The organism is Aquisalimonas sp. APHAB1-3 (assembly GCF_048323695.1).
Classification (GTDB): domain Bacteria; phylum Pseudomonadota; class Gammaproteobacteria; order Nitrococcales; family Aquisalimonadaceae; genus Aquisalimonas.
In genome coordinates, this window is the sequence record NZ_JBLWFT010000001.1 from 514,442 (window position 1) to 965,091 (window position 450,650).

At 65.3% G+C, this 450,650-nt stretch carries 428 protein-coding genes, 5 tRNA genes, 2 pseudogenes and 2 riboswitches (2 of these 437 running past the window's edge); of the genes and pseudogenes, 198 read left to right on the forward strand and 237 right to left on the reverse strand.

The genetic code is table 11. The annotated features are described in order from the left end of the window. On the reverse strand, positions 1-118 hold the 5' end (the start) of the coding sequence (locus ACNSTU_RS02345; protein WP_290635882.1) for a TatD family hydrolase. It extends 668 nt beyond the left edge of the window; only the first 118 of its 786 coding nucleotides appear in the window; its start codon is at positions 116-118; the stop codon falls past the left edge of the window. A 155-nt stretch (positions 119-273) separates the two neighbouring features. On the opposite strand from ACNSTU_RS02345, the gene ACNSTU_RS02350 reads away from it, so the two are divergent. Beyond that, positions 274-1,842 carry a class I adenylate-forming enzyme family protein gene (locus tag ACNSTU_RS02350; protein ID WP_290636823.1) on the forward strand — a complete coding sequence of 523 codons (1,569 nt, stop codon included), beginning with the start codon at positions 274-276 and terminating at the stop codon, positions 1,840-1,842. 1 nt (position 1,843) lies between these two features. Then, on the forward strand, positions 1,844-2,656 hold the full coding sequence (gene thiD / locus ACNSTU_RS02355; protein WP_290635878.1) for a bifunctional hydroxymethylpyrimidine kinase/phosphomethylpyrimidine kinase: 813 nt from the start codon (positions 1,844-1,846) through the stop codon (positions 2,654-2,656). A 24-nt stretch (positions 2,657-2,680) separates the two neighbouring features. On the opposite strand, the gene ispG is transcribed toward thiD, so the two are convergent. Next, positions 2,681-3,943 (reverse strand): flavodoxin-dependent (E)-4-hydroxy-3-methylbut-2-enyl-diphosphate synthase, encoded by a 1,263-nt coding sequence (ispG, locus tag ACNSTU_RS02360; RefSeq protein WP_290635876.1) that lies wholly within the window; start codon positions 3,941-3,943, stop codon positions 2,681-2,683. A gap of 181 nt (positions 3,944-4,124) precedes the next feature. On the opposite strand from ispG, the gene ACNSTU_RS02365 reads away from it, so the two are divergent. Continuing rightward, positions 4,125-4,616, forward strand: coding sequence for a tetratricopeptide repeat protein (locus ACNSTU_RS02365; protein WP_290635874.1), 492 nt, complete (start codon positions 4,125-4,127; stop codon positions 4,614-4,616). Positions 4,617-4,664: 48 nt separating this feature from the next. Here ACNSTU_RS02365 and ACNSTU_RS02370 read toward each other — a convergent pair whose 3' ends face one another. Then, on the reverse strand, positions 4,665-5,297 hold the full coding sequence (locus tag ACNSTU_RS02370; RefSeq protein ID WP_290636824.1) for a TetR/AcrR family transcriptional regulator: 633 nt from the start codon (positions 5,295-5,297) through the stop codon (positions 4,665-4,667). A gap of 220 nt (positions 5,298-5,517) precedes the next feature. Between ACNSTU_RS02370 and mazG the strand changes: the two genes are divergently transcribed. Continuing rightward, positions 5,518-6,318: a nucleoside triphosphate pyrophosphohydrolase gene (gene mazG / locus ACNSTU_RS02375; RefSeq protein ID WP_290632540.1), complete on the forward strand. Its 801-nt coding sequence runs from the start codon at positions 5,518-5,520 to the stop codon at positions 6,316-6,318. Then, entirely contained in the window at positions 6,311-6,862 is a 552-nt protein-coding gene (locus ACNSTU_RS02380; protein ID WP_290632542.1) for a hypothetical protein, read from the forward strand. The genes mazG and ACNSTU_RS02380 overlap by 8 nt, the downstream gene beginning before the upstream one ends. Before the next feature lie 19 nt (positions 6,863-6,881). Here ACNSTU_RS02380 and ACNSTU_RS02385 read toward each other — a convergent pair whose 3' ends face one another. From ACNSTU_RS02385 to ACNSTU_RS02410, 6 genes are all read right to left on the reverse strand, one after another. Continuing rightward, complete coding sequence (locus ACNSTU_RS02385; protein ID WP_290632544.1) at positions 6,882-7,634, reverse strand: CsiV family protein; 753 nt, start codon at positions 7,632-7,634, stop codon at positions 6,882-6,884. 88 nt (positions 7,635-7,722) lie between these two features. Then, a complete protein-coding gene (gene mfd, locus ACNSTU_RS02390; protein WP_290636825.1) occupies positions 7,723-11,205 on the reverse strand; it encodes a transcription-repair coupling factor in 3,483 nt (1,160 codons plus the stop codon). Positions 11,206-11,216: 11 nt separating this feature from the next. Beyond that, positions 11,217-12,338, reverse strand: coding sequence for a 3-deoxy-7-phosphoheptulonate synthase (locus ACNSTU_RS02395; protein WP_290636826.1), 1,122 nt, complete (start codon positions 12,336-12,338; stop codon positions 11,217-11,219). Positions 12,339-12,381: 43 nt separating this feature from the next. Continuing rightward, positions 12,382-13,275: a carbon-nitrogen hydrolase gene (locus tag ACNSTU_RS02400; protein WP_290632550.1), complete on the reverse strand. Its 894-nt coding sequence runs from the start codon at positions 13,273-13,275 to the stop codon at positions 12,382-12,384. A 38-nt stretch (positions 13,276-13,313) separates the two neighbouring features. Next, complete coding sequence (locus tag ACNSTU_RS02405) at positions 13,314-14,372, reverse strand: agmatine deiminase family protein (protein WP_290632552.1); 1,059 nt, start codon at positions 14,370-14,372, stop codon at positions 13,314-13,316. Between the two features lie 4 nt (positions 14,373-14,376). Next, positions 14,377-14,664 (reverse strand): hypothetical protein, encoded by a 288-nt coding sequence (locus ACNSTU_RS02410; protein WP_290632554.1) that lies wholly within the window; start codon positions 14,662-14,664, stop codon positions 14,377-14,379. Between the two features lie 152 nt (positions 14,665-14,816). Here ACNSTU_RS02410 and sfsA point away from each other — a divergent pair, with 152 nt between their 5' ends. The 3 genes from sfsA to lolD are packed head-to-tail and all read left to right on the forward strand — an operon-like array spanning position 14,817 to position 17,522. After that, a complete protein-coding gene (gene sfsA, locus ACNSTU_RS02415) occupies positions 14,817-15,551 on the forward strand; it encodes a DNA/RNA nuclease SfsA (RefSeq protein ID WP_290632556.1) in 735 nt (244 codons plus the stop codon). Between the two features lie 11 nt (positions 15,552-15,562). Further along, positions 15,563-16,813, forward strand: coding sequence for a lipoprotein-releasing ABC transporter permease subunit (locus tag ACNSTU_RS02420; RefSeq protein ID WP_290632558.1), 1,251 nt, complete (start codon positions 15,563-15,565; stop codon positions 16,811-16,813). Beyond that, positions 16,806-17,522 carry a lipoprotein-releasing ABC transporter ATP-binding protein LolD gene (lolD, locus tag ACNSTU_RS02425; RefSeq protein WP_290632560.1) on the forward strand — a complete coding sequence of 239 codons (717 nt, stop codon included), beginning with the start codon at positions 16,806-16,808 and terminating at the stop codon, positions 17,520-17,522. Before ACNSTU_RS02420 ends, lolD begins: the two co-directional genes overlap by 8 nt. On the opposite strand, the gene ACNSTU_RS02430 is transcribed toward lolD, so the two are convergent. After that, positions 17,514-18,056, reverse strand: coding sequence for a DUF2062 domain-containing protein (locus ACNSTU_RS02430; RefSeq protein ID WP_290632562.1), 543 nt, complete (start codon positions 18,054-18,056; stop codon positions 17,514-17,516). The genes lolD and ACNSTU_RS02430 overlap by 9 nt on opposite strands. Positions 18,057-18,158: 102 nt before the next feature. Here ACNSTU_RS02430 and ACNSTU_RS02435 point away from each other — a divergent pair, with 102 nt between their 5' ends. From ACNSTU_RS02435 to ACNSTU_RS02465, 7 genes are all read left to right on the forward strand, one after another. Continuing rightward, positions 18,159-20,357, forward strand: coding sequence for a DNA internalization-related competence protein ComEC/Rec2 (locus ACNSTU_RS02435; RefSeq protein ID WP_290632564.1), 2,199 nt, complete (start codon positions 18,159-18,161; stop codon positions 20,355-20,357). Positions 20,358-20,421: 64 nt separating this feature from the next. After that, positions 20,422-21,057, forward strand: coding sequence for a MotA/TolQ/ExbB proton channel family protein (locus tag ACNSTU_RS02440; protein ID WP_290632566.1), 636 nt, complete (start codon positions 20,422-20,424; stop codon positions 21,055-21,057). Beyond that, positions 21,054-21,470: an ExbD/TolR family protein gene (locus tag ACNSTU_RS02445; protein WP_290632568.1), complete on the forward strand. Its 417-nt coding sequence runs from the start codon at positions 21,054-21,056 to the stop codon at positions 21,468-21,470. The genes ACNSTU_RS02440 and ACNSTU_RS02445 overlap by 4 nt, the downstream gene beginning before the upstream one ends. Before the next feature lie 5 nt (positions 21,471-21,475). Next, positions 21,476-23,236 carry a lipid A export permease/ATP-binding protein MsbA gene (gene msbA, locus ACNSTU_RS02450; RefSeq protein WP_290632570.1) on the forward strand — a complete coding sequence of 587 codons (1,761 nt, stop codon included), beginning with the start codon at positions 21,476-21,478 and terminating at the stop codon, positions 23,234-23,236. A gap of 59 nt (positions 23,237-23,295) precedes the next feature. Further along, positions 23,296-24,315 carry a tetraacyldisaccharide 4'-kinase gene (gene lpxK / locus ACNSTU_RS02455; protein WP_290632572.1) on the forward strand — a complete coding sequence of 340 codons (1,020 nt, stop codon included), beginning with the start codon at positions 23,296-23,298 and terminating at the stop codon, positions 24,313-24,315. Next, positions 24,312-25,085, forward strand: coding sequence for a 3-deoxy-manno-octulosonate cytidylyltransferase (gene kdsB, locus ACNSTU_RS02460; RefSeq protein ID WP_290632574.1), 774 nt, complete (start codon positions 24,312-24,314; stop codon positions 25,083-25,085). Before lpxK ends, kdsB begins: the two co-directional genes overlap by 4 nt. 4 nt (positions 25,086-25,089) lie before the next feature. Further along, positions 25,090-25,581, forward strand: coding sequence for a low molecular weight protein-tyrosine-phosphatase (locus tag ACNSTU_RS02465; RefSeq protein ID WP_290632576.1), 492 nt, complete (start codon positions 25,090-25,092; stop codon positions 25,579-25,581). 41 nt (positions 25,582-25,622) lie between these two features. Here the strand turns inward: ACNSTU_RS02465 and rne are convergent, their stop codons facing one another. Continuing rightward, positions 25,623-28,766, reverse strand: a complete 3,144-nt coding sequence (gene rne, locus ACNSTU_RS02470) for a ribonuclease E (RefSeq protein ID WP_290632578.1) — start codon at positions 28,764-28,766, stop codon at positions 25,623-25,625. Between the two features lie 380 nt (positions 28,767-29,146). Between rne and ACNSTU_RS02475 the strand changes: the two genes are divergently transcribed. Further along, entirely contained in the window at positions 29,147-30,121 is a 975-nt protein-coding gene (locus ACNSTU_RS02475) for an RluA family pseudouridine synthase (RefSeq protein ID WP_418212048.1), read from the forward strand. A gap of 58 nt (positions 30,122-30,179) precedes the next feature. Beyond that, a complete protein-coding gene (locus tag ACNSTU_RS02480) occupies positions 30,180-31,118 on the forward strand; it encodes a S49 family peptidase (RefSeq protein ID WP_290636827.1) in 939 nt (312 codons plus the stop codon). Between the two features lie 19 nt (positions 31,119-31,137). On the opposite strand, the gene ACNSTU_RS02485 is transcribed toward ACNSTU_RS02480, so the two are convergent. After that, positions 31,138-31,722 (reverse strand): Maf family protein, encoded by a 585-nt coding sequence (locus tag ACNSTU_RS02485; protein ID WP_418212049.1) that lies wholly within the window; start codon positions 31,720-31,722, stop codon positions 31,138-31,140. A gap of 174 nt (positions 31,723-31,896) precedes the next feature. Between ACNSTU_RS02485 and ACNSTU_RS02490 the strand changes: the two genes are divergently transcribed. From ACNSTU_RS02490 to ACNSTU_RS02555, 14 genes are all read left to right on the forward strand, one after another. After that, positions 31,897-32,451 carry a YceD family protein gene (locus ACNSTU_RS02490; protein ID WP_290632586.1) on the forward strand — a complete coding sequence of 185 codons (555 nt, stop codon included), beginning with the start codon at positions 31,897-31,899 and terminating at the stop codon, positions 32,449-32,451. 2 nt (positions 32,452-32,453) lie between these two features. Beyond that, positions 32,454-32,633, forward strand: a complete 180-nt coding sequence (gene rpmF, locus ACNSTU_RS02495; RefSeq protein WP_290632588.1) for a 50S ribosomal protein L32 — start codon at positions 32,454-32,456, stop codon at positions 32,631-32,633. A gap of 96 nt (positions 32,634-32,729) precedes the next feature. After that, on the forward strand, positions 32,730-33,758 hold the full coding sequence (gene plsX, locus ACNSTU_RS02500; protein ID WP_290632590.1) for a phosphate acyltransferase PlsX: 1,029 nt from the start codon (positions 32,730-32,732) through the stop codon (positions 33,756-33,758). After that, positions 33,755-34,726, forward strand: coding sequence for a beta-ketoacyl-ACP synthase III (locus ACNSTU_RS02505; RefSeq protein WP_290632592.1), 972 nt, complete (start codon positions 33,755-33,757; stop codon positions 34,724-34,726). Before plsX ends, ACNSTU_RS02505 begins: the two co-directional genes overlap by 4 nt. 49 nt (positions 34,727-34,775) lie before the next feature. Then, positions 34,776-35,711 carry an ACP S-malonyltransferase gene (gene fabD / locus ACNSTU_RS02510; RefSeq protein WP_418212050.1) on the forward strand — a complete coding sequence of 312 codons (936 nt, stop codon included), beginning with the start codon at positions 34,776-34,778 and terminating at the stop codon, positions 35,709-35,711. A gap of 5 nt (positions 35,712-35,716) precedes the next feature. Then, positions 35,717-36,460 (forward strand): 3-oxoacyl-ACP reductase FabG, encoded by a 744-nt coding sequence (gene fabG / locus ACNSTU_RS02515; protein WP_290635960.1) that lies wholly within the window; start codon positions 35,717-35,719, stop codon positions 36,458-36,460. 133 nt (positions 36,461-36,593) lie between these two features. Beyond that, entirely contained in the window at positions 36,594-36,833 is a 240-nt protein-coding gene (gene acpP, locus ACNSTU_RS02520; protein WP_091639675.1) for an acyl carrier protein, read from the forward strand. 93 nt (positions 36,834-36,926) lie between these two features. Next, positions 36,927-38,168, forward strand: a complete 1,242-nt coding sequence (fabF, locus tag ACNSTU_RS02525) for a beta-ketoacyl-ACP synthase II (RefSeq protein ID WP_290635964.1) — start codon at positions 36,927-36,929, stop codon at positions 38,166-38,168. A 9-nt stretch (positions 38,169-38,177) separates the two neighbouring features. Beyond that, positions 38,178-39,032, forward strand: coding sequence for an aminodeoxychorismate lyase (gene pabC / locus ACNSTU_RS02530; RefSeq protein ID WP_290635956.1), 855 nt, complete (start codon positions 38,178-38,180; stop codon positions 39,030-39,032). A 5-nt stretch (positions 39,033-39,037) separates the two neighbouring features. Continuing rightward, positions 39,038-40,060 (forward strand): endolytic transglycosylase MltG, encoded by a 1,023-nt coding sequence (gene mltG, locus ACNSTU_RS02535; protein WP_290635954.1) that lies wholly within the window; start codon positions 39,038-39,040, stop codon positions 40,058-40,060. Then, on the forward strand, positions 40,060-40,698 hold the full coding sequence (gene tmk, locus ACNSTU_RS02540; protein WP_290635952.1) for a dTMP kinase: 639 nt from the start codon (positions 40,060-40,062) through the stop codon (positions 40,696-40,698). The genes mltG and tmk overlap by 1 nt, the downstream gene beginning before the upstream one ends. 3 nt (positions 40,699-40,701) lie before the next feature. Next, on the forward strand, positions 40,702-41,691 hold the full coding sequence (locus ACNSTU_RS02545; protein ID WP_290635950.1) for a DNA polymerase III subunit delta': 990 nt from the start codon (positions 40,702-40,704) through the stop codon (positions 41,689-41,691). Further along, positions 41,684-42,046: a PilZ domain-containing protein gene (locus tag ACNSTU_RS02550; protein WP_290635948.1), complete on the forward strand. Its 363-nt coding sequence runs from the start codon at positions 41,684-41,686 to the stop codon at positions 42,044-42,046. Before ACNSTU_RS02545 ends, ACNSTU_RS02550 begins: the two co-directional genes overlap by 8 nt. Positions 42,047-42,091: 45 nt before the next feature. After that, entirely contained in the window at positions 42,092-42,901 is an 810-nt protein-coding gene (locus ACNSTU_RS02555; protein WP_290636830.1) for a TatD family hydrolase, read from the forward strand. 34 nt (positions 42,902-42,935) lie between these two features. On the opposite strand, the gene ACNSTU_RS02560 is transcribed toward ACNSTU_RS02555, so the two are convergent. The 6 genes from ACNSTU_RS02560 to ACNSTU_RS02585 form a co-directional block, all read right to left on the reverse strand. Next, positions 42,936-44,078, reverse strand: coding sequence for an aminotransferase class V-fold PLP-dependent enzyme (locus ACNSTU_RS02560; RefSeq protein WP_290635240.1), 1,143 nt, complete (start codon positions 44,076-44,078; stop codon positions 42,936-42,938). Between the two features lie 229 nt (positions 44,079-44,307). After that, positions 44,308-44,679 carry an EAL domain-containing protein gene (locus tag ACNSTU_RS02565; protein WP_290635238.1) on the reverse strand — a complete coding sequence of 124 codons (372 nt, stop codon included), beginning with the start codon at positions 44,677-44,679 and terminating at the stop codon, positions 44,308-44,310. Then, positions 44,571-45,653, reverse strand: coding sequence for a diguanylate cyclase domain-containing protein (locus tag ACNSTU_RS02570; protein WP_290635236.1), 1,083 nt, complete (start codon positions 45,651-45,653; stop codon positions 44,571-44,573). The genes ACNSTU_RS02565 and ACNSTU_RS02570 overlap by 109 nt, the downstream gene beginning before the upstream one ends. Before the next feature lie 100 nt (positions 45,654-45,753). Next, positions 45,754-46,800, reverse strand: coding sequence for a sensor histidine kinase (locus ACNSTU_RS02575; protein WP_418212051.1), 1,047 nt, complete (start codon positions 46,798-46,800; stop codon positions 45,754-45,756). Positions 46,801-47,061: 261 nt separating this feature from the next. Continuing rightward, positions 47,062-47,730, reverse strand: a complete 669-nt coding sequence (locus ACNSTU_RS02580) for a response regulator transcription factor (protein WP_290635232.1) — start codon at positions 47,728-47,730, stop codon at positions 47,062-47,064. 174 nt (positions 47,731-47,904) lie between these two features. Continuing rightward, positions 47,905-48,609: a response regulator transcription factor gene (locus ACNSTU_RS02585; RefSeq protein ID WP_290635230.1), complete on the reverse strand. Its 705-nt coding sequence runs from the start codon at positions 48,607-48,609 to the stop codon at positions 47,905-47,907. A 210-nt stretch (positions 48,610-48,819) separates the two neighbouring features. Here ACNSTU_RS02585 and ACNSTU_RS02590 point away from each other — a divergent pair, with 210 nt between their 5' ends. Continuing rightward, positions 48,820-49,380 carry a hypothetical protein gene (locus ACNSTU_RS02590; protein ID WP_290636831.1) on the forward strand — a complete coding sequence of 187 codons (561 nt, stop codon included), beginning with the start codon at positions 48,820-48,822 and terminating at the stop codon, positions 49,378-49,380. Here ACNSTU_RS02590 and ACNSTU_RS02595 read toward each other — a convergent pair whose 3' ends face one another. From ACNSTU_RS02595 to uvrY, 9 genes are all read right to left on the reverse strand, one after another. Continuing rightward, entirely contained in the window at positions 49,381-49,887 is a 507-nt protein-coding gene (locus tag ACNSTU_RS02595; protein ID WP_290635226.1) for a DUF192 domain-containing protein, read from the reverse strand. Between the two features lie 14 nt (positions 49,888-49,901). Then, positions 49,902-51,287 (reverse strand): sodium-dependent transporter, encoded by a 1,386-nt coding sequence (locus tag ACNSTU_RS02600; RefSeq protein WP_290635224.1) that lies wholly within the window; start codon positions 51,285-51,287, stop codon positions 49,902-49,904. Positions 51,288-51,416: 129 nt separating this feature from the next. Beyond that, entirely contained in the window at positions 51,417-52,001 is a 585-nt protein-coding gene (locus ACNSTU_RS02605; protein ID WP_290635222.1) for a class I SAM-dependent methyltransferase, read from the reverse strand. A gap of 30 nt (positions 52,002-52,031) precedes the next feature. Further along, positions 52,032-52,116: transfer RNA gene (locus tag ACNSTU_RS02610), tRNA-Leu, on the reverse strand. Positions 52,117-52,204: 88 nt separating this feature from the next. After that, a tRNA-Cys gene (locus ACNSTU_RS02615) sits at positions 52,205-52,278 on the reverse strand. Between the two features lie 119 nt (positions 52,279-52,397). Further along, positions 52,398-52,472: transfer RNA gene (locus tag ACNSTU_RS02620), tRNA-Gly, on the reverse strand. Between the two features lie 36 nt (positions 52,473-52,508). Next, positions 52,509-53,090 (reverse strand): CDP-diacylglycerol--glycerol-3-phosphate 3-phosphatidyltransferase, encoded by a 582-nt coding sequence (pgsA, locus tag ACNSTU_RS02625; protein ID WP_290635220.1) that lies wholly within the window; start codon positions 53,088-53,090, stop codon positions 52,509-52,511. Positions 53,091-53,097: 7 nt separating this feature from the next. Then, positions 53,098-54,927 carry an excinuclease ABC subunit UvrC gene (gene uvrC / locus ACNSTU_RS02630; protein WP_290636832.1) on the reverse strand — a complete coding sequence of 610 codons (1,830 nt, stop codon included), beginning with the start codon at positions 54,925-54,927 and terminating at the stop codon, positions 53,098-53,100. Between the two features lie 12 nt (positions 54,928-54,939). After that, positions 54,940-55,578: a UvrY/SirA/GacA family response regulator transcription factor gene (gene uvrY, locus ACNSTU_RS02635; protein WP_290635216.1), complete on the reverse strand. Its 639-nt coding sequence runs from the start codon at positions 55,576-55,578 to the stop codon at positions 54,940-54,942. Between the two features lie 158 nt (positions 55,579-55,736). Here uvrY and ACNSTU_RS02640 point away from each other — a divergent pair, with 158 nt between their 5' ends. Then, positions 55,737-56,609: a RibD family protein gene (locus ACNSTU_RS02640; protein WP_290635214.1), complete on the forward strand. Its 873-nt coding sequence runs from the start codon at positions 55,737-55,739 to the stop codon at positions 56,607-56,609. Here ACNSTU_RS02640 and ACNSTU_RS02645 read toward each other — a convergent pair. Continuing rightward, positions 56,566-57,948, reverse strand: coding sequence for a class II fumarate hydratase (locus ACNSTU_RS02645; protein ID WP_290636833.1), 1,383 nt, complete (start codon positions 57,946-57,948; stop codon positions 56,566-56,568). The two genes, ACNSTU_RS02640 and ACNSTU_RS02645, sit on opposite strands and share 44 nt — an antisense overlap. A gap of 242 nt (positions 57,949-58,190) precedes the next feature. Between ACNSTU_RS02645 and purB the strand changes: the two genes are divergently transcribed. Genes purB through ACNSTU_RS02660 form a run of 3 tightly spaced genes read left to right on the forward strand, consistent with a single transcriptional unit; the run spans position 58,191 to position 60,899 of the window. Then, a complete protein-coding gene (gene purB, locus ACNSTU_RS02650) occupies positions 58,191-59,558 on the forward strand; it encodes an adenylosuccinate lyase (protein WP_290635210.1) in 1,368 nt (455 codons plus the stop codon). A gap of 20 nt (positions 59,559-59,578) precedes the next feature. Continuing rightward, positions 59,579-60,052: a hypothetical protein gene (locus ACNSTU_RS02655; RefSeq protein ID WP_418212052.1), complete on the forward strand. Its 474-nt coding sequence runs from the start codon at positions 59,579-59,581 to the stop codon at positions 60,050-60,052. 31 nt (positions 60,053-60,083) lie between these two features. Further along, entirely contained in the window at positions 60,084-60,899 is an 816-nt protein-coding gene (locus ACNSTU_RS02660; protein ID WP_290635206.1) for a secretin N-terminal domain-containing protein, read from the forward strand. Between the two features lie 18 nt (positions 60,900-60,917). Here the strand turns inward: ACNSTU_RS02660 and ACNSTU_RS02665 are convergent, their stop codons facing one another. Genes ACNSTU_RS02665 through cysM form a run of 4 tightly spaced genes read right to left on the reverse strand, consistent with a single transcriptional unit; the run spans position 60,918 to position 64,552 of the window. Continuing rightward, positions 60,918-61,517, reverse strand: coding sequence for an NUDIX domain-containing protein (locus ACNSTU_RS02665; protein ID WP_290635204.1), 600 nt, complete (start codon positions 61,515-61,517; stop codon positions 60,918-60,920). A gap of 12 nt (positions 61,518-61,529) precedes the next feature. Beyond that, complete coding sequence (rlmD, locus tag ACNSTU_RS02670; RefSeq protein ID WP_418212053.1) at positions 61,530-62,864, reverse strand: 23S rRNA (uracil(1939)-C(5))-methyltransferase RlmD; 1,335 nt, start codon at positions 62,862-62,864, stop codon at positions 61,530-61,532. After that, the gene (locus ACNSTU_RS02675; protein WP_290635200.1) at positions 62,857-63,657 is read right to left on the reverse strand and encodes a 3'-5' exonuclease; all 801 of its coding nucleotides are present in this window, start codon (positions 63,655-63,657) and stop codon (positions 62,857-62,859) included. Before ACNSTU_RS02675 ends, rlmD begins: the two co-directional genes overlap by 8 nt. Before the next feature lie 4 nt (positions 63,658-63,661). Continuing rightward, entirely contained in the window at positions 63,662-64,552 is an 891-nt protein-coding gene (gene cysM / locus ACNSTU_RS02680; protein ID WP_418212054.1) for a cysteine synthase CysM, read from the reverse strand. A 222-nt stretch (positions 64,553-64,774) separates the two neighbouring features. On the opposite strand from cysM, the gene ACNSTU_RS02685 reads away from it, so the two are divergent. After that, on the forward strand, positions 64,775-67,537 hold the full coding sequence (locus tag ACNSTU_RS02685) for an ATP-binding protein (RefSeq protein WP_290635196.1): 2,763 nt from the start codon (positions 64,775-64,777) through the stop codon (positions 67,535-67,537). On the opposite strand, the gene acpS is transcribed toward ACNSTU_RS02685, so the two are convergent. From acpS to rpoE, 12 genes are all read right to left on the reverse strand, one after another. Next, a complete protein-coding gene (gene acpS, locus ACNSTU_RS02690) occupies positions 67,534-67,917 on the reverse strand; it encodes a holo-ACP synthase (RefSeq protein WP_290635194.1) in 384 nt (127 codons plus the stop codon). The two genes, ACNSTU_RS02685 and acpS, sit on opposite strands and share 4 nt — an antisense overlap. Then, on the reverse strand, positions 67,914-68,660 hold the full coding sequence (pdxJ, locus tag ACNSTU_RS02695) for a pyridoxine 5'-phosphate synthase (RefSeq protein WP_290635192.1): 747 nt from the start codon (positions 68,658-68,660) through the stop codon (positions 67,914-67,916). Before pdxJ ends, acpS begins: the two co-directional genes overlap by 4 nt. Continuing rightward, the gene (gene recO / locus ACNSTU_RS02700; protein WP_418212055.1) at positions 68,657-69,409 is read right to left on the reverse strand and encodes a DNA repair protein RecO; all 753 of its coding nucleotides are present in this window, start codon (positions 69,407-69,409) and stop codon (positions 68,657-68,659) included. The genes pdxJ and recO overlap by 4 nt, the downstream gene beginning before the upstream one ends. 43 nt (positions 69,410-69,452) lie before the next feature. Continuing rightward, a complete protein-coding gene (gene era, locus ACNSTU_RS02705; protein ID WP_290635188.1) occupies positions 69,453-70,376 on the reverse strand; it encodes a GTPase Era in 924 nt (307 codons plus the stop codon). Further along, positions 70,369-71,067: a ribonuclease III gene (gene rnc / locus ACNSTU_RS02710; RefSeq protein WP_290635186.1), complete on the reverse strand. Its 699-nt coding sequence runs from the start codon at positions 71,065-71,067 to the stop codon at positions 70,369-70,371. The genes era and rnc overlap by 8 nt, the downstream gene beginning before the upstream one ends. Beyond that, positions 71,064-71,459 (reverse strand): DUF4845 domain-containing protein, encoded by a 396-nt coding sequence (locus ACNSTU_RS02715; RefSeq protein WP_418212056.1) that lies wholly within the window; start codon positions 71,457-71,459, stop codon positions 71,064-71,066. The genes rnc and ACNSTU_RS02715 overlap by 4 nt, the downstream gene beginning before the upstream one ends. Then, positions 71,440-72,228 carry a signal peptidase I gene (gene lepB, locus ACNSTU_RS02720; RefSeq protein WP_290635182.1) on the reverse strand — a complete coding sequence of 263 codons (789 nt, stop codon included), beginning with the start codon at positions 72,226-72,228 and terminating at the stop codon, positions 71,440-71,442. Before lepB ends, ACNSTU_RS02715 begins: the two co-directional genes overlap by 20 nt. 38 nt (positions 72,229-72,266) lie before the next feature. After that, positions 72,267-74,063, reverse strand: coding sequence for a translation elongation factor 4 (gene lepA, locus ACNSTU_RS02725; RefSeq protein ID WP_290635180.1), 1,797 nt, complete (start codon positions 74,061-74,063; stop codon positions 72,267-72,269). A 154-nt stretch (positions 74,064-74,217) separates the two neighbouring features. Further along, on the reverse strand, positions 74,218-75,603 hold the full coding sequence (locus ACNSTU_RS02730; protein WP_290635178.1) for a DegQ family serine endoprotease: 1,386 nt from the start codon (positions 75,601-75,603) through the stop codon (positions 74,218-74,220). 160 nt (positions 75,604-75,763) lie between these two features. Beyond that, entirely contained in the window at positions 75,764-76,213 is a 450-nt protein-coding gene (locus tag ACNSTU_RS02735) for a SoxR reducing system RseC family protein (RefSeq protein ID WP_290635176.1), read from the reverse strand. A gap of 12 nt (positions 76,214-76,225) precedes the next feature. Next, entirely contained in the window at positions 76,226-76,789 is a 564-nt protein-coding gene (locus ACNSTU_RS02740; RefSeq protein ID WP_290635174.1) for a sigma-E factor negative regulatory protein, read from the reverse strand. Positions 76,790-76,806: 17 nt separating this feature from the next. After that, entirely contained in the window at positions 76,807-77,388 is a 582-nt protein-coding gene (gene rpoE / locus ACNSTU_RS02745) for an RNA polymerase sigma factor RpoE (RefSeq protein WP_091639611.1), read from the reverse strand. Positions 77,389-77,664: 276 nt separating this feature from the next. Here rpoE and nadB point away from each other — a divergent pair, with 276 nt between their 5' ends. Then, positions 77,665-79,257: an L-aspartate oxidase gene (nadB, locus tag ACNSTU_RS02750; RefSeq protein WP_290635171.1), complete on the forward strand. Its 1,593-nt coding sequence runs from the start codon at positions 77,665-77,667 to the stop codon at positions 79,255-79,257. Here the strand turns inward: nadB and ACNSTU_RS02755 are convergent. From ACNSTU_RS02755 to ACNSTU_RS02785, 7 genes are all read right to left on the reverse strand, one after another. Next, positions 79,203-79,538, reverse strand: coding sequence for a hypothetical protein (locus ACNSTU_RS02755; protein ID WP_290635169.1), 336 nt, complete (start codon positions 79,536-79,538; stop codon positions 79,203-79,205). The genes nadB and ACNSTU_RS02755 overlap by 55 nt on opposite strands. A gap of 73 nt (positions 79,539-79,611) precedes the next feature. After that, complete coding sequence (locus ACNSTU_RS02760) at positions 79,612-79,860, reverse strand: succinate dehydrogenase assembly factor 2 (RefSeq protein WP_290635167.1); 249 nt, start codon at positions 79,858-79,860, stop codon at positions 79,612-79,614. 27 nt (positions 79,861-79,887) lie between these two features. After that, positions 79,888-80,667 (reverse strand): succinate dehydrogenase iron-sulfur subunit, encoded by a 780-nt coding sequence (locus ACNSTU_RS02765; RefSeq protein ID WP_290635166.1) that lies wholly within the window; start codon positions 80,665-80,667, stop codon positions 79,888-79,890. A 47-nt stretch (positions 80,668-80,714) separates the two neighbouring features. Continuing rightward, positions 80,715-82,505, reverse strand: a complete 1,791-nt coding sequence (gene sdhA / locus ACNSTU_RS02770) for a succinate dehydrogenase flavoprotein subunit (protein WP_290635164.1) — start codon at positions 82,503-82,505, stop codon at positions 80,715-80,717. Between the two features lie 5 nt (positions 82,506-82,510). Continuing rightward, the gene (gene sdhD / locus ACNSTU_RS02775; RefSeq protein WP_290635162.1) at positions 82,511-82,891 is read right to left on the reverse strand and encodes a succinate dehydrogenase, hydrophobic membrane anchor protein; all 381 of its coding nucleotides are present in this window, start codon (positions 82,889-82,891) and stop codon (positions 82,511-82,513) included. Continuing rightward, positions 82,888-83,283: a succinate dehydrogenase, cytochrome b556 subunit gene (gene sdhC, locus ACNSTU_RS02780; protein ID WP_290635160.1), complete on the reverse strand. Its 396-nt coding sequence runs from the start codon at positions 83,281-83,283 to the stop codon at positions 82,888-82,890. The genes sdhD and sdhC overlap by 4 nt, the downstream gene beginning before the upstream one ends. A 199-nt stretch (positions 83,284-83,482) precedes the next feature. Further along, positions 83,483-83,665, reverse strand: a complete 183-nt coding sequence (locus tag ACNSTU_RS02785) for a DUF1674 domain-containing protein (protein WP_290635158.1) — start codon at positions 83,663-83,665, stop codon at positions 83,483-83,485. Positions 83,666-83,734: 69 nt separating this feature from the next. Here ACNSTU_RS02785 and ACNSTU_RS02790 point away from each other — a divergent pair, with 69 nt between their 5' ends. Further along, positions 83,735-84,817 carry a YgfZ/GcvT domain-containing protein gene (locus ACNSTU_RS02790; RefSeq protein WP_290635156.1) on the forward strand — a complete coding sequence of 361 codons (1,083 nt, stop codon included), beginning with the start codon at positions 83,735-83,737 and terminating at the stop codon, positions 84,815-84,817. Between the two features lie 7 nt (positions 84,818-84,824). Here the strand turns inward: ACNSTU_RS02790 and lysS are convergent, their stop codons facing one another. The 6 genes from lysS to ACNSTU_RS02820 form a co-directional block, all read right to left on the reverse strand. Then, positions 84,825-86,324 carry a lysine--tRNA ligase gene (gene lysS, locus ACNSTU_RS02795; RefSeq protein ID WP_418212057.1) on the reverse strand — a complete coding sequence of 500 codons (1,500 nt, stop codon included), beginning with the start codon at positions 86,322-86,324 and terminating at the stop codon, positions 84,825-84,827. A 14-nt stretch (positions 86,325-86,338) separates the two neighbouring features. Next, positions 86,339-87,434, reverse strand: a protein-coding gene (gene prfB, locus ACNSTU_RS02800) for a peptide chain release factor 2 (protein WP_290635152.1) whose coding sequence is annotated in 2 segments (ribosomal slippage) — positions 86,339-87,361 and positions 87,363-87,434 — 1,095 coding nt in all. Because the reading frame shifts where the segments join, the coding sequence is not laid out codon by codon here. Positions 87,435-87,493: 59 nt separating this feature from the next. Next, positions 87,494-91,396 carry an ATP-dependent RNA helicase HrpA gene (gene hrpA, locus ACNSTU_RS02805; protein ID WP_290636840.1) on the reverse strand — a complete coding sequence of 1,301 codons (3,903 nt, stop codon included), beginning with the start codon at positions 91,394-91,396 and terminating at the stop codon, positions 87,494-87,496. Positions 91,397-91,406: 10 nt separating this feature from the next. Continuing rightward, positions 91,407-91,979 (reverse strand): metallophosphoesterase family protein, encoded by a 573-nt coding sequence (locus ACNSTU_RS02810; RefSeq protein ID WP_290636841.1) that lies wholly within the window; start codon positions 91,977-91,979, stop codon positions 91,407-91,409. A 10-nt stretch (positions 91,980-91,989) separates the two neighbouring features. Continuing rightward, positions 91,990-92,595: a bifunctional phosphoserine phosphatase/homoserine phosphotransferase ThrH gene (thrH, locus tag ACNSTU_RS02815; protein WP_290636842.1), complete on the reverse strand. Its 606-nt coding sequence runs from the start codon at positions 92,593-92,595 to the stop codon at positions 91,990-91,992. Positions 92,596-92,739: 144 nt separating this feature from the next. Continuing rightward, entirely contained in the window at positions 92,740-93,684 is a 945-nt protein-coding gene (locus ACNSTU_RS02820) for a 5'-nucleotidase (protein ID WP_290632488.1), read from the reverse strand. A gap of 134 nt (positions 93,685-93,818) precedes the next feature. Here ACNSTU_RS02820 and ACNSTU_RS02825 point away from each other — a divergent pair, with 134 nt between their 5' ends. Continuing rightward, entirely contained in the window at positions 93,819-95,501 is a 1,683-nt protein-coding gene (locus ACNSTU_RS02825) for an isovaleryl-CoA dehydrogenase (RefSeq protein ID WP_418212058.1), read from the forward strand. 120 nt (positions 95,502-95,621) lie between these two features. Then, entirely contained in the window at positions 95,622-96,293 is a 672-nt protein-coding gene (locus tag ACNSTU_RS02830; protein WP_290632492.1) for a Bax inhibitor-1/YccA family protein, read from the forward strand. A gap of 214 nt (positions 96,294-96,507) precedes the next feature. On the opposite strand, the pseudogene cobA reads toward ACNSTU_RS02830, so the two are convergent. Then, positions 96,508-97,338 (reverse strand): annotated as a pseudogene (gene cobA, locus ACNSTU_RS02835) (uroporphyrinogen-III C-methyltransferase); the annotation flags it as partial. Positions 97,339-97,844: 506 nt separating this feature from the next. On the opposite strand from cobA, the gene cysB reads away from it, so the two are divergent. Further along, positions 97,845-98,825: an HTH-type transcriptional regulator CysB gene (cysB, locus tag ACNSTU_RS02840; RefSeq protein ID WP_290632494.1), complete on the forward strand. Its 981-nt coding sequence runs from the start codon at positions 97,845-97,847 to the stop codon at positions 98,823-98,825. A 24-nt stretch (positions 98,826-98,849) separates the two neighbouring features. Here the strand turns inward: cysB and serS are convergent, their stop codons facing one another. The 4 genes from serS to ACNSTU_RS02860 form a co-directional block, all read right to left on the reverse strand. Further along, the gene (gene serS, locus ACNSTU_RS02845; RefSeq protein ID WP_290636843.1) at positions 98,850-100,124 is read right to left on the reverse strand and encodes a serine--tRNA ligase; all 1,275 of its coding nucleotides are present in this window, start codon (positions 100,122-100,124) and stop codon (positions 98,850-98,852) included. A gap of 98 nt (positions 100,125-100,222) precedes the next feature. Beyond that, the gene (locus ACNSTU_RS02850; RefSeq protein WP_290632512.1) at positions 100,223-101,527 is read right to left on the reverse strand and encodes a replication-associated recombination protein A; all 1,305 of its coding nucleotides are present in this window, start codon (positions 101,525-101,527) and stop codon (positions 100,223-100,225) included. 2 nt (positions 101,528-101,529) lie between these two features. Further along, the gene (gene lolA / locus ACNSTU_RS02855) at positions 101,530-102,162 is read right to left on the reverse strand and encodes an outer membrane lipoprotein chaperone LolA (protein WP_290632498.1); all 633 of its coding nucleotides are present in this window, start codon (positions 102,160-102,162) and stop codon (positions 101,530-101,532) included. A 78-nt stretch (positions 102,163-102,240) separates the two neighbouring features. Further along, on the reverse strand, positions 102,241-104,562 hold the full coding sequence (locus ACNSTU_RS02860) for a DNA translocase FtsK (protein ID WP_418212059.1): 2,322 nt from the start codon (positions 104,560-104,562) through the stop codon (positions 102,241-102,243). 348 nt (positions 104,563-104,910) lie between these two features. On the opposite strand from ACNSTU_RS02860, the gene ACNSTU_RS02865 reads away from it, so the two are divergent. The 4 genes from ACNSTU_RS02865 (at position 104,911) to infA (ending at position 107,886) form a co-directional block, all read left to right on the forward strand. Further along, on the forward strand, positions 104,911-106,059 hold the full coding sequence (locus ACNSTU_RS02865) for a GNAT family N-acetyltransferase (protein WP_290636844.1): 1,149 nt from the start codon (positions 104,911-104,913) through the stop codon (positions 106,057-106,059). Between the two features lie 9 nt (positions 106,060-106,068). Continuing rightward, the gene (gene aat, locus ACNSTU_RS02870) at positions 106,069-106,803 is read left to right on the forward strand and encodes a leucyl/phenylalanyl-tRNA--protein transferase (RefSeq protein ID WP_290632502.1); all 735 of its coding nucleotides are present in this window, start codon (positions 106,069-106,071) and stop codon (positions 106,801-106,803) included. Beyond that, complete coding sequence (locus ACNSTU_RS02875; protein ID WP_290632504.1) at positions 106,800-107,564, forward strand: arginyltransferase; 765 nt, start codon at positions 106,800-106,802, stop codon at positions 107,562-107,564. Before aat ends, ACNSTU_RS02875 begins: the two co-directional genes overlap by 4 nt. Before the next feature lie 103 nt (positions 107,565-107,667). Continuing rightward, positions 107,668-107,886: a translation initiation factor IF-1 gene (infA, locus tag ACNSTU_RS02880; protein ID WP_290632506.1), complete on the forward strand. Its 219-nt coding sequence runs from the start codon at positions 107,668-107,670 to the stop codon at positions 107,884-107,886. A gap of 84 nt (positions 107,887-107,970) precedes the next feature. Here the strand turns inward: infA and clpA are convergent, their stop codons facing one another. The 3 genes from clpA to aceA form a co-directional block, all read right to left on the reverse strand. Continuing rightward, positions 107,971-110,250, reverse strand: coding sequence for an ATP-dependent Clp protease ATP-binding subunit ClpA (clpA, locus tag ACNSTU_RS02885; RefSeq protein WP_290632508.1), 2,280 nt, complete (start codon positions 110,248-110,250; stop codon positions 107,971-107,973). An 84-nt stretch (positions 110,251-110,334) separates the two neighbouring features. Further along, a complete protein-coding gene (gene clpS, locus ACNSTU_RS02890; RefSeq protein WP_290632510.1) occupies positions 110,335-110,658 on the reverse strand; it encodes an ATP-dependent Clp protease adapter ClpS in 324 nt (107 codons plus the stop codon). Between the two features lie 317 nt (positions 110,659-110,975). Then, positions 110,976-112,253, reverse strand: coding sequence for an isocitrate lyase (gene aceA / locus ACNSTU_RS02895; RefSeq protein WP_418212060.1), 1,278 nt, complete (start codon positions 112,251-112,253; stop codon positions 110,976-110,978). A 501-nt stretch (positions 112,254-112,754) separates the two neighbouring features. On the opposite strand from aceA, the gene ACNSTU_RS02900 reads away from it, so the two are divergent. The 7 genes from ACNSTU_RS02900 to ACNSTU_RS02930 all read left to right on the forward strand — a co-directional run bounded on the left by ACNSTU_RS02900 (position 112,755) and on the right by ACNSTU_RS02930 (position 121,379). Then, the gene (locus tag ACNSTU_RS02900) at positions 112,755-113,765 is read left to right on the forward strand and encodes a LysR family transcriptional regulator (RefSeq protein ID WP_290634878.1); all 1,011 of its coding nucleotides are present in this window, start codon (positions 112,755-112,757) and stop codon (positions 113,763-113,765) included. Positions 113,766-113,818: 53 nt separating this feature from the next. Next, positions 113,819-114,271 (forward strand): NUDIX hydrolase, encoded by a 453-nt coding sequence (locus ACNSTU_RS02905; protein WP_290634880.1) that lies wholly within the window; start codon positions 113,819-113,821, stop codon positions 114,269-114,271. 90 nt (positions 114,272-114,361) lie between these two features. Further along, positions 114,362-115,495 carry a tRNA 2-thiouridine(34) synthase MnmA gene (gene mnmA, locus ACNSTU_RS02910; protein WP_290636847.1) on the forward strand — a complete coding sequence of 378 codons (1,134 nt, stop codon included), beginning with the start codon at positions 114,362-114,364 and terminating at the stop codon, positions 115,493-115,495. Beyond that, a complete protein-coding gene (gene hflD / locus ACNSTU_RS02915; RefSeq protein WP_418212061.1) occupies positions 115,476-116,105 on the forward strand; it encodes a high frequency lysogenization protein HflD in 630 nt (209 codons plus the stop codon). Before mnmA ends, hflD begins: the two co-directional genes overlap by 20 nt. A 190-nt stretch (positions 116,106-116,295) precedes the next feature. After that, on the forward strand, positions 116,296-119,028 hold the full coding sequence (gene acnA, locus ACNSTU_RS02920; RefSeq protein WP_290634886.1) for an aconitate hydratase AcnA: 2,733 nt from the start codon (positions 116,296-116,298) through the stop codon (positions 119,026-119,028). 300 nt (positions 119,029-119,328) lie between these two features. Continuing rightward, on the forward strand, positions 119,329-120,693 hold the full coding sequence (locus ACNSTU_RS02925; protein ID WP_418212062.1) for an OmpA family protein: 1,365 nt from the start codon (positions 119,329-119,331) through the stop codon (positions 120,691-120,693). Between the two features lie 47 nt (positions 120,694-120,740). Beyond that, a complete protein-coding gene (locus tag ACNSTU_RS02930) occupies positions 120,741-121,379 on the forward strand; it encodes a DsbA family oxidoreductase (RefSeq protein ID WP_418212063.1) in 639 nt (212 codons plus the stop codon). Positions 121,380-121,384: 5 nt separating this feature from the next. Here the strand turns inward: ACNSTU_RS02930 and ACNSTU_RS02935 are convergent, their stop codons facing one another. Both ACNSTU_RS02935 and ACNSTU_RS02940 read right to left on the reverse strand, forming a co-directional pair. Continuing rightward, the gene (locus ACNSTU_RS02935; RefSeq protein ID WP_418212064.1) at positions 121,385-121,999 is read right to left on the reverse strand and encodes a TetR/AcrR family transcriptional regulator; all 615 of its coding nucleotides are present in this window, start codon (positions 121,997-121,999) and stop codon (positions 121,385-121,387) included. A 50-nt stretch (positions 122,000-122,049) separates the two neighbouring features. Next, the gene (locus tag ACNSTU_RS02940) at positions 122,050-123,483 is read right to left on the reverse strand and encodes a hypothetical protein (protein WP_290637593.1); all 1,434 of its coding nucleotides are present in this window, start codon (positions 123,481-123,483) and stop codon (positions 122,050-122,052) included. A 218-nt stretch (positions 123,484-123,701) separates the two neighbouring features. On the opposite strand from ACNSTU_RS02940, the gene ppk1 reads away from it, so the two are divergent. Beyond that, positions 123,702-125,795 carry a polyphosphate kinase 1 gene (gene ppk1, locus ACNSTU_RS02945; RefSeq protein ID WP_290637591.1) on the forward strand — a complete coding sequence of 698 codons (2,094 nt, stop codon included), beginning with the start codon at positions 123,702-123,704 and terminating at the stop codon, positions 125,793-125,795. On the opposite strand, the gene ACNSTU_RS02950 is transcribed toward ppk1, so the two are convergent. Together ACNSTU_RS02950 and ACNSTU_RS02955 are read right to left on the reverse strand one after the other, a co-directional pair. Then, positions 125,761-127,257, reverse strand: a complete 1,497-nt coding sequence (locus ACNSTU_RS02950) for an exopolyphosphatase (protein ID WP_418212065.1) — start codon at positions 127,255-127,257, stop codon at positions 125,761-125,763. The genes ppk1 and ACNSTU_RS02950 overlap by 35 nt on opposite strands. Further along, positions 127,254-127,751, reverse strand: a complete 498-nt coding sequence (locus ACNSTU_RS02955; protein ID WP_418212066.1) for a SixA phosphatase family protein — start codon at positions 127,749-127,751, stop codon at positions 127,254-127,256. The genes ACNSTU_RS02950 and ACNSTU_RS02955 overlap by 4 nt, the downstream gene beginning before the upstream one ends. A gap of 244 nt (positions 127,752-127,995) precedes the next feature. Between ACNSTU_RS02955 and typA the strand changes: the two genes are divergently transcribed. Continuing rightward, the gene (gene typA, locus ACNSTU_RS02960) at positions 127,996-129,819 is read left to right on the forward strand and encodes a translational GTPase TypA (protein ID WP_418212067.1); all 1,824 of its coding nucleotides are present in this window, start codon (positions 127,996-127,998) and stop codon (positions 129,817-129,819) included. A 277-nt stretch (positions 129,820-130,096) separates the two neighbouring features. Here typA and ACNSTU_RS02965 read toward each other — a convergent pair whose 3' ends face one another. The 7 genes from ACNSTU_RS02965 to ACNSTU_RS02995 all read right to left on the reverse strand — a co-directional run bounded on the left by ACNSTU_RS02965 (position 130,097) and on the right by ACNSTU_RS02995 (position 139,581). Continuing rightward, complete coding sequence (locus ACNSTU_RS02965) at positions 130,097-130,810, reverse strand: M48 family metallopeptidase (protein ID WP_418212068.1); 714 nt, start codon at positions 130,808-130,810, stop codon at positions 130,097-130,099. A gap of 4 nt (positions 130,811-130,814) precedes the next feature. Then, positions 130,815-134,666, reverse strand: a complete 3,852-nt coding sequence (locus ACNSTU_RS02970) for a translocation/assembly module TamB domain-containing protein (protein WP_418212069.1) — start codon at positions 134,664-134,666, stop codon at positions 130,815-130,817. A 5-nt stretch (positions 134,667-134,671) separates the two neighbouring features. Then, entirely contained in the window at positions 134,672-136,387 is a 1,716-nt protein-coding gene (locus ACNSTU_RS02975; RefSeq protein WP_290635940.1) for an autotransporter assembly complex protein TamA, read from the reverse strand. A gap of 46 nt (positions 136,388-136,433) precedes the next feature. Further along, positions 136,434-137,423, reverse strand: a complete 990-nt coding sequence (locus ACNSTU_RS02980; RefSeq protein WP_290635942.1) for a serine/threonine protein kinase — start codon at positions 137,421-137,423, stop codon at positions 136,434-136,436. An 85-nt stretch (positions 137,424-137,508) separates the two neighbouring features. Then, a complete protein-coding gene (gene nagZ / locus ACNSTU_RS02985; RefSeq protein ID WP_418212070.1) occupies positions 137,509-138,558 on the reverse strand; it encodes a beta-N-acetylhexosaminidase in 1,050 nt (349 codons plus the stop codon). A gap of 1 nt (position 138,559) precedes the next feature. Next, positions 138,560-139,114 (reverse strand): L,D-transpeptidase, encoded by a 555-nt coding sequence (locus ACNSTU_RS02990; RefSeq protein WP_290631870.1) that lies wholly within the window; start codon positions 139,112-139,114, stop codon positions 138,560-138,562. Next, a complete protein-coding gene (locus tag ACNSTU_RS02995; RefSeq protein ID WP_290631868.1) occupies positions 139,111-139,581 on the reverse strand; it encodes a CYTH domain-containing protein in 471 nt (156 codons plus the stop codon). The genes ACNSTU_RS02990 and ACNSTU_RS02995 overlap by 4 nt, the downstream gene beginning before the upstream one ends. A 120-nt stretch (positions 139,582-139,701) precedes the next feature. Between ACNSTU_RS02995 and ACNSTU_RS03000 the strand changes: the two genes are divergently transcribed. The 4 genes from ACNSTU_RS03000 (at position 139,702) to ACNSTU_RS03015 (ending at position 142,232) form a co-directional block, all read left to right on the forward strand. Next, on the forward strand, positions 139,702-140,148 hold the full coding sequence (locus ACNSTU_RS03000) for a YiiD C-terminal domain-containing protein (protein WP_290637664.1): 447 nt from the start codon (positions 139,702-139,704) through the stop codon (positions 140,146-140,148). A gap of 87 nt (positions 140,149-140,235) precedes the next feature. After that, positions 140,236-140,946 (forward strand): 2,3-diphosphoglycerate-dependent phosphoglycerate mutase, encoded by a 711-nt coding sequence (gene gpmA / locus ACNSTU_RS03005; RefSeq protein ID WP_290631864.1) that lies wholly within the window; start codon positions 140,236-140,238, stop codon positions 140,944-140,946. A gap of 26 nt (positions 140,947-140,972) precedes the next feature. After that, positions 140,973-141,698, forward strand: coding sequence for an SDR family oxidoreductase (locus ACNSTU_RS03010; RefSeq protein ID WP_290637665.1), 726 nt, complete (start codon positions 140,973-140,975; stop codon positions 141,696-141,698). Positions 141,699-141,725: 27 nt separating this feature from the next. After that, positions 141,726-142,232, forward strand: coding sequence for a DUF1499 domain-containing protein (locus ACNSTU_RS03015; protein WP_290635837.1), 507 nt, complete (start codon positions 141,726-141,728; stop codon positions 142,230-142,232). Here ACNSTU_RS03015 and ACNSTU_RS03020 read toward each other — a convergent pair. The 5 genes from ACNSTU_RS03020 to proV all read right to left on the reverse strand — a co-directional run bounded on the left by ACNSTU_RS03020 (position 142,219) and on the right by proV (position 147,607). After that, positions 142,219-143,478 (reverse strand): hypothetical protein, encoded by a 1,260-nt coding sequence (locus ACNSTU_RS03020; RefSeq protein WP_418212071.1) that lies wholly within the window; start codon positions 143,476-143,478, stop codon positions 142,219-142,221. The two genes, ACNSTU_RS03015 and ACNSTU_RS03020, sit on opposite strands and share 14 nt — an antisense overlap. 13 nt (positions 143,479-143,491) lie before the next feature. After that, positions 143,492-144,097 carry a penicillin-binding protein activator LpoB gene (locus ACNSTU_RS03025; protein WP_290635841.1) on the reverse strand — a complete coding sequence of 202 codons (606 nt, stop codon included), beginning with the start codon at positions 144,095-144,097 and terminating at the stop codon, positions 143,492-143,494. Between the two features lie 326 nt (positions 144,098-144,423). Then, positions 144,424-145,290, reverse strand: coding sequence for a glycine betaine ABC transporter substrate-binding protein (locus tag ACNSTU_RS03030; RefSeq protein ID WP_290635843.1), 867 nt, complete (start codon positions 145,288-145,290; stop codon positions 144,424-144,426). Between the two features lie 196 nt (positions 145,291-145,486). After that, the gene (locus ACNSTU_RS03035) at positions 145,487-146,392 is read right to left on the reverse strand and encodes an ABC transporter permease (protein WP_290637667.1); all 906 of its coding nucleotides are present in this window, start codon (positions 146,390-146,392) and stop codon (positions 145,487-145,489) included. A gap of 3 nt (positions 146,393-146,395) precedes the next feature. Further along, a complete protein-coding gene (gene proV / locus ACNSTU_RS03040; RefSeq protein ID WP_418212072.1) occupies positions 146,396-147,607 on the reverse strand; it encodes a glycine betaine/L-proline ABC transporter ATP-binding protein ProV in 1,212 nt (403 codons plus the stop codon). 408 nt (positions 147,608-148,015) lie between these two features. On the opposite strand from proV, the gene ACNSTU_RS03045 reads away from it, so the two are divergent. Continuing rightward, positions 148,016-150,295, forward strand: a complete 2,280-nt coding sequence (locus ACNSTU_RS03045; RefSeq protein ID WP_418212073.1) for a TonB-dependent receptor family protein — start codon at positions 148,016-148,018, stop codon at positions 150,293-150,295. Positions 150,296-150,469: 174 nt separating this feature from the next. On the opposite strand, the gene ACNSTU_RS03050 is transcribed toward ACNSTU_RS03045, so the two are convergent. Then, positions 150,470-151,096 (reverse strand): YhcB family protein, encoded by a 627-nt coding sequence (locus ACNSTU_RS03050; protein WP_418212074.1) that lies wholly within the window; start codon positions 151,094-151,096, stop codon positions 150,470-150,472. Positions 151,097-151,299: 203 nt separating this feature from the next. Here ACNSTU_RS03050 and ACNSTU_RS03055 point away from each other — a divergent pair, with 203 nt between their 5' ends. From ACNSTU_RS03055 to arfB, 5 genes are all read left to right on the forward strand, one after another. Beyond that, positions 151,300-151,923, forward strand: coding sequence for a DUF2946 family protein (locus ACNSTU_RS03055; RefSeq protein ID WP_418212075.1), 624 nt, complete (start codon positions 151,300-151,302; stop codon positions 151,921-151,923). A 256-nt stretch (positions 151,924-152,179) separates the two neighbouring features. Then, positions 152,180-153,370, forward strand: coding sequence for a porin (locus ACNSTU_RS03060; RefSeq protein ID WP_418212076.1), 1,191 nt, complete (start codon positions 152,180-152,182; stop codon positions 153,368-153,370). A 245-nt stretch (positions 153,371-153,615) separates the two neighbouring features. Continuing rightward, positions 153,616-153,993: an MAPEG family protein gene (locus ACNSTU_RS03065; RefSeq protein ID WP_418212077.1), complete on the forward strand. Its 378-nt coding sequence runs from the start codon at positions 153,616-153,618 to the stop codon at positions 153,991-153,993. Between the two features lie 69 nt (positions 153,994-154,062). Next, positions 154,063-154,443, forward strand: coding sequence for a hypothetical protein (locus ACNSTU_RS03070; RefSeq protein WP_418212078.1), 381 nt, complete (start codon positions 154,063-154,065; stop codon positions 154,441-154,443). Further along, a complete protein-coding gene (gene arfB, locus ACNSTU_RS03075; RefSeq protein ID WP_418212079.1) occupies positions 154,443-154,862 on the forward strand; it encodes an alternative ribosome rescue aminoacyl-tRNA hydrolase ArfB in 420 nt (139 codons plus the stop codon). The genes ACNSTU_RS03070 and arfB overlap by 1 nt, the downstream gene beginning before the upstream one ends. Before the next feature lie 2 nt (positions 154,863-154,864). On the opposite strand, the gene ACNSTU_RS03080 is transcribed toward arfB, so the two are convergent. Beyond that, positions 154,865-156,418 carry a hypothetical protein gene (locus tag ACNSTU_RS03080; RefSeq protein WP_418212080.1) on the reverse strand — a complete coding sequence of 518 codons (1,554 nt, stop codon included), beginning with the start codon at positions 156,416-156,418 and terminating at the stop codon, positions 154,865-154,867. Here ACNSTU_RS03080 and moaC point away from each other — a divergent pair. After that, complete coding sequence (gene moaC, locus ACNSTU_RS03085) at positions 156,417-156,911, forward strand: cyclic pyranopterin monophosphate synthase MoaC (RefSeq protein WP_418212081.1); 495 nt, start codon at positions 156,417-156,419, stop codon at positions 156,909-156,911. The two genes, ACNSTU_RS03080 and moaC, sit on opposite strands and share 2 nt — an antisense overlap. Before the next feature lie 142 nt (positions 156,912-157,053). Here moaC and ACNSTU_RS03090 read toward each other — a convergent pair whose 3' ends face one another. Beyond that, positions 157,054-157,386 (reverse strand): 4a-hydroxytetrahydrobiopterin dehydratase, encoded by a 333-nt coding sequence (locus ACNSTU_RS03090; RefSeq protein WP_290637052.1) that lies wholly within the window; start codon positions 157,384-157,386, stop codon positions 157,054-157,056. A 187-nt stretch (positions 157,387-157,573) separates the two neighbouring features. On the opposite strand from ACNSTU_RS03090, the gene ACNSTU_RS03095 reads away from it, so the two are divergent. Genes ACNSTU_RS03095 through ACNSTU_RS03105 form a run of 3 tightly spaced genes read left to right on the forward strand, consistent with a single transcriptional unit; the run spans position 157,574 to position 160,439 of the window. Beyond that, entirely contained in the window at positions 157,574-158,353 is a 780-nt protein-coding gene (locus tag ACNSTU_RS03095) for a (Fe-S)-binding protein (protein WP_290637053.1), read from the forward strand. Beyond that, positions 158,353-159,780, forward strand: coding sequence for a LutB/LldF family L-lactate oxidation iron-sulfur protein (locus ACNSTU_RS03100; protein WP_290633595.1), 1,428 nt, complete (start codon positions 158,353-158,355; stop codon positions 159,778-159,780). The genes ACNSTU_RS03095 and ACNSTU_RS03100 overlap by 1 nt, the downstream gene beginning before the upstream one ends. After that, positions 159,777-160,439: a LutC/YkgG family protein gene (locus ACNSTU_RS03105; protein WP_418212082.1), complete on the forward strand. Its 663-nt coding sequence runs from the start codon at positions 159,777-159,779 to the stop codon at positions 160,437-160,439. Before ACNSTU_RS03100 ends, ACNSTU_RS03105 begins: the two co-directional genes overlap by 4 nt. 217 nt (positions 160,440-160,656) lie before the next feature. Here the strand turns inward: ACNSTU_RS03105 and ACNSTU_RS03110 are convergent, their stop codons facing one another. Beyond that, the gene (locus ACNSTU_RS03110) at positions 160,657-162,501 is read right to left on the reverse strand and encodes an L-lactate permease (RefSeq protein ID WP_290633599.1); all 1,845 of its coding nucleotides are present in this window, start codon (positions 162,499-162,501) and stop codon (positions 160,657-160,659) included. Positions 162,502-162,813: 312 nt separating this feature from the next. Beyond that, a riboswitch (TPP riboswitch) is annotated at positions 162,814-162,915 on the forward strand. 74 nt (positions 162,916-162,989) lie between these two features. Between ACNSTU_RS03110 and thiC the strand changes: the two genes are divergently transcribed. The 5 genes from thiC (at position 162,990) to ACNSTU_RS03135 (ending at position 166,843) form a co-directional block, all read left to right on the forward strand. Continuing rightward, the gene (gene thiC, locus ACNSTU_RS03115; RefSeq protein ID WP_418212083.1) at positions 162,990-164,867 is read left to right on the forward strand and encodes a phosphomethylpyrimidine synthase ThiC; all 1,878 of its coding nucleotides are present in this window, start codon (positions 162,990-162,992) and stop codon (positions 164,865-164,867) included. A 109-nt stretch (positions 164,868-164,976) separates the two neighbouring features. Then, positions 164,977-165,231 (forward strand): hypothetical protein, encoded by a 255-nt coding sequence (locus tag ACNSTU_RS03120; protein ID WP_290633603.1) that lies wholly within the window; start codon positions 164,977-164,979, stop codon positions 165,229-165,231. Positions 165,232-165,365: 134 nt separating this feature from the next. Next, a complete protein-coding gene (locus ACNSTU_RS03125) occupies positions 165,366-166,379 on the forward strand; it encodes a hypothetical protein (protein ID WP_290633605.1) in 1,014 nt (337 codons plus the stop codon). Positions 166,380-166,390: 11 nt separating this feature from the next. Then, on the forward strand, positions 166,391-166,552 hold the full coding sequence (locus tag ACNSTU_RS03130) for a hypothetical protein (RefSeq protein ID WP_290637055.1): 162 nt from the start codon (positions 166,391-166,393) through the stop codon (positions 166,550-166,552). A 12-nt stretch (positions 166,553-166,564) separates the two neighbouring features. Then, positions 166,565-166,843 (forward strand): hypothetical protein, encoded by a 279-nt coding sequence (locus ACNSTU_RS03135; RefSeq protein ID WP_290633609.1) that lies wholly within the window; start codon positions 166,565-166,567, stop codon positions 166,841-166,843. Between the two features lie 10 nt (positions 166,844-166,853). On the opposite strand, the gene ACNSTU_RS03140 is transcribed toward ACNSTU_RS03135, so the two are convergent. The 5 genes from ACNSTU_RS03140 to ACNSTU_RS03160 all read right to left on the reverse strand — a co-directional run bounded on the left by ACNSTU_RS03140 (position 166,854) and on the right by ACNSTU_RS03160 (position 170,771). Next, entirely contained in the window at positions 166,854-167,309 is a 456-nt protein-coding gene (locus tag ACNSTU_RS03140; protein WP_290633611.1) for a PaaI family thioesterase, read from the reverse strand. Then, positions 167,306-167,734 carry a PaaI family thioesterase gene (locus tag ACNSTU_RS03145; protein WP_290633613.1) on the reverse strand — a complete coding sequence of 143 codons (429 nt, stop codon included), beginning with the start codon at positions 167,732-167,734 and terminating at the stop codon, positions 167,306-167,308. The genes ACNSTU_RS03140 and ACNSTU_RS03145 overlap by 4 nt, the downstream gene beginning before the upstream one ends. A gap of 12 nt (positions 167,735-167,746) precedes the next feature. Continuing rightward, positions 167,747-168,133 carry a DUF2750 domain-containing protein gene (locus ACNSTU_RS03150; RefSeq protein WP_290633615.1) on the reverse strand — a complete coding sequence of 129 codons (387 nt, stop codon included), beginning with the start codon at positions 168,131-168,133 and terminating at the stop codon, positions 167,747-167,749. A gap of 7 nt (positions 168,134-168,140) precedes the next feature. Further along, entirely contained in the window at positions 168,141-169,775 is a 1,635-nt protein-coding gene (locus ACNSTU_RS03155) for a methyl-accepting chemotaxis protein (RefSeq protein WP_290633617.1), read from the reverse strand. Between the two features lie 108 nt (positions 169,776-169,883). Next, positions 169,884-170,771, reverse strand: a complete 888-nt coding sequence (locus tag ACNSTU_RS03160; RefSeq protein ID WP_290633619.1) for a PHP domain-containing protein — start codon at positions 170,769-170,771, stop codon at positions 169,884-169,886. A 76-nt stretch (positions 170,772-170,847) separates the two neighbouring features. On the opposite strand from ACNSTU_RS03160, the gene ACNSTU_RS03165 reads away from it, so the two are divergent. From ACNSTU_RS03165 to ACNSTU_RS03180, 4 genes are read left to right on the forward strand one after another with little or no spacing between them, the layout of a single operon-like run. Then, entirely contained in the window at positions 170,848-171,969 is a 1,122-nt protein-coding gene (locus ACNSTU_RS03165) for an MlaE family ABC transporter permease (RefSeq protein WP_290637056.1), read from the forward strand. Next, a complete protein-coding gene (locus ACNSTU_RS03170; RefSeq protein WP_290637057.1) occupies positions 171,966-172,754 on the forward strand; it encodes an ABC transporter ATP-binding protein in 789 nt (262 codons plus the stop codon). Before ACNSTU_RS03165 ends, ACNSTU_RS03170 begins: the two co-directional genes overlap by 4 nt. A 16-nt stretch (positions 172,755-172,770) precedes the next feature. Beyond that, complete coding sequence (locus tag ACNSTU_RS03175) at positions 172,771-173,691, forward strand: MlaD family protein (protein ID WP_418212084.1); 921 nt, start codon at positions 172,771-172,773, stop codon at positions 173,689-173,691. 14 nt (positions 173,692-173,705) lie between these two features. Next, complete coding sequence (locus ACNSTU_RS03180) at positions 173,706-174,308, forward strand: ABC-type transport auxiliary lipoprotein family protein (protein WP_290637059.1); 603 nt, start codon at positions 173,706-173,708, stop codon at positions 174,306-174,308. Between the two features lie 18 nt (positions 174,309-174,326). Here ACNSTU_RS03180 and recQ read toward each other — a convergent pair whose 3' ends face one another. After that, on the reverse strand, positions 174,327-176,177 hold the full coding sequence (gene recQ / locus ACNSTU_RS03185) for a DNA helicase RecQ (protein WP_418212157.1): 1,851 nt from the start codon (positions 176,175-176,177) through the stop codon (positions 174,327-174,329). Positions 176,178-176,282: 105 nt separating this feature from the next. On the opposite strand from recQ, the gene ACNSTU_RS03190 reads away from it, so the two are divergent. Together ACNSTU_RS03190 and ACNSTU_RS03195 are read left to right on the forward strand one after the other, a co-directional pair. Beyond that, complete coding sequence (locus tag ACNSTU_RS03190) at positions 176,283-176,939, forward strand: hypothetical protein (RefSeq protein WP_290633050.1); 657 nt, start codon at positions 176,283-176,285, stop codon at positions 176,937-176,939. 96 nt (positions 176,940-177,035) lie between these two features. Further along, positions 177,036-179,024 (forward strand): methyl-accepting chemotaxis protein, encoded by a 1,989-nt coding sequence (locus ACNSTU_RS03195; protein WP_290633052.1) that lies wholly within the window; start codon positions 177,036-177,038, stop codon positions 179,022-179,024. 20 nt (positions 179,025-179,044) lie between these two features. Here the strand turns inward: ACNSTU_RS03195 and ACNSTU_RS03200 are convergent, their stop codons facing one another. Next, positions 179,045-181,075 carry an FAD-dependent oxidoreductase gene (locus ACNSTU_RS03200; RefSeq protein WP_418212085.1) on the reverse strand — a complete coding sequence of 677 codons (2,031 nt, stop codon included), beginning with the start codon at positions 181,073-181,075 and terminating at the stop codon, positions 179,045-179,047. Positions 181,076-181,216: 141 nt separating this feature from the next. Here ACNSTU_RS03200 and ACNSTU_RS03205 point away from each other — a divergent pair, with 141 nt between their 5' ends. The 3 genes from ACNSTU_RS03205 to ACNSTU_RS03215 are packed head-to-tail and all read left to right on the forward strand — an operon-like array spanning position 181,217 to position 185,289. Beyond that, entirely contained in the window at positions 181,217-183,124 is a 1,908-nt protein-coding gene (locus tag ACNSTU_RS03205) for an ATP-binding cassette domain-containing protein (protein ID WP_418212086.1), read from the forward strand. Continuing rightward, on the forward strand, positions 183,121-183,348 hold the full coding sequence (locus ACNSTU_RS03210) for a SlyX family protein (protein WP_290633058.1): 228 nt from the start codon (positions 183,121-183,123) through the stop codon (positions 183,346-183,348). The genes ACNSTU_RS03205 and ACNSTU_RS03210 overlap by 4 nt, the downstream gene beginning before the upstream one ends. 45 nt (positions 183,349-183,393) lie before the next feature. Continuing rightward, entirely contained in the window at positions 183,394-185,289 is a 1,896-nt protein-coding gene (locus ACNSTU_RS03215) for an ATP-binding cassette domain-containing protein (protein ID WP_290633060.1), read from the forward strand. Positions 185,290-185,300: 11 nt separating this feature from the next. Here the strand turns inward: ACNSTU_RS03215 and ACNSTU_RS03220 are convergent, their stop codons facing one another. Genes ACNSTU_RS03220 through ACNSTU_RS03230 form a run of 3 tightly spaced genes read right to left on the reverse strand, consistent with a single transcriptional unit; the run spans position 185,301 to position 186,979 of the window. Then, complete coding sequence (locus ACNSTU_RS03220; RefSeq protein WP_290633062.1) at positions 185,301-186,038, reverse strand: S-methyl-5'-thioinosine phosphorylase; 738 nt, start codon at positions 186,036-186,038, stop codon at positions 185,301-185,303. Then, complete coding sequence (locus ACNSTU_RS03225) at positions 186,038-186,589, reverse strand: hypoxanthine-guanine phosphoribosyltransferase (RefSeq protein ID WP_290633064.1); 552 nt, start codon at positions 186,587-186,589, stop codon at positions 186,038-186,040. Before ACNSTU_RS03225 ends, ACNSTU_RS03220 begins: the two co-directional genes overlap by 1 nt. Before the next feature lie 30 nt (positions 186,590-186,619). After that, complete coding sequence (locus ACNSTU_RS03230; RefSeq protein WP_290633067.1) at positions 186,620-186,979, reverse strand: DsrE family protein; 360 nt, start codon at positions 186,977-186,979, stop codon at positions 186,620-186,622. 129 nt (positions 186,980-187,108) lie between these two features. On the opposite strand from ACNSTU_RS03230, the gene ACNSTU_RS03235 reads away from it, so the two are divergent. The 3 genes from ACNSTU_RS03235 to ACNSTU_RS03245 all read left to right on the forward strand — a co-directional run bounded on the left by ACNSTU_RS03235 (position 187,109) and on the right by ACNSTU_RS03245 (position 189,517). Continuing rightward, a complete protein-coding gene (locus tag ACNSTU_RS03235) occupies positions 187,109-188,392 on the forward strand; it encodes a DEAD/DEAH box helicase (RefSeq protein WP_418212087.1) in 1,284 nt (427 codons plus the stop codon). 51 nt (positions 188,393-188,443) lie between these two features. After that, complete coding sequence (locus tag ACNSTU_RS03240; RefSeq protein ID WP_290637938.1) at positions 188,444-189,019, forward strand: ACP phosphodiesterase; 576 nt, start codon at positions 188,444-188,446, stop codon at positions 189,017-189,019. Positions 189,020-189,118: 99 nt separating this feature from the next. Further along, the gene (locus tag ACNSTU_RS03245; RefSeq protein WP_290633073.1) at positions 189,119-189,517 is read left to right on the forward strand and encodes a hypothetical protein; all 399 of its coding nucleotides are present in this window, start codon (positions 189,119-189,121) and stop codon (positions 189,515-189,517) included. A gap of 13 nt (positions 189,518-189,530) precedes the next feature. On the opposite strand, the gene ACNSTU_RS03250 is transcribed toward ACNSTU_RS03245, so the two are convergent. Together ACNSTU_RS03250 and ACNSTU_RS03255 are read right to left on the reverse strand one after the other, a co-directional pair. Beyond that, the gene (locus ACNSTU_RS03250) at positions 189,531-189,986 is read right to left on the reverse strand and encodes a MaoC/PaaZ C-terminal domain-containing protein (protein WP_290633075.1); all 456 of its coding nucleotides are present in this window, start codon (positions 189,984-189,986) and stop codon (positions 189,531-189,533) included. Beyond that, positions 189,983-190,459 (reverse strand): FAS1-like dehydratase domain-containing protein, encoded by a 477-nt coding sequence (locus ACNSTU_RS03255; RefSeq protein ID WP_290633077.1) that lies wholly within the window; start codon positions 190,457-190,459, stop codon positions 189,983-189,985. Before ACNSTU_RS03255 ends, ACNSTU_RS03250 begins: the two co-directional genes overlap by 4 nt. Positions 190,460-190,532: 73 nt before the next feature. Here ACNSTU_RS03255 and ACNSTU_RS03260 point away from each other — a divergent pair, with 73 nt between their 5' ends. Continuing rightward, complete coding sequence (locus ACNSTU_RS03260; protein WP_418212088.1) at positions 190,533-191,627, forward strand: patatin-like phospholipase family protein; 1,095 nt, start codon at positions 190,533-190,535, stop codon at positions 191,625-191,627. A 9-nt stretch (positions 191,628-191,636) separates the two neighbouring features. On the opposite strand, the gene ACNSTU_RS03265 is transcribed toward ACNSTU_RS03260, so the two are convergent. The 3 genes from ACNSTU_RS03265 to ACNSTU_RS03275 all read right to left on the reverse strand — a co-directional run bounded on the left by ACNSTU_RS03265 (position 191,637) and on the right by ACNSTU_RS03275 (position 194,417). Next, positions 191,637-192,818, reverse strand: coding sequence for a vWA domain-containing protein (locus ACNSTU_RS03265; RefSeq protein WP_290633083.1), 1,182 nt, complete (start codon positions 192,816-192,818; stop codon positions 191,637-191,639). A 31-nt stretch (positions 192,819-192,849) separates the two neighbouring features. Then, a complete protein-coding gene (locus ACNSTU_RS03270) occupies positions 192,850-193,698 on the reverse strand; it encodes an AAA family ATPase (RefSeq protein WP_290634086.1) in 849 nt (282 codons plus the stop codon). Between the two features lie 122 nt (positions 193,699-193,820). Continuing rightward, positions 193,821-194,417: a QsdR family transcriptional regulator gene (locus ACNSTU_RS03275; protein ID WP_418212089.1), complete on the reverse strand. Its 597-nt coding sequence runs from the start codon at positions 194,415-194,417 to the stop codon at positions 193,821-193,823. Positions 194,418-194,654: 237 nt separating this feature from the next. On the opposite strand from ACNSTU_RS03275, the gene ACNSTU_RS03280 reads away from it, so the two are divergent. From ACNSTU_RS03280 to ACNSTU_RS03325, 10 genes are all read left to right on the forward strand, one after another. Continuing rightward, positions 194,655-196,061 carry a cytochrome ubiquinol oxidase subunit I gene (locus tag ACNSTU_RS03280; RefSeq protein WP_290634082.1) on the forward strand — a complete coding sequence of 469 codons (1,407 nt, stop codon included), beginning with the start codon at positions 194,655-194,657 and terminating at the stop codon, positions 196,059-196,061. Between the two features lie 5 nt (positions 196,062-196,066). Then, the gene (gene cydB / locus ACNSTU_RS03285) at positions 196,067-197,077 is read left to right on the forward strand and encodes a cytochrome d ubiquinol oxidase subunit II (RefSeq protein ID WP_290634080.1); all 1,011 of its coding nucleotides are present in this window, start codon (positions 196,067-196,069) and stop codon (positions 197,075-197,077) included. 15 nt (positions 197,078-197,092) lie between these two features. Next, on the forward strand, positions 197,093-198,811 hold the full coding sequence (cydD, locus tag ACNSTU_RS03290; RefSeq protein WP_290637699.1) for a thiol reductant ABC exporter subunit CydD: 1,719 nt from the start codon (positions 197,093-197,095) through the stop codon (positions 198,809-198,811). Continuing rightward, a complete protein-coding gene (cydC, locus tag ACNSTU_RS03295) occupies positions 198,804-200,480 on the forward strand; it encodes a thiol reductant ABC exporter subunit CydC (protein WP_290637697.1) in 1,677 nt (558 codons plus the stop codon). Before cydD ends, cydC begins: the two co-directional genes overlap by 8 nt. A gap of 70 nt (positions 200,481-200,550) precedes the next feature. Next, complete coding sequence (locus tag ACNSTU_RS03300; protein WP_418212090.1) at positions 200,551-201,252, forward strand: spermine synthase; 702 nt, start codon at positions 200,551-200,553, stop codon at positions 201,250-201,252. Between the two features lie 121 nt (positions 201,253-201,373). Then, the gene (locus tag ACNSTU_RS03305) at positions 201,374-202,783 is read left to right on the forward strand and encodes a M20 family metallopeptidase (protein WP_290637693.1); all 1,410 of its coding nucleotides are present in this window, start codon (positions 201,374-201,376) and stop codon (positions 202,781-202,783) included. 73 nt (positions 202,784-202,856) lie between these two features. Next, the gene (locus tag ACNSTU_RS03310; protein ID WP_290637691.1) at positions 202,857-203,924 is read left to right on the forward strand and encodes a PA0069 family radical SAM protein; all 1,068 of its coding nucleotides are present in this window, start codon (positions 202,857-202,859) and stop codon (positions 203,922-203,924) included. Positions 203,925-204,001: 77 nt separating this feature from the next. Then, positions 204,002-204,799 (forward strand): SIR2 family NAD-dependent protein deacylase, encoded by a 798-nt coding sequence (locus tag ACNSTU_RS03315; protein ID WP_290637689.1) that lies wholly within the window; start codon positions 204,002-204,004, stop codon positions 204,797-204,799. Between the two features lie 70 nt (positions 204,800-204,869). Continuing rightward, the gene (locus ACNSTU_RS03320) at positions 204,870-205,637 is read left to right on the forward strand and encodes an alpha/beta fold hydrolase (protein ID WP_290633288.1); all 768 of its coding nucleotides are present in this window, start codon (positions 204,870-204,872) and stop codon (positions 205,635-205,637) included. A 51-nt stretch (positions 205,638-205,688) separates the two neighbouring features. Then, the gene (locus tag ACNSTU_RS03325; protein WP_418212091.1) at positions 205,689-208,487 is read left to right on the forward strand and encodes a hypothetical protein; all 2,799 of its coding nucleotides are present in this window, start codon (positions 205,689-205,691) and stop codon (positions 208,485-208,487) included. Positions 208,488-208,520: 33 nt separating this feature from the next. Here ACNSTU_RS03325 and ACNSTU_RS03330 read toward each other — a convergent pair whose 3' ends face one another. After that, a complete protein-coding gene (locus ACNSTU_RS03330) occupies positions 208,521-208,904 on the reverse strand; it encodes a DnaJ family domain-containing protein (RefSeq protein ID WP_290637683.1) in 384 nt (127 codons plus the stop codon). Between the two features lie 103 nt (positions 208,905-209,007). On the opposite strand from ACNSTU_RS03330, the gene ACNSTU_RS03335 reads away from it, so the two are divergent. The 4 genes from ACNSTU_RS03335 to ACNSTU_RS03350 all read left to right on the forward strand — a co-directional run bounded on the left by ACNSTU_RS03335 (position 209,008) and on the right by ACNSTU_RS03350 (position 211,908). Then, positions 209,008-209,451: a MarR family winged helix-turn-helix transcriptional regulator gene (locus tag ACNSTU_RS03335; RefSeq protein ID WP_290635871.1), complete on the forward strand. Its 444-nt coding sequence runs from the start codon at positions 209,008-209,010 to the stop codon at positions 209,449-209,451. 73 nt (positions 209,452-209,524) lie between these two features. After that, entirely contained in the window at positions 209,525-210,133 is a 609-nt protein-coding gene (gene wrbA / locus ACNSTU_RS03340) for an NAD(P)H:quinone oxidoreductase (RefSeq protein ID WP_418212092.1), read from the forward strand. Between the two features lie 126 nt (positions 210,134-210,259). Next, positions 210,260-211,342: an NAD(P)/FAD-dependent oxidoreductase gene (locus ACNSTU_RS03345; protein WP_290632423.1), complete on the forward strand. Its 1,083-nt coding sequence runs from the start codon at positions 210,260-210,262 to the stop codon at positions 211,340-211,342. Continuing rightward, on the forward strand, positions 211,339-211,908 hold the full coding sequence (locus ACNSTU_RS03350) for a class I SAM-dependent methyltransferase (protein WP_290632425.1): 570 nt from the start codon (positions 211,339-211,341) through the stop codon (positions 211,906-211,908). Before ACNSTU_RS03345 ends, ACNSTU_RS03350 begins: the two co-directional genes overlap by 4 nt. 46 nt (positions 211,909-211,954) lie before the next feature. Here the strand turns inward: ACNSTU_RS03350 and ACNSTU_RS03355 are convergent, their stop codons facing one another. Further along, positions 211,955-212,095: a 30S ribosomal protein THX gene (locus tag ACNSTU_RS03355; RefSeq protein ID WP_290632427.1), complete on the reverse strand. Its 141-nt coding sequence runs from the start codon at positions 212,093-212,095 to the stop codon at positions 211,955-211,957. A 51-nt stretch (positions 212,096-212,146) separates the two neighbouring features. Here ACNSTU_RS03355 and ACNSTU_RS03360 point away from each other — a divergent pair, with 51 nt between their 5' ends. Beyond that, positions 212,147-212,566, forward strand: coding sequence for a secondary thiamine-phosphate synthase enzyme YjbQ (locus ACNSTU_RS03360; RefSeq protein WP_418212093.1), 420 nt, complete (start codon positions 212,147-212,149; stop codon positions 212,564-212,566). Positions 212,567-212,584: 18 nt separating this feature from the next. Here the strand turns inward: ACNSTU_RS03360 and ACNSTU_RS03365 are convergent, their stop codons facing one another. Both ACNSTU_RS03365 and trhA read right to left on the reverse strand, forming a co-directional pair. Next, a complete protein-coding gene (locus ACNSTU_RS03365) occupies positions 212,585-213,355 on the reverse strand; it encodes an SDR family oxidoreductase (protein WP_290632431.1) in 771 nt (256 codons plus the stop codon). 12 nt (positions 213,356-213,367) lie between these two features. Beyond that, entirely contained in the window at positions 213,368-214,051 is a 684-nt protein-coding gene (trhA, locus tag ACNSTU_RS03370) for a PAQR family membrane homeostasis protein TrhA (protein WP_290632433.1), read from the reverse strand. A 166-nt stretch (positions 214,052-214,217) separates the two neighbouring features. On the opposite strand from trhA, the gene ACNSTU_RS03375 reads away from it, so the two are divergent. The 4 genes from ACNSTU_RS03375 to ACNSTU_RS03390 all read left to right on the forward strand — a co-directional run bounded on the left by ACNSTU_RS03375 (position 214,218) and on the right by ACNSTU_RS03390 (position 216,262). Then, positions 214,218-214,874 carry a hypothetical protein gene (locus ACNSTU_RS03375; protein WP_290637438.1) on the forward strand — a complete coding sequence of 219 codons (657 nt, stop codon included), beginning with the start codon at positions 214,218-214,220 and terminating at the stop codon, positions 214,872-214,874. Between the two features lie 97 nt (positions 214,875-214,971). Continuing rightward, positions 214,972-215,793 (forward strand): hypothetical protein, encoded by an 822-nt coding sequence (locus tag ACNSTU_RS03380; RefSeq protein WP_290635037.1) that lies wholly within the window; start codon positions 214,972-214,974, stop codon positions 215,791-215,793. A gap of 45 nt (positions 215,794-215,838) precedes the next feature. Further along, positions 215,839-215,997, forward strand: a complete 159-nt coding sequence (locus ACNSTU_RS03385; RefSeq protein ID WP_290635039.1) for a hypothetical protein — start codon at positions 215,839-215,841, stop codon at positions 215,995-215,997. A gap of 67 nt (positions 215,998-216,064) precedes the next feature. Further along, positions 216,065-216,262 carry a hypothetical protein gene (locus tag ACNSTU_RS03390; RefSeq protein ID WP_290635041.1) on the forward strand — a complete coding sequence of 66 codons (198 nt, stop codon included), beginning with the start codon at positions 216,065-216,067 and terminating at the stop codon, positions 216,260-216,262. 39 nt (positions 216,263-216,301) lie between these two features. Here the strand turns inward: ACNSTU_RS03390 and ACNSTU_RS03395 are convergent, their stop codons facing one another. The 15 genes from ACNSTU_RS03395 to paaG form a co-directional block, all read right to left on the reverse strand. Then, positions 216,302-216,571 carry a DUF6455 family protein gene (locus ACNSTU_RS03395; protein WP_290635043.1) on the reverse strand — a complete coding sequence of 90 codons (270 nt, stop codon included), beginning with the start codon at positions 216,569-216,571 and terminating at the stop codon, positions 216,302-216,304. A gap of 45 nt (positions 216,572-216,616) precedes the next feature. Further along, complete coding sequence (locus ACNSTU_RS03400) at positions 216,617-217,354, reverse strand: ABC transporter ATP-binding protein (protein ID WP_366213992.1); 738 nt, start codon at positions 217,352-217,354, stop codon at positions 216,617-216,619. An 80-nt stretch (positions 217,355-217,434) separates the two neighbouring features. Continuing rightward, the gene (locus ACNSTU_RS03405) at positions 217,435-218,196 is read right to left on the reverse strand and encodes an ABC transporter ATP-binding protein (protein WP_290637436.1); all 762 of its coding nucleotides are present in this window, start codon (positions 218,194-218,196) and stop codon (positions 217,435-217,437) included. Beyond that, on the reverse strand, positions 218,193-219,209 hold the full coding sequence (locus ACNSTU_RS03410; protein WP_290635049.1) for a branched-chain amino acid ABC transporter permease: 1,017 nt from the start codon (positions 219,207-219,209) through the stop codon (positions 218,193-218,195). Before ACNSTU_RS03410 ends, ACNSTU_RS03405 begins: the two co-directional genes overlap by 4 nt. A gap of 22 nt (positions 219,210-219,231) precedes the next feature. Then, on the reverse strand, positions 219,232-220,104 hold the full coding sequence (locus tag ACNSTU_RS03415; protein WP_290635051.1) for a branched-chain amino acid ABC transporter permease: 873 nt from the start codon (positions 220,102-220,104) through the stop codon (positions 219,232-219,234). A gap of 66 nt (positions 220,105-220,170) precedes the next feature. After that, positions 220,171-221,325 carry an ABC transporter substrate-binding protein gene (locus ACNSTU_RS03420; protein ID WP_290635053.1) on the reverse strand — a complete coding sequence of 385 codons (1,155 nt, stop codon included), beginning with the start codon at positions 221,323-221,325 and terminating at the stop codon, positions 220,171-220,173. A 99-nt stretch (positions 221,326-221,424) separates the two neighbouring features. Further along, a complete protein-coding gene (gene paaE / locus ACNSTU_RS03425) occupies positions 221,425-222,498 on the reverse strand; it encodes a 1,2-phenylacetyl-CoA epoxidase subunit PaaE (protein WP_290635055.1) in 1,074 nt (357 codons plus the stop codon). Between the two features lie 41 nt (positions 222,499-222,539). Then, positions 222,540-223,028, reverse strand: a complete 489-nt coding sequence (gene paaD, locus ACNSTU_RS03430) for a 1,2-phenylacetyl-CoA epoxidase subunit PaaD (protein WP_290635057.1) — start codon at positions 223,026-223,028, stop codon at positions 222,540-222,542. A gap of 10 nt (positions 223,029-223,038) precedes the next feature. Next, a complete protein-coding gene (gene paaC, locus ACNSTU_RS03435; RefSeq protein ID WP_290635059.1) occupies positions 223,039-223,800 on the reverse strand; it encodes a 1,2-phenylacetyl-CoA epoxidase subunit PaaC in 762 nt (253 codons plus the stop codon). A 28-nt stretch (positions 223,801-223,828) separates the two neighbouring features. Next, on the reverse strand, positions 223,829-224,113 hold the full coding sequence (paaB, locus tag ACNSTU_RS03440; RefSeq protein WP_366213987.1) for a 1,2-phenylacetyl-CoA epoxidase subunit PaaB: 285 nt from the start codon (positions 224,111-224,113) through the stop codon (positions 223,829-223,831). A 23-nt stretch (positions 224,114-224,136) separates the two neighbouring features. Further along, positions 224,137-225,126, reverse strand: a complete 990-nt coding sequence (gene paaA / locus ACNSTU_RS03445) for a 1,2-phenylacetyl-CoA epoxidase subunit PaaA (protein WP_290635063.1) — start codon at positions 225,124-225,126, stop codon at positions 224,137-224,139. A gap of 348 nt (positions 225,127-225,474) precedes the next feature. Beyond that, on the reverse strand, positions 225,475-226,446 hold the full coding sequence (gene paaX / locus ACNSTU_RS03450) for a phenylacetic acid degradation operon negative regulatory protein PaaX (RefSeq protein WP_290635065.1): 972 nt from the start codon (positions 226,444-226,446) through the stop codon (positions 225,475-225,477). A 130-nt stretch (positions 226,447-226,576) separates the two neighbouring features. After that, a complete protein-coding gene (gene paaK / locus ACNSTU_RS03455; RefSeq protein ID WP_290635067.1) occupies positions 226,577-227,893 on the reverse strand; it encodes a phenylacetate--CoA ligase PaaK in 1,317 nt (438 codons plus the stop codon). Between the two features lie 77 nt (positions 227,894-227,970). After that, the gene (paaI, locus tag ACNSTU_RS03460; protein ID WP_290635069.1) at positions 227,971-228,450 is read right to left on the reverse strand and encodes a hydroxyphenylacetyl-CoA thioesterase PaaI; all 480 of its coding nucleotides are present in this window, start codon (positions 228,448-228,450) and stop codon (positions 227,971-227,973) included. An 11-nt stretch (positions 228,451-228,461) separates the two neighbouring features. Beyond that, a complete protein-coding gene (gene paaG / locus ACNSTU_RS03465) occupies positions 228,462-229,253 on the reverse strand; it encodes a 2-(1,2-epoxy-1,2-dihydrophenyl)acetyl-CoA isomerase PaaG (protein WP_290635071.1) in 792 nt (263 codons plus the stop codon). Between the two features lie 339 nt (positions 229,254-229,592). Here paaG and paaN point away from each other — a divergent pair, with 339 nt between their 5' ends. The 4 genes from paaN to ACNSTU_RS03485 are packed head-to-tail and all read left to right on the forward strand — an operon-like array spanning position 229,593 to position 235,455. Beyond that, positions 229,593-231,260, forward strand: coding sequence for a phenylacetic acid degradation protein PaaN (gene paaN / locus ACNSTU_RS03470; protein WP_290635073.1), 1,668 nt, complete (start codon positions 229,593-229,595; stop codon positions 231,258-231,260). Positions 231,261-231,281: 21 nt separating this feature from the next. Further along, complete coding sequence (locus ACNSTU_RS03475; protein ID WP_290635075.1) at positions 231,282-231,893, forward strand: phenylacetic acid degradation protein PaaY; 612 nt, start codon at positions 231,282-231,284, stop codon at positions 231,891-231,893. Between the two features lie 18 nt (positions 231,894-231,911). Continuing rightward, a complete protein-coding gene (locus tag ACNSTU_RS03480) occupies positions 231,912-232,694 on the forward strand; it encodes an enoyl-CoA hydratase-related protein (RefSeq protein WP_290635077.1) in 783 nt (260 codons plus the stop codon). A gap of 58 nt (positions 232,695-232,752) precedes the next feature. Beyond that, positions 232,753-235,455 carry a bifunctional acetate--CoA ligase family protein/GNAT family N-acetyltransferase gene (locus ACNSTU_RS03485; protein WP_290635079.1) on the forward strand — a complete coding sequence of 901 codons (2,703 nt, stop codon included), beginning with the start codon at positions 232,753-232,755 and terminating at the stop codon, positions 235,453-235,455. Here the strand turns inward: ACNSTU_RS03485 and ACNSTU_RS03490 are convergent. The 4 genes from ACNSTU_RS03490 to ACNSTU_RS03505 all read right to left on the reverse strand — a co-directional run bounded on the left by ACNSTU_RS03490 (position 235,443) and on the right by ACNSTU_RS03505 (position 241,024). After that, entirely contained in the window at positions 235,443-236,618 is a 1,176-nt protein-coding gene (locus ACNSTU_RS03490; protein WP_418212094.1) for an NAD(P)/FAD-dependent oxidoreductase, read from the reverse strand. The genes ACNSTU_RS03485 and ACNSTU_RS03490 overlap by 13 nt on opposite strands. Continuing rightward, positions 236,615-238,423, reverse strand: coding sequence for an ABCB family ABC transporter ATP-binding protein/permease (locus ACNSTU_RS03495; protein ID WP_290637430.1), 1,809 nt, complete (start codon positions 238,421-238,423; stop codon positions 236,615-236,617). The genes ACNSTU_RS03490 and ACNSTU_RS03495 overlap by 4 nt, the downstream gene beginning before the upstream one ends. Before the next feature lie 23 nt (positions 238,424-238,446). Then, a complete protein-coding gene (locus tag ACNSTU_RS03500; RefSeq protein WP_290637428.1) occupies positions 238,447-239,103 on the reverse strand; it encodes a hypothetical protein in 657 nt (218 codons plus the stop codon). A gap of 94 nt (positions 239,104-239,197) precedes the next feature. Then, complete coding sequence (locus ACNSTU_RS03505) at positions 239,198-241,024, reverse strand: putative bifunctional diguanylate cyclase/phosphodiesterase (RefSeq protein WP_418212095.1); 1,827 nt, start codon at positions 241,022-241,024, stop codon at positions 239,198-239,200. 213 nt (positions 241,025-241,237) lie between these two features. Here ACNSTU_RS03505 and ACNSTU_RS03510 point away from each other — a divergent pair, with 213 nt between their 5' ends. Continuing rightward, positions 241,238-241,966: a pseudouridine synthase gene (locus ACNSTU_RS03510; RefSeq protein ID WP_290637425.1), complete on the forward strand. Its 729-nt coding sequence runs from the start codon at positions 241,238-241,240 to the stop codon at positions 241,964-241,966. An 11-nt stretch (positions 241,967-241,977) separates the two neighbouring features. Here the strand turns inward: ACNSTU_RS03510 and ACNSTU_RS03515 are convergent, their stop codons facing one another. From ACNSTU_RS03515 to ACNSTU_RS03545, 7 genes are all read right to left on the reverse strand, one after another. After that, on the reverse strand, positions 241,978-242,631 hold the full coding sequence (locus tag ACNSTU_RS03515; RefSeq protein ID WP_290637423.1) for a glutathione S-transferase family protein: 654 nt from the start codon (positions 242,629-242,631) through the stop codon (positions 241,978-241,980). Positions 242,632-242,690: 59 nt separating this feature from the next. Then, complete coding sequence (locus tag ACNSTU_RS03520) at positions 242,691-243,773, reverse strand: AI-2E family transporter (protein WP_290630866.1); 1,083 nt, start codon at positions 243,771-243,773, stop codon at positions 242,691-242,693. A 16-nt stretch (positions 243,774-243,789) separates the two neighbouring features. Beyond that, a complete protein-coding gene (locus ACNSTU_RS03525; RefSeq protein ID WP_290630864.1) occupies positions 243,790-244,536 on the reverse strand; it encodes an SDR family oxidoreductase in 747 nt (248 codons plus the stop codon). 57 nt (positions 244,537-244,593) lie between these two features. Beyond that, a complete protein-coding gene (locus tag ACNSTU_RS03530; protein ID WP_290630863.1) occupies positions 244,594-245,613 on the reverse strand; it encodes an ArsA family ATPase in 1,020 nt (339 codons plus the stop codon). After that, positions 245,613-245,936: a cory-CC-star protein gene (locus ACNSTU_RS03535; protein WP_290630861.1), complete on the reverse strand. Its 324-nt coding sequence runs from the start codon at positions 245,934-245,936 to the stop codon at positions 245,613-245,615. Before ACNSTU_RS03535 ends, ACNSTU_RS03530 begins: the two co-directional genes overlap by 1 nt. An 18-nt stretch (positions 245,937-245,954) precedes the next feature. Then, a complete protein-coding gene (locus tag ACNSTU_RS03540; protein ID WP_418212096.1) occupies positions 245,955-247,625 on the reverse strand; it encodes a carbon starvation protein A in 1,671 nt (556 codons plus the stop codon). Positions 247,626-247,784: 159 nt separating this feature from the next. Further along, positions 247,785-248,930 (reverse strand): PQQ-dependent sugar dehydrogenase, encoded by a 1,146-nt coding sequence (locus tag ACNSTU_RS03545; RefSeq protein WP_418212097.1) that lies wholly within the window; start codon positions 248,928-248,930, stop codon positions 247,785-247,787. 92 nt (positions 248,931-249,022) lie between these two features. On the opposite strand from ACNSTU_RS03545, the gene ACNSTU_RS03550 reads away from it, so the two are divergent. Next, positions 249,023-249,895: an alpha/beta fold hydrolase gene (locus tag ACNSTU_RS03550; protein ID WP_290637752.1), complete on the forward strand. Its 873-nt coding sequence runs from the start codon at positions 249,023-249,025 to the stop codon at positions 249,893-249,895. 2 nt (positions 249,896-249,897) lie between these two features. Here ACNSTU_RS03550 and ACNSTU_RS03555 read toward each other — a convergent pair whose 3' ends face one another. Next, the gene (locus ACNSTU_RS03555) at positions 249,898-250,389 is read right to left on the reverse strand and encodes a hypothetical protein (protein ID WP_290637750.1); all 492 of its coding nucleotides are present in this window, start codon (positions 250,387-250,389) and stop codon (positions 249,898-249,900) included. A 49-nt stretch (positions 250,390-250,438) separates the two neighbouring features. Further along, positions 250,439-251,671 (reverse strand): MFS transporter, encoded by a 1,233-nt coding sequence (locus ACNSTU_RS03560; RefSeq protein WP_418212098.1) that lies wholly within the window; start codon positions 251,669-251,671, stop codon positions 250,439-250,441. Between the two features lie 185 nt (positions 251,672-251,856). Here ACNSTU_RS03560 and ACNSTU_RS03565 point away from each other — a divergent pair, with 185 nt between their 5' ends. Next, on the forward strand, positions 251,857-252,954 hold the full coding sequence (locus tag ACNSTU_RS03565) for a GGDEF domain-containing protein (RefSeq protein ID WP_290637746.1): 1,098 nt from the start codon (positions 251,857-251,859) through the stop codon (positions 252,952-252,954). A 6-nt stretch (positions 252,955-252,960) separates the two neighbouring features. Here ACNSTU_RS03565 and ACNSTU_RS03570 read toward each other — a convergent pair whose 3' ends face one another. Continuing rightward, on the reverse strand, positions 252,961-253,812 hold the full coding sequence (locus ACNSTU_RS03570; protein WP_290631185.1) for an SDR family NAD(P)-dependent oxidoreductase: 852 nt from the start codon (positions 253,810-253,812) through the stop codon (positions 252,961-252,963). Between the two features lie 118 nt (positions 253,813-253,930). On the opposite strand from ACNSTU_RS03570, the gene ACNSTU_RS03575 reads away from it, so the two are divergent. Beyond that, complete coding sequence (locus ACNSTU_RS03575; RefSeq protein ID WP_290631183.1) at positions 253,931-256,321, forward strand: EAL domain-containing protein; 2,391 nt, start codon at positions 253,931-253,933, stop codon at positions 256,319-256,321. Beyond that, entirely contained in the window at positions 256,308-257,252 is a 945-nt protein-coding gene (locus ACNSTU_RS03580; RefSeq protein WP_290637742.1) for a hypothetical protein, read from the forward strand. Before ACNSTU_RS03575 ends, ACNSTU_RS03580 begins: the two co-directional genes overlap by 14 nt. Positions 257,253-257,257: 5 nt before the next feature. On the opposite strand, the gene modA is transcribed toward ACNSTU_RS03580, so the two are convergent. After that, positions 257,258-258,049 (reverse strand): molybdate ABC transporter substrate-binding protein, encoded by a 792-nt coding sequence (gene modA / locus ACNSTU_RS03585; protein ID WP_290631179.1) that lies wholly within the window; start codon positions 258,047-258,049, stop codon positions 257,258-257,260. Between the two features lie 259 nt (positions 258,050-258,308). On the opposite strand from modA, the gene ACNSTU_RS03590 reads away from it, so the two are divergent. The 5 genes from ACNSTU_RS03590 to ACNSTU_RS03610 all read left to right on the forward strand — a co-directional run bounded on the left by ACNSTU_RS03590 (position 258,309) and on the right by ACNSTU_RS03610 (position 265,141). After that, a complete protein-coding gene (locus ACNSTU_RS03590) occupies positions 258,309-260,243 on the forward strand; it encodes a DUF294 nucleotidyltransferase-like domain-containing protein (protein WP_290631177.1) in 1,935 nt (644 codons plus the stop codon). 30 nt (positions 260,244-260,273) lie between these two features. Next, positions 260,274-260,546, forward strand: a complete 273-nt coding sequence (locus tag ACNSTU_RS03595; RefSeq protein WP_091639375.1) for a DUF4212 domain-containing protein — start codon at positions 260,274-260,276, stop codon at positions 260,544-260,546. Positions 260,547-260,558: 12 nt separating this feature from the next. Continuing rightward, positions 260,559-262,325, forward strand: a complete 1,767-nt coding sequence (locus tag ACNSTU_RS03600; RefSeq protein ID WP_290631172.1) for a sodium:solute symporter family protein — start codon at positions 260,559-260,561, stop codon at positions 262,323-262,325. Between the two features lie 311 nt (positions 262,326-262,636). Further along, the gene (locus tag ACNSTU_RS03605; protein ID WP_290631170.1) at positions 262,637-263,656 is read left to right on the forward strand and encodes a DUF294 nucleotidyltransferase-like domain-containing protein; all 1,020 of its coding nucleotides are present in this window, start codon (positions 262,637-262,639) and stop codon (positions 263,654-263,656) included. A gap of 3 nt (positions 263,657-263,659) precedes the next feature. Next, the gene (locus ACNSTU_RS03610; protein ID WP_290631168.1) at positions 263,660-265,141 is read left to right on the forward strand and encodes a DUF294 nucleotidyltransferase-like domain-containing protein; all 1,482 of its coding nucleotides are present in this window, start codon (positions 263,660-263,662) and stop codon (positions 265,139-265,141) included. On the opposite strand, the gene ACNSTU_RS03615 is transcribed toward ACNSTU_RS03610, so the two are convergent. Further along, the gene (locus ACNSTU_RS03615; protein WP_290631166.1) at positions 265,142-265,375 is read right to left on the reverse strand and encodes a hypothetical protein; all 234 of its coding nucleotides are present in this window, start codon (positions 265,373-265,375) and stop codon (positions 265,142-265,144) included. It abuts the gene before it with no gap. 246 nt (positions 265,376-265,621) lie between these two features. Here ACNSTU_RS03615 and ACNSTU_RS03620 point away from each other — a divergent pair, with 246 nt between their 5' ends. Both ACNSTU_RS03620 and ACNSTU_RS03625 read left to right on the forward strand, forming a co-directional pair. Further along, positions 265,622-265,999, forward strand: coding sequence for a response regulator transcription factor (locus tag ACNSTU_RS03620; protein WP_290631164.1), 378 nt, complete (start codon positions 265,622-265,624; stop codon positions 265,997-265,999). A 10-nt stretch (positions 266,000-266,009) separates the two neighbouring features. Continuing rightward, a complete protein-coding gene (locus ACNSTU_RS03625; protein WP_290631162.1) occupies positions 266,010-268,124 on the forward strand; it encodes a 3'-5' exonuclease in 2,115 nt (704 codons plus the stop codon). On the opposite strand, the gene ACNSTU_RS03630 is transcribed toward ACNSTU_RS03625, so the two are convergent. Continuing rightward, positions 268,125-268,559: an RrF2 family transcriptional regulator gene (locus tag ACNSTU_RS03630; RefSeq protein ID WP_290631160.1), complete on the reverse strand. Its 435-nt coding sequence runs from the start codon at positions 268,557-268,559 to the stop codon at positions 268,125-268,127. It abuts the gene before it with no gap. A gap of 38 nt (positions 268,560-268,597) precedes the next feature. Next, the gene (locus tag ACNSTU_RS03635; RefSeq protein ID WP_290631158.1) at positions 268,598-268,891 is read right to left on the reverse strand and encodes a DUF2249 domain-containing protein; all 294 of its coding nucleotides are present in this window, start codon (positions 268,889-268,891) and stop codon (positions 268,598-268,600) included. 161 nt (positions 268,892-269,052) lie between these two features. On the opposite strand from ACNSTU_RS03635, the gene fdxA reads away from it, so the two are divergent. The 3 genes from fdxA to ACNSTU_RS03650 all read left to right on the forward strand — a co-directional run bounded on the left by fdxA (position 269,053) and on the right by ACNSTU_RS03650 (position 271,494). After that, the gene (gene fdxA, locus ACNSTU_RS03640; RefSeq protein ID WP_290631189.1) at positions 269,053-269,376 is read left to right on the forward strand and encodes a ferredoxin FdxA; all 324 of its coding nucleotides are present in this window, start codon (positions 269,053-269,055) and stop codon (positions 269,374-269,376) included. Between the two features lie 47 nt (positions 269,377-269,423). Continuing rightward, positions 269,424-270,017, forward strand: coding sequence for a 5-formyltetrahydrofolate cyclo-ligase (locus ACNSTU_RS03645; protein ID WP_290631156.1), 594 nt, complete (start codon positions 269,424-269,426; stop codon positions 270,015-270,017). A 229-nt stretch (positions 270,018-270,246) separates the two neighbouring features. Then, positions 270,247-271,494 (forward strand): DEAD/DEAH box helicase, encoded by a 1,248-nt coding sequence (locus tag ACNSTU_RS03650; protein ID WP_290631153.1) that lies wholly within the window; start codon positions 270,247-270,249, stop codon positions 271,492-271,494. 46 nt (positions 271,495-271,540) lie between these two features. On the opposite strand, the gene ACNSTU_RS03655 is transcribed toward ACNSTU_RS03650, so the two are convergent. Continuing rightward, positions 271,541-271,681: a hypothetical protein gene (locus tag ACNSTU_RS03655; RefSeq protein WP_290631151.1), complete on the reverse strand. Its 141-nt coding sequence runs from the start codon at positions 271,679-271,681 to the stop codon at positions 271,541-271,543. A gap of 143 nt (positions 271,682-271,824) precedes the next feature. Next, the gene (locus ACNSTU_RS03660; protein WP_290631149.1) at positions 271,825-272,277 is read right to left on the reverse strand and encodes a YaiI/YqxD family protein; all 453 of its coding nucleotides are present in this window, start codon (positions 272,275-272,277) and stop codon (positions 271,825-271,827) included. A 110-nt stretch (positions 272,278-272,387) separates the two neighbouring features. Here ACNSTU_RS03660 and ACNSTU_RS03665 point away from each other — a divergent pair, with 110 nt between their 5' ends. Continuing rightward, a complete protein-coding gene (locus tag ACNSTU_RS03665) occupies positions 272,388-273,851 on the forward strand; it encodes a ferric reductase-like transmembrane domain-containing protein (protein ID WP_290631147.1) in 1,464 nt (487 codons plus the stop codon). An 8-nt stretch (positions 273,852-273,859) separates the two neighbouring features. Here the strand turns inward: ACNSTU_RS03665 and ACNSTU_RS03670 are convergent, their stop codons facing one another. Beyond that, a complete protein-coding gene (locus ACNSTU_RS03670) occupies positions 273,860-275,089 on the reverse strand; it encodes a sensor domain-containing diguanylate cyclase (RefSeq protein ID WP_290631145.1) in 1,230 nt (409 codons plus the stop codon). Between the two features lie 179 nt (positions 275,090-275,268). Here ACNSTU_RS03670 and ACNSTU_RS03675 point away from each other — a divergent pair, with 179 nt between their 5' ends. The 5 genes from ACNSTU_RS03675 to ACNSTU_RS03695 all read left to right on the forward strand — a co-directional run bounded on the left by ACNSTU_RS03675 (position 275,269) and on the right by ACNSTU_RS03695 (position 278,459). Then, positions 275,269-275,982 carry an AzlC family ABC transporter permease gene (locus ACNSTU_RS03675; RefSeq protein WP_290637125.1) on the forward strand — a complete coding sequence of 238 codons (714 nt, stop codon included), beginning with the start codon at positions 275,269-275,271 and terminating at the stop codon, positions 275,980-275,982. Further along, positions 275,979-276,314 (forward strand): AzlD domain-containing protein, encoded by a 336-nt coding sequence (locus tag ACNSTU_RS03680; RefSeq protein ID WP_290631141.1) that lies wholly within the window; start codon positions 275,979-275,981, stop codon positions 276,312-276,314. The genes ACNSTU_RS03675 and ACNSTU_RS03680 overlap by 4 nt, the downstream gene beginning before the upstream one ends. Positions 276,315-276,490: 176 nt before the next feature. Beyond that, positions 276,491-277,654 (forward strand): AI-2E family transporter, encoded by a 1,164-nt coding sequence (locus ACNSTU_RS03685; RefSeq protein ID WP_290631139.1) that lies wholly within the window; start codon positions 276,491-276,493, stop codon positions 277,652-277,654. A gap of 44 nt (positions 277,655-277,698) precedes the next feature. Further along, on the forward strand, positions 277,699-277,983 hold the full coding sequence (locus ACNSTU_RS03690) for a DUF883 family protein (RefSeq protein ID WP_290631137.1): 285 nt from the start codon (positions 277,699-277,701) through the stop codon (positions 277,981-277,983). An 8-nt stretch (positions 277,984-277,991) separates the two neighbouring features. Further along, entirely contained in the window at positions 277,992-278,459 is a 468-nt protein-coding gene (locus ACNSTU_RS03695) for a hypothetical protein (protein ID WP_418212099.1), read from the forward strand. Positions 278,460-278,725: 266 nt separating this feature from the next. Here ACNSTU_RS03695 and ACNSTU_RS03700 read toward each other — a convergent pair whose 3' ends face one another. Genes ACNSTU_RS03700 through coxB form a run of 4 tightly spaced genes read right to left on the reverse strand, consistent with a single transcriptional unit; the run spans position 278,726 to position 283,038 of the window. Next, positions 278,726-279,484 carry a cytochrome c oxidase assembly protein gene (locus tag ACNSTU_RS03700; RefSeq protein ID WP_290631133.1) on the reverse strand — a complete coding sequence of 253 codons (759 nt, stop codon included), beginning with the start codon at positions 279,482-279,484 and terminating at the stop codon, positions 278,726-278,728. Between the two features lie 44 nt (positions 279,485-279,528). Continuing rightward, a complete protein-coding gene (locus tag ACNSTU_RS03705; protein WP_290631131.1) occupies positions 279,529-279,843 on the reverse strand; it encodes a hypothetical protein in 315 nt (104 codons plus the stop codon). Between the two features lie 20 nt (positions 279,844-279,863). Then, on the reverse strand, positions 279,864-282,383 hold the full coding sequence (gene ctaD / locus ACNSTU_RS03710) for a cytochrome c oxidase subunit I (RefSeq protein ID WP_290631129.1): 2,520 nt from the start codon (positions 282,381-282,383) through the stop codon (positions 279,864-279,866). Beyond that, on the reverse strand, positions 282,376-283,038 hold the full coding sequence (gene coxB / locus ACNSTU_RS03715) for a cytochrome c oxidase subunit II (RefSeq protein WP_290631127.1): 663 nt from the start codon (positions 283,036-283,038) through the stop codon (positions 282,376-282,378). The genes ctaD and coxB overlap by 8 nt, the downstream gene beginning before the upstream one ends. A gap of 87 nt (positions 283,039-283,125) precedes the next feature. On the opposite strand from coxB, the gene ACNSTU_RS03720 reads away from it, so the two are divergent. Beyond that, positions 283,126-283,611: a DUF2231 domain-containing protein gene (locus tag ACNSTU_RS03720; protein ID WP_290631125.1), complete on the forward strand. Its 486-nt coding sequence runs from the start codon at positions 283,126-283,128 to the stop codon at positions 283,609-283,611. A 23-nt stretch (positions 283,612-283,634) separates the two neighbouring features. Here ACNSTU_RS03720 and ACNSTU_RS03725 read toward each other — a convergent pair whose 3' ends face one another. Both ACNSTU_RS03725 and ACNSTU_RS03730 read right to left on the reverse strand, forming a co-directional pair. Then, on the reverse strand, positions 283,635-284,078 hold the full coding sequence (locus tag ACNSTU_RS03725; RefSeq protein ID WP_290631123.1) for a CopD family protein: 444 nt from the start codon (positions 284,076-284,078) through the stop codon (positions 283,635-283,637). A gap of 84 nt (positions 284,079-284,162) precedes the next feature. After that, positions 284,163-284,309 carry a hypothetical protein gene (locus ACNSTU_RS03730; RefSeq protein ID WP_418212100.1) on the reverse strand — a complete coding sequence of 49 codons (147 nt, stop codon included), beginning with the start codon at positions 284,307-284,309 and terminating at the stop codon, positions 284,163-284,165. A 177-nt stretch (positions 284,310-284,486) separates the two neighbouring features. Between ACNSTU_RS03730 and ACNSTU_RS03735 the strand changes: the two genes are divergently transcribed. After that, positions 284,487-284,687, forward strand: coding sequence for a DUF3185 family protein (locus ACNSTU_RS03735; RefSeq protein WP_290631119.1), 201 nt, complete (start codon positions 284,487-284,489; stop codon positions 284,685-284,687). A gap of 92 nt (positions 284,688-284,779) precedes the next feature. On the opposite strand, the gene ACNSTU_RS03740 is transcribed toward ACNSTU_RS03735, so the two are convergent. Further along, positions 284,780-285,199: a PRC-barrel domain-containing protein gene (locus tag ACNSTU_RS03740; protein WP_290631117.1), complete on the reverse strand. Its 420-nt coding sequence runs from the start codon at positions 285,197-285,199 to the stop codon at positions 284,780-284,782. Positions 285,200-285,565: 366 nt separating this feature from the next. Between ACNSTU_RS03740 and ACNSTU_RS03745 the strand changes: the two genes are divergently transcribed. Together ACNSTU_RS03745 and ACNSTU_RS03750 are read left to right on the forward strand one after the other, a co-directional pair. Then, positions 285,566-286,777, forward strand: a complete 1,212-nt coding sequence (locus ACNSTU_RS03745) for a sensor domain-containing diguanylate cyclase (protein WP_290631115.1) — start codon at positions 285,566-285,568, stop codon at positions 286,775-286,777. A 74-nt stretch (positions 286,778-286,851) separates the two neighbouring features. Then, positions 286,852-288,822 (forward strand): AsmA family protein, encoded by a 1,971-nt coding sequence (locus tag ACNSTU_RS03750; RefSeq protein ID WP_290637121.1) that lies wholly within the window; start codon positions 286,852-286,854, stop codon positions 288,820-288,822. Positions 288,823-288,832: 10 nt separating this feature from the next. Here the strand turns inward: ACNSTU_RS03750 and ACNSTU_RS03755 are convergent, their stop codons facing one another. After that, on the reverse strand, positions 288,833-289,099 hold the full coding sequence (locus ACNSTU_RS03755; RefSeq protein ID WP_418212101.1) for a DksA/TraR family C4-type zinc finger protein: 267 nt from the start codon (positions 289,097-289,099) through the stop codon (positions 288,833-288,835). 61 nt (positions 289,100-289,160) lie between these two features. Then, complete coding sequence (locus ACNSTU_RS03760; RefSeq protein WP_290631109.1) at positions 289,161-289,703, reverse strand: lipocalin family protein; 543 nt, start codon at positions 289,701-289,703, stop codon at positions 289,161-289,163. A gap of 193 nt (positions 289,704-289,896) precedes the next feature. Between ACNSTU_RS03760 and ACNSTU_RS03765 the strand changes: the two genes are divergently transcribed. Beyond that, entirely contained in the window at positions 289,897-293,466 is a 3,570-nt protein-coding gene (locus tag ACNSTU_RS03765) for a S41 family peptidase (RefSeq protein WP_290637119.1), read from the forward strand. Positions 293,467-293,468: 2 nt separating this feature from the next. Here ACNSTU_RS03765 and ACNSTU_RS03770 read toward each other — a convergent pair whose 3' ends face one another. Both ACNSTU_RS03770 and ACNSTU_RS03775 read right to left on the reverse strand, forming a co-directional pair. Next, a complete protein-coding gene (locus ACNSTU_RS03770; protein WP_290631105.1) occupies positions 293,469-294,365 on the reverse strand; it encodes a cation diffusion facilitator family transporter in 897 nt (298 codons plus the stop codon). 248 nt (positions 294,366-294,613) lie between these two features. Beyond that, positions 294,614-295,099, reverse strand: coding sequence for a nucleoside deaminase (locus ACNSTU_RS03775; protein WP_290631103.1), 486 nt, complete (start codon positions 295,097-295,099; stop codon positions 294,614-294,616). Positions 295,100-295,264: 165 nt separating this feature from the next. On the opposite strand from ACNSTU_RS03775, the gene ACNSTU_RS03780 reads away from it, so the two are divergent. After that, positions 295,265-295,516 carry a hypothetical protein gene (locus tag ACNSTU_RS03780; RefSeq protein ID WP_290631101.1) on the forward strand — a complete coding sequence of 84 codons (252 nt, stop codon included), beginning with the start codon at positions 295,265-295,267 and terminating at the stop codon, positions 295,514-295,516. Between the two features lie 16 nt (positions 295,517-295,532). On the opposite strand, the gene ACNSTU_RS03785 is transcribed toward ACNSTU_RS03780, so the two are convergent. Then, the gene (locus tag ACNSTU_RS03785) at positions 295,533-295,904 is read right to left on the reverse strand and encodes a hypothetical protein (RefSeq protein WP_290631099.1); all 372 of its coding nucleotides are present in this window, start codon (positions 295,902-295,904) and stop codon (positions 295,533-295,535) included. Between the two features lie 238 nt (positions 295,905-296,142). Further along, on the reverse strand, positions 296,143-296,742 hold the full coding sequence (locus ACNSTU_RS03790; RefSeq protein ID WP_290631097.1) for a DUF924 family protein: 600 nt from the start codon (positions 296,740-296,742) through the stop codon (positions 296,143-296,145). A 100-nt stretch (positions 296,743-296,842) separates the two neighbouring features. On the opposite strand from ACNSTU_RS03790, the gene ACNSTU_RS03795 reads away from it, so the two are divergent. Beyond that, positions 296,843-297,421 (forward strand): peroxidase-related enzyme, encoded by a 579-nt coding sequence (locus ACNSTU_RS03795; RefSeq protein ID WP_290631095.1) that lies wholly within the window; start codon positions 296,843-296,845, stop codon positions 297,419-297,421. 15 nt (positions 297,422-297,436) lie between these two features. Here the strand turns inward: ACNSTU_RS03795 and ACNSTU_RS03800 are convergent, their stop codons facing one another. The 4 genes from ACNSTU_RS03800 to ACNSTU_RS03815 all read right to left on the reverse strand — a co-directional run bounded on the left by ACNSTU_RS03800 (position 297,437) and on the right by ACNSTU_RS03815 (position 301,780). Beyond that, complete coding sequence (locus tag ACNSTU_RS03800) at positions 297,437-298,504, reverse strand: esterase/lipase family protein (RefSeq protein ID WP_290631093.1); 1,068 nt, start codon at positions 298,502-298,504, stop codon at positions 297,437-297,439. Positions 298,505-298,597: 93 nt separating this feature from the next. Beyond that, entirely contained in the window at positions 298,598-299,635 is a 1,038-nt protein-coding gene (locus ACNSTU_RS03805; protein WP_290637116.1) for a proline racemase family protein, read from the reverse strand. Next, a complete protein-coding gene (locus ACNSTU_RS03810; protein ID WP_290631089.1) occupies positions 299,632-300,795 on the reverse strand; it encodes a zinc-binding dehydrogenase in 1,164 nt (387 codons plus the stop codon). The genes ACNSTU_RS03805 and ACNSTU_RS03810 overlap by 4 nt, the downstream gene beginning before the upstream one ends. A 94-nt stretch (positions 300,796-300,889) precedes the next feature. Then, positions 300,890-301,780: a deoxyribonuclease IV gene (locus ACNSTU_RS03815; protein WP_290631087.1), complete on the reverse strand. Its 891-nt coding sequence runs from the start codon at positions 301,778-301,780 to the stop codon at positions 300,890-300,892. A 139-nt stretch (positions 301,781-301,919) separates the two neighbouring features. Between ACNSTU_RS03815 and ACNSTU_RS03820 the strand changes: the two genes are divergently transcribed. Further along, positions 301,920-304,484, forward strand: coding sequence for a GcvT family protein (locus ACNSTU_RS03820; protein ID WP_290631085.1), 2,565 nt, complete (start codon positions 301,920-301,922; stop codon positions 304,482-304,484). A 23-nt stretch (positions 304,485-304,507) separates the two neighbouring features. On the opposite strand, the gene ACNSTU_RS03825 is transcribed toward ACNSTU_RS03820, so the two are convergent. Next, positions 304,508-306,982, reverse strand: coding sequence for an EAL domain-containing protein (locus ACNSTU_RS03825; protein ID WP_290631083.1), 2,475 nt, complete (start codon positions 306,980-306,982; stop codon positions 304,508-304,510). Between the two features lie 266 nt (positions 306,983-307,248). On the opposite strand from ACNSTU_RS03825, the gene ACNSTU_RS03830 reads away from it, so the two are divergent. The 4 genes from ACNSTU_RS03830 (at position 307,249) to ACNSTU_RS03845 (ending at position 311,565) form a co-directional block, all read left to right on the forward strand. Next, positions 307,249-308,454: an ABC transporter substrate-binding protein gene (locus ACNSTU_RS03830; RefSeq protein WP_290631081.1), complete on the forward strand. Its 1,206-nt coding sequence runs from the start codon at positions 307,249-307,251 to the stop codon at positions 308,452-308,454. A gap of 139 nt (positions 308,455-308,593) precedes the next feature. Then, the gene (locus ACNSTU_RS03835; RefSeq protein WP_290637114.1) at positions 308,594-309,169 is read left to right on the forward strand and encodes a hypothetical protein; all 576 of its coding nucleotides are present in this window, start codon (positions 308,594-308,596) and stop codon (positions 309,167-309,169) included. Positions 309,170-309,237: 68 nt separating this feature from the next. Further along, entirely contained in the window at positions 309,238-310,863 is a 1,626-nt protein-coding gene (locus ACNSTU_RS03840; RefSeq protein WP_290637113.1) for a methyl-accepting chemotaxis protein, read from the forward strand. 201 nt (positions 310,864-311,064) lie between these two features. Beyond that, a complete protein-coding gene (locus ACNSTU_RS03845) occupies positions 311,065-311,565 on the forward strand; it encodes a C40 family peptidase (RefSeq protein WP_290631075.1) in 501 nt (166 codons plus the stop codon). A 21-nt stretch (positions 311,566-311,586) separates the two neighbouring features. Here the strand turns inward: ACNSTU_RS03845 and ACNSTU_RS03850 are convergent, their stop codons facing one another. Further along, entirely contained in the window at positions 311,587-312,150 is a 564-nt protein-coding gene (locus ACNSTU_RS03850; protein ID WP_290631073.1) for a phosphoribosyltransferase, read from the reverse strand. Positions 312,151-312,213: 63 nt separating this feature from the next. Between ACNSTU_RS03850 and ACNSTU_RS03855 the strand changes: the two genes are divergently transcribed. Beyond that, the gene (locus ACNSTU_RS03855; RefSeq protein WP_290631071.1) at positions 312,214-312,825 is read left to right on the forward strand and encodes a phosphoribosyltransferase; all 612 of its coding nucleotides are present in this window, start codon (positions 312,214-312,216) and stop codon (positions 312,823-312,825) included. Positions 312,826-312,943: 118 nt separating this feature from the next. Here the strand turns inward: ACNSTU_RS03855 and ACNSTU_RS03860 are convergent, their stop codons facing one another. The 3 genes and pseudogenes from ACNSTU_RS03860 to ACNSTU_RS03870 all read right to left on the reverse strand — a co-directional run bounded on the left by ACNSTU_RS03860 (position 312,944) and on the right by ACNSTU_RS03870 (position 314,344). Beyond that, on the reverse strand, positions 312,944-313,144 hold the full coding sequence (locus tag ACNSTU_RS03860; RefSeq protein ID WP_418212159.1) for a hypothetical protein: 201 nt from the start codon (positions 313,142-313,144) through the stop codon (positions 312,944-312,946). Positions 313,145-313,190: 46 nt separating this feature from the next. Then, positions 313,191-313,454, reverse strand: a pseudogene (locus ACNSTU_RS03865) (hypothetical protein); the annotation flags it as partial. Positions 313,455-313,540: 86 nt separating this feature from the next. After that, positions 313,541-314,344 carry a class I SAM-dependent methyltransferase gene (locus tag ACNSTU_RS03870; RefSeq protein ID WP_290631067.1) on the reverse strand — a complete coding sequence of 268 codons (804 nt, stop codon included), beginning with the start codon at positions 314,342-314,344 and terminating at the stop codon, positions 313,541-313,543. A 137-nt stretch (positions 314,345-314,481) separates the two neighbouring features. Between ACNSTU_RS03870 and ACNSTU_RS03875 the strand changes: the two genes are divergently transcribed. Both ACNSTU_RS03875 and ACNSTU_RS03880 read left to right on the forward strand, forming a co-directional pair. Further along, a complete protein-coding gene (locus ACNSTU_RS03875; RefSeq protein WP_290637112.1) occupies positions 314,482-315,066 on the forward strand; it encodes a TetR/AcrR family transcriptional regulator in 585 nt (194 codons plus the stop codon). Positions 315,067-315,128: 62 nt separating this feature from the next. After that, a complete protein-coding gene (locus ACNSTU_RS03880; RefSeq protein WP_290631063.1) occupies positions 315,129-315,773 on the forward strand; it encodes a hypothetical protein in 645 nt (214 codons plus the stop codon). Between the two features lie 9 nt (positions 315,774-315,782). Here ACNSTU_RS03880 and ACNSTU_RS03885 read toward each other — a convergent pair whose 3' ends face one another. The 3 genes from ACNSTU_RS03885 to ACNSTU_RS03895 form a co-directional block, all read right to left on the reverse strand. Further along, positions 315,783-316,223 carry a VOC family protein gene (locus ACNSTU_RS03885; RefSeq protein ID WP_290631061.1) on the reverse strand — a complete coding sequence of 147 codons (441 nt, stop codon included), beginning with the start codon at positions 316,221-316,223 and terminating at the stop codon, positions 315,783-315,785. Positions 316,224-316,375: 152 nt separating this feature from the next. Further along, positions 316,376-317,971 (reverse strand): sigma-54-dependent Fis family transcriptional regulator, encoded by a 1,596-nt coding sequence (locus ACNSTU_RS03890; protein ID WP_290631059.1) that lies wholly within the window; start codon positions 317,969-317,971, stop codon positions 316,376-316,378. 16 nt (positions 317,972-317,987) lie between these two features. Next, the gene (locus ACNSTU_RS03895; protein WP_290631057.1) at positions 317,988-319,361 is read right to left on the reverse strand and encodes a CmpA/NrtA family ABC transporter substrate-binding protein; all 1,374 of its coding nucleotides are present in this window, start codon (positions 319,359-319,361) and stop codon (positions 317,988-317,990) included. 346 nt (positions 319,362-319,707) lie between these two features. Between ACNSTU_RS03895 and ACNSTU_RS03900 the strand changes: the two genes are divergently transcribed. The 3 genes from ACNSTU_RS03900 to ACNSTU_RS03910 all read left to right on the forward strand — a co-directional run bounded on the left by ACNSTU_RS03900 (position 319,708) and on the right by ACNSTU_RS03910 (position 322,879). Then, positions 319,708-320,244 (forward strand): OsmC family protein, encoded by a 537-nt coding sequence (locus ACNSTU_RS03900; RefSeq protein WP_290631055.1) that lies wholly within the window; start codon positions 319,708-319,710, stop codon positions 320,242-320,244. A 76-nt stretch (positions 320,245-320,320) separates the two neighbouring features. Beyond that, a complete protein-coding gene (locus ACNSTU_RS03905) occupies positions 320,321-321,466 on the forward strand; it encodes an acyl-CoA dehydrogenase family protein (RefSeq protein ID WP_290637111.1) in 1,146 nt (381 codons plus the stop codon). A 27-nt stretch (positions 321,467-321,493) separates the two neighbouring features. Next, positions 321,494-322,879, forward strand: coding sequence for an FAD-dependent oxidoreductase (locus tag ACNSTU_RS03910; RefSeq protein ID WP_290634660.1), 1,386 nt, complete (start codon positions 321,494-321,496; stop codon positions 322,877-322,879). Here the strand turns inward: ACNSTU_RS03910 and ACNSTU_RS03915 are convergent, their stop codons facing one another. Next, positions 322,880-323,515: a class I SAM-dependent methyltransferase gene (locus ACNSTU_RS03915; RefSeq protein ID WP_290637110.1), complete on the reverse strand. Its 636-nt coding sequence runs from the start codon at positions 323,513-323,515 to the stop codon at positions 322,880-322,882. Positions 323,516-323,535: 20 nt separating this feature from the next. Next, positions 323,536-324,429 carry a dihydrodipicolinate synthase family protein gene (locus tag ACNSTU_RS03920; protein WP_290637109.1) on the reverse strand — a complete coding sequence of 298 codons (894 nt, stop codon included), beginning with the start codon at positions 324,427-324,429 and terminating at the stop codon, positions 323,536-323,538. Positions 324,430-324,536: 107 nt separating this feature from the next. Here ACNSTU_RS03920 and ACNSTU_RS03925 point away from each other — a divergent pair, with 107 nt between their 5' ends. After that, complete coding sequence (locus ACNSTU_RS03925) at positions 324,537-324,785, forward strand: DUF418 domain-containing protein (protein ID WP_290637108.1); 249 nt, start codon at positions 324,537-324,539, stop codon at positions 324,783-324,785. A gap of 31 nt (positions 324,786-324,816) precedes the next feature. On the opposite strand, the gene ACNSTU_RS03930 is transcribed toward ACNSTU_RS03925, so the two are convergent. The 4 genes from ACNSTU_RS03930 to ACNSTU_RS03945 form a co-directional block, all read right to left on the reverse strand. Beyond that, the gene (locus tag ACNSTU_RS03930; protein ID WP_290637107.1) at positions 324,817-325,080 is read right to left on the reverse strand and encodes a Txe/YoeB family addiction module toxin; all 264 of its coding nucleotides are present in this window, start codon (positions 325,078-325,080) and stop codon (positions 324,817-324,819) included. After that, positions 325,077-325,319, reverse strand: a complete 243-nt coding sequence (locus ACNSTU_RS03935) for a type II toxin-antitoxin system Phd/YefM family antitoxin (RefSeq protein ID WP_290637106.1) — start codon at positions 325,317-325,319, stop codon at positions 325,077-325,079. The genes ACNSTU_RS03930 and ACNSTU_RS03935 overlap by 4 nt, the downstream gene beginning before the upstream one ends. A gap of 319 nt (positions 325,320-325,638) precedes the next feature. Then, positions 325,639-325,953, reverse strand: a complete 315-nt coding sequence (locus ACNSTU_RS03940; RefSeq protein WP_290637105.1) for a HigA family addiction module antitoxin — start codon at positions 325,951-325,953, stop codon at positions 325,639-325,641. Between the two features lie 14 nt (positions 325,954-325,967). Then, a complete protein-coding gene (locus ACNSTU_RS03945) occupies positions 325,968-326,249 on the reverse strand; it encodes a type II toxin-antitoxin system RelE/ParE family toxin (protein ID WP_290637127.1) in 282 nt (93 codons plus the stop codon). A gap of 176 nt (positions 326,250-326,425) precedes the next feature. On the opposite strand from ACNSTU_RS03945, the gene ACNSTU_RS03950 reads away from it, so the two are divergent. Continuing rightward, positions 326,426-327,421: an RNA-guided endonuclease InsQ/TnpB family protein gene (locus tag ACNSTU_RS03950; RefSeq protein WP_418212102.1), complete on the forward strand. Its 996-nt coding sequence runs from the start codon at positions 326,426-326,428 to the stop codon at positions 327,419-327,421. Between the two features lie 141 nt (positions 327,422-327,562). On the opposite strand, the gene ACNSTU_RS03955 is transcribed toward ACNSTU_RS03950, so the two are convergent. Genes ACNSTU_RS03955 through ACNSTU_RS03965 form a run of 3 tightly spaced genes read right to left on the reverse strand, consistent with a single transcriptional unit; the run spans position 327,563 to position 330,531 of the window. Further along, on the reverse strand, positions 327,563-328,276 hold the full coding sequence (locus tag ACNSTU_RS03955) for an alpha/beta fold hydrolase (RefSeq protein WP_290631858.1): 714 nt from the start codon (positions 328,274-328,276) through the stop codon (positions 327,563-327,565). Positions 328,277-328,293: 17 nt separating this feature from the next. Then, complete coding sequence (locus ACNSTU_RS03960) at positions 328,294-329,013, reverse strand: VWA domain-containing protein (protein WP_290631856.1); 720 nt, start codon at positions 329,011-329,013, stop codon at positions 328,294-328,296. 3 nt (positions 329,014-329,016) lie between these two features. Next, on the reverse strand, positions 329,017-330,531 hold the full coding sequence (locus tag ACNSTU_RS03965) for a hypothetical protein (protein WP_290631854.1): 1,515 nt from the start codon (positions 330,529-330,531) through the stop codon (positions 329,017-329,019). 213 nt (positions 330,532-330,744) lie between these two features. Here ACNSTU_RS03965 and ACNSTU_RS03970 point away from each other — a divergent pair, with 213 nt between their 5' ends. Both ACNSTU_RS03970 and ACNSTU_RS03975 read left to right on the forward strand, forming a co-directional pair. Beyond that, positions 330,745-331,554, forward strand: coding sequence for a response regulator transcription factor (locus ACNSTU_RS03970; RefSeq protein WP_290631852.1), 810 nt, complete (start codon positions 330,745-330,747; stop codon positions 331,552-331,554). After that, positions 331,551-333,173 (forward strand): ATP-binding protein, encoded by a 1,623-nt coding sequence (locus tag ACNSTU_RS03975; RefSeq protein WP_290637103.1) that lies wholly within the window; start codon positions 331,551-331,553, stop codon positions 333,171-333,173. The genes ACNSTU_RS03970 and ACNSTU_RS03975 overlap by 4 nt, the downstream gene beginning before the upstream one ends. A 26-nt stretch (positions 333,174-333,199) precedes the next feature. Here ACNSTU_RS03975 and ACNSTU_RS03980 read toward each other — a convergent pair whose 3' ends face one another. From ACNSTU_RS03980 to ACNSTU_RS04020, 9 genes are all read right to left on the reverse strand, one after another. Further along, positions 333,200-333,847, reverse strand: a complete 648-nt coding sequence (locus ACNSTU_RS03980; RefSeq protein WP_290637102.1) for an ANTAR domain-containing response regulator — start codon at positions 333,845-333,847, stop codon at positions 333,200-333,202. Continuing rightward, positions 333,847-335,001 (reverse strand): transporter substrate-binding domain-containing protein, encoded by a 1,155-nt coding sequence (locus ACNSTU_RS03985; RefSeq protein WP_418212103.1) that lies wholly within the window; start codon positions 334,999-335,001, stop codon positions 333,847-333,849. The genes ACNSTU_RS03980 and ACNSTU_RS03985 overlap by 1 nt, the downstream gene beginning before the upstream one ends. Before the next feature lie 111 nt (positions 335,002-335,112). Then, on the reverse strand, positions 335,113-336,219 hold the full coding sequence (locus ACNSTU_RS03990) for an AAA family ATPase (RefSeq protein WP_290632529.1): 1,107 nt from the start codon (positions 336,217-336,219) through the stop codon (positions 335,113-335,115). Positions 336,220-336,310: 91 nt separating this feature from the next. Next, positions 336,311-337,357 carry an aliphatic amidase gene (locus ACNSTU_RS03995; RefSeq protein WP_290632527.1) on the reverse strand — a complete coding sequence of 349 codons (1,047 nt, stop codon included), beginning with the start codon at positions 337,355-337,357 and terminating at the stop codon, positions 336,311-336,313. A 41-nt stretch (positions 337,358-337,398) separates the two neighbouring features. After that, the gene (gene urtE, locus ACNSTU_RS04000) at positions 337,399-338,094 is read right to left on the reverse strand and encodes an urea ABC transporter ATP-binding subunit UrtE (RefSeq protein ID WP_290632525.1); all 696 of its coding nucleotides are present in this window, start codon (positions 338,092-338,094) and stop codon (positions 337,399-337,401) included. Next, positions 338,087-338,836: an urea ABC transporter ATP-binding protein UrtD gene (urtD, locus tag ACNSTU_RS04005; RefSeq protein WP_290632523.1), complete on the reverse strand. Its 750-nt coding sequence runs from the start codon at positions 338,834-338,836 to the stop codon at positions 338,087-338,089. Before urtD ends, urtE begins: the two co-directional genes overlap by 8 nt. Further along, entirely contained in the window at positions 338,836-339,966 is a 1,131-nt protein-coding gene (urtC, locus tag ACNSTU_RS04010; RefSeq protein WP_290632521.1) for an urea ABC transporter permease subunit UrtC, read from the reverse strand. Before urtC ends, urtD begins: the two co-directional genes overlap by 1 nt. Before the next feature lie 12 nt (positions 339,967-339,978). Further along, a complete protein-coding gene (gene urtB / locus ACNSTU_RS04015) occupies positions 339,979-340,848 on the reverse strand; it encodes an urea ABC transporter permease subunit UrtB (RefSeq protein WP_290632519.1) in 870 nt (289 codons plus the stop codon). Between the two features lie 91 nt (positions 340,849-340,939). Further along, positions 340,940-342,184 carry a transporter substrate-binding domain-containing protein gene (locus ACNSTU_RS04020; RefSeq protein ID WP_290632517.1) on the reverse strand — a complete coding sequence of 415 codons (1,245 nt, stop codon included), beginning with the start codon at positions 342,182-342,184 and terminating at the stop codon, positions 340,940-340,942. A gap of 604 nt (positions 342,185-342,788) precedes the next feature. On the opposite strand from ACNSTU_RS04020, the gene ACNSTU_RS04025 reads away from it, so the two are divergent. From ACNSTU_RS04025 to ACNSTU_RS04060, 8 genes are all read left to right on the forward strand, one after another. Continuing rightward, on the forward strand, positions 342,789-343,877 hold the full coding sequence (locus tag ACNSTU_RS04025; RefSeq protein WP_290637101.1) for an alpha/beta fold hydrolase: 1,089 nt from the start codon (positions 342,789-342,791) through the stop codon (positions 343,875-343,877). Position 343,878: 1 nt separating this feature from the next. After that, positions 343,879-345,252, forward strand: coding sequence for an MBL fold metallo-hydrolase RNA specificity domain-containing protein (locus ACNSTU_RS04030; RefSeq protein ID WP_418212104.1), 1,374 nt, complete (start codon positions 343,879-343,881; stop codon positions 345,250-345,252). Between the two features lie 150 nt (positions 345,253-345,402). Then, on the forward strand, positions 345,403-345,864 hold the full coding sequence (locus ACNSTU_RS04035; protein WP_290637099.1) for a Na+/H+ antiporter subunit E: 462 nt from the start codon (positions 345,403-345,405) through the stop codon (positions 345,862-345,864). Further along, positions 345,857-346,156, forward strand: coding sequence for a monovalent cation/H+ antiporter complex subunit F (locus ACNSTU_RS04040; RefSeq protein WP_290637098.1), 300 nt, complete (start codon positions 345,857-345,859; stop codon positions 346,154-346,156). Before ACNSTU_RS04035 ends, ACNSTU_RS04040 begins: the two co-directional genes overlap by 8 nt. Further along, positions 346,153-346,452: a monovalent cation/H(+) antiporter subunit G gene (mnhG, locus tag ACNSTU_RS04045; protein ID WP_290637097.1), complete on the forward strand. Its 300-nt coding sequence runs from the start codon at positions 346,153-346,155 to the stop codon at positions 346,450-346,452. Before ACNSTU_RS04040 ends, mnhG begins: the two co-directional genes overlap by 4 nt. Beyond that, entirely contained in the window at positions 346,452-347,390 is a 939-nt protein-coding gene (locus ACNSTU_RS04050) for a Na(+)/H(+) antiporter subunit B (protein ID WP_290637096.1), read from the forward strand. The genes mnhG and ACNSTU_RS04050 overlap by 1 nt, the downstream gene beginning before the upstream one ends. Before the next feature lie 2 nt (positions 347,391-347,392). Then, on the forward strand, positions 347,393-347,686 hold the full coding sequence (locus tag ACNSTU_RS04055; RefSeq protein WP_290634926.1) for a cation:proton antiporter subunit C: 294 nt from the start codon (positions 347,393-347,395) through the stop codon (positions 347,684-347,686). Continuing rightward, positions 347,683-350,721 carry a proton-conducting transporter membrane subunit gene (locus ACNSTU_RS04060; protein ID WP_418212105.1) on the forward strand — a complete coding sequence of 1,013 codons (3,039 nt, stop codon included), beginning with the start codon at positions 347,683-347,685 and terminating at the stop codon, positions 350,719-350,721. Before ACNSTU_RS04055 ends, ACNSTU_RS04060 begins: the two co-directional genes overlap by 4 nt. Positions 350,722-350,768: 47 nt before the next feature. Here ACNSTU_RS04060 and ACNSTU_RS04065 read toward each other — a convergent pair whose 3' ends face one another. Beyond that, positions 350,769-351,323: a cupin domain-containing protein gene (locus tag ACNSTU_RS04065; protein ID WP_290635389.1), complete on the reverse strand. Its 555-nt coding sequence runs from the start codon at positions 351,321-351,323 to the stop codon at positions 350,769-350,771. 26 nt (positions 351,324-351,349) lie between these two features. Further along, positions 351,350-351,697: a hypothetical protein gene (locus ACNSTU_RS04070; protein ID WP_290635387.1), complete on the reverse strand. Its 348-nt coding sequence runs from the start codon at positions 351,695-351,697 to the stop codon at positions 351,350-351,352. A 155-nt stretch (positions 351,698-351,852) separates the two neighbouring features. Here ACNSTU_RS04070 and ACNSTU_RS04075 point away from each other — a divergent pair, with 155 nt between their 5' ends. After that, a complete protein-coding gene (locus tag ACNSTU_RS04075; protein ID WP_290635385.1) occupies positions 351,853-352,548 on the forward strand; it encodes a winged helix-turn-helix transcriptional regulator in 696 nt (231 codons plus the stop codon). Between the two features lie 14 nt (positions 352,549-352,562). Here ACNSTU_RS04075 and ACNSTU_RS04080 read toward each other — a convergent pair whose 3' ends face one another. The 3 genes from ACNSTU_RS04080 to ACNSTU_RS04090 all read right to left on the reverse strand — a co-directional run bounded on the left by ACNSTU_RS04080 (position 352,563) and on the right by ACNSTU_RS04090 (position 355,468). Beyond that, on the reverse strand, positions 352,563-353,540 hold the full coding sequence (locus ACNSTU_RS04080) for an NAD(P)H-dependent flavin oxidoreductase (protein ID WP_290635383.1): 978 nt from the start codon (positions 353,538-353,540) through the stop codon (positions 352,563-352,565). Between the two features lie 174 nt (positions 353,541-353,714). Then, positions 353,715-354,299, reverse strand: a complete 585-nt coding sequence (locus ACNSTU_RS04085; protein WP_290635381.1) for a cytochrome c — start codon at positions 354,297-354,299, stop codon at positions 353,715-353,717. Between the two features lie 14 nt (positions 354,300-354,313). Next, positions 354,314-355,468, reverse strand: a complete 1,155-nt coding sequence (locus tag ACNSTU_RS04090) for a porin (protein WP_290635379.1) — start codon at positions 355,466-355,468, stop codon at positions 354,314-354,316. A 212-nt stretch (positions 355,469-355,680) separates the two neighbouring features. After that, positions 355,681-355,934: riboswitch (cobalamin riboswitch) on the reverse strand. Positions 355,935-356,054: 120 nt separating this feature from the next. On the opposite strand from ACNSTU_RS04090, the gene ACNSTU_RS04095 reads away from it, so the two are divergent. Then, entirely contained in the window at positions 356,055-356,987 is a 933-nt protein-coding gene (locus tag ACNSTU_RS04095) for an alpha/beta fold hydrolase (RefSeq protein ID WP_290635377.1), read from the forward strand. 46 nt (positions 356,988-357,033) lie between these two features. Next, a complete protein-coding gene (locus ACNSTU_RS04100; RefSeq protein WP_290635375.1) occupies positions 357,034-358,047 on the forward strand; it encodes a zinc-dependent alcohol dehydrogenase family protein in 1,014 nt (337 codons plus the stop codon). Between the two features lie 19 nt (positions 358,048-358,066). Here ACNSTU_RS04100 and ACNSTU_RS04105 read toward each other — a convergent pair whose 3' ends face one another. After that, positions 358,067-359,098 carry a GlxA family transcriptional regulator gene (locus ACNSTU_RS04105; RefSeq protein ID WP_418212106.1) on the reverse strand — a complete coding sequence of 344 codons (1,032 nt, stop codon included), beginning with the start codon at positions 359,096-359,098 and terminating at the stop codon, positions 358,067-358,069. Between the two features lie 136 nt (positions 359,099-359,234). On the opposite strand from ACNSTU_RS04105, the gene ACNSTU_RS04110 reads away from it, so the two are divergent. Together ACNSTU_RS04110 and ftsH are read left to right on the forward strand one after the other, a co-directional pair. Then, a complete protein-coding gene (locus tag ACNSTU_RS04110; protein ID WP_418212107.1) occupies positions 359,235-360,674 on the forward strand; it encodes an FAD-binding oxidoreductase in 1,440 nt (479 codons plus the stop codon). 69 nt (positions 360,675-360,743) lie between these two features. Continuing rightward, the gene (ftsH, locus tag ACNSTU_RS04115; protein WP_418212108.1) at positions 360,744-362,627 is read left to right on the forward strand and encodes an ATP-dependent zinc metalloprotease FtsH; all 1,884 of its coding nucleotides are present in this window, start codon (positions 360,744-360,746) and stop codon (positions 362,625-362,627) included. On the opposite strand, the gene ACNSTU_RS04120 is transcribed toward ftsH, so the two are convergent. The 3 genes from ACNSTU_RS04120 to ACNSTU_RS04130 form a co-directional block, all read right to left on the reverse strand. Next, the gene (locus ACNSTU_RS04120; RefSeq protein WP_290631230.1) at positions 362,610-363,554 is read right to left on the reverse strand and encodes a diacylglycerol/lipid kinase family protein; all 945 of its coding nucleotides are present in this window, start codon (positions 363,552-363,554) and stop codon (positions 362,610-362,612) included. The two genes, ftsH and ACNSTU_RS04120, sit on opposite strands and share 18 nt — an antisense overlap. 112 nt (positions 363,555-363,666) lie before the next feature. Beyond that, positions 363,667-364,236, reverse strand: a complete 570-nt coding sequence (locus ACNSTU_RS04125; RefSeq protein ID WP_290631232.1) for a GNAT family N-acetyltransferase — start codon at positions 364,234-364,236, stop codon at positions 363,667-363,669. Positions 364,237-364,267: 31 nt separating this feature from the next. Further along, the gene (locus ACNSTU_RS04130; RefSeq protein WP_418212109.1) at positions 364,268-365,188 is read right to left on the reverse strand and encodes a LysR family transcriptional regulator; all 921 of its coding nucleotides are present in this window, start codon (positions 365,186-365,188) and stop codon (positions 364,268-364,270) included. Between the two features lie 105 nt (positions 365,189-365,293). Here ACNSTU_RS04130 and ACNSTU_RS04135 point away from each other — a divergent pair, with 105 nt between their 5' ends. Next, complete coding sequence (locus tag ACNSTU_RS04135; RefSeq protein WP_418212110.1) at positions 365,294-366,169, forward strand: NmrA family NAD(P)-binding protein; 876 nt, start codon at positions 365,294-365,296, stop codon at positions 366,167-366,169. A gap of 112 nt (positions 366,170-366,281) precedes the next feature. Here the strand turns inward: ACNSTU_RS04135 and ACNSTU_RS04140 are convergent, their stop codons facing one another. From ACNSTU_RS04140 to ACNSTU_RS04205, 14 genes are all read right to left on the reverse strand, one after another. Further along, entirely contained in the window at positions 366,282-366,503 is a 222-nt protein-coding gene (locus tag ACNSTU_RS04140) for a hypothetical protein (protein WP_290631238.1), read from the reverse strand. Between the two features lie 20 nt (positions 366,504-366,523). Then, complete coding sequence (locus tag ACNSTU_RS04145) at positions 366,524-367,330, reverse strand: DUF2189 domain-containing protein (RefSeq protein ID WP_290637087.1); 807 nt, start codon at positions 367,328-367,330, stop codon at positions 366,524-366,526. Between the two features lie 42 nt (positions 367,331-367,372). Next, entirely contained in the window at positions 367,373-369,397 is a 2,025-nt protein-coding gene (locus tag ACNSTU_RS04150) for a cytochrome c biogenesis protein ResB (protein ID WP_290631242.1), read from the reverse strand. Positions 369,398-369,401: 4 nt separating this feature from the next. Continuing rightward, entirely contained in the window at positions 369,402-370,166 is a 765-nt protein-coding gene (locus ACNSTU_RS04155) for a sulfite exporter TauE/SafE family protein (RefSeq protein ID WP_290631244.1), read from the reverse strand. After that, the gene (gene ccoS, locus ACNSTU_RS04160; protein WP_290631246.1) at positions 370,156-370,407 is read right to left on the reverse strand and encodes a cbb3-type cytochrome oxidase assembly protein CcoS; all 252 of its coding nucleotides are present in this window, start codon (positions 370,405-370,407) and stop codon (positions 370,156-370,158) included. Before ccoS ends, ACNSTU_RS04155 begins: the two co-directional genes overlap by 11 nt. Further along, positions 370,404-372,863: a heavy metal translocating P-type ATPase gene (locus tag ACNSTU_RS04165; protein ID WP_418212111.1), complete on the reverse strand. Its 2,460-nt coding sequence runs from the start codon at positions 372,861-372,863 to the stop codon at positions 370,404-370,406. Before ACNSTU_RS04165 ends, ccoS begins: the two co-directional genes overlap by 4 nt. 4 nt (positions 372,864-372,867) lie before the next feature. Beyond that, positions 372,868-373,374, reverse strand: coding sequence for a FixH family protein (locus tag ACNSTU_RS04170; protein WP_290632751.1), 507 nt, complete (start codon positions 373,372-373,374; stop codon positions 372,868-372,870). 2 nt (positions 373,375-373,376) lie between these two features. After that, positions 373,377-374,771: a cytochrome c oxidase accessory protein CcoG gene (ccoG, locus tag ACNSTU_RS04175; protein WP_290632749.1), complete on the reverse strand. Its 1,395-nt coding sequence runs from the start codon at positions 374,769-374,771 to the stop codon at positions 373,377-373,379. Then, entirely contained in the window at positions 374,764-375,015 is a 252-nt protein-coding gene (locus ACNSTU_RS04180) for a hypothetical protein (RefSeq protein WP_418212112.1), read from the reverse strand. Before ACNSTU_RS04180 ends, ccoG begins: the two co-directional genes overlap by 8 nt. Continuing rightward, entirely contained in the window at positions 375,008-375,946 is a 939-nt protein-coding gene (gene ccoP, locus ACNSTU_RS04185; RefSeq protein WP_290637222.1) for a cytochrome-c oxidase, cbb3-type subunit III, read from the reverse strand. Before ccoP ends, ACNSTU_RS04180 begins: the two co-directional genes overlap by 8 nt. Continuing rightward, positions 375,939-376,142 carry a cbb3-type cytochrome oxidase subunit 3 gene (locus ACNSTU_RS04190; RefSeq protein ID WP_290632743.1) on the reverse strand — a complete coding sequence of 68 codons (204 nt, stop codon included), beginning with the start codon at positions 376,140-376,142 and terminating at the stop codon, positions 375,939-375,941. The genes ccoP and ACNSTU_RS04190 overlap by 8 nt, the downstream gene beginning before the upstream one ends. Positions 376,143-376,153: 11 nt before the next feature. Beyond that, positions 376,154-376,771: a cytochrome-c oxidase, cbb3-type subunit II gene (gene ccoO / locus ACNSTU_RS04195; protein ID WP_290632741.1), complete on the reverse strand. Its 618-nt coding sequence runs from the start codon at positions 376,769-376,771 to the stop codon at positions 376,154-376,156. Between the two features lie 3 nt (positions 376,772-376,774). Then, on the reverse strand, positions 376,775-378,196 hold the full coding sequence (gene ccoN / locus ACNSTU_RS04200) for a cytochrome-c oxidase, cbb3-type subunit I (protein ID WP_290632739.1): 1,422 nt from the start codon (positions 378,194-378,196) through the stop codon (positions 376,775-376,777). A gap of 465 nt (positions 378,197-378,661) precedes the next feature. Continuing rightward, positions 378,662-380,479, reverse strand: coding sequence for a DEAD/DEAH box helicase (locus tag ACNSTU_RS04205; protein ID WP_290632755.1), 1,818 nt, complete (start codon positions 380,477-380,479; stop codon positions 378,662-378,664). A gap of 293 nt (positions 380,480-380,772) precedes the next feature. Between ACNSTU_RS04205 and ACNSTU_RS04210 the strand changes: the two genes are divergently transcribed. Together ACNSTU_RS04210 and ACNSTU_RS04215 are read left to right on the forward strand one after the other, a co-directional pair. Then, complete coding sequence (locus tag ACNSTU_RS04210; RefSeq protein ID WP_290632736.1) at positions 380,773-381,006, forward strand: hypothetical protein; 234 nt, start codon at positions 380,773-380,775, stop codon at positions 381,004-381,006. 216 nt (positions 381,007-381,222) lie between these two features. Then, the gene (locus ACNSTU_RS04215; RefSeq protein ID WP_290637220.1) at positions 381,223-382,377 is read left to right on the forward strand and encodes an LBF_2804 family protein; all 1,155 of its coding nucleotides are present in this window, start codon (positions 381,223-381,225) and stop codon (positions 382,375-382,377) included. A 287-nt stretch (positions 382,378-382,664) separates the two neighbouring features. Here ACNSTU_RS04215 and ACNSTU_RS04220 read toward each other — a convergent pair whose 3' ends face one another. Then, on the reverse strand, positions 382,665-387,326 hold the full coding sequence (locus ACNSTU_RS04220; RefSeq protein ID WP_418212113.1) for an FAD-binding protein: 4,662 nt from the start codon (positions 387,324-387,326) through the stop codon (positions 382,665-382,667). 254 nt (positions 387,327-387,580) lie between these two features. Here ACNSTU_RS04220 and ACNSTU_RS04225 point away from each other — a divergent pair, with 254 nt between their 5' ends. Continuing rightward, the gene (locus tag ACNSTU_RS04225) at positions 387,581-387,967 is read left to right on the forward strand and encodes a hypothetical protein (RefSeq protein WP_290631309.1); all 387 of its coding nucleotides are present in this window, start codon (positions 387,581-387,583) and stop codon (positions 387,965-387,967) included. 123 nt (positions 387,968-388,090) lie between these two features. Here the strand turns inward: ACNSTU_RS04225 and glp are convergent, their stop codons facing one another. The 9 genes from glp to ACNSTU_RS04270 form a co-directional block, all read right to left on the reverse strand. Then, complete coding sequence (glp, locus tag ACNSTU_RS04230; protein ID WP_290631311.1) at positions 388,091-389,320, reverse strand: gephyrin-like molybdotransferase Glp; 1,230 nt, start codon at positions 389,318-389,320, stop codon at positions 388,091-388,093. Between the two features lie 2 nt (positions 389,321-389,322). After that, positions 389,323-389,742, reverse strand: coding sequence for a hypothetical protein (locus tag ACNSTU_RS04235; RefSeq protein ID WP_290631313.1), 420 nt, complete (start codon positions 389,740-389,742; stop codon positions 389,323-389,325). A gap of 15 nt (positions 389,743-389,757) precedes the next feature. Then, positions 389,758-390,531, reverse strand: coding sequence for a peptidylprolyl isomerase (locus ACNSTU_RS04240; RefSeq protein ID WP_290631315.1), 774 nt, complete (start codon positions 390,529-390,531; stop codon positions 389,758-389,760). 179 nt (positions 390,532-390,710) lie between these two features. Further along, positions 390,711-391,400: a respiratory nitrate reductase subunit gamma gene (gene narI / locus ACNSTU_RS04245; protein ID WP_418212114.1), complete on the reverse strand. Its 690-nt coding sequence runs from the start codon at positions 391,398-391,400 to the stop codon at positions 390,711-390,713. Positions 391,401-391,426: 26 nt separating this feature from the next. Continuing rightward, positions 391,427-392,122 (reverse strand): nitrate reductase molybdenum cofactor assembly chaperone, encoded by a 696-nt coding sequence (narJ, locus tag ACNSTU_RS04250; RefSeq protein ID WP_290631319.1) that lies wholly within the window; start codon positions 392,120-392,122, stop codon positions 391,427-391,429. After that, a complete protein-coding gene (gene narH, locus ACNSTU_RS04255) occupies positions 392,119-393,690 on the reverse strand; it encodes a nitrate reductase subunit beta (RefSeq protein WP_290637216.1) in 1,572 nt (523 codons plus the stop codon). Before narH ends, narJ begins: the two co-directional genes overlap by 4 nt. Further along, positions 393,687-397,445: a nitrate reductase subunit alpha gene (locus ACNSTU_RS04260; RefSeq protein WP_290637214.1), complete on the reverse strand. Its 3,759-nt coding sequence runs from the start codon at positions 397,443-397,445 to the stop codon at positions 393,687-393,689. The genes narH and ACNSTU_RS04260 overlap by 4 nt, the downstream gene beginning before the upstream one ends. Positions 397,446-397,462: 17 nt before the next feature. Next, positions 397,463-398,869: a NarK family nitrate/nitrite MFS transporter gene (locus ACNSTU_RS04265; RefSeq protein ID WP_290631325.1), complete on the reverse strand. Its 1,407-nt coding sequence runs from the start codon at positions 398,867-398,869 to the stop codon at positions 397,463-397,465. A 34-nt stretch (positions 398,870-398,903) separates the two neighbouring features. Beyond that, the gene (locus ACNSTU_RS04270; protein WP_290631328.1) at positions 398,904-400,190 is read right to left on the reverse strand and encodes an MFS transporter; all 1,287 of its coding nucleotides are present in this window, start codon (positions 400,188-400,190) and stop codon (positions 398,904-398,906) included. A 344-nt stretch (positions 400,191-400,534) separates the two neighbouring features. Between ACNSTU_RS04270 and ACNSTU_RS04275 the strand changes: the two genes are divergently transcribed. Genes ACNSTU_RS04275 through ACNSTU_RS04285 form a run of 3 tightly spaced genes read left to right on the forward strand, consistent with a single transcriptional unit; the run spans position 400,535 to position 403,253 of the window. After that, positions 400,535-402,202 (forward strand): type IV pili methyl-accepting chemotaxis transducer N-terminal domain-containing protein, encoded by a 1,668-nt coding sequence (locus ACNSTU_RS04275; RefSeq protein WP_418212115.1) that lies wholly within the window; start codon positions 400,535-400,537, stop codon positions 402,200-402,202. Between the two features lie 2 nt (positions 402,203-402,204). After that, the gene (narL, locus tag ACNSTU_RS04280) at positions 402,205-402,843 is read left to right on the forward strand and encodes a two-component system response regulator NarL (protein WP_290631332.1); all 639 of its coding nucleotides are present in this window, start codon (positions 402,205-402,207) and stop codon (positions 402,841-402,843) included. 20 nt (positions 402,844-402,863) lie between these two features. Continuing rightward, positions 402,864-403,253, forward strand: coding sequence for a SirB2 family protein (locus ACNSTU_RS04285; RefSeq protein ID WP_290631334.1), 390 nt, complete (start codon positions 402,864-402,866; stop codon positions 403,251-403,253). A gap of 8 nt (positions 403,254-403,261) precedes the next feature. On the opposite strand, the gene ACNSTU_RS04290 is transcribed toward ACNSTU_RS04285, so the two are convergent. After that, positions 403,262-403,615 carry a carboxymuconolactone decarboxylase family protein gene (locus tag ACNSTU_RS04290; protein ID WP_290631336.1) on the reverse strand — a complete coding sequence of 118 codons (354 nt, stop codon included), beginning with the start codon at positions 403,613-403,615 and terminating at the stop codon, positions 403,262-403,264. Between the two features lie 118 nt (positions 403,616-403,733). On the opposite strand from ACNSTU_RS04290, the gene mobB reads away from it, so the two are divergent. The 5 genes from mobB to ACNSTU_RS04315 all read left to right on the forward strand — a co-directional run bounded on the left by mobB (position 403,734) and on the right by ACNSTU_RS04315 (position 407,882). Continuing rightward, a complete protein-coding gene (gene mobB, locus ACNSTU_RS04295) occupies positions 403,734-404,291 on the forward strand; it encodes a molybdopterin-guanine dinucleotide biosynthesis protein B (protein WP_290631377.1) in 558 nt (185 codons plus the stop codon). After that, positions 404,288-404,968, forward strand: coding sequence for a Crp/Fnr family transcriptional regulator (locus ACNSTU_RS04300; RefSeq protein WP_290631338.1), 681 nt, complete (start codon positions 404,288-404,290; stop codon positions 404,966-404,968). Before mobB ends, ACNSTU_RS04300 begins: the two co-directional genes overlap by 4 nt. Before the next feature lie 161 nt (positions 404,969-405,129). Continuing rightward, positions 405,130-405,906 (forward strand): fumarate/nitrate reduction transcriptional regulator Fnr, encoded by a 777-nt coding sequence (gene fnr / locus ACNSTU_RS04305; protein ID WP_290631341.1) that lies wholly within the window; start codon positions 405,130-405,132, stop codon positions 405,904-405,906. 69 nt (positions 405,907-405,975) lie between these two features. Next, positions 405,976-406,974, forward strand: coding sequence for a ubiquinone anaerobic biosynthesis protein UbiU (gene ubiU, locus ACNSTU_RS04310; RefSeq protein WP_290631343.1), 999 nt, complete (start codon positions 405,976-405,978; stop codon positions 406,972-406,974). 11 nt (positions 406,975-406,985) lie between these two features. Continuing rightward, on the forward strand, positions 406,986-407,882 hold the full coding sequence (locus ACNSTU_RS04315; protein ID WP_290631345.1) for a U32 family peptidase: 897 nt from the start codon (positions 406,986-406,988) through the stop codon (positions 407,880-407,882). On the opposite strand, the gene ubiT is transcribed toward ACNSTU_RS04315, so the two are convergent. Then, positions 407,874-408,353 (reverse strand): ubiquinone anaerobic biosynthesis accessory factor UbiT, encoded by a 480-nt coding sequence (gene ubiT / locus ACNSTU_RS04320; protein WP_290631347.1) that lies wholly within the window; start codon positions 408,351-408,353, stop codon positions 407,874-407,876. The genes ACNSTU_RS04315 and ubiT overlap by 9 nt on opposite strands. Positions 408,354-408,512: 159 nt before the next feature. Here ubiT and ACNSTU_RS04325 point away from each other — a divergent pair, with 159 nt between their 5' ends. After that, positions 408,513-408,944: a hypothetical protein gene (locus tag ACNSTU_RS04325; protein WP_290631349.1), complete on the forward strand. Its 432-nt coding sequence runs from the start codon at positions 408,513-408,515 to the stop codon at positions 408,942-408,944. Beyond that, the gene (locus ACNSTU_RS04330) at positions 408,941-410,308 is read left to right on the forward strand and encodes a serine hydrolase domain-containing protein (RefSeq protein ID WP_290631351.1); all 1,368 of its coding nucleotides are present in this window, start codon (positions 408,941-408,943) and stop codon (positions 410,306-410,308) included. Before ACNSTU_RS04325 ends, ACNSTU_RS04330 begins: the two co-directional genes overlap by 4 nt. A 5-nt stretch (positions 410,309-410,313) precedes the next feature. On the opposite strand, the gene ACNSTU_RS04335 is transcribed toward ACNSTU_RS04330, so the two are convergent. The 7 genes from ACNSTU_RS04335 to ACNSTU_RS04365 are packed head-to-tail and all read right to left on the reverse strand — an operon-like array spanning position 410,314 to position 419,467. Next, on the reverse strand, positions 410,314-411,117 hold the full coding sequence (locus ACNSTU_RS04335; protein ID WP_290631353.1) for an alpha/beta fold hydrolase: 804 nt from the start codon (positions 411,115-411,117) through the stop codon (positions 410,314-410,316). Beyond that, entirely contained in the window at positions 411,117-412,421 is a 1,305-nt protein-coding gene (locus ACNSTU_RS04340; protein WP_290631355.1) for an O-acetylhomoserine aminocarboxypropyltransferase, read from the reverse strand. Before ACNSTU_RS04340 ends, ACNSTU_RS04335 begins: the two co-directional genes overlap by 1 nt. A gap of 39 nt (positions 412,422-412,460) precedes the next feature. Next, positions 412,461-414,167, reverse strand: a complete 1,707-nt coding sequence (locus ACNSTU_RS04345; RefSeq protein WP_290631357.1) for a SulP family inorganic anion transporter — start codon at positions 414,165-414,167, stop codon at positions 412,461-412,463. Beyond that, positions 414,164-414,586 (reverse strand): DUF6691 family protein, encoded by a 423-nt coding sequence (locus tag ACNSTU_RS04350; protein ID WP_290631359.1) that lies wholly within the window; start codon positions 414,584-414,586, stop codon positions 414,164-414,166. Before ACNSTU_RS04350 ends, ACNSTU_RS04345 begins: the two co-directional genes overlap by 4 nt. Before the next feature lie 5 nt (positions 414,587-414,591). Then, positions 414,592-415,026, reverse strand: a complete 435-nt coding sequence (locus ACNSTU_RS04355) for a YeeE/YedE family protein (RefSeq protein ID WP_290631361.1) — start codon at positions 415,024-415,026, stop codon at positions 414,592-414,594. Between the two features lie 54 nt (positions 415,027-415,080). Then, positions 415,081-418,221 (reverse strand): efflux RND transporter permease subunit, encoded by a 3,141-nt coding sequence (locus tag ACNSTU_RS04360; RefSeq protein WP_290631363.1) that lies wholly within the window; start codon positions 418,219-418,221, stop codon positions 415,081-415,083. Between the two features lie 7 nt (positions 418,222-418,228). After that, positions 418,229-419,467 (reverse strand): efflux RND transporter periplasmic adaptor subunit, encoded by a 1,239-nt coding sequence (locus ACNSTU_RS04365; RefSeq protein WP_290631365.1) that lies wholly within the window; start codon positions 419,465-419,467, stop codon positions 418,229-418,231. Positions 419,468-419,939: 472 nt separating this feature from the next. Here ACNSTU_RS04365 and ACNSTU_RS04370 point away from each other — a divergent pair, with 472 nt between their 5' ends. From ACNSTU_RS04370 to ACNSTU_RS04400, 7 genes are all read left to right on the forward strand, one after another. After that, positions 419,940-421,853 carry a methyl-accepting chemotaxis protein gene (locus ACNSTU_RS04370; protein WP_290631367.1) on the forward strand — a complete coding sequence of 638 codons (1,914 nt, stop codon included), beginning with the start codon at positions 419,940-419,942 and terminating at the stop codon, positions 421,851-421,853. Positions 421,854-422,227: 374 nt separating this feature from the next. Continuing rightward, complete coding sequence (locus ACNSTU_RS04375) at positions 422,228-423,823, forward strand: BCCT family transporter (RefSeq protein WP_418212116.1); 1,596 nt, start codon at positions 422,228-422,230, stop codon at positions 423,821-423,823. A 96-nt stretch (positions 423,824-423,919) separates the two neighbouring features. Further along, the gene (locus tag ACNSTU_RS04380) at positions 423,920-425,800 is read left to right on the forward strand and encodes a DUF294 nucleotidyltransferase-like domain-containing protein (protein ID WP_290631371.1); all 1,881 of its coding nucleotides are present in this window, start codon (positions 423,920-423,922) and stop codon (positions 425,798-425,800) included. Further along, positions 425,800-426,585 carry a PolC-type DNA polymerase III gene (locus tag ACNSTU_RS04385; protein ID WP_290631373.1) on the forward strand — a complete coding sequence of 262 codons (786 nt, stop codon included), beginning with the start codon at positions 425,800-425,802 and terminating at the stop codon, positions 426,583-426,585. The genes ACNSTU_RS04380 and ACNSTU_RS04385 overlap by 1 nt, the downstream gene beginning before the upstream one ends. A gap of 29 nt (positions 426,586-426,614) precedes the next feature. After that, complete coding sequence (locus ACNSTU_RS04390) at positions 426,615-427,241, forward strand: hypothetical protein (RefSeq protein WP_290637209.1); 627 nt, start codon at positions 426,615-426,617, stop codon at positions 427,239-427,241. A gap of 77 nt (positions 427,242-427,318) precedes the next feature. Next, on the forward strand, positions 427,319-427,801 hold the full coding sequence (locus tag ACNSTU_RS04395; RefSeq protein ID WP_290637207.1) for a universal stress protein: 483 nt from the start codon (positions 427,319-427,321) through the stop codon (positions 427,799-427,801). 184 nt (positions 427,802-427,985) lie between these two features. Next, entirely contained in the window at positions 427,986-429,929 is a 1,944-nt protein-coding gene (locus ACNSTU_RS04400; protein ID WP_418212117.1) for a methyl-accepting chemotaxis protein, read from the forward strand. 10 nt (positions 429,930-429,939) lie between these two features. Here the strand turns inward: ACNSTU_RS04400 and ACNSTU_RS04405 are convergent, their stop codons facing one another. From ACNSTU_RS04405 to ACNSTU_RS04415, 3 genes are all read right to left on the reverse strand, one after another. Then, on the reverse strand, positions 429,940-431,916 hold the full coding sequence (locus ACNSTU_RS04405) for a 3-hydroxyacyl-CoA dehydrogenase NAD-binding domain-containing protein (protein ID WP_418212118.1): 1,977 nt from the start codon (positions 431,914-431,916) through the stop codon (positions 429,940-429,942). An 83-nt stretch (positions 431,917-431,999) separates the two neighbouring features. Continuing rightward, entirely contained in the window at positions 432,000-432,443 is a 444-nt protein-coding gene (locus tag ACNSTU_RS04410; protein ID WP_290634043.1) for a YtoQ family protein, read from the reverse strand. 147 nt (positions 432,444-432,590) lie between these two features. Continuing rightward, a complete protein-coding gene (locus tag ACNSTU_RS04415; RefSeq protein ID WP_290634045.1) occupies positions 432,591-434,000 on the reverse strand; it encodes a hypothetical protein in 1,410 nt (469 codons plus the stop codon). A gap of 169 nt (positions 434,001-434,169) precedes the next feature. Between ACNSTU_RS04415 and ACNSTU_RS04420 the strand changes: the two genes are divergently transcribed. From ACNSTU_RS04420 to ACNSTU_RS04455, 8 genes are read left to right on the forward strand one after another with little or no spacing between them, the layout of a single operon-like run. Next, complete coding sequence (locus ACNSTU_RS04420) at positions 434,170-434,661, forward strand: Na+/H+ antiporter subunit E (RefSeq protein ID WP_290634047.1); 492 nt, start codon at positions 434,170-434,172, stop codon at positions 434,659-434,661. Continuing rightward, a complete protein-coding gene (locus ACNSTU_RS04425; protein WP_290634049.1) occupies positions 434,658-434,915 on the forward strand; it encodes a monovalent cation/H+ antiporter complex subunit F in 258 nt (85 codons plus the stop codon). The genes ACNSTU_RS04420 and ACNSTU_RS04425 overlap by 4 nt, the downstream gene beginning before the upstream one ends. 3 nt (positions 434,916-434,918) lie before the next feature. Then, positions 434,919-435,212, forward strand: coding sequence for a cation:proton antiporter (locus ACNSTU_RS04430; protein WP_290634051.1), 294 nt, complete (start codon positions 434,919-434,921; stop codon positions 435,210-435,212). Beyond that, positions 435,209-436,153 carry a hydrogenase subunit MbhD domain-containing protein gene (locus ACNSTU_RS04435; protein ID WP_290637203.1) on the forward strand — a complete coding sequence of 315 codons (945 nt, stop codon included), beginning with the start codon at positions 435,209-435,211 and terminating at the stop codon, positions 436,151-436,153. Before ACNSTU_RS04430 ends, ACNSTU_RS04435 begins: the two co-directional genes overlap by 4 nt. Further along, entirely contained in the window at positions 436,153-436,449 is a 297-nt protein-coding gene (locus ACNSTU_RS04440) for an NADH-quinone oxidoreductase subunit K (protein ID WP_290634069.1), read from the forward strand. The genes ACNSTU_RS04435 and ACNSTU_RS04440 overlap by 1 nt, the downstream gene beginning before the upstream one ends. Further along, a complete protein-coding gene (locus ACNSTU_RS04445) occupies positions 436,442-437,887 on the forward strand; it encodes a complex I subunit 5 family protein (RefSeq protein WP_290636951.1) in 1,446 nt (481 codons plus the stop codon). Before ACNSTU_RS04440 ends, ACNSTU_RS04445 begins: the two co-directional genes overlap by 8 nt. After that, a complete protein-coding gene (locus tag ACNSTU_RS04450) occupies positions 437,884-439,368 on the forward strand; it encodes a complex I subunit 5 family protein (protein ID WP_290634057.1) in 1,485 nt (494 codons plus the stop codon). The genes ACNSTU_RS04445 and ACNSTU_RS04450 overlap by 4 nt, the downstream gene beginning before the upstream one ends. Next, positions 439,365-441,026, forward strand: coding sequence for a complex I subunit 5 family protein (locus ACNSTU_RS04455; protein WP_290636952.1), 1,662 nt, complete (start codon positions 439,365-439,367; stop codon positions 441,024-441,026). The genes ACNSTU_RS04450 and ACNSTU_RS04455 overlap by 4 nt, the downstream gene beginning before the upstream one ends. Here the strand turns inward: ACNSTU_RS04455 and ACNSTU_RS04460 are convergent. From ACNSTU_RS04460 to ACNSTU_RS04470, 3 genes are read right to left on the reverse strand one after another with little or no spacing between them, the layout of a single operon-like run. Continuing rightward, positions 441,021-441,425: an HIT family protein gene (locus ACNSTU_RS04460; RefSeq protein WP_290634061.1), complete on the reverse strand. Its 405-nt coding sequence runs from the start codon at positions 441,423-441,425 to the stop codon at positions 441,021-441,023. The two genes, ACNSTU_RS04455 and ACNSTU_RS04460, sit on opposite strands and share 6 nt — an antisense overlap. 10 nt (positions 441,426-441,435) lie before the next feature. Further along, entirely contained in the window at positions 441,436-442,284 is an 849-nt protein-coding gene (fghA, locus tag ACNSTU_RS04465; RefSeq protein WP_366213842.1) for an S-formylglutathione hydrolase, read from the reverse strand. 10 nt (positions 442,285-442,294) lie between these two features. Then, positions 442,295-443,404: an S-(hydroxymethyl)glutathione dehydrogenase/class III alcohol dehydrogenase gene (locus ACNSTU_RS04470; protein WP_290634063.1), complete on the reverse strand. Its 1,110-nt coding sequence runs from the start codon at positions 443,402-443,404 to the stop codon at positions 442,295-442,297. Between the two features lie 125 nt (positions 443,405-443,529). Between ACNSTU_RS04470 and ACNSTU_RS04475 the strand changes: the two genes are divergently transcribed. Beyond that, on the forward strand, positions 443,530-444,414 hold the full coding sequence (locus ACNSTU_RS04475; RefSeq protein WP_290634065.1) for a LysR family transcriptional regulator: 885 nt from the start codon (positions 443,530-443,532) through the stop codon (positions 444,412-444,414). 48 nt (positions 444,415-444,462) lie between these two features. Here ACNSTU_RS04475 and ACNSTU_RS04480 read toward each other — a convergent pair whose 3' ends face one another. After that, positions 444,463-445,299 carry a bifunctional allantoicase/(S)-ureidoglycine aminohydrolase gene (locus ACNSTU_RS04480; protein ID WP_418212119.1) on the reverse strand — a complete coding sequence of 279 codons (837 nt, stop codon included), beginning with the start codon at positions 445,297-445,299 and terminating at the stop codon, positions 444,463-444,465. Positions 445,300-445,395: 96 nt separating this feature from the next. Further along, positions 445,396-446,892, reverse strand: coding sequence for a SulP family inorganic anion transporter (locus ACNSTU_RS04485; RefSeq protein ID WP_418212120.1), 1,497 nt, complete (start codon positions 446,890-446,892; stop codon positions 445,396-445,398). A gap of 357 nt (positions 446,893-447,249) precedes the next feature. On the opposite strand from ACNSTU_RS04485, the gene ACNSTU_RS04490 reads away from it, so the two are divergent. Then, positions 447,250-447,717, forward strand: coding sequence for a universal stress protein (locus ACNSTU_RS04490; RefSeq protein ID WP_290634137.1), 468 nt, complete (start codon positions 447,250-447,252; stop codon positions 447,715-447,717). 147 nt (positions 447,718-447,864) lie between these two features. After that, entirely contained in the window at positions 447,865-448,338 is a 474-nt protein-coding gene (locus ACNSTU_RS04495) for a Crp/Fnr family transcriptional regulator (RefSeq protein ID WP_290634139.1), read from the forward strand. A 158-nt stretch (positions 448,339-448,496) separates the two neighbouring features. On the opposite strand, the gene ACNSTU_RS04500 is transcribed toward ACNSTU_RS04495, so the two are convergent. From ACNSTU_RS04500 to ACNSTU_RS04515, 4 genes are all read right to left on the reverse strand, one after another. Further along, a tRNA-Arg gene (locus tag ACNSTU_RS04500) sits at positions 448,497-448,573 on the reverse strand. 145 nt (positions 448,574-448,718) lie between these two features. Beyond that, positions 448,719-448,807: transfer RNA gene (locus ACNSTU_RS04505), tRNA-Ser, on the reverse strand. Positions 448,808-448,916: 109 nt separating this feature from the next. After that, entirely contained in the window at positions 448,917-449,114 is a 198-nt protein-coding gene (gene csrA / locus ACNSTU_RS04510) for a carbon storage regulator CsrA (protein WP_290634141.1), read from the reverse strand. Positions 449,115-449,426: 312 nt separating this feature from the next. Beyond that, positions 449,427-450,650: the 3' portion of an aspartate kinase gene (locus ACNSTU_RS04515; RefSeq protein ID WP_290634143.1), read on the reverse strand. It continues 30 nt past the right edge of the window; only the last 1,224 of its 1,254 coding nucleotides appear in the window; its start codon lies off the right edge, out of view — the gene reads right to left on this strand; it ends in the stop codon at positions 449,427-449,429.

The following is a 450,650-nucleotide window of genomic DNA, read 5'->3' on the forward strand; positions in this document are numbered from 1 at the left end:
TCGTGCCGGTGACGATGAGGGTCTCCACGCCCGCCTCACGGGCGCGGGCGATGACGTCGTCCCGATCGGCCTTGAAGGCGTCGCTGGTGAGGTTGACGCCGATGTCGATGAGGCTCATGAAACAGTCCCTGCGGTGAATTGCGGGCCGCGTATTATGGCGTGGAACGGCCGCACTGTCAGGCCGTGACCGTTTGGCTCCAACGCAAGACCTGTACAATGGGGTGACGCGCGGTTCACCAGGCGTGATGTTTCGACAACAACCGAGGAGATGGCATGTCGCAGCAGCCCGATTACGACACCATGGCGATGAACTGGATCGGCGACTGGGCCGGCCGCAGGGCCGCTCTGACGCCGCACCGGACGGCCATTCTGGATGCCGACAGCAACACCCGGCTGAGCTACGCGGACGTGAACGCCCGTGCCAACCGTGTCGGCGCCTGGCTGCTGGACGAGGGCGGCCTGAAGCAGGGTGACCCGATCTGCATCGTGACCCGCAACCGCGTCGAGGCACTGGATCTCTACATGGCCTGCGGCAAGATTGGCACCATTCTCGCGCCGCTCAGCTACCGGCTCCGGCCCCGTGAGCTGAATGAATTGCTGGAGCGCATCCAGCCGCGGGCACTGGTCTACGAGGACGTGTTCGACTCTCTGGTGGACGGACTCCAGTTACCTGACTCCGTCGCGACGCAGGTGCGGATCACCGACGGCGACGACAGCGGATTCCTGCCGCTGCTGGCGCACGCGGAACGGGACATGAACAGACCGCTGGCTCAGGCCGATCCGTTTCTGTATATCCATACCGGTGGCACCACGGCGACCCCCAAGGTCTGCATCGTGCCGCACCGGCAGATGCTGTGGAACGCCCTCGACATGATCGTCACCGGCGGCACGCTCATGGAGCAGCGCCAGCTGATCACGTTCCCGCTGTTCCACGTGGGCGGTTGGAACTCGTTGACGCCGGTCTTCCACGCCGGCGGTTATTCCGTACTGACACGGCAGTTCGACCCGGGGCAGGTGCTGGACGTGATCGAGGGCGAGCGGATCACCAACTTCGGCGGTGTCGAGGCGATGCTGCGCTTTATTGCCGAGCACCCGCGTTTCCCGGAGGCCGACCTGTCATCGGTCACCGGCATTACCAGTGCCGGCGCGCCCTGTTCTTCTGAGGTGATGGACCCGTTCTATGCACGCGGCATCCCGGTGGTTCAGGCCTACGGGCTGACCGAGGCCGGTCCGTCCAACTTCATGTATGGCGGCATTGACCAGGAGCTGGAGACCATCCGTGCGCACAATCGCAGCATCGGCACCAGCATGATCCACTGCGACTTCCGTATCGTCGATCAGGAGTCCGGTGTGCCGGTCCCGACCGGTGAGGTCGGGGTGCTGCACATGCGCAGCCTGCACAACTTCGGCGGCTACCTGGGTCAGCCGGACCGCACCCGCAAGGCCCTGCTCGACGACGGCTGGGTGGACAGCGGCGATCTGGCCGTTCAGGACGAAGAGGGCAACGTGCGCATCATGGGCCGGGCCGACAACATGTTCATCAGCGGCGGCGAGAACGTCTCACCGGAGGAGATCGAGACCGTCCTCCAGGAGCATCCGGCCGTCGCCCAGGTGTGCGTGGTGGCCATGCCGGATCAGCGCTGGGGCCAGGTTCCGGTGGCCGCCGTCGTCCCTGCCGATGATGCGCCGGACGGGGATCTCGAGCCGGACCTGCGGGCGCATTGCCGCGAGCATCTGGCGGCGTTCAAGGTGCCGTCCCGTTTCGCGGTGGTGGAGAGTATCCCGGTCACCGGGGCGGGCAAGATCGATCGTAACTCCTTGGGCAGACAACTGGAATCCTGACATGGCAACGCAGGCGCACGGGCGCGTTCTCATTATCGCGGGCTCGGACTCCGGCGGAGGTGCGGGTATACAGGCCGACATCAAGGCGGTGACTGCACTTGGTGGCTACGCCATGACGGCGATTACCGCCCTGACGGCCCAAAACACCGAGGGCGTGCACGACGTCCTCCCGGTTCCGGCCGCATTCCTGCGGCGACAGATCGGTGTGGTGGTGGATGATATCGGTGTGGATGCCATCAAGACCGGCATGCTGCACGACGCAGATACCATCGACTGTGTAGTCCGGTTGATGCAGGAGGCGGGCGCCGGTGTGCCGCTCGTGGTGGATCCGGTCATGGTCGCCCAGAGTGGCGCCAGCCTGCTCGACCCCGGCGCGGTGGGTGCCATGGTGGAGCGGCTGCTGCCCCATGCCACGCTCCTCACCCCCAATCTCCCGGAAGCGGAGGCGTTGCTCGGCAGGGCGGTCCCCGGGGAAGCCGGGATGGAGGCGGCCGCCCGTGAGTTACAGGCCATGACCGGCGGCGCGGTGCTCCTCAAGGGAGGGCACCTGCAGGGAGACGCCTTGCTGGACGTGCTCGTCGGGCCCGATGGGCGCACGCGACGGTTTCACCACGCCCGTATTCACACCCGGCACACACACGGCACGGGATGCACGCTTGCATCTGCCATTGCCACCGGCATCGCGCAGGGATTCCCGCTCGACCATGCGGTCGCCAGGGCCCGCGACTATCTGCTCGAGGCCATCCGCACGGCGCCCGGACTCGGAGCCGGCGACGGCCCGGTGAATCACTGCCACACCGTCCGCAGCAGCTGAGACCTGACAAGATTTCCGAGCAGATTAGTAGCCGCCGGATGCGTCTCCGGACGAGTCGTTGGGCTGACCGTATCGGCGCTCCACGTAGCGTTCGATGACCGCCTTGAAGTCATCCGCCACATGGTCGCCTTTGAGGGTCACCGTTTTCTCGCCGTCTTCGTAGACCGGCGCGACCGGCCGCTCACCGGTGCCCGGCAGGCTGATCCCGATATTGGCGTGCTTGCTCTCGCCGGGGCCATTCACCACACAACCCATGACCGCCAGGCTCATTTCCTCCACGCCGGGATAGTGACGTCGCCACTCCGGCATGCGTTCACGGACATACGTCTGTATCTCGCCCGCCAGCTCCTGGAAAACGGTGCTGGTGGTGCGGCCACAGCCCGGGCAGGCGGCCACCAAGGGCGTGAACGCGCGCAGCCCCATGGTCTGCAACAGCTCCTGGGCGACCTGTACCTCCGTCGTACGCGCCTCTCCGGGCTCCGGCGTCAGTGACATGCGAATGGTGTCGCCAATGCCCTGTTGAAGGAGCACGGCCAGAGCTGCCGAGGAGGCGACGATGCCCTTCGAGCCCATTCCCGCCTCGGTCAGCCCCAGGTGCAGCGGGTATTCGCATCGCCGGGAAAGGTCCTGGTACACCCCGATCAGGTCCTGTACGCCGCTGAGCTTGCACGAGATGATGATCCGGTCGTGGCCGAGCCCAATTTCCTCCGCACGTTCCGCACTTTCCAGGGCGGAGACGATCAGCGCCTCCTTCATGACATCGCGGCTGTCCAGGGGGCGGGGCGCTGCGGCATTCTCGTCCATCATGCGCGCCAGCAGGTCCTGGTCGAGACTGCCCCAGTTGACGCCGATGCGAACCGGCTTGTCGAACCGGCAGGCGGTCTCGATCATCTGCGCGTACTGGGTGTCACGGCGGGCGCCCCGGCCGACGTTGCCCGGGTTGATGCGGTACTTGGCCAGAGCCTCGGCACAGGCGGGGTGTCGCTCCAGGAGCTTGTGTCCGTTGAAGTGGAAGTCCCCCACCAGCGGGACCTCCAGCCCCATTGCCTCGAGCCGGTCGCGGATATGGGGGACGGCGGCCGCGGCTTCCTCGGTATTCACGGTGATACGGACCAGCTCGGACCCGGCGCGCGCGAGATCCGCCACCTGAATGGCCGTGCCGACCTCGTCGGCGGTATCGGTATTGGTCATCGACTGGATGACCACCGGGGCTTGACCGCCCACCACGACGTTGCCGATGGACACTGGAACCGTTGTGCGCCGCTTGGGCTGCTGATCTTCAACCATGGACTGCCGACATCAGTTGCTTGGGGAGGGACGGATTCCGGCGGACAGCCGGGGCCCTGACTGTGGTACCGTGCCCGCGGTGCGGGAGCCGGTGCGCAATTCCGTGACGCGCTCCGTATCCGGCCCTTCCGGGCCGCGTTAATCTCAGTTCGCAATGATACAGAAGATGCAGGGGTTTGCCATGGACACGACAGTGACACAGCGATGCTGTGCAGGTGTCGCTGCCATTGTGCTCGGGCTCGTGGCAACGGGTTGTACTATGGTCGGTGACGATCAACGCAGCGAGATCCTGCGCCTGAACCATGAGGCACTCGAGGCGGAGATGGAAGGTGATGATGCCGCCGCCCGCAATGCCTATCGTGCGTTGCTGGAGTTGGACCCGGAGCGCCCCCGGGCGTGGTTTCAGCTTGGCAACATTGAGGCCGGCAAGGGGGAGCTGGATCAGGCTAGTGCGGCGTATCTGGAGGCGCTGGGCCTTGACCCGGATTACCAGGAGGCGCGCTACAACCTTGGTCTGGTGTATTTTCGCAAGGGTGCGGAGACTCTGGAAGAAGCCAGGGATGCTATGCCCGAAGACAGCCACAGCCACGCGACGGATATCTATCTGAGCTGTCTGCTGGCGCGCGTGGTGCGCAACCCCGACATCGAAGTGCCGTGCCCTGATCTGCCCTGATCCGATCCGTACGTCGGCCGCACGCGCAGAGCCGCCGGACTCGGCACGTCACGGCGTGCTGAGGGCCGCCGCGCCGCAGAGCTGGTCATCGGGCATGAGGCCGCCCCGGATGAAGGCGACAGCCGCTTCCATGACGTCGTCGGGCGGCATGGTTCCTTCCCACACCGCGTAGCGCAGGCCGAGAAACGATCCCATCCCCATAAGCGCCCAGGCCTGACCGTAGGCGGAGCCGGAGCGAACCTGCCCTTCGTCCTGTGCGCGCTCCAGGCGCGCCGTGTAGACACGCGCCATCTGCTCGTAGTATTCGCGGTAGATAGACTCGTCGATGAACTGTGACTCCAGCACCACCCGGTAGAGGTTCTTCTCTTCCATGGCGAAGCGCAGGAACGCTTCCAGGCCAACCCGTTCGATTTCGACCCGGTCAGTAATGCCGTGAGTCGCCCGAGTGAGAGTATGGCGGAGCTTGCGGTTCATGAACCGCACCAGTTCGCGAAGAATCTCTTCCTTGGAATCGTAGTAGATGTAGAACGTCCCTTGGGCAACACCGGCCCGGCGCGTGATGCTGCTCACGGACGCTGAATGAAAGCCCTTCTCGCCGAACTCCGATTCCGCGGCGGAGAGGAGTTTCTGGCGTGTCTGCTCGCCTCTGGCGGTTACGGGCTTTCGGGTTGCTTTGGCCAATGCGCTGCATCCTCTGAACAGGGATCGTTCCGTCGACGACCGTCACGTGAACCAGCAGAACCGTATGGAAGCGCGATCGCGCTGTCAAACCGCTGCTGTCGGTATCGATGATACATGACTCAATCGTCAACTGGCAGGGGCTGCCGTGTAGCCCCGGCCGGACCCCGTCCGGTGGTGTGATACCTTGTAGCGCGTTGACCACGGCACGCGGGGCGACTACGTGAAAGCACTTCAGGATCTGCTGGCATTGATGGCAACGTTGCGGGACCCGGAGCGTGGCTGCCCGTGGGATCTGCAGCAGGATTTCCATTCCATCGCGCCTTACACGCTCGAGGAGGCGTACGAGGTGGCGGATGCCATCCACCGGCAGGCGCCAGACGACCTCCGCGACGAACTTGGCGACCTGCTGTTTCAGGTGGTATTTCACGCCCAGATGGCACGCGAGCAGGGCCTGTTTGATTTCGAGGCTGTGACCCGCGGTATCCACGACAAGATGGTCCGCCGGCATCCACACGTCTTCGGGGATGCTGTCAGCCGCGGCGGCAGGCCGCCTTCCTGGGAGGCCATGAAGGAGGCCGAGCGGCGTGAGCGGGGTGACGGTGCCCGGCAGTCGGCCCTGGACGGAGTTCCCGTCACGCTGCCGGGACTGACCCGCGCAGGCAAGATCACCCGGCGTGCGGCACGGGTCCATTTCGACTGGCCATCGGCAGACGGGGTGATCGCAAAGGTCCGCGAGGAGCTGGAAGAACTCGAGGAGGCCCGGGCATCCGGTTCCCGGGAGGCGGTGGAGGACGAGTTCGGTGATCTGCTGTTCGCCTGTGCGAATCTCGGTCGACACCTCGGGGTGGACCCGGAACGGGCGCTCCGCGGAGCCAATGCGAAGTTCGAGCGCCGGTTCCGGCGCATGGAGCAGCAGCTCGCGGACGAACAGGTGGATCTTGCGGGCAGCGACATGGCCACCAAGGAGGCGGCCTGGACGCGGGCGAAACAGGCGGAGAAAGGAGAGACGAACAATGGGTAACGCGCTGCGAGCGGCGGTGGGGGGAGCACTCATGCTGAGTGCGGCGACGCTGTTCGCCTTCGACGAACCTCGCGGGGAGTCCGGCTGGTATGCCGGTGCCGGCGCGCGCGTTCTAAAGCTCGACGGCTGGCAGGAAGGGTACGGTCCGTCGGTGCTGTTCGGCTGGAAACTCCCCTACCAGCATGCGGACACGCCGCGCTCGACCATCGCCCTGGAGGGCGAGTTCGCCGGGACCACCGAGAGCCTGTCACGGCGCAGCGGGGACGGGCGTGAGGAGGCTGACGTGGTGCAGGCGGGTGCCTATCTCGCGCTCAATACGTTCTTGGGCGAACGGTTCTTTCACCGTGTACGTCTGGGCGTGGTCGCCCGGGAGCTCGATCGACCCGACAGCACGCGGCTGCAGGGACGGCTTGCGTTCGGTCTCGGTGCGGGCGTTCGCCTGGGGGACAGTCTGGACCTGCTCGTGGACGCCCAGACGCAGTACTGGAGCTGGCCCGACAATCTCCTGCACGAAGCAGGCGTCACGGCCCGCTGGCACTTCTGACTGCGGAAGGCCCTGAGGCTCAGTTATCGACCCGGTCCACCCGCACGATCACGCCGAGCACCGGATGGTCAATGTAGTGCAGCTCCCCGCTGCGCATCCGGCGACCGTCCTGCAGCGTCACCACCGGCTCCATGTCCTCGATGAACACGCCGTGGAGGCGGTCCAGTGGCCCGGCCTCGCTGCGCTCCGGGTCGACCCAGCGCAGGTCAAGGTGGACGTGAAGGTAGCGCTCCCGCGCCACACGCACCCATCCGGACAGCCCTTCGGGTGGACGGGCGGGCAGGGCGGCGCGCTCGGGTTGCTCGCCGTTGTCGCCGTCGGCGTTCTCTTTCTCGTCATCTTTGCCGTTGGCGCCCGCGGGCAGTTCGTCATCACCCATGCCGGGCATTTCCGTGCCCAGGGGGAGCGCGATGGCGGCGGCCTCCTGGCGGTCCAGGCCGGGCTGGATCCAGGCGGTATGGACGAGAACGTCGTAATGACCGGACTCCCCGAGCCGCCGGGCAACGGCGGATAGCTGCCTGTCGTCGTCGGCCCGGCGGTAGACGTCTGCGCCGGGCGTGTCCACGTCGTTGCGCAGTTCCGCATACCGCTCGTGCACGGCAGGTGCAGGGCGGGTGGGCCAGCGTTCTTCGTCACCGCCCGACTGCTTGAAAATGATCATTTCCACCCGGTACTGCTCTTCGTCTTCGTCTTCATCCGCAATGGCGGGAGCGGCGAGCAGCGACCCGAGGAGGGCGAGCAGTAGCACGCGAAACAGCGGCTGGCGCGTCATGCGATGGTCTCCAGATGCAGTGATTCCCTGTCAGGGGCCAGTGTGCCCGTTGCCGCGTCTCGCGGCCAGTGACGGCAGAGGGCGACGCTCATGCCGCCTCCCGGATTCTGAGCCGGCCAAGCAGGTCCTCCATGACGGAGAACCGGTCCGCGTGCTCGGGCATCTCGGTGAGGACGCGGAGGCGGTGCTGACTTTCGAGCTTGTAGCGGTCCGGCTGGCCCTGGATGAGTTCCACCAGCGTTGCCGGGTCCACCAGCGCTTCGTCGCCGAAAACAAGCGTCCCGCCTCCGGGGCCGGCCTCGACCCGGACGATGCCGAAGGTCTCGGCGCGCAGTTTCAGCGCCGTTACCCGGAACAGGTTCTTGACGGGATCCGGCAGCAGACCGAAGCGGTCGATCATCTCCACCTGCAGGTCCTTCAGCGCCGTCTCATTGCGGGCGCTGGCGATGCGCTTGTACAGCACCAGACGGGCATGGACGTCCGGTAGGTAGTCGTCGGGGATGAGCGCCGGCAGCCGCAGGTCCACTTCGGCCCCGTGGTGCGCCGTGTGCTCCAGCGCCGGTTCCTTGCCACTCTTCAGCGCTGTCACCGCCCGTTCCAGCAGGTCGTTGTACATGCTGAAGCCGACCTCCGCCATCTGCCCGCTCTGTTCGCCGCCGAGCAGCTCGCCCGCGCCGCGGATCTCCAGGTCGTGGCTGGCCAGCGTAAAGCCGACACCCAGGTCCTCGTGGGCGGAGATGGCGTCGAGCCGTTTCACGGCGTCGGCGGTCATGGCGCGCCGGTGTGGCGCGATCAGGTAGGCGTAGGCGCGGTGATGGGAGCGCCCGACGCGTCCGCGCAGCTGATGGAGCTGGGCGAGCCCGAAGCGATCGGCGCGGTTGATCACGATGGTGTTGGCGTTGGGAATGTCGATCCCCGACTCGATGATCGTGGTGCATACCAACACGTTGTAGCGCTGGTGGTAAAAATCGAGCATCACGCGCTCGAGATCCCGCTCCGCCATCTGCCCGTGGGCAATGCCGACCCGCGCCTGGGGCACGAGATCCTCCAGCTGCTCGGCCGTCCGCGCAATGGTGTCCACGTCGTTGTGCAGAAAGTAGACCTGTCCACCACGTTTGATTTCGCGCAGGCAGGCCTCCTGGATGAGCGTGTCGTTCCATTCGTTGACGAAGGTCTTTACGGCAAGCCGGCGTGCCGGCGGCGTGGCGATGATCGACAGATCGCGCAGCCCGGCCAGGGACATGTTCAGGGTGCGCGGAATCGGCGTGGCCGTCAGCGTCAGGATATCCACCTCGGCCCGCAGCTGCTTGAGCTTCTCCTTCTGTCGCACGCCGAATCGGTGCTCCTCGTCCACGATCACCAGCCCGAGCTGCTTGGCGTCGATGCCGCCCTGCAGCAGCCTGTGCGTGCCGATGACGATGTCCAGCGTACCGTCGGACAACGCCGCCTGGGTCTCCCGGGTCTCCCTGGCGCTATTGAACCGTGACAGGGAGCCGATGCGGATGGGCCAGTCCGCAAACCGGTCGCGGAAGTTCTGGTAGTGCTGCTGCGCCAGCAGGGTGGTGGGCACCAGCACCGCCACCTGCTGACCACTCTGCACCGCAACAAAGGCGGCGCGCATGGCGACTTCCGTCTTGCCGAAGCCCACATCGCCGCACACGACACGGTCCATGGGCTGGTCCGAGCCAAGGTCCGCAACCACGGCGTCGATGGCGTCCTGCTGGTCCGGCGTTTCCTCGAACGGAAAGGCTTCGGCGAAGGTGGCGTAGTCCTCGGCGGCGCTATGCAGGGACTGCCCCTTGCGCGCGGCCCGCTGTGCGTAGACCTCGAGCAGCTCCGCGGCGACGTCCCGGGCCTTCTCGGCGGCCTTGCGCCGCGCCTTCTCCCACTGCTCTCCGCCGAGCTTGTGCAGGGGCGCCTGGGTCTCCTCGGCCCCGGTGTATCGGCTGATCAGGTGCAGTGATGACACGGGCACGTAGAGCTTGTCGCCGCCGGCGTACTCCAGGGTCAGGAATTCCGTGGGGAAGTCGCCCACGTCCAGCCGCTGCAGGCCCTGGTAACGGCCGACACCGTGGTCCTCGTGGACCACGGGCGCCCCGATGTTCAAGTCGTTGAGATCCTTGATGATCAGCGACGGATCGCGCTCCTGCTGGCGGCGCCGGCGACGCTGCTGGGCGCGGTTACCGAACAGCACGGCCTCGGGAATGACAGCGATGCCAGCCTGCTCGATCAGGGCGCCATCCTCCACCGGCGCGATGGTCATGGCGGTCTTGTAATCGCCGGCGGCGAAGGCGTCCCACGAGGGCACCGGCTCGGGCTGGATGCCGTGTCGCGCAAGGGCTTCCATCAGCGCTTCCCGGTGCCCGGGCGTCTCGGCGATGAACAGGCTGCGGCCGTTGAACGCCGTCAGGAAATCATCGACCAACCGGCGGTCGGGCTCGTCCTTGCGTGCGTGCAGGGTCAGGCCGGGGAGGGGGGCGGCGTCGAAGCGGACGCGCCCCGGTTTCGGCCCCTGAGCCAGTTCCTCGTCGGTTTCCTGGTAGCGCCGGATGCCGGTCATGCGGTCGAGCTGCTCGCCCACGTGGTCAGGGGCGAGGAAGAGCTGATCCGGCGGCAGCAGGGGCCGGTCCTGATCGTGGCCGCGCTGCTCGTAACGGCCGAGGATCTCCTGCCAGTAGCCGTCCACCGCCTCGGCGACCCCCGCCTCGGTGTACAGAATGGCGTCGTCCGGGAGGTAGTCGAACAGGGTGGCCGTGTCCTCGAAGAACAGCGGCAGGTAGTACTCCACGCCGTTCGGCATGACGCCGTCGCTGACGTCGCAGTAGACGCGGCTGCGCGTTGGATCGCCTTCGAAGAACGCGCGGAACCCCTTGCGGAAGCGGGTAATGGCGTCGTCGTCCACCGGGAATTCGCGACCCGGGAGCAGCCGGATCTGATCCACCCGCTCCACCGTCAGCTGGGTTTCCGGGTCGAACGTGCGAATGGTGTCCACCTCGTCGTCGAACAGATCGATCCGGTAGGGCTGCGTGCTGCCCATGGGGAAGAGGTCCAGCAGCGCGCCGCGCACCGCGAACTCGCCGTGCTCCATGACTTCCGGCACGTTGCGGTAGCCGGCCTGCTCTAGCCGCCGGCGCATGTCGTCCCGGTCCAGGCGCTCGCCGGCGCGCAGCATCAGCCCGGTGGCGTCCAGGTAACTGCGCGGCGCCAGCCGCTGCATGAGCGTTGGCACCGGGACAATCAGCACGCCCTGGTGCGTCTCGGGCAGGCTGTAGAGCGTCGCCAGTCGTTGCGAGACGATGTCCTGGTGCGGAGAGAACACGTCGTAGGGCAGCGTCTCCCAGTCGGGGAAGGGCAGGATGGTGGTTTCGCCGCTGGTGTAGAAGCGTAGCTCCGTCTCCAGGCGCTGTGCGTCCTGGGATGTTGCCGTGATTGCCAGGATCAGGCGTTCGCGGCGCTGGAGCAGGCGGCTCAGCGCCAGGGCGCCGGCGCTGCCGGGCAGCCCTGTCCAGGTGACCTGCCTGCCGTCACGGGGAGGAGCGGGGGAAAGGGGATTCTGCAACGTGTCACTCATGCGCTGTCGTATCAGTCCGCGGTCAGGTGTCGGGCCGCCAGTTCGCGACGCCGTTCGTAGGCGTCGCGGGCGATGGCGACGTCTTCCAGAAACAGGTGCATCTCGTCAGGGGTGAGCGCCTGCGGCCCGTCCACCAGGGCGCGTTTCGGGTCCGGATGGAAGTCCACCAGGATCATGTTGGCGCCAGAGATCACGCCCTGGGCGGTGGCGTGCATCATGTCCATGATCCGGTCCGGACTCGCCGCCCGCGACCCCACCGAATGCGACGGGTCGATGCACACCGGCATGCGGGTCAGGCGCTTCACAACGGGGACATGGGCGAAGTCCACAAAGTTCCGGTGCGGGTCGCCCATGTTGGTCTTCATGCCTCGCAGGCAGAAGATCACCTGGCTGTTGCCCTCGGTCGCCAGGTACTCGGCCGCGTTGAGGGACTCCTCCAGGGTGATGCCGAAGCCTCGCTTGAGCAGAACCGGGAAGCGCGTCTGCCGGCCCGCGAACTTCAGCAGCTCGAAATTCTGCGTGTTGCGCGTGCCGATCTGCAGCATGACGCCGGTGGGGTTGCCAACAGACTCCAGCGCCCGCTCGATCTCCTCGATATGCCGGTCGTGGGTAATCTCCATGGCGATGACGCGGATGCCGTACTTGCCGGCGAGTTCGAACACGTAGGGCAGGCATCCGGCCCCGTGCCCCTGGAACGAATAGGGGTTGGTGCGCGGCTTGTACGCGCCCATGCGTGCGCAGGTCTGGCCGTGCTGCTGCAGCACCTGGAACATCCGCTCCACGTTCTGTGGGTTGTCCACGGCGCACAGCCCCGCGAACACGTGCAGGTTGTCCTGGCTGAACTCCACCCCGTTGTAGGTAAAGGCGGCTTCGCGTTCGTCGTCCCGATGGCGTCCGAGGATGCGGTAGGCGTCCGAAATGCGGATGACCCGCTCAACGGCCGGCAGGCAGCCCATTTCGTCTTCCTGGAGAGCGGCAGTGTTGCCGATCAGGTAGACCTCGGACAGCACCTGTTCGGCGCCATGAACCCGATGCACGCGGTGCTCGATACCCTCCAGTTCATCCAGGTAGGTCATCAGCCGCTGGTAATCGGGGTGGTCGGTGGCGATGTTCGGTTCCAGGATCAGAATCATGGGTGGTGTCCTCAGTCGTTCGCGTCCGGGGGCGCGTCGAGACTCAGCGCCGGTACAACCGGACGAGGTCGTGATAGTGATCCACGCGGCGGTCGCGCAGGAACGGCCACATCCGCCGGACGGTCTCGCTGCGCTGCATGTCGAGCGTTGCAAGCAGGACCTGGTCACCGTCCTCGTCGGCCCTCGCGAGCAGCTCCCCCTGCGGCCCGGCGACAAAGCTCGTGCCCCAGAACGTGGCGCCAGCCGCAGGGTCGGCCGGATCCGGTTCCCGCCCGTGCCGGTTGCAGACCAGCACCGGCAGGCCATTGGCAACCGCATGCCCCCGCTGAACCAGCATCCAGGCATCGCGCTGGCGCTTTCGTTCGTCCCGGTCATCCTCGTCAGCCCAGCCGATGGCCGTGGGGTAGAGAAGGATCTCTGCGCCCGCCAGCGCCATGAGCCGGGCGGCTTCAGGGAACCACTGGTCCCAGCACACGAGTACGCCGAGGCGGCCAACGCTGGTGTCGACCGGCTCGAATCCGGTATCGCCAGGCGTGAAGTAGAATTTCTCGTAGTACCCAGGGTCATCCGGGATATGCATCTTGCGATAGTGGCCTGCCAGTCGGCCGTCACTGTCCAGCACCACTGCGGTGTTGTGGTACAGCCCCGCCGCTCTCCGCTCGAACAGCGAGCCGACAATAACCACTTCAAGTTCCTTTGCCAGGTTACTGAGAAAACTGGTGGTCGGCCCTGGGATCGGCTCGGCCATGTCGAACACGGCCGGGTCTTCCTGTTTGCAGAAATAGGGGGTGCGGTGGAGCTCCTGCAGCAGCACCAGCCGGGCGCCACGGCCGGCCGCGTCGCGGATGCCGCGCTCGGTGCGTGTCAGATTGGAGTCCGGGTCGTCGGTGCAGGCGTGCTGCACGAGACCTGCGGTCAGATGAGCGGCGGACGCCATGCCGTCTCCGGAGGCGGTGAATGGGCCAAGCATTGTACTCAAATTGCGGATTCGGTGGCAGTCCCCGGCGCAGCGGGGAGCTGCATGGTGGCGCAATGCAGGGCGCCGCCCTGGGTGATCAGGGTGCGTGCATCGAGGCCGATGATTGCACGCTCCGGGAATAGCCCGGCCAGCGTATTCAGGGCTGCGGCGTCCTGCGGAACGCCGTAGGTGGGCACGAGCACCGCGCCGTTGATGATGAGGAAGTTGGCGTAACTCGCTGGCAAACGGCTGCCTTCGGTGTCGTGCACCGGTTCGGGCCAGGGAAGCGGCACCAGGTCGTACGGCTTGCCATCGGGCGTGCGGAATGAGGCGAGTTCAGCGGCCATTGCCTGAAGAGGCTGGAAATGCGGATCGTCGGGGCGGTCACAAGAGGTGTAGGTGATCGTCCCGGTATCCGTGAAACGCGCGAGCATGTCCACGTGACCGTCGGTATCGTCGCCCTCCAGCCAGCCATCGTTCAGCCAAAGCGTGCGTGACGCACCGAAATGCGCCCGGAAGAGCTGTTCGTAGTCGCTGACGCCCAGTTCGGGATTGCGCCCGGGGTGAAGCAAGCAGCGACGCGTGGTGAGAATGGTGCCGGCCCCGTCACAGTCGATGGCGCCGCCTTCCAGCACGCGATCCACGGCCTGATACGCGGCGCCGGGAAACGCGCCCGCGGCATGCAGCCGTGCGGTGAGGCGGTCGTCCTCGGTGGCCGGGTACTTGCCGCCCCAGCCGTTGAACCGGAAATCGAGGCAACGGAGGGCATCGCCAGCGAGCACGGTAATGGGTCCGTGATCCCGGGCCCAAATGTCATCGGCAGGCGCGGTGTGCAGATGGAGGTGATCGTCCGGAACCCCGCGGCTCCGGAGCTGCTGCCGGACGTGCGATGCCTTCGCCGCATCGGGGACGGCGATACAGAGCGGCTGAAACCGGCCAATGGCCGCGGCCAGCTCCTCGACCGAGGACTCCGCGGCAGCCAGGCGTGCGCCCCAATCGCCGCCTGCGCGGGGCCAGGTGAGCATAATGGCTGTCTGGAGTTCCCACTCGGCGGGAAGACGGGGCGGTGTGGTCACGGGTTCAACGCTGCCGTACGGCTCTGAGGACGCGGTCGTATTCGAAGTAGACGCTGAAACCGTCGTAATCCCAGCGCGTAATGGGCGGATCACCCACGGAGTCCCTGCGGGTCTGCGGCTCACCGAGTCGGTGCTCCACCTGGTCTTTTGTCAGCCCCCGTTGCAACTGCTCGTCGAGTTCGCTGTCGCCGTCACGCAGAGCGTCCAGCAGCAGCGTGTCCGCGGCTACAGACTGCACGAGGCCAAGCGACAGAATCAGAGCCACTCCCAGGGTGCGCACGATTGCGGGCATCCGTCCTCTCCATGCTGGACGCGATCAGGAAAATGTCCGGAAGACTATAGCACCGGGGCCTGAATGGACCAACGCCGGCCGACCCAGCGGGTATCGCCGCAACGGGATGCTGCTAGAATGCGCGCTTTCCGCAATGGTCCAAGGTCTGTTTGATGCGATTCGCGCAGCCCCTGACACCCGGTGTTCTCGAGCGGCGGTACAAGCGGTTTCTTGCCGATGTGCGCCTGGAAGACGGGTCGCTGATCACGTGCCACTGCCCGAACACTGGATCGATGCTCGGCTGCAAGGAGCCGGGTTCGCGGGTCTGGCTCAGCCGCTCCGACAACCCGAAGCGCAAGTACGCGTTCACGTGGGAACTCGTCGAACTCCCCGGGCGTGCACTGGTCGGTATTCACACGGGGCGCGCCAATGGCATGGTGCGCGAAGCCTTGGAGCAGGGGCGTATCCCGGCGCTGGCCGATTACCCGGTCATCAGGCCGGAGGTGCGGATCCCGGAGTGGCGTACGCGCATTGATTTTCTGCTGAGTGGGCATGCTTCCACGGCCGACGCGTACGTTGAGGTCAAGAACGTAACCGCTGCCGTGGAAGAGGGCGTGGCGCTTTTCCCCGATGCAGTGAGCGACCGCGGGACACGGCATCTGCAGCACCTGCAGAAGCTGGTGGCGGAAGGGTGCCGTGCCGCGCTGATATTCTGTGTGCAACGGGATGACGTGACCGAGGTGCGCCCCGCCGATCGCATTGACCCGGCCTACGGACGGGCGCTGCGGGAAGCCATCGCCAATGGGGTCGAGGTTCATGCCCTCGGCGCTGATGTGAATGAACAAACGATCGAACTGCGCCGCCGGTTGCCGGTGGTGTGTCCGACATCCGAGCTGTCGCCAACGTAAGGAAACTGCGCATGTTCCGTCCGCTGGAACTGTTTATCGGCCTGCGCTACACGCGAGCGAAACGCCGTAATCAGTTCGTGTCCTTCATATCGCTGAGTTCCATTCTGGGAATCGCCCTGGGGGTCACTGCGCTCATCACCGTCATGTCGGTGATGAACGGGTTCGAGCGCGAACTCCGGGACAAGATTCTCGGCATGATCGCCCATGCCACCATCGAGTCGCGCGATGGCGGCATGGAGGAGTGGGAAACAGTCGTCGAGCGCGCCGAAAGGCATCCGGAAGTGGTCGGTGCCGCGCCCTATGTCACCGGCGAGGTCATGATGACCCGCGGCGGGCAGGTCAGCGGCGCGCAGCTCCGCGGTGTGCTCCCCGAGATGGAGGGCAATGTCTCCCGGGTGATCGAGAATATCGACGGCGATGCCGCGCGGCACCTGGAGCCGGGGGAGTACAACATCATTCTTGGCTGGGCGCTTGCGCGCGAGCTGGGCGTGCGTGCGGGTGACCGGGTGACCGTGGTGACGCCGGAGGCGCGTGCGACGGTCGCCGGCATAGTGCCACGGCTCAAGCGCTTCCATGTTGCCGGCACCTTCGACGTGGGCATGTACGAGTACGATCGCGGCGTGGCGCTGGTGCATATCGGTGACGCAGCGACAATCATGCGGCTGGGCGAGGGCGTGTCGGGCGTGCGCCTGCAGTTCCGGGACCTCATGGATGCGCCCTGGCTGGCATCGGAAGTCGGCCAGGAGCTCGGCGGTGGCAGTTACCGGGTCCGTGACTGGACCCGGGAGCACGCCAGCTTCTTCCATGCGGTGCAGACCGAGAAGACGGTGATGTTTGTCATTCTGACACTGATCATCGCCGTGGCGGCGTTCAATATCGTCTCCACCCTGGTCATGGTCGTGAACGACAAGCGCAGTGATATCGCCATTCTGCGCACACTCGGCGCGAGTCCCGGGAGTGTCATGGGGATATTCATGGTGCAGGGGGCCATCATCGGTGTCTTCGGCACCATTCTGGGCGTCGCCGGGGGCGTGGCACTGGCACTGAACGTGGAGACCATCGTTCCGGCAATCGAACAGCTTCTCGGTGTTGCGTTCCTGGCACCGGACATCTACTGGTTGAGCGATCTGCCATCGGATCTGCAGACCACCGATGTGGTCCGCATTGCCGGTGTTGCCCTGGTGCTGTCGCTGTTGGCGACCATCTACCCCGCATGGCGGGGAGCACGAACCGAGCCAGCGGAGGCGTTGCGGTATGAATGAACAGCAGTCAGGGGAAGCCGTTGTTCGCTGCAACGGCGTCAGCAAGGTGTTTCACGAGGGGCCGCGTGACGTGCGTGTGCTCGACCGCGTCAGCCTGAGTATCGCGCGGGGTGAGCAGCTGGCTATTGTCGGCCGTTCGGGCTCCGGGAAGAGCACCCTGCTGCAGATTCTCGGCGGGCTGGACAAGCCGACGGAAGGAGACGTGCACGTGTGCGGACAGTCCGTGTATGCGCTGGGAGCGGGCGAGCGTGGACGGCTTCGCAATGAAGCGATCGGTTTCATCTACCAGTTCCACCATCTGCTGCCGGAGTTCACGGCGCTGGAAAACGTGGCGATGCCCCTGTTGATCCGCAAGGCGGGGCGGGCTGAAGCCAGCGCTGCGGCGGCAAAGGTGCTGGAACGCGTCGGTCTCGGGCACCGTCTTGAACACAAGCCCGGGGAACTCTCGGGTGGGGAGCGGCAGCGCACGGCCATCGCCCGCGCCATGGTGACTGAGCCGGCCTGCGTGCTGGCGGATGAACCAACGGGCAATCTGGACCGCCATACGGCGGAAGACGTCTTCACGCTGTTGCGGGAGCTCAACCGGGATTTCGGGACCAGCCTGGTGGTGGTGACCCACGACATGGAACTGGCCGGACGGATGGATCAGACCGTGACCATCGATGATGGGCGGCTCGTTCCGCCAGAGGCGGCGTCTGCGTCAGCGTGATTCGCGCGCGGCGAGGCGGGCGGCGCGTTTTTCCTTTCTGCGCCGGAGGTGACGGCGGATGTTCAGGCGCCAGAGCAGGTGGATCAGGCCGTAGCCCGCGAGAGACGCGCAGAGGCCGCACAGCACACTGCCAAGCAGCAACGGCTGCCAGATGTTGACCAGCTCCGTCCAGTACCACTCAAGGGTGGGCTCGAACGTGCCGTCGCGTGTCCCCTCGCCCATGACCAGCAACCCGATCCGGTACTGGAAGTACAGCATCGGCGCCATGGTCAGTGGGTTCGAGACCCAGACACCGGCCAGTGCGATCGGCATGTTGACGCGGAACAGGATCGCCAGCGCCGCGGAGGGAATCATCTGGAACGGCATGGGCATGAATGCCATGAACAGGCCCACGCCCAGACCGCCCGCCAGCGAGTGGCGGTTCAGGTGCCACAGGTTCGGATCATGAAGCAGACGCCCGAACACGCGGAGCCGCTGATGGCCGCGTACGACTCTGGAGTCCGGCAGATACCGTCGAAAGAACTTTCTCGCCACGCGTGATACTTTGAGTCGTCGCCTGTTCGGGGCGATGATAACGTGATTACGGCCCGTATGTCCGGGCTGCAGCCAGGAACGGCAACGGGGGCAAACTCACGGATGAGTCCTGCCACGGCCGCCTGCGGCGCATTCGTCGCCGGGGCGATCCTCTTTCATGTCAGCACGGGGCTTCCCGACAGCGCCGGGTGGCTGTCGTTGCTCGCCGGAGTGATGCTGCTGCTTCGCGGCCGTCGCTGGCTGGTGCCCGGGCTGTTCTGCGCAGGGGCGCTCTGGTCGGCTTGGTCGGCTGCCGCCGCGCTGGATTATCGGCTCGACACGCCCGGGAACGTTGTCCTGGAGGGCGAGGTAGCCGGGCTGCCGGCCTCCGGTGACGCGCGGCGTCAGTCATTCCTGGTGCGGGTGGACCGATCCGCTGACGGCCCGGAGGTGCGGCGGGTGCGGCTGCATTGGTACGGCGCCGGTCAATCGGTGCGCACCGGTGAGCGCTGGCGGTTCGAGGCCGACCTCCGCGCCCCCGCCGGCGCGCTGAACCCGGGCGCATTCGACGGTGAGCGCTGGCAGATCCAGAAGGGCATCGATGCGTCGGGAACCGTGACTCGCGGGGAACGAATCGAGGTCCATTCAGGCGCAAGCCTGGATGGGGTGCGCGGTTTCCTGTCAGCGCGTCTGCGCGCCGTGGTCAACCATGACGCGGCCGGTGCCATGCTGGTTGCTCTGGCCGTTGGTGATCGCCGCTTTCTGGATGACCAGGTCTGGGCGACGCTTCTGGCGACGGGCACCAATCACCTGGTGGCGATTTCGGGGTTGCATGTCGGGCTGGCCGCAGGGCTGGGGCTTGTGCTCGGCATGACCCTCTGGCGGTGCGGCGGCCGAACGGCCGGGCGTATCCCGGCGCGTGTCGCCGGCGCAGTGCTGGGGCTTGTGACCGCTGCGGTCTATGCCGCTCTTGCCGGGTTCACCATTCCGACGCAGCGCGCCCTGATCATGCTGGCGGTGACACTGTTTGCGGTGTTCGTGCGGCGGCCGGTGCGGCCAACGCAGGTGCTCTGCATTGCGGCGGTTGCCGTCCTGCTGGTGGATCCGCTGGCGCCTCTCGATCCGGGGTTCTGGTTGTCGTTCGCGGCCGTGGCGACGCTGGGCCTGCTGCTCTGGGGGCGATCGCCCTCCGGCGGGGCCTGGGTATGGCTGACCATCCAGTTCCGTCTTGCACTGGTGCTCGCACCCATGACGCTACTCCTGTTCAGTCATGTCGCGCTTGCGGCACCCGTCGCCAACCTGGTGGCGATTCCTCTGGTCGGCATGTTCACGGTGCCGCTCGTGCTAGTTGCAGCCATGACCATCGTGCCGTTTCCTGCCATTGGCGCGTTCCTGGCGGACTGGAGTGGCTGGCTGCTGATCCTGTTCCTGGGGTTTGCCGAACGCGTGGCCAGGGTCGCCGACCTTGTCCCCGTCCCGACGGTGGGTGAGGGGGGTGTTGCCTGGGTGCTGCTGTTGATGGCCGTGGTGCTGGCGATGATGCCGGCCGGGATCCCCGGGCGGATTCTGGCCATGCCAATGCTGGCCGCCGCTTTGTGGCCCGGGAGTATGGGCGGTGATGCGCGCGTACAGGTCACGACGCTGGACGTGGGACACGGACACGCAAGCGTCATCCAGAGCGGAGGCGAAGTGGTGGTCGTTGATTCCGGTCGCACCGGACGTGAAGTGGCCGCCTTGCTCACACGAACGGGGCGGGCCGACCGGCTGGTTCTCACCAGGGATCGCACGGGTTACAGGGGTGGCGCGGAGGAGCTGCGCATGCCCCCGGGGGCGACGGTTCACGACGCCCTGGAAGCCCCCGGAGCGTGTTCCGGCGGCGCGCGGTGGGGGGCGGGCAGCGGCGAGTTCCACTTCCTTGATCCGCAGCTTGATGTGACGGCCTGCGTCCTGCTGGTGGAGTCGGACGGTCGCCGTATCCTGATCGCCGCCGGTATCCCGCCGGGGGCGCCCGTCCGGTGGGAAGCCGCGGGCAGGGTGGATGCCGTCGTGCTGCCGGCCGGCGGGCATGCCGACGCCGTGACAGAGGCGATGCTCGAGGCACTGCAACCGGAACTCGCCGTGGTGTCGGTCGATGCCGGCAATCGTTATGGCCTGCCGCATCCGCAAGCGCTGGAGCGCCTGCGGGATCATGGTGTCCGGTTGCTGCACACCGGCCACCACGGGGCGGTCACCATCACGCTGCAGGCCGGTTTGCCCGCGGAGACCGCGAGGGATCGCGCCGGCTGGTGGAATCGGCGCCGGCCCTTCGGTCAGGGGAGGTAATCGTTTATCATGCGGCCTTCGCGCGGGGATGCCCCTGGCCCATGGAAAAGGAGAACAACTCGGCGTGCTGGAAATGATTGCGGCTGGCGGATGGGTGATGGTGCCGATCATCCTCTGCTCTATTCTCGCGTTGGCCATTATCGGCGAGCGAATCTGGGCCTTGCAGAAGCGGCGGGTCCTGCCCCCGCACCTTGTGGCGCACGTCTGGAATCAGGTGCGCAGCGGAACGCTGGACAGCCAGCAGCTGCGGCAGTTGCGTGAGCAATCCGCCCTGGGCCGGGTGCTGGCGGCAGGGCTGAGCAACATGCGCAGCAGCCGCGAAGTGATGATGGAGTCCATCGAGGATGCCGGCCGCCACGAGGCCCATCGCATGGAGCGCTTTCTGAACACGCTCGGCACCATCGCCTCGATTACACCGCTGCTGGGCCTGCTTGGAACCGTGATCGGCATGATCCGGGTTTTCAGTGCCATTACCGCCCATGGTGTCGGTGATGCCGCCAACCTGGCGGGCGGTATCTCCGAGGCGCTCCTGACAACCGCAGCCGGCTTGATCGTGGCCATTCCGTCACTCATGGCCTACCGCTATTTCCGCGGTCTTGTCGATGAGCACATGGTGGAGATGGAGCAGGAGGCCATGAAGCTGGTCGAGGTCATCCAGGGTCAGCGCGACCGCAGCAGTATTGAAGGTGGTACGCGGTGAATCTCCGCCCCCGACGCCGCGAAGAGCCGGAGATCACGCTGACCCCGCTGATCGACGTGGTGTTTCTAATGCTGATCTTTTTCATGGTCAGCGCCACGTTTCTCAATGAGGCCGACATGGAACTGAGCCTGCCCGAGGCGTCGCTGGATCCCGGGGAGCGGGCCTATTCCCCCATCGAGCTGGCCATCAGCGCCAGTGGCGATTACTACGTCGACGGCGAGGCGCTAGTGAATCAGCAGACCGACACGGTACAGCGTGCGCTGGAACAGGCCCTGGACGGCCGGCCCGACGCCCCCGTCATTATCCGTGCTGACGGACGGACTCCGCACCAGTCCCTGGTGACCGCGCTGGACGCTGCCGGGCGTGCCAGTATCGAGAACATTTCCATTGCCACCGTGCCCGAGGACGACTGATTACCATGCTGTCGATGACCAACCCGTTCACGACGCAGGCCTGGGGCATCTACGGACGACTGCTCGGTTACGTGGGACCGTACTGGAAGCTCGGCTCGCTGGCCGTGGTCGCCATGGTGATCGGGGCAGCCTCCCAGGCGGCGTTCGCCGGGATCATCCAGTACATGGTCGACGAGAGCTTCATCGAGCAGGATGATCTGGCCCGGCAGCTTGTGCCGCTGGCGTTGATCGTGCTGTTTCTGATCCACGGTACCGCCCATTTCGTGTCCGACTACGGTATCGCGTGGGTCGGCCGCTATGTGGTCAAGGACATGCGCCAGAATGTGTTCGACCACTACCTCTGCCTGCCGGCGCGCTTCTTCGATCACAGCTCGCCCGGCATGCTTCTGGCCAAGCTGACCTACGACATCGAGCAGGTGGCGCGGGCGGCGTCCCACGCCGTGGTTGTCTTCATCCGGGACTTCTTCACCGTCATCTTCCTGGTCGGCTACATGGTCTACATCAGCGGCTGGCTGGCTCTGATCTTCTTCGGCCTGGGGCCGGTGCTCTACGGCATCATCAACTACGCCAACAAGCGCTTCCGCAAGACCAGCCGCCGTATCCAGGGCTCCATCGGCAACGTGGCCCAGATCGCCGAGGACGGCATTCGTGGGCAGACGGAAGTGAAGGTCTTCGGGGGCCACGGCTACGAGTCCGAGCGCTTCGAGAAGATCAACGAGCGCAACCGCAGTCAGCAGATGCGCTACATCGCCGTGAAGGCGGTCAGCCAGCCGCTGGTCCAGTTTGTGGCGGTGGTGGCGCTGTCGATCATCCTCTACCTGGCCACCATGGACGTGGTCATGGAGGAGATCACGCCGGGGGCGCTGATCTCCTTCGTCGCCGCCATGATGCTGCTGATGCCACCGGTCAAGCGGATCGTGGGCGTCAACGCCGAGATCCAGCGCGGCATCGCGGCAGGCGAGAGCGTATTCGGAATCCTCGATGAACCGCCCGAGGACGATCACGGCACTGTGCCCCTGGAGCGCGCCGAAGGGCGGATCCGGTACGACCACGTGTCGTTTGCCTACAATCCGGAAGACGGTGACGTCCTCAGTGACGTCACGCTCGACATCGAACCCGGTCAGACGGTCGCCCTGGTGGGGCGCTCGGGCAGTGGGAAGACCACACTGGCGAGCCTTCTGCCGCGCTTCTATGAGCCGACGGCGGGCCGGATTCTTCTGGATGGCCGGCCGATCAGGGATTATCCGCTGCGCGACCTCCGTCAGCAGATGGCGCTGGTGGGGCAGCAGGTGGTGCTGTTCAACGACACGCTTGCCAACAACATCAGCTACGGCATGCCGACGCCTCCAGGCGACGAGGAGATCCGCGCCGCTGCCCGCGCGGCCAACGCGGAGGAGTTCATCGACAAGCTTCCGAATGGCTTCGAGACACTGGTCGGAGAGAACGGCGTGCTGCTCTCCGGCGGGCAGCGGCAGCGTGTGGCGATTGCCAGGGCGCTTCTGAAGAATGCGCCGATCCTGATACTGGACGAGGCCACATCGGCTCTCGACTCCGAGTCGGAGCAGCAGATTCAGTCCGCCTTGGATGAACTGATGACCGGCCGCACGACCCTGGTCATCGCACACAGGCTCTCGACCATCGAGGATGCTGACCGCATCGTGGTGCTGGATCAGGGGCGAATCGTCGAGTCCGGCACGCACCGGGAGCTGATCCAGCATGAAGGCCACTACGCCGCCCTGCACCGGATCCAGTTCAGTGAGGAGTAACGTGTGATGCCGATTCGCCACACCGGGCGTGTCCGTCATTGCTACCAACGGGGGAACGCATGACGGGGTTTCCGCAGTTCTGGCTCCGCAATACGCCCAAGTCGCTGGTACTGCTGCCCGCATCCTGGCTTTACCGGATCGTGGCGTTCGCTCGACGCAGCGCTTATCGCTGGGGGGTTCTTGGCCGGGAGCGTGTGGGTGTACCGGTACTGGTCATCGGCAACATCTTCGTCGGTGGCACCGGCAAGACGCCACTGGTGTTGTGGATGGTCCGCTATCTGCGGTCCATGGGGAAGCGCCCCGGCATCATCACCCGCGGTTACGGCGGGCAAGCGAAAGAGTGGCCGCAGGTCGTCCACGAAGACAGCGACCCTCTGGACGTGGGCGATGAACCGGTGCTGCTTGCCCAGCGTGGTAGCTGTCCGGTGGTGGCAAGCCCCGACCGCGTGGATGCGGCCCGGACCCTGGTGGAAGAGTTCGGCTGTGACGTGGTGGTGTCGGACGACGGGCTTCAGCACTACCGCCTCATGCGGGATATGGAGGTGGTCGTCATCGACGCGGCCCGTGGGCTGGGCAACGGCCACTGTCTGCCGGCGGGCCCCCTGCGGGAGCCACGCAGCCGGCTGCGGACCGTAGACTTGCTGGTGGCCAACGGCGGCCCGTCGTGGCTGACCCCTTATTACTTCACCCTGCGCCTGAACCAGGCGGTCGGGGTCACCGATGGCGAGCGTTCCCGCAGCCTGACGGAGTTTGCAGGCGAGCAGGCGCACGCCATTGCGGGTATCGGCAACCCCGATCGCTTCTTTGCGGCGCTTGGCCGTTACGGCATCGAGGTGATCCAGCATCCGTTCGCCGATCACTACCCGTTTGCGGAGAAGGACATTACCTTCGATGACGACCTGCCGGTTCTCATGACCGAGAAGGATGCGGTGAAGTGTCGTCCCCATGCGGGTGAGCGGCATTGGGCCGTGCCGGCGGAGACGGTTCTCACGGCGGAGACCGAGCGTGCCATGAAGGCGCGCGTGCGTGCTGCGCTGGAGCGGTTTCAGTCGGGCAGGAAGAGGCGGTTCGGGGCATGAGTTTCGTCGTGGTCATCCCGGCGCGTTACGCGTCCACCCGGTTCCCGGGCAAGCCGCTGGCGGATCTCGCCGGTTGGCCGATGGTCAGGCACGTGGTGGAGCGTGGCAGGGAGAGCGGGGCAGAGCGGGTCATTGTCGCCACGGACGATGCGCGGATCGAATCGACCTGTCGCGACCTCGGCGTGGAGGTCGTGCGCACGCGTGCGGATCATCCGTCCGGCACCGACCGGCTTGCCGAGGTGGCCGAGCAGCTTGGGCTCGATGACCAGGATGTGGTCGTGAACGTGCAGGGCGATGAGCCCCTGATGCCGCCAGCATTCATCCGGCAGGTTGCCGAGGCTCTGACGCAGAACCCCGAGACACCGGTGGCGACGCTGGTGACGCCCTTGCAGTCCCTCGATGAGTTGCGCAACCCGAACGTGGTCAAGGCGGTGCGTGATCGCAGTGGACACGCACTCTACTTCAGTCGCGCGCCGATCCCGTGGGACCGCGATCACGGCGGCACGCCGGCTGACCTTGCCGGCTGGTGGCGCCACCTCGGCATCTACGCGTACCGCGCGGCATTCCTGCGCCGTTACCCGGCGCTGGAACCCGCTCCCATTGAAGCGACCGAGTCCTTGGAACAGCTCAGGGTCCTCTGGCACGGTCTGCGGATCCACGCCGGAGCGGTCAGTGGAGACGCCGGGCCGGGTGTTGATCGCCCGGAGGATCTCGAGCGCGTCAGGCAGCACCTGCTTGATGGCACCGCAAAGCGCAGCAACGAAGGTTGAGGCAATGAGTGAAGCCAGGCATCTGAAGGTCCTGTTCGTCTGTCTCGGAAACATCTGCCGTTCGCCCTCGGCCGAGGGTGTCTTCCGGCGTATGCTGGCGGACCAGGGGCTCGATCACGTGGTCGAGACGGATTCGGCGGGAACGCACGCCTACCACGTGGGTAACCCTCCGGATCAGCGCTCGCAGATTGCGGCCAGAAAACGCGGCGTTGATATTGGCGATCTGCGGGGCCGGCAGGTGAACCGCAGTGACTTCGAGTACTTCGACTATGTACTCGCCATGGACCGGAGCAATCTGGAGATTCTGCTCGCGGAGGCCCCTGACCGCTACCGTGGAAAGGTGCAACTGTTTCTGGAGTACGCCAACAGCGCCGACGAGGATGAAGTCCCGGATCCTTACTACGGCGGGGACCGCGGGTTCGAGCACGTCCTGGATCTGATCGACGAGGCGTCCTCAGGTCTGCTGACTGAGATCAGGCGGGCCCACCAGCTGTAGGCCACGGCCACCCTCGGTGGCCGTGGCCCGTGGGTCTCGGACTAATCGCTTCGACGGGTGGTGTCGGAGTCTTCGGGCCGGGGCGCCTGCGTGTCCTGCGACGCATCTTCCTCGACCGTGGCCGGCGCTTCTTCCTTCGCCTTGGCAGCCGACGTCTCCCGTTCCTGCTTCTTCTCTTCGACCTTGGGCGCCTCAGCGGCGTCATCGTCCGCCACATCGTCCCGAGATGCCGCGGTTACGTCCTGAACGGTGTCGTCCGCGGCGGCAGGCTCCGTCACGACGGCCTCGTCCTGGTCGCCGTCGTCAATCGGGGCGGGTACCGATGTCGGCTCCAACGTCGTGTCGGTGTCTGCAGTCGCGCCATCGCCTACCGTCTCCGCGGCCCCGTCGGAGGCCGCCGCCGTATCGGGCTGCTCGGCTACAGGGGCTTTGTTCTCGGACTCAGGCGCTTCAACGGCCTCGCTGGAACCCGCGTTGTCGGTATCAGGGGCGGGCGCCTCAACCGTGGCCGCCGTTGCCGGTGCGGCTTCAGCGGCCTGTGTCGCAGCCGGGATGCGCGGTCGTCCGTCCCGTTGGCGCGGATCACGCTTGGTCTGTTTCTCACGCCGTTGCTGCGGTTTCGACTCAGCTTCCGCCTTCGGTTCGTCTGAGCCGGTCTCAGGCGTCGTATCAGCCGTGCCGCTGTCTTCAGGCGTGGTGCCGGACGCATCATCGGTCTGGTTCTCGCCAGTGCGGCCGCGGCGCCGACCGCGTCCGCCGCGACGACGATTGCCACGGGGTTTGTCCCCGTCGCCCTCGTCCGGCGTGGCCTGTGCGTTGTCATCGGCGGCAGCAGCGGTGGTCCGGGCTTCATCGTCGTCGGCTGCAGTGGCGACACTCGGCTTGTCATGCTCGGCCGAGGCACTGATCGCCTTGCCGCTGGACTCCGCTTCGGTCTTCGGGGCATCGCCAGAGGCGTTCCCGACTTCGGTGTCATCGGACTGCTGCACGTTGCCTTCGCCGTCCTGCGGCGTACCTCCGCCGCGACGCCGGCGCCGGCCACCGCGGCGACCACGACGGCTGCGCCCAGAGCGCTGCTGCTCGTCACCGCTCTGCTCGGTTTGCGGGGCCGGCTGCTGGTCCTTCTTCTGTTCCTGATCGGTAGTGGCGGCAGCGTCCTTGGCCGTGCCCGCATCGCCCGGTTTGGCGGCGCTTTCGGTCTTGGCGGTACTGCCCTTACCGGCGGAGGGCTTCGTCGTGCCCCGCTCGCCGTCACCGGACTGCTGCTGGGACGAACGACCACGGCGGTTGCGATTCCCGCCACGGCCCCCACCGGCCTGACTCTTCTGTTCGCCCGACTTGCGCTGTTGTCCGCCGCCACCGGTCTTGGCCGCTTTGCCCCGTGTGCTCTCAGCTTCATCGGCCTGTTGCGCCTGCTGCCCATCGGTGGACGACGGCTGCGGTTCGCCGCCAAAGACGGAGCCAAGCCAGCGGAAGAAGCCGGACAGGCCGGAGCCGCTCGCCGGGCCGGTGGGCTGGGAAGGTGCCGTCGGTGTCTTCGGGGCCGTGGGCGTAGACTCCGGTTCCGGGGCGACCGGGGCGGGCGGCGCCGCGGGCGCGATGGCCCGAACCGCCGGTTCTTCGGCGCGGCGCTTCTCGGCAGTGGAGACCTGATACCCGGTGTCTTTGGTCTCGGAGGCGAGGCGGTAGCTGATGTCATCGGCGGACCGATCATCGCCACGGATGCGCTCAACGGAGTAGTGCGGGGTTTCCAGGCTGCGGTTGGGAACCAGGATGACCTGCACGCCGTGGCGCGACTCGATCATGCCAAGCGTGTCCCGCTTCTCGTTGAGCAGGTAGGTGGCCACGTCCACCGGCAACTGCGCCAGAACCTTTGCGGTCTTCTCCTTCATCGCCTCTTCTTCCACCAACCGCAGCACCGACAGGGACAGCGACTCGACGCCGCGGACCGTGCCCTGGCCGTTGCAGCGCTGGCAGACTTCCTGACTGGTCTCGCCCAGGGAGGTGCGCAACCGCTGACGCGACATCTCCAGCAGGCCGAAGCGGGAGATCCGCCCCACCTGCACCCGCGCACGGTCCATCTTCACGGCCTCGCGAAGCCGCTGCTCTACGTCGCGCTGGTTGCGGTTGGGGCCCATGTCGATGAAGTCGATGACGATCAGGCCGCCCAGGTCGCGGATACGCAACTGCCGGGCGATTTCGTCCGCCGCTTCCAGATTGGTGTTCAGCGCCGTTTCCTCGATGTCGCTGCCCTTGGTAGCGCGCGCCGAGTTGATGTCGATGGAGATGAGCGCTTCGGTGTGGTCGATGACGATGGCCCCGCCGGACGGCAACTGGACCTGGCGGTCGAACGCCGACTCGATCTGGCTCTCGATCTGATAGCGCGTAAACAGCGGAACGCTGTCGTCGTAATGCTTCAGCCGGGAGCTGAACTGTGGCATCACCTGCTTCACGAAATCCTGCGCCGTGGCATACACGTCGGCGTCATCAATGAGAATTTCGCCGGTGTCCGCGCGCAGGTAATCCCGCAGCGCCCGGATGATGACGTTACTTTCCTGATAGATCAGGAACGGGGAAGGGCGCTCGTCGGCGGCCCCCTTGATCATCTCCCAGAGCTGCAGCAGGTAGTTGAGGTCCCACTGCAGTTCCTCGATGTTCCGGCCAACGCCGGCCGTGCGCACGATGAGACCCATGCCTTCGGGAGTTTCAAGCTGCCGCAGAGCGTCCCGGATCTCGTCGCGGTCATCACCCTCGATGCGGCGGGAGACGCCGCCGGCCCGCGGGTTGTTGGGCATGAGGACGAGATAACGTCCGGCGAGGCTGACATAGGTCGTCAGCGCGGCCCCCTTGGTGCCACGCTCTTCTTTATCTACCTGGACAACGACTTCCTGGCCTTCCTTGATGACATCCTTGATGCTGGTGCGGCCATTACCGTTGCCACCGTCTCCCTGGTAGTAGCTGCGCGCGATCTCCTTGAAGGGGAGAAACCCGTGCCGCTCCGACCCGTACTGGACAAAAGCTGCCTCAAGACTGGGTTCAACCCGAGTGATTTTACCCTTGTAGATATTGGACTTCTTCTGCTCCCTTGCCGGGGTCTCAATATCCAGATCGTAGAGCTTCTGTCCATCGACCATTGCCACCCGCAACTCTTCGGGCTGGGTGGCATTGATGAGCATTCTTTTCATACGTTGCGAATCTCCGGCGCTCAACCATGACTTCCGCCTGGTGCACGCGTCCGGTCACGATGCGACGGTGCGGCGCACCACGAGGGTGCGCGCACGAACGAGTCGGCTCGGAAAAGAGCAGCGCGGCAAGGCGCAAGACGACCAGGTTCTGCGTCAACAGTCGGAGCGAAGCCATGGGAGCGGTTCTCTGTGGGTCGCCCCGACCAGCGGGACCACCATGAAACCAGCGATAAAATACATCCGACATGCGGATGATGCGTTGTTTCCAGTTACTTCCACCTTGCAGGGCCGATGATTCTTCTCCCGCAAGGAGTCGCAAATATAGCAGTGTCAACCAGCTGCATCAAACGGGGGGTTGAGCTGGTAAACTACCGCACACCATGACTTCCTCATCCAGTGCACAAGGGCGTAACGGCGTCCGCCACGTCGACGTCGACAGCGGGTCCGCCGGGCAGCGGATCGATAACTTCCTCGCGCGTGAGCTGAAAGGTGTTCCCCGTTCGCGGGTGCACCGCCTGCTGCGCAAGGGCGAGGTGCGTGTAAACGGGGGGCGTGTGCGTTCCGGTGCCCGCCTGGAGGCCGGAGACCGGGTACGCATCCCGCCGGTATCGGTGGATGCAGGCAGACGCGCCGAAGGCGACCAGCCGCCGAAAGGCATGCAGGAGCGCATCGGCGCGGCAGTGCTGCATGAGGACGATCGCCTGCTGGTGCTGAACAAGCCCTCGGGCATCGCCGTCCACGGCGGCAGTGGAGTGCCGTGGGGCGTCATCGAGACCCTGCGGGCGATGCGACCCGGCACGGCCTTCCTGGAGCTGGTGCATCGGCTCGATCGCGAGACCAGCGGATGCCTGCTGGTGGCGAAACGACGCAGCACCCTGCGCACGCTCCATGAGGTGATCCGGGATGGCGCACTGGAGAAGCGCTATCTTGCGCTGGTCAAAGGACGTCTGCCCAAGCACCCGCTGCCGGTCGAGGCGCGTCTGGATCGCAACGCCAGGCGCGATGGTGAGCGCACCGTGCAGGTCAGTTCGGCGGGGCAGGCTGCCCGTAGCGTCTTTCGGCGCTCGGAAGTCTTTCACGAGGCGACGTTGGCCGAGGTGTCCATCGCTACCGGCCGGACGCACCAGATCCGCGTCCACGGCACATACGCCGGGCATCCGGTGGCAGGTGACGGGCGCTACGGCGATCAGGAGTGGAACAAGACCCTGCGCAAGTACGGGTTGAAGCGGCTTTTCCTGCACGCCAGCGGCCTTCGGTGGAAAGACCCCGACAGCGGCGCCGAGCACGTTTATCATGCCGAGCTACCCGACGAGCTGCGCGGGATTCTGGTGCGGCTGGAGGAGTCGCGGCCATGATGGCGCCGCTCGGGCGTCCACGGGACATACGGTAAACAACTGACGGGAGTAGGCACTGATGCAGGATGATCGTTGGGAGCGGGAGGCATTGCGAGAGGTCGCCCTGGAGGGAATCCGCGAGCGGCGCCGATCCCGGCGCTGGGGCATCCTTTTCAAGGCCTTGTTTCTGGGCTACCTGTTCGTGGTTCTCGCGCTTGTGATGGGGTGGTTCCCCGGTACGTCCGATGCGCCGCCCGGGCCGCATGCGGCACTGGTGGAGGTGGACGGAGCGATCATGCCCGGAGGGGAGAACGATGCGGAGACCATCGGCGCTGCGCTGCGGCGTGCGTTCTCGGACGAGGACTCGAGAGGCGTGATCCTCAAGGTCAACAGCCCGGGCGGCAGTCCGGTGCAGGCCAACCGGATCAACCAGGAGATTCGTCGGCTCAAGGAGGAACACCCCGAGACGCCCTTTTACGTGGTGGCCGGCGACATGTTCACCTCCGGTGCGTACTACCTTGCCGTGTCTGCGGACGAAATCTACGTGGACCAGGCTTCCCTGGTTGGCTCCATCGGCGTGCTGATGAACGGCTTTGGTTTCCACGAGGCCATGGAGCGCCTGGGGATCGAACGGCGACTGCACACGGCGGGCGACAACAAGGCCTTCATGGATCCGTTCTCCGAGGAGGATCCGGACGATGTGGAACGCCTCCAGCGCCTGCTGGATGACATTCACGGTCAGTTCATTGCTGCCGTGCAGGAAGGGAGAGGCGACCGGCTGGCCGACGATGACCGGATTTTCTCCGGTGATGTGTGGACCGGTACGGAGAGTATCGAGCTGGGACTGGCAGACGAGATCGGCAGCGTTCAGTACGTAGTCCGTGACGTCATCGGTGTCGAGCGTACCCGGGACTATACGATCCGTCCCAACATCCTGGAGCGGTTCGGCCGGGGTGTGGGTGTGGCAATCGGCGACACGGTCGCGGAGAAGCTGATCGGGCCTGCACCCTTCGAGTGAAAGGCATGATCGATGCTGCTCAGGGGAGAGCAACCCCCTCCTCGTGCAGCATGGTTACAAGCCGGATCAGGGGCAACCCGACCAGCGCGGTCGGGTCTGCCCCTTCCAGGCGCTCGAACAGCGCAATGCCCAGCCCCTCGGAATGGAAGCTGCCGGCGGCATCGTACGCCGGTTCGCGCGCCAGGTAGCGTTCCACGGAGTCGCGTGTAAGACGCCGGAAACGAACCCGGAACGGCACGACATCGACCTGGCTGGAGCCGGTCGCCGTATTCAGTACGCAAACACCGGTCAGGAACGTGACGATGCGCCCCGAGGAATCCAGCAACTGCTGAACTGCCGCTTCGTGATCGGCCGGTTTTCCGAGGATCCGATCACGCAGAACACAGGCCTGGTCGGAGCCGATGATGAGGCTGTCAGGGTGGCGTTCAGCCACCGCAAGGGCCTTCTCCTCGGCGAGACGGGTGACGTAACGGTCCGCCGTCTCATTCTCGCCCACGCGCTCATCAATATCCGGTGTGTCGGTGGTGAATTCGGGCAGCAGCCGCTTCAACAGATCCACGCGATGGCGGGAGCCCGAGGCGAGAACAACCCGTGAGTGCACCATGACATCTCCAGAACAGAATCGAGGGACGGACCGCTATCACGGGCGCTCCGCGGCGACGAACGACCGGACTGACCGTGTACGAATTGGACCGTCGGTGGCGAACGGCGTCAAGTCGTGGCATACCGTGTCGGCTGCTTTGACAGGCCCCGGGCTCGGGGATACCATGCGCGCCTTATGACCGGCAATTCGGTGCCCTCCAAGGTGGATCTGGTCCTGTTCTCGAAACAGGGCAGACAGATCCGTGCGTCCATGCCGGTGGCGGACATGCCGAGGTTGACCGGGTTGCTGGCAGACGCGTCCGGGACTGCGGAACTCGATCTGCAATTCGGGCTGGACAGTGGTCGGCGCGCCGTCGTCCACGGGAGCATCAGAGCGACGGTGATGGTCACGTGCCAGCGTTGCCTGGAGCCAATGGCTCTGGCGCTTGAGCCACAGATCAACGTGGCGATGGTTGGGCGTGAAGATGAAGCGGATTCGCTCCCGGAGGAGCTGGATCCGCTGCTGTGCCCGAGTGGCGAGGTGGTGGTGGGTGAGTTCGTGCAGGATGAGCTGATCCTCGCGCTCCCCGTTATACCGCGTCACGAGAACGACGTCTCCTGTGTGCCGTTGACGGGAGATTCGCCTGGCGGCGACGGTGTCGCGCCGGAAGAAGTGAAAGACAATCCGTTCGCTGTGCTGAGTACGCTCAGGGAACGTGGCGGTGATCAAGGTTCAAATCAGGAGTCATAGAGATGGCAGTGCAACAGAATCGTAAGTCCCGTTCGAAGCGGGGCATGCGTCGCTCCCACGACGCGCTGAGCGAGCCGACGCTGTCGGTGGAGCCGACCACGGGCGAGACCCATCGCCGGCATCACATCAGCCCCGAAGGTTATTATCGCGGTCGTAAGGTGCTGGATACCGATAACGACTAGGTTGACGAGCCCACCGCCGACGTCGTCCGTCACGCTTTTGGCTCGCGCCAGTGGCCGGCTGGTGGTTGACTCACGGCAACAGGATCTTTCGAGTCGATGGCCAAAGCCGTAACGATCGCACTGGATGCCATGGGCGGCGACCACGGACCCGGAGTCGTGGTGCCGGCCGCTCTGCAGGCGCTCGAACGCCACGACCGGTTGCGCGTTGCCCTGGTAGGTGATGCCGACACCCTGCGCGGCGAAATGAGCCGTGCGGGGCATGCCGAGCATCCCCGGGTGTTCGTTGTGCCCGCGAGCCAGACCGTCGGCATGGATGAATCACCGTCTCAGGCGCTGCGTCTGAAGAAGGACTCATCCATGCGGGTCGCCGTGAACATGGTGAAGGACGGCGATGCCGATGCTGCCGTATCGGCCGGCAATACCGGCGCCCTCATGGCCACCGCGCGCTACGTCCTCAAGACCCTCCCCGGAATTGATCGCCCCGCAATCTGCACAACCATGCCGAGCATTGGCGGTTTCTCCCGCATGCTCGACCTGGGCGCCAATGTCGACTCCAGTGCCGAGCACCTGTTTCAGTTCGGGGTCATGGGAGCCGTTCTCGCGGAAGCTCTGGATGGTGTGGAGCGGCCGCGCGTCGGTCTCCTGAATATCGGCGAGGAAGAGATCAAGGGTAACGATCAGGTCAAGCAGGCGGCGCAGATCCTCAACGAGAGCGGGCTCAACTACATCGGTTACGTCGAGGGCGACGACATATTCAAGGGGACGGCGGACATCATTGTCTGCGACGGGTTTGTCGGCAATGTCGCCCTCAAGACCAGCGAGGGCGTGGCGCATATCATTGCGCACTACATGAGCGAGGAATTCCGCAGGAACCCTCTCACCAAGCTGGCCGGGCTCGTGGCGCTGCCAGTGCTGCGGCGTTTCCGTCAGCGTATCGACCCACGCCAGTTCAATGGTGCAAGCTTGCTGGGTCTGCGTGGTATCGTGCTGAAAAGCCACGGTGGCGCAGACACGACGGCGTTTGCTCACGCAGTGGAGACTGCGATGCTTGAAGTCGACGCGGCAGTGCCTACGTTGATCGACGAGCGCCTGGACCAGCTGCTTTCAGAAAGGCAGGAATCGTGACGTACGCGAGGATAAAGGGGACGGGGAGTTATCTCCCGGAGAAGATCCTGACGAATGCGGAGCTGGAGAAGCTGGTGGACACCAGCGATTCCTGGATTCGCGAACGCACCGGTATACGCGAACGTCGCATCGTCGGTGACGACCAGACCTGTCGCGATCTTGCAGTGATCGCGGCGAGCCGCGCCCTGGATGCGGCAGGCCTGCAGGCTTCCGATATCGACCTGGTGGTGCTGGGCACCTGCACGCCGGACCGCATCTTCCCGAGCACCGCCTGCCTGATCCAGACCGAGATGGGCATCCGTCCGGGGGCTGTGGCATTCGACGTGTCTGCCGCCTGTTCCGGGTTCGTGTACGCGCTTGACGTGGCGAATCGATTCATCGCGACGGGGGGCGCCAAACGGGCACTGGTGATTGGCTCGGAGACCATGAGCCGCATCATCGACTGGACGGATCGAGGCACGTGCGTACTCTTTGGCGACGGTGCCGGCGCGGTGGTGCTGGAGGCGGATGAAACCCCGGGTATCCTGTCCACCCACCTGCACGCCGACGGCGGTTTCGAAGACCTGCTCAACGTGCCCTGGGGCGTCTCGCAGGGGTATGACGAGCTCGAGGGCAGTGCCGGCAAGCTCCACATGCGCGGCAACGAAGTCTTCAAGGTTGCAGTGCGAACCCTGGGCCGGATCGTCGACGAGACGCTGGAGGCCAACGGCCTTCAGAAGCAGGACGTGGACTGGCTCATCCCGCACCAGGCGAATATTCGCATCATCCAGGCCACCGCCAAGAAGCTCGGACTGCCCATGGACCAGGTGGTGCAGACCGTCGGTGAACACGGGAATACCTCCGCGGCATCGATCCCGCTGGCGCTGGATACAGCCGTGCGCGATGGGCGGATCCAGCGTGGTGAGCTATTACTACTCGAAGCGTTTGGGGGCGGTTTCACCTGGGGCTCGGCACTGATCCGGTACTGAGCCCGTGGCCTCCCGGCACACCATAGCCCGATAAAGGACAAGAACCGGCATGACCAGCACAACCGCTTTTGTCTTTCCCGGCCAGGGGTCGCAATCCGTCGGCATGCTCGGCGAGCTGGCCGAGCATACCAGCGTTGTCGCCGACACCTTTGCTGAAGCATCCGACGCCCTGGGCCGCGACTTGTGGGATCTCGTACGCAACGGCCCTGAAGATCAACTCAACAGTACCGACATTACGCAGCCCGCCATGCTTGCCGCAGGCGTAGCAGTCTGGCGCGCCCTGCAGGAAAAGGGGGCGCCCGCGCCCGCCTATCTGGCCGGCCACAGTCTCGGTGAGTACAGCGCACTGGTCTGCGGCGGCGCACTGGCGTTCCCGGAAGCGGTGGCCCTGGTGGCCGAGCGCGGGCGCCTGATGCAGGAGGCCGTACCGCAGGGGCAGGGCGCTATGGCGGCGATTCTGGGGCTGGATGACGAGCAGGTTCGCCAGGTCTGTGCCGATGCCGCCCAGGGCGACGTGGTGGAAGCCGTGAACTTCAATGCGCCCGGCCAGGTGGTGATCGCCGGTGGCGCCAGCGCGGTTGAGCGTGCCGTCACCGCCGCCAAGGCGGCCGGCGCGAAGCGCGCAATGCCGTTGCCCGTGAGCGTGCCGTCGCACTGCGCCTTGATGGAGCCCGCAGCGGAGAAGCTCGCACAGCGCCTGCGGGATGTTGCAGTGCAGGCGCCGACTATCCCGGTGGTGCACAACGTCGACGTCGCGCCCTGCGACGATCCGGACGGCATCCGTGACCGTCTGGTGCGGCAGCTCCACCGGCCGGTACGGTGGGTGGAGACGGTGGAGTTTCTCGCCGGGCACGGTGTGGGCACGCTCGTGGAGTGCGGACCCGGAAAGGTGCTCGCTGGCCTGACCCGGCGCATCGACAAGTCGCTGGACGCGGTTGCAGTATTCGATCCGGACAGCCTGAACAAAGCACTCGATCAGGGATAACAATCATGACCAATGAAGCACGTACCGCTCTCGTGACGGGCGCAAGCCGCGGCATTGGCCGGGCCATTGCCGAGAGCCTCGCCGAGGCGGGGCACACCGTGATTGGTACCGCGACCTCCGACAAGGGTGCGGACGCAATCAGCGCCTACCTCAAGGAGGTGGGCGCCAATGGCCGGGGCATGGTGCTCAACGTCACCAGCCCCGACAGCGTCAATGACGTGCTCGCCGCGATCACGAAAGAACACGGCACCCCCACCATCGTCGTCAACAATGCCGGCATCACCCGGGATAACCTGATGATGCGGATGAAGGATGACGAATGGGATGACATCATCGACACGAACCTGACGTCCGTCTACCGCGTGTCCAAGGCGTGTCTGCGTGGCATGATGAAGGCGCGCTGGGGGCGCATCATCAATGTTTCGTCCGTGGTTGGATCCATGGGCAACGCCGGCCAGGCGAACTACGCCGCGGCCAAGGCGGGGATTCAAGGGTTCACGCGCTCGCTGGCGCGTGAAGTCGGTGCGCGCGGAATCACGGTGAATGCCGTGGCTCCGGGTTTCATCGACACGGATATGACCCGGGCACTGGGTGACGAGCAGCGGGAGGATTTGACGAAGCAAATCCCGTTGGGCACATTAGGCCGCCCGGATCATATCGCCTCAAGTGTTGCTTTTCTGGCCTCGGATGCCGCCGAGTACATCACCGGGCAGACGCTGCACGTGAACGGCGGCATGTACATGGGCTGATAGGCAAAGGCTGGTCTTTTCGGCGGGCCCAATGGTCTGACGAAAGGCCATACGCTGTGGTAACAATAGGCCGCATTGCATAGAATACGCCGGCAGATATAACTGGACCGGCCATAATCGGGAGTAAGGGTTTATGAGCAGTATCGAAGAGCGCGTCAAGAAGATCGTTGTCGAGCAGCTCGGGGTAAAAGAAGAGGAAGTCACCTCGGAAGCGTCTTTCGTTGACGATCTTGGTGCCGATTCCCTCGACACCGTCGAGCTCGTGATGGCCCTGGAAGAGGAATTCGAATGCGAGATTCCCGATGAAGAGGCCGAGAAGATCACGACCGTCCAGCAGGCGATCGACTACGTCCAGAACCATCTGGGTAGCTAACGCTCTCCGGCAACATGCATGTCGGCAGGCTCGTGAAGGGTGTCGGGTAACCGTCACCCTTCACGCGTTTCTAAAGGAAGCGAGGATATGGCCTTGAATAAACGGCGGGTGGTTGTGACCGGCCTCGGCATCGTCTCTCCGGTCGGGAACAACATCAGTGAAGCCTGGGGTAACATCTGCGCCGGTCGCAGCGGGATTCGCCCCATTGACCGGTTCGACACCGAACACTTCGCGACCCGGTTCGGGGGCACCATTCAGGGGTTTGATGCCAAGGAACACATCAACCCGAAAGATGCCCGCAAGATGGATCCATTCATCCATTACGGTATTGCGGCCGCGAACCAGGCGCTCAGTGATGCCGAGCTGGATGTCACCGAGAGCAATGCGGAACGGATCGGGGTGGCCATCGGCTCGGGTATCGGCGGGATCAACTGGATCGAGAACGGCCACAAAGCCTATCTCGATGGCGGTCCCAGAAAGCTGTCTCCGTTCTTCATCCCGGGCGCCATCATCAACATGATCGCCGGACACCTGTCGATCATCCACGGCATGAAGGGCCCGAACATTTCCATCGTCACCGCGTGCACCACGGGGACACACAACATCGGCGAAGCGGGCCGGATGATCGCCTACGGTGACGCGGACGTCATGGTAGCGGGTGGTGCCGAGTTCTCGACGACCCCCACCGGCCTCGGTGGTTTCTCGGCCGCCAAAGCGCTCTCCAGTCGCAACGACGACCCGGAAGGGGCCAGCCGTCCCTGGGATACCGACCGTGACGGCTTCGTCCTCAGTGACGGAGCCGGCGTGGTGGTACTGGAAGAGTATGAGCACGCGCGCAAGCGTGGCGCCCCTATCTACGCGGAGCTCGCGGGTTACGGCATGAGTGGCGACGCCTACCACATGACGCAGCCTTCCGAAGGTGGCGAAGGAGCCGCCCGTTGCATGAATGCGGCGCTCCGCGATGCGGGTGTCAACGCCGACGAGGTGGGTTACGTCAACGCCCACGGAACCTCCACCATGGTGGGTGACGTCGCCGAGACCAAGGCGATCAAGCGTACGTTCGGTGATCACGCCTACAAACTGGCGGTGAGCTCCACCAAGTCGATGACAGGCCATCTGCTCGGTGCCGCGGGTGGGGTCGAGGCCGTGTTTACCCTGTTGGCCATGCGCGACGGGATTCTGCCTCCGACCATCAATCTGGATAACCCGGCAGAAGGGTGCGATCTGGATTACGTGCCGCATTCGGCACGGGAGCAGGCCATCGATGTGGCCATCTCCAATTCGTTCGGTTTCGGCGGCACGAACGGCACGGTGCTGTTCCGCAAACCTGAGTGAGCGAGAGCCATGTACCTGGTGGATGGCGCGCCCTGTGAGCATCTGCCGGTCGATGATCGTGGGCTTCAGTTTGGCGATGGTCTCTTTGAGACCATCGCCATCGTGGCCGGCGAGCCCCGCCTGCTGGATCAACACCTGAGCCGCCTCGCCCGCGGAGCATCCGCACTTTCCCTCCCGACTCCTGACCATGAACGTATCCGTGCCGAGGTCACCCGCCTGTCCGCAGCCGAGCCGGGATGCGGCGTGGTGAAAGTGGTCTGGACCGCGGGTTCGGGTGGTCGCGGCTATGCGCGCCCGGATTCGGTGCTGCCGCGCCGTATCATCAGCCGCCATCCTGCTCCGCAGCACCCCGCGTCTCACTGGTCCGATGGGATCAGCGCATGTGTGGTGACCATGGCGCTCGGCGATCAGCCGCGCCTGGCCGGTATCAAGCACCTGAACCGTCTGGAGCAGACACTGGCACGCATGGAGTGGCACGGGACCGGCGTGGCCGAAGGCCTGATGTGTGACCGGGACGGTAGATTCATCGAAGGCACGATGAGCAATCTGTTCCTGGTCGTCGGTGAGCACGTCGTGACACCCCGGCTCGACAGAAACGGGATAGCGGGCGTCATGCGCGAGGCGATCATGGCCAGGCTTGCGGCCGACGGCATGCCGGTCGCCGAGCGTGAAGTGTGGCCGACGTCCCTGCTGGCGGCGTCGGAAGTTTTTGTGTGCAACAGCGTCAACGGCGTCTGGCCCGTGCAGGCGATCGACGGGATCGGTCACTGGCAGGCGGGGCCTATATCGCACCGGCTGCAGGAGTGGCTGGACAGGGAAAAGCTGGCTTGCACACCTGCCAGCCGGCATGAGCAGAGGACGTGAAGAGCATGATTCGACGGATTGCCAGAATCGCTGGCGTGGCCCTGGTATGCGTTGCGGTGGTCGTGGCGGGGATTGCCATCGATTACCGCAACTGGCACCAGACTCAGCTTCATCAGGACGAGTCACCGAAAACGGTGGAAATCGACTCAGGGAGCAGTGTGCGCAGTCTGCAGCGGCAGCTGGAGAACGACGTTGGCATGGAGCGCCCGCTCTATTTCCGCCTTTACTCCCGGCTGTCGGGCAAGGCCCAACGGCTGCAGAGCGGAGAGTACGGCTTACCCGCCGGCATGACGGCCCCACAGCTATTGCACCGGATTGCCAGCGGTGACGTCATTCAGTATCGCTTCACCGTCGTCGAAGGCTGGACGTTCCGGCAGCTTCTGGCGGCCATGCAGGCTGACCCGCGAATTCTCGACACCTTGGATGCCCCGGACGACACTGAAGTCATGGCGGCTGTCGGCAGCCCCGACAAGGAGCATCCGGAAGGGTGGTTTCTACCGGAGACCTACAACTACACCCGTGGCACAACGGACCTGGATCTGCTTCGCCGTGCCCACCGCGCCATGCAGCGGGAGCTTTCATCGGTGTGGGATAACCGCGTCGACGGGCTGCCACTCGACTCCGCTTACGAGGCGCTGATTCTCGCGTCGATCATCGAGCGGGAAACCGGTGCACCGGAAGAGCGGGGAGAAATCGCTGGCGTGTTCGTACGCCGCCTGGAGGACGGTATGCGTCTGCAGACCGACCCGACCGTGATCTACGGCATGGGGGATGCCTACGATGGGCGGATTCGCACCCGTGATCTGCGCACTGACACCCCGTACAACACCTACACGCGCCATGGGCTGCCGCCTACGCCCATCGCAATGCCCGGCCGCGCCTCACTGCAGGCATCGGTGAATCCGGAGCCGGGAACATCCATGTACTTTGTGTCTCGCGGCGATGGGACACACGTATTCTCCGAAACGCTGGAGGAACACAATAGCGCCGTGCGGCGTTACATTCTCGGTCAGGGGGGTGATGACTGATGGGCTCAGCCGGAGGGCTTTTCATTACCCTGGAAGGTGTCGAGGGTGCAGGCAAAACCACGGCGCTGGAGGCGATTTCACGTCATATCAGCAATCTGGGGATGACACCTTTAGTGACGCGTGAGCCCGGTGGAACCGGCATCGGCGAATCGATCCGTGGCATGCTTCTGGAACATGCCGATGATTCCATGTGCGCGGATGCCGAGGCGCTGTTGATGTTCGCCGCCCGGGCCGAACACGTTCACAAGGTGATTCGCCCGGCGCTCGCACGTGGCGAATGCGTGCTTTGCGACCGCTTTACCGATGCCACCTATGCGTACCAGGGAGCGGCGCGAGGACTTGGATACGACCGCATTGCCGCACTGGAGCAGTGGGTTCAGGGCGATCTGCGCCCGGACCTGACGCTGGTACTCGATCTGCCTGTCAGCGTCGGTCGCTGGCGGGCAGGCGAGCGCGGTGACCCGGATCGATTCGAGCAGGAGCAGGACACGTTCTTCGAGCGGGTCCGTCAGAGCTACCTGGAACGCGCCGCAGTGGATCCGGAGCGGATGAAGATCGTGGATGCGTCGGCAGATCCCGACACGGTCGCCCGCGAGTTGAGCAGCATTCTTGATCACTGGCTTGTGGCAGGCAACTGATCCATGACTGAGAACGGCGGCGACGTACTCTATCCCTGGCAGGACGCGGCCTGGGCATCCGTGCGTCAGCGAATGCACGGTGGTCGTCTGCCTCACGCATTGCTGTTGATCGGCCCGGAAGGACTGGGGAAGCGGGCCCTCGCCCAGCGGCTCAGCAGGATACTGCTGTGTACCAGCCCGGGGAGTGACGGCGCGCCGTGCGGATCCTGTCAGGGATGCCAGCTGATGGCGGCAGGCAGCCACCCGGATCATCACCTGCTGGAGCCGGAGGAGGGCAGCCGCGTCATCAAGGTGGATGCGGTACGCGAATTGAGTCGTGTGCTCGGCATGAAGAGCCAGCTTGGCGGTGAGCGGATCGGGATCATTACACCTGCTGAGAGCATGAATACCAACGCCGCCAACAGTCTGCTGAAGACACTTGAGGAGCCGCCTGAGCGGACCACGCTGATCCTTGTCGCGCACCGGCCCGCCCAGCTGCCCGCAACCATTCGCAGCCGCTGCCAGACGGTAACCATCCCTGCGCCCTCGCACGCGGTCGCCGCAAGCTGGCTTGAGGCCCGAGGGCAGGGTGAAGCGGTCAAACTGCTGGGCGTGGTCGGCAATGCGCCACTTGCGGCGCAGGCGCTGCATGAAAAGGGTGGTACGGAGTCGCTGCAGACCCTTCTGGAGCAGATGCGCGGGATTGCGGAAGGGCGGCTCAGCCCGGTGGATGTGGCGTCCCGCTGGGGAAAGGACGACGTTGACAGGGTGACGCGGCTGCTGCTGGCGGTCATCATGGATCTGATCCGGGTGCAGGCGACGCAAGCCGAAGCGCGAATCAGTCGACTGAATCAGCTGCCTGCCGCGCTAGACTCGGATGCAGTCCATGATTTTCTGGACGAGATCATGGAGCAACGGCGCCTCGCGGATCATCCGCTCAACCACCAGTTGGTGCTTGAGCGCCTGTTCATCCGCTGGAGTCAGGTCTGCGCAAAGGAGGGAGCACATGGCTGACGGAACGCAGTCCAAGGGAGGGCGGCAAGGCATCCTGTCGCTCACAATCAAGGACAAGCACGCCCTGTATGCCGCCTACATGCCGCACGTTCGCAACGGCGGGTTGTTTGTTCCGACTTCGAACACCTACCGCCTTGGTGACGAGGTCTTCATGCTCCTCACGTTGATGGAGGAGTCGGAAAAACTCCCCGTGGTCGGCAAGGTCATCTGGATTACCCCCCAGGGTGCCCAGGGAAATCGTACGGCCGGCGTCGGGCTGCAGTTCAGTGACAAGGACGGCGGGCCCGCCCGCACCAAGATCGAAACCTACCTGGCCGGCGCCCTGGAGTCGGAGCGCCCGACTCACACGATCTGATCGTTGAAAGAGCAACCGTAACCCGTCTCGACCAAAGGAGTTTTCATGGCGTCGATGCCGCTCGTTGATTCCCATTGTCACCTGCACATGCTCGACGCCGACGCGGACCACCCAAGGCCTTACCTGGACGAGGCCCACCGCCAGGGCATCGGTCATTTCCTGACCGTCAGCGTCGACCTGGACAGTGCCCCCGAACTGCTGGCGCTAGCCGAACGTTATCCGCAGGTGTCCGCATCCGTGGGCGTACACCCCTGCGGCAAGGAGCTGCGTGAGGTCGATCCCGAGGCGCTGGCTGCCATGGCCGATCATCCCCAGGTGCTGGCGATCGGTGAAACGGGTCTCGACTATCTCTGCACCGGGGAAGCGGATAGGGACTGGCATCATGAGCGTTTCCGTCGCCAGGTTCGCGCTGCACGCATCGCCGGCAAACCGGTGATCATCCATTCCCGTGGCGCGCCGGAGGACACGGCCCGCATTCTGAAGGAAGAGGGTGCCGACGAGGTCGGGGGCATCATTCACTGCTTTACGGATGACAAGGCGGCGGCCCATCGGTACCTGGATCTCGGCTTTCACCTGTCGCTGTCCGGGATCCTGACATTCCACCAGGCTGACGCCCTCCGCCAGGTCGCGCGGCGGCTGCCGGCCGACGCGCTGCTGGTGGAAACCGATTGCCCATACCTGGCGCCGGTCCCGCATCGCGGGAAACAAAATCAGCCGGCCTGGGTCCGGGGGGTGGCCGAGTGCCTGGCCGAGATTCGTGGCGAAAGCCTCCATCAAGTGGCGGAGTACACCACCACCAACTTCTATACGCTGTTCCCGTCGGCGGAGCCGCCGCTCCAGGATGCGGTGCTGTGATTCTCCCGGGAATGCAGCGACTTATGACGTCTTTCTACAACGACGACGCAAGCGCCTCGGCCCGGTTCACTGCGTGATCCAGCTGGCTCGCGGACAGGTAGAAATGAGGGGAGAACCGTACACCGCCACCGCGGGCGGCACAGAGGATGCCGTCGGCCATCAGCGCACGGTATAGCGCTTTGCTGTCCGCCTGCGGTGCCCGGAACACAATGATTCCGGAGCGCCGTGCCGGCGTCCGGTCACTGACGATCTCCAGGCGCCCGCTGTCGCGAATGCGTTCGGCAAGGTGCTCCGCATTGGCCAGCACCGCGGATTCCACTGCATCCATGCCGATTTCGTCCTGAAGAACCGCGAGACTGGCCTCAAGCCCATGAACCGCCATCAGATTCGGACTGCCGCACTCGAAACGCCTGGCGGATCGGGCCGGCTCCCATTCGTGGGTGTCATAGTTGCCGGCATCTTCAACCATGTGCCAACCATACTGGGTCAGTTGCAGGGAGTCGCGCAGCGACGGGCGACAATAGAACAGGCCGAGCCCCTCGGGGCCGAGCAGCCACTTGTGGCCATCGGCGACTACGAAATCCGCATCAACGCTGTTCAGATCGAACCGCAGCGCGCCGAGCTGCTGGATTGCATCCAGGCAGAACAACACACCACGTTCCCGGCACGCCGACGATAACCGCTCCAGATCCATGCGCAGCCCGGTGCCGTACTGGACGGCGCTGACCGACAGCAGCCGTGTGCGCGCATTCAATACAGACAGGAGTGCGTCTTCCGGTGACGGGTGTTCGGCGTCGTACAGATCCACATCCCTTATGACCACGCCCTGATCCGTCAGTGACTCCCAGACGATCCGGTTCGACGGAAACTCCGAGCTGTTGATGACGATCTCGTCGCCGGGTTCCCAGGCAATGCCGTAGGCGATGAACGAGAGCGCCTCGGAGGTGTTCTTGACCAGCGCCACGTCGCTGGAGGCAGGCGCCCCGATGAGGTTGGCCAGCCGCTCGCGCAGCCGCTGTTCCGTCTCCAGCCAGCGCGGGTAGTTGGCAGAGCCATGCCGGAGGTTCTCCTGCGCAAACGCAGACACGGCATCGGCCGTGCGCTGCGGCCAGCCACCGACACCGGCGTGATTGAGGTGGACGATGGCATCGTCCTGCGGGAACTGGGGATGAGGCATGCTGCATCTCCGGACATATTGTCTGCAATGGTCGAGTATGGTGATGGTACCGAAGAAGCTGGCCGTCAGCACCGATCATGGCTGAAAACCATGCATGGCAACGTCTGCAGCGGTGTCGCTGTACGGCTTTAAGGACTTCTCGCGTGCCCGGATTGGCGCACAGGACTGCGTATAAGATAGATTATGTTAAATCGCATGGGCGCCTAGCTACAGACTTCAGGCTTCACCTTTACACGCGTCTCTCCCCCAGCCACTCAACCAGCTCCTCCAGTGGCATGGGCACTGCGATGCCGAATCCCTGAGCCATATCGCAGCCCATTTGTCGAAGGATCTCCTGCGTCTCCTTGTTCTCGACACCCTCGGCAACCGTTGTCAGTCCGAAACTCTTCGCCAGCAACAGAGTCGCTCTTGTCACTTCCGCTCCGGCTTCATCCTGATTCAGGCGGCGCACGAACATTTTGTCGACCTTCAGTGTCGAGACTGGGAGCTGTTTCAGGTAGGCCAGTGAGGAATGCCCTGTCCCGAAGTCATCAACCAGCAAGGCGATGCCCTCTTCTGCGAATTCACGCAGGCGCGGAATAACCTCATCAGGGTTGAGCATGATCGAGTTCTCCGTGATTTCCATCTGCAGCGTACAAGCGCTTCAACGCCGGTGACCGCGCCACTCCCCAAGTCAATCTTCGGCTGATAGTTGAGAGAGAGCTGTTGCCGTTCCAGGGCCTGCTGGACCTGTCCGAGCAGGATGACTGATCGGCGTTCCTCCGCATCAAGGCGATCGCTGCTGCGTGCAAGATCAAGCGATCGGTGCTGTGCACGTGCAACAGCCACCCATGCTTTGGCGATAAGGTGATGGGAGCCCCTGTCCTCGATGTCATCATGACCAAACGACACCATCCCTGCACACGCGTCCAGGTAAATGGGTGTGGCGTTCAGGACGAATGGCTGACGGATGGCCGTTACCGCATCCCGAGCGGTCGCTTCCGCCTGGTTTTCAGAGCATTGCAAAAGCATTGCGAAGTGCTCGTCACCGATATGGAAAACCTTGTGAAACTGGTTCTCCGGGGCCAGTTCAAGGCGGTCACAGATGCTGCCAAGCAGCGCGTCATCTGCGAGCACTCCGAACGTAGTTACACTGTCGTGCAGGGTGTCCAGACGAATGAGAATGAGATGCGTTTCAGTCTGCCGCTCTACCGCATCGGCGATTTCACGCTCGAGCGCTTGCCGGTTCGGCCGGTTTGTTGGCGCGCTTATCAGGGCCCGCTGGTTTGCGCGGTGGGCTTGAGCACGAACACGATCAAACAGACCGCCAAGCAATGCTCCCAGGGCTGCGTAGGCAGCCATGCGCATTGCAGGCTCAAGCATGGCGTCCACGCCTGTGGGGGGGTGCTGGACGGATGGTAACAGGCCAACGATCAGGGCCGCGGCGAGCCCTGTGGCGAGCCCTCCTCGCAGTCCGAAATAGGCAGCACTGAGCAGCACCGGGATCAACATCAGGTAGATGAACTGGCCTCCCGAGAGGTCGATCAGCGTGCCGCTGACCACCATCAGAAGAAGGATCGCCGCAGACTGCCGCAATCGCCACCGCGGAGAGAGCGCGGCGCCGCCTGCCGGGCGATCTGCTTGCCGATGTGCCGGTTCGGGCGGATGCAGTTGGGTCTGTTGTTGAAAGATTGCGTCAATCTCCGTTGGGATCCGGGCGAATCGTGCGCCCCTCCTGGGAGCCGGCGGTCGGCAACAGAACAGTGAAGATGCTGCCCTCGCCGGGGGCGCTCTCTACCGTTATCGCGCCACCCATTTGTTCGACCAGTCCTTTCGTGACGGCAAGACCAACCCCGTACCCCCTCTGGCCAGAGGCACGACCATTGTCGGCGCGCACGAACATGTCGAAGATCTCGGATTGTTTCCCGGAGGCGATGCCGATACCGGTGTCGGATACGCGAATCTCGATGCGGTCCTGTCCACAGCCAACGGCGGACAATTCGACTCTGCCCTCAGGCCGGGTGTACTTGATTGCATTGCTGAGCAGGTTGTTCAGAACCTGGAGAAGCCGTGTGGGGTCGCCGGACACTGGCCCGATTGCGGGATCGCACTGCACGGTGAGCTCCACATTGGACCGTGCTGCGGTCGGCTGCAGGAAGGTGACGGCCTCCTGCAGCAGTCGCGCCAGATTGATCGGGACGTCCTGCAGCGCCAGTTGCCCGTTATCGGATCTCGCGAACTCGAGGACATCGTTGACCAGTCTGAGTAGCCGGGCACCGCCTTCCCGGACCTGCTGAACGTGTTCACGCTGCCTCATGGTCAGCGTCTCTTCCGGGTCGGATTCCAGGAGTTCTGCGAAGCCGATGATCCCGTTAAGTGGAGTTCGTACCTCGTGACTGAGGCGGGCCAGGAAGAGCATTCGCGTCGCGTTCTTGCTCTCGGCGTCCTCAAGCGCCTGGCGCAGTTGCTCGTTGGTGCTCGCCTCCGCGGGCTCGCTCGCGTCGTGGCGCAGGGTGTCCGGGATGACGAATGTGGTCTCGCTTTCTCTGGCGATCCGCTCCTGACGGGATATGTCGGCTTCTACTTCGAGCAGTGTTCCATGCCTGCAGATATGAGTGATCCGCAGCCTGCAGTGTTTAACCGTCTCATCTTCAAGACGCCGCAGGGTGGCAGCGATTGCATCGTGGCAGTTCTGATGCGTAAGTGACCAGACATCCAGGGCGTCGAACTCCTGCTGCCCCAAGCCCAGCAGTTCCCTGTACGCCGGGTTCATGCCGCTGATTGCCCCGTCCCGTGTCAGCGTGGCAACACCCGTTGCAGGAGCTCCGGACGATTCTCTCCAGTCGTGCATGCACCACCACTTATCCGCCTTTTTGGGTAGATTGCCTACGTCTTGGACGTAGGGGTTTACCCTGGGTTTGTGCTCGGCTGGCACGAAACCTGCCAGTTATCACAGGCTATTTCAAGGCGAACTGGGTGTTTCTGCCTATGCGTTCACAGGCTATCAGGGGGGCGCCGAGACCATCCCCAGGCGGATGGCTTCATGGACCAGTCCGACCATATTGCTGACGCCTAGGCGTCGCATGATCTCGGCCCGATGTGTTTCCACCGTCTTGACGCTGACGCCAAGCCGCTCTGCTATGCCCTTGGTTCGATAGCCGCTGGCGACCAAACGGAGGACTTCCCGCTGTCTTTGCGTCAGTGATGGCTCTGGGGATGGAAGCACGGAGTCCTCCACTGGGCGCCGTGCTTTCAGTGAAGGCCCATCGTCCAGCGGAGGATAAGTGAACAGTCTGCCCTCTGCAGCGTGGTGGATCGCCTGTTTCAGTTCTGCGATGCCGGCGTCTTTGTAGAGGAAACAACAGGCCCCGGACTGGAGCGTCCTGCGGATAAACGCATTGCTGACATAATTCGACAGTACGACGGTCGCGACATCGGAAGACGTCCGTTGGAGCATGGCTGATTGCGAGGAATCACCGTGTGCGTAGATCGCTGCGTCCACCAGGGCAACATCCGGGTGCTCAGTGATCGCAGCTTGTACCAGTTCATGACCTGACCCCGCCTCTGCGACCACTACCAGCCCTTGTAACGATTCGATTAGCTGTGTCAGTGCGTGACGGACTAGACGGTGATCGTCGGCAACCAGCACACGAATGGATTGAGTGCCGTTCATGGCTTATCAACACACTCCTCAACGCCGGGCGAAACGCCTGCGGCATGTAATGACGGCCCTCCCAACATGAGCCGCGCCTGATAGACATCCTGGGACGATACGGATACATCGCTAGCGCGAAGGTACAAGGGTTACTCGAAGTCAGGCATCAGTGTTAACCAGCAAGGGAAACCCCTAGTTACCCCATCGCTTCGATGGTTCGCCAGTGGCCAGCAAACCGATCCTTCGAGCCTCTCGAAGCAAAGAGGCACTGTCTCCTACATTGAGGTGAGCCATGATGCTGCGGCGGTACTCCATCACGACCTGATCATGAACGCCCAGTGATCGCGCAATGGCAAGCGTTGTGTCGCCCTGTTCAAGGCGATCGAGAATACTGCGATCCAGGTTTCCCAGGCCTTCGAGCGCGGGATCGCCCTTCTCCAGGTCCAGATGCTGGAGAAACTCGGCGAGAATCGCTCTGAAGATGGTTGGGCACATGAACGTTTCTCCGGCAGCCGCACTATGGACGCCGTCTTCCAGCTCCTTGTGCCCGGCGTCTTTGAGGAGAAACCCGGTGGCGCCGCTTTCCAGCGTCCGGGCAACAGCTTCGGCTGTCGGGGGCACTGACAGGACAACATATGCGGGCCCGTACTGCTGCCCGAGGCAGAAGGATGTTGGCAATCTCGCCCGATTCCAACCAGGGAGTTCCCTGTCCAGTACAACGACATCAAGTGCAGTTGTCACAACCAGTTCCTCCACCGTCCGGTAGCGTGAGGCTTCCGCGATGACGTCGACACAGTCCTGTGCTTCAAGAATCCGGCAGATACCTTCCCGTAGCAGCTCACGCCCGTCTGCCACAAGAACACGGATGCGGCCGGACTGCTGTCGCTGTTGCTGCATGGACGTGCTTCTCCGCTCTTACGGAAGATAAGACCACGGGGCATGCGGTAGGTTACTTCTGGCATTCAATGCTATTACCAGGCGTCTTTCAAGGCTGCCTGTCTGCGGACGAGGGTCCAGCCTGCCACGCCATGGCGACGCCTGGGAAACCGTCACCGAACGCCGCCCGGCGTATACTGGCCAATGGGCCTCTTGCGGGAGTGAACGACCTTGCGTTTCCCGAGTGGCATTCGACGGAGTGGGTTGTGGTCGCTGGCACTGCTGGTCGGCTGTCTCGGTACCGTCGAGGCGGATCCGGAGTTCCGGGCGACACGGGCTGCCGTCGAGATGCCAAGGGAAGCCAGCAGTATCCTGACCGATCTCATGACCGATGAAGCGCGGGCCAACGAGGTTCTTGATCATGTTGCCAGTGTGTTTGACATCCCACGCGCTCACATCGGGATCGGCTCCCTGGTGGTGGATGGCTACCAGGAATCGGAAGGCGAATACATGCTCCAGGTCGATCTTGAGCCTGGATACCGCTATTGCCGCAGTCGTGTTTATGAATATTATTATGCGGGCTTTGGTGCCGCAGCCATGGATGCAGCACCTGAGGGTATCGATGTGCTGGCCTATCTCGCCGAGGGCCGCCTCGGGCAACCAAGCTTCTTCAAGGTGGAGCTGGAAGTTCTTGTTATCAGGGAGGATCTGTTGAGCACGCCAACGGCGGAAGCGGTGTGCTCCGAGCCCAGGCAGCCTTTCTATCAACGGCACTGGGGCGGCTGCTGCTGACTACCACTCGACCTGTACGCCGGGCGCAATGCCGTGCGACGCCGCAGCCCCCTCCTTCATCTCCAGTGCAGCAATCACCGGTCCGGGCGGCCGCGTGAGACCGCGTTGACCCGGCTCCATGCGTGAGACGCCGATGACGCGGTGGTCCGCATCGATGAACACGATATCGAGCGCCACGTGGACGTTGTTCATGTGAAACGCCGGGGTGACCGGCTCCTCGAACAGAAACAGGATCGGGTTCCGTTCTACCGCGTCCGCGCACAGGTGCTGCATCCCGGCGGCTCTGTGCCGCTCTGTCGCTGCTACTTTCACGTCGATGGGATGATCAGGGCGCGTACTGACCAGCAGCTCCCCGGGAGGCATGGCGTCCACGGCGTCCGTGGATGACTGGCACTCGGGCACCTGGGCAGTCAGCGCGAGGCATCCGGCCAACGCGATCACCCCCGCGACGATCGCCCACAAAAAGAGGGCGCCGAAGCGCCCTCTTCCGGTTCGGTCAATGACCATTCACCGTTGGCCCTCTAGCCGAAGATGCCGAACAGCCCGGTGGCATTCGCGAACACGAGAATCACCGCAGCCGGGGCAACAAAGCGGGTGGTAATCAACCACACTTTGAACAGTGGGCTGTTCTCGTTGACGCCAAGCTCCCCGATGACGCTGGACAGTCGCATGCGCCAGCCGACGAAGATGGCGATGAGGAGGCCACCCAGCGGCAGCATGATGTCGTTGGAGACATACTCGAGCGAGTCGAAAATGCCCATGCCCGGCAGGATGGTGACGCCACTCCAGGCATTGAGGGAAAGGCCACAGGCAATACCGAGAACCCAGATCAGCCCGGTGATGATTGCCGCGGCCTTGACGCGGCTGCCGTCCTTCCGGCGCTCGGTCAGATAAGCTGTTGCCGGTTCAAGAAGTGACATCCCGGACGTGATTGCGGCTACCGACAGAAGAACGAAGAACAGCAGCCCGAGCATGTACCCGAACGGAATCTCGCCGAACACGATCGGCAGAGTGATGAAGACCAAGCCTGGCCCTTCACCGGGCTCAAGGCCGGCGGCAAAGACGATCGGGAAGATGGCAAGGCCCGCGAGGATGGCGGTGATCGTATCCATGCCCACGATCCAGCCGGCACTCTTCGGGATGGACTCGCGCTTGGGCAGATACGCGCCGTAGACCATGATTGCGCCCATGCCGAGGCTGAGCGTGAAAAACGCCTGGCCCATGGCCGTCAGGATGGTGCCACCTTCCACGACCGAGAAATCGGGCTGGAACATGAACGCCATGGCTTCCTGAAATGCCCCCGAAGCTGCCATGCCATACCCCACCAGGAGGATGAGCAGCACGAAGAGCAGTGGCATCAGAATCGTCACAGCCCGTTGCAGGCCCTTGCGCACCCCCATGGCGACGATGCCAAACAGGATGAGCATGAACAGCGTATGCCACCCCAGTACGGACCAAGGGCTCGCCAGCAGGGTTTCGAACAGGTGGGCCGAGGAATCGCTGGTGATTCCCTGGAAGCTCCCCAGCAGGGATTGCAGCACGTAGAACAGCGCCCAGCCACCGACCACGCTGTAGAACGACAGGATCAGGAAACCGGCGGCGACACCCAGCCAGCCAAGCAAGGCCCACTGCGTGGACCGTCCCTCTTCCAGAGAAACGGAGCGCAGGCTGTTGATCGGGCTGCGTTTCCCGCGGCGGCCGATGGTGATCTCCGCGATCATGATGGGAAGACCCACCAGAAGAATGCAGAGGAGGTAAATGATCACGAATGCGGCACCGCCATTCTCTCCCACGAGATACGGGAACCGCCACAGGTTACCGAGGCCCACCGCCGATCCGGTCGCCGCGAGAATGAAGATCAAGCCGCTCGACCATTCACCGTGAATGGAGCTACGTGTTTCCGACATGATTTGTTATTCCTTGTGTTGCCACCAGAGCACTGCGGTGTTCAGTCTGCCACCGGAATCGCTGCCGAAAAACCGGGAACGCGTTGTCAGTGGGATTTCCGCCTGAGTCGGTCTCGCCGCCGAGTCGCATCAGCCCGACCGGCGCTCCGCGACGAGCATGGCCCGGTCGCGGAAGCCGACAAAGGGGTCTCCCAATGTCCCCTCCTCCCGATACACGATTGGCTTCAGGCCCGGAAACAGCTGCAGCAACTCACCATCCGCGAGCAGGAAGTCGGGGTTGGAGGGCCCGCCCGTAGATACCCGCGTCTGGCAATAGGTCTGGTAGAAAAGCAGCCCCCCGGGGCGCAGGGCGGATGCGATGGCATCGCATAAGGGGCGGTGCAGGAACGCGGAGACCACGATCACGTCAAAGGTGTCCGTTTCCGGGGGCTGCGCAATCACGTCGCGAACGCGTGCGATTACCGGCAGGCCTGTAGTGTGAGCGTAGCTTTCAATCAGCCGGCTGCCCACTGGAGACAGGTCCCACGCCTCGGTCGTGATTCCGTGTCGGCCCAGTACGTAAGCATTGCCGCCAAGCCCGGCTGCAAGATCCAGCCCTCGGCCCTTGGTGGGCAGCAGGTGAAGGTTGTCCGTGAGTACCTGGGCCGCACGGGCGTCGGTGGGGCTGGCCGTCCGGTAGCGTGCGTCCCACTTGTCACGAAGGTTGGCTGTCATGGCTGCAGCAGTCAGGCCGGGGATAGAAAATGGTGCGGGAGGCGGGACTCGAACCCGCACGGCTTGCGCCTCAGCATTTTAAGTGCTGTATGTCTACCAGTTCCATCACTCCCGCCAGGTGCCGGGCAGCCAGCCCGGTCGAACTCACCGTGCGGTTCGGCCGGGTTTCCCGGTACCACGCGCGCCGGCGCTGGATATAAGGATGGAGGCTCGGGCCGGAATCGAACCGACGTACGCGGATTTGCAGTCCGCTGCATCACCACTCTGCCACCGAGCCTTGACGGGGCGTATTCTAACACGGTGTCCGACCTTCGCCACGAGCTCGTAAGGCTGGCAACGGGCCGGTGGTCACCGCTTAAACAACAAACCCCGGCACGGGGCCGGGGTTGCGGAATCTGGAGCGGGAAACGAGATTCGAACTCGCGACCCCAACCTTGGCAAGGTTGTGCTCTACCACTGAGCTATTCCCGCTGAGGCCGATGTATTCTAGCCACCACGCGTCGGGTGTCAAGCCTTGTCGCTGCCCTCCCGGGGCTCGCCTTCCAGAACCAGCCAGGCGGCTCGCAGGTAGACGATCATCGACCAGAGGGTGAGAACCGCCGCCGCGTAGAGCAGAAGCAGACCGGTCATCGTTGTGGGCACGCCTGCCACCGGCGCGCTGTAAATCAACAACAGGATGGCGATCATCTGCGCGGCGGTCTTGAACTTGCCAATGACGTTGACGGCGACATTGGCGCGTTTGCCAAGCTCGGCCATCCACTCCCGCAATGCGGACACGGCGATCTCGCGACCGATGATGACGGCTGCCGGCAGCGCGAAGAATGCCGACGGGTTCTCTGCTGTCAGCGCCACCAGGGCCACGGCGACCATGAGCTTGTCCGCCACGGGGTCGAGGAATGCACCGAACGCCGATGTCTGACCCAGCCGCCGGGCCAGCCAACCGTCCAGCCAGTCGGTGAAAGCGGCCAGCGCGAAGATGATAGCCGCAACGAAGTTTGACCATTCGACGGGGAGAAAGAAGATGATCCCGAAAATCGGGATCATGACGATGCGCGCCAGGGTCAGGCTGTTGGGTAGGTTCATCTCCATGACGGGCTCAGTCCTTCCGGTCACCGTGGAACGTGTCATAGATGCGTTGAGCCAGTTCCCGACTGATCCCCGGCACGCGCGCCAGGTCATCAATACCGGCTCGGGAAACGGCCTTCAACCCACCGAATTGCTTGAGAATCGTCTGGCGCCGCTTGGGCCCCAGGCCCGGGATGTCTTCCAGGCTAGAGCTGCGCCTGCTCTTGCTGCGCCGGTTGCGATGCCCGGTGATGGCAAACCGGTGGGCCTCGTCCCGGATCTGCTGCAACAGGTGCAGTGCCGCGGAATCCGCGGGCAGTATAACCGTTTCGCCCGTCTCTGCGACAAACAGCTTTTCCTCGCCGGGGCGCCGGTCCGGCCCCTTGGAAATGCCGATGATGGGCACCCCGTCCACCTGCAGTTCTTCCAGGACCTCCATGGCCTGTTTGACCTGTCCGGGGCCGCCATCAATGACGAGCAGATCGGGCAGTACACCTTCGCCCCGCTTGAGGCGCGTGTAACGCCGCTCCAGCGCCTGGCGCATGGCTGCGTAGTCATCCCCGGGTTCAATGTCGGAGATGTTGAACCGGCGGTAGTCGGACTTGACCGCCCCCTCGCGGTCAAAAACGACACAGGAGGCCACCGTCGCCTCGCCCCGCGTGTGGCTGATGTCGAAACACTCCAGACGCTCGGGCAGCGCCTCGAGATCCAGAGCCTGTTGCAGCGCTTCCATGCGCCGGCCCTGCCCAGCCTGGCGTGCAGCGCGCGTGCGCAGGGCGGTGCGCGCGTTGGTGACGGCCATCTCCAACCACCGGCGGCGCTCAGAGCGGACATTGTGCCGGATGTCCACGGCGTGCCCCGCGTCCTGCGAGAGCGCCTCTTCCAGAAGTGTCTCTTCGGCCACGGCCGTGTTCACCAGGATCTCGCGCGGTGTGTCGCGCCCGAGGTAATACCGCGCAATGAAAGCGGAAAGGACCTCTCCGGGCTCCGTTTCGTCCGGCGTTTTCGGGTAGAACGTCTTGTTGCCCAGGTTCTGGCCATGGCGGATGACAAACACCTGCACGCACGCAGTGCCCTCTTCCTGGATACAGGCCACCACGTCCAGGTCGCCTTTCTCGCCGGTAATGGCCTGCTTCTCCTGAATGCGGCGAAGGGTGGCGATGCGATCGCGGAGCCGGGCGGCCTGTTCGAAATCCAGTGCCTCGGACGCGGTTTCCATCTGTGCGACCAGCCGGTCGATGACCTCGCCGCTCTTCCCTTCCAGGAACATCACCGCGTGTTCCACATCCCGCGCATACTCTTCGGGAGAAATGTAACCGACACAGGGTGCCGTGCAGCGCTTGATCTGGTATTGCAGGCAGGGGCGCGAACGGTTGGCAAAGAACGTATCCTCACACTGCCGGACCGGGAACACCTTCTGGAGGTGGCTGAGAGTCTCGCGCACGGCGCCGGCGCTGGGAAACGGACCGAAGTACCGGCCGGCCTGCCGCCTTGCACCGCGGTGAAACCCGAGACGGGGGAACGTCTGGGTTGCCGACAGGAAGATGAACGGGTAGCTCTTGTCGTCGCGCAGGAGCACGTTGTAACGGGGGTTGTGCTCCTTGATGAGGTTGTTCTCGAGGATCAGGGCTTCGGCTTCGGTATGGGTCACCGTAAAGCTGATGTCCGCCACCTGCGCCACCATGGAACGGGTGCGCGGATTCTTGACGGATTTCGTGAAGTAGCTGGCGACCCGGCGGCGCAGCTTGCGCGCTTTGCCCACGTAGATGACCGTGCCGTCCTTGTCGAGCATGCGGTACACGCCCGGCTGTTCGGGCAGCGAGCGCACCAGCGGTTGCGGGTCGAACGGCGTATCACTCATGAACGAAGGCGATCAGGACATCTGGTCGATCATGCCGTGGCGGATGGCCAGATGGGTCAATTCCACGTCCGTGTCCACGCCGAGCTTCTCATAGAGGCGGTACCGGTACGTGCTGACGGTTTTCGGGCTGAGGCACAGAGTGTCGGAGATCTCCTGCATTTTGTAGCCTTGGGTGACCATCATCATCACCTGAATTTCGCGCTGGGACAGTTTGTCCAGACCCTTCCCTCGGCTGCCGTCGAAGCCGGCCAGCGCCATCTGCCGGGCGATTTCGGCGCCGATGTACCGCTCGCCCCGTCCAACCGAGCGAATGGCCCCGACAATTTCCTTTTCATCACAGTCCTTGGTGATGTACCCCATGGCCCCGGCTTCCATCAGCCTGCTCGGGTACGGCTCTTCAACGTGAATAGTCAGCGCTATGATCTTGAGGCCCGGAGAGATTCTGAGAAGCTTGCGGGTGGCTTCCAGACCACCGATACCGGGCATGCTGACATCCATCAGCACCACGTCGGGCTGGCGTTCACGCACGAGCTGAAGGGCGTCCTCACCGCTCGCGGCCTCGCCGACAACATCGATATCCTCCGCATCATCAAGCAGCCGGCGGATGCCGCTGCGAACCAGCTGATGATCGTCGACAAGAATGACCTTCATTCCAATCCAAACCTCGTCTGCCGAAGCAGGTCAACACCGAACACGTTCCCTGTTCAGGGGGGCAATACTGACGCTCCATCATACGCCATACTCTCGATTTCGTCTCACTGTGGGCTGATAACGACATTGGCCTGCGCCACCACACGGGATGCCCGAAGATGACTGATTCCAGTAACAATGTGCCCGTTCAGCCGCTTTACCCCGATGCCGGCACGCCGGTCCCGCTGCCGCGGCTTTACCTGGATGCGCCGCTGCCTGATCGCGGACGCTTCGGGCCCTGGATCTACGGCAACTTCGTGGCAACGCTGGATGGACGCATCGCGCTGGCGCATCCGGAGACCGGTCGCCTTGGCGTGACGGCGAGCATCGGAGACGCCCGGGACTGGCGGCTGTTCCAGGAACTGGCGGCACGTGCGGATGTGCTGATCACCAGTGGCCGTTACTTGCGCGATCTTCGGCTTGGTGCGGCGCAGGACGTTCTGCCCCTCAGCTCGAAACCGCCCTTCGTCGATCTCGCAGAGTGGCGAGTGGAGCATGGTTATCCACGTCAGCCGGACGTCGCCGTGATGTCCGGCAGCCTCGACTTCCAGATCCCCGAGGCGTTGTTCCGGCAGGGGCGACGCGTCACCGTACTGACCGGAACGGCGGCGGGCGATGAGGCCGTGCACCGCCACGAACGCTCCGGCGCCCGGGTCATGCGCATATCGGCTGGAGGCGCGGTCAAGGGAGACGATGTGGCACGGACGCTTGGTGACATGGGGTATCGGCGGGCGTATTCGGTGACCGGGCCGTACGTGCTCCACGCTCTGATGCAGGCCGGCGCGCTGGATGCCCTCTTTCTTACCCAGCGACACCGGATCGTTGGCGGCGAAGACTACAGCACGATCACTGCGGGCCCGGTGCTGACGCCCCCGGCGGATCTGCAGTTGCAGTGGCTCTACCTCGATGCCGCAACCGAGACCGCGCCGGGGCAGCAGTTCGCGCGCTTCAGCCTGGAATACCCCCCTTCGTCAGCGCACGCGGATCCATGATGCGCTCCAGCTCAGCACGGTCCAGGTCGGTCATCTCCTCGGCCACGTCCAGCACCGAGCGCCCTTCGGCGTAGGCGGTCTTGGCCACCTTGGCGCCGAGCTCGTAACCGATGACGCTGTTCAGGGCCGTAACGAGAATCGGGTTGCGCGCCAGCGCGTCGTTCAGGCGTTCCTCGTTGACGGTGAAGCCGTCGATGGCGCTGTCTGCCAGAAGCATGGCTGCGTTGGACAGCAGATCAATGCTTTGCAGCACATTGTGGGCAACCAGCGGCAACATGACGTTGAGCTGGAAGTTGCCCGACTGGCCGGCCATGGCGACGGCGCCGTCGTTGCCCATGACTTGGGCGGCGACCATGGCGACCGACTCGGGGGCCACCGGGTTGACCTTGCCGGGCATGATGCTGGAGCCGGGCTGCAGGGCCGGCAGTGCGATCTCGCCCAGCCCCGCCAGCGGGCCGCTGTTCATCCAGCGCAGGTCGTTGGCGATCTTCATGTAGGCAACGGCCAGGGCGCGCAGCTGGCCGGACAGCTCCACGGCGGTGTCCTGGCTGCTCAGGCCCAGGAAGGTGTTGTCCATGGGGCGGAACGCCAGCCCGGTCCGGTCGGCCAGGCGATTGGCGAAACGGCCCGCGAACTCCGGGTGTGCGTTGATGCCCGTGCCCACGGCCGTACCGCCCTGTGCCAGCGCCCGCACGCGGGGCAGCGTGTCGCTGATCCGCTCCCGCCCCTGGCGGATCTGGGCGCTCCAGCCGGAGAGCTCCTGGCCGAGCGTGACCGGCATGGCGTCCATGAGGTGGGTGCGGCCGGTCTTGGTGACTTCCGAGAGTTCCGAAACGCGCTTCTCGATGGTCTGTTCCAGGTGCTCCAATGCGGGCAGCAACCGCTCCTGGGTTTCCAGCGCGGCGCTCACGTGAATCGCGGTCGGGATCACGTCGTTGCTGCTCTGCCCCATGTTCACGTGGTCGTTGGCGTGCACCGTCTGGCCCGAATCGCGGGTGGCCAGATGGGCGATCACCTCGTTGGCGTTCATGTTGCTGCTGGTCCCGGAGCCGGTCTGGAAGACATCCACCGGGAAATGCTCGTCGTGGGCGCCTTCGGCCACGGCCAGGGCTGCCGCGACGATGGCGTCGGCGGTCGCGGCGTCCATGAGACCAAGATCGCGATTCACCTCCGCGGCGGTCGCCTTGATCAGACCCAGCGCGCGAATGAACGGCCGCCCCATGGGGATGCCGCTCACGGGGAAGTTGTCCACTGCGCGCTGGGTCTGAGCGCCGTAGAGCGCGCCAGCCGGGACGTGCAGTTCGCCCATGCTGTCTTTTTCAGTGCGGTACTCGGCCATCTCTCGATCCTCCGTGGGCATGCCGGCGTCAAACGCCAGGGGCCTGGGTGAAGGGCGCCAGGGTGATCATTCCGTCACCGCGCCCGGGGGCGTAAATCGTGCCCGAAGCAGCGACATGATCCAAGGCTCACGGTGATCTTTTTGGTCAGGCTGGTAGAATACGGCGCCATCGAGGGACTGCCTGCGTCCGTTCAGCGGGCGCCCAGGCCCGAAGCACGACCGACACACCCAGCGGAGCCAGCATGGAACTCACCCGACTCACGGCCCTCTCCCCCGTGGATGGGCGCTATGGAACCAAGGCACAAGCCCTCCAGCCCATCTTCAGTGAATACGGACTCATCCGCCACCGCCTCATCGTCGAGGTCCGCTGGCTCCAGGCGCTGGCGGCGGAGCCGGCAATTGCCGAAGTGCCGGCGCTGTCAGGCGCGGCGTCGGCGCGACTCGATGCGCTGGTGGATGGTTTCGACCCGGAGCAGGCGGCGCGGGTGAAGGCGCTGGAGGCCACCACCAATCACGATGTGAAGGCGGTGGAGTACTACATCAAGGACACCATCGCCGATGACGCGGAACTGGCGGCCATCAGCGAGTTCGTGCATTTCGCCTGCACCTCGGAAGACATCAACAACCTCGCCTACGCGCTCATGCTGGAATCGGCGCGCACCCGGGTGTTGCTGCCGGCGCTGGACCGCGTCGAGGCGGCGGTCTCGGAACTGGCGCACGTCAATGCGGACGTGGCCATGCTGGCGCGCACCCACGGCCAGCCCGCCTCCCCCACCACGCTCGGCAAAGAAATGGCGAACGTGGCCTACCGACTGCAGCGTCAGCGCGCCCAGATCGCCGGCGTGCCGGTGCTGGGCAAGATCAATGGCGCCGTGGGCAATTACAACGCGCACCTGGTGACCTACCCGGAAGTGGACTGGGAAGGCTTCGCACGGCGTTACGTCGAGAATCTGGGGCTGAGCTGGAACCCCTATACCACGCAGATCGAACCCCACGACTATATCGCGGAGCTGTTCGATGCCTGCGCGCGGCTCAACACCGTGCTCATCGACTTCAGCCGCGACATCTGGGGCTACATCGCCTGGGGCTACTTCAAGCAGAACCTGGTGGCCGGCGAGGTGGGATCATCCACCATGCCCCACAAGGTGAATCCCATTGATTTCGAGAACGCCGAGGGCAACCTCGGGATGGCCAATGCCGTGTTCAACCACCTCGGTGCCAAACTACCCGTCTCCCGCTGGCAGCGCGATCTCACCGACTCCACCGTGCTCCGCAACCTCGGTACCGGCATCGCCTACTCCCTCATCGCCTACGAGGCGCTGCTCAAGGGCACGGGCAAGCTGGCGGTGAACCATGACCGGATCGCCGAAGATCTGGAAGCGAACTGGGAAGTGCTGGCCGAAGCCATACAGACTGTCATGCGCCGTTACGGCATCGAACAGCCCTACGAGAAACTCAAAGCGCTGACCCGCGGGCATCGTGTGGATGCGGCAGGCATGCAGGCCTTCGTTGACGGGCTGGACCTGCCGGAGGACGCCAAGGAGACGCTGAAAGCCCTGACTCCCGCCCGGTACGTCGGTAATGCCGCCGAACAGGCGCGCCGCGTCTGAGCGCAGGCGGGATCGATACCATGACACGGCGTATCACCTCTGCCCGGGAATCGATCGACGCTGTCGCGGAGCTGCTGGCCTCGGCGTGTGGCACCGTCGATATCCTGAGCCCCGGGCTTGATCCGGTTCTTTTCGACCGCGATGAGGTGGTGGCCGCCGTTCGGGCGCTCGCGGTGCATGTGGGGCGTCGAGCGCGCGTGCGCCTGCTGCTTCGTGACAGCACCACCGCCGTTCGCAGCGGCCACCGCCTGGTCGGCCTGGCACGGCAGCTGACCACCGCCGTGGAGACCCGCCGACTGGCCGAGGAAGACGCCAGGGACGAAGCCACTTGGGTGATCGTCGACGCACGCGCCATTGCACAATGGCCCGCGCCGGGGTATGACGGAACCGTGGCTTCGGACTCCCGTGCTGCGGCGGCACGGGCTGGTCGACTGTTCACGGAACGCTGGGAGCGGGCGGAACCGGATCCTGAAACACGGCGCCTAACTCTCTGAACAAGCGATAATCACCAATGGAGATGAGCCTATGGATGCGCGGGCGTCGTGGTGGTACCTGCTGGCTGATCACGGCATTCTCCGGGCCGCGCGAGGAGCAGGCGCCGCGCTTCTGATCCTGATGATGACGGCAGTGGCCGTCCGGGCAGACGGTATCGAATCCGTTGAACTGCAGCACCGATCGGCGAGCGCCGTCATTGATCAGGTTCGTGCCCTGGTGGGGGATGACGCGACCCTGATTGCCGATGGTCACTCCATTCTCGTACGTGGTGACGCAGACGCCGTGTCAGCGGTACGCAGTGCGGTGGAACAACTGGATCGGCCGGCGGTGCCCGTTCGGGTGACGCTGCGCGCCGGAACGCCCACTGACATGGCAAGAGCGGGCGTGGCGCCGCAGCGGGATGGCGTTCGCACCTACGGCACCCGGACACGGAGCCAGGACGATTCCGAGCAGGTGATCACGGGGCATTCCGGTGAGCCGATGCAGATCCGTGCCAGTGAAGAGCAGGGCCGGACCCGGCGGCAGCTGCTTCTCGGCGGTGACCGTCCCGGCTACGCGGAAGAGCGGGAGTACGTCACCGCAGAACGCGGCTTCTTCGTGCGCCCGGACGTGCAGGGAGAGCGCGTCACCCTGACCCTGGCTGCGACACGGCAGGCATTCGAGCGTGACGGCGAACGCCGGGGCCAGGACGTGACCACCTCTGTGAGCGGCGGTACGGGCGAGTGGCTGCTAGTGGGGTCATCCGGGCAGGCGGAGCAGACCGAGGAGCGAGGTCGTCGGTACACGACCCGGCGCTCGGAAGAAGGGATTCAGTGGTGGATACGGGTCGACCGGCTGGACCAGTGACCTGCTCTCGCGGGCCCTTCATTTATCCCACAGATCCAGCAACCTCTCCCGGTTCAGGGCCAGCCACTGCAGCGCGATAATGGGCATTGCGTTGTTGATGATGCCGTTGTCGAGCATGTCCATTGCTTCATCAAATGGAAGCACGTGGGCGCGGATATCCTCGTTCTCCTCGTCCAGACCGTGTAGCCCGCCGGCATCCGAGGCGTCCACGCGCGCGCAGTACAGGCTGACCAGCTCCGACGACATGCCCGGGCTCGGGTAGTAGTCACAGATACGCATCAGCTCCTGCAACTGAAGCCCCGCCTCTTCCCGCGCCTCCCGGTGTGCCACGTCGGCCACCGCCTCCTGCGGTTCCGCAACGCCGGCGACCACTTCCATCAGCCAGGCGCCGTTCGGGGCGTCAATGGCCCCGATGCGGAACTGCTCCACCAGCACCACAGCATCCAGTGCGGGATCGTACGGCAGCACGGCGGCCACCCGCCCGCGGCGCAACAACTCCCGGGTCATCTCCGGTGTCATGCCGCCGGCAAACAGGCCGTGCTTCAGCCGGTAGCGTTCCAGCTTGAAGAAGCCGTTGTAAACAACCGTGCTGTCGATGATTTCGAAGTGCTGGCTCATGGTCGCGTCTCGTCAGTTCGGGCGTCGGAACAGGGCCAGGCTCTCTACGTGAGCGGTGTGCGGGAACATGTCCATCACGCCTGCACATCCCAGCCGGTATCCGTGGTCGTGGACCAGTGTCCCCGCGTCCCGCGCCAGAGTCGCCGGGTTGCAGGAAATATACAGAATGGTGTCCGCACCCAGGTTGCCCACTCTGGCGATGACCTCGGCGGCACCGGAGCGCGGCGGATCCAGCAGGATTTTGTTGAAAGGCCGATCCAGCCACTCCGGGGTTTCGTTGTCCGCGGCAAGGTCTGCCACATGGAACCGCACGTTGTCGACGCCGTTGCGGGCTGCGTTCTCCTGGGCGCGCTCCACCAGTTGCCGGTCACCCTCGACGCCCACCACCTCGCCGGCGCGCGCCGCCAGAGGTAGGGAGAAGTTCCCCAACCCGCAGAAGAGATCGAGAATCCGGTCCTGCGACTGCGGCTGCAGGTAGTCCAGCGCCCGCTGCACCATGCTGGTGTTGATCTCGTGATTGACCTGGGTGAAGTCCGTGGGCTGAAAGACGATCTCCGCCTCATCGGGCGCCGGGTGGTATGCCAGCCGCGGCGATGCGGGCCAGATGGGCGCAACAGTGGTCTCGTTGCCCGGCTGTTCGTACACAGCGAAGTCGTGCGCCTGGCCGAAAGCGGTCAGCTCCGCGTAATCTGCCTCCGTAAACGCGCGCAGGTTCCTGAAAACCAGCGCAATGGTCGTCTCGCCAATGGCCACTTCAATCTGTGGCAAACGATCACGGCATGACAGGCGTGCAATGAGGTCGCTGAGGTCGGTGAGCCGTGCCGCCACCCGTGGATCGAGGACATGGCACTCCGTCATGTCAGCAACATAGGGGCTGTGCTTCTCGCGGAACCCGACCAGCACCCGCCCCTTCGCCGGTACGTCCTTCACGGCCAGCCGCGCCTTGCGGCGGTACCCCCAGATGGGCCCGGTCAGGGGCGGCAGGATCTGGTCAGGCTCCACTCCACCGATGTGGCGGAACTGCTCCAACAGCACGTCCTGCTTGAAGCGAATCTGCTGTTCCGGGGGCATGTGCTGAAGACTGCAGCCGCCGCAGACCCCGAAGTGTGGGCAGCGCGGCTCGATGCGCTCCGGCGACGCCTCCAGGACGGCTTCCACGCGCCCCTCGTCGAAGCGGCGGTGGCTCCTGGTGTAGCGCATGCGTACGGTCTCGCCCGGCAGCGCGCCATGGACGAATACTGTCTTGCCTTCCACGTGGGCAATCCCCCGGCCCTCGTGGCTGAGCGATTCCACGGTCACGTCCACCGGCTCCATCGGAACCCGGGAACGGCGGCGGCGTTTACCCATTGCCCGTCTCCTCCAGCGCCTGCCTGGGCCACGCCTCGAGGAAGGCCTGGAAATGGGGGCGTTGCTCGGCTTGCAGCGTCTCCCGCACCAGTGCGCACTCCCGCGCGTAGGCGGCGCGGTCGAGATGGCCGCGCAGGAGTTGGAAACGCAGCCAGACCAGGTAGGTGTTCAGCACGTCGGTCTCACAGTAGTCGCGGACGGAGTCGAAGGCGCCGTCCTGGATGGCCTGATGGACCTTGCCGCCGTCCATGCCCATCTTGCCGGGAAAACCACAGAGCGTGGCGATTTCGTCCAGTGGCGCATTGGCACGCGGCTGGTAGCCGGCGATCATGTCCATGAGGTCGGTGTGGCGCTCGTGGAACCGGTTGAGGTAGTTGTTCCAGCGAAACCCCTGCTCCGTCGCCCCGGTCTCCCAGTAACGGGGTGCACTGAGTCCGTGCTTGAGGGCGCGGTAGTGCAGCACCGGCAGATCGAAGCCGCTGCCGTTCCAGGACACCAGCGTCGGGGTGAAACGGTCGATGCCGTCGTAGAAGCGCTGGATCAGGTCGGCCTCGTCGTCACCACCCTCGCCCAGGGACCACACCTTGAAGCGGTCGCCACTGCGCATGGCGATGGAGATCACCACCACGCGGTGGAGGTGCAGGCGCAGAAAGTCCGAGCCGCCGGTTTCCTGTCGTCGCAGCGCGAAGCCGGCCTCGGCAACGGCATCGTCGTCAAGCCCGTCCAGCCCGTGTAGACGCCGCAGCCCTTCCAGGTCCGGCACGGTTTCGATATCGAAAACGAATACGGTCATGGGGTCAGTCCGGGAAGACGCCGGACGAGAGATACCGGTCGCCGCGGTCGCAGACAATGGTGACGATGGTGGCATTCTCCACCTCGGCGGAGAGTTGCAGCGCCGCGAACAGCGTGCCGCCCGACGACACGCCGGCCATGATGCCTTCCTCGGCGGCCAGCCGCCGGGTCATTTCTTCCGCCTGCGCCTGGCTCACGTCGATGATGCGATCGACCCGCTCCGGCTCGTAGATTTTCGGCAAATAGGCCTCCGGCCACCGGCGGATGCCCGGAATCTGGGAGCCGTCGTCCGGTTGCACACCCACGATCTGTACGTCCGGCACCGTTTCCTTGAAATAGCGTGACGTGCCCATGATGGTGCCGGTGGTGCCCATGGACGAGACGAAATGCGTTACCGCGCCCCGGGTGTCGCGCCAGATCTCGGGGCCCGTGCCCTCGTAATGGGCGCGCCAGTTGTCGGGGTTGGCGAACTGATCCAGAACCCGCCCCCGTCCCTCGCTCTGCATGCGTTGGGCGAGGTCACGGGCCTCTTCCATGCCCCCTTCCTGGGAGACCAGTACAAGCTCTGCTCCGTAGGCGCGCATGGAGGCGCGGCGCTCCGCGGTCATGTGCTCGGGCATGATCAGCACCATCCGGTATCCGCGGATGGCTGCTGCCATGGCCAGCGCGATGCCGGTGTTCCCGCTGGTCGCTTCGATCAGGGTGTCACCGGGCCTGATTTCACCCCGTTCCTCTGCGCGCCGGATCATGCTCATGGCGGGCCGGTCCTTCACCGAGCCCGCGGGGTTGTTGCCCTCGAGCTTCAGGAGGATGGTATTGGTGGTGTCACCGGCAAGTCGCTGCAATCGAACAAGCGGGGTGTTGCCGACGAAGTCTTCTACGGTTGGGTATGTCATGGCGTCTTCGCATTCAAACCTGTTTGCGACTCCGTGAGCCTGATTGCCGGCGGCAGTGAGGCTGCCGCCGGGGCCTTATTCTCGCCTAGAACGGCCTGCCGGTGGAAGGCTCACCGTGCCGCCACCCTGCGAGAGCGTTCCGCGACGCGATGGAACAAGAACCTGTACTATGCGGGTTCTCCATGGAATGACGGGACGCCGCTCGATAAGGACTGACCACCCATGCGCTGGGGACTGGGAACTCGAATTTTTCTGCTCGCCGTTCTGGCGCCAATGGTGGCCGCAACGGTTCTCGTGGGATACCTGCTGGTGAGCCGTGCGCATGATATCCACGAGCAACTCGCGGACCGCGGCGAAACCGTGGCCCGGCAACTGGCCCCCGCACTCCGCGATCCTCTATCCCAGGGCCAGGATGCCGCGCTCCACCAGATCGCGACGGCGGCGAGGCTCGACCCGGCCATCTCGACGGTGACCATTCAGCGCGCCGATGGTCGCGTCGTGGTGCGCCAGACGAACGAAAACGGTCAGTTGCGCGCGGAAGGCTGGATGGTCGATTTGGGCAGCATGCTGCTTGGTCTGCAGCAGACACCGAGCTTCCGCGTGCCGGTGGTCGAGTCGCCGGCGCCCCTGCTCGATCGGCTGCCCCTGGATAGCGGCATGCAGCCGATTGGCTGGGTGGTTGTCGATGTGGACGCCACGCCCTACCTCCACCGGGAAGCGGTCATGGCCGCGAGGGCTGCGGCCGTGCTCGGCGTGGTTCTGCTGGTGAGCCTGATGCTTGCCTACCTGGCCAGGCGCAGCGTAACCCGTCCGGTTACCCGTCTCACGGAGACGATCCGTCGCCTGGGCGCCGGCGATCTAAGGGCCCGTGTCCACTTGCTCGCAGGTGGCGAGATCGGTCTGCTGGCCCGGACTGTCAACCGCATGGCCATCCGGCTGGAACGCACCGAACGGGATCTGAACGAGCAGATCGAACAGGCAACCAGGGAGCTTCGTGAAACACTGGAAGCCGTAGAGATCCAGAATGTCGAACTGGACATTGCGCGCAAACGCGCACTGGAAGGCAGCAAGGTCAAATCCGAGTTTCTGGCCAACATGAGCCACGAGATTCGCACGCCGATCAACGGCATTCTCGGCTTCACCGATCTGCTATCCCACTCCCAGCTTGATGACGAACAGCGCGATTACGTGGCCACGATCCGGGAGTCGAGCACCAACCTGCTCTCCCTGGTGAATGACATCCTGGATTTCTCCAAGATCGAAGCCGGAAAGCTGGTGATCGACAATGTCGCCTTCGATATGCGGGACTGCATCGAAGAGGTGATGTCGCTGATGGCGCCGGCGGCCTACGGCAAGAGTCTGGAATTGGTACATCTTATCTATGAGGACGTCCCGTGCCGGTTGTTCGGTGACCCCATCCGCGTACGCCAGATCCTCACCAATCTGGTTCACAACGCCATCAAGTTCACGCCCCAGGGGCGCGTCGTGGTACGCGTCATGCTGGACGAGGACGGCGACGACCGCGTGCGCATCCGCATCTCGGTTACTGATACTGGCATCGGGCTCAAGCAGGACGAGCAGGACAAGCTGTTCCAGGCATTCAGCCAGGCGGATACATCCATCACACGTCGGTTCGGCGGTGCCGGGCTTGGCCTGATTATCTGCAAGAAGCTGGTGGAGCAGATGGGTGGCGCCATCGGGCTCGACAGCAGACCGGGGACGGGGTCGACGTTCTGGTTCACGCTCGAGTGCGTGAAGCAGCGCAGCTCGGAGCGGGACGACCGTCCTCTGGTTCGTCGCAACCCCCTGGAGAGCAAACGTGTTCTCCTGCATGACACGTCCACTCTCAGTCGGCTTGCGGTTCGGCATCTCCTGGAATCCTGGGAGATGGAGATTCGTGACGAGGAGAATGGCGATATCTTTCTTTCGGCGACCCGTAATGATCCGGCATGGGATTGTGTGATCCTCGGGCTGTCCCGCGAGGAGCTGAACCGGCGTTACTTCCGGGATCTCATGGCTCAGGCGCGGACACTGGAGGTGCCTGTCGTGGTTCTCGCCAGCTCGGTGGACCGCAACGAACTGCGAAGCCTGTATCAGCAGGGTGCCCAGACTTGCCTGCCCAAGGCGGTTCGACGGCAGACGCTCTACCGTGAACTGTGCCGTGTGCTTGCGTCTGCCGCCAATCCGCTGGATGCCGACACGCAGCAGCTTCTGCCCGCGGCATTCCAGCCACGGTCGGCGGAACCGCCCGTGGAGGCGCAGAGCCGGTTTCACGGCACGCAGGTACTGGTAGTCGACGACAACGCCATCAACCGTAAACTGGTGTCCACCATTCTGCGCCGCCAGGGGGCGGAGGTGGACGAGGCTGCCGATGGGCGGCGCGCGGTGGAGCGCTGCGCGGCGATGGATTACCCGTTGGTGTTCATGGACATCCACATGCCGTCACTCAGTGGTGAAGCCGCCTACCAGCAGATATGCGCCAACGCCCGCCATCGCGGCGCGCCGGCCCCCCGGGTGGTCGCGTTGACGGCCAACGCCATGCCCGGCGAGCGGGACCGGCTGACCCGCCTCGGTATGGACGAATGCCTCATCAAGCCGGTGACGGAAGCCCAGGTGATTCACCAGCTGCGCCTGGTGGGCGATCGCCCGGTGGCCGATGACGCTCCGGATCCGACGGAGTCAGTCTCTGTGTACGCGGAGCTGGGCACCGAGATGCGCGACATGCTGATTGCAGAGTTGCCTGAACACCGGCGTGCCATCCGCAGCGCCTACCGGCGGGGCGAGCTGGATGCGCTGCGGGATTACGTCCATCGCCTCAATGGCGCGGCCAGCGTCTGTCGTGCGGAGACCCTTCAGCGCGCCTGTGATGCGCTTGAACGTTCCGTGGTGGATAACCATCGCGTGGATATTCCGGCGGGAGTTGAACGGGTGGTCCGAGCCATCAACGACCTGCTGGATGACGAGCTGCGTCGGCAACAGGACTAGGTCGCTTCAGCAACCACGAAGGCCAGTGCGTAGGCGCCTTCGTCTGTAATGCTGACGTGCCAGGAACCGATACCCAGAGTCTGTGCCGTCGTCGCGCCCTGCCCGGTCAGGTGCAATGCGGGCGCTCCCGCCGTGGTGGCGCTGACGTGCAGATCATGGAACCCGAGCGCGCCGCCGATTCCAGTACCCATGGCTTTGGCGGCCGCTTCCTTTACCGCCCAGCGGCGGGCGAGAAAGCCACCCGGATCCCCGTGGTGCCGCCAGCGCTCCAGTTCCGCGCCAACCAGTACCCGGCCGGCAAAGCGTTCGCCATGGCGAGCGAGCACACGGCGCACCCGTGCGATCTCCACCAGGTCGGTGCCGATACCAACGATGCTCACCGCGCCACGCCCCGAATCAGCGCCTTCATGTCCCTGACCGCCTGCTCCATGCCGGCGAAGATGGCACGCGCCACGATGCCATGACCGATGTTGAGTTCGTTCATGCCAGAGATGGCCGCGATCGCTTCCGTATTGTGGTAGTGCAGGCCGTGTCCGGCGTTGACGATCAGTCCCTGTTCGAGGCCCAACTCCGTACCCCGGCGGATGCGGTCGAGTTCGTCTTGCATGGCGGCCTCGTCGCCGGCGTCGGCATAGCGCCCCGTGTGCAACTCGATCACCGGCGCGCCGACCTCCCTGGCCGCCATGATCTGTCGGGCCTCCGCGTCAATGAACAGCGATACCTGAACTCCGGCGGCCTCCAGTCGCGAGCAGGCCTCGCGCACCCGGTCGGGTTGCCCCGCCACGTCGAGCCCCCCTTCCGTGGTGAGTTCTTCCCGGCGCTCCGGCACCAGACAGCAGTGGGAGGGTTTGAGCTGTTCTGCGATGCCGAGCATCTCGTCCGTGACCGCCATCTCCAGGTTCATGGGGGTCTGCATCACCGTCGCAAGACGCCAGAGGTCGGCGTCCTGGATGTGCCGGCGATCTTCGCGTAGGTGCAGCGTGATACCGTCGGCACCGCCCTGCTCCGCCAGCAGCGCCGCCTGCACGGGGTCGGGGTATCGTGTCCCGCGCGCCTGCCGGAGGGTGGCCACGTGGTCGATGTTGACACCCAGGAGCACCCCTGCCTGGTGATGTGCGCTCATGTTGCTGACTCCTCTCCGCCGGGGCCGGTCCGCCGTCGCAGGCTCTGGTAGAGGGCACGACTCTGCAACGGCCGGTCGCCAATATACAGCCGCAGTGCGGCGCTTGTCAGACGCTGCATCTCGGCGCGCAGGGCGGGGTCGTCGAGCCGCGCCTGGTCCAGCGCCAGCAATGCGTCACCGGAGATGAGCAAACCGCTTCCACCCGGCGCCGCCGGGACCGGCCCGTATTCAAGCTCGTAGCGGTAGGTCACCCCGGGTTCGACTCGGGACTGACCGTCGGCCGTTGTGTCCAGTAGCAGGCCGTAACCCAGCGCACCCAGAAGCCGTTTCTCAAAATGCCGCAGCGGCGCGTCTTCGGCCGCATCGGCGGCTGCGAGCGAGATGAGCGCATCCCCGTAGGCCGCGAACACGTCCGGTTCCGGGTTTTCGCGCCGCAGCAGCCGCAGTACCAGTTCGCTCAGATAGAATGCGGCTGCGAGCCGCGTTCCTTGAAAACGCAGCGGTCGGCCGCCCGATTCCGCACCCGTGAGGGTGGCAAGCTCGCCGCGGCCACGCCAGGTCACGAGCACCGGCTGGAACGGTTCCAGCACCCCGCGCCAGCGCGATTTCTGGCCTCGGGCTCCCCGCGCCACTGCGCCGACGCGGCCATGTTCTTCCGTCAGGAGCTCCAGCAACAGGCTGGTATCCCGATAGGGCCGACGGTGCACCACCCAGGCCGGAATCCATTGATCCCCTTGGCTTGTCGGCATCCTGGTTCCCGTTCTACCTCATGCCAGAGGAGGACTGGCCCGCTCAGTTCTCATCGTAACCCAGGCTCTTCATGGCGCGCTCGTCATCCGCCCACCCTTCGCGGATCTTCACCCAGAGCTCCAGGTGGACCTTTTTCTCTACCAGGTGCTCGATCTGACGGCGCGCCTGCTGCCCGATGCGCTTGAGCTGCTGCCCGCCGTTGCCGATCACGATCGCCTTCTGTCCGTCCCGCTCGACCCATATCACTGCGGAGATCCGGATGAGCCTGTCACTCTCCTCGAAGGCTTCCAACGCGACGGATGTCGAGTACGGAACCTCCTGGCCGAGGGTACGCATCAGCTGCTCCCGGATCAGTTCGGCGACAAGGAAGCGCTGGCTGCGGTCCGTGACCTGATCTTCGGGGAAATAGAACACCGACTCGGGCAGATACCCCCGGATAATCTCTTCCAGCGGCTCCACGTTCTGCCCCTTCTCCGCGGACAGCGGAACAATCTCGGCGAACGGGTGACGCCCGGCGAGCTCTTCCAGAAACGGCAACAGCTCTTCCTTCTGTGGGATGAGGTCGACCTTGTTCACCACGGCGATCACGGGGCGATTGATCTGCCGCAGGTGCTCCAGCACGAGCTCGTCGTCGTCGGTCCAGCGATGGGGCTCCACCAGCATCACCACCACATCCACATCGCGCAGTGCCGTGACCGCAGAGCGGTTCAGGTACCGGTTCAGGGCCTTCTTCTGTCGGCCGTGCAGGCCCGGCGTGTCCACGTAGATGAACTGGGTATCATCCCGTGTCTGCACGCCGAGGATACTGTTGCGGGTGGTCTGTGGGCGGCGCGAGACGATGCTCAGTTTCATCCCGAGCAGACGGTTCAGCAGCGTGGACTTGCCCACGTTGGGGCGCCCGACAAGGCCGATATAGCCGCAGCGCTGCGTACGATCGCCGCTGGCGGCGGAGTCCGAGTCAGTCATGATGATGATCCGCTTTGTTCGGGTTCAGTGCCTTCAGCATGGCCTCGGCGCCCCGCTGCTCTGCGCGGCGCCGGCTGCCTGCCTCTCCGACGGTGACCTGCTCGATGCCCGGCACCCGGCACTCGACCCGGAAGGTCTGATCGTGCGACTTGCCGGCAATGTCCAGTACTTCGTAGGACGGCAGCGAGAGCTTCGCGGACTGCAGGTATTCCTGCAGCCGCGTCTTGGGATCCTTGAGTTCCGCGGCGCTGGGCAGGTTCTCCAGGCGCTCCGCGTAAAGGCGCACGATGAGGTCCCGGCACGCAATGAAACCGCCGTCGATGTAGACCGCGCCAAACACCCCTTCCAGAGCGTCCGAGAGGATGGAATCCCGCCGGCGGCCGCCGCTCTTGCGCTCACCGCTACCGAGTCGCAGGTGCGTACCGAGATCAAGCTGTCTGGCGATGGATGCCAGCGTCTCACGGTTGACGAGGCTCGCCCGCAGACGGCTGAGCCCACCCTCCGAGTCGTTGGGCTGGCGCTGGAACAGCTGATCGGCGATGACGAAATTGAGAATGCTGTCGCCCAGGAACTCCAGGCGTTCGTTGTTGCGCTCGCTGACGCTGCGGTGTGTCACCGCTTCCTCGAGCAGTTCCGGCTCCCGGAACTGGTAGCGCAAGCGTGCCGACAGTTGCTCGAGGGGGTCGCTCACGGCCGCACCAGCGCTTCTTCCCGGAAGCTGGCGATCCCGTCGAGGTTCGCAATCAACGGGAAACGCCGCTCGTAGGCAACGACGATGGTCACGCCCTCGCCGGATCGTTCCACCGAGATGTCGTTGCGGCCGAGTTTGTCGACACTGTTGACCTGCAGCCGGCGCATCAGGGCGCTGCGCACCTCGCCCGGGCGTGCGCCCCTGAGTTCCGGGGTTCCGGCTACATCGTCGACCACCGACGCCACAGTCATCGATTCCAGATAGATCGGAATGATGCGCAGCACCAGCATGGCCGCGAAGGCCCCGAGGACGAGCACCAGCATCAGACCGATCAGGCTGAAACCTCGCTGACCGGGTCTGGCGCGATAGATATTACTGGATGCGGTTGCCAATACGACTCCAGTTGATCCGGTTCTCATAGCCGTTCCAGCTCATCCAGATGAGAAAAGCCCGCCCCACTAGGAGATCCTCGCTGACAGGCCCCCAGCAGCGGCTGTCGCTACTGCGGTCACGGTTGTCGCCGATAGTGAAATAGTGGCCGTCCGGTACGGTATAACCATCCGGCGAGGCAGCGTAATCCGTGCACCACGTGCCCCGGGGATGCTGGAGCACTCCGTATTCCCGGTCGCCGAGTGTTTCCGTCATCAACCGTGCCCGCGGTGCCTGGGGCTCATCATAATCGCCAACGTCGGTCTGTTCGACAAGTTCGCCATTGATGTAGAGCAGGCCATCGTCGTACCGCACGTGATCCCCCGGAAGTGCGACCACCCGCTTGATGAAGTCCTGGCGCGGGTTGACCGGGTACTTGAAGACAGCCAGATCCCCGCGCTGCGGCTCGCCGGTGGGGATCAGCGATTGGTTGGTCACCGGCAGGCGGACGTCATAGGAGAATTTGTTGACCAGGATGAAATCGCCCGCGAGCAGGGTGGGAATCATGGACCCGGAGGGAATGCGGAACGGCTCGACCACGAAGGAGCGGATGACAAGCACCACGAGGATCACCGGAAACAGAGACCGGCAGAGGTCCACCCACCAGTTGTCCTTCTCCAGCGCCGGCCGCCCTGCCTTGTGACGTGCACGTCGGTGCATCCAGGCATACAACACGGTCAGACCGGTGATCAGTGTCACCGCGACCAGCAGCAATTCGAAATCGAGAAGCATGGCTCTATCCTTTCCTGACCGGCACGCGACGCCGGGGCTCAGTCGTCACCGTCAACCTGCAGGACCGACAGGAAGGCCTCCTGCGGAATCTCGACCTTGCCGACCTGTTTCATCCGTTTCTTTCCGGCTTTCTGCTTCTCGAGCAGCTTGCGCTTGCGGGTGATATCACCGCCGTAGCACTTTGCCGTCACGTTCTTGCGCATCGCCTTGACCGTGGAGCGTGCCACGATATGGCTTCCCACCGCCGCCTGAATGGCAACTTCGAACATCTGCCGCGGGATCAGCTTCTTCAGGCGGTCAGTGAGTTCCCGCCCGCGTCGCTGCGCGTGATCACGGTGCACGATCAGAGCCAGCGCGTCCACGCGGTCGCCGTTGATGAGAACATCCAGGCGAACCAGATTCTCGGCCTGAAAACGGTTCAGCTCGTAGTCAAACGAGGCAAACCCGCGACTTGCCGATTTCATGCGGTCAAAGAAGTCCAGCACCACCTCGCTCAGTGGCAGCTCGTAGGTGAGCGAGATCTGGTTGCCGACGAACTGCATGTCCTTCTGCGACCCGCGTTTCTCCTCGCACAGGGCGATCACGTTGCCGACGTAGGCCTGGGGGACCAGAATGCTGGCGTTTATGATCGGCTCCCGAATCTCCTCGATCTCGTGATTCGCCGGCAACTGCGCCGGGTTGCTCACTTCGAGCACCTCGCCCGAGGTGGTCTCCACCTCGTAGATGACCGTGGGTGCCGTGGTGATGAGGTCCAGGTTGTATTCCCGCTCCAGCCGCTCCTGCACGATCTCCATGTGCAGCATTCCGAGGAACCCGCAGCGGAAGCCGAAACCGAGCGCCGCCGACGTTTCGGGCTCGTACTGCAGCGACGCGTCATTCAGCCGCAGCTTCGACAACGCGTCGCGGAACGCCTCGTAGTCTTCCGAGCTGATGGTGAACATGCCGGCGAACACGCGCGGCTGAACCACCTTGAAACCGGGCACGCGCTCGGCGCAGGGGGCGTGCTTGTGGGTGAGTGTGTCGCCCACTGGCGCGCCGTCGATATCCTTGATGCCGGCGACCACGAAACCGACTTCGCCGGTCTCCAGCACTTTCATTGGAGTCTTCTTGGGCGTGAACATGCCCAGCTGGTCCACCTGGAACTCGCGGCCGGTGGACATGACCTGGATCTTCTCGCCGACCTTCATGCGACCGTTGATCACGCGCACCAGACACACCACGCCCAGGTAGTTGTCGAACCAGGAGTCCATGATCAGCGTCTTGAGCGGTTCATCAGGCTTGCCCGTGGGCGCCGGGATGTGCTCGACAATCGCCTCGAGCAGTTCATCGATGCCCTGGCCGGTCTTGGCGCTGACCATCATGGCGTTGTCGGTCTCGAGGCCGATGATCTCCTCGATTTCCTGCAACACCTGCTCCGGTTCCGCCGAAGGTAGATCGATCTTGTTGAGAACGGGCAGGATCTCCAGGCCTTCGCCGACCGCTGTGTAGCAGTTGGCCACACTCTGCGCCTCCACACCCTGGGAGGCGTCGACCACCAGCAGCGCGCCATCACACGCCGCGAGCGAACGAGATACCTCGTAGGAGAAGTCCACGTGGCCGGGTGTATCGATGATGTTGAGCTGGTAGGTGTTGCCGTCTTTCGCGGTGTACTCCAGGGCAACGCTCTGGGCCTTGATGGTAATGCCGCGCTCGCGCTCCAGGTCCATGGAATCGAGCACCTGTTCGGACATCTCTCGGCCGGTCAGCGCCCCGCACCGTTCAATGAGGCGGTCCGCCAGGGTCGACTTGCCGTGGTCGATGTGCGCGATGATCGAGAAGTTGCGTATATGTTTCATAGTCGCATCGGTTGTGAGTGCCGCGGCGTTCGCGCTGCGTCACGCCGGGGCGGCCCGTTGACCGCCTCCCGACGCAAACGTGCCCCGCAGGCGGGGCACGTTCCGAAAGCTGCCGACACTTGAAGTGTGCCGGTATTGTACCGATTCAGCGCGCTTACGGGAGCCTGAGCGGCAAAAACCGCGGACTTCCGTTACGCATCAGCAACACCGGTACCACTCGACCGTCCTCAAGGCCCTGGGCAATGGATTCGAAAGTTTCCACCGAATCAACCCGCTGCTGGTCGAGCATGGTGATGACGTCGCCCTGACGGATTCCGGATTGCCGTGCCGGGCCTTCCGCAAGCCGCTCCACGAGTACGCCGGCCTGATCGATGCCACGCTCCTCCCGGTCCTGATCGGACAGGTCACGCAGTTCCATGCCGAAGTACTCAGCTGCCGGTTCCGGCTCTTCGGGCACCTCCTGTTCCTGCTGCTGTTGCTGTGCCATCTCGTCCGGCAGTTCGCCAAGGGTGACGGTCACTTCGCGGTGCTCGCCGTCACGGATGATCTCGAGGATGACTTCGGCGTCCGCCCGCATGCGTCCGACCATCGGCGGCAGCTCGGAGGACGTTCCTATCTCCTGGCCTTCGAACCGGACGATCACGTCTCCCGCTTCCAGATCGGCGTCCGCAGCCGGGCTGTCGGACGTCACCTGGGCGACCAGCGCACCATGCGGACGGTCCATGCCGAAAGACTCTGCCAGGTCCCGGTCAACATCCTGGATCAGAACACCAAGCCAGCCGCGGGCAACGCGACCATCCGTGCGGAGCTGGTCAACCACGTCCATGGCCAGCTCCACCGGGATGGCGAAGGATAGCCCCATGAAACCGCCGCTGCGGCTGTAGATATGGGAGTTGATTCCGACCACTTCACCGTCCAGGTTGAACAGCGGCCCTCCGGAGTTGCCGGGGTTGATCGCCACATCGGTCTGGATGAACGGCACGTAGTTATCCTGGGGCAGGCTGCGCCGTTTGGCGCTGACAATGCCCGCCGTCACCGAGTGCTCGAACCCGAACGGCGAGCCGATGGCCAGAACCCACTCGCCGACGGACAGGTCGGCGGATGAGCCGATCGACACTGTTGGTAGGTCTTCGGCATCAATGTTCAGCAGTGCCAGATCGCTGCGCTCATCATAGCCAACCACTTCCGCGGTGTACTGGCGGCGGTCGCTCAGTTTCACGACCACCTCGTCTGCGTTCTGGACCACGTGATAGTTGGTGACGATGTCGCCGTCCGACGAAATGATGAACCCGGAGCCGAGGGATTCGGAATCGAACGGCTGCGGGGGCTGCTGGCCTTCGCCCCGCTCCCCGCCGAAGCGCTCGAAGAACTCCCGGAATGGGTGATCTTCGGGGAGATCGCCCATCCCTCCCCGCTCGCCGCTCTCGCGGGACTGAGTTGAGCTGATGTTCACCACTGCCGGACTGTTCTGATCCACCAGCCCGGCGAAGTCAGGCAGCCCGTCGCGGGCATGCGCCTGCGACGCTGCCAGTGCAGCCATCAGAGTGAGGCTACAGAGGCTAACCAGGAACTTTCGAGTCATAACCTGTCGCATGTGCTGCTTCCCCGTGCTCTCCATCGTGCGTCGACTCCGGTCGGGCCCGAGGCCACCGAACGTCCCGTCCGGACAACCGGGAGACTATGCTTCCCGGTTGTCCCAATCATTCGTTCCGGCTGTCACCCTGCGCCGGCCAGTTGCCGAGGACCGTCGGGCGATAGGCACCGCGATCCGACATTCTCCGCGCCAGCGCGCGGGCCGCAACCAATCCGATCACAAATCCTGTCCCCGCAGCGGGAACAGCAATGGCGTCACCCCAGGGCGAGCCCAGCAGGGCCGCTACCAGCAGCGCGAGGACAGGCAAGAGGTAGACCACCGCCGCACCGGAAACAAGGCCCTGCTCCGGTATTCCGACTTCCACGCGCTGCCCCGGCCGCAGCGCCAGGCCGGTCTGGCACGTGATCTCTGCTGTACGCCCGGGCACGGCGCTGGCAAGAAGGCCGATGCCGCAGCCCCGACGGATATCACAACCGGAGCAGGCGCCATGCCGCTGGATGCGGACGCGGCAGCGATCGCTCCCGGTTGCGACGACCTGCCCCTGTTCACGAATCATGCCGGGGCAGCGTCAGTTCTCGCCCCGTCGGCTGCTGACGCCGACAGGCCGTGAGAGAAAGTCGAGCTGCGGCTCCGAGCGCTCCCTGATGACGGCGTATTCATCCAGTCGCGTCTGGATATCCGAGTCGAGGCGATCCCACTGGATGTTCTCCGCAGCAACCGGCTGTCCCGACGATGTCTGCTGCACGGACGACGGCGCACTTGCTGTCTCGATCATGTCCCCATCTGGTGATGAGGACTGCTGAGGCCAGATGGCAATTGCAACGAGAGCAACGGAAGCGGCGATTGCCGCGCCACCGACCGGACGGAGCCACCAGCGTTGACCGCCGTCGTGTCGTGGGGGTATAGAGTGCGCGGGCTCATGATCCAGCGCGGCCGAGACCCGCGCTGCCAGGGACGTGTCCACGTGATCCGGCAGATTCCGGTGGAGCGCTTCGCGAATCACCGCATAGCGGCCCATCTGGCCAGCAATGTCCTCACTTCGCTCTGCAAGGCGAAGCAGAAACTGCGTCTCGGAGTCAGGCAGTTCATCGTCGCTCAGCGCCGAAATCTGCTCCTGGTAGGGTTTCGTCATGGCACCACCACTGTCTGCTATTTGTTATCAAGCAACGGCTTCAACCGGTTGTCGATCGCTTCCCGCGCCCGGAAAATCCTTGACCGCACGGTCCCCACCGGGCAATCCATTGCCTGCGCAATCTCTTCGTAACTCAGACCGTCCAGCTCGCGAAGGGTGATCGCCGTTCGCAGATCGTCGGGTAAGGCTTCGATGGCATCGAAGACGGTCCGTTCAATCTCCTCACGCTGGGCGAGCCCTTCGGGCGTATCCGTTTCCCGCAACAGTGAATCACCGGCGTACTGCTCGGCGTCCTGAGCGTCCACGTCACTGCCGGGAGGCCGGCGCCCCTGGGCGACGAGATAGTTCTTCGCCGTGTTGGCGCCAATGCGGTAGATCCATGTATAGAAGCTACTTTCGCCGCGAAAGTTCGGCAATGCCCGATAGGCCTTGATAAACGTTTCCTGCGCGACATCCTGAGCCTCGCTGGGATCGGTTACATACCGCGATATCATCTTGACGAGCTTGAACTGATATTTCTGAACAAGCAGGTCAAAGGCCTTCTTATCACCGGCCTGCACACGCTCGACGAGCTGTTGGTCGACCTTTGCATTGGTCATTCAGCCCGTCCTTTCACGGTCATTCCACTGACCGCGTCACTGCGGTAGACATTGATGGGCATGGATAGTTCGCGCACTTCAGCGGATTGTGTTTAGATAAGTGCCGGTCGCGCCGCCCTGCTCCGCGATACTGACCGCGAATCGGCTCCGGCCCCTCGATCTGGCCGGATTCAGGCAGGCCTTAACGGCCACTGAGGGTAGCCGATCGTCCAAGTACGCTGCAAGCAGCCTCGGCGGCAGAACGGCCTCACAGTCACAACGGCAAGGGCGGAATCCGTGCCAGAGCCTGATCAGTTTGATGTTGTCATTGTCGGCAGCGGCGCAGCGGGGCTGACGCTGGCCCTGCGCCTCCCCGAGCATGTCCGCATCGCCGTCCTCTCGAAGGGGCCGCTCACCGAAGGCTCCAGTCTCTATGCCCAGGGCGGGATTTCCGCCGTGTTCGACGAAGCCGACTCCGTCGAGTCCCATGTGGCCGACACCCTGGATGCGGGGGGCGGCCTGACCGACAGCGATACGGCCCGCTTCGTCGCCGAGAACGCGCCCAGGTGCATCCACTGGCTCATTGGCAACGAGGTGCCGTTCTCCCGCGAGGAAGGCCCGGACGGTGGCCTGCACCTGCACCGCGAAGGGGGGCATTCGTACCGCCGCATCGTGCATGCGGCCGATGCCACGGGCCGTGCGGTGGAAACCACGCTGGAGGGCCTTGTACGTCGTCGCGCCAACGTCACGGTGCTGGAGCATCATCTGGCGGTGGATCTCATTACCGCCAGTCGCCTCGGGCATGCCCCCCAGCGCTGCGTCGGAGTCTATGGCCTGGATGTTGCCAGTGGCCGTGTGCGTCCGATTGCGGCACGGACCGTGGTACTGGCCACCGGCGGCGCCAGCAAGGTCTATCTCTATACCAGTAACCCGGACGGCGCGACGGGCGACGGCATCGCCATGGCGTGGCGTGCGGGTTGTCGCGTCGCGAACATGGAGTTCAACCAGTTCCATCCCACGTGCCTCTTTCACCCCAAGGCGAAGTCGTTTCTGCTCAGTGAGGCGCTGCGGGGCGAAGGGGCCCACCTCCTGCTGCCGGATGGGAGCCGGTTCATGCACCGGTTCGACGACCGGGGGGAGCTGGCTCCCCGGGACATTGTCGCCCGGGCCATCGACCACGAAATGAAACGGTTGGGCGCGGACTGCGTCTATCTGGACATCTCCCACCGCGAAGCGGACTTCATCAGGGAGCACTTCCCAACCATTCACGAACAGTGCCTCCAGTTCGGTTTCGACCTCACCCGGGAGCCGGTGCCCGTGGTTCCGGCGGCCCACTACACCTGCGGCGGCGTCGTCGTCGATCAGCGCGGGCAGACCGATCTCCCCGGCCTTTACGCCATCGGCGAGGTGTCCTGTACCGGGCTGCACGGCGCCAACCGACTGGCAAGCAACTCGCTGCTTGAGTGTCTTGTCTACGGTACGGCCGCGGCGGATCACATCGCGGCGGCACTCCCCGGGGTTGCGTCGCCACCCGCCCTGCCCCCATGGGACGAGAGCCGGGTCAGTGACTCCGACGAACAGGTGGTGGTCAGCCACAACTGGGATGAGTTGCGCCGCTTCATGTGGGACTACGTGGGCATCGTGCGTACCAGCAAGCGTCTTGAGCGGGCGCGCCGTCGCGTGGACCTGCTGCAGGGTGAGATCAGGGAGTATTACGGCAATTTCCGCGTCAATGCGGACTTGCTGGAGTTGCGCAACCTGGCGATGGTGGCGGAGCTGATCATCCGCTGCGCCCAGGAGCGGCGCGAGAGCCGCGGACTGCACTACACGCTGGATTACCCGGACAGATTGCCGGACGCACTGCCGACCGTGCTGACGCCGAGCAGATAGCACAGCCGGCGCCGGCATCGACCGCTCATGGCATCACGAGGCAGCACCAGCGCGGCCCATGCCCTGTCGTCGCCGCGCAGGTAGAGCACGCACAGCCAAGGATGACGAAACCACCCGGCCAGCTCCCATTCCCGGATGCCGTCGGCAGTGTCCGTGCAGACCGATCCCGAGGCTACGTCCAGGCTGAACCAGTCGCACTCCAGTGGCCGGGCCAGAAGGGAAAGGCGCGTGGCGAAGACCGTGAGCGGGATCAGGATCAGTAGTGCGGTCAATACCGTCACGGACGCGCTCAGCGCAGCCACAGCCCCGATCAAGACCAGGGCGTGTTGCCAGTGGTGGGCAGCACGCGACGGGTTAACGTAAAAGCCCGAAGTCGCTGCGGATTCGCTCCACGAGTGCCGCGAGTTCGGCATCGTCCGGCACCTCTCCCTGGTAGAACCAGCCGAACAGGGTGTCGTCCTGACACCCCAATAACGTCTCGAATGCCTCACGCCCGGAGGCATCCAGTGTGGCGTAGCCGTTAGCGAGAAAATGCTCCAGGAGCAGGTCCAGCTCCCGCATCCCCCGTCGACACCGCCAGCGCAGTCTGGAGCGTTCACTCACAACTCTTGCCCCCAGTCGCGACGCGGTTCAGCGCCGCTCGATCATGAGTTTCTTGATCTCCGCGATGGCCTTGGCCGGGTTCAGACCCTTCGGACACGTCTGCGCGCAGTTCATGATCGTATGGCAGCGGTAGAGCTTGAACGGATCCTCGAGATCGTCCAGCCGCTCACCGGTGGTCTCGTCCCGGCTGTCGACAATCCAGCGATAGGCTTGAAGCAGCACGGCGGGGCCGAGATAGCGGTCCCCATTCCACCAGTAGCTCGGGCACGACGTGGTGCAACAGGCGCACAGGATGCACTCGTACAGCCCGTCGAGCTTGGCCCGGTCTTCCTTGCTCTGCAGGCGCTCCCGGTCCGGCGGCGTTGCCGTCTCGGTGCGAATCCAGGGGCGGATGGAGGCATACTGGGCGTAAAAGTGGGTGAGATCCGGCACAAGATCCTTGACCACCGGCATGTGCGGCAGTGGGTAGACGCGGACGGCACCGTCCACTTCGTCACACGCCTTGGTGCACGCCAGGGTGTTCTGGCCGTCGATGTTCATGGCGCAGGAGCCGCAGATCCCCTCGCGGCAGGAACGGCGGAACGTCAGCGACGGATCAACCTCGTTCTTGATCTTGATCAGCGCGTCGAGAACCATCGGACCGCAATCGTCCATGTCCAGCTCGAAGGTGTCGATCCGCGGGTTCTGCCCTTCGTCCGGGTGCCAGCGATAGACCTTGAACTCGCGAACGTTGCTCGCACCGTCCGGGGCAGACCACGTCTTGCCCTGACCGACCCGGGAATTCTTTGGAAGCTTGAACTCTGCCATTGGCTGTCAACCTCGTTACTTGCTGGCCTGCAACGCCTGTCGGTGGATCAGTACACCCGCGCCTTGGGCGGGAATACCTCCACCTCGTCGGTCAGCGTGGTCATGTGGACAGGCCGGTAGTCGATCTCGGTCTTGCCCTGGGGATCCATCCAGGAAAGCGTGTGCTTCATCCACTGATCGTCATCGCGCTCGGTGAAGTCTTCCCGGGCGTGCGCACCGCGGCTCTCGGTACGGTTGCGCGCCGACTGGATGGTGGTGACCGAGCAACCGAGCAGGTTGTCCAGCTCCAGCGTCTCGATCAGGTCGGAGTTCCAGATCAGCGAGCGATCGGACACGGCAACGTCCTCGAACGAAGCGAACACCTCGTCCATCTTCTGACACCCCTGCTCCAGGGTGTCGCCAGTCCGGAAGACGGCTGCAAAGTTCTGCATGACGCTCTGCATGTTGTCCCGGATATGGGCCGTGGGCTGGCTGCCGTTGGCATTGCGCAGGCGGTCGAGACGATTGAGCGCGAAGTCGGCCGAATCCTTGGGCAGCGGCCGGTGATTGGCGCCCTGCTCGTCCACCAGCTCCTTGGCGCGCAGGCCGGCAGCGCGACCGAACACCACCAGGTCCAGCAGCGAGTTGGAACCAAGGCGGTTGGCACCGTGAACGGAGACGCACGCCGCCTCGCCGATGGCCATGAGGCCCGGCACCACGGCGTCCGGGTTGCCGTCCCGCAGGGTGACCACCTCGCCTTTGTAGTTGGTGGGCACCCCACCCATGTTGTAGTGCACCGTGGGCAGCACCGGGATCGGCGCCTTGGTGACGTCGACGCCGGCGAAAATCCGAGCGGTCTCGGCAATCCCGGGCAAGCGTTCGTTGATGACGTCCGCGCCGAGATGCTCCAGATGCAGGTTGATATGGTCGTGATTCGGGCCGACACCACGGCCCTCCTGGATCTCGATGGTCATGGAGCGGCTGACTACGTCGCGGGAGGCGAGGTCCTTGGCGTTGGGCGCGTAGCGCTCCATGAAACGCTCGCCCTCGGAATTGGTCAGGTAGCCGCCTTCACCGCGCACACCCTCGGTGATCAGGCAGCCGGCGCCGTAGACACCCGTGGGGTGGAACTGCACGAACTCCATGTCCTGCAGCGGCAGGCCGGCGCGCAGCACCATGCCCATGCCGTCGCCGGTGCAGGTGTGCGCCGAGGTGCAGGAGAAATAGGAACGGCCGTAGCCACCGGTGGCCAGCACCGTCTCGTGGGCGCGGAAGCGGTGAATGGTGCCGTCATGCATGTTCAGGGCGATCACGCCCCGGCATGCGCCCTCTTCGTCCATGATCAGGTCCAGGGCGAAGTACTCGATGTAGAACTCGGCTTCGTACTTCAGCGCCTGCTGATAGAGCGTGTGGAGAATGGCGTGGCCGGTGCGGTCGGCCGCAGCACAGGTGCGCTGCGCGCGACCCTCGCCGTAATGCGTGGTCATGCCGCCGAAGGGGCGCTGATAGATCTTGCCCTCGTCCGTGCGCGAGAAGGGAACGCCGTAGTGTTCCAGCTCGATGATGGACGGGATCGCCTCGCGGCACATGTACTCGATGGCGTCCTGGTCGCCGAGCCAGTCCGAGCCCTTGACCGTGTCGTACATGTGCCAACGCCAGTCGTCCTCGCCCATGTTGCCGAGCGCCGCGGATACGCCACCCTGGGCGGCGACGGTGTGACTGCGCGTGGGGAACACCTTGGTGATGCAGGCCGTCTTCAGGCCCTGGTTCGCCATGCCGAAGGTGGCGCGCAGGCCGGCACCGCCGGCGCCGACAACAACGACATCGTACGTGTGATCAATGATTTCGTAGCTGGACATTGCGTTCAGCCTCCAAAGGCAATGCTGAGCACGGCAAGGATGCCGGTAAGTGCCAGCACCGCAGCCAGGAATTTCACGACAACGAGGCTGACGATCTCCAGCGCCTTGTTGTCCACGTAATCTTCCAGAACCACCTGCAGCCCGAGCTGTGCGTGGTAGAAAGCGGCGGCTATCAGGAGTATCGCGGCGCCAGCGGTGAACGGTGAGCCGATCCACGCCCGGGCTGCTTCGTAGTCACCACCCGCGTTGATCGCCAGGGAAAAGGCAAACCACAGCACCAGCGGAACTAGCGCGACGGCCGACAGCCGCTGCACCCACCAGTGGTGCACGCCGTCCTTCGCGGAGCCGAGTCCGCGCGCATCCTTGACCGGAGTTCTCAGATTCATCCCGCACCCCCAGTGGCGAAGGCCACGATCCAGACCAGCGCGGTCAGGCCCACGGCACAGGCGATCACCGCCTGTCCCGAGCGCTTTGCCGCATCCAGCTCAAATCCCTTGCCGACATCCCAGAACAGGTGCCGAATTCCGTTACACAGGTGGTAGAACAGGCCGAGACTGAACAGGAACAGAATGATCAGGCCGAGCCAGGATCCCAGTACCGCCTGTGCGCGCTCGAAGGCGTCAGGTCCGCTCGCCAGGGACACCAGCCAGTAGATCACCAGCAGCGCGCCGATTGTGTTCGCGACACCCGCCATCCGGTGAGTGATGGACAGCACGACAATGAAGGGCAGCCGGTAGATCTGCAGGTGGGGGGACAGCGGTCGATTATCGCTTGGCATTGTGACTCGCTCCGCGTGGGCCAAAAGCGGCAGTTAAACTAAACTGTCCTCTCGGGTGATGCAAGGCAGCATTACCCGGGAGAACGCTGGATGGGCCCTTCAATGGACCGTAGCCTGATGGCACCGCAGCAGTTTACTCAACAGCGGGCCGCGGTTCTTTGATCGGCTTCCCGTTGTTCGGGAAGTCGGCTGGCGGACGTCAGAAATCGGTACAGCGACCCCCTTTCTCCCAGTCCCCGTACCGTGTGGGCTCCGGACCGGCCTGACCACCAAACTCCTCCGGCCACGTACTCGGGTCGGCCGGATCAGGCGTGTTATCCTGTTTCACTGTATCCCCGGCGGGGCCGGGCCTTGGCTCGGGCGTTTCCTCTGGTGTTTTCATCGCACTTGCCTCCTCGGTCACGCGTCCCCGCGATTATGCCACATCAACAGGTGATTACGGCACTGCACAATGAGCGAACAAGCACCCAACGCGACACAAATAGACTGGCCTGCACTGCTCCAGGTCCACGGGGCGCGGTACGGCGAAAACGGCAGTCTGCTCGACTTTGGTGATACCACCGCCGAACTGCACGCGACGCTCGGCGATGGCGGGGCCATGCCATTGCCGCACCAGGGCGTGATCCGCGTGGTTGGCGACGATGCCGCCGTGTTTCTGCACGGTCAGCTGAGCCAGGGCATAGAGGATCAGCCGGTGACGGAAGCCCGCATGGCCGGTTACTGCAACCCGAAGGGCCGGCTGCTGGCCGTGTTCCGCGTCATTCGACTGGACGAGGACGATTTCCTGCTGCTGGCCGACCGCAGCCTGATGGACGGGCTGGTGAAACGGCTGAGGATGTTCATTCTGCGGTCCAGGGTGGCGCTGCAGGATTTCACGCCCCATGCGGCCGTGTTCGGGGCCACGGGGTCCGGCGCAGCGGCCATCAGTGAAGTGGCCGGCACCCTGCCGCAAGGCACCGGCACCGTCGTGCATGCGGGGGACACCTCGGTGGTGAACCTGGGCGGAGAAAAAGAGCGCTTTCTGATGGTGACCCACGCCCGTGATGCCATCGGCGTGTGGGAAACCCTGGTGGCGGCGTCACGCCCGGTCACGCCTCAGGCGTGGACCCTGTTGCAGGTCCGCGCCGGTGAGCCGGCCGTGGTCGCCGGCACGTCGGAGCATTTCGTGCCGCAGCAGCTGAACCTGGATCTGGTGGACGGCGTCAGCTTCAGCAAGGGCTGCTACCCGGGGCAGGAGGTGGTGGCGCGCATGCACTACCGCGGCAAGCCCAGCCGGCGCATGTTCGGGCTCACGGCGCCGGGCGAGACCGTCCCGCACCCGGGCGACAGCGTCCTCACGGCCGACGGCGCATCGGCGGGTGAAATCGTTCAGGCGGTCGCCGGTCCTGCCGGCATCGAGGCCCTGGCAGTGCTGCGCCTGCAGTACCGTGACCGGCAGGACCTCCGCGTCGCTGATCAGCCCGCCGGCTTTGCCCAACTCCCCTACCATGTGCCGGTCACACCGGAATCCGACGAGGCCGAGGCGGGGGGCTGATCCCCCCTCAGACCTCCGGTCGCATGGCCGGAAACAGCAGCACGTCGCGGATGGAGGCCTGATCGGCGAAGGCCATGACAAGACGATCGATGCCGATTCCCTCCCCCGCTGTCGGGGGCAAGCCGTACTCCAAAGCGCGGATGAAATCGGCGTCGTAGTGCATGGCCTCTTCATCCCCGGCTTCCTTTTCCGCTGCCTGGGCCAGGAACCGCTCGGCCTGATCCTCGGCATCATTGAGCTCAGAGAAACCGTTGGCTACCTCACGACCGCAGATGAATAGTTCGAAGCGCTCGGTGACGAACGGGTCGCTGTCCTTGGGGCGTGCCAGGGGCGAGACCTCTTTCGGGTAATCGACAATGAAGGTGGGCTCGCGCAACTCGTGCTCCACCGTCTCTTCGAAGATCAGCGTCTGCAGCTTGCCGAGCCCGGTACTGCCGTCCACCTGTAGCCCCAGGCGTTCAGTGATGGCGCGCGCGGTTTCCTTGTCGTCCAGGTGCTCCGGGCTGATGTCCTGGTTGTAGCGCAAAATTGCGTCGCGCATGGCCAGGCGCTGGAACGGTTTGCCCAGATCCAGAGTTTCGCCCTGCCAGGTAAGCTCTGGCGTGCCCTTCAGGTCCATCGCGAGGCCACGCAGGAGTTCTTCGGTGAGGTCCATGAGATCGTTGTGATCCGCGTAGGCCTGATAGAACTCCAGCATAGTGAACTCGGGGTTGTGTCGCGTGGACACGCCCTCGTTACGGAAACTGCGGTTGATCTCGTAGACCTGCTCGAATCCGCCCACCACCAGCCGTTTGAGGTACAGCTCCGGTGCAATGCGCAGGTAAAGCGACATGTCCAGTGCGTTGTGGTGGGTGATGAACGGCCGCGCCGCGGCGCCACCGGGGATCTGCTGCATCATTGGCGTTTCCACTTCCAGGAAGCGCCGTGTGTTGAGGAAGTCGCGGATGTACTGGATGATCCGGCTGCGCACGTGAAAGACGTCGCGCACCTCCGGATTCATGATCAGGTCCACGTAGCGCTGGCGGTAGCGCGCCTCCTGGTCCTGAAGGCCGTGGTACTTCTCCGGCAGCGGGCGCAGTGACTTGGTCAGCAGCTGGATGCGGTCGACACTGACGCTGAGCTCTCCGGCGCGAGTGCGGAACAGCGTGCCCTCGGCGCCGACGATGTCGCCCACGTCCCACTTCTTGAACGCCTGGTAGACGCCCTCGGGCAGATCATCCCGGCGCACGTAGAGCTGAATGCGGCCGGTCATGTCCTGCAGCTGCGCAAAACTGGCCTTGCCCATGACGCGCTTGGCCATCATGCGGCCAGCCACACGAACCCGCACCCCCTCCGCTTCCAGGGTGTCGTTATCGCGCTCGCCGTGGGCGGCGTGCAGATCCGCGGCAAGCGCATCGCGGCGGAATCCGTTGGGAAACGCTTCGCCGGATTCACGCCACGTCTGGAGTTTCTCGCGACGCTGGGCAATCAGTTTGTTCTCGTCGATGTCCGGGTTGTCGTTGCTCATGCTCGCTCGCTTGGTCAGGCGTCCGCCTTGAGGCTGGCTTCGATGAAACGGTCCAGATCGCCGTCCAGAACCGCCTGGGTATTGCCGATCTCAACGTTGGTGCGCAGGTCCTTGATCCGCGACTGATCCAGCACGTAGGAGCGGATCTGGCTGCCCCAGCCGATGTCGGACTTGTCTTCCTCGGCGGCATCCTGCGCCTGGCGCCGTTTCTGCATCTCGAACTCGTACAGCTTGGCGCGCAGCTGGTTCATGGCCGTGTCACGGTTACGGTGCTGGGAGCGGTCGTTCTGGCACTGCACCACGATGCCCGTGGGCTCGTGGGTAATCCGCACCGCGGATTCCGTGGTGTTGACATGCTGGCCGCCGGCGCCGCTGGCACGGTAGACATCAATGCGCAGGTCCGACGGGTCGATCTCGATATCCACGTTGTCGTCGATCTCGGGGGACACGAAGACCGCGGCGAACGAGGTATGCCGGCGATTACCGGAGTCGAACGGGGATTTGCGCACCAGCCGGTGCACTCCCGTTTCGGTGCGCAGCCAGCCGAAGGCATAGTCACCTTCGAAGCGGACCGTGGCGCTCTTGATGCCGGCGACATCGCCCTCGGAGAGTTCGATGATGTCGGTCTTGAAGCCCTTGCGCTCGCCCCAGCGGAGGTACATGCGCAGCAGCATGTTGGCCCAGTCCTGGGCCTCGGTGCCGCCGGAGCCGGCCTGGATGTCCAGAAACGCGTTGCTCTCGTCCATCTCCCCGGAGAACATGCGCTGGAACTCGAGCGCCTGCACCGTCTGCTCGAACGCCTTCAGGTCCTTCTCGACGGACGTAATGGTGTCTTCGTCGCCCTCTTCCTGGGCCATGTCCAGCAGCTCGTCCACGTCGGCAAGACCGGAGTCGAGCTCCTCGAGGCGGTTGACCACGTCCTGCAGGCGCGAGCGCTCGCGGTTGAGGTTCTGGGCTTCCTCGGGGTTGTTCCAGATGGTCGGGTCTTCCAGCAGCCTCAGGACTTCTTCCAGGCGCTCCTTCTTGCCCGGGTAGTCAAAGATACCCCCTCAGCGCATCGACGCGCTCGCGCAGATCGGCTGCCTGAGTGTACAAGGGGTTGATTTCCATAGTGCGTATACCGTCAGTGTTCGGAAAGGAGCGCATGGTACTACAGGGGGCGGGACGTGTCAGCGTACCGCCTGCCACTGCTGGCGCAGCCGCTTTTCCGATGCCGGTGTTGCCGTGCCAAGGTGCTGGGCGAACAGGGAAATGCGGAACTCCTCCAGCAGGTGGCGGAACCGGTGCAGTTCCGGATCCACGATGCCGTCCCGTTCGTGGCGCGCGGCTCGCTCGGTCCAGGCCTCCCACCACGGCCTCACCTGATGGGTGCGCTGAGCGTCGCGGCGCGGGTCCTCCGCCTGCTTCTCCACCCGGTGCTGCAGACCGTCCAGGTAGCGCGGCAGATGGGACAGCAGCTCACTGCGGTGCGCCAGCAGAAAGCCGGGGAATACCAGGTGGTTCAGGTGCTCGTTCATGTCCCGGAAGCTGTCCATGCCCTCCAGCCCCCGTGGCTCCTTGAGCGCCTTCTTCAGCCCGTGGTAGCGCTCCAGCATGCGCGCGACCCGGCGGGCAAAGCGCTCCCCCTCCTCCACCAGCCGTCCCCGCCCGGCCTCCAGCATGGTCTGGAACGCCTGTGGATCCGCGGGCAGCGGCTGGTCACCGATGAACACGGCATCCACAACGGCGTCGATGATCTCGTCGCGCAGGGCGTCGCTGCCACCGAGCCCACGGTACTGGAGTGCCATCTGCTGGAAACCGGGAAGGTTGTCGCGCAGGTAGCGGACCTGCTCACGGAGCTGTGCCTGGATCAGCCGGCGCACGCCGCGCCGCGTGCTGTCGTCGGCCGCCTCGGGTGAATCAAGGATACGCAGAGCGACGGTATTGCCTTCGTCCACCAATGCGGGATAGCCGCGCACGGTGACGCCGTGCTGATCGAACTCGACGGTCCGCGGCAGCACGTCGAAATCCCAACGGGTGAGGCCTTCACGCTCCCACTGTGGATCGGGGGTTGCCACCTGGAAGCCCTCACTGGCCCGGTCGCCCAGCTCCCGCTGCAATGCGGCCAGGTTCCGCCCCCGGGCGACGATTCCGCCCTCGGCGTCGAACACCTGGATGTTCATGGTCAGGTGATCCGGCAGCTCCACCGCGTCCCAGGTCTCGGGCGGCACATCGACGCCGGTCATGCGGTGGAGCTGACGGCGCAGGGCATCGGTGAGCGAGCCGTCCGCCGGGCTGATGGCGTCCAGTGCCGCCCGGGCGAAATCCGGGGCCGGCACGAAATTGCGACGCAGGGCCTTGGGCAGGCCACGGATCAGGGCCGTGACCTTCTCCTCCACCAGCCCGGGGACCAGCCACTCCAGCGGGTCGGGCCGCAGCTGGTTGAGCGCGGCCAGCGGGACCTGCAGGGAAACGCCATCGTCCGGGTGTCCGGGCTCGAAGTGGTACTGCAGCGGCAGTCGCAGATCGCCCACCGCAAGTTGTTCCGGATACCGCTCTGCAGTCACCGTGGCCGCGTCATGCTGCATCAGCGCCTCGCGGGTGAGATACAGGCGGCGCGGATGGGTGCGCTCCTCCTGTTTGCGCCAGTGCTCGAAACTGCGCAGGTCGCTGATGCTCTCGGGGACACGCTCGGCATAGAAGGCGTAGAGACGGTCGACGTCCACAAGGACGTCGCGCCGCCGTGATTTGTCTTCCAGCGCCTCCACGTCCGCGATCAGCGCACGGTTGTGCTCCAGGAATCCGCCCTTGCTGTCCACGCGGTCTTCGGCGAGCCCCTGGCGCAGGAAGACCTCGCGGGCGTCCGCACTGTCGACCCGGCCGTAGTCCAACTTGCGCCCGGTCACCAGGGGAAGGCCGTAGAGGGTCACCGTCTCGTAGGCGGTGACCCGGCCGCGGCGCCGGTCCCAGTGCGGCTCGTTGTAGGTGCGTTGCACCAGGTGACCGGCCAGCTGTTCCACTTCACGCGGATCGATGCTCGCCACGGTGCGCGCGAAGACCCGTGAGGTCTCCACGATCTCGGCTGCGGCAATCCACTTGGGGCGCTTCCTCGCCAGCGCCGAGCCCGGGAAGATCGTGAGCCTGAGGTTGCGCGGCCCGATGTAGCCCTGCTCGTCGCTGCGCATGGCCACGTTGCCGAGCAGGCCGGTGAGCAGCGCCCGGTGGATGGGCGCGTAATCGGCCGGCTCCGCGTTCGGGCGCAGGCCCATACCGCTGACCAGTTCCTTGAGTTGCCGATGGACGTCGCTCCATTCCCGCATCCGCAGCGGGCTCAGGAAGTGATCCCGGCACCAGCGATCGAGTTTGTTGCGCGACAACGCCTTCTTCGATGCCTGGTAGGCGGTCCACAGGTGCACGTAGGCGAGAAAATCGGAGCGCTCGTCGCGCCACTGGGCGTGGGCCTGATCCGCAGCCTGCTGCGCTTCAATGGGGCGCTCGCGGGGATCCTGAATGCTGAGCGCCGACGCGATCACCAGAATCTCCGCCAGCGCCTGCTCCTCGTTTCCGGCCATCAGCATGCGCGCTATGGTCGGGTCCACCGGCAGGCGTGCCAGCTGCCGCCCCAGCTCGGTCAACCGCCACTGCCCGTCCACGGCTCTCAGCTCGTGGAGCAGGCGGTAGCCGTCCTTGACGTAGCGCGAGTCCGGCGGCTGGATGAAGGGGAACTCCTCCACGGCCCCGAGCCCGAGGTAGCGCATCTGCAGAATGACGGAGGCGAGGTTCGTGCGCACGATCTCGGGATCCGTGAACGCGGGACGTCCCAGGAAATCGTCTTCGCTGTACAGGCGGATGCACACGCCCGGCGCCTCGCGACCACACCGGCCGGCGCGCTGGTTGGCGGAGGCCTGGGAGATCGGCTCGATGGGCAGCCGCTGCACCTTGGTGCGGAAGCTGTACCGGCTCAGGCGCACGACGCCGGTGTCCACCACGTAGCGGATGCCCGGCACGGTCACCGAGGTTTCCGCCACGTTGGTGGCGAGCACGATGCGCCGCCCGGCGTGTGTCTGGAACGCACGCTGCTGCTCCGCCGCGCTCAGACGGGCGAACAGCGGCAGCACCTCGGTGCCGGGCGGATGGTGTTTGCGCAGGGCCTCGGCCGTCTCGCGGATCTCCCGCTCGCTGGCGAGAAAGACCAGGATGTCGCCGGGCCCGAGCCGAGCCAGTTCGTCCACGGCATCGACGATGGCGGTCTGCTGATCCCGGTCGCGGTCGTCCCCGGATTCGCCGGCGAGCGCTTGGTAGCGGACCTCCACTGGGTAGGTCCGGCCCGAGACGTGCACGATGGGGGCATCATCGAAATGCCGGGAGAAGCGCTCCGGATCAATGGTCGCCGAAGTGATTATGACCTTGAGGTCGGGGCGCTTCGGCAGAAGCTGCTTGAGGTAGCCCAGCAGGAAATCAATGTTGAGGCTGCGTTCATGGGCCTCGTCGATGATGATGGTGTCGTAGGCATCCAGGGTGCGGTCGCCCTGCACCTCGGCCAGCAGCATACCGTCGGTGACGAGTTTCACGTGGGTCCGTTCGCTGACCCGGTCGGTGAACCGGATTCTGTAGCCCACGGCCTCACCGACCTCGCTGTGCAGCTCCTCGGCAATACGGGAGGCCAGAGTCCGGGCAGCAAGCCGGCGAGGCTGGGTGTGGGCGATCATGCCGTCCACGCCGCGGCCCAGCTCCAGACAGATCTTGGGCAGCTGGGTGCTCTTCCCGGATCCGGTTTCACCGCAGACCACCACCACCTGATGCTTGCGGATCGCCTCGGCGAGCGCCTCCCGGTGGTCATTGACCGGGAGATCCTGAGAGAAGTCCGGTACAGGAAGGCTGGCGATGCGCCGCTCGCGACGTGCCACGGATGCATCAATGGCACTGCTCAGTTGCTGCAGCCCGTGGTCGTAGGGTTTGCCGCTCGAAGCGCGCCGGCGCAGCCCCTGCAGGCGTTTTCGGAACCCGCGGCGATCGGCCGCCAGCGTCTGGCCGATACGCTCGGCGAGCGTGTCCAGGCTGTTGGTATCGCCGTTGGCGCCGCCGCCGGTCATGGACTCCGGACTAGTCCGCGACCTGCGCGCGCTTGCGCTGACTGTCGCGGTTCGGGTACTTCCGCGCCGGCAGCTGAACCGCTTCGATGCCCCACTCCCCTTCGCTACAGGTCAGCAGCAGGCAGGATGGGCCGCCGTTGGTGCGCGTACGTCCGGCCGCACCCGGGTTGAGAATCCACGGCGTATCGTCGCAGTCCATGGTGAGTTTGTGGCTGTGCCCGTAGATCACCGCGCGCGCCTCCGGGTACTGCTTGCGAAGGTGGCGATGGCGCTCACTAAGGGAGCGGCCATCATCGCCGTGGGTTACCACCAGTAGCCCACCCGGCAGCTGCAGCTGGGCGCTGGTCGGCAGGTTCTCAAGGAAATGCATCTCTGATTCGGCCCACTTGTCCGGCGTGTCGTTGTTGCCACGGATGGCGAGCACGGAGGTGGTTGGATTGAGGGAACACAGGACGTCAGCGCCGCCAACATCGCCTGCATGAACCGCGTGATCGCATGCGGCTACGCGTTCCGCAATGCGGGGATCCAGAAACCCGTGCGTGTCGGCGAGAATGGCGACGCGGGTGGCCTGTACTTCAGTCATGGCTCGGTAATCAATCCTGGAACGCGCGTTCGATGGCGTTCTTGAGCGCGGAATAATCCCGGGCGACCGGGAACTGTGGGAAATCGTCCATCACGTTCTGCGGCGGCGCGAACAGCACGCCGGTGTCCGCCTGTCCGAGCATGCCCGTGTCGTTGTAGGAGTCGCCGGACGCCACAACCCGGAAGTTGAGATCCTGAAATGCCGCCACGGCTGCGCGCTTGTGGTCGCGCATACGCAGACGGTAATTCATGATCCGCCCTTCCGGACTGGTTTCAAGTTGATGGCAGAACAGCGTCGGCCAGCCGAGCTGGCGCATGAGAGGGCGCGCGAACTCGTAGAACGTGTCTGAGAGGATCACCAGCTGGTAACGCTCACGGATCCAGTCGAGGAACTTCACCGCTCCCGGGAACGGCCGGACATCATTGATGACCGCCTCCAGCGCGACCATGCCCAGATCGTGCTCATCCAGGATGCGAAGCCGCTGCTGCATCAGCTCGTCGTAATCGGGGATGTCCCGCGTGGTTGCCCGCAGCGCGTCAATACCAGTGCGTTCAGCAAGATCGATCCAGATTTCCGGAACGAGAACCCCTTCCAGATCGAGGCAGACAATCTTCAATGTGCCAACGCTCCCTGCAATGGATCGGTCGTGGGGACAGCCCCCGGAGAAAATCCGCGCACACCCTATTCGTTTTTTCGTCGCCCTGCAAGGCGGCGTGGAACGGCGCCATGCCGCGCTCTTCCGTACGGAAGAGCATCACTCTCACCCATTCTGGACGGATTCCGGATCCGTTGTCTCCGGCGGCTGGTTGACGACACCGTGCGGGACGTGCCCCGTCGCCACCTGCTGGCTGGCGATCTCGCAGTGCCCCTGCTGATCGTCGAAGAAGATGTCGGCGCCGAACGCAGCGAGAAAATCCGCTTTCGCCAGTCCGCCCAGGAACAGCGCTTCGTCGATGCGAATATCCCAGTGCCGCAGCGTGCGGATGACGCGCTCGTGCGCGGGCGCGCTGCGCGCGGTGACAAGAGCCGTGCGGATGGGATTGGTATCCCCGGTCGCGGTCTCGCGGCGCTGGAGCTGATGCAGGGCGGCGAGAAAAGACTTGAACGGCCCGCCCGGCAGGGGCGAACGGGCCTGAGCGCGCTCGCTGGCGGAGAAGGCTTCAAGCCCCGACTCCTGGAAGATGCGCTCGGCGCTGTCGCCGAACAGCACGGCATCACCGTCGAAGGCGATACGCACTTCGCGCTCTTCATCGGTGCCGGTATCGCGCTCGGCCGAGGGCAGGATGGTGGCGGCGGCATAGCCGAGCTCCAGCGCCTGGGCGACGTCGTTCGGATCGGCCGAGAGAAACAGATGGGCACCGAAGGCCGGGATGTAACGCCATGGGCGCTCCCCGTTGGTGAACGCGGCCCGGGTGATGCCCAGCCCGTAGTGCTCGATGGAGTTGAACACGCGCAGCCCCGTGTCCGCGCTGTTGCGGGAGAGCAGAATGACCTCCACGCCCCCGTCTGTTCCCTCCAGACGCAGCAGCTTGCGGACGAGGCTGAACGCCACGCCCGGTGCCAGGATTTCGTCCTCGTACTCGCGCTGGAACCGGCAGTACGCATCCACGCCCTCCTCCATGAACACCCTGTGGCTGTCCGCCATGTCGAACAGGGCACGGGACGAGATTGCCACCACCAGCTTGCCGTCAAATGACACCGGCATTGCGGTTGCCTCCGGTTGCGGGTTCCGTTATTGCCTCGCCGTCTGCGCAGTTGCATCATCGCATATCAGAACAGGATCGCGCGCCCGGCGGCATGCCGATGCGCGGAGCGTGCGCCGCTTGCAAGGAGGAGATCATGGCCGCGAACAACGCGCAGGACCTGCCCCCGGCCGCCGGCTGGCAGACCCATGAAGTGGACAATCAGCCGCCCCCGTTCGAGGGTCGCAACCTCTACACCACCGACACGGCGCTCCGCGACGCCGTCCACCGCGAAGGCGGCGGCTGGGGCGAGGACCAGCTGCGACATTACGGGGAGCGCGTCGGCAATGAGCTGTGGGAGGCCGGGTTCGACGCCAACCGCAATCCTCCCGAACTGCAAACCCACGACCGGTACGGCCACCGTGTTGATCAGGTAAAGTTCCATCCCGCCTACCACCAGCTCATGGATGCGGCCATTGGCAACGGCCTGCACGCCCTCTCCTGGGATCAGACCGGGGCCGGTGCCCAGGTGGTGCGTTCGGCACTGATGTATCTCCACAATCAGGCCGAGTCCGGCACCATGTGCCCCGTCACCATGACCCATGCGGCGGTGCCCACCCTGCGTCATCAGCCGGATGTGGCGCGACTCTGGGAGCCGCGCATTCTCTCCCGCCAGTACGACGCCCGCTTTCTGCCACCGGAACAGAAAGCCGGCGTGACGCTCGGCATGGGCATGACCGAGAAACAGGGCGGTTCGGACGTGCGCGCGAACACCACCCGGGCGGTTCCCGTTGGTGCCGAGGGCCCGGGGCGTGACTACGAGCTGATCGGTCACAAGTGGTTCTTCTCGGCGCCCATGTCGGACGCCTTCCTGGTGCTGGCGCAGTCCCGCGGCGGCCTGAGCTGTTTCCTGCTGCCGCGCTGGCGCCCTGACGGCAGCGTGAACGCCCTCCGCATCCAGCGCCTCAAGGACAAGCTCGGCAACCTCTCCAACGCCTCCAGCGAAGTGGAGTTCCAGAACGCCCATGCGGTCATGGTCGGCGAAGAAGGCCGCGGCGTGGCCACCATCATCGACATGGTCGCGCAGACCCGTCTGGACTGCATGATCGGCTCCGGCAGCCTCATGCGCCACGGCCTTGCCCACGCCATGCATCACTGCGCACACCGCAAGGCGTTCGGCAGCACACTGCTGCAACAGCCGCTGATGCGCAACGTGCTGGCGGACCTCGCTCTGGAGGTCGAGGGCACCACGGCGCTGACATTCCGCGTGGCGGCCGCCCTGGACCGCCAGCAACACGACCCCGCCGAGGCGGCGTTCGCGCGTATCGCCACGGCACTGGGCAAGTACTGGATCTGCAAACGCGCGGCAGGTCACATAACCGAGGCGCAGGAGTGCCTGGGCGGTGCCGGTTACGTGGAAGAACACGTCCTTCCCCGGCTCTACCGCGAGGCGCCGGTGAACGCCATCTGGGAGGGGCCCGGCAACATCCAGTGCCTGGACGTGCTGCGCGCCATGCAGAAGAGCCCGGAGACCGTCCAGGCCGTCATGGATGAACTTCGTCGGGCCCAGGGCGAGAACCGGCATCTGGACGCCGCCACCCAGCGGATCGAGAACCGCCTGGGCGGCCACGCGGAGCTGCCCATGGAAGCCCGCTCCCTGGTGGAAGACCTGGTCCTTGCCCTGCAGGCCGGGCTGCTGGTTCGCGCAGGACACCATGCCATCGCCGATGCGTTCTGTGCCGCGCGGCTCGGACCCGATCGCACTCTGCTCTACGGGGGGTTGCCTGGTGGACTGGATGCGGACATCATCCTCAGTCGAGCCTCGCCGCAGGAGGAGTGATCTTCAGCGGCCCTTCGGCTGTCGTCGGCCGCGACGGATCGCGGTAAACTGGGAACGTCGGCCGGGCGTACATTGCAACGACGTCCGGCCAATCGGTCACATCAAGGAGGCACTAGTCCAATGACAAGCCACGAGCGTGTCGTCAGCACGTCCGGTGCACGGGCGATCGAGACCAACAAGGTCATCCGCAACACGTACGTCCTGCTGTCCATGACGCTGGCGTTCAGCGCCGTCATGGCCGGGGTGGCGATGGTGAGCAACGCGCCGCCCATGCCCTGGTTCATCGTTCTCGCGGGGTACTTCGGTCTGCTTTTCCTGACCAACGCGCTGCGAAACAGCGCCTGGGGGCTGGCGTCGGTCTTCGCCCTCACCGGGTTCATGGGGTATACCCTCGGGCCGATCCTGAGTTTCTATCTGACCGCGGTCTCCAACGGCAGCGAAATCATCCTCACCGCCTTCGGCGGTACGGCGGCGATCTTCATCGGCCTCTCGGTCTATGCGCTGAGCACCCGCAAGGATTTCTCCTTCATGGGTGGGTTCCTGTTTGCCGGGATCCTGGTGGCGTTTCTCGCCGGGCTGGGCGCCATGGTGTTTCAGATGCCGGGCATGATGCTCGGGGTGAGCGCCATGTTTATCCTGCTCATGTCGGCACTGATCCTCTACCAGACCAGCGCCATGATCCACGGCGGTGAGACCAACTACATCATGGCGACGGTGGGGCTCTACATCGCCATCTACAACCTGTTCACCAGCCTGCTCCATCTGTTGATGGCGTTCGGCGGCGACGACTGACCGCACGCCATTGGCACGCAGTCAAAAAAAGCCCCGGTTCTTCCGGGGCTTTTTTGTTTCTTGCACGATGTCGGGAGTTCGGGAGTTGCAGCGCCATGGTGGATGTAAACATCCACCCTACGGCGTGACCGTGACTCCCGGCACACCCGGCATGCCCCGCGCGATCGGTACGGTCGTAGGGTGGACCTTCAGGTCCACCATGGCGCTGTTACCGTCACCGGTCGGGGTTCTCCGCCCAGGCCATGGGTTCACGCGTGCCTTCGAACCAGCCCAGCCGGTCCCGCAGCCCCACGACTTCACCGATGATCAGCAGCGTCGGCGCACGGATCCCCGACTGGGCCACGGTTTCGGGCAGCGCACTCAGGGGCGCGGTGACCACCCGCTGCGCCACGGTCGTGCCCTGCTGCACCAGAGCCGCGGGCATGTCGGCGCGCATGCCGTGCTTGATCAGCCCGTGGCAGAGATCCTGGAGGCTATGCAGCCCCATGTAGAACACCAGTGTGCGACCGTCCCGGACCAGCCCATCGAAATCCAGATCCAGTTCACCCTCCCGCCGATGCCCGGTGGCGAACACGCAGGACTGGGCGTGATCCCGGTGCGTGAGCGGAATGCCGGCATAGGCCGCGCAGCCGCTGGCGGCGGTCACACCCGGGACCACCTGGAACGGCACGCCCGCCTCCATGAGGTGCTCGATCTCCTCGCCACCGCGACCGAAGATGAACGGATCGCCCCCTTTGAGTCGGACCACATGTTTTCCTTCCCGCGCACGGTCCAGTAGCAGCTGGTTGATCTGCTCCTGCGGAACAGCGTGGTTGCTGCGGCGTTTACCCACGAATATGCGCTCGGCATCGGGCGGCACGTGCGCCAGGAGGCTGGCGGCGACCAGACGGTCGTGAATGACCACATCGGCCCGCTGCAGCGTCCGCAGCCCGCGGAGCGTCAACAGATCCGGCGCGCCGGGACCGGCACCGACCAGGCTGACGAAGCCGGTCGCTGTTCCGCCAGCTGCGCGCGTCGCACTTACAGTCTGCTCGGGATGATCGGCCGTCTGCCGAGCGGGCCTGCGCTTCTCCGGCAGGACCGGCTCGGCCGTGCCCGCCTCCGGACGGCCGGGAACCCAGATCGGTACGTTCGCCGCCCGGGCGGCGCGGATCACCGACGCCAACTCCGGTGCCTGCTCGTCGAGGATGATCACCAGTACGCTGCCGGCGACCGCTTCGTCCAGTGACGAGGCGTCCCGGGGACGTTCCATGGGGGCGACGCCCGGCACGGTTGCCGCGGCATCCCACCCCCTGAACAGGGTTGTGCGCAGCGTCAGGGCGTCCAGCCAGTATTCCGCGTCCGGTACGGCGCCCATGACCAACACCGGACGTCCGCCCGTGCTACACCGCAGAATCAGGGTGTCTGTCATCGTCGCTGGATCTCCATGATTGCTCACCTCCATGCCTGTCGTGTTCGCAACAGGCTAACCGCCTCTCTTTATTTACAAAAGCTCGTTTTTCGTTTACTCATATATGAATTCGTTATAAATATTCGGCGCTCGGAGTGACCATGAAACTGAACCAGCTCCGCTACATATGCGAGGTTGCACGTCGCGACCTCAACGTCTCGGCCGCGGCCGAAGCGCTCTACACGTCACAACCCGGGGTCAGCAAACAGATCCGCATGCTGGAGTCAGAGCTCGGCGTCCAGATCTTCGAGCGTAGCGGCAAGCACCTCACGCAAGTCACGCCGGCGGGTCAGGATATTCTTCAGGCGGCTCACCGCATCCTCGGGGATGTGGAGAACATCCGCTCCATCGCCGAGGAGCACCTGGACGACGCCCGCGGCAGCCTCTCCATCGCCACGACCCATACCCAGGCGCGCCACGCCCTGCCCGGCGTCGTGAGTACGTTCAGGGAGCACTACCCGCGCGTCAGTCTGCACATGCACCAGGGAACGCCCATGCAGATCGCGGAGCTCGCCGCCCACGGCGGTGTGGACTTCGCCATCGCCACCGAGGCCATCGACCTGTTCGAGGATCTGGTGATGATGCCGTGCTACCGCTGGAACCGCAGTGTGATTGTCCCCGACGGCCACCCCCTGCTGAACGAGGATCCGCTGACCCTGGAGTCATTGGCGGAATACCCACTGGTGACCTACGTCTTCGGGTTTACCGGACGCTCCAAACTGGACAAGGCCTACCGTCAGCGAGGGCTGGAACCGGAAGTGGTGTTCACGGCAACGGACTCCGAGGTGATCAAGACCTACGTGCGCCTGGGGCTCGGTGTCGGTATTGTCGCCTCCATGGCCTACGAGCCGGAGCGGGACGACGGCTTGAAAGCCATTCCGGCCGGGCACCTGTTCGAATCCAGTGTGACCAATATCGGCTTCCGGCGCGGCACCTACCTGCGCGGGTACATGTACGAGTTCATCCGCCTGTTCGCCCCGCACCTGACGCGGGAGGTTGTCGATCGGGCCATGGCCACGCGGGCCCAGGAAGACCGGGACGCGCTGTTCCGCGAACTGGAGCCGGAGCTGGCCGAGCACTGACGCCGGCCCGCCCCGTCGCGCCGGTTACTCAGCCAGCCACTCCCTGCCACCGAAATAGGGACGAAGGGCCTCCGGTATGCGAATGCGGCCGTCGGCTTCCTGGTAATTTTCCAGCAATGCCACCAGGCATCGCCCCACGGCCAGGCCGGAGCCGTTCAACGTGTGCAGCGGTTCTGGCTTGCCGGTATCCGGGTTGCGCCAGCGCGCCTGCATGCGGCGGGCCTGGAATGCCTCGAAGTTGCTGCAGGACGAGATCTCGCGGTAGCGCTCCTGCCCCGGCAGCCAGACCTCCAGATCGTAGGTTCGGGCGGCGGAAAAGCCCATGTCGCCGCCACACAGCAGTACGACCCGATAGGGCAGCTCCAGGGCCTGCAGAATCGCCTCGGCGTCCGCGGTGAGCGCTTCCAGCGCCGCATCGGAGTCCTGCGGGCGCACCAGCTGCACCAGCTCCACCTTCTCGAACTGATGCTGGCGGATCATCCCACGGGTGTCCTTGCCATGGGCGCCGGCTTCCGCCCGGAAACAGGGCGTGTGGCAGACGAACCGTAACGGGAGCTCATCCGCTTCGAGGATGCTGTCCCGGCTCAGGTTGGTGACGGGCACCTCGGCGGTGGGGATCAGGTAGTACTCCTGGTCGCCCGACAGCGCAAACAGGTCTTCGCCGAACTTGGGCAACTGACCGGTCCCGCGCAAGGAGTCGGCGTTGACGATATACGGGACGTTGACCTCCTCGTAGCCACGCCCCCCCTGCCGGTCCAGCATGAACTGGATCAGCGCCCGGTGCAGCCGCGCCATGGGGCCACGCAGGACCACGAAACGCGAACCGGTAAGCTTGGCCGCGGTTTCGAAGTCCATGAGACCACCGCGCTCGCCCAGGTCCACGTGATCCAGCGGCTGAAAGTCGAACGCACGGGGCTCGCCCCAGCGGCGGATCTCGACGTTGTCATCCTCGTCATCGCCCACCGGCACGTCAGCCTGCGGCACGTTGGGAATGTCCAGATAGAGCGCGTCGAGTTCTGTCTGCACGTCGCGCAGGGCCTCTTTGGCCGCGTCCAGCTGTTCGCCCAGGCTGGAGACCTCGTCGAGCAGCGGCTGAATGTCCTCGCCCTGCTGCTTGGCCTTGCCAATGGCCTTCGAGCGCCGGTTGCGCTCGTTCTGAAGCTCTTCAGCGCGGGTCTGGAGTTCACGACGGCGGGAGTCCAGCTGCCGGTACGCCGTCACATCCAGGGTGTATCCCCGCCGGGCTAGCGCCGCGGCGATCCCTTCCGGGTCGTTGCGCAGTTCTCGAGGGTCGAGCATATCCGGTTGATCCTTCTGGCTCAGACTGACAGAGCGCGCATTGTACCGGCTCGCGGACGGGAAAATAAGCGCGGCCCGGGGCGGCCACGACGGTCGCCCTACTTCCGGCGACGCCAGCGCGCGTCCGCGTCCTGCTGGCGCAGCCGCTGGAAGCGGTCACGAATCTTGGCTTCCAGCCCCCTGGGAAGCGGCTCGTAGAAGCGCTGCGGCGGGAGGTCGTCCGGGAAGTAGTCCTCGCCGGCGGCATAGCCGTCGGGCTCGTCATGGGCGTAGCGGTACTCCTCGCCATAGCCGAGTTCCTTCATGAGCCGGCTCGCAGCGTTGCGCAGGTGCAGCGGGACTTCGAGTGAGCCGCTCTCCCGTGCGGCCTTCATCGCTGCGTTGTAAGCCGCGTAGACAGCATTGCTCTTGGGAACGCTGGCGAGATAGGTGATGGCATGGGCGATGGCCAGTTCGCCCTCGGGGCTGCCCAGGCGCTCCTGGGCCTCCCACGCGTTGAGAGCGACCTGCAGCCCGCGGGGGTCGGCATTGCCGATATCCTCCGACGCCATCCGCACTACACGGCGGGCGATGTACAGCGGATCACAGCCACCGTCCAGCATGCGGCAGTACCAGTACAGCGCCGCGTTGGGATCCGAGCCCCGCACCGCCTTGTGGAGTGCGGAGATCTGGTCGTAGAACGCATCGCCCCCCTTGTCGAAACGGCGCAGGCCGGACGCGGCCGCCTCCTCCAGGGCCGACTCATCGATGGTGCCCGAGTCCGCCAGGTCGGCCGCCACTTCCAGCAGGGTGAGTCCGCGGCGGGCGTCGCCATCGGCCAGCTCCACCAGCTGGTCCAGGGCCTGGCTCGATACCGCAAGGCCGCGCTCGCCAAGGCCCCGCTCCGGGTCGGCAACCGCCTGCTCCAGCAACCCGCGCAGGGCCTCCCTGGAGAGAGCGCGCAGGACATAGGTGCGCACGCGGGAGAGCAGCGCGTTGTTGAGTTCGAACGACGGATTCTCGGTGGTGGCGCCGATGAAGATCAGGGTGCCGTCCTCCACGTAGGGGAGAAAGGCATCCTGCTGGCTCTTGTTGAAGCGGTGGGCCTCGTCGACGAACAGGACGGTGGCCTGCCCCTTCTCGCGCAACATGCGCGCTTCGTCCACCGCCGCGCGGATGTCCTTGACGCCGCTCATGACCGCGGAAATGGTGATGAATCGCGCGCCGCTGGCCTCTGCCACGAGCCGGGCCAGTGTGGTCTTGCCGGTTCCCGGCGGCCCCCACAGCACCATGGAGTGCGGATGGCCGGCCTCGATGCTCCGGCGCAGCGCCTTGCCCTCGCCCAGCAGGTGCTCCTGGCCGAGGAACTCGTGAATGGCGCGCGGTCGCATCCGATCAGCCAGCGGCCGAACGGGTGCATCCATGGTCACGGCCGGGACTCGCCCTGCTCGATCACGTCCATGTCATCGTCGGGTTCGAACCGGAAGCGGTTTTCGTCCAGAGACGCGTTGGTGCGAACATTGTGGAGCAACAGCTGGTTTTTCTGTCCAAGACCGTCCTCCACCACCACTTCGGCGGGCGCGCCGTCGCCCATGCGCAAACGGACGACATCCACTTCCCACTCGTCATCCCGGGGATTGAGGATGACCCAGCCGTCATCGGCCACCTCGATGCTGAACTGCTCCTCCAGCCCCGCGAGGTCGCCACTGAGAAGCAGCGCCGGCCCGGTGCCGAGGGTCTCCTGCAGCGGCCGGACGGTGACCTGCTGGAGGTCCTGGTCGTGGATCCACAGACGCTCGCCGTCGGCGACGATCCGCTGCGCATACGGCGCCTCGTAGACCCAGTCGAAGCGGTTGGGTCGCTGGATCGCCATGGTGCCCTGGCTTTCCTCGATGACCTGCCCGTCTTCGTCGCGCACGATCTGTTCGAAATCGCCCTCCAGGCTCTCCACGTCACTGAAATAGGATTCCAGGGCCGCCCGCGCATCCGCGGCAACCGTGCTGGAGACCCCTAGCATCAGGAGGGCCATGGCCTTGATCATCAGCGCCTTGCGCAGCATCGTGCATCCTCCGGTTCCGGTATCATTGTGCCGACTCCCGCCGCAGGGTGGACCGTCAGGTCCACCAACGGGACAGGCTCAGTCTTTCGGCGGCGGTGGCGCAATCACTTCGCGGCCGCCGTTGGATTGCAGTGGCCCCACCACACCGCTGTTCTCCATCTCTTCGACCAGACGTGCGGCGCGGTTGTAGCCGATCTTCAGGCGACGCTGGACACCGGAGATGGAGGCCCGTCGAGTCTCCGTAACGATCTGGACAGCCTGATCGTACAAGGGATCCTGTTCGCCGTCGCCGCCGCTTTCGCCGGGGATGCCCGGGATGGGCGCGCTACCGGACGACTCCTCCAGGACGCCGTCCACGTACTCGGGCTCACCCAGCTCCTTGAGATGGTTGACCACGCGATGGACGTCGTTATCCGAAACGAAGGCGCCATGGACGCGCGTCGGCATGTTGCTGCCGGTGGGCTGATAGAGCATGTCGCCGTGACCCAGCAACGCTTCCGCCCCCTGCTGGTCGAGGATGGTGCGTGAGTCCACCCGCGAAGAGACCTGGAACGCCATGCGCGTCGGGATGTTGGCCTTGATCAGCCCGGTGATCACGTCCACGGACGGGCGCTGGGTCGCAAGCACCAGGTGCAGACCGGCCGCCCGCGCCTTCTGGGCCAGCCGTGCGATCAGTTCCTCCACCTTCTTGCCGACCATCATCATCATGTCGGCGAACTCGTCCACCACCACCACGATGAACGGCAGCGTTTCCAGCTCCGGCGCAGCAGCCTGGGGATCATCCTCGGGCGCCTTCCAGAGCGGATCCGTCAGCGGTTCGCCCCGCTCCATGGCTTCGCGCACCTTGCGGTTGTATCCCGAGATATTGCGAACGCCCAGAGCGGCCATCAACCGGTAGCGCCGCTCCATCTCGCCCACACACCAGCGCAACGCGTTGGCCGCTTCCTTCATGTCGGTGACCACGGGCGCAAGCAGATGCGGAATGCCGTCGTAAATGGACAGCTCCAGCATCTTCGGGTCGACCATGATCAGCCGCACGTCTTCCGGGCGGTTCTTGTACAGCAGGCTGAGTATCATGGCGTTGACGCCCACGGACTTGCCCGAGCCGGTGGTCCCGGCAACCAGCAGGTGCGGCATCTTGGCGAGATCCACGACCACCGGTTCACCACCGATATCCTTGCCGAGCGCCATGGAGAGCGGCGATTGCGCCTTCTCCCACACACGCGCCCTGACGATCTCGCTGAAGGCGATCACCTGGCGCTGCTCGTTCGGGATCTCCAGACCGATCACCGATTTGCCCGGGATGACTTCCACCACACGAACGCTGACCACTGACAGGGCGCGCGCAAGATCCTTGGCCAGGTTGCTGATCTGGCTCACCTTCACCCCGGCCGCCGGCTGCGCTTCGAAGCGGGTGATGACCGGGCCGGGCTGGACCGCCACCACCTCGATCTGCACTCCGAAATCCGCCAGCTTCATCTCCAGTTGCCGCGACATGGCCTCCAGGGCGTCGTTCGAGTACCCGGCCTTCTGCTCCGGCGGCGGGTCCAGCAGTGAAACCGGCGGCAGGCCATCGGCCGTGGGGCTCGCGTTGAACAGCGGGATCTGCTGCTCCTTGCTGACCTTCTTGCCCGGCTTCGGTGCCGGTTTAATCGGCTCGATCTGCGGTGCCTTGCGCGTCTTACGTTTTTCCTTGTCCTGAACCAGGACATCCTTGCGCGCCCGCCGCGCCTTGCGCCCGGCCCAGGTGTCCCGCAGAACCGTGACGCCATGCCCCAGGGCGGCGGCACCGTCCATACACAGGCGTCCCACCAGGTCCATGAGGCTCAGCCAGGACAGGCCCGTGAACAGCGTGATGCTGGCCAGGAAGATGGCAAGCAGGAGCAGTGTCGCACCGAGGAAGCTGAACACGGCCTCGAGCGAGCCACCGATCACGTCGCCCAGGATACCGCCGGCATGCAGCGGCACGGTGCCCGGAAATGCCTCGATATGCAGCGCAGCCAGCCCGGCACCGGAGGCCAGGGTCAGCACGAACCCGAGCGCGCGAAGACCGAAGACGCCCCAGTGGAACTCGCCGTCCCGGCGCTGCCAGCACCAGGCCAGCCAGCCGGAGAAAGCGATCATGACCGGGAACAGGAATGCAAGGTAACCAAACAGGTACAGAAACAGATCGGCGAACCACGCGCCGGCGACGCCGCCCGCGTTCTCCACCGCCCCGCCGAAGCCACTGAAACTCCAGCCCGGGTCATTGGGGCTGTAGGTGGCCAGCGCCACCAGCAGATAGATGGCGATCGCCAGCAGCAGAAACAGCAGCGCTTCCCTCAGGCCGCGACTGACATGATGTCCGAGCGGTGAAGGCAGCTTGCGGTCTGAACGGGAGTCGGAGTCGGAGCTAGCCACGGCTGATCGGCCTATCCACGGAACGAGGAGCCACCGTCGAGAGCCCCGCCTGACGGCTGATTCGCCGCGGCACGGTCGCGATGGGCGCGAAGTCGAGAAATAATGTCATAGATGAATAATTGGCTGCAACTTACTATGTTTTCGGGTTTTTGCAAGATGGGCGGACCTCCGCACTCCGGCAAGAGACCGCTTGATGCCATTGCCAAGCATTGTACCGGATCCTGTCATCACACGCTGGTTGTCCCCGGATCCCGACACCGGCATGAGCGGCGCGGGTGACAGCATGCCGCAGCGCCGGCGCATCTCCCAGCCTGGCCTTATGGGGTGCAAGGTGAGTAACATCGCGTCATGGACGCAGCTGTCGTCACCGACCTCACCACCATCTCCAGCGACGAATGGAATGCACTCCGGGGCACCGAGGTGCCGTTTCTCCGGCACGAGTTTCTCGCGGGCCTCGAGACCACCGGGTGCATCACCGCGGACATCGGCTGGTTGCCGCACCACCTGCTGCTTCGCGACGCAAAAGGCCTGGCCGCGGCTGTCCCCGGCTACCTCAAGGGCCACTCCTGGGGCGAATTCGTATTCGACTGGGCCTGGGCTGACGCCTACGAGCGTCACGGCCTGCGGTACTATCCCAAATTGATACACGCCGTCCCCTTCACTCCGGCCACGGGGCCTCGGATACTGTGGAGGCTTGGCCTTGATGCCACGGAAGCCACGATGCTTGCAGTGGAGGCCTCGAAAGCGGTCGTGGCGGAGTGCGACCTGTCATCGGCCCACTGGCTGTTTCCCTCGCCGGCACAGTCCGAGGCACTGGAGGCCACCGGGTTACTGCGTCGGACGGGGTGCCAGTTCCACTGGCACAACGACCCCGGTTATCGCGATTTCCAGGATTTCCTCGACACGCTCACCTCCCGGAGGCGCAAGAGCATACGCCGGGAGCGCCGCCAGGCGAGAGAGTCCGGTGTGGAGGTGGTGCTAAAGACGGGAGACACCATTACGGAACAGGAGTGGCACACGTTTCATGCCCTCTACGCCCGCACCTTCCATGAGCACGGTAACGTGCCTCTGCTCACGACAGAGTTCTTTGTCCACTGCGGGCAGACTCTGGGCGAGTCGGTGCTCATGGTCCAGGGGTGGCGCGACGGCCGCATGCTCGCAGCCGCGCTGCTTTTCCGGGATGACGAGACACTCTACGGACGGTACTGGGGATGCTTTGAAGACGTCCCGGGCCTGCACTTCGAGGCCTGTTATTATCAAGGCATCGAGTACTGCATCACCAACGGAATCCAGCGCTTCGAACCGGGTGCGCAGGGCGAACACAAGATCAGTCGGGGCTTTCTGCCGACGGCAACCCGATCGTGTCACTGGATTCCCGATCCGCGATTCCGTGAAGCGATCGCCGATTTTCTGCATCGTGAGACGCCGATGGTTGAGCGGTATATTGAGGAGATGCACGCACATACCCCCTACCGTATCGGGCGCGGGAACGAGTGAGGTTCAGGCATGCAGCGGCGGATCCATTGGCTTGATGATGCGGAGGAGACCGAATTCCCCTCCCCGCATCTCGCTCTGACGCGCCCGAACGGGCTCGTAGCCATCGGCGGCAGCCTGTCCGAGCGGCGGCTGCTGGCAGCTTACCAGCGCGGGATCTTCCCGTGGTTCGAAGAGGATCAACCGGTTCTTTGGTGGTCACCGGACCCGCGTGGCGTGCTCTACCCCGACGCCCTGCATGTGGGTCGGAGCCTGCGCAAACGGCTGCGCAACAGTGACTTCGAGCTGAGCCTCGACACGGCCTTCGAGGCTGTCATCACGGCCTGTGCCGCCCCTCGGGGGCAGGAGACGGGCACGTGGATCACGAAAGACATGCACGATGCATACTGCCACCTCCACGAGCGTGGCATCGCGCACTCGGTGGAGGTGTGGCACCGAATGCGGCTTGTGGGTGGACTCTACGGCGTCTCCCTTGGGCGCGCCTTCTTCGGTGAATCCATGTTCAGCCGTGCGACCGACGCCTCCAAATTCGCCTTGGTCACGCTGACCCGGCAACTGCAGCACTGGGGCTTCCATTTCGTTGATTGTCAGATCATATCGCCGCACCTGGCCAGATTGGGCGCGGTGGAGAGGCCGCGCGCCCTCTTTCTGGACGACCTGGAGCGCGCACTGGACTACCCGGACCACCCCGGGACCTGGCGCTTCGATGAGGCGCTGGACGCAGCGCGGGAGCCGGGGCGGCCATGACTTCCGACCAGGGTTCCCGACGCCTCTCCCTTTACGTGACCGGCGATCACGAATGCGCCTATCTGCCGGACCGCACCGCCCGGACCGTGTTCGTGGACCCGAACTTCCCCTTGAAGAATGGTCACTACAGCGCGCTGATCCGCCAGGGAATGCGTCGCAGCGGGCGGTACATCTATCACCCCGGCTGCCCCTCCTGTAATGCCTGCCAGTCGCTGCGCGTTCCCGCCAGGGAGTTTCAGCCACGACGGCGGCAGCGCCGGTGCTGGCGCCTTAACGGCGACCTTCGGTCGACCGTGCGGAGCGCGGGGTTTCATCGGGAGCACTTCGATCTCTACCGCCACTACCTGAGCACACGGCACCCCGGCGGCGGCATGGATGCGCACGACGAGGCGGGTTACACGGATTTCCTGATCTGCCCCTGGGCCGAAACCCGGTTCGTGGAGTTCCGCCTGGATGGCCGCTTGCTAGCCGTGACTGTGATCGATCTCGTTGCCGACGGGTTTTCGGCGGTCTATACATTCTTCGATCCGGTCGAGACCCGTCGCGGCCTTGGTAGTTATGCGATTTTGTGGCAAATTGACGCGGCTCGTCGGTACGGCCTTGATTACGTGTATCTCGGATACTGGATCGCCGAGTGCGACAAGATGCGCTACAAGGCAGATTATCGGCACTGCGAGGTCTATCGGAGCGGCGCTTGGGAGCGCCTTGCCCCTCCCGGGACCCCGTCCGCGCACGGCGAACCATCCGACTCACACACGTAACGGCCGATCCGGGCCGTATGGCCTACCGGCTGCCAGGCGGCTCGATCCGCCGCAGCCGGAGAACCGACGCACGATTAACGTTGATCACGAGGTGCAGAACTGCATGGCGAAAGACGACCATATCAAGATGCAGGGGAAAGTCGTTGAGACCCTGCCGAACACGATGTTCCGCGTGGAGCTGGAGAACGGCCACGTGGTGACTGCCCATATATCGGGCAAGATGCGCAAGCACTACATCCGCATTCTCACGGGCGATACCGTGACGGTGGAGCTGACGCCCTACGACCTGAACAAGGGGCGCATCACCTACCGCGCACGCTGATTGCGCGATCCGCGTCGCCCCTGGCAGAGCGACGAAGGTGAGAAAGACCGACGGGACGAGGCTTCGTCCCGTCGTGCCGCGTGGTTACTCCGTGACCGCTTCCTCTCCTCCGGCGAACTCGAAGCCGAGTTCATCATCATCCCTGGCCCGGATGATGATCTCTCCACCGTTGGAAAGCCGCCCGAACAGCAGCTCTTCCGCAAGCTGCTTGCGGATTTTCTCCTGGATGAGGCGGCCCATGGGGCGTGCGCCCATCTGCGGATCGTAACCACGCTCCGCAAGCCAGTCCCTGGCCGTCTCGTCGACCCGGAGAATGACGTTCTTCTCCGCAAGCTGCGCCGCAAGCTCGTCCACGAACTTGTCGACCACCCGGCGGATGGTGACGCCATCCAGAGGCGCAAACTGGATGATGCCGTCCAGGCGGTTCCGGAACTCGGGCGTGAACGCCTTGCGCACCTTTTCCAGACCATCCGAGGAGTGATCCTGCGGTGTGAAGCCGATGGACCGGCGACTCATCTCTTCGGCCCCGGCGTTGGTGGTCATCACCAGGATTACGTTACGGAAGTCCGCATGACGGCCGTTGTTGTCCGTCAGCGTCCCGTGATCCATTACCTGCAGCAGCAGGTTGAAGACATCCGGGTGGGCCTTCTCGATCTCGTCGAGCAGAAGCACCGAGTACGGATGCTTGATGACCTCCTCGGTGAGCAGGCCGCCCTGGTCATACCCCACGTAGCCCGGAGGTGCACCGATCAGGCGCGAGACCGTATGCCGCTCCATGTACTCGGACATGTCGAACCGGATCAGCTCCACCCCCATCAGCTTCGCCAGCTGTCGGGTCACCTCGGTCTTGCCGACGCCGGTTGGCCCGGCGAACAGGAACGACCCGGTGGGCTTCTCGGGCGCAGCCAGCCCGGCGCGGGACATCTTGATGGTCGATGCCAGCGTCGTGATTGCCTCGTCCTGGCCGTAGATCAGCTCCTTGAGGTCTGACTCGAGCGTCTCCAGCACCTTCATGTCGGAGTTGGAGACCCGCTTTGGCGGAATGCGCGCCATGCTGGAGACTACCTGCTCGATGTCCAGAACACCGATGCTCTTCTTCTGCTTGGACGGCGGCATCAGCCGCAGCCGCGCCCCGGCCTCGTCGATCACGTCGATGGCCTTGTCCGGCAGGCGGCGATCGGTGATGTGCTTGCTGGACAGCTCCGCGGCGGAGCGCAGGGCCTTGTCAGTGTACTTGACGCCGTGGTGCTCTTCGAACCGGGTCTTGAGTCCGCGGAGAATCCGGAAGGTGTCCTCCACGGTCGGCTCGGGCACGTCGATCTTCTGGAAACGCCGTGCCAGTGCGCGGTCCTTCTCGAAGATGCCACGGTACTCCTGGTACGTGGTGGACCCGATGCATTTCAACTCGCCGCTCGCCAGCATGGGCTTGAGCAGGTTGCTGGCGTCCATGACACCACCCGACGCCGAACCGGCGCCGATAATGGTGTGGATTTCGTCGATGAACAGCACCGCACCGTCGGTCTTCTCGAGTTGCTTGAGCAGCCCCTTCAGGCGCTTCTCGAAGTCACCGCGGTACTTGGTGCCCGCCACCAGTGCGCCCATGTCCAGGGAGTAGATCGTGCTCTTCTTGAGCACGTCCGGCACCTGGCCGTCGACAATGAGCTTCGCCAGCCCCTCGGCGATGGCGGTCTTGCCGACCCCTGCCTCCCCGACGAACAGCGGGTTGTTCTTGCGCCGGCGGCACAGCACCTGGACGGTGCGCTCGATTTCCTGACGACGCCCGATCAGCGGATCGATCCGCCCACGGCGCGCCTTCTCGTTCAGGTTGGTTGCGAAACTCTCCAGCGGCGACTTGCTGCCGGAGTCCACTGCGGCGTCTTCTTCCACTTCGGCGCTCGATGCATCGTTGCTGCTGGATTCCTGATCGCCCGAAACCTTCGAGATCCCGTGCGAGACGTAGTTCACGACGTCGAGTCGCGTGATGCTCTGCTTGTGCAGGAAGTACACCGATTGCGATTCCTGCTCGCTGAAGATGGCCACCAGCACGTTCGCACCGGTCACCTCCTTGATCCCGGCGGACTGGACGTGAAGAATCGCGCGCTGGAGCACTCGCTGGAATCCCAGCGTGGGCTGCGTTTCGCGGGAATCGTTCGGCGGCAGCAGCGGCGTGGTCTCATCCAGGAACGCCTCGAGATCCTTCTTCAGATCGTCGAGATTGGCGCCGCAGGCCCGCAACACGTTGACCGCCGTCGGGTTGTCGGTCAGCGCCAGCAGCAGGTGCTCGACGGTGAGAAACTCATGCCGTTTTTCCCGCGCTTCCTTGAACGCGAGATTCAACGTGAACTCAAGTTCTTTGCTCAGCATGCGTGCTCACCTCTCAATAACGTCACTCAGGATAGCGCCCTATCCGGTGGACTGGCGCCAGGTGCGGGGAGTTCCCCGCCAGGGTCACGCTTCCTCCATAGTACACATCAACGGATGATTGTGTTCACGGGCGTAATCGTTGACCTGCTCCACTTTCGTCTCGGCCACATCGCGACTGTACACCCCGCAGATCCCGCTGCCCTTGGTGTGGACCTGCAGCATCACCTGGGTGGCCTGCGACCGGTCCATGCTGAAGAACGTTTCCAGCACATCCACGACGAACTCCATCGGCGTGTAGTCGTCGTTGAGCAGCAGTACCCGGAACAGCGGCGGCCGTTTCAGACTCGGCTTGGCCTCCTGGACGGAGACCCCGTCATCACCCTGTTGGTCACGACGCTCGTCACTCATGGCGTATCCATCTCACAGATCGTTGCGAAGGGTTGGTTGATACCACCCATTTTAAGAGAGGCCGACGCCGCTTCCAATCCGGGACAATCGGTCGGACCACCGCGATGCGGAGGAGAATCCGTTCGAGCGCGGAAGCGCGGAGGTCAGCTCGACCGCTACGATCCGATTACGGAGGAACCTGCCCTGCATGTCCTGAATGTGCGGCCGCAGCCCGCCGAAATCAAGCGAAGCCGCGCACAAAAAAGCCCGGCCATCGCAATGACCGGGCTTCGACGGCTACTCCGCCCGTGGCAGAGCAGCACCTCAGCGGGCAGTCTTCAGAACTGCTCCTCCTCGGTGGACCCCTTCATGGCGGTCACGGAGGATTCGCCACCCTGGATGGTGTTGGTGACGTTGTCGAAGTAGCCGGCACCCACTTCGCGCTGGTGGCGCGTCGCGGTGTAGCCGTCCTTCTCGCTGGCGAACTCGGCCTGCTGCAGCTCCGAGTAGGCGCTCATCTGCCGCTCCTTGTAGCCCTTCGCCAGGGTGAACATGGAGTAGTTCAGGGCGTGGAAGCCAGCCAGAGTGATGAACTGGAACTTGTAGCCCATGGCGCCCAGCTCGCGCTGGTACTTGGCGATGGTGGCATCGTCCAGGTTCTTCGCCCAGTTGAAGGACGGCGAGCAGTTGTAGGCCAGCATCTGGTCCGGGAACTCGCTGCGGATGGCTTCGGCGTACCGCTTGGCGAAGTCCAGGTCCGGCGTACCGGTCTCACACCAGATGAGATCGGCGTAAGGCGCATAAGCCAGACCGCGGGCGATGGCCTGCTCTTCACCGGCCTTGACGCGGTAGAAGCCTTCGGAGGTGCGCTCACCGGTGATGAACGGCATATCCCGCTCGTCGGCATCGTTGGTCAGCAGATCAGCCGCCAGGGAGTCGGTGCGGGCAACCAGGATGGTCGGCACATCCATGGTGTCCGCCGCCAGGCGGGCGGCGATCAGCTTCTGCACCGCTTCCTGCGTCGGCACCAGCACCTTGCCACCCATGTGGCCGCACTTCTTCACCGCCGCGAGCTGGTCCTCGAAGTGCACGCCGGCGGCACCCGCCTTGATCATGCCCTTCATCAGCTCGAACGCGTTCAGCACGCCACCGAAACCGGCCTCTGCGTCGGCCACGATCGGAGCCATCCAGTCGACGCTGTCATCGCCTTCCGCGTGGTTGATCTCATCGGCACGGAGCAGCGCGTTGTTGATGCGCTCGACCACATTCGGCACGGAGTCCACCGGGTACAGGGACTGGTCCGGGTACATGGTGTTGCCCTGGTTGGCATCCGCGGCAACCTGCCAGCCGGAGAGGTAGATCGCCTTGAGGCCGGCCTTGACCTGCTGCATTGCCTGGTTGCCGCTCATGGCGCCCAGTGCATTGACATACGGCATCTCGTGCATGCGCTGCCAGAGCGTTTCAGCGCCACGACGGGCCAGGCTGTACTCCACCTTAACGGTGCCGCTGAGGCGGACCACTTCCTCGGCCGAATAACCGCGCTCAACGCCCTTCCAGCGCGGGTTTTCCGCCCATTCCTTCTTGAGTTCCGCGATCTTTGCCTGATCGTTGCTCATCGAACTGCCTCCCGAATCCGGGCGATTATCGCCCCTGATATTGAAATCGGTGAACCTGTCTCGCGCCGGAGCGAGGGTGCTCGGCGCGAGACGCTACGGCCCACTGGTGAATCACTTTGCGTGCCGCCTTACCTAAGGGCCCTCTTGAGGCCGGCGATCAGGATCAACTGACAAGGCTCACGACGCGGACGGGATGCATGCTGCCCCCGCCGCTCGCGGAGTGTTCCGGGTGCATTACACTCCCGGGAACGACCCCGCTGCAGTCTGCGAAGCGGCGTCCTCCGGGTTCAAAGCCCGCCGCTCACGCAAATTCGTTCCGAGTGCTCCGCTTCCTGCGGGACCCAAAGCCATCGACAGCGCCAATGACGCGGGCCGAAATTGTGAATTTCACGCCTAGGTCTCTTTCCTGAGTGCGCGCATTGTATTGCGGCGGCGCATCATTTGACAACGCCTACCGGTCAATCTTGAATATTGGCTAACCCAATACTTCCGGGAATTCCCATGAGCGACCCGTCCGGACGTCTCTATTACAAGAACAATCGCGTGAAACAGCTCCGCGCGTTCTGTTACACGGCGCAGACGGGCAGCATCTCGCGGGCGGCGGAGCGGCTGTTCCTCAGCCAGCCGTCCGTTTCGCTCCAGATCCAGGCGCTGGAACGGGAGCTTGAAATCACCCTCTTCGAGCGCCGGGGCCCGAAGATCACGCTAACCCCGGACGGCAAGGCCCTCTATGAGCTGGCCTTGCCCCTGGTCGATGGCATCGATGCGCTACCCGCCCGCTTCGCCGAGCGCTACCAGACGCTCCAGAGCGGGCGCCTGGACATCGCCGCCGGCGAATCCAGCACGCTGTATCTCATTCCGGACCTGCTGAAGAACTACATGGACCGTTACCCGGACAGCCCGGTCAAGCTGCACAACCTGGTCAGCGCCGACATGCTCTCCGCCCTGCGCAACGACGAGGTCGATTTCGCCATCGGTTCGATGCTGGACCTTCCCGACGACGTCGCCTATCGGGCCGTCTACTCCTTCGACACCTCCCTGATCCTGCCCTTCGGCCATCACCTGGCTGGCAAGGAGCGCATCGAGCTGGACGATCTCGCCAGCGAGGAGCTGATCCTGCCGCCGAAGCACCTCACGACCTGGCGACTGGTGAACCTGGTACTCCAGCAGCACAACATTCCCTACGAGGTGCGGCTGGAGGTGGGCGGCTGGGAGATCATGAAGGCCTACGTGGAGCGGGGTTTTGGAATCGGCATTGCGAGCAACATCTGCATCACCGGTCGCGAAGATCTCGTGGTCAAGCCTCTGCCCAGCGTGTTTCCCCGCCGCACGTACGGCGTCATGTGGCGGCGTGGCAGATTTCTCTCGCCCCAGGCCAAGCGCTTCATTGAACTGATGCAGCCCGGTTTCTTTGATGATCCGGGCGCGAGCCCGCAGGCGGAGCCGCGGGGCGACAACCGGGTGTTCGTCCCCTCCGGCAGCTCGTCGGCCAAACCCCGGTCAAGCACCTGACGCCAGGCGACCACGCTTGCCGGGCACGCGCCGCACCGCTAGGCTCTGCTCCCATGGTCTGGAAGCCTCATGTCACCGTCGCCGCGATCGCCCACCACGAGGGCGCGTTTCTGCTCGTGGAGGAGTACGCCGGCGGCCAGCTCGTGCTCAATCAACCCGCGGGCCACCTGGAACCCGGCGAAAGCCTCGCCGAGGCCGTCGTACGCGAGACCCGCGAGGAATCGGCCTGGGATTTCCAGCCGGAAGCCATTGTCGGGGTGTATCGCTGGTTCAGTGCCCGGCGCAACGAGACGTTCCTGCGCGTATGCTTCTGCGGGGCAGTGCGGGATCACCGCCCCGACCAACCGCTGGATGACGGTATCCAGCGTGCCCTCTGGGTCACCCCGGACACGCTTCGGGACACGCCCGAGCGGCTGCGCAGCCCGCTGGTGATGCGCGGTATCGAAGATTACCAGGCGGGCTGCCGCTACCCTCTGGATCTCTTCCGGGACGTCATCGCCGACTGACCCGCATCGGTCGCCGTTTGGGAACCGCGCTCCCGGCGGTGTATGCTTCGCCGCAACACGGTTCAGGCCCCCGGGAAGTCGCGCGTCATCATGTCCACCGCACGTACTCCAAGCGTTATAGTCGGCCTCTCCGGCGGTGTCGATTCGTCGGTCGCCGCCCTGCGCCTGGTGGAACAGGGGTACCGGGTCCAGGGGCTGTTCATGCGCAACTGGGAAGACGACGACACCGACACGGTGTGCACCGCCGAGGCGGATCTGGAGGACGTGCGGCAGGTTTGCCGGGAGCTGGATATCCCGCTTCACCAGGTGAATTTCGCCGACCGGTATCGCCAGCAGGTCTTCGATGACTGCCTGCGCGAGTTCGAGGCCGGCCGGACGCCCAACCCGGACGTACTCTGCAACCGGGAAATCAAGTTCCGCGCCTTCCTCGACCACGCCATGCGCCTAGGCGCCGATTACGTCGCCACCGGGCATTACACCCGTATCGGCCGCGACCCGGACACCGGTCGCGCAACCCTGCTGCGCGGCCTCGACCACGGCAAGGACCAGAGCTATTTCCTGTACATGGTCGGCCATGAGGCGCTGGAGCGCACACTGTTCCCGGTGGGCGAACTGGAGAAGCCCGAGGTGCGCCGCATCGCCGAGGACGCCGGTTTCGACAACTTCGAGAAGAAGGACAGCACCGGCATCTGTTTCATCGGCGAGCGAGATTTCCGCGGCTTCCTGTCGCGCTACATCGCCAGCACGCCCGGCCCCATCGTGGATACAGCCGGCAACCGGATCGGCGAGCACCAGGGGCTGAGCTTCTACACGATGGGCCAGCGCCAGGGGCTGGGAATCGGTGGCCGTGCAGGCGCTGGCGGCCAGCCCTGGTACGTGGTGGGCAAGGATATCCCCGCCAACACACTGGTGGTCGCCCAGGGCGGCAACCATCCGGCGCTGTTCTCCGCGGGACTGATGGCGACCGATCTCCACTGGGTCGCCGGTGCGCCCCCCTCGGATGATGTCATGCGCTGTACTGCCAAAATCCGCTATCGCCAGCCGGATCAGGGTTGTACCGTCGGCGTGCAGGGCGATCGCGCCCGCGTGGTCTTCGATGAACCCCAGCGCGCCGTCACACCGGGCCAGTCCATCGTCTTCTACCACGGTGACCGGTGCCTCGGAGGCGGCATCATCGATCAACGCTTGAGCACGGGAGAACTTGATGCTGCAGTCCATGCGTAACCAGACCCTGGCGCTGGCCGCCCTGTTCCAGGCGCTCAGCGAAGTCCGCCGGATCGCACGCACCGGTCAGGCGAACATGGATGAGGTCGGGACGTGCATGAATGGGCTGCTCAACCGGTTCGACGGCGACATCGGCGCTGCCTACGGTGGAGAAGTACGGCTGCTCCCCGGGCTGCACCGGCTGCGCGACCAGCTCTCCGACCCGCAGGACCAGGAGCTCACCCGCTACGCCATCGTCCTCATGCACCTGGAGCGCAAGCTGATGCGTCAGCGCACCATGCTTGCCCAGCTCGCGGACGGGATCGAGCAGGCGAGCCGACAGGCAGAGCACTTCCACCCCGCCCACGAGAACGTGATCGGGCGCCTGGCCGACCTCTACGGCAACACCATCAGCACGCTGAAACCCAAGGTCATGGTCCAGGGCGAACGGCAGTGGCTCGAGGACCCGCGCAACACCAACCAGGTGCGCGCCCTGCTGCTGGCCGGTATTCGCGCAACCACTTTCTGGCGTACGGCCGGCGGTAGCCGGATGCGCCTGGTTTTCCGACGCAACCAGCTGCTCCAGGCGAGCGATCAGCTGGCGCGGGAACTCGCGGCTGGAACCGCGTGACGAGCACGTCCCGGACGGTCCGTCCGGGACCGCAAACTGCGCCGCATTCGTGTATGATAACGGCGCCACAATGAAAGCCGAAAAACCAGGGCGGTCCCAGCGCCCGTGTCCCGCCGCGCGCTCACGGACATGCGGGGCGAGCAAGGCCGGACCGGACGAGAGCACCAACTGGTAAAGACTGGGAGGCACAATGAAAGACAGTTTCAAAGCACGTTCGACGCTGAACGTCGATGGGCAGTCCTACGAGATGTTCAGCCTGAAGGCCCTTGAGGACCGCTTCGACCTGGGTCGACTCCCCTTCGCGCAGAAAGTCCTGCTGGAGAATCTCCTGCGCAAGGAAGACGGCGTCAACGTCACCAAGGAAAACATAGAGGCGCTGGCCCAGTGGGATCCCAACGCCAAGCCCAGCACCGAGATCGCGTTCACCCCCGCGCGCGTCCTCATGCAGGACTTCACCGGCGTCCCCGCGGTGGTCGACCTGGCCGCCATGCGCGACGCCATGCAGCGGCTCGGCGGTGACCCGAAGCGCATCAACCCCCTGGAGCCCGCCGATCTGGTCATCGACCACTCCGTCATGGTCGACCACTTCGGTACCAAGGACGCGCTGAGCCTGAACACCAAGCTGGAATACCACCGCAACCACGAGCGCTACAAGTTCCTGCGCTGGGGTCAGAGCGCCTTCTCGAACTTCCGCGTCGTGCCCCCGGGCACCGGCATCGTGCACCAGGTCAACATCGAATACCTCGCGGAAGTGGCCTTCACCAAGGAAGCGGACGGCGGCAAGCGCGTCTACCCCGACACCCTGGTCGGCACCGACTCCCACACCACCATGGTCAACGGCCTCGGCGTGCTGGGCTGGGGCGTGGGCGGCATCGAGGCCGAAGCCGCCATGCTCGGCCAGCCCATCAGCATGCTGATCCCGCAAGTGGTCGGCTTCAAGATGCGCGGCAAGCTGCCGGAAGGCGCCACCGCCACTGACCTGGTACTCACGGTCACGCAGATGCTGCGCCAGAAGGGCGTGGTCGGCAAGTTCGTGGAATTCTTCGGCGACGGCCTGTCCAACATGCCGCTGGCCGACCGGGCCACCATCGCCAACATGGCTCCTGAATACGGCGCCACCTGCGGCATTTTCCCGGTGGACAACGAAACCCTGCGCTACCTGGAGCTCACCGGCCGCAGCGAGCACCAGATCAAACTGGTGGAGGCCTACTACCGTGAACAGGGCATGTGGCGCGAAGACGGTGAGCGCGAGGCCGAGTACACCGATGTGCTCGAGCTGGACCTCTCCACCGTTGTCCCCAGCCTGGCCGGCCCCAAGCGCCCCCAGGACCGGGTCGCCCTGACCGACGCCAAAGAAACCTTCGACGCCAACCTCTCCAAATTCCTGGAGGACCATCACGGCGCCGAAGAAGACCGCTTCCTGAACGAGGGTGGCGACACCGCCGTGGGCGGCCAGGTGGACTACGACAAGGGCGCGGTCCAGGTCGAGATCAACGGCCAGAAGACCCTGATCAAGCACGGCGCCGTGGTCATCGCCGCGATTACCAGCTGCACCAACACCTCCAACCCGGACGTGCTGGTCGCCGCTGCGCTGGTGGCCAAGAAGGCGCGTGAGCGTGGCCTTGGCACCCAGCCGTGGGTGAAGACCTCCTTTGCCCCCGGGTCCCAGGTCGTGCCGGCCTACCTGCAGCGCGCAGGCCTGCAGCACTACCTCGACGAGCTGGGCTTCCAGGTCGCCGGTTTCGGCTGCACCACCTGCATCGGCAACTCCGGCCCGCTGCCGGACGAAGTCACCCAGGCGATCCGCGAAGGCAACCTGATGGTCGCCTCCGTGCTCTCCGGCAACCGCAACTTCGAAGGCCGCGTGCACCCCGAAGTGCAGACCAACTGGCTGGCCTCTCCGCCCCTGGTGGTGGCCTACGCCCTCGCCGGCAGCATGACGGTGGACATCACCCGCGAGCCCATCGGCAAGGACACCAAGGGCGAGCCGGTCTACCTGAAGGACATCTGGCCGTCGCAGCAGGAAGTGGCGGACGTGGTCAGCGGCAGCCTCGACCGCGAGATGTTCCAGGAGCGCTACGCCGACGTCTTCGCCGGTGACAGCAACTGGCGCAACATCGAAGTCTCGGATGCCGAGAACTACGACTGGGCGCCGTCCACCTACATCGCCAACCCGCCCTACTTCGAGGGCATGACCATGGACGAGCCGGGCATCTCCGAAATCAAGGATGCCCGTTGCCTGGTGTACGTCGGCGACTCCATCACCACCGACCACATCTCCCCCGCCGGTGCCATCAAGCCGGACAGCCCGGCCGGCGAGTACCTGCAGCAGCAGGGCGTGGAACCCAAGGAGTTCAACTCCTATGGCTCCCGTCGTGGCAACCACGAGGTGATGATGCGTGGCACCTTCGCCAACGTGCGCCTGCGCAACAAGATGGCGCCGGGCACCGAGGGCGGCTGGACCACCCATGTCCCCTCCGGCAAGGTGACGAGCATCTTCGATGCGGCCATGCAGTACAAGCAGGACAACACCCCGCTGGTGGTGCTGGCCGGCAAGGAGTACGGCACCGGCTCCAGCCGTGACTGGGCGGCCAAGGGCACCAACCTGCTGGGCGTGCGCGCCGTAATCGCCGAGAGCTACGAGCGCATCCACCGTTCCAACCTCGTCGGCTTCGGCGTGGTGCCGCTGCAGTTCAAGGATGGCGACAGCGCCGAAGGCCTCGGCCTCACCGGCAGTGAATCGTTCTCCTTCTCCTCCCTGGAGGGTGAGCCGGAGGCGGTGACCGTCACTGCCACGGCGCCGGACGGCAGCTCCAAGACGTTCGACGCCCAGGTGCGCATCGATACGCCGAAGGAATGGGAGTACTTCCGTAACGGTGGCATCCTGCACTACGTGCTGCGCAACCTCGCCAAGGAGTCCTGAAACCCGGGATCCCTGACGGGTTGAAACAAGAGGCCGGCCGGTTCCCCAACCGCGCCGGCCTTTTTTCGCCCAGGGTGCCTGGAGGAGGATGCCCTCGGAGCTCCAGCCATGGTGGACCTGAAGGTCCACCCTACGAATGTCGCCATGCCAGGAGCTGGGACACTGACCATGAATGTAGTCCGCGTAGGGTGGACCTTCAGGTCCACCAAATGAAACGACCGGAAAGTACTCACGCCCTCAAGAAATCACCCCGGTTGCCGATACCCGTGTCAGCACAGGCAGCCCTGACTGACACGAACCATGATTTCGACAACCGCGTGCCAACGTCCGATCTCCACGCCCTCCGGCCTGAACCGGATATGCAGCAAGGCTGGCGCCGCAGTCCTGTGGGCTGCCTTGCTTCTGCTGCCGGCAGCGGCCCAGAGCAACGAGGCCCTGCCGACAACCGGGCAGCATTACATGGCCAGCCTGAGCGAGAGCAGCTGGTACTGGGAGCGCCATGCCAACGCCTGTCACCTCATGCACGCCATTCCCGGCTTCGGGCTGGCCGTGTTCACACGGGCCGCCGACGGGGCCGTTGCGCTACGCGTCTACACCGGCAATCCGCCCGCCGAGGCGCACACCGTTGATCTGTGGTCGGCGCCCCGGGACTGGGACGCATCCGCGGTGCGGCGGATCGGGTCCGTCGAGGGAACCCCTGGGCCCGAAACCTTCCGGTTCGGCCCGGACATGGCGGTGCAGGTGCTGCGCGAACTGGAGCGCGGTGCCTACCCCACTCTCTCCTTCGACGACTGGCACGCGCCAGGCAACACGCTCGCGGTGAGTCTCTCCAACGCCGGATTCCGACCGAAGTACCGGGCCTTCATGCGCTGTCAGCCCAGCGAGGATGCGCAGCCGGTCACGTCCCGGCGCGACGAACGGCAGTCCCACGACGCGTCAAACGCCCTGACGGTACTCGACGGCAACGCGCCGGACGAGATTCCCGAGGCGACGGACGGTGTGGTCTCCGTCACGACGCGGCAGATCCCGCCGGACGCAACGACCATCACCCTGGAGTCGGACAACGGTCTACCGCCATCACCGCCCTCCCGCCTCCTGGCCCGTCATGGCCAGGCCGTGATCCCGGCCGATCTTCTGGAGGCGGAACGGGAAGCGGAACAGCAGCGGCAACAGGAGCGCGAAGGGGCCCGGCGCGCCGCCGAGGCCGAGGCGCGCCGCGCGCAGGCGGAAGAAGAGGCGCGCGCCGCAGGCAGCAACGACGAGGGCAGTGGCACTGACGAGAACGGCGGCAACGGTGACCAGGACGGTGTCTACGAGCCCGCTGCCGATGTACCGGACGTTGTTTACTTCGTCTCGGGCGACACCGGGTTGACCCGCACCGAACAGGACCGCATCAATGCGTTCGTTGACGCGCTGGGTGAAGACAGCCAGGCGACCATCACCGTTACGGGGCATACGGGCAGTTCCGCGCCGGAAGCCTACAACGAGGGACTGGGCCGCGAGCGGGCCAATGCCGTTCGGGAGTACCTCGTGGACCGCGGCATCGCCGAGAACCGTATCGTCGTGGCCACCGCCGGCTCCAGCAACCCGGCGGCGGAGGACGACTCTCCCTTCGAGCAGGCAGCAAATCGGCGCGCCCGACTACACGCCGGTGAACGGGACTGACTCTGTCTGACGGTACCGGTGCCATGGACGGCGCCGGTGCCTGCCGCATGTGGCGAACCTCGTGGGGCCACCTGTACACTGCGACCATGCGTTGCGAACCGGCTGTCCCCGTCACCCTCTTCTTAGACTACAACTGCCCCTTTTGCTACGTCGCCAGCCACCGCCTCGAGCGGCTGAACGCGCGCTACAGGCTGGATGTGCTCTGGCGCTTCCTGGAAATACGGCCGAATGCGCCGAGCCCGGAGGCCGACGGTGCAGATCAGCTGAACCAACCGGCCCTGCACGCACTACTACGGGAGGATGACCTGCCCTGGCATCCGCCGGCGGTTCTGCCGAACACGCGGCGCGTGCTACTTCTCGCCCAGACGGTACTCCTGTACCGACGACCATGTTTTCCGGCGTTCCACCGCGCCGTGTTCCATGCCGTTTTCGGAGAAGGCCGGGATATTGGCGATACGTCAGTACTCAACGCGCTGGCGCGGGAGTCCGGGGTGGATGACCTGATGACGACTGCATGGGAGTCGGCTGAGCCCGTGGAGGCGTTCCTGTCCCACGTTCAGGCTGCGCAGGAGCTGGATCTCGCGAGCGTACCTGCGCTTGTGGTCGCCGAGCGGCCTTTTCAGGGGGCGGTCTCCACGGATCTGCTGGAGCAGGCGCTCGAGCAGGCGGCCCGAGGCGGAGCCTGAGCGGCTCAGCCGGTTTTCTGATCGTTTTCGCGGCGGCGTTCGGTGACGAAGCCGGGAATCAGCGTCATGCTGATGTAGTCCATGTAGTCCTCGAACTCGGGGCCGGCCGGGATGGTCTCGGGGGCGTCGCGCCGCATCTGCAGGGTCCCGAGGTAGACCGAATAGGCGAGCACCGCACGCTGCCGCGCCTCCACCGGCCCGAGCCCCATCGCCGAGTAACAGTCCATCATGAAGCCGATGCGTCGATTATTGACCCGCTTGATCACCGGACCCACCAGGGGATCATTGGCGCCGGCGGCAAAAGCCAGGTAAAGCTGACCGGCCCGTTTGCTGCCATCGGCGTTGCGGAAGAGTCGGTGAATCCGGTTGCGCGGGTCCTGCTCCCGCTCCGCGCGGGCGATCACATCTTCCGTCTGCTGGCGCTCCCAGCGCTTGAGAGCGGCATCAAGCAACGCGCCACGGTTGGCGAAGTGCCAGTAGAAACTCCCCTTCGTCACGCCGAGCGCGCGTGCGATCCGCTCCACGGCAACGGCTTCAACGCCATTTTCGGCAACAGCGTCCAACGCCGCGTCGGCCCAGTCGTCGGCGGTCAGCGATCGGCGGTGATTCGATTTGCTCATGGCTGCTTTCTACACCATACGTTTGCGTATGGCAACTGCCGTCAGGGCGGTCAGCGCACAACGCCGCCCTCCCGGCCGGAGGGAGATGGCAGCCGCCCTCGCGAAACCAGCGCATCAGGCTTCACCCGCCAGTCGCGCTGACGGATCGTCTCTTCGACCCACAGCGGCAGGAAGATCACGAGATCGTACAACTGGATCAGCAACGAACTCACGAATGCCGCCAGGCTGGCAAGCAGTCTGCAAAGCAGCATCGCAACCTGCAATGCGAGGGCGACCGAATACCCTCCAGTAATCCGGCCATGCCGCACTAGCCCTCTGACCGGTAACACTGAGAACACCAGCGCACAAGGCAACAGGATGACCAGCGCCGCCTGAACGCCGGGCGCCATCACCGGCCCGAGCGGGGTGTCCATGGGGGCTGGCGGGATGCCTCCGTGATAGAGCGTGAGTAACGCGAACGCCGTAGTCAGGGCGACCAGACCCGCGAAACCCGACCAGAACAGCCACCGCCGTGTGTCCGTATCCTGACCGGAGAGTCCGGGCAGCAAGCGCGTGACCCGAGAACTCTCCAGCAAGAGCATCCCGAGCAGGCCGACGGCCCCGAGCAGCAAAATCGCGGTCGAGACGCCAAGCCCGGGCAGGCCCGCAGCAGGAGCGGTGGTGCCAAGTAGACTGTTCAGGGGCTCGGCAAGGAGTTGGCCAAGCACCAGGAACCCGAGCCCTGCCAACGCGAGCCACGCGACAGAGAGGGTGAACCGCCAGAGCGACTGGCCCGCCAGCACGTCGATCCGGACCTGATGCTCATCCCGGAGCGCCTCGTAAGCATTGACGCGCTGGAGAGCGTCTTCTGCCCTCTGGCGCAGACGCTCCACCCTGGCCGTCAGCTCTTCGACCGCACCGCGAACCCGGCGCCAGTACGGCATGGTCCGGTGCAGGACAAGATAGCGACGCCGCGTCGCGCGGCGATAAGCATCGAGCAGATCGGCGCGCTGGGTTTCGAGGCCGTCACGCAGATCTTCCAGAGTCTTCTTGACGGTTGGATCCACGGCGCCGAAGTCCGGCCCCAGGTGTTCCACGAGTCTGGGCCAGCCCGGAAGATCCGGCGGTGGGGCCCCGCTGGTCCGGTAGTCCTGCTCCAGCCGGCCCAGGTGCGCCCGGAGCTGCTGTTCCAGCTCCGGAATTCCCTTGAGCTCCCGTTCCAGGTCTTCGCCTAAGCGCTCCAGGTTCCAGTCGGCCGCATTCCGGGCCTGCTCCTGCGCCTGGGCCAGCAGAACGGAGCGCGTCCACGCGCGCACATGGTGTTCCGCGTGCACGCAGTACCGCGCAAGCAGACGAAGCAGTCTGCGGGCGCCGGTGAACACCAGCCGGATCAGCCGATGCACCGGCGTGCGCGCCAGGTAGCCCGCCACCAGGACCACCAGCGCCCAGATCAGCGCGTTCAGCGCCGGAACGGGCGTCAGGGAGAGAACTTCCGGCTCAAGCATCCTGCCTCCTGTGCATGTCTGTTTCGCGGTCGCCGGCAGAGTCCCTGGCGTATTCTTCCCGAGAATGCACGAAGCACTCCCCTGCCGACCGCGTTTGCCGTCACAATTATGCGGGGGGACGCGTGTAAATCGCAAAACAGCGAGTCACGCCCCTGTCACACGATGACGCTACGGTGACGCCGGTAAACGGCAAGCCCATTTCACGACACGGGATCTCCATGGACTCCATCGACCTGAAGCATCCGGATCTCTACATCAACCGGCAGATGAGTATGCTGGAGTTCAACGCGCGGGTCCTGGCGCAGGCGCGGGCGACGGACGTACCCCTGCTGGAGCGCCTGCGCTTCCTGTGCATCGTCAGCACCAACCTGGACGAGTTCTTCGAGATCCGCGTGGCCGGCCTCAAACAGGCCGAGGAACTGGGGTCTACCCAGGCCGGTGCCGACAATCGCATGCCCCAGGAGGTCCTGCGCGACATCAGTGCGCGCGCCCACGAGCTTGTCGACGAGCAGTACGAAATCCTCAACCATGAGCTGATCCCCTCCCTGGCTCGGGAAGGGATCCGCTTCATCCGGCGCGACGATTGGAGCCCTGGGCAGCGCGCCTGGGTGCAGCAGTATTTCGAGCAGTCGCTGTTGCCGGTGCTCAGCCCCCTGGGGCTCGACCCGGCGCACCCGTTTCCGCGCATTCTCAACAAGAGCCTGAACTTCATCGTGGAACTGGAGGGCAAGGACGCATTCGGCCGCAACAGCGGCATGGCCGTTGTCCAGGCGCCGCGCTCCCTGCCCCGGCTGATTCCCGTGCCGGCTGAAGCGGCGGGCGGCCCCAATGAGTGGGTGTTTCTGTCATCGATGATTCACGCCCACGTACACCAGCTTTTCCCCGGCATGACCGTCCGCGGCTGTTTCCAGTTCCGGGTTACCCGCAACAGCGATCTCTACGTGGATGAAGAGGAAGTGGATGACCTTCTTGTCGCCATGGAAGGCGAGCTGCAGTCGCGCCGTTACGGTGATGCGGTGCGCCTGGAGGTGGCTGCAAACTGCCCCGACCACATGCGCCGTTTCCTGCTCGAGGAGTTCGAGCTGACCGCCGATGACCTCTACCCCGTTGACGGCCCCGTGAACCTGAACCGGCTCATGGCCATCTGTGACGGGGTTGATCGCCCGGATCTGACGTTCCCGGCCTTCACTCCGGCGGTGCCGCCGGAAGTGACCCACAGCACGAGCCTGTTCAAACTGCTGCGCAAGCAGGATCTCCTGCTCCACCACCCCTTCCAGTCGTTCGCCCCGGTGGTGGATTTCGTGCGGCAGGCTTCCCGGGATCCCGCCGTGCTCGCGATCAAGCAGACCCTCTACCGGACGGGCCCGGATTCTGCCATTGTCGACGCCCTGGTCGCCGCCGCCCGTGCCGGCAAGGAGGTCACGGTCATCATCGAGCTGCGGGCGCGGTTCGACGAGGAAGCGAACATCCGTCTCGCCAACATGCTCCAGGACGCCGGCGCGCACGTGGTCTACGGGGTGGTCGGCCACAAGACCCATGCCAAGATGGTGCTCGTGGTGCGACGCGAGAACGGCAAGTTGCGCAATTACGTCCACCTGGGCACGGGCAACTACCACTCACGGACCGCCCGTCTCTACACCGATTACGGGCTGCTCACATCCGACCCGGTCATCGGGGAGGATGTCCACCGCATCTTTCTGCAACTCACCAGCCTCGGCAAGGTCGCCCGGCTGGAGAAGCTGCTGGAGTCACCATTCACCCTGTTCGACACACTGCTGCAAGCCATCGAGCGGGAGGCGGACCACGCGCGCGCCGAGCGCGGCGGGCGCATCATCTTCAAGGCCAACTCGCTGGTGGAGCCGCGGACCGTGCAGGCGCTCTATTCGGCCTCCATGGCCGGCGTGGAGATCGACCTGATCATCCGTGGGATGTGCGCACTGCGACCGGGCGTAGCCGGCGTCTCGGAGACCATTCGCGTGCGCTCGATCGTCGGCCGCTTCCTGGAGCACACGCGGGTGTTCTACTTCGCCAACGGCGGTGAGCCCATTCTGTACGCCTCCAGCGCCGACTGCATGGAGCGCAACTTCTTCCGCCGCGTGGAAACGGCGTTTCCCATCGAACCCCCGACTCTGCAGCAACAGGTGCTCAGCGATCTGGAAGACTACCTGCGGGACAACACCCAGGCGTGGCTATTGCAGCCAGACGGCACGTACCGCCGGGCCCGTCCCGCCGATGGCGAGGAACCGTTCAGTTCCCAGCAGGCGCTGCTTGTGCGCCTCAGCGGACACGGAGCACCAATCCAAGACGTTTGAGCGCGGCGGACTCTTCGGCAAGGTCTGCCCGGGTAAGCGGATGCGCATCCAGCCACCCGGCAGGAAACTGCAGATCCAGCCGGTTATCGCGGACCCGCAGCGTTGCGGACGGAATCGGTTCGTCAAGACGGCTGCGGTGGAGCACGGCCGCCAGCCGCAGCAGAGGGGTCAGCCGCTCGACGCGCAGCCGGCGGTTGTCCGGCACGGCGTCCAGCGCCTTGCGCGAGATCTTGCGGCGGTGGCAGCGGATGAGCGCCGCGAGCACGGTTTGATCCTGGCTGGAGAAGCCACTCAGATCGCTGTGGCGCGCCAGGTACTCCCCGTGCCGGTGGTAGCTTCCGTGGGCAATGTCGAGGCCGATTTCATGCGTCTCTGCGGCCCACCTCAACCAGAGCGCCGCCTCGTCATCGAGGCTCCAGGAGCGCCGCACCTGCTGGAACAGGTGATGGGCGGTTTCGGCAACGCGGCGGGCCTGGTCGGTATCCACGTGATAGCGGGCCATCATGGCGGCGACGGCCTGGTCACGGACGTCGCGGGACGCCATGCGTCCCAGCAGGTCGTGCAGTACGCCCTCGCGCATGGCTCCGTCGGACGCCACCATGCGCTGGATGCCCAGCCCCTGGAACACGCCAAGCAGCACCATGACCCCACCCGCGAAGACCGGGCGGCGGTCGGCGTCGAGTCCCGGGAGCTGCAGGTTTGATACCCGCCCCGCCCGGATCAGACATTCCCGCAACCGTAACAGACCGTTCAGTGTGATTACGTCCGGGGACAGATCGAGCCCTTTGAGCACCGTCTGCACCGCGCGGACCGAACCGGACGCGCCCACCGCCTGCTCCCAATGAGCAGTGTGGTATCGACGTGCCACCGGCTCCAGTTCCTGCGCCACCCGCAGGGCGGCCCGATCCAGTGTCCGCTGTGTGTACCGCCCCTTAGGGAAACTCTGGCGTTCGAGCCGCACACAGCCCATTTCCAGACTGTCCATGTACAGGGGGGTCATTCCCTCGCCGACGATGAGTTCAGTGCTGCCGCCGCCGATATCCACCACCAGCCGTCGCTGGCCGTCAGCGCCGAGGCTGTGGGCAACGCCCAGGTAGATCAGTCGCGCCTCCTCGACGCCCGAGACCACCTCCACCGCATGGCCCAGCGCGGCCTCCGCAGCCCCCTGAAATCCCTGGGCGTCGCGCATGATCCGCAGCGTGTTGGTACCGACCACGCGCACGCAGCCCCGGGGCAGCCCACGCAGGCGCTGACCGAAACGGTCCAGTGCCTCCAGTGCCCGTTCGCGTACGGCCGGATCGAGGCGCCCCCGGGCGTCGACGCCTTCGCCGAGCCGCACCATGGTCTTGATGCGATCGACAACCCGTAGCTCGCCGTGCTGGAGCCGGGCCACCACCATGTGGAAGCTGTTGGAGCCGAGATCCACCGCGGCAACGGTGCGGCCGTTGTCCGGCGCCGTCATTCCCGCGGCCGCATGCTGACACCCGCGCGCAGGAACAACTCCAGCTGTCCACGCCCGGCGTGGATTCCGCCCTGGAACGCCAGCATGGCCACGGATGCCTTGCCGAAACGGGCCGGCCCCCACGCGGTCCCGGTGAGTCCGATGCCAAGAAGAAGGTTCATTTGCGGTTCATGCCCGACCAGGGCCGTCAGCGGTGCGTCCCGGAGCCCCGCAAGCCAGTCGTAAACGGATGACGGATCACCGTGAGGCACGAGCCCGGTTGCGACCTCCCGATGCCCGGGCTGCAGATGCCTTGCGAGGATGTCGGCGGTCTGGATCGCGCGCAGGTAGTCACTGCTGAACATGCGATCCACCTCTCCAACCACGGCGGCCAGGTCGGTCCCAACGGCCTCCACGCGGCGCCGCCCCCGGTCTGTCAGTGCCCGCTCGGAGTCCCGTTGCCCCGGGCCCGCATCCTCGGCAATGCCGTGCCGCATCAGTAACACGCGCTGCATGGAGAACCGCCTCCCGACCGGCGAAAACCGCAGTTTGACATAGCTGAAACGTTGGCAGAACCGTAACTCCGCGCCATTTCGAGAGTTTAAACTTGAGACGAAGCGCCCGGACGCGGATAATGCGCGCACCGTCGACCCATGCAACCGGGTCGGCCCGTCAGTTGTTCACCCTCTGACCAACATGCGCAGCGCCGTCGGAGCCGATGGCGCTCTACTCTGTTAGCGACCCACGGACGTACCCGACGTGATCGAAAATCTTCGCAACATCGCCATTATTGCCCACGTTGACCACGGCAAGACCACTCTGGTGGATCGCCTGCTGCAACAGTCGGGCACTCTGGATGCCCGCGCCCCTCAGACGGAGCGCGTGATGGACTCCAACGATCTGGAGCGCGAGCGCGGCATCACCATTCTCTCCAAGAACACCGCAATTCTCTGGAACGGCTACCGCATCAACATCGTGGATACCCCCGGCCACGCCGATTTCGGCGGCGAGGTGGAGCGGGTGCTGTCCATGGTCGATTCGGTCCTGCTGCTGGTGGACGCCGTGGACGGCCCCATGCCGCAAACGCGTTTCGTGTTACAGAAGGCGTTGGAGCAGGGCCTGAACCCGATCGTGGTGATCAACAAGATCGACCGCCCCGGCGCCCGCCCGGACTGGGTACTGGACCAAACCTTCGATCTCTTCGACCGCCTCGGCGCCACCGACGAGCAGCTCGACTTCCAGGTGGTTTACGCATCGGCGCTGAACGGCTTCGCCAGTGACGATTCCGAAGTGCGCGAAGGGGACATGACGCCGCTGTTCCAGATGATCGTCGATGCGGTGAACCCGCCGAAGGTCGACCCGGAAGGCCCGCTGCAGCTGCAGGTCACGTCGCTGGACTACAGCTCCTACGTCGGCGTCATCGGTGTGGGCCGGATCACCCGCGGGCGCGTACGCACCAACACCCAGGTGCAGGTCATCGACCGTCACGGCAAGACCCGCTCGGCACGGGTGCTGCAGGTGCTGAACTACCTCGGACTGGAACGCACCGAGGTGGAAGAAGCCAGCGCCGGCGACATCATCGCCTTCACGGGCGTGGACAACCTGCACATCTCGGACACCATCTGCGATCCGAACAACGTCGAGGCGCTGCCCGCACTCACGGTGGACGAACCCACCGTGAGCATGACCTTCGTGGTCAATAACTCGCCCTTTGCCGGGCGTGAGGGCAAGTACGTGACCTCACGCCAGATCCGCGAACGGCTGGAGCGGGAGCTGCTCCATAACGTGGCCCTGCGCGTCGACGAGACCGACGACCCGGAGAAGTTCCGCGTCTCCGGCCGCGGCGAGCTGCACCTGGGCGTGCTGATCGAGAACATGCGCCGGGAAGGCTACGAGCTTGGCGTCTCCCGCCCCGAGGTCATCGTTCGCGAAGTGGACGGTGTCAAGCAGGAGCCCTATGAGCAACTGACCGTGGACGTTCCCGATGACTGCCAGGGTGCGGTCATGGAGAAGCTCGGTGAGCGCGGCGGCGAGATGCACAACATGGCACCGGACGGCAAGGGTCGGGTGCGCATGGACTACATCATCCCGGCGCGCGGCCTGATCGGTTTCCGCACCGAGTTCCTGACGGCCACGTCCGGGGATGGCCTCATGTACCACGTGTTCGACCAGTACGGCACGTACCGCGGTGGCGATCTCGGCCAGCGCATGAACGGCGTGCTGATCTCCAATGGTGCCGGCAAGGCCCTTGCTTTCGCGCTGTTCACGCTGCAGAACCGCGGCAAACTGTTCATCGGTCACGGTGACGACGTTTACGAAGGCATGGTCATCGGCATTCACGCGCGTGATAACGATCTGGTGGTCAATCCGCTGAAGGCGAAGCAGCTCACCAACGTGCGGGCCGCCGGCACCGACGAGAACCTGGTGCTGACGCCGCCGATCCGGATGACCCTGGAACAGGCGCTGGAGTTCATCGACGACGATGAGCTTGTAGAGGTCACTCCGCAGGCCATCCGCGTGCGCAAGAAGCTGCTGCTGGAGAACGACCGCAAACGGGCGAGCCGGGCAGCGGCGAACGCCTGACAACCCCTCCGCCGACCCTGGTGAGCGTTGCACGTGGGCGGAACCGGAGCCGGGGTGGCCGGCATGGGCGACTCACGGAGCTCCGGTCCGGAGGCCGCCCGGCCCGAAGGGTGGCGGCAGGGACGCCGCCATCGGTTTACAGCACAGGGATGTGCTGTAAACCGACCAGGCCGGAGGAACGGAAACTTCGCCTCCCGGAGGGAGGTGAAGTTAGGCGGAGTGCCGGAGCCCATGCCGGCTACCCTGGCTTCGCCCCCACCTCTGACTCACTGGGTCACTACCCCCACTCCCGCTGGTGCTCCCTCAGCGACCGCCGATGAATGCGCCAGTCGGGCATCATCCGGTCCATCTGCGCGTAGAAACGCGGGCCATGGTTGAATTCGAGCAGGTGCGCCAGCTCGTGCACCAGCACGTAGTCGATGCACGCCAGTGGTGCGCGGATCAGCCACAGGTTGAGATTGATACCGCCTCGGCTGGAACAGCTCCCCCAGCGACTGCGCATGGCGCGGATCCGCAGCCCCGGCATACGGGACGGGGGCAGCCCTACCGCGGGAAACCACTCCGCGAGGCGCTCGGCGAACACCGTCCGGGCCCGGGCGCGATACCATTCCCTGAGCGCATGCTCCACGCGCGCCGGATCGTGCGGGTCACCGACCCGCAGCCACAACAGGTCGCCCTGACGAACAGCGCGGCGCGATTTGCCGTGACGGACCCGCAGTGTCAGCGCGTCGCCCAGATAGGGGTGACGTGCGCCATCATCGTAGCGCGGTGCGGGAGGTGCCTCTGGTAGACCGTTGAGAGTGTCACGCAGCCACGCTTCCCGGCCGCGGGCGAAGTCCAGGGCCTGGCGCCGAGGGGTGCCCTTCGGCACCCGAATCTCGACTCGACCGTCCGGGAAGACATAGAGACCCAGGGTACGCCGGCGGGTCTCCCGCACCTGCACCGGGTGTTCCCGGCCGTCCAGCAGCAGGTGCTCCGTCTGGTCCGTCATCCGCTTACTCCCTGCTGCCGAACTCGAAGCGGTAGATCAAGTCGATGGCGTTCTCCAGGCTGCTCACGGCCTCGAGAAACAGATTGGTGGCAAGCTGATAACGCAGGGTCAGGGTGTTCACCGGCGTAAACACGCCGACACCATAGCCCAAGTACAGGTTCGGGTTGATGTAGCCGCCCATTACCACCTGTGTGTCCTCCCCCTCGCCTTCAGTATCAATGGCGAAATCCTCGATGCCCAGTCCTTCCGCCACTGCCGTGGCATAGCCGCCGCCTCCGGCTACCCCGAGGGCAATGGCAGCCCGCGCCATCATGTCCTCGCCGCCCGGCCCGCTCTCTCCTGCCGGGCGGCCGAGAATGATGTAGGAGAGCACATCCTCCTCCGCCATAGCGGGTTCGGAGAACAGGCTCACCCTGGGCTCCTCGGGATTACCTTCGAGCCGTAAACCGGCGGTGACGTCGTCACGCTCGATCCGGCGCACGGCTTCCACGTAGATCTGCGGGCGGTCCAGCGGGCCCGCGAACAGCAACTGCCCCTCACGGATCTGCAGGCGCTGCCCGTACGCCCGGTAACGGCCATCCACGATACGGATTTCGCCGTTGCCCTGGGGCACACTGCCGCCGCTCTGCTGCAACCGCAGGTCGCCGACCAGGCGTCCGGTAATGCCGTACCCGGAGAGTTCCACGCGGTTGCCGAGGGTAAGCTGGATATCGGTCTGCAGATCGAGTCCGCCGGGCGCTTCCAGCGCCTCCTCATCATCGTCCGGCAGTTCGCCGTCCTCGGGCATGTCGTCGATGATGACCACATCCCCGCTCAGCCGTACGGCGGATTCCGGAAGCTCCGCCAGAGTGATGTCACCCCTGGGCACGTCCAGGCTACCCGACAGGCGCAGCACACCCTCGCCGAACTGCACCTGCAGGTCGGGGTCGACGCGCAGGTCGGCCACGGGTTCGTAGACGACCTGCAGACCAGCGCCTTCAAGGTTGACGGTGGCAACCGGTTCCCCGGACCAGTCCGCTTCCCCCGAGACCGTCGCCGAGCCGCCGCCGCTGCGGAACCCGCCGTCGAGCGTGGCGTTGTGGCCGTCCACGTCGAGGCGCAGGCCGATATCGGTGAGCGAAACCCCAACCGCCAGGGGTTCCAGACGCCCGTCCTCGAGCTCGATGGTGCCGTGGTAGCGCGGATCCATCACCTCCCCAGCCAGCTCACCGGACGCGCTCAGGGTACCGCGCAGGGTCCGCATTTCCGGGAAAAACGGCTCCAGCACATCGAGCCGCACCGAGGCGACTTCCACGTTGCCCTCCAGCGGACCAAACGGGGTATCACCATCCAATACGGTGGTGTGCGCATCCATGCGCAGGCTGCCCAGCGCCTCGGAGAGCAGTTCCAGTTCAACACCGAGGGACTCGCGATCCAGGTCCACGTTCAGGGCGAGCCGCTCGTAATCCAGGGTCAGTTCCACCTCGTCGGCGTCGGCGTCTTCGTCGGTCAACCGTACGGCACCGCCGTCGACCCCCGACACCAGACGCACCTGCGGCAGCGGACCATCACCCCAGCTGGCCTCGACATCGGCGGACAGCGCGCCGGCCAGCTCCACCTGGGGCGGCAGCCAGGGTTGCAGCCAGTTCAGTTCGAAGCCCGAGAGCACGACGCGGGCGTCGCCGGTAGCGCCCGCCTCGATGGTCTCGGGCGCGCACAGGCTCGCCTGGTCGTGACGCCAGCAGTGCGCGCCAATGCCGGCACGTCCGGCCACCGGGTCGATCTCAAGCGGTGTAGCGCGGTCAAGACGCCAGCCCTGCCCGGCGAGATGGATGTCGCCGCTGGCCAGCAGACCATCCCAGTGGAAGGCGTCATTGAGACCGCCCTCGACCCGCAGCGCCGTGGCGACCCGCTCGGCATCCACGTCGAACTCCAGCACATGGTCGGCCCGATCACCGGCCAGGTTCAGGTCAAGTCTGTCGACGGTTTCGTACTCGGAGCTCACGTCGGTGAGCACCAGGCTGAGTTCACTGTTACGCTCCCCCAGAGCATCGATTCTGGCCCGCAGGGCCAACGCACCGACACGGCCCAGGTCGCCGTAAGCCAGCCCGGCGCCATCGAGGTCCGCGCGGATATCCGGCGCATCAAGGGTGCCGCGGGCGGCAAAAGTGCCGTGCAGCTCGCCGGCCAGGTCGGGCATGAACGCACCCAGTTCGCCGACATCCACCCGCCCTTCCACATCCAGCGACTCGTCACCGACTGTACCGGCGACGGCCAGACGGCTCTCGCCGCTGCGCAGCAGCACATCATCGAGGGTCCAGTCACCGGCCATCGGGCGATGCACCCGTCCGTCAAGACGCACGTCATGGCCTTCCACCCGGCCGCGCAGGGCATCAACGGTGGCATCCAGCTCCAGATCACCATCCACGAATCGGCCATGGGTGGCGACAAGGCCCGTCAGGTCCGCGGGGGCCTGGGCCACGAGGGTGTCGGCGTCGATGCCGTCCAGTGTCGCGGTCACATCCCAGACGATCTCCGGGTGCCAGGAGACCCGTCCGGTGACATCCAGCGAGCCGCCGAGCAGATCCCCCTGCAGGCGCTCCAGCTCCAGGTGCTGCAGATCCCCTCGCCCGGCGAGCTGCCACTCGCCTTCCGGAATATCGGCGCCATCGATGCCGCTACCGAGCTCGATGAGGTAGTCGGTGAGGTCGCCAACGATGCGCAGGCGGCCGTCGCGCGCCGCCACCAGCTCCCCTGTCTCCAGGGGCCACTGGAGCTGGTCCCAGCTGCCCTCGATACGCAGCGGCAGGTCGTCCTGTCCGGCAGCCACCGTGCCCTCCAGGTGGATCGCCGCCCGACCGCGCGTGTCTACGCTGAAATCCAGGTCGCTGACGCTGTTCCACAACTGCGCCCGCAGCTCCAGGTCCCCGATCTCCGGCAGATCCTGTGCCTGGAGCCGGATGTCCAGGTCCACCGGCCAGTCATCCATGAACGAGAGACTGCCGTTGACGGCCAGTCGGCCCTGCTCGTGGCGTGCCTCCAGGTGAGTCAGGACCAGGTCGGCACCCCGCAATCCGCCGGCAAGACTGAGACGATCCAGCAGGACGGTTTCCTCCCCCTGGACCACGCGCAGCTCATGTACGCGGAAGTCATCCACGACCACATCCAGCGGCAGCCGAACGTCCGGCAGCTCCAGCGCCTCCCAGCCCGTCTCGAAAATGCTGCCGGGATCGTCCCCTTCATCCGGCGCGGCCGCCGCCGGCTCGTCGGCGCCCTGTTCGATCTCCGCGAGTATCGTCTCCCAGTTGAACTGTTTGAGATGGAGGATCGAGCCCGACAGCGCGCCGCCAAGGCGCAGGTCGTTCCAGCGCACCCGGTGTCCATCCACTCGGGCGTCCACACGCTGGACACGCACGTCGGGAAACGCGATGGTGACGGGAACGGAAAAGGTCTGGCCCTGCGCTTCATCGTCCGCTGGCCCGGGCTCCGCATCCTCGGCGGCGGCCGCAAGGGCGTCAGTGTCCACGCTGACGTCAATGCCGCGCGCCAGGGCAAAATCCACACAGACGCGAGCCTGGAGCAGACAGAGGTGGTCCCAACGCAGCTCCACCTCGGCCACTGAGACGTCCACCCCTTCGTCCTGCCAGCGCAGTGAGCGCACTTCCAGCCCGTTCCAGAGATTGCCTCCGGTAATCTCCAGCTGCAGGCGCTCCTCCTCGGCCATGGCCCGTTCCGCCAGCCACTGCGCACCACTGGTGGTTGTGATCAGCCACAGCAGGATTACGGCCAGCGTGATCAGGATGATGTAGATGACCCTTGACACGCTGCCGAGTGCGAGCGCCAGCCAGCGCAACACCTGTTTCAGCCTCTCCAGCACGGCGTTCATATCTCCGGCCCCATGGAGAAGTGCAGGCGGAACGGGGTGCCCGGCTCGCTGATGCCCCAGGCCAGATCGAGCCGGATCTGGCCGACCGGCGATGCCCAGCGAACGCCGAACCCGGCGCCTTCCCGGAAGTCCTCGTCGAAATCACTGAAGGCATTACCAACATCGTAGAACGTGGCGAGGGTCCAGCGATCGTAGAAGCGGTACCCGTACTCCACGCTGCCCACGAGCAGGTAGCGGCCGCCAATGAGTTCGCCGTCCTCGTTCCTTGGGGCCAGGGACTGATACCGGTAACCGCGCACGGTCTGGTCGCCACCGGTGAAGAATCGCAGCGACGGGGGCGTCCGGCTGAAGCTCTCGGAAACGACGGCACCGGCATCGCCACGGGCGATCAGCCGGTGGCGTCCGTAGGTACGCAGCCATTTGCTCCCGAGCCTGACCCGGGACAGATGGATGTCGGAGCCCAGCTCCGGATGCGTGGCCTCCACGGACGCAAACTGGCGATCACCCCAGGTGGGGTCCATTCCGCCGCGGCTGCGAGTGCGCGTCAGACTCATACCGGGCAGGGTAAGCGTGGTCTCGCCGCGCTCGCTGGCCTGCACGAATTTCTCCCGTTCCCAGCGCAGGAACAGTGTCTGTGTCCAGCCCCGGGTGAGTGTGCGCTGCCGCTGGATGGCCGCAGTCAGCTTCTCCGTTTCCGTATCCTCGATCTCTTCGCGCTGCCAGCCGCCCTGGAACTGGAGCCGATGATCGAGCGGCGGCGTCAGCGGGATGCTGTAGGTGCTGCTGATGGACTGCCGCACCTCCGATACCTCCGCTTCCGAGGACAGGCTGTGCCCATCCGCATTCACCCACGGCTTTCGCCAATTGAGCCTGATTCGCGGCCCGACGTCGGTGGCATAGCCCACACCAACGCCCACACGATTCGGCCGGTTCATACGCACGTCGGCACGCACGGGCACCCGCCGGTCTTCGCCGCGGTCCTGATTGGTGCGCACGCGCACGTCACGGAAATAGTCGCTATTCAGCAGATTGCGGTTGAATGCCGCGATGCCGTCCGAGTGGTAGTAGTCGTCCCGGTCGAACGGCACCAGACGCTCCAACAGGTCATCCGAGAGCGCATTGTCGGAATATTCCACGTCGCCGAACCGGTACCTCTCGCCGGAGTGGTAGTGAATGATGATCTCGGCACGTTGATCGCGGATGCTTACGTTGATGCGTGACTGGAGAAACCGGCCGTCGAAGTACCCCCGGCTGAGCGACAGGTTTTCGATGCCCCGCTTGGTGGATTCGTACCGGCCATGGTGGAGCGTGTCGCCCTCGCGCACCGGCATGCGCTCCAGCAGACGCTGGAAGGCGTCATCCGACTCCGCATCGCCTTCGATGCGGACGTCTACCGAATCGATGATGATGGCCGGGCCCGGGTCCACATGCACCACGATCTTGCGGCCACCGTTGTCCCGCGGCGTCTCGACGCGCACGTCGCCTTCATAGTGTCCGAGCGCCTGCAGCGCCTCCGTGGCGCGCTGGTTTACCCGGCCGGCAAAGCGGCGCACCACCAGTGGATCGTTACTCGCCGGCTGCCCCACGTGGTTGCGGACGTTGTCCCGCAGATCACCCTCTACCCCGTGAATCTCGACCGTTACTTCCGCCCAGGCAGGGAGGGCTAGGACACACAACAGCACCGCGATCAAGCATGCGCTGACGCGCGTCATGCTTACCGACAGTCTCGTGGGTGGACTCTCCGCCATCCTGGGGTGCTCACAACTGCAGAGGTGGCTCATCGAGCAGTGCGGCCTGCTCACGCAGCGTCAGGATCTGCTCCTCCCAGTAACGCTCGCTGGCGAACCACGGAAACGCCGGAGGGAACGCAGGGTCATTCCAGCGCTTTGCCAGCCAGAACGAGAAATGGACCATGCGCAGCGTACGCAGCGCCTCCACGAGGTGGAGTTCGCGCGGGTCCAGGGTTGCGAAATCCTCGTAGCCCTCCAGAATCTCGTCCAGCTGACGGGTCATTTCGGCGCGATCCCCGGACAGGAGCATCCAGAGATCCTGAATGGCCGGCCCGTTCATGGCATCGTCGAGATCGACGAAGTGGGGCCCGTCATCCGTCCACAGGATGTTCCCGGGGTGGCAGTCGCCGTGCAGCCGGATCCGGGCGTAGTCACCCGCCCGTTCGAACGCGGCATCGACCCGCTCCAGCACGTCCGCCGCAAGGCTGGTATACGCAGACTCAAGACTAGGGGGCAACAGACCATGCCCGGTGATGTAGGCCACCGGGTCATGACCCATGCGGGTGGTTGTCAGCGTCGGCCGCGCCTGGAAGGCATGCATGCCGCCGACCATGTGCAACCGCCCCATGAAGCGACCGATCCACCGCCGGGCCTCGAGGTTGTCGAGGTCCGGCAACCGGCCACCCTGCCTGGGAAACAGGGCAAACCGGAACCCCTGGTAGTAGTGCAGCGTCGTGCCGTTGAATGTCAGTGGTGCCACTACGGGAATCTCGCGTTCGTTCAGTTCGATGGTGAACGCATGCTCCTCGAGAATGGCGGCGTCGCTCCAGCGGCCCTCGCGGTAGAACTTCCCGACCACGGGCTGCCCGTTCTCCAGACCGATCTGATAAACCCGGTTCTCGTAGCTGTTCAACGCCAGGAGGCGTCCGTCCGTTTCCAGACCAAGACTGTCCACGGCATCGAGCACGACCTCCGGGCCCAGGTTCGCGTAGGGCGTTTCACTGGCGACTTGCTGCATCCGATCCTTCCGACGTCAGGGTGGCAATGGACGTTATGGCACTTTCCAGAGTTGAGACAGGCTTTGCGGCTGGGAGTGCCGTGTCCTATGCGCTGTCAGTGGCGCTGGCCGCGATGGCATCCACGACCCGCCGTGCCGCCCCCCATCGATCGGTGGCGTGCAGAGCTTCCAGGCTTTTGGCCGGAGTCGCGCCGGGCTGCAATGTCGACAGGCGTGCGAGCGTCTGGGGATCCACCTCCGCCCCGAGGCCGTCCAGCACCCCGGGGATGGCATCCAGCTCATTGCACAGCATGATCAGATCGCAGCCGGCATCCACGGCCGACTCCGCCCGCTCGGGATAGTCCCCGACGCTGGCAGCCCCCTCCATGCCGAGGTCATCGCCAACCACGACACCCTCGAACCCCAATTCCTGCCGCAAGATGTTCTGGATCCACTGACGCGAGAAGCTCGCCGGCTGATTGTCCATGTCACTGTAGACCACGTGCGCCGTCATGATCGCATCCAGCCCGCGCCCGTCGACGAGGCGCTCGAACGGCACCAGGTCTTCGCCGCGCAGGGCGAGCACCGGGCGATCGTCCACCGGCAGGTCCAGGTGGGAGTCCGCACTCACCCCGCCATGCCCCGGGAAATGCTTGCCGGTGGCCGCCATGCCGGCAGCACGCATGCCCGCGGTCCAGTTGAGGGCGAGCTCGGCCACAACATCCGGGTCGGAGTGCAGGGCACGATCACCGATGACCGTGCTGAACTCCCGGTCGAGATCGAGTACCGGAGCGAAACTGAGATCAACCCCGGCAGTGCGCAGCTCGGCGGCCATGAGCCAGGCCATCTCCCGTGCCCACTCCAGCGCCGTCCCGGGATTCTGGTCGTAACGGGCCCCGATCAGTCGTGCTGGTGGTAGCACGGTGCAGGGCTCACGGAAGCGCTGTACCCTGCCACCCTCCTGATCCACGGCAACAATCGGAGTGAATTGGCCCTGGCGATGAATATCGGCCGTCAAGGCGCAGAGTTGCTCCCAACTCTCGAAGTTGCGCGTAAACAGGATCACCCCGACCACCCTTGGGTGCGCCAGCAGCTCACGCTCCGCGGCGGTCAGCTCAACACCGTGGACGCCGATCATCAAACCGCCCGGTGTCATGTCACCTCCCGGATGCCGTAGTGGGAAAAAGGCCGGGGTCCGGCGCGTCAGGCACATCCTCTGCCGTACCGAGCCACACCGGGGCGCCGGCAGGAACAGCATCAAAAAGATCAAGCATGTCACTGTTTTTCATGCGAATACACCCCCTGGAGCCCGGCGCCCCCAGGGTGACTGCATCCGGCGTGCCGTGGAAGTAGATATAACGGCGCATGGTGTCCACGCGGCCGAACCGGTTACGACCCGGCTCCCGCCCGCAAAGCCAGAGGATCCGCGTCAGAATCCAGTCCCGGCCGGGTTGGGACGCATACAGGGATGGGGTGCAGACCTCTCCCGTCCAGCGGCGCCCGCGGAACACGCCACCCTCGGGCACGCCGTCGCCGATCCGTGCCCGTATCACGTGCCAGCCCCGTGGCGTACGGAAAGAGCCGTCCTCCTCTCCTGCGCCGTTCAGGGCGGTGGAGACCGGGTAACGTCTCTGGATCTCCTCTCCCTCCAGCAGTTCGGCCTCCTGCCGGTCCAGATGGACACGCATCCAGCGCCGCGCCGGTGCCGTCATGACCACTCCCGGTAAGGGTGGCGGACGAGACTCACATTGTAGTATCGAGGATCGTCGGACACTTCGTCTCCAAGCCAGGCGGGGCGTTCGAACGGTTCATCCTCGTGGCCGAGCTCGATTTCCGCAACAACGAGCCCGGCATTATCACCGAAGAACTCGTCGATTTCCCAGAGATGGCTGCCGTGGTGCACGAAGTGTCGGGTTTTCTCGATCAGGGGCCCGTTACACAGGGTGTCGAGCATCTCCCGCGCTTCATCCAGCGGAATAGTGTACTCGTACTCCTGGCGCTGGATGCCGAGCGTGGCGCCCTTGATGTTCAGCCACGCCTGATCGTCACTCGCGCGCACACGCACGGAGGCCCGTTCCGTCCCCGCCAGGTAGCCCTGGCGGACCACCAGGGAGGCGTGCGCCTCCGCCCGCCACTGTTCGCCTTGAATCAGAAACTTGCGCTCGATTTCCGCCGCCACGCCGATCCTCCCGTGTTTGCTTGCAGCGCCAGGGTACTCCCCTGTTCACAGCCGCATGGTAACGTATCCGCCACGCTCAACGACGCGCGAGGCTCGCAGACCAAACGAGGAGACAGGTGCATGACCGCCGAAGAACTTCAGGCCTTGCTACACGACCAGATTCCCATCAGTGCCGCCATGGGCATTCGCGTTGTATCCCTGGATCCGCAGGCCATTATGCTGACCGCCCCCCTGGCCGCCAATCACAACCACGCCAACACCCAGTTCGCCGGCAGTCAGCACGCCCTGGCAAGCCTCGCTGGCTGGGCACTGCTCAGGGTTTGGGCGGAAACGGCGCAGTGGGAAGCGGAGCTGGTCCTGGGCAAGGCGGAAATCCGCTACCTGCGCCCGGCGGCAGGTGACATGGCCGTGCAGGCACAGCTCACGGACGGGCAGCTCCAAGAACTGGACGCGGCGCGGCTGGATAACGGCACCGCGCGTCTGCAGCTGGGCATGGAAATCCGCACGGAGGACGGCGTTTGTGCCCGTTTCGAGGGGCAGTATGTTGCGCGGGGCAAGCGTCCCTGACACGCCCCGAACAGCGGGCGGCGGTCACACAGTCACCGGTAAAGGCTGCTAGAATCCCGGGTTTTTGGCAACGCAGAGGACTGCTCAATGAAACGTCTGGTGATGCTCCGGCATGGACAGAGCGTATGGAATCTGGAGAACCGGTTCACGGGCTGGTACGACGTGGACCTCAGCGACCAGGGCCGCGATGAGGCCCGCGCCGCAGGCGAGCTGCTGCGTGCCCACGGGTACCGCTTTGACATCGCGTACACCTCCGTGCTGAAACGGGCCATCCGCACGCTCTGGATCGCGCTGGACGAGCTGGACGCCATGTGGATCCCCGTTATCAAGGACTGGCGCCTGAACGAGCGGCATTACGGTGCGCTGACCGGCCTCAACAAGGCGGAGACCGCCGAGAAGTACGGCGACGAGCAGGTGCACGTCTGGCGCAGAAGCTATGCCACCCCGCCCCCCGCCCTGAGCGATGACGACGAGCGCCATCCGCGCTTCGATCCCCGCTATGCAGGGCTGCCCGCTGATCGGCTGCCGGCGACAGAGTCCCTGGAAACCACCCTGCAGCGGGTGCTGCCCTACTGGGAATCGGATATCGCGCCGACATTGCGCAACAGCGGCACCGTGCTGATCGCCGCCCACGGAAACAGTCTGCGCGCGCTGATCAAGCACCTGCAGGGCATCAGCGACGAGGAGATCACCGGCGTCGAAGTGCCCACCGGTCAGCCACTGGTCTTCGAGCTGGACGACCAGCTCCAGGTGCAGGACGAGTACTATCTGCGTGACCGGGCCGTTCCCGGCGCGTAACGAGACGCCAGGAGGGGATGCGCGCAATGAGCGACAACCAGCCCGTTACCGTCATCACCGGGGCTAATCGTGGACTAGGCTTCGAGACCGCCCGGCAGCTCGGGCGGCTCGGCCACACGGTTGTGCTGACCAGCCGCGACGGTATCAAGGGCAAGGCCGCCGTGGACAAGCTCCAGAGCGAAGGGCTCACGGTGGTCTACCATCCCCTCGACGTGGAACGGGAAGAGAGCCGGCTGCGGCTGCTCCGGTTTCTCGACGAGCGTTACCAGCGACTGGATGTGCTCATCAACAACGCCGGCGTCATGCCTGACGGCCCCACCGATGCGCCGGGCGCCACCAGCGTCTTCGACACCGAGATTGCGCAGGTGCGCCAGAGCATGGAAACCAACCTGTATGGGCCGTTACGCCTGTGTCAGCTGGCCGTGCCGCTCATGCGCCGGCACGACTACGGCCGTATCGTGAACGTCTCCACTGGCCTGGCGCAGATCTCCGAAATGAAAGGCGAGTTTACTGCCTACCGGCTGGCAAAGACTGCCCTGAACGCCCTCACCCGCATCGTTGCGGCAGAGGTGCGTAACGAGAACATCCTGTGCAATGCGGCGAGCCCGGGCTGGGTCAAGACGCGCATGGGTGGCCCCAACGCCCCCCGCTCGGCTGCGGAAGGCGTGCGGGGCATCGTCTGGCTGGCCACCGTGAGCGACGACGGCCCCAGGGGTGGCTTCTACCAGGACCGGATGGCCATTCCCTGGTAATCCGCCAGCGCTGGCCGGGAGCCCGCCATGAACGCATTGAACGCAGCCGTTCGATTCCTCTTGCTGGTGCTGATCCTGGCTGTGTTGACCGGTATCGGCACCATACTCAAGAACCGCCCGCCGCTGATGGATGAACCCGGCCCGTTCGCACGTGCCGGCATCTACCTCACCACCAACAGTGTCGAGACGCGCAGCAACGCCATCCGCCCGGAACTGCGCCCGCGCATCTACGACGCCTCGCCGGCGGACGCCTGGGAGGCGGCCCAGGCGGTCATGGAGGATCTGGGCTGGGATGTCATCCACGTGAGCGAGGAGAACCACTCCATCCAGGCCGTGGCCATCACCCCGCTGCTGCGCATGCAGGATGACGTATACGTCCGGCTTCACCCAGTGGATTCGGATTTCAGCACCCTTTATTTCCACAGCCGCTCACGACTCGGACGCGCCGATTTCGCGGCCAACACCCGCCACTTCCTGAATTTCCGCAACGGGCTGGAACGGCGGCTGCTTGAGGCGCGACTCAGCGAACGGTAACGGTGCGCACCACGAGGCCGCCGGGCTCGATGGTCACCGCTCCCGGTTGCACGGCCTCGTCCCTGCCGCCGCGCCGGCTGATGCGGAACTCCGGCTCGTACTCGCCGGCGGGCAGATCGAGCCGTGCCATCCAGAGGCTGTCGGGCAGCGTTCGCCACAGGCGCGTGTCCGCCTGCTCGAAAAGAAACCCGACAAGATTCACGAGCACACCCAGGCCCGCATGCTCGTCGCGGGCCTGGGCCGAGACCTGGTGGCGCACCACGTTGCGGCTGAGCGCCCGCGCCGTGAGCAGGGGGATGCGGGCATCAAGCCAGCGGTCCACCGAGGCGTGCACGGATTCCACCCGCTCGCCGTCCGCCTGCCTGTCGTCCGCGGTGATGCGCAAAGCCGTGGTGGGATCCCCCTGGCGGCGAACGGAGGGCAGTGAAATGCGGTAGAGCTGGCCGGTGCGCGGGTCCTGAGTGGCAACCGTTCCCTCGACCAGACGCGGCCCAAGGCCACTCTGCACGATCAGCAGCAGCCGCCCGGTATCGGGCGCAACGGGCCGCCACGAGGTGATGCCAAAGGTTTCCGCCCAGCGGTCGCGCTCGTCGGGCAGGCCGAGGGCATCAAGCAGCCGCAGCAGGCTCACCTGCAGGTCCCGCGGGACGGGCTGGTTCAGCGCCTGGTAGCGCTGGGCTGCCCGGCGGTAGGCAATCAACGCATCGCTGCGATCCCCGCTGCCTTCAAAGACGATGCCACTGAGATAGCGGGCAAAGGCGTCACCGCCATGAGGTGCGGCGCCGTCCACGGGGTCGACCCGGCGGAGGCCCAGATCCACCTGCAGCGCTTCCACCCTGGCGGCCTGCACATCGCCCAGTTCCAGAAAATTCAGCATCTGCATCACGTGCAGCAGCAGACGCTCGTGGACGCTGGCCTGGTAGGTATCGGCGGTCTCCGCCACCGCCCAGTCGGTTACCGTCTCGCTGAGGCTGATCGGCTCGAGCTGACCCAGAAGGGTCTTTGCCTGCTCGAACTCATCGACGCTGCCTTGCAGATCGCCGTCGAAGCGCAGCAGCATGCCCCGCTCCAGCCGGTACAGCGCCTGGTTCCGGCGGCTGTCGAGTCGCTCGGCGGCTTCCAGCGCGCCGGCGGTATCGTTGGCCCGGAGACGGTCCTCGATCCGGTCCTGGGGCTGGGACACGGCACATGCCGCCAGCCCGAGCACGGGCAGCAGGAGCAGCACGCTGAGCAGCCGGCCACCCATCCCGGGCGGCCCGTCAGGAGCGGAACAGCCCGCGGCGGATCACCTTGCGGATTTCCTTCTGTCCGACCCAGACGCGGGTGTTGTCGGAAAGGCTGGTGAGCGCCAGATTCACCTGGTAGTACGCCACCTCCGTACGCCCCTCCACATCGCGGATGGTGTTGATGGTGCCGGTGAGCATGTAATCGGCGCCCAGCTCCATCCCGGCCGGGTTACGGGTGTCTTCCCGGGCGTGCAGGCCCTGATCCTCGCGCTCCTGCCGGATGGCCTCCCGCTCGCCGCGGTCGGCCACGAAGGTGATGCGCCCGGAATTGATCAGCTCCCGCTCGATGTCGCGGATGAACGCGTTGGTGCTGATGTGTTCGTCGCTCAGGTTGCGGATTTCGCCGACAATCACCGTGGGTTCATCGGCGCTGTTGTTGATGTGGCGTTCCAGCCAGGGCCGGTCGAGCATGTCGCCGACCATCTCTTCGGAGACCAGCTTGGAGTCCCGGTCGTTCCAGCGCCCGGTGAGGTCCTCGGTTTCGCCCTCACCGACGCGGTCCACCTGCGTGGCACAGCCTGCAAGCAGCACCAGCATTGCCCATGCCACACCCAGCATGCGTAACTGTCTCATCATCATCCCCTGACTCCACCGAGGCCACAGCGCCCCGTCGGGTTTATTCTGCTCCCATCATCATCGCCGGGAAAGGGTGTTACCCGGGAACCGGGCGGTTCGAGGGATGAATGGTGGACCTGAAGGTCCACCCTACGCGACAGGCCGCCGCATTCCGCCGCATTCCGCCGCATTCCGCCGTGTTCCGCCGTGTTCCGACACATCCCGCCATGTGCCATGTGCCATTGTCGTAGGGTGGACCTTCAGGTCCACCAATAAACACGCCCCCACCATCAAAAAAGCCCGACCGGCTTGCGCCGATCGGGCTTTGGACATACATCAGACGTCGTGGTTCAGAGTTCGCCGGTCACCCAGTAGTCGATGTAACCGGACTGCTCGTCGATGAACTTCTCCACGGCTTCCTCGTAGGAGTTGTCCTGGGCGTACGCCATGTAGTCCTGGAGCATCTCCAGCGGGATGAACATCCGGGCCAGTACGTCGGCCGCATCCGGATGGTCCTCATGGAAGCCGTTGCGGGTCAGGGCGTGGATACGCTCCGCACCGCCCAGGCTCCCCTCGGGATCTTCCAGATACCGCAGATCGTAGGCACCGAACTTCCAGTGCGGGCTCCAGCCCGTGACCACGATCCACTCATCACGGCTGATGGCCCGGTCCAGTGCGGCGGTCATGCCGGCACCGCTGGAGAACTGCAGGTTATAGTCATCCAGGGCGTAGTCTTCCATCGCCTGTTCGGAGAGGTTGGACAGGCCGGCGCCCGGATCGATACCGGTGATCTCGCCGCCCAGACGCTCGCGAACCTCGTCGTTCTTCAGGTCTTCGATGGAGCTCAGCTCATCTTCCGGGATGTAGTCCGGCACCACCCAGCCCAGGCGGGCGCGGGTGTAGAGCGGGCCGAGGTCGGTGTAGTCACCGGCGATCCCGTCCAGATAATCACCGTGCGTACCGGGCTGCCAGGACATGAGCATGGCGTCGATGTCGCCACCGGCAATGCCCTGGTACTGCGGGGCGATGTCGGTCTGCGTCAGGTTCACGTCATACCCTGCGCGGTCCTCGAGGATTTCCGCAGCGAGCTTCGTGATGAACTCGGCATCGGACCACGCCGTCCAGCCGATGGTGATTTCGTCCGCCGAGGCGGAGGTCCCCGCCACGGCCGCACCCAGCACCATGGAAGTCAGAGCACGACTCGTCATTTTTAACATGCGTTTACTCCTTGATTGCCCTCGATTGCACCGGACGGAGAGCGCCCGGTTCTCGACACGTCTCCAGCGAACCCCAGAGGTCCGAGAAGCCGGGGTGGCCGGACGGGTTCCGACGCTCACCCCGGACGTGCCTTGAGGCGTACAGGAAGGCCCGGACGAGCCGAGCCTTCCATGCCTGACAGGGAGTATAACGAAATCAGCCGTTTTGTTGTTCCCTGCCAAACATCCGCCGCAGGAAATCCAGCGGTGAACTCCGGCGCGCACCGTAGGCCGGCGCGAAACTCTGGGTGATCCGGTCCAGCAGAATGGCGAGAATCACCACGCCGAGACCGCCCTCGAAACCGAGGCCCACGTTCAGGCGCTGGATGCCTGTGAGCACCACGTTACCCAGGCCGCCGGCACCGATCATGGAGGCGATCACCACCATGGACAGCGACAGCATGATGGTCTGGTTGATACCGGCCATGATGTTGGGCAGTGCCAGGGGCAACTGCACCTTGAACAGCAGCTGCCGATCAGTGCAGCCGAATGCCTGGCCGGCCTCGACGTTCTCGGAACTCACCTGACGGATGCCCAGGTTGGTCAGGCGCACCGCCGGTGGCATGGCGAACACCACCGTGGCGATGGTGCCCGGCACCTTGCCCAGGCCGAAGAAGATCACCGCCGGGATCAGGTACACGAATGGCGGCATGGTCTGCATGAAGTCCAGCACCGGGCGGACCACCTGCTCGACGATGTCGTTGCGCGCCATGGCAATACCGATGGGCAGCCCGATCAACAAAGCCACCACACTGGCTGCGAGCACCAGCGCCAGGGTGGACATGGTGGGCTCCCAGAGGTCCATGACACCGATCAGCAACAGCGCCACGATGGCGAAGATACCGAATTTCCACCCGACCCGCGTGAACGCCAGCACCGCGATCAGCAGGATGAACACCTCCGCCGGAATCCAGAGAAGAAAGTTCTCGAAGTTGTTGGTGAAGAAGGCGACAACCATGGCGAACGCATCGAGGCCGCCCTCAAGGTTGTCACGCACCCAATCCACACCGGTCTCCACGTACCGGCCAATCGGGATCTCTACGTCATCCAGGAAAAAAGCCATGAGTTACCCTGCCTTGTTGAGCGTCTGCAACAGCGCGGTCTTGGAGATGGAGCCGACGTAGCGGCCCTCTCCATCCACCACCGGCACGGGCCAGCGCGAGTCCGCGACCAGGCCCAGCACCTCGTTCAGCGGCTTGTCCACGGGCACCGACTGCACCCCTTCTTCGAACGCCGCGGACCAACGGTCTTCACCGCCGGAGTCCTTGGCCCGGTTCAGGCCCTCGGCGCTGACAATGCCCTGGAATGCGCGGTTGCGGTCCACCACGATGCCGAACTCGCGGTCATGCTCCCGCAGCCGTGCCAGTGCGGCCGACACATCCACCCCAGGGCGCTGGATCACGGTGACCTGCTTGTTGGTGGCGATATCGCCGGCCGCGAAAACCTGACTGACGTCAACGCCGTAGAAGAACGACTTCACGTATTCGTCCGCGGGGTTGCTGACGATCTCTTCCGGCGTCCCCACCTGCACCACGCGGCCACCCTCCATCATGGCGATGCGGTCGCCGATGCGCATGGCCTCGTCCAGGTCGTGGGAGATGAACACCACCGTGCGCTGATCGCGCTGCTGCAGCTCGATGAGTTCGTCCTGCATCTCGGTGCGGATCAGCGGGTCCAGTGCCGAGAACGCTTCGTCCATCAGCAGGATGCCCGGATCCGTGGCCAGCGCACGGGCAAGCCCCACACGCTGTTTCATGCCGCCGGAGAGTTCATGGGGATAGCTGTTGAGCCAGGCACCCAGCCCGACCGATTCCAGCGCCCCCTTCGCCCGTTCGCGGCGCTTCTCCCGGGGGACACCCGACGCCTCCAGGCCGAACGCCGCGTTATCGATCACGGTCTTGTGCGGCATCAGCGCGAACGACTGGAACACCATGCTCATGTCGTTGCGGCGCATGTCGATGAGCTCTTTCTTGCTCATGCGGGTGATGTCGCGCCCGTCGATCTTCACCGAACCGGAGGTCGGCTCGATCAGGCGGTTGAGCATGCGCACCAGTGTGGACTTCCCGGAGCCGGACAGCCCCATGACGACGAAGATCTCGCCCGGGCGGATGGCGAAGTTGGCATCCTGGACCCCGACGGTGTTGCCGGTTTTCGCGAGGATGTCGTCCTTGTGCCACCCTTCCTCGACCAGGCGCATGGCTTCCTTCGGTTTGGGGCCGAAGATCTTGTAGAGATTCTCAACGACGAGTTTGTACTCTTCAGACATGAATCTGCCCATGGATGAGGCCTCCACGCGGCAGAGCGCACCCGGGAGGTGTGACGCCACACCTCGATTGCCACTCCACGCATGTCGGCTGTTCTCATTGGCCTGCGGATCGACTGCCGGGTCGTCCGAGGCCCCGTTTCAACAGGAACTTTAAGAGGGCCCGGCCGTGTCCGCAAACCCTGACGTCAGCGCTTGCGGACCTGACCGGCAACCCGGCCGATCAGAAATCGGCTTCTCGGTTTTTGTTTGATCGTTCAATTAATACTTACGCAGTCTACCCTCTCCCCCGGCCATTTCCAAACCCAAGGCTTGCGAATGCGAACGATTCTCATTGACGGTCACATTCACGTTTCGTAAGGTACCCCGAAATCGAGATCAAAAAACCGAAACACCGCAAACAACAATCCGGAGGGCACATCCATGATCCCGCTTCGACGCAGCCACGCCATCGCCGGTGTCACCGCGCTTGGCCTGGCCGCCGCAGCCGGCGCCACCGCCGACGACGGTAACCGCTCCCCCACCCTGCTCGACCGCATCAGCATCACCGGCGACCCGGACCGGATTCAGGATGTTCCCGGCTCCGCCCAGCAACTCGACCGCGACGAACTGGACCGTCACAGCTACAGCGACCCGCACCGCATCCTGCGCGCCATCCCGGGCGTGAACATTGCCGAGGAAGAGGGCTACGGCCAGTTCCCGCACATCAGCATGCGCGGCACACCGCCGGAGCGGAACAACCGGGTGACGGTCATGGAGGACGGCGTGCTTGTTGCCCCGGCGCCCTACTCCGCCCCGGCAGCCTACTATTTCCCACCCATGGCCCGGATGGACCGGGTGGAAGTGCAGAAAGGGGCTAGTGCCATCCGCCACGGACCGTACACCACCGGTGGCGCGCTGAACATGCTCTCCACCCCTATCCCCGACGACACCAGCGGCAAGGCGGATGTGCTGTTTGGCTCGAACAACGGCCGCCGCGTGCACGCCAACGTCGGCGGAACGGAGGACCTGCCCGAGGGTGCGGGACAGTTCGGCTGGCTGATCGAGGGGTTCACGGAGCAATCCGACGGCTTCAAGAACCTGGACAACCCTGCTTCCGGCCCAAACCAGCCGGAGCCGAACACGGGCCTGGACCGGCGCAACATCATGACCAAGCTGCGCTGGAACACCGACCCGACGGCCGCCATCTACCAGGAAGTGGAATTCAAGTACGCCCGTGACGACCGCACCATCAACGACACCTATCTGGGGCTGACCGAGAGCGACTATCGGGATGACCCGTACCGGCGCTACCACGGCTCGCAGAAGGACGAGATCAACACCGAGAACGAGCTGTTCCAGCTGCGGCACTACCTCAACCCGACCCCGAACACCGACCTCACCACCACTATCTACCGCACGGACACGGTGCGGAACTGGTACAAGCTGCATGAAGTGGCACCAGAGGGGGCAGACTTTGATGATCCGGACTCATTCACCGGCATAACGGACATTCTTGACAATCCTGGTGGCTTCGCCAGTGAATTCGCCTGGATTCAGGGTAACGATAACGATGCCCGTGGCGCCGTCCGCGCCAACAACCGCGAGTACTACGCCCAGGGCATCGACTTCACCGGTGGCTACTGGTTCGATCTCGGTGGCTGGGATCATGAACTGGAGGTCGGCCTCCGTTTCCATCAAGACGAAGAAGACCGCTTCCAGTGGCAGGACCAGTACGAAATGGGCCCTGAAGGCGATATGTACCAGGTGGAACGCGGTACTCCCGGCGAAACCACCAACCGCCTGACCGAAGCCGACGCCATCGCCACCTACGTCCAGAACACCATGCGCCAGGGGCCGTGGCAGATTCAAACCGGCCTGCGGTACGAAGACATCGAGATCCGTCGCCGGGACTGGGACGACGAGAACAGAGGCAGCCCGGACGACGACCGCACTGCCAACTACCGCGTGTGGATTCCCGGGATCGGCGCGACCTACGCCATCGACGCCAACTGGAGCGTGCTGGCCGGCGTGCACCGCGGCTTTGCGCCCGGCGGAACCGACCCCGACGCCCGCGAAGAGCGAAGCACCAACTACGAGGCGGGTTTCCGCTTCAGCAGTGCCAACACCCGCGCGGAAGTCATCGGCTTCTTCAACGACTACAGCAACATCAACATCGAGTGCACCGCCGTGGGCAGCGGCTGTGGTGAAGCCGACATCGGCGACAACGTCTCCGCCGGCGAAGTTGAGATCTACGGGCTGGAAGCCTTGGTCATGCACGACCTGGGGCGGTCTCAGGGATGGGACTACGCGGTTCCTCTCAGTCTGGGCTACACCCTGACCCAGAGTCGGTTCGCCCAATCGATTGGTGACAGCGCCCCGAACCAGTGGGCCAACGCGGAGAAAGGCGACTCGCTGCCGGAAATCCCGGAGCACCAGATCAATGCCAGTGCGGGCATCGGTCAGGAAGACTGGCGCGTCACCCTCAACGCCAACTACGTCACCTCGGTGAATGCCCGGGCCGACCCGCAGTTCAGCGGCCAGGAGATCGATTCCCGACTGCTCATGGACGTCTCCGGCGAGTACCGGGTGCACCCCAACGCACGGCTGTTCGCCGCCGTCGAGAACCTCACGGACAAGGAGTACATCGCGCACTACCGCCCGGCCGGCGTACGGCCCGGGAAATCCCGTGAAGTCTGGGCCGGGGTGAAAATGGAGTTCTGACCGCGCACCGCTTTGAAACTGTCGTTACCTCGTGGGCACTGCCCTTTCAGCCGTATCCGGGATGGATGCGGCTGTTTTCTTTGGTGCATGGAACACGGGTCATCAGACACGGTGGACCTGAAGGTCCACCCTACGCCTGCACTCGCCCCGAGGCCTCCACGCCTCCTGCCAAAATCACGCCCGCCGCTGTTCATCCTCGGGCCGGCCGGCTTCCTCGTCCGTGTCGGCGTGGTCGCGAGGCGGCTGCACGTCCTCCGGCGTCGGCGTGTCGTCATGCTCGGCCGCGGGCTCTGCTGCGGCGTCCGCGTCCGGCCGGCGTGCCTTGTCCGCCTGCCTTTCTTCCGGCTCCGGCGCCTCATCCTGCTCCGCCGTCTGCTCCGGCTCTGCCCTGGCGTGCTCCTCAGCGGGTTCCGCCGCGGCGTCGGCACCGGACGCTTCGTTTGAGGCTGCCGTCTGCGCCTTTTCGCTCTCCCCCTCGATGTCCTCCGGCCCCTGGAGCTGACGATCCTCCGGGCGGGTTTCCAGCAGGCCGGAGTTGGTGCCCGTGCCCAGGCGCTCGGAGCCCTCGGCCAGATGCTCGTAGAGCTGTCGGTAGGAGCCGGTCACGGTATTGAACAGGTGGGCCGTCTTCTCGAAATGCGTGCGCACATCCTCCCGGTAACGCTGCAGTTCGGCATTGGCCTCGTCGCGCTCCTGCTCCATCTCCCGGGCCTTCTCCACGCCCGGTGCGGTGTAGCGGCCCAACCAGATGCCGCCCACGAGGCAAATCAGCACAACGATGATCCAGATTGCCGTGGTCATAAACCCGTCCTCTATTGATTACCCGATACCATGACGACACTCCATGGCCCCAACTGTTCAGTACAGCACGACTATACGGCAATGCCACCCGACCGCTCATCCGTAACTGCGCAGCAACACCCCTTCACACACTGCCGCGGATCGGACATGATCGAGGCGTCCCCGGGCACCCGCCCGGCACCACCCGATCCGGAGAGCGCAGAATGGATGAGTCCGTCCACAGGGCCATGGCCCGCTGGCCCGACGTGCCCGCCGTCTACGGCTACATCGGCGTCAACCACCGTGGCGACTTCCTGCTGCAGGGACATGTGGTCACCCACGAACGCACCCGCGAGTTCATCCATCGCAACTACGGGCTGGACGACCAGGGCCGCGCCTTTTTCCAGAACGGCCCCCAGCGCGCCTACGCGGATCTTGAGGCCACCCCCTGGATCTACCGCCTGATGGACGACGGCCAGCTCCGCACCCACACCGAGCAGCCCGTGACCGCCCTGCGGGAAGCCGGCATGACCGCCAGTGGCGACGTGGTGATAGTCACCGAGCACGGCCCGGGGCTGCTCCACGCCCAGGACCTGGACCAACTGGCCGACCACCTGCAAAGCGACATGCAGCCGCTGGACGACGCCCTCGCCGCCCTTGTGGCCGGCTCCGGTGCCGAAGTCACCCTCCTGCTCCCGGCCGGCCGCGTCCCGCTGCACCGGCTGGGCGACGCTCCCCTGCCGTCGCGCTTCGGCTACACCCCGCAGCCGCAGCCGGACCCGAACGACCCCCGCAGCGCCGTCTCCACCCACCGCCCTGCATGGCGGCCCACCACGGATACTGAGTGACGTACAACATTTCAGCGTTACGAAAACAACCTGCCTGAATCCGCCGGAGACGCGCTTATGACGGGGCTTGTCACGCCTTTGTCACGCGCGTATTGTTGCGCTTGTTGCGACCGCACAACGGGATGTTGCTTTCACCCCCTTGCATCCCGTGTGAGCACGCTACACTAAGGGACTAGATGGCAACGGGTGTAACTTTCCCGCGACAGGGCACCCACTTAAGTGCGTCTCTTGATGACTCATCACAGGAGTAAGAAGAATGGCAACACGTACAATGAAGGCAACTGCTGCCGCATCCATGTCCGCCCTGGCGCTGGCGGCTCTTTCCACCACGGCTCAGGCCGATGACGGCCCGGAACTCTACGGCATCATCGATATCGGCCTCGAATCCTATAACTCCGACCTTGACGACGGCGCTCCGGACGTTTTCCAGGGTAACCTGTCGCCGACCGGGAATTCGGACGATAAGGATTTCGCGTTGGTCAACCTGCTTACATCACGCCTTGGTGTGCGCGGCAGTGAAGAGATTAACGAAAATCTTACGGCTTCTTACAACTATGAGCTTCAGGCAGACGTTCTGAATCTTGGCAGCAACGCGACATCCACCCGCCTCGGATGGGCTGCGCTTGAAGGCGACTGGGGCCAAGTGAAGATCGGGACGCAGTGGAGCCCGCTGTTCAACTATGCGGCGTGGAACACCAACCGTATGGATACCCACGGTTTCGGTAGCTACTACTACACCACCAGCCTTTTGGGCGACGCTCAGTTCGGCTTCCAGCAGTCCAGCACGGTGAGCTACAACTGGGGAAGCCCCTACGATTACACCCAGCCGTTCGCTTTCAGTGTTGCAGTTGGCGTCGGTCAGGGTGAGTCTGGGGAGTTTGATACTGGCGACACCGAGTTCGTAATAAACCCAGAAACCGGCGCTATTGAAGAAGAGCCTGTAACCGCGACTGAAGACAACAATAGCGGTATCAGCTCGGTTCAGTTGGCCGGTCAGTATGCGTTCGACGAGCGGCTGATGTTTAACGCTGTCTACTACCAAGACATCCGGGACTACAACAATGCGGAAGAGTTTGAAGTTTCTCTCTTCAACATCGGTGCGCGTTGGGTTGTAACCCCTGCGCTTGAGGTTGGTGTCAACTACACGCTGGTCGACCGTGACACTGATGACGACGAGAACCGGGAAGCATTCGCCATTGCCGGTTTCTATGACTTCGGTCAGGGCTGGGAAGCCTCTCTCGGTGTGGCAACGGGTTCGGATGATCTCGATGAAGACACGAACGTCGAAGGCCGCGATATCGACCTGAACCTCTATGGTGACGTTCGGTATTCCTTCTCCGACCGGACCAACGTCCGGTTCGAGTACGAGTACATCGACTACGATGGAGACGCGGTCGACGACAACGACGACTTCGTCGCTCTGATCGGTATCCAGCATCACTTCTAAGTTGAACTGATCAGCACCATCCAGAAACGGGCGCCCTCGGGCGCCCGTTTTCTTTTGTAGGAGGGACTTCAGTCCCGACCTGCTCTCACTACATCCTTTCTGGTTTCGGCGCTGAAGCGCCTCCCACTCCACACCCGGTGCTCTTCTCCTGCTGCGGCCCGATCACCTCCGCATCCCCTGCTTGCCCCACCCCATCGACTGCCCTACTCTGAATGCCAACATCTTCGAGACAGGATTCTTTCCCAATGCCGCTCGCCTACTGGTGCATTCTCATCGCCGCCTTTCTCCCCGTTGTCTTCGCCGGTATCGCCAAGGCCGGTGGATCCCGGTTCAACAATCGCCGGCCGCGGGAGTGGCTGGCGTCCCAGGCGGGATGGCGGCAGCGGGCGAACTGGGCGCAGCAGAACGGCTTCGAGGCCTTTCCGCCCTTTGCGGCAGCGGTGCTCACGGCGCAGCAGCTCGACGCCGGTCAGGGCGTGGTGAACGCCCTGGCGCTGGCCTTTGTGCTGTTGCGAGTGCTCTACGGTGCCCTCTACATCGCCGATCGCCACCTGCTGCGCAGCCTCGCCTGGCTGGGGGCGACCGGCTGCACGGTGGCACTGTTCGTGGTGGCAGCGTTCTGAGCCGGACCGCTTGGTCCGGCGCCATGGCCGCCGTATACTCGTTCGGGCGCGAGGAGGCGATTGATAACAATGAAAAAATACACGCTGTTACTGCTACTGGCCGCAATGCTTCTGCCGGCCGCGGCACATGCGGTAGACGACTCGGAAGCCCTGCTGGAGGAAGCGCAGGCTCTGCGTTCCGACGGCGAACTCGACGGCGCCGCCGCCCTGCTGGAAGACGCCCTGGAACAGTTGAATCCGAACGACCCTTTCTACCAGAGCCTGCGCCTGGAGCGTCATTTTCACCTGCCCATGGCCCGCATCCGCGCACAGCTCGCCGAAGATGACGTGGCCGGGGCACGGCAGACGCATACGGAAGTCCGCCGCTTTCTGCGGGGCCATCCCCAGCGCAGTCGGTTCATGAGCGACGTGGACCGCTACGATCTGGTCATCCGCGCCCGCGAACGGTGATGGGCAACTCCGGTGCGCCACCCGTTGAAGAGCAGGCCGTGGAGGAGCGGTTCGTCCGCGCCTCCGGGCCGGGCGGACAGCATGTGAACACCACAGAGTCCCGCGTCCAGCTCCGCTATCACCTGAGCCGCACAACGGCGCTGACGGAGCGCGTGCTTTACCGGTTGCGACAACTGGCCGGCCGGCGGCTCACTGGCGACGATGTGCTGATCCTGGAAGAGGACAGCTCCCGGCACCGCGAGACCAACCGGCGCATGGCCCGGGAGCGGCTCGCGAAGCTGCTGGCAGAGGCGGCCCGCCCGCCGGCACCACCCCGTCGCCCGACCCGGCCGAGCAGGAACGCCCGGAAGAAGCGCATGGACAGCAAGACCCAGCGCGGCCGGCGCAAGAGCCTGCGCAAGCCACCGAAACCGGAGTAGCGTCAGTCGGCTGCTACCGGCTTGAAGATGCGCTCCAGCAGGTCGGGATCGTCGAAGTGCCGCCGCCCCACGAACGCCGTGGCGTGGCGGTGCGACTGGCGCATGGCGCCGGGTTCGGGCACGCCCGCCACCCAGAAGAACCACCGCTCCCGCCGCTCCGTCCCGGGCACCAGGCCGTCGGGCTGGAACAGGCTGCGCCGTGTGCCATCAGACTGCGGCAGGCTGCGGAGGCGATCGTAATCCTGCGTGGCGTAGCTGTCCGCGCTACTGGGCTGAGGTGCGGCGAATGCAAGGGACTGCACGTAGTGGGTGCCATCTTCGAGACGCAGGTGCAGCCGCTCCCCCGCATCCGGCAGCCCGGGCCCCGGGAGGACGAGCGGTGGCTCGGCGTAATCGGGCCGTGCGCGGGCCAACAGCCCCTGCACCGGGTAGTACTGGTGGTAACAGCCGCAGTTGTGCATGGTCTCCGCCAGCAGCAGCTCGCCTGTGGGCGCCAGGGTCAACCGGAGAGTCAGGCCATCCAGCGCGCCGCCCAGCAGATCGAACCAGTGATCCACCGGACGCTCGGTGAACCACCACGTGTAGTTCAGCTGCACGTGGGTCGCCCCGGCAAAGCGCGTGCTCGATACCAACGTGTAAACCACGGGCCGGCTGGTATCCACGACAGGTTGCCCGTCGGCGTCCTGGCCCGGCGCCCCGATCCGGTTGTGGGGTGCCTCCCCCTCCGTTTCGATGACCGGTGCGTACGCGTCAAACAGGCGCTGCCAGTCGCGTGCCGACAACCGAGGCCGGCCCAGGACGTCCCGTTCCGCGTCCGCCAGGAGAGCGGTGGCCTGATCCAGCGCCACTGCCGCGTCCCCTGCTGGCGCGTAACGATAGGCGGGTTCGTCGCCGGGCCGCGCGCTCTCGAACGTGTCGCGCACGCCCCGCTGCCAGGCGCCAACGCCCGCACGGATAAACCAGCGGGTGACCGGGTAGACCCCGGCGGCCCGGTGCCAGGTGATGTACTCGTCGGGCACGGTGAGCGCATCGCGTGCGCCACGCCACGCTGCCGGATCGTCATCCAGGCGGTCCAGTGCCCGCAGCGTATCCCCACAGTCAGCCACGGCCTGCCACGGGTTGTCCATGCCCGGCGGCAGCCCGATGCCCTGCAGGGCAGCCCCGCCGAGGTTGATCAGCTCCAGGGCTCTGGCGTCGCGATCGGTCTGCTGGGCGGTGTCCAGCCATGCGGCACGTACGGCGGGATCGTCGAGATCATCATGGAATGCGTGCAGAAAACGGGTACCGCGGAGGTAGGGATAGGCCTCGGCGGGGGCGCCGATGCCGTCGCGCACGCCGGCTTCGGTGACGGCGCGGTCGAGATTGGCGAAGAACACCCGACACGCACCGCCCGGCGTATCGGGGTCGGGAGCGGGCGGCGGGCCGACTGCTGCACACCCGCCGAGCACCAGCGCCAGTATGGCGGACAGCGCCGCCCACCGCCCGTGGTGCCCGAAAACGCCGGCACAGGCGTTATAGTGTGCAGCTCCACCGCGACGGCCCGAAGGAGGCAACATGAGCAAGCTCCCGCATCTGAATGAAACCGGTGAAGTCCATATCGTCAACGTGGGCGAGAAGGACAGCACCCGGCGCGTGGCCGTTGCCGAGGGGCGGATTCACATGGAAGCCGACACCCTGGCCGCCATCCGTGAGCAGCGGATCAAGAAAGGCGATGTGCTGGCGGTGGCCCGGGTTGCGGGGCTGATGGCGTCCAAGAAGACCTGGGAGACCGTACCGCTGTGCCACCCGATCCAGCTTACCCATGCGGAGGTCACGCTGGAACCACTGAATGACGGCAGCGGCATTCATTGCACAGCGCGTACGGAGACGGTGGAGCGCACCGGGGTGGAGATGGAGGCCCTGAACGCCGTGCAGGCGGCGCTCCTCACCGTGTACGACATGTGCAAGGGCATGGACCGGGGCATGACCATCGACGGCGTGCGCCTGATGGAAAAGAGCGGTGGGCGGTCAGGATCGTGGAAGCGGGAGGGCGAGCCGGGTCGCGACTGACGTCGCTCCTACGGGCCACGGCCATGCCTCGGGCCCGGTAGGGTGGACCTTCAGGTCCACCACCGCGGGACCAAATTCGTGTGACGGGCACGTTTACGGACGGTGGACCTGAAGGTCCACCCTACGTCTCTACGTCTACACCCTACGCCTCGAACAGCTCGTTCGTCTTGGCGGCGAAGATGAAGTCGTTCTCGTGCAGGCCGCCGATCTTGTGGGTCCAGATCTCGACCAGCGCGTAGCCATACCCGAAGGTGATGTCCGGGTGGTGGTCCTCGGCTTCCGCCAGCTCGCCCACACGGTCCACGAAGGCGTTGGCCTGGGCGAAGTTCTTGAACTTGAACCGGCGCTGCAGGCGGGTGGCCTCATGGGTCAACTCCCAGCCCGGCACCTGATCCATGAACCCTTCGGCCCGCTCGCGGGGCATGGGCTCGACTCCGCCCTGACACGGGGTGCACTTCTGTTCGGTGAGACTCATAGTCGCTCCTCGTTGCCGTGCAACGTTTCATGGGACCGGATTTACGTTACCCTGTAGCACAGGCTGTGGGCGGCCGGGGTTCGTTTCAAGGGGCGCGCATGGAACGCTGGCTTCCTGCCACCGCGACCCGGCGCCGGACGGCTGCATTCAGGACCGATTCCAACGCGAACCAGCTCCGGGGTCCCAGATGACCGAAACAACCCAGTCGCGCGGCACCGTCGCGCTCTTCGCCACCTGCCTTGTCGACCTCTTCCGCCCCTCCGTCGGTTTCGCCTCCGCACAGCTCCTGGAGCAGGCGGGCTATACGGTGGATGTGCCCGAGGCGCAGACCTGCTGCGGCCAGCCGGCCTACAACAACGGCGATCACCAGCACGCAACCACCATTGCCAAACAGGTGATCACGGCGTTCCGGGGCTACGACTACATAGTGGTGCCATCCGGTTCCTGTGGCGGCACCATCACCAGTCACTACCCCGACCTGCTGCGGGACGACCCGCAATGGGCCGAGGCCGCCCGTGAGCTTGCCGGCCGCACCTGGGAGCTGACGCGGTTCCTGGTGGAAGTGGCGCAGATGGAGTTGACTGGCTTGCAGCATTCCGGGGTGATCACCTACCACGACTCCTGCTCCGGCCTGCGCGAGATGGGCATCCGCGACCAGCCGCGCGCCCTGCTCGGCGCAGTGGAGGGGCTTGAACTGCGCGAGATGGCGGATACCGACGTCTGCTGCGGGTTCGGCGGCACGTTCTGCGTGAAGTACCCGGAAATCTCCGAGCGGCTGGTCTCCAACAAGGTGGACAACATCGAGGCCACTGGCGCCGACACGGTGCTCGCGGGCGACCTCGGGTGTCTGTTCAACATCGCCGGACGGCTGAAGCGGCTCGACAAGCCGGTGCGTGCCTACCATGTGGCCGAGGTGCTGGCCGGAACGGCGGGCCGCGATGCGGCCATTGGCGAAGGAGAGAACTGATGGAGTCGCGTGCACACCTGTTCAAACCCCAGGCCCGCGAAGCGCTGCAGAATACCGATCTGCAACAGGCGCTGACCCGGGTGCAGGAGGGCTTCGTCGGCAAGCGCAAGGTGCTGGTGGATCAGTTCCCGGACTTCGAGGGGCTGCGCGACCGCGGCCAGGCCATCAAGGACCACACCCTCGCGCATCTCGATGTGTACCTGGAGCAGTTCGAGGCCAAGGTGCGTGAGGCGGGTGGCCACGTGCACTGGGCCGAGACCCAGCAGGAAGCCCAGGAGATCATCGTCGACATCTGCCGGCAGGAAAACGCCCGCATGGTCACCAAGGGCAAGACCATGGCCGGCGAAGAGGTGCAGCTCAACGAGGCACTGGACGCCGCCGGGCTGGAGACGGTGGAAACCGACCTCGGCGAGTACATCATTCAGCTCGCAAAGGAGCCGCCCAGCCACATCATCGCTCCGGCCATCCACAAGACCCGGCAGCAGATCACCGAGCTGTTCAACGAGCACCACCACCACGGCACGCTCAAGGAGAAGCTACGGGAAGTGCCGGATCTGGTGGACGAGGCGCGCGGCATTCTGCGCGACAAGTTTCTCAACGCCGACGTGGGCATCACCGGCGCCAACTGCCTGGTGGCCGAGACGGGCTCCATGTTCCTGGTCACCAATGAGGGCAACGGCGATCTCACCCACTCCCTGCCCCGCGTCCACGTGGCGATCGCCGGGATCGAAAAGCTGGTGCCCAACCTGGACGATGCGTCCACCATTCTGCGCCTGCTCGCCCGCAGTGCCACGGGTCAGGAGATGACGGCGTACACCACCATGGTGACCGGACCCGCCCGCGCGGAGGATACGGACGGCCCGGAGGCGTTCCACATCGTGCTGATCGACAACGGCCGCACGCGCATGCTCGAGGGCAGATTCCGGGAGATGCTCCGCTGCATCCGCTGCGGCGCCTGCATGAACCACTGCCCGGTCTACTCCGCCATCGGCGGGCACGCCTACGGCTGGGTGTACCCGGGGCCGATGGGTTCGGTGCTCACACCCATGATCGTCGGGCTCGACAAAACCAGGGATCTGCCCAACGCCTGCACACTGAACGGCCGCTGCCAGAGCGTGTGCCCCGTGCGCATCCCCCTGCCGGACCTGTTGCGCGACCTGCGCGAGGAGCAGCACGACCAGGGGCTGACGCCAAAGACAACACGCTACGGGCTCAACATCTGGGCCTGGTTCGCCCGCCGCCCCCGGCTCTACGGCCTGGCAGCGCGGGTGGGTATCGGGCTACTCGGCCGTCTTGGTCGGCGCCGCGGGCGGTTCCGCAAGCTGCCGCTGGCGGGCGCCTGGACCGCCGGGCGTGACTTTCCCGCACCGCAGAAGACCACCTTTCAGGCAGCCTGGCAGCAGCGCAAGAAGGAGAAGAGCGCATGAGCTCCGCGCGCGATCGTATTCTGGGCAAGATCCGTTCAAACCTCGGGCGGACCACCGCCCCCGATGCCGCAGCCGCAAGCAGCTCGCGGCTCGCGGCGCTGGGCGACGAGACCTCGCCCCGCCCTGTCTGGGACGATGATGATCTGTCGCGGTTTCTGCGCTGCTTCGAGGCCGCAGCGGCCACCTGGGCTCGCGTGGATACCGTCGCCGACACGGGCGACGCGGTGGCCACCTACCTCGCGGACAAGCCGGCCGGTAACACGGTCCACCTGGCACCGCATCCGCTGCTTGACGATGTCTCCTGGCCCAACACCCTCACCACTGCTCGGGCAACCCATGGCCGGGAGGCGCTGGTGGGCGTGAGCGTGGCGGAACTGGGTGTCGCCGAGACGGGGTCGCTGGTGCTGTTCTCCGGCGCCGACACACCCACCACACTCAACTTCCTCCCTGACTACCACATCGTGCTGCTGCGCACGGATGCGGTTGTCCCGCATTTCGAGGACGTCTGGGCGCGCATGCGTGAGCGGGGAGGTTTTCCGCCGCGAAGCTTCAATTTCATTACCGGCCCCTCCCGTACCGCAGACGTGGAGCAGACGCTTCAGCTCGGGGCGCATGGTCCGCGGAGTCTGCATTTGATTCTGGTGGCTGCGCGCGATTGAGGGTGGGATGGTGGACCTGAAGGTCCACCCTACGCCGTGACTCGCTGTTCGGGGTTGGGATGGTGGACCTGAAGGTCCACCCTACGAGACCCGGGCGACACCCGCCTTAGGGTGGACGTTTACGTCCACCATTCCTTGAACCCCACCGCTGCACAAACAAAAACGCCCACCCCGTTCGGGGTGGGCGTTGTTCTGATACCAACAGTGTGTACGCGTGTTACGACGCTGTCGCGTACTCCGGCTTCTTGCCCTTGTTCATCATCATGAACCCGACACAGAAGGCCACCCAGAGCAGGAACACGCCGTACCAGATGTTGGCGCCGCCGGCGACCAGGGCCATGCCGATGAAGCCGGCACCGAGCACGTAGTAGGTCATGGGCAGCAGGGTCTTGCGGATGACATCCCCTTCACGGCCGATCAAGCCCACGGTGGCGGACGCGGCAACCACGTTGTGCACCGTCACCATGTTGCCGCCAGCACCACCCACGGCCTGCAGCGCCACGACCAGAGAGGCTCCAGCGGAGCCAAGGCCGATCTGCTCGGCAGTGGAGATCTGGAAGTAGGCGAACATCAGGTTACTGACCGTGTTACTCCCCGCCAGGAAGGCACCGAGACCACCGATGAGCGGCGAGAAGATCGGCCACAGACTACCCGTCAGAGCGGCCACGGCCTGTGCCAGCATTTCCGGCATGCTCGCGATCTGAGCCGCGGCACCCATGGCCACACCGCCTTCCACGGCTGCACGGATGTCAGCCACGTTATCCAGGCCGCCCGGTGCGGAGTTGATGAACACCTGCACCATGGGCACGGCGAAGATCAGCGCGACGCCTGCGGCGACGATGGTCTTGCCCGCGGTCTTCCAGGCATTGACGTAATTACCGTGGTTCCACATCTGGTGCAGGAAGTAGGTAATCACCGAGGTCACCAGCAGCATGAAGCCAGGCAGATAGAGAGGCTGGGAGCTCGCGCTGATGTCCGTGCCGAAGATGTTCGGCCAGGACAGGGTCACCGACTGCAGCGCATCGACAACCGGGTCGATGGTGCGGGTGAGCACCAGCAACACAGCGACAATGACGTACGGCGCCCAGGCCTGCATCTGCGTCAGCTGCGCACCCTCGGCACGCTCAGGCTGAGCGTCGTCCTGGAAGCGGCTGATCCACTCCGGCTGCCAGTGCTTCCGGTCCTCGAACTGGAAGGTTTCCTTGGGCATCAGGAAGCCGGCACGGGCTGCAGGCACCACGATCGCCAGACCGATCAGACCGCCGAGCAGGGACGGGAAGGCCGGCCCCAGCAACGCCGCCACGGCGAAGTAAGGCACCACGAAGGCAACGGCAGAGAAGATGGCGAACGGCCATACTTTCAGGCCTTCGGCGAAGGAGCGGTTCTTGCCGAAGAAGCGGGTGAGCATGCCCACCATGATCAGCGGCACCATCAGGCCGAGAATGGCGTGGATGCCCGCCACCTGCATACCGATCTGCTCGACGTACTGCATGTGCTCCATGCCGGCCGACTGCAGCATCCGCTCCGTTACGCTCTGGCCTTCAAGCCCCGCGTTCACCCCGACGAGAATGGGCGTGCCCACGGCACCAAACGACACCGGCGTGGACTGGATGATCATGGCAGCCACCACGGCCGCCATGGCCGGGAAGCCGAGAGCGACCAGCAGGGGTGCCGCGATCGCCGCCGGCGTACCGAAACCGGACGCCCCCTCGATCAGGCAGCCGAACAGCCAGGCGATGATGATGGCCTGAATGCGCCGGTCCGGTGAGATGTCGGCGAAGCCGCGCTGGATGGTCGCAATGGCGCCGCTCTCACGCAGCGTGTAGAGGAGCAGAATCGCCCCGAAAACGATGAACAATATATTCAGGGCAACAACGATGCCGTTGACAGATGCCGCGGCTACGGTCGCGAAGTCGGTACCCCAGAAGATCAACGCGATGGCAACAGCCACAATATAGGCAAGCGGCATTGCATGCTTGGCAGGCCATCGCAGGACGACCAGAAATAGCCCCACTGTTGCCAGTGGCAGCAATGCCAGAATAGCGAGTACACCGAGATTCATTGGTCTCCCCCCGTCGTGACGGTTTCGGTTTCGGATTGCCGGGCCTTTGCCCGGTGGGTGACGCAAAGAGCGCTGGATCGAACCAGCTGGTGAATTCCTTTTGGTCTTATCAGTCCTGTTCTTGTTTGACGCCCCGACGGTAGCCGATCACGGGGCAAAACCCTAGACGCAGTGCATCATGGGCGGAAATCCGTTTGCATTTTGTCGCTGAGCTCCATGCTCGCCCGTGGAGTGTGCCGCAAAAGTCCTTGCCTTGTCTCCACTCCATGATGCATTACCCTGAGGGAGTGGTTGATCCAGCCACGCGACAACGATCCGAAGCGGGGGTGCCTCCGGCCAGGCCGGAGTGCTGAGAAATACCCTTTGAACCTGACCCGGTTCGCACCGGCGTAGGGAAGCTTTGATGACAGCTCTCATCGAATGCGCTCTCGCTTCGTGTTTTCTGCGGCGCCGGCTCAGGCCGGCATCCAACAGGGACCGAAAACACGATGACACACCGTACCTTTTCCTTCGACGCCCAGCCCGACGGGCTGGATCCGGCGATTACCGCCCCGTTCCCCGGCTCCAGGCGAATCTACATTCAGGGATCGCGCCCGGACCTGCGGGTGCCCATGCGCGAGATCCGGCAGGCCGACACGGTCGGCGACACCGGTCGGGAAGCCAACCCGCCGCTCACCGTCTACGACACCTCCGGGCCGTACACGGATCCGGACACCCCGGTCGATCTGCGCAAGGGCCTGCCGCCCATCCGTGAGGCGTGGATTCTCGAGCGGGACGACACGGCACAGCTGCCTGGCCCCTCCTCCGGGTTTGGCCGGGAACGGCTGGCGGACCCCGCCACGGCGGCACTGCGCTTCGAGCACATTCGCCCGCCCCGTCGGGCCCGCGCCGGTGCGAACGTCTCCCAGATGCACTACGCCCGCCGCGGCATCATCACCCCGGAGATGGAGTACATCGCCATCCGCGAGAACCAGCAGCGCCAGGAGATCACCGATGAGCGCCTGCTTCAGCGCCACGCCGGTGAAGGCTTCGGCGCGCAGATTCCCGACGAGATCACTCCGGAGTTCGTGCGCCGGGAAGTAGCCTGCGGCCGCGCAATCATTCCCTGCAACATCAACCACCCGGAACTGGAGCCCATGGCCATCGGCCGCAACTTCCTGGTGAAGATCAACTGCAACCTGGGCAACTCGGCGGTGACCTCCTGCATCGAGGAGGAAGTGGAGAAGATGGTGCGCGGTATCCGCTGGGGTGGCGACACGGTGATGGACCTCTCCACCGGCAAGCACATCCACGAAACGCGCGAGTGGATCCTGCGCAACAGCCCCGTCCCCATCGGAACCGTCCCGATCTATCAAGCCCTGGAGAAGGTGGACGGCAAGGCCGAGGACCTGACGTGGGAGCTGTTCCGGGACACCCTGATCGAGCAGGCGGAACAGGGCGTGGACTATTTCACCATCCACGCGGGCGTGCGGCTGCCCTACGTGCCCATGACCGCGAACAGGCTCACCGGGATCGTCTCACGCGGCGGGTCGATCATGGCCAAATGGTGTCTGGCCCATCATCAGGAGAGTTTCCTCTACACTCATTTCGAGAACATCTGCGAAATCATGAAGGCTTACGACGTGGCCTTCTCCCTGGGGGACGGTCTGCGGCCCGGTTGCATCGCCGATGCCAACGACGAAGCCCAGTTCGCCGAACTGGAGACCCTCGGTGAACTGACCCGGATCGCCTGGCAGCACGACGTGCAGGTGATGATCGAAGGCCCCGGGCATGTGCCCATGCAGAAGATCAAGGAAAACATGGACAAGGAGCTGTCCATCTGCAACGAGGCGCCCTTCTACACCCTCGGCCCCCTCACCACCGATATTGCCCCCGGGTATGACCACATCACTTCGGCAATCGGGGCCGCCCAGATTGGCTGGTACGGCACCGCCATGCTCTGCTACGTCACGCCCAAGGAGCACCTGGGGCTGCCCAACAAGGAGGACGTGCGCGAGGGGATCGTGGCCTACCGAATCGCGGCCCACGCCGCCGATCTGGCCAAGGGCCACCCGGCGGCGCAGGTCCGCGACAACGCCCTGTCCAAGGCGCGCTTCGAGTTCCGTTGGGAGGACCAGTTCAACCTCGGGCTCGATCCGGAGCGGGCGCGTGAGTATCACGACGAGACCCTGCCGAAGGAGGGTCACAAGGTGGCTCACTTCTGCTCCATGTGCGGGCCGCACTTCTGCTCCATGAAGATCACGCAGGATGTGCGTGCGTACGCCCGCGAGCACGGGCTGGATACCCGGGAGGCGCTGGACCGGGGCATGGAGGAGAAGGCCGCGGAGTTCCGCGAGTCGGCACACGGGCTGTACCAGCCGCGATAGGCAGCGGGGACACCACCGCCCGGGGCGTGCTACGCTCGGCTCAGAAGCCGGGATGGGTGCACGCCTCGTGCGGTATACCCCGGCAAACCAATGACGAGGAGAATCGACAATGAGTGAAGCCCCTGCACTGCCGGATATCGAGAACGAACCGGAACGGGAAATGGGCAAATGGGCGCTGATGAACGGCGTCACCCTGCCGGTCGGCCTGGCATCCTGCGCCGCGTTCGGGTTTTCCGGCTATTACGTCACCACCAACGGCTATGAAGTCACCGGTGCCATCATGCTGGTGAGCAGCATCATGCTCGGCTGCCATATTGCCGAACTCGCCCGTACCGCTCTTGTGAAGCGCCTCGGAAAAAGCTGATATGCAGACATCGGCGACCGTCGCGGGCGCATCCCGCGGCGCGACGCTGAAACTGCGAACTCCTCCACGCCTCATCCGCCCCCGTCACGCAATACTGAACGCCTGTTCGCTTCCCAGCTATCGAGGAGCACGGAATGCCATCGCTCAACATTCGTCCGATGCTGGTCACCAGTGCGATTGTGGCCATCAGCGCCTGCAGCACGTCCCCGGGGCCGGACACCGTCGTGGATAGACGTGACCTGGACGTCTCCGTGGAGTCCGACGCCCTCCAGTCCACGTCCCTCTCCGCCGAAGCGGTCTACTGGGGAGATGATCGGATCACTCTGCAGGTCAGCGACGCGTGGGAGGCCGACCACCGCTTCCGCCACCCCATGCTCGCCCAGGTCGCTGAGGCGTGTCGCAATGAGCAGCCCGCCGGACACTGGACCGTGAGCAAAGCGGAGATCCGGGACGGCGATGGCTCGTCGGGCAAGACGCTGGTGAACTCCGGTTCCGATATTCCGTGGTCCAGCCTGGAGGGCGAAGCATTGCCCGGCAGTCTCTCCGGGGACGAGACCCTGCACGTGAGACTGCACTTCAATAACGACCGGGCCGCGGTCAGTGGCGAACGGGAATGGCGGGTCCGGGCGGGTGGCAACCCGGTGGAAATCAGCGGCGATCTGCAGGCACGCGTGGTTGGCATCAGCGACGTGGTGGGGCGTGCCATGGTGGACGGTGAACTCATGGAGACCCGTTACCTGGAAGTGGAGTTGCGGAACTCCGGCAACAACCGCTACACCCTCGACACCAGCCGCAGCGGCGGCGGCATCAACGACGAACTGGTCAGCATGAGCAACGGCCAGCAGGATAATGTGCCCGCCGGCAGCCGCAGCCTCGTGGAGGTGCCCATCAACCTGCCCGACCGCGCGGAGCGGCGGTTGAACGGGCCAACCTCGCTGCAGCGCGTCAGCGTGGAGAGCATGCACGGCTTTCAGTGGAACGGCCCGGATTCGCCGCTCGGGCAGCAGCACGAGCAGGCTGCCAAGCGGTTCCAGGGCTCGGCCTATCTGGTCCTCCGGGACCACGCAGGGCGCGAACGCACGGGCTTCGCGGATGCCACCATCGTCATGGACAGGCGTGATACCGTAGATGACGTTCTCTGCCGCTGACCCGAATCGCCATGCTTGAAACCGCACTGCTGCTGATCGGCACGATCGTGTTCGTGGTCCTGGGCTGGGCCATGTACGGGCGTCGTGGTCCCGTGCGCAAGCTGTTGATGGCGGCATCCCTGATTGTGCTCACCGCGCTCGTAGCCATCTCCATGGCCGTAGTGCGCCCCTGACCCCGGAGACCCATGCTGAATCTCGTCCTTGCCGTCATCGCCGCGCTGTCCCTGGGCGCCGCAGCCTACGTCCACAGGCAGCTCCCCTACCGGGTGCCGACGGCGAATCACCTGCGCACGGCACGCCTGGTGCTCATCGGCACCGGGATCGTGTTCGGTTGGGTAATGGCGCGTCTGTACGGCGTCATGACGGAGCTGAACATGGTGCTGGTGTTCGCTGCGTCCGTGGGTATCGTCCACGTTCCCGCTGCCGCTATCCTGTTCGTGAAATCCTACAGCGTCGACGAATAGCGCCCGGCGTTCAGGCCTCATCTGCGGGGCGCGAGAGCAGGAAATGCCCTCTCGCCGTGGCGATGGTGGCGTCCCGGTCCGACTGCCACGTCTCCACGGCCACGTTGGCCACCCGCTGGCCCTGCCGCCAGACGCGGCAACAGGCGAACGCGTCCTCCGGCCGTCCGGGCCGCAGGTAGTCGATGGAGAAATCCACCACGCGCGGGATCATGGTCGCCTCCAGCCGCCACAACAGCTGGAATATCGCCGCATGCTCCATGAACGCGCCGACCGCGCCACCATGGAGCGCCGGCATGGCCGGGTTGCCGATATTCTGCTTCTGGAACGCGAGCCGGAAGATCAGCTCGCCATCGGCATCTTCATGGACCGCAATCCCCAGCATGCGGGCATAGGGGATGAGATCGATGAGCTGCTGGTAGTCCCTGCTCTGGCGCGCCGCCAGCACCATCTCCCTGAACTCGCTCACGCTCCCGCCTCCTCTGGCGTCCGCAGTACGCTGCTGACGCCGTTGGCAACCACATCTCCCGACAGCACATCCACCACCTCGCCATGGACGAATGCGATGGTGGCTGTGAGTCGAGTACACCGCCCGCGCGCCAGCAACCCGGCCGACGCCGTGGTGGCGGCCAGGTGGTCAATGCGCAGATCCAGTGGCAGCACGGCCTCGCCGGCCTCCACCCAGACAAGCGCGGCGGCGCGGGTCGTCTTGTCCAGCAGCGTGGTGATGACACCACCGTGGACGTACCCGCTCCAGGGGTTCCCGATGAAGCCATCATTCAGCGGCAGGTAAACGGTCACCAGCCCGCGCTCGGCCACCTCGATTTCCAGGCCGGGATGCAGCGGGTCGGCAACGGCGTCCAGCAGCCGCTGTGTGATTGCTGGCGAGGTCATGGCCAGGAGCGACTACTCGTCTTCGTCGTCGCGACCGACCACGGTCGCTTCCAGGTCCGCCTGCAGTTCCAGCGGCGGGACTTCCACCCCGTCCAGGTCGGCATTCCAGTCCACACCGGCACGGTGTCCATCACCTTCCATGCCGGGCAGCCACTGCTCCATGAAGTCCTCCAGCGGCAACGGCTCCGCCACGAACCCCTCCCACTCGCCGCTGGCGCACGCACTGGCCTCCGTCTCGCTGCTCCAGAACGGCATGACCATGGTGTCGTCGTCGTCGGCTGAAGGCACCATGGCCCAGCCCTCGTCATCACAGAGCCCCCAGACGAGGCCGTTCTCCACAACGGCCTCGAGAAACGTCTCGTAGGACGCATCCAGGGGCTGATCCCCGATGTCGGTCATGTCTGCCTCACTGTTCCACGCGGAATTCGCTCACAAGATCCTGCAGCTCCGAGGACAGTCTGGCAAGCTCCTCGCTGGCGCGCCGCCCGCTCTGCACGCCTTCACTGCTCTCCTCGGCGACAGAGTTGATGGTGTCCACGTTACGGTTGATCTCCTCGGCCGTGGAGCTCTGCTCCTCGGCGGCGCTGGCGATCTGCGTGTTCATCTCGTTGATGCGGCTCACGGCGGCGGCGATGCCCTGCAGCGCTTCGCCGGCGTTCCGCGTCTGATCGACCACCGTCTGGGTCTGCGCACGACTGTGCTCGATGACCGTCACCGTGTCGCCGGTGCCCTTCTGCACCCGCTCAATCATTTCCTGGATTTCCTGGGTGGAGTCCTGGGTCCGCTGGGCCAGATTGCGCACTTCGTCGGCGACCACGGCGAATCCGCGCCCCTGCTCTCCCGCACGGGCGGCTTCAATGGCCGCATTCAGGGCGAGCAGATTGGTCTGCTCGGCGATGCCGCGAATCACCACCAGCACCGACCCGATCGCCTCGCTCTCCTGATTGAGGTTACCCACGGACTCGGCGGCACGCTCCATCTCCGAGGCGAGCGTGTTCACGGAAGCCACGGTTTCGTCCACCACCGACTGACCTTCATTCGCGCGGCCGTCGGCATCCGTCGCCGCCTGTGCCGCTTCGGTGGCGTTGCGGGCAACCTCTTGAACCGTGGCAGTCATCTCGTTCATGGCCGTGGCAACGCTGTTGGTCTCCGAGCGCTGCCGATCCACACCGCTGGCCGTCTGCTCGGAGATGGCCGACATCTCCTCCGCGGACGACGCCAGCTGGCTAACGGCGTCGCGAACCTGCCCGATCATCCGCCCCAGCTGTTGCTGGAGCTGCTGGGCCGACGCGGCAATGGTGCCGAGCTCATCTTCGGTGTTACGGCGGACGGGCTGGCTGAAATCACCCTGCGCCAGGCGGTTCAGATCGGCCGAAAGCTCGGCCGCGGGCCGGATGATGCCCCGTTGCAGCAACGCCAGGAACACGACGAACGCCACCCCGACAGCGACTGCCAGAAGCCCGAGGCTCATCCAGATGGCCGTTCCGGCCTGACCGAGATTGGAGTCGGTCTGCGCCGCGACCACGTCCACCATGCCGTCACGGGCCTCGCGCAGTGCTTCGAGGCTCTCCTGCTCCGCCCCTTGGGCCCAGCTGTAACCCGCCATGGGATCGCCGTAGGTCTCCTGGAACACGTCTTTGGCTTCGCTGAACTGCGCCTCCATCTCCTGGTGCGCGGAGCGGAACCGGGCGAGGGATTCCAGTACGCTGTCATGTTCGATCTCGTCCATCAGCTGCGCGGACTCCGCCTGGATCTGCGCGTGGAAATCCTGGAAGTTCGCCCAGTGCTCCTCGCGGTAGTTCTCGCTGCCGCCACGCAGCAGGAGGGTCAGCCACTCTTCCATCTGGCCGGAGAAGTTCACGCGAATAATCTGCATCTGGCGTTCGTGCTCGGACTCAACCGTTGCAAGACGCTGGAACCCGTGGATGGTGCCTAACAGCTGATACATGCCGAACAGCGTCGCGGCGAGCACCAGTGCGGTACCCCCGCCGGTGATCAACAGCAGTTTGTTACGGATGCTACGACGGAAAAAACGGCCCATGGACGACTATCCCCTCAATCTGATCCTGCTAAGGCGGCATCGCTGCGCAGCCGGCAGCCGCAATTTGCTATCGGCATCGAACGTGCCCACTTGAGCGACCAGGGGAGATTACTGGGACCGGAAAGACAGATCTGTCGGCCGGGTCGCAGATTGCACCTGCGACCACACGGGCGTCACGGCGTCGGGGAGAGACAGCAGGCGCCCGGGCTCCAGTCCGCTGCCATCGCGATGGAAATCGGAGCCAAGAGACGCCCGCAGACCATGACGCAGGGCGAGCCCGATCCCGTCCCGGACCTGGGTGGGGGTGGTACGGCCGGTGACCACTTCAACCCCGTCACCACCTGCTTCGACGAAAGCCTCACACAGGCGACGTCGCCATGCGCCCGTCATGTCGTAGGCAAAGGGGTGCGCGAGTACCGCGACACCGCCGGCGAGATGAATCCACCGGACCGCCGCGGCCATGCTGACCCAGTCGGCCCGCACCCAGGCATCGCCGTTGCGCCCGAGAAAGCGCTTGAACACCTGACGGAAATCCCGCGCGGCGCCCTGCTCCACCAGCCACCGGGCGAAATGGGCCCGCCCCGGAGCCCGTTGACCATCGGCGGCGACCGCTTCGAACGCGCCCGGATATCCCCGTTTCGCAAGCTTCCCGGCGATCCGCTCCGCGCGGCGCCACCGCTGTGCCTGCTGATGTGCAAGGCCCTGACTGAATACCGGATGTTCACCCAGCCCGAGACCGACGACATGAATCTCACGTCGCTCCCACTGGGTGGAGATTTCCACACCGGCGACGAGCTGGATCCCGGCCTGCACGGCGGCATCCTGCGCCTCCGGAACACCGGCCACGGTATCGTGGTCTGTGAGTGCCAGGGTGGTCACGCCACCGGCCGCCGCGCGTGCCACCAGATCAACAGGTGACAGCGCGCCATCGGACGCGGTGGAATGGGTGTGCAGATCCACGCACAATGCACGGGAAGCGGCAGATGGACTCAGCATGGGAGGCATCCTCCCGTGGTTGATCCCGGGAATCAATGGCTAGTGCATGCAGCCGCACGCAATGGAATACGGCAGGATGACAACGGACGAGACCAGAACGCCCCCATCACTGCACTGGGACGGCCCCGGCACTACCCTGATCTGCCGCGGCGACTGGACGTGGGAGGGGCTGTCACTGCGCACGCCCACCCTGCCCCGTGACATTGCCGGAGCCGTGACCCTGCAGACCGCCGACATCACCGAGCTTGATACCGCCGGCGCGCTCTGTCTGCATCGGCACCTGGCTGCCCTCGAATCACGGGGGGAAGCGGTGAACCGTGACGGCATCCCCCCGCACCACCAGGCCGTGCTGCAGCTGGTTGATCAGCACCGTCTGCCCTCGGTCCCGGAGTCACAGGCAACTGACAATCCCCTGCATCGCCTCGGGGAGCGGAGCCTTGGGTTACTGGGCAGACCGCCGGCGTTTCTCGCATTCGTGGGAGCCGTCGCCATGGACACCGCGCCGAAGCTGTTGAAGCCCCACCGCATCCGCTGGCGCGAGGTGGTCGGCGAGATCGATCACGGGGGCGTGCGCGCGCTCCCCATCCTCGGCCTGCTCATTTTTCTGACCGGGGTGGTGATCGCCTACCAGGGCGGAGCACCGCTGCAGCAGTATGGCGCCAACATCTTCCTGGTGGACCTGCTCAGCCTGACGATGCTGCGGGAGATGGCCCCGCTGATGACGGCCATCATCGTCGCCGGACGGACGGGGTCGGCCTACACCGCGCAGATCGGCACCATGCACATGACGGAAGAAGTGGATGCGTTGCGGGTCATCGGCATCACGCCCTACGAGATGCTCGTGCTGCCCAAGCTGCTGGCACTGCTGATTGTCATGCCGCTGCTGACCATCTTCGCAAACGTCTTCGGCATGCTCGGGGGCATGACCGTCGCTTCCCTGTTCTTTGACGTGGGCTTCGCCGAATTCCTGCAACGCATGCCCGAAGCCATCGCCACCAGCAGCTTCTGGGTGGGAATCATCAAGGCGCCGGTGTTTGCCATACTGATCGTTATGGTCTCCTGCTACCATGGATTTCATGTGGAACGCAGCACCGAGAGCGTCGGCCGGGCGACAACGAAGAGCGTCGTCCAGGGAATCTTTCTGGTGATCGTGGCTGACGCCGCCTTCTCCGTGGTCTTCAATATGCTGAACCTATGACTGCACCCGCAATCGCGTCACCAGCCCCGGAATCGTCACCGGTCATCCGCGTGAGCGGGCTGTGTACGCGCTTTGGCACCACCACGATTCACGAGAATCTTGATCTGGATGTCCAGCGGGGCGAGATCCTCGGTCTGGTGGGCGGTAGCGGTACGGGCAAGACTGTCCTGCTGCGGGAGATGATGCTGCTGCAGGCACCCTCCGCCGGTCGCATCGAGATCCTCGGCATGGATGCCACGCGCCTGCACGGCCGGCGTTTGCAGGCGCTGCGGCAACGCATGGGGGTGCTGTTTCAACAGGGCGCTCTTTTCACCGGACTGACCGTGCGCCAGAACATCAGCATGGTGATCCGTGAGCACGCCCGGCTGGACCACGATCTCTGCCACGAGCTCGCCGGCGTCAAGATCGGGCTTGCCGGCCTGCCCGCCGACGCCGCGGACAAGTACCCGGACACCCTCAGCGGCGGCATGGTCAAGCGCGCCGCACTGGCCCGGGCACTGGCCTTGGACCCGGAGTTGCTTTTTCTGGACGAACCCACGTCGGGTCTGGACCCGATCAGCACCACCGCATTCGATGACCGCATCGCCACACTCCGGGATCTGCTGGGGCTGACCGTCATCATGATCACCCACGATCCGGAATCCCTGCGCCGCGCCACCGACCGTGTGGCGTTTCTCGCCCATCGGCGCGTCTGGGCACTGGATACCATGGACGCCCTCTTGGAGAGCACGGATGAAACCACCCGTGCTTACTTCCAGGGCGTCCGAACGGCCCACCAGGGATGACCGGCCGGGAGGCAGCATGCACAACCGCGTGAACTATACGATCGTCGGCCTTTTCGTGGTCACCCTCGGCATTGCCCTGCTCGGAGCCGGCCTCTGGCTGGCCGGAGACGTCACCCGTGATGACGGCAACCGCTACCTGGTCATGCCCACCGAGCCCATGACCGGCCTCGGCACCAACTCCACGGTCAAGTACCAGGGCATCGATGTGGGTCGTGTGCGTGAACTGGGGATCGACGACCAGGGCGATGTCCGGATTCTCATCAGCGTCGATCGCGACGTACCCGTGCGGGCCGACACCCGCGTGCGCCTCGGCAGCCAGGGCCTCACCGGGCTTGGGCACCTGGAACTCGTGCCGGGCACCGCCGACGCCGGGCCCGCCCGGGCGGATGAATACGCCTACCCGGTGCTGCGCAATGCACCGTCGCTGCGCACAAGGCTGGAGACCGCCGTGGAAGACGGTCTCGCCAGCATCGACCGGGTCGGGCGACAACTGGAGGTGCTGCTGTCAGACGACAATCTGCAGACGCTGCAGGCCACCATGGATCACGTGGAGATCATCAGCGGCACCCTCGCCGCCAACTCCGAGCAGATCACCGCAACACTCGCCGAAACCGAGGCGTTGCTGCGCGAGACGCGCACCGTACTCTCGGGTGCACCGGAGACCATGGCGCGGATCGACCGTACTCTGGAGACGTTCGAAGAAACGGCACGCCGCTTCGGTGATACCGCAGAGCGGCTCGGCGAGACCGGCGAACGCGGTGAGCTCGCACTGCAGCGGCTGGACCGCGAGACCCTGCCCCAGATCAACCAGCTACTGCTCGACGTGCAAGGGCTGACCGGCACCTACGAGCGCCTTGGCACCGAGCTGACCGAACACCCCAACCGGCTGATCTTCGGGGCGCCCCGGCGGCCGCCGGGGCCGGGCGAATCCGACTGACACGGGAGGCACGCGTGATCTGCAAGCGCCTGATACCCGCTTTGCTGCCGCTGCTGCTGGCAGCATGCGCGACATTTCAAGCCCCGCCCGACGACGCCCGACGCACCTGGGATCTCAACCCCGCGCTGCCGAGCGCCGTGGCCTCGCCCATCGACGCTACCATTCACGTAGCGCGCCCGACCGCAGTCTCCGCCCTCGCCGGCACCGACATGGCGTACCGGCAGAGTGATTTCGAGCAGCGCTACTACGCGCGCAACCGCTGGGCGGATGACCCCGGCCGACTCCTGCACCCACGCCTTGTTGCGGCCTTCGAAGAGGCCGGGCTTTTCGGGACCGTGCTCTCGTCCAGCACCACGGCGCCGGCTCATTACCGGCTCGAAACGGAGCTTCTGGCACTGGAGCACGACTTCCGTGACCGGGACCTTGGCCGCGCTCGCGTGGAGCTGCGCGCTCGTGTGGTGGATCTGCAAGAAAGCCGGGTGGTGGGCACGCGCCGGTTCCAGGCGGCGGAAAACAGTGCGGAAGCCACCCCGGAGGCGGGTGTGGTGGCGGTCAACGCCGCCCTGGCGACAGTGCTGCAGGACATGGTGGACTGGATCGACAGCCAGCGGCAGTAATCCGGCCCCTGCCCTCGCTCAGGCGGTGACCACGCTGCGGATCGCCTCCAGGAAGTCCGCGCCGTAGCGCTCCAGCTTGCGCTCGCCGACGCCACTGACCGCGGCAAGCGCATCAAGGCTCTCCGGCCGGGCCTGGACCATCTCCATCAGCGTACTGTCATGAAAGATCATGTAGGGCGGGATGCCCTGCTCCTGCGCAAGCCGCCGGCGGCATCCGCGCAACGCCTCCCACAGGTCGTGGCTCGCCTCATCCATCAGGCCTTCGCCGGGGAGTCGGCGACGATCCGCCTTGCGCTGACGCCGGTCACGCCGGTCACGCCGGTCACGCCGCAGCGTCAGCGACTGCTCGCCACGGAGCACCGGGCGACACGCCTCCGTGAGCTGCAGGGCGCCGTAGCCCTCGGCATCCACGGTCAGCAGACCGAGCGCGACGAGCTGGCGAAACAGCGCCTTCCACTGCGACGCATCCAGGTGCGCCCCAATTCCCCAGGTGGTCAGGCGGTCATGGCCGTTCTGGCGAATGCGCTCCGAGTCATCCCCCTGCAGGACCTCGACGAGATAGGTCACGCCGTAGCGCTGCCCGGTACGCCAGACACAGGACAGCGCCTTGCGCGCGTCCTCGGTGGCATCCCAGCTCTCCGGCGGTTCCAGGCAGGTGTCGCAGTTGCCGCAGGGCGCATGGTCCGTCTCGCCGAAATGACTGAGCAGCGCCTGACGCCGGCAGTGAAGGCGCTCGCAGAACGCCAGCATGTCTTCGAGTTTGCCGCGCTCCACCTGGCGGCGCTGGGCATCGGCGCCCGAGGATTCAATCTGCTGGCGCACGAGAATGACATCCTGGAGGCCGTAGACCATCCAGGCCTCCGCCGGCAGGCCGTCGCGACCGGCACGGCCGGTTTCCTGGTAGTACGCCTCCAGGCTGCGCGGCAGATCCAGGTGAGCGACGAACCGCACGTCCGGCTTGTCGATGCCCATGCCGAAGGCGATGGTGGCGACGACAATGACGCCATCCTCGGCGAGAAACCGCTCCTGGTTGCGCCGTCGCTCCTCCGCGGAGAGTCCGGCGTGATACGGCAGCGCCGTCCAGCCCTGCTGCTGCAGCCATTCGGCCAGGCTGTCCACCTTGCGCCGGGACAGGCAGTAGACGATGCCGGAATGGCCCGTCTGCTCCCGCTCGAGAAACGCCTTGAGCTGCTGTCGGGCATTGCGCTTCTCGGCGACCCGGTAGCGGATGTTGGGGCGATCGAAACTGGAGACGAAGCGCTCCGCGCCCGGCATGGCCAGCCGCTGGAGGATCTCCTCCCGGGTGCGCGGATCCGCCGTTGCCGTCAGCGCCACGCGCGGCACGTCCGGCCACTGCTCACCAAGCACCGCAAGCTGCATGTACTCCGGCCGGAAATCGTGGCCCCACTGGGACACGCAGTGGGCTTCGTCAATGGCGAAAAGCGCCGGCCGCGCCTGACGGAGGAGTTGCTGCATGCGCTGTGTCAGCAACCGCTCCGGCGCCACGTAGAGCAGGTCCAGGGTGCCCTCCAGCAACTGCTGCTCAACAGCGCGCACCTGCTCGAACTCCAGACCCGAGTGCAGGCAGGCGGCATTGACACCGCTCTGCACCAGCGCGGCGACCTGATCATCCATGAGTGCGATCAGCGGCGAGATGACGACTCCCGTGCCGTCACGCACCAGCGCCGGAATCTGATAACACAGGGACTTGCCGCCGCCGGTGGGCATGAGCACCAGGGCGTCGCCGCCGGCGGTCACATGATTGACCACCTGCTCCTGCATTGGCCGGAAGCTGTCATACCCGAACACGCCCCGCAGAATGGCCTGGGGCTCCGGCGACGCATCCGCTGTAGGGTTGACCGTGTCGATGACCGACTCCCGCTGACAATGAAACGGCCTGTAGGATAGTGAGTTGACGTGGTAACCGAAAGTCCCGCGGCACACCCGCCGGATGGATCAGGAGGAACTCCCACAATGGCGTACACCAGCATCGCGGCCCTGGTCGCCGGCGGCATCGGCGCACTGCTGCTCCTGGTCGGTGTGGTTCGACTGTGCCGGCTGCGCCTTGCCAACGGCTGCGGACACTGCCTGCTCGGCACCCTGCTGGTGGCGTCGGGGCTGACGGTCGGCGCGGTCGGTGCCAACCTGCACACTTACGACCGCCTCACCCAGGAGCGTGACGTCCTGGAAATCGAGTTCACCCGCGAAGGGGACCAGCTCTACACCGCCACCCTGCGCTATCCGGACTCGCCCGTGGTCGAACGCTACCGTATCCGCGGCGACGAATGGCAGCTCGACGCGCGCATGCTCAAGTGGCAGGGGCCTGCCGTGCTCGCAGGGCTGGACAGCCATTACCGCCTGGAGCGGCTGAGCGGGCGTTACAGCGACATCGGCCAGGAGCGCGGCGGCGAACGCAGCGTCCACGCCATGGGTCGCGACGAGGGCGTCGACCTGTGGCGCATCGCCCGCGAGCACGATCGCCTCATGCCTTGGGTAGACGCCGTTTACGGCAGCGCCACCTACCTGCCCATGGAAGACGGCGCCCGCTACCGCGTCCGTGTCAGCCAGACTGGCCTGCTCGCGCGGCCGGTGGACGAAGACACCCGAAGGATCACCGGCGACTGGCGCTAGCTTCGAAAGCCGCTAACTCTCAAGTTCCGTCCCGAGCCGCCGTTACCCGCTAACAGGAGCATTGCAGACAAACGGGACAGAACGGGATAACGGCTCATGATGAAACGACTCGGACGCGTCAACTCCCTCGGGTTGATGGCCAAAAGCCTTGCGGCCCCCGCACTGATTGGTGCGCTACTGATCATCATCGGCCTCGTCTCCATCGGGCAGTTCACCACACTCGACCGGCAGGTCAGCCATATCGCCGACGATCTCGCGCCCGGCACCGGCTCGGCGACCACGCTGATGCGTAGCGCCTTCCAGCAGCGACTGGCCGCCAACGACTTCCTGTTCTATCAGGACGGCGCATCCATCGCCGAGTTCGAGGAACGCAACGAAGAGTTCCGACAGGCCCTCGACGAGGCCGAGGCCAGTCTGCCGCCGGGTGACGCGCAGGAGATGCTCGCAAGCATCGAGGAGCGCGGCCGAGCCTTCACCGAAGGGTTCAGGCAGGATGTTGTCGAAAACATGCGACAGATGCAGACCCTGGTCGAGGACGAGCTGAACGCCCACGGCCCAAGCGCCGAGGAACAGATCTCCGAAATCCTCGACACCTCCTACCAGGCGGGTGATGCATTCACCGCAAACAACGCCGCCCAGGCCCTGCGCTCCCTGATGCAGGCCCGGCTCGCGGCCCAGCAGTACCTGTTCCGCCCCTCTTCCGAGCTGGAAGAGCCTGCGGTGGCCGCGATCGCCGAGTCGGTGACTGCCCTTGAGCAGCTCATCGCCGAGATCATCGACGCCCGGGAGGAGGAAATGGCAGAGACGGCCCTGGCGCACATGGAGGCGTACCAAGAGGCGTTCCTCACCATTGTTGACGGCACCAACGAGCGCCAGACAGCCATCGAGAACAACATGGAGGTCAACGGCCCGCTGCTGGTGGAGGACGCCAATGCGGTGCAGACGACGCTCTTCGACGATCTGCGCGGCATCGCCGACCAGGCCACCGCCGATTCGGCCCAGGCCACGCGACTGGTCACCGTGCTCACGGTGGTGGCGATCCTTGCAGGCATCGGCGCGGCCTGGCTCATCAGCCGCGGCATCCTGCGACCGCTGCTGGCGACCAACCGGACCATCAACGACATGGTCCACGAGATGACCAACGGAAACGGCGACCTGACCCGGCGGGTCGACGTCACCACCCGGGACGAAGTGGGCGAACTGGGGCACAACTTCAACCAGCTGATGGAGACCCTGCAGGCGCTCGTACAGCAGATCTCCAGCGACAGCCGCCAGCTCGGCGACGCCGCCGGCACGCTGGATTCGATCACCCGCAGAACCACGGAAGGGGCCAACAAGCAGAAGGAGGAAACCGACCAGGTGGTCACCGCCATGAACGAGATGACGGCCACTGCCCAGGAAATCGCCCGCAACGCCAGTCAGGCCGCGGAGTCGGCACGAGACTCCGACCAGGCGGCCAAGCGCGGGCAGAGTGTTGTCAGCGACACCGCCACGGCGATCAAGACCCTGGCCACCGAGGTGGAGCGCAGCGCCGAGGCGATGAACGAGCTGCGCGCCAAGAGCGAGAATATCGGCACCGTACTGGACGTCATCCGCGGCATCGCCGAGCAGACCAACCTGCTGGCCCTGAACGCGGCCATCGAGGCGGCACGGGCCGGCGACCAGGGCCGCGGTTTCGCGGTGGTCGCCGACGAGGTCCGCACCCTCGCCCAGCGCACCCAGGAATCCACCGTGGAGATTCAGCGCATCATCGAGGAACTGCAGAACGGCACGCAGGAGGCGGTCTCGGTCATGGAGCGCAGCCGGGACAGCGCCCGCGATACGGAGCAAAAGGCCAACGAGACCGGCGAAGCGCTGGAGTCAATCACCAGCGGCGTCGCCACCATGAACGACATGAACGCACAGATTGCCAGCGCCGCCGAGGAGCAGACCGCCACGGCGGAAGACATCAACCGCAACATCACCACCATCCGGGAGGTGGTGGACCACACCGCGGGCGATGCCAACCAGACCGAAGAGGCGGCCCGCGACCTGACCGCTCTCAGCGACCGGCTGCAGAAACTCGTCGGGCAGTTCCGGGTGTAACCCCCGGGACCGCCGAGTCGCTAAAGACGTGCGGCCAGGCGCGCGCCCTCATCAATGGCGCGCTTGGCGTCCAGCTCGGCGGCCACGTTACTGCCGCCGATCAGGTGCACCGCCAGGCCGCTGTTCTCCAGGGGCCGCTGTAGGCTCCGCTGTGACTCCTGGCCGGTACAGACGACCACCGTGTCCACATCCAGCACGCGGGACTCGTCACCAACCCGAATGTGGAGCCCGGCATCGTCGATGCGCTCGTAGGTCACCCCGCCGAGCATCTCCACACCCTTATTGCGCAGGCTGGTGCGGTGGATCCAGCCAGTGGTCTTGCCGAGCCGCTTGCCGAGCTTCTCGTCCTTGCGCTGCAGCAGGTAGATGGTGCGAGCCGACGGCTCCGGCGCCGCCTCCACACCCTCGATGCCGCCGCGGGCACGGAAGCTGCCGTCCACCCCCCATTCCCGGAAGAAGTCGGTGACACTCTCGCTGGGTCTGGTCTGGCCGTGGCTGAGATACTCGCTCACATCGAAGCCGATGCCCCCGGCTCCCATGACCGCCAGGCGGTCGCCGACCTCGTGGCCGTTGAGAAGCACATCCACGTAGCTCACGACCTTGGGATGGTCCAGGCCGGGAATGTCGGGCATGCGTGGTGTCACGCCGGTGGCGAGGACCACCGCGTCAAAGTCCTCGCGCATGAGGTGCTCCGGTGTGATGCGCTGCCCCGTCTGAAGATGCACACCGGTGAGCGCAATGCGGTTCTCGAAGTAGCGCAGCGTCTCGTGGAACTCCTCTTTCCCGGGGATCCGCTTGGCCATGTTGAACTGGCCACCGATGCTGTCGGCGGCATCGAACAGGCTCACTTCATGCCCGCGCTCAGCAAGCACCGTGGCGCACGACAGCCCCGCCGGGCCGGCGCCCACCACGGCGACCCGCTTCGGCTGTCTGGTGGGTATGTAATTCAGCTCGGTCTCGTAACAGGCCCGAGGGTTGACCAGGCAACTGGCGCGGCGCTGCTGGAAGACGTGGTCCAGACACGCCTGATTGCAGGCGATGCAGGTATTGATCTCGGCATCACGCCCCGCCGCCGCCTTCTCCACCCAGTCCGGATCGGCCAGGAACGGCCGCGCCATGGAGACCATGTCCGCATCGCCCCGGGCCAGAATCTGCTCGGCGTTCGCCGGCATGTTGATGCGGTTGACTGTCACCAGTGGCACCTGCAGCGCACCGCGCAATGCCGCCGTCACCCCGGTGAACGCGCCGCGCGGGACGCTGGTCTGGATGGTGGGCACCCGCGCCTCGTGCCAGCCGATCCCCGTGTTGATCAGGGTGGCGCCGGCCGCCTCGACCCCCTGCCCCAGGCGCACAACTTCATCCCAGGTGCTGCCGCCCTCCACCAGGTCGAGCATGGACAGCCGGTAGATGATGATGAAGTCGTACCCCACCGCTTCGCGCACGCGACGCACGATCTCCAGCGGGAACCGCGCGCGGTTCTCGAAGCTGCCGCCCCATTCGTCGGTACGGTGGTTCGTGCGGGGCGCCACGAACTGATTGATCAGATACCCCTCGGACCCCATGATCTCGACGCCGTCGTAACCGGCCTCCCGCGCCAGCACCGCGCACCGGACGAACGCATCGATCTGCCGCTCGATTCCCCACCGGCTGAGGGCGCGAGGCTTGAACGGGTTGATCGGCGCCTTGATCGCCGACGGCGCGACGCTGAGCGGATGGTAGCTGTAGCGACCGGCGTGCAGGATCTGCATGCAGACCTTGCCGCCCTCGTCGTGGACCGCATCCGTCACCAGACGGTGTCGGCCCGTTTCGTGCCGTGCGGTGAGCTTCGACGAGAACGGCGCCAGCCAGCCGGTGAGATTCGGCGCAATGCCCCCGGTGACGATCAGCCCGGCCTGCCCCCGCGCCCGCTCGGCGAAATAGACCGCCAGTTTCTCGTAATCCCGCCGGCGGTCTTCCAGCCCAGTGTGCATGGACCCCATCAGCACGCGGTTGCGCAGCTGCGTGAAGCCGAGATCCAGCGGCTGCATGAGGTTGGGGTAATATGTGGACATAAGCGCTTTCCAGTTCGTCGTTCATCGGCAGGAGGGCCTGCCCCGGGCTTCAGACTGTAACCATTCGGTACCGTATTGAACACCCCGGACACCTGCGACGACGGCATGCCTCGCGGCCCCCTGACTGGTACACTTCGCGCCATGCTGAATCTGGTCAATCTCACCCTGCGCCGCGGAACCGAAGCGCTGCTTCGCGATGCCACCGCCATCGTGCGCCCCGGCGAACGCGTCGGCCTGGTCGGCGCCAACGGCACCGGCAAATCGAGTCTGTTCGCCCTCATTCGCGGTGAACTCCAGCCCGATGCCGGCGAGTGCACGCTGCCGCCCGGGCTGGTCATGGCACACGTGGCCCAGGAAACCGACGCCACCGAGCGCCCCGCCGTCGAGTTCGTCATGGACGGCGACGGCGAACTGCGGGACATCGAATCGCAACTGCGCGACGCCGAGGCCGCGGACCAGGGCGAACGCATCGCCACCCTCCACGGCCGCATCGAGAGCATCGGCGGTTACAGTGCCCGTGCGCGTGCGGGGGCCCTCATGCACGGTCTCGGCTTTGGCCCGGACGACGAGGACACGCCGGTCTCGCGTTTCTCCGGCGGCTGGCGCATGCGGCTGAATCTGGCGCGCGCACTGATGTGCCGCTCGGACCTGCTGCTGCTGGACGAGCCCACCAACCACCTGGACCTGGATGCCGTGCTGTGGCTGCAGGACTGGCTGCGGAACTACGCCGGGACGCTGTTGCTCATCGCCCATGACCGCGACTTCCTGGACGCCGTCACCCAGCGGATCCTCCACCTGGAGCAGCAGACCGTCCACAGCTATACCGGGAACTATTCCGACTTCGAGCGCCAGCGCGCGGAGCGCTTGGCGCAGCAGCAGGCCGCCTATGAGCGCCAGCAGGCGGAAATCCAGCGCATCCAGCGTTTCGTCGACCGCTTCCGCGCCCAGGCGACCAAGGCGCGCCAGGCTCAGAGCCGGGTCAAGACTCTGGAGCGGATGGAAGCGCTCAGTCCCGCTCACGTCGATTCGCCTTTCCAGTTCGCGTTCCGGGAGCCACCGCACCTGCCGCGGCCCCTGCTGACACTCGACAACGCCAGCACCGGGTACGGTGACACACCCGTTGTCGATGGCATCAACCTGGCACTGGCGCCGGGGGACCGGCTCGGGATACTCGGCCCCAACGGCGCGGGCAAATCAACGCTGATCCGCCTGCTGGCCGGCGAGCAGCCCCTGCTTCGGGGCAGCCGGGAGCCGGCGCACCAGCTGCGCATCGGCTACTTCGCCCAGCACCAGCTGGAGCAGCTCGACCCCAGGGCCTCGCCAGTGGTTCATCTGCAACGACTGGATGAAAAGGCGAAGGAGCTGGAGCTGCGCAAATACCTGGGCGGATTCGGCTTCAGTGGTGACATGGCGCTGTCGCCGGTGGCGCCGTTCTCCGGCGGCGAGAAGGCGCGGCTGGTTCTGGCCATGCTGGTATACCAGCGCCCCAACCTGCTGCTGCTGGACGAGCCCACCAACCATCTGGACCTGGACATGCGCCACGCGCTGACCATGGCACTGCAGGATTACGCCGGCGCGCTGGTGGTGATCGCACACGATCGCCACCTGCTGCGCAGCACCACCGACCGACTGCTACTGGTCGCCGACGGGCGAGCCCGGGCCTTCGACGGCGACCTGGACGATTACTCCCGCTGGCTGGCCGAGCGCCGCACCGCCGGTGCCCCGGCGGCAGCCGGAAACGGGGACGAGCGCAGCGGCAACCGCAAGGAGCAGCGCCAGCGCGCCGCGGAGCGCCGCAAGCAGCTGCAGCCGCTGCGCAAAGAGGTCAAGCGGCTGGAGGCCGACGTGGAACGGCTGTCCACCCGAGTGCAAGACGTGGAGGCGGCGCTCGCCGATCCTACGCTCTACGAGGATGGTGGAGAGAGCCGTCTGCAGGAATTGCTGGACGAGCAGACGCGCCTGCGACGGGACATGGAGCGACGGGAAGCCGACTGGATGGACGCCATGGAGCGCCTGGAACAGGCCGAAAGCGAGGAAGACCCGGCATGAGTGACCCCGTGGACGAGCGGCTGGCCGATCTGGAGATCCGCCTGACGCACCAGGACGACGCCATCGACACCCTGACGGAGAGCCTGCTGCGCCAGCAGAAGATCATCGACCAGCAGCAGGAGCAGATCCAGCAGCTTCATCGCCGGCTGCGCGGTATCGAAGAGCAGCGCTCCGACGACGGTGGCGGCGGCGAGGCCCCGGAGCCCCCGCCGCCACACTACTGAACCCGTTTCACCCGCAACCCGCCACACGGCGGCTTCGGAGGCGCAGTGCTACTGCAATTACAGGATATCTCGCTGGCATTCAGCGGCCCGCCGGTACTGGACCGGGTCAACCTGGAGCTCCAGTCCGGCGAGCGCATCTGTCTGCTCGGCCGCAACGGCACCGGCAAGTCCACCCTGATGAAGGTCATCGAGGGCACCCAGGAACCCGACAGCGGCCGCGTCATGGGCCGGGACACCCTGCGCATCGCACGCATGGAGCAGGACGTCCCCGGTCTCGGCGAGCGCTCCGTCCGGGACGTGGTTGCGGAAGGTCTGGGCAGCATCGGCACCACCCTGCAGCGCTGGAACACTCTCAGTGCGCGGGTCGCGGCGGGCGACGACGCCGTCACCGACGAGTTCGACGCCCTGCAGCAGGAAATCGAAGCCCACGGCGGTTGGCAGCTGGCCTCCAGCGTGGACGCCGTGCTCAGCCGCCTGGAGCTGGACGGCGATCAGCCGTTCGATGCGCTCTCCGGTGGCCGGCGACGCCGGGTCCTGCTGGCCAGGGCGCTGGTGAACGAGCCGGACATCCTGCTCCTGGACGAGCCCACCAATCACCTGGACATCGACTCCGTGGACCGCCTGGAGCGCATGCTGCTCGGCTACAGCGGCACGGTGCTGTTCATCACCCACGACCGCGCCTTCCTGCGCCGGCTGGCCACCCGCATTCTGGAGCTGGATCGCGGGCAGCTCACCAGCTGGCCGGGCAACTACGACAAGTACCTGGAGCGCCGGGAGGCCGCACTGGAGGCCGAGCAGAAAGAGCAGGACCGGTTCGACAAGAAGCTGGCGCAGGAAGAGGCGTGGATCCGCCAGGGCATCAAGGCGCGCCGCACCCGCAACGAGGGCCGGGTGCGCGCCCTGAAGGCCATGCGGGAGGAGCGCCGCCAGCGCCGGGAGCGTTCCGGCACGGCGCGCATTGAAGCCCAGAGTGCGGAGCGCTCGGGCAAGCTGGTGATCGAGACCGAGCAGCTCGCCGCGGCGTACGATGGCGAGCCGCTCTTCCGCGACTTCTCCACCACCATCCAGCGCGGTGACAAGATCGGCCTGATCGGCCCCAACGGCTGCGGCAAGACAACCCTGCTGCGGGTGCTGCTGGGCGACCTGCAGCCGTCGGCGGGTTCGATCCGCTGGGGCACGAGCCTGGAAGTGGCCTGGTTCGACCAGCTCCGGGAGAGCCTGGACCCGAATGCAACGGTCCGGGACACCGTCGGCGGCGGACGCGAGACGGTGCGCATCAACGGCCAGGAGAAGCACGTTGTGGGCTACCTGCAGGACTTCCTGTTCGAGCCCTCCCGCACCCGGGTACCGGTCTCATCCCTGTCCGGCGGCGAGCGCAGCCGCCTGCTGCTGGCGCGATTGTTCACCCGGCCGGCGAACGTACTGGTCCTGGACGAGCCCACCAACGACCTGGACCTGGAGACCCTGGACCTGCTGGAGCAGCAGGTGATGGGGTTTGACGGCACCGTGCTGCTGGTCAGCCACGACCGCGAGTTTCTGGACAACGTGGTCACCAGCACCTTCGCCTTCGACCCGGACGGCGCGTTGCGGGAGTATATCGGCGGCTATTCCGACTGGCTGCGCCAGCGCCCGGAACCAGTGAAACCGGATACGCGCCCGGCAGCGGCCACCGAGGGCACGGGCAAGGCACAATCAGCCACCGCCGCGCCCCCCTCGCCCGCGCGCAAGCTTAGCTACAAGGAGAAACTGGAGCTGGAGGCTCTGCCCGGGCGTATCGAGGCGCTGGAGACGGAGCAGTCGGAACTCTCAAAGCAGTTGTCGGACCCGACGTTCTATCAGCAGGATCCGGACACGGTGAACGCAACCACTCAGCGTCTGCAGACCCTCGAGCAGGAGCTGGAGCAGGCCTACAACCGCTGGGAAGAGCTGGAAGAGGGCTGAAGGCCCCGCCCTTACAGCTTCGGGATGAGCGCCCCGAACAGCCGCCGGACGTTTTCCATACCGGTGTTCAGGTGGCGCTCGATCTCCTCCATGGTGATCGGTGCCGGGTCCAGGCCGGCGGCCCAGTTCGCCACTACGGTGCAGCTGGCGTAACCGATCCCCAGCTCCCGGGCCAGGGCGGCCTCCGGCATACCGGTCATGCCCACCACGTCACAGCCGTCCTGCTTCATGCGCCGGATTTCCGCGGCGGTCTCCAGGCGCGGCCCCTGCGTGGCCCCGTAGGTGCCCCCCTCCACCGCATCCAGGTCCACTTCCCGCGCGGCCGCCATGAGCAACTGCCGCATGCCATCGTCATACGGATAAGTGAAATCAATGTGGGTGACGTGGGTCAGGTCGTCCTCGAAGAACGTGTGTTTGCGGTCCCAGGTGTAGTCGATCACCTGATCCGGGAACCCCACCCGCCCCGGATGCATGGCCTCGTGAATACCGCCAACGGCGGCCACGGCAAACAACCGCTCAACGCCCAGGTGCTGCAGCGCCCAGAGATTGGCGCGGTAGTTCACCCGGTGCGGCGGGATCGTGTGGCCGTAACCGTGACGGGCCAGAAACAGCACCTCCCGCCCGTGCAGAATACCGTGGGTGATCGGGCCCGACGGCTCGCCGAAGGGAGTGTGCACCACCTCCCGGTGGGTAATCTCAAGGTGATCGAGCCGAGTCAGGCCGGTTCCGCCAATGATCGCGACAGCCATTAGTCCTCCTCGCGGATCGCGTAAATGCCGTCCACGTTACGCAACACGCCGTGGTAGTCCATGCCAGCGCCGAACACGTAACGGTCGTCCACGTTCAGGCCGATGTAGTCGGCCCGGACCTGGGGCAGGCAGCGGTCGTGGTCCTTGCGCACCAGTACGGCAGTGCGCACATGCTCCGCGCCCTCTTCCGCGCAATAGTCCTGCAGGGCGGCCAGGGTGCGACCTTCATCGAGGATGTCGTCGATGATCAGCACGGTGCGGTCCTTCAGCGGTGTATGCGGCCTGGCGACCCAGTGCAGATGCCCGCCGGACGTCTCTCCCCGGTAGCGGGTGGCATGGACGTAGTCCACTTCCAGCGGGAAGTTCATCAGCGGCAGCAGGCGACCGGCGGGCACCAGGCCGCCGATCATGACGCACAGAACCAGAGGGAGATCGTCGGCCATGTCCGCGGTGATCTCCGCCGCCATGCGGGCCAATGCCGCTTCCACGGCAGCGCCGTCGTGAATCCGCTCGGCGCCCTCAAGGGCGGCCCGGACCTCATGGTGCTTCATGGGGAGTCCTCGTTCAGTCACTGGAGTGTCTCAGTAGGTCAGGGTTACCGTGTCGGGCTCCATCACCCGGGCTGCCAGCCAGGCCGCGCCGACCACCTCCCGGATCTCGGGGATGAGCGCTTCGCCGAAGCGCGCCACCGCAGGAGAACAGATCCGGAATGTCACCCCGGCCTCGGCGGCGTCGGCTATGAGCGCATGCAGCGACCGGCCGGACCCGTCGGCTGCCGGTTGAGCTGCCGCTGCCCCCTCGACGGCGATGGCCCCGGAATCGCCGGTGAAAACCACATCCGTTTGCGTGCCCATGGCGGCCGCAACGGCGGCCTGCGCCAGGGGTGCCGAAGCGTTCTCCAGCGGCGTATTCAGCAGAACGATAAAGAGACGTTGGGCCATGCCCGGAGTCACCTGACCTTCAAAGGCCGAAACCATACACCAACCGGCCTCGCCGGGCCATGCCACGGCGCCCCTCGCAGCGCCGGAAACACGCGACAAAGCGCGTGTTTTCAGTTACCCTCTCCGGCCATGGAAAATGACCACATGACAGACGTTACACTCAAGTCCCTGGCGCTGAGCCCCAGCCTCCAGGACAGCCTCGACGAAACCGCGTTCACGCACTGCACGCCGATCCAGGCGGCAACCCTGCCCCTGGCGATGAAGGGTCGGGACGTTGCCGGCCAGGCTCAGACCGGAACGGGCAAGTCCGCGGCCTTCCTCCTCGCCGCCATGCACCACCTCATGGAAACGCCGGTGGAGGAAGACAAGCGCGGGCCCTGGGCCATCGTGCTGGCGCCGACCCGCGAACTGGCCATCCAGATCCACAAGGATGCCGAGCTGCTCGGGCGGTTTACCGGACTGAAGTGCGTCGCCGTGTATGGCGGCACCGGTTACGAGAGCCAGCGCAAGGCGCTTGAGGACGAGGCCGACATCATCATCGGCACGCCCGGGCGCATCATCGATTTCTTCAAGCAGCGCGTGTTCAGCCTCAAGAACATCGAGGTGGTGGTGCTGGATGAAGCCGACCGCATGTTCGACCTGGGCTTCATCGACGACATCCGCTACCTACTGCGCAAGATGCCGCCGCCGAGCAAACGCATCAACATGCTCTACTCCGCCACCCTCTCTCACCGGGTGATGGAACTGGCGTACGAGCACATGAACGACCCCGAGATCGTGCGCATTGAGACCGAGCAGGTCACCGCGGACAACGTCACGCAGAAGCTCTACCACGTGCCCAAGGAAGACAAGATCCCGCTGCTGCTGGGCATCTTCAAGGAACACACGCCCGAGCGCACCATCGTGTTCGTCAATACCAAACGCACGGCGGACGACGTGGTGGGCTACCTCCAGGGCAACGGCTACGACGGCCAGGTGATTTCCGGAGATATCCCGCAGAACAAGCGCGAGCAGTTGCTCAAACGCTTCCAGAGCGGCGACCTACCCATTCTGGTGGCCACCGACGTGGCGGCACGCGGGCTGCACATCCCGGCCGTAAGCCACGTGATCAACTTCGACCTCCCCCAGGAAGCCGAGGATTACGTGCACCGCATCGGCCGCACCGCCCGCGCCGGCGCCAGCGGCGACGCCATCAGCCTGGCGTGTGATCAGTACGTCTACTCGCTGCCCGACATCGAGGCGTACATCGAGCAGAAGATTCCGTCCGAGATCGTCACGCCGGAGATGCTGGTGGAACCGAAACCGCCGGTGAAGCAGAAGCGCCCTGCCGGTTCACGCAGCGGGCCGAAGAAATCCGGCTCCGGCCAGGGCGGCCGCGGCGGCCCACGGCGGCGCAACTCCGCCAGCGGCTGATTCCGGCAACAGGCGGTGTGCGGTCACCCCGCACGCCGCCAGGTGGCCCCCGTGAATTACCTCGCCCACCTCTATCTCTCCGACGCCGACGACCACCACCGCCTGGGCAACCTCGCCGGTGACTGGATCAAGGGCCGTCTCGAGCATCACACCCTCCCCGATCGCGTGCTGGACGGCGCCCGACGTCACCGCTTCGTGGACAGCGTCTCCGACCGACACCCCGCCACTGCCGTCGCCCGCTCATACCTGGGGCCGGACCGCCGCCGCGCCGCCGGCATCATTCTGGACATGGTCAATGACCATTTTCTCGTCCGTCACTGGGATGATTACGCCAGCACGCCGCTGCCGCGGTTCCTCGACAACGCCTACGGCAGCCTGGAGCGTACCCGGGCACTGTGGCCTGCTGGCGGCGAACGGATGATGGAGCGCATGATCCGGGACGACTGGCTCAGCAGCTACGGCGACCTGGAGATCATCAGCATGGCACTGGAGCGCATCGCCATGCGCATGCGCCGTGATCCGGGGCTGGGCGACACGCTGCCGCTGCTGCGGCGGGAGTACGGCGCTCTGGAGGAGCAGTTCCACCGCCTGATGGACGATCTGCGCCGCGAGCTTCATCCCCGCTGACCTCTTCAGGCTCTGGACGCCATCAACCGAATGGCGCAGCATGGAACCATCCATGGATGGCTGCCTGCAGACACGACCGGTGCCCCGTGAGGTGGAATCATGACTCATCTTCTGCGCATCGCGCTTGCGGCCGCCGCCGCCCTGCTCCTCGCCGCGTGTGACACATCCAGCGGTCCGGATACCCCGGGCGGCGCCTACGAGCACTTCTTCGTCCAGCTCAGCCAGGGGGAGCGCGAGACGGCGCTGGAGACGTTCGCACCGGAGGGGGCCCTCGGCGACACGTTCCGCGGCGGCGCTTATTACACGTACGCGGACGCCGTGGAAACGCACATGGAAAGCCACGGCGGGCTGGACGAAGTCATCATCGACAACGGCGGCGACGAGACGTCCGAGGATGTGGTCCGTGTGGAAGGCCGGCTGCGCTTTGGCGACGGGAGCGAGCTGGAGCGCGCCATCACGTTCGAGCGTGAAGGCGATACCTGGGTCGGCCGCCTGTAGTACCGCCCCGCATTCACTCCGCCGTTTGCGGCTCCCGGGCAATCCAGGGCAACCACTTCATGCTCATGACCGTTACGTCGTCCTGATTCAGGACGCCCACGTCGACGCTCAGCACACCGAAGCGCGGATCCGGGCTCGAGCGCCGGTCTGTCACCGCATACCGGCAGCGCAGCACATCCCCGGGATACACGGGCCGCCGCCAGCGCAGGTTGTCGAACCCCTCGGCACCCGCGATGGCCGCATCGTGCAGCCAGTCGTTCACCAGGAGACGGTTGGCAATCGCCGTGGTGTGCCAGCCAGAGGCAGCGAGCCGGCCGAACAGGGTGTCCCGGGCGGCCGCATCGTCCAGGTGGAAGGGCTGCGGGTCGTACTGGCCCGCGAAACCGACCACGTCGGACTCTGTAACACCGAACGTGCCGGTGACGCCGGACTCGCCGTGCTCAAAGGCATCAAAGTAACGAGTGCTCATGCGTCCTCCTCCGGAACGGGCAGCGGCTCACGCAGGCGGAACATCCCCGCCGACTCCATGAACATGACCAGTCGTCCGTGCTGATTGAGCACCTCGGTACGGTTGTTGATGAAGCCCACATCACCGCGGCGGGGGTGCCGCTGCTTGCTGAGCACCGCCTGCCGCACGGACAGGCGGTCCCCCGCGAACACGGGGCCAAGCCAGCGCAGCCGCTGGATACCCGGAGACCCGAGAGAGCTGCTCCGCAGCAGGATGTGATCCACCATCATGCGCATGCACAGGCCGGAGACGTGGAGATCACTGGCCACCGGCCGCTGATCGTGCATCTCGGGCCACTGGGCCGCTTCCCCCAGCGTCACTGGACGCGGGTCGTAATCCACGGCAAAGGCGCGCATTCGGGTTTCGTCCACGACCATGTCGCCGAACTCGCGGATCGCGCCCACATCCTGGTCTTCCCAGAAAACTTCTGTCATCAACCGTCCCCTTGACGCTCCGGTCGCCCGAAACGAGGATACCACCTCGTTTCGCTCCCGGAGAGCCTGCCCGATGGCCGAATTTCGTCAACCCGTTTTACGCTTTCTCGCCGGCCCCGGCGCGCTCGCCCGCATTCGTGACGGGGGGCTGGCGCCGTCGCAGGTCGCCGGCCTTGCCGGCGCCGCGGGTGGCCCCAAGTGGCTCGCGCTGAACCACCTGGACCGCGCCCTGTTCGCCCACTGGCTGCCGGGCACCCGCACCGCACCCCGATTCCTGATCGGCTCCTCCATTGCCACCTGGCGGTTCGCCTGCGCCGCACAGGCCGACCCCGAGGCCGCCTTCCAGCGTTTCGAGGACGCCTACATGGCACAGCGGTACAGCACCAGGCCGGACTCCCGGGAGATCAGCGGCGAGGCGCGACGGATTCTTGGCGAAGTGCTGGGGCACACGGGCGCCGACGAGATCCTCGGCAACACCGCATTGCAGCTGAACGTCATGGCCGTCCGCGGTCTCGGGCTTACCGGCAGCCGCAACCGTCACGCGCTGACGGCGGGCCTTGCCGGGGCCGGACTCGCCAACATGATGGCACGCCGCACGCTCGGGAGCTTCTTCGAGCGGGTCCTGTTCCACCACCCCGCCGGACGCCCGCCGCTGGGCAGGCTGCAGCCATTTCCGCTGCAGGAGACGCCACTGTCCGCTGACAACCTGACCAGCGCACTGCTGGCCTCGGGGTCCATCCCCACGGTCATGGAACCCGAAATCGACATACCGGGGGCCGGGCCCGGCGTCTACCAGGATGGCGGACTCCTCGATTACCAGATGGACCTCCCCTACGCCACTGGCGACAACGTGGTGCTGTTTCCGCACTACGAGGCGCGCGTGGTTCCGGGCTGGTTCGACAAGCTTGTGCCGTGGCGGCGCCCACAACGGTCGCACATGGACAACGTGCTAGTGGTCGCACCCACGGAGGAATGGATCGCCGGACTGCCCGGAGGCAAGGTACCGAACCGCAAGGACTTCTACCGCTATGCCGGTGACGACGCCACCCGCATCGCACACTGGCAGACGGCCTCGGAGGCGACACGGGCGCTGGCCGACGACTTCATGGAAGCGGTGGCCAGCGGTGCAATCAGGAGCCGCGTCGAACCCCTCGCCGTGGGCCGCTGACCCGGCACCCTACTTACTTAGGTACTTGATGGCTTCGTCCATGCCATCCAGCGTCAGCGGGTACATGCGCTCTTCCATCAGCTCCCGGGTGATTTTGATGGAGGGTGTGTAATCCCAGCGGTTTTCCGGCTCCGGATTGAGCCACACCGCCTTGGGGAAAGCCTCCAGCACTCGCTGCATCCAGGTGGCACCCGCCTCGTCGTTCCAGTGTTCCACGCTGGCCCCCGGATACAGGATCTCGTAGGGACTCATGGTGGCGTCGCCGACAAAGATCACCTTGTAGTCGTGACCGTAGGTATGGAGCACGTCCCACGTGCTGGTCACCTCCGAATGGCGACGACGGCTGTCCTTCCACACACCTTCGTAGAGAAAGTTGTGGAAATAGAAGTACTCCAGGTGCTTGAACTCCATCTGCGCCGCCGAGAACAGCTCCTCGCACACCCGGATGTGGTCATCCATGGAGCCGCCCACATCGAAGAACAGCAGCACCTTGGCGGCATTGTGCCGCTCCGGGACCATCTTCAGGTCCAGATAGCCGCCGTTGCGGGCCGTGGAGCGGATGGTGTCGTCCATGTCCAGAACGTCATCGGCACCCTGGCGGGCGAACTGACGCAGCCGCCGCAGGGCCATCTTGATGTTGCGCGTGCCGATTTCCCGGGAGCTGTCCAGGTTGCGGTACTCGCGCTTGTCCCAGACTTTCACGGCACGGCGGTGGCGGGACTTGTCCTGGCCGATGCGAATGCCTTCCGGGTTGTACCCGTTGGCACCGAAGGGTGACGTGCCGCCGGTGCCGATCCACTTGTTGCCACCCTCGTGTCGCTCGCTCTGCTCTTCGAGCCGCTTCTTGAGGGTTTCCATGAGCTCGTCCCAGCCGCCGAGGGACTCGATCTGCTCCTTTTCTTCCTCGGTGAGCAGGCGCTCGGCCATGGCGCGGAGCCATTCTTCGGGAATCTCGCCTTCGATCTCTTCCCCAAAAATGTTCTCTATGCCACTAAAATAATTACCGAAAACCTGATCAAAGCGATCAAACAGAGTCTCGTCCTTGACCATGATGCCACGGGCCAGGAAGTAGAAATCGTCCACGCTGCACACCGCGAGCCGCTTGTCCAGCGCCTCGATCAGCGTCAGGTACTCGGTCAGCGTGACCTTCAGGCCCGCCTTGCGCAGCTCGAAGAAGAAGTCGATGAGCATCCTGCTGCCCTCTCCCGCCGACGGGATCGGCTCAGTTGGATTTGTTGCGCCGGGACATGAACATCAGGCGCTCGAACAGATGCACGTCCTGCTCGTTCTTGAGCAGCGCGCCATGCAGCGGGGGCAGCATCTTGTGCTTGGTGTTCTCCCGCAGCGTGGACGCATCCACGTCCTCGGCCATGAGCAGTTTCAGCCAGTCCAGCAGCTCGGAAGTGGATGGCTTTTTCTTCAGCCCCGGCACGTCGCGCAGCTCGAAGAAGAGCTCCATGGCTTCCTTGAGCAGATCCTTCTTGATGCCCGGGAAATGGACATCGACGATCTGCGCCATGGTCTCCTTGTCGGGAAAGTTGATGTAGTGGAAAAAGCACCGGCGCAGGAAGGCGTCCGGGAGCTCTTTTTCATTGTTGCTGGTAATGACGATGATGGGGCGGTGTTTCGTGCGCACCATCTGCTGGGTCTCGTAGACGTAGAACTCCATGCGGTCCAGTTCCCGGAGCAGGTCGTTGGGGAACTCGATGTCCGCCTTGTCGATCTCGTCGATGAGCAGCACCGGCTGGGTGTCCGACTCGAAACAGTGCCACAGCGGGCCCTTGACGATGTAGTTGGCGATGTCGTGGACGCGGTCGTCGCCCAACTGCGAATCGCGCAGGCGCGACACGGCGTCGTACTCGTACAGCCCCTGCTGCGCCTTGGTGGTGGACTTCACGTGCCATTCGAAAAACGGCAGCCCGAGACCGCTGGCCACCTGCTCGGCCAGCAGGGTCTTGCCGGTGCCCGGCTCGCCCTTGATCAGCAACGGGCGCTGCAGCGCCGATGCGGCGTTCACCGCCATGGTCAGATCGCCAGTGGCAACGTAGGAATCAGTACCCTTGAATTGCATGCTGTCCTTCCCGACCGCGGCGCATGGGCACCGCGGAGTCTGTCGATGAATCCGAAGGCACACCCGAAACGGCGCGCCCGCCAATGGCCGCGAAGTTTAACATGACTGCCCCTGGACGCCGATCATGGCCGCAGCAACAGCCCCACCACCTCCGTGGCCCGGTCCAGATCCGGCTCATTGTGCATGGCGATAAGCGGATAGAGATACGACTCGCCGATACACACAATGACGTAGGCCAGGGTCTGCGTATCCAGATGCAGGTGTCGGCCATTCTCGCGGACGTCCTTTTCCAGCAGCCCCTGTAGTGCCGCCATGAGCCGAACCCGTACCATGCCGTCGGGACGCGTGAGCAGGCGCAGCGCGAAGGCCGACTCATCCCGAAGAAACTGGAGGAACGCCTCCGACTGCCCGAGATACCGGTTGTAACGACGGTAGGTACCGATAAAATCCGGCTCGCCCGACGCCTGGGCGTCCTGCCGTGCCCTGGTCAGGGTGTCGCGACTCAGGGACCACAACACCTCCGACACCAGATGCTCGCGGTTGCCCATATGGCGATAGATGGTAATCCGGCTCAACCCGAGCCGAGTGGCGATCTCGCCGATATCCAGCCGCTCATGCGCCAGGAACATGGTTCGTGCCTGCCGCAGAATCTCTGCCTGCCGCGGCTCCGCAGATACCCCGGGACTGCCCGTGCCCGCCTGCCCTGTACCCGTTGTCATTCGCTGTCCGTCTTTCGTACGATTGTGCGGAGCACCATATCAAAAAATAGCGCGACACCTCGGCAGCGAACCATTCGCCATCGTCGCGGTCAACGAAGCGGGCAGGGTTGCGGACCATGACAGGCCAAAGAGTCGTGACGGGGTCCGCGGGTGCGGTGCGAGCAACGCCGCTGGCGCGAGAATGTGTAGTGAACTAATCTGGGGCCGCTCGTCGGCCTGGAACCTGGGGAGCCAGTCATGGATCTTGATCCGCTGTTGTTGTCTCGCATCCAGTTCGCCTTCGTGGTGTCCTGGCACATTATTTTTCCCGCTTTCACCATCGGCCTCGCCTCCTACATTGCGGTACTGGAGGGGTTGTACTTCAAGACCAACAACCCGGTCTATCTCCGGCTGTCGAAGTTCTGGATCAAGATCTTCGCCGTTTCGTTCGGCATGGGGGTGGTCTCCGGGATCGTGATGTCGTTCCAGTTCGGCACCAACTGGAGTGCGTTCTCCTATGCGTCCGCCAACTTCATGGGGCCGGTGCTGAGCTACGAAGTGGTCACCGCATTCTTCCTCGAAGCGACCTTCCTAGGTGTGCTGCTGTTCGGGCGCAGCAAGGTGCCCCAGGGCGCGCATCTGTTCGCCGCCTGCATGGTGGCCATCGGCACGTTCATTTCGTCGTTCTGGATTCTTTCCGCGAACAGCTGGATGCAAACACCGGCCGGCGTGGAGATGATCGATGGCGTGTTCCACGTCACCAGCTGGTTCGAGGCGATCTTCAACCCCTCGTTCCATGTCCGGTTCGCGCACATGGTCCTCGCCGCCTTCCTCACCACCGGCTTCTTCGTAGTGGGTGTGAGCGCCTGGTACCTGCTCCGGCGCAAGGCGACCGAGTCCGCGAAGATCATGTTCTCCATGACGCTCTGGCTGCTGGCGGTGCTGGCCCCCGCCCAGGTGATCATGGGCGACCTTCACGGCCTCAACACGCTGGAACACCAGCCGGAGAAGGTCGCGGCCATGGAGGGGAACTGGGAGACCCGCGGCAACGTGCCGCTGCTGCTGTTTGCCATTCCGGACGCCGAACAGGAGACCAACCACTTCGAGATCGGCATTCCCAGCCTGGCGAGCGTCATCCTCAAGCACGACCCCGCAGGCGAGGTGCCGGGCCTGAAGGACTGGGCGCCGGAAGACCGCCCCGTGGTAGGCGTGGTGTTCTGGTCCTTCCGGGTCATGGTGGCCATCGGCTTTCTGATGGTTGCCGTGGTGGCGGCGAGCCTGTTCCTGCGCTGGCGCGGACGGCTCTACGACGCGAGCTGGTTCCACCGGGTCTGTGTCGCCATGATGCCCATGAGTTTCATCGCCGTGCTTGCCGGCTGGCTCACCACGGAGACAGGGCGATTCCCATGGGTGGTGCACGGCATGATGCGTGTCGAAGACGGGCTGACCCCGGCGCTCACGGGTGGCGCGGCGCTCACGTCGCTGCTGGTCTACATCGCCGTCTACGCGGTCGTCTTCGCTGCCGGTGCGTACTACATCCTCAAGCTTGTCCAGGCGGGACCGGACAAGGAAGACGCGAGCGTCCGTGACGTGCATGCTGAATACCGGCGCCGGCCTGCGCGGCCCATGTCGGCTGCGGACGAAGCCCTGGATACGCAGGAGTAACTGCAATGGATACAATCGACCTGACACTGATCTGGGCGCTGATCATCGCGGTTGGCGTGTTCATGTACGTGCTCATGGACGGCTTCGACCTGGGCGTGGGCATTCTCTTCCCCTTTGCACCGGGGGAAGAGGCCCGCGATACCATCATGAACACAGTGGCGCCGGTATGGGACGGCAACGAGACTTGGCTGGTGCTGGGCGGCGCCGGGCTGCTCGGCGCCTTCCCGATGGTCTACTCCATCCTGCTGCCGGCGCTGTACCTGCCGGTGTTGTTCATGCTGGTGGCGCTGATATTCCGCGGTGTCGCCTTCGAGTTCCGTTTCAAGGCAAAGCGCTCGAAGTGGCTCTGGGATATCTCCTTCAACGTGGGCTCCACCCTGGCCGCATTCACCCAGGGCATCATCCTGGGTGCGTTCATTCAGGGGTTCGAGGTTCAGGACGGAACCTATGTTGGCGGCATGTTCGACTGGCTTACACCGTTCAGCATCATGACCGGGTTCGGCCTGATAGCCGGTTATGCACTCATCGGCTGCGCCTGGATTATCATGAAAACGATTGGCGATGTACGCGAGTGGGCCTACAGCATTGCCGACCGCCTGCTGCTGATCACGCTGCTCGCGGTGGCGGTGGTCAGCGTCTGGACACCGCTGATGCACGACGCCATCGCGCAGCGCTGGTTCTCGCTGCCGAATCTGTTCTATTTCGCACCGGTGCCGATTGTTACCGCGGGTATCGCGCTGCTGTTCTACCGTGCTCTGCACCAGCGCAATGACTTCCTGCCGTTCTTCTGTGCGCTCGGGTTGTACATCCTCAGCTACACCGGCCTCGCCATCAGCCTCTGGCCGAACGTGATCCAGCCGGACATCACGCTCTGGGACGCGGCCTCGGCGCCGGAATCCCAGCTTTTCCTGCTGCTGGGCGTGCTGTTCACCCTGCCGATCATTCTCGGTTACACCACGTGGACGTACTGGGTGTTCCGCGGCAAAGTCACCAAGGATTCGGTGGGCTATCACTAACGCCATGAGGACAGCGTGACTGCCACGCCCCCGAACAGCAGAGACGCGGCAAAGGCGGACAAACAGTGGCTGGCGGCGCGGGCCGCTCTTGCGGGAGCCCCGCGCCGGGTCAGCACACTGGCCGGCACCATTGGCGGCTGGCTGGTCATTCCCCAGGCCGGACTGATCGCCTGGCTGGTGCATGAGGTGACGGCCGCCGGCGCCGGCCTCGGCGAGGTTGCCGGGCTGCTCGCTGCGCTCCTGCTGACCTTTCTTGCCCGGGCGGGTTGCACCGCTGCGCAGGAATGGGCGGCGGCCGATGCGGCGTGCCGGGTTCACGAGCGTACGCGCCGCGAAGTGGTCAGCCACCTGTTCCAGCTCGGGCCGTCCGGACTCGCCCGCCACCCGACAGGCGGGCTCGCTTCCGCGGCCATCGACCAGATCAGTGCGCTTGGCCCCTATGTATCGCGTTACCAGCCGCAACTGATCATCACCGTCGCCGTGCCGGTTGTCCTGCTCGCCACCGTGTTCGCGCTGGACTGGCTTGCCGGCCTGCTGCTGTTTTTGGCAGCACCGCTGATTCCAGCATTCATGGCGATCGTGGGCATGGGCGCAGACGCGGTCAGCCGCAGCCAGCACCAGGCCCTGGCACGACTGGGCGGCCATTTCCTTGACCGCCTCCACGGGCTCGACCTGCTTCGCCACATGGGCCGCGCGGAGGCAGAAGCGGATCACCTCGCACGAGTGGGCGATGATTACCGACGCCGCACCATGGCGGTGCTGCGGATCGCTTTCCTCTCCTCTGCCGTGCTGGAGTTCTTCAGCTCCGTCGCCATCGCCATGGTCGCCGTATACGTGGGCATGGGGCTGCTCGGGTACATCTCGTTTGGCCCGGCCCCGGAACTCACGTTGTTCAGCGGGCTGTTCGTGCTGCTCCTGGCACCGGAGTTCTTTCAGCCGTTACGGCAGCTCGCCCAGCACTACCACGACCGTGCCGCCGCCCTGGGCGCAGCAGCCGAGCTCCGCGCACTGACGGACATCCGGTCACCCATGCCGGTAGCCGGCTCGACCCCGCCGCCGACCGCACCGCCGGAATTCGTTCTCCATGGCGTCACGGTGGTGGGCGACGGCGGCGAACATATGCTGAAGCCCGTCAACCTGACCATTAACCCCGGAGAGACGGTGGTGCTGACCGGGCCCTCCGGCGTCGGCAAATCCACCCTCCTGCACGCAATCGCCGGCTTTCGGCGCATCGAAGACGGTGTACTGACGGTGAACGGCACACCATTGGAGAGAATCGACCTGAGTGCCTGGCAGGGCCAGCTCGGCTGGCTGGCCCAGGTGCCTCACCTGTTCCCGGGCACGTTGCGGGAAAACCTGCTGCTCGATGAAACAAGCGCCGAAGACGAGCCCCGCATCCGCGATGCCCTCCACCGTGCGGGCCTGGAGCGCGTGTTGGCGCATTTGCCCGATGGCCTTGAGACACGCGTTGGCGAACACGGCAGCGGCATTTCGGGCGGTGAGGGGCAGCGCGTGGCACTCGCCCGCGCTCTGCTTCGCCAGGCACCGGTGCTGCTTGTGGACGAGCCCACCGCGAGCCTCGATCCGGACACCACGGCAATCATCACGGACGCGCTGCGAGGCGAATCCGAGCGGGGGGCGACAATCATCGTTGCCACCCACACCCCCGACGATTATCCGTGGGCCCACCAGGTGATTGCGCTGACCCGGAACGGGAGCCGCGCCGATGGATGAATTCCGCCCCCTGCTCCGCCTGCACGCGCCGCGATGGCCCTGGTTGCTCGCCGGTGCAGTGCTCATGCTCATGGCAACGCTGGCCAGCTTCGGCCTGCTCGCGCTCTCGGGCTGGTTCATCACCGCCACGGGGCTGGCAGGCATTGCGATGGCGGCAGGCAGCACGGTGATGCTGGACATCTACCGACCGGGAGCCGGAATCCGCTTCTTCGCCGTCGGCCGGGCCGTCAGCCGTTACGGTGAGCGCCTCGTCACCCATGAGGCCGTGTTCCGCCTGCTTGCCGACCTGCGCATATGGATGTTCCGGCGGTTGATGCAGCTCGACCTGCAGGGCCTGGCGTCTCTTCGTAGCGGCGACACCCTGGCCCGGCTGACGGCCGACGTGGACCGCCTGGACCAGTTCTACCTGCGGCTGCTGGCCCCGGTCGCCGTGGCCGCGATCGGACTGATCATCGCCGCGGCGGTGCTGGCCCTGTTCGCACCGCCGGCGGCCACGGCCGTTGCCTTGATCCTCGGGGCCACCGCGATCGCTGCCGCCCTGCTCGGTCTGCGGCTGACGAAACGGCCCGGGGAGCAGGTCGTCATCCTGTCCGGGCACCTGCGCGATCACCTGGTGCTGTCCCTGCGTGGCGCCGCCGAACTGCGGATCTACGGCCGTGAACCCGACGCACTCCACCATCAGGGTGAACTCTCCAGGGACCATGAGCGCGCCAACCGTACACTGTCCCGACTGTCCGGGCTGACCCAGGCTGGCGGCAACCTGGCGACATTCGTCAGCGTCTGGGCGGCAGCCGTGCTGGCAATTCCCCTCGTCCAGTCCGGCGCCCTCACCGGGCCCGGCTTCGGGTTGGTGTTGCTCGGAACCCTCGCGCTTGCCGAGCTCGTGACGCCGCTGCCAATGGCAACCCAGGCTCTGGCCCATGTTCGCGCAGCCGCGCGCCGGGTCGCTGGTGCTGCTCCAGATGCGCCATTGCCGCACCGGGGAGAGAGTGGGCCCGGCGACGGCACGGTGGTCATGGCCGACGTGCACTACAGGCACCACCCCGGCACCACCCCGATTCTTGACGGCATTGCGTTGACGGTCCGGCCTGGCGACCGCTTCGCGATTACCGGGCCGAGTGGCACCGGCAAGAGCACCCTGCTGCAGCTGATTACCGGGGCCCTGTCACCGGATAGCGGCACTATCGAAGTCGGCGGGACTCCGATTGCCGCAATGTCTCCGGAGGCCATCGGCCAGCGGGCCGCATGGATGCCCCAACGGACGATGGTCTTCAACGGCACCGTGGCGGACAATCTGCGCATGGCCGCCCCGGAGGCCTCGCAACAGTCCCTCTGGCACGCGCTGTGGATGGCGTGCCTGGACCAGACTGTCGCCGAGTTGCCACAGGGGCTTGAGACCTGGCTCGGTGAGGCGGGACGACAACTCTCCGGCGGCGAAGCACGACGCCTGACTCTGGCCAGAACACTGCTCCGGCCGGCACCCGTGCTACTGCTGGACGAGCCCGTGCGCGGACTCGACCGGGACAGTGCCCTCGCCGTGATGGAGCGCCTGGCGCACAACGACCCGGCGGAGCGCGCCATGGTCGTGGTCACCCACGCACCAGAACTGCTGCCAACCACTTTCCTCCACCTTCAGCTGAGCAACGGGCGACTCGAACCCGGCGTTTGATATACTCCATACCTCTGACCCGGGCTCGAACCCGTCGGCAGGCCCTGCACCGCACAGGAGGATGGCCACGTTGTCCAACCAGCGCCCCGTACCGCCCGAGTACATCACGCGCGGCCAGCGGATTATCGAGGACATGCACTCCGAGTATCAGCACATCGTGGTCGCCCACGACCCGGACTACGGCCACGTCCTGTACCTGGACGATGATCTCCAGATCGCCGAATCGGATCACGCGTACAACCGCGCCATGATCGACCCGCTGGTGCAGGCTGGCCTCACGGGGCGCGTGCTCATCCTCGGCGGGGGCGACGGCGGCGTGCTCAAGGCGGCGGTACACGGCGGCGTGCACGACGCGACGCTGGTGGATATCGATGGCAAGGTGCTGGAGCTGGCGCAGCGCTATTTCCCAGGACTGTGCGAGGACGCGTTCACCGCGACCAACGCCCGCGTGGTGGTCGGCGATGCATTCGCATGGCTCGACGACGCCAGGGGCTACGACGGCATCGTCTACGATCTGACCATGGAGCCGGTTCGGGCGAACCAGTCCCGCCTGGAGTTCATCGAGGAGATCGTCGGCCGCATTGCGGCCAGCCTGCAGCCCGAGGGGATGCTCACCATGCAGTGCTGCAGCGAGCATCAGCCACAGCTCCGGCGGGAAATCCACGACGCGCTGAGCCGCCATTTCACCGCCGTTGCCGATTACCCGGTAGTCGTCCCTTCCTATCACGAACAATGGATTTTCGCGCACGCCCGCTACCCGGCCCGGCGGTGAGCGAATCCGGCCCGCCCCGTGTGCCGAGAGCCTGGTGTGTTTAGAATCACGCTTGCGGGACACAGAGCGGCGCGACCCGCCCACCGCAACGCACTACAGATCCGGTCAAGGGAGACCCTACGTGGACTACACGGCACTGAAAGACTTCGTCGACGCTCAGTGGCAGGACACGATCCTGGACGAGCTCAAGGACTTCATTCGTATCCCGGCGAAATCCCCGGCCTTCGATCCGGACTGGGCCAGCAACGGGCACCTGGATGCGGCAGTGGCCCATGCGGAGCGCTGGTGTCGCGAGGCAGCGCCGGCAAGCGCAACCATCGAGGTGATCCGCCTCCCCGGGCGCACGCCGTTACTGCTGGTGGATGTGCCGGGCACGGCCGACGGAACCGTGCTGCTGTACGGGCATCTGGACAAGCAGCCGGAAGTCTCCGGATGGAGTGATGGCTACGGTCCGTGGACCCCCGTCTACATCCATGACCGTTTGTACGGGCGCGGCAGCGCCGACGACGGCTATGCCGTCTACGCATCGGTGGCGGCGGTACGCGCGGTGCATGAACAGGGTGCCCCGCATGCACGCTGCATCGTGCTGATCGAGACCTGCGAGGAGAGCGGCAGCTACGACCTGCCCCACTACATCGACCACCTCCGGGACCGGATCGGCCAACCCGACCTGGTGCTGTGCCTGGACTCCGGCTGCGGCAACTACGAGCAGATGTGGTGCACCACCTCCCTGCGCGGCATGGCCGCGGGAACGCTGACGGTGGAGACGCTGACCCAGGGTGTGCACTCGGGAGACGCCGGTGGTGTCGTGCCCTCCTCGTTCCGCGTTGCCCGGCACCTGCTCGAGCGCCTGGAGGATTCCGTCGACGGCCGCATCGTCCCCGGCCATTTCAACGCCACCATCCCGGATGAGCGGCGGACCCAGGCCCGGGAAGCCGCGATGGTCATCGGCGCGACACTGCGTGACCGATTTCCGTTTGCCGACGGTGTACTCCCCGAAGAGGAGGACCTCACCGAACTGGTTCTCAACAGGAGCTGGCGGCCCGCGCTGGAAGTCACCGGTACCGACGGGCTGCCGCCCATCGCGGAGGCCGGCAACGTTCTGCGGCCCTACACCGCCATGAAGCTGGCCCTGCGCCTGCCGCCCACGGTGGATGGTGAGGATGCCACCCAGCGACTGAAGACACTCCTGGAGAACAACCCGCCGAACAACGCAAAGGTCACGTTCACACCCGACCAGGCCGCCAGCGGCTGGCATGCGCCCCCGCTCGACGACTGGCTGGCGGACACCATGGAGGCGGCATCGGAAGACACCTTCGGTGCACCGGCGATGTTCATGGGTGAAGGCGGCACGATCCCGCTGATGGCCCTGTTGAGCGATGCCTTCCCGAAGGCGCAGTTCGTCATCACCGGTGTCCTGGGCCCGCAGTCCAACGCGCACGGCCCGGATGAGTTCCTGCACGTCCCGACGGCGAGGAACCTCACCACCTGCGTGGCCCGTATTATCGCGGCGCATGCCGAGCACGGCTGAGTACTGTTTATTTATACACCTTTCTGTCGCATAATGGGCGCTCGCCAGGGCGTTCCATTCTGCGAGGTGCACCATGCTCAAGGGTCGCGGCACGGACCAGCGCATCGCCAATCGCTTCTCGCATCGCAAGACCGATTCTGTCGACGACGGCTGGCCCAATCTCGATGCCGCTGAGCAGAGCGCGCCTGACACCATTTGCACCACCGAGCAGGCGCGGTCGATCATCACCCGCAACCGGTCGCCGGACGTTCCCTTCGAGCAGTCGATCAACCCGTACCGTGGCTGTGAACACGGGTGCATCTACTGCTTTGCCCGCCCGAGCCACGCCTACATCGACCTCTCCCCAGGGCTGGACTTCGAGACGCGGCTCACCGTCAAGACCAATGCCGCCGAACGCCTGCGGGCGGAGCTGGCCCGTCCGGGTTACCGCTGCCAGCCCATCGTTCTCGGCACCAACACGGACCCGTACCAGCCGATCGAGCGTCAATGGCGGGTGACCCGTTCGCTGCTGGAGGTCCTGGAGACATGCCGCCACCCAGTCAGCCTCATCACCAAGGGGGGCGGCATTCTTCGGGATCTGGACCTGCTCGAATCGCTGGCCACGGACAACCTGGTCTCTGTCATGGTCAGCCTGACATCACTGGATTCCGGGCTGAAACGAGCCCTCGAACCACGTGCCGCTTCCCCGGGCACGCGCCTGCGCGTCATCCGCGCGCTGCGGGAGCGCGGCGTCCCCACTGGAGCGCTGATCGCCCCGGTCATCCCCGCACTCACGGATCACGAACTGGAGTCACTCGTCGAATCGGCCGCGGGCGCCGGAGTTCAGGAAGCGGGCTACGTCCTGCTGCGCCTGCCAAGGGAAGTTCAGCCCCTGTTTCAGCGCTGGCTGGAGGAGCATGCCCCTGGCCGGGCCGAGCATGTGATGAGCCTGCTGCGCCAGGCCCATGGCGGACGGGCGTACGACGCCTGCTTCGGGCACCGCATGCGAGGCAAGGGGCCGTGGTCCGATCTGCTGGAACAACGCTTCCGTCGGGCCCTGCGCCGCCATGGCCTCGAACGGCGCAACGGCGTGCCATTGAACACCCACTCTTTCCGCCCTCCCGTGCCCGACACGCCCCAGCGTTCACTCTTTCCTGACTGACCGTCCCGCGATGTGGCCTGTACCGGCGTCGGGCGTCTATGCTAAACCAATGCAAACAAGCGGTATGGGGTCCGGCCATGGTGGCACCCAACAACAGTGACGCCTTCGAACACCTCGACACCATCGCCGAGCGCCTGGCGACCGCGAATCGTGTGCTCTTCATCACCGGCGCCGGCCTGTCCGCGGATTCCGGCCTGCCCACCTACCGCGGCGTCGGCGGCATCTATGATGACGGCATCACCGATGAAGGCATTCCCTTCGAAGTCGCGCTGTCCGGCGACATGTTCCGGCGCCGCCCCGAGCTCACCTGGAAACACATCGCCCGCATCGAGGCCGCCACGCGTGGCGCCAGCTGCAACCGCGGGCACGATGTCCTGGCGGCCATGGAAGACACCCTGCCCCACGCCTGCGTGCTGACCCAGAATGTCGACGGTTTCCATCATGACGCGGGCAGCCGTAACGTCATCGAGATGCACGGCAATGTTCACACGCTCCGCTGCACCGGCTGCGACCGCGTCAAACGGGTCGAAGATTTCTCCCGGTTGCAGCTCCCGCCGGCCTGCCTGCGGTGCGGCGAACTCATTCGCCCGGATGTGGTGCTTTTCGGCGAGATGCTGCCATTCCAGGCGCTGGACCACCTCGCGGAAGAGACTGCCGCCGGCTTTGACGTGGTCATGAGCATCGGCACGACCAGCGTCTTTCCCTATATTGTCGAACCGGTACTCTCGGCCCGGGAACATGGCGCGATGACCATAGAGATCAACCCGTCGCGTACGGAGATCTCGGAGACCGTGGATTTCCAGCTGCCGGATCGTGCCGCCAATGTTCTGGACGCGCTCTGGGGACGGTTCCAGAGCGCCCACGGCCACGGTTGAAGCCGCGCGCCCATACGTGCGCTGCAGATTGCACGACAGCGTAACGCCAGCCCTACCGGGAGAACCAGCAATGCCCTACGTCACCATCGCCGGCGAGTCCCTCCATTACACGGTCCATGATGAAGATGCCCCCCTTGACCTCGTCTGCATCCATGGTGCCGGGGGCGACCACACCCTCTGGCCGCGCGGGCTGGGTGACCTCGCCTCATGCAATACGTATGTCCTGGACCTGCCGGGGCACGGCCGCTCCGGAGGTCACGCCCGGGACTCCGTCAGCGCCTACGCGGAGGTGGTGGAAGCATTCGTGGCAGAGCTCGGGCTGCGCCGTGTCATCCTGCTCGGCCACTCCATGGGTGGCGCCATCGCACTGAGGATCGCCCTGGACGAACCGCGCTGGCTTGATTCTCTGATCCTAGCCTGCACCGGGTGCCGGCTCCGTGTCCCGGACGAAACCTTTGCGCTCTACCGCACCGATCCGGAGTCAGCGGTGGAACGCCAGTGCCATGTGAGCTTCTCCCCGGTGGCGCCGCAGGCGCTGATCGACGCGGAAGCCACCCGCCGCCGTGACGTGTCGCCGGATGTCATGCTGCGGGACTACACCGCATGTGACCGGTTCGACGTTACCGACGAACTCGGCGAAATCGCCATTCCCGCGCTGGTCATCAGCGGTGACATCGACCATCTCACACCGCTGAAATACGCACAGTTCCTGGAAGACCGCATTCCGGACGCACGGCTCGCAGTCGTGGCGCCGGCCGGACACATGCTTCCACTGGAACAGCCTGGAGAAATCACCCGACTTGTGAGCGAATTCGTGGGACGCCGGGTTGACAGTTGATAGGGTGGTGTCGGGTGGAAACGACAGAACCAGCAGATTACAAGGAAAACAATGATAGTCCCAGATCAACACGGCGATGTGGTGCGCCTTTCTCTGCTTGATGAACTGCAGGCTCTGGAATCGGTTTCGGAGCTCCATTCACGCGAGCTGGAGCGGCTGCTGTTCCTGTTCCGGGCGTCCGACCCCGGCATCTACCAGCCCGCCGCGTTGGCCCTGGGCCGTCGCGCCCTCATGGAGGATGCGGCCAATCGCTCCCTGTACACCTACGCCCACAAGCGCCGAGTTGATCTTGAAGATGTCCATGAACTCAACGGGCAGCGCAGTACCCGCCGAATCCTGCTCGCTCAGGTCAGCAATTGGGCGTCGCAGCCGGCCGACTGGCGCGGCCCGCCCCCCCTGACGCCGGAACAGGTTGCCGAGGGTCTGCCCAGTGACCCGGCAGACGCCGCCGTGCTCCTGAACGCCGTGGCACGCCTGCTGGCCACCATGGACATCGAGGGTTTGCCCGAAGCCGCCGAGCAACTGCTGCACGACCTCCCCGCCCCGGGCGCCGGGCGGATGGTCTGGCGGCGCTGGACCGAACTACTGTTCGCCATTCGCGCCTACGGCATTCCGACACAGGTGCCGGGGTGCACCGGGGCGTGGCGTAGCGCCCTGGACCGGCTGGTCGTCGCCGCCCCCGGCGAGGATCCGGTCGGGGATGGCTCACGCCGCCTGATCGCTCTGGATGAACTGTACCGGGTGGCCGGGGCGCACCCCGACGCCCTGCAGGAGCTCAGTTCCGCGTGGCCGAACTCCGTGTCGGAGGCGGACCGCCGCTGGTGCAGGCTGCGATTCGCCACCTGGTGCCGCCGCCACTTCCCGAACAGCACCCCGCTGCTCACCGTGGAACCGCGGGAGTATTCGGGGCTCAGCCGTTATGCGGCGGAAATCGAGCGCGCATGGCAGGAGCGCGCCGGCCATATCGGCGCGTCGCCGGTGGAGAGTTGCGGTCAGGCGCTGTTGAAGACCCTGGCGGAGATGGTCGAATCATCGGTAAGCTGGCGTCGACACCCGTCACGGGACCGCGCTCTGGCGCTGTTCCTGATCGTGGACCTGGATATCGCAGTTCCGCTCTCCCCGGAGCGCGTTGCCGCATTCCCGGGAGTCACCGCCAGTGGCAGCGGGCTGAGCGTGCCATGGGTGCTGCGGGTTACCGAGTGGGAGGGCATCGCCCCCGAGACGCTTCTGGACGCCCGCACCCTGCACAACATCAAGGACCTTCCCCTGCAGGAGCAGCTGGTCCGCCGCGACAGTGGTGGTGGCGACAAGCTGGCAGACGTGCTGGAGCACCGGTTCCGCACCCTGATTCACAACGCGCGCGGATGGGACCCCGCGCGGTTCCTGCTGCGTCTGACAGCCCGACAGCCCGCCCCGGCCTTCTTCAGGCGGCTCTACAGCGTGGTTCAGAACCGCACCTACGCCACCCCTGACGGCCAGAGCTTTCCGCTCGCACAGTGGTGCCAGGCACTGGCGTCAGAGAACGATGACACCATGGTACCCGGCCTGGACTCCACGGATGGTCATCGGGCGCCCGTTCTGGAGAACCTCCGATCTCTTGCCGAGCAGCCGGGCGTCCCCGGCGAGGCCATCCGTACGCTGGTCTCGCTGCTGGGCCCCTCCGGGGCAACGGTCGGAGCGCCGACCGGCACGGTCATCGGTCTGCTCCGGTACCTCGGACCACCGGCGGAGCGCCAGCAAAACCCCGAGCCGGAGCTGGACGCCATTCAGCGCGATCTCCTGCTGCTGCCTGACCTGCTCGCCCCGGACGCCTGGCGCCGGCGCCATCGGGCCCGGGAAGCGGTTGCCAGTCTGGACGAACGGCTCGACGCCGTGGCCGGCCTGCTCACGCCGCTGCTCCCGCGCCCGGAGGCAACCTGGCTCACCCACGCCTGTGAGGCGGTCCGCAGGCAGTCCCGGCTCTGGCTGCAGGGGCTGGACGCCGTTGCCCGTATGGCCGCGCGCTACGAGGACACGCCCGAGCACTGGTCCGACGCCCTGGCAAGCATTCCCGGCGAGCTCCCGGCCGCGCTGCGCAGCCCGCTGCTGCTGGAAGTCTGGAACTGCCTCCGGGATCAGACCAGTACGCCGATCGCCCTGCTTCACTGGGCCGCGGAAGGACTGGACGACAAGGCCGATCCGGTCATCGTCGAGGCCGTTGCCAGTTACTGGCGTGAGCAGATCGAGATGGCCATGGCCCGCGGGGCCACCATGGACGTCAAACTGCTGATGGAAGATCCGGTCTTCGCGACGCTGCGCGCGCGTCTGGAGGACCCGGACCTCGGATTACGGCTTCGCCGCTGGCACTTCGACCGATTGCGGCCGCTGGAGGGCATTGCCGCCGCACGCAACGCCGGAGGCCCCGAGGGGACCGGCTCCGGCCTGATGGCGTTCCTCGGCCATTTCACCGCCGTGTGGATCGGCCTGCTCATCGGGGCCATTCTCATGCTCGACTTCGGCGACGCATGGCGGGCAATGGCTGAAGCCGGCGACATGGCCGGAATCGCGGCAACGTTCTTGATCGGGGCCACTGGCACGGCTGTCTACCTGCTTGCCAACCTGCGGCGCAAGGTGCGCCGTGACAACAGCCAGGCAGCTGGCACCTACTGGATGAAACAGCTCGGTCGCGTGCTGGTGTTCCTGCTGGCGTGCCTGATTTACACCCTGGCCGCGACCGGTGGCCTCTGGCTTCTGCTCTCGGGCACCGCGGAAGTGGTCCACGGCTCCATGGCCATGGGCCATATCATTGTCTGGACCGGGTTTGCACTGTTTGCAGGCACCTTCTTCGGCCTGGTGGCCAAGGACCTCTGACCCCCGCAGCCGGGCCGGCGGCGCGCCGGCCCGTTACCGGGATTCGTTGTCATCCAGGCGCGCCAGCAAACGCTGGTGATAGGCGGTCTCGGTCCAGAGGGCGCCGCCCCGCCTCCCTTCCTGAAGCTTCATGCGCAGCAACTGCAGCCGGCGCTGTGCGCGGTCGCGCTCCGGCGCGTCATCCAGTGGCAACTGCGCAAGCAGGTCTTCCACCCGTTCGATATCGCGCAGGGTCTGGACTTCCGGCGGCAGATACCCGGCATTCCGCAATACACGATAGGCTGCGCGCAGGTGCTCCGGCACCAGCGAATCGTCATCGAGCACCTGGCGGGCCCCTTCACCCGCCAGGTTACTCAATTCCCCGCGTTCGCGCGCTTCGGCGATGCGCTGTTCCGCCAACTGATCAAGCAGATGCATGACTACGGTCTCCGGGTGATGCCGTCATCATAGCCAGGAAGCTGCCACGCTTGCATTAGTCCGAATTAGGACTATCATTGCTCGTAAGAACTGGAGGCCACCCATGAATGACATCGCATCCCCCGACAAGCCCCTGTACATGCAGCTTCTGCGTGAGCTGGTGGAAGCGTACCAGGCGTTCGAAGGGTACTCCCTCCCTCATATCAAGTCGCTGGGGCTCACGCCGGCCCAGTTCGACGTGATCGCAACCCTGGGCAATACCGAGGGCATGACGTTCAAGGAGCTTGGTGAGCGGACGCTGATCTACAAGACCACGCTCACCAGCGTCGTGGACCGGCTGGAGTCCCAGGGGCTGGTTCAGCGGCAGCCGTCGCTGGAAGACCGCCGCAGCACCATTGCCGTGCTGACGGATGCGGGCGACGCGCTGTTCCGCTCCGCATTTCCGAAGCACAGCGAATACCTGCGCCAGCGGCTGGATCAGCTGTCGGATGAAGAGATGAAAGCGAGCATCGAGGCGCTGCGGACGTTGCGCAGGGTCTTCAGGTAAGGCGCCGCACGGGCGGCGTGATTTTACGTCTTTTTTGTCCATTTTCGGACTAACGACGCAGAGGTGTCACCACATGAAAGTACTCATTGTCTACTACAGCACGTTCGGCAACGTTCTCGACATGGCCCGCCTGGTCGCCGAAGGCGTGGAAAGCGTGCCCGGCGCCGAGGCGGTGATCCGCACCGTGCCGGAGCTGATGCCCGACGAGGTCATCCAGGGCAACGACGGCATGAAGGCAGGTCGCGAGAGGCAGAAAGACATCCCGCTTGTCACCGATGATGACTTCCGCGAAGCCGGTGCCATTGCGCTCGGAACGCCCACGCGTTTCGGCAACATGGCCGCCCAGCTGAAGAACCGGATCGACCAGGTCAGCGCGCTGTGGATGGAAGGGGTGTTCGAGGACAAGCCGGCCGGCATGTTCGTCTCCACCGCCAGCCTCCACGGTGGCCAGGAGGCGACCATCACGTCCAGCCTCGGCCCGCTCATGCATCTGGGCATGATCCCCGTGGGTGTCCCCTACTCCACGCAGGAACTGTTCGTAACACAGGGCGGTGGCTCACCTTACGGCCCGGGGCACATCGCCGGTGGCAACAATGACCGCGCCATCGACAATGAAGAATCGGCCATCTGCCGCGCGCTGGGTGCACGGCTCGCGCGCATCGGCCTGAAGCTTCAGGGCTGACCCTGCAGGAGGGTGTCGGCGCCGTGCCGGCACCCTTCGTCCTACCCCTCCCGATCCGGTATCATGACGCGGACCTTCCGCGTGAAGGCCCGCCTTTCTCCTCAGCAACCTCGCGGACGGCGCCGGATGCCACGCCACCTGGATGTTCTCATTGCCGGTCAGGGGATCGCCGGTTCGCTGCTGGCTTACCACCTGATGGCCCGAGGCCTGGATGTCTGCATTGCCGACCCCGGGGCGCCTGACGGCACGGCCAGTCGCGCCGCTGCAGGCATTCTCAGCCCGTATACGGGCCGCCGCTACAAGGCACCGGGAGAGCTTGATGCCATGCTCGCGGAATGCCACAGCACCTACCAGAGCATCGCCAGGACCATCGGCGTCACGGTCTACCACCCGCAACCGATCTGGCGTATCGTGCAGCGGCAACCGGAACTGACCGACATTGAACGACGTCGCCACGAGCGCCCTGGGCGGGAACTGATCAGCCCCGTTCAGCACAACGGGCTGCCGGAAGGAATGCGAGCCCCGCTGGGCGCTACCCGGATCGACGGCGGTGGCCAGGTCGACATGGAGACGCTGCTCTCCGGCCTGCGCCACTGGTTCATGGAGCGCGAAAGCCTGATCCCGGAGCAACTGACCGCCCCGGCCATGACGGGGCCGACCGGGGGCGCTCTGGAATGGCGGGGGCTGCGCGCCGATGTGGTTGTGTTCTGCGACGGCGCCGCGGCATTCGCCAACCCGTGGTGGCGGGGGCTGCCCTGGCGTGCGTCGCGCGGCGAGACGGTGGACGTGGAACCGGCGCGACCCGACACCTGGCCGCGGGTCATCGTGACGGGGGGCAAATCGCTCGTGCCAATGGCGCCTGGACGTTACCGCATCGGCTCGACCTACGACCACGCATCGCAGGCCGGCGCCCCCACCGGCGAGGCGCAACGGACGCTTCTCGACGCCTTGCCAGGCCTCACGGACGGCGACCCGACGGCCCGCGTCGTCGGTGCCCGTACCGGCATCCGGCCGGGCTCCCGGACGGGCAACCCCTTTACCGGATTCCACCCGGCTGCGCCCCGGATCGGCATCCTCAACGGACTCGGCTCCCGCGGCACCCTCCACGCCCCCTGGCTCGCACGGCGACTGGCCGAGCGCATTGTGGATGGCACACCTCTCCCGGACCACGTCGACGTGGCGCACCTTTCCGGACTGCCAACCCGATGAAACGACGCCCCCTCACCGCGCTGGTCCACGAGCTGCTGGAACCGATACTCAGCGATGGGGCGGTCGCCGTGGACGCGACCGCGGGCAACGGCCACGACACCGCCTTCCTCGCCCGGAGCGTCGGGGCCGGCGGGCGGGTCTACGCCCTGGACATCCAGGAGGCGGCACTGGAACAGGCACGGCGCCGGCTGCAGCAAGGCGGTCTGCTTGAGCGTGTGCGACTCATCCGGGGCGACCACGCCAGCCTTCTGGAACTGCTCGGTCACGAGCACCAGGGCCGCGTGGCGGCCGTTACCTTCAACCTGGGCTACCTTCCCGGAGGCGATCGCAGCCGCATCACCAGTGCTGCCACGACCATTCCCGCGCTCCGCCAGGCGACAACGTTGCTGGCACCGAGCGGTCGGCTGACGATTCTTGCTTACGTTGGGCACTCCGGAGGCAGGCTGGAAGCCAGTGCCGTTGAGGAGTGGGCGAACGCTCTTGGCTCGCCATTCGGTGTGAGGGAGGTGCGCCCGCCGGGAACGCCCGATCAGGCACCCCGCCTGTTCGTGATTGACCGCGAATGACGGCCCGAACACCGGCATTCGCGATCAATCAGCGTCTGCGGGGACTTTACTTGCCTGCTTCCAGGCGCCGCTGACGACGGATCTTGGATGCTTTCGGGCGGGTTTTGCCGTTGGTTCCACGCCAGATCTTGCCGCGGCGGCTGCGCTGATCGCCTCGAGCCATGATGCTCTCCTTGGTTGAAGTCACGAATACAATCCGCAATGGTAAGATTCCTGCTTCACAAACACAAAGGCAACGGTGGCCATGCAGCAGCACGCTCTCGTCATCAACACGTCAGGCCGCGGACTCACCGACCTCACCGGTGAGCTGACCCGACTGGTTACCCATAGCGGGTATCGCACCGCCCTTTGCCATGTGTTCATCCGGCATACCAGCGCATCGCTGCTGATTCAGGAGAACGCCGACCCATCGGTTCAACGCGACCTGGAGCGGCTATTCGCGAGACTGGTGCCGGACGGCGATCCGTTGTTCGAGCATGACATGGAAGGGCCAGACGACATGCCCGCGCATGTGCGCAGCGCACTCACCCAGACCGACCTCACCATCCCCGTGAGTGACGGACGACTCCACCTCGGAACCTGGCAGGGCGTCTACCTGTGGGAGCACCGCCACAGACCGCACCGGCGGGAACTGACCATCACGCTTCAGGGCGAGTGATCCGCCCCGCGCGAACATCTACCAAGGGATCGGCTGACCGTCCCAGGCAAGAAAACTGCCCGACGCCTCCGGGGTCAGCCCGTCGATCACGGTGAACAGCCGCGATACCGTGTACTCGGTGGTGAACAGCTTGCCCTCCGGCACGCGCGCCTGAAACGGCTCCGACAAGGCGGTGTCGGTGGTCCCCGGGTGCAGGGCGACGCAGACCAGGGCGCGGGAGCGCCGCCCCAGCTCAACGGAAATCCCGCGGGTGAACATGTTCTGGGCCGCCTTGGCGCCGCGATAGGCGTACCAGCCGCCCAGGCCGTTGTCGCCGATGCTGCCCACACGCGCGGACATGTTCGCCAGTACCGCATGCTCGCGGTGGCACAGGAGTTGCGCGAAGGCCCGGGCGACCAGCAGCGGGCCGAATGCGTTCACCCGGAAACTCTTCTCCAGGTTCTCCAGTCGGACGTCATTCAGCCGCTTCTCCGGGACCATCCCGTGCTCGTCATGGAGAAGCCCGGCGACGTTGAACAGCAGATGCAGACGCGGGCTGCGCGCCGCCACGGTGGCAGCAGCATCCTCGATGCTGGCCTCGTCGGTCACATCCAACCGCAGCACCACCAGTCGCTCGGGGTGTTCGTCCGCCAGCGCCTGCAGCGCTTCCGCTCGCTCCGGGCGACGCGATGTGGCGTACACCCGCCCCACCCGCGGCTCGGCGAGCAACTGGCGAACGCACTCCAGGCCAATACCCCGGCTGGCACCCTGGATGAGTGCGTGAAAGCCATCCGGAAACCGTTGGAACATCTTTGCTGACCTTCAGCTACTGCTGGCGACGCCGCCGGTCAGGGCGACACCGATCAGGACTGCCGCATAGTGGCAGGCCGCGGCGGCAACCACGAAGGCGTGCCAGATGGCGTTATGGAACGGCAGCCGTTTCCACAGATAGAACGGCACACCCACGCTGTAGAGACCACCACCGACGAGAATGAGCACCAGAACCACCAGCGACGCCGAGGAGACCAGCGGCTGTAACGCGAACACCACGCTCCAGCCCAGGACCAGATACAGGGCCAGCGAGCTGCGGGGCTTGAGCGGTTCGCGTCGGAACAGGCGGATGGCCATCCCGGTCAATGCGATCAACCAAACGAACGCGAACAGGATCCAGCCGGTTGTCCCGCCCATCACGTGCAACGTCAGGGGCGTGTACGTGGCCGCGATCATGAGCAGGATACCGGCGTGATCCAGGCGCTGGAACAGACCGGCCCAGTGGGAGCTGTCCGTGAGGTCGTGATTGCACAGGGCGGAGCAGCCGAGCATGCCCACCAGCCCGACGCTGTAGACCACGAGGCTGGCCCACAGCAGCGCATCGCCATGAGCGACGACACCGGCCACGATCATCATGGCGACAACACCGACCACGGCTCCTGTGATCCCGCACCAGTGCACGATCCGGTCCATCCACTGCTCGGCACGGGAATAAACGCGTGTTATCCGGGTCACCGCCCCCCCTTTCGAGAACTCTCGCCCGCTGGCGCGGACATCAGCCGTTCCAGTACGCTAACACGGCTTTCCCGGTTTTGCCGCGCCGGTTCAGCCGCCCCACTCGCAACGGCAGGGAGATGCCTGTTTGATCACGCACCGCCCCGCGAGACCGATTGCAGTCGTGATGGCCCTTCTACTGATCCTGGCTTCCCCCGGGACGGTGGCCTCGTCGACTCAAACGGCCTGGCATGAGCTGGAGGCGACCGCCGACGCCGGTGCCCACCATGCTTGGTACTGGACTGCGGGCTGGAGCGCGTTCCACGGCGCCAACCTCGGCTACAGCCTGTACCAGGCGAGCGAGAGCAACTCCGCGGCGACGCGCTTTGATGCCCGCATCAACAGCGTGAAATCCGTGCTCGCCCTGGGCACGCTGGCCCTGAACCCGCCCCCCCATGGCGTCGCCCGCGAGCGGATTGCGGAACTCTCAGCGCGCCGGGACCGCGAACCGGACGCACTGCACCGCGCACGCTACACGCTGCGGATCAGCGCCCTGGAAGAGCAGCACCGCCGGCGCCCGGGCGCACTCACCGGACCCGCCCTGGTGAACGTCACCGCCGGGGGAATCATCGCATTTGCCGACGACCGCCCGGCTGACGGCATCCGGAATGCCGCACTGGGCATGCTCGTGTCCGGCCTCCAGCTCTGGACGCAACCAACCACGTTCAGCGGCGCGCTGTATCATGGCGGCGGTGGCGCCATCACGGTGGGCAATGCACGCTTGCGTTTCCAGTATGTGACGGCCGTCACCCCCGGGCACGCCACAGCCGCCCTGCGCTGGTAGGCGCGCCCACCGCTTTCGGCTAAAGTGTCCCCTATAAGAGACGCCGGGTGTAACCGGTTGCGGATCAAGTGCCCGCGACAGGCACCCAGGAGGGCGCGTGGACGACAGCCGTCGGGAAGTACTTTACTGGGAGCGCCTGCGTGCGATTGCCGCCGAACACGGCGAGCAGATTGCGCGCATGTTCCGCCTGCGCCCGGGCTACCTGGAAGCCGACGAACTCGCCATTGTCCTGAACTTCGCCCTCGGCCGTACTCTTGACCCGCTGCACACGGAGGATGCCCCACTTGCTGCCGAGGCAGTACTGGAAGGTCTGACCGCCCTGCCCCCCGAATCATGCCACCCGCGCACCGCCGTGGACGCGTTGGTCTGGTACGACCGTGGCGCCTCTCAGGGTCGCCGCGTTCCGACGGTGGTGGCCCAGGGGGCGCTGTTTCAGCCATCCATCGAGCAGGCATTCCGCGACAGGCGTCGGGAGCGCACCGGCCACAGCATGCGCTGTCTGGTGGAGAACCAGCGGGAACTCGCCCGGGCAGTGGATGGCCTGGTGGACGCACTGGGGGAGCCTGGCGGGAACCAGGCGTCCCGCTCAGCGCTACGGGCAAACATGAAACGGATCCAGAGCCTGCTGCGCTCCAGCGAATGGCATGCCCGGGCGGCGGCGGCCTGGGCGGTCAAGAACGGCTTTGCAATGGACGGAATCAGCCAGGCGCTGTTCCGGCTGCTGCTGCGGCCTCTGCGCCGAATGGGGCGTCTGATGACGGCCCTGGAGACGCACCTCGACATTCCGCAGGATCAACGTTGCTCACCACGGATCAACCGCGTCAGCCGCCGTGTTCTGCTGGAACTCATGGACGCCGCGGCCATCGAATGCGAGCTGGAGGCTTCCGGTTGCATTCCCGCCGGAAGCAGCACAGGATAATTGCCCCACCTACGGCGACCACGGACAGCAATAGGGAGCGGGATCATGACCGAGTCAGATCGCAACCAGGGACGCAGCCATCACCTCCTCCAGGAGCTCGAAGCAGCTTCCCGGGAACTCCACCACGCTCTTGACCGCCTGGAGACCTGGCTGAGCCACAGTCTCTATGCAACTGATGACCAGGCCGAACCCGCGGGGCGCTAAGGCGCCCTGGCCCTGCTACGCTAAGTGACAGAGGCCAGCGTCTTGTCCGCAACCGGAGGTCGACATCATGACGCACTTCGTCTGTACCGTGGAGTACCGCGATCCCGAGTCCGGCGCCATGCACCACTTCGTGCGCGAACTCAACGCCCCGGATGGTGACGCCGCAAGCGACGCAGTCACCCGTTCGTTTCTCGACGAACACGCGTCGCATGGGAGCGAACTGGAGATCGCCGAGATCGTGTGCCGGCCGGACGGGGGGCACTGACCGCCTCCTCGACTCCATGCCGGGTTGGGTGGACACGGCTCAGCGATCGCTCATCCGCTCGAAGAGCCCCGCATTAGGACAGAACTCCCGGTACCCCGTATCGGGGTATCGGCCGTCCAGCCAGCGACGGCACGAACCGGCGCGGGTACAGCGGAGGCATCGCTGAAAGGCAATATCGGCCTCAGGGGTCAGGCTATCGCTCTCCGCTGGTGGAACGGTCCCTCCTGATACCGCCTCCCACATGCGCTCCATCAGCATTGCACGCTGGTCGGCACGCGCCAGTTCGCCGCCGTCGGTATGACTTGTCATGATGCCTCCGCAGCCAGCAGCACTCGGTTTACCAATCTTCTCAGCTCAGATGCCGAGGTATGCCTTCTGTACATTTTCGTCATTGAGGAGCGCCTGCCCTTTGCCTTCCATGACAACGGAGCCGGTCTCGAGAACATAGGCATAATCGGCAATACCCAGAGCCAGAGAGGCGTTCTGTTCCACAAGAAATACGGTAATCCCCTCGCTTCGCAGGCGGGCAATCGTCGCAAAGATCTCTTCCACAAGCAGCGGCGCCAACCCCATGCTCGGCTCATCCAGAAGTAGAAGCTTCGGTTTCGCCATCAATGCACGGCCAATCACGAGCATCTGCTGCTGGCCTCCGGACAGGGTTCCTGCCGGGAGCTTTCGCTTTTCCTTCAGGACGGGGAACTGTTGATACACCGCCTCCAGATCCTCGGCCAGGGGCTCCCGGCGGGAGCGGGTGTAGGCCCCAAGCATGAGATTGTCTTCCACGGACATGGGTCCGAACACCTGTCGCCCTTCCGGTACCTGGGCGATGCCCGCCTTCACGCGTCGCGCCGGCGTCTGCTGGGTGATGTCCTGCCCGCGAAACCGGATCGAACCGTCACGCGGACTCTCCAGCCCGGAGATGGTCCGCAACAGCGTGCTCTTGCCCGCGCCGTTGGCGCCCACCAGGGCCACCAGATGCCCTTCCGACACTTCGAGGCTGATCGCATCCAGCGCCTGAACAGGACCATAGAACGTGCTGATCCCGGAAATCTCCAGAACTGCCGGAGCCACGTTGGCACTGTCACTCGTCATACCGGTCTCAGCCTCGCCGCGGATATCCGCCACGGCACTCGCGTTCATCATTGTCATGGCCGTTACTGCTCCTGTTCCGATCACGCCGCCGCACCAAGGTATGCAGCAATCACGTCAGGGTGGTTACGGATTTCCTGCGCAGTGCCCTCGGCAAGCTTTTCGCCGTAATTGAGAACGACGATATGCGAGGAGATATTCATGACCAGTTTCATGTCATGTTCCACCAGAACGACAGTCACGCCATCTTTGTTGAGGTTGTGAATCAGCTTCTCGATGGCCGCCGTCTCGTTGGCATTCAGACCGGCGGCCGGCTCATCCAGCAGCAGTAGCTCCGGGTCCGCGGCCAGCGCCCGTGCAATTTCCAGGCGCTTCAGTGCGCCGTAGGGCATCGCCGTCGTCTCGTGATGCACATACTGGCCCAACCCCACGTACTCCATGAGTTCGGCCGCCCGCTCCCGGCATCGTTTGTCGGCGCGCCGCATGTGCGGCAACCGTAGCATTGAGGACACGAAGCTTGTCGGAAGCCCCAGGTGGGCCCCGAGCATGACGTTCTCACGGGCCGTCATGTTCAGGCATAGCTGCAGGTTCTGGAACGTACGACTCATCCCGAGTGCCGCTCTCCTGTGAACCGGCATTCCAGACAGGTCCTGGCCGCCGAGGAGCACCCGCCCTGTCGTGGGCTGGTATACCCCGGTGATCAGGTTGAACAGGGTCGTCTTTCCCGCCCCGTTGGGCCCGATCACCGAATGCACGCCACCGCGACTGACTTCGAACGAGAGATTCTCGATGGCCCGCAGGCCGCCGAACTTCTTCGTCATTGATTCGACTTTCAGCATGCTCATCCCAGCACCCTCCGGATCAGGCCGTGCAGCGTGGGCACCAGCCCCTTCGGCATGAAGATCATCACCAGCATCAGCACCAGGCCGTACATGAGCCACTCGTACTCGGCAAAGACCACCAGGTACTGGGGGAGCAGGGTCAGCAGCAAAGCACCCACCACCGCTCCGACAAGCGATGCCATGCCCCCCAGGACAACCATGACGACCAGCTCGATGGAGTGCATGAATCCTGCCTGGCTGGGCGTGATGAACCCCGAGTAGAAGGCGTACAGCCCGCCCATGAGAGCGGCGACCCCGGCCGAGAGCACGAACACCAGGGATTTGTAGTGGTTCACGTTGATACCGGAATTGTCAGCCGCCACCTCGGACCCGTGCAGAGCGCGCAAGGCACGGCCAACCGGGGAGTCGGTGATATTGACTGCGATCCAGTACATCAGCACCAGAATGGCGGCGAGAACCCAGTACCACACCAGTTCATCAAAGACCGTGTACCCGAAGACCTCCAGGGGGGCGACACTCATGCCGTCCGGTCCACCGGTGAGCCAGGACTCCTGCGTCAGAATCAGATAGATGATCATGCCGAGGCCCAGCGTCGCCATGGCCAGGTAATACCCCTTGAGCCGCAGGATCGGCCGCGCCATGACCGCAGCAATCAGCACCACCAGCCCCACGCCCGCCGCCAGCGCAAGCAGCGCCGGCCAGTCGTGTTGCGTGGCGAGAATCGCCGTCCCGTAGCCGCCGAGACCAAAGAAGGCAGCGTGTCCCAGACTCACCTGTCCGGCATACCCCACCAGCAGGTTCAGGGCGATGACCACGGTGGCGTTGATCAGCACCAGAATGGCCATGTCGAACTGGTACAGTCCGTCAATGAACAGCGGGGTGATCAGCAGCGCCACCACCAGGGCAGCGAAACCACCGTAGCGGGCCGAGAACACCACGTCCTTCCAGGTCTGTACCCGGGCCCCCGGAGCGAGGGCGACCGCGTCACCGGTTGTTTCCACACTGTTGGCACTCATCGTAGATGACTCCCCGGGCAGACTAGACGCGCTCCACGCCGCGTTGACCGAACAGGCCACTGGGCATGAAGAACAGAATGAGCAGAATGAGCACGAAAGCGACGGCGTCCTTGTAATCCGAGGAGATATAGCCCGCCATCATCGCTTCGGTGATGCCGAGAATGAGGCCGCCGGCCACCGCACCGACAAAGCTGCCAAGCCCGCCGAGCACTGCGGCAACGAAGCCCTTGAGACCGAGCATCACGCCCATTTCGTAGTGTGTGAAGGTGATCGGGGTCATGATCACGCCGGCCACGGCGCCCAGCGCACCGGCCAATCCGAAGCTCACCAGCAACACGACGCTGGTGTCGATGCCCATCAGTTTCGCGGCGTCACTGTTGTAAGACGTCGCCAGCACCGCCTTGCCAAGCCGTGTGCGCGTGAAGAAAAGCCCCAGCGCCACCACGATGGCCACGGTAACGCCGATAACCCACAGACTCTGCGGAACCATGACGACCCCGAGAAAGCGGATTGGCGCATCACCGGTGAACCCCGGCATGGAGAAATAGCCTGTGCCCCAGAGCACCTGCGCGACACCTCGCAGGAAAAGAGCAGCACCGACCGTGATGATGATGAGCTGGATGGCGTCCGCGTTCTTTGCAGGCTGTATCCCACCCTTGTAGAGCAACACGCCCGTAAGACCGCCGATCCCTACGGCCAGCAACAACGCCAGTGCCATCGGCACACCCGCCGCCATGATGAATACTGCGGACATGCCGCCGACCATGACGAAATCGCCCTGAGCGAAGTTGATGACGTGGCTGGCGTTGTAGACTAGACAGAATCCCAGCGCCACCAGCGCGAAGGTCGACCCGATGGTAATCCCGGTTACGAGATACTGAAGAAACTCACCCATGCTGTGCGTTCCCCTGGCAGCAGAAACACGATGCCCCGTGCCCGGACGGGCACGGGGGCATCGACATCAGTCCTCGATCAGGGACCAGGTACCGTCCTTGATCTCCACCATCCGGAAGCTGGTCTCGATATCCAGGCCCATGTGGTCTTCCGGCGTCATGTTGAACGTCCCGGTGACCCCGTCGAAATCCGAGGTGGACTCCAGCGCGTCACGCACTGCATGCGGGTCCGTGGTACCGGCGCGCTCAATGGCGTCCACGGCGATCATCAGGGCGTCGTAGGCGTACCCGCCGAACGCCGATGGGCGCTCCTCGTATTCCGCCTCGTAGGCTTCCAGGTAATCCATCGACGGCGCCTTCTGCGGATCATCCTCGGGGAGAATGTCGGCGACCAGGATCGGAGATACCGGAAGGCGGACCCCCTCCGCGGCCGAACCGGCCAGCTCCAGGAACCCCTCGGACGCAACCCCGTGGGACTGATACAGCGGCCGGTCGATACCGAGGTTGGCATAGTTGCGCGTCACGATTGCCGGGGCCTGACCAAAGTCGAAGTTGAAGATGGCCTCGACGTCCTCATTCCCGCGAATGCGCGTGAGCTGCGCGGTCATGTCGGAATCATCCGGGGAATACGTCTCGTCCATGACGATCTCGATACCGAACTCGTCGGCCACGTCGCGGGCCTGTTCCCGCCCGGAGGCGCCGAAACCGCCGGTACCGGAGATGAGCCCGACCTTGGTGATTCCCCGGCGTTCCATGTCGGCAAACACCTGGCGGGCCGCCATGCGATCCGTCTCCGGCGTCTTGAACACCCATTCCTTGACCGGGTCCACCACCACCACGGCACCGGCCAGGCTGATGAACGGGGTCTCCTGTCGCTGGAACAATTCCACCGCAGCCATGGTGGCGCCGGTGGTGGTACCACCGATAACAATGTCGGACTGGTCCTGAGCGATCAGCCGGCGGGCGAAGGTTCGGGCCTGCCCGGCCTCCCCGTGGTCGTCGTAGTACTGCCACTCGACATCACGGCCCAGAACGCCACCATCTTCATTGATCTTGTCCACGAAGAGCCGCAGCGTATTGCGCTGTGGATCCCCCAGATAAGATGCCGGACCACTGGCAGAGAGAAAGGAGCCGATTCGGACGGGATCATCGGCCATGCCCTGAGCGGGCAGCCCAATCATGGCGGCCGCCAGCGCGGCCACCGGGAGGGTTTTCTTCATCATGTTGCTTCTCCTCGGTCATTATGTGTCGTTGATCTCCTGGCTCTTCACGGCCCTGGGAGTATGTCGCCGAGCCACAGGCTGGCCGACGACGTATCGGCGCTACTGGTCGTAGTCGACCACCACACGACTCGAAACCGGAAGGCTCTGGCAGGTCAGAATGTAGCCCGCCTCCACCTCGTAATCCTCGAGAGCGTAGTTCACGTCCATCTCCACCTCGCCTTCGACCAGACGGGCACGACAGGTGGAGCACACCCCGCTCTTGCAGGAGTGAGGCAACTCGGCGCCGACACTCATGCCGCCGTCGAGGACGGACTCGGTATTCCTGGCCAGTTCGAATTCGTACCGCTGGCCGTCCACGCGCACTTCCACCTGCACCATGGAGTGATCGATGCTCGTATCCTGGGCACGCTGTCGCCGCCGCTCCAGCGCCTCCCCCGGTGCGGTGAACAGCTCATAGTGGATCCGGTCCCGGGGAACGCCGGCCTCCCGGAGCGTCTCCGAAACCGCCTGGATCATGGGTTCGGGGCCACAGATGACACATTCGTCCACGTCATCCCGAATCCAGTGCTGCAGCAGTTCCCGACACTTGTCCCCGTCGATATGACCGTGGAACAACCCGATATCCGTTTGCTCGCGGCTCATCACCGGCACCATGGTAAAACGCCCCATGTACTCGTTCTTGATGTCCTCCAGCTGCTCACGGAAGATCATGTTCTGCGCGGAACGGTTGCCGTAGACCAGGGTGAAGCTGCTGCGCGGCTCCGCAGCCAGCCCCTCACGGATCATGGACATGATGGGGGTGATGCCGCTGCCCGCCGCCACAGCCAGGTAATGCTTGCGATTGTCCGGACTGAAACGCAGCACGAAGCTCCCTTCCGGAGGCATCACCTCGAGCACGTCACCGGCCTTCAGCCTCTCGTTGGCGAAGGTGGAGAACACGCCCTGGGGATCCCGCTTCACCGCTACGCGAATCTCCCCGTCCCGCGGCGCCGTGCAGATGGAATAGGTCCGCGTCACCGATTCGCCGTCGATAGTCGCGCGCATGGCAAGGTGCTGCCCCGGCAGAAACTCGAAGTATTCACGCTCTGCATCGGGAACCTCGAGCCGCAGGGACACTGCGTCCCTTGTTTCACGACGCACCTCGTTGACGGTGAGTTGGTGATACTTGGCCATGACTTGCATTCTCCCCCGGCACCCGGGCGTCTGTGGCGCGCCTAGATGCACTTGAAATAGTCGAACGGCTCGAGACAGTCTTCGCAGCGATACATGGCCTTGCAGGCCGTCGAGCCGAATTCACTGGTCCTGGATGTGCGCTCCGATCCGCACTGCGGGCAGGCCACGGTGTCCGGTTCACCGAACAATGCGCTCTTGCGCTGCGCCTTGCCCGCCGGTGGAGCGATCCCGTAGGCCAGGAGCTTGGCGCGCCCATCCTGGCTCAGCCAGTCCGTGGTCCACGCCGGAGACAGCACCTCTTCCACCCGTACCCGTTCCACGCCCTGCTCGCGCAGCGCCCGCACAATCTCCATGCGAATGGCCATCATGGCCGGACACCCGCTGTAGGTCGGCGTGATGGTTACTGTCACGCCATCTTTCCCGTGTCGAACGTCGCGCAGAATGCCCAGATCCTCGATGGTCAGAACCGGAATTTCCGGGTCGGTGACCTGGGTCAGCCATTCGCGGATCTGGGCCTCGGAAGCAACCATGATCACTCTCTTACCAGCGTGCGTCCGGATAGGACCTGGGCAGATGCTGCATCTCCGCCAGGATGTATCCCAGATGCTCGGTATGACGGCCCTGCTTGCCCCCCTGCTGCATCCAGCTCTCGTCCGGAAGGGTCAGGGTGGCCTCCTCCGTCACCGCCCGGACCCGGTCGTGCCAGGACCGGGCCACCTGCTCCAGATCAGCACCCACACCGGCCTCGAGCAGGGCATCATCCACGTCATCCGGCGTCAGCATTTCGCCGGTATACATCCACAGATCATCCAGGGCTGCCTGTATCCGCTGGTGGCTCTCCTGCGTGCCGTCACCCATGCGGATGACCCACTCACTGCTCCGCCGTACGTGATACTCCACTTCTTTCACCGACTTGGCGGCGACCTCGCGGATCCCTTCGTGTGCCGAGCCCGACAACTGCTGGAGCAGCGGGTAGTGGTAGGCGTCGAACAGGAACTGCCGCATGATCGTGTAGGCGTAATCCCCGTTGGGACGCTCGGTGATCAGGACATTGCGGTAATCGAAGGCATCGCGGAAATAGGCCAGCCGATCCGCATCCCGGCCCTGAGCCTCCAGTTCGCCGGCAAGGCTCAACCAGGAGCGCGCCTGGCCCACCAGGTCCAGCGCGACGTTGCCGGTCGCCATCTCTTCCTCCAGGACCGGCGCGTGGCCGAGCCAGGCCGAAAGCCGCTGCCCCAGGATCAGATCACTGTCCCCCAGGCGCAGCAGGTATTCGAACTGTTGTTGCTCTCGCGTGTTCACTGCGCTACTCCCCTGCTGCAGCCCACCGTCACATGTTCTCCACGTCCGACGGGACGTCGTAGAACGTCGGGTGGCGATAGACCTTGTCCTCGCTGGGATCGAACAGCATTCCCTTGTCACCGGGTGCTGACGATACGATCTGCACCGACGGAACCACCCAGATGCTCGCACCCTCGTTCCGGCGCGTGTAGACGTCACGGGCGTTATTCATCGCCATCTCCGCGTCCGTGGCATGGATGCTGCCGACGTGCTTGTGCGAGAGCCCGTGCTTGCTGCGGATGAACACTTCCCACAGCGGCCAGTCCTTACTCATCACATTCCCTCCGGATCCGTTCTTCAGGCAGCAGCGCGCCGCTTCTGCCTCTTCTCCGCGTGGGCACGGGCCGCTTCCCGAACCCATGCACCGTCCTCGTAGGCCGTGCGTCGTGCCGCAAGACGCTCGCGGTTGCACGGACCATTGCCGTTGACCACATTCCAGAACTCGTCCCAGTCGATCTCGCCGATCTCGTAATGGCCGGTCTCCTCGTTCCAGCGAAGATCGGGGTCGGGGATCGACAGCCCCAGGTAATGGGCCTGTGGCACGGTCTGGTCGATGAACCGCTGACGGAGTTCGTCGTTGGTGTGGCGCTTGATCTTCCAGGCCATGGATTGCTGCGTGTGCACGGAGTCGCCGTCGGCCGGCCCGAACATCATCAGCGACGGCCACCACCAGCGGTTCAGCGCATCCTGCGCCATGGCCTTCTGCTCTTCGGTGCCATTGACCATCTCAAGCAACAGCTCGTACCCCTGGCGCTGATGGAAGCTCTCCTCCTTGCACACCCTCACCATGGCTCGGGCATAGGGACCGTAGGAGCAACGGCACAGCGGCACCTGATTCATGATGGCGGCGCCATCCACCAGCCAGCCGATGGCGCCGATGTCCGCCCAGGTCAGGGTGGGATAGTTGAAGATGCTGGAATACTTGGCCCGTCCGTCATGGAGCGCATCCAGCAGATCGTCCCGGCTGGCACCCAGGGTCTCCGCGGCGCTGTAGAGATAGAGGCCGTGCCCCGCTTCGTCCTGGACCTTGGCCAGCAGAATCAGCTTCCGGCGCAGGCTGGGCGCACGGGTAATCCAGTTCCCCTCCGGCAACATGCCCACGATCTCCGAATGCGCGTGCTGGGAGATCTGGCGCACCAGGGTCTTCCGGTATTTCTCCGGCATCCAGTCCTTAGGCTCAATGCTGATCCCCTCGTCGATACGCGCCTGGAACGCACGCTCCTGCTCGGAGGCGTCCTGCCCCCCTTTTTGACCGTCTGACCCGGTATCCACGAACTGGCTGTACATGCAAACCTCCTCGGCAAGGAACTGGGCCACCCCAGGCAAACCTACGTGATACATTTACTATTTTTGCAGTATAGACTTGTGTGTCACGTTTTCAAGCACTACTCACGGTGCGGTGCAACACCGAAACACCGAAAACAAGGCACTGTTTTTATTTATTTTTATTGCAAAAAAACGAACACAAAGACATCCATAGGGCGCATTCCAACCAGTCGTGTTACAACAAAAACTCGGACGTGTGACACATCATCGTGTCACACACGAGCCCAACTGGATGCACACACCTTCGGGGAACGGACAGGATGAAACAGCGGAGTGGCGGGGGCGTTACCAACCTTCTCGGGAGTATTGTCAGGCAGCCGTGCCGGTGCCCGGGCCATGACGTTCATCGCCCCCGGAGGAAAGCAGGCCACCGAAGCGCTTGTAGAAGTAAGGGGCGGGCTCGGGAAGGGGACCCTCCGCAGTGCGGAGCACACTGCTGAGGTGCGCCTCGGCATGACGAAAGGTCAGACGGTAGAGGTTGCGGCAAAGCAGGCGTGCTGCTGCTCCGCTCCACTCTGCCGGCAACACATCCTCCGGGAGCTGCGGGTCACGCAACAGCAGACGGCGGATTTCGTGAATCAGGAGCGTACGCACCAGAAAACACTGCTCCGGATCCAACCGCTTCGCCGCGCTCATGGATCGCCAGACGGGACGAAAGCGCTCCAGAAAATGGGCATACTGTTCACTGAGTTCGTCCAGACTCCAGACATCACGCACGAGCCGGTTCATGGGCCGCGAGGTCGGCAAGCCCTCATGCTGGGCGCGCATGACGATGGCCTCTTCAGACAAGTCCAGGTCCTGCAACGTGGCGGTCACGGCCTCGCGCGGCGGCAATGGATGCGCGAGCACGCCCGGGGCGAGGACACCGAACCCCAGGTTGCCCAGCTCCCGACGCAATGCCTCGCGATCGGACGCCGGAACCCCGGAGGTCAGCACCAGCATCCACTCTCCGTCCCATTCGTGGCGAGGTTCGTGATAGACCCTCTGATAGGCCTTGTCGAAGCTCCTCCAGCCCCGGCGGGTCAGACTGTAATAACTGCGTCGACCGATCTGCGAGGACGTCAGCCACCCCTCCTTGGAGAGGCGATTCACCGACGTCCGCACCAGGCGATCCCCCAGGCCGAGAGGTTTGAGCAGCTGGATCAGACTGCCCAGCCAGACGGTGCCACCGCGCGGAGCAATGGCGTCCCCGTAAACCGTGATGATCAGCGAGCGGGCGCGAATAGGCCGCTCGACCGTCAAGCGCTCTACCAGCTCATTTACCGCCTTCTTTGTGGACATGCCTTCCTCACATCACGGCTGCGATGCTCGCGCGGCCGAACGATACCATAACGGAGCGTCAAGCCCTGAACGGGCCTCCTTGCAACACGGCGGCGAGCAGAGCACACAGCTCAATCCATCCAGAGCAGGCTCATGCCTTGGGTCGCAGGTCCACCACGCGCTTGGCCTTGCCCTGGGAGCGCTCCACTGCACCGACGTCCACGATCTCCACGGCGGCCGTGACCCCGACGTAGGACTTGATGGCGTGCGCCAGCTCCTGCGCAAGCACCTTCCGGTCCGCTTCCGTCAACTGACCGAGGCCCGGCTGAGGCTCTACACGCACGGAGAGGCTGTCGACGTTCCCGTCGCGCCACACCTCCAACTGGTAATGGGGTGCCAACTTGCCGTGCTCGCAGATGCGCTCCTCGATCTGCGACGGGAACACGTTCACACCGCGGATGATCAACATGTCGTCGCTGCGCCCGGTGATGCGGTCCATCCGGCGCATGGAGCGGGCCGTCCCCGGCAGCAGGCGGCTGAGGTCCCTGCTGCGATACCGTATGATCGGGAAGGCCTCCTTGGCCAGGCTGGTGAACACCAGCTCGCCTTCCTCTCCGTCGGGGAGCACTTCACCGGTGTCCGGATCGATGATCTCGGGGTAGAAATAGTCTTCCCAGATGGTGGGCCCATCCTTGGTCTCCAGGCATTCCTGGGCCACGCCGGGCCCCATCACCTCGGAGAGCCCGTAGATGTCCACCGCATCGATACCCATACGGGATTCGATTTCCTGGCGCATGGCGTCGGTCCAGGGCTCGGCGCCAAAGATACCCACACGCAGGGAAGACTTCCGGGGATCCAGGCCCTGGCGCTCGAATTCATCGGCGATATTCAGCATGTAGGACGGCGTCACCATGATCACCGTGGGCTTGAAATCCTGGATGAGCTGCACCTGCTTCTCGGTCTGCCCCCCGGACATGGGAATGACTGCGCACCCCAGGCGCTCGGCGCCATAGTGAGCGCCCAGCCCCCCGGTGAAGAGGCCGTAGCCGTACGAGACCTGAACGATGTCGCTGGACGTCACGCCCGCGGCACGCATGCACCGGGCAACCAGATTCGCCCACATGTCCACGTCATTCTGGGTGTAGGTGACCACCGTGGGTCGCCCCGTGGTGCCACTGGAGGCGTGAATGCGCACCACGTCCTGCATGGGCGTCGCAACCATGCCGAAGGGATAGTTGTCCCGGAGGTCGTTCTTCATGGTGAACGGGAAACGGGCCAGATCGTCCAGCGACTCCAGGTCCGACGGGTGAACGCCAGCGGCGTCAAAGCTCTGGCGGTAGAACGGCACGTTTTTGTAGGCGTGATTCAGGCTCCAGCGCAGGCGTTGTAGCTGTAGCGCCCGCAGCTCGTCCACACTGCATGTCTCTACCGACTCCGGGATGCCACTGACCTGCTTGACTGCGTTCATGGTGATGCTTCTCCTCGTAATTCATATCTGGCGGTCTGCGCCGCCATGGCCATCGGGCTGCTCCGCTTGAGGACGGATCAACGCCCGGCGTCATCCAGCTCCAGGCCGTCAACCAACTGCCCATGAAGCGTGTACGACCGCCCCCGGAACAGGGCGACCAGGTCGCCGGCCTGGTTCGTCACGGTCGCATCATAGACGCCGGTGCGCCCGGACCGACTGCGCTCCTCTGCAATGGCTGTCAGCAGATCCTCCTCACGCGCGGGAGCGAGGAACTCGATGGTGCCACTGGATGCGACGGTCAGCCGGTTCGACCAGTTACAGGCGAACGCGAAGGCCGAGTCCGCCAGCGTGAATATGAGCCCGCCGTGGCAGCTGGCATGCCCGTTCAGCATGTCCTTCCGAACGGACATGGATATGCGCGCGTACCGCGGCGCGACCTCTTCGATGGTCATGCCCAGGGCCCGGGAAGCGTAGTCGTCACGCCACATCGCCTCGGCGCAGCGGCGCGCCATCTCCGGTGCGGGGACCTGTTCGGTGACACTCTGCTCCTCGCTCATGGGATTCTCCCTTACCGCCCCGTGAACTCGGGCTTACGCTTCTCCATGAAGGCGGTCACCCCCTCACGATAGTCGGCCGTACGGCCGCACGCCCGCTGAAGGTCCCGCTCCAGGTCCAGCTGCTCATCCAGGGTGCTGGTCCAGCTCGCCGCCAGCGCCTGCTTGATGTGCGCGAGCCCTCGGGTGGGCTGCCGCGCGAAATGCTCCAGCAGATCCTCCGCCTCGCGCTCCAGCGCGTCATCGTCCACCACTCGCCAGATCATGCCCCACTGCTCCGCCTGTTCGGCGGACACCTTCCCGCCCAGCATGCTCAGTGCCATGGCGCGGGCATGCCCGACCAGCCGCGGCAGATGCCACGTTCCTCCGGAGTCCGGAACCAGGCCAATATTGCAGAACACCTCGGCGAACTTCGCCGATCGGGCGGCAAGCACAATGTCACAAGCCAACGCGATGTTGGCCCCGGCGCCTGCGGCGACCCCGTTCACCGCGCAGACCACCGGGACCGGCAATGCCCGGAGCCGGCGGATCATCGGGTTGTAGTAACGCTCCAGAGACTCGCCGAGGTCCGGAACCTGGTCTCCGGGCGCCACGCTGCGGTCGGAGAGATCCTGACCGGCACAGAAGGCGCGCCCGCGACCCGTGACCAACAGAACCCGCAGGCCTTCCGTTCGCTCGAGCACGTCCAGCGCCTGCTGGATCTCCTCGTGCATCTCCACGTTGAAGCTGTTGAGACTGTCCGGCCGGCTGAGCGCGAGCCGCCCGATTCCGGACTCCACGGAGAACTCGATCGTTTCGAATGCCACGGCTGCTCCTCCCCCGGGTCCGTGCGGTGGACCCTGCTTGTTGACGGTGCTTAATGCACCTTACCGCACTCCACAAATTAGATACAAGTTGGCCGTTGACATGGTGTGTTTATGTATCACACTACAACACCACAAGATCGGAAAGCACACGTTATCGTGTGCTGCAACGGTTCTCCAAGTGATGCAAACATATGATATTTATGTTTTTTATCACGATATAGCGAACATCAGAGAACGATGACTGAATTTGTTACAGAAACGATGCGCTGCACAATCGATTATGTTTATTCACATGCTATCCCTTAGTGAGCGGGCATGGTGATCACCCGAGGAGGAGTCATGACGCAGTCCTACTACGAAAAGCACCGGCAAACCCTGGAAAAAGCCGTTGAGGCATCCCGGACCCGCGAATTCTGGAGCCCCTACCCGGAGGCGCCGAGCGGCAAGGTCTACGGCGAAGACGCCCCGGCCGCCGGTGAAGCCGCCTTTCAGGCGCGCCTGAACAAACCCATGGCGCTGGAAATGCCTGGCATCGAAGGGGAGATCGGCGCCGAGCGGTCGCCGTACGGATTCGATCTGGGCATCACCTACCCGAAGGTGGACCCGGACACCCTGCTCACGGCCATGGAGGATTCACTGCGGGCCTGGCGTGACGCCGGCCCGGAGACCCGCGCCGGCGTCTGCCTGGAGATCCTGCATCGACTGAACCAGCGCAGCTTCGAACTGGCTCACGCGGTCATGCACACCACCGGCCAGGCCTTCCCCATGGCGTTCCAGGCCGGCGGCACCCACGCCCAGGATCGCGGCCTGGAGGCCGTGGCGTACGCCTTCGAAGCCATGACCCGCCATCCGGGGCAGACGCACTGGACCAAGCCCCAGGGCAAGCGCGACCCGCTGGAGATGGACAAGAACTTTCACGTGATCCCGCGTGGCCTGGCGCTGATGATCGGCGTTTCCACGTTCCCCACCTGGAACGGATACCCGGGCCTATTTGCCAGCCTGGCGACGGGCAACCCGGTCGTGGTCAAGCCCCACCCGCACACCATTCTGCCCCTGGCCATCACCGTGGAAGTCTGTCAGGAGGTGCTCAAGGAGGCGGGCTTCGATCCCTGGATCGTGTCCATGATCGCCGACACCCGCGAAGCGCCGGTCACCAAGGAACTGGCACTGGACCCGCGCATCCAGGTCATCGATTTCACCGGCAGCTCGGCCTTCGGCGAGTGGCTGGAGCAGAACTGCCACCAGGCGCAGGTTTACACGGAGAAAGCGGGGGTCAACAGCATCGTTATCGACTCCACCGACAACCTCAAGGCCATGAGCCAGAACCTGGCTTTCTCCCTGAGTCTCTACTCCGGTCAGATGTGCACCACGCCGCAGAACCTGTTCATTCCGCGGGACGGCATCGACACCGACCAGGGTCACCTGAGCTTTGACGAGGTGGCCGAGGCCCTGGCCACCGGCGTCAGCAAGTTCCTGTCGGACAACGACCGCGCGACGGGGGTTCTGGGCGCCATCCAGGCACCGGTCACCGCGGAGCGGATCGACCAGGCCCGGACCCTGGGCCGGGTGGTACTGGACTCCGAGTCACGGGAGCACCCGCAGTTCGACGGCGCCCGGATTCGCACGCCGCTGATTCTTGCGGTGGACGCCGCCGACGAGAACGCCTACCAGCGGGAGCTGTTCGGCCCGATTTCCCTGTTGATCGCCACGGACAGCACCGAGGACAGCATCCAGCGCGCCAAGACACTGGCACGCAGCAAGGGTGCCATGACGTGGGCGGTCTACAGCACCCGCGAGGCAACACTGGGCGCCATGCGGCAGGCAGCGCTGGATGCCGGGGTCTCCCTGTCTGAGAACCTGCTCGGCGGCGTATTCGTCAATCAGACAGCGGCCTTCAGCGACTACCACGGCACCGGTGCCAACCCTGCCGCCAACGCCGCCCTGTGCGACGCCGCGTTCGTGGCCAACCGGTTCCGGGTGGTGCAGACCCGTCGCCACGCCGCCTGACGGAACCACGGGGAGACCATCATGCCAAGCTATGCCATCGACGGTATCCGCCCGGTCATCCACCCGGACGCATTCGTGCACCCCACGGCCGTACTCATCGGCGACGTTATTGTCCGCGCCGGCGTCTACGTCGGACCCTGCGCGGCTCTGCGGGGTGACTTCGGGCGCCTGGTTCTGGAGGAAGGCAGCAACCTTCAGGATACCTGTGTCATGCATGGTTTCCCCGGTACCGACACCCTTGTCGAGGCGGCAGGCCATGTCGGCCATGGCGCCGTTCTGCACGGCTGCCACATTGGCGAGAACGCCATGGTAGGGATGAACAGCGTGATCATGGACAACGCCGTGGTCGGTGAGGCCGCCATCGTGGCGGCCGGCGCCTTCGTCAAGGCGAACAGCCGGATCGAGGCCCGGCATCTGGCGGTGGGTAGCCCGGCCAAGGTGGTGCGCGCCCTCTCCGACGACGAGATCGCCTGGAAGAGCGAGGGCACACGCACCTATCAGGCCCTGGCGGCGCGCTCTCTCGCCTCCATGGTGGAGGTGACGCCGCTGAACGAACCGGAGCCCGATCGCCCCCGGCTCAACGTCTCGGAGCACGAGCCCTTGTTTGCCCGGCGCGGCGAATCCGGGGGCTGACCACCGGAGAGCGCTCCCATGGACTACCAGCACATCGCTGTCACCACCCATGATCGGGTGGGCGAAATCAACCTGAACCGCCCGGAGGCCATGAATGCCCTGTGCGCAGAGCTGATGAACGAGGTGGGCGACGCGCTGCGGGGGTTCGCAAGGGACGACGCCATCAACGCCGTGCTCATCACCGGGCAGGATCAAGCCTTCGCCGCCGGTGCGGACATCAAGGACATGGCCCAGCTCAACTGTGTCGAAGCCGTGCAGGACGACTTTCCCTTCTCCGCCTCCGGCTGGACCGACCTCAAGGAGTTCCGCAAACCGGTCCTCGCCGCCGTGGCCGGCCACTGTCTCGGGGGCGGCTGCGAACTCGCCATGAGCTGCGACTTCATCGTGGCCGCGGATACGGCACGGTTCGGGCAGCCGGAGGTGCGCCTGGCCATCATGCCCGGCGCCGGCGGCACCCAGCGCATGGCGAGGGCCGTGGGCAAGGCACGCGCCATGGAACTGTGCCTCACCGGCCGCACCATGGATGCCGAAGAGGCGCTCCAGGCCGGGTTGGTGGCCTACATCACCCCGGCCGGAACCCTCCATGCGGACGCCCTGGCCACCGCACACCGGATTGCTGCACACTCGAGCATGAGTACGCGACTGATCAAGGAATCCATCAATCAGGCCTTCGAAATGCCCCTGTCCAGCGGGCTACTGTTCGAGCGCCGCATGTTTCAGGTCTGTTTCGCCAGCGAAGACCGAACCGAAGGCATGAACGCCTTCATCGACAAGCGGGCACCGATCTTCCGCGACCGCTGAGCTGGGGCGGCGACCGCGGAAGTCCGACGGCATGGCCCGCCACAACGGGAGTGCGCGGATGAGTACGCGCAACATGGATGCCCTGTTCAAGCCACGCTCCATCGCGCTGCTGGGCGCGAGCCGCACGCCGGGTTCCATCGGCGCCGTGCTCGCCCGTAACCTGTTCAACTCGGGCTTCCAGGGCCCCATCCTCCCCGTACACCCGCGACACAGAGCCGTCCAGGGGGTGCTCTCCTACCCGGATGTAAGCGCCCTGCCCGTCACGCCGGACCTGGCGGTGATCGCCACCCCGGCGGAGAGCGTTCCGGACCTGGTGGCCGAGCTGGGCGCTCTGGGAACCCGTGCCGCAGCGGTAATCAGCCGCGGCCGGCCCGGGCGCCCCGGTGCGGAGTGGCGGCAACGGGTGCTGGACGCCGCGCGCCCGCACATGCTCCGGGTCATGGGCCCCAACGGTCTGGGCGCCATCGTCCCCCATGCCGGCCTCAATGCCAGCGTTTCGCACATGCAGGCAGAGCCGGGGGGCATCGCCTTCGTCACCCAGTCCGGTGCCATCATGACCTCCATCATCGACTGGGCGGCCAACCACGGAACCGGTTTTTCCCATCTGGTGGCGCTCGGTGACATGGGCGACGTGGACTTCGGCGACATGCTCGACTACCTGGTCGCCGACGAGCACACGCGCGCCATCCTCCTGCACGTGGAGGTCATCACCAACGTACGCAAGTTCATGTCCGCCGCCCGGGCCGCCGCCCGCATGAAACCGGTCATCGTCATCAAGGGCGGCCGCCACGTGGAGGCGGCGCGGGCCGCCGAATCCCACACCGGCGCGGTGGCGAGTTCCGATGCCGTCTACGATGCCGCGTTCCGGCGCGCGGGCATGCTGCGCGTCCACAATCTCGACGAGCTCTTCTCCGCGGCAGGGACCCTGGGCCTGAGCGGGGTTCCCACTGGCGAGCGCATGGCCATTCTCAGCAACGGTGGTGGCATGGGCGTGATGGCCACGGACACCTTCCTGGACAGCGGCGGCGTGCTGGCGGAGCTCAGCGAGGAGACTCTGGCCCGACTGGACACCGTGCTCCCGACAGGCTGGGCACGGGAGAACCCCGTGGACATCATCGGCGATGCGCCGGGCTCCCGCTACGCCGCCAGCCTGGAAGTGCTGATGGAGGCACCGGAGGTGGACGCCGTGCTGGTCATCAACTGCCCGGTGGCCATTGCCGATTCCGAGGACGCTGCCATCGCCGTGGCCGACTGCGTCGCGGAGCAGGACCGCCGCTGGGGCAAACACCGGATGGTGCTGACCAGCTGGGTGGGGGAAGCCACCGCGGCCGTCGCCCGCGACCATCTCAGCCAGCATGGAGTGCCCACGTTCCGCACCCCGCTCATGGCCACCCGCGCCTTCATGCAGATGCTCGAGTACCGTCGCAACCAGGAGGAGCTGCTGGAGACGCCGCGACCGCTGCCAGAAGACACCGAGCCAGATATCGCCAGCGCCCGGGCGATCATCCGCGCCGCCCGCGACACGGAACAGGAATGGCTGAGCGAGGATATCTCGAAGCAACTGCTGACCGCCTTCGACATTCCGGTGGTGGAGACCCGCCCCGCGTCCACCCCGGAGGCTGCCCGCGGGATCGCAGCCACCATGTCCAGCCCCTGGGTGGTTAAGCTGCGCTCCCGTAGCGTGCTGCACAAGACGGAGCTGGACGGTGTCGCCCTGAACCTGGAGACGCCTGACGCGGTGGAGGCCGCCGCCCGGAGCATGCAGGGGCGCCTGCCACCCGAAGACGACGCCGGCTTTACCGTACAGCGAATGGTGGACCCCACGGACAGCTATGAGCTCTTCGCCGGAGTTATCGATGACGACCAGTTCGGCCCGGTCATCCTGTTCGGTGAAGGCGGCGTTGCCGTGGACGTTATCGGGGACCAGGCCACGGGCCTGCCGCCCCTGAACATCAAACTGGCCCGGGACCTCATTGCCCGTACCCGAATCTACCGTCAGCTCCGGGGCCGGGGCAGCCTCAAGGCGGTGGACCTGGATGCGGTGGCCCTGACCCTGATCCGCCTGTCACGCCTGGTGGTGGAGCTCCCGGAAGTGCGCGAACTGGACCTGAACCCGGTCCTTGCGGGCCCCCGCGGAGTCACGGTACTGGACGCACGCGTGCGCATCGCCCCCGACACCGGCGCCGGCGCGGCCCGGCTGGCGATCCGCCCCTACCCCCGGGAGCTCCAGGAGGAGATTACGCTTGCCGACGGGCGCACACTGCAACTGCGCCCGATTCTGCCGGAGGACGAGGGCGAGCTGATCCGCACCTACTCCAGCCTGACCCCGGACGAGCTGGAGCTGCGGTTCTTCGTCTCCAGTCAGAAGTTCACACACCTGACCACGGCGCGCTCCACCCAGATCGACTACGACCGCGAGATGACCTTCGTGCTCACCGACCCCGGAGTGCCCGGTGAAAGCCGGGTCCATGGCGTCGTCAGCGCTGCCACCGACCCGGACAACCACAGCGCCGAGTTCGCAATCATCATTCCCCAGACCATGACAGGCCAGGGACTGGGGCGGCTACTCATGGAGCGAATCATCACCTACTGTCGCCAGCGCGGCACCCACATCCTCTTCGGGGAGGTGCTGAAGGAGAACACGCGCATGCTGAAGCTCTGTCGGCGGTTGGGCTTCCGTAAGCGAACCTCCCCGCGCTACCCACAGATCTATCTGGTCGAGCTGGAACTGCAGACGGAGCAGGCGCTTCAGACAACCTGAGCCGCGGCATGGGCCGAAGCCCAGGCCCACTGGAAGTTGTGGCCGCCCAGATGCCCGGTCACGTCCACCACCTCGCCAACGAAATAGAGATCGGGCAACACCCTGCTCGCCATGGTCTTCGACGACAGCTCGCGGGTATCGACGCCGCCAAGGGTGACTTCCGCCGTCGCATACCCCTCCGTGCCCTCGGGGTGAATGCGCCAGGCCCGGCAGGCGGCGATGGCCGCGTCCACATCCGCGTCGGAGAGTGTGCCCACGGGCGCGTCCGGCAGACCCTGCTCGCACCACCGCGCGGCAACGCGGCGGGTGAGGTGGTGGGCCAGCAGGGTCCGGAGACGCAGCCTCGGGCGCTCCTGCCGCGCGGCCTGCAGCGCCGCCTCCAGCTGGCCGTCCGGATCCAGATCGATGGTGACCGGTTGGCCCTCCCGCCAGTACGAGGAAATCTGCAGTGTCGCAGGCCCGCTCAGCCCCTTGTGGGTAAACAGGATATTCTCCCGGAATGCTGCCGTGCCGGCTTCGGTCACTGCGTCCAGGGAGACGCCGGCGAGATCGCTGTAGCGCCGCTGTTGCCGGCGCCCGAACACGAACGGAACCAGGCCGGCGCGCATGGGCACGATGTTCAGCCCCCGCTCGCACGCCAGCTGCTGGCCGAAATCGGTCGCGCCCATGCGCGGGATCGACAGTCCGCCTGTGGCGATGACCAGGGACTCGGCGGAGAGGGCGCCCGCGCTGGTCGCCAGGTGGAACGGACCATCGCCGGTGACGGACTCTACACTGGTCCGGGTCAGGATCTGCACATCACCGCGCCGGCATTCCCGCAGCAACATGTCGACAATGTCCCGCGCCTTGTTGTCGCAGAAGAGCTGGCCGAGCTTTTTCTCGTGCCAGGGAATGCCGTGGGACTCGACCAGGGCGATGAAATCCCAGGGGGTGTAACGGCTCAGCGCGGACTTGGCGAAGTGCGGATTGGCCGAGAGGAAGTTCTCGGGCTCCGAGTACATGTTGGTGAAATTGCACCGCCCGCCGCCGGACATGAGAATCTTGCGGCCCACCTTGCTGGTATGCTCGATCACCAGTACACGCCGCCCGCGCTGCCCCGCCAGGGCCGCGCAGAAGAGGCCGGCGGCGCCGCCGCCGATGATCACCACATCCCAGTGCGTCATGAGACCGTGTCTTCCTCCACGGCGGCGACGCTCTGCTGTTGATGCCACAGCGCCGCATAGACGCCGTTCGTCGCCAGCAACTGATGGTGGTCGCCCTGCTCCACCACGCGCCCCTGATCCAGAACGACGATGCGGTCGGCGTCCATGATCGTGGACAGCCGGTGGGCGATGGCAAGCGTGGTCCGCTGCCGGGCCACGGTGTTCAGGGCGCTGAGAATGGCCTGCTCCGACGCGGAGTCCAGTGACGATGTGGCCTCGTCCAGCACCAGAATGGGCGGGTCCTTCAGCAGCACCCGGGCGATGGCGATGCGCTGCTTCTCGCCACCCGACACCTTCAGGCCCCGCTCGCCGACCACAGTATCGAGCCCGTCGGGCAACCGTGCGACGAAATCATCCAGATCGGCAAGATGGATGGCGCGGCGCACCTCCGCTTCGGTGGCATCCGGGCGGCCGTAGGCCACGTTGTAGTAGATCGTGTCGTTGAACAGCACCGTGTCCTGGGGCACAACCCCGATGGCTGCGCGCAGGCTGTTCTGGGACACATCGCGCACATCCTGGCCATTCACCGTGATGGCGCCGCTGGTCACGTCGTAGAAGCGGAACAGCAGGCGGGCGACGGTGGACTTGCCTGCACCGCTGGGGCCAACCACGGCCACCTTGGCGCCTGCGGGAATGGTGAAACTCACACCCTCCAGAATCCGGCGCTCCGGCTGATAGGCGAATCCGACATCGCGGAAGGCAACAGCACCGCCATCCGGCTGCAGTTCGGCCGCATCCGGGCGGTCCCGGACGCCCGCCTCCTCGCCCAGCAGCCCGAACATCCGCTCGATGTCCACCAGCGCCTGACGAATCTCCCGGTAGACGAACCCCAGCACGTTCAGGGGCATGAACAGCTGGATCATGTAGGCGTTCACCATCACCAGATCACCCATGCTCATGGCATCGGTCGTCACCTGGTAGGCGGCCATGGCCATCATGATGGTAATCGCCGCGGCGATGATCAGCGCCTGTCCCGAATTGAGCGCGGCCAGGGACAGCCGGTTCTTCATGCGCGCGGACTCCCAGGCGGCCAGGTCGCGGTCGTACCGCTCGGCTTCATACCCCTCGTTGTTGAAGTACTTCACCGTCTCGTAGTTGAGCAGGCTGTCCACGGCGCGGGTGTTGGAGCGGTTGTCCATGGTGTTGGCCTCGCGCACGAAACGCGTCCGCCACTCGGTGACCACCACGGAGAAGGCGATGTAGACCACCACGGCGGCAACCACTGTCACCACGAAGCCGGGGCTGAAGGCGATGAACAGGATCACCGCCACCATGGTGATCTCCAGCAGCGTCGGCACGATGTTGAACAGCATGAACCGCAGGAGAAAGCTCATGCCATTGGTGCCGCGTTCGATGTCCCGTGCCAGAGCGCCGGTCTGGCGCGACAGGTGGAACGAGAGCTGGAGCTTGTGCAGGTGGCGAAACACTTCCAGCGAGGCCCGCCGCATGGCGCGCTCTGCAACGCGGGCGAAGACGGCGTCACGCAGCTCGCCGAAGAACGTGGCGCAGAACCGCAGCAGGCCGTACCCCACTACCAGGGCGATCGGCACCACCAGCAGCATGTCCTGGCCGCCCTCCTCGAGCGTATCCACCAGATACTTCAGGGCCACGGGCACCAGTACATTGGCCACCTTGGCCAGCACCAGGCAGATCACGGCGATGATCACTCGCCCGCGAAACTCGAACAGATACGGCAGCAGACTGCGGATGATGCGCCAGTTCGGGCGCCTGCCGGCGTCGGCTTCGGTTGTTCGTGAGGAGCGCATGCGTGTTTCCCGTTGCGGGTACGTCAGGAGGTGACGCGACTGCGGCGGGGCCCGGCACGACTCAGCACAAGGCGGGTCAGCAAGTGGCCGGGCCAGAACAGCAGCACAGGATAGAGAATCATCATCACAACCACAAAGGCGGGCTGGGACAGCCACACCTGCTCGAGCCCGAGCGGCTCCTGCAGCCAGTTCACGTTGCGCTCGGGATCCGTCAGCAGCCAGGTCGCCAGCAGAACGGCGACGGTGAGCGCCGACTGCAGCCAGAGGCCCCGCCCGTCATAGCCCACACGGTACACGAGCCAAAGCGCCAGCACCGGAATACCGATATGGAACAGGGACGTCGCCCGCGCCAGCAAAGGGAGCTCCGGGTTGAACATGTACTCGGTGAAGTTCGCTAGATCCCCGCCGGTGAACAGACCAAGCAGGAAGTCCGGCGTCCAGAACACCCCGACCAGGACTACCGTCCCCACCTGGCTCGACAGCAGCAACCGGTTGTTGGTCCACAGCGCCAGCAGGATGAGGAACTGCGCCAGATTGCAGGTCCAGAGGAAATTCCCCGGCCCGTAGCTCCAGAGGATGACCGGCACCCAGAAAAGCATCCAGACCGTAAACCACAGGCGGGCCCGCCGAACGGCGGTGTCCGACCATGGGGATTGTTCATGCCGGGGCGCACGCACCATGCCGTCCCACCCGCTCCGGTTACCGTGATCCTGATGCGCTCAGGATACTAACCTTTCAACAAGCAAAGCCATGTCTCAGTGACTTTCTGCGCCCTCAGCTCACGCTCTTCTCCTCCCAGACCCAGGGAATGGCCGCGCCTTCCGCGACCATGGCTTCCAGCACATCCGCTGGTACCGGAGGACGCATCAGAAAACCCTGCACCTCGTTGCAGCCCAGATCACAGAGCACCTGGGCCTGTTCCTGCGTCTCGACACCCTCGGCCACCACGGTCATGCCGAGCGCCTGACCGACGTTGATGATGGCGCGCACCACTTCCCGGCCCACCCCGGCCCCGCCGAGATCCTCCATGAACGTGCGGTCGATCTTGAGCTTGCCCAGCGGGAGCTGGCGCAGGTAGTTGAGCGACGAATAACCGCTGCCGAAATCATTCACGGCGAACTGAATCCCCATGGCCCCGAGGCGATTCATGGCCTGTACGGCGGCTGCGACGTCCTGAATCATGCTCTGCTCTGTGAGCTCGATCAACAGGGCGGCCGGGTCCAGGGCGTGCTTGCGGAGCAGCCCTTCCACCAGCCCCGGGAACTCGGGCCGGTGCAGTTCGTTGCCGGATACATTGACGCTGATCCAGAAGGGAACGGCGAGGCGCTGCCGCCACTCGCTGGCCTGACGACAGGCGGTGTCGAGCACCCAGGCGGTGAGCTCCTGGGACAGTGCCGGATCCTGTTCCACGACGGGGATGAACTCGCCGGGGCTAACCCACCCGAGCTGCGGGCAATACCAGCGCGCCAACGCTTCACATCCGGCCACCTTGCCAGTATCCATTGACAACACTGGCTGATAATAGAGTTCCAGTTGCTGCTGTTCGAGAGCACGCACCAGGCGTCTTGCGATGCGGTCTCGCCGCGAGACCTGCTCGTTCATGCTGCCGCTATAGAAGACAGGCCACTGGTGCCCGCTGTTCTCCGCCTGCCGCGCGGCCAGGCGCGCCTTGTCGGCAAGGGCTTCGGAGTCCGCGCCATCGTCGGGAGACAGACTGACCCCGAACGCGACAACCACTTCCCGCTGCCCGCCGCCAATCTGATAGGGCGCTCTGAGTGCCTCGCAGATCGCGGTGACCCGGTCCACGGCAACCTGCTGCTGCTCGAGCCCCGTCAGGACGACCATCAGCGTGCCGTCATCCACACGGCCGATATAGTCCCGGGAGTGCAGCCGGGTCCGCACGCGCTCGGTTAGCAGCTGCGCCGTGTAATCCAGGCGATCCCGGCCGTAGACGCTGAGCACCTCCTCGAAGCGCGGGAAATGGATATGCGCCACCGCCAGTGCGGTTTCGCCCGCATGAGCGAGGGCCCGGCCCAGCAGTTCCATCATGACGGAGCGGCGCGGGAGACCGGTGACCGGGTCTCGCAGCGCCCGTTGCTCGATCTCTTCGCGCGCCTCGGACAAGCGGGCGTTGAATGCCAGCTCCTGCTCGACCATACGCGCAAAGGCCTGCAGGCGCCGCTTGCCCGTGCGCCCGAGCTTCCGTGGTTTGGCATCCAGAATGCAGACAGTGCCCACCGGCTCGCCCGTTGGGCCATGGAGAACGGCTCCGGCATAGAAGCGGACTTTCGGCTCGCCGGTCACAAGGGGATTGTCGTGGAAGCGGTCATCCTCGGCCGCGTCCGGCACCTCCAGGAACTGCTGTTCGAGGGCATAACGGCAGAAAGCGATGCGTCGCGGGGTCTGTTCCGTCGTCAGGCCGTAGCGGGACTTGAACCACTGCCGTTCGTCGTCCATCAGCGAGATCAGCGCGATGGGCACGTTCAGGACGTCGGCGATGAGACGGGTGTACTGGTCGAACCGCTCCTCCGGCTGCGTGTCCAGCAGCTCCAGCGACAGCACCTCCTGCAAGCGTTTCGCTTCGGGCTCGCTGCTGCGCATACCCGTCGGTCCATCCGGAGCCATCACCTTCCCCTTCCGCCGTGCGGCGTCACCACCGGCGCCTTCATTCTATTCTTCGTTCTTCGTCTTTCGATCGCCCGCGCACCGGACAACCGGTCAGACAGAGTAACCAAACCCGGCCCCGCCAATCCGTGTGGTTCGTCGCAACATATCCCCACGGCCGCCCGACTGCGTCTGCGGTACACTGCGCCCATGTGCGAAACGAGCCATGATCCACTCACGGTCCTCTACCGTGATGACCACTTCATTGCCATCGACAAGCCCGCGGGCACACTGGTGCACCGCACCCGGCTGTCGGACGCCTCACACGCGGTGTTGCAGCAGCTTCGGGACCAGATCGGGCAACGGATCAACCCCGTCCACCGGCTGGATCGCCCCACATCCGGCGTACTCTTGTTCGCGTTTACAGGAGAGATGACTCGGGCGTTGCAGGAGGCCTTCGACAGCGGCCTCGTGGAAAAGGCGTATCTGGCGCTGGTCCGGGGCTATACCGACGAGGGCGGCGAGATCGATCGGCCACTCCGCCAGGCACCGCACAAGCCCGAGCGCCCCGCAAGGACCCGCTATTGCCGGCTGCGCACGGTCGAGGCGCCGTTCCCTGCCGGGCGCTACCCGACCACCCGCTACTCACTGGTGCGGGCGGAGCCGTTGACCGGGCGCCTGCATCAGATCCGCCGCCACTTCGCACACTTGCGCCATCCGATCATCGGCGATACGACGCATGGCGACGGTAAACAGAACAAGGCGTTCCGCGCGCGCTTCAACGAGCACCGGCTGATGCTCATGGCGCGCTCGATCCGTCTGCCCCACCCCGTGACCGGGAAGGAGGTGCACATTGAGGCGCCACTACCGGTGGCCTTTACACAGGTCTTCACGCAACTGGGCTGGCCCGCCGCCGCAGACCAGCCCGATCCGGGCTGAACCGGGGCTGCTCAGCCCTGCTTGCGTTTCATGAACGCTTCCATGCCGGCCTTCTGATCCGCCATGACAGTCTTCACGGAGTCACGCTCACGCATCCGGGCCAGGTAATCCTTGACGCCCGGCAGTGTCTCGTAGACGTCGACGTCCAGGAGCTTCCGGCCGGCATCCCGCAGCAGGGGTAGGTGCATGACGGCGGTGGCATCTGCCTGTCCGAAGCGGTCGCCGCTGAGGTAGCCGTCGAACCCGGTCAGGGCGGCCAGGGCAGCAGTCCCCTTGCGCAGGGTGGCACGCGCCTCGTCACACGTCTCCGTACTCACCTGACCGCCGAAAAAGGCCGCCGGATAGACCCGCCGCGCCGGCAGTTCCATGTAGAGCTCGATCACCCGGCTGATCTCCCGCACCTTGGCGCGCTGGAACGGGTCGGCAGGTAGCAGCGCAGGCTCCGGCTGCAGCTCTTCCAGGTAATCCAGAATCACCTGCGCCTCGGTAAACACACCCTGGTCCGTCTCCAGGAACGGCACCTTGCCCATGGGGCTCTTCTCCAGGAGAGCATCGTCCAGGGGGGTCCACGCGGTCACCTCTTCGAAGGCAAGGCCTTTCTCCAGCAACGCCGCCTTTGCCACGTTGTAGTAATTGCTGATGGAGAACCCGTAAAGCTTGAGCATGAATCAGCTCCTCTGTTCTTGCGTGATATCGGAAACGGAAGAGACCGGGTCGCGCCCGGTCATCGGGCAATGATCCGGTAGAGTGGCCTGAGGCCGTCGATCTGGCGTAGCAGCACCATGACGACCGTCATCAGGGGCACCGCGAGCAGCACGCCTATGGCCCCCCACAGCCAGCCCCAGAAGAAGATGCCGAGAAAGATGATGATCGGGTTGATGTCCATGCGGTAACCATGGATGTAGGGCTCCAGCACGAAACCGACCAGACTGCTCAGCAACAGGTAACCGACGGGCGCCGCCATCATCATCAGCGGGTCGTCCATGCTGATGGCGGAGATGATCGCGAGCGCCACGGTGGTCACCAGCACACCGAGATAGGGCACGAAACGCAGCAGCGTCGCGATGACGCCCCAGACCACCGGTGACGGCAGCCCCAGCCCCCAGAGCATCAGCGCGGTCAAGACCCCGACGGCGCTGTTGCTCATGGTGATCACCGCCAGGTAGCGGGCAATCTCCCGCTGGGAGTCACGGATGACGCGCAGTACCGTGCGCCGCCGCTCTCGGGTTGCAAGCTGGGAGACGAGGTTACGGACCAGCGACTCGCCACTGACGAGCAGGAAATAGCTCAGCGTCAGGGCCAGCGCGATGGCCACCGCGTTGTTTCTGGCTCCGACCATCAATTGCCCCCGCCACGACTCGGACTCGAGCACGACGGTGGTGCGCTCGACGGCATCCTCGTCGGCGAACTCCTCGACCGCCTCTTCCACCTGTCTCGCGGAGTCGGTCATGCGCTGGTAGGCATCGTGCAGACCGTGGTCGGAAAACAGCAGGTTGCCGATTCCCTCCGGCGCCTCTTCCATCCAGTCCATGATGGGGCCGGCGACGTAGGCGCCAACACCCCCGACCACGCCGACCAGCAGGGTCAGCATGACCATCGCGCCGATGACTTTCGGAATACCCCGTCGCGCCAGGGCCGCGACCGGGGGCGCCAGAAGAAGGCTCGCCAGCACGGCCAGGGTGATGGGCAGGAAAACCTGGTGGGCGAGATACATGGTGTAGAGCACACCAAGGACGAACAGCCCGTAAACCGGAACACGGAACCCCTCCGGGACAGTGTGACGGCCGTGCTGCTCGTGATCTGTCATCGTGCGTTTCCCCGGCTCACATCAAGCGTGCCGCGAGCGGCAGCGGCAGGTTCCGCAACAGCCACCCGATCGGTACCCAGGGCCACGCCGGTACGCTGGCCGTCTCCTTCTCCTGATCGATGGCCCGCACCAGCAGGCGGCACCCGGTATCCGTGTCGATCATGAACGGCGTCTTCTCCGCCTTCTCATTGATTTCCGAGCGGATGAACCCCGGGAACACCGTCGTCACCCGGATCGGCGTGTGCCGCAACTCCACGCGCACCCCTTCCGCAAGGGCGGCGAGCCCCGCTTTGGTTGCCGCGTATGTGGTGAGATTGCGCGGCATGCCGCGCATGGCACTGATGGATGACACCGCCACGAGATGTCCGTGATTCTGCTCCCGGAAGATCTCCAGGGCGGCCTCGAACTGGGCCAGGGCGGCGACGAAGTTGGTCTCGGCGGTCTGGCGATTGGCGTGGAAATAGCCCGTGCCAAGCGGTTGCCCCTTGCCCATGCCGGCATTGACGATGACACGGTCGATGCCACCCAGCTGCTCGCGGAAGGTGCGAAAGACGTCGAAGACGGCGTCGTGGTCACAGACATCCAGTGGGTGAATGGCCACCTGGACTTCCGGGTTCTCGACTTCCAGTTCCTGCCTGAGCGCATCCAGACGGTCGCTGCGTCTGGCGCACAGCGCCAGGTCGTGCCCCCGCGCCGCGAACTCCCGTGCCATGCCCCAGCCAAGCCCGGAACTGGCTCCGGTGATCAGGATTCTTTGTCGCATATCCGCCAAATGGTCCTCATGCAGAAAGCGACAGCATACAGTTGTGTATGTCCCGCATTAAAGCCCCTGCCCTTCCAGCCGGGCGGCAAGGGCATCCAGACTCTCCAGCCCCTGGATGTCTTCGGCGAACATTGGAATCCGCACCGTATCCAGGCCGGCGAGCGCGGTGTCGATCTCTTTGAGGTAGCGCTGCTCGCGCTCGCGGCGCCGCGCCAGGAAGCTGCCGTCGGCGTCGTCCGGAATGACCCGGTTCACGATCGCGCCGCGAACGGGGATCGAGAACTCGCGCAACGTGCGCACCGCCCGCTCCGTCTCCAGAATGGGCAGGCGCTCCGGCGTGAGAACAAAGACGAACGACGTGACCTCGGCATCGGTAATGATGCGCCGGGCACGGTGGAACAGCCGGCGCCGCTCCAGCAGTGTCTCCGCCACCCTCCGCGTCCGCCGGTCCATGCCCTCGAACGGGTCCTCCTGGGGATCATCGAACGGCGTTGGCACATCGGCGCGACTTTGCCCCGGCGTCAGGTGCTTCAACACCTTGCCCAGCTCCTCGGAGCGCTTGTTGTGCGCCAGCAGCCCCTCCGTCCACGCCGCCATGGCCTCGGGCAGGCTGAGCAGCCGCAGGGTATGGCCCGTGGGCGCGGTGTCGAAGATCAGCAGATCGTACTCATCTTCTGCGCTGAGAATGATGCCGGCGATCCGCTCGAGCAGCGCCGCTTCGGCCGCGCCGGGAGAGTGCCGCGCCATGTGCATCTGCCGCTCGAGCTCCTTGTGCATTTCGGGAGCGGCGAGCTGCTTCATGTGCTCGGTCACGGCGTCCACATGCCTGCGGGCCTGGGCGTCCGGGTCGATCTCCAGCCCCCACAGCCCGGCCGCGAGCCCCGTGACCCGGTCACCGATCTCCTTGTCGAACAGGTCGCCAAGCGAGTGGGCCGGGTCGGTGGAAACCACCAGGCACCGCTTGCCCCGGTTGGCGGCCAGCACCCCCAGCGCACCGGCCGTACTGGTCTTGCCGACGCCGCCCTTGCCGCCGACGAAGACCACACGGCTGTCACGCAGTGCCGAGAGCGCACCCATCAGCAACACCGGAAGTGGTCGAGGGGGGAGCGCTCCATGCCCATGCGCTTGTGCCAGTCGTGGAATCGCTCCAGCAACAGCGGCTGGAGTTCCATGGTGTAGTAACTGGCGGGGTTGGGCACGCCCATCATTTCCGAGAAGACCAGCAGCATGAAGAGGTCCTCCTCGTCACGCCGCGCCCGGGCGATGGTGGCACGGTAGCGCGCCGAGTAGTACTCCTCCGCATAGTAGGTCGCCGTGCGCAACCACTCGCGAAGACTCTTGTGTCCTGAACCGCCCCGCGGCCGTTGGCCGCGGGGCGGGGTCTGCTCCTCATCAGTCATGATGAGTCCGTCTCCACATCAAGTAGCGGCCCTCTCGCGGAAGTGCTTCCGCAGTGTGCCAACGCACTCGAGCAGCACCATGACCGCAGCTACCAGGATGACAACATCCAGGAACAGCAGGAACCAGTTGCCCTGCTGGTAGAAGTCGACCAGCTGGACGAGCAGCGCGAACAGCGTCATGACCAGCAGGAACGACAGCGGCAGCAGCGTGAACCACATTGGCCGTGCCAGGCGCACCACGATAACCGTGATCACCAGCAGCGTCAGCCCCGCCAGCAGCTGGTTCGTGGTACCGAACAGCGGCCAGATCAGCATACCGCCGGTCCCGTCCGCGCCGCCGGCGCCAAACGCCAGCGCCACACAGGCACCCACGGCAACCACGGTCGCGACCGGGACGCTCTTCAGGGCCGGAATATTATAGATGCTGCCCCACTCCTGCATGATATAGCGCTGCAGGCGGATACCGGTATCCATGGTGGTGCCCGCGAACAACACCGCCATGACAGTGAGCAGTGTGATCGCGATGGCCTCGGACAGCCCGGTGCCGGCCGCAACGATTGAAGCGCCACCCTCCACGAACGCGTCCACGCCTCCCTGGCCGAAGGCCGAGTACAACTCGCGCCATTCACCCAGGGTGGCGAACCCGGCCGTGGTCGCCAGGATGGCCGCCAGCGCCAGTGAACCCTCACCGATCGCGCCGAAGTAGCCAACGAACCGGACGTCGGTTTCCTTGTTGATCTGCTTCGAGGTTGTCCCGGACGACACGAGCCCGTGGAACCCGGATATGGCGCCGCAGGCGATGGTCACGAACAGCAGTGGCAGGAGCGACGGCGTCCCTTCCGGTACGGCGGTATTGAACGCCGGCGCGACGATGGTCGGGTTGGAGAACAGGATCGCTGCATAGACCAGCCCCAGTCCGATGAACAGCTGCAGGCCATTAATGTAGTCACGGGGCTGGAGCAGCACCCAGACCGGCAGCAGCGAGGCAATGGCGGCGTAGAGGAACAGGATCACGATCCACTGACTGTTCTGGGGCAGCCCCGCCACGGTCTCCGGAAGCTCCACCGGCACGTTCGGGCCGATGCCGATCAGCGCATACAGCGCGACCACGCCGACGATGGAGACGGTGATCAGGTTCATCTTGCGCCGGTAGATCAGCTGACCAATGATGAGCGCCACGATGATCGCTCCCCACACCGGCACCACCGCAGACGGGTTGGCCACCAGCAGGTTGGAGATCACCACCGCGAACACGGCGTTCACCATCAGCAGCACCAGGAAGATGATGACCATGAACAGGTTGCGCGCCCGCTCGCCGATCACCTCGCCGGTCACGGCGCCAATGGAACGGCCCTTGTTGCGGACACTGGCCCAGATGGCGCCGGCATCGTGCACGCCGGCAAAAAAGATGGTGCCGAAAATCACCCACGCGAACGCAGGGCCCCACCCCCAGATCACGGCCACGGCGGGCCCGACGATCGGGGCGGCACCTGCAACAGAGGTGAAGTGATGGCCCCAGAGAATGAACCTGTTGGTCGGAACGAAATCGACCCCGTCTTCCTGGGTGTGGGCCGGGGTCTTGAAATCCGGGTCGAGTTTGAAGATGTATTGGGCAATGAAGCGCGAGTAGAAAATGTACCCACACGCCATTGCTGCGAGACCAAACAGCAAGACAACGATGGCACTCATTCCCGTCTCCTAATCCAGCTCTTTCCAGCTTGTTGTCGTTTTCAGGGCGGGCCCTAGCCCGGAGTATCGCAGCGGGGGATACCATTTGTCTTGCTGCGGCGCGTCACGGGCGCTACTGCCCGTGACGCGCCAGTGCGGATCGACCGCAGGTGCGCAGGCTCAGTCGGCCGATTCCACCCGGTACAATCCGCCTTCGTCCTCGTCACTCAGAAGGTAGAGGGCACCGTCGGGGCCTTCTCGCACATCGCGGATCCGGCCCACCGTCCCGTAGAACAATTCCTCCTCGTGCACCACGGCGTTGTCCTCGAGCACGACCCGCCGGACACGCTCCGCACGAAGCCCCCCTGCCATGAGATCCCCCTGCCAGGCGCTGAACATGTCGCCCGTCATCAGCGCCAGGCCCGACGGGGCCAGGGTGGGTAGAAATTCGTAGACCGGCTCGATCATGTCATCGTCATGCACCCGCTCCGATCCGTCGAACTGATCCTGGGTGCCGTAATCACGGCCGCGGGTCACGGCCGGCCAGCCGTAATTGCCTCCCGCCTCGATCCGGTTCAGCTCATCTCCGCCCCGGGGGCCGTGTTCCGTCGCCCAGATATCTCCGGTCTCGGGATGCACGATCATGCCCTGGATGTTGCGGTGGCCCCAGGAATAGATCTCCGGCAGCACGCTGTCGTCGCCAACGAAGGGGTTGTCATCGGGCACGCCGCCGTCATCCGTGAGGCGCACCACCGTGCCGGCATGGTCGGCCGGATCCTGGGCCCGTTCGGGCTCGACGCCCCGGTCACCAATGGTCATGAGCAAGGTGCCGTCATCCAGCCACACCAGCCGCGACCCGTAGTGGCGGCCCGGTTCGGACCGGCGATCCTGCTCGAACAGCGTCTCCACGTCCTCCAGGGCATCGCCTTGCAGGCGGCCACGTGCCAGCGCTGCGGTAGTGCCACTTTCATCTCCTAGGGAATAGGTGAAGTAAACCCAGCCGTTACCGTCGTAATCCGGGTGCAGCGCCACGTCCAGCAACCCGCCCTGGTTGTCCACGTGGACGTCCGGGAGACCGGCGATCTCGGTGATCTCGCCCTCACGGGTTACACGGTTGAGGCGACCGGGCCGCTCGGTGACCAGATAGTCCCCGTCCGGCAGAAACGCAACACTCCAGGGGTTCTCCAGGCCGTCCGCGACGCGAAGGACATTGACGGTTTCATACTCGGTACTGATTCCGGACTCCACGGTGTCGGCATTGGCGGCGGATCCTGCGACCGCCAGTGCAAGCACGGCGCCAGCGTTGCGGCTTGAAACAGTCTTCATGGTGACGCTCTCCTCGTTCTTGCGGCACGACAAACAGGGGTCTGTTCCGATAGGCTCCGGAATCAGTCTAGAAGATGGAGAGTGCCGTGCACTTGTCGGAACCCAGTTTCATCGACACCAACCGTGGCCGTTTCGCTTACCGCGTTGCCGGAGATCCAGGCGGTGCGCCGGTGGTCATGCTGCATGGCTGGCCGGAGAGCTCCTATTGCTGGGAGCCTCTAGCGGCCCGGCTGCCCGCCGGCTTCCGGGTCATTGCACCGGATCTGCGAGGCCTCGGCGACAGCACCCGCAGTGGCGATCAGGATGCCTACGCCAAGCAGGCGCTGGCCATGGACATGGTCGCCGTGCTCGATGCCCTGGGTGTGGGCGGATTCCAGCTGATCGGCCACGACTGGGGCGGTGTGGTGGCCCAAGAGGTGGCCATTGCCGTTCCCGAACGCGTCCAGCGCCTGGTGATCATGAACATCACGCTGATCAACAATGCCCGCGGGAACGCGGAGGCCATTGCGGCCATCCGTCAGAAAGGTGCCCGCCACCAGTGGTACCAGCACTTCCAGCAACAGCGGGGGCTGGCCGAGGCTATGATTCCCGGGAACGAACGGGTGTGGCTCAGCACGTTCCTGCAGTGTTCGGACGGCTCCCCATTCCCTGCCGATGCGCTCAACGAATACGTCCGCTACTACAGCCTGCCCGAAACGCCGCGCGCCGGCGCCAACTACTATCGCGCCATGGGCACGGACCAGAAACGCTGGGAAACACTGTCAGACCACGTCTACCCCATGCCGTCGCTGTACGTCCACGGCAACCGGGACCCGGTCGTCATCCCTGCGTTCCTGAACCATGCGGAATCCTGTTTCCGGGACCTGCGCATCGAATCGGTGGCGGCCGGTCATTTCCTTCAGGAGGAGGCACCGGACGCCGTCGCCGGCCACATCGGCGGGTTCCTCAAGCCTGCGGGAAGATAGCTTCACTCTTCCGGTGCCGTGTCCCGCCATTGTTCGGCGTCCAGATCGGGAACCGTCACCATGGCCACCGCCTCGATCCGCAGGATGGGGCGGTCCATCCGCCGCAACCGTTTCCGGTAGGCGGCCACGGCACCATCACGCTCGCACGCCTGCTCGACCTGCTCCGGCAACCCCTCGACCACATCGGCGGGGTCGAACAGGCGCGGCAGCGCGATCCAGTCGCGCCCCAGCCGCCACAGCGTCGGCGCGGCAAGCAACAACACGGCCAGTACCGCAATCACGGCCATCTGCGGGGCCAGCAGAGCGAGCAGACCACCGAACGACAGGTAGACCCCTGCCTGCGCGGCCAAAGCCTGAAGATGCCGTCGGCGCTCGCGCTGCAACCCCTCGATGCCCTCCTTCCCGGGCGGCGGCTGCCGGTTGATGATCCAGTACGCAAAGCGGGATGCCACCTGATCGGCAAAGGGGGGCTTGCGCCGTGCCAGGAATCGCATGAAATCTCGGTCCTCCGTCGCTGCGGTCGTCTCGTCAGAGGTGGAGAGGTTAGCACTTCGGAGAGGCGCTGAGCGGCTCCGGCGTATAGGAACGCACTCGCCAGCAAAGGGCGACACCAATGACGATCAGGGCGGCACACAGGCCGAAGGTCAGACGGAAGTCGCCGGTCCAGTCGATTATCACGCCCGCCGCCGCCGGACCGGCGAGCTGCCCGGCGGCCATGAACACCGTGACAAAACTCACCGCCAGTGGCGCCTCACGCGCCCCGACGTGCTCCGTGGACGCGGCCAGGACCGAGGTAAAGACGCCGGTGACGGCGACGCCGAGAATCACGTAATGGGCGGCGAACCCCGCCAGCGTGGGGGAGACCACCGGGGTCGCCATCCCCACCAGGTAGAGCGTCTTGGAGAGCAGCAGCGCCGTTCCACGACCGATGCGATCCGAGATCCAGCCCCAGAGCAGACCGGAGAAGATGCCCAGGGCCCCCATCAGCGCGACCAGACGCCCGGCAACGACGCTGGCGATGCCCGACTCCAGCGCGTAGCTGTACATGAAGACCACCTGCACGATGTAGGTGGTGCCCAGCACACCGTAGATGAGACCGACAATAATCACGTAGCGGTTGCGGAACACGGCGGCACGTTCGGGCGTCGGGGCTCTCCCGACGCCGACGCCGGCACCGGCAGATGGCGGGTTGCGCAGAAAGGCCAGCACCGCCATCAGGACCAGCGCCCCGCCGACGGCGAACGCTGCCCATGTCACCCGCCAGCCTGCCTCGCCGAAAACCGCCGGGGCCAGGGGCACCAGCGTGCCGGACAGCAGCATGCCGGCACCGACACCGCCGTTGAGCATCCCGATGACCGCTCCGCGCCGCGCCGGAAACCACGACGACAGCAGAGACACCAGTGGCGTGTAGCCGAAGGCCGTGCCGAACCCCAGCAGCGCCATCAGCACCAGCAGGACGCGGTAGCCCGAGGCGACACTCAGCCCCGCGAAGCCCACCGTCACCAGGACAACGCCGAGCAGAACGGTATTCCGGCCGCCGAAACGGCCCGCCGCAACCCCGGCGACCATGACCAGGCAGAGATAACCGAGCGCCGTGACCGTGCCCAGCATCCCCGCCTGCTGATAGGACAACCCCAGGGACTCGCGCATGGGGGGCACGATCAACCCGTACGCCAGGCGCGCGAACACCAGCACCACGATGGTGACGAGCATTCCCGTGGCGATCATCAGCCAGGCCGGCGGCCGGCGAGTGTCGCGTGGTGCCGACTCTCCCATCGGTTCCCCCCCGCAAAAGGCACGTAGCATTGCACCAGCCGGATGCAACCACAAGCGACCGCAGGATCAGCGACTTGAGACGGAACGCTCACGCGGAATAGACGAAAACGTGGCCTTGTTCATGGAAAATCCGATCTATTCGGTGCATTTTACATACATCTTGTAGCACAGGCGGACGCGGCGCCATGACTTCAGAGAGCATCGACCGGGCCATGGGAGGGCCGCGCGATCTTGCCAGCGACCCGGGTCGCTGGCGGTATGCCCGGGTACTCGGGCCCATCCTGCTGTTCGGCGCCAGCGCCCACGCCCTGTTCCTGGCGTTGTTCGCCCTGCTGGACGTCCCGGTGCTGGTGGCATTCAATGCAGCCAGCATCGCGCTCTACCTGCTGCTTTTGTATCTCGCCAGACACGTCGACCCCCGCGTGCTGGTGCTCGTTGCCATGATGGAGGTCCTCGCCCACGCCTGGCTGGCCACCCATTACGTGGGCTGGGTGTCCGGCTTTCACTTCTACCCACTCATTCTCATCCCGCTGATCGCCTTCCTCACGCTCTTCTCGCTCCTTCAGCGGTGCCTGCTGATTCTGCTAGCCACCCTGGTCTACGCGGCCATGGCGCTGGCCTACACAACGGCGACACCGCTTGTCCCACTGCCCGATGTGGTGGCGCCCTGGCTCAGCGCCATCAACGCGGTCTCCGTGAGCATCGGCCTGAGCGTGTTCATTCTGTTCTATGCGGTTGCGGTCCAGAACGCGGATAACCTGGCGCGCGCCTCCCAGGAGCGGCTCAAGCACCTGGCGGCCACCGACCCGCTGACCGGGCTGCTGAACCGGCGCAGCATGGACATCCACCTCCAACAGGCCGTGCACCATCGCGACCCTGCCGCCCTGCTCCTGGGGGACGTGGACAACTTCAAGCAGATCAACGATGCGTTCGGCCACGACGCCGGCGACAGGGTACTGGAAGCCATTGGCGAGACCCTTCGGCAGGCGGTTGCGGACCACGCCCTGGTGGCGCGCTGGGGCGGCGAGGAGTTTCTCATCCTGATCCCGGGCGATAACGGCACCCACGCGGCCCGCCTCGCAGAGCGGATCCGCCGCCTGGTCCCCGGCTGCTGGCAGGAGAGCGAGCGGCCGGTCACCATGAGCATCGGCATTGCCCGTCTACAGGCCGGCGACACCGTGGCGCGGTTCGCCAACCGGGCGGATCAGGCGCTGCTGGAGGCGAAACGCGCCGGCCGCAACCGCGTAATCACCGCACCAGGCGCCGATGCAACCGGCACCTGATGCAGCTCATTTCCCGGCGAGGGTGTCGAACACCGTCTCTTCGCGATTTGCCGCCTCCGCCCGTGCGCGAATCAGCTCCTTGATGCCCCGATGGGGGAAGACGTAGAACTGATCCGCCTCCACCGCCGCCAGCGTCATTTCAGCGATGGCATCAGCGGCGATGCGGCCGTGCTGGACCGCATAACGCAGCTCATCACTCCGGCGGCGACGGGCTTCGCTCATGGGGGCCGTATCGGCGAGCGCTGCCGGACGATTACGCTCGGATTCGGCGATGGGCGTGGGAAAGAAGGCGGGCGACAGCACCGTTACCCCGATGGGTGCGTCCACATCCCGCAGATCCAGGGCCAGCGTCTCGGACATGGCGACCACGCCACACTTGCTGGTGTTGTAGATGCCGCTGCCCGGTGCGTTCACCCAGCCGGCGGCCGAGGCCGTGTTCACCACGTGCCCTTCGCCCTGCGCCAGCATGCGCGGGACAAAGGCCTTGATCCCCCAGGCAACGCCGTTGAGGTTTACGCCCAGCACCCACTGCCAGTCCGCTTCCGTGTGCTCCCAGAGCGGCCCGTTGACGGCGACTCCCGCATTGTTGAAAAGCACATGCACCGCACCGAACCGGGCAAACACCTCTTCCGCGAATGCAGTCACCGCCTGAAGGCTGGAGACATCCAGGGGGTAGGCGGCGCAATCCACGTCCGGGGATGCCGCAGTGATCAACCGCCGGGTCTCCTCCATTCCCGGCTCATCCACGTCGCCCAGCACCACCGCCATGCCGCGGCGGGCACAACACAGGGCAAGTTCGCGGCCAAGCCCGCTGCCGCCTCCGGTGATCACGGCCACGCGGTTTCGCAATTGCTCCATTCCTCTACTCCTGTCGTGATTGCCTCGGTACCACTATTACGGGATGCTATAGCCTGACACGAAACACTGGCGGTTCGCGTCTCCGGTGCGATAACGCTCACGGCAAGGGACAGACTGCATGCAGCTACCGGACTGGGTCAGGTATCGCCGCCTCAGCGTCAAGCTCGTGGTCGCCATCGTGTTGCTCAGCTCTGCGGTGACCCTGGTGGTCACGTCGATCCAGGTGCTGATCGAGTACCGCCGGGACGTTCACGGGCTGGAGCAGGGCCTCACCGACGCCCGCAGCAGCTTCTCGCAGTCACTGGGCGCCAGCCTCTGGGCACTGGACGACGGCCAGCTTACCCTGCAGCTTCGCGGACTGCATCAACTCCCCCACGTGGACCGCGTCGAACTCACCGGCGACATGGAGCTGGCCGTCGGGGAAGCGGATGGTTACCGGCACCGCCACGAAAAGGCGTTCCCGATCGTGCACCGAACGGCCGATGGCGTGCTTCACCCGCTCGGGGAAGTACGAATCGACGCCAGCCTCGCTGCCATCCACAGCCGCCTGTGGGACAGGCTCACGGTGATTCTGGCCTCCCAGGCGTTCAAGACCTTCGTGGTCTCCATGCTGCTGTTGGCACTCATCTATTACCTCGCCATCCGCCATTTGCAGTCTCTCGCCAGGTACGCGCGGGCCATCCGCCTGCACCGGCAGACGGAACCTGTACTGCTCTCACGGGCGGAGGGCGGGGTCATGCGCCCGGACGAACTGGACGACGTAGCCAGTGCCATGAATCATGCCGTCAACCGCATGGCCGAGGACATGGAAGACCGGCGCCTTGCCGAGGCACACCATCGACTGCTGTCCGGAGCGCTGGAGCAGTCACCGGCGGGCGTGCTGATCATGGACCGGGACGGCCGTCTGGAGTTTGCGAACCCACGATTCGAGTCGCTCATCGGCCGCGCCTGCAGCGACAGGGTCGGTCTGCCCTGTCTCGGACGTGGGGGCTGGTTGACCCCGCGCATCGGCATCGCGGACGGCCGGCAGGACCCGTGGCGCGCAGTGGAAAGCACGGGCGCCTGGCAGGGCGAGATCCGTCTGCGCCGGGACGACGGCCAGTACCGCTGGGCACGCGCCTCCCTGCAGGCCATCGACAGCGGCGCGGCCGTCCACTATGTAGCGCTGGTCGAGGATCTGACTGAACTCCGCGCCGTGGAAGAACGGCTGGACTACCGCACGCACTTCGACATGCTCACCGGGTTGCCCAACCGCCACCTGATCCAGCAGCTGCTCACCGCCACCATCGGCAGCATGGGCCAGGAGGCATGCGCCGTCATCCTGCTGGATGTCGACCGTTTCAAGGCGGTCAACGAGAGCATCGGGCCGGAAGCCGGGGACGACGCCCTGCGAACGGTCGCAACCCTGTTGCGCGATTCGAGCCCTGCCGACTGGCAGGTGGGCCGGTTCGGTAACGACGAGTTCATCATCGTGGTGCCGGGCGCTTGGCGCGCGGCCGACCTGCGCTCCCGCACGGAGCAGCTGCTGCGGTCGCTCAGTGAGCACGGCATAACCACCCACCTGCCGTTTCCATTGTCCGCTGCGGCCGGGATCGCACTCTGCCCCGAGGCGGGCCGGACAGTACCGGAACTGCTGCGGGCGGTGGATTCGGCACTGCAGGCGGCAAAGCTCCGCGGCCCCGGCAGTGTCACGGTGTATGATCCCATAGTGCAGCAGGAAGCGCGACGCCGGCTCATGCTGGATACGGATCTTCACCGGGCCCTCGCCAACGGGGAGTTCCACCTACACTATCAACCCATCGTTGCCGGGGGCGACAACACCGTGGAGGCCCTGGAGGCGCTTGTCCGCTGGGCACACCCGGACCAGGGCGCGATTCCACCAGACACCTTCATCGGCATGGCCGAGGACAACGGTCTGATTGTCCCGCTTGGCGAATGGGTATTACGTCAGGCACTCGCCGACATTCGCCGGCTACGCGCGTTGCCGGGACGGAGCAACCTGCGGGTATCGGTGAACGTGTCGCCAGCGCAGCTGGCGCACCGCGGCTTCGCCGGAATAGTGGAGACCGCACTGGACGAGGAACACCTGCCTGGCGAAGCGCTGCAACTGGAAATCACCGAGCGCACCTTCCTGACCGGTCTTGCGCAATCCCGGCAGGCGCTGGACCGTATGGAGAGGCGTGGCGTCAAGATCACGATTGACGATTTCGGCACCGGCTATTCCGCGCTAAACCACCTCAGACGACTGCGCGTGAACGGACTCAAGATCGACCGCACCTTCATCCGCGACATGTTTGAAGGCCGGCAGGACACGCAACTGGTGCGGGCAATCACCTCTCTTGGCCACGATCTCGGACTGGAAGTCACGGCCGAAGGCGTGGAGACCGAGGAGCAACTGCACTTTCTGCAGGAGCTTGGCTGCGAGCTGGTCCAGGGCTTTCTGCTCGGTCGGCCACAGCCCCTGGAAGACATCCTGACGCGGTTCGGCCAGCCCCATGATCATGCCTAGCCTTACCCTGCTCCACCGTCTGATGTCACTGGGCATCATGGCGATCCTGCTGCTGGCAGCCTGCAGTGTGAACGCAGACACGAACCAGTCGACGCTGGTGCGCCATCAACCGCCGGACCAGGTCGACGGCGATGAGCGGGACGACTACGCCATTCGCCTGCTCAACCTGGCCATGGACAGGACGGCAGACGACTACGGTCCGGCGAGCCTGCACGCCATCGGCGTGCGCATGTCCCAGGACCGGGCCATCCGGGAGATGCGTGAGGGTCGCTATCTGGACGTCTTCTGGGGCATGACCAGCCGCGCGCGAGAGGAGGAGCTGCTGCCGGTGCGCATCCCCATGGCACGCGGGCTGTTGGGCGTACGCGCCCTGGTGGCCCGCGAGGAGACACGACCGCGCCTGGGCGCGGTGACATCGGTGCAGGAGCTCTCCGCCTTCTCGATGGGACAGGGCCACGACTGGCCGGACACGGTCATCCTCACGCACAACGGGCTGCGCGTGACCACGTCCTCGACCTACTACAGCCTGTTCCGCATGCTTCGCGCCGGGCGCTTCGACCTGTTTCCAAGGGGGGTCAACGAACTGCAGGCGGAGGCGCGGCTCTACCAGGCATTCGATGTCGGGCCATCCACGGATGTGGTGCTCGCCTACTACGCACCGAACTATTTCTTCGTTCAGCGCGACAACCAGGCCCTGGCCGAGCGCATCGAGACTGGCCTGCGCCGCGCAATGGCCGATGGCAGTTTCAGCGCCCTGCTCAGCACCCACCCGAGCACGCGCCATGCCCTGGACCTGCTCACCCTGCACCAGCCCCTGGTACTGGCACTGGACAACCCCGGCCTGCCGGAGGCAACGCCCGTCGATGACGCGACGCTATGGTATAGACCGGTATTCGATAACCTGCACCAGCCCGGTGACCAGCATCCCTGACCCGGTCAGTCCCCGGGGGGCGCTTCGAAACCGTGATCCTGAAGGATCGCCTGCCCCTCATCGCTGAGCACAAACATGTAGAAGGCTTCAGCCGGCCCATCATCGCCGTCGCCGTTCAGCAGCACCATGCGGTGATTAATGGGGTCGTGCAGCTCGGCCGGCACCGGCTGCGCACTGCCCCGCTCCTGCAGGCTCCGCTGTCCGGCCAGGGCAGTGGGAATCAGCCCCGCCTGCGCCGGGCCATCGTTGGCCATTCGCGCGGCCCGCGCGGCGTTTTCGGCCACGGCAACATGCGCCTGCATGCTGCTCCACAGATCGATCTCGCGCAGCACGTCCCGGGCGGCCCGCCCATAGGGCGCAGCACCGGGATCCGCAATGGCCATGCGTCCAAGCCGTTTGCCATCCAGGGCGGCCGCGAGCCCTTCCAGACCATTGGCAGCGCGCAGGGGTGCACCCTGTCGAACGAACAGAGAGAGCCCGCCGGCGGCGTACAACTCACCGTCGTCGCCGATTACATCGTCCTCGGCCAGGCGCTGGATGGCACGTTCATCCGCGGCCAGGAGCACCGCATACGGGGCGCCCCTGCGAATTTGCCCCGCCAACGCATCGGAGGCCCCGAACGCGACACGCACCCGCGCATCGCTGGTGCGCTCGAACGTGGCCACGAGATCCTTCATGGCGTACTGCATGCTGGACGCCGCCGCCACACGCACGCTGTCCTGGGCAAGCGCCCCCGTGCTGCCGATGGCCAGACTCAGGCCCAGCGCCACCAGCAGGTGTGTTCGTCTCGCACCCATGCCGCTCCCGTTCCCCTGATTGCCCAATCGCTTGTCGCCACGAGTATGCCCGAATCGGCTTTCTCGCACTGTCGATCAGCACACGTGTTACTGCATTTCCCGAAACCGGCCGTATCGTTACCTTGCACCACAAACCGTTACCCGAGGTAACACATTGCACTCTGTTGCCGCCCGCTAACACCTTGATTTGACAGCCACTCCCTGCTGGCACCGGTTGTGCATTGAATCAGTGACACATTCCAGCGGCGCAGAGAATGCCGTGAGCAGAGATCAGCACACCAGCGCGGGACAATCGAACCATGGGGATGAACTCTCCCCGGTGGTGGATTTCCTGCGTCGCCATCCACCGTTCGACCGCATGGAACGTCAGGACGTCCAGAAGATGGCACTGCGGCTGGAGCTCAAGCACTACCCCACCGGCACCCGCGTGGTCGAGCCCGGCAGCGGCCCCGCCGCTCGCCTGTTCATCGTTCACAAGGGACGGGTCCGCGGTGGTGTCGCCGACGAACCGCACGCCGCAGACAGTGATACCTGGGAACTGATGCCTGGCGAGTGTTTCCCGGTTGGTGCACTCCTCTCCCGCCGTCCTGTGCGCACTGTGCACGAAGCAGCCGAGGACACGGAATGCTTCGAACTGGAATGGGAGGATTTCAACGAGCTCCTGGAGACGTCGCGGGTCTTCAACGATTTCAGCACCCACCGGCTGTCGGTTCTGCTGAACTCCATGAAACGCGAAGTCCAGGCGGACGCGCTGCGCGGCCTTGGCGGCGACACTTCGCTGAACATCACCCTTGGCGAACGCCTGCGGCGGCCGCCGGTGACCTGCGAGGCGGACACGCCCGTGCGTACCGCGCTTGAGCGCATGCAGGAGCGCCACGTGGGCAGCATCGTGGTCACGGATGATCGAGCGCGCCCGCTGGGCGTGTTCACGCTGCGGGACCTGCTCACACGGGTATCGATTCCGGGGGCGTCACTTGATCTGCCGATGCAGGACGTGATGACACCGAACCCGGTCTGCATCCCCCGCTCGAGCTTCGCCTTCGAGGCGGCCATGATCATGGCCGACAAGGCCATCCACCACATCTGCGTTGTTGATCGCGGGCGACTGGTGGGCGTGATTTCCGAGCGCGACCTGTTCTCGATGCAGCGCGTCGGTCTGGTCAATCTCAGCAAGAGCATTGCCCGCGCAGACAGCGTACGTGAGCTGGCCCGACTGCGCGACGACATCCACCAGCTGGTGGACCAGATGATCGCCCAGGGGGCCCGGGTCGGGCAGATCACCCAGATCATCACCCTGCTCAACGATCAGATCACCCGGCGCATTCTCGAGCTCTGCACCCGCGATGCGGAAGACCTGCCGGCGGTCTCCTATTCCTGGATTGCCTTCGGCAGCGAGGCGCGTCAGGAACAGACGCTGAAGACCGACCAGGACAACGGCGTGATCTTCCGCACCCCCGAAGGGAGCACGCCGGACGAGGTCCGTGCCGCGCTGACGCCGTTTTTCCGGCAGGTAAACGAGGCCCTGGACCAGTGCGGCTACCCGCTTTGCAAGGGCAACATCATGGCGAGCAACCCGGAGTGCTGCCTGAGCCTGGAAGAGTGGCAGCAGCGGTTCACCCGCTGGATCGAACAGGGCACGCCGAAACATCTGCTGCAGGCATCGATCTTCTTCGATTTCCGCACCATCGACGGCTCAACCGAGGACGCCGAGCGCCTGCGCCACTGGCTACTTGACAAGACCGCCGGCAACAGCCGTTTCCGCCGCCAGCTCGCCGCCAACGCGCTGCAGCTGCGTCCGCCACTGGGCCTGTTCCGGTCGTTCCGGGTCAGTTCCCGCGGGGAATACCGCAACACCCTGAACCTCAAGCTCAACGGCGTCACACCCTTCGTCGATGCGGCGCGCATCCTGGCCCTGGCCCACCGGCTGCCGGCCATCAATACGATGGAACGCCTGCGCATGGCCGCCGAGGCGCGGATCGTTGATCCGGGCGACGTGGCGGCTTGGTCGGAAGCGTACGATTATATACAGATGCTGCGGATGCGGAAAAACCAGCAACAGCGCGCCGCAGGCGAGCCACTCAGCAATCGTGTGGACCCGAGCGAACTCAACGATCTCGACCGCCGTATTCTGAAGGAAGCATTCAGGGAAGCAAGAACGTTACAAAACAGAATCGAAAGCGATTATCAGCTTTAGGAAAGCTGCATCACCACAGGAGGAGAAACCATGTCAGAACAGACAGATCTTCAAAAAGAAAGAAGTGCGTACTGGCGCAAGAACCTGCAGATAATCGGCGGCTGCCTTGCCGTCTGGGCGATTGTGTCTTTCGGCCTCGGCATCGTGCTTGGGCCTGCCCTTAATAACTTCTCCATTGGCGGGTATCCCCTGGGCTTCTGGTTCGCCCAGCAGGGCTCGATTTATACCTTCCTCATTATCATCTTTTTCTACGCCTGGCGTATGAACAAGCTTGATAAAGAATTCAATGTCGACGAAGAATAAGGGGCAATCACAATGAGTTTGCAAGTTCTCAGCCTAATTGTCGTGGGCATGACCTTTGCCCTTTATATCGGCATTGCCATCTGGGCCCGAACCGGCAGCACTGCCGAATTCTATGTTGCCGGCAAGGGGGTCAACCCGATCGCCAACGGCATGGCGACGGCCGCCGACTGGATGTCCGCCGCGAGCTTCATCTCCATGGCGGGCCTCATCGCGTTCCTGGGCTACACCGGGGGCGCCTACCTGATGGGCTGGACGGGCGGCTACGTCCTCATGGCCCTGCTCCTTGCACCGTACCTGCGCAAGTTCGGCAAGTTCACGGTGCCGGAGTTCATCGGTGACCGCTTCTATTCCAAGGCGGCCCGGATCATCGCCGTAATCTCGCTGCTGGTGATCTCGATCACCTACGTTATCGGCCAGATGCGTGGTGTCGGCATCGCGTTCTCCAACATCCTGAACGTGCCGCTCACCGCCGGGCTGATCTCGGGCATGGTGATCGTGTTCATCTATGCGGTGTTCGGGGGCATGAAGGGGATCACCTACACGCAGATCGCCCAGTACTGCGTGATGATCTTCGCCTATACCGTGCCGGCGGTGTTCATCGCCTTCCAGCTCACCGGCAACCCGCTGCCGCAGCTCGGCCTCGGCTCGGAACTGGCCGGCGAAAACCGGTACCTGCTGGAAGCACTGGACCAGACCCTGGTCGATCTCGGCTTTGATCCCTACACCGGGGTGGCGGGCATGAGCATGACCAACATGTTCCTGCTCACACTGTCGCTGATGATCGGTACAGCTGGTCTGCCCCACGTCATCGTGCGGTTCTTCACGGTGCCGCGGATCCGCGATGCGCGGAAATCCGCCGGCTGGGCCCTGGTGTTCATCGCCCTTCTGTACACCACTGCTCCGGCCGTGGGCGCCATGTCCATGTGGAACTTCATAAACACGATGCAGCCGGGCGAAGTCGGCGATCCGGAAGGCAACGTCCTGCTCGAGGAAATGCCGCAGTGGACAGAACGCTGGCAGGAAACCGGGCTCCTCGCATTCGAGGACAAGAACGAGGACGGCCGGATCCAGTACTACAACGATGAGAACGAAGAGTTCGCCCAGATGGCCGAGGAAGAATGGGGCTGGGAGGGCAACGAGGTCACCACGCTGGACCGTGACATCATCGTTCTCGCCACGCCGGGTATCGCCAACCTGCCCAACTGGGTGATCGCCCTGGTGGCAGCCGGCGGCATCGCCGCGGCCCTGTCCACGGCGGCAGGTCTGTTGCTGGCCATCTCGTCCGCCATCTCCCACGACCTGCTCAAGGGCGTGATGATGCCTCACATCTCGGAGAAAGGAGAAATGCTTGCCGCCCGGCTCAGCATGGCTGGTGCCATTCTGTTTGCCGGCTACCTCGGGTTGAATCCACCAGGGTTCGCGGCAGAGGTGGTGGCGTTGGCATTCGGGTTCGCGGCAGCAAGCCTGTTCCCGACCCTGATGCTCGGCATCTTCTACCGGAAGATGAACAAGGCGGGCGCCATCGCCGGCATGCTGGCAGGCCTCGGCTCCACGGCCCTGTATATCTTCATCTACAAAGGCTGGTTCTTCTTCCCGGGAACGGCCATGCTGCCGGACTCCCAGGAGTACTGGCTGTTTGGCATCAACACCGGCTCCTTCGGTGCCATCGGTGCGCTGATCAACTTCACGGTGGCCATCATCGTGGCGAAGATGACCACGCCGCCGCCGCAGGAGATCCAGGAGCTCGTGGAAAGCGTGCGCGTGCCCCGGGCCGACTGACCCGGACACGCTCCCGGCCAGACGGGGTGTGGAGTGCTACGATGACGGCATCGGCACAGCCACACCCTGGCCGGGGCATCAGAACGGAAGGCCCGCCCCTGGCGGGCCTTTTTTTGTCCGGGGTGTTGGACCTGAAGGTCCAACCTACGCCCGACACTGCATACCGGGTGCGGGGTGCCGGGTGCCGGGTGCCGGGTGCCGGGACACCGGGGAACGGGGAACGGCGACGTAACCGGCGTAGGGTGGACCTTCAGGTCCACCATGGACTTCGGCAACCAGTTGCCTTTAAAGGCTCTGTCACGAGGACGGGCATGCGAAGATTCCTGGCGGATGTAGACGCAGCCGGCAGCATGAGTGCCATTGCGGCAACCGCAGGCAGGCTGCCACAGATCCAGTGCCGCCTGGTGGATGCCGGTCTCGCAGGCGTGCAGCAGGGCCGGCTCATGACGTGGTTGATTGATGCCCTCACCTGCCGGTTGATCGCGCTCGCCGAAACGGAACTCGGTAGTCCGCCGGGCCCGTACGCATGGCTGGCGTGCGGCTCCCAGGGGCGCCAGGAACAGACGGTCCACACCGATCAGGACAATGCCCTGATCATCGCGGACGGCGTGCCCGATGGCGCCGACGACTGGTTCGCCCGCCTGGGCACCATGGTGACCGACGGACTCTCCGCATGCGGCATCAGCCACTGCTCCGGTGGCGTGGGCCCGCACAATGCGGAATGGCGCCGCACGGCCTCTGGCTGGCGCGACGCCTTCGCCGCCATCATCCGCCGGCCGGACACGCGCTCGGTAATGCTGGCATCGCACTACTTCGATCTGCGCTGCGTGCACGGCGACGCGCGGCTGCTTGAGGAGGTGCGCCAGGACGCTCTGGCCGAAGCGCGCGCCAACCGGCTATTCCTGGCACGCGTCAAACAGAACGCCCTGCGCAGCCGTTCCGGCGTCGGCACCTTCGGCCGTTTCCGCCTTCAGCAGCGCGGGGCACTCCGTGGCACCCTGAGCCTCAAGCACCAGGCCCTGCTGCCCATCTCGCAACTGGCGCTGTCCCATGCCCTGGAGGCGGGCACGACGGCCCTGTCCACTGCGGATCGCATCCATGCCGCCCGCGACGCCGGAGTCATCTCCGCCGCCAGCGCCAGCGACCTGGGCACGGCATTCGCCTCGGTGTCGGACCTGCGTGCACGCCTGCTCGCAGATCAGCTCCGCTCCGGCGCGTCCCCCACGAACGAGATCCGGCCGAAGCGCCTGGGGGGGCTGGAACGACGCCATCTACGCGCGTCACTCACGGTGATCCGCCAGGCCCAGCACGCGCTCGCACAGGGGGTATGACCCATGACGTTCTCCGTGCCCTATCTCAGCGTCTTCCAGAGTTCGGTGGGTGACCTAATGGGCCCGGCACTCTGCCGGCTACAGCGCGGCACGCGCTGTGGCTTCGCCGTGCAGCAGCTTGCCGACACCGGCCAGGGCTGCGCCATCATCGTCGACCGCGACCAGCGGATCCAGGGCCTGCTGACCCGGGCTGACGTGATCCGCCGGGTCGCCTGCCGGGTTCCCGCCGATACCGCCGTGGAGGACGTCATGAGTCGCCCGGCTCTGATCGCGACCACGGCCATGCCCGCCTATCGCGCCCTGGCCGAACTGCAGGTGCAGCGAGAGCGATGGGCGCCCGTAGTCGACGCATCCGACCGACTTCAGGGCCTGTTCGACGCCCAGGCCGCACTGGCACACGGCCTCCCCGCCGCACTGCAGAGGCTATCCGCCGTGACCGCCCCCCCGACCAACCAGGGGCTGCGCCGCTGCCGGGACGGTCAGGCGCACATCATTGGCGGAATGGCAGGTGAAGGCGCATCGGCCGCCGCGATGCAGCAGATGCTTGCCAGTCTCAACGACGACCTCCACGCCCGTGCCCTGGACATGGCCATGGACGCCATGGCAGAAGATGGCTGGGGCCGTCCGCCGGTGGCGTTCTCCATGATCGTCATGGGCTCTGCGGGGCGCACCGAGAGCTTTCTTGACCCCGATCAGGACAACGGCTTTGTCATCGCCGACTATCCCGACCAGGACCACGGCCAGGTCGACCGCTACTTCATCGAGCTCGCACGGCGTACCACGCGATCCCTGGACGCGGCCGGAGTCCCGTTGTGCAAGGGCCACGTCATGGCCACGAACCCGCTCTGGCGCAAGACCCTGCCGCAGTGGCAGGCGCAGATCCGCGGCTGGCTGCGCCGCCGCACCGAAACGGGTTTTCTGCAGAGCAACATCCTGCTCGACTGCCGCTGTGTGGCCGGTGACCGGGAGCTTGCGGAGGCGCTCCGGGAATACCTGGTGCAACAGTTCGCCGCATCCCGGAGCTACGTGCGCGCGCTGACGCTGAACGAGTCAACGCGGGGCGTCGGCCTCGGCTGGTTCGACCGGCTGATCACGGAGTCCGAGGACAGTGCCCATCCGGGTGAACTGGACCTCAAGCGGCTCGGCCTGATGCCGATCGTTGAGGTCGCCCGGCTTTACGCCACGGCACACGGTATCACCGCTTTCGCGACCCGTGACCGGCTGGACGCCCTGGCGGATGCAAACGTCCTATCGAGCGGCGACGTCACGGCACTGAAGAACGCCCACGAGTTCATCGCCGGCCTGATCTTCCGACGCCAACTGGACGACCTGGCCCGGGAAGCGCCACCCGGCAAGCACATCACGCCGGGTTCACTCACATCGTCTGAGCAGGACACGCTGGTGACGAGCCTGAAGTCGGTGCAGGGAATGGTCAAACGCCTGGCACGGGATCTCGTCGGGACAGACGTCGCCGGGCCCGGCTAACTACTCCCGGGCCTTGCGGTAGGCCAGGAGCACGAAGCGGATGTTGTAGGCGAGGCCGATGGCCAGCGTCAGCCCGCCGGTCACCACAAACAGGACGAACAGGCCCGGAATGCCCATCAGCTGCCCGCTCCAGAGCGCGATGATGCTGATGACCGCAAGCGGAATCCCGATTTTCATCATCAGACGCAGCCACGGATCCGTGGAGATCTTCCCGACGTCGACTCCATCACTCATGAGGCTTCTCATTCCCGCTCGCGGATTGGTGGTTCATGTTAATTATGGGCCCTTTCTTCTTCAAGACGATTCGCCAGGCATTTCATTACGCTGAAACCGGTCTGTTCATGTCGACATTCCACGTCAGGATTCAAACGCCGACACCGACGCGGTGACCGATGAAACAAATCGATCGTTATGGTAACTTTTCCGTCTGAACAAGAGCCGGAGCCCACGTCGCATCCGGCCCAGAGGAGGAGAAACCCTATGGACCAGTCCGTCCTCATCGTGGACGATGAGCCGAATATCATTCTGTCGCTGCGCTTTCTCATGAAAGCCGAAGGGTACCGCGTCCGGGTCGCGCAGGATGGCAGCGAAGCCATTGCCGCCGTGCAGCAGGAAGCCCCGGACCTCATTCTCCTGGACGTCATGCTGCCGGGCCGCAACGGCTACCAGATCTGCGAGGAGCTGCGCGGCATGCCCGCCTGCGCCGATACGCGCATCATCATGCTGACGGCCCGCGGACGCTCCATCGACGCCGAGAAGGGCTTCGCCACGGGCGCCGACGACTACATCAGCAAACCGTTCTCGACCCGGGACCTGCTGCAACGGGCGAGGGATCTTCTGCCCGTCGCCGCAGCATGACGAGGCAACGATGCATCCGCGGCACCTGCTGGCCCTGATTTTCGCCGCCCTGGCACTGGCATCGGCCACGCTGGTCGCCGTCACCGTTCATCTGGTTGCACCCGCCGGAAGTGACATCGCCACCGTCGCGGCGCTGGCGGGAGGCGCCGGAGCCGCGGCGCTGATCATGGTGGCGTGGTTTGTCCTGGACCGCCTGATCATGCGCCCGTCGCGCAAACTTATCCGTGGTATCCGCGCGCTGCTGGAATCCCGCTCCCCGGAGCAGGGGCTGCCCCTGCCCCGCCATCACGCCCTGGGCAGCCTGCCCGACGTCACCGCCGAGCTGGCGGAGGCGCTGAAACAGTCGCGGGGCGAGATCCGCAAGGCCATGAACGATGCCACTGAGCGGGTGGAGGAGCAAAAGACCTGGCTGGAAGTCATCCTGCAGAGTCTCAGCGAGGGTGTGCTGGTGTGCAACCGGCAGAATCAGATCCTGCTCTACAACAACGCCGCGGTCTCCATTCTCGACCTGCCGGAGACCATCGGCCTCGGGCGACCCCTTTTCAACATCCTCTCCCGGGCTCCCGTCCAGCACACCCTGGAGCGCCTGGAGCGGCACCACGCCGCCGGCGCGGCGTCAGGCTCCGAGCTCACGGCACCGTTCGTGTGCAGCAGCGCCGACTCCCGGCAGATGCTGCACGCCCGCATGGCATTGATCCTGGACAACCAGGATGCCATCACCGGCCACCTGATCACGCTGGTGGACATCTCGGACGACGTCGCCCTGCTCGCCCGCGGGGACGCCATCCGCCTGGCCCTGACCCGCGACCTGCGCGGCATCGTGGGCAACGTGCGCGCCGCAGCGGAAACCATCACCAGCTACCCCGACATGGATCCGGACGAACGCCGCTCCTTCGATGACGTCATCCTCCGGGAGAGCGAGTCACTGAGCAGCCGGGTCGAGGAGCTCGGACAAGAGATCCGTGGCCAGCTACTCGGCCGCTGGCCCATGGCGGACATCTACACCAGTGATCTCGTGAGCTGTGTTCAGGAGCGTCTCACGGACCTCGCCGCGGCGAAGATCAACCTGGTCGGCATGCCCCTGTGGCTGCACGGCGACAGCCTGTCGCTCATGCAGGCCCTGGAATGCCTCATCCGCGCCGTCCATACCGAGACCGGTGCCACCGAGTTCGACATCGAGTCCCTGCTCGCCGACCAGGCCGTGTACCTGGATGTCCGCTGGCGTGGCAAGCCGCTGTCGGCCGAAGTGCTGGAGCGCTGGCTGGATACACCCTGTGATGACGACACCAGCGGGCCGCGCATGCGTGAGGTACTGGAGCGACACGACTGCGAACCGTGGAGCCAGGGCGGGCGCCAGGAGCACCAGGCGATCGTGCGGCTGCCGCTGCCGGCACCGAACCGGCCACAGTTTCTCCCGGAGCCGCGCCGCCTGCCCGCCCGCCCCGAGTTCTACGATTTCGGACTCATGCGTAGGCACGCCGGCGACGAGGAGCTTGCCGCCACACCGCTGCGGGATCTGTCGTTCGTGGTGTTCGACTGCGAGATGACCGGCCTCGACCCGACCGGGGGCGACGAGATCATCTCCATCGCCGGAGTCCGGGTCGTCAAGCACCGCGTGCTTACCGGCGAGACCTTCGAGCGGCTGGTCAATCCCGGCCGGACGATTCCGCAGGCCTCGACACGGTTCCATGGCATCACGGATGCCGACGTGGAGGACAAACCCGAGATCCAGGTGGTGCTGCCCCAGTTCAAGGCGTTCGTGGGGGACGCCGTCATGGTCGCCCACAACGCCGCGTTCGACATGAAGTTCATCAGCCTGCGACAGGGCGAAGCGGGCGTGGAGTTCGACAACCCGCTGCTCGATACCCTGCTGCTGTCATCCATGCTCGACGGCGAGGAGGAGGATCACTCCCTGGACGCGCTGTGTGACCGCTACGGGATCACCATCAGTGGCCGCCATACGGCGCTGGGCGACACCCTGGGCACGGCGGAACTGCTGGTGCGGCTGATCGACCGGCTGGAGGCGAAGGGGCTGGATACCTTTGGCGAGGTCATGAAAGCCTCGAACATGGCCGCGCAGATCCGTCACCGCTCGGCCATGGTCTCCACATCACGCCACATGTAATCAGGCGGACTGTGTCAGCCGCTGGAGCTGACCAAACGTCGTGGTGTCCCCGAGCACGTCCTGCAGCGTGAACGTATTGAGCTGGTCAATGAAGGCGGTGCGCGCACTCTCCAGGACGGCCTTCAGGGAGCAGCCCCCGCACAGCGGACAGGGCTGGCGGTTGCAGTCCATGATGGCCATGGACTCCTCCATGGCGAGCACGATATCCCCGATGCGCATGGTCTCCGGCGGTGCGCCCAGCGTCAGCCCCCCTGCCCGCCCTTTGGTGGTAATGAGGTACCCGTGCTGGGCCAGCCGATGGACCACCTTGCGGAGGTGTTCCAGGGAGATATCGTAAGACTGCGCAATCTCGCGCATGGTCACGCGCCGATCGCGGTGCGCACCGGCATACATCAGCACGCGCAGGCCGTAATCCGTGTGATAAGTCAGTTCCATGCCTCAGGATACCCCAACCTCAACCCGTCTCTGAATACTCACGCGCCCGACGGGCCGCGGACAAGCCGCAGCTGCCACAGCTCCGGCCCCCACTGGACGGCCTCCCAATCGAACCGTTCACTGTAATGGCTCTGCAGGTGATCCAGCAGCCGCTGTGGCTCCGTGCCCGCGATCAGTAAGACATCCTCCCCCGGCTGCAGTACCGAAAGCGTCATCTCGAGCAGCGGGAGGCGCTCCCGAGGATCGTGGACGCGCAGATCAAGCACCGCGCTGTACTGACGGTGGGCTGCCGGACGCTGCGATTCATTCACCATGTCTGTGCCAGCCTTCACGAAAAACTCCGCGAATGGTACCGGCGGGCCTGCCGGAGCACCAGCAGCATACGCTTATGCGATGCCGGTCTTTGGTTGGCGCTTGTTAAATGTATATGATATCCATCATTGACCAGTCTACGCTGGACGAACCGCCCGACCAACACCCCCTGGAGCGCACCATGACCTTTGTCGTCACGGATAACTGCATTAAGTGCAAGTACACCGATTGCGTGGAAGTCTGCCCGGTGGATTGCTTCCACGAGGGGCCGAACTTTCTGGCCATCGACCCGGACGAGTGCATCGACTGCACCCTGTGCGAGCCTGAATGCCCCGCCGAGGCCATCTACTCCGAGGATGATCTGCCCGACGAGATGAGTCACTTCCTCGAACTCAACGCCGAGCTCGCCCAGCAGTGGCCCGTGATCACCGAGCAGAAAGACCCGCCCGAAGACGCCGAAGAGTGGGACGGCAAACCCAATAAACTGCCGTACCTTGAGCGGTGAGCACGGGTCGATTTGCAAGGCGCCGGCCGATCGGATAGAAAAGCGGCATGACTGAGCAGGCATCCGATCCCGTCAACGACTGCAAACGTGCCGTGCGGGAGGCAGCGCTCGCGCGCCGAGCGGCGCTGTCCCCGGCGCAACGCGAGGAACGCAGCCGACGCATCCGCCAGCGGCTCCTGGCCCATCCGGCGGTTGCGGCCGCCCGGCGGTTATTCACCTTCGTCTCATTCGACACCGAGGTGGATACCCACGGCATTATCGACGCACTGCTTGCGGACGACCGGAGCATCGCCATCCCCCGCATCATGGATGCCCACACAATCCGCGCCGTGCCCATGACCGGCTGGGGTGATCTGGAGACCGGCCGCTGGGGCATCCTCTCGCCGCGCGACGACACGTCGGCCACCGGGCCGTTCGACGTCGCCATCATCCCGGGCGTCGGCTTCACGGAGCAGGGCGGGCGCATCGGTCACGGCCGCGGCTACTACGATCGCTGGCTTGCGGCCAATACGGTGTATACGACAATCGCGCTTGCGTTCGAGTGCCAGATCGTGCCGGAACTCCCGCTGGAACCCCACGACCGCCCCGTGGACATCATCGCCACGGAAGAGCGTCTGCTGGAACCCCGTCGCCAGGCCTGACGTTTACTGCACCGCAGCACTGGCGCAGGCCCAACATCCGTGTTAGGGTTCCGTCTGCGTTGTACCCGCCCTCTTGTTCCCGCACCTCTCGTGCGCCGGTTCCCCAGGTGGCCGGTCCCCGCAGCTCATCGCGGACTGTTTTACTGCCAGGGTCTTTCCTCGATAAGCACACAATCCGGAATACATCCGGAACGCCAGCCCTGGCTGTTCAAAAACAGGAACTATCTTGATGTCATTCGATCAACTCGGCCTCAGCGCCGATCTTCTGCGTGCCGTGAAAGAACAAGGCTACGACACGCCCTCTCCCATCCAGGCGCGCTCCATTCCCAGCGCCCTGGCCGGGAAAGACCTGCTCGCCAGCGCCCAGACGGGCACCGGCAAGACCGCGGCATTCACGCTGCCGCTGCTCGACAAGCTTACGGCCGCGGGCCCGCAGAAGCCGCGCCGCGTGCGCGCCCTGGTGCTCACCCCGACCCGCGAACTGGCGGTTCAGGTGACCGAGAGCGTGCGCAGCTATGGCAAGCATCTCCCGCTCAAGTGCACGGCCATCTACGGTGGCGTCGGGATCGGCCCGCAGATTCGCGACCTGGAGCGCGGCACGGACATTCTCGTGGCCACGCCCGGCCGCCTGATGGATCACATGCAACGCGGCACCATCAAGCTCGACAACGTCGACATGCTGGTCATGGACGAAGCCGATCGCATGCTCGACATGGGCTTTCTGCCGGCCATCGAGCGGATCGTGAAGACGCTGCCGAAACAGCACCAGACGCTGCTGTTCTCCGCCACGTTCTCGCCGTCGATCACCAAACTTGCGAATCGCTTCCTGAACCAGCCGGAAGTCATCGAGACGGCCCAGCGCAACGCGGCCGCCGCCGCGGTTGATCAGAGCGCCTTCATGGTCGACTCGGAGCGCAAGCGCGAGCTGCTGACTCACCTGATCGGCTCTGGCGACTGGCGCCAGGTTCTGGTGTTCACCCGCACCAAGCGCGGTGCGGACAAGCTGGCGAAGCAGCTCGAACAGGACGGCATCCGCTCCACGGCTATCCATGGCAACAAGAGCCAGGCCGCGCGCAACAAGGCGCTGAAAGCGTTCAAGCATCACAACGTCCGCGCCCTGATCGCCACGGACGTCGCTGCCCGGGGGATCGACATCGACCACCTGCCCTATGTGGTCAACTTCGACATCCCCACCAATCCGGAAGACTACGTGCACCGCATCGGTCGCACCGGTCGCGCCGGTCAGGAAGGCAATGCCGTTTCGCTGGTCTGCGCCGATGAGGCACGTGACTTCGCCGGAATCCGCAAGCTGGTGAACACGGACATTCCGGCCGAGATCCACGAGGGCTTCGAGCCCCAGAAGCGTGTTGCCAGCGCGCCGAAACGTGGTCGCGGCAACAACAGCCAGGGTCGGCCGCCCCGCCGCCCGCGCAGTGGCGCATCGACCCGCAACTCGCGTGCCGGAAACAGCCGGTAACTCGCGTCTGCTGCCGCCGGCCAGAAGCCGGCGGCAGTGCCTCTCCTTACGCCCAGCGGCGGTCGCCGTGTCCGTACTCCTGCTCGCCGGCACAGCCTGAGCCGACACGGAACGCTTCGAGCTTGGCGACTTCGAAATCGAGAACGGCGAAGTGATCGAGGACGCGTTCCTGACCTATGTCACCCACGGCGAACTGCCGGCATGGGAGGAGACTACGAGGACGCCCTGCGATCAATTCAGGCGCACGCGCTGATCATGCCCGGTACCAAGGGCATCCTGCATCCGCCGGGTGACTCGCGCGTTCTTCAACGAGTTCCGCAACTGAACCCGTTAACCGCGGGCATACCGCGTCAGTAGCCGATCCAGGTTGTTCGCGAACGCCTGCCGATCCTTCTGATTCATGGCCGGCGCACCACCGGTATCCACACCGCTGGCGCGCAGGGTGTCCATGAAATCGCGCATATTCAGGCGCGAGCGGATGTTCTCCCGCGTATGCAACTCGCCCCGCGGGCTCAGCGCATGACCGCCTGCTTCGATGACTTCCGCAGCCAATGGAATGTCGCCCGTCACCACGAGATCATCAGGCTCCACCCGGCGCACGATTTCGTGATCCGCCACGTCGAACCCCGCGGCCACCTGCAGGAAATGGATCACCGGCGAGCGGGGTATCCGTATCGGCTGATTGGCGACCAGGGTCAACTGCACCCCGGTGCGCTCGGCCGCCTTGAACAGAATCTCCCGCACCACCACCGGACAGGCGTCCGCGTCCACCCAGATTTTCATATCGCGCAGCCTCTCCATCGACGCCGGGCATGACCTGCGTCAAACCCTTGCCACAATCCCCGAATGATACTGGTTTTCGTCCAGTACTGCTTTCGAGGGAGACCGTCGTCATGCCCCGATCATCTGTCCGACCCCTGTGGCTTTTGCCAGCGGCTCTGCTTGGCGGATATGCAGCACTCGCCCTCCTGCCCATGGCCCTGGGCGCAGCCCAGGGGCTGACACCCCGCCCCTGGCGCGACGATCTGGCCACCGGCCTCGGCATGTCGGGTTTCGCCATGCTGCTGATGGAATTTCTCCTGTCGGGGCGCTTCAAGGGCCTGTCCGCGCGCATGGGCATGGACCGGGTCATGCAGTTCCACCAGATCATGGCCTACGTGCTGGTCGCGTTCTTACTGCTGCACCCCTTCCTCTACACACTCCCCATGGGCGCGCCTGCGCCACTGGACCGTGACGCCCACACCTGGCTGAGTCTGCCGCTACTGCCGGGTCTCAGCGGCCTGCTGGCCTGGATTGCACTGGGTCTGCTTGTATTCATGGCCATCGCCCGGGACGGCCTGCCCATGCGTTACGAGACCTGGCGGCTGAGTCACGGGATCGGCGCCGTGGTGATCGCGCTGTTCGGCCTGCACCATACCCTGGAAGCCGGCCGTTACAGCCAGGACGGGCTGCTCGCCGGCTTCTGGATACTCGCGGCACTGGTTGCCATCGCCTCGCTGGTACACGTACACCTGATCATCCCGCTGCGCCAGCGCCGCCACCCCTACCGGGTCACCGCCGTGCGGCCGGAAGCCGAGCGGACCTGGACCATCGAGCTGGAACCGGACCGCAAGAGTGGCCATCCCGGCACGCCCCTGCCCTTCCGGGCAGGACAGTTCGCCTGGCTGAAGCTGGAACGCCCGCTGTTCCGCATGACCGAGCACCCTTTCTCCATCAGCTCGGCGCCCGCCGACTGGCCGCGCGTCGCTTTCACCATCAAGGAAGCGGGAGACTTCACCGGCCGCATCGCCGAAGTGCCCCCGGGCACACCCGCCTATCTGGACGGGCCTTACGGGCATTTCACCCTTGAACCGGAAGATGGCCGCGCGCTGGTATTCGTCGCCGGTGGCGTCGGCATGGCACCCATCATGGCGCTGTTGCGACAGCTGCAGCATGACGGCGCCGACCGCCCGATCACGGTCATCCAGGGCAATCGCACGGCAGGTCAGATCCTCTACGCCGACGAGCTGGATGCCATGGCCGGGACACTCCCCCTGACCGTCCACCACGTCCTCGCGGAGCCGCCCGACGGGTGGACCGGCCACCGCGGCGTTCCCGACCGGGCACTGCTGGAGACGGTGCTTCCCGCAGAGCGACGTACAGGAGCGGTCTATTACCTCTGTGGCCCACCGGCCATGACTGATGCGCTGGAGGAGACACTGCTGTCGGATTTCGGCGTTCCGGCCAGCCAGGTCATCGCCGAGCGGTTCCGCTACACACTGGGCGGCCGGCGCAGCAGCGCCCGGCGCCTCGTCTACGGCGTACTGGGGACCGCAGCCGTGATCCTCGTCGGCATCATGTGGTTCGCCGGAGCCTGACGCCGTGGTTACGCGGCCACCCGGTTGCGGCCCTTTTTCTTCGCCCGGTAGAGCGCCTCGTCGGCCGCCTTGATCACGTCTTCGGCCGAGGGCGTGTCCCGGGTGCGCTCGGCGACGCCGATGCTGATAGTCACGTGCACGGCCTTGCGGGCCGAACCGCCGCTGCCCCGTTTCTTTTCGCCCGACTTCTGATCAGGTCGGTCGCTCCCACGCAGCACCATCCTGTAGGCGGCGATTGTCTCACGCACCTCTTCCAGATAGGGTTTGGCCTGTTTTGCGGTCTTGCCGGGAAAAACGATGGTGAACTCTTCGCCGCCATAGCGATACGCCTTGCCCCTGCCCCCGACTGCACGAATCCGGGCCGCCACCAGCTTCAGCACCTGATCGCCCACGTCGTGGCCATGGGTGTCGTTGAACTTCTTGAAGTGATCCACATCGAGCATGGCGATGGCGTAGTTCCGCCCGAGGGCCGCCAACCGCTGATTCAGGGCCCGGCGCGCGGGCAATCCGGTGAGATCATCCCGGTAGGCGATGTAGTGCGTGTTGAACACCAGACTGGCCAGGAGAATCACCGCCGCCGCCGCCGCATACGCCTCCGGTGCGTCGGTCACCCCCGCCCGGCCGAACAGCAACGCAAGCGCGCCGATCATCACCACCGCGCCGGCCTCCAGGGGGGTTCCCCGCCGATGCGTCACCCACAGCACTGCAGCGACACCAATGACCAACGCTGCCACGGCGGTATCCGACAGATGCAACCAGGGCACGGCCGCATTCAGGGCATTGAAAGCCAGCGCCTGCAGCACGTCATTGCGCTCGGCGGCAATCACCCAGATCACGAATCCGGCCTGAACCCCGACGATCAGGAACCGGAGCAAAGCATGGCGGGTGAACACGCCTCGCTCGGGCAACAGCGTGAAGAGCAGCAGATTCAGGGGCACAAGCGTAGTGGCCGCGGTGAACAGGACTCCGGCTTCAAACCGGTTGTCAGGCAACAGCGCGTTGACCTCCGTGACACTCCAGTACGCCACCGCCAGCAATAACGCCATGCCCACAACCCGGCCCTGACCGAACATGACACCAAGCCCGGCGGCGATCGCACAGGCGGCATAGGGGAGGAGATGCAGCAACAGCCGGAAGGCCTCGGGCGCCTCCTGAGCATGAGGCAGGGCCACATGCGCGCCGATGAGAATCATCAACGGGACGGACAGCAGGCGCGCAGTGCCTATAACGGTGTGCAACGGTCGGTGCTCCAGGGGATGGGGGTCAACAGTCAGCTGAGTAGGCTACCACCCCCATGGCGGGCTTCCTTCCAACCCGTTCACATCCCGCGTGCCGCGTCCACGGGCACGGTGTACCGACGATTGTTATACTCCCGCGCTTCGCTACCAATCACGATAAATCAACATCCCGGCAAGTCATGGCAAACGAGCAGGCGGCGCAGCAGGTATTCAAGAATGGTCTGAGAGCGATCGCGCCGATGCTCCCGGGCGTGGTGCCGTTCGGCATGACCACCGGGATCGCCGCGACCGAGGCGGGCCTGGCCCCCCTCATGAGCATGGGCATGTCGCTCATCATCTTCGCCGGCGCGGCCCAGCTCGTGATCGCGCAACTGATCGGCGATGGTGCGCTGCCGCTGATCATCGTGCTCACGGGCCTGATTATCAATCTGCGCATGGTCATGTACAGCGCATCGCTCGCCCCGTATCTCGGCCATCTGTCCACGCGCTGGAAGGCGGCCATAGCCTATCTGCTCACAGACCAGGCCTATGCCGTATCCATTACCCACTTCATGCACGCAGGCGTGGGTCAGCATCGCCAGTGGTTCTACATGGGCACGGCATTTCCGCTGTGGGTACTGTGGCTGCTGGCAACGGCGGCCGGGATCTGGCTCGGGGCTGCCGTGCCGCCAGGGTGGCAGATCGGGTTCGCGCTGCCCCTGGTCTTCCTGGTGCTACTGGTGCCGGTCATCCGTGACCGCCCCAGCGCCGCAGCGGCGCTCACGGGCGGTGGCGTCGCCCTTGCGGCCCACGACGCGCCCTACCATCTCGGCCTGACCATCGGGGCCATTGCCGGTGTCGCCACGGGGGTCAGCGCCGAACTCGCGCTCCACCGACGCAGGAGTTCGCCATGAGCGCCTTCGCCATCTGGAGCATGATCGTCATCATCGGCCTGGGCACGTTCCTGCTCCGTTTCTCCGGCCTGCAGCTCCTGGGCCAGGGCAGCATGCCTGACTGGCTGGCACGCACGTTGCGCTACGTGCCCGCTGCGGTCATCGCCGCCATTGTCGTACCTGCCATCGTCCACGGCGGCCCGGCACCCGGGTTCAGCCTGGACAACACCCGATTGCTAGCCGGACTGATCGCCGCGGCGGTCGCCTGGAGCACCCGCAGCGTGCTGGCAACCCTCGGTATCGGCATGGCCAGCCTCTGGGCGCTGGAGTGGTTCGCCGGAAACCTGCCCTGATGAGCGAAACCCTGCGCCACCATGTACACTTTCTGACGACGGCGGCGCGCGACGGAACCGAGCCGTCCGATCCCGGAGGCCCGCGTCCCCCGCGATCCTCGAATGAATGAACTTCCGATGGATCAGAAGTGCCGCGGCGAGCGTATGTCATGCATGGCAAGGGTAAAGGGAATCCCATGAGCTCGGAGAAGAGCACGTACATCGACTTCGCACCCGGGGAGCAACGGCTACTCCGCTATACCATCGTCGCCCTGAGCGCCGTCACCCTGATCTGCACGATCGTGTTCGTCATCTGGGTGCTCGGCCAGATCATCGGCGCCCTGCATGCGCTGGTTTTCCCCCTCGCGATCGCCGGCGTGCTCGCACTGGTCCTTTTCCCGATCGTGGAGCTGTTCGAGCGCCTGTTTCGCATGAACCGCCTGAGTGCGGTCGTCTCGCTGTTCCTGCTTCTGTTCGGGCTGTTTATCACGGTGATGGTTCTGGTTCTGCCGGCCGCCGTGAATCAGGGCAGCCAGTTCTTCCAGTCAGTGCCGGAGATGGCCGAGCGCGGCCATGACAGCCTGTCGGCTCGGTTCCCGAAGGCGCTGCCGATGCTGGAGGACGCCATCACCGAGATGGAGATCCAGTCGATTCTGCCGAATGCGGAAGAAGCCGCAGATCGCACCATGGCGTACATCGGCTTCCTGGTGGGGCTCGGTTTCGTCCCCCTGTATCTGTTCTTTGCGCTGCTCTCCGGCAGTCGCATCAAGGATTACGCCAAGAGCATGCTGTTCCTGTTCACGCAGAAGACCCAGAACGAGGTGCTCTACCTGGGGCAGCTGTTCATCGACTACATCACCGCCTTCTTCCGCGGACAGCTCACCATCGCGCTGATCATGGGCGTAATGATGGCGATCGGCTTCACGTTCGTGGGCCTGGAGGCAGCGATCTACTTCGGCCTCGCGCTGGGCCTGCTGAACATCGTGCCTTACCTGGGTTTCATCGTCGGTGTAGTGACGGTGCTGCCCGTCGCCTATTTCCAGCCGGACGGCGGAGCCCAGCTCGTCATGCTGGTGCTGGCGGTCATCGCGTTCACCCAGCTGGTGGAGAGTATCCTGCTCACGCCCAAGATCATGGCCGACCGCTCGGGCCTGCACCCCGCGCTGGTGGTGATCTCGATCCTGTTCTGGGGAACCGCCCTGGGCGGCGTGGTCGGCATGATTCTCGCTGTCCCGCTGACCGCATTTCTCGTTACCCTCGGCAAACACGTCAAGAGCAGGCTCTACACCACCATACGACCCGACGATGTCGACCGGGAGATACTCAGCGAAACCATTGGCGACGAGCGCCATCACACCTGACGGGATCCGAAACCCGTCCCTGAAGTGACACGGAGGAGACGACCATGGCGACGAAAGAGAGCGGACACCAGACGACCGATCAAGTGGCAGGCAAGGCCCATGAAGCGGTGGACAAGGCCGCCGAGTCTGCAGCCAGGGCGGAAGAATACGCCCGGGAGCACGCATCGCACGCCGATGAGCGGGTTCGTGAGGCCGCGGCACACGGCCGGCAGCGCGCCGATGATGTGCTCGACCGCGTGAATACCTACGTTCGCGAGAACCCGTTGATGTCCATCGGCATCGCCTTTGTGGCGGGCGCCCTGTACTCGTCGCTGACGCGTCGCCGGTAACGCGCGGCATGCAGGACGCCGAAACGGGTGACGCGACCCGGAGCAACCGGCAGGAGGGCGAACCGGAACAGTCCTTCAGCGATCCAGGCACGGAGAGTGGCGGCTTCGCCGACATGGCGACCCTGTTTGCCCTGATCGGCGCCTCCGTTCGGGACACCGCCCGGCTACTCGGCCTGGAAACGCGCCTGGTGGTCAAGACCGTCGTGATGATGGTCGTGCTCGGGGTCGTGCTCGCGCTGGTGCTGGTGGGTGTGTGGCTTTCGGTGACGCTTGTTGTTGCCGCAGGCCTTTACGAATACACCCGCCTCGGGGTGACGCTGAGCGTTGCCGCCGCATCGCTGATCAACCTCCTGTGCGCCGGAGCACTGCTCCTGGTGCTGAAACGGCTGGCCCGCCGGCTGGCATTTCCGGAGACGCGGCTTGCGGTGCGCACCCTGCTTGACGACGCCTCCCGCACCATGGGTCAACAGGAGTAGCGCCGTGTCCTCGCTGGAGCACAGGGTCGCAGAGCAACGGGACGCCGTCATGGCACGGGCGCCGGCCATCCGCACCCATAAGGCGCGGGCTCACGCTGCGCTACGCCACCCGGCCGTCCTGATCCCCGCCTTTCTCGGCGGCATGCTCGTCGCCCGGGGAATGCCTGCACTGCGTGCACTACCCAGAATCACCGAGCCGTTGGGGCGCCTGACGAACGAGCTTGGCAAGCTGGACGCCATCGTCAAACTGATCGCCGCGCTGGCCACTACCCTTGCAGGTCCATCCGGCGCTGCAGCTGACGATACCAGCGATGCGCGATCCAGCCCGAAGCAAGGAGATACGGCACGCCGCCCAGCACCCACATGATCAGCCCCGCCAGCTGTTGATCGGCCATTCCCCGGGCCTCGCCGTACATGGGGGCATCGGCAAAGGTGAGGATGGCCCCCAGGAAGCCGGTATGCATCAGCGTGAACAACACCGCCAGCAACGCCAATGGCGCCCGCACCGCGCTGCTCTTGAGCACTGCCCACCAGAACAGCCCCGCAGTCACCAGAAAGCACGCATGTTCCAGCGCATGCCACCACGGGTTCTCCACCGCCACCATGTAGAAGTGCGGGGTATGCCAGAACCAGATCGCGGCGGCGTGAAGGTAGGCCGCCGTCATGGGCCGCTGCACCAGGGGGAGCGTGATGTTCCATGGAACCGTGAACAGCCTGCCCGCCCCCGCTGCAAGCTGCTGCAGCGGCCGGCTCAGGACCCATAGCGGTGCAACGACCACCATCAACAGCATGTGCTGGACCATGTGCGCGGCCGTGCTCGTCTTCGCCCAGTCGTCCAGCGGCCCGAACAGGGCCAGTGCGCAGACAAGCGCGGTGGCGTGAAACAGAGCGCCGTGAACACCTCCCGGCCGGCGCCGCAGCGAACCGAACAGGTAAGCCCCCCAGAAGAGCGCCAACAGTGCGACGCCAAGCAACCCCGCCATCTGCTCATGACCGGTGCTTGTTACCGGATTGTGTGCCAGCACGCCGGCACTCCATAACAGCAAGCCACAACCGATACCGACAGAGGCTACACGCATGGCGGATAGACGATGACCGGCAGGCCCACGGCCAGGGTCGAGCCCGCAGAAACCAAATAGACGCCCACGGCAACCCGTAGCACGAAACGCTGCGCATCACCCGCCGGGGCGAGTCGCCAGCAACGCCATGCCGCGTAAGCGAGCAGCGCCGTCACCACGAGCGTCAGCATCAGGAGCCCGCCATTGAGCCACGTCAGTGCGCCCTGCTCGGCCGCCGGCGGAGCCACGGCACAGCCCACCGACAAACCGCCGTAAAGGGCAACGAACCAGAGGCTCCAGATCACCAGGCCAGCGAACAGATGCACGGGATGCGTCCAGCCGGGGATCATGCCGGAGTCCCCCACGCCATGGGCAGTAGCAGAAACACCGCCACGCTGAGCCAGAATATCCCGACGGTGTAGACCCAGAACGGCCGCACCACCACGGGCTCGTACGGGACATGGCGCCCCACGTAGCCTTTGCCGACCCGGACCGCCTGCAACACCGTCAACAATGCGGCAAGACCACCGTGACCGAGCACGTAGACCAGCATGACCAGAAGCACGGCGTCATGGGCCAGCGCCGTGGGCGCCAGCGACGCATCCCGGAGCGCCCACAACAGCAGCGCCACATGCCCGCCCCCCAGAAGGCCCGCCCGCCAGAACCGGCGCTGCAGGCCCTGATCGACACCACGCCGCAGCGCTCTGACAGCACCCTCGAAATCCATCCAGGCGGCCGTAAGCGCCAGCCCACTGGCAATCACCAGCCACAGCGCGATCTGTTCGCCCTCGGGGACCGACCATCCTGGCGAGGCCGTCCAGAGATACAGCCAGCCGAAGATCAGGGACAGGTAGAACGTGCCGTTGGCCATCAGCGTCACCACCATCCCCCACAACCCGGGGCCATCGGTAGTGCGCGAGTGTAGGGGCGGGTCGTGAGACTCGCCATGAACCAGCAGGGCGGCGCTGGGGTGGGCACCGTTCTCCCAGCTCCAGCGCAGCAGAAAGACCAGCGCCGAGACAACACCCACCAGTGCCAGCGGGTACACGCGGACCAGCAGACTGACGCACACCAGGGCCAGGCCCATGGCAGCGAAAAGCGGCCACCAGGAGTTCCCAGGCAGGTGTATCACGTGCCTGACCTTGCCGGTAATGGCGTCGGAGCCGTAGATCTCACGCCTGCCGTGCGAAACGTCAGTGAGCCCGTGCTCCCCGGACGCAATGGTGTCGGGCAGTTCCGGCGATTCCCATAGCGGATGCCGGGTGCGCAGATCCGGGAGGCTTGCGAAGTTGTACGACACTGGCGGCGTCCCCGTCGCCCACTCCAGCGTATCTGCGCCCCACGGGTTCCGGGGCGCCGGGCGCCCGAAACGGAAATGCAGGGCGATGTCCAGAATGATCATGGCGATCCCCGCCGCCATGATGAACCCGCCCACGGACGACAGCAGGTTGAGCCAGTCCCAGCCCAGACCGGGCTCGTAGGTGTACACCCGCCGTGGCATGCCGAGCAGGCCGGTGAGGTGCATGAGCAGGAAGGTGACGTTGAAGCCGATGAACGTGAGCCAGAACCCCCAGTTGCCAAGCACCCGCGTCGGCATGCGCCCGGAGAGGTGCGGCAGCCAGTAGTAGAACCCGGCAATCAGCGGGAACAGCATGCCGCCCACGAGCACGTAGTGCAGATGGGCGACCACGAAGTGGGTGTCGTGCACCTGCCAGTTGAACGGCACGAGCGCCAGCATGACGCCGGTCAGCCCGCCGCACACGAACACCACCAGAAAGCCGATGATCCAGAGCATGGGCAGGCTGTACACCACCCGTCCCGTCCACAACGTGGCCAGCCAGGCGAACACCTGGATCGCCGTGGGCACGGCCACGAGCATGCTCGCCACGGAGAAGAACGCCTGCGCCAGCTTCGGGATGCCGATGGTGAACATGTGATGCACCCACAGCCCGAAGCTGATGAAACCGGTGAGAATGATGGCGAGCACAAGCCATCGGTACCCGACGATCGGTCGCTGCGCGAAAACCGGGATCAGCGTGGAGACGATGCCCGCGGCAGGCAGAAAGATGATGTAGACCTCCGGGTGACCGAAGAGCCAGAACAGATGCTGCCACAGGATCGGGTCTCCGCCCCCGGCGACCTCGAAGAACGGCATGCCGACGGCACGCTCCAGCTCCAGCAGCACGCTGGCAAGAATCAGCGGCGGGAACCCGAACACGATCATCAGCGCCATGGCGAGGATGTACCAGCAGAAGATCGGCATGCGGCGCAGCGACATCCCGTTGGCGCGGCTGCGCAGAATGGAGACCGTCAGCTCGATACCTGCGGCCATGGCGGAGATCTCGACAAAGGTGATGCCCAGCAGCCAGAAATCCGAGCCCGGACCGGGGGCGTACTCGGCGCTGCTCAGTGGCGTGTACATGAACCACCCGGAATCCGGCGCCATGCCCAGCACCATGCTGGAGAGGATGATCAACCCGCCGAACAGGTAGCAGTAATAGCCCAGCGAGCTGATGCGCGGGAACACGAGGTCCCTGGCGCCGATGAGCTTGGGGATCATGTACAGCGCCATGCCCTCGAGCACGGGAATGGCGAACAGGAACATCATCACCGTGCCGTGCATGGTGAACAGCTGGTTGTACACGTCCGGGCTGATGATGTCCTGCGCCGGCAGGGCGAGCTGGGTGCGCACCAGCATCGCCATGACGCCAGCAATGAGAAAGAAGACAACACCAGTCGCCATGAATCGCAGACCGATGGTGGTGTGGTTGACCGCCGCCAGGGAACGCCAGCCCGGGGGGTTCGCCCAGACCCGTTCAAGGCGCTGATGCAGTGCCTGCCGTTCCTCCGTGCCGGCCTCAGTCATTGCTCTGCAATGCCTCCTCCAGCCAGTCGTCGAAGTCGTCCTGCGGATGGGCTTCCACGGTGAAATCCATGTGGGCGTGTCCGGCACCACAGAACTCCGCGCACTTGCCCTGGAAGATGCCCGTCTCATCAGCCTGGAGACGGAGCACGTTGGTGCGCCCGGGGATCGCGTCGAGCTTGCCGGCAAGCCGCGGCACCCAGAACGAGTGGATCACGTCCTCGCTGGTGACGTGGACGTGCACCGGAACGCCGACCGGAATGTGCAACTCATTGTTGAGCGCGATGCCCTCCTCGGGATAGCTGACTTCCCACCACCAGCGGTGTGCGGTGACGTCGATACGGAGCACGTCCTCGTCCGAGGCCAGGGGCATCATGTTGTGACCCGCCGGGATGCCGAACGCGAGCAGCGCGGTGATACTCACCAACGGCAGCACGAAGCCTCCGCCGACGATCCAGCGGTTCTGCACCCGCTGCGCGCTCTCGTCGGTCACATCACCCGGATCCCGGCGCATGGCATAGAGCCACAGCGCCACGACAACGATCAGCACCACGGTCGCGAAGGCGAACATCGCCCACCACAGCCAGGCGGCAGACGCAGCGGCCGGGCCGGCCGGATCCAGCGTGGACAGCGGTCCGCCGCATCCGGAAAGCAGCATGGGGATGAACATCAGGCCAAATAGGGCTACCCTTCCTGCCAGTACGCGCCCATCCACCGCGCTCGCCGACCGTGCCGGAGTGAATTGATGAGCCAGGGACCGATCATCAGTCGCATGTCTTTCCGTGGGCACCCCCTGCATCCGGTGCTGATTCACTTCCCGGTGGCCGCGCTGCTCATGCTGGTGGGCACCGACTTCGCCTACTTTCTGACAGGCGACTTCTTCTGGGCGCGAGCGGGCCTGTGGCTGGCCGGAGTCGGCGCGCTGGGGGGCTGGATTTCCGGGTTGGCCGGCCTGGTGGATCTGGTCACCGTGGCGCGCATACGCCGCTTGATCACGGCCTGGTCTCACGCCGTGATCGCCGTGATGCTGCTCTCGCTGGCGTCGCTCAACTGGCTGCTTCGTTTCGGCGACCCGGCCGCGTACATCCTGCCGTGGGGGGCGTACCTGTCCCTGCTCACGGCCGCGCTGGTCAGTGCGGCCGGATTTCTTGGCGGACAACTCGTGTACGAGTACGCGGTTGGCGTCGACGTGGACGAAGCGGCAGAGAAGCACGCGCAGGCCAGGGCCTGACGCTCCTCTCCCGGCCTGGCTTCTCACAGCGCCCAAGGAGTGCCCTCCAGCGTGGGCTTCGCCAGCACCAGCCACACGATTCCCGCCATCAGCAGACACAACGTGACTGCCAGAAGCCACGCCCACAGGCCGGTGCGCGCGACTGCACCCCGCTCGGCGCGGAGGATGAGCAACCCGGTAAAGGCGTGACAGATCACCATGCCCGTCACCAGCGTCAGCTTGGCCATGAGCCAGACCTCCACCGTCTGATCGAGCAGGAAGACCAGTGTCCCGGACATGATCGCCACGAGTGCGGCCGGCGTCGCCACGTGGGTGTGAACGAACCGCGCCAGCGAGGCGTGGTCCGGCGGCGATTCGCTGATTTCGGCATGTCCGGTGTCCACCGCGGCAACCAGCGCAGGCAGATAGAGCAGCGCGGCTGACCAGAACAGCAGCGCAACGATGTGCAACACAAGAACCCAGAGCATTCCGCAGCCTTGGTCAGTCCGTGATTTATCCCGGGCTCTCCCCCGGGCCGTCACTACATCGCCAGCTTGCGGCCGATCGTGGGTCTAGCCCTTGCCGCGGTCTTCCAGGGCGCCGGGGTGCATGCGGCCTTCGGGATGGCGCAGCTCCTCCACTTCGCGAACCGGATCCAGACCATCCCGCACGAGCACCCGCGCGCGCGCAGCATCTGCAACGATAATGTAGCGTTTCATGATGGTTCTTCCTCCTGCTTCCCGCAGAAAACGATGAAACGGCGCTCACGAAACAAGAGCCCGTATCGGCGTTCCCGATACACCCAGTAAAGTAGAAATTACGCCCCGCGTCGGCTATGAGTTCCATGACGGGCGGATACGCGCATCACCACGAATTCGGCAATGGAGAGCAAGATAATGAAAACGAACCAGATTCTCGGGGTCGTACTGCTGGTTGCAGGCGTGATTCTGCTGTTCACCGGATGGCAGGCCAGCGAGTCCCTTGGAGAACAGGTCCACGAGACGTTCACGGGGCGGTTCACGGACAGCACCATGTGGTACCTCGTCGGCGGCGCTGCGGCTTCCGTCGGCGGGCTGCTGCTTCTCATCAAGAAATAAGCGGAAAACAGCGGAGGCGTGTACGCCCCCGCTGCCCGAGGTCCATCTCTCACCAGCGGCGTTTATCCGTCGACGCCGTTACCCGGTGATGCTCAGAACGTGCCCGCGTCTTCGTACTCGGGGGCGTTGTCCAGAGTGTCCTCATCCGCGTCAACGCGGAAAACCGTCTCATCGTCATCGGCATCCCGTGCCAGTTCCACACTGTCCCAGGACAGGGCGACATCCTTCTCACCAATGCCAAGGAAGCCGCCGACACCGACGACCACGGCCACGATGCTGCCATCCTGGTCAATGATGAGATCGCTGATGGATCCGATCTCCTCGTCCTCGGTGGTGCTCATCACGGCATTCCCGATCAGGTCGTTGGCATGATAGCCGTCAGCCGGCTTCTCGGACAGGTGGGTGTCGAAGCCATTGGCCGGTCCACCGTCATCGGCGACAACACCACCCAGCCCCAGCACCATTACGGAACTGACGACTGCACTCAAGGCGACTGCTTTTGCTGGTTTCATCAGGGCTCTCCTTTACCTTCAAGACGAAAACACAGAGTGGGCAGATCCATTGCGTTCTCCCTCGACGGCATCCCTGACGTCGCGACGGCAAGAACGCAGCTGATCCTCACCTGCGTCCTTTCACCTGCAATTACGCCCTGACGAGCAAATCAGTTCCCCGGAAAAACGAAATACCCGCGTTTCGATGCGTTTCGGTGAATTTTGGAACTGATTGTCCACGAGGGGCGTACTTATCGAGACAAAAGCCGGATTAACGCCGGCAACAGCACACAGGGAGGCGTGTGACAAAACAACGTCCGTCCGCCGCAAGGACAGGTCTTGCCCAAAGGCAAGCGAGGTGCCGGCCGGGCCTGGAGAACGCGCTTGATGACTTTGACGAACGCCGTCACCCCGACGACCAGTGGCCCCGAACCGCAGGCACACCTCTACATTTGTGACAGCGAGGGAACCTGCCTTCGCGGCACACCCGCCAGGGAGTTGGAGGGACAGAGGCTCACCAAACTGGGCGGCGAGACATGGAGCACCCACGGTCTGCCCGCATCACTGGCCCCGCAGATGGAGAGTTGTATCCAGCAGGTTCTGACCACGGGGAAGATCGTGCGCGTTCTGATTCGGGACATGGTCGGTGCAAGCCGCACCCTCACCTACGCCTGCCAGTTCATGCCCACCGCACTGGAAGGCAATTCCCCGGGCATTGCGGTCAAGGTGCAGCAAGTGCCGGAGCCCCGGGACATGCACGAGGATGCGGTCAACCAACGGATGGTGGACGTGGTCCCCATGCCGGTTGTGGTGGTCCGCGTGGCCGACTGGAGATGTCTTTACGGCAACACTGCCGCGGCCGCATTATTTGGCGTGCCCGACGGTCGTCTTGAGGGTCAGAGCCTGGCCCCCTTCTTTGAACGCCCCGGCGACCCCGACCGCCTTCTGGAAAACCTGGTTATTGACCAACAGGTCGCGGACTTCGAGACCCACATCCTTGATCATGAGGGCCAGCGCTACCGGACGGTCATCTCCGGTGGTTGTACCTTCGCCAGAGGCAATCAGGCTGCCATGCTGTTCCTCTCCCCGGCGCCGGAGCGGCATGCTCCTGCCGTTGTTCGCGAGCGTGACGCCCTGACCGGCCTCCCGAACCGCACGGCGCTCGCCGACCACCTTGATGCGGCCATCCGCCGGGCCGCGCCGGAGCAGCAGAAGGTCGCCGCGCTGTTCATCGACCTCAACCACTTCAAGAACGTGAACGACGGCCACGGTCACCGGGTCGGCGACGAGCTTCTGGCGGTCATCGCCCGGCGCATTGCAAGCTGCGTTCGTCATTACGAGACGGTGGGCCGCCTCGGGGGCGACGAGTTCGTGGTCGTCCTTGAAGGGATCGAGGACGAGCGGGACACGATGCGCATGAAGCGGGACGTCCAGCGCGTGGTGTCCAGGCCGGTCCGGATCGGCGGCCTCACCCTGTCGGTCACGGCCTCCATTGGTATTGCCTACTACCCCCGCGACGCCAGCAGCGCCGACGATCTCATCCACACGGCGGATCGTGCCATGTACCGGCAGAAGATGCCCCACCGACCCGCCCTGTAGGCGGGTTCGTCGCCATCCCCGAAAGCGGGTACCATGATCGCCCGCTCCGGTCTGGTACCCCGATCATGCCCGCCATGCTGCGCAGAATCGCCCTGTCTCTGCTGACGTTCCTGGTTCTGGTGGGCCTTGTCATCATTGCTGCGTGGTGGTTCGTCGACCCGAACGACCACCGCGACGCCATCAGCCGGCACGCCAGTGAAGCGCTCGGCCACCCGGTGGCCTTGCAAGGCAATATCCGTGTGGACTTGCTACCGCTCCCGACCATCACCGTCGATTCCGTCGTCATCGCGAACGTGGAGGGATACGCCGACGCCCCCTTCGCCGAAGCCTCAGGGCTGCACGCGGCCATCCGGCCGTTACCCCTCCTGGCCGGTGACCTCGCACTGAGCGTCATCCACGTCGATGGCATCACGGTTCGGCCGGAGCGCAACCCCGAAGGCGAAGCGAACTGGCCACCGATCATCGAGGCCATGGTCGAACAGGACGAGGATCCGCCGCTGGCCTTCGACGGTATCGGTGACACCCGGATCGGTACGGTGACGGTGGACTATGCCGACCATCAGGGAGACATCCGGCAACGGCTCACCCTCCACGACACCGACGTGGATCGGCTCGGTGCCGGCAGCGAGACGTCCGTCAATGCCACATGGCAGGCCGAGGGGACGCCATTCAACCGTATCGACGGCGACCTGGCCATGCGACTGGTCCTGGACGATGCGCTCATCCCGCGGACCGTCGAGATCACCGGCCTCCGGCTCGACTGGACGCCCGACCCCGAGCGTCCGGACTCGCTGGCGGCCGACCTCTCCGCCCACATCGAGTTCTCGCCTGACGACCACGCCGTCTCCCTTGCCGACCTGACGCTGACCGCCGATGCCCTCGAGGCCGGGTTACGGATGGATGGCGCCTGGGGCGATGCCGGGTTCACGGCATTCGGGACATTCACCATTCTAGACGTAGCCCTTCGGGACCGGCTGCACACGCTGATCGGCGACGACCCCGACGCCGAGGACCCCAGTGCCCTGCAGCGACTGAGCGCCGAGGGCGCCTTCCAGTGGCAGCGGCAGCGCCTGAATCTGGACGCCCTTCGCGTGGAGCTCGATGACTCCATACTGGACGCCACTGTGGACGCGCGGCTCGGTACGGAGCCGTTCTGGGAGTTCGAAGCCGGCCTGGATACCATCGATGTCGAGCGCTACACGCCGAGAGGCTTCGACCCGGACACGGTACGCGCCGTCAGCCGCTTCATCCTCGACGCGGTCACCGGGGTGGGGCTGGACGGAACGGTTACGGTGGACACCCTGAAGGCGAACGGGCTCGAATTCGACGCCATCGAGGGCGTGGTCCGCTCCCGAGGAGACGAGCTGATCGTCCAGCCACTGGAAGCGTCGCTCTACGGGGGCAGCTATCACGGCACGTTCAGCGTACCACTGAACGGACAGCCCTATTCCGTGTGGTTCGATCAGCGTATCGAGGGCATGGCCCTGGCGCCTCCCCTGAACGCCCTGTTCGACTGGGCCGTCATTGAGGCGGAGACGGACACGTACTGGAGCGGGTCATTCACCGGCATGCACTGGCCGGACATCCGCGACTCCCTGGACGCCGAAGGCACACTGGCGCTGCGCGAAGGGCGCATCAACCGATTCAGCCTCACACGACTGATCGAGGACGCGGTCCCCGTCGCCCTGGGCGGCATCGATCAGGCACCGTTCACACGGGACGCCACAACGCCGTTCGACCGCATCTCCGGTGAGCTGGCCGTGGCGGACGGAGTGCTAACCAACCCCGATGCACGCGCCGGTTCGGATTACTTCAGCGTCGGAGGGTCGGGGGACCTGGACCTGGCGCAGCTGGAGCTGGATTACCGCATCGACCTCACCATCATCGATGCTTTCGAGACCGAGAGCGAGGAACTGCTGGAAGTACTTCGGGGCGTCACCATCCCGCTACAGCTCCACGGCCCTCTCACGGACCTGGACGTGCAGGTCGATCTGGAGCAGGCCCTGAGCGGCCACGACGATGACAACGATGAAGACGGGGATTGAGTCCGATGGGTCAGCGCAGCTGGCTGTCCTTGCTACCGCGCCGGTTGTAGTGGCCCTGCCCCGTCTGTTCCCGGTCGCGCTCCTCCTGACATGCAACACACAGTCGCACGCCCGGAATGGCGTCCCGCCTCCCCTGGGGGATTTCCGCATCGCACGCTTCGCAGTGCGAGAGGCTTTCGCCAGTGGGGAGCTGCCGCCGCGCACGCCCCACCGACTCTTCCACGGTGCTGTCGATCTGCTCCTGTACCGCGCCGTCTTTCGCCCAACCGACTGCCATGGCAGCTCACCTGAATCGTCCTGAACTGCCCCAATTATAACGGCTTTCAGGCCACGCGCCGTTATCCCTCCGACGGCTCGCCCCACCGCTGCGGGACCCGCTGGATGTCGTCGGTGTCGTAGCCGCGCTCACCAAGGAACGCGATGATGCGCTGGAGATCGTCCTCCGGCATCTCCGGCTCGCGGGACATGATCCAGACGTAGTCACGCCGCGTCCGCCCGATCACCGTGTGCTGGTAGTCGTCGTCCAGGTAGATGACCAGGAACTCGGCCTTGATCGGCCAGATGAACTGCATCCCCCACTCGGCGTTGTCGTCGCTGCGCACAAAACCGGTCGGGTTGTAGCGCTTCTCGTCGCCATCGAATCCGCCGTCGCGGAAGGTGAACACAGTGTCGATGGTGCCATCCTCGTTCAGGGTATAGCGCTCCACCGCGTTGTGCGCCCCGCGCTCGAGGAATGTCGGAATGTTCGCGATCACGTACCAATCGCCCATGTACCGCTCCAGGTCGACGTACTCCACAGTTTCCATGGGCGGGCGCGACTGACAGCCCAACAGGAGGGTTGCGGCTGCAAGCAGGGTGGCAAATGAGCGGAAAGCAGGCATTGTTGGTCTCGCATCGACGATTGATGAGGAGCACAGCCAAGCACTCTGTATAACTTAAGTACACGTTACATACAACAAGGTAGTGTCGTCGTCCCCCGTCCCGGCCCCGAATATCGAAACTGTGATGCCGGTCGTTGAGTCTTTGAATTTGCGGTTGTTATGTTGTTACGCATAAACAATCCGGGTGCCTTGCGTGAACCGTTTCCTCCGCCATCTAGCGTTTGCCACGCTGAGCTGTTGCCTGCTGCTGCCGCCCGCGACCATGGCGGGGGACGATGGCGTGAACCTTCCGCGGTTTCCGTCCATCAGCCCGGATGGACGACACATCGCCTTCTCCTGGGGCGGTGATCTGTGGCGCGCACCGGCTTCGGGGGGTGAAGCCCGGCGCCTGACACGCCACGAACAGGACGACCTTCACTCCAGCTGGGGTCCGGACGGCCAGTGGCTCACGTTCACATCGGTTCGGGACGGATACCTGAATCTCTGGCGGGTTCACCGTGACGGAACACGGGTATCGCAACTCACCCACAGTGATCGCCACCTCCGCAACCCGGGCTATGGCCGCGATGCCGATGGCAACCCCGTGATTACGTTCTCCGGGCTGCTGGAAGCGGATGTCTACCGTGATGAACGCCCCTACCTGGTGTCACCGGAAGGGGGCGATCACCGTCGACTCCACGACGCCTTCGGCTCGGAACCCCGCCTGTCACCGGACGGTCGTCGCACGGCATTCACCCGCGGCGGGATCTATCACGGCTGGAACCGGCGTCACTACCGCGGCCCGGAAGCGATGGACCTGTGGCTGCATGACCACGACGACGGTAGTTTCCGCCCGCTCACCGAGCGCGACGGTGACGACGGCAACGCGCGCTGGGCGGACGATCGCACCCTGGTATTCATGTCCGACCGCGACGATGACACGGTCAACCTCTACCGCCTCCGCCTGGATGACGACAGCATCGAACGTCTGACTCACTTCAACGGGCAGGACGTCCAGCACTTCGACGTCTCCCGCGACGGATCCACCGCCGTTCTGCAGGTCTGGGATACGCTCTATACGCTCGACCTTGCAGCAGACGACGCACGGCCCAGCCCGATCGAGCTGCGCGCGGGCGAAGACGGCCACGACCGCTTTGAACTCAAGCGCATTGACCGCGAGATCACGGAAGCCGCGCTGAGCCCCGACGGTCGGACCATGGCCTATATCGCCTACGGGCGCGTCTACGTCCGGCACATCGACGAGCACAGCCCCACACGGCCCGTAACCCGCGGCACCCATGCGCGCCACAAGGATCTGAGCTGGTCGCCCGACGGTCTTCGACTGTACTTCACCAACGATAGTGACGGCACGGAGTCCATCTACCAGGCGCGGGTCGCACTCACCCGGGAGGAGATCCGCAGCGGCCTGTCGCAGCCATCCGACGTGGTGGCAGAGGACACGCCCGATGAACATGCGCCGGACGCCGATCCCGAACCGACGCCTCCGGACAACGGCATTATGGCGGTCGCTGCCCGGCCGGGCGACGATGACGACGCAGACCAGGAGCAGCGCGCAGAGAAGCCGGAAGACCCGTTCGCGCCCGCGGACCCCGGTCTGCCGCCGGAACCCACCGACCCACCGGACCCGGCAGTGCTCCCTGAACCGCCGGAAGATACCGCCCCGGAAGACTCCGACGCCATTCCGGAGACGGAACTGGACACGGACGAGGACACCGACGACCTCCCCCGCCACCGGGACCCCTCCCGTTGGCACGATGGAGTGCAGTTCTACATTCGTCCGGTGATCCAGACGGAACACAACGACCGGGAAGCGTCCCCGTCACCGGATGGAGATGCGCTTGCCTTCCGGCGCGGACGAGGCGGTCTGATGGTACTGGATCTGGATACCGGCAAGGCGAACCGCCTGGTGGAAGGCTGGGACAGCAACATCCACTGGCGCTGGTCACCGGACAGTCGGCATATCGCCTACTCCCAGAACAACCTCGACTTCAGCGCCAACATCTTCATCGTGCCGCGAGACGGGTCGGAAGCGCCGGTCAACATCACCCGGCATCCGCGCAACGACCGCAACCCGCGGTGGTCCGCCGACGGGCGCAAGCTCAGTTTCATCTCCAACCGCTCCGGCGAGCACTACAACCTGTACCGGGTCTATCTGGATCAGGCCCTGGAGAACCAGACCCGGCGCGAGCAGGCAACCTACTACCGCGACGCCCGCAGCGAGGCCGCCAAACTCCGCCCTCTGCCGGTCCAGCGCGACGAGGCCGACGAGGTCGATCCGGTCACGCTGGATCTCGACCGCGCGTGGCGGCGCATCGAACGGGTGGCCGACCTGCCCCGGCATCAGTTCGACAACGAGATGACGCCGGGCGGCGACCGCTTCGTGTTCAATCAGAGCGGCCAAGGCCTGGTATCCATGAACTGGGACGGCAGCGACCGCAAGCGCCTCGCTCCCCGCGCCGATGTGCAGCACCTCAACGTCACGGGCGACCGGGTCATCTATATCGCGGATGGCCGCGTGGGCGTCGTACCAGTAACCGGAGGCTCCGTGACCCGCCCCGACATTTCCGCACGCATCCGGGTGGATCTGCGCGCGCAAGCACTGCAGAAGTTCCGCGAGACCGCGCGTGTCATCGGTGAACACTTCTACCGTCAGGACATGAAGGGTCTGGACTGGGACGCCGTGGTCGACGACTACGAGCAGCTCATCCGCAGCACACGCACCGCCAGCGAGTTCAGCGACATTACCAACCGCATGCTCGGCGAACTGGCCGCATCCCACATGGGGCTGTCGAACCCGGGCCCCGGCGCGGCCCGCCGACAGCCTTCCGGGCGCCTGGGGATCGACTACGAGCCCGTGGAGCTGGACGACGGACGCCGCGGGTACCGCGTGCTCTCCATCATCCCCGAGGGCCCGGCGGACCGCGGCCCGGTCCGCATGGAGCCGGGTGACATCATCACCGAGATCGACCTGGAGCCGTTTCACGGGCGCGACACCATGCTCTACCGGCTACGGGGCCGGATCGACGAGGAAGTGATCGTCACCTTCGAGCGGGCCTCCGGCCGTCGCCCTTCCCCGGCCCGCACGCTCGTCACGCCGGTGGACTACAGCGACCTGGCCACTCTGCGCTACGACGCATTCCGCGAGCGCAGCCGTGAGCGGGTCGAAGAGCGGTCCGACGGGCGGCTGGGATACATCCACATCCAGTCCATGAACCAGACCTCCCTGGAGGAGTTTCAGGGCGACCTCTACGCCGCCGCCTACGACCGCGAAGGGCTGATCATCGACGTCCGCAACAACGGCGGCGGCCATACCACGGACCGCATTCTCACGTCGATCATGACCCAGGAGCATGCCTACACCGTCCCGGCCGGCGCCGACAACCAGGCCACGGGCCACTACCCCCAGGACCGCCTGGACGCGCCACGCTATACCCTGCCCGTGAATATGCTGGCGAACGAGAAAAGCTACTCCAACGCGGAAATCCTGGCCCACGCTTTCTCAACCCTGGACCGGGGCACTCTGGTGGGCCAGCAGACCTACGGCGGCGTCATCTCGACGGGCCGTCATGCGCTGATCGACGGCGCCACGGTGCGCCGCCCCTACCGTGGCTGGTACCTGCCCGACGGCACGGACATGGAGCACAACGGCGCCATGCCCGATATCGTCGTCCAGCAGACCCCGGACGACGAGGTCACCGACCGTGACCGTCAGCTCGACCGGGCCGTGGATGACATGCTGGAGCGTCTGGACGACAACGGCTGAACTCAACTCACCCCCAGATCGATCTCCACTTCCGCCCCGGGCCAGTAGGCGCGCACGCCGCGGTGGATCCGCCGGCGCAGCTCCGCCAGGCCTGATACCGAGACCGCGTCGACACTGCGCGGGACCGTGACGCTGACGGTCACGAACAGGGTACGGCCGTACTTGGTCACCCGCGTATCGGACAGGCGCCACGGGCCGTAACCGACAGCCGTGGCCACACGGTGCTGTACCGCCTCCACCACCGCGTGCTCCGGCGCCCGGGAGAGCAGTTCCTGGAGGTTGTCGTACACCAGCCGCAATGGCGTCCACACCACCAGTAGCATGATGATCAGCACCAGCAGCGGATCCACGTAACCGGCAAGCGATTCATATCCTGCCGCCTTGAGCGCTACGCCGCCCAGCAAACCGACCGCAACCGTGCCGCTCATCCAGGCGTCGAGCCGGAACGCCACCGCTTCCAGCTGGATGACGGGCGAGTTGATCCGCCGGCTTGCACGGGCAAGCAGTCGGCCAAGCCACACCGCCAGCACCATGGCGACCAGGGAATAGACGAGAGCCAGGCCAAGCTCCACGTCACGACCACCCGACAGCAGGGCCACCACCCCCTGCCAGGCGGCGATGGCGCAAACGGCAGCCAGCACCAGTCCCTGGACCACGTTATACAGGGGCTCGAAACCGTACTGCCCGAAGGGATAGGCCGCGGAGTGGCGACCAACACGCCCGACAACAAGCAGACCCACCCAGGTGGTCACCAGGCCGGCAATGGAATACAGGGCATCGAAAAAGACCGCCTGCGAACCGGACAGGCCCGCAATGACGAAACCGAGCACGGCGAGGCCGAAGCTCGCCGCCATGGAACAGCCGAGCAGACGCCGCTCGACGCGATACAGGGTCCACATGTGTCCTCCACACGCACATCAACAGGGGGCGCAGCCATGAAGGCGCGCCGCTGAATCGACGGATAAAAACTCAGGCGTGCGGGAACCTAAAGCCCGGGGATGGGCTTGATGTCTTCGGGGTACTGGTAATGCCACAGACAGGCGTTATGGCAGAGAAGTTTGCGGGTCGCGGTGATCATGATCGTCGCTGAATTGATTTCAAGGTCATCAGTTTACCGGAAATCCCGGCTGTCCGGCAGGGGGCAGATTCACGTCTGATGCGCACCGTGATAGCGGCGCTGCAGGTCCCGCACCGCATCCGCCAATCCGGCGACAGGCCCTTCGACGATCACCTCCGGCGCCACCGACTGGACGGGCAACGGCCGCACCGGCGGCGCCGGCACCCCCAGCTCGGACAGCCACTCCATCAATTGCGCGGAGGAGCTCACGTAGACGATCCGCCCGAGCCCGACCCAGGCGTGCGCCGCGGCACACATTGGGCAGTGTTCGCCGGAAGTGAACACCGTGGCGGCCGCCCGTTCCTCCGGTGACAGGTTCTCGGCCGCCCACCGCGCCAGGGCAAACTCGGGGTGTCGGGTGCTGTCACCACCGGCGATGCGGTTGCGATCCTCCATCAACACCCGACCGTCGGCGTCCACGAGCACAGAGCCGAACGGCTCATCCCCCGCATCCAGGGCCTCGGCGGCCAGTTCAACGCAACGGTGCAGATGCTGCATTTCGTTCTCGATGGGCATGATCCGGCGCTCCTGTCTCACCAGCGGGCCAACATCCTGCCACGCTAGCGCATCACGGCTCCCGATTTCCGTGACAGTTCGTTCCAGCGCCTGTGCCAGGGTTTCAAAACCGCTGTTACATGCTAGCTTGAAAGGACGTGACAACGACATGATGAGGAGACGCCCATGTTTCGTGCCACCCTTGCCGCAGCATTCGCCGCGCTGTTCTCAGGCACAGTCATGGCCCACGGTTGCCCCGGCCTCATCGAGGAGGTCGACGAAGTGCTGAAGGGGGACGACGTGGACAGCCACATTGAGGCCGACGTTCTGGAACGCGCGCAGGCGCTCCGTGATGAAGGCGAGCAGTACCACGAGGAAGGCGATCACGATCGCGCCATGGAAAAGCTCGAAGAGGCCAAGAAGGAACTCGGCATCTAAGGCTCACGGCATCCAACTAGGTGATGACGGCCGCGGCTGCCTCTGCGCGACTGTAGAAGCAGCCGCTCAGCAGAAAACCGGACGTGAGCGACGGCTTGACCGCGATGGCCCGCCCCTGGTCATCACGGCTCAGAACCACATCGTCGGGCAGCCCGTCGAGCAGGTGCATGGGCGCCGGCCGGCCGTCGCGGAAACACGCGCGGTAGACTGCCCCGGTTTCCTCGTCCCGGAACGCCGGCACGAACCCCTCCCGCGCGCAAACGGAACTCTCGCCGCCCGTCTCACGATAGCGAAACCGGTCCTGGACAATCGTCTCGGGGGTCACCGGCGTTGCACCGCCGCCCCACCCACCGGGGTCGCCATACCTGTCCATGGGATTGCGCTTCATGGACCGCACCTCCGTCGCCAGGCACCTGCTGCCGTCCTGTTTGCTACAGCAAGACTTGCGCCAGACTCGCATTCACACCGGAAAACCGCATCACACCGCGGCTTCAGGCGCGGGACACCACCGCCAGAACCCACTTTCACACGCTCGCAGCAGACACGGCGCGTCACCCGGCTGACGCGGATGGGCAGCCCCGCAGCCGGGTCGGCGCGATGTGTCGCACGGATGAAACACGACGTGTTCAGAAAGACGATCCTGGCTGTTGCAGAAACGCCAGTTCGTCGTCGGTGGAGGGTCGTCCGAGGATAGAGTTGCGGTGGGGAAAGCGCCCGAACCGCTGGATGATCTCCTGGTGACGGATGGCGAAATCCAGGAAATACTCGAAAGTCGACGTGAGCGGAGCATCCACCTCCTGCGCCAGTTCCCGGAACAGCGCCACGCTCTGCTCCTGGTGGTCCAGCGCCTCGGAGTGCTCCAGCGGCATGTACCAGAACACCCGCTGTACCGGGCGCAGCCCCCGGTCCTGCCCAAGGCGCATGCCGTCGAGGCAGTGCTGGCGGGCGAGACTGTCAAAGCGGAATGCGTCCGCCGTGTCGCGGTAGATGTTGCGCGGGAACTGGTCGGTGAGAATGACCAACGCCAGCCGACCCTCCGGAGTGGCTTCCCAGTCGGCCAGCTCGCCACGCTCCGCCGCAAGCACCAGCGGCTCGAACCGATCGCGGATCTCCGCATCCGTGTCCACGTTCTTGGACCACCACAGTGGCGCGCGCTGGTCGGCAAGCCGCCCGTCGTCCGGTTCATTGCCGAACCAGTAATCCAGCACCCTGTTCGCATCGTGCATGAGCCGCTCCTGCTTGCTGATGCCGCCACCAGGGCGGCGCTGATGAGATGGTTGTTCTATGATGGGTCGTCCGCGGTCCATCGACAACCAGGAGCCCAACATGAGCGAACAGCCCGTCAGCCGTTTTCCGGTACCGGATATCAACACTCTGCCCGAGGACATCCGCGAGCGCATACTCGCGGTCCAGGAGAAATCGGGGTTCGTGCCGAACGTGTTTCTCGCCCTGGCACACCGGCCCGACGAGTTCCGGGCGTTCTTCGCCTATCACGACGCGCTCATGGAGTCGGACAGCGGTCTGAGCAAGGCGGAGCGCGAAATGATCGTCGTGGCCACCTCCGGCGCCAACAGCTGCCAATACTGCGTTGTGGCTCACGGCGCAATCCTCCGCATCCGGGCGAAGGACCCACTGCTGGCGGATCAGGTGGCCATCAACTACCGCAAGGCGGACATCTCTCCCCGCCAGCGCGCCATGCTCGACTACGCCATGAAGGTTGCGCTGCGCTCCGGCGAAATCGACGACAGCGACCGGGCGCGCCTGGAAGAGCACGGCTTCAGCCAGGACGACATCTGGGATATCGGCGCAGTGGCGGCCTTCTTCGCCATGAGCAACCGACTGGCCAACATGGCCTCCATGCGGCCGAACCCGGAGTTCTACTCGCTCGGCCGCGAGGCTCCGTAAGGTCGACGCAACCGGTTACCCGTCCGCCTCCTCCTCCACCACCTGCCATTCGGCCAGCAGGTCCATGATCAGGGGGATCGCGGGCGGCTCCTCATCGGAGATCAGGGTGCGCGAGAGCAGGCCACGGTGCGAGGCGGACACCATGGCCGGCGGCGGCGCGCCCGCCAGCGACAGGGAATCCACGGGCACGACGCCGTCGCCAAGCTCTTCGCCCAGGCCGAACCACCATGACTCGAAATCCCGTGGCCAATCCTCGGCATCCAGCTCCGCGGCAATGCTGCTGATGCCGCCGATGACATCGGGATCCGGCCCGCCAAGGACGCCGCCGATGATGCGCACCGGCACCTCCTCCGGCCACGGGCGCGCATTGAGATCGGTGAGGAATTCACTGCCCGGCCGGAGATCGATTTTCGCAGCGCCCGTGCCTTCCTGCAGGCTGGCAAAGAGCGAGAAGTCGTCATCAGGGATGGAGGCAAAAAACTCCCGCAGCCCCAGCCAGACCCTCAGCCGCGCCCACTCGGAGCCGTGGTTCGGTGTTCCCACCAGCACCGTGCCGTGGACGCGGGCACCGTCCACGGCGGGATCGCCATCCGCGGGATGGCGCCAGCGCGAGACGAAGTCGCGAATGACCAGCCCGCCCATGCTGTGGCCAATCAGCACCACATCATGGTCGGCCGGCAACTCCCGCCAGTAATCCGCAAGCAGATCAGTGCTGCGGTCCACCGCCTGATCGTTGGGGTAACGGAATTCCCAGGCATGGATGCCGGCGGCATCCAGCACCGGCACCAGGTCGTCCCAGATATCGCCCGGTTCATCGAGCCCGTGAATCAGAATCACGTCCGGCGGACGGTCCGCATCCCTGTCCCCCGTACGCGGAACGAACCCGCGCCGGCTCTCGGGCAGCGTCATGTGCTCCGGGAATCGCTGCTGGAGCTCCTCGTGCAACTGCACCCGCAGCTCGCGCTCCTTCTGGGGGTTTTCCTCCGCCCACCAGGTCCAGGCAGTGACGATCAGCGCAACGACCACCACCGGCACGAGCAGGTAGAGCCAGAATCGACGCCAACGCCAGCGCTTCGTCTTCAATGTGGGTTCGCCAGTCAGGGGATCATCCCGCCAGTATCGCCGGACAGGGCCGGCCATGGAAAGCAGCGCTGGGCCGACGCCGGGCCGGCATGTTCAACGGGCGCTGCTGAGAATGTGCCGGAGGCTGGCGCAATCCACCATGGGGTCAGCGCAGTTCACCACCACGTCCGAGCGGGTCAGCACGTAACCCTTGCCGGTGATCCGGTTCTCCACCACCGACTGCTCCCCCTCCTGGCGGGTGCCCGTGAACTCGCCGATGAAGCCTGTCTCGCGCAGCGACACCGTCTCCAGCCGGTCGCCGGGCCGGATGCGGCCTTCGTGGTGCATCAGGGCCAGCCGCGCCGAGGTGCCGGTACCGGTGGTGCTGCGGCAGATCACGCCGGGATGTACGTAGGTGGCCGACCGGGAGCGGTAGAACCCACCGGTCACCGCCTCCACGGGCCCCATGAAGTGCAGGAACGGCAGCGGACCCACATCACCCAGGGTGTAGTGATGGAACCCGCGCTGCGCCTGGATGGCTTCCACGATCGCATGGGCGCAGGCGGACAGACGCGACTCTTCGTCCAGGGTCAGGTCGAAACCCAGTTCAGTGGCATCCACCAGCGCGTAGAAGCCACCGCTGTACGCCACGCTGTAGGTGACGTCACCGAGTCCGGGCACGTCAATGGTGTCGCGGTAGGTGTCGATATAGCTCGGCAGCCCTTCGCAGGTGATGGCCTCGACCACGCCGTTCTCCACCCGGGCGTCGACCTTCACCAGCCCGGCGGGGGCCTCCAGCGTGAACTGCTGGTGCCCCTCCTGTTTAGGTACGACGCCGCTTTCCAGCAGCGCGGTCGCTGTGCAGATCGTGTTCGAGCCGGAGTAAATGGGATAGCCCATGACTTCCATGATGATGTAGCCGGCACTGGCCCGGGGGTCCGTGGCCGGCACGATGAGATCCACCGACATTTCCGGGATGCCGTAGGGCTCCTCCAGCAACAGGCGGCGCAGGCCGTCGGCGTCATCGCACAGGTACTCCATCTGCTCGCGCACCGTGGCGCCCGGCAACGGCTCGATGCCGCCGGTGACGATGCGGCTGACATCGCCGCCGGCGTGGGTGTCCATGAGCTGGATGGTCAGTTCGTCGGTCATTCGGTCCCCTTCAGCGCGTAGGGCGCGCCGTGCTCCTGCCACTCGGAATCGGGCACGATCACGATCTTGCCCAGGTAGTTGCTGCCACGGCGGGTGAAATAGGTCTCGGCCTCGTGCAGCTGCGACAGCGGAAAGGCCGCGTGCAGCACCGGCCGCAGCTGTCCGGAGCAGATCCACGCCACCAGCTGCTCGGCCTCGTCCCGCGTGCCGTGGGAGACACCGAAGATCTGCACCTGATACAGGTAGATCCGTGTCCACATGATCTCGCTGACGTTGCCGGCGCTCGCCCCGGCGATGCTGAGCCGGGGGTAGGTACTGCGGGCGCCCATGTCGAAGATCATGGTGTCGATGAAGCGGTCGGTCATGTCGCCGCCGGCCAGATCCATCACGGCGTCGATGGGCCGGCCTCCGGTGACCGCGCGCACCCGCTGCTCGAAGTCGGCCATCTCGGAGCGATCGAGCACGGCCTCGGCCCCCAGAGCCAGCAACGCATCGGCCTTGTCCGGCTGGCTCAGGGCATAGGGAATCGCGCCCATGATGCGGCAGAGCTGGATCATGGCCGTGCCCACGCCACCGGAGGCGCCGGTGATCAGCACCCGCTCCCCGGCCGTCACACCGGCCGCGTTCAGCATGTGCAGCCCGGTCTGGTACGAGCACATCCCCATGGCGGCCAGCTCGGCATCCGCGAGCTCCGGGTTCGCCACGGCGTGAAACTGATCCGACGGCACGGTAATGTACTCGGCAAACCCACCATCGGCGCCGTGGCCGTAGTAGTCGGGGGTGAGGTTGATGTCCCGGCGCTGGTCGGCGTACAGGTTGAAGTCCAGCAGGCCGCGCTCCGCGATGCGGCCGGCATCCACGCCCTCGCCTACCGCGACCACGCGGCCGGCCACGTCGGCGCCCTGGATGCGCGGAAAGGTGAACGTGGGCGCACCGCCCACCTGGAACGAGACGGTATCGCCCTTGTCCTTGACCGGATACAGCCCCTCCCGCGCCTTGCGGTCGGTGTTGTTCTTGGCGGTGGCGGTGACCTTGACCAGCACCTCGCCCGCCGCGGGTTTCGGCACCGGCCAGTCCTGCCGGTACTCCAGCCGGTCGATGCCCCCGTGCCCGGTGAGCACCATTGCCGCCATTGTTTCCGGGACCGAAGGACTGTTCATGGCCTGACTCCTCCGTTGACGGGCCTCAAACCCCGAACGATACCGAAATTCGCGCACCGGGACAGGGGGATGCACGGCATGACGGCCCGGGCATTCACAGATTGATGCCGGCGTCCTCGATCTCGGGCAGCGGCGCATCCTCACCCGCGGCCACGGCGCGCAGCCACTGGATCTCCTGCGCCCAGCCGGCGGGGCCGGCCGGCGTCTCCAGGAACATGGGTACGTCGCGCGTGCGCGGATCGGTCACCATGCGCTCGAATGCGCCCCGGCCGATCTCCCCGCGGCCGAGCAGGGCGTGCCGGTCCTTGCGGGAGTCGAACGGCACCTTGGAGTCGTTGAGGTGGATGCCCGCGAGCCGGTCCAGGCCGAGCGCGGCGTCGAAGGCCTCCCAGGTGGCGTCCCAGCCCTCCTGTGTGTGAATGGCGTACCCCGCGGCGAAGGCGTGCGCCGTGTCGATGCAGACGCCGAAACGCTCCGGCTGCTCCAGCTGGTCCATGATCGCGGCGAGCTGCTCGAACGACCGCCCCAGAGTCGTGCCCTGCCCGGCCACGTTCTCCAGCACCAGCAGCACGTCGGCCTTGTCGGGATGGGCCCGCACCACGGCATTCAGGGCGTGGGCGATCTGGCGGATGCCCACGGCCTCCCCTTCGCCCACATGCGCACCGGGATGAAAATTCAGCAGTTCCACACCCAGCGTGTGGCAGCGGATCAGCTCCTGTTCAAAGGCGGCGTACGAGCGGGCGAACTTGTCGCCGTCGGTGGTGCCCAGGTTGATCAGGTAGGAGGCGTGGCTCATGACCGCACCGATGCCCTGCTCGTTGCGGTTGGCGCGGAACGCTGCCGCTTCCTCGTCCGAGATCGGTTTGACCTGCCACTGCCGCTGGTTGCGGGTGAAGATCTGGATGCAGTCACAGCCGATCTCCCGCCCGCGCTCCGGGGCGTTCTGCGGGCCGCCAGCGGCGGAGACGTGCGCGCCGAATTGCATGAAACGAGTCCCTCCAGGTGAACGACCATCGAGGCCGTGTCAGCGATTGAAAAGTCGCCTGCGCTTCCAGAACAGTCGACCCCGTCGCCACTGGCAACAATCCCATTCAGGCAAGCTGATAACGGGCGAGGCAGAGGCAATGGCGAACTTCCCCAAGAGCGCAGACGTCGTGATCATCGGTCAGGGCGGCATCGTCGGGGCCTCCGTGGCCCACCACCTCATCGAGCGCGGCTGGGAGAACATTGTCGGTATCGACAAGTCCATGATCCCCACCGACATCGGCTCCACGTCCCACGCCTCCGACTTCTGCTACATGACGTCGCATGACCATATGACGTGCTACACCACCATGTACAGCGCCGACTTCTACGAGAAGCGCGGGCATTACATGCGCATCGGCGGGCTGGAGGTCGCCCGGGTCGGCGACGACGAGCGGCTGGAGGAACTCAAGCGCAAGGTCGGGTCGGCCAAGGCGTTCGGCACCAACGCCCACCTCATCAGCGCCAGCGAAGCAAAGGAGCGCATGCCTTTGCTCAATGAGGAGATGGTACAGGCCGCGCTGTGGGATCCGGACGCGGGGCTGGTGATCCCCCGCTCCCAGCAGGTGGCAGGGGAACTGGTTGAAGAGGCGAAGGCCTCCGGGCGGCTGCAGGCCTTCGCCAACACGCCCGCCACCGATATCGACATCCAGAACGGCCGCATCTGCGGCGTGGAGACCCCGCGCGGCTACATCAAGGCCGATCGCGTCGTGGTGTGCTGCGGCCTGTGGGGGCGGCTCATCGCCGAGATGGCGCTGGAAGACCTGCCCATGATGCCGGTGGAACATCCCCTGCTGTGGTTCGGACCCTATGAAGAGTTCGCCGGCACGGGCCACGAGATCGGCTATCCGCTGCTGCGCGACCAGGGCAACTCCGCCTACCTGCGCGACACCGGCGACCCCACCACCAGCGAAGGCGGTTACATCGAGTGGGGCTATTACGAGGAGAAGGCGCCGCGTCTGGTGCATCCGCGCAACATCCTGGAGAAGGAAGAGGCGCGGCTGTCCCCGTCCCAGCACGATCTGGAGGTGGAGCAGATCATGGAGCCCCTGGAGCGGGCCATGGAGCTCACGCCCATCCTCGGGGAGCTGGGCCTGGACGAAAAGCGCTCCTTCAACGGGCTGCTCTCCGTCACCGCCGACGGCGGCTCGCTGATCGGCGAGTCCGCGGTGACCGAAGGGCTGTGGTTCTGTGAGGCCATCTGGGTGAAGGATGGCCCCGGCGCCGGCAAGGTGCTGGCGGACTGGATGACCGACGGCCGCACGGAGATCGACCACCACGGCGTCGACGTGGCGCGCTTCTATCCGCTGCAGAACACGCCCTGCTACATCCACGACCGCTGCTACGAAACCGCATTCAAGATCTACAACCCGCCGGTGCATCCCCGTGAGCCCTACAGCCTGGGGCGCAACCTGCGCCGCAGCCCGTTCTGGCCCCGCGAAGAGCAGCTTGGCGGTCACTTCATGGAAGCCGCCGGCTGGGAGCGGGCCCACGGTTACGCCGCCAACGCGGCACTGATCGAGAATTACCGCGACCGCATCCCCGAGCGGCAGAACGACTGGGACGGCCGCCACTTCTGGGAGGTCTCAAACGCCGAGCACCTGGCGCTGTCCGACAACGTAGGCATGATCAATCTGTCCCACTTCGCGGTATTCGACGTCTCCGGCCCCGGTGCCGAGGCACTGATGGAATACGTGTCCGTGGCACGGGTCGGCGGCGACACGCCGATCGACAAGGGCGTCTACACCCACTTCCTGGACGACCAGGGCGGCGTCAAGGCGGACCTCACCATCATCCGCCTTGCCGCCGACCGGTGGCGGGTCATGTGCGGCGGCGACACCGGGCACCGGGACTACGTCTGGATGAAGCGCATGGCCGCACGCATGGGCGTGCATGCCTACATCGACGACCGCACCGACCACCTGGCATGCCTGGGGCTGTGGGGCCCCAACGCCCGCACCACCCTGCAGGCGGTGGCCGACCATCCGGAGTGCCTCACGGACGAGCGCTTCCCCTTTGCGACGGCAAAGCAGATCACCATCAAGGGCATGCCGGTCTACGCATTCCGTATCTCCTACGTGGGCGAACAGGGCTGGGAACTGCACGTGCCGTTCAGCTACGGCCTGTCGCTCTGGGACCTGCTCTACGACCAGGGCGTCACCCCCGTAGGCATCGAGACCTACGCCAACAGCCGGCGGCTGGAGAAGAGCCTGCGGTTGCAGAACGCCGATCTGCTCACGGAGTACAACCTCTACGAAGCGGGGCTGGCACGGCCCAAGGTGAAAGCCGTCGACTTCCACGGCAAGTCCGCCTATCTGCGGCAACGCGAGCGGGAGACCCAGCCGGCCTATCTGTGCACGCTGACGCTGGTGGATAACGTCGACAGCGCCGGCGTCCCCCGTTACCCCGTCGGCCACTGCCCGCTTCTCGACCCGGCAACCGGCCGGGTGCTGGTGGATGATCTGGGCCGGCGCTCCTACACCACTAGCGTGGCCTACGGCCCCTCGGTGGGGAAAACCATCGCCCTGGGCTACCTGCCCCGGCAGTACGCGGAGGAAGGTGGTGAACTGCTGCTGGAGTATTTCCACGAGCACTACCCGGTCCGTATCGAGGCGGTGGGCTACCGGGCCCTGTACGACCCGGACAACGAACGGCCGCGATCATGAGCCCACCGCTCAGCGGGACCCTGTCAGCCCGGCTCGCCACCTCCAATGGCGAACCTGGGCACGACGGGCTCCCTGCCGGCCCAGTACTCCGGCTCGTGGACGCCGAAGCCTTGCACGTAATCCACCCCGATGCGCTGCAGGCAAGCGCGCGTGGCATCGTCTTCCACGAACTCCGCGATGGTCCGAATGCCGGTGGCACGAGCGATGCTGATGATCGCCTCAACCATCGCGTGGTCCACCGATTCGGTGGCCATATCGCGCACGAGGCTGCCGTCGATCTTCAGGAAGTCCACGGGAAGCTGCTTGAGGTAGGCAAACGACGACATGCCGCTGCCGAAGTCGTCCAGGGCGAAACGGCAACCCCGTTCGCGCTGCTCTCGAATGAAACGCGTCACCTCGCCAAGGTTCTCGATGGCCGCGGTCTCGGTGATCTCGAAGCAGATCATCCACCACGGCACACCGAAGGCCTCGATCTCCTGCTGTACGAACCCACGGAAGGACTCATCCCCGAGAGAGCCGCCGGAGACGTTGATACAGCAGGTAAGCGCAATGTCTGGATCCTGCTCGCGCAGCTCGGCCAGACGCGATAGCGCCGTGCGGAAGACCCAACGGTCCATCGCGGGCATAAGGTCGTAGCGCTCCGCGGCAGGAATGAAGTGCTCCGGGGGCACCACCTGCCCGCGTCGATCAACCATCCGCACCAGCAGTTCGATTGAGTGATCCCGGGTGTCCGGCTTGAGGCCGACGATATTCTGGGCGAACAGGCACAGACGCTCCTCCTGGAGCGCCTGCTGAATGTGCAGCAGCCACTGCATCTCGCCGTGGCGGCGCGCTATGTCAGCATCACCCGGATGATAGACGTGGACGGCGTTGCGCCCACGGTCCTTGGCGATGTAACAGCCGGCGTCGGCGTACGCCAGCAGATCCGCCAGGGACATGGTGCGGCCATCGAAGCTGACCACGCCGATGCTGACGCCAACGCCCAAGTGCCGACCATCCCAGTGGAAATCAAAGCCTGCCACCGACTCCCGCAGGCGCTCGGCGATGCGTTGGCCGGGCTCCGAGTCGCATCCTTCCAGCAACACGCCGAATTCGTCACCGCCCAATCGGGCCAGCGTATCCCGGGCCCGCAGCGGGCGCTGCAGGACCTTGCTGAGTTGCCGCAGAAGCTCGTCACCGGCGACATGGCCGAAGGTGTCGTTCACCACCTTGAACTGATCGAGGTCCAGATACAGCAAGGTGTGAGTCGCCTGGTTCGTGCGCGCACTCTCCAGCGCCAACTGCAGTCGCCGTTCGAACTCACGGCGGTTTACTAGATCCGTCAGGGAATCGTGGGTCGCCTGGTGGGTCAGCTCGTGTTCAAGCTTGCGCGCCTCGCTGACATCCCGGAACACCAGAACCGCACCCACGGCGCGACCCGCCTGATTGCGGATTGCGGCCGCTGACGACTCGATGACAATGGTATCGCCGGAGTCGAGATGCAGCAGCCGGACACCCGTGCTGATGTCCTCACCACTGTTGCCGTGCAGCAGCTCGGTCACCGGATCGGGCAGCATCCGGCCAGTGCGCTCATCGGTGGTTTGCATAATGCTGCCCACATGGCGCCCCGCCGCACCGCCATGCTGCCATCCGATAACGGACTCGGCGGCCGGGTTGAGGTAGTCCACAATCCCGTCACCATCGGTGGTAATCACGGCGTCGACGATGGAGGCCAGAGTCACCTGAGCGCGCTCCTTCTGGTCAAACGACAGGTCGGCGAGTTCCCGAAAGCGCTCATTACTCTCCCGCAACGCCTCCTCGGTATTGCGCCGCTGCTCCACCTCCCGCTCCAGCGTCTTCTTCTCCCGAACCAGCAGCCGCTCCATGCGCATCTGGTTGGTCACCGACCAGACCAACGATGCCAGGATCAGAAGTAACAACACCGCGGCCGCCACGGCCAGGCTGGCATTGTGCTCCATGCGGTCACGCAGCTCCTGGTTCATGGCCGACAACATGCCCCAGCGATTTCGCTCCATGTTCTCGAGTTGGTGGGAAATCCGCCGGACATCGCCGCGCAACGCCTCCATCTGCTCCGGGCTGGGTCTCGCCCCCTCCTGTTCGTATGCCCGCTGCACGCCAGCCATATCCGCCTGCAGGCCTTGCAGGCGCTCGCGGACCTCCTCCTGCTGTTGGGGCTGGTAGTACTGGCCACTCGCCTCGTAGGCCACGGCCATGTCTACGATGGCGCGGGACTCGTTGAGAGTTTCGCCGCTGAAATCTCCCTCGAGCTGCCGCAGCTCAGTGTCCACTTCGGTCATCAGGATGGCAGTTTTAAGAAGCGTTCGCGTGGAGTGAACGCTGTCGAAGTTTAGGTCGAGAAACTCGACCTGCAACACCTCATAACGCCAGAAGACCATCATGAGCCCGAGACTGGCCACCACTATGCCCACCAGAAACGCCAGCAAGCGGTTGGCGCCTCGGCGGCGGCTCGTTGTTCTGGTTTCTTTCGGAACTCGCATGGTGCACCTTCACACAGACACTCGTAACAGCGTTACGAATGCCTTGAATTATTGTTTTGTTCGCAACCGGTCTACGCGAGTCCATCGCCGCCTGGCTGCAGCATCGCCTCCGCACCTTATTGGAAGGACAGAAAAAAATCCATGACTCACCTGTCATGTTTCTGATAATCTCAGCCCCGTGCGGCAGTCCCGGCCCTGCCCTCAGCGGCACGATCACCGTGTACGGTGGCGTCCCGACAAACAACAACAACAACGAGTGACCGATCATGATGCGCCACGCCGTTGCTGCCCTGTGTCTTGCCTGCCTGCCCACCGCAGCCGCGACTTCTGATGTGGCGCCTATCAAGGTGGGGCTGATGCTGGACATGGAAGGCCCATACGCCTTGATCGCCGGGGAGGGCTCACTGCATGCGGCGGACATGGCCATTGAGGACGTTGGCGGAAGTGTGGACGGCCGCCCGGTGGAAGTGGTTTACGCCGATCACGACAACAGCGTGGAGCGCGCCAGAGACATCGCCCGTGACTGGCTTGAGAACGACCGCGTCGACATGATCGCCGAGGTTGTCGGCTCATCGACTGCCCTCGCCGTGCAGGAAATCAACCAGCAGCATGAGGCCGTGCTGGTCCTCAACGCCGTGGTGAGCAACGAAGTCACCAACGAGGCATGCACACCCACCAGTTTTCACTGGATGTACGACAGCTACATGTTCAGCCGCGCAGTGGCTCGACTGGCCGCCGACCGTGACCGCAGAGACTGGTACGTCCTGCACATGGACAACGCCTACGGAGAAGACCTCCTGGCGCAAATCCGTAGCTCTGTGGAAGCCTACGGTGGAAGCATCATCGGGACCTCTGCACATGCACTCGGTGACGGACGCATGCTGCGCCAGATGCTTGAAGCGGAACAGGCGGAAGCCGACGTGCTCGCCATTGCCAGCGCCGGCGACGATCTGCAATCGGCGATCAAGCAAGCCTACGACCTCCACTCCGTGAGCCGCGGAGACATGCTGGTGACACCGGTGGCCGCGACCATTCCCAACATCCGCGAGGCCGGGCTCGGCGTCACCCAGGGGATGATTCTGACAACGCCGTTCTACTGGGACCAGGACGCTGCAAGCCGCGAATTCTCCATGCGGTTCTACGAGCGTCACGGGCGCAAACCAAGTGAGCCCCAGGCAGGCGTCTATTCCGGGCTGATCCACTACTTCGAGGCCGTTGAAGCGACGGGTAACGTCGATGGCCCGACCGTCGCCGACGTCATGCGGGCACGCCCGGTGAACGACCCCGTTGTCAGTGGCGGTGAACTCCGCGCTGACGGCCGTCTGGTGCAGGACATCCAGCTCGTGCAGATGAAAGCGCCCACAGACTCCGAACACGAGTGGGACGTCGCGGAGATCATCGACACGGTCGCGGGCGACGAGGCATTCAAGCCTCTATCACAGAGCAAATGCGACCTGGTCGAGACCGAATAAGGGGCCAGCGACGGGCTGTCGACACCAAGGGCAGAGAACCACAAAACGGAAAACGGGCCGACACACCGGCGCCATCGTCGCACAGCGGCGAGGACCCACACCCGGTGACAAAGCCCGAGCATTTCGAGGAGCGATCGTGATGAACATGCAACGCACCAGCCGGGGCAACGCTACCAGCAGCCTCCTCGGCCTCATCCTCATGCTTACGGCATCTGCGGCGTTTGGCAGCGACGCGGTCACCCTTGAGCGCATGGGCGTGGCCGCACCCACCTCAGAGCGTGCCAAGTTCTCCCTCGAGATAGAGCCGGTCTCGGAGGACTCTGAACGGCATGTGCTTTTCGTCGGCTTCTTTACGGCCGAAGACGATGACGAGATGGAGATCCGACTGCGCGCGTTCCGGGATGTCGGCGACGACGTCGACATGTTCGGTGAGGACGCCAAGCGAGCGGGCGAGGATTCCATGATGATGGTTCCTCGCAGCACTCTTGGTGACGTGACTGTCACCATCGATCACTCGGAGCATGCCTCTGGCGGCTACGAGATCGTAGTCACCAATCAGTCGGACACAAAGCGCGAAATCGACATAACGGAGCGCCTCCGCGGCCAGTGGACGCACGCGACCGACCACAACAGCTCCGGCGTCGACACCACGCGCCTGGAACTCCCCGACTGGGGCGAGGCCCGCATCCTCATCGAGGCGGAACCAGCGTCCTGAGACCACGGCCGCGCAGCCCATCCTGGCCCCGCGCACGATCGGCGCACCAGACATTTCCCGGAGGCAGCATGCGATTCCTGCTGGCAAACATCCGAAACAAGCTTCTTCTGATCACCGGTGGTGGCACCGCCGTTGTCCTCGCCGCCGTCGCCTTCGGCCTCTGGCAAATGATGGCAAGCATGGCCGGCTACGATGAACTCGGGGTGGTGGAGCAACAGGAGAGCGACATCCAGAACATCGCCAGTGATTACAACCGGCAGATCGAAATATGGCGCACCGTGTTGCTGCGCGGCTTCGAGGACGAGGAGCGCCGGGAGCGTTACTGGGCCGCCTTCGTCGATCAGCATGAACGGGTGCACGCGCAGGCACAGGATCTGCACGGGCGTGTCTCGGACACCACACTCACGGCGCGGCTGGAGGAGTTCATCAGCGAGCACGAGGCCATGAAAGCCGAGTACAGCGACGCGTATGCGATCTTCCAGGAAACGGCCGGCGACATCGTCTCGGCAGACGCCTGGGCCACCGGCAGCGGCGAAGCGGCCCAGGCGGCCCTGACCGATCTGCGGCAGACCATGGCCCAGCAACTGGAGGGTGAGACGGAGTCTGTCAGTGCCCAGGCCGGCAACGCCGTCACCATGACAGTGTTGCTGATTGCCCTCGCTGTCGCCGTGGCGTTCGTCATCTTCCTGCTGCTGGTGAACCGCATGATCGTCAACCCGGCGACCGCCATGAGGAATGCCCTGCAGCGCATTTCCGAGGGCGATTTCACTAGTGACATTCCCGATTACGGGGATGACGAGATCGGGCGCATCGGTCACTCGGCGCGGACCATCCAGGACAGCCTTGGCACCATGATCCGCGGCACGGCCCAGGCGGTGGACACGCTCGACCACTCCGCCCAGCAACTGGCCAGCACCTCCGAAGAGGCGGCCCAGCGGGCCGAGCATCAGAAGTCGGAGACGGAGAGCCTGGCATCGGCCATGAACGAAATGGCCTCCACCGTGGACGAAGTCGCCCGAAACTCCGCCGACGCGTCCCACGCCGCGGAGGACGCGGACACCCGGTCCGGGGACGGTCGCGAGGCGGTGGAGAGTGTCGCCAATGCCGTCCATGCGCTGGAATCGGAAATGGAGGGGGCGGTGAATGCTGTGCGTTCACTGAACCAGGAGAGTGAATCCATTGGCACCGTGCTCTCGGTGATCGAATCCATCGCGGAACAGACCAACCTACTCGCGCTGAACGCGGCGATCGAGGCGGCCCGTGCCGGCGATCAGGGGCGCGGTTTCGCCGTTGTAGCGGACGAAGTGCGCAGCCTGGCGCAACGGACCCAGGGCGCCACCAGGGAGATCCAGGACATGGTCGAACGGGTCCAGAGCGGGACCACGGAGACCGCCGGGATGATCGATGAAACCCGTAACCGCACGTCCACCGTCGTGGAGCGGACCCAGCAGGCGGCCAGCAACATCGAGGGGATCGCCGGGGCTGTTGCGCGGATCCGCGACATGAATCACCAGATCGCCAGTGCAGCCGAGCAACAGAGTTCCACTGCCACGGAGATCAACCAGAACGTGGAGTCCATTCGTTATGTTGCTGAGCAGAACACCGAGAGCGTTCGCAGCAACCGGGAGTCCAGCGAGGATATCGCCCGCCTCGCCGGAGAATTGCGCGAACAGGTCAAGCGGTTCCGCACCTGAGTCAGGGAGAGTGCTACTCGCGGTTATGCAAGGGGAACCACACACACGACGGCGCCCCCAGGGCGTGACCGCCCCAAGCCCGGTCATGCAAGCGCCGGATGCTTTCCCTTCGCCGTTCAACGACAGTAGACAACACCCCGCCGCCATCGCAGGCTTCCGCCATGAGACAACCGCTTCTGGATAAGGCGAGAGGGACGATTGGTGGAGTACACCCGCAAGCAACCGCTACTTGGCCTGCTGTCACTGGCCGTGCTACTGACAGTCACCGGGTGTACAACCCCGTCGCAGCACGCGCCGCACCCGGAGCCGGAAAGCGGCGCCGACGATGCTGCGCCCACCGGGCTCGCACAGGCTCTCCACGCGCAGCACGACGCCTGGGCCGGCACGCCCTATCGGCTGGGCGGCCAGGACCGCTCGGGCATTGACTGCTCCGGGTTCGTGCAGACCACCTTCGAAACCGTGCTTGACCAGTCGCTGCCGCGCACCACCCAGGCACAGGCGAGCGTCGGCACTCCGGTCAACCTCGGGGAGATCGAGACGGGCGATCTCCTGTTCTTTCGCACCGGCAAGAAGACCCGCCATGTGGGGATCTACGTGGAGAAAGGACGGTTCCTGCACGCCTCCACAAGCCAGGGCGTCACGTTCTCCCGCCTGGACGCTCCTTACTGGACGTCCGCGTACTGGATGGCGCGCCGCCCCTGAGCGGTACTGACGCGGGGCGACCTATTTCAGGTGCGGCGCCAGAATCGCGTGCAGCTCCGGGCGGTTGCTGGCGATCTCCTCCGGCGTCAGCCCTTCCAGCGAGTGCGGGTACTTCAGCCAGGCGTCGGTTTCATGCAGGTAATACTCGGGAGCCCAGCCCACCTCGTTGCGGGCCGGTTTGTAGTACGGCACGGCCACACGGATATCGTGGGGAGTGTTCAGCCGCGCCCGCTGACGCAGCTCCTCGATGATGGCCACCACGGAGCGGCCGGTATCGAAGACGTCGTCGACGATCAGCAGATCGTCGTCGTGGGTGACGTGCTTGACCAGATAATTGAGCCCGTGCACCCGCACGCTGCGGCTCTGCTGGTCGATGCCGTGATAGGATGACGTCCGGACGGCGATGTGATCCGTGTGCACGCCGTGGTAATCCAGAAACTCCTGAACGGCGATACCGATGGGTGCGCCGCCGCGCCACACGGCAATCATGAAGGTGGGCCGGAAACCGGAGTTCAGGATCTGCGCACCGAGCCGGAAGGAGTCCTCCAGCAGGCTCTGCGCGGTGATGTAGTGTTTCTCAGCCATGGCACCACTGATGGTCACGAAGGCCGGGCATAATCCCACCAAACGACGCACTCTGGCAAACCATTGACACAGCGAACCACGAAACCCGAAGAAACCGCCCGCCCCCGGCGCTTCCTGCAGGAGGCGGATCTCATTCAGGATGCCTTCCGGCTTGGCGTACAGGTCTACGAAAGCGGCTTCCGACCGAACTTCATCGTCGGCCTGTGGCGCGGCGGCAGCGCGGTGGGGATCTACGTGCAGGAGTGCCTGCAGACACTCGGGGTGGAGACGGACCACATCGCCCTGCGCACCTCCTACCAGGGTATGCACGACTACGACGCCATGGTGGCCTCTCCGGATGCGAAGATCCGCGTGCACGGCACCCATTATCTGCTGGACAACCTCAACCGGGACGACCGCCTGCTGATCGTGGACGACGTCTTCGGCACCGGCCACAGCGTGGCCGCCGTGCTGCGACGGCTGAACAACCAGCTCAAGCGCAACATGCCCACGGATACGCGCGTCGCCACCCTGTACCAGCGCCCCAGCGCTAACCAGACCGGCATCACGCCGGACTACTGCCAGCACCAGTCGGAAGACTGGCTGGTGTTCCCCTACGAGATGAACGGCCTGAGCCGGGACGACATCGACCGACACAAGCCGTATCTGGGCACGATTCTGGACAGCGTTCGCTAGCGCTCCCCGGAACGTCGTCTACATCCGCTTGCGGGACAGGTCGCGATAACGCTCGGCCCAGAACGGCCCCAGGTATTCGGCAACAAGGCCCGGGGCACGCCGGGTGGGCAGCCCCATGTCACTCATGAGCCAGTCCACGTAGTGGGCACGGTGGCAGGATGTGGCGGTAGAGCCGGAAGCGGCCGTCCGGCAGGATCTCCCGCCTGAGATCATCATCGAGAAACGCCACCCGCTGGCGCCACCCCGTGCCGCAGATCACCACATCCGCGGCAACCTCTTCCCCTGTGCTCAGGCGCAGCGTCTCGTGAGATGACCGCAACGCGTTTTCCGGCGAGCGCCGATGCCCCCGGCGTCTGGCTCGAGTGAATGATATCCTCCGCGAAGCGGTCCGCACCGTCAAATGCCGGCACATGCGGCTCCGACAGCACGCCGTTGCAGACAACGACGAAATCGAACGAGTGCCTCTCCACGGAGGCCCGCTCGCGGACCGGGCGTACGGCAACCTGAAAGCCGCCCCTGCCATCGCCCTCGCCCGCTTCCTCCCGCGCGACCGCGACTACCTCCGTTGCCGGTCGCAGGCATGGTCGCAGCCCGAAGTGGTCGACGTAGGCGTTCAGGTACGCCCTCACCTGCTGCGCGGTGGGGAAATCGCCGGTGCGCGTCAGCGTTCGCCCGCCAGTATAGGTGATGCGCTACACCACGGATGCCACGGTATTCAATGCTCCTTGCGCCGACCGACGATCACCAGGTACTCCCGACGAATATGCAGGCCTGCATCGGTGTCGAACTTGGCGTGATACCGGTCCATGGCGTCCTTGAACGCGCTCTGCCGGTCGGGAGAGAGCTGACTGATCACCTGCTTGATCGGGCCGAACCCGCGGGCGTACCAGCTCCAGGCATCGTCGACGCTGTCGAAATAGTGATGATTGACCCCCGGCTCGAACCACAGATCGAAATCATCGCCGAGCAGATCGCGCACATGTGCCGGGTCACCCCAGGCGAGCGGCGAAGGATCCGGTGGCGGGGCGTCATCGAACTCGCCGATCACACCGAAGAAGTCCTGGACGGACCCTCCTGGCTCCCAGACCACGAGCGATAGCCGGCCACCCGGGTGACAGACCCGCCCCAGCTCCCGCGCCGCCTGCTTCTGGTCGGCGGCAAACATCACCCCGAAGGTCGAGATGATTCCGTCGAAACTGGCATCGGCAAAGGGCAGATCCTCGGCGTCCGCCTGCCGGAACGTTATCGCCGGCTCCGCATGACCGGACAGCTCCCGGGCCGCGTCAAGCAGCTCGGACGCAATGTCTACCGCAGTCACGCGCGCCCCTAGGCGGGCGACGTTGCGGGCGGTCCAGCCGGTGCCGGTAGCCACATCCAGTACGTCCTGCCCGGGACCCGGATTCAGCCGCTGAACCGCATGCCCCAGCGCATCGCCGACACCGAAGCTGATGTTGTCGTAGTCACGCCCGGCCAGACCCCAGACCCGTGCCGGTCCCTCGTGGTGGGGCTTCACTGCCATTGCGTGCCCTCCCCTGGTGGAGTGTTGGTGCCGCATAATCACCTCCAGGCGATAACAATCGCCGATTGACGGCTAGACCGATCATCATACTATATAGACCGATCGTCATATTTCGTCAACGATGGTAGAAGAATCCCATGGCAAAGGGCACGAAAGAGCGAATGATCGAGGCCACCGCCCGGCTGATCCAGTTACGGGGTCTGCACGGGGTGAGCCTGAGCGAGATCCTCAGCGAGAGCGGTGCGCCGCGGGGATCACTGTACTTTCATTTTCCCGGGGGCAAGGAGAGCGTTGTCCTGGCCGCCATGCAGGCCGGCATCAACGAAGCCACCGAGATTCTCGAGGCGTGCCTGACCGAGGCCACCGACCCGGCCGCCGGTGTCCGCGCCTTCTTCGACGCGGCCGCCGAGGAGATGGCGAACACCGAGTACGCCTTCGGCTGCCCGGTCGCCCCGATCATCCTCGACGCGCCCGGCATGGATTCAGAGCTGGCATCCGCGTGCCGGGCCGCCCTGGATGAATGGACGGCCATGTACCGCAACGCGATGGTCGCGGCGGGTGTTGAGCATGGCCGGGCCGAGCGGCTGGCCCTGACCATCGTGGCGAGCCTTGAGGGTGCGCTGATCATGGCGCGTGGCGGCCGCGACGCCAGCCTCATTCGCGAGGTCGGCGACGAGATGGGGATGATGGTGAGTCAGGCGCTCACCCCGCCACACCACTAAATTGACACCACACTCTCCACTGGATAACCTTCGCCAGATCATTGACGGTAGAGGGAACTACCATGCTTTCCAGTCGACACGCCTCGGCTGTTGCCGTTCTGCTTGTTGTTCTGCTCCTGGCATCAGACGCCACCGCGTCCGAAGCCGACTGCAACACGCCTGCCTGCACCTTTACGGCCGATGTGATCCCGCACGACGCTCCTGCGATTGATGGCACACATCAATTCGTGATCGGAGAGTTTCACGTGGCCCCGCCGAACGATTGGAAGCGCGTTCACTCCGCGCCTTACAACGGGCTGGCAATCTCCTACGAGGACGACGCACGCCTGGGCATCACCCGGCTCGTGGCCGGCGACCTCGAGATTGACCCGGAAACCTTCGAGCAAGCCGATGCCTCGATGCGGGACTATTACAATATCGTGTTCGAAAACACGGCCGAGGACACGCCGCCCGCACACGGGCCAGAGCGCAGATTGTGGCAGTTCGCCATGGACACCAAGCGCCTCCAGTTTCCCGAGGCCACGCAGGCCGTAATCATTGATGGAGAGGACTTCAGAGCGTACAGCGCGGTGATCAACCTCAGTCGCTTCGACACGCGAACGATCATCGTCCACGACGAGGCGCCAGACACCGCGCTGGAGATTCTGGCCTCGGGCCTGGATCAGGAAACGGTCATCAACGTAGCAGCGTCAGCTCAACTCAGGTAAGCACACTACTCATGATTCACTCGCTGGCGGCGTCAGCGACACGTTCCCCTGTTCATCGAGGGACCAGAACGGATTGTGTGCCACCTCCCAGAGGTGGCCGTCGGGGTCGGCCATGTAGCCTGAATAGCCGCCCCAGAACACCTCCTGCGCGGCCTTGACCAGCCGGCCGCCGGCGCCTTCCGCCAGGGCAAGCACCCGATCCACCTCGTCGCGGCTGCGGGCGTTGTAGGCCAGCGCGACTCCGGAGAACCCGGAGCCCTCCGCGGGCACGCCGGCATCGGCAGCAAGCGCCTCGCGCGGGTAAAGCGCGAGAATCAGGCCGTTGAGCTGAAAGAACCGGATATCCTCTTCCGCCGCTCCCAGCGTCCAGCCGACGCCGGTCTCGTAGAACGCCTGGGCCCGCGCCAGATCACTGACTCCCAGCGTGATCACGCTCATCCGTTGGTCCATGGTCTCCGTCTCCCTGTGATTTCGGGTTCTCTGGCTCAAGGGTGTAGACCAAATATGCGGCTGCGGCAACTCGGGTTACTCCCCGCCCACTCCCAGTTTACGGAATCGCTCCACGCCCTCGGAAGGCTCGAAGTCATCCAAGCGGTGCCCGGTCAGTCCAGGCCCAGTTTCGTCAGGCGGTAGCGGAACTGCCGTACGCTCAGCCCCAGCATCTGCGCGGCCCGGGTCTTGTTGCCGCGGCTCTGTGCGAGGGCGGAGCGGAGTCGTTCGGCCTCCGAGGGATCGACCCGCTGGTACGGTCGGCCCGACATCGCGGGCTCGGACTCGCCGGCATGCACCGTAACGCCCCTCTCTTCATCAGCCGGCGCTTCCGCGTGCACAACATGCACCGCTCCACTGACCACGGACTCGTCGTTCAGGATGTGTTCGATATCCGCCGCATCGATAGTATCCCCGCGAGCGGTGATGACGGCGCGTTCCATGAGATTCTCGAGCTGCCGGATGTTCCCGGGCCACGGATAGCTCTGCAGCCGTGCCAGCACCCCCGCCCCGAGGGCAACCTCGCGGTGGTGCCTGGCGTTGAAGCAATCGAGGAAATGCCTAGCGAGCTGCACCACATCCCCGGCGCGCTCTCGCAACGGCGGCAGGCGAATCGGTACCACGTTGAGGCGATAGAACAGGTCCAGGCGGAACTGTCCGAGATTCACCGCTTCCTGAAGATTGCGATGGGTGGCCGTGATGATGCGGATATCCACGGAAATGTCGCGGTCGCCCCCGACCCGCTGCACCTTGCGCTCCTGGATCAGGCGCAGCAGCTTGGCCTGCAGCTCGATATCCATGTCACCGATCTCGTCCAGGAACAGCGTCCCGCCGTCGGCCAGCTCGGCCTTGCCCGGCCGATTCCGCACCGCCCCGGTGAACGCACCGCGTTCATGACCGAAGATCTCGGCTTCCAGCAGGGTCGCCGGAATCGCACTGCAGTTGATGCAGATGAAGGGCCCCGATGCCCGAGGGCCCTGCTCGTGGATGTAGCGGGCAAACCGCTCCTTGCCCGTGCCCGACTCGCCGAGAAGCATGACCGTGGCATCGCTGTACGCCACGCGGCCGGCTTCATCCAGTGTGGAACGCAACTGCGGGCTGTCGCCCAGAATGCCCTGGTGCTGCTGTTGCCGCGCGAGCGCCTTGCGCAGTGCCTCGTTCTGATCCTCGAGCCAGGCCGTGCGCTGATCCATCAACGACCGGATGCGCAGGGTCTGCCCGAGCATCGCGGCAACAATCCGCAGCAGCTGGATGTCGGACTGAAACCCGCGCGACCGCGCGCGCAGTCGATGACACCCCAATACGCCGATGGGCGTGTCGTCCATCAGAATCGGCACGGCGATGAACGACACCGTCTCGGCCGGCAGCGTTGCCCGGTCGACCGCCCGGAACAGGTGCTGGGGCTCCGCGTCCACGTCCTGAACCACACAGACCCGGCCGGTGCGCATCACATCGCCGGTGATTCCCTCGCCCAGGCGGTACACGCCCCGGTCACGTTCCTCGGGGCGCAGACCGTACGAGTAACGGATACGCAGGCGTTGCCCATCGTCGTCCGGCAGCACCACGCGGCCCCGGTTCAGGCCGACCAGCTCCGAGAGCAGGCGCAGCACGGCCGGGATAGTGGCCTCCGGGCGCAGGGAACGGCCCAGCAACTGGGCCGTTTCCACCAGCACCAGCGACTCGCCGGGGAGTTCGCTATCGGTCGTCATGTGCACATGCGGTCGGTCAAGCGCGCACCTCGAAGCTCTCCAGATAGCCCTCCGGATCGTGCGGGTCGAACTCCTTGCCCATGATCTCGTGGATGCGGTAGTTCTCTTCGGGGGCGTTGTAACCGAGCTCTTCCATGACCTTCCGGCACTCCGTGGCCTGGAACACCTCTTCCGCGATCTGGTGGTAGTTCACATCGCCATCAATATACCCCCAGCGCTTCATCTGCGTGAGCATCCACACCGCCATGGACTGCCAGGGGAACGGGTCGAAGTCGATCCGGTCGGGCATGTCCTTGACCTCGCCGAGTCCGTCCGCATACCGCCCGACCAGAATCTGCTCCATTACCGGCACCGGCTGGTTGAGATACTGCCGCGGCGAAATGGCCTCGGCGATCTCCTTGCGGTTGTCGGCCTCCGAGCTGAACTGGGTTGCATCCACGATGGCGCGGAACAGCGCGCCAAAGGTATTTGGGTGCTCGTCGACCCAGTCCTCCCGGACCACGAAGGCGCAACACGGGTGACCGCTCCAGATGTCCTTGGTCTGCGTATGGATAAAGCCGGCCCCCTCCCAAACAGCGCGCTGGTTGAAGGGCTCGGCCACGATGTAGCCGTCGATGTTCTCGGCCTGCAGGTTGGCAACCATCTCCGGCGGCGGCATCACCCGCAGGCTCACGTCGCGATCCGGATCCAGCCCGTGCTCGGCCAGCAGATACCGGAGCAGGAAGTTGTGCATGGAGAAATCGAACGGAATGGCGAAGGTGAAGCCCTTCCAGTCCTTCGGGTCCATCTTGTCCTTGTGCTTGTTGGCCAGGGTGATGGCATTGCCGTTGATGTTCTCCACCGCGGGCATGGTCACTGGCAGCCGGCTTGCGCCAACGCCCATACGGATGGACAGCGGCATCGGCGCCAACATGTGCGCGGCATTGAACTCGCCTGCGTCCATGCGATCCCGCACCACGGGCCAGCCGGCCACGCGCTCCAGGGTCACGTTCAGCCCGTAGCGCTCATAGAAGCCCATGGCATCCCCCATGATGATGGGGGTGGCACAGGTGATGGGCAGAAACGGGATGGTCATCTCCGTTTGCTCCAGCGGGCCCAGGTCGTCCGCCAGTGCAGACTTCAGCGCGCCCATGGGAAACGCCGACGCCAGCGCCGCCATGGCGGTGCCACGGCCGACTGCGGCCATAAAGCGGCGACGACTGATGTCGTTGCCTCCAAACAGTGCGCGCACCAGGGTGTTTTCCACGGCGCGGTCCACGATGTCCTCACGCGTGGACGCCTGTGCGGTGTCCGAATGCGCCGTGCCGGCGGGCGTGCAGCTCTCGCAGGAGCAGCCGGCCCCGTGGCGCAGGTCTGAGTGGGGGCTATACGGGTCACCAAGGCTTTTCATCAGTCACTTCCTCGCGGTGGCGGGACGGTCAGGTTGTCACCAACCACCCGAGCAAGCGCTGTGCCAGTTTGCCGCACTGCAACGAACACCGGGGCCTGAGCCGCATTCCGGTGGCGCCGAGCACCACCGCACCCGGCCGGACAAAGCCGACAATGTCGACATTGACCACATTGTCACCCCCCTTCCGAACAGCGCCGTAGAGACGCCAAACAACTTGAACAAAAATCTGTAATCAACCGTTTTTAAGGGTTTTTTATTGGGCATAAACCGCGTATCGACGCGCCTGGCACGTCTGCTGCAGAGAGCCTGGCGAACTCTCATGACGCAAACACCTCAGGAGGACGCGATGAGCGACGCAGCAGCACAAACGAAACAGCCGATACGCCCGATCGATCTGGAGGGCCTCAAGGCGCTGGGAGCGAAGGCGAAGATGGACCCCACCAAGGTCAACACGCTGAAGTCCCACACGGAGTGCGAAGGCATCTTCCGCATGATGACCTATTGCCGGGATCTGGACGGCCACCTGATCGATGAGCCGCCGACCCTGCTCGGCGAGAACAACGCACCGAATCCGTCGGAGGCCGCCCTGGCCGCCCTCGCCTCGTGCCTGCTGGTTGGCATCCACGCCAACGCCACCTACAAGGGCATCAAGGTCTACAAGCTCGAGTGCGACCTGGAAGGCGACATCAACATCTCCAGCGTCTGGGGCGTCGGCGACACCAGCGAGAAACGCCTGGGGTTCACGGAGATCCGCGCGACCTTCGACATCGACGCCGACTGCTCCCGTGAAGAACTCGAGGAGCTGGTCGCCTGGGCCGACAAGTGGTCGCCCGTGGCGAACACCATGCGCAACCCGGTCCCGACCACGATGAGCCTGGCCTGAGGCCGGCAATCCGGCGCGGCGATGCACACCGCTTCGCCGCGCTCACCACACCCCTTAAGTCACGCCGGAGGCTCCCATGGCGGCTACTGCACAAACACTCCCCCATACGCCGGGGCTTGCGCCCGGCCTGGAACCCGATCACGCGCTTGAAAGCCGGGTCGCCGGGCTCGTCCGCGATCAACTGGCACCGCAAACGGTCGCGATCGACCGGCAAGGTGTCTATCCATCGGGGTTCATGCACGAACTCGGTGCGCTGGGCGGCTACAGCCAGCACATCCCGTCGCGGCGCGACAACGCCGGGCACGACTTCCCCATGGCGATCCAGCTCATGGAAACCGTCTCCCGCGAGTGCATGTCCACGGGCTTCTGCGTCTGGTGCCAGGACGCCCTGGCCTGGTATCTGGAGAACGCCGACAACCCCGAGGCGAAACAGACCCTGCTGCCCCGCATCGCCAGCGGCGAGCTGCTTGGTGGCACCGGCCTCTCCAACGGCATGAAACACCTGGCCGACATCGAGGCGCTGAAGATCCGCGTCCGCCCCGTGGAGGGTGGCTACATCGCCAACGGCACCCTGCCCTGGGTCTCCAACCTGGCGGCCGAACACGCCTTTGCGGCGATCTTCCAGGTCGAAGACAGCGACCGGAAGGTCATGGCCGTGACGTTCTGTGACCAGCCTGGCTTCAGCCTGCAGCAGTGCGCCGAGTTCACGGCCCTGGAAGGCAGCGGCACCTACGCCTGCCACTTCCGCGATGCGTTCATCCCGGACGCCCACGTGATCACCCACGACATCAGCGGCTTCATCCCCCGCATCCGCTCCGGGTTCGTTCTGCTGCAGATGGGCATGGGGCTCGGCGTGGTGCAGGGCTGCATCGACATCATGCAGGAGATGGCCGCCACGCACGCCCACGTGAACCGCTACCTGGACGATCAGCCCGCGGCACTCACCGACGCGCTGGACGACGCGCGCAACGCCACGCGCGCCCTGGGCCGCGAGATCGGTGACCCGTCCGATGAACTCTTCGCCGACGTGCTGCAGCTGCGCCACACCGCATCCGAGCTTTCCCTGCGCGCATCCCAGGCCGCCATGCTGCACGCCGGCGCCCGCGGCTACCTGGCCAACGCGCCCGGGCAACGCAAGCTGCGGGAGTCCTACTTCGTGGCGATCGTCACCCCGGCGATCAAGCACCTGCGCAAGGAACTGGAACGACTCGGTGCCCACTGACACCCATCAACAGGAGAGCCAAAGGCCATGACGACTCCGTACCGACGCTACCTGTGCCGGGTTTGTGGATTCATCTACGACGAGGCGGAAGGCGACCCGGATGGCGGGCTGCCCCCCGGCACCCGCTACGAAGACATCCCCGACGACTGGGAGTGCCCGGACTGCGGCGTCACCAAGGCCGACTTCGAGCTCATTGATGACACCGGCGCCGAGGCGACCGACACCGCCCCGGCCCGGCAACCCGCCCACCACGACTTCGGCCACCCGGACCAGATCGTGATCATCGGCGGCGGCATGGCGGCCTGGGCCGTGGTGGAGGCCCTCCGGGCCGCGGGCTCCAGCCGGCCGATTGCGATGGTCTCGCGCTGCAATGCGGACGTCTACCCGAAGCCGCAGCTGTCCGCGGCGGCGGCGAAAGGCCAGCGCCCCGACGCGCTGGTGATCCAGTCCGGTGACGACGCCGCCGCCAAGTGGAACGTCGCGCTCATGGCACGCACGCGTGTGCTGGAGATCGACCGCGCGCGCCAGCGCGTGATCACGCCCCGCGGCGGCGTACCGTACGCGCACCTGATTCTCGCCCCGGGTGCATCACAACCGCAGCCCCAGCTGGCCGGATCGGCCAGCGGCGATGTGCTGCAGGTGAACGACCTGAAAAGCTACCAGCGCCTGCGCGAGCGAATTGATGGCGACGGCGCCACCTCCCGAGTGCTGATCCTGGGGGCGGGCCTGATCGGCTGCGAGTTCGCCGACGACCTCTCCGCAGCCGGGCACAACGTCACGCTGGTGGACCAGGCCGACCGGCTCCTGCACCGGCTGTTGCCCGAACGCCTCAGCGGCGAGCTGGACGCCGCCCTCCGGCAACGTGGCATCCGCTTCATCCCGCGCACCTCGCTGGAGCGCATCGACCGCGACAACGGCACCGGACGCCTTACCGCCCGCCTCGGCAACGGCGAAACGGCCACAGCCGACGTGGCGCTGAGCGCCCTCGGGCTGAAGCCCAACGTGGAGCTGGCACTGCAGTCCGGGCTGGAAGTGGGCAGCGGCATACGGGTCGACGGCCAGTTACAGACGTCGGACCCGGCCATCTACGCCCTGGGCGACTGCTCGGAACACGACGGCAGGCTCCTGCCCTACGTGCGCCCGCTACGGGAGCAGGCGCGCGTGGTCGCCGCCAACATCGCCGGTGAGACCACGGACTACACGGCCGAGGCCGGCACCATTGTCATCAAGACGCCCTGCTGGCCGCTGGCCGTGTGGCCACCGGAGGCCCATGGGGAGTGGCGCGAAGTCGAGACCGGTGAGCACGGAACCGTCATGGAGCACCACTCCAATGGCCGGCTCACCGGCTTTGCACTCTCCGGCCAGTACTCGCGGGACGCGACACGCTACGAAAAGCGCGTGCAGGCAGGCTGATCACCCACCGGCGGCGACGGCGGCGTTCAAACGGAACACGCAATAGGTAAATGCCTGCTCGCCGCCGGCCGGGGTCACATGCACCTCGCGACTGCTGTCCTCAAGCTGGAACCGCTCCCCGAACACCGCCTGGAAGTCCTCCGGCGAATACCGCTGCACGTCCAGGCCACTGCACCGCGTCGGGCCGTCCTCGGCGAAGGCCGCGATCACGACGTGGCCACCCGGCTTGAGCGCGTGGCGAACCTGCTCGACGTAGCGCTGCTGATCCTCGGCGGCGGTGAGAAAGTGAAACACCGCGCGATCGTGCCAGACATCCAGGCCTGCCTGCGGCAGGTCGACATCCAGCACATTGGCTTCCAGCCAGCGCACGCCGTCCGCGCCAGACCCGAGCCGCTCCCTTGCCACATCAAGCGCCGCGCCGGAGAGATCCAGCACGGCCAGCTCCGTGTAGCCGTCGGACAGCAGATCGTCCACGAGCGTGGAAGCGCCGCCGCCCACATCAAGAATCGCTGCCTGGCGGTCGGGCGCAACGCGCCGGACCAGCGCGAGCGAGCGCTCCGAGTGCGGCTGATACCAACTCACCGTCTCCGGCGCCTTCGACTGGTAAACGGACTCCCAATGCGACTTCGTATCCACGAAAACCTCCGGTCATGTGCTTACGCCAGTTCCAGGTCCCGGATCACCGCGGCCACCTGCTGCCGGGCTTCGCCACGCAGTGATTGTACCGGTAACGGCAGGCTCGGATACTCGACCAGCCCCAGGACCTCCGCGGCAGTCGCCGCGACCCGCAGGCTGCCGCCATACGCCCGAAACAACCGCCAGAGGGGCTCCAGCGCATCGGACAGCCGCTCGGCCTCCTGCGCATCACCCGCCTGCGCCGCGCGCGTGATGGCAAGGGCCGCTACCGGGAACACCCCGCCGATGGCGGAATACCAGGCATCGCAGCCGGCGATCAGGCCCCGGGCGGCGGACGGGTCTCCGCTCACGCCCAGCGTGACGTGTGCCGGCATACTCGCCCGCAACGCCTCAACACGTGCCCTGGCGGCATCCATGCCGGACGGCACCGGGGGGATCTTGATGGAGGCCACGTTCGGCAACTGTGCGATCCGCCCGTGCAGCGCATCGCTGAACGCGAAATGGGTCGTCGTGGGGTTGTCGTAAACGCACAGCGGCACGGACAGCGCCCGCGTCACGGTGTCGAACAGCCCGAAGACTTCGTCGTCCGAAAGGGGCTGATACGACACCGGCGGCAACAGCACTGCGCGCGCGCCGGCACTCTGGGCATCGTCGGCCAGGGCAAGCACATCGCGGGTGCGCAGTGCACCGATGCCAACCATCACCGGGATGCCGCCGGCGTGCTCCACCGCCAGCCGCACCACCCGCGCGCGCTCTCCGGGGGTGAGGTAGGCGTAACTGCCGGTCGAGCCCAGCACGCCAATGGAATCCACCCCGGCGGCGGCGAGCCGCTCGATCAGGCGCACGAACGCGGCTTCGTCCACGCCCCGCTCGCCCATGGGCGTCAATGGAAACGCACTCAGCCCCGTGAACATCCCGCCGCCCTCCCACCGTGCGAACGCCGCTGGCCGAGCCAACGGCTAGTCAGGGCTCACAGTATCACCGATTCGCACGACTGGAGTCGCTGCGAGGGATGAAGGTGATGGCGTGGTTCCTGCTGGGCGCGGCCGCGGCGCGGATGCAGCTGGTGGACTCCATCGGCGCGTACCGCTGGCCGCTGCTCGCAACCGCAGTCGCCGGCCTTGCCATCCGCTACACCGGCAACATCCTCGCCCAACTGCTGTTCAGCGCCCTGTGGCTGGCCGTATTCCGGCAGGGCCCGCTGGAGTGGCTGTGGCGCTGGCAGACGCAGGGGGAGCGGCCGAAGTTGTTGGGGCTGGGGCAGAATTGATGGCGACGGATCACGGAGCTCAGCGGCACCTTTATTCGTAGTGACTCCAGAGCCGGAGGACCTTTACGACTCCCTCCTCCTCAAGCACCTGGTACACCAGACGATGCTGAATATTGATGCGGCGTGAACAGGCCCCCGCAAGATCACCAACGAGCTTCTCAAACGGCGGCGGCCTGCGGTACGGGTCTTCCGCAATCAGTGCCAACAGTTCCTGAGCTTTTGGTTTGAGGCCGCTGGAGGCCAGCTTCTTAGCGTCCTTCTGGGCTTGTTTGGTGTAAACCAACTTCCATGTCACCAGTCCAGCTCCTCATTGCATTCATCCACCGGGGTCTCCATCCCCTCTCGGATAGACTCCCGCATGCCTGGCACCGACAGCAGGTACAGTGTTTCCTGAATGGCCGACCAGTCTTCTTCAGATACCAATACCGCCTTGTTCCGCTTGCCCATGATAAAGATCGGCTGGTGGGATTCGGCAGTTTCGTCGATCAACCGATAGAGGTTACTGCGCGCCTCAGTTGCGGTGATTCCGGTCATGACACACCTCTTGCGTGTTCAGCTTCCCACCAATGTACGCCTTCCGGTACGTACGTCAAGACGAACGCCTATCATAACGCTTGGCTCACCGGTAAATCAGGAGCGCAGCGAGTAACTTATCCGTGTGTGACCCTTCCCCGCAAAACTGACCCACGCTGAGGTAGAGAAATTCGGCGCGAGCAGCCGTTCTTGGAGGGGAACGCGCCATGACGAAATCGAAGTTTACCGATGAGCGGATCGCCTTTGCGATCAAGCAGAACGACACCGGCACGCCGGTCACGGAAGTTTGCCGGTATGGGCGCGGCGGAGGTACGTCGGCTCAAGCAGCATCTAACGGCTTGATCCGAGCAAGCTCTTTCTCGGCCGACTGCGCTGCTGCCCACAGATCGATAGACCGCTGCGCATTCAGCCAGAACTCCGCAGAGTTACCAAACAAACGGGCGAGCCGAAGCGCCATTTCCGGACTGACAGCACGGCGCTCGCGCAACAGTTCATTAACTGACTGGCGAGAAACGCCTAGAGACTGAGCCAGCCCCGCAACGGTCAGCTCATAATCCGGCAGGAAATCCTCTCTCAGCATCTCCCCCGGATGGGTCGGCTTGCGCTGCATGCCAGCAATATTAGGGATAGCCATAGTCATCACCTCGCTCAGTGGTAGTCGCACACTTCGACTTCATACGCATCGCCATCTTCAAACCGAAAACAGATACGCCACTGATCATTGATTGAAATCGCGTGCTGCCCCTGCCTGCCTCCAGAAAGTGCGTGAAGGCGATTGCCGGGCGGCACTTTCAAGTCCTCCAGCTGTTCGGCCAGATTCACGTACTCAAGTTTTCTGGCGGCTCTTGGTGCAACATCCGCGGGAAACTTCTTTGACTTGCCTTCGGAGTACAGCTCCTGAGTTCGTTTGTCGGCGAAGGACTTGATCATATGCAGATTGTAGCGCGTCACGTGACACATGTCATGCAAGACGCGAATATGGGTTCTACCAATCCGCGCCGCAGTGCTCCGCCTATAGCCACGCAGCGGCTTAGGGGGTGGTGAAGCGGCGCCTGGCGCGCAGCGCCATTATTTGCACTCACAGGTGCTCGAAGTAGAGTGGGTCCATGGTTCAGCGCAAGGTCACATATCGCCTGTACCCCACGGCAGAGCAGCGTGGTGCGCTGGAGCACCAGCGTTGGGTTCATTGCCTGTTGTGGAACGAGGCGCTGGCGGAACGGCGCCGGACCTGGGGTGATCGGCAGGAGTCGCTGGGTTTTTCGGCTCAGTGCAAGCGCCTCACTGAGTGGCGGACCCAATCGAGACTCCTTCGCGGTCTTAACGCCCAGTCCGAACAGGTCACCCTCAAGCGCCTGGACTTGGCGTTCCAGCACTTCTTTCGGCGGATGAAAGGTGGCGAGAAGCCGGGGTTTCCCCGCTTCAAGCCGCTGCGCTGGTTCAAAGGCTGGGGCTATAAAACCCATGGCGACGGCTGGCGTCTGGTGACCAACGAGCGCATGAAGCATGGGAGCCTGCGCCTGTCCGGTATCGGACCGGTCGTCATCCGGGGCAACCCCCGTACCCCCGGCACGCCGAAGACCTGTGAAATCCTGTGCCGCAATGGGCGCTGGTACGCGAGCATCACCCTGGACTGCGAGCCGGCCCGGGAGCACGGCGAGAAACTGGGCGGCCTGGACTGGGGCGTGGAGACATTCGCGACCATTGCCACACCGCAGGGCACGGAGGTCATCGACAACCCGCGCCACCTGGGCCGCACCCTAAGCGAGATCCGCCGTGTGCAGCGTTCCATCTCGCGCAAGGAGGAGGAAGCCAAGAAGGCGTCGGGCAAGACGCGCCGTTTCCCGGTCTCCAAGCGGCTGCGCAGAGAATACGAACGCCTGCGCCGCCTGCATCGCAAGGTGGCAAGCCAGCGCCTGGATTTCCTGCACCAGACGACAGCGCGGCTTGTGGGGCAGTTCGCGGCCCTGGGCCTTGAAGATCTGAACATCCAGAACATGACCGCTTCGGGCGGCAGGAGAAGAAGGCGCTCGGCCAGCGGCGCCATGCGTGTCCCTGTGGTGCGTCCTGCTCGCGGGACGAGAACGCCGCACGGGTTTTGTTGATGTGGACCAAGCAGCAGCTATCCGGTCGGGAACCGGCCGAGGCGTGGAGGGAGGTAAGACCGAATCATCCTTTGGGTGATCCGGCGCTCCCGTTGAAGCGAGAAACTCACGCCATAGCCTGAAAGGCTTGGCGGGAGTAGTTCATCCTGCTTTGCAGGCGGCTTCCGGCCCGGCGATGCGGTGCGTGAGGAGGGAGGTCAGCTCCAGCGGGGCTGAGAGCATGGGCCAAGGGCCGGCGTCCAGGTGGTAGGTGCGCCAGTGGTCGGGGTGATCCGGCGTGGTGGCGTTGCCGCTGGTGATCACCGTGCCGGCCTGGTGGTGCAGGGGCCGGTCGAGCACGGCCGGGTCGGTGACGGCGTGGCCCGGGTGGCCCACGAGCCGCTCACTGAGGAACCGGGCGTGCTCGCTGGAGAGGGCTGCTTCCTGCTGCAGGGCCGCCGCATCGGGTGCGGGCCAGCGGCCGTTGTTGGCGCTGATGCGCTGGGTTTCGTGCGCGGGGTCGAGGTCGATGGTGTCGACCAAGGAGTGCCGGTCTCGCGGGAGGCTGGCGTCCACGTACACGGTATGGGCGATGCGCTCGCGCTGGAGGTCGGCCACTTGGCCGATCACGAGCCCGCCGTAGCCGTGGCCCACGAGGATCACGTCGTCCAGGTCGCGCTCGTGGATGTACTGCATCACCTCCTGCACATGGGTGCTGAGCCGGATGGCGGAGACGTCGCCATCCAGCGTTTCCAGGCCGGAGAGTGTCATGGAGCGTGCGTTCTGCCTCCGTGCGCGCAGCGCCTGTTCGACGTGATGCCAGACCCAGGCGCCCGTCCAGGCGCCTGGGATCAGGAGGTAGTTGCGTGCGCTCATAAACTCGCCACTGTTGCTTACCTTTGTGCGGTCACGACTTCGAGCCGTGCCAGGTTGTTGGCCACGCGCCACTGGCCGCCGCCGGACTCGATGCGCTCCTGCCAGTCGGCGAGGCGGCGCTCGTAGGCGCGCGGGTCGTGGTTGTCGCCGCTCATGCGGGTGACGTTCACGGCCACCACGTCGACACCCTTGAGGTTGAGGGGGATGTCGCGCTTGAGGTCGGGCATCAGGTCTTCGTTCAGGTCGGAGACCATGTAGAGCTGCCGCTCGCCGGCGTTGGCCTCGTTGAGGAAATCCCGCGCCAGGAACACGCCGCCGGTGATGTCGCTGTGCGCGCTGGGCACGCGGAAGCGCTCCAGGAAGGCGTCCAGGTCGGCACGCACTTCCCGCTTCTGCTGTGTGGCGACGCTCGGCCGGTGGTCGAACTCGGCGCTGGCGATGATGTTGCGCTCGGAGTAGCTGCTGTTGTCGATGAAGCCGATGGCCAGGGAGTCGCCGCTCTCCATCTGCGCAAGCAGGTGGTTGGTGAGCGTGCGGGCCTTCTCCATCTCGCTGGCGTAGTTCTCGGAGATGTCCACCAGCACGAAGGCGGCGCGGCTGTTGTTGGTCGGCTCGCCGCAGCCGCTCAGCGCGGTGGCGACGGCGGCACAGAAGGCCAGGGCCAGGCCCCGCCGCGTGCGGCGGGCGCTGGGCCGGGTGGTGGATGCGGTCTGCGTCTGGTTGGTGTTCGTCAGCATGGCTCAGGCCTCCCGTTCGGTGAGCTGGGTGTCGTCCGTGTCGGCATCGCTGCTGGCGCGGCGGCGGCGTTTGGTCTTCGGCTTCGCGGGGGTGTCCGCGTCGGTGTCGTCCTCGTCCCCTGCATGGGCGGTTTCGCGGCGGTGGGCGATCATCCGCTCGATGCTGAGCGGCAGCATGATCAGCAGGTCGTAGAGGCTCACCAGCACCTTGCTCAGGTGGCTGGCCACGCCGCCGGCGAGCCGCACCACCACCCGCAGCACGCGCACCACGCCCAGCACCAGCAGCCCGAGGACCGTACGCAGGGAGTTGATGAACGCCTCCAGCGGGATGGCGACGAAGGCCAGCGCGAACGGCAGGATGAACCCGAGCAGAAGCTGCGCCACCGACGGGATCCAGCGGAACTGCGCCTCGGCCGCGGCACCGCCCGCGAGGGACTGGGTCAGGGCCTGCTGATCCATCACCAGCAGGTCACGCATGTAGGCGAGCGAGGCCTCGATGCTGGCGAAGATGAACAGGATGGTGAACGCGGCGATGGCCATGCGCTTGCGCATGCGGTCTTCCATGCGGCCGATCATGGGAAACAGCTTGGTGATCTGCAGCGCCTCGAGCAGGAATATCCCCATGGAGATCTCCACCATGATGATCACCAGCGCGGCGATGTCGGACACGCGCATGGAGCCGATGTAGGCGGCCCCGCCCACCATCTCGGACATGGGCAGCGCGATCAGGTGGAAGTTGATGAGGCCGCCGAAGGCGGCGATCACCAGCACCAGGGAGGCGATGAAGAACTGCGTCACCGACGACGCCGTGAGCGCGTGCACGGCCTTGTCGTCTTCCCGGCGCATGGCCTCGTAGTTGGCCATGTGGCGGTCGATGGCCGCGGCGCGCTCTTCGAGGCCGGTGATGGTGGTCTGCACCTTGTCCATGGTGGTGCTCACCGTGCGCCAGTCGCCCTGCATGCCGTGCAGGATCTTGTGGCGCTCGTTCACGCTCTTCTGGTAGGCCTTGAGCGTCTCCTTGTGGGAGTTCTCCACGGCCTCGCGGATGTTCTCCAGGATCTTGCCCACGGCCGGGTCGCCGGAGCTGGGCAGCGAGGAGATGGTGGACGTGAGCTCGGACCAGTCCGGCGGCAGCGGTGCCTGATCGGTGGAGGCCTGGTAGTCGGCCTCGATCTTCTCGATGGTCTCGGCGAGCTTGCGGTGCAGCGCCGGGTAGTGGCTGAGCTCGCGCTCGACGATGGCGTTCACGCGGGTGAACTCCCGCTCGATGGCCTTCTCGGCCTCTTCCCGGCCCACGGCCAGGAGCACGTCGCGGTTGCGCTTCGCCACCCGTTTCTCGAGCTGGCGCAGGCTGGCGGCAGCCAGTCGCAGGGCGCCGTCGATGGCCCGCCCGGTGCCACGCAGCACGTGGTGGGCGTGGGGGCGCCCCAGGTACAACACGGTTATGCCGATCACGAGCCAGATGGCCAGCGACAGCCCCGGCGAATCCGACCAGATGTAGAGTATGTCAGCCAACATGATGATCACCCTGTGCCTGTATGGTTGTTGTGGTGGCGCCCCTGACGGGCGGGCCCGTCTTCAGCGTTGAGTGGAGTCTCCCGCGCGCTGGTGAAAAATCCGTGAACACGACGCACCGGCCGCCGGATGCGCGAGGGTTGATGGCCGTCACGTCTGGCGGTGTCGCCGGCGTGCTACGTTGCGGGGCTGTTGCCAGGGGAGTACGGGCGCGCCATGGCGGTGATTCTGTGGGTGGAAGACCAGCTGCACTGGATCGAGCGATTCAGGCCGGTGCTGGAGGAGACGGCATTTGACGCCGCGCCGACCGAGGTGCAGGTGTTCAAGTTCGCGGAGGCCGCCTGCCAGCACATCCGCCAGGTGAGCGACGACGGCGCACCGGATCTCGCCCTGCTGGACGCGAACATGAACGGCAACGACGCCGCCGGCTTCTCCGTATCCCGCGCGCTGCAGCGCAAGTGGCCCGACCTGCCCATCATCTACCTCTCCGAGCACAGCGGCACCGGCATCGAGGAGCAGGCGTTCGAGACCTCGGGCGCCCGGGATTTCATCGCCAAACATCAGCGCAACGTGGAGCAGGTGCTGTGCTGGCGGATCAAGGCGGCGCTCCGCCAGAGCGACATGCGCCAGCCCGGCCCGGCGCAGTCCGGCGACGTGCTGCAAAGCGGCGATCTCACCCTGGATACCGTGACCTGGGAGGTGTACTGGCGCGGCAGCAAGCTCATGAACCCGGCCAATGCGAAACGCCCGCTGGCGCCCATGCCGCGCAAGATCCTGCGCTACCTGGTGGAGGCCTCGCCCCGCGCCGTGACCACCGAGCAGATGGCCGAGCACCTGGATACCGACACGGACCGCTTCTCCTACGCCAGCTACCGCCAGCACATCCGCACCCTGCGCCGCGCGTTCGACCAGGCCATGGGCGGTGATGGCCGCTTCCAGGCCATCTGCGACGGCGGCGAAGGCATCGTTACCTTCGGCGACGAAGGCGCGTATTGCTGGCGACCGGTCAAGGGAGCCGAGACATGACCGACACCGACGACGCCGACATCAGCCGCCCGACCACGCGGATCACCAAGGTCACTTTCCCGTGGCTGAGCGCCCTGGGCGCCCTGCTCGCGCTCACCTACCTGCTGGCGGTGACCGAGCCCTGGCTCGCCACCTACTACGACATCCCGCGCGAATGGCTGCGGCTGGACGCCGCCTACGGAGCGCTGGGCGGGTTCATCCTGCTGCTGCTTCTGGACCTGCGCCGCTACCGGCGCCAGTACGCCGGCCAGAAAGCCGATCTGCTGCACCTGAACCGCCAGCTCGACGCGCTGTGGGAGCGCAAGAAGCAGCTGCAGATGAAGGCGCACACCTACTCCGGCCACGCCGACAAACTGAAGCTGTTCATCAGCGACAAGCTGCTGGAGTACATCGAGTACGACGAGAAGTTTCTGCACTTCAAGAGCATCGCCGCGGAAGTGCGCCACAACGGCGTGATCAGCTTCGACAAGGTGCAGACGGCCCTGCAGCATGCGGCCGCCGCCAACCGCGCGGCGCTCGACGCAGCCGGCACCGACAATCCGGACGCCGCCGCCCGGCAGGCGGAATACGAAGCCGCCCTGGACGCCATGCGCTATCTCTGGGATCTACTCGATCTCTCCACCGCCGACAACCTCGCCCTGCACATCGGCAATCTGCTGTGCGAATGCGAGGAGCACTACGTGCAGCGGGAGCTCCAGGGTGACGACCACGCCGCCCTGCCCTACGAGCCGGCCTATCTGCCTCAGCGCGCCGCGTGGCGGGCGCTTGCCGTGGTGCGCAACGAAACGATGCCCGCCCCCGATGACGACACCGGCTACACCCTGCACGACAGCAAGTGGACCGTGCATCTGGAACCGGCCGGTGAGCTGCTGGGCAACGAGAACCACCTGGTGCTGCTGCTGGAGAATCTGCTCAAGAACGCGCAGTTCTTCGCCAACAAGCGCGGCTTCAAAAAGGCGTTCGCGCCCGTGGCCCTCACCCTCACCGAGGAGCACGGCCACGCGTGCCTGCGCGTGTACAATCGCGGCCCGCACATCCGCGACGACGACCGCGACAACCTCTTCCAGCTCGGCTACTCCACGCGCCGCACCAAGGAACACCACGGCCGCGGGCTGGGGCTGTACTTCGTGGGCGAGATCGTGAAGGGCTACGAAGGCCGCATCGACGTGCACAACATCGAAACCCCGACCGCGCGCTACACCGTGCGGCTGGAGCTGGACGACGGCGAGGTGATCACCGAAACGCTGGACATCACCGCGCACGACGGCGAGCCCGACGGCGCCCGTGAATGGACGTTCGGCTCACCACTGAAGAGCGTGGAAATCACCCCGGAGGACAGCGACGACACCCAGCGTCTGGACGACTTCGCCGCCAGCGGCAAGCAGCGCCATTTCGACTCTGCGCACCCGGAGCGCCCGCACTGGCGACTGGACTACACCCCCAAACGCAAGGCGCACCGGGTCAGCATCGAGCCGCTCAACATCAACGGCGTGGAGTTCGAAATCCGGCTGCCCACGGCGCGGCACCGCCTGGAGAGCAGCGACATGGAGCCGGAGGAGGACATCGACACGGAAGTGGAACGGCTGGACGAGCGCTTCCGCACGCCGATGACGGAGTGACCGCGTAGCGGGCGTTGCCGGACCCGCTAATCACGGCCACTTTCATCAACGGACTCATCCCCCGCCTTGGGCCGCACAACGAGGTTGTGGAGCAAGGCATTGGATTCGATGATTGACTGCGCGATCTCCGTGACTGTCTTGCGGCACTCCATGGCCTGATGACGGATGGCGCGGTACGCCTGCTCTTCCTCGATGCCGTGGATGCGCATGAGCACAAGCTTGGCTTCATTGAGCTTCTGACTGTTCTCGACCTTGCTCTTCAGCTTGGTGATCAGTTTTTCTTTCTTCCGGCCCTCCTGCCAGATACGACGGGCGTTGACGATGCTGCTCAGCACCCCGTATGGCCGCACCGGCTTCGGCAACACCCCGTCCACCCCCAGGTCAATGAGGTTGTGCAGCACCGACGGGCTCTCGTAGCCGGCCAGCCCGATCAACGTGGGCCGCTCCTGCTGCCGCTTGAGAAAATCCGCAGTGACTTCGGACGGTTTCTCCCGCACCTCGACAAAGGCGAGGTCGACCTGCTCCGTGGACATCCTCGGCGGTGGCCAGATCGCCTGCGCACGACAGCCGATCCGCATGAGCTGCTGCAGCAACTCTTCGGCATCGCCGTCTCTCGGGTGCAGCACCAGAACGTTCAGGCCACGCAGCCGCTGTATGATGTCCTCGTTGTCCATCACTCCTTCCGTATGGGCGCGTTGGCCCAGTCGTTCAGCGCCGGTACGGCGAGGTAGGGGTCAGGCTTGATCGGACGGGTTGCCTCCCGCTCCAGCCTGTATTCTCCGTCCACGGTTACCCGTGCAATTCGCGACTGGAGATACGTGTGATTATTGTCTGGGTCGATCTTGATTCGGCCCTGAGGCGCCTCATACTCCGCCCCGCGCAACACGCGCCGAAGCGGATCCGCGCTGGTCGTGCCAGTCAGCCGCAGCGCATTCGCGAACAGGTGCACCTGGAAGTACGCTGCCTCGCAGCAACTGGTTACCGTTCGCACTTCGCCGAACTTCGCCCGGTAGCGCTCCAGGAACACGCTGTTCGCCTCTCCCGGCAGATTCCGGAAGTACGGCGCGGCGGTGATGTGCCCGAGCGCGGCCTCCGGCCCCATCGCCGCCACCTCCGCCTCGTTGGTGGTCAGGCTGGCGATGGGTCGTTTGCGCCCATCGCCACCACTGGCGTGATAGGCGCGATAGAAATTGACGGTTCCGGTGCCGACGACGGTGGAGAAGATTACGTCGGGTTCCACCCGGGCGATATCTTCAAGAATAGCCTGAAAATCCTCGGGCCCTGCATTGAGATCCACGTACTCTTCGGCAACCACCTCGCCACCGCCCTGGCGCACGATGTTGCGCATCACGCGGTTCGATTCGCGCGGATAAATGTAGTCCGAGCCAACGAAATAGAAGCGCGAACCGCAGTTCTCCATGAGGTACATGGCGAGGGGCAGGCTGTTCTGGTTCGGAGCAGCGCCTCCGTAGATGACGTTCGGGGAGTACTCGAACCCCTCGTAGAGCGTGGGGTAGAACAGTAGGCCGTTGTGACGCTCGACGACCGGCAGCACCTCCTTCCGGGAGGAGGACATGTAACAGCCGAAGATGACGTTGATGTCCGGATCGGCAAGCAGCTGCTCCGCCAGTTCACGGTAGCGAGCGGGCTCGGACTGCGGATCGAGAATCACCGGGTCGATCGGTCGCCCCTCAATGCCGCCGGCCTCGTTTATCTCATCAATGGCGAGCAGCGCCCCGTTGAGCTGAGACTGTTCAATAATGGCCGTTACACCTGTCTGTGAAAACAGGATGCCAACGGACCAGGGCTTATCTGTGTATCCCTTCATGGCGGGTTATGGAGCCTCCGAATGAATGACAACGACGACGCTCCCGGCGCCCTCGACGCAGGGCTGGCAGCTCCCCGGATCCTAGCAGGAGACTGCTGCATCTCACCTTCACTATCCGGGCATGAACCGCACGCGCCCCCCCGCCAGATCGGCTTCATAAAGGAGCAACTCGCCACCCGCCGGCTGCACTGCACCGGCGTTCTCAAGCAGAAACTCCGCGAAAGGCACCTCGACCTCGGCGCGTAGCGTGCGGCGAAGGGCTCTGGCCCCGTATTGTCGGTCGAAACCGGCATCGGCCAGGAAACGACGCGCCGGCGGGGTCAGGCGGAGTTTGCAACCGTGCTTCTGCAGGCGCCGGTTGAGCCGCTCGATCTCCACGTCCACCAGTTCCTCGACCAGTTCCCGCTCGATCCAGTTGAACACGCTGACGTTATCAATGCGATTGACGAACTCCGGCGAGAAATGGCGATTCAGGCGGGCCAGAAGCATGTCGTGCAACGCCTCGCGGCGCCGGGGCAGCAGCCGACGCCAACCGCTGCTCTCACGACGCCCCCGTTCCTCTATCTCGCGCGCGCCCAAGTTGCTGGTCATGAACACCAGCGCATTACGGAAGCTGTAGGTCCGCTCGCCGGACGCAACAGTGAGCAGGCCGTTGTCGAATACGTTCAGCAGCGCCTGGGTGACCTCGGGGCTGGCTTTCTCGATCTCGTCCAGAAGCACGATACCGGGTTTGCCCCGATGCCCCTCGAGCAGCTCCTGGTCAAGTATGGTCTTGCCTTCCTTTGCACCCACATATCCCGGCGGCGCGCCGGTGAGTGCGGCGGCGTAGTGCTCCTGGGACAGCGTATTCATGTCCACACGGCAGATGGCATCGGCGTCACCGTAAAGGCCCCGAGCAAGCGCCCGCACTGTCTCGGTCTTGCCGACGCCGGTTGGGCCGAGGAACAAGGCCGTAAAGGGCGGTCGGCGCGGGTCGGCGATGTCGGCGCGCACCACCTTGAGCATCCGCTCGATGGCATCCAGTGCATGGGGCTGCCCCCGCACTTCGTGCCGCACGGTCGCCATGACGGCGCCAATATCGAACCGGAAACGGCTCTGCAGGCCAGCGCCCGCGCCGCCATCAGCCGCGGGCGTGGTGGTCTGATTCTCGGCGGCCAGTGCAGCCTTGTCAGCGCCCTGTCGTTCGACCGAGTCCAGCATGTCATTGATGAACGGCATCAAGCCTCCTTGCGCTGTCCATGGGCCCCGCATTCGGGACGGGATAGGGCCCGTGCATCCACCCGCAGGCAGATGCACGGGCTGTACAGCGTCAGCGACCGGCTTCGGTCTCCTCCGCCTTGTACGGCACACTGCCCACCGGACACTGGGCCGTCCCCGCCGTCGACCGGGTGATTTCCTCCACGTTTTCCTGCGCCTTCTGCGCTTCCGTCACCCAGGTCTTGTAGAACTCGAACGGGCACTCGGCCAGCCCCTTGTCACCGTCCCCCGATGCATGCATGCCGGTGTAGCCACGATGCAGCAGCTTGAACAGGTGGTTCTGGGACTGGTCGTTCTCGCGCGCGTCGCGGATCTGGGACAGCGAGAACTGACCGTACTGGATGCCCATTTCCTCCTCTCCGCATTCGCCCAGGGTTCGGCCGTCGAAGCCGATCAGCGCCGAGTGACCGAAGTAGCTGTAGACCCCGTCAAAGCCGGCCGCGTTGGCCACGGCCACGTAGCTGTTGTTGGCCCACGCCATGGTCTTGGCCATCATCACCTGCTGATCCTTGGCCGGGTACATGTACCCCTGGCAGCGCACGATCAACTCGGCCCCCTTCATGGCGCAGTCACGCCAGATCTCCGGATAGTTGCCGTCGTCACAGATGATGAGGCTGACCTTCATCCCTTTCGGCCCCTCGCTGACGAAGGTCTGACCGCCCGGATACCACCCCTCGATCGGGCACCACGGGATCACCTTGCGGTACTTCTGCACGATCTTCCCGTGGTTATCCATCAATATCAGGGTGTTGTAGGGGTTCTTCCTCGGATGATCCTCGTGGCGCTCACCGGTGAGCGAAAACACACCCCAGGTGTTGGCCTGACGGCACGCCTTGGCGAAGATCTCCGTCTCGTCACCCGGGATGGTGGATGCCGTGGCCATCATTTCGTCCGGGTCGTACATGATTCCGTGGGTGCTGTACTCCGGAAAGATCACCAGATCCATGCCCGGCAAGCCCTTTTTCATGCCCACGATCATGTCGGCAATGTTCTGGGCGTTGTCCAGGACCTCGGCCTTGGTGTGAAGCCGCGGCATCTTGTAGTTCACCACCGCCACACCGACGGTATCGTTACTGCTGGAAATGTCACCATGACGCATGTCGATACTCCTCCTGCTTGGAGCGCAAAGGACTGCTTCCACTAGAGAGCGAGGTAACGATCAACGACCTCGTTGGTCAGCTCCTCGCCGCGGCCACGCATCGCCACCCGCCCCTTGTCCAGCAGGACGAAGTGGTCGGCGGTCTGGCGTACGAATCGGGTGTTCTGTTCCACGAGCACGATGGTCAGCCCCATCTCCTTGTTGAGCCGGCGCATGACGTCCTCGAGCTGTTGCACGATGTTCGGCTGAATCCCCTCGGTGGGCTCGTCCAGGAGCAGGACCTTGGGATCCATGGCCAGCGCCCGGCCAATGGCGAGCTGTTGCTGCTGCCCGCCGGAGAGATCGCCACCACGGCGATCGATGAAATCGGCGAGAATCGGAAACAGCTCGAAGATGTGCTCGGGTATGGTCCGGGCGCCGTCCTTGCGCGGAAACGTGCCCATGAGCAGGTTCTCCCGCACGGTAAAGCGCGGGATGACCTCCCGCCCCTGGGGGATGTACGCGATACCGGCCCCGGCGCGCTGGGGGGTGCGCATGCCCAGGAGATTCTCTCCCTGAAAAAGCAGGCTGCCGGCGGCACGGTCGGTCAGCCCCATGATGGTGCGCAGCAGGGTGGTCTTGCCGACACCGTTACGGCCGACAATCCCGAGAAAGCCACCCTCCTCCACGCTGAAATCCACATCCTGGAGGATCGGGCTCTTGCCGTAGTACGAGTACAGTGCCTGGGCCTCAAGCATGGGCTTCATCTCCGGTATCGGCGAGGTAGGCTTCCCGGACCGCCGGGTCGGCTTCAACGGCCTCGATGCTGCCCTCGGAGAGCAGCGCCCCCTGGTCCATGACCGTGACCGTCTCGGCGATCTCCCGGACGAAGGTCATGTCGTGCTCGACCACGATCATGGTGTGGTCGCCGCGCAGCTCCCGGAGCAACGAGGCGGTCTGGCTGGTCTCCTGCACCGTCATGCCGGCCGTCGGCTCGTCCATGAGAATGACGCGGCAGTCCTGCATCAGCAGCATGGCGATCTCCAGCCACTGCATCTGGCCATGGGAGAGGTTCTCCGCACGGGTGCGGATCTCGTTCTCCAGGCCAACCAGGCCGAGGACCTCCTTCATGCGTCCGCGCACCGGCGACCGGAACACCCGCAGCGTCGTCAGAATCCCGGGTTCGGACGACCGCCCTACCTCCAGGTTCTCGATCACGGTGAGGTCCTTGAACACTGTCGGTGTCTGGAACTTGCGGCCGACGCCGGCGCGGGCGCGCTTGAACTCGGGCAGATTGGTAATGTCCTGGTTGCCGAGCAGGATCCGGCCGGAGGTGGGCTGGGTCTTGCCACAGATCAGATCCAGCGTGGTGGACTTGCCCGCACCGTTGGGCCCCAGCAGACAGCGCAACTCGCCGTCGCGGACCTGCAGGTCGAGATGATCGACAGCCACGAGGCCGCCGAACTTCACGGTCAGAGCATCCAGGGTGAGCGCAGCCATTATTTCACCTCCCCTCGGTCCGCCACGGGCCGTGCGGCGTCGTCCTGCTCCCGGTTCAACGCCATAGCCACCCGCTCTGTGTAACGCGCTTCGAGGTAATCGCGGGCGGTGGCCACCAACCCGTAGATGCCACGGGGAAGAAACAGCACCACGGCGATGAAAATGACGCCGAGCATGAGCGTCCACTGATCAAAGAAGAGATCGGAAAGCCGTCCCTCGGCCATGTTCACGCCGATACCACCGAGGGCCGCCGCAACCATGGACTCGCGTCCGCCCACGGCGGCCCAGATGACGATGGCCAGACTGATGGACAGTCCCATGTAGGTGGGTGAGGCAAACTCCAGCACCAGCGCGTAGAGCATGCCGGCCACACCGGCGATGCCGGCGGAAGTGGCGAATGCCAGTGTTTCGTAACGGGCCACGTCGTAGCCGAAGAACCGGACACGCTCCGGGTCCGCCTTGATGGCCCGCAGCACCAGGCCGGCCTTGCTGCGCACGAGACCGAGCCCCACTGCCAACCCGGCCAGCAGGCAGCCCGCCACCAGGTAATAGAAGGACAGTTCGTAGGTATCCACGCTCCAGCCGAAGAGGTTCAGCGGTGCCAGGCCGGTGATTCCATTCTCGCCACCCGTGAAGCGCTGCTCGCTGATGATCCATAACTGAACCGCAAGCATGAGCGAGAGTGTAATGATGGCGACGAACACACCCGTAATGCGGCCGCGGAACATGAACACGCCCAGCAGACACGCAATCCCCACGGGGATGAGCACCCCGGCACCCAGGGTGAACAGCAGCGAATGGAACGGCTGCCAGAACCAGGGCAGCGCTTCCACGTTGGTCCAGCCCATGAAATCGGGCATGCCACCGGGCAGCGACTCACTGGCACGCAACTTCAGATGCATGGCCATGATGTATGCGCCAACCCCGAACGTGAGTGCCTGCCCGAGGTTGAGTATTCCGGCAGTACCCCAGGAAAGGGCCAGTGCGGCGGCGACCATGCCAAGGGCCAGGTAGCGGGCGTAACTGTTCAGTTCGTAGCCGCTGAAATCCACCATCCATGGCATCACCAGGAGCACGAAGGCAGCGAACAACCCATAGCCGATACAATCGATCTTGAAACCCGTGTTCATCGCGGTGCCCCCTCAGCGCCGAACGGTGTCCGGGAACAGGCCCTGTGGCCGGAAACGGATGAGTACGATCACGCCCAACAGGATCAGAATCCGGCCCGTGGTGTCGTTGAGAACGTAGGACAGCCATGCGGTGGCCTCGCCGATCATCAACGCGGATGCGGCTGTGCCAACCAGACTGCCGACGCCACCGACGATGACGACCAGGAAGGCGTCCACCACCAGGCTTGTACCCATCGTCGGCGTCACGCTGACCAGGGGCGTAATCAATGCCCCCGCGATCCCTGCCAGCCCCGCCCCGTAGGCGAACGTCAACGCATACACGCGCTTGGCGCTGATGCCGTAACACTCGGAAATCTCGGTGTTCTGGATCACCGAGCGCAGCTTGGTACCGAACTCGGTGCGGAACAGCAGGTACCAGGTGGCCGCCAGCATCCCCAGAGAGAAAAAGATGATGAACAACCGGTAGGACGACGCGTGGGCACCGAGGATGATGTACCCGCCCTCAAGGAACTCCGGGCGCGCCACATACCTGGAACTGGAGCCGAACACGTTGCGAACGAGCTGCTCCAGGACAATACCGATCCCCCAGGTGGCGAGGATGGTGTCCAGTGGCCGGTGGTACAGACGCTGGATGATGGTGCGCTCGACCACAAACCCCACCAGGCCGACCACCAGGAATACCACTGGCAGTGAAACCACGATGCTGACCCCGTACTGCGTCTGCAGCAGCCACGCACCGTAGGCACCGAGCATGACGAACTGCCCGTGAGCGAGGTTGATGACGCCCATGGTGCCGTAAATGATCGCCAGCCCGATGGCCACCATCAGCAGGATCGAGGCGAGGCTGATACCGATGAATATCTCGTTGACCCACGCTTCCATGACTCACTCCCAGCGACCGTCACCGCCTGAAGGGGCCGCCGACCCCATCCATGGGGCCGACGGATTCACGTTCCCGGTTGCAGCCGACTGGTCAGGCGTTTTCCAGCCCGTTGGCCGTGCAGACCTGGCCCTCGTATGCCCAGTAAGGCTCCGGCGCCATGCGCTCGTCCGACTCCACCACGACCTCGGCCTGCCCGTCTGACTGCCACTGAGCGATCTTCGGCCACAGATGGGTGTGCAGATTGGCGTCGATCTCCACCTCGCCCTGGGGCGCCTGGAAGCGCAGGCCCACGGCCGCGTCACGAATCGCCGTCGGGGTGAGCTCCTCGCCATTGAGCGCTTCCACGGCCGCCTTGAACTGGTACACCTGGAAGTAGGCCGCTTCATTGACGAAGTGAGTCACTTGATCGTCGCCGTACTTGCGCAGATAGGCTTCCACGAACCGCTCGTTCTCCGCGGACTCGTGACCCATGAAGTACGGCGCGGACGAGAAGTGACCGGCTGCGGCATCGCCCCCGATGGCGGCGACTTCCACCTCGGACCGGGTGAGACTGGCCACCGGCATGCGGTCCGGATCGAGCCCCGCGCTGCGGTATTCGCGCTGGAACGCCACATCGGAGTCGCCCACCAGCGTGCAGAAAATGACGTCCGGTTCGTCGCGGCGGATGCGACTGACGATGGAACTGAAGCTGTCGTGGCCCATGGGCACGTACTCTTCGTTCACCACCTCGCCGCCGATTTCATCGAGGATCATGCGGCAGACGTTGTTCTCTTCACGTGGGTAGACGTAGTCGTTGCCAAGCAGGTAGAAACGGCCGCCGAAGTTCTCCTTCAGCCACGGCACGAAATCCTGCTGCTGCTGGTTAGGCACGGCGCCGCCGTACATCACGTTGCGGGAACACTCGCGCCCCTCGTACAGCGTCGGGTACCAGTAGAGGTTGTTCTGCCCCTCCACCACCGGCAGCACCGCCTGGCGGCTGGCCGAGGTGTAGGAGCCAAACACCGAGATCACGTTGTCGCGCCGGACGAGGCGGTTCGCCCGATCAGCGAACGTGGCCGGATCCGAGGCCGGATCCTCGACGTAGGGGGTGATCATGCGGCCGTTGATGCCGCCGTTGTCGTTGATCTCCTCGATGGCCATCATGCACGCGTCGTGCAGCGTGCTCTCCACCACGGCGACGGCCCCGGTCTGCGAGAACAGCACGCCAACCGGAATATCGCCGCTCGCCGCGAGCACCGTACCGCGCCCCGTCCAGATTCCGGGGAATCCGCTCAACGAAACCGCTCCGGCAACACCGCCAAACGCCACACCCTTCAACAAATCACGTCGCTTCATGGGACTACCCTCCAGCCCGTTGTGACCGGCAGCGCCACAGGCAGCTCCCGGAAAATTCGCTGCAACAAAAAAAGCCCCCCACGCCAAACACGTCAGTGTCAGCATGGGGGGCTTCTGTGCCCGATTTGTCTTGCTGCGCCAGCATCGACTCTGATGCAGGCGCGTCCTATTTAGTCATACACAGAGAATGAATCCTGTCAACTTCCCAAACACGACCACATCCATGACCGCAACCCGGCACCAGGACCGACGGCGCTCGGGCAACTGAGCGGGCGCTCCGTATGGATCACCTCTCGCCACCGCGCCGTTGCGACAGCACTGGGTGCCTCCAGCTCACCCGCCTCGACCGGACATCAAGCATACGGCATGCCAGATCGCGCACTTCGACGGAAAACCCGCGACTGGAGCCGAATGAGAGCCGACCCGGACACTTCCGGTTACCCCATACGAAGCCTGAAATCGCACCTGGTCTGTGCATCCAGAACCGATGGCGCACCATAGCGGGGCGCGCGGAGATCCAGGTGCCAGGAGCCCACGTACTGGCGCCCGCGGTTTGCTGGGCTACATTTGGAGCTAATGTTGCCACTCTTTAGGGTCAATGGCCGTGACTGAAGATATCCCGCAACGCACGTTTTCTCCACTGCACACGGCACTACTCACCGTGGACCACCAGCGGCGTTGGCTCGCCGGCATCTACGATGCCCTCGGGCTCGGCCCGCAGTCCGCGCCCCACGAGCGCCTGGAGACGGCATCCAGCGCATCGGTGCGGCGCTACGCGGGGGCCGCAGCCGACGGACCGGCGGTTCTGCTGGTGCCGGCACCCATCAAGACGCCCGATATCTGGGATCTCAGCCCGACGGCAAGCGTGGTGCAGCAGCACCTGGACGCCGGTTTTCGCGTGTACCTGGTGGAATGGCCCGATGCCACGGAGGCAGACGGCCCCCTGGGGCTGCAGGATTACGCCGACCGCATGCTGAGCGCGTGTGTCGACGCCGTCCGACGCGACACCGGCGAGGACCGGCTCCTCCTCAGCGGCCACTCCCTGGGCGGCACGCTGGCGGCGTTGTTTGCCGCCGGCCACCCGGACGTGATCCGGGGGCTCGTGGTGCTCGGCGCCCCGCTGCACTTTGCACCGGAGACCGGCGCGCTGGCGCGGGTGGTGGCCTCCTATCCCGACACCCCGGTGGACGCTGCGGACGGCAGCGTCATCCCCGGCTCGATGCTGAACCTGATCGGCGTAACCGCATCACCGCAGACATTCGTCTACCAGCGCGCCACCGACTTGCTCTCCTCCCTGGGGCACCCCGACCGACTGCGCTGCCATCTGCTGGTGGAGCGCTGGACGCTGGGCGAGAGCGCCATGCCCCGGCAGCTGTTCTCGGATCTGGTCACCATTCTCTACCGGCAGGACGGGTTCATGACCCGCCGCGTGAGCATCGCCGGGCGATCGGTGGCACCCGGGGATATCCACGCACCGGTCGGCTGTGTTCTGAACCGCCAGTGCGAAATCGCATCACCGGCGTCGGTCCTTCCGGTGCTCGACGCACTGGGCACGGACGACCGCGCCCTGTTCTGGTACGAGGACGAACCCGGGGTCTCGCTGCAGCACGTGGGGATGATGGTCGGCGCCAGCGCCCACCGCGACCTGTGGCCGAGAGTACTCACCTGGATGAAGGATCGATCGCAAACCTGACATGGCTACCGTCTCATCGTTCGGTGCCGCCGGCGAGGTCACCGGTTCCATGCACCTCGCCGACATCAATGGCCTCCGGGTTCTGATCGACTGTGGGCTGTTCCAGGGCGAGGGGGAAGCCCGGAACCATGACCCCTTCCCCTTCGACCCGAGGAGTGTCGACGTCCTGATCCTGACCCATGCCCATCTGGATCACATTGGCCGCGTCCCTCTCCTCTACAAACACGGTTTCTCGGGCACGCTGATCACGACGCCTGCCACCTACGCCATCGCACGCGAGATGCTCGCAGACAGTGCCAACGTGCTTCAGGCAGAGGCCCGCGCCCGCCGACAGAAGGAAGGCACCGCTTCCGAGCCGCTCTATGACGCCGACGACGTTGCGCGCGTGCTGCGCATGCCGAACAGGCTGCTGCCCTACCACGTCGCCGAGCAGCTTATGGCCGGCGTGCGCGTCACGCTGTACCGCGCCGGCCACATCCTCGGCAGCGCCATGGTCGAGCTGACGTTCCAGGAATCGGCACAGACGAAACGCCTGGTGTTCTCCGGCGACATCGGCCGCCCGCAACGGACGCTGATCCCCGGCACGGAGGCGCTTCGGGACGCAGACACGGTGTTCGTGGAAGCCACCTACGGCGACAGGGAAAACCCGCCACTGGAGCAGGCCGTCGCAGACCTGGAATCGGCACTCCGAGAGACCACCGACCGCGGCGGCATCGCCCTGACCCCGGCCTTCGCGCTCAGCCGGACCCAGGAGTTGATCTACCTGCTCTCGCTGATGGAGGCGCGCGGCACACTGGAGGTGCCAGTATACGTGGACACCCCCCTGGGCATCCGGCTGACGGCGCTGTACCCGCGGTTCGACAACGAGCTGAAACCCGAGGTGAACACGCACTTCGCGACGCGAGAGGCGCCGTTCCGGTTCCCGGGGCTGCAACTATTGCAGACCCCCGACGAATCCATGGCGCTGAACAGGCTGGACGAACCCGCCATCATCATCGCGGGGGCGGGCATGTGTGAAGGTGGACGGATCGGCCACCATTTCCGCTTCCACGCCGGCAACCCCGACAACAGCGTGGTGTTTGTCGGCTACCAAGTCCCTGGCACCAAGGGACGCCGCATCGTCGACGGCGAGCCGGTGGTTCCGTTCCACGGCGCCGACGTCCACTTCCGGGCACGGATCATCGCCATTAACGGCCTCTCAGCCCACGGTGACGCAGCAGAAATCACCCGATGGATCGGCGGATTCGACCGGCTTGGACAGATCCACCTGATTCACGGCGAACCGGACGCCCTCGCCGCCATGAGACGCCGCCTGCGAGAAGAGCTGGGACACCGCGCGCACATTGTGGTGCCGAAGGAACACATTCACGTGTGACGGCGCACGGCCTTTGCGCGCCGTGCGGCATTCGGTATGGTTGCCCCGACACATGGGCTTGATCAACCAGCAAACACACCGGGGGCGGTCATTCAACGGGCAGGACTGAACGGCTGGCTCCGTTCCCAGAAGCGCGGTTCCGGCCTCGCATTGCGCCTGGCCTTCTACGCTCTGATCTGGTTGCTGCTGACGCGGGGTGACCCCGGGTCCTGGCTCTGGGGCTTGCCGGCCATTGCCGTGGCGGCGCTGTTCAACCCCTTCGAACCGAGTCATCGGTGGCGCCTCAGCCCCGCAGGATTGCTGCGGTTCTCGTGGCTGTTTCTGCAGCTGTCGGTCCAGGGCGCACTGGACACGGCCTGGCGCACGCTGAATCCGCGCCAACGGCTCACTCCGGCACTGGTTGATTACGTCTGGCGCCTGCCGCCGAACGGCGGCCGCATCTTCCTCGCGAACATCATCAATCTCATGCCGGGCACGTTGTGCGTGCGCATTACGGACGACGCCATGACCATGCACACCATTGGTGACTCCCGCTTGGCCGTCGCCAACGTCAGCCGGCTGGAGAGCGTCATCGCGGGGATGCTGCAGCAACAGGTGGATGCCGATGAATGAGCTGTTCCTGATCCTGGCCGTAGTGCTCCTGCTGAACACCACGGTCGGCCTTGTCCGCATTCTCAGCGGGCCACATCCCGCCGACCGCATGCTGGCCGCGGAGATGTTCTCCACCTCCGCGGTGGTGATCATGCTGCTGCTGGCCTTTGCCACCGACCGGCCACCACTGGTCGACGTGGCGCTGGTCTTCGCCCTGCTCTCGGCACTGGCGGTGGTGACCTTCGTCAGCCGGGCCTGGTCGGCACTGAAGCCCACCACCGACACGGACGACCACGACGGGGGGAACCGATGACCGTGGTTGGCGTAATCGGGGCGGCGCTGGTCGTCGCCGGGGTGCCCTTTTTTCTGTTCGGCACGCTCGGCCTGCTGCGTCTACCGGACACCTACAGCCGCCTGCACGCACTGGCCAAGGGCGACAACGTCGGCCTCGGGCTGGTCTGTCTCGGCCTCGGGCTGCAGTCCGGCAGCGTGCTGGTCACGCTGAAGCTGCTGATGATCTGGGTTCTCATGCTGATCGCATCAGCCACGGGGGCCGGGCTCATCGCGCGCACGGCACTCGCTCGCGGCGTCAAACCCCACGGCCTGTAATGGACTGGCTGGCGCACACCTTCGACGGGCTCCTGGGGCTGGCGCTGCTCTGGCTGGCGTGGCAGGCCATGCATGCGCCGGGCCTGTTCCGTTCCGTCGTGAGTTACATGGTGTTCGGGCTGGTCATGGCGCTGATCTGGGTGCGCCTGGAGGCTCCGGACATCGCCCTCGCAGAAGCGGCCATCGGCGCTGGCGCCACGGGTGCGCTGCTGCTGTCAGCGCTGGCGCGCCTGAAGGATGGTTCCGATGCAGGGCGGCTGCACTGGCGCCATCCCGCCGAGCTCGTGTTCTGGCTGCCGTTTGCTGCTGTCACGGCACTGGTGCTCGGCCTGACGGCCTGGCAGCTCCCGGCTCCGGGCCTGGGAGTGGACGTGGCACGGACACTGGGGCAGTCCGGTGTCGACAACCCGGTGACCGCGGTACTCCTGAACTTCCGCTCGTTCGACACGTTGCTGGAGATCGGCGTGCTGCTGGTCGGTGTGGTGGCAATCTGGTCTCTTGGCCCGGCACCCAGCCCCATCGTCCCGAAGATGCCGTCACCGGCCCTCCCGGCCCTGGGGCGTGCACTGTTTCCGGTATTCGTGCTCGCCGCCACCTATCTGCTCTGGCGGGGCAGCCACGCCCCCGGCGGTGCGTTCCAGGCCGGGGCCGTCATGGGCGCGGGGGGCATACTCATGGTGCTCGCCGGCGCACGACCCTGGCTGACCGGCGAAGAACAGGGACCCTGGCGCTGGCTGCTCTCACTTGGCCTGGTCGCCATGCTGGCGGTGGCCGTCGCCATGGCCGCCCTGGCTGGCACCTTTTTCGCCTATCCGCCCGCACTGGCCGCCCCCTTGATCCTCGCTCTCGAGATCAGTGCAGCGCTGTCCATCGCGCTGCTCATGTTTGCGGTCTACCTCTGTGGTCGCCCGCCGGATCACTGGGAGGCCGAGGACTGACCATGTTCTATGCGATCCTCGCCTGCGCACTGTTCGTCCTTGGGCTCCACGGCCTGTTTGCATCCACGCACATGCTGCGCAAACTGCTGTCGCTGAACGTCCTGACCTCCGCGGTGTTTCTGCTGCTGGTGACCGTCGCGGACCTCACAGATCCGGTGGACCCGGTTCCTCACGCCATTGTGCTGACCGGCCTCGTGGTTACCGTGAGCACCACGGCAGTGGCCCTGGCCCTGTTGATTCGCCTCTCGCCCGGCGGCTCGGACACCGCCCGCGGCCGCCCGGAGGGTGATCAATGACCACCGTCGAGTGGGCCATGGTGGTACTCGCCTGTCTGCCCCTGGCCGCGGCCGTTGGCGCGTTCATTGCGCCGCGCTTCGGCGCGGCACTGGGCGTGGGCAGCGGTTGCATCACGCTGCTCGCGGCGCTGGTGCTCGCCGTCAGCGTGATGGTGGACGGCACCGTGCAGCACGAGCTCGCCGGATGGGGAGCGCCGCTTGGGATCGTGTGGGTCGTCGACGGGCTGGCCGCGCTGATGCTGCTACTGTCCACGGGTATCGGCACCATCGCCGCGGTCTTCCGTCGCGTGGAAGACGAACGGGCACCTTTGTTCTGGCCGTTATGGCTGTTCCTGCTGGCGGGGATCAATGCACTGTTCCTGTCAGCCGACCTGTTCAACCTGTTCGTGGCGCTGGAATTCCTGACGCTCGCCGCCGTCGGGCTGATCGCCCTTGCCGGAGAGGATGCGCTGGGGGCAGCGTGGCGTTATCTGCTCGCCATGGTGCTGGGCTCATCGATCTACTTGATGGGTGTCGCCCTGTTCTATGGGCAATACGGCGTGCTCGATCTGGAACTCCTGGGCGCGCAGATCGCCGTGGAGCCGGCGACGGCCGTCGCAGTCGCCTTCGTCACCGTAGGACTGCTACTCAAGAGCGCCGTGTTCCCGCTTCACTTCTGGTTGCCGAAAGCGCACGGCCGCGCGCCCACGGTGGTCAGCGCCGCCCTGTCGGCCGTGGTCGTTGCGGCGTCCTACTACCTGCTGATTCGTCTGTGGTTCGGGCCGTTGTCCGATTTTCTTGAAACCGGTGCGGCCTCGCTGTTGGGTATTCTTGGTGCCGGCGCGGTCATCTGGGGTGGTACGCAGGCGCTTCTGCAGCGTCGCCTCAAGATGCTCATTGCCTACTCCACGGTGTCGCAGGTGGGATTCGGCATGCTGGTCTTCCCGCTGGCGGCAACGGCCTCCGGCGACCTTGCGTGGAACGGTGCCGTGCTGCTCATGGTCGCGCACAGTCTTGCCAAGGCGGCGCTTTTTCTTGGTGCGGGCTGCGTGATCAAGGCGCGCGGCAGCGATGCCATGGCAGGGCTCGGCACGCCCCAGTCGGGGCTGCGGATCGCATGGATTGCCATGGCCGTGGCATCTGCCTCACTGATCGGCCTGCCCCCAACGGGTGGGTTCACCGGTAAACTCTGGTTGCTGCAGGCCGCCATCGTCGAACAGGCCTGGGTCTGGATCGCGGTGATCCTGGCAGGCACCCTGCTCACGGCCACCTACCTGTTCCGCATGATCGACGTGGCGGTTCGCCCCCGTAGCGCTGTCGAGCGTGAGGCCGCGAAGCCTCCGCTGGCGCTGGCCTGCACGGCGCTATTGCTCGCTCTGGGCGCGGTGGCTGCCGGTATTGCGTGGCCGCTCGCGCTCACGTCTCCGGACACAGTGATGGCCAGTGTCACCGGCGACACTGCGGCCATGACGCTCTTCGTGGCCGGCCTCACCGCCCCCTTGCTTTGCATGCTGGCAACACTGCACCGTCGCGCCCTGGCATGGGCGCTGCCCCTGGCCCCGGTGCCTGCCCTGCTGAGCGCTTTGCTCACCCCCGACGCCGTTCAGATCGCAAGCGTCGGCATGGACGCCGTCACCCGGCTGTTCCTGGTCGCGGCATCCTTGCTCTGGGGCGTCGCGGGCTGGTTCGCTGTGTACACGGGTGACAGGCCGGGCCGTCACCCGGTGTTCGCATTGGCATGGCTGGGCGCGCTTGCCGGCAACCTGACGCTGATCCACGCGCAGGATCTGCTGACGTTCTACGTGGGCATGGCGGCCATGACGTTCGCCTCCTACGGGCTGATCGTCCACTCCCGACAGCAGCAGGCCCGCGCCGCGGGGCGGGTCTATCTGGCGATGATGATGCTGGGTGAGGTGGCCATGATGATGGCCGTCGCGATCCTCATGGCGCACACGCCCGGAGGTGTTCTCCCCGACTTCTCGGCACCGATGACGGTCATTCCGCTGGCAGCGGGGCTGCTGGCCTTCGGCTTCGCCATGAAGCTCGGCGTATTCGGGTTGCACGCGTGGCTGCCTCTGGCTCACCCGGTGGCACCCGTTGCGGCGAGCGCAGTGCTCAGCGGGGTCATGATCAAGGCGGGAGCGCTTGGTTGGTGGCGCATCAGCGAGCCCGTGGCCGGTCAGCTGCCGGAACCCGGGCTGATGCTTGTTCTGCTGGGCCTGGTCACGGCCCTGTACGGTGCAGCGCGAGGAACGGCGGCGCGGCGCGCGAAAACGGTGCTGGCCTGGTCGAGTGTCAGTCAGATGGGCCTGTTGGTGATCATGGCCGGCATCGCGCTGACGCATGCAGAGGCGGCGCCAACCGCCTACACGGCGATGGCGATCCTCGTCATGCACCACGGGCTCAACAAGGGCGCACTGTTCCTGGGCACAGGCATTCTCGACGCCGCCGGCGGACAGGCGCGACGACTGGTGTGGGGCGGGTTGTGGCTACCCGCTCTGGCACTCGCCGGGGCACCGCTGACCAGCGGCGCACTCAGCAAGGCAGCACTGGATGCAGCAACGGAACTCAGCGCGCTGACGCACTGGTTGTCTCCATCGCTCTACGTCGCCGCCATCGCCACGACCCTGCTGATGCTTCGGTTTCTCTGGTGTACACGGATCACGGAGCCTGCGCACGGCAAAGACCAACCATGGGCGCCGGTGCTGCTGTGGCTGACACTGGTTCTCGCCGCCACGCTACTGCCGTGGTCGTGGTTCCGTGGTGAGGACGTTTCCCATGACGCCTGGACCGTGCCGGGCCTCATCGGTGCGACGTGGCCAATACTGCTCGGCCTCGGCATCGCCGCCCTGGTGCTGAAGGGGCACCGACCGCGGCAGCCCCGCCCCCCGCTCCCGGACCTGATGGCGCGTCTGAGCCCGTCCAGCTGGACAACCCCTGCCGTGCTTGGCCTCTCCAGTCTCGAGCGCGAAATGCAGCAGTGGTCGGTCGTCGGGCGCCTGATCTTCATGATCACTGCACTGTTCCTGGCCGTAATGCTGATGCCGCTTCTCTAGCCACGGCCGGGCACGGCAAGAGCGAGACCGTACCCGGCCGCTTCACTTCACATGCCGTTGCGCTCAATGCCGCACTCCTCGTCCAGAGCGACACCCTCGTCATGGTCCACATGGATGGTCAGCGGGCCCTCGGCGGGGGCGCCGATCAGCACGGCCATGACCACGGTCTCTTCATCGTCGCTGGGGTTGTACGAGGTGTGGACGGTATCCCCCGGATCCACCACCACGTCACCGGGCCCGTACGCACGGGGTTCACAGTCCTCCGCGAACACGAACACGAACTCACCCTCCGTGATGTTCACCAGCACCGTTCCGGGATGGGTGTGCCAGGGGAACACGGCTCCCGGCTGGATGGTGAAGCGGACCACTGTCACGTGGGACGCATCGCCATGGGTGACACGCTGCTCCGGCAGGCCGTCCAGCTGCTGGGTGATCTCGATGGAGACGTCACTGCGGAACGCGTTTCGCTCCATGAGCGGTTCCGCGGCGATGGGCTCCGGTTCAGCCTGTGCGATGCCGGCGGTCAGCAGCGCGGTCAACCCCAGCGCTGTGGCGACGGCCCACGGCCGTCGGGCGTTCTTCTTCGGTTCAAGGTAACGCATCTCCGTTCCTCCTCTGTCAGGTGGCGTCAGCGGCGCACGCCGTGGACCGGGCCGTAGCCCTGGGCAAAGGTGTGCCAGGCGGCCGCGCCGCTGGGCTCGCGGTAATAGGACGTGCCCTCTTCAACACGCACGTCGAAGGCGTCGCCGAGCAACGCCTGCAGCCGCTCCCGGCGTGCCGCCCAGCCGGTCCCCGAGGCCACGTCGAGGATGCGCATGTCCGCTGCGGGACGGAGGCGGTTGATGGTGTGTTCGATGGCATCGAGGATGCCGCGGCTGATCTCGTCATATGCCGCGCCGCCACTGGACCAGACCGCCGACGGGCCGGCGTTGTGGGGGCGGATCGCGCCAGTCTCGGGATGTGCTGCTATGTTCATGGCATACCTCCTTGATCGATGCTCCGGACGCTTGGGCGCGCCACAGAGCCAGCATCAGGAAACCGCCCGCGCCCCGCCAGTTCAGAAACTGAACCGGACGGCGATGCCGGCGCGCATGCAGACTGAACATGCACTGCTAAAGAGGAGGGATGACCATGTCCACGCAACAGGGTTACGGGCAGTTCTGTCCCGTCGCCAAGGCGTCGGAGATTCTTGCCACGCGCTGGACGCCGCTGATCATGCGGGAGTTCATCAGCGGCTCATCCGGCTTCAACGAGATCCACCGGGGTGTGCCGCTCATGTCGCGCCCACTCCTCGCTCAGCGTCTGCGGGAGCTCATGCGTGCCGGCGTGATCGTCCACGATGGTCGCGGGGCCTACCGGCTCACCGAGCGCGGCGAGTCCCTGGCGCCGATCATCATCGCCATGGGGCTGTGGGGGCGGCAGTGGGTGGAGAGCGCACCGGACGGGCCCGACTGGGACGCGGGCGTGTTGATGTGGGACATGCGGCGGCGCATCGACACCGCCAGCCTGCCACCTGGCCGGACCGTGCTCCAGTTCGATTACAGCGATGCGCCCCGGGAGATGTCCCGGTGGTGGCTGTTGATCGAGGATGACGATGTGGACCTGTGCCAGTCAGACCCCGGCTTCGAAGTAGACCTCTACATTGCCAGCACCGTGCGGGTCATGGGGCGTGTCTGGATCGGGCAGCGCGCGCTGCTGCCCGCGATGGAGAGCGGCGAGATCCGCGCCCACGGTCGCATCAACCTGGAACGCAGTATCTCCCGCTGGCTCATGCTGTCGGTCATCGCCGAGGAGGCAATGAAGCAATCCCGCTTGACGGCACACTGAGTGCGCGGACGGCCTCAATCGCTGAGCATGCCCGCCAGACGCTGGCGGATCAGGTCCTCGGACTCGGCCATGGTGCGGTCGATGAGCTCCTTCACCGTGGGGATGTCATGAATCAGCCCGGCAACCATGCCACAGGACCATGCGCCGGCTTCCATCTCGCCCTCTTTCATGATGCGTGGATAGACGCCGGCGACCTCATCAATGATGTCCTCGAACTTGAGGTCGGCACCCAGGCGTTTCTCCTTCTCCAGCAGCCGCTCTACGGCGTCGTTGGTGAGCACACGCTCGGTGTTGCGCAGCGGCCGCATGACCAGTCGCGTGTCCAGCTCGCTGGCGGCAACGATGGCCTGTTTGACGTTGTCGTGCACCGGCGCTTCCTTGGTGGCGATGAAGCGCGTGCCCATGTTCATGCCCTCGGCGCCCATGGCCAGCGCCGCCGTCAGCGACCGGCCATTGGCCATGCCGCCGGAGGCCACGAACGGGATCGTGAGCTCCTCGGCCGCACGCGGCAGCAGGATGAAGTTCGGCACATCGTCTTCGCCCGGATGGCCGCCGCACTCGAAGCCGTCAACGCTTGCCGCGTCGCAGCCGATGGACTCGGCCTTCAGGGCGTGCCGCACGGAGGTGCACTTGTGAATGACCTTAACGCCGGCTTCCTGCAGCGCCGGCAGCACCTGCTGCGGGTTGTTGCCCGCCGTCTCCACCACTTTGACGCCACCATCGATGATGGCCTTGATGTAGCCGGGATAATCCGGGGTGTTCACGGACGGCAGAAACGTCACGTTCACACCGAAGGGCTTGTCGGTCATCTCGCGGCAGCGGCGGATCTCCTCGGCCAGCGCCTCGGGGCTGGGCTGGGTCAGCGCCGTGATGATGCCCAGGCCGCCCGCGTTGGAGACCGCCGCGGCGAGTTCCGCGTAGCCGACGTGGTGCATGCCGCCCTGGATGATCGGGTGCTGAATGCCAAACAGTTCGGTGATCTTTGTCTTCATAAGTCCTCTAACGCGGTTTTCCGGCACGAGCCCACGGGCTGCCGGCACTGAATGGTGCGACCGGAGCGTCGCGCGCGTCGCTGCGCGCAACGGGAGATGGTAGCAGCCTAGGCGCCGGACATCGCCACGACAAATGCATGGTTTCTATTCAATCGCATTCAACTCATGCATGTTTCAGCGACGGCGGAAGGTGTCATGGCAGGCAAGACACTGGTGCCGCACGCCGTTCAGCACTTCCGTAGCACGCGGCTCCCAGGCGTCGTTCTCATCGGCCGGGGACTGGGGCATTGCCCGCTGCAGATCGCGCGTCTGTGCGGCGAAGTTGTCCACGTGCTCCTGGAACTGCTCCTGCTCCTCCCAGATACGCGCCAATGCGCCGGGTTCGTCCTCCCCGGTGGGCGTCTCCCGGTCGAACAGCGCGGGGATATCCTGAGCGTGGCGCTCCAGGCCCTCGGCCAGCCTGGCGATGGTCTCCGGATCCACGGGGGCGTCATAGCGCAGCGCCATCTCCAGGGAGCGGTAGTAGCCCGAGAGCAGCTGCATACGGTGGCGGCGGTGGCCCACGTAGGCGGCATCGGCATCCACGGCGTCCGGGTCCTCCATGGCCTCGCTGTAATCCCCCCAGGGGCCGGGCATGCGGATCTCCACTTCCTCCGGATCGCTCACGGAGTGCCCATCGGCCAGCAGCGCCGGCGTGGCGGCGAACAGAATCGATACGGCGAGCCGCGGGACCAGCGGTGTGCGTTGTGCTGTTGTCATGTCGGCTCTCCCTGTCAGAAATGCACCTGGTGCTGGACGTGGGCCTGCCAGTCCGAGGGCTGGTCGCCGCCCCGGGTGCGGATCGCGAACACCTGCGTCTTCCAGGCATGGCGATCGTGGAAGGCCGTCCAGCCGGCGGACCATTCCCGCTGACCGCCGCGCTCCGGCGCATCCGGCCGGTCGTCGTTGACGTCCCGCCGCAGCACCGAACGGCGCAACGCGATTTCCTGATCCACGACGGGCAGCGCCATCGCCAGTTCCGCCTCCCAGCCCTGGTCGTCGTAGCCGTTGCCCTCGTCCGGGCTGACGCGGCGCTGGAACGCGGCGGCCGTCCCGGTGACCGGGCCGAGGCTGGCGGCGACGTCGACGGTGCCCGTGGCCCAGTCGGCGCGCTGATCCTCGGTGTCGACGTCACTATCCAGCGTCCAGTCACGCAGGTGGTTGTCGGCGGCGGCCATGCCGCCCACCCCGAAGGACAGCGCCGCGGGCTGACGGGTATTGCCCAGGGTGGACGTGTGCGACGGCACGGCGCCCACCGGCGCAAACGCGGCCCGGGTGGTCACGAGACCGCCGTCCGTGGAGGGTCGGTCATCGCCACGCCTGTCCAGACGACCGCGACCATCGAAGACGTTAACGCTGGCCTCCCAGCGTCCGTCTGCGGCACTGCCCAGCAGCCCCACCCCGGTGTCCCGCCCTTGGGGAATCTGGAAGTTGTTGGCCGCCACACCGATCTCGGTGAAGGTGCGATTGGGCCCGCCAACGGACCGCGACAGGGCAAACGGCGCGGTGTACTGCCCCATGCGCAGCCCCCAGCTCTCACCGAGGGCATACTGCAGCCACAGGTCGCGCACGGAGGCGCTGCCGCCCACGTCCGTCTGCATGCGGAACGTGAGGCCGTAACCGGGGAGTTCGCCCCGGATATCCAGCCACGCGCGACGCAGCGAGGTCTCCGCTCGATGATCACCGTCGTCGCGCCGATCGTACTCCAGACGCGGCTGCAGCAACCCGCCGAAGCTCAGGCTGCCGGCGTCGCCATCACTGCCCAGGGGAATCTCCCCGGCGCCGGCCGCGGTCACGCCGCAGGCGAGCATGGCGGACACGACGGCACCGCTCACGGTGGCGGTCGACCGCCTGCGGCGCGGCAGTTCATTACTGGATAATCCGGTCATGGCCGGCCACCCGGCATACGCCGGTCGTGAATTCTTCTCGCGCATCATGGCCCTCACTGGCTTTGTTGGAATCGATCTTGTTGTAAGCGCAGGGAGACCCAGCCGTGGCTGGACAGGCCGTATGGCCCACAGGCAAGTGGTCGGGCAATGCAATTCCAGACGCGGCGAACGGGCCGGAACGACCTCACCCGAACCGCCCAACTCCCGTGGCGCGTTCGGTACACATCCGAGGCCGGTCTCCGGGCTTGCGGCGGCAGAACCTGCCAGCACATCCACGCCCTTCCCGGGCCCGTGAAGCCCAGTGGGTGGCGCCTGCCGGGAGCAAGCGCCGGGTGGACGGCATGAAACCGCTTACCGTTGCGGGAGCAGCGCCGGACTTGTCGCGCCTGTATGGCGACGCACCGGCTTCCCGATTATCCCCGGCCACCAGGCTGGCGGCCGAAGCACCTCAGAAGCGGTAGACGGTATCGAACCGGGGTGGGAGGGTCAAACCAACACAAATGACAAGATTTCTTTCCCAATCTATTGCGGGCGAATTCCTGACGGCCTATAGTCGGTCACGGTAGCCAAGCAAACGGACCGAATCATGGATCAGCCCCTCTACCACGTCCGCGATGAAACGCAGGATGCCGACGGCCCCACCACGATCACCCTCCGCACGCCCCGCGGCCACACTGTTGCGCTGCGGGTGTTCGAGGCGGAGACACCGCGCGCGGTGGTGATCATCGCCGGAGCCATGGGTGTGAGCCAACGCGCCTACGAGCGCTTCGCCCGCTTCCTCTGCGAGCACGGCCTGACCGCCATCACCTTCGACTACTTCGGCATCGGCGCCTCCCTGACCGGCCGCCTGCGCGACTGCAACGTCCAGGTCACGGACTGGGCCACCGAGGACTGCGAGGCTGCGGTGCAGTTCGCCCTCGCCCGCTATCCCGGCACTCCGCTGACATGGCTCGGCCACAGCGTGGGCGGTCAGATCCTGGGCATGATCCCCAGCGCCAACCGCCTGGACCAGGCCGTCACCATTGCCTGCGGCAGCGGCTACTGGCGTTGGAACGCCACGCCGACCCGCCGCCGCGTGCTGGCGCTGTGGTATGGAATCGCACCCGTGACCCTGGCCGCCCTGGGCTACTTCCCCGGCAACCGGCTCGGCATTGTCGGGGACCTGCCCGGCGGCGTGATGCGTCAGTGGCGGCGCTGGTGCCTGCACCCCGATTACGCCGTCGGCGCCGAAGGCAAGGCGATGGCCGACCAGTTCGACCGCCTGCGCGTGCCAATCACCGCGCTCACGTTCACGGACGACGAAATGATGTCGCGCAAGGGCATCCAGGCCATGCACGCGTTCTACCCCAACGCACCGGTGCGGATGGTCGCGATCCGGCCGTCGGACATTGGCGAGGACAAGGTCGGCCATCTGGGCTGGTCCCGAGAGCGCTACCGCGACTCGATCTGGGCCGGCCAACTGCTGCCGCTGCTGGACCCAACCACCGAACCGGTCCGGGCATCAGCGCCGGCCCCGTGAATCTCTGCTAATCTGAAAACGCTGTGCGAACCTCTGGATACGGTTCATGACGCGCCATCAGACCATGCAGGCCATGCGCCTCCACTCGGCGGGAGACCCGCTCCGTCAGGAGCACGTCCCGGTGCCTGAACCAGGACCAGGCCAGGTGCAGTTGCGCGTCCTTGCCTGCGGCGTCTGCCGCACGGATCTTCACGTGGTCGATGGTGAACTGCCTGATCCCCGCCTGCCCGTCATCCCGGGCCACGAGATCGTCGGCGAAGTGACCGACACAGGCGACGGGGTCACTGCCTTCAGCCCCGGCGACCAGGTCGGAGTGCCCTGGCTGGGCTGGACCTGCGGCAAGTGCGAGGCCTGTACAGCGGGGCGGGAGAACCTCTGTGGCAACGCGCGATTCACCGGCTACACCCTGGACGGCGGTTACGCCGAGTACACGGTGGCCGATGCCCGCTACTGCTTCCCTGTCTCCGGCTACGCACCCGCCGATGCCGCACCACTGTTGTGCGCCGGACTCATCGGCTACCGCTCCTGGCGTATCGCCGGCGGCGCGGAGCCACGGCGCCTTGGTATCTATGGCTTTGGCGCGGCGGCACACATCCTGGCGCAACTGGCGGTGTCGCGCGGCCAGCAGATCTATGCGTTCACCCGCCCCGGTGACGAGCAGGCGCAAGGATTCGCGCGCCGGCTGGGCGCGACCTGGGCGGGCGGCTCGGACGACGAGCCGCCGGAGCGGCTGGATGCGGCCATCCTCTTCGCGCCCATCGGCAGCCTGGTACCGCGCGCCCTGGAGCACGTCCGACCGGGTGGTCGGGTCGTGAGTGGCGGCATTCACATGTCGGACATCCCGTCGTTCCCGTACCGGCTGCTCTGGGAGGAGCGCAGCATCCACTCGGTCGCCAACCTCACCCGCCAGGACGGCACCGAGTTCCTGGCGCTGGCGCCGGAGGTCCCCATCCGCACCGAGATCACCACGTACCCGCTGGAACGCGCAAACGAGGCCCTGGCCGACCTCCGCGAGGGCCGCCTGACGGGAGCCGCCGTACTGGTTCCGCCCGCCGCGTAAACGGCGTCATGGGGTCTTTTCAGACACCTCCGGGCGCCGCAAGGCGGCTGAACTTGCGTCGATACGCCGAGGGCGTCATACCGGTCTTGCGCCGAAAAAGACGGCGGAAGGACGTTGGGTCTTCGTAACCCACCGCATGCCCGACCTCATCCACGGGCAATGTGGCGGCCTCCAGTTGCCGCTTGGCGTCCTCGATGCGCAGGGCGTGAACGTAGGCCATGGGCCGATAACCGGTCGCCGCCCGAAACCGTCGTGCGAAGGTCCGCGGTTTGAGCCCTGCGCGCTCGCTCATGCAGGTCACCGGGTTTGCGCAGTCCAGGTTGTCGGCGATCCATGCCTGGCTGTCGGCGATCACCGCATCAGCTGTTTGCGGCTGCACCACGGTCACCGCATAGGGCAGCTGTCCCTCCGCGTGCTCGGTGAACAGAAACACCTTGGCTGTCTGCAGCGCCTGTTCACGGCCCGCGAACCGTGCAATCAGGTACATGGCCAGTTCCTGCCAGGCACTGACCGCGCCGGCTGTAACGATGCGCTCGCCTTCTTCGGAAAGACAGAGCACCAGATCATCGCGGAGCCTCACGCGGGGATAATGACGGCGGATCAGCTCCCGATAGCACCAGTGGCCGGCCGCCTCGCGGCCGTCCAGTAAACCCGCTTCTGCGAGAATCAGCGAGCCGGAACACACCGACGTGAGAAGTGCACCGTCGGCATGGATGCGTCTGAGCCACTCGATCTCGGCGCCGTAGCGTCCATGGGGCGGCTCATGCACTGGCTGATACATGTCGCAGACCACGACGCAGTCAGTGGACGCCACGTCGGCCAGCGCACAGTCGGGTTCGATCATCATCCCCAGACCGCAGCGAAACGGCGTCGCGGCCACGGCAACCACGTTCACATCGAACAGTGGCCGACCAGGCTTGCCGGTGGTGATCTCCGGGTAAATGGCGCCGGCGGTGCCAAGCACGTCAACCAGGCCATACAGTACCGACGGCGACGTCTCCGGCGCCGCCAGAAGAGAGATGTGAAGCGGTGGCTGGTCAGGCGCATGCATCGAATGACCCCGCCAGTGTCTGTTTTGCCCTGCTTGTGGTGGCTTTGCCTCTTACGGCAGACCGATTCGCTTCCTAGGATCTATAGCACAGTGGCAGAACCTCTTCGGTCGGGCGGCAACGCCCAGGAGGCACGACATGAACACGGCACGGATCGACTCTCAGGACCTCATCGACGGAGCCATGGCCCCACTGTTCGAGACCCTGCAGGCGAGCTTCCGCGGCCAGCTGCTGCAGCCCGGGGATGCAGACTACGACACCGTGCGGCAGATCTGGAACGGCATGTACGACAAGCGGCCGGCCCTGATTGCGCACTGCGCCGGCACCGCGGACGTGATTGCGGCCGTCAATTTCGCCCGCGATAGCGGTATGGTCACGGCCGTGCGCGGCGGCGGCCACAACTCCGCCGGCACGGGCTCCTGCGACGGTGGTCTCATGATCGACCTGTCCGCAATGCGGGCGGTTCACGTTGACCCGCTTGCGCGACGTGCCCGGGTGCAGGGTGGCGCCACCTGGGGCGATTTCGACCGTGAGGCCCAGGTCTACGGGCTTGCGACGCCCGGCGGCCTGATTTCGGACACGGGCGTGGGCGGGCTGACACTGGCCGGTGGCATGGGCTGGCTGCGGGGAAAGCACGGGCTGTCCCTGGACAACCTGGCGTCGGTGGAGATCGTCACCGCCGACGGCGTGCCGCGCACCGCCAGCGAGCACGAGAATCCGGAGCTGTTCTGGGGCGTGCGCGGCGGCGGCGGCAACTTCGGCGTGGTCACGTCATTCGAGTTCCAGCTCCACCCGGTCGGCCCCACGGTCATGCTGATCATGACCCTCTACCGGGCCTCGGATGCGGCCCGGGTGATGCGTGGCTGGCGGGATTTCGTGCAGACCGCCCCCGACGCGTTTCGGGGCTCCATGGTGGAAATATCCACCGTGGGTGAAGACCCGGACCTGCCGGAGTCCACGTGGGGCCAACCCGTCATCGCTGTGGGCGGTGTGTGGGCGGACGACGCGGCCGAAGGCGAACGCAGGCTGCAGCCCCTGCGCACGCTGGCCGCTCCCCTGGCGGACATGTCCGGCCCCATGCCCTACTGCGAGATACAGCAGATCTTCGACGCGCAGGCCCCCAGGGGCGTCTACCGCGCGTACTACAAGTCGCTGCTGCTGAATGAGCTCGACGACTCAGCCATCGATTCCATCACCGCGCGGGCACAGGAGCGGCCATCCCCCACTTCACTGTGCTCCGTCTGGGACCTGGGCGGTGCGGTCAAACGCATCCCCGCCGATGCCACCGCGTTCGGCGCCCGGGACATGAACTGGATGCTCAGCATCGACATGCTCTGGGAGAACGCAGCCGACGATGAGCGCAATATCAACTGGGCGCGAGACTTCTGGGACGAGATGAATCAGCACTCGAGCGGCCGTGCCTACCTCAACTTTGCCGGCCTTGCGGATGAGGCCGCTACCCAGGCGCGGGCCAACCACGACGCCACCCACTATCAGCGCCTGGCCGCGCTGAAGGCAGCCTACGACCCGGGAAACCTGTTTCAACTGAACCAGAACATCAAACCAGGCAGCGACTGACCGCCTTCGCTCGGCGAGGAATCCTCCTACACTGTATAGAGGAACCCGTGCCCTGTCGGAATTGCGTCCATGCCCAAGCTGCCCAAGCCTCGTATTCCCGAGCAGTATGGCTGGCTGCTGTTTGCGCTTGCCTTGCTGATCGTCTTGCTGATGCTCTCCACTGGCGTGCCAACAGAGCAGCGGCACGACATCCCGTACAGCACATTCAAGACCCTGACCCGGGACGGAGTAGTGCTTGAGGTCACCATGCGGGGCCATCAGGTCGAGGGGCAACTGAGCGAGCAGCGCAGCATCGGCCCGGACGGTGAGCGCGGCGAACTATTTGCCACCCGGATCCCCGCCAGTGGCGATGACGGCCTGCTCCCGCTGCTGGAGCAGCAGCGGGTCAGCGTGCAGGTCAAGCCCGACACCGACGGCGCGGGGCTGACCCGACTGCTGTTCTTCGTCCCCTGGCTGTTCCTGATCCTGCTGTTCTTCCTGCTCTTCCGCAGAACCGCCGGAGGTGCCGGGGGCAGTGGCCCCGGCGGCCTGGGCGATTTTCTCAACAAGGGGATTCACCTGCAGGCGAACGTGCCGAAGGTGCGCTTCGACGACGTGGCAGGGCACACCAACGCCAAGCGGGAAGTCACGGAGCTCGTTGAGTTCATGCGCGATCCGCAACGCTATCGCAAGCTGGGGGCGGACGTGCCCCACGGGGTTCTGCTGATGGGGCCGCCGGGCACAGGCAAGACGCTGCTGGCCCGGGCACTGGCCGGCGAGGCGGGTGTGCCCTTCTTCTCCATCTCGGCCTCGGAGTTCATCGAGGTGTACGTGGGGGTCGGCGCCTCGCGCGTGCGGCGGCTGTTCGAAGCAGCCAAGAAGGCAGCACCGGCGATCATCTTCATCGACGAGCTCGACAGCGTGGGCCGCACCCGGGGCGCGGGCGTGGGCGGTGGCCACGACGAGCGCGAACAGACGCTGAACCAGATCCTGGCGGAGATGGATGGTTTCGAGTCCAGCGATGCCGTCATCGTCCTGGCCGCCACCAACCGCCCGGACGTCCTGGACCCGGCCCTGCTCCGCCCCGGCCGCTTCGACCGGCACGTCACGCTGGACCTGCCCGACCGCCAGGAGCGGGAAGCCATTCTTGCGGTGCATACCAGCAGGGTCCCGCTCGCGGACGACGCCGACCTAGCCAGGATCAGCGCGGGGACACCCGGCTTTTCGGGGGCGGACCTGCGCAACCTGGTCAACGAGGCTGCCATGGCCGCCGCGCGCGAAGACGCCGAGCAGGTGGCCATGAAACACTTCGAAGAGTGCCGTGACCGCCTACTGCTGGGTACCGCCCGTACCCTGGCCATTCACCCGGAAGAGCGGCACCGGCTGGCCGTCCACGAGTGCGGGCACACGGTGGTTGCATACCACGCCCCGGACGCGGACCCCCTCTACAAGGTCTCCATCATTCCCCGCGGACGCTCCCTCGGCGGCACACAGCAGTTGTCGGAACACGAACGGCAGACACTCACCGAAGACTACCTCCACGGGCGCCTGGCGGTTCTGCTGGGCGGCCGGGCGGCGGAGCGCGTGGTCCTTGGCAACGTGAGCTCCGGCGCGGATGACGACATTCGCCAGGCAACCTCGCTGGCCCGCGCGATGGTCGGGCGCTGGGGCATGTCACCCGACCTGGGGCCGGTGGATTTGCGGGACAGCGACGACCAACCCTTCCTCGGCCGTGAGATGGCGCTGCACCGCCACCACTCGGAGCATGCCGCACGGCAGGTGGACGAGGCCGTGCACGCACTCTTGAAGGAAGCGGAAGGGCGCGCCGAGGCCATCATCACGAAGCACCGGGCCGCCTTCGACCGTCTGGTACAGGATCTGGAACAACAGGAGACCCTGGACCGGGAAGCGATCGAGCAGTGCCTGACCGACGAGCCGGCAGCAACCGGGGCATCGTCAATCATGACGCGGTGACACCCCCACCCCACCGGCGCAGGGAGCACCCAGAACTGCCAGCGACCGGGGCAGCAGCCGCACCTCGATACGCACAGCATGGCTGGCGACCCACTCGCCGTCACTGTGCACCATGGCGCCTTCCGCGCACGTGATGGAAAGGTGGGTGGTTCGCTCCAGCGCCACCTCGGGGTGGCGGCCGTGGCTGCCTTTCACTGCCGACAGCAGGATCCGCAAAATCCGCCGCACCGGCATGGCATCGGCTAGACACACATGCAGCCAGCCATCATCCATGCGGGCCTGTGGTAGCAGCTGGAAACCGCCGCCGCACCAACGGCCCTTGCCCACCACCACCAGGAACAGCCTTTGGCTGATGCAGCCTGAATCGCTGGTGAAAGTCATGTGCTGCGAGTGATACGTGAACAGGCCACGCAAAGCAGCGACCAGATAGCTGGAGAAACCCTTGAGAAGGCCGGCATGGGAAGCGGTCGCGGCCACCACACCGGGGTAGCCGACACCAAGCCCCACAAGGAAACGGTGGCGCGAGCGCTCACCATCGGCGTGCAAGACCACCACCTCACCCACATCACAGAGGCCGGCGGTTGCCGTGTTGAAGAATGCCACCGCCTTCGCGACCTCCTGCGGGGTTTCGAGCATCCGCGCGAAATCGTTGCCCGAGCCGCTCGGCAGCACACCAAGCGCTGCCTCGCCTCCCGCCAGGGCACTGCCAATCTCACTCACCGTGCCATCGCCGCCCACCGCCACCACGATCCGCCCGCGGTCACTCCGGCGCTCCTCCGCCCAGCGTCGGGCGTCACCAGGCTGACGCGTGATGAGCACTTCGGCCCCGGGCGCCTGCGCGCGGATCTTCCGCAACAGGGGATATCCCCTGCGGGCCTCGCGGCCTCCGCCGGCGGCCGGGTTGACGATAAAACTCAGGCGACGCACGGATTCTCGGGAGCAATCCGTCCATCAGCGCAAACTCGTCCGACGTCAGTTACCCCAGGGTGTAATGCGCCAAACACGCCACTGCCTCCTTCCGGCCCTTCCGGGCCCCGAATCAAACCCTGCGCCGCATCAGCAGCACGTTCTTTCCCAGACGGGTCACGGCTTGAAACCCTTCTCTGGCGTACAGCGCGACCGAGCCCGTGTGCGGAGGCTGGCCAGTGTAAGCAATATCCAGCGGAAACGCCTCTACCACGCCGCCTCCGCGCGCCTCGATGCGCGCTAGCGCTGCTCGCAGGGCCACGACCGACAACCCCTGCCGCCGCCGTTGCTTGTCCACAAACAAACAAGTAATGCGCCATTGCGGGCGTTCCCAGGCCGGGAGCTCAAGCTTTCCGTAGGCTCGGCCACGGTCAATTCGGGGAAACGCCTGCGGTGGCCCGAACTGGCACCATGCCAAGGGGCATCCTGCGTCATAAACCAGGATGCCGTGCCCCCGCCCGTCACGCGCCAGGCCTTCGTGGAAACTCCGACGCGACTCCTTCGTCATGTTGTCGAACTCGGCGGACGCACACCGGAAATAGGTGCACCAGCACCCGCCCCGTACCCCCTTGTGCTTTCCAAAGAGCGCCTGAAAATCGGCCCACGTCTCCGTCGACAGGTCTCTGACTTCCACGCCCGACATGGCTCCATCCCGTTCCTGCCACAACACAACTCTAGTCGATAACGCCAGGCAGCAGGCCGGTGCTGGCCGCTGCAACGATCGCTTCCCGTAACCAGACGTGGCGCGGATCGGTCTGGTGCCGGGCGTGCCAGAGCAGGCTCATGGTGAACCCGCCGACGTCCAGCGGCGGTGGCACCTCCACAAATCGCCCCATCCCCGCGGCTGTTCGCGCAAGGCTCGCCGGGAGCGTCATCACCTGATCCGAGTGGGCCGCGATCTCCACCGCCGCAAGGAAGCTCGGCACGCGCACGTGCACCCGCCGCTTGCGCCCCATTCGGGCGAGCGCCGCGTCGACGGGGGCCTCGCCCTCCCCGGTCACGCTCACGACGATATGTCCCAGTTCCAGATAGCGATCCAGAGTGAGTTCCCTGTTCGCCGCCGGGTGCTCGGAGCGCATCAGCGTGACCAGGCTGTCGTTGTACAGCCGGCGCCGGTGGATTCCCGCCGGCGCCTCCTCGATCACGCCGACCACTGCATCGACGGCATCCCGTTCCAGGGCGTCCAGGGGCGCCGGGCCCACGGGGGCCACATCAAGGTCGAGATTGGGCGCCTCCGCGGCAAGGCGGGCAAGCAGAGGCGGCGCAAGCACGGCGGTCTCGAGATCCAGCATCAACAAGCGCACCGTGCCGGTGGCTGTCGCCGGGTCAAAGGGGGTTGCCTCCAGCAGCGTGCCGACCTGGATCAGCGCGCCCCGGAGGCTCGGCCGGAGCGCATCGGCGCGGGCCGTGAGAACGTAGCCCTGCCGCGTCTCCACCAGCAGCCTGTCACCGAAGAGCTTGCGCAGACGGCCCAGAGCACGGCTCACGGCGGGCTGACTCATGCCGAGGCGGGCCGAGGCGCGCGTCACGCTCCGCTCCTCCAGCAGCGCCTCCAGCACCACCAGCAGATTCAGGTCGACTCCACGTAATTCCACTTCATGCATAGTCACAATATTACGCATGCATTGGCCGAATGGAATACTGCGCTGCATGCTTTCCCTGCAACACAACGAACACGCAACCAATCGGAGGACAGAGCGATGAACGTGGTCTTTGGAGCAAACGGCAGGGCCGGAGGCGAAACCGCACGTGCACTGATCGAGCGTGGCGCCCCGGTCAAGGTGGTGGTCCGTCGTCCCGAACAGGGCGAACGCTGGCGTGCGAAAGGTGCCCATGTCGCCGTCGCGGACCTGTACGACACCGACCAGGTCGCGCGAGCACTGCAAGGGGCGACGGCCGCGTTTCTGCTGAGCCCGCCACCTCTGGCCGGCGATCCCTTCTCGCAGGCTACGCAGCTTGGCGAGGCCCTTGCCGAGGCGGTCGGGCGGGCGGAGCTTGCCAGGGTTGTGGTGCAGTCGTCCGTGGGCGCTCAGCACGACGCCGGCACGGGCGTCATCGCTACACTGCACACGCTTGAGAAAGCGCTGGCAGGCACCGCGCCCGCCATCGCCTTTCTGCGCTGTGGCTACTTCGTGGAGACCTGGTCGGAAGTGGCCGAGGCCGCCATCTCGGAGGGCGTTCTGCCCTCGTTCCTGGATGTCGACCAGAGAATCCCCATGGTCAGCACCATGGACATCGGAGTGGCCGCGGCCCGCCTCCTGACCGAGGAGTGGCAGGGCGAGCGCATCGTCGAGCTCAGCGGCCCGCGGGACTGGAGCGCACGAGACGTGGCGACCGCCTTCGCGAACGTTCTCGGGCACCCGGTGGAGCCGGTGTTGATCCCGCCGGAACAGCGCCACGGCATCCTCACCGACGAAGGGGTAGCGCCGGAAGTCGCCTCGGCCCTGCTTGGCATGTACGACGGCCTCGCCAGCGGCCGGGTCACCCGTGAACAAGGCACGGCGAACTGGCGTGGCTCCACGCCCCTGCAAACCGCGGTCAAGCGCATCGTCGCGGCAGTGCATGCTGCGGCGTGAGACGCCATTCACGACTGAAGACCGCCAGCTTCAGTTATGTAATGTTCATGGGCCACGTCCAGGACACGCTCACCACGCCGACGCACCCAGGGGTGCGCCGGCCAGCCCGCGGCTATCGCCCCTCGTCGCGTTCCGCTACGAGCCAGTCGTCGAGCAGATCCGCCGGCAGAGTGGCCATCATCGGGCGACGCTCGATGATCTGCGCCTTGGCCTTCTCCAGCGCCTCCTGTTCGGTATCCGCCTCCACCCGGTAGACGTCCTCTGCCAGATGTCCAAGGGACGCGCGGGCATCACGCATGGCTGAAGGGGCGACACTGCATTTCCACTGCGGCATGACACTGGGCCTCCCGGCTGTTAGGCGTTGCCTTCCGAAACCAGTTCCTTGTAAGCATGCCAGCTTGCATGCCCCAGCACCGGCAGCGCCAGGGCAAGCCCGATCAGCCCGGTCGCCAGCCCGAGGACGGTGACACCGGTTAGAATGGCGCCCCACAGGAGCATCGGGCGCAGGTTCTGCTTCACCACCGCCAGGCTGGTAATCACCGCTTCGAGGACGCTGGCGCCGGGCTGATCCAGCAGCCGCGGGATCGAGACCACGCTGAGCGCGAAGGCGGTGAACGCGAGCACCGCACCAATGGCGGTGCCGACCACGACCAGTGCCACACCGGAGCCCGACAGCAGAAGATCCGAGTAGACCTTTGTCGCGTCGACGGTGGGGATGCTCGTGCCGAAGAACAGCGCGAACAGCAGCGTGGCGAACCGGATCCACGCCAGCAGGAATACCATCAGCAACACCCCCATCAGGGCAATCTGCGTGGCGTTCCGCCGCCAGGCAAGGAGTGAGGGCACCAGTGCGGGCTGCCTGCCCTGCTCCAGTTGCTGGCTCATGGCGTAGGTACCGACTGCCACCAGGGGACCCATGAGCATGAAACCTGCCACCAACGGCAGAAGCCACGAGCCTTGCCCTGCAGCCCAAAGGCCGCCGATGATGGCGAGGCTGACGAGCACCCAGATGAGCCCGTAGCCCAGGCTGGTTGCCGGAGTGCGGGTCAGATCCCGCCAGCCTGCCCGCAGCCAGGCCCAGGGCCGGTCCATGCCGACCTGATGGATGTTGACCGGCTGATCGCCACCGAGGTCCAGTCTCGCCATTGCCGTTCCCGCCATGACTCTCCTCCTGTTCTATCGTTGTTTCTGTTGTTCCAAGTATTACCCATTCCGGCATGGCCCGCCTTGCCCGAACCGCGCCTCCAGCGTGCGCACCATGCCGGTGAAGGACACCTGCAGCCCCAGAGGATCTCGTGGACTGTTGGCCGCGATAAGCACCGCGCTGCCGGTGCCATCCGGACGGATCCGGCACCACACACGGCGGTGGCTGACGTAGAACATCAGCACCAGGCCCACCGTCAGCAGGGCGAAGCCGGTATAGACCAGGGGCTTACCCGGCGTTCGCGCCACCTCCAGGCCGGTGGCCTGCCGTTGCTGGAAATCCGTGGGCTGGAGGTACACCGGTGCCCCGTAGCGGTGTACCGCGGGCAGGGTCTCCAGGCTGTGCTCCAGGAACCGCTGCTCCGCGGACGACAGGGACTCCGGGGCATCCCCGCCGCCCTGCTCCACTGCCCGGCGATACCCCTGCTCGACGGTTTCCATGAGCACGTCCCAGGCCAGTTCGCGCCATAATTCTTGCTGTTCTTCGGGGAGATTCGCCGCGGCAAGGCGCTCTTCCAAGGCCGCCCGCGCGGCCCCGGGACCTTCGCGCAGGAGATCCGCCACCAGCAGCTCGCCCAACCGTGCCAGGGCCGGCGCCACCGGGCTATCAGAGTCCGGGGCCGGGTCCGCGCCGGCCAGCACCCGCGGCACTGCCTCGCGGGCCAGGTGCTGCACCTGCTCGCGCTGGCGCAACATGCCATGCAGGCGCAGGAACGTGCCGGGGCTGCGCTCGCCGTCCGCCGGGATGTGCAGGTACCGGAAGGATTCCGCCGGCCCGTCGCGCACGCCGGCAACGAAGAAGGCGCCATCGTCCAGGTCCGCCGGCAGCATGTAGACCTCGAACTCGCGGGACTCGCCGGTTTCCGCCCGCAGGCGGTAGGTGAAGCTCGGCCCCAGGTTGCGGTTGTCCGCGCGCTGCCCGGGGACGGACTCCACGTTGTGCACGGCAAAGTCCACCGGCTCCAGCGTGTAGTTGCGGCCCCCGGCCTCCACGCGCTGGCCGCGGGGAATGCGGGCCTCGATCTCGCGTGGCTCCCCGCCCCCGGCGAGGTCCCACTTGTCCAGGCGCAGCTGCGAGCCACCGTCGCCGAAGTTGGCCTGGTAGATGGAATAGTCGCCGTAGTGCAGCGGCTTGTTCACAGCGATGGTCTCGCGCAAGGGCTCGCCCAGCTCCGGGGCATGCAGCACCACATCACTTTCGAATGAGCGCGGCTCGCCGCTGGCGTAGTGCTCCACACGGAACGCCTCCACCTCGAGCATGAATGGCAGCTCCTGCACCAGGAAGCCGTCCCCCCGCGCCATGTAGACCACGCTGGCCCGCTCCCCCTCGGGGATGGTGACAATCCCGCGGAACGCTCCGCTGTCCACGGGCAGGCGGCTGGCGCTGTCCATGTCCGCCACGGGCCGCTGCTCCGTGGCGACCCGCACGTGGCCGGTCCACTCCTGCACCCGGAGCAGCAGGTTGCCGTCTATGAGCGCACCCACGCCGATCACCACCACCGCCAGATGCGTGAACACGTAACCAAGGCGGTTGCTGCGCCCGCGCATGGCAGCGAGCAGCCGTGTGTCCGCCTCGGTACTCGTCCGCACGCGGTAGCCGTGCTGCCGCAGAACGGCCCGCGTGGCAGCCTCCGCCTGCTCCGGCGCCGCGTCGACGGCGAGTTCCCGGTGGTTGCGCATCGCCCGCAGGGAGCTTTCCCGCTGGTTCTCCCGGAACTGACGCATCTCCCGCAGCATGCCCGGCGTCTGGCGATACAGACAGACGGCAACGGACCCCACAAGGAAGACCAGCAGCCCCAGATACCAGCCGGAGGTGTACACCTGGAAAAGCCCCAGCGCCCGGTAGGCTTCGAACCAGAACGGCCCGAACTGCACCAGATATTCCTCAAAGGGGCGCGCCTGGAGGATGATGGTGCCGATGATCGACGCCACCCCCACTGCCACCAGCAGGATGATGGCGAGCCGCATGGAACCGAGGAAACGTAGCAGCAGCGCGGCCTGGCCGGTGCGGGAGTGGCCTGCCATGGTGTCAGGACCACGGGCCGGCGAGCCGCGCCGGCTCGGGGCCGATGATGACGGCCGCATGCTCGCCGTGGCCATCGCCATGGTCGTGCAACAGGTGCGTGACTGGCGTCACCGCCGTCCAGACACCGAACACCATGAGCATGGTGCCGGTGACCAGTCGGGCATTACGGTGCCCCTGCCAGCGCCTCAGCGCCTGGCCGAAGACCGTGACGCCGGTCATAGCCGGCAGCGTGCCCAGCCCGAACACGAACATGGTCGCCGCGCCGGCCAGTGGCGACCCGGTCACCGCCGCGGCGATCAGCACGGTATAGACGAGGCCACAGGGCAGCCAGCCCCAGAGCGCGCCCAACATCAGGGCACGGCCCGGCGTCTGCACCGGGAACAGGCCGCGGGCACGGGGGCCGATATGGCGCCAGAGCCGCCCGCCGATGACTTCGATGCGGCGCAGGCCGCTCCAGTTGAACAACAGATGCGCGGCCACGGCGATCAGGATCGCCGCCGTGAGCAAACGCAGGAACACGCCCCACCCGGCAAGATTCAGGGTGGCGCCCACCACGCCGACCAGGGTGGCCGCAATGGCGCCGATCAGGCTGTAGCTGCCGATGCGCCCGAGGTTGTAGCACAGACCCAGCCACCAGCGGCGACGCGGGCTGTCACTCTGCATGCCGGCACCCAGGCTGCCGGCAACACCGCCGCACATGCCCAGGCAGTGAGTACTGCCGGCCAGGCCGATGAGCAGCGCAGCGACCAGCGTCAGTTCATGATCCATCGTGTTCCTGGCGATCCGTGGTTTCGCGGGTGTCGCTGGCGTCGTCCGCGCCTCCGGACTCGGACGCGTCGGTGGTGCGCTGGCGGACCTGGCGCGGTTTGTCCTCCTCGTCCATCAGAATCGAATAAGCCGGGGTGTCGAGATCGTCGAACTGGCCGCTGCGAACGGCCCAGAAGAAGATGGCCACGCCGATGCCGAGCAGGATCAGACTGATGGGAATGGAGACAAAGATGATATTCATGCGGGCTGCCCCTCCCGGACCGCCGTGGCCGGAATGCGCGGTTCCAACTGCCGCTTGCGGGCCGCCGCGAGCCGCCGGGAGTTGAGCACCACCACTAGGGAGCTCGCCGTCATGCCGATGGCCGCCAGCCAGGGCGGAATGAAGCCCAGCGCCGCGAGCGGCAACATGGAGGCATTGTAGCAGGCAGACAGAATCAGGTTCTGGCGCACCGTCCGCAGGGTGGCACGGGCCGTTTCCATGCCCGCCGCCAGGTGCTCCAGTCGGCCACCGAGCAGGATCATGCCGGCGGTGGTCTGGGCCAGGGCTGTGCCCTCGTTCATGGCGGCGGAGACGTTGGCGCCGGCGAGTATCGGGGCGTCGTTGATGCCGTCGCCCACCATGAGCACCGAGGCGCCCTGTTCCTGGAGCGCACGCAGGCGCTGGAGCTTGTCCTCCGGGCTCATGCGCGCCTGCCAGGTGGAAATGCCAAGTTCGCTGGCGACCGCCTCGACGGCTCCGGGCGAGTCCCCGCTGGCGACTTCCACGGCAATGCCCTGCTCGCGCAGGCGCTCCACGGCCATCCGGGCATCAGTACGGACCTGATCGGCCAGACGGAAGCTCGCCAGCACGCCCTGATCGTCACCCAGCGCAATCCAGGCCCCCCGCTCATCGGCGGCCGGTGCCTGCTGGCCCGCCAGGGCGGCGACCCAGTCGGGCCGACCGATGCGCAGCCGCCGTCCGTCCACCTCACCCTCGACGCCGCCACCGCGGGTCACCGTGGCGGATTGGGTCCGCATGGCGCGCGGTGCCGGAAAGGCCCGAGCGATGGGATGCTCCGAGTGCTGCTCCAGCGCCGAGGCGAGCTCCATGACCGCCTGTTCGTCCAGGCGACCGCTGTTGCGCACCTCGCTGATGCTCAGGCGCCCTTCGGTGAGCGTGCCGGTCTTGTCCAGAACCACATGATTGACCCGCGCCAGGGTCTCCAGCGCATCCGGCTGGGTGACCAACAGACCACTGCCGGCGAGGCGGTTGGTGCCTGCGGCCAGGGCCGTGGGTGTGGCCAGGGACAGGGCGCAGGGGCAGGTCGCCACCAGCATGGCCAGGGTAATGGGGAACGCGAGCGACGGATCCACCTGCCACCAGGCGGCGAACACCGTGGCCGAGGCGATCAGCACGGCGGTGACGAACCAACGGCCGGCGGTGTCGGCAAGGCGGGCGATGCGCGGCCGCTGCGACTGGGCCCGGCGCAGCAGGCGGGCGATGTGCGATACGGTGGTGTCCTGCCCGACTCGCTCGACCCGCATGTGGAAGCTGTCACCCAGGTTGACGCTGCCGCCCACCACGGGATCGCCGATGGTCCGCGCCTGAGGCTCGGATTCGCCGGTGAGCATGGACTCATCCAGACTGCTCTCGCCCTGGCTGATACGGCCGTCGGCGGGCACCGTGGCCCCGGGGCGCACCAGCACCTGTTCGTCCACCTCCAGATCGCGCACCGGGATCTCTTCCTCGCCGCCCGGCCCGAGACGCACCGCCGTTCCCGGCACCAGCCGGCCCAGGGCGTCGGTGGTGGCGTTGGCGCGGTGGCGGGCGCTCATCTCCACGTAGCGGGCGATGAGCAGGAAGAAGGTGAACATGCTCACCGAGTCGAAATAGACTTCCGGACCGCCGGCGAAGGTAATCCAGACGCTGGCGGAGTAGGCCCCACCGATGGCCAGGGCGACGGGCACATCCATCCCCGGCCGACCGTTGCGCAGGTCCCGGATGGCGCCGAGGAAGATGGGCAACCCGGCATAGAGCACCACCGGTGTCGCCACCAGCATGCTCACCGTGCGCAGGAAATCCTCGTAGATGGTATCCATGCCGTGGAACTGGCCCGAGTAAAGCGCCACGGCGAACATCATGGCCTGCATCATGCCAAGCCCCGCCACTACCAGGCGGCGCAGGGCGTAGCGGCGCTCCTTCTCGGCCTGGGCGTCGTTGGCTTCCGGCATCACCGGATGGGGCCGATATCCAAGCCGACCCATGTGGGCCATGAGCTGGCTCAGTGGCACACGCTCCGGATCCCAGCGCAGGATCGCGCGACCTGTGGCCGGATTGACGCGCACTTCCTCGACCCCCTCGGCCTCGTCCAGGCTGTTCTCGATCAGCCAGCCGCAGGCGGCGCAGTAGAGCCCTTCCACCAGCATGGATGTCTCGCGGGTGCCGTCCGGGGCGCAGTAGACGAAATCCTTTTGCACGCGCTCACGGTCGAAGCTGGCGTAGCGACTGGCATTGGCGGCAGAGAGATCCTCCGGCTGGCCGGTCGGACCCGGCCGGAAGCGGTAGAACGCATCCAGACCGGAGCCGAGGATGGTGGTGGCCACAGCGTGGCAGCCCGTGCAGCACAGCGGCTGCGCCTCGCCGTCCACGGTGACGGTGAGGTCCACGTCCGGCGGCACCGGTTCGCCGCAGTGGAAACAGGCCTGCTCGGCGGTCACCCCGTCAGCCTCCCCGCGGCGTGGGCGTCAGCGCCAGTTCGCGTTCATCCGCGGCGATCTCCTTGGCCAGCATCCAGCTGCCGTCGGCGGGCTGCAGCCGCATGTAATGCCGGCCGTCCAGGCTGCGTGGGGCTTCACCGCGGTACAGGCCGCTGCTGTCCCGTTGCAGATCCAGTGCCACGTCCCGGTCGGCGTGGGTGGGATGAGACAGGTACAGGCGCAGCGTCTCCGGCCGATCCTCGGGGCCGTCCAGGCGCACGGTCACCCGCCCCGCTTCGCGGTCGATCACCATATTGCCGTCCACGCCCCGGGCTACCGCCTCGTGCTCGAGCTGGTAGGTCTTGTGGATGGCCCGGCCCACGGTCTCGTAGTTGTCCGTCACCAGGCTGTCGCCGTAGATCACCGCGGTGGCCAGCAGGCTCAGCCCGATGACGATGGCGGCCATGGGGGGCGCGAACACGAACCAGAACCAGAACTGACGGTACCAGGGGGCGACGTTTTCCCGTGCCATGACTACTCCTCCCTCGGCCCGTGGAACCGAGCAGTGCTTGTACGCGCAATGTCAGCCTCATCCGTGGCAGTGAGGCGGAACTCGATGGTGTGGCCAGTGCCCCGGGCCTCATCCCGGGGCACGCGGACGCTGGCGGTCACTTGGCTGGTCCGGCCGGCATCCACGCGGATGTGCTCCGGCCGCGTGACCACCTCGGCATCGGGCAGCCCGTCCACGGTGAGCACGTAATCTCGCGCTTCGCGGTCCTTGTTGAGAATCCGCACGGTGTAGACGTTCTCCACCGTCTCGAAGTCCACGTCCCGGTAGAGCACATTGCGGTCGGCCAGGACTTCCATGGCCAACGGCGTGCGCTGGGTCAGGCTGTAGACCGTGCCGGACATCAGCGCGAGCAGCAGAACGCCGTAGACCAGGATGCGCGGGCGGAGAATCCGCGACGGTTTGTCTTCCATGGCGTTGTCGGTGGTGTAGCGGATCAGCCCCCGCGGGTAGTTCATCTTGTCCATGACGCCGTTGCAGGCGTCGATGCAGGCGGCACACGCGATGCACTCGTACTGCAGCCCCTTGCGGATGTCGATGCCGGTGGGGCACGCCTGGACGCACAGGTTGCAGTCAATGCAATCACCCCAACCCTGGGCGCGGTGGTCGATGTTGCGGGAGCGCCCACCCCGGGGCTCGCCGCGCTTCTCATCGTAGGAGATGATCAGTGAGTTCGGGTCGAACATGGCGCTCTGGAAGCGCGCGTAGGGGCACATGTAAATGCAGACCTGCTCACGCAGGAAGCCGGCATTGCCCCAGGTGGCGAAGGCGTAGAACAGCAACCAGAACGTCTCCCAGGGACCGAGCCCGAAGCTGGCCACGCTGACCGACAGCTCGCGGATGGGCGTGAAGTAGCCCACGAACGTGAAGCCGGTGTAGAGCGCGAGAACCACCCACAGCACGTGCTTGCTGCCCCGCCGCAGGAGCTTGTTGATGCTCCAGGGGGCCTTGTCGAGCTTCAGCCGCTGCTGGCGCTTGCCCTCCGTCCAGCGCTCGATCCACATGAACAGCTCGGTCCACACGGTCTGTGGGCAGGCGTAACCGCACCACATGCGCCCCGCCAGGGCGGTGAAGAAGAACAGCGACAGCGCCGCGATAATGAGCAGCACCGCCAGGTAGACGAAATCCTGGGGCCAGAACGTCAGCGCGAAAATGTGGAACTGCCGGGCGGGCAGGTCGAACAGCACGGCCTGACGGCCGTCCCAGGTGATCCAGGGCAGGCCGTAGTAGATGCCCAGCAGGACGATCACCGCCAGATGACGCAGGCGCTGGAACGTGCCGTCCACCTCGCGCGGATGAATCTTTTCGCGGGCTGCGTACATGCCCACGTCGAGATCCACTTTGTCGTCCCCCTTACTCATGGCGTCGGTTGCCGCCCCCGCTCAATACGTAGGTGAGACCGCTTGCAAACAACCCCACCGCCCAGAACATGAAAAACCCGATGGTGTAGCCGGCCATGCGGCTCAATTCCAGGCCCGGGAAGGTCTGCACCCGCAGGGTTTCCGGATCGATCGCGGCGAAGAACACCACCGAGGCCACGGCCGCGGCCAGGAACGACGGCCACAGCGTGCTGCCCAGGCACTGCAGCAAGCGCCCCTTAGTCATCGCGCTCGTCACCTTCGGCCACATCTTCGGCTTCGGCGTTGCGCTCGTCCATGGACAGGCTGTAGACATACGCCGCCAGCAGGTGCACGCGATCCTCGCCCAGCAGATCCTTCTGCGCCGGCATGACGCCCTGGCGCCCGTCGCGGATTGAGGTCTTGATGGCCTCCAGGCTGCCACCGTAGATCCAGTTGTCATTGGCGAGACTGGGGGCGCCAAGAGCCGTACGGCCGGTGCCGTCGGCGGCGTGGCAGGCGGCGCAGCGCTGCTCAAAGAGTTCTGCCCCGGCACTGACCAGCTCTTCGGGAGCATCCCGGCCACTCAGGCTGAACGTGTAAGCCGCGACCTTTTCGACACCATCCTCGCCCAAGGCTCCCCCCAGCGCAGGCATGTTGCCCTGGCGACCGTCCAGAATGGAGGTCAGAATCTGTTCCGGGTCACCTCCCCACTGCCAGTCGTCATTGGCGATGTTCGGGAAACCGACACGACCACCGCCGTCAACGCCGTGACACACGGCACAGTTGTTCTCGAACAGTCGCCGTCCGGTCTGCATGGCGTCCGAGTGCTCGGCGAGTTCCGGGATGGGGATGCCGGCGTACTCCTCGAACAGCGGCGCGACCCGCTCCTCCGTCTCGGCAACCTCCTCCTCCCACTGGCTGTACTGGGACCAGCCCAGAAGGCCCGCGTAGCTGCCGAAACTCGGGTACAACACCAGATAGATGAGGCCAAAGACGATGGTGGCGTAGAACAGCCACAGCCACCACCGCGGCATGGGATTGTTCAGCTCGGTGAGCCCGTCCCACTCGTGGCCGGTGGTCTCGTGGGCCGGCTTCTCGTCCGGCCGCTTCTTGGCTGTCCAGCGAATCAGCCAGACGCAGGCCAGAATGTTGGCCACGGCGATGATGCCGATGTACCAGTTCCAGAAACTACTCATGGTCTCTGCCCTCGCGCTTGTCCTGCCAGCCTTCTCCGCGGTCCTCCGGCCCGTTGGGCGCGTCGTCCTCCAGCGGCAGCCGGGCGGCCTCTTCGAAATCCTTCTTGCGTCGGCTGCTGTAGGCCCAAACCACGATCCCGATGAACGCGATCAGAAGCACCAGTGTGAGCAGCCCGCGAACGGTGTTGATATCCATGGGTCTCCCGCTTACCTGGTGTGCTCGATGGCGGTGCCGAGACCCTGCAGGTAGGCGATGATGGCCTCCATTTCGGTCTTGCCGTCCACTTCGTCGGCGGCACCCTCGATCTGTTCGTCGGTGTACGGCACGCCCAGCCAGCGCTGCTGAGCCCGCATGCGCCCGGCGACGGCATCGCCATCCAGGGTCCGCTCCGCCAGCCACGGATAGGCCGGCATGTTGGAGTCAGGCAACACGTCCCGCGGGTTCAGCAGGTGGATCTCGTGCCAGAGATCGCTGTAGCGGCCGCCGACGCGGGCCAGATCCGGCCCGGTGCGCTTGGAGCCCCACTGGAACGGGCGGTCGTAGACGAACTCACCGGCCAGGGAGTAGTGGCCGTAGCGCTCCGTCTCGGCGCGGAACGGGCGGATCATCTGCGAGTGGCAGTTGTAGCAGCCTTCACGCACGTAGATGTCCCGGCCCGCAAACTCGAGCGGTGCGTAGGGCTCCACCCCTTCCATCGGTTCCGTGGTCTCCGCGGCGAAGAACAGCGGGACGATCTGCACCAGGCCGGCGACGCTGAGCACGGCGATGATCAGCACCGCCATCAGGCCGACGTTTTTCTCGACTACCTCATGACCTTTGCTCATGATTTACGCCTCCTGCGTCGCAGTACGGACGGGTGCGGCTTCCCGGGCCGGGCGCGCGGTCATCCAGACGTTCCAGGCCATGATCAGCATGCCGGTGAAGAACAGGATCCCGCCGAGCAGCCGCACCATGTAGTAGGGGTAGGTCGCCACCAGCGACTCCGTGAAGGTGTAGGTGAGCGTGCCGTCCTCGTTGACCGCGCGCCACATCAATCCCTGCATGACGCCGGCAATCCACATGGCCGAGATGTAGAGCACCACACCCAGAGTGGCGATCCAGAAATGCCATTCGATGGCCTTGACGCTGTGCATGGTCTCGCGCCCGAACAGCCGCGGGATCAGGAAGTACATGGCGCCGAAGGTGATGAACGCGACCCAGCCCATGGCCCCCGCATGGACGTGACCAATGGTCCAGTCGGTGTAGTGGGACAGGGCGTTGACCGTCTTGATGGACATCATCGGTCCCTCGAAGGTGGCCATGCCGTAGAAGGACAGGCTCACGATCAGGAACTTGAGGATCGGGTCGGTCCGCAGTTTGTACCAGGCCCCGGAGAGCGTCATGATGCCGTTGATCATCCCGCCCCAGCTGGGCGCCAGCAGCACCAGCGAGAACACCATGCCCAGGGACTGCGCCCACTCGGGCAGCGCGGTGTAGTGCAGGTGGTGCGGCCCGGCCCACATGTAGATGGAGATCAGCGCCCAGAAGTGGACGATGGACAGCCGGTAGGAGTAGATGGGTCGGTTGGCCTGCTTGGGCACGAAGTAGTACATCATCCCCAGGAAGCCGGCGGTCAGGAAGAAGCCCACCGCGTTGTGGCCGTACCACCACTGCACCATGGCATCCACGGCACCGGCGTACACTGGGTACGACTTGGTCATCGACACCGGAATCGCCAGGTTGTTGACGATGTGGAGCATGGCCACGGCGAGAATGAATGCGCCGTAGAACCAGTTGGCCACGTAGATGTGCTTGACCTTGCGCTGCACGATGGTGCCGAAGAACACCACCGCGTAGGCCACCCAGACCACCGCGATCAGCAGGGCGATGGGCCACTCAAGTTCTGCGTACTCCTTGCCCTGGGTCATGCCCAGCGGCAGCGTGATCGCCGCCAGGACGATGACGGTCTGCCAGCCCCAGAAGGTAAAGCTCGCGAGTTTCGGCGCGAACAGCGGCGTCTGGCAGGTGCGCTGGACGACCCAGTACGAGGTGGCGAAGAGCGCCGACCCACCGAAGGCGAAGATCACGGCGTTGGTGTGCAGAGGCCGCAGGCGGCCATAGCTCAGCCACGGAACGTCGAAATTGAGCGCGGGCCAGATCAGCTGGGCGGCTATGAGCACGCCGACGCCCATGCCCACGACGCCCCAGACGATGGTCATGATGCTGAACTGACGCACCACGGTATTGTTGTAGGTTGTGGTTGACTGCATGGCATTCCGTCCACTTGTCGGTGGTCCTGGCAGGTGGGGGAATTATCAGCGGGGGCATCGTGCGGGTTCTTGACGTGGATCAAGGTCTGGCGGGCCGACGGGGAATCCCGGTGAGAGAAACTGACGGCGCCGTCCTGTCGTTCTGGACGCTCCGGCGCTTACGTCAACAGTTCGCTGTATGGATAGACCGTGACCGTATCCCCCCGCCTGGATTGCCCGGTGGGGCGGTATCTCCGCCAGGGCGTTAGCCCAGGTGGTGATGACGAAATCGGCTTCCCGGGCCGCCTCCTGGAGCATGGAGTCGGTGGCCTCCCGGTCGTCCGGGACGATCTGCGGGTACAGCACGTTCTTCCCCAGACGGGCCACGGTTTGAAACCCTTCTCTGGTGTACAGCGCGGAAACTTGTTGGAGCGGTGTGCGTGTCGTCCTCCATGCATTGCGTCAATGCGGCCCCGAGCATCCGGTTCAGTGTGCGCTGCCGGCCTGCTGGATGCGCTGGAGGAAGGGTGCATCCGGTGCGCCGGTGACGATTAGCTCGTCCATGGCTCGTGTCATGGCCACATAGAGCAGGCGGGTTTCTTCTGCCAGCCTGTCTTCCTGCGGGTCCATTTCGCCCAGGCCTGTCACGGCAACCACCGGAAACTCCAGCCCTTTGCTTGAATGCATGGTGACGACTTTCACGCTGTCCGCGTCTGTCGGGGTGGCGCCGCGGCCACGACTGCGCGCGACCAGGTTCTCGCTGGGAATACCGGCCTCCTTGAGGCTCTGGGCGATCCGGCCGGCGACACGCGTGCGGCGGTAGAGAATGGCCATCTCTCGCCACTGCCGTCCGTGGGCGTGCAAGCGTTTCAGATGGCGAACCACGTAGTCGATCTCGCGTGGTAGCGTCGGCAACGCAATCACGGTGGGTTCGGGTCCGTCGCGCCCTGCGCTCTCGGGCCCCACCAACGGGATGCCGTCATCTTCGGCCTCCTCCGGGGCCAGCAACTCCCTGGCAAATCGACTCGCCAGATCCAGCACCTGTCTTGTATTTCTGTAGTTGATTCTGAGGATTGTCGTGCGCCCCTGTGCCTGAACGCCGACGCTGGAGAAGCTGAATCGCCGCTGGCTGCGCTCGTAGATGGACTGGGCGTCGTCGTAGAGGACAAGAACCGAGTTGGTGTCCGGGTCCACCATCTGTGTGGCCACGCGAAACCAGTGGGGCTCGAAGTCGTGACCTTCGTCGATCATGACGGCCCCATACTGGCCACCGGGAATGCGCCTTTCGTCCACGGCCCCGATTACCCGCTGCACCATGGCATCAAAGAACGCCCGCTGACCGCCGCCGGACGGCGGCGGCTCGACGTGGTACGCCCGCAACTGCGCATGGCACCAGCGGTGGAAATTGTAGACCACGACCTGATCCCCCACGCCCTTTTCGGCCAGCACTTGCTCCAGCCGGGCCGCCAGTGTGCGGTTGTAGCAGAGCACGAGAATGGGCTTGCGCAGGGCGCGCGCCAGATGCAGGCACCGGTACACCAGAATCAGCGTTTTCCCGGCACCGGCCGCACCGTGCACCACCCTGTGGCCACTACCCAGGCTGCGGGCGAGCTGTTCCTGCTGCAGGTCCATCACCCGCATCAGGTCCGGCAGGGCGTCGGCGACGGAGCCACCGGCTGCGTCCGCGTCCGGGCCATCATCGAACAGACTGCCCTGCTGAATGCGAATCTCCGGAAAAAGGTGGCCACGAATCCGGTCCATCTGCGGCAGCGACAGCCGGTGCCGGAACTGCACCGTGAACATGCCCCACAGCCGCTCCTGAAACGCCTCGGCATCCAGGGAGTCCGTCATCTCGTCACGGCAGATGACACGGTTCGCGGGGATCACGTCGGACAATTGCTGCGCATCGAACTGGCGCCGCGTAATGTTCGGAAACACCACACCGTGCCCGAACGGCAGCATCAGCCTGCCCTGGAGTGCATGACCGGGCGGATGGACCAGCTGGGGGTCGTTCTCCAGGGGCTTCACGACGCCGTAGGTGTACTGTCGCGCCTGCTCAAGCGGATTGAGCACTTCCTTCACGCCGCGGTTCGTGATGATGGTGGCCCGCTGGCGGTCCATCTGCTGGATTGTCTCCAGCTTCCAATCCTTGACCTCGAGCACGAGCAGGCCACGCTGCGGGTGGAGGACGATGAAATCGGGGTGGCGCGTCAGGACGCCGACGGGGACGTCATACCAAGCCAGGTAGTCGTCTTCGAGGTACTGCTCAAGGCGCCGCGCAAACCGCTTCTCGCCGCTGGTCATGCGCGGCAGGCAGGAATTCAGGGAAGGAATCAGCGTGGTCACGGACACACTCCTTGTCGGCAGCGGCCACGCAGGCCGGCGGAACACCATCCTTTCCCGTTACTGTACACCAGAAAAGGACGGTGTCGCCGCCGAGTAAACCGCGCACAAGTACGGTGTCGCACAGACCAAGCCCGACCACCGCGTTAACGTCCCGGGAAATGTTCTTTACCTGCAAAGGTAATGACCGGTGGTCAACGCGACGCGAGACATCGCTGCCCACCTTCTATAGATCGTCTCGAGCGAGGTGAACCATGAAAAAGTTCATGAGCTGGCTTTCCATCAGCGCCCTGTTGTTGTCTTCGCTGATCCTGGGAATGGGTTCGGCAGTTGCGGACTATGACGAGGATAAGGAGGAAGACCGCATGGAGGAAGGAGCCGGTGGTGAAGGCGACATGGAGGGTGATGACCACACCGGAGAGGAAGACGACTGGGACGATGAGGAAGACGATTGGGAAGATGGAGGAGAGGGTGACGAACACGAATGATCTCGTTCGTCACTGAAACGACTTCCATTCTGCTCGCACTTCAGATTCTTACACGCAACGTCTTCGCTGCCGGGAGCACGGCTCCCGGCAGTTTGCCTTTCCACCGGGAGTATCCCTGCCTCTCCTGAGACTACGACGCTCGTTGCGTCACCAACCATCACTCGGGCCCGATTGCTTTGGCGGATTCCGTCTCCTGACCCAACTATAATGCCCAGCATGCCCGATCCGTCGCCGCACCAGGCTTACGTCGCCGAGCCGAACGCCCTTGAGCGCACGGCGGCGCTGTACCTGCAGAGCCAGAGCCGCGCCGATGCCTTCCGGCTGCGCGCGCTGACTGCCGACGAATACCGACAGATACGCCGAATGGAGCGGCAGACCTTGCTCTGGGCAGCGCTTGCCGGCGTCATCTCCGGGAGCGTTCTCGGCGGAATCGAGCTGACGTTCGTCCGCAATCAGTTCGATGGGCTGGAAGAACTCGACTGGGCCGACCGGTGGCCATACTGGACAGCGGTGCTGAGCCTCGCGGCCGCGGTCAGCCTGGTAGAGATCGCGTTCCTGTACTGGAACGCGCTTCGGGCCATGGCTGCTCTCAGCGCCGTGACGGGATTGCCGCTGAAAGGAGGCAATTACCGCATGCTTGCGCTTCGCGGGCTTGCGCGCACGGCGCTGGAGTTCCCCAATCCACGCACCCCCGTGTACGGCATCGATCCTGTCGCGCTGGTCCCGCGCTGGAAATTCGTGGCCCAGAACCTGCTCTACCGCGCAAAGGTCGGCATCAGCAGCTTCCTGCTGCGCATCGTTCTGCGTCGCGTGCTCGTGCGAACGGCGTTGCGGGGGCTGATTCCCATGCTCGCCGGCCCCCTCTACGCAATATGGAATGCCTGGATTACCCGGCGCATTCTGCGACGCGCCCGGGAACAGGCGTTCGCACCGCGTGCGGTGGAGGCGCTCATGGCCGAGATTGCCGCCGCACGGCACCACCTGGGGGAGTCGGCCCGTCGCGTCATGGTCGAAGGGGTCGGGGAACTGCTGGTACGCAACCAGGACGCCCACCCCACGTACGTCTACCTGCTCGCGCGTCTTATGGAGACGCTCGCCCCCTCCGACAGCCGGATTACGGTCGACTGGCCGGCGCGCCTCCGCGAGCTGGAGAAACTGACGCCGGAAGAGCAAAGCCTGGTGCTGTGGGTGCTGACCGTGGCGAGTGTCCTGGGGGGTGGCCTTCGCCGGACACAGCGCGAACTCCTGGAGCAAGCCCATGCAGCCGCGGGTGAGTCGTTTCAGCCGACACGGCTCACGGAGCTGCGCGCCCGGCTTATGCGTGGTGAATCCCTGTCGGCCGCGAACGCACGACACGCGACCATCCCATAACGCCCAGAACATGGAACGTTCCACCCGCCTCAGGCGTAACTAGATGGAGCACCGGTAGCAGCACAGCAGCCACCGGCCATCCCACAGGACCTCGGAGGTTCTCATGAAATACCTCATTGCGTGGCTACTGGGCGTGCCCGGCATCATCCTGCTCCTGATCTTCATCATCTCGCGCGTGATCTGAACGAAAAGCAGGGCTGTTGCTGCCCACAAGCCCTCTCCCGGTGCATGGCGACGGATCGCCGCACGCACCGGGAGATATCATTTCAGGTTTACTGACTCACCCGTCACGCAGACGCCGGCTCGACATCCCGCATCGGCTCGATATTCTGATTGAACCGGAAGACGTTGTCCGGGTCGTACATGCCCTTGATCCGAGCGAGTCGCTCGTAGTTCGGGCCGTAGGTGGCGCGCACGCGGTCCTGTCCTTCGTCCATCATGAAGTTGACGTAGCCACCGCCGGCCGACGTGGGATGCAGCGCGTCCCAGTAGCGCACCACCCAGTCACGGACCCGGTCTGCATTGGCCGGATCCGGATCAATGCCGAGGATCACGGCGCTCCACTTGGCGTGACGATAGTAAAACGCCGTGTCCGCCGCACCGACGCGGTGCGCTTCGCCGTCGATAGGGTAGAGATGCATGGTGGAAAGCGGAGTCGGCACCTCAGCGAATGCTTCATGCACTGCAACGGCCTCGTCCGGAATGTCCACGAAGTAATCCCCACGCCAGTACGACTGGAGGCCCGGAGGATAGAGCGCATCGAACGCAGCCTGCAGCGCAGGAAACGGCATCTCCTGGATGCCATCCAGCAGCGGCGAGCCAAACGCCCGCACTGGGGCGAGGGCTTCATCCGCACCCTCCGACGCGCCGGTATAGACCCAGAGGGCGCCGCACACAGGCCGTCCGTGCAGGTGCTCAGGGAAGGGAGGCCCCGGAGGGACACAGCCCACCATGAAGAATCCGTAGAGATCTTCAGGAGCGGAAGGCATGAACTCCCGGTACCAGCGCAAGACTCTGCCCGTGTCCGCCGTATCGTGGAACACGGGGCCGGCGACCACGGTGGCCAGAGGATGGCAGCGGAACCGGAACGACGTCACGATACCGAAGTTCCCGCCACCGCCCCGAAGCGCCCAGAACAAATCCGGATGCTCCTCGGCACTTGCGGTGACAAACGAACCATCTGCCAGCACCACGTCGGCCGAAAGCAGATTATCAATGGTGAGGCCATGGCGACGCGCCAGGTAGCCAGTGCCACCGCCCAGGGTCAGCCCGCCGATCCCGGTGGTGGAGATGATCCCTCCGGGCATGGCCAGGCCGAAGGCATGTGTGGCGTGATCCACGTCCCCCAGCGTGCACCCGCCGTCGACGGTCACCGTGCGTGCCGCCGGGTCGACCCGCACCCCCCGCATTGCGGACAGATCAATGACGAGCCCACCTTGGCATACGCCCATGCCGGCGGCGCTGTGTCCGCCACCACGAACGGCTACGGGCACACCATGCTCACGGGCCACCGTGATCGCGGCCATGACGTCCGCAACGTCGGCGCAATGGGCGATGGCGCCCGGACGCCGGTCGATCATCCCGTTCCACACGGACCGGTCACTGTCGTACCCACTCTGCCCCGGCAGGCTCACCCGCCCGCGGAGTCGTGTTTCAAGTGCGTCCATGACCGTCTGCGTCAGTTCTTCATTGGCATTCATGTTCTCCCCCTCCTCGCGGTGCTCTGTGCTCTCGGCACCGGCACCACGGTAAGCTGGGGGGCGTTCGCAAAGCGTTCGCGAGGCACCACACACGGGGGCAGCTTCGTTCAGCAGTAAAACGGCGGTGCCCAGTTCATGGGCATTACACCCCTGCGCCCGTCCGAGAACCGATCGCAGCAGGTCCGCCGCCCTCTCTCCAGAACCGGATTCGTACCACCTCCGGGCCAGGTCGGTGGCCGCACGCAGCTCCAGCGCCACGGCCTTCTGCTCGGTGGCAATCATCAGGGCGTGCTGCAGCATGGCTTCGCCCTTGGCGCCCGGCTGCATGGCTGCTCGCAGGCGCCACAGTTCGGCCAGCCACCAACGATCCCCCCGCGCCTCGGCGGAGGTGCAGGCCTCAGCAAGAACCCTTTGCGCCTCGCCGCCGCGCCCGTCGCTCCACAGCACCTCGGCCAGCAGAGCATGCCAGAACGGCACACGCGTCTCGGCGCTGCGTTGGCGCAACTTATCAAGACCGGCACGCATGAGCGCCTCGGCCGCCGCACCTCCTATCAGCCGCCCCTCGATGAGCCGGCCCCACTCGCCGTAGTAGGCAAAACCATAGCGGTCGCACAGGTCACGAACCGATACCGAGAGCGCGCCCGCACGCTCACTGTCACCACGCAGATAGTAGGTAATTGCGCCGTACGCACGGGCGATGGCCTGATCAAAGGGCTGTTCGGTCTCGTCGGCCAGCTCAAGGGCCGCCAACGCACTCGCCGCGGCGTCCTCCGCCTGTCCGGTAAGCCAGAACGCGTGGGCCCGCCAGGCGCGGGCCATGACCTTGACCCGAAAGCCGTAGAGGAACGTCTCCCGCGTGTCGACCCACTCCTCGGCGGCCCGGAACCGCGGCAAAGCCTCCAGTGGACGGCCAAGGCTGGTCAACGACCCTGCACCGACCATGCGCACCCACCCGGCGTGCGACGGATGGTCCGCCGCTTCCCGATCAAGCCGCTCACACAAGGCCAGGGATTCCTTGATCTGACCCCGGACGAACAGATGCGCCCACATGGCACCCTGGCTCCGCAGGTGAATGGCGTGTGCGCCGAGCGCAGAACTGAGCTCGGAGGTCCGTTCCACCAACGCTCCTACTTCACCACTTGCATATCCGTGCAGAGCAGTCACCGAGGGAAACATCGCCTGTAGCAGCTTGAGCTCCCGTTGATCCCGTGCGGCATCACTTTGCAACCCGGCCAGCAATTCCATGGCCCGATCGAAGTGGCGCACAGCATCGGAGTGCGCAAAAATCGCCTTGGCCGTTTCCGCCGCCATGACGTGATAGTCGATCGCAAGAGCCGGCTGATCACCGCGTTCGTACTGGTCGGCAACCTGTGCGGCCACCGCCGCCATGTCATCAGCGTGCTGCAGGCACAACGCCGCAGCGATGCGACGATGCAGGAACCGCCGAGACAGCGGGCTGAGCCTATCGTAGGCTGCCGCGCGCAGGAGGTCGTGGGTGAAGTCGTACGTTACGGCGGAGTGCTGTCGTATCAGCCGGCGGTGCCACAACTCGTCGACCCCTTTCACCAGGGATTCATCATCGAATGTGCCAACCGCCAGCAGCAATTCCAGCGAAAAATCGCGCCCGACCGCTGCGGCAAGCCCGGCCAGTTCCTCTGCCGCAGGGCTGAGTTGCGCCAGACGGTCGGACAGGACCGCATCCATACGCGACGACCCAGTCCAGCCGTGGCGCATGGACTCCACCACGAACAGCGGGAAGCCACCGGTCTGCGCCTTCAGAGTTTGCGTTGCAACATCATCAAGAGGCGCCCCGCCAAGAGCTTGCGCCAGTTCAGCGACCTCGGATGCAGTCAAAGGAGCGAGCTCGTGTTCCTCCAGAACGCCTTCCGCCCGGAGCCGGCGACAACAGGCAACCAATTGCGGATGATCATAGAGTTCCTCGCTACGCAGCGTCGCCACGACGAGCACCGGCGCGGCCGCATCAAAGTGAAACAGGAACTCAAGCCACGCAAGGGTCTCGTTGTCACACCACTGAAGGTCATCCAGAACAAGCAGTATCGGACGTCCGGAGGCGAGCACCGCGTGCACCAGCCCCTCATAGAACTGGCGGCGTTGCCAGGCATTGGCCAACGGATCCGGGCGGTCTTCCCGCTCTCCCGCCCCGAGCTCCGGCACGAGCCTGCTCACCTGGGACCGCCACACCTCGTCCATCCTGGCTAGGCCTTGCCGTAACGCCGTGCTGCGCATCCACTCGGCGACCGGCGCCAGAACCACCCGCGCCTGCGATGGAAAACACCGCGCACGGGCCACGAGCCCGCCACCTCGCTGGACCGCATCGGCAAACTCCGCGATCACGCGCGACTTGCCGACCCCCGCCTCGCCCGCGATCACGCCGAAAGCGGGTGCAGTGGCGACCTTGGCCCATAGAGTGTTCAGGGCATCCAGCTGGTTCTTCCTGCCAACCAGCGATACGGGTCGCGCCGTATCCGGCGCTGCCGCGACCGGCTCCGGAGGCCGTGAGAACAGCTTCGCGTAGACGCCAAGCGTTTCCGCAGACGGTTCTACTCCCAGTTCCTCACGGAGCACGGAGCTACACCGGTGAAACGTCCTCAGTGCACTTGCGCGATCTCCGGCATCGGCCTGAAGCCTCATCAACAGCCGATAACCCGACTCCTCCAACGGATCCAGCTCCACACGCCGATACGCATGCCTGATAGCGGCCTGCCAATCACCGTGGGTGGCCAGCACCACCGCAAGACGGTCAACAAGGCTGATGCACAGCCGCTGCAAGTGATCCCTGGCCTCGAGAACCCAGTCGTCGTACAAGGCGGGTAAAAAGGCGCCGCCGTAGGCATCCGCCGCCCGTCGTGCTGCGGTCAGGAACGCGCTTTCATCACGCTGGTTGGCCGCGGCAGAGGCTACTGTCGCGGCGTCCTGAAACACGGTGAGATCAATCGTGCACGGCGCGTCGGTTCGCCAGCACACGGTGCTGGAACCCACCACCAGACACCGATCCGGCTCGGGAAGGCTGGCCCGGAGATGGTGGAGTTCGCGACGCAGGTTGGTCCGCGCCTGGCCCTCCGAGGAGTCCGGCCAGAAGAGCCCCGCGACATGCTGGCGCATCTGTGGGATGCCCGCATGGAGGACCAGATAGCCCAGCAGGCCAAGCGTCCGGGGTGCGTGCAGAGCTTCGACAGACACGCCGTCGACCATCACCTGCTGCTCCCCCAGGAGCCTGATCGTGAGCATGACCAGCTCCTGCTCCACGACGTGAAGCGCCGGATTGGACTTTCTGAAGCATCGTTTGCTTTTCGGTCGCCGTCAATCTCCGCATCGAAGCACGACAAACGGTTTGCGAACGCCATGCCCACTAGCCTGAGCATCACCTGCTGCCCCGAGCAGATATTCCGGCCACCAGCGCGGGAACCCAGCCCGGAGCATAGGGGGATCAGCGCGGGCTCGGACCGCGCCAGCACATCGATTCTACAGACGCGAGGTGAACCATGAACGTTCGTTACCTGATCGCAACCATGGCAGTGGCAAGCCTGTGGGTTGCACCCTTGGCGGCGGATACCACACAGGACCGACTCATCAAGATGGGATTCCTGCCGCCCCCGATCAACGCCTCCACCCTGGTGGAAAGTCGCCCCCTGGAAGCCCGCAACGCTTCGGAGCAACGGGCCATCGACTGGGGCTTCATGCCCTCCAGGACTGAAGTGGTGAGAACCTACGTTCTCACCCGACAGGCACCGGAGACCGGGCTCACGGCAACGGAGACGGAACTGCGAAAGCTGGGTTTCGTGCCCGAGAAGCTGTCATACCGATCCACGGAAACCGACGGCACCCCACAGCCGCCCCCGGATCGCATGGCGACCCGCGACACCCAGTAGCGCGCCCATCTCCAATGGCTTGGGCGTGACGCGGGTACTAACACACATGGCGTGCCAGCCCGGCACGCCATGTGTCAGGGTGGCGGTGCTGCAATCGACCGTGTCTCGGGGTGCGCCAAGCGACTAGAGCAGTTCCGTATAGGGGTAGACTGTGACGGTTTCGCCTGTGGTGATGGTGGTGTGAGGCGGGATCTCCGCCAGGGCGTTAGCCCAGGTGGTGGAGCTGACGATGCCGGAGCCCTGGTCCGGGAACAGGCTCACGCGCTGATCCCGGCCGTCCTGGGTCAGGCGGGCACGGAGGTAGCGGGTCCGCTTGTCCGCCTGCTGCACAGAGAAACCGGCCACAGCGCTGATGGTCCCCGGCGTGAAGTCCGCCGCGCCCTGGCGCTTGAGGATCATGGGCCGGCCGAACAGGCAGAAGGTGACGAACAGCGATACCGGGTTGCCCGGCAGGCCGAGAAAGGGGGTTCGTCCGATGCGGCCGAAGGCAATGGGCTTCCCCGGCTTGATGGCGACCCGCCACAGGTCAAGCTGGCCGATCCGCTCCACGGCCGCCTTCACGTAATCCGCATCGCCCACGGAGACGCCCCCGCTGGTAATGACGAAATCGGACTCCCGGGCCGCCTGCTGGAGCATGGAGACGGTGGTCTCCATATCGTCAGGGACGATCTGCGGGTGCAGGACCTCGCAACCCAGAGACTGAAGCAGCCCCAGCAGGGCGTAGCCGTTGGAATTGTAGATCTGGCCCGGTCGCGCATCCGTGCCGGGCTCGGCCAGCTCGTTGCCGGTGACGAGCACGGCCACGCGCAGGCGCGGGCGCACGGGAAGCGCGCCGTAGCCGCCGGTGGCGGCCAGCGCCATGTGCTGGGGCTGCAGTCGCGTGCCGCCGGCGATGATGGGGTCACCGGCGTTCACGTCCTCACCCGCCAAGCGGATGTGGCTGCCACGCTCCGGGCGGAAGTCGAGCTCCAGGGTGTCACCGGAGCGGGTGCAGCGCTCCTGCATAACCACGGTATCCGCGCCCTGCGGAATGGCGGCACCGGTGTAGATGCGCATGGCGCTGCCCTCGGGCAGGGTTGCGGGTGGGTCGCCCGCCGCGGCGGTGCCGGCGACTGGGAGCGTGCCGCCCTCTTCGTGCACGTCGGCCGCGCGGCAGACGTAGCCGTCCATGGCGGCGTTGTCATGGGGTGGCGTGGTCACACGGGCCACCACGTCCCGCGCCAGCACACGACCGATGGTCTGACACAGGGGGACCACATCTTCCCGGTTGGACGGCGCGATGCCATCAAGCATGTGGCGTAGTGCCTCGGCAGGCTCGTGCAGGTGTTGCTGGCTGAGGGTGCAGTCGGTCATTGCTACTGGGTCATCCTTGTCTGAAGTTGAACGGGGCTTCCGGCTCGGTCGAATACGGCGTAGCGGGACAGGTCGGCGCCCATTTCAACGGCTTCGGCCATCTGTTTAAGGTAGGGCTCGGCTTCTTCCGAGGTGGGCAGGCGGCCGCCGGTGGCGGACAGGCTGGAGACCATGATCAGGTCCCAGGCCATGCCCGACTGGTCGGCTTCCTCAGCCAGGACATCCAGGCGCAGGTCTTCGGTGAGTTCCCGGTCCGTGGCCATGACGGGGCGCAGATAGCCGCTGCCCTGGATGACGTCGTTCTTGTCGGGGTTGCCGTCGCCGGATTCCGGCTCGGCCTTCAGGAGCACGAGCAGCAGGCGCTGCGGTTCGTCCTGTTCCAGGCCGGCTTTCTTGAGGTCGTCAAAACTGCTGATACGCATCGTGGGGTCGCCCCGTTACTGAATGAGCATGGATTCGGCCTGGTCCAGGTCGATGCCGCGGATCTCGGCATCGCCGGCCAGGAGCTTGATGTACTGGCTGATGGCACGCTGCCGCGACACGGCCTCCAGGTACTCCCGGATGCGCTCGTGCACCGCCTCGAATGGCAGCTGCTCGCCGGCCACGTGCTGGAGCACATCCACCACGTGGAAGCCGTAACGGGTCTTGATGGGCTGATCGGCCAGCCCCACGGGCAGGCGCAGCACTGCGTCCTCGAATTCCGGCACAGTCTCGCCGTTGCTCACCTGGCCCAGATGGCCGCCCTCGTTCGCCGACGGGCAGCGGGAGTGTTTGCGCGCCATGTCCGCGAAGGCGTCCGGATCGCGCCGGAGTTCTTCGATGAGCTGCTCGGCCGTGGCGCGAGCCTGGTTGCGCTCTTCCAGATCCTCCGGGTGGCCGGCGAGCAGGATGTGGCGCACCTCGGCCATGTCCGGCGTGCGGAAGCGCTCCGGGTTCTGCTCATACCAGCGGCGGCAGGTGGTGTCGTCCGCCGTGGGGATGTGGACTTCCGTGGCGATGAGTTCGTCGATGACCGGATCCAGGTCGTCGTCGTCCTCGGGCACCGCCATGTCGAGCTGCTCGGCGCGTTGCCTGAGTAGCTCGCGGACGGTCAGGGCCACGGCGGCCCGGCGCTGGGCGTAACGCGGATCGGCGCCGGACTCCTGATGGTAGGCCGATTCGATGTTGATGGCCCGGCTGGTGATTTCCCTGCCATTGACGTGGATGGACATGCGACCTCCGGGTCGGGTGTTCGTGATGCTGTTGGTGGACCTGAAGGTCCACCCTACGATTGCTGCGGCCCGTGCCTTTGCTGGTGGACCTGAAGGTCCACCCTACGGGTGCTGCGGTTCGTGCCTTTGCCGGTGGGCCTGAAGGTCCACCGATCCACCCTTCGCCGCCCCCGCCCCGATTACACCGCCCGGGCGCGCACCACCTGCCAGGCACGCCAGATGTAGCCGTAAGGCACGCTCCAGATGTGCACCAGACGGGTGAACGGGAACACCAGGAACATGAGCATCCCCAGGAACATGTGCAGCTTGTAGATCCAGTGAATGTCGTAGATGGTGGCCGCCGCACCGGTCTGGAACGTCACCAGACCCTGAGCCCAGGCGGAGATCTGCTGCATCACTTCACCGTCCAGGTGGCCCGTGGACACCGGAATGGTCAGCAGGCCGGTGAGCAGCTGCGCCGCCAGCAGGATGAGAATGAAGGAATCCATCGGATAGCTGGTCTTGCGCACCCGCGGATCCGTCATGCGACGGTGCAGCAGAATCACCACGCCCACCAGAGTGATGGCACCGAAGATGCCGCCGGCAACAATGGCCAGAAGCTGCTTCGCTCCCGCCGTGAGCCCCAGTGACGTGTACAACGCCGTCGGCGTCAGCAATCCGAACAGGTGGCCGAAGAACAGGGCGATGATGCCGATGTGGAACAGGTTGATGCCCCACCGGAAGCGCTGCCCGCCGGACATGAGCTGCGTGGTGTTGCTCTTCCAGGTGTACTGGCTTTTCTCGAAACGGATCAGGCTACCCACCAGGAACACCGTCCCGGCGATGTAGGGGAACACCGCAAAGGCAAGATCATGGAAATATTCGTACATGGCTCGTGTCTCCTAAACCCTCTGTCTCAGGCGGTGTTGCGCTTGAGTGCCGACCAGTCCACAGGCACGGCCTGGCCCTGGTTGGTTTTCGCCCCGCCGCAGCCGCCGCTGGTGGGCCCAAACGTCACCGGCTCCTCGGCCCAGACTTCGTCCAGGGCCTCGGGGGTGTCGTCGCGCTCCTCCTCGCGGAGTTGCCGCTGGAGTTGCTCCCCGGCCGTCTCCATTCCGCCAAGCTCCAGCAGGGCCTTGAACAGCCACTGGTAGTCGCTGTCGCGCTCTTCGAGCCGTCCTTGGAGGAGCTGGAGCAGATGCCCCATCTCCTCCAGCCAGCCCTGGACCTCTTCCTCCGACAGACGCGAGCAGAACTCCAGGAACAGGGGCACGTAGTCCGGCAGCTCGTTGGCACTGACCTCCAGGCCGTGCTCCCGGTAGATGTTGAGCAGATTCACCATGGCCTGCCCGCGGTCCCGGGACTCGCCGTGGACATGCTCGAAGAGATGCAGGGAGAGCGAACGGCTGCGGTCGAAGAGGCCCACGTACTCGGCCTGGACGTCCAGCAGGTCATGGGTGCGCAGCCGCTCGACCAGGCCCACCAGGCCCCGACGCGTGTCCGCGTCGAGCCCCGGTGCCTCCTGGATCACGGTCGCCAGCTCGTGGCCGTGCTGCTGCAGCTCCTCGCCGGGGTAGTCCATGAGCACGGCGATCGCCTTGAGGATCATCATGACGAACCCTCCTTCTCCTTCTCGCGGGTCTTGAACTCGACCCGCGCCGGGAACGCGCGCTGGCTGGCCCGCCGACCACCGAAGATGTCGGTCTTGGTGGAGCCGTTGCTGGAGACGTTGCAGCCATCACCAAAGCTGAAGCCACAGCCGGCCCGCTCGCCGTAGGGATCCTCGGCCGAGAACTCCTTGCTGGCCGTGGGAATGTCGAAGCGGTCCTCGTAGTTGGCGATGGCCATGATCTGGTACATGTCCTCCACCATCTCCTCGGACAGCCCCACCTGCTCCAGCACCGCGTGATCCGGCTTGCCCTCGACGGTCTGGCTGCGCTTGAACTTGCGCATGGCAAGCATCCGCTCCAGTGCCTTGATGACCGGCCGCTCGTCACCGGCGGTGAGCATGTTGGCCAGGTACTTCACCGGGATGCGCAGGGAGGCCACATCCGGGATCAGCCCTTCGCTGTCGATGTTGCCGGCGTCGGCCGCCGACTGGATCGGCGACAGCGGCGGCACGTACCACACCATGGGCAGCGTCCGGTACTCCGGGTGCAGCGGGAAGGCCACCTTCCAGTCCATGGCCATCTTGTACACCGGCGATCGCTGGGCGGCCTCCAGCCACTGCTGCGGAATGCCTTCCTTCTTCGCCGCGGCGATCACCTCGGGATCGTGCGGATCGAGGAAGACGCGCATCTGCTGCTCGTAGAGATCCTGCTCGGAGGGCGCCGAGGCGGCCTCCTGGATGCGGTCGGCATCGTAGAGGATCACGCCGAGGTAGCGGATGCGGCCCACGCAGGTCTCGGAGCACACGGTGGGCTCGCCCACTTCGATACGCGGGAAGCAGAAGGTGCACTTCTCCGATTTGCCACTCTGCCAGTTGTAGTAGATCTTCTTGTACGGGCACCCGGAGATGCACATGCGCCAGCCGCGGCACTTGTCCTGGTCGATCAGGACGATGCCGTCCTCCTCACGCTTGTAGATCGCGCCCGAGGGGCACGAGGCCACGCAGGTGGGGTTCAGGCAGTGCTCGCACAGCCGGGGCAGATACATCATGAAGGTGTTCTCGAACTGCCCGTAGATCTCCTTCTGGATGTTCTGGAAGTTGTAGTCCTGGGAGCGTTTCTCGAACTCCCCGCCCAGGATCTCCTCCCAGTTCGGGCCCCACTCGATCTTGTCCATGGGCTGGCCGGTTAGCGCCGAGAACGGCTTGGCCACCGGCTGGTGCTTGGAGTCGGGGGCGTTGTGCAGCCGCTGGTAGTCGTAGTTGAACGGCTCGTAGTAGTCGTCGATGCTTGGGAGATCCGGGTTGGCGAAGATGTTCGCCAGGATCCGCCACTTGCTGCCGGCCTTGGGCTGGAGCTTGCCGCTCTTCACCGACCAACCGCCGTTCCACCGCTCCTGGTTTTCCCAGTCTTTCGGATAGCCGACACCGGGCTTGGTTTCGACGTTGTTGAACCAGGCGTACTCCATCCCTTCACGAGACGTCCAGACGTTCTTGCACGTCACCGAGCAGGTATGGCACCCGATGCACTTGTCCAGGTTAAGGACTTTTCCAATCTGCGCGCGGACCTTCATGCCTGTTCCTCCGCCTCGTAAATGCTCTGGTCGTCACCGTCGAGCCACTCGACCCGATCCATCTTGCGCACCACCACGAATTCATCGCGGTTGGAGCCGACAGTGCCGTAGTAGTTGAAGCCGTAGCTGAGCTGGGCGTAGCCGCCGATCATGTGCGTGGGCTTGAGCACCGCGCGGGTCACGGAGTTGTGGATGCCGCCCCGCTCGCCGGTGATCTCCGATCCGGGGGTGTTCACCAGCTTCTCCTGGGCGTGGTACATCATCACCATGCCCTCGGGAACGCGCTGGCTGACCACGGATCGGGCCACCAGGGCGCCGTTGCTGTTGAAGCACTCGATCCAGTCGTTGTCGACGATGCCGACCTTCTTGGCGTCCACTTCGCTCATCCATACACACGGCCCGCCACGGGAGAGCGTGAGCATCAGCAGGTTCTCGCTGTAGGTGCTGTGAATGCCCCACTTCTGGTGCGGGGTAATCCAGTTCAGCGCGATCTCCTCGTTGCCGTTGCCTCGCACGCCCTGGATGGTCTGGGTGGTGCGCATGTTCACCGGCGGCTTGTAGCTCACGAACCCTTCGCCGAACGCCCGCATCCAGGGGTGATCCTGATAGAGCTGCTGTCGCCCGGTGAGCGTGCGCCACGGGATCAGCTCGTGGACGTTGGTGTAGCCGGCGTTGTAGGACACATGCTCCGACTCCAGCCCGGACCAGGTCGGCGACGAGATGATCTTGCGCGGCTGGGCCACCAGATCACGGAAGCGGATCTTCTCCTCTTCCTTGTTCAGCGCCAGGTGGGTGTGATCCCGCCCGGTCTGCTTGGAGAGCGCTTCCCAGGCCTTGACCGCAACTTCACCGTTGGTCTCGGGCGCGAGGCTGAGAATGATCTCGGCGGCGTCGATGGCCGAATCGATCTTCGGCATGCCCTTGTTGGTGGCTCCCTCCTTGAGATGGATACCGTTGAGCTTGCCCAGGAACTCCACCTCGTGCTCGGTGTTCCAGGCGATGCCCTTGCCGCCGTTGCCGACGTTGGTCATGAGGGGCCCCAGCGCCGTGAACCGGGCGAAGACGTTGGGATAGTCGCGCTCCACCGGCACCAGTTGCGGCATGGTCTTGCCCGGCACCGGATCGCACTCGCCCTTGTGCCAGTCCTGCACGTCGAAGGCCTGGCCCAGCTCGGCCGGGCTGTCGTGCAGCAGCGGCAGGGTGACGATGTCCGTCTCCTTGCCGAGATGCCCCTGCACCACCTGTGAGAAGGCGCGGGCCAGCCCCTTGTAGATGTCCCAGTCGGAGCGGGACTCCCAGCACGGGTTCACCGCCTCGCACAGCGGGTGGATGAACGGGTGCATGTCCGAGGTGTTGAGGTCGTTCTTCTCGTACCAGGTGGCCGTGGGCAACACCACGTCCGAGTACAGGCACGTGGTGGACATGCGGAAGTCCAGCGTGGTGAGCAGGTCGAGCTTGCCGCGCGGGGCCTCGTCGCGCCAGGTCACTTCCATGGGCTTGTCCGCGCCCTCTTCACCCAGGTCCTTGCCCTGCACGCCGTGGTCGGTGCCCAGCAGGTGCTTGAGAAAGTACTCGTGGCCCTTGCCGCTGGAGCCCAGCAGGTTGGAGCGCCAGATGAACATGTTGCGCGGGAAGTTCTGCGGATCGTCCGGATCCTGGCACGCCATGCTCAGCTCACCGCTCTTGAGCTGCTCCACCACGTAGTCCTTCGGGTCCTTGCCGGCCGCGGCGGCAGCTTTCGCCACCTGCAGGGGGTTGGCACCAAGCTGTGGCGCGGACGGCAGCCACCCCATGCGCTCGGAGCGGACGTTGAAGTCGATCATGCTGCCCTGCCACTGCGACTTGTCGGCCAGCGGCGAGAGCATGTCCGCCACCTGCAGCTTCTCGTAGCGCCACTGGTCGGTGTGCGCGTAGAAAAAGGAGGTGGAGTTCATGTGCCGCGGCGGCCGCGCCCAGTCCAGGGCGAAGGCGAGCGGCTGCCAGCCGGTCTGCGGGCGCAGCTTCTCCTGGCCCACGTAGTGCGACCAGCCGCCCCCGCTCTGGCCGACGCAGCCGCAGAACACCAGCATGTTGATGATGGCCCGGTACGACATGTCCATGTGGTACCAGTGGTTCAGGCCGGCGCCGAGGATGACCATGGACTTGCCTTCGGTCTTGTTGGCGTTGTCCGCAAACCGGCGTGCGACCTTGATCACCTTGTCGCGCGAGACGCCGGTGATCATCTCCTGCCAGGCCGGCGTGTAGGGCAGGTTTTCGTCGTAGCTCTTGGCCGTGTTCGGGCAGTCCAGGCCACGATCCACACCGTAGTGGGCGGTGATCAGGTCGAACACCGAGGCCACCAGCGCCTCTTCGCCGTCGGCGAGAGTGATCTTGCGCACCGGCACCTTGCGGTAGATCACGTCATCCTGCGGGTTGGGCGTGAACCGCCCGAGCTCGTGCTCCAGGCCGCCGAAGTACGGGAAGCCCACCTCGGCCACCTCGTCCTTCACGTCCAGGTGGCTGAGGCGCAGCTTGGTATCCTTGCCGTCGGCGCGCTTCTCTTCCAGGTTCCACTGGCCGTCCTCGCCCCAGCGGAAGCCGATTGAGCCCTGAGGCACCACGACGCTGTCGCTGGTCTCGTCCCAGGCGACGGTCTTCCACTCGGAATTGTTCTTCTGAGCGAGCCCCTTGTCGAAGTCCGAGGCGCGCAGGAAGCGGCCGGCCTGATAGCCCTTGTCGGTCTTGTCCAGCCGCACCAGGCAGGGGAAGTCCGTGTACTTGCGGGCGTAGTCCTGGAAGTACGGGCTGGGGTTGTCCACGTGGAACTCTTTCAGCATCACGTGCCCGAGCGCCATCCCCAGCGCAGAGTCGGTGCCCTGCTTCGGGTTCAGCCACATGTCGGCGAACTTGGACGCCTCGGAGTAGTCCGGCGTCACCGTGACGATCTCGGTGCCCTTGTAGCGGACTTCCGTCATGAAGTGGGCGTCGGGCGTACGCGTCTGCGGTACGTTGGAGCCCCACATCATGATGAAGCCGGAGTTGTACCAGTCCGCCGATTCCGGCACGTCGGTCTGCTCACCCCAGGTCTGCGGCGAGCTGGGCGGCAGGTCGCAGTACCAGTCGTAGAAGCTCATGCACACGCCGCCGAGCAGCGACATGTAGCGCGACCCTGCCGCGTAGCTGACCATGGACATTGCGGGGATGGGCGAGAAGCCGATCACCCGGTCCGGGCCATAATGCTTGATGGTGTAGACGTTGGCAGACGCCACCAGCTCGTTGACCTCCTCCCAGTCGCTGCGCACCAGGCCACCCTTGCCGCGCCGGCTCTTGTACTGCTGCGCCTTGGCCGGGTCCTCGACGATGGAGGCCCAGGCGTCCACCGGGTCGTCGTGCTGCTGCCGCGCCTCGCGCCACAGCCGCAGCAGATGGCCGCGCACCATCGGGTGCTTGAGCCGGTTGGCACTGTAGATGTACCAGGAGTAGCTGGCACCACGAGCGCACCCGCGGGGCTCATGGTTGGGTAGATCCGGCCGCGTGCGCGGGTAGTCCGTCTGCTGGGTCTCCCAGGTAACGAGACCGTTCTTCACGTAGATCTTCCAGCTGCAGGAGCCGGTGCAGTTCACACCGTGCGTGGAGCGCACGATCTTGTCGTGCTGCCAGCGGCTGCGGTAAGCGTCCTCCCAGCGGCGAGGCTCGTCGGTGACCACGCCGTGGCCATCCGAGAATTCTTCCTTGGTGCGCTGGAAGAAGGTCAGTCTGTCGAGAAAGAAACTCATGGCGATCTCCTCGCGATTTAGCAGGGCACTTCCGCATTCGGGCGGGCGTAGTACCACCAGGTAATGGCAATGCAGGTGACGTAGAAAACGATGAACGCCCAGAGCGCGCCCTGAACACCGCCCGTCAGGGCGATGGACACGCCGTAGCTCTGGGGAATGAAGAAGGCGCCGTAGGCGGCAAGCGCCGAGCTGAAGCCAAGCACCGCCGCACCTTCCTTGTTGGCGTCGATGACGGCCTGCTGCTCGGCGGCCTCACCCTTGCCGGCGGCAGCGCGCTGGTGCTCCGTCATGAATATCACCGGGATCATCCGGAAGGTTGAGCCGTTGCCGATGCCGGTGGTCAGGAACAGCAGCATGAACATGGCGAAAAAGCCCCAGAAGCTGCCGTCGCCGACCCCCGCGGGCAGGAACCAGATCACCCCGAACACGGCGAACGCCATGATGATGAAGTTCCAGAAGGTGACGATGGCTCCGCCGAGCTTGTCGGACAGCCAGCCACCCAGGGGCCGGATCAGTGCGCCCACCAACGGGCCGAGAAAGGCGAACTGGGTGCCGTCCACGCCCTCGAACTGGCTGTTGATGAGCATGGGAAAACCGGCCGAGTAGCCGATGAACGAGCCAAAGGTGCCCAGATACAGCCAGCACATGACCCAGTTGTGCTTGCGCTGGAAGATCACCGACTGCTCCTTGAACGAGGCCTGGGCATTGGCCAGGTCGTTCATCCCGAACCAGGCGGCGACGGTGGCGATGACCAGGAACGGTACCCAGACGAAGCCGGCGTTCTGCAGCCAGAGCTGTTCACCGTCCTCCGTGGTGAGCGGCTGACCGCCCAGAAAGCCGAACACGCCCATGGTGATCACCAGCGGCACCACGAACTGCACGGTGCTCACGCCCAAGTTACCCAGGCCCGCATTCAGGCCCAGCGCAGTGCCCTTCTCCGCCTTGGGATAGAAGAAGGCGATGTTGGACATGCTGGAGGCGAAGTTGCCGCCGCCGAAGCCGCAGAGGATGGCCAGCAGCGCCATGATCCAGAACGGGGTATCAGGGTTCTGGGCGGCAAAGCCGATGCCCAGGGCCGGGATCAGCAGAGAGGCGGTGCTGATGGCCGTCCAGCGCCTGCCGCCGAAGATCGGCACCATGAAGGAGTAGAAGATCCGCAGCGTCGCGCCGGACAGCCCCGGCAGCGAGGACAGCCAGAACAACTGCTGGGTGGTGTAGTCGAAACCCACGCGCGGCAGATTCACCACCACCACGCTCCAGACCATCCACACGGCGAAGGCCAGCAGCAGGCAGGGAATGGAGATCCACAGGTTGCGGTTGGCAATGCGCTTGCCCTCCCGCTCCCACTGCTCCGCGTCCTCCGGGTTCCAGCCGTGGATCACGCGCTGATCCAGTGGCTGCGATGTTGCGTTGGTTGCGCTCATTGTCGCGTTTACCTCGTCAAGGGTGATGATCGTGTCAGGTGTCCGCCGCGGCCTCGTCACGCACCGAGGGCTGGTGGTAGCGATCGCGGGTGAGCACCGGCTGGCGCCGTTCGGTCCACCACATCCAGATCACCGAGACCAGGGTGAAGCCGAAGCAGAGCATCCAGATGCTGGTGGTCACGCCGGTGAAGTCGATCAGCGCACCGAACATGGGCGGCAGCAGGAAGCCGCCAAGGCCGCCGAACAGGCCGACCATCCCGGACACCAGCCCGAGGTTGTGGTCGTATTCATCGGAGAGGTACTTGAACACCGAGGCCTTGCCGATCCCCCAGGCGATGCCGACGATGAACAGCAGCGTGGTGAACAGCCACACCGGCATGGCCAGGGTGAAGCTCAGGGTCTCGCCGCCCATCTGCTGGATGGTGTACTCCGTGGGCGGATAGGACATGAAGAAGAAGCTGATCAGGCTCGCCCACATGCACACCCAGGTGACCGTGTGCGCGCCGAACTTGTCCGAGAGGTAACCGCCGAAAGCGCGGATCACGCCCGAGGGCAGCACGAAGATGGTGGCAATGAGCGCGGCGAGCTGAATGCCCACGCCGTACTCCAGCATGTAATAGCGGGTGAGATAGAGGGACACACCCACGTAGCCGCCGAAAACCACCGAGTAGTACTGGCAGTACTTCCAGACCTTGGGGTCGTTGAGGACCTTGACCTGCTCGCGCAGCGTCGGCGCTTTCTTGTTCGGGTCCTTGAGCTGCGGCTCGGTGAAGGTGAAGAACCAGAACAGCAGTGCGGTAATCGCCACGATCGCCGCGTAGATATTGGCAACTGCCTGCCAGCTCAGCACCACGATGATGGTGGGCGCGATGTACTTGGTCACTGCAGCGCCGGCGTTACCGGCGCCGAAGATGCCCATGGCCAGACCCTGCTGACCGCGCTCGAACCACTTGGCGGTGTAGGCGATGCCCACAGAGAACGAACCACCGGCCAGGCCGACGAAGGCACCGATGACCAGCATCTGCCAGTATTCCGTGGCGAACTGCACGAGCCACACGGCGGGCAGTACGCAGAGCATCAGGATGAAGAACACCGGACGACCGCCGTACTTGTCCGTCCACGCGCCCAGTGGCAATCGGACCAACGACCCGGTGAGAATGGGCAGCGAGGTCAGGATGCCAAACTGGGTATTGGTGAGGTTGAGCTCCTCCTGAATCGGCACCCCGATCTCGCCGAACATGGTCCAGACCATGAACATCATCGTGAATGCGAAGGTGTTCATGGTGAGAACCGAATACTGCTTGAAGCGATGCGTTGCCATGCCGTCCCCTGTATCGGTAGTGCGTTTTTCTGGGGATGACGTTAGTGAGGGCGTACCCGGGCAATCTTGACCCGGATCAACTCAGGATCGGTGGCAACGAGGAAGGGAAGCGGAATATATCCCTCCTTAGGTATCTCAATAAATATTTCAAATATTTGTTTTTACTATTTTTATTAAAGCCCTAATATCTTATTAAACTGAATGCAATACAAACACGGATCATTGGAGGTACCACCCTGAGTATCCCGAAATCCCACAGCGCGCACCCCTGGTCGCTACGCGTTCGGCTCGGGCTGATCCTCACCGGTATCACGGCGCTCGCCCTGCTGAGCATGGGCGGCTCCATGGTGATAACGGAGAGCGCCCGGGGTGATGCGGCGGCCATAAACGAGGCGGGCTCCCTGCGCATGCAGGCGTACCGCATCGCCGCGCTCGTGCGGGGGCCGGCGGATGCAGACGCCGTGGCATCCGCCGCCGTGACCTTCGAGACGAAACTGGAAGACAGGGCGCTGCGCGCGGCCGCCAGCAGTGACCCATCTTTGCAGGAACGTTACCAGGGGATTCGTGACGAGTGGCGTGACGTGTTGCGGCCTGCCCTGGCAGATGTCGCCGGCGCAACGGCATACACCGACGAGGTCGGCGGTTTCGTCGATTCCGTGGACGCCATGGTGCAGGATCTGCAGCAACAAGCGGAGCGCCGCATCCAGCTGCTGCGCGGCATTCAGGCCGGCGCCATCGCCCTGACGCTGCTGCTGGCCGCAGGCGCCATCGCGCTGCTTCAGCGCCGGATCATGACTCCGCTGCGCGACCTGATCGACGCCGCGGGCCGCCTCGGCCAGGGCGACTTCTCCGCTCGCGCAACGCACACCCGCAACGACGAGTTTGGCGTACTCGGCCAACGTTTCAACACCATGGCTGCAGAACTGGACTCCCTCTACGCGGACATGGAACAGCAGGTCGCACACAAGACCGCGGACCTGCAGCGCAGCATTCAGGCCCTGCAGCTGCTCTATGACACTGCGCGGGATCTCGCCCCGCACCACCTCACGGACACGGCCATGCAACCCATCCTCGACCGGCTTCGCGACATAGTCGATGCCGGCCCGGTCAGCGTGAGCCTGACTGAACCGGACAGTGACGAAGCGGTTCAGACGTTTCAGTCTACCGCGGTGGACGATGACGGCGGCGGCACCGCCACCACCATCACGCTGCGCCACGGCGGTCATACCCACGGCAAGATGCAGCTATGCCACCCGGCCGCCACCCCCCTTGCCCCCTGGAAGCACCAGCTGGCGGAGGCGGTAGCGGATCAGATCGCCCTCGCCCGCGCGCTTGCCCGGGAGGCGCAGAAACAACGGCGGCTTGTGCTCATGGAGGAGCGCGCGGTACTCGCCCGGGAACTGCACGATTCACTGGCGCAGTCGCTTTCCTACCTGAAGATCCAGGTCGCCCGCATGCAGGCCGGTCTAAGAGACGAAACCGACCATGTCGACACCCGGGCGATTGCGGCGGAGTTGCGCGAAGGACTCAATACAGCCTATGGTCACCTCCGCGAGCTATTGACCACGTTCCGCCTGCGTGTGAACGAGGCAGGTCTGCGCCCGGCGCTGGAAGCCACAGTACGGGAATTCCGCCAGCGCTACCCGCAACTGGAGCTGCATCTGGACACGGAGGCCACGGACCCGGAGCTGGATTCCAACGCCGAGGTCCATGCCCTGCAGATCGTCCGCGAAGCTCTGACGAACGTGGGGCACCATGCGCAGGCGACGATGGCGGTGGTCAGGCTAATGAAGGACGACAACGACTGGATCCGACTGCTGGTGCAGGACGACGGCATCGGCATGCCCGATCAACCTGAAAAAGCGCACCACTACGGTATTCAGATCATGACGGAACGGGCACGCAGCCTGGGGGGCGAGCTGGCGATAGGCGCAGCCGAACCGCACGGTACCCGGATCGAGGTGACCTTTCCGCGGGATCGGGATACGGCCAATGACGACATGGAGCCATAGGCATGAGCACACGCGTGTTGATCGTCGACGATCACCCCCTGCTGCGACGCGGCATCTCGCAGCTTCTGGACCTGGAAGCCGACATGACCTGTGCCGGGGAAAGCAGCAGTGGCAAGGAAGCCCTGGACATGGCGACCGAACTGGAGCCGGATCTTATCCTCCTGGACCTGAACATGCAGGGTATGACCGGCGTCGAGACACTCAGGGCGCTGCGCGAGAACGGTGTTGAAGCGTGCATCGTGATGCTCACCGTCTCCGACAGCGAAGACGACCTGACCGCCTCCCTGCGCGCCGGCGCCAACGGCTACCTGCTGAAAGACATGGAACCGGAGGCGCTGCTCACCCAGCTCCGTCGCGCCGCCGCCGGTGAGGTGGTCATCAGCGAAGCGCTCACCTCCAGCCTCGCCCGGGCGCTCACCAAGGGGCGCGAGAGCAACGCCCCGGGCATCGACAGGCTCACTGCGCGAGAGCGGGAGATCCTGCGCCATCTGGCCCGGGGCGAGAGCAACAAGACCATCGCCCGCAATCTCGGCATTACCGAGGGCACGACCAAGGTGCACGTGAAGAACCTGCTCAAGAAAATGGCGTTCCGATCGCGGGTCGAAGCCGCGGTGTGGGCGGTTCAGAACGAACTCAAATAAGACACCGGGGAACCGACGCAATGGCCGAACAGTACGTCCTCATCAAGCACATTCACCAACTCAGCGCCATCATCAGCATCGCCCTGTTCCTGCTGCGGGGCATCTGGATGCTGGCGGATTCAAGCATGCTCCAACGCAAGTGGGTGCGCATCGTGCCCCACGCGGTGGATACGGTGCTGCTCGCCAGCGCGCTGCTGCTGATCTGGATCATCGCCCAGTATCCGTTCGTCCACGACTGGGTGACGGCCAAGGTAGTGGGGCTGGTGGTCTACATCGCGCTGGGCATGGTGGCGCTCAAGCGTGGACGCACAAAACAGACCAGGCTCGCCGCCTGGATCGCGGCCATCCTGGTATTCGCCTACATCATGCTGGTGGCGGTCACGAAGGACGTGGTGCCGCTGCTCGGCTGAGGCACCGGTCAGTCGTCCGCATCCTCTTCCACATCGTCCTCGTCGTCTTCCTCTTCGAGGATATCCTCCACCCAGGTCAGGGCGGCGACGGACGATGGGAAACCGAGTGTGGGCACGCCGAGCAGGGCTACCTGGCGGATTTCGTCGCCGGTAAACCCTTCATCCAGGGCGCGCCGGACGTGGGAGTGGGTCGCACCCTCACTGCCAAGGGCGATCGCCATGGCCAGTTTCACCAGGCGGCGGTCCCGCTCGTCCAGCGGCCCTGCCTCTGCGCACGCGCGGCCGAGCCGGCTGTAGGCATCCCAGATTTCCGGATAGTCTTCGGCGACATCACCGGCACCTGAGGGGAGTTCGTTCGCCATGATTCCAGTCCTCGTCAGTCGCGTCCGCTGGGAACGGTATAATGACCGCCCTCCCGGCGGCCACGTCAAATCCCGTACAGTGTGAGGCAACCAGGGCACCATGACCAGCATCGCGACCATGCCACGCTACCCGTATCAATCACTCTGGCCGCAGACCTGCCGCCGGCCCATCATCGGTTTCGCCGCCTGGAGCGGCACCGGCAAGACCACCCTGCTGGAAGCGGTGATCCCCCGCCTGCGTGAGGCCGGGCTGCGGCTGGCGCTGGTGAAACACGCCCACCACGCTTTCGACGTGGATCACCCGGGCAAGGACAGTTACCAGCTGCGCAAGGCCGGCGCCGACCAGGTGCTGGTCACCTCCGGTAGCCGCTGGGCTCTGATGCGGGAGCGGGAGGAAGAGCGCGACCCGATACTCGCTGAGGAGATCGCGCGCCTCGATCAGGACAGCGTCGATCTGCTGCTGGTGGAAGGCTTTCGCGGCGAACGCTTCCCGAAGATCGAGCTGCTGCGCGAGACGGGGCGGGACCGACCACCACTGTTCCACAATGATGACGCCATCATCGCCGTGGCCACCACGGCAAACCACCCGCTGGACACGGCGCTGCCAAGGCTGTCCATGAACGACCCGGACGGCGTGGCACGCTTCATCCTGCAGGAGATCGCGGGGGCTCGATGAAACAGGACGGCATTCACGAGGCGCTGGTTAGCAATCCGCTCTTCCGCCACCTCCCCAACAGCGAACTGGACGGCCTGGTTGGCCGTGTACGCCGGGTGCGCCACCAAACCGGCGCCATCCTGTTCCACCAGGGCGATCCGGCGCAGCATTTCTTCCTGCTTCAAGAAGGCCTGATCAAACTGGCGCGCACCAACGCCGAGGGACTGGAGAAGGTGGTGCACTTGGTCCGGCCGGGGGAAACCTTCGCCGAGGCGGTCATGTTCATGGACGCCCGCAAGTACCCAGTCACGGCTCAGGTTCTCGAGCCGGCAGGGGTGCTGAGTATTCCCAACGACGACTACCGTGCCCTGCTCGACAACGACACCGGCGCCTGCATGGCGTTGCTGGCCGACCTCAGCATGCGGCTGCACAGCCGTCTCGAGGACATCGATCAGCTCACACTGCAGCAGTCCCGCCCGCGGGTCGCCCGCTACCTGCTCACCCAGGCAAGCGCCAGCCCGCTACCGGGCGAGCCGGTTCAACTTCCGGCCCCAAAGCACGTCATCGCCTCGCGCCTGTCGATGACGCCGGAGACACTCTCGCGGATTCTCCACGAACTGAACGCCCGGGGTGTACTGGAAGTGCGGCACCGGGAGATCATCGTGCATGACCCGGAGGGCCTTCGCGCGTTATCGTGAACTACTGTGCTGGCGCTCATGAGCATCCACGCTGGCCACCCGAATCGTGTGTGGAAATACAGGGAACGGTTACACTGATAACCACAAAGTTATAACAGGGAACAGCCCTCGCGCGAGGTCGAACACCAGGACGCTGCACGGACGTTGAAGGAGTCCTACCGATGGCTGAGCAGACGATGAACCGACCCAACATCCGCCAGATCCGGGAAGCGTGCCGGACCTGCAGCCTCAGCGACCTTTGCCTGCCAGTGGCACTGGAGGGTGCGGACGTGGACGCGCTGGACCGCATCGTCGAGCGACGCAAGCCGCTGGCGCGGGGTGATGTTCTGTATCGTTCGGGCCGGCCGTTCGGCGCCATTTACGCCGTGCGCACAGGCGCTCTCAAGAGTCTGACCATCTCCGAGGACGGCGAAGAGCAGATCACCGCATTCCACCTGCCCGGCGAGCTGCTGGGTCTGGATGCCATCAGTTTCGGCGAGCATCCGTCCACGGCGTCGGCGCTGGAGACCACCAGCATCTGCGAAATCCCGTTCGAGGAGCTGGAGCGGCTCTCAGAAGACATCCCCGGCCTCAATCGGCAGCTGCTGCGGATCATGAGCAAAGAGATCTTCAACGAACAGGAGATGCTCCACGCCCTGGCCCGGCGCACCGCAGAGCAGCGGCTGGCGATTCTGCTGACCAGCCTCTCGGACCGGTTCGCCCGGCGGGGTCTGTCGTCGACCCGCTTCCGCCTGCCCATGTCACGCCACGAGCTGAGCAACTACCTCGGGCTGGCGCCGGAAACCACCAGCCGGCTGTTCCGCCGCTTCGTGGACAACGGCTGGATCACCGCCGACGGCCGGGAAATCTCGCTGAATGACATGGACGCGCTCAGGGCGGTCATCGGCAGCAGTGCCTCGGCGCTGGAGAAGAACGCCGGCATACCCAAACGCTCTTGATCCGGATCAAGGCGGGCCAACCCACTCGGACGACAAGCTCCCGGGAGTCAACTCCGACGGGAGCACATCATGGAACTGGTCTGCCCGGCAGGGAACGCAACGGCCCTGCGCGTCGCCATCGAGAGCGGTGCCGACACCATTTATACGGGGCTCAGTGACGCGACGAACGCCCGCCATTTCCCCGGCCTGAACTTCTCCCCTGACCAGCTCGCCCAGAGCATCACCGAGGCCCATGGCCACGGCGTGCGTGTCCTGCTCGCGGTAAACACCTATGCGCAGCCCCAGGGGTGGGACCACTGGCGCTCGGCAGTGGATCAGGCGGCGGCACTGGGGGTCGACGGGATCATCCTGGCCGATATCGGCCTGCTCGAGTACGCCGCGCGGACGTACCCGGACCTGCCTCGGCACCTGTCGGTGCAGGGGTCGGCGACCAGCGTCGAAGCACTGCGTTTCTATCACGAGTACTTCGGCATCCGCCGCGCCGTCCTGCCGCGAGTACTCTCCCTCGCCCAGGTCCAGCAGATCGCCGCCGACGCGCCGGTGGAACTGGAGGTCTTCGGCTTCGGCTCACTGTGCATCATGGCCGAGGGGCGATGCCTGCTCTCCTCCTACGCGACCGGAGAGTCGCCCAACACTGCCGGGGCCTGCTCCCCAGCCGGCCATGTCCGCTGGGACGAAACCGCGGACGGCACGTTGAGCTCACGCCTCAACGGCGTGCTCATCGACCGCTTCGCCGCGGGCGAGAAGGCGGGGTACCCCACCCTGTGCAAGGGGCGTTTCACCGTGGCTGACCGCACGGATCACACCCTGGAGGCCCCCACGAGCCTGAATACACTGGATCTGCTGCCAGAACTCCACCGCGCCGGAATCACCGCGATCAAACTGGAGGGGCGGCAGCGCAGCCCAGGCTACATACGCCAGGTGGCCGCGGTGTGGCGCCAGGCCATCGACCGCTGCCTGACCGCCCCGGACGCCTATGCGCCGGAGCCCGGGGAGAAGGCACGGCTCTCCGCGCTCTCCGAGGGCAGCCAGACCACCCTTGGCGCCTACAGCCGCTCCTGGCAGTGAGAACGACCACCATGACTGACACCACGAAACCGCGGATCGCGATCGGCCCCTGCCAGTACTTCTGGCCACGGGCACACACCCTGGCGTTCTACGAGCGTATCGGCGCAAGCGCCGCGGATTCCGTCTATCTCGGCGAGACGGTCTGTGCCAAGCGCAGGGAACTGCGCCCCGACGACTGGATCGCCCTGGGGCGGGAACTGGCTGCCGCCGGCAAGGAGGTGGTGCTGTCCACGCTCACTCTTGTCGAGGCCCGTTCGGAAATGGGCATGGTGCGCCGCATGTGCCTGAACGGCGAGTTCCTGGTGGAGGCCAACGACATGGCGGCGGTGCAGATTCTCCGGGAGCAGGGCCTGCCCTTCACGGGCGGGCCGTTCCTGAACATCTACAACAGCCACGCCCTGCTGGCGCTAAGGGACCTCGGCATGAGGCGTTGGGTCATGCCCCTGGAGCTGGATGGCGCCACCCTGCGCGCCCTGCTGGACGCCGCCGGGCCGCAGCGTCCGGAAACCGAGGTGTTCGCCCACGGACGCCTTCCCCTGGCCTGGTCGGCCCGCTGCTTCACCGCACGCCACCACGATCTGCCCAAGGATCAATGCGGGCTCCGTTGCATCGACGACCCGGACGGCCGCCCCGTGAACACCCGCGAAGGCGAACGCTTTCTGACCATCAACGGCATTCAGACCCAGTCCGGCCGCGTCCACAACCTGCTGCCCGCCTGGCAGAAGCTGGCGGCGGCCGGGGCGGACCTGCTGCGGTTGAGTCCTCGCATCGGTGAGACGCCCGACCTGGCCGACGCGCTGGCACGGGCCATGGCCGATGACACCACCACGACACTGACCCAGGACGGCGATGACTGCAGCGGGTACTGGCACGGTGCCGCCGGCATGGACCGCATCCCGCTACCCTGACTCCCGGGAGGTCGCCCCGGGCACGTGATCTGCTGCCTGCCTGAGGAGCTCCGTTACGGGCGTCGGCAGTTCGGCAGGATCAACGCTGTCGAGCACATTCTTCACCGCCAGCCCGAGGGCGGTATCGCCCTGAACACCGAGACGCCGATGAAAGAACAGGGTATCCGGGTCAACCCGCTGCGCCATGACCTGCACCAGGTCCTCGGCGAAGGCTGTCACCGTGGCGGCGGCGTCCTGGCCCGGAGGCGCCGGCACAATCCGACCGTCGCGCAGGGTCAGGCGCACGCTGACGTCGGGGTCACGGACAACAATACGGATCACGCGCCCGCCCAGGGGATCCAGCGCGCCGTCGGCGATGCGGTCCCGGAGCACACGCGTACTGACAGTCGCAACAATTGCCTCCAGTAACGAGGCCGGCAGCATCTGCGCGGGTCGCAGGACATGGGCGGGCCGCGGGAGCACGAGACGCATGACGGGTACCATCCTCAATCCAGTGACACGCACACTCTCCACCAGTGCGGATCGGGCTGGCCTTGTTCTGGATCAAGCGCTGCCGATTCCGGCAAACACCGGTAGCATGTAGTCTTGCAGTTACTGACCTTTCAACAAGAAGACTCCCCGGAGGCGGGCTTGGAAATTGAACCATGGGGCATATGGCTGCTACTGGCACTGGGGCTTTTCGCACTGGAACTGGTGCTAATGGGCGGTGCCGGCGGACTGTTCCTGGCGTGGGCACTGATGGCACTGGCGGCGATGGCGGCGGCCCTGCTCGACGCCAGCATCATGGGGCAGCTGATTACTGCCGGAGTGGCGGGACTGGTGGCGATGCCCGGGGTCATATGGCTGTTCCGAAGTGCCACCGAGGGGGGCGCCGGTGAAGCCGGCACACCCACCGCGGTGACCATCCGCCACGGCAAGGCGGGCGTCATCGTTCGCGGCGAGTTCTTCCAGGCACGACATGAGGACGGCCGTGAACTGCGGCAGGGCGACAGCGTGCTGGTAGTCCGCTACCAGGGACTCACGGCCATCGTGAAGGATGCCGACGCCGGGGGAACTCATTGAGCCGCCCCGCCCCGCTCCTTTCGGGGGCACTGTTTCTCCTGGTGCTACTCGCCCTTTCCATGGTGTGGTGGGGGCCCATCGCGCGCGACTTTGCCGCTGCCGGAACCGGCTACGGCGCCAAGCAACTGTGCTCGGGCGTGTTCGTCTCGGGCCGCGATCCCCGCACGGTGCTGGAAGAGGATCTGGGCGACCTCCCCGCCGTGATCAGCGCACACGCTAATCCTGACACCGGCACCGTCACCGCCTCCCTGGGGCCGCTGTCGCGGACCGCACATTACCGGGAAGGGCTGGGCTGCACTCTGGCTGCCGGAGGCACCGCACTGGAACCCATGCCGGTGAACGCCAACCGCGCCGGCACAGGCACGGAAGCGTTCCCGGAAGCCCCGGATGACGCGCCCCGACGCCTGGCGCTCGGCCCTCTGATGGAGGCGGCATTCAGCGAGCCGGCCCGCGACGCACAACGCGGCACGCGCGCCCTGGTCGTCGTGCACCGGGGGCAGATCGTCGCGGAACGCTATGCGCCAGGCTTCGACCGCGACATGCCGTTGCCCGGCTGGTCCATGGCCAAGAGCGTCACCAACGCCCTCACCGGCGTACTGGTGCGGGACGGCCAGCTCGGTCTCGACGCCGCCGTGCCGCAGTGGCGCGACGCCAACGACGGCCGCGAATCCATCCGCGTTCGTCACCTGCTGCAGATGACCTCCGGACTGGCCTTCGACGAGGACTACGCCGACCCGCTCGGCGACCCCATTCGCATGCTGTTCAACGAACCGGACGCCGCCGCGTTCGTGCGCAGCAAGGCACTGGAAGCCGAACCGGGCTCGGAGTGGGATTACACCAGCGGTACCACCAATCTCCTCATGGCCCTGCTCCGCGATGCAGTTGGCGATGACAGGGCCTGGGCCGACTTCCCGCGCGAGGCGCTGTTCCGCCCCCTGGGCATGGACAGCGCCGTGCTGGAGCCGGACGCGTCCGGCAACTTTGTGGGCTCGTCGTTCATGCTGGCCACGGCGCGGGACTGGGCGAGGTTTGGCCAGCTCTACCTGCACGACGGCGTGTGGAACGGCGAGCGTCTGCTCCCGGAGGACTGGGTCGCGTTCACCCGGGAACCCGCTCCGGACGCCGACAAGGGCGGTTACGGCGCCCACTTCTGGTTGAACCGGGGGGACCCGGACACCGGGGAACGCCCCTGGCCGGAGCTGCCCGCGGATACGTACGCGGCGTCAGGTTACCAGGGGCAGGAAGTGGTGATCGTGCCCTCGGCCGACCTGGTGGTGGTGCGCCTGGGCCTCTCCCGGCCCCGGGAGGCGTGGGACCGGGAGTGGTTCGTCGGCGGCGTACTCGACGTGCTGGGCGAGGACTAACCTCCTCAGCCCAGACGCGCCCCGAAGGCGATCAGCTCGTCCAGAAGCTCGTTCGGACGTTCCAGCGGCGTCATGTGCCCGCATCCGCGCAGCACCGTGCGGCTGACGGGCGCGGTAACGGCGTCCGCCAGTGCCGCGGTGGCCTTTGGCGGGGTCATCATGTCGCGGTCGCCGATCACGAAATGCACCGGGCAGGCGATCTCCCCGGCACGGGCGACGCCCGCCTCGTAGGCGTTGCAGGCGTTCATGTCCGTGAACAGCACGCCCGGTGCGGCCTGCTCCAGCAGTCGGACGCCCTGTCCGTGGATCCACAGCCCGGGGGCCTGGTTACCGCCCAGGTGCGACTGCGGGCTGATGCCCCAGTTCATGATCATGCCGATTCCCCTGGGATCGTTTGCGCGGGTCGCCTCCAGCAACGGCTCCGCCACCGGCATGGGGAATCCGGTTCCCACCAGCGCCAGACCCTTGACCCGATCGCGATAGCGCGCGGCGAAATCCACGGCCGCCAGCGACCCCATGCTGTGACCCACCACCATGGCCTGCTCCACACTGGCGGCGTCCAGCAGCGCGGCGAGCCAGTCCGCCTGGGCTTCGATGGAGCCGAGTGGCTCTCCCGCCGAGCGCCCATGACCCGGGAGGTCCACGGCCATGACGTTCTGCCCGTGGAAAGCGAAGTACCGGCTCTGGAGAATCCAGGCGGAGTGGTCCATGCCCGCGCCGTGGACGAACAGCCAGGTAGTTCGCCCCGGCTCCAGTGCGTGGGTGCCGGTATAGATGTACGTCTTGCTGCCATTGACCGTGAGTTCCATCAGCGCGCCTCCTTCTGACTGGCACGCAGGGCGCGCTTGAGATCGTTGATCAGATCGTCGGGATCCTCCAGTCCCACGGACAGGCGGATCATGCCCTCGGAGATGCCCGCCGCGCGCAGCGCTTCGCTGCTCATGCGGTGGTGAGTCGTGCTGGCCGGATGGATCACCAGCGACTTGGCATCGCCCACGTTGGCTAGATGGGAGAACAGGTTCAGGCTCTCGGTGAACCGCCGCCCCGCCTCACGGCCGCCCTTGATGGTGAAACTGAACACGGCGCCGCACCCCTTGGGCAGCATCCGAGCCGCTAGGCCGTGGTCCGGGTGGTCCGGCTGCTCCGGGTAGCCCACGTGCTCCACCGCCTCGTGCTCGGCAAGAAACGCCACCAGCCTGCGCGTGTTGTCCACGTGACGCTGCATGCGCAAAGGCAGCGTCTCCAGGCCCTGCAGCAGATGAAAGGCGGTGGTCGGGCTCATGCACGCCCCGAAGTCCCGCAGCCCCTCCTTGCGGGCGCGCAGGAGAAAGGCGCTCGGGCCGTACTCCTCGGTGAAGTCCATGTTGTGGAACCCGGCATAGGGCTCTGTCAGCTCCGGGAACAGGCCGGAGGCGTCCCAGTCGAAACGACCGCTGTCCACCAGCACCCCGCCCACGGCAACGCCGTGGCCGCCGAGGAATTTGGTGGCCGAGTGATAGACCAGATCGGCCCCGTGGTCGAAGGGGCGGCACAGATAGGGCGTAGTGAAGGTGGCATCGATCAACAACGGCAGGCCATTGTCGTGCGCCACCTGCGCCACCGCCTCGATATCAAGGATATCCAGCCCGGGGTTGCCCAGCACCTCGCCGAAAACAAGGCGTGTCTCCGGGCGGATGGCGTTGCGGAACGCCTCCGGATCGCGCGGATCGACGAACGTCGTCTCGATGCCGAAGCGCGGCAGCGTGTAGGTGAGCAGGTTGTGGGTGCCACCATACAGGGAGTGGGAGGCGACGATATGCCCGCCCGTGCCCATGAGCGTGGCCACGGCCAGATGGACCGCGGCCTGGCCGCTGGCGGTGGCAATGGCGCCAACGCCGCCCTCCAGGGCGGCCACACGCTCTTCCAGGACAGCGTTGGTGGGGTTGGAAATGCGCGAATAGACGTGGCCGGCACGCTCGCCGTTGAACAGCGAAGCGGCCTGATCGCTGTCCTGGAACACGAACGACGTGGTCTGGTAGATGGGCGTCGCGCGCGCCCCCGTGGCCGGATCCGGTTGCTGGCCGGCGTGCAGGCTCAGCGTATCGAAACTGAACGGGCCGGATGTGCTGCTCATGATGGCTCCTCAATCACATTGTTATGGTCAGCCACAAACCTACTGGTTCCGCTCCGGTTCGGCCAGTGTTTCGAACGCCTCATTCACCGACAGAAAGACCTCCCCCCGCAGCCGTTCCATGAGCGGCCCGCCGCTCAGGCCGTCCATTACCGGCCCCTTGACCTCGGCCAGGTGCAGGCGGATGCCCTGCCGTTCCAGTCCGGCATCGAGCGCCTCGAGCATATCCAGCGCCGTGGCGTCCACATGGCTGACGGACGTCATCACCAGCACCAGGTGCTCGGGCTGCGGGTCGCGTGCTACGAGGGTCTCGATCTGTTGCTGCACCACTTCGGCATTACCGAAAAACAGGTTCTCGTCGATGCGCACCAGCAGTACGCGCCCATCCGTCTCAACCCGGTGGCGGCAGACATTGCGAAAATGTTCAGTCCCGGGAACCCGGCCGACCACGGCCACATGGGGGTGACTGGCCCGCCAGATCAGGGTGATCAGCGACAGCGTTACACCGAACAGCACACCTGCCTCGACCCCCACCACCAGCACGCCCAGCGCCGTGCCGGCGAAGGCAAGCCCCTCCATGCGGTCATGCCGCCAGACGCGCCGCAGGGCCGCGACGTCCACCAGACCGACCGCCGCAATGATGATGACCGCCGCCAGCACCGTCATGGGCAGCGCCCGAAAGAGCCCGGTTGCGAAAACCAGCACCAGGGCAATCAGCGCCGCAGCAATAATCCCCGCCAGTGGCGTCCGCGCCCCGCCCTCGGCATTGACGGCGGTGCGCGAGAAACCACCGGTCACCGGGAACGCGCCGGACAGCGCGCTAACCACGTTGGCCGCGCCTAGCCCGCGCAGCTCGGCATCGGGATCAATCCGCTGCCCGCGCTGCCGCGCGAACGCCTGGGCGATGGCCACGCTCTCGACAAAACCGATGAGGCCAATGATCAGGGCGGGCAGCAGCAGCGGCGTGATCAGGGCCGGATCCAGGGCGGGCAACACCAGTTGCGGCAGACCGGCGGGCAGCGCGCCCACCACATCGAGCCGGTGCTCCAGCCCGGCCACCGCGACCAGTGCGGAGACGCCGATAACGGCCCCCATGGGGGCGAGCCTGGAACCCAGGGCGGCCATTGGTGGCGACACGCCCAGGCGACGCAGCAGGCCGGGCAGGTAGATACGGGCGGCCAACAGGGCACTCAGTACACCAACCCCGATCGCCGCCGTAAGCGGGTCCACGTCCGGCATCGAGCGCACCAGCCCGACAACCAGGGCCAGTGCGCTCTGCCCGTCGGCGTCCACACCAAGCAGTGGCCGCAGCTGCCCTACGATAATGAGCAGTGCCGCGCCGGAGATGAAGCCGCTGATCACCGGATGGCTCATGAGCCGCGCCAGGTTCCCCAGGCGCAGCAGGCCGAAAACGAACAACATGATGCCGGAGAGGAACGCCAGCAGCACCGCGCCAGCGATGTACTCAGGGCTCCCGGGATCGGCCAGGGGCGTCAGCGCCGAGGCGGTCATCAGCGACGCCACCGCCACCGGCCCCACGGACAACACCATGGACGAGCCGAACACGGCGTAGGCCAGCAGCGGCGTGACACTGGCGTACAGACCAAGCTGCGGGGGCAGGCCCGCCAGGGCAGCATAGGCAAGCCCCTGGGGCACCAGCAGCATGGTCACCACCACGGCGGCCAGCAGGTCGCCGGGTAGCAGATCACGCCGGTACCGGCGAACCCAACCCGGCAACAGCTTGGTCATGCGCGGCGTTTCCGCTCGATCAGTTCAAACACACCCATGCCGGCGACCATGGAGGCCACGAACACCAGCGCTTTGGCTTCACCAGCACCCAGGGCCACCACCGCCGGGCCGGGGCAGAAACCGGCCATGCCCCAGCCGACCCCGAAGCCCAACGCACCGAACAACAGCCGACCGTCGATGTCCGCCCGGGCAGGCAGGCGCATGGGCTCACCAAGCAGGGATTCGCGGCGCCCCGCGGCGACACGGAAGGCGATGAACGCAGCGCCGATGGCGCCAACCATGACCAGCGCCAGGGACGGGTCCCACGCACCAGCCAGATCAAGAAACCCAAGAACCTTCTGCGGGTTGGCCATGCCGGACACCAGCAGACCGACGCCGAAGATCAGACCAACAACAAAGGCAGATAAGAGTGTACGCATCCCGGTTACCCTCCGATCACGTGGCGGATCACGAACACCGTCGCAAAGCCGGTGGCCATGAACGCGACGGTCGCCAGCAGCGACCGCGGTGACAGACGCGAGATACCACAGACCCCGTGACCGCTGGTGCAGCCGGCGCCGTAGCGGGTGCTGATACCCACCACAAGCCCGGCCAGAATCAGCATTGGGTACCCCGCCTCGATCCGGATCTCCGGCAAGCTGGTGGTGGCCAGCCAGACCAGCGGGGCGCCGACCATGCCGGCGATGAACGCCAGCCGCCAACCCACATCGCCCCGCTGCGGGGCAAGCAGCCCGCCAACAATACCGCTGATACCGGCAACACGGCCGTTCAACAGAATGAACAGCGCCGCGGCCAGCCCGATCAACACGCCGCCGGCCAGCGCCGACCACGGTGTGAATGCCGCCCAATCAACCGTCATGGTGACTCCTCGATTCCGGAAACAATGACAACTCAGTGACGGCTCATTATACCATCAAGTTCTATCGTTATAACCAAAATGATTATTCATTCGACGTGTCACATGCCGCGCCGCATTCTCGTAGACCGCCAGCATGGCCGGCACCAGGAACAGCACGATGAGCGAGGCGATGGCCAGGCCGAAGGCGATGGCGATCGCCATGGGGATCAGGAACTGCGCCTGCACGGAGGTCTCGAACAGCAGCGGCGTCAGCCCGCCGATGGTGGTCAGCGTGGTCACCAGCACGGGACGCAGCCGCAGCCGGGACGCCTCGATCAATGCGTCCTCCACCGGCGCAGCGGGATTGCGGTCGCGGATCTCGCGGTAGAACGTGACCAGGATGATGCTGTTGTTCACGACGATGCCAGAGAGGCCGAACAGACCGAACAGCGACAGAATCGTGAGGTCGAGGCCGAACAGCCAGTGACCGAAGAACGCACCGACGATGCCGAACGGGATCACCGCCATGACCAGCAGCGGCCAACCGTAGGACGCGAACACGAACGCCAGCACCAGGTAGATCAGCGCCATGGCGAGAATCAACCCGGCGCGCATGTCCGCCAGGGTCTCCTCCTGATCGGCCGCCTGCCCCTCGAAGGCGGTCTGCACGCCGTAGCGCTCCCGCAGCTCCGGCAGCAGGTTCTCTTCCAGGTCGGCACGAATACGGTTGGCGTTGGCCACCTGGGCGTCCACGTCCGCCGTGGGCCGCACCGCCAGCCTGCCGTCGAAGTGGCGCAGCGATGAGAAGCCGCGCCGGGTCTCCAGGTCGGCCACGTTCACAAGGGGCACGGTGTTCCCGTCCGGCGTCTGCACGCGCAGGTCTTCCAGACTGGCGAGGTCGTGCCGGTCCTCCGGATGCAGCCGAACCCACACTTCCACTTCGTCACGCCCCTGCTGGAACAGCTGCGTGAGCACGCCGGCGTACGCATCGCCCAGCTGGGCGCTCAGATCCGCCGCATTGAGCCCCAGTGCCCGGCCCTGATCGTTGAGCCGGTAGATCCATTGTTCCGGCCCATAGGGCAGATCATCGGCAATGCCGGAGACCCCCGGTCGCTGGCGCAGATCGTTCTGCACGGCCATGGAGGCGGCCTTGAGTTGCTCCGCCGGCGCGCCGGTGATGCGCACGTCGATGTCCGCCCCGGGCGGGCCCTGCCCCCGCTCGCGGATCACCAGGTCCTCCAGCCCCGGCGCGCCAGGGGCATTGTCTTCCCAGGCACGAATGAACGCACGGTTGCGGATCTCCCGCTGATCCGGCGGCGACAACTCCACGAAGACACCGCCGTAGTGCTCACCGACACGCCTGTCCTGCGGATCACTGGCAATGGTGCTACCGGTCCGACCCACGTAGGTATGCAACACGTCGCCACCGGCCTCCTCTGCCGTCTTCCTCAGCGACGCCTCCAGCTCGTCCAGATACGCCTCCACACGCGAACGTGGGGTGCCCGGCGCGAAGCTCACGTTCGCCTGCAGAGTCTCGCCCTCCACCGACGGGAAGAACGTGAAAGCCAGCCGTCCGCCGGGCACCAGCGCGAACGCGACGATCAACAGCGCAATGGGCGCGGCAATGGTCGCCCAGCGATGGTGCACCGAGGCGGTGACGGCCCGCCTGAACGCGCCGTCGCGGAAACGGTTGAAGGCGGCGTCCAGCCGCTGGCGGTAGCGATTGGGCGAGACACGCTGGCTGCGCTCGAAGGAGCGCCGCAGGTGGCCAGGCAGGATGAAGAACGCCTGCACCACGGCGGCGATGATCACACAGATAATCACCAGCGGAATGTCGAACAGGATGTTGCCGATGGGGCCGCCGATGATCATCAACGGCAGGAAGGCGGCGATGGTGGTGAGCGAGGCGGCCATCACTGGCGCGAACATGCGCCGAGCACCATGAATCGCCGCTTCATCGGCCGACTCCCCGGCCTGGAAGCGACTGTAAGCGTTCTCCCCAACCACCACCGCGTTATCGACGATGATGCCCAGTGCCATGATGAAGGCAAACAGGCTCATCATGTTGATGCTGCCGCCGGTGAAAAAGAGCACGGTCAGCGCTGCCAGGAATGAGGTGGGAATACCCAGCGTGACCCAGAACGCCATGCGCCCGGAGAGGAATGCCAGCAGCACGCCGATCACCAGCAACAGCCCGCCCACCCCGTTTTTCAGCATGAGTGCGATGCGTTCGCTGATGAACTGCCAGAACTCGTCGAACACCTCGACACTAGCCGTCGCGGGCAGCGCGGGTGTGCGCTCCGCCAGGAAATCATCCAGCACGCGGGCCGCGGCGAGTGCGTCCTCGTCCTCGGCACGCTCGACCAGGATCTCCACCGCATCGCGGCCGTTGAAACGCAGCTGGATCTCGTTGTCCCGCGCCTGCTGGTTGATATCAGCTAGCAGCCCGAGCGGCACCGAACGCCCGCCCTCAACGGGCACTGCCAGTTCCTCGAAGGCCCGGACGCTGCGGGCCTGATCCACGCCGCGGAGCTGCCGCGCCACATCGCGCTCGCCGGCATCCCCGGCGGGGATATCGCGGCTCTGGGCATCAACCCGCGCGGCCAGTTCACTGAACGACAGCCCCAGGTCGGTGAGTGTCGCCTGGGGAATGTCGATGCTGATCTCCTGCTCCGCCATGCCGGTGAGCTCGACGCGAGTCACGCCGCTCTCCAGCAGCTCTTCTTCGAGCCGGCGACTCAGTTCCCGCACCTCCCGGGTGTTGAGATCACCGCTGACCAGCAGACGCGCAACCGGGTCATAGCGCAGCACGCGACTGATGGTCGGCTCGCGCGCCGCCTCCGGCAGGTTGCGTACACCGGCGACCCGGTCCTTGACCGACTCCGTCGCCTGCGCCATGTCCGTGCCCTCGCGGAACTCCAGCACCACAGTGGCGCCGCCCTCCGCCGACGTGGAGGTGAGCTCGCGCAGGCCGTCCACGTCACGCAGCTCCTCCTCCAGGGGCGACGTCACCGCGTCGGCCACCTCTTCGGCAGTGGCGCCGCGCCACTCCACCTGTACGGTGACAAAATCCAGCTCGAAGGTGGGGAAGAACTGGGTATTGAGCTGCTGCAGCGACCACAGCCCGGAGACGACCATCAGGACCATGATCAGATTCGCCGCCACCGGGTGACGGGCGATCCAGCCTATCCACGATTCGCGCGGTATGTCGCTCATGGACGTGCTATTGCTCCAGGACCTGCACACGCAGGCCATCCATTGCCTGCGGGATCTGGGTGGCGACGATGGCATCACCGGTTTCCAGCTCCGCCGCTCTCACCAGCACTCCACGGCGGCCGCTGTCGTGGCGTGCCTGACCGACACGGGTGACATCCACGGCTTCCATGCGCCCGTCCCGCACGCGGTAGATCCTGCCGGCGTCGTACAAGGCCTCGAATGGGAGCAGCACCGTGTCGGGCTCGGGAGGCAACGTCATCTCCAGTGTCGCGAACCGCCCAAGGACGAGTCCGTCACCACCTCCGTTGACTCGGAACAGGGCGTCCACGCCCCCTTGCCCCCGCTCGGCCCGCCCGGAGAAGCGTGACAGAGACACGGGCACGGTCTCGCCATCCACGGTGGCGTGCGCGTCCACGCCGGAGCCGGCCAGTGCGAGCCGCAGCGGCGCCAGCACTTGTCGCGGCACAGTAGCGCGCACCTCCAGTGCTTCGGTGTCATAGAGAGTGACCAGCGGCTCGCCCGGGCGGACCCGGTCACCCGGAGAGACCGCCACCTCCGCCACGCGACCGGCGAACGGCGCACGCACTTCGGCGCGGCTGAGATCCAGCGCGGCCCGGTCGCGCAGCGCCCGTGCACGGTCGAGCCCTGCATCCAGCCGGTCCAGCCGGTTCTGCGCGGTGTCCACTGCGAACTGGCGCTCGGCCACCGCCAGCCGCTGACGTTTGAGCTGCTGCTCGGCCTGCTCAAGCTGCGAGGGCGACGCGTACTGATCACGGGAGAGGTCGCGCAGCCGCTCAACCTCCCGTTCCAGCAACGCTTCCAGTTCCTGCTCCAAAGCGAGATCCTGGCGATCGCCTTCGATACGCCGCTGTTCCGTTCGCCGCTGGCTTTCCAGGTCGGCCACGTCGGCTTCCTGCTGCGTCAGCGTGAGCCGAAGCTCCCGATCGTCCAGGCGCACCAGGGCGCCGCCTTCTTCGACCTGATCGCCCTCGCGGGCCTGCAGCTCCGCCACGTCGCCCTCCACGGCGGCGGTTAACCCGGCAGTGCGAGGCGACTCCAGGAATCCCTGCATCCGCACCAAGGGACGATGGGCAGCCACCGTGGCGGTCACGGTGGCAACCGGCCAGGCTCGTTCCTCGGCAGGCTCTGCGGGCACGTCCGGGCCGGTCAGTACCAGCAGCAGGGCAATCCCCGAGGCACCGGCAAGGATCAAGACCGGCAATATCCAGCGGAACAATCGGTTCATGGGTCACTTTCCATCGAAATCAGGGTGTCATTGCGGAAACCCCATGAGCCGACGTCACCCCGGGATCACTGACGAGCCGGAAACGGTGCAGCAACCCGGTGTCCAGCACGCGGTCATACGCCGCCTGCGCGGCGGACGCCTCGCGCCCCGCCGGTACTGCGCCCGCTGGTCCGTCAGTGGTTGCTCCACCAACCCCGGATTTTCGCCTACAGTCCCGCCCCCCGCAACCAGGGGGGAGCGGCGCCCTCCACGTGCTGCTCGCGCGTCGTTCCTGAGCGCGCCGCCCACCCCGCGCAACCCCGGTATTTCAAAATTCTATTAAGTCGGAATCGGTTCATATTCCTTCCAACCCTTCCTGTCCAGAATTTGCGCCTTTTCAAGGTTCGGCTTCGCTGTCCGATAAACAGGCGTGCCGCGTCGCAAACTGCGGCCACCGACGCTCATTTATTCGCCAGACCAGAAGGCAAACGCCATGCTCAGCTCCGTGAAGATCGGAACCCGCATCCTCATCGGTTTCGCCGTGACCCTGGCGGTGACCCTCGCCATCATCACACCCACGGTCCTCGGCCAGATCGGCTCCATCATCGACGAGGCCGAGGACCGAGAACTGCGCAGCATGTACGACGCCGTCCGCTCCCAGATCGAGACCCAGAGCGGCTTCGCCGAAGCGATGAGTGCCCTGGTGGCCGAGCAGCCCGAGGTCCGCGCCACCTTCGCCGAGCGCGATCGCGAGACCCTGGTCGACCAGTTCCACCCCGCCTTCGAGCGACTGAGCGAGGAGCACGGCGTGGCCCAGTTCCAGTTCCACACCCCGACGGCGACCTCCTTCCTGCGCGTGCACGCGCTGGACAACTACGGCGACGACCTCACCGACCGGCGGCCGACCATCGTCGAAACCAACCGGCGCCAGCAGCCGATTCGCGGGCTGGACGGCGGCGTCTTCGGCATCGGCATCCGCGGCCTGAGCCCGGTCTACTCCCCGGCAGACGAGCACATCGGTTCAGTGGAGTTCGGCCTCAACCTGGCGCAGGACTTCGCCGACACCTTCACCGAGGAGTTCGGTGCCAACATGGCCCTCCACACCCTGGAGGACCGCGACATGAACACCCTGGCCAGCAATATCCCCGGGGACACCTTTACCGATGCGGAGGCGGTGCGCGCCGCGCTGGGCGGCGAGCGCGTCATGCGCCGCGCCGAGCGCGACGGTACACGCTACGCCACTGTGGTCCGTGCCATCCCGGACTTCGACGGCAACCACATCGCCGTGGTCGAGATCGCCATGGACCGCGATTTCTATGCCACAGCCATGAGCACGTCCCGTAACAGCGTCCTGATCATCGGCCTCATCGCCATCGCCGCCGGCCTGGCCATCGCCTGGTTCATCGGGCGCTCCATCGTTCGCCCGGTGAACGACACCGTCGAGGCCATGTGCGAGATCGCCGAGGGCGAGGGCGACCTCACCAAGCGGCTGGACGAGAGCGGCAAGGACGAGATCGCCGCACTCGCCCACGCCTTCAACCTCTTCGCCCAGAGGGTCCAGGCGACGGTCAGCGAGGTCGGCGGCTCCACCGAGCAGCTCGCCTCGGCGGCGGAGGAGATGTCCACCATCACCGCCGAGACCAACCAGAACACCCAGCGCCAGCGCGAGGAGACCGAGCAGGTGGTCACGGCCATGAACGAGATGACCGCCACCGTCCAGGACGTCGCCCGCAACGCCGAGAGCGCCGCCGAGGCCGCCCGCGAGGCCGACGTCAGCGCCCAGCAGGGCTCCCAGGTAGTCGATCGCACCATCACCGGCATCAACAACCTGGCCCAGGAGGTGGAGAGCGCCGCCGAGACCATCAACCGCCTCGGCAGCGACACAGATAACATCGGCTCCGTTCTCGACGTCATCCGCGAGGTCGCCGATCAAACCAACCTGCTGGCCCTCAACGCCGCCATCGAGGCTGCCCGGGCCGGCGAGGCCGGCCGCGGCTTCGCCGTGGTCGCCGACGAGGTTCGCACCCTCGCCAGCCGAACCCAGGACTCCACCCAGGAGATCCAGGCCATGATCGAGCGGTTGCAGTCCGGTTCCCGCGAGGCGGTCGAGGCCATGGAGAACAGCCGCAGCCGGGCCCACAGCACCGTGGAGGAGGCCGGCAACGCCTCCGAGTCCCTGGGCTCCATCACCCAGTCGGTGAGCCGGATCAGCGAGATGAATGACCAGATCGCCTCCGCCGCCGAGGAGCAGAGTTCCGTGGCCGACGAGATCAACCGCAACATCGTCAGCATCAACGATATCTCGGAGCAGACGGCCGAGGGCGCCACGCAGACCGCCACCGCCGGCGATCAGCTGGCGCGCCTGGCCAACCAGCTCCAGAACCTGGTGGCGAAGTTCAAGTACTGACCAACGCCCCCGCCATCCCGGCGAACGGGATGGCGGGCCGTTGCGGTCGTCACTGGCGGCCGGTGGAGCATCGTTCCCAGTCGCCCGGAAGCAGTCGCAGAGCCCGCCGCTCCAGACGCAGGCCGGCCTCTTCCAGTCCGGTCCGCAATGTGGACACTAACGTACAGAAGTGGCCCAACCGGTTGCACGCGTGTTCGGCCTAGCGTCAGCGCCTGTTGCCAGACCAGACCGGTTTGACCACACCGCTACGATGAATCAAAGTAAAAAAGGGTGTAGATAATGCAAGTGTTTCGTACAACCAATCAATCACGTTTCCCATGGGCCGGCCACGCGGACTCATCGGAAGCGCGAATATAACCTCTGGGGAGTACGTCGTGACTGATCCGAATCAGAATCCTGACGACTATAATCCGACTGTGGAAACAGACTACGAGGTCGGTCAGGATAACGTCCGACCGCTCGGGCTGGAACTCCACAACCCGGTTTTTTTCATTACCGCGGTGGGTATCGCACTGGCGGTCGCCGTAGCCATGGTCTTCCCTGACGCCACCTACGAGGTGCTGCACGGGGTACGCACATATCTGGAAAGCACGTTCGACTGGGTCTACATGGGGGCGGGCAATCTGTTCGTGCTCTTCTGCCTGATCCTCCTAGTGACGCCCATGGGCCGGATCCGACTTGGCGGAGCATCAGCCACGCCGGAGTTTACTCGGCTGGCCTGGTTCGGAATGCTCTTTGCGGCAGGTATGGGCATCGGCCTGATGTTCTTTGGTGTGCTGGAACCATTCTTCCACTATTTCAACCCGCCGTTCGGCGTTGAAGGTGGCGAAGAAGGGGCCCGCGAACTTGCCATGGCCGCAACCATTTTCCACTGGGGTTTCCACCCATGGGCGATTTACGCTGTCGTGGCCGTATCGCTGGCGTTCTTCAGCTTCAACTATGGTCTGCCCCTGACCATCCGCTCGGCCTTCTTCCCGATCTTGGGTGATCGCGTGTGGGGCTGGCCCGGGCACTTCATCGACATCATGGCCGTGTTTGCAACCATGTTCGGTCTGGCCACGTCTCTGGGCTACGGTGCCGAACAAGCGGCGGCCGGCATGTCTCATGTTTGGGGTTTCCCCGAAGGTAACGCCACAGTGGTTATGCTGATCCTGGTGATCACTGCCATCGCGCTCGTATCCATTCTGCTGGGGATTCACGGCGGTGTGCGCCGCCTCAGTGCCCTGAACATGATCCTGTTTGCTCTGCTCGGCGCGTTCATTCTGGTGGCGGGCTCCACGGTCAGTATCCTGGCGAACAGCGTCACCAGTATCGGGCATTACCTGACCAACCTGATCCCGCTCAGCAATCCCATCGGCCGTGAGGACGAAGGCTTCATGCACGGCTGGACGGTGTTCTACTGGGCGTGGTGGACCTCATGGGCGCCGTTCGTGGGCATGTTCATCGCCCGGGTCTCCTACGGCCGCACGGTGCGTGAGTTCATCACCTGCGTGCTCATCGTGCCGGTGGTCGCTACGGTGATTTGGATGAACATCATGGGCGGCTACGCCATCGAACAGTACGTGGTGGACGGCTTCGAGGGGGTCTACCAGTATGTGGTCGAGAGCTACGACGACACCATGGTGCTGTTCGGCATGCTCGAAGGTCTGCCGCTGACGTTCCTGACGTCGTCGGTGGCGATCTTCCTGGTGATGATCTTCTTCGTGACCTCGTCGGACTCCGGGTCGCTGGTGATCGACACCATCAGCGCCGGCGGCAAAACCGACGCACCTGTGGTGCAGCGCTCCTTCTGGGCCATTTTCGAGGGCCTCGTCGCCATCGCACTGCTGCTGAGCGGCGGTCTTGCGGCGCTACAGGCGGGCGCGATCACACTCGGCTTCCCGTTTGCCTTCGTACTTTTGGCTATGGCGGGTTGCACCCTCTACGCCATGGCAAGAGAGGCGCCGAACTACCGGCCAGGCACCGCCTGACAAGCCTCACCTGAAGCACCGAAAAAGCCCCGCCCCGCGGGGCTTTTTTTGTGATAATTTCCCGCCATCAACAGCACGCGTGAGCGGGACCACGGAATGACACCCCCAGTAGCCGATCTGACGGACCAACAACGGATTGCCGCGGCCAGTATGTGGCAGGCCCTGGAGCCGGAGACCATCGAGACGATGCTGTCGGCCGGGGAAGAGATGCATCTCGGTGCAGGGCGTTATCTGTTCCGCTCCGGCGACGCCTACCGCAAGTGCATCTACATCCACCTGGAAGGCACACTGGAACAGACGGCCGCCAGCGGCGACCTGCGCACCGCGGAGCCCGGTGATGTCATCGGTCTGGCCAGCTATCTGGACGGCGACAATTACCGCTCCACCGCTCACGCCGTCTCCGACTGCCGGCTGCTGGCCCTGCCAGGCGCCACGGTGCAGCGACTCGAACAGGAATCCACGCCGTTCTTCGAAGCCATCAACCGCGCCCTGGCATCGCGCATGCGCAAGGCGCGGCAGGTGCGGGAAACCGTACGCGGCACCCTCGCCCGTCCCGTGCGGCAGTTCATGAGCAGCGGACTCCCCACCTGCGGCAGCACGGATACGGTGGCCGACGCCGCCCGCACGCTCGCCGACCGTGAGATCGGCAGCCTCGGCCTCGTGGATCAGGCTGGCCGACTCACCGGGATGCTCACACCCACGCGGCTGCTCATGGCCATGGTCAATGGCGAGGCGTCACCGGACGACAGCGTCCACGCCATCGAGGCGGACGGGGCGTTCTCGGTCACACCCGACACGCCACTGTGGCAGGTGGAGGAGATCCAGCGCCGGCACCGGGTGCGGGACGTGGTGGTGGTGGATCACGACAATGTCCCGGTCGGACTGATGTCCGAGACCGGGCTGATCCAGGCACTGGCGAAGCCGCCGTACACCCTGGACAGCGAGATCAAGACCGCGCCGGACATCGAGACACTGGTGACCCTGCGCCGCAAGATCCACGTTGCCGCAGCGGCCGTCCACACGGCGCACCGCAGTGCTGGCACCGCCGTGCGCGCGCTCACGGAAATGCATCTGGCCCTGCAGCACCGGCTGGTGGAGCTCACCATCGGCAACATGGTGCAGGACGGGCACGGCCGGCCGCCCGCGCGCTTTGCGGTGATCGTCATGGGCTCGGGCGGGCGCGGCGAGATGCTGTTGCGGCCGGATCAGGACAACGGCCTGATCATCGACGACCGGGTCGATGATTCGGGCCTGGACTGGTTCCGGGAATTCTCCGAGCGCCTCAATCCGGCCCTGGACCAGATCGGCTACCGTCTCTGCCCCGGCGATGTCATGGCCCGCAACCCCGACTACCGGCGCACCCTGAGCGACTGGAAGGACAAGCTCACCAACCTGGTGGACAATCCGGGCCGGCGTGAGGCGCGCCTCGCCAACATCATGCTCGACTTCACCACGCTGTACGGCGACGACAGCCTCACCTCGCGGCTGCGCACCCACCTCAACGAGCAACTGGTGGACGACCGGGGCAAGATGCTGTTCCGCATGATGGTCAGTGACGATGCAAAGATCGCGCAGCCGCTGAGTTTCTTCAACCGGCTGGTGACCACCAGCCACCGCGGCAGCCAGGTGATCGACATCAAACGCACGGGGCTGCGCATCATCGTTGACGCCATGCGCGTATTCGCACTCAAGGAATCCATCAGCCGCTGCAAGACCCTGGAACGACTCGCCTCCCTGCGACGGCTCGGCGTGTTCGACCCCGATTTCGCGGAGAGCATGCGCATCGCGTTCGAAGAGTTGCAGGATCTCCTGCTCACCCATCAGCTCGACCAGATCGAGCGCGGCGAGACGCCCGATCCACTGCTGCGCATGGAGCGCCTCTCCAGCCATGACCGGGAGCGCCTGCGGGTGTCACTGCGCGCCACCCGGCGCATGCGGGAGAGACTGCAGTACTCGTTCGGCGTAATCATGAACTGATGTCATTCCGGCAGCTCAAGCAGGAACTCCAGGCGTTGTCGGAACTCGTTGGCGCCCGTCTGCGGCGATCATTCCATCGCCCGCTGTCGCCGCGGCGACGTGCTTCCAGGAACTGCTGCCTGGGCTTCGACCGGGACGCGTTGCTCGCCACGCCCGTCAATGACGCACGCATTGTTGTCCTGGATACAGAGACCACCGGCATGCAGCCCTATGCCGGCGACGGCCTGGTGGAGATCGCACTGATCGAATATCACGGGCTGGTGCCCACCGGGCGCGAATTCTGCTCCCTGATTCACCCGGGCCGCCCGATCCCGCCGGAGACCACCGCCATCCACGGCCTCGGCGACGCGGATGTGGTGGACGCGCCATCCCTGGAGCGGGTGCTCGACGACATCGTGGCGTTCCTGGACGGCGCATTGCTGGTCGGCCACCACATCGGCTTCGACCTGCGTTTTCTCAACCGGGCCACACTCCGTCACCTCCACTGCCAACTGCCCTTCCCCGCCCTCAACACCATGGTGCTGTTCCAGGCGTGGACGGGACGCCACAGCGTGTTCTCTCTCGACGATGTCGCCGAGGCCTGCGGCGTCACGGTCACCGACCGCCACAACGCCCGCGGCGACGCGCTGGTCTGTGGCGAGATATTCCGCGTGCTGGCGACGTCACTCACCGCCCCGGATGCCACGGTGGCTGACCTGCTTGCGATCAGCCCGCCCGATCCGGAGTATGGGCCGCACTACAGTCGGCCGGCCGCCCGCCGCGATGGCGACGACGGCGCCGACTGACTCACGGACCGGAGACAGGAGAGACCACGTTGCGCCGCACGCTGCTCGTTGCCGAGGGAACCCTCGACCGCCCGCTCATCAACATCGCCACCACGGCCGCCGGCTTCAGCGTCACACTGCTGGCGGGATTCGGGATACTGCACCTGGGGTTACCCGGATGGGTCACGCTGCTGGCCATTGCCACACTGCTCACGGGCGTTGCCTGGATCAAGGGTCGCTATGGCGCACCGCGCTCGTTCCGGGTGGAGAAGCCGGCCACCGGCGGCGCACTGCGGATCACCGGCCGCTTCGACAACGGCGAGCTGCCTCACAACGCTGCAGCGGAGCTGCTCCACGCCCGCCGGGAGGGCGACAGCCTGCTGTTCCTGACCCGGCACGGGGATGGCGAACGCACTTTCCACCTCCAACCACCGGCGTTCTCCCCGACTGCCATGGATGCGCTGCAAGCCGTAATGGACGAGATGCCCGAGGCCACCCCGGACGCACTGGAGACCCGGTATAAGAAGGGGCACAACGGCATCAAGGCGTACGACGCCCGCAAACTGCTGCTGCTCCGCTTCACCCAGAAGCCCGGCCACGTCCCCGTTACCCTGGCGGTCGTTAGCGTGACGCTGCTGTTCTGGCTTGCCGTCCTGGCCGTCGCCGTATCCGGCTGAGCAGCCGTGCCGAACGGTTGACCCAAATCAATGGGCGGCCCTATGCTGCCCCGAGCCTGAACAGGAGGGACCAGCCCATGATCAATCGTATCCTCGTTGCCATCGACGGCTCCGAACACTCGGACAAGGCCGTCACCATGGCAGCGACGCTCGCAAGCCGTTTCGACGCGGATCTCGCCATCGTTCACGCGCTGCTCCGGGGCCACATCCCCCCCGCCATCGCCGAACTGTCGTCGGAACCCATTCCGTCGGTGCCCCCGATGACCATGGGCGGCGCGTCGGTGGACTACCAGGTGCCGGTGGCGGCACTGGAAGACATCGCCGAGAAACTCCTGGAGAAAGCCAGGACGGCCGCAACCGCAGCCGGTGCCACGAAGGTGGAGACGTCCTACCACGAAGGCGACCCGGCGCGGGTGCTGCTGGAGGCGGCCAAAGCCCACAACGCGGACATGGTCGTCATGGGGTCCCGCGGCCTAGGCAATCTCAGCGGCCTGCTGCTAGGAAGCGTGTCGCACAAGGTGCAGCAGCTGTTCGACGGGAGCGTGCTCACCGTCAAGTGAAGCGAATAGGTCCGCCCGCCCTTTCGGGCGGGCCGCTTTCCCCGCCTTCGTGAAGTGCCTCACAAATCTCAGTTCTCTTTTGTGACCTGCCTGTCAACTTCCCGCTCGTAACGTCGTTACAATTCATCCACACAATGAGAAACAATGCCGTTCGTACCAATGCGGCGCTATCGAGGGTGCAATCATGAAGCAAGTAACGTCGGGCGGGCTGGCCGCCAGGCTGGGGTTTGCGGGGCGTTTGACGGTCATGATCGTCTCACTGGTGCTGGTATCCATCGTGCTGATTACCAGCCTGGTCTACGTGCAGTACCGCGACTCGCAGACCGAAGCGGTTCTGAACGATCTCTACGGCACGGGTGATGCCAACACCCAGGCGTTCATGGACTGGCTCACCGCGCGGCAGGACGAGATGCGTTACCTCGCCAGCCTGAGCCCCGCCGAAGAGCTGGACGTGGACGCCCTGAACCATCTGCTGGAGCGGATCGCCGAAAGCCAGGGGCACTACGACACCATCTTCGTGGTGGGCGAGGACGGTCACGGCATCTCCGGCGTGGCCTACGACGGGCAGGCGGAGGTCCTCTCCGCCGACGAGGCCCACGACTTCCATGTGGCGGACCGGGCCTGGTTCCAGGCCGCCATCGGTGGTGACGACGTCTTCTCCGAGCCGTTGGTATCCCGGGCCACCGGCAACCGTGTCAGCAACGTGGTTATTCCCATCCGCAACAACGGCCAGGTGGTCGGCGTCATGCGCGGGGCCGTCCAGCTCGACACCATCGTCGAGCAGGTGGAGGACATGGCCGACGACCGCGCGTTCGAGGTCTATCTGGTGGACGGCAACGGCGAAGCGGTGACCAACGCGCCCTCCATCGACGGTGTCGGCTCGCAGGTCGACACCGAAGCGGTACGGGGGCTCGACGCGGGCGAAAGCGGTGTCGGCGTCTACCCCAATGCCGCCGGGCAACAGGTCGCCGGCAGCTACAGCCCCATTCCGCTGCTTGACTGGGGGCTCGTGATGGAGGTTCCAGAGACCGAGGCGCTCGCCGAAGTCCGGCGGATCTTCTGGATTCTCTCGGCTATTGCCACGGTGATCCTCATCATCTCCATCCTGGCGAGCCTCGGCATCGTCCGCTCCATCACCCGCCCGCTGGGCGGCGAGCCCAGGTACGCAGCCCAGGCGGTCCACCGGGTCGCCGACGGCGACATGGCGACGCCCATCGAGTTGCGGCCCGGCGATACTGACAGCCTGCTGGCGTCCATCGCCAACATGCAGGAGAACCTGCGGACGATGATCCGCGAGATGTCCAACTACGCCGACGAAGTGGCCTCCGCGGCCACCGAGCTGACGCAGGTGAACCAGGAGACGGACAGGGGCATCCAGGAGCAGCGGGATCAGCTCTCCAGCGCGGCAACGGCCATGACCGAGATGACCGCGACGGTGGAGGAAGTGGCCAGGAACAGCCAGTCCGCCGCCGACGGTGCCAACAATACCTCCAGCGAGGCCCACGAGGGCCACGAGGTGGTCACGAAGACCATGACGGCCATGAACACCCTGTCGGGCCAGATCGGCGAGACTGCCGACATGATGGCCACCCTGAAGCAGGAGAGCGATAACGTCGGCACCGTGCTGCAGGTGATCGAGGACGTCGCTGAACAGACCAACCTGCTGGCCCTCAACGCCGCGATCGAGGCGGCGCGGGCCGGTGATCACGGCCGCGGCTTCGCCGTGGTGGCCGACGAAGTACGCTCCCTGGCAACTCGGACCAAGGACTCCACCAACGAGATCCAGAGCATCATCGAGCAGGTCCAGGCCAGCGCGGGCCGGGCCGAGCAGTCGATGCAGCAGAGCCGGGAGTACGCCACGGAGAGCGTGGGTCAGGCCGAACACGCCGGCGAGTCACTGGGGCGCATCACCGGGGCGGTGGCGAACATCAACGAGATGATTCAGCAGATTGCCAGCGCCGCCGAGGAACAGAGCGCCACGGCCAAGGAGATCAACGAGAATATCCACAACATCACCCAGGTGGCGGACGACAATGCCCGCAGCGTGGTGCAGTCCACCGAGGCCAGCGAGTCCATGTCGCAGCTGGCCGAGAAGCTGCGGCAGATCACGCACCAATTCCGGCTATAAGCCGAAGCGACTACAACGTATTGCGGCGTTTGCGGGGCGTGTACAGCGGCGTGTCCATGCCCCACACTCGCCGCAGCGTCAGCGGGCCGCCAGTATAGGCCGGAAAACCGGCTCCGAACAGGGCGGCGACATCCACCATGTCGTCGTCGGCCACCAGCCCCTCCTCGCTGCAGCGGACCGCTTCCTCGACGATGGGGTTGATCAGTTCGCGGGCCAGGCTCGGAAAGTCCTGCTCACCGCCGGGCGGAACACTTGCGCTGACGCGGCGGCCGTGTTTCCAGTCATGGAACCCCTTGCCTGACGCCATTCCCGTGTGGCCTGCGTCCACCAGCTCGCGCAGCTTGTCCGGGACCGTGCGACCCAGCGCCTCGGCCATGGCGATACAGACGTCCAGCCCGATGGCGTCGGCCATTTCCAGAGGGCCGATCGGCATGCCGAAATCCAGCGCGGCGCCGTCTATGACCTCCCGGCGGGCACGCTCGTAGATCCCGGCGGCCTTGAGCATATACGGCAGTTTCAACCGGTTGACGATGAAACCCGGTGCGCTGCGCACCCGCAGCGGCAGCTTGTCCAGGGCGGCGGCCAGGGCCTGTGTGCGGGCCAGGGCGGACTCTCCAGTGCCGGAGCCGCTCACCACCTCGACCATGGTCATGCGCTCCACGGGATGAAAGCAGTGAAACCCGGTCAGGCGCTCGGGATGGCGCATCTCCGACGCCAGATCGTCGATCATCAGCGTGGTGGTGGTCGTGGCAATCACCGCATCCGGCGCCAGCACCTCTTCCAGGGCCGCGTAGAGCACCCGTTTGGCCTCGGCATCCTCGTCGATGGCCTCGATGACCATATCGGCTTCGGCCATGGTGTCCACCCCGGACGCAACCTGGAGGCGCCCGCGCGCCTCCTCCAGAAGTGCGGGATCGGCGAGCCGTTGCTGGAAGACCGTCTCCGCGCGCTGATGCAGGCCTTCCAGCGCGGACTCGTTCTCTTCATGCACGGTCACCTGCCGTCCGTGGGCTGCCAGAACGGCGGCGAGCCCCGCGCCAATCGCGCCACAACCGATGACGTGGATCACCTGCGGCACCGTCACATCGAGCTGGCGGGCCTCGCGCCGGAGCCGGTCCTGCAGCAGATAGGTGCGGACCAGATTCAGGGCGCTGGGTTTGCGGATCAACGCCAGCAGCGACTCGCGCTCGGCCCGGACGCGCTCGCGCAGGCGGCGGCCCGCCGCGCGCCGCCACAGGCGCAGAATCGCGTAGGTCGCCGGGAAGTTCTCCGGGCGCGCCTGACGCTGCAACTGGGCATCGAGATAGCGATAGGTGATCCACCGCGCCGGGCCGAAGCGCACCATCTGCGACCAGATGCGCGGCCGGTGACGCCCGGGATCGCGGGCAATGAAGTCTCGTGCCGTATCCGCCAGCGACTCTGCGGGCACGGCGGCATCAATGAGGCCGAGCTGCTTTGCCGCGGCCGCATCCACGGAGCGCCCGGAGGTCATCAACTCCAGCGCCCGCCAGGAGCCGACCACCGAGGGCAGGCGCGCCGTTGCCCCGTAACAGGGATGCAGGCCGAGCCGTACGTCCGGCAGCCCGAGGCTGGTGGCGGCGCCCTCGTCAGCAACGCGATACCGGCAGCCCAGCGCCAGCTCCAGCCCACTCCCCAGGCAGTGGCCGTGGATGGCCGCGACCGTGGGCACCTTGAGGCCATACAGGCGGGTGGTCACCGTCTGCCCGAGATCGATCAGCGATGCCACGCGATCCAGGTCGCCCATGGCGGCCAGTTCGTCGTTGCTGGCGCCGGCCACGAAGCCGGACGGTTTGGCCGAACGCAGCACCATCCCGCGCAGGTCGGGCCTGGCGGCGATGTCATCCAGCAGTTCGGAGAGCTCGGCCAGAACGGCCATGGGAACGGTATTGGTGGCCTCTCCGGCCACATCCAGCGTGAGCCAGGCAATACCGTCGGCGTCGTACTCCACGCGGCAGTGTTCGGTCACGAGCGCCTCTCGACGGAGTGAATGGCGGACCCGCCCATGCTACCGCGAATCGTCCGCCATCCAAGGCGCCTGCCGCCATGCCACTACTTTTTGGTGATCACGTAGCGCAGGATCTCGACGATCTGCTCGGGCGTCTGCGCCCAGGCCATGGCGGATGCGTCTACCTCCTTCAGCGGGTGGATGATCTCTTCCCCATGCAGGGTGATGTAGGGCTTGCCCAGCGCGGCGCAGAAGCCGGCATCAAACGCGGCATTCCACTGCTTGTACCTGTCGCCGAAACGCACCACGACCAGGTCGGCGTCCTGAATCAGGGTCTGGGTGCGGATGGCGTTGACCTTGGCGGACTTGTGATCGCGCCAGAATCCGCTGCTCTCCTCACCCAGCACGTCACCGGCGGCGTCGCTGGCGTCGTGGTCCGTCACCGCGGAGGTGAAGCGCACCGGCAGGTCCAGTTCGCGGGCGCCAGTTTCGATCTGCTCGCGCCAGTCGGTATGGATTTCACCGGAGAGATACACGGTCCAAGTCATTGTTTGCCTCCTTTGAACTTGTGTCCGGCGCGCTAGTGGCGCCTCTCGCAATGGCGGAGACACTACCATGCAGCGCCCCGCAGCGTCAGGGCCGGAGCGGTTCGGACGGAAGAACAGCTCCCGTGCCAGGGCGTTGAAAATCAGCGGCTATTCGCTGTCATAGCCCAGCAGCCGCCGCTCCCGGATCACCTCGGCCACCGGCTCCGGTACGGCCCGGGCCCAGTCACCGCGGTCGGCGCGCAGGTCGGCGAGCACGTCGGCGGCGTCGATGTGCAGGTGGCTGTCGTCGCAGGGCTCGATGGCGCGCAGCTTACCGTTCTCCACCAGGTGCGCCAGCAGATTCCGGAGATGGTCGGGCACCTGTACGTTGTGAAGCGTCGTGGTCTCGGCCTCGCCCGGCCGCCGCGACGGATAGACGTAGACCTGAGTGTTGTCGGGGAACAGCTTGCCGAACGCTTCCAGAATGCCCCCCTCGACGCCGTCGTAGTACTTCTCGTCGAACAGCGTGGTGAAATCGCGCACGCTGAGCACGATCCCGATGGGTTTGCGGGTGTACCGGCGAAGGTAGGCGCGCAGGCGGAAGAACCGCACGTAGTCGGAGACCATCACCGTGTATCCGAGCGAGGCCAGCAGATCGGCGCGATCCAGGAAGTCGGCGTCATCGGTGATCTCGCCACCGGTGGGTGAACTCATGGTGATCTCCGCCAGCGAGACCATGCTGCTGTCGTCCACGGCCTCCAGCTGGCGGAACTGCTGCTGGCCGGACTGCATCATGTCCGCATTCACGCGGGTGACCGGCTTGAACAGCCCCCGGATCACCAGCACCGACTGGCGGAAGAACAGTTCGCCGGGGACCTGCACCCGCCCTTCCGGGTTGATCACCACCGCGCGGGTGAGCCAGCTCCGGATCAGGTGGAGGTTCATGCGGCGGTTGTCCACGTCCTCGAAGTAGGGGCCGGAGAAGTGGATGAGATCCACCTCGATCCGATCCGACCCGAGTTCGTCACTCAGGCTCTCCACGATCCACTCCGGGCGGTTGTGGTAGAAGTACGCCCCGTAGATGAGATTGACGCCGAGAATGCCGAGGGCCTCGGCCTGCTGGGCATTGTCCTGATCCAGCATGCGCACGTGCAGCACGATGTCGCTCGGCTCGGCCCCGGGGTGGAGCTGGGCGCGAATCCCGATCCACCCGTGGCACTCGTTCTGCTGCTTGAAGCTGCGGGCGGTGACCGTGGCGGCATAGGCGAAGAACGCGGTGTTCCGCGGCCGCACGCCGGTGAGTCGGTTCACCACCTGCTGGTACTCCTTGTCCAGCATCTGCTCCAGACGCGCGCGGCTAACGTAGCGGTCCACGTTGCCGTAGATGTCATCACTCACCGCCATATCGTAGGCGGACATGGTCTTGGCAATAGTGCCGGCGGCGGCACCCACATTGAAGAACCGCCGCGCGACTTCCTGCCCCGCGCCGATCTCGACGATGGAGCCGTACTTGAACTTGTCGAGGTTGATGGTGAGGGCTTTCTGGTCGGTCGTCAGGGACTGATCGCGTGCGGACATGGCGGATCACCGGTGTTGCAAGGGTGCGCCGCATCATAACGCGGCCGGGCAGCGGACGGAATCACGCCACCGGCCGAGCAGCAGCGGTTGCCCGCCCCCATGCAATGCTGTTACAACCCCGACTGCGTGCGCATCGAACTCCATCGATACAACCACTGGGTGACCACCGTTGACTGATCGGGCAAACCGTACTTCCTGGGCACTGGCAGTCACGGTGGGCCTGTTCGCGTTCTGGCTCCTTCTGAGCGGTGGCCGTGGCCCGGGCTACGCGGCAGTGGCCGCCGTCGCCGGGGGTATCATCAGTGCATGGCTGGCACCGGGCCTGCTGCACCAGCCCCGCCCGCTGGCCATCATCCGGTTTCTGGCTCTGTTCATTCAGCAGTCGCTGGTGGGCGGAGCCGACGTGGCCTGGCGCGCAATGCGCCCGTCCATGCCCCTGAATGCGGACTGGCACGACTACCCCGTGTCGCTGCGGACGCCAGCGGGTCAGTCGCTGCTGCTGATCACCGTCAGCCTCACCCCGGGCACGCTCTGCGTCGACATGCATAACGGCGTCATGCGCGCGCACGTGCTCACCCCTGCCATGGCTGACGGGATCCCGCGCGTGGAGCGGGCCATTGCCGCGATCTTCGGCGAAGAGCTGCGTGAGGCGGCCGCATGACCCTGTTTCTGACCGCCACCACCGTTGTGCTGCTGGGCCTGTTCGCGCTCGGGCTGGTTCGGATCTACATCGGCCCGACCCGGGCGGATCGCATCCTCGCGGTCCAGCTTTCAGGAACCACGACCGTGGCCATTCTGATCGTGCTCTCCGCCCTGATGGACATGACCGCCCTGCTCCATGCGGCGCTGCTGTTCGTGCTTTTCGCCGCGCTGATCGCGGTGGCTTTCATCCGCCATCCACAGAGCGAGGACTGACCCATGCTCGACTGGCTGGCAGCTGCCCTGATCGGGTCAGGGCTGGTTTTCTTTCTTGCGGGCACCGTCGGCCTGTTGCGGTTCCCGGATGTCTACACGCGGCTGCACGCCCTGACCAAGGCGGACAATACCGGCCTGGGCCTGCTCGCCGCCGGGGTGGCGCTGCTCTCTGGGACCTGGCAAGCGATTCTCCTCATCGCCCTGATCTGGTTCCTGGCCGTTACCGCCGCCTCCATTGCCTGCCACCTGGTGGCCCGGCACCACCTGCGCGACGAGCGGGAGGACGACACGCCATGAGCGTCTTTGATGGCCTTCTCGCCCTGGTCGTCTCCGCGCTGGCATGGCGCTGCGTCACGGCCCCGGACCTCTACCGGAGCATCGTCCTGTTCATCGTCACCGGGCTGATGCTGGCACTGGCATGGGTGCGCCTGGACGCACCGGATCTGGCGCTGGCCGAAGCGGGCATCGGCGCGGGGCTGCTGGGCATTCTCCTGCTCAGCACCTGGCGTGTTCTCATCCATGCGGGGCCGGAGCAGGCCGACCGGCCGGGGGCCTCGACACGGGTGCGCTGGCTGGCGGGCGCGGGCAGCGGGCTGCTCGGCGTGCTGGTTGCCGTGGCGCTGTACCAGGTGCAGACGGCCATCGACGCGGACCGCGCCGGCACCCTCGCCCTGGAGGGGCTGGGCGCCGCCGGCGTGGATCAGCCGGTGACGGCGGTGCTGCTCAATTTCCGCTCCTACGACACGCTACTGGAGATGGGTGTGCTGCTCATGGCCCTGATCGGGGCACTTCTGCTGCGCTCGCCCCTGATTCACCGCCCGGGCGATGACGATGCCGGAACGGATTCGCCACTGATCCCGGTGCTGGTCACGGTATTCGTGCCGCTGGTGATCCTGATGGGCACATTTCTGGTCTGGGCCGGGGCGTACATGCCCGGCGGGGCGTTCCAGGGCGGTGCGGTGATGGCCGGCGCCGGAGTGATGCTCGTGCTGGGCGGTCGGCTGCACAGTGCAGCCCAGCTCGGCCTGCTCATGCGCACGCTGCTGATTCTGGGCGTCACCGTGTTCACCGCCGCCGGGCTGCTGCTGATGCCGGCCGAGGGCGCATTCATGGCGTATCCGCAGGCGCTGGTGACACCGCTGATGGTGCTGATCGAGTTCAGCCTGGCCATCTCCATCGCCCTGACGCTGCTGTTGCTATTCACCGGTACCACCGGGCTGCGGAGGGCCGATCCGTGATGCCGCTGGACCCGTTCATCCTGGCCGCCGCCGCCCTCGTTGCCGTGGGGTTCTACGGCTTCATCACCCAGCAGCATCCCCTGCGGCGGCTGCTGGCGATCAACATTTTCGGCAACGGCGTGTTCCTGTGCATGATTCTCATCGCCCGCTGGCTCCCGGGCGGTCCGGACCCGGTGCTCCACGCCATGGTGATCACCGGACTGGTGATCGCCGTGAGCGCCACCGCCTTCGGGCTTGCCCTGGTTCGGCGACAGATCCGCGACGCCAACCGCGATACGGACGGTGATCATGACTGAGTTCCTGCCGGTCATCGCGGTGTTTGTTCCGTTCCTTGCCGGAGTACTGCAGTTCCTGTTCGGGCCGCGGGTCGTGCCCTGGTGGCCGGTGCTGGCGGTGGCGGCGACCGTGGCAAGCAGCCTGTGGGTGGTCGCCGCCGTGGCACAGGGTGGCGAGATCTCCCACGCACTCGGCGGCTGGGATGCGCCGCTGGGGATCGAAGTGCGGGTGGACGGCCTGGCCGCCATCATGCTGCTGCTCACCGCCGTAGTCGGTGCGCTGGTCTCGCTGTACGCCTTTGCGATCTACAATCGCAGCCACGACAACGCCTCCCATTACTGGGCGCTGTGGCTGCTGCTCTGGGGCTCGCTGAACGTTCTGTTCGTCTCGGGTGACCTGTTCAACCTCTACGTGGCGCTGGAGCTGGTGTCCCTGGCCGCCATCCCCATGGTGCTGCTGGCCGGGCCCGGCAAGACCGTGGGCGCCGCACTGCGCTATCTGCACTTCGCCCTGTTCGGTTCGCTGGTCTATCTGGCCGGGGTCGCCATCACCTACGGACTCGCCGGCAGTCTGGACCTGCGCCTGGTGGCGGATGCACTCGCCGACGGCGGGCTCGCCGGTGCGCTGGCGGCCGCCTGCCTGGTAACCGGGGTACTGATCAAGGCCGCTATCGTGCCCTTTCACATCTGGCTTCCCGCCGCACACGGCAACGCCCCGGCGGTGGTCAGCGCAGTCCTGTCCGCGCTGGTGGTCAAGGCCTGCCTCTACCTGTTGCTGCGCCTGTGGACGGAGCCGCTGGCCGGCATCACTGGAGCCTATGCGGCACAGCTGCTCGGTGCCATCGGCGCCACGGCAATCCTGTACGGATCCCTTCAGGCCTGCCGCCAGGAGCGGCTCAAACTGGTGGTGGCCTACTCCACCGTGGCCCAGCTTGGCTACATGCTGCTGTTCTTCCCCATGGCCAGCGCCCTGGCCTGGGAGGGCGCCGTCTACCATGGCGTGGCGCACGGGGTGGCGAAAGCGGCACTGTTCCTCGCCGCCGGCAATGTGCTCGCCTACGTGGGGCACGACCGGGTACGGGAGCTGCGCGGCCTGGACCGGCCCCTGTCCGTAAGCCTGTTCGCCTTCGCCCTGGCCGGTGTGAGCATCATGGGGCTGCCCCCCAGCGGCGGGTTCATGGCCAAGTGGCTGCTCCTCAGCGCCGCGCTTGAATCCGGCCAGTGGTGGTGGGTGGCGGTGCTGATGGTGGGCGGCCTGCTGGCTGCGGTATACATCTTCCGCGTGCTGCGATTCGCGTTCCTGCAGGCGCCCGGGCCGGCCATTGCCGAGCCGGGGCCGGCGCCCGGCGCCCTACGCACCTGGCCGGCGATGATCCTCGCCCTTCTGGCCATTGCGCTTGGCTTTACCACGGCTCCGCTGCTCGGGCTGCTGGGCGGCCTGCCGGGAGGTGGGGCATGACTGGCCTCTACCAGGCGATGCCGCTCTGGGTGCTGTTTGTCTCCGCGGTGACCGCCGTGGTGGTGTTCGCCACCGGGGAGCAGTGGCAACGCCTGCGCACCACGCTCAACCTGTCCGGCGCCGTCATCAAGCTGGTGCTGGTGGGGGTCATGCTCTGGGGCGTGGACCAGGGCCACACCTTCGTGGTGCGGGTGCCCCTGCTCGCGGAACTGGATCTGGTCCTGCACGCCGATGCACTCAGCATGCTGTTCGCCACGCTGTCGGCGATCCTGTGGCTGGTCACCACCATCTACGCCATTGGTTACCTGGAGGACTCCCCGGACCGGGCGCGCTTCTTCGGCTTCTTCAGTCTGTGCGTGACCGCCACCATGGGCATCGCCATGGCCGGCAACCTGTTCACGTTCTTCATCTTCTACGAGCTGCTGACCCTTGCCACCTGGCCGCTGGTGGTGCACCGCGGCACGGACAAGGCCATGGCCGCCGGGCGCACCTACCTGCAGTACACGCTGATCGGCAGCGCCGTATTTCTGGTGGGGATCGTGGCGCTCTATCTGCTGGACGGGCCCAGCGACTTCGTCGCCGGTGGCGAGCTTCAGCATCTGGGTGACGCCCACCCCGCCGCCCTGACGGTGATCTTTCTGCTGCTCATGGCCGGCATCGCCGTCAAGGCGGCGATGGTCCCCCTCCACGGCTGGCTACCCGCCGCCATGGTGGCGCCGGCGCCGGTGAGCGCGCTGCTGCACGCGGTGGCCGTGGTCAAGGCGGGTGCCTTCGGTATCGTGCGCGTGGTCTACGACGTCTACGGCGTCGCCCTGACCCAGGAACTGGCCCTGGGCGTGGGGCTTGCCATCGCCGCCTCCTTCACCATCATCTACGGCTCCCTGCGCGCCATCTGGCAGACTGATCTCAAGCGCCGTCTGGCCTTCTCCACCGTCAGCCAGGTGTCCTACATCGCCCTGGGCGTCGGGCTGGGCAACCCGCTCGCCACTGTTGGCGGCCTGGCGCACCTGGTGCACCAGGGCCTGATGAAGATCACGCTGTTCTTCTGCGCCGGCAACTACGCGGAAACCCACCACATCCACTCCATCCACGAGCTCGACGGCATCGGCCGGCGTATGCCGTGGACCACGGCCATGTTCACCTTCGGCGCCTTCGGCATGATCGGCGTGCCGCCGCTGGCCGGTTTCGTGAGCAAGTGGTACCTGGGACTCGGCGCCGTGGACGCGGAGTACTACTGGGTCATCCCGGTACTGATCGGGAGCACCGTCCTGAACGCCATCTACTTCCTGCCACTGCTCCATCGCGCCTGGTTCAGGCCACCACCGGACGGGGCAACCGGGCAGCATGAGGCCATTCCCTCCCTGCTACTGCCGACGCTGTTCGTTGGCTTCGCATCGGTGGGCGCTGGCCTCTTCGCGGCTTTCTCCTGGAGTCCGCTGGGCTGGGTGGACCTCATCGTTGAACGGGAGTACCTGCCATGAACGTACTGCTGGCGCTGCTTCCGGCGTTGCCCGCGATCCTGGCGCTCGGGGCGTTGTCCGGGCACCTGGGCGGGCGCGGGCTGCCGCTGAGCGTGACCGGGGTGGGCGCCCTCGCCGGGGCTCTGGCCGTGACCGGCGCGGAGCCGCTGCATCTGGACTGGCTGCTCCTGGGCACGACTCTGGGGCTGGACCCAACCAGTCAGGCGCTGCTGGGTGCCGCCGCCATCCTGTGGACGGCGGCGGCGATCGCAGCGCGCACGTTGTTCGATGGCGATGCCGGGTCACGCTTCGGCATGTGCTTTCTGCTGACCCTTGCGGGCAACCTCGGGGTGATCGTCACCCAGGATCTGGCAGCGTTCTACCTCTCGTTTGCCGTGATGACCTTCGCGGCATACGGGCTGGTGGTGCACGACGAGAGCACCGAGGCGGTCCGGGCCGGACGCATCTACCTGATTCTCTCCATCGCCGGGGAGGCGCTGCTGCTCAGCGGCGTATTCATGCTCGCCGCGGAGGCCGGCAACCCGACCATGGCGACCATTGCCGACGTGTACGGGGAACTGCAACGCCCGGAACTGGTTGGCGGCCTGCTCGTGGCCGGTTTCGCCGTGAAGATGGGCGTCATTCCGCTGCACGTCTGGCTGCCCCTTGCCCACCCGGCCGCGCCGGTGCCGGCCAGCGCCGTGCTCTCCGGAATCATCGTCAAGGGCGGGCTGCTCGGCTGGCTGCAGTTCCTGCCCGCCGGCGAACCGGCGCTTCCCCTGGCCGGTGTGACACTGGCGGCGCTGGGGCTGGTCAGCGCCTTCGGCGCCGCCCTCATGGGCTGTTTCCAGCACCGGGCCAAGACCGTTCTGGCCTATTCCACGATCAGTCAGATGGGGCTGCTCGCAATACCGACCGGCCTGCTGATCGCCGGCCATGGCGACGCCGCGCCGCTGATTCCGGCCATGGCCCTGTTCGCCGTGCATCATGCGCTCACCAAGGGAGCGCTGTTCCTGGCCATGGATCACGTCAAACACGGACGCAAGGCGGTGGCGGTCATCACGGCGCTGCCTGCCCTGGCTCTGGTCGGCGTTCCGGTCACTTCCGGTCTGGTGGCGAAGGCCGCCATGAAAGCCGCGCTGCCGGAGCCGTTCGTGCTGGTGCTCACACTGACGGCCATCACCACGGCGCTGCTGCTGCTGCGTTTCATGTGCCTGATCTGGCCGGGAAGGGATGCGACACCGCGGGCGTTGCAGCCCGGTGCGTTTCTGGTCTGGCTACTGGTCGTGATCACGGCGCAGACCCTGCCCTGGATGCTGGCGAAAGGCCAGGCCCGAGCCTACGCGCTGGAGTTCACGACGCTCGTGGATGCGCTATGGCCGCCGCTGGTGGCACTGCTCATTGCCGGCCTGGCGGCCGAGATCCTGAAACGGTGGCCGGCACTGCCCGAAGGGGACCTGGTGGTGCCGGTGGAGCGGGCCCTCAAGGCCGTTTACTGGCGGCTGGTAAGGGGGTATCTGCTGCTCGCGAGGCGCGCGCCGACGCTCCGCAGGCGCGTGGTGCCGGACCACTGGCTGCGGCCACCGGAGCGGATTCCCGAGCCCGGCATCCCCTGGGTGGGTGTGCTGATGCTCGCGGTGACGCTGGTGCTGACGCTGGCGTACGTCGTGGTGCTATAGCGCGTCGTTGAGTGCGTCCCGGATGGCAGCGAGCTGCTCCTCGCTGCGCTCCGGCGCGTCCGGCAGATTGCCCCATACAGGGTCCGGCCAGCACGGATCACCCTGCCAGCGGCCCACCACATGCACATGCAGTTGTGGCACCCGGTTGCCAATGGCAGCCAGGTTGGTGCGTTCACACTGGTGAAACCGCTTGATGAAACGCGCCAGGGCATCGGTTACGCCGTCAACGGCGATGCGTTCCGCATCGGAGAGCTCATCGAGCTCCAGCGCCTGGGTCTCAGGCACGACGATATACCACGGCAGACTACCGTTACGATGGAGCAGAATGCTGCAGGCAGAGAATTCACCCAGGAGGTGGCAGTCGGCCTGCAGCTGTGGATGAATCGAGAAGGCCGTCATGCGGCGTACTCTACACGCCCAGATGGCGGGCGTGGTAGCGCAGGTGCTCCTCGATGAAGGTGGCGATGAAGAAGTAGGAATGATCGTAGCCGGGCTGGAGCCGCAGGGTGAGCGGGACGCCGGCCGCCGCACACGCCTCTTCCAGGGCCTCCGGGCGAAGCTGGCCATCCTGCAGGAAGTTGTCCGCGTCTCCCTGGTCCACCAGAAGCGCCTGGTCGAACCCGTGCGCAAGGATAAGCTCCACGGTGTCCCAGTTCTTCCACTGATCACGATCCTCGCCCAGATAACCACTGAACGCCTTTTCGCCCCAGGGGCAGTTCACCGGATTGGCGATGGGCGCGAACGCCGATACCGACGCGTAACGCCCGGGGTTCTTCAGGGCGCAGATGAAGGCGCCGTGCCCGCCCATGGAATGCCCGCTGATCGCCTCCTTCCCGTCCAGCGGGAAATTGGCCTGGACCAGCTCCGGCAGCTCCCGGGTGACGTAGTCGTACATGTGGTAATGCCGACTCCAGGGCTCGCGGGTGGCGTTGATGTAGAAACCGGCTCCGGAGCCGAAATCATAGCTGTCGTTTTCACCCGGCAGCTCGGTGCCCCGGGGGCTCGTATCGGGACACACGATGGCCATGCCCAGCTCTGCCGCCACCCGGTGCGCCCCGGCTTTCTGCATGAAATTCTCGTCGGTGCAGGTGAGCCCCGATAGCCACCACAGCAGCGGGACGTTGCCATCCTGCGCCTGTGGCGGCAGGTAGATGGCGAAGATCATCTCGCAGCCCAGTGTGGGGGACTGATGGCGATACCGCTTCAGCCAGCCACCAAAACTCTTGGTGGCCGACACCAGCTCCAGCGCTTCCGACATGGTCGGCTCCTCAATAGTGCAGGACGGTGCGAATACTCTTGCCTGCGTGCAACAGTTCGAACGCTTCGTTGATCTGATCGAACGGCATGTCGTGGGTGATGAACTCGTCGATCCTGATCTTTCCGTTCATGTAGTCGTCCACGTAACCGGGCAGCTCGCTGCGCCCCTTGACGCCCCCGAACGCCGAGCCCTTCCAGACCCGCCCCGTGACCAGCTGGAACGGCCGCGTCGAGATCTCCTCGCCGGCGCCGGCAACGCCGATGATCACCGACTCGCCCCAGCCCTTGTGGCAGCACTCCAGGGCCGAACGCATGACGTTGACGTTGCCGATGCACTCGAACGAATAATCCACACCGCCGTCGGTCATGTCGACGATCACTTGCTGGATGGGATCGCTGTAGTCCTTCGGGTTGACGAATTCCGTGGCCCCGAACTGCCCGGCCAGCTTGAACTTCTCCGCATTCACGTCGATGGCGATGATTCGCTCGGCGCCCGCCATCTGCGCACCCTGGATCACGGCCAGGCCGATGGCGCCGAGGCCGAACACCGCAACGGTGGAGCCCGGCTCCACTTTCGCCGTATTCCGCACTGCACCGATGCCGGTGGTCACCCCGCAGCCGAGCAGACAGATCTTGTCCATGGGGGCCTCTTTCGAGACCTTCGCCAGGGAGACTTCCGGCAACACTGTGTACTCGCTGAACGTGGAGCACCCCATGTAGTGGTGCAGCGACTTGCCGTTGAGCGAGAAACGGGACGTGCCGTCAGGCATGACGCCCTTGCCCTGGGTTGCGCGCACGGCCCCGCAGAGATTGGTCTTTCCCGAACGGCAGAATTTGCACTCACCACATTCAGCTGTGTAGAGGGGGATGACATGATCGCCCGGCTGGACACTTTTCACACCGTCCCCGACCTCCTGGACGATACCCGCCCCCTCGTGCCCGAGCACCGAGGGGAACAACCCTTCCGGGTCGGCGCCCGAGAGCGTGTAGGCGTCGGTATGGCAGACACTGGTTGCCTTGATCTGCACCAGCACTTCGCCCGCCTTGGGGCCATCCACGTCGATCTCTTCCAGCACCAGCGGCTTGCCTGCCTCCAGCGCTACGGCGGCACGGGATTTCATAACCCTTCTCCTCGTCACCTGCGGCGCCGCGATGCGCCGCTTTTTTGAGTTCAATTCTTAGTCTAGCGGCACACACGCGGTAAATAAGGCATCATTGGGCAAGAGATTATTGCTGGAGAGCAACAATGCAGCACTGGGACCGCATTGAAGCCTTCGTGGAGGTGGTCCGGCGCGGCTCGTTCGCCGAGGCTGCCCGGCACCTGGGAGTCTCCAGCTCCCATGTGAGCCGTCTCGTGGCGCGGCTGGAGACCCAACTCAGTACCCAGCTTCTGTACCGGACCACCCGGCAGCTCAAACTCACCGACGCCGGCGAGGTGTACTTCGATCACTGCGCGCACCTGTTCGACGGTTTCCAGGAGGCGCTCCAGGCCATCGGCGATTACCAGCGCCGCCCCACCGGAGTGTTGCGCGTCACCTGCGCCGCCACCTTCGGCGAACGCTACATCGCCCCGCTGGTGAACGCCTTCCTCCAGCAGCACCCGCAACTGACGGTGGACCAGGAGTTCACCAACCGGCGTGTGGATATCGTCAATGAGGGGTTCGACGTGGCCATCCGTGCGGGCGCCCTGCCCGACTCGTCGCTGATCGCTCGCCGCCTGTGCAGCCGCCGCGAGTACGTGGTCGGCTCGGCGGACTACTTCCAGCGCTATCCCCAGCCCCACACGCTGGAGGAGCTGGCCGGGCACAACTGCCTGCTTGGCTCCGCGGATCACTGGCAGTTCGACATGGACGGACAGCACCGGCACCTGCGTGTGCACGGCAACTGGCGCGGGAATTCAGGCGTGGCGCTGCTGGATGCCGTCGAACGGGGGCTGGGTCTGGCACAATTGCCGGACTACTACGTCCGCCCCGGCCTGGAGGACGGGCGCCTGCTGTCGGTACTTGATCAGTACGCCTGCACCCACACCGCCGTGTGGGTGGTCTATCCACGCCACCGCCACCTTTCGCCCAAGGTGCGGCAGTTCGTGGATTTTCTGGTGGATCACATGGAAAGCACAGAGCCTGCATGACCGGGGCAGCATGCTGAAACGGCCAAGCGGGCGCCCGTCACGCCAGTATCAGCCCCCGGGACGCCCCAGGCTCATGTGGCGATTCACGTCCTTGTAGAGCAGGTACCGGAACGGCCCCGGCCCTCCCGCATAGCAGGCCTGGGGACAGAAGGCGCGCAGCCACATGTAGTCGCCGGCCTCCACTTCCACCCAGTCCTGATTCAGGTGGTAGACGCCCTTGCCTTCCAGCACGTAGAGCCCGTGTTCCATGACGTGCATCTCGTCAAAGGGAATCACCCCGCCCGGCTGGAACGTCACGATGGTGACGTGCATGTCGTGACGCAGGTCGGCCGGGTCCACGAACCGGGTGGTCGCCCAGCGGCCGTCCGTGTCCGGCATGGGGGTGGGCTCGATGTCGTTCTCGTTGGTAACGAACCCCTCGGGCACATCCAGGCCATCGACGTACTCGTATGCCTTGCGAATCCAGTGAAACCGGACATGCTCCGAGCCGTGATTGCGCACCGACCAGTTGCTGCCCGGCGGAATGAAGGCATACCCCCCGGGCCGCATCGCATGCGTGACCCCCTCCAGGGTCAGGGTGAGTTCGCCTTCCACCACGAACAAAACGCCCTCGACACCGGCCTGCAGCTCGGGCCGGTCGCTGCCGCCACCGGGGCCCACTTCCATGATGTACTGGGAGAAGGTTTCGGCGAATCCCGACAGCGGCCGGGAGAGCACCCACAAGCGTGTCTCCTCCCAGAACGGCAGGTAACTGGCGACGATGTCGCGCAACACGCCCTTGGGAATGACGGCATACGCCTCGGTGAACACCGCGCGATCGGAGAGTAGCTGGGTCTGCGGCGGCAGCCCGCCTTTCGGGGCGTAGTAGCTTCGCTCTACCATCATGGCTCCTCTGGCTCAGCGTGGCAGGCGTGCCGGCGACTGACGTCCGGCACGCCGGGTCATGGAGCCATTGTATACCATATTGAACACAACCCGGAATCAGTGGCCCGGCTCGCCCGCTCCAGTGTCATCATAAGCAGCGAGATCGTCCATGAGTTTGGCACCCTGGCCTTCGGGGTGCACCACATCGACTTCAACGCCGTTACGGCGCAGCTTGCCGACGACCTTGTCCACCGCACCCACGGCGGAGCTGTCCCAGAGGGTCGCACCGGTCAGGTCGATGGTCACTCTCGGCACCGCCGCAGCGTAATCGAAACCTGCCATGAAATTGTCCACGGCCACGAAGAACAGCACACCCCGCACGCGATACGTCCGGTGGTGGCCATCGTCGCTGTCCTCCGGCGTCACGCGGATCTGGCGGGCCAGTTTGCGCACGAAGAAGATCGCGCTCAGCAGCACGCCGGCGAACACGCCCTTGGCAAGATCGTGAGTCACCACCACGGTCACCACGGTGACGATCAGTACGAAGGCGTCAGTGCGCGGCATCTTCCGCAGCATGCCGATGGAGGTCCAGTCGAAGGTACCGATGGAGACCATGATCATCACTGCCACCAGGGCCGGCATGGGAATCATGGAAACCAGGTCGCCGAGCACCATGATGAAGAACAGCAGGTACACACCGGCCGCCAGGGTCGACAACCGCCCCAGCCCCCCGGACTTCACGTTGATCACGGACTGGCCGATCATGGCGCAACCCGCCATGCCGCCGAAGAAACCGGAGGTGATGTTGGCAATACCCTGCCCCCGGCACTCCACGTTCTTCTTGCTGGGTGTGTCGGTGAGATCATCGACGATGGACGCGGTGAGCAGCGACTCGAGCAACCCGACAATCGTCAGCGTCAGGGCAACCGGCAGAATGATCTGCAGGGTCTCGAAGGTGAGCGGGACCATGGGAATGCTCAGGAAAGGCATCCCGTCCGGCAGATCCCCCATGTCGCCAACGGTATTCAGCGGCATGTTGAAATAGATGGCCGCACCGGTCAGCACCACGATGGCGATGAGCGGGGGCGGAATGGTCCGGTTGATGTAGGGGAAGCCGTAGAGAATTGCCAGGCCGGCGGCCACCATCAGGTACGTGGGTATTCCATGACCGACGAAATGCGGGATCTGCGCCATGAAGATCAGAATGGCCAGCGCATTCACGAAGCCCAGCATCACCGTGCGCGGGATGAACATCATGTAGCGCGCAAGCTTGAGCCAGCCGAAGATGATCTGCAGGACGCCCGTCAGTATGGTCGCCGCAAACAGGTACTCAACACCGTGATCCGCCACGATGGTGATCATCAACAGCGCCATCGCCCCGGTTGCGGCCGAGATCATCCCGGGTCTACCGCCGGTGAACGCGATCACCACGGCAATGCAGAACGACGCGTAGAGCCCGACTTTCGGATCCACGCCGGCGATGATGGAGAACGCGATCGCTTCGGGGATAAGGGCGAGCGCGACCACGATTCCGGCGATCAGATCACCGCGGACATTGAACAACCACGTGCGGCGGAATGAACCCGCGCCCCGCTTCATTACATCAGACAGCATTAACGGTCCTTTCCCCGCGGGCACACAGCCGGCGAGCTCTCATCAGATTTCGGATTTCGCACCGGCGAAGGGTGCACAGTTTTCGAACGGCTTGACTGGAAAACGCTGATAAGCCGCGTTACGGAGTGCGGGATGCCAAGCATCTGACTCCTCAGGGAGAGGGCCGCGGCGACCATGTTGCCAGGCTCTGAATATGGAGGATGATACGGGGATTGCGCTCTTTCCTCAAGAAGAATGCTGCACAACAGCATTGCTGATCTTTTCGGAAGCAAACGCTGTCTGCAGGGCAACACGATCGGTTACTCTGAGCGTCGACTGGAACAAACACCTGAAAACTCGGAGGCAGGCCGACTCTCTATGCTGAAACGTATCCTGGTGCCCGTGAACTTCTCGACTGCTTCGGCGCGTGCCGTGGCCGTGGCCCGCGACTTCCGACCCGAGACCGCAACCCTGCGCCTGCTTTACGTGGTCGGCCCCAGCGAGATCGCCCAGGCCACCGCCGACCCGTCAATCAACCCCATGCACGCCAGAGACGAGCGCAGCAAAGCAGAAGCCGCCGCCCGCGAGAAACTGAACGAATGGGTCCGCGAGGGTGAAGAGGTCGCCGTGGAAGTGGGCAGTGCCGCCGAGAAGATCAGCGCCCACGCCGACCAGTGGGGCGCCGATCTGATCGCCATGGGCACCCGCGGGCGCAGCGGCCTGCAGCAGTTCCTGCACGGTTCGGCCACGGAGTGGCTGGTGCGCCATGCCAAGCAGCCCGTTCTAGTGGTGCACGACGTGGACCTGGACCCCGAACAAGCCGCTCACCTGCCCCCCATGGACTGACCCCGCCGGCGGCGGACCGTCCGCCACGGATGCAATGTCGCGCACGTGCGACATACTGTCCCTGTGGCGTGGTGGTGTCATCCGGCTGTGACCGGCCCTGCCCCTCCGCGCCGTGGAACCCGTGTGCCGCCAACAGAGGGCAACGCCATGACAACCGCCGATGTCTCCGCCCAGCTGCGCCAGCAGCCGTTTTTTGCCGACCTGGATGAATACGTCATTCAGCAACTGAGCCGTTGCGCCACGCCGCGCACGCTGCCCCGGGGAGACGTCCTGTTCCGGCAGGGCGAGGTCTCGGACGCGTTCTATCTAGTCACCCAGGGTGAGATTCTCATCGAGATCCCGGCCATCTCGGGCCCGGCGCTCGAGATCCAGCGGCTGACCGAGGGCCAGATTCTCGGCTGGTCGTGGCTGATCCCGCCCTACAAGTGGACGTTCCAGGCGCGGGCCGAAGCAGACACGGAACTCCTCGCCTTCGACGGCGCCGCCATTCTCGCGCACTGCGAAGAAGAGCCCGCCTTCGGCTATGCCGTGCTCAAGAAGTTCTCGGCGCTGATGTCGGAGCGACTGGAAGCCGCACGCCGTCGCATGATGGACGAGTGGAATCCGCCGGGATTCGCTTAGGCATGCCCTGCCCCAGGATGGTTATCGAGCGACCGTGACTGGTGGACCTGAAGGTCCACCCTACTCGTCCGGGCGTAGGGTGGTCCTTACATCCACCATTGATGTACCGATTCCACAACGAAAAAGGGGCACCCTGACGGGTACCCCTTTTCGTTATATGGCGCGCCCGGAAGGATTCGAACCTCCGACCGCCTGGTTCGTAGCCAGGTGCTCTATCCAGCTGAGCTACGGGCGCTGTGTTGTGAGGCGCAGATTATGGCGAAGGGCCGGCTCTGCGTCAATGCAACGTTGGTCGAACCCAATTGCCCACATCAAGGGTTCGAGCCCGTCGCTTCATGATTTTCATCTAAGCAGTACCTGCGGCACTGCTTAGATGAAAATGGCGGAGAGGGAGGGATTCGAACCCTCGATGGGCAGTACCCATACTCCCTTAGCAGGGGAGCGCCTTCAGCCACTCGGCCACCTCTCCGGGATCGCGGATGGCGGGTTTCCCGCGCCATCGTTGAAGCGCCGTAGACTACGGGATTTGGCCTCTCAGGTAAACCCGTGGGAGGCCATCACCCCTGTCACACCACCGGTCAGTTGTTCCCCGGGGCGCCCTCCTCTCCTTCGTTCTCGTGCTGGATCCGCTCATAGATCTCCTCACGATGCACGGAGACGTTCCGGGGCGCATTGACGCCAATACGCACCTGGTTGCCCTTCACGCCGAGAACGGTCACGGTTACTTCGTCCCCGATCATCAGCGTTTCACCAACTCGCCTGGTCAGAATCAGCATTTGCCTCTCTCCTAAATCCACTGGCCCCCGCTACGCCGGTTACCCAACCAGACGCTTCCACGTCGATGCACACCCATGCCACGGGGCTTGGTCATTTCTCCGGACCAGCCTCCGAGCTTCCCTGTAGAACGTGGACCCGCGGTTCCTCTCGAGAGTTTCAACGACCGGCATCCTGCGCAGCCGTCACCTTCAGCTAAGAATCAATCATCCCGGAGACCATCGTCAGCCGATGGTTGTCACCTCCCGGGCCCTGCTTGCGGGGTAGTCACGTCAACCACCCCACGAACGCCACCGACGCCGCATGGTGCCGGTTCAGTCGTTCGATTTCCCTTCGATACTCACACTCGCGTCTTCGTCGTCCAGCTCGAACGCGGTGTGCAGGGCGCGCACGCCCAGTTCGAGATACTTCTCATCAATCACCACGGAGATCTTGATCTCGGACGTGGAGATCATCTGGATGTTGATGCCCTCCTTCGCCAGGGCCTCGAACATGGTGCTCGCCACGCCGGCATGGGAGCGCATGCCGACCCCGACCAGCGAGAGCTTGACGATCTTTGTGTCGCCGTAGACCTCCCGGGCACCCAGCTCGTCGTTGATGCCCTGGAGAATCTTCAGGGTCTTCTCGTAGTCGTTGCGGTGCACCGTAAAGGTAAAATCGGTCAGGCCGCTCTGGCTGATGTTCTGGACAATCATGTCCACTTCGATGTTCGCCTCGGACACGGGGCCGAGAATGCGCCCGGCGATACCCGGCTGGTCCGGAACACCCAGGACGGTCAGTTTGGCTTCGTCGCGGTTGAACGCGATTCCGGAGATCAGCGGTTCTTCCATGTTCTCGTCCTCATACGTAATCAGTGTGCCCGGCCCGTCATCGAACGTTGACCGCACGCGCAGCGGCACGTGGTACTTGCCCGCGAACTCCACGGCCCGGATCTGCAGAATCTTGGAGCCCAGGCTCGCCATCTCCAGCATCTCCTCGAAGGTGATGCGATCGAGGCGGCGTGCCTTGGACGCGACCCGCGGATCAGTGGTGTAGACACCATCCACGTCGGTATAGATCTCGCACTCGTCGGCACCCAGGGCGGCGGCCAGGGCTACGGCGGTGGTGTCGGATCCGCCGCGCCCCAGGGTCGTGATGGCACCGGTGGAGTCCATCCCTTGGAAGCCGGCCACCACGACGATGCGTCCTTCCTTGAGGTCCTCGGTGACGACCTTGGCGTCGATCTCCTGAATCCGCGCCTTGCTGTGCACGCTGTCGGTCAGGATGCGCACCTGAGCGCCCGTGTAACAGCGCGCGGCGTGTCCCTGCTTCTCCAGCGCCATGGTCAACAACGCGATAGTGACCTGCTCGCCGGTGGAGAGCATCATGTCCAGCTCCCGCGCCGGCGGGTTGGGATTCATCTGCCGGGCAAGCTCCGTCAGCCGGTTGGTCTCACCGCTCATGGCGGAGACAACCACGACCACGTTATTACCGGCTTCCTTGGTCTTGATCACCTTGCGGGCGACATCCTCGATGCGCTCGATGGAGCCCACGGAAGT

Excerpts from the sequence above, each read along its gene's own strand:
- ACNSTU_RS03125 (WP_290633605.1), top strand. The coding sequence starts at position 165,366 with ATGCCATCGCTCAACATTCGTCCGATGCTGGTCACCAGTGCGATTGTG.
- ACNSTU_RS04020 (WP_290632517.1), bottom strand. The coding sequence starts at position 342,184 with ATGAAGCGACGTGATTTGTTGAAGGGTGTGGCGTTTGGCGGTGTTGCC.
- hrpA (WP_290636840.1), bottom strand. The coding sequence starts at position 91,396 with ATGACCGGCGGCGGCGCCAACGGCGATACCAACAGCCTGGACACGCTC.
- ACNSTU_RS03390 (WP_290635041.1), top strand. The coding sequence starts at position 216,065 with ATGACGCACTTCGTCTGTACCGTGGAGTACCGCGATCCCGAGTCCGGC.
- ACNSTU_RS02545 (WP_290635950.1), top strand. The coding sequence starts at position 40,702 with ATGACTGAGAACGGCGGCGACGTACTCTATCCCTGGCAGGACGCGGCC.
- ACNSTU_RS03230 (WP_290633067.1), bottom strand. The coding sequence starts at position 186,979 with ATGGCCCAACGTCTCTTTATCGTTCTGCTGAATACGCCGCTGGAGAAC.
- ACNSTU_RS04270 (WP_290631328.1), bottom strand. The coding sequence starts at position 400,190 with ATGGCAACGCATCGCTTCAAGCAGTATTCGGTTCTCACCATGAACACC.
- ACNSTU_RS02820 (WP_290632488.1), bottom strand. The coding sequence starts at position 93,684 with ATGCCGGTGTCATTTGACGGCAAGCTGGTGGTGGCAATCTCGTCCCGT.
- ACNSTU_RS03110 (WP_290633599.1), bottom strand. The coding sequence starts at position 162,501 with ATGAATCTCGGTGTACTCGCTATTCTGGCATTGCTGCCACTGGCAACA.
- mltG (WP_290635954.1), top strand. The coding sequence starts at position 39,038 with ATGATTCGACGGATTGCCAGAATCGCTGGCGTGGCCCTGGTATGCGTT.
- ACNSTU_RS03920 (WP_290637109.1), bottom strand. The coding sequence starts at position 324,429 with ATGTTCACGGGGCTGAGTGCGTTTCCATTGACGCCCATGGGCGAGCGG.
- ACNSTU_RS04225 (WP_290631309.1), top strand. The coding sequence starts at position 387,581 with ATGAACGTTCGTTACCTGATCGCAACCATGGCAGTGGCAAGCCTGTGG.
- rpmF (WP_290632588.1), top strand. The coding sequence starts at position 32,454 with ATGGCAGTGCAACAGAATCGTAAGTCCCGTTCGAAGCGGGGCATGCGT.
- ACNSTU_RS03775 (WP_290631103.1), bottom strand. The coding sequence starts at position 295,099 with ATGCCCATCGAGAACGAAATGCAGCATCTGCACCGTTGCGTTGAACTG.
- ACNSTU_RS03135 (WP_290633609.1), top strand. The coding sequence starts at position 166,565 with ATGCTGAATCTCGTCCTTGCCGTCATCGCCGCGCTGTCCCTGGGCGCC.
- ftsH (WP_418212108.1), top strand. The coding sequence starts at position 360,744 with ATGCCCAAGCTGCCCAAGCCTCGTATTCCCGAGCAGTATGGCTGGCTG.
- ACNSTU_RS04335 (WP_290631353.1), bottom strand. The coding sequence starts at position 411,117 with ATGGAACTCACGGTCAATGGCAGCAAGACGTACATCTATACCGGCACC.
- ACNSTU_RS03415 (WP_290635051.1), bottom strand. The coding sequence starts at position 220,104 with ATGGGTGAGTTTCTTCAGTATCTCGTAACCGGGATTACCATCGGGTCG.
- ACNSTU_RS03175 (WP_418212084.1), top strand. The coding sequence starts at position 172,771 with ATGCACAACCGCGTGAACTATACGATCGTCGGCCTTTTCGTGGTCACC.
- pabC (WP_290635956.1), top strand. The coding sequence starts at position 38,178 with ATGTACCTGGTGGATGGCGCGCCCTGTGAGCATCTGCCGGTCGATGAT.
- ACNSTU_RS03750 (WP_290637121.1), top strand. The coding sequence starts at position 286,852 with ATGCTGCGCAGAATCGCCCTGTCTCTGCTGACGTTCCTGGTTCTGGTG.
- moaC (WP_418212081.1), top strand. The coding sequence starts at position 156,417 with ATGAGCAAGCTCCCGCATCTGAATGAAACCGGTGAAGTCCATATCGTC.
- lolD (WP_290632560.1), top strand. The coding sequence starts at position 16,806 with ATGAATGAACAGCAGTCAGGGGAAGCCGTTGTTCGCTGCAACGGCGTC.
- ctaD (WP_290631129.1), bottom strand. The coding sequence starts at position 282,383 with ATGACTGAGGCCGGCACGGAGGAACGGCAGGCACTGCATCAGCGCCTT.
- ACNSTU_RS02830 (WP_290632492.1), top strand. The coding sequence starts at position 95,622 with ATGACAAGCCACGAGCGTGTCGTCAGCACGTCCGGTGCACGGGCGATC.
- cysB (WP_290632494.1), top strand. The coding sequence starts at position 97,845 with ATGAAACTGAACCAGCTCCGCTACATATGCGAGGTTGCACGTCGCGAC.
- ACNSTU_RS03505 (WP_418212095.1), bottom strand. The coding sequence starts at position 241,024 with ATGCGCAGCAGCGAGCCCGAAGCGAAACGCTTGCAGGAGGTGCTGTCG.
- ACNSTU_RS03535 (WP_290630861.1), bottom strand. The coding sequence starts at position 245,936 with ATGACTGATGAGGAGCAGACCCCGCCCCGCGGCCAACGGCCGCGGGGC.
- ACNSTU_RS04080 (WP_290635383.1), bottom strand. The coding sequence starts at position 353,540 with ATGAAGACAAAGATCACCGAACTGTTTGGCATTCAGCACCCGATCATC.
- ACNSTU_RS04260 (WP_290637214.1), bottom strand. The coding sequence starts at position 397,445 with ATGAGTTTCTTTCTCGACAGACTGACCTTCTTCCAGCGCACCAAGGAA.
- ACNSTU_RS03815 (WP_290631087.1), bottom strand. The coding sequence starts at position 301,780 with ATGCAATTCGGCGCGCACGTCTCCGCCGCTGGCGGCCCGCAGAACGCC.
- ispG (WP_290635876.1), bottom strand. The coding sequence starts at position 3,943 with ATGGTTGAAGATCAGCAGCCCAAGCGGCGCACAACGGTTCCAGTGTCC.
- ACNSTU_RS04395 (WP_290637207.1), top strand. The coding sequence starts at position 427,319 with ATGATCAATCGTATCCTCGTTGCCATCGACGGCTCCGAACACTCGGAC.
- ACNSTU_RS04455 (WP_290636952.1), top strand. The coding sequence starts at position 439,365 with ATGAACGTACTGCTGGCGCTGCTTCCGGCGTTGCCCGCGATCCTGGCG.
- ACNSTU_RS03515 (WP_290637423.1), bottom strand. The coding sequence starts at position 242,631 with ATGCTCAAGCTTTACGGGTTCTCCATCAGCAATTACTACAACGTGGCA.
- fghA (WP_366213842.1), bottom strand. The coding sequence starts at position 442,284 with ATGTCGGAAGCGCTGGAGCTGGTGTCGGCCACCAAGAGTTTTGGTGGC.
- ACNSTU_RS04205 (WP_290632755.1), bottom strand. The coding sequence starts at position 380,479 with ATGACCAGCGGCGAGAAGCGGTTTGCGCGGCGCCTTGAGCAGTACCTC.
- uvrC (WP_290636832.1), bottom strand. The coding sequence starts at position 54,927 with ATGAGTGATACGCCGTTCGACCCGCAACCGCTGGTGCGCTCGCTGCCC.
- ACNSTU_RS04450 (WP_290634057.1), top strand. The coding sequence starts at position 437,884 with ATGACTGGCCTCTACCAGGCGATGCCGCTCTGGGTGCTGTTTGTCTCC.
- ACNSTU_RS03335 (WP_290635871.1), top strand. The coding sequence starts at position 209,008 with ATGAATGACATCGCATCCCCCGACAAGCCCCTGTACATGCAGCTTCTG.
- ACNSTU_RS03545 (WP_418212097.1), bottom strand. The coding sequence starts at position 248,930 with ATGAAGACTGTTTCAAGCCGCAACGCTGGCGCCGTGCTTGCACTGGCG.
- ACNSTU_RS03525 (WP_290630864.1), bottom strand. The coding sequence starts at position 244,536 with ATGCGACAAAGAATCCTGATCACCGGAGCCAGTTCCGGGCTTGGCTGG.
- ACNSTU_RS03745 (WP_290631115.1), top strand. The coding sequence starts at position 285,566 with ATGACTTTGACGAACGCCGTCACCCCGACGACCAGTGGCCCCGAACCG.
- aceA (WP_418212060.1), bottom strand. The coding sequence starts at position 112,253 with ATGAGCAACGATCAGGCAAAGATCGCGGAACTCAAGAAGGAATGGGCG.
- acpP (WP_091639675.1), top strand. The coding sequence starts at position 36,594 with ATGAGCAGTATCGAAGAGCGCGTCAAGAAGATCGTTGTCGAGCAGCTC.
- ccoN (WP_290632739.1), bottom strand. The coding sequence starts at position 378,196 with ATGCAGTCAACCACAACCTACAACAATACCGTGGTGCGTCAGTTCAGC.
- ACNSTU_RS03330 (WP_290637683.1), bottom strand. The coding sequence starts at position 208,904 with ATGCATCTGCTTGATCAGTTGGCGGAACAGCGCATCGCCGAAGCGCGC.
- paaA (WP_290635063.1), bottom strand. The coding sequence starts at position 225,126 with ATGTACAGCCAGTTCGTGGATACCGGGTCAGACGGTCAAAAAGGGGGG.
- mnhG (WP_290637097.1), top strand. The coding sequence starts at position 346,153 with ATGACCGTGGTTGGCGTAATCGGGGCGGCGCTGGTCGTCGCCGGGGTG.
- ACNSTU_RS02490 (WP_290632586.1), top strand. The coding sequence starts at position 31,897 with ATGACCGGCAATTCGGTGCCCTCCAAGGTGGATCTGGTCCTGTTCTCG.
- ACNSTU_RS04475 (WP_290634065.1), top strand. The coding sequence starts at position 443,530 with ATGCAGCACTGGGACCGCATTGAAGCCTTCGTGGAGGTGGTCCGGCGC.
- sdhC (WP_290635160.1), bottom strand. The coding sequence starts at position 83,283 with ATGCCAAGCGATAATCGACCGCTGTCCCCCCACCTGCAGATCTACCGG.
- ACNSTU_RS04055 (WP_290634926.1), top strand. The coding sequence starts at position 347,393 with ATGTTCTATGCGATCCTCGCCTGCGCACTGTTCGTCCTTGGGCTCCAC.
- ACNSTU_RS03575 (WP_290631183.1), top strand. The coding sequence starts at position 253,931 with ATGCAGCTACCGGACTGGGTCAGGTATCGCCGCCTCAGCGTCAAGCTC.
- ACNSTU_RS02825 (WP_418212058.1), top strand. The coding sequence starts at position 93,819 with ATGGCCGCGAACAACGCGCAGGACCTGCCCCCGGCCGCCGGCTGGCAG.
- ACNSTU_RS02930 (WP_418212063.1), top strand. The coding sequence starts at position 120,741 with ATGTGGCGAACCTCGTGGGGCCACCTGTACACTGCGACCATGCGTTGC.
- cysM (WP_418212054.1), bottom strand. The coding sequence starts at position 64,552 with ATGACATACCCAACCGTAGAAGACTTCGTCGGCAACACCCCGCTTGTT.
- ACNSTU_RS03645 (WP_290631156.1), top strand. The coding sequence starts at position 269,424 with ATGACTGAGCAGGCATCCGATCCCGTCAACGACTGCAAACGTGCCGTG.
- ACNSTU_RS03785 (WP_290631099.1), bottom strand. The coding sequence starts at position 295,904 with ATGAAGCGCAATCCCATGGACAGGTATGGCGACCCCGGTGGGTGGGGC.
- nagZ (WP_418212070.1), bottom strand. The coding sequence starts at position 138,558 with ATGACACCGGGCGGTTTGATGATCGGCGTCCACGGTGTTGAGCTGACC.
- ACNSTU_RS03830 (WP_290631081.1), top strand. The coding sequence starts at position 307,249 with ATGATGCGCCACGCCGTTGCTGCCCTGTGTCTTGCCTGCCTGCCCACC.
- ACNSTU_RS04145 (WP_290637087.1), bottom strand. The coding sequence starts at position 367,330 with ATGGCGGGAACGGCAATGGCGAGACTGGACCTCGGTGGCGATCAGCCG.
- ubiT (WP_290631347.1), bottom strand. The coding sequence starts at position 408,353 with ATGCGTCTCGTGCTCCCGCGGCCCGCCCATGTCCTGCGACCCGCGCAG.
- tmk (WP_290635952.1), top strand. The coding sequence starts at position 40,060 with ATGGGCTCAGCCGGAGGGCTTTTCATTACCCTGGAAGGTGTCGAGGGT.
- ACNSTU_RS02810 (WP_290636841.1), bottom strand. The coding sequence starts at position 91,979 with ATGACTGAAGTACAGGCCACCCGCGTCGCCATTCTCGCCGACACGCAC.
- ACNSTU_RS03925 (WP_290637108.1), top strand. The coding sequence starts at position 324,537 with ATGGCGTGGTTCCTGCTGGGCGCGGCCGCGGCGCGGATGCAGCTGGTG.
- ccoP (WP_290637222.1), bottom strand. The coding sequence starts at position 375,946 with ATGAGTAGTTTCTGGAACTGGTACATCGGCATCATCGCCGTGGCCAAC.
- ACNSTU_RS02990 (WP_290631870.1), bottom strand. The coding sequence starts at position 139,114 with ATGACGGCACCGGCGCGGCGCTGGATGCGTGTCCATCTGGACCGGCAG.
- ACNSTU_RS03685 (WP_290631139.1), top strand. The coding sequence starts at position 276,491 with ATGAGCTCGGAGAAGAGCACGTACATCGACTTCGCACCCGGGGAGCAA.
- ACNSTU_RS03885 (WP_290631061.1), bottom strand. The coding sequence starts at position 316,223 with ATGGACCAACGGATGAGCGTGATCACGCTGGGAGTCAGTGATCTGGCG.
- ACNSTU_RS02420 (WP_290632558.1), top strand. The coding sequence starts at position 15,563 with ATGTTCCGTCCGCTGGAACTGTTTATCGGCCTGCGCTACACGCGAGCG.
- ACNSTU_RS03050 (WP_418212074.1), bottom strand. The coding sequence starts at position 151,096 with ATGACCACGGCAATCTGGATCATCGTTGTGCTGATTTGCCTCGTGGGC.
- ACNSTU_RS03805 (WP_290637116.1), bottom strand. The coding sequence starts at position 299,635 with ATGACCGACGAACTGACCATCCAGCTCATGGACACCCACGCCGGCGGC.
- ACNSTU_RS03025 (WP_290635841.1), bottom strand. The coding sequence starts at position 144,097 with ATGATGATGAGACAGTTACGCATGCTGGGTGTGGCATGGGCAATGCTG.
- ACNSTU_RS03570 (WP_290631185.1), bottom strand. The coding sequence starts at position 253,812 with ATGGAGCAATTGCGAAACCGCGTGGCCGTGATCACCGGAGGCGGCAGC.
- ACNSTU_RS03150 (WP_290633615.1), bottom strand. The coding sequence starts at position 168,133 with ATGACCGACATCGGGGATCAGCCCCTGGATGCGTCCTACGAGACGTTT.
- hflD (WP_418212061.1), top strand. The coding sequence starts at position 115,476 with ATGCTGCAGTCCATGCGTAACCAGACCCTGGCGCTGGCCGCCCTGTTC.
- ACNSTU_RS04460 (WP_290634061.1), bottom strand. The coding sequence starts at position 441,425 with ATGACGGCCTTCTCGATTCATCCACAGCTGCAGGCCGACTGCCACCTC.
- ACNSTU_RS03000 (WP_290637664.1), top strand. The coding sequence starts at position 139,702 with ATGACCGCCGAAGAACTTCAGGCCTTGCTACACGACCAGATTCCCATC.
- ACNSTU_RS03320 (WP_290633288.1), top strand. The coding sequence starts at position 204,870 with ATGCCCTACGTCACCATCGCCGGCGAGTCCCTCCATTACACGGTCCAT.
- ACNSTU_RS04180 (WP_418212112.1), bottom strand. The coding sequence starts at position 375,015 with ATGACTAAGGGGCGCTTGCTGCAGTGCCTGGGCAGCACGCTGTGGCCG.
- ACNSTU_RS03250 (WP_290633075.1), bottom strand. The coding sequence starts at position 189,986 with ATGAGCACTCGTTACTTTGATGCCTTTGAGCACGGCGAGTCCGGCGTC.
- msbA (WP_290632570.1), top strand. The coding sequence starts at position 21,476 with ATGCTGTCGATGACCAACCCGTTCACGACGCAGGCCTGGGGCATCTAC.
- fabD (WP_418212050.1), top strand. The coding sequence starts at position 34,776 with ATGACCAGCACAACCGCTTTTGTCTTTCCCGGCCAGGGGTCGCAATCC.
- ACNSTU_RS04445 (WP_290636951.1), top strand. The coding sequence starts at position 436,442 with ATGACTGAGTTCCTGCCGGTCATCGCGGTGTTTGTTCCGTTCCTTGCC.
- ACNSTU_RS04435 (WP_290637203.1), top strand. The coding sequence starts at position 435,209 with ATGAGCGTCTTTGATGGCCTTCTCGCCCTGGTCGTCTCCGCGCTGGCA.
- ACNSTU_RS02365 (WP_290635874.1), top strand. The coding sequence starts at position 4,125 with ATGGACACGACAGTGACACAGCGATGCTGTGCAGGTGTCGCTGCCATT.
- ACNSTU_RS03350 (WP_290632425.1), top strand. The coding sequence starts at position 211,339 with ATGAAACGACGCCCCCTCACCGCGCTGGTCCACGAGCTGCTGGAACCG.
- fabG (WP_290635960.1), top strand. The coding sequence starts at position 35,717 with ATGACCAATGAAGCACGTACCGCTCTCGTGACGGGCGCAAGCCGCGGC.
- proV (WP_418212072.1), bottom strand. The coding sequence starts at position 147,607 with ATGGGCAGATTCATGTCTGAAGAGTACAAACTCGTCGTTGAGAATCTC.
- ACNSTU_RS03165 (WP_290637056.1), top strand. The coding sequence starts at position 170,848 with ATGACAACGGACGAGACCAGAACGCCCCCATCACTGCACTGGGACGGC.
- ACNSTU_RS04135 (WP_418212110.1), top strand. The coding sequence starts at position 365,294 with ATGAACGTGGTCTTTGGAGCAAACGGCAGGGCCGGAGGCGAAACCGCA.
- ccoS (WP_290631246.1), bottom strand. The coding sequence starts at position 370,407 with ATGAATATCATCTTTGTCTCCATTCCCATCAGTCTGATCCTGCTCGGC.
- era (WP_290635188.1), bottom strand. The coding sequence starts at position 70,376 with ATGACTGACTCGGACTCCGCCGCCAGCGGCGATCGTACGCAGCGCTGC.
- ACNSTU_RS03625 (WP_290631162.1), top strand. The coding sequence starts at position 266,010 with ATGCATCCGCGGCACCTGCTGGCCCTGATTTTCGCCGCCCTGGCACTG.
- paaI (WP_290635069.1), bottom strand. The coding sequence starts at position 228,450 with ATGAGCGAGGAGCAGAGTGTCACCGAACAGGTCCCCGCACCGGAGATG.
- ACNSTU_RS04210 (WP_290632736.1), top strand. The coding sequence starts at position 380,773 with ATGAAAAAGTTCATGAGCTGGCTTTCCATCAGCGCCCTGTTGTTGTCT.
- sfsA (WP_290632556.1), top strand. The coding sequence starts at position 14,817 with ATGCGATTCGCGCAGCCCCTGACACCCGGTGTTCTCGAGCGGCGGTAC.
- ACNSTU_RS03275 (WP_418212089.1), bottom strand. The coding sequence starts at position 194,417 with ATGACAACGGGTACAGGGCAGGCGGGCACGGGCAGTCCCGGGGTATCT.
- ACNSTU_RS03565 (WP_290637746.1), top strand. The coding sequence starts at position 251,857 with ATGACTTCAGAGAGCATCGACCGGGCCATGGGAGGGCCGCGCGATCTT.
- serS (WP_290636843.1), bottom strand. The coding sequence starts at position 100,124 with ATGCTCGACCCTCGAGAACTGCGCAACGACCCGGAAGGGATCGCCGCG.
- ACNSTU_RS02580 (WP_290635232.1), bottom strand. The coding sequence starts at position 47,730 with ATGAACGGCACTCAATCCATTCGTGTGCTGGTTGCCGACGATCACCGT.
- aat (WP_290632502.1), top strand. The coding sequence starts at position 106,069 with ATGCAGCGGCGGATCCATTGGCTTGATGATGCGGAGGAGACCGAATTC.
- ACNSTU_RS03310 (WP_290637691.1), top strand. The coding sequence starts at position 202,857 with ATGCTCAAGGGTCGCGGCACGGACCAGCGCATCGCCAATCGCTTCTCG.
- lolA (WP_290632498.1), bottom strand. The coding sequence starts at position 102,162 with ATGCTGCGCAAGGCGCTGATGATCAAGGCCATGGCCCTCCTGATGCTA.
- ACNSTU_RS03130 (WP_290637055.1), top strand. The coding sequence starts at position 166,391 with ATGCTTGAAACCGCACTGCTGCTGATCGGCACGATCGTGTTCGTGGTC.
- plsX (WP_290632590.1), top strand. The coding sequence starts at position 32,730 with ATGGCCAAAGCCGTAACGATCGCACTGGATGCCATGGGCGGCGACCAC.
- ACNSTU_RS03835 (WP_290637114.1), top strand. The coding sequence starts at position 308,594 with ATGAACATGCAACGCACCAGCCGGGGCAACGCTACCAGCAGCCTCCTC.
- gpmA (WP_290631864.1), top strand. The coding sequence starts at position 140,236 with ATGAAACGTCTGGTGATGCTCCGGCATGGACAGAGCGTATGGAATCTG.
- ACNSTU_RS03945 (WP_290637127.1), bottom strand. The coding sequence starts at position 326,249 with ATGATCAAGTCCTTCGCCGACAAACGAACTCAGGAGCTGTACTCCGAA.
- ACNSTU_RS03760 (WP_290631109.1), bottom strand. The coding sequence starts at position 289,703 with ATGCCTGCTTTCCGCTCATTTGCCACCCTGCTTGCAGCCGCAACCCTC.
- ACNSTU_RS03725 (WP_290631123.1), bottom strand. The coding sequence starts at position 284,078 with ATGCTCTGGGTTCTTGTGTTGCACATCGTTGCGCTGCTGTTCTGGTCA.
- ACNSTU_RS04385 (WP_290631373.1), top strand. The coding sequence starts at position 425,800 with ATGTCATTCCGGCAGCTCAAGCAGGAACTCCAGGCGTTGTCGGAACTC.
- ACNSTU_RS03790 (WP_290631097.1), bottom strand. The coding sequence starts at position 296,742 with ATGCACGATGCGAACAGGGTGCTGGATTACTGGTTCGGCAATGAACCG.
- ACNSTU_RS04490 (WP_290634137.1), top strand. The coding sequence starts at position 447,250 with ATGCTGAAACGTATCCTGGTGCCCGTGAACTTCTCGACTGCTTCGGCG.
- ACNSTU_RS02850 (WP_290632512.1), bottom strand. The coding sequence starts at position 101,527 with ATGGATGCACCCGTTCGGCCGCTGGCTGATCGGATGCGACCGCGCGCC.
- ACNSTU_RS02555 (WP_290636830.1), top strand. The coding sequence starts at position 42,092 with ATGGCGTCGATGCCGCTCGTTGATTCCCATTGTCACCTGCACATGCTC.
- ACNSTU_RS04100 (WP_290635375.1), top strand. The coding sequence starts at position 357,034 with ATGACGCGCCATCAGACCATGCAGGCCATGCGCCTCCACTCGGCGGGA.
- ACNSTU_RS04410 (WP_290634043.1), bottom strand. The coding sequence starts at position 432,443 with ATGACTTGGACCGTGTATCTCTCCGGTGAAATCCATACCGACTGGCGC.
- ACNSTU_RS04485 (WP_418212120.1), bottom strand. The coding sequence starts at position 446,892 with ATGCTGTCTGATGTAATGAAGCGGGGCGCGGGTTCATTCCGCCGCACG.
- narI (WP_418212114.1), bottom strand. The coding sequence starts at position 391,400 with ATGTACGAATATTTCCATGATCTTGCCTTTGCGGTGTTCCCCTACATC.
- ACNSTU_RS03840 (WP_290637113.1), top strand. The coding sequence starts at position 309,238 with ATGCGATTCCTGCTGGCAAACATCCGAAACAAGCTTCTTCTGATCACC.
- ACNSTU_RS02465 (WP_290632576.1), top strand. The coding sequence starts at position 25,090 with ATGAGTGAAGCCAGGCATCTGAAGGTCCTGTTCGTCTGTCTCGGAAAC.
- ACNSTU_RS03315 (WP_290637689.1), top strand. The coding sequence starts at position 204,002 with ATGGTGGCACCCAACAACAGTGACGCCTTCGAACACCTCGACACCATC.
- mnmA (WP_290636847.1), top strand. The coding sequence starts at position 114,362 with ATGTCCACCGCACGTACTCCAAGCGTTATAGTCGGCCTCTCCGGCGGT.
- ACNSTU_RS02905 (WP_290634880.1), top strand. The coding sequence starts at position 113,819 with ATGGTCTGGAAGCCTCATGTCACCGTCGCCGCGATCGCCCACCACGAG.
- ACNSTU_RS02955 (WP_418212066.1), bottom strand. The coding sequence starts at position 127,751 with ATGCAGCGCGTGTTACTGATGCGGCACGGCATTGCCGAGGATGCGGGC.
- ACNSTU_RS04090 (WP_290635379.1), bottom strand. The coding sequence starts at position 355,468 with ATGACCGGATTATCCAGTAATGAACTGCCGCGCCGCAGGCGGTCGACC.
- ACNSTU_RS04190 (WP_290632743.1), bottom strand. The coding sequence starts at position 376,142 with ATGGATATCAACACCGTTCGCGGGCTGCTCACACTGGTGCTTCTGATC.
- ACNSTU_RS03905 (WP_290637111.1), top strand. The coding sequence starts at position 320,321 with ATGGCGGCTACTGCACAAACACTCCCCCATACGCCGGGGCTTGCGCCC.
- narH (WP_290637216.1), bottom strand. The coding sequence starts at position 393,690 with ATGAAGGTCCGCGCGCAGATTGGAAAAGTCCTTAACCTGGACAAGTGC.
- ACNSTU_RS03560 (WP_418212098.1), bottom strand. The coding sequence starts at position 251,671 with ATGGGAGAGTCGGCACCACGCGACACTCGCCGGCCGCCGGCCTGGCTG.
- ACNSTU_RS04315 (WP_290631345.1), top strand. The coding sequence starts at position 406,986 with ATGACTGACACCACGAAACCGCGGATCGCGATCGGCCCCTGCCAGTAC.
- ACNSTU_RS04070 (WP_290635387.1), bottom strand. The coding sequence starts at position 351,697 with ATGAACATAGCAGCACATCCCGAGACTGGCGCGATCCGCCCCCACAAC.
- ACNSTU_RS03410 (WP_290635049.1), bottom strand. The coding sequence starts at position 219,209 with ATGAGTGCCAACAGTGTGGAAACAACCGGTGACGCGGTCGCCCTCGCT.
- sdhD (WP_290635162.1), bottom strand. The coding sequence starts at position 82,891 with ATGAATCTGAGAACTCCGGTCAAGGATGCGCGCGGACTCGGCTCCGCG.
- ccoO (WP_290632741.1), bottom strand. The coding sequence starts at position 376,771 with ATGAGCAAAGGTCATGAGGTAGTCGAGAAAAACGTCGGCCTGATGGCG.
- ACNSTU_RS03735 (WP_290631119.1), top strand. The coding sequence starts at position 284,487 with ATGAAAACGAACCAGATTCTCGGGGTCGTACTGCTGGTTGCAGGCGTG.
- ACNSTU_RS03780 (WP_290631101.1), top strand. The coding sequence starts at position 295,265 with ATGTTTCGTGCCACCCTTGCCGCAGCATTCGCCGCGCTGTTCTCAGGC.
- ACNSTU_RS02350 (WP_290636823.1), top strand. The coding sequence starts at position 274 with ATGTCGCAGCAGCCCGATTACGACACCATGGCGATGAACTGGATCGGC.
- fnr (WP_290631341.1), top strand. The coding sequence starts at position 405,130 with ATGGCTGAGCAGACGATGAACCGACCCAACATCCGCCAGATCCGGGAA.
- ACNSTU_RS03880 (WP_290631063.1), top strand. The coding sequence starts at position 315,129 with ATGCTTTCCAGTCGACACGCCTCGGCTGTTGCCGTTCTGCTTGTTGTT.
- ACNSTU_RS02385 (WP_290632544.1), bottom strand. The coding sequence starts at position 7,634 with ATGACGCGCCAGCCGCTGTTTCGCGTGCTACTGCTCGCCCTCCTCGGG.
- ACNSTU_RS03255 (WP_290633077.1), bottom strand. The coding sequence starts at position 190,459 with ATGACAGAAGTTTTCTGGGAAGACCAGGATGTGGGCGCGATCCGCGAG.
- ACNSTU_RS03980 (WP_290637102.1), bottom strand. The coding sequence starts at position 333,847 with ATGGACAACGAGGACATCATACAGCGGCTGCGTGGCCTGAACGTTCTG.
- ACNSTU_RS03870 (WP_290631067.1), bottom strand. The coding sequence starts at position 314,344 with ATGGCAGTGAAGCCCCACCACGAGGGACCGGCACGGGTCTGGGGTCTG.
- ACNSTU_RS03145 (WP_290633613.1), bottom strand. The coding sequence starts at position 167,734 with ATGACCTCGCCAGCAATCACACAGCGGCTGCTGGACGCCGTTGCCGAC.
- ACNSTU_RS04340 (WP_290631355.1), bottom strand. The coding sequence starts at position 412,421 with ATGAGCAGCACATCCGGCCCGTTCAGTTTCGATACGCTGAGCCTGCAC.
- ACNSTU_RS04300 (WP_290631338.1), top strand. The coding sequence starts at position 404,288 with ATGAAACAGGACGGCATTCACGAGGCGCTGGTTAGCAATCCGCTCTTC.
- ACNSTU_RS03675 (WP_290637125.1), top strand. The coding sequence starts at position 275,269 with ATGGCAAACGAGCAGGCGGCGCAGCAGGTATTCAAGAATGGTCTGAGA.
- ACNSTU_RS03010 (WP_290637665.1), top strand. The coding sequence starts at position 140,973 with ATGAGCGACAACCAGCCCGTTACCGTCATCACCGGGGCTAATCGTGGA.
- ACNSTU_RS03615 (WP_290631166.1), bottom strand. The coding sequence starts at position 265,375 with ATGAGTGATGGAGTCGACGTCGGGAAGATCTCCACGGATCCGTGGCTG.
- ACNSTU_RS03205 (WP_418212086.1), top strand. The coding sequence starts at position 181,217 with ATGCTGAATCTGGTCAATCTCACCCTGCGCCGCGGAACCGAAGCGCTG.
- ACNSTU_RS03060 (WP_418212076.1), top strand. The coding sequence starts at position 152,180 with ATGGCAACACGTACAATGAAGGCAACTGCTGCCGCATCCATGTCCGCC.
- ACNSTU_RS02585 (WP_290635230.1), bottom strand. The coding sequence starts at position 48,609 with ATGCAGCAACAGCGACAGCAGTCCGGCCGCATCCGTGTTCTTGTGGCA.
- ACNSTU_RS03500 (WP_290637428.1), bottom strand. The coding sequence starts at position 239,103 with ATGGTGCGTGCGCCCCGGCATGAACAATCCCCATGGTCGGACACCGCC.
- narJ (WP_290631319.1), bottom strand. The coding sequence starts at position 392,122 with ATGATGATCCTCAAGGCGATCGCCGTGCTCATGGACTACCCCGGCGAG.
- ACNSTU_RS03690 (WP_290631137.1), top strand. The coding sequence starts at position 277,699 with ATGGCGACGAAAGAGAGCGGACACCAGACGACCGATCAAGTGGCAGGC.
- ACNSTU_RS03975 (WP_290637103.1), top strand. The coding sequence starts at position 331,551 with ATGACCGACACCGACGACGCCGACATCAGCCGCCCGACCACGCGGATC.
- ACNSTU_RS02550 (WP_290635948.1), top strand. The coding sequence starts at position 41,684 with ATGGCTGACGGAACGCAGTCCAAGGGAGGGCGGCAAGGCATCCTGTCG.
- ACNSTU_RS03030 (WP_290635843.1), bottom strand. The coding sequence starts at position 145,290 with ATGTTAAAAATGACGAGTCGTGCTCTGACTTCCATGGTGCTGGGTGCG.
- paaX (WP_290635065.1), bottom strand. The coding sequence starts at position 226,446 with ATGTCCACAAAGAAGGCGGTAAATGAGCTGGTAGAGCGCTTGACGGTC.
- infA (WP_290632506.1), top strand. The coding sequence starts at position 107,668 with ATGGCGAAAGACGACCATATCAAGATGCAGGGGAAAGTCGTTGAGACC.
- glp (WP_290631311.1), bottom strand. The coding sequence starts at position 389,320 with ATGACCGACTGCACCCTCAGCCAGCAACACCTGCACGAGCCTGCCGAG.
- ACNSTU_RS03530 (WP_290630863.1), bottom strand. The coding sequence starts at position 245,613 with ATGGGTGCGCTCTCGGCACTGCGTGACAGCCGTGTGGTCTTCGTCGGC.
- coxB (WP_290631127.1), bottom strand. The coding sequence starts at position 283,038 with ATGCTGCTTTCCGGATGCGGCGGACCGCTGTCCACGCTGGATCCGGCC.
- ACNSTU_RS02950 (WP_418212065.1), bottom strand. The coding sequence starts at position 127,257 with ATGACGGCGCCGGACAACGGCCGCACCGTTGCCGCGGTGGATCTCGGC.
- ACNSTU_RS03960 (WP_290631856.1), bottom strand. The coding sequence starts at position 329,013 with ATGCTGACGAACACCAACCAGACGCAGACCGCATCCACCACCCGGCCC.
- rpoE (WP_091639611.1), bottom strand. The coding sequence starts at position 77,388 with ATGACCAATGCAAAGGTCGACCAACAGCTCGTCGAGCGTGTGCAGGCC.
- ACNSTU_RS03105 (WP_418212082.1), top strand. The coding sequence starts at position 159,777 with ATGAGCTCCGCGCGCGATCGTATTCTGGGCAAGATCCGTTCAAACCTC.
- ACNSTU_RS03610 (WP_290631168.1), top strand. The coding sequence starts at position 263,660 with ATGACGTTCTCCGTGCCCTATCTCAGCGTCTTCCAGAGTTCGGTGGGT.
- ACNSTU_RS04140 (WP_290631238.1), bottom strand. The coding sequence starts at position 366,503 with ATGCCGCAGTGGAAATGCAGTGTCGCCCCTTCAGCCATGCGTGATGCC.
- ACNSTU_RS04060 (WP_418212105.1), top strand. The coding sequence starts at position 347,683 with ATGACCACCGTCGAGTGGGCCATGGTGGTACTCGCCTGTCTGCCCCTG.
- ACNSTU_RS02980 (WP_290635942.1), bottom strand. The coding sequence starts at position 137,423 with ATGCAGCAAGTCGCCAGTGAAACGCCCTACGCGAACCTGGGCCCGGAG.
- ACNSTU_RS03045 (WP_418212073.1), top strand. The coding sequence starts at position 148,016 with ATGATCCCGCTTCGACGCAGCCACGCCATCGCCGGTGTCACCGCGCTT.
- ACNSTU_RS04235 (WP_290631313.1), bottom strand. The coding sequence starts at position 389,742 with ATGCGTATCAGCAGTTTTGACGACCTCAAGAAAGCCGGCCTGGAACAG.
- ACNSTU_RS04050 (WP_290637096.1), top strand. The coding sequence starts at position 346,452 with ATGGACTGGCTGGCGCACACCTTCGACGGGCTCCTGGGGCTGGCGCTG.
- ACNSTU_RS04430 (WP_290634051.1), top strand. The coding sequence starts at position 434,919 with ATGCTCGACTGGCTGGCAGCTGCCCTGATCGGGTCAGGGCTGGTTTTC.
- ACNSTU_RS03365 (WP_290632431.1), bottom strand. The coding sequence starts at position 213,355 with ATGTTCCAACGGTTTCCGGATGGCTTTCACGCACTCATCCAGGGTGCC.
- ACNSTU_RS03020 (WP_418212071.1), bottom strand. The coding sequence starts at position 143,478 with ATGGGTGGCCGGCTGCTCAGCGTGCTGCTCCTGCTGCCCGTGCTCGGG.
- ACNSTU_RS03660 (WP_290631149.1), bottom strand. The coding sequence starts at position 272,277 with ATGAAAATCTGGGTGGACGCGGACGCCTGTCCGGTGGTGGTGCGGGAG.
- ACNSTU_RS02645 (WP_290636833.1), bottom strand. The coding sequence starts at position 57,948 with ATGGCCGAGTACCGCACTGAAAAAGACAGCATGGGCGAACTGCACGTC.
- ccoG (WP_290632749.1), bottom strand. The coding sequence starts at position 374,771 with ATGAGTAAGGGGGACGACAAAGTGGATCTCGACGTGGGCATGTACGCA.
- paaN (WP_290635073.1), top strand. The coding sequence starts at position 229,593 with ATGACGCAGTCCTACTACGAAAAGCACCGGCAAACCCTGGAAAAAGCC.
- ACNSTU_RS04275 (WP_418212115.1), top strand. The coding sequence starts at position 400,535 with ATGGTGATAACGGAGAGCGCCCGGGGTGATGCGGCGGCCATAAACGAG.
- urtD (WP_290632523.1), bottom strand. The coding sequence starts at position 338,836 with ATGGCTGCGCTCACCCTGGATGCTCTGACCGTGAAGTTCGGCGGCCTC.
- ACNSTU_RS03540 (WP_418212096.1), bottom strand. The coding sequence starts at position 247,625 with ATGAGTGCCATCGTTGTCTTGCTGTTTGGTCTCGCAGCAATGGCGTGT.
- ACNSTU_RS04345 (WP_290631357.1), bottom strand. The coding sequence starts at position 414,167 with ATGACCAAGCTGTTGCCGGGTTGGGTTCGCCGGTACCGGCGTGATCTG.
- ACNSTU_RS03595 (WP_091639375.1), top strand. The coding sequence starts at position 260,274 with ATGTCAGAACAGACAGATCTTCAAAAAGAAAGAAGTGCGTACTGGCGC.
- ACNSTU_RS03605 (WP_290631170.1), top strand. The coding sequence starts at position 262,637 with ATGCGAAGATTCCTGGCGGATGTAGACGCAGCCGGCAGCATGAGTGCC.
- ACNSTU_RS03170 (WP_290637057.1), top strand. The coding sequence starts at position 171,966 with ATGACTGCACCCGCAATCGCGTCACCAGCCCCGGAATCGTCACCGGTC.
- ACNSTU_RS03875 (WP_290637112.1), top strand. The coding sequence starts at position 314,482 with ATGGCAAAGGGCACGAAAGAGCGAATGATCGAGGCCACCGCCCGGCTG.
- acnA (WP_290634886.1), top strand. The coding sequence starts at position 116,296 with ATGAAAGACAGTTTCAAAGCACGTTCGACGCTGAACGTCGATGGGCAG.
- thiD (WP_290635878.1), top strand. The coding sequence starts at position 1,844 with ATGGCAACGCAGGCGCACGGGCGCGTTCTCATTATCGCGGGCTCGGAC.
- ACNSTU_RS03555 (WP_290637750.1), bottom strand. The coding sequence starts at position 250,389 with ATGCGATTCCTGGCACGGCGCAAGCCCCCCTTTGCCGATCAGGTGGCA.
- ACNSTU_RS02900 (WP_290634878.1), top strand. The coding sequence starts at position 112,755 with ATGAGCGACCCGTCCGGACGTCTCTATTACAAGAACAATCGCGTGAAA.
- ACNSTU_RS03245 (WP_290633073.1), top strand. The coding sequence starts at position 189,119 with ATGACTCATCTTCTGCGCATCGCGCTTGCGGCCGCCGCCGCCCTGCTC.
- ACNSTU_RS03900 (WP_290631055.1), top strand. The coding sequence starts at position 319,708 with ATGAGCGACGCAGCAGCACAAACGAAACAGCCGATACGCCCGATCGAT.
- lpxK (WP_290632572.1), top strand. The coding sequence starts at position 23,296 with ATGACGGGGTTTCCGCAGTTCTGGCTCCGCAATACGCCCAAGTCGCTG.
- ACNSTU_RS04155 (WP_290631244.1), bottom strand. The coding sequence starts at position 370,166 with ATGGATCATGAACTGACGCTGGTCGCTGCGCTGCTCATCGGCCTGGCC.
- paaK (WP_290635067.1), bottom strand. The coding sequence starts at position 227,893 with ATGAACGCAGTCAAGCAGGTCAGTGGCATCCCGGAGTCGGTAGAGACA.
- ACNSTU_RS02605 (WP_290635222.1), bottom strand. The coding sequence starts at position 52,001 with ATGACAGCCAACCTTCGTGACAAGTGGGACGCACGCTACCGGACGGCC.
- ACNSTU_RS03385 (WP_290635039.1), top strand. The coding sequence starts at position 215,839 with ATGACCGAGTCAGATCGCAACCAGGGACGCAGCCATCACCTCCTCCAG.
- ACNSTU_RS03510 (WP_290637425.1), top strand. The coding sequence starts at position 241,238 with ATGTGCGAAACGAGCCATGATCCACTCACGGTCCTCTACCGTGATGAC.
- ACNSTU_RS03220 (WP_290633062.1), bottom strand. The coding sequence starts at position 186,038 with ATGGCTGTCGCGATCATTGGCGGAACCGGCCTGACTCGGCTCGATCAC.
- ACNSTU_RS03095 (WP_290637053.1), top strand. The coding sequence starts at position 157,574 with ATGACCGAAACAACCCAGTCGCGCGGCACCGTCGCGCTCTTCGCCACC.
- ACNSTU_RS03280 (WP_290634082.1), top strand. The coding sequence starts at position 194,655 with ATGGATCTTGATCCGCTGTTGTTGTCTCGCATCCAGTTCGCCTTCGTG.
- ACNSTU_RS04265 (WP_290631325.1), bottom strand. The coding sequence starts at position 398,869 with ATGAGCGCAACCAACGCAACATCGCAGCCACTGGATCAGCGCGTGATC.
- paaE (WP_290635055.1), bottom strand. The coding sequence starts at position 222,498 with ATGGCCAAGTATCACCAACTCACCGTCAACGAGGTGCGTCGTGAAACA.
- ACNSTU_RS04095 (WP_290635377.1), top strand. The coding sequence starts at position 356,055 with ATGGATCAGCCCCTCTACCACGTCCGCGATGAAACGCAGGATGCCGAC.
- ACNSTU_RS03200 (WP_418212085.1), bottom strand. The coding sequence starts at position 181,075 with ATGTCCACATATTACCCCAACCTCATGCAGCCGCTGGATCTCGGCTTC.
- ACNSTU_RS03680 (WP_290631141.1), top strand. The coding sequence starts at position 275,979 with ATGAGCGCCTTCGCCATCTGGAGCATGATCGTCATCATCGGCCTGGGC.
- ACNSTU_RS03955 (WP_290631858.1), bottom strand. The coding sequence starts at position 328,276 with ATGAGCGCACGCAACTACCTCCTGATCCCAGGCGCCTGGACGGGCGCC.
- lepA (WP_290635180.1), bottom strand. The coding sequence starts at position 74,063 with ATGAAACATATACGCAACTTCTCGATCATCGCGCACATCGACCACGGC.
- purB (WP_290635210.1), top strand. The coding sequence starts at position 58,191 with ATGGAACTCACCCGACTCACGGCCCTCTCCCCCGTGGATGGGCGCTAT.
- ACNSTU_RS02475 (WP_418212048.1), top strand. The coding sequence starts at position 29,147 with ATGACTTCCTCATCCAGTGCACAAGGGCGTAACGGCGTCCGCCACGTC.
- ACNSTU_RS02765 (WP_290635166.1), bottom strand. The coding sequence starts at position 80,667 with ATGGCAGAGTTCAAGCTTCCAAAGAATTCCCGGGTCGGTCAGGGCAAG.
- pdxJ (WP_290635192.1), bottom strand. The coding sequence starts at position 68,660 with ATGAGCGCACATCACCAGGCAGGGGTGCTCCTGGGTGTCAACATCGAC.
- ACNSTU_RS03665 (WP_290631147.1), top strand. The coding sequence starts at position 272,388 with ATGCCCCGATCATCTGTCCGACCCCTGTGGCTTTTGCCAGCGGCTCTG.
- ACNSTU_RS02640 (WP_290635214.1), top strand. The coding sequence starts at position 55,737 with ATGACTGATTCCAGTAACAATGTGCCCGTTCAGCCGCTTTACCCCGAT.
- ACNSTU_RS02600 (WP_290635224.1), bottom strand. The coding sequence starts at position 51,287 with ATGTCGGAAACACGTAGCTCCATTCACGGTGAATGGTCGAGCGGCTTG.
- ACNSTU_RS03950 (WP_418212102.1), top strand. The coding sequence starts at position 326,426 with ATGGTTCAGCGCAAGGTCACATATCGCCTGTACCCCACGGCAGAGCAG.
- ACNSTU_RS03650 (WP_290631153.1), top strand. The coding sequence starts at position 270,247 with ATGTCATTCGATCAACTCGGCCTCAGCGCCGATCTTCTGCGTGCCGTG.
- ACNSTU_RS03345 (WP_290632423.1), top strand. The coding sequence starts at position 210,260 with ATGCCACGCCACCTGGATGTTCTCATTGCCGGTCAGGGGATCGCCGGT.
- ACNSTU_RS03070 (WP_418212078.1), top strand. The coding sequence starts at position 154,063 with ATGAAAAAATACACGCTGTTACTGCTACTGGCCGCAATGCTTCTGCCG.
- ACNSTU_RS04110 (WP_418212107.1), top strand. The coding sequence starts at position 359,235 with ATGAACACGGCACGGATCGACTCTCAGGACCTCATCGACGGAGCCATG.
- ACNSTU_RS04350 (WP_290631359.1), bottom strand. The coding sequence starts at position 414,586 with ATGCGTACACTCTTATCTGCCTTTGTTGTTGGTCTGATCTTCGGCGTC.
- ACNSTU_RS02660 (WP_290635206.1), top strand. The coding sequence starts at position 60,084 with ATGGATGCGCGGGCGTCGTGGTGGTACCTGCTGGCTGATCACGGCATT.
- ppk1 (WP_290637591.1), top strand. The coding sequence starts at position 123,702 with ATGGACTCCATCGACCTGAAGCATCCGGATCTCTACATCAACCGGCAG.
- ACNSTU_RS03195 (WP_290633052.1), top strand. The coding sequence starts at position 177,036 with ATGATGAAACGACTCGGACGCGTCAACTCCCTCGGGTTGATGGCCAAA.
- ACNSTU_RS03580 (WP_290637742.1), top strand. The coding sequence starts at position 256,308 with ATGATCATGCCTAGCCTTACCCTGCTCCACCGTCTGATGTCACTGGGC.
- ACNSTU_RS04150 (WP_290631242.1), bottom strand. The coding sequence starts at position 369,397 with ATGGCAGGCCACTCCCGCACCGGCCAGGCCGCGCTGCTGCTACGTTTC.
- cydC (WP_290637697.1), top strand. The coding sequence starts at position 198,804 with ATGGATGAATTCCGCCCCCTGCTCCGCCTGCACGCGCCGCGATGGCCC.
- ACNSTU_RS03895 (WP_290631057.1), bottom strand. The coding sequence starts at position 319,361 with ATGAAAAGCCTTGGTGACCCGTATAGCCCCCACTCAGACCTGCGCCAC.
- ACNSTU_RS04075 (WP_290635385.1), top strand. The coding sequence starts at position 351,853 with ATGTCCACGCAACAGGGTTACGGGCAGTTCTGTCCCGTCGCCAAGGCG.
- ACNSTU_RS03270 (WP_290634086.1), bottom strand. The coding sequence starts at position 193,698 with ATGCAATTCAAGGGTACTGATTCCTACGTTGCCACTGGCGATCTGACC.
- ACNSTU_RS02925 (WP_418212062.1), top strand. The coding sequence starts at position 119,329 with ATGATTTCGACAACCGCGTGCCAACGTCCGATCTCCACGCCCTCCGGC.
- ACNSTU_RS02410 (WP_290632554.1), bottom strand. The coding sequence starts at position 14,664 with ATGCCCGCAATCGTGCGCACCCTGGGAGTGGCTCTGATTCTGTCGCTT.
- ACNSTU_RS03475 (WP_290635075.1), top strand. The coding sequence starts at position 231,282 with ATGCCAAGCTATGCCATCGACGGTATCCGCCCGGTCATCCACCCGGAC.
- ACNSTU_RS03375 (WP_290637438.1), top strand. The coding sequence starts at position 214,218 with ATGGCCCTTCTACTGATCCTGGCTTCCCCCGGGACGGTGGCCTCGTCG.
- lysS (WP_418212057.1), bottom strand. The coding sequence starts at position 86,324 with ATGAGCAACGACAACCCGGACATCGACGAGAACAAACTGATTGCCCAG.
- ACNSTU_RS03035 (WP_290637667.1), bottom strand. The coding sequence starts at position 146,392 with ATGGCTTTTTTCCTGGATGACGTAGAGATCCCGATTGGCCGGTACGTG.
- ACNSTU_RS04125 (WP_290631232.1), bottom strand. The coding sequence starts at position 364,236 with ATGTCGGGCGTGGAAGTCAGAGACCTGTCGACGGAGACGTGGGCCGAT.
- ACNSTU_RS03120 (WP_290633603.1), top strand. The coding sequence starts at position 164,977 with ATGAGTGAAGCCCCTGCACTGCCGGATATCGAGAACGAACCGGAACGG.
- ACNSTU_RS02975 (WP_290635940.1), bottom strand. The coding sequence starts at position 136,387 with ATGACGCGCGTCAGCGCATGCTTGATCGCGGTGCTGTTGTGTGTCCTA.
- cydB (WP_290634080.1), top strand. The coding sequence starts at position 196,067 with ATGGATACAATCGACCTGACACTGATCTGGGCGCTGATCATCGCGGTT.
- ACNSTU_RS04355 (WP_290631361.1), bottom strand. The coding sequence starts at position 415,026 with ATGACGGTTGATTGGGCGGCATTCACACCGTGGTCGGCGCTGGCCGGC.
- ubiU (WP_290631343.1), top strand. The coding sequence starts at position 405,976 with ATGGAACTGGTCTGCCCGGCAGGGAACGCAACGGCCCTGCGCGTCGCC.
- ACNSTU_RS02965 (WP_418212068.1), bottom strand. The coding sequence starts at position 130,810 with ATGACGGACCAGACGGAGCACCTGCTGCTGGACGGCCGGGAACACCCG.
- ACNSTU_RS04290 (WP_290631336.1), bottom strand. The coding sequence starts at position 403,615 with ATGGCGAACGAACTCCCCTCAGGTGCCGGTGATGTCGCCGAAGACTAT.
- ACNSTU_RS03965 (WP_290631854.1), bottom strand. The coding sequence starts at position 330,531 with ATGTTGGCTGACATACTCTACATCTGGTCGGATTCGCCGGGGCTGTCG.
- ACNSTU_RS03065 (WP_418212077.1), top strand. The coding sequence starts at position 153,616 with ATGCCGCTCGCCTACTGGTGCATTCTCATCGCCGCCTTTCTCCCCGTT.
- csrA (WP_290634141.1), bottom strand. The coding sequence starts at position 449,114 with ATGCTGATTCTGACCAGGCGAGTTGGTGAAACGCTGATGATCGGGGAC.
- ACNSTU_RS04360 (WP_290631363.1), bottom strand. The coding sequence starts at position 418,221 with ATGAGCGACATACCGCGCGAATCGTGGATAGGCTGGATCGCCCGTCAC.
- ACNSTU_RS04400 (WP_418212117.1), top strand. The coding sequence starts at position 427,986 with ATGAAGCAAGTAACGTCGGGCGGGCTGGCCGCCAGGCTGGGGTTTGCG.
- ACNSTU_RS03695 (WP_418212099.1), top strand. The coding sequence starts at position 277,992 with ATGCAGGACGCCGAAACGGGTGACGCGACCCGGAGCAACCGGCAGGAG.
- ACNSTU_RS02875 (WP_290632504.1), top strand. The coding sequence starts at position 106,800 with ATGACTTCCGACCAGGGTTCCCGACGCCTCTCCCTTTACGTGACCGGC.
- ACNSTU_RS02480 (WP_290636827.1), top strand. The coding sequence starts at position 30,180 with ATGCAGGATGATCGTTGGGAGCGGGAGGCATTGCGAGAGGTCGCCCTG.
- ACNSTU_RS04170 (WP_290632751.1), bottom strand. The coding sequence starts at position 373,374 with ATGGCACGGGAAAACGTCGCCCCCTGGTACCGTCAGTTCTGGTTCTGG.
- ACNSTU_RS03155 (WP_290633617.1), bottom strand. The coding sequence starts at position 169,775 with ATGGGCCGTTTTTTCCGTCGTAGCATCCGTAACAAACTGCTGTTGATC.
- ACNSTU_RS03620 (WP_290631164.1), top strand. The coding sequence starts at position 265,622 with ATGGACCAGTCCGTCCTCATCGTGGACGATGAGCCGAATATCATTCTG.
- ACNSTU_RS03795 (WP_290631095.1), top strand. The coding sequence starts at position 296,843 with ATGAGCGAACAGCCCGTCAGCCGTTTTCCGGTACCGGATATCAACACT.
- ACNSTU_RS02785 (WP_290635158.1), bottom strand. The coding sequence starts at position 83,665 with ATGAAAACACCAGAGGAAACGCCCGAGCCAAGGCCCGGCCCCGCCGGG.
- ACNSTU_RS03235 (WP_418212087.1), top strand. The coding sequence starts at position 187,109 with ATGGAAAATGACCACATGACAGACGTTACACTCAAGTCCCTGGCGCTG.
- ACNSTU_RS03910 (WP_290634660.1), top strand. The coding sequence starts at position 321,494 with ATGACGACTCCGTACCGACGCTACCTGTGCCGGGTTTGTGGATTCATC.
- lepB (WP_290635182.1), bottom strand. The coding sequence starts at position 72,228 with ATGCTTCTCGATTTCGAATTGCTGCTGGTCGCGGTGACACTGATCACC.
- ACNSTU_RS03720 (WP_290631125.1), top strand. The coding sequence starts at position 283,126 with ATGAGCCAGGGACCGATCATCAGTCGCATGTCTTTCCGTGGGCACCCC.
- ACNSTU_RS03740 (WP_290631117.1), bottom strand. The coding sequence starts at position 285,199 with ATGAAACCAGCAAAAGCAGTCGCCTTGAGTGCAGTCGTCAGTTCCGTA.
- clpS (WP_290632510.1), bottom strand. The coding sequence starts at position 110,658 with ATGAGTGACGAGCGTCGTGACCAACAGGGTGATGACGGGGTCTCCGTC.
- clpA (WP_290632508.1), bottom strand. The coding sequence starts at position 110,250 with ATGCTGAGCAAAGAACTTGAGTTCACGTTGAATCTCGCGTTCAAGGAA.
- ACNSTU_RS02560 (WP_290635240.1), bottom strand. The coding sequence starts at position 44,078 with ATGCCTCATCCCCAGTTCCCGCAGGACGATGCCATCGTCCACCTCAAT.
- ACNSTU_RS03990 (WP_290632529.1), bottom strand. The coding sequence starts at position 336,219 with ATGCCGTTCATCAATGACATGCTGGACTCGGTCGAACGACAGGGCGCT.
- ACNSTU_RS03100 (WP_290633595.1), top strand. The coding sequence starts at position 158,353 with ATGGAGTCGCGTGCACACCTGTTCAAACCCCAGGCCCGCGAAGCGCTG.
- ACNSTU_RS03490 (WP_418212094.1), bottom strand. The coding sequence starts at position 236,618 with ATGACGCACTGGGATGTGGTGATCATCGGCGGCGGCGCCGCCGGCCTC.
- ACNSTU_RS04440 (WP_290634069.1), top strand. The coding sequence starts at position 436,153 with ATGCCGCTGGACCCGTTCATCCTGGCCGCCGCCGCCCTCGTTGCCGTG.
- narL (WP_290631332.1), top strand. The coding sequence starts at position 402,205 with ATGAGCACACGCGTGTTGATCGTCGACGATCACCCCCTGCTGCGACGC.
- mfd (WP_290636825.1), bottom strand. The coding sequence starts at position 11,205 with ATGAGTGACACGTTGCAGAATCCCCTTTCCCCCGCTCCTCCCCGTGAC.
- ACNSTU_RS02435 (WP_290632564.1), top strand. The coding sequence starts at position 18,159 with ATGAGTCCTGCCACGGCCGCCTGCGGCGCATTCGTCGCCGGGGCGATC.
- ACNSTU_RS03825 (WP_290631083.1), bottom strand. The coding sequence starts at position 306,982 with ATGCGAGTTCCGAAAGAAACCAGAACAACGAGCCGCCGCCGAGGCGCC.
- arfB (WP_418212079.1), top strand. The coding sequence starts at position 154,443 with ATGGGCAACTCCGGTGCGCCACCCGTTGAAGAGCAGGCCGTGGAGGAG.
- urtE (WP_290632525.1), bottom strand. The coding sequence starts at position 338,094 with ATGCTTGAGGCCCAGGCACTGTACTCGTACTACGGCAAGAGCCCGATC.
- ACNSTU_RS02400 (WP_290632550.1), bottom strand. The coding sequence starts at position 13,275 with ATGGCGTCCGCCGCTCATCTGACCGCAGGTCTCGTGCAGCACGCCTGC.
- ACNSTU_RS02935 (WP_418212064.1), bottom strand. The coding sequence starts at position 121,999 with ATGAGCAAATCGAATCACCGCCGATCGCTGACCGCCGACGACTGGGCC.
- ACNSTU_RS02380 (WP_290632542.1), top strand. The coding sequence starts at position 6,311 with ATGGGTAACGCGCTGCGAGCGGCGGTGGGGGGAGCACTCATGCTGAGT.
- ACNSTU_RS04370 (WP_290631367.1), top strand. The coding sequence starts at position 419,940 with ATGCTCAGCTCCGTGAAGATCGGAACCCGCATCCTCATCGGTTTCGCC.
- ACNSTU_RS03265 (WP_290633083.1), bottom strand. The coding sequence starts at position 192,818 with ATGCTCATCGACTTCTTCTTCGAGCTGCGCAAGGCGGGCCTGAAGGTC.
- sdhA (WP_290635164.1), bottom strand. The coding sequence starts at position 82,505 with ATGTCCAGCTACGAAATCATTGATCACACGTACGATGTCGTTGTTGTC.
- ACNSTU_RS03520 (WP_290630866.1), bottom strand. The coding sequence starts at position 243,773 with ATGACAGATCACGAGCAGCACGGCCGTCACACTGTCCCGGAGGGGTTC.
- ACNSTU_RS02565 (WP_290635238.1), bottom strand. The coding sequence starts at position 44,679 with ATGCTCAACCCTGATGAGGTTATTCCGCGCCTGCGTGAATTCGCAGAA.
- ACNSTU_RS03970 (WP_290631852.1), top strand. The coding sequence starts at position 330,745 with ATGGCGGTGATTCTGTGGGTGGAAGACCAGCTGCACTGGATCGAGCGA.
- ACNSTU_RS03090 (WP_290637052.1), bottom strand. The coding sequence starts at position 157,386 with ATGAGTCTCACCGAACAGAAGTGCACCCCGTGTCAGGGCGGAGTCGAG.
- ACNSTU_RS03160 (WP_290633619.1), bottom strand. The coding sequence starts at position 170,771 with ATGCTGAGTCCATCTGCCGCTTCCCGTGCATTGTGCGTGGATCTGCAC.
- ACNSTU_RS03420 (WP_290635053.1), bottom strand. The coding sequence starts at position 221,325 with ATGATGAAGAAAACCCTCCCGGTGGCCGCGCTGGCGGCCGCCATGATT.
- ACNSTU_RS03225 (WP_290633064.1), bottom strand. The coding sequence starts at position 186,589 with ATGAAGCACCATGAGGTCCGGGCCGCCCTTGAGGGCGCCGAGCGGATT.
- ACNSTU_RS04105 (WP_418212106.1), bottom strand. The coding sequence starts at position 359,098 with ATGCATGCGCCTGACCAGCCACCGCTTCACATCTCTCTTCTGGCGGCG.
- ACNSTU_RS03055 (WP_418212075.1), top strand. The coding sequence starts at position 151,300 with ATGGATGAGTCCGTCCACAGGGCCATGGCCCGCTGGCCCGACGTGCCC.
- ACNSTU_RS03770 (WP_290631105.1), bottom strand. The coding sequence starts at position 294,365 with ATGTGGACCCTGTATCGCGTCGAGCGGCGTCTGCTCGGCTGTTCCATG.
- ACNSTU_RS02940 (WP_290637593.1), bottom strand. The coding sequence starts at position 123,483 with ATGCTTGAGCCGGAAGTTCTCTCCCTGACGCCCGTTCCGGCGCTGAAC.
- fdxA (WP_290631189.1), top strand. The coding sequence starts at position 269,053 with ATGACCTTTGTCGTCACGGATAACTGCATTAAGTGCAAGTACACCGAT.
- paaB (WP_366213987.1), bottom strand. The coding sequence starts at position 224,113 with ATGAGTAAGGACTGGCCGCTGTGGGAAGTGTTCATCCGCAGCAAGCAC.
- ACNSTU_RS03495 (WP_290637430.1), bottom strand. The coding sequence starts at position 238,423 with ATGCGCTCCTCACGAACAACCGAAGCCGACGCCGGCAGGCGCCCGAAC.
- ACNSTU_RS04030 (WP_418212104.1), top strand. The coding sequence starts at position 343,879 with ATGGCTACCGTCTCATCGTTCGGTGCCGCCGGCGAGGTCACCGGTTCC.
- ACNSTU_RS03730 (WP_418212100.1), bottom strand. The coding sequence starts at position 284,309 with ATGAAACGCTACATTATCGTTGCAGATGCTGCGCGCGCGCGGGTGCTC.
- ACNSTU_RS04285 (WP_290631334.1), top strand. The coding sequence starts at position 402,864 with ATGGCCGAACAGTACGTCCTCATCAAGCACATTCACCAACTCAGCGCC.
- ACNSTU_RS02735 (WP_290635176.1), bottom strand. The coding sequence starts at position 76,213 with ATGATTCGTGAACAGGGGCAGGTCGTCGCAACCGGGAGCGATCGCTGC.
- ACNSTU_RS03890 (WP_290631059.1), bottom strand. The coding sequence starts at position 317,971 with ATGACGACCGATAGCGAACTCCCCGGCGAGTCGCTGGTGCTGGTGGAA.
- ACNSTU_RS04470 (WP_290634063.1), bottom strand. The coding sequence starts at position 443,404 with ATGAAATCCCGTGCCGCCGTAGCGCTGGAGGCAGGCAAGCCGCTGGTG.
- kdsB (WP_290632574.1), top strand. The coding sequence starts at position 24,312 with ATGAGTTTCGTCGTGGTCATCCCGGCGCGTTACGCGTCCACCCGGTTC.
- thiC (WP_418212083.1), top strand. The coding sequence starts at position 162,990 with ATGACACACCGTACCTTTTCCTTCGACGCCCAGCCCGACGGGCTGGAT.
- ACNSTU_RS03850 (WP_290631073.1), bottom strand. The coding sequence starts at position 312,150 with ATGGCTGAGAAACACTACATCACCGCGCAGAGCCTGCTGGAGGACTCC.
- ACNSTU_RS03935 (WP_290637106.1), bottom strand. The coding sequence starts at position 325,319 with ATGACCGGAATCACCGCAACTGAGGCGCGCAGTAACCTCTATCGGTTG.
- pgsA (WP_290635220.1), bottom strand. The coding sequence starts at position 53,090 with ATGGAGATGAACCTACCCAACAGCCTGACCCTGGCGCGCATCGTCATG.
- ACNSTU_RS04415 (WP_290634045.1), bottom strand. The coding sequence starts at position 434,000 with ATGTCCGCACGCGATCAGTCCCTGACGACCGACCAGAAAGCCCTCACC.
- ACNSTU_RS03395 (WP_290635043.1), bottom strand. The coding sequence starts at position 216,571 with ATGACAAGTCATACCGACGGCGGCGAACTGGCGCGTGCCGACCAGCGT.
- ACNSTU_RS03485 (WP_290635079.1), top strand. The coding sequence starts at position 232,753 with ATGAGTACGCGCAACATGGATGCCCTGTTCAAGCCACGCTCCATCGCG.
- rlmD (WP_418212053.1), bottom strand. The coding sequence starts at position 62,864 with ATGGGTAAACGCCGCCGCCGTTCCCGGGTTCCGATGGAGCCGGTGGAC.
- ACNSTU_RS03985 (WP_418212103.1), bottom strand. The coding sequence starts at position 335,001 with ATGAAGGGATACACAGATAAGCCCTGGTCCGTTGGCATCCTGTTTTCA.
- ACNSTU_RS03810 (WP_290631089.1), bottom strand. The coding sequence starts at position 300,795 with ATGAACAGTCCTTCGGTCCCGGAAACAATGGCGGCAATGGTGCTCACC.
- ACNSTU_RS03820 (WP_290631085.1), top strand. The coding sequence starts at position 301,920 with ATGGCGAACTTCCCCAAGAGCGCAGACGTCGTGATCATCGGTCAGGGC.
- ACNSTU_RS02395 (WP_290636826.1), bottom strand. The coding sequence starts at position 12,338 with ATGATTCTGATCCTGGAACCGAACATCGCCACCGACCACCCCGATTAC.
- ACNSTU_RS03210 (WP_290633058.1), top strand. The coding sequence starts at position 183,121 with ATGAGTGACCCCGTGGACGAGCGGCTGGCCGATCTGGAGATCCGCCTG.
- ACNSTU_RS02665 (WP_290635204.1), bottom strand. The coding sequence starts at position 61,517 with ATGAGCCAGCACTTCGAAATCATCGACAGCACGGTTGTTTACAACGGC.
- ACNSTU_RS04085 (WP_290635381.1), bottom strand. The coding sequence starts at position 354,299 with ATGACAACAGCACAACGCACACCGCTGGTCCCGCGGCTCGCCGTATCG.
- modA (WP_290631179.1), bottom strand. The coding sequence starts at position 258,049 with ATGGGTGCGAGACGAACACACCTGCTGGTGGCGCTGGGCCTGAGTCTG.
- ACNSTU_RS03325 (WP_418212091.1), top strand. The coding sequence starts at position 205,689 with ATGATAGTCCCAGATCAACACGGCGATGTGGTGCGCCTTTCTCTGCTT.
- ACNSTU_RS04425 (WP_290634049.1), top strand. The coding sequence starts at position 434,658 with ATGACCCTGTTTCTGACCGCCACCACCGTTGTGCTGCTGGGCCTGTTC.
- urtC (WP_290632521.1), bottom strand. The coding sequence starts at position 339,966 with ATGAACACGGGTTTCAAGATCGATTGTATCGGCTATGGGTTGTTCGCT.
- ACNSTU_RS02685 (WP_290635196.1), top strand. The coding sequence starts at position 64,775 with ATGCGCTGGGGACTGGGAACTCGAATTTTTCTGCTCGCCGTTCTGGCG.
- ACNSTU_RS03080 (WP_418212080.1), bottom strand. The coding sequence starts at position 156,418 with ATGTTGCCTCCTTCGGGCCGTCGCGGTGGAGCTGCACACTATAACGCC.
- ACNSTU_RS03260 (WP_418212088.1), top strand. The coding sequence starts at position 190,533 with ATGGCCGAATTTCGTCAACCCGTTTTACGCTTTCTCGCCGGCCCCGGC.
- ACNSTU_RS03995 (WP_290632527.1), bottom strand. The coding sequence starts at position 337,357 with ATGCGTCATGGTGACATTTCCAGCAGTAACGATACCGTCGGTGTGGCG.
- ACNSTU_RS03015 (WP_290635837.1), top strand. The coding sequence starts at position 141,726 with ATGAACGCATTGAACGCAGCCGTTCGATTCCTCTTGCTGGTGCTGATC.
- ACNSTU_RS03600 (WP_290631172.1), top strand. The coding sequence starts at position 260,559 with ATGAGTTTGCAAGTTCTCAGCCTAATTGTCGTGGGCATGACCTTTGCC.
- ACNSTU_RS04065 (WP_290635389.1), bottom strand. The coding sequence starts at position 351,323 with ATGCGTTACCTTGAACCGAAGAAGAACGCCCGACGGCCGTGGGCCGTC.
- recO (WP_418212055.1), bottom strand. The coding sequence starts at position 69,409 with ATGCCGACAAGCCAAGGGGATCAATGGATTCCGGCCTGGGTGGTGCAC.
- ACNSTU_RS02865 (WP_290636844.1), top strand. The coding sequence starts at position 104,911 with ATGGACGCAGCTGTCGTCACCGACCTCACCACCATCTCCAGCGACGAA.
- ACNSTU_RS02740 (WP_290635174.1), bottom strand. The coding sequence starts at position 76,789 with ATGACGAAACCCTACCAGGAGCAGATTTCGGCGCTGAGCGACGATGAA.
- urtB (WP_290632519.1), bottom strand. The coding sequence starts at position 340,848 with ATGGAAGCGTGGGTCAACGAGATATTCATCGGTATCAGCCTCGCCTCG.
- ACNSTU_RS04480 (WP_418212119.1), bottom strand. The coding sequence starts at position 445,299 with ATGATGGTAGAGCGAAGCTACTACGCCCCGAAAGGCGGGCTGCCGCCG.
- ACNSTU_RS03480 (WP_290635077.1), top strand. The coding sequence starts at position 231,912 with ATGGACTACCAGCACATCGCTGTCACCACCCATGATCGGGTGGGCGAA.
- ACNSTU_RS04040 (WP_290637098.1), top strand. The coding sequence starts at position 345,857 with ATGAATGAGCTGTTCCTGATCCTGGCCGTAGTGCTCCTGCTGAACACC.
- ACNSTU_RS03630 (WP_290631160.1), bottom strand. The coding sequence starts at position 268,559 with ATGGAACTGACTTATCACACGGATTACGGCCTGCGCGTGCTGATGTAT.
- ACNSTU_RS03755 (WP_418212101.1), bottom strand. The coding sequence starts at position 289,099 with ATGGCAGTCGGTTGGGCGAAAGACGGCGCGGTACAGGAGCAGATCGAC.
- rne (WP_290632578.1), bottom strand. The coding sequence starts at position 28,766 with ATGAAAAGAATGCTCATCAATGCCACCCAGCCCGAAGAGTTGCGGGTG.
- ACNSTU_RS04365 (WP_290631365.1), bottom strand. The coding sequence starts at position 419,467 with ATGAACCGATTGTTCCGCTGGATATTGCCGGTCTTGATCCTTGCCGGT.
- ACNSTU_RS02595 (WP_290635226.1), bottom strand. The coding sequence starts at position 49,887 with ATGGTCATTGACCGAACCGGAAGAGGGCGCTTCGGCGCCCTCTTTTTG.
- wrbA (WP_418212092.1), top strand. The coding sequence starts at position 209,525 with ATGAAAGTACTCATTGTCTACTACAGCACGTTCGGCAACGTTCTCGAC.
- paaD (WP_290635057.1), bottom strand. The coding sequence starts at position 223,028 with ATGGTTGCTTCCGAGGCCCAGATCCGCGAATGGCTGACCCAGGTCACC.
- ACNSTU_RS02730 (WP_290635178.1), bottom strand. The coding sequence starts at position 75,603 with ATGGCTGCACTGGCAGCGTCGCAGGCGCATGCCCGCGACGGGCTGCCT.
- ACNSTU_RS04215 (WP_290637220.1), top strand. The coding sequence starts at position 381,223 with ATGCCCGATCCGTCGCCGCACCAGGCTTACGTCGCCGAGCCGAACGCC.
- ACNSTU_RS02790 (WP_290635156.1), top strand. The coding sequence starts at position 83,735 with ATGAGCGAACAAGCACCCAACGCGACACAAATAGACTGGCCTGCACTG.
- ACNSTU_RS03940 (WP_290637105.1), bottom strand. The coding sequence starts at position 325,953 with ATGGCTATCCCTAATATTGCTGGCATGCAGCGCAAGCCGACCCATCCG.
- ACNSTU_RS03400 (WP_366213992.1), bottom strand. The coding sequence starts at position 217,354 with ATGACGAGTGACAGTGCCAACGTGGCTCCGGCAGTTCTGGAGATTTCC.
- ACNSTU_RS04495 (WP_290634139.1), top strand. The coding sequence starts at position 447,865 with ATGACAACCGCCGATGTCTCCGCCCAGCTGCGCCAGCAGCCGTTTTTT.
- ACNSTU_RS04220 (WP_418212113.1), bottom strand. The coding sequence starts at position 387,326 with ATGCTCACGATCAGGCTCCTGGGGGAGCAGCAGGTGATGGTCGACGGC.
- ACNSTU_RS04240 (WP_290631315.1), bottom strand. The coding sequence starts at position 390,531 with ATGTCCATCCACGTCAATGGCAGGGAAATCACCAGCCGGGCCATCAAC.
- ACNSTU_RS02655 (WP_418212052.1), top strand. The coding sequence starts at position 59,579 with ATGACACGGCGTATCACCTCTGCCCGGGAATCGATCGACGCTGTCGCG.
- ACNSTU_RS03405 (WP_290637436.1), bottom strand. The coding sequence starts at position 218,196 with ATGAGCATGCTGAAAGTCGAATCAATGACGAAGAAGTTCGGCGGCCTG.
- ACNSTU_RS04380 (WP_290631371.1), top strand. The coding sequence starts at position 423,920 with ATGACACCCCCAGTAGCCGATCTGACGGACCAACAACGGATTGCCGCG.
- mobB (WP_290631377.1), top strand. The coding sequence starts at position 403,734 with ATGCCACGCTACCCGTATCAATCACTCTGGCCGCAGACCTGCCGCCGG.
- ACNSTU_RS02485 (WP_418212049.1), bottom strand. The coding sequence starts at position 31,722 with ATGGTGCACTCACGGGTTGTTCTCGCCTCGGGCTCCCGCCATCGCGTG.
- ACNSTU_RS02675 (WP_290635200.1), bottom strand. The coding sequence starts at position 63,657 with ATGACCGTATTCGTTTTCGATATCGAAACCGTGCCGGACCTGGAAGGG.
- ACNSTU_RS03190 (WP_290633050.1), top strand. The coding sequence starts at position 176,283 with ATGGCGTACACCAGCATCGCGGCCCTGGTCGCCGGCGGCATCGGCGCA.
- uvrY (WP_290635216.1), bottom strand. The coding sequence starts at position 55,578 with ATGAAGGTCATTCTTGTCGACGATCATCAGCTGGTTCGCAGCGGCATC.